At 69.4% G+C, this 459,635-nt stretch carries 375 protein-coding genes and 19 pseudogenes (2 of these 394 running past the window's edge); 199 read left to right on the top strand and 195 right to left on the bottom strand.

All coding sequences use genetic code 11. From position 1 onward, the window contains the following. The 9 genes from ACFWXQ_RS07715 to ACFWXQ_RS07675 form a co-directional block, all read right to left on the bottom strand. Positions 1-804, bottom strand: the 5' portion of a protein-coding gene (locus ACFWXQ_RS07715; RefSeq protein ID WP_383938236.1) for a GTP-binding protein. It extends 369 nt beyond the left edge of the window; the window shows 804 of its 1,173 coding nt (coding positions 1-804); the start codon lies at positions 802-804; its stop codon lies off the left edge, out of view. A 6-nt stretch (positions 805-810) separates the two neighbouring features. Beyond that, a complete protein-coding gene (rpmF, locus tag ACFWXQ_RS07710) occupies positions 811-981 on the bottom strand; it encodes a 50S ribosomal protein L32 (protein WP_359730005.1) in 171 nt (56 codons plus the stop codon). A 135-nt stretch (positions 982-1,116) separates the two neighbouring features. Then, positions 1,117-3,354: a protein kinase gene (locus ACFWXQ_RS07705; protein ID WP_383938240.1), complete on the bottom strand. Its 2,238-nt coding sequence runs from the start codon at positions 3,352-3,354 to the stop codon at positions 1,117-1,119. A 97-nt stretch (positions 3,355-3,451) separates the two neighbouring features. Then, on the bottom strand, positions 3,452-5,644 hold the full coding sequence (locus tag ACFWXQ_RS07700; RefSeq protein WP_383938244.1) for a protein kinase: 2,193 nt from the start codon (positions 5,642-5,644) through the stop codon (positions 3,452-3,454). Positions 5,645-5,939: 295 nt separating this feature from the next. Next, on the bottom strand, positions 5,940-7,598 hold the full coding sequence (locus ACFWXQ_RS07695; protein WP_383938247.1) for a serine/threonine protein kinase: 1,659 nt from the start codon (positions 7,596-7,598) through the stop codon (positions 5,940-5,942). Between the two features lie 266 nt (positions 7,599-7,864). Further along, positions 7,865-8,206, bottom strand: a complete 342-nt coding sequence (locus ACFWXQ_RS07690) for a VOC family protein (protein ID WP_383938249.1) — start codon at positions 8,204-8,206, stop codon at positions 7,865-7,867. Between the two features lie 185 nt (positions 8,207-8,391). Further along, positions 8,392-8,727, bottom strand: coding sequence for a YnfA family protein (locus ACFWXQ_RS07685; RefSeq protein ID WP_055616634.1), 336 nt, complete (start codon positions 8,725-8,727; stop codon positions 8,392-8,394). A gap of 151 nt (positions 8,728-8,878) precedes the next feature. Continuing rightward, positions 8,879-10,075 carry a cation:proton antiporter gene (locus ACFWXQ_RS07680; protein WP_383938252.1) on the bottom strand — a complete coding sequence of 399 codons (1,197 nt, stop codon included), beginning with the start codon at positions 10,073-10,075 and terminating at the stop codon, positions 8,879-8,881. Positions 10,076-10,079: 4 nt separating this feature from the next. Then, positions 10,080-10,550 (bottom strand): cation:proton antiporter regulatory subunit, encoded by a 471-nt coding sequence (locus ACFWXQ_RS07675; RefSeq protein WP_383938255.1) that lies wholly within the window; start codon positions 10,548-10,550, stop codon positions 10,080-10,082. A gap of 285 nt (positions 10,551-10,835) precedes the next feature. On the opposite strand from ACFWXQ_RS07675, the gene ACFWXQ_RS07670 reads away from it, so the two are divergent. Then, positions 10,836-11,807: a HAMP domain-containing sensor histidine kinase gene (locus ACFWXQ_RS07670; RefSeq protein ID WP_383938258.1), complete on the top strand. Its 972-nt coding sequence runs from the start codon at positions 10,836-10,838 to the stop codon at positions 11,805-11,807. Further along, positions 11,804-12,457, top strand: a complete 654-nt coding sequence (locus ACFWXQ_RS07665; RefSeq protein WP_384080587.1) for a response regulator — start codon at positions 11,804-11,806, stop codon at positions 12,455-12,457. The genes ACFWXQ_RS07670 and ACFWXQ_RS07665 overlap by 4 nt, the downstream gene beginning before the upstream one ends. 123 nt (positions 12,458-12,580) lie before the next feature. Here ACFWXQ_RS07665 and ACFWXQ_RS07660 read toward each other — a convergent pair whose 3' ends face one another. Together ACFWXQ_RS07660 and ACFWXQ_RS07655 are read right to left on the bottom strand one after the other, a co-directional pair. Further along, entirely contained in the window at positions 12,581-14,137 is a 1,557-nt protein-coding gene (locus ACFWXQ_RS07660; RefSeq protein ID WP_383951174.1) for a serine/threonine-protein kinase, read from the bottom strand. Positions 14,138-14,333: 196 nt separating this feature from the next. Then, a complete protein-coding gene (locus ACFWXQ_RS07655) occupies positions 14,334-14,885 on the bottom strand; it encodes a DUF3455 domain-containing protein (RefSeq protein ID WP_383951177.1) in 552 nt (183 codons plus the stop codon). Between the two features lie 376 nt (positions 14,886-15,261). Here ACFWXQ_RS07655 and ACFWXQ_RS07650 point away from each other — a divergent pair, with 376 nt between their 5' ends. From ACFWXQ_RS07650 to ACFWXQ_RS07630, 5 genes are read left to right on the top strand one after another with little or no spacing between them, the layout of a single operon-like run. Continuing rightward, a complete protein-coding gene (locus ACFWXQ_RS07650; protein ID WP_383951179.1) occupies positions 15,262-15,885 on the top strand; it encodes an isochorismatase family protein in 624 nt (207 codons plus the stop codon). Then, a complete protein-coding gene (locus ACFWXQ_RS07645) occupies positions 15,882-17,795 on the top strand; it encodes an anthranilate synthase family protein (protein ID WP_383951180.1) in 1,914 nt (637 codons plus the stop codon). The genes ACFWXQ_RS07650 and ACFWXQ_RS07645 overlap by 4 nt, the downstream gene beginning before the upstream one ends. 33 nt (positions 17,796-17,828) lie before the next feature. After that, the gene (locus ACFWXQ_RS07640; RefSeq protein ID WP_383951183.1) at positions 17,829-18,338 is read left to right on the top strand and encodes a PhzA/PhzB family protein; all 510 of its coding nucleotides are present in this window, start codon (positions 17,829-17,831) and stop codon (positions 18,336-18,338) included. After that, positions 18,335-19,912: an FAD-dependent oxidoreductase gene (locus ACFWXQ_RS07635; RefSeq protein WP_383951186.1), complete on the top strand. Its 1,578-nt coding sequence runs from the start codon at positions 18,335-18,337 to the stop codon at positions 19,910-19,912. The genes ACFWXQ_RS07640 and ACFWXQ_RS07635 overlap by 4 nt, the downstream gene beginning before the upstream one ends. A 7-nt stretch (positions 19,913-19,919) precedes the next feature. After that, positions 19,920-20,801, top strand: a complete 882-nt coding sequence (locus ACFWXQ_RS07630) for a PhzF family phenazine biosynthesis protein (RefSeq protein ID WP_383951188.1) — start codon at positions 19,920-19,922, stop codon at positions 20,799-20,801. Between the two features lie 25 nt (positions 20,802-20,826). Here ACFWXQ_RS07630 and ACFWXQ_RS07625 read toward each other — a convergent pair whose 3' ends face one another. Next, the gene (locus ACFWXQ_RS07625; RefSeq protein ID WP_383951191.1) at positions 20,827-21,795 is read right to left on the bottom strand and encodes an AraC family transcriptional regulator; all 969 of its coding nucleotides are present in this window, start codon (positions 21,793-21,795) and stop codon (positions 20,827-20,829) included. A 243-nt stretch (positions 21,796-22,038) separates the two neighbouring features. Here ACFWXQ_RS07625 and ACFWXQ_RS07620 point away from each other — a divergent pair, with 243 nt between their 5' ends. The 11 genes from ACFWXQ_RS07620 to ACFWXQ_RS07570 all read left to right on the top strand — a co-directional run bounded on the left by ACFWXQ_RS07620 (position 22,039) and on the right by ACFWXQ_RS07570 (position 37,845). Then, entirely contained in the window at positions 22,039-23,964 is a 1,926-nt protein-coding gene (locus tag ACFWXQ_RS07620) for an amino acid adenylation domain-containing protein (protein WP_383951194.1), read from the top strand. Continuing rightward, complete coding sequence (locus tag ACFWXQ_RS07615; protein WP_383951197.1) at positions 23,955-25,211, top strand: cytochrome P450; 1,257 nt, start codon at positions 23,955-23,957, stop codon at positions 25,209-25,211. The genes ACFWXQ_RS07620 and ACFWXQ_RS07615 overlap by 10 nt, the downstream gene beginning before the upstream one ends. Before the next feature lie 393 nt (positions 25,212-25,604). Beyond that, positions 25,605-26,609: a helix-turn-helix domain-containing protein gene (locus ACFWXQ_RS07610; RefSeq protein ID WP_383951200.1), complete on the top strand. Its 1,005-nt coding sequence runs from the start codon at positions 25,605-25,607 to the stop codon at positions 26,607-26,609. 160 nt (positions 26,610-26,769) lie between these two features. Further along, entirely contained in the window at positions 26,770-27,744 is a 975-nt protein-coding gene (locus tag ACFWXQ_RS07605; RefSeq protein ID WP_383951202.1) for an alpha/beta hydrolase, read from the top strand. Next, positions 27,744-28,955, top strand: coding sequence for an acyltransferase (locus ACFWXQ_RS07600; protein WP_383951204.1), 1,212 nt, complete (start codon positions 27,744-27,746; stop codon positions 28,953-28,955). The genes ACFWXQ_RS07605 and ACFWXQ_RS07600 overlap by 1 nt, the downstream gene beginning before the upstream one ends. A gap of 338 nt (positions 28,956-29,293) precedes the next feature. After that, positions 29,294-30,598 carry a sensor histidine kinase gene (locus ACFWXQ_RS07595; protein WP_383951207.1) on the top strand — a complete coding sequence of 435 codons (1,305 nt, stop codon included), beginning with the start codon at positions 29,294-29,296 and terminating at the stop codon, positions 30,596-30,598. Then, complete coding sequence (locus ACFWXQ_RS07590) at positions 30,595-31,269, top strand: response regulator (RefSeq protein WP_383951210.1); 675 nt, start codon at positions 30,595-30,597, stop codon at positions 31,267-31,269. Before ACFWXQ_RS07595 ends, ACFWXQ_RS07590 begins: the two co-directional genes overlap by 4 nt. Before the next feature lie 390 nt (positions 31,270-31,659). Then, positions 31,660-32,481 carry an ABC transporter ATP-binding protein gene (locus ACFWXQ_RS07585; RefSeq protein WP_386267760.1) on the top strand — a complete coding sequence of 274 codons (822 nt, stop codon included), beginning with the start codon at positions 31,660-31,662 and terminating at the stop codon, positions 32,479-32,481. After that, positions 32,478-34,994: an FtsX-like permease family protein gene (locus ACFWXQ_RS07580; RefSeq protein WP_386267758.1), complete on the top strand. Its 2,517-nt coding sequence runs from the start codon at positions 32,478-32,480 to the stop codon at positions 34,992-34,994. Before ACFWXQ_RS07585 ends, ACFWXQ_RS07580 begins: the two co-directional genes overlap by 4 nt. A 125-nt stretch (positions 34,995-35,119) precedes the next feature. Beyond that, complete coding sequence (locus ACFWXQ_RS07575; protein WP_386267757.1) at positions 35,120-36,631, top strand: MFS transporter; 1,512 nt, start codon at positions 35,120-35,122, stop codon at positions 36,629-36,631. Continuing rightward, positions 36,628-37,845 carry an FAD-dependent monooxygenase gene (locus ACFWXQ_RS07570; RefSeq protein ID WP_383952198.1) on the top strand — a complete coding sequence of 406 codons (1,218 nt, stop codon included), beginning with the start codon at positions 36,628-36,630 and terminating at the stop codon, positions 37,843-37,845. Before ACFWXQ_RS07575 ends, ACFWXQ_RS07570 begins: the two co-directional genes overlap by 4 nt. 79 nt (positions 37,846-37,924) lie before the next feature. Here ACFWXQ_RS07570 and ACFWXQ_RS07565 read toward each other — a convergent pair whose 3' ends face one another. Next, positions 37,925-39,442: a hypothetical protein gene (locus ACFWXQ_RS07565; protein WP_383952196.1), complete on the bottom strand. Its 1,518-nt coding sequence runs from the start codon at positions 39,440-39,442 to the stop codon at positions 37,925-37,927. Between the two features lie 59 nt (positions 39,443-39,501). Here ACFWXQ_RS07565 and ACFWXQ_RS07560 point away from each other — a divergent pair, with 59 nt between their 5' ends. After that, on the top strand, positions 39,502-39,675 hold the full coding sequence (locus ACFWXQ_RS07560) for a hypothetical protein (protein ID WP_383952194.1): 174 nt from the start codon (positions 39,502-39,504) through the stop codon (positions 39,673-39,675). A 32-nt stretch (positions 39,676-39,707) separates the two neighbouring features. Here ACFWXQ_RS07560 and ACFWXQ_RS07555 read toward each other — a convergent pair whose 3' ends face one another. After that, the gene (locus ACFWXQ_RS07555; RefSeq protein ID WP_383952192.1) at positions 39,708-40,901 is read right to left on the bottom strand and encodes an MFS transporter; all 1,194 of its coding nucleotides are present in this window, start codon (positions 40,899-40,901) and stop codon (positions 39,708-39,710) included. A 123-nt stretch (positions 40,902-41,024) separates the two neighbouring features. Here ACFWXQ_RS07555 and ACFWXQ_RS07550 point away from each other — a divergent pair, with 123 nt between their 5' ends. The 3 genes from ACFWXQ_RS07550 to ACFWXQ_RS07540 all read left to right on the top strand — a co-directional run bounded on the left by ACFWXQ_RS07550 (position 41,025) and on the right by ACFWXQ_RS07540 (position 43,319). Further along, a complete protein-coding gene (locus ACFWXQ_RS07550) occupies positions 41,025-41,462 on the top strand; it encodes a glutaredoxin domain-containing protein (protein ID WP_383952190.1) in 438 nt (145 codons plus the stop codon). A gap of 87 nt (positions 41,463-41,549) precedes the next feature. Further along, complete coding sequence (locus tag ACFWXQ_RS07545; RefSeq protein WP_383952188.1) at positions 41,550-42,653, top strand: DUF4037 domain-containing protein; 1,104 nt, start codon at positions 41,550-41,552, stop codon at positions 42,651-42,653. 21 nt (positions 42,654-42,674) lie between these two features. Further along, on the top strand, positions 42,675-43,319 hold the full coding sequence (locus tag ACFWXQ_RS07540; RefSeq protein WP_383952186.1) for a RidA family protein: 645 nt from the start codon (positions 42,675-42,677) through the stop codon (positions 43,317-43,319). A gap of 108 nt (positions 43,320-43,427) precedes the next feature. Here ACFWXQ_RS07540 and ACFWXQ_RS07535 read toward each other — a convergent pair whose 3' ends face one another. Then, a complete protein-coding gene (locus tag ACFWXQ_RS07535) occupies positions 43,428-43,850 on the bottom strand; it encodes an ankyrin repeat domain-containing protein (protein ID WP_383952184.1) in 423 nt (140 codons plus the stop codon). Between the two features lie 62 nt (positions 43,851-43,912). Between ACFWXQ_RS07535 and ACFWXQ_RS07530 the strand changes: the two are divergent. The 3 genes and pseudogenes from ACFWXQ_RS07530 to pepN all read left to right on the top strand — a co-directional run. Continuing rightward, positions 43,913-44,350 (top strand): annotated as a pseudogene (locus ACFWXQ_RS07530) (nitronate monooxygenase); the annotation flags it as partial. Between the two features lie 71 nt (positions 44,351-44,421). Beyond that, positions 44,422-44,886 (top strand): nitronate monooxygenase, encoded by a 465-nt coding sequence (locus ACFWXQ_RS07525; protein ID WP_383952182.1) that lies wholly within the window; start codon positions 44,422-44,424, stop codon positions 44,884-44,886. A 198-nt stretch (positions 44,887-45,084) separates the two neighbouring features. Next, positions 45,085-47,580, top strand: coding sequence for an aminopeptidase N (gene pepN / locus ACFWXQ_RS07520; RefSeq protein WP_386267753.1), 2,496 nt, complete (start codon positions 45,085-45,087; stop codon positions 47,578-47,580). A 71-nt stretch (positions 47,581-47,651) separates the two neighbouring features. On the opposite strand, the gene ACFWXQ_RS07515 is transcribed toward pepN, so the two are convergent. Next, complete coding sequence (locus ACFWXQ_RS07515) at positions 47,652-48,377, bottom strand: alpha/beta fold hydrolase (RefSeq protein ID WP_383952178.1); 726 nt, start codon at positions 48,375-48,377, stop codon at positions 47,652-47,654. 158 nt (positions 48,378-48,535) lie between these two features. Here ACFWXQ_RS07515 and ACFWXQ_RS07510 point away from each other — a divergent pair, with 158 nt between their 5' ends. Further along, entirely contained in the window at positions 48,536-49,369 is an 834-nt protein-coding gene (locus ACFWXQ_RS07510; protein ID WP_386267750.1) for a helix-turn-helix domain-containing protein, read from the top strand. A 7-nt stretch (positions 49,370-49,376) separates the two neighbouring features. Here ACFWXQ_RS07510 and ACFWXQ_RS07505 read toward each other — a convergent pair whose 3' ends face one another. From ACFWXQ_RS07505 to ACFWXQ_RS07490, 4 genes are read right to left on the bottom strand one after another with little or no spacing between them, the layout of a single operon-like run. After that, positions 49,377-50,603 carry an ABC transporter permease gene (locus ACFWXQ_RS07505; protein ID WP_383957225.1) on the bottom strand — a complete coding sequence of 409 codons (1,227 nt, stop codon included), beginning with the start codon at positions 50,601-50,603 and terminating at the stop codon, positions 49,377-49,379. Beyond that, positions 50,600-51,292 (bottom strand): ABC transporter ATP-binding protein, encoded by a 693-nt coding sequence (locus ACFWXQ_RS07500; RefSeq protein WP_383957228.1) that lies wholly within the window; start codon positions 51,290-51,292, stop codon positions 50,600-50,602. Before ACFWXQ_RS07500 ends, ACFWXQ_RS07505 begins: the two co-directional genes overlap by 4 nt. Beyond that, the gene (locus ACFWXQ_RS07495; protein ID WP_386267748.1) at positions 51,289-52,611 is read right to left on the bottom strand and encodes a hypothetical protein; all 1,323 of its coding nucleotides are present in this window, start codon (positions 52,609-52,611) and stop codon (positions 51,289-51,291) included. The genes ACFWXQ_RS07500 and ACFWXQ_RS07495 overlap by 4 nt, the downstream gene beginning before the upstream one ends. After that, entirely contained in the window at positions 52,598-53,200 is a 603-nt protein-coding gene (locus ACFWXQ_RS07490; RefSeq protein ID WP_383954280.1) for a hypothetical protein, read from the bottom strand. The genes ACFWXQ_RS07495 and ACFWXQ_RS07490 overlap by 14 nt, the downstream gene beginning before the upstream one ends. Before the next feature lie 79 nt (positions 53,201-53,279). Between ACFWXQ_RS07490 and ACFWXQ_RS07485 the strand changes: the two genes are divergently transcribed. Both ACFWXQ_RS07485 and ACFWXQ_RS07480 read left to right on the top strand, forming a co-directional pair. Continuing rightward, positions 53,280-54,041, top strand: coding sequence for a response regulator transcription factor (locus ACFWXQ_RS07485; protein WP_383954278.1), 762 nt, complete (start codon positions 53,280-53,282; stop codon positions 54,039-54,041). After that, positions 54,004-55,824 carry an ATP-binding protein gene (locus tag ACFWXQ_RS07480; protein WP_383954276.1) on the top strand — a complete coding sequence of 607 codons (1,821 nt, stop codon included), beginning with the start codon at positions 54,004-54,006 and terminating at the stop codon, positions 55,822-55,824. Before ACFWXQ_RS07485 ends, ACFWXQ_RS07480 begins: the two co-directional genes overlap by 38 nt. Positions 55,825-55,893: 69 nt before the next feature. Here the strand turns inward: ACFWXQ_RS07480 and ACFWXQ_RS07475 are convergent, their stop codons facing one another. Together ACFWXQ_RS07475 and ACFWXQ_RS07470 are read right to left on the bottom strand one after the other, a co-directional pair. Further along, entirely contained in the window at positions 55,894-58,902 is a 3,009-nt protein-coding gene (locus tag ACFWXQ_RS07475; RefSeq protein ID WP_386267745.1) for a family 16 glycoside hydrolase, read from the bottom strand. A gap of 220 nt (positions 58,903-59,122) precedes the next feature. Beyond that, positions 59,123-59,263, bottom strand: a complete 141-nt coding sequence (locus ACFWXQ_RS07470) for a hypothetical protein (RefSeq protein WP_383954282.1) — start codon at positions 59,261-59,263, stop codon at positions 59,123-59,125. Between ACFWXQ_RS07470 and ACFWXQ_RS07465 the strand changes: the two genes are divergently transcribed. Continuing rightward, positions 59,196-59,654, top strand: coding sequence for a nuclear transport factor 2 family protein (locus ACFWXQ_RS07465; RefSeq protein WP_383954274.1), 459 nt, complete (start codon positions 59,196-59,198; stop codon positions 59,652-59,654). The two genes, ACFWXQ_RS07470 and ACFWXQ_RS07465, sit on opposite strands and share 68 nt — an antisense overlap. Positions 59,655-59,851: 197 nt before the next feature. Here the strand turns inward: ACFWXQ_RS07465 and ACFWXQ_RS07460 are convergent, their stop codons facing one another. After that, positions 59,852-60,550: a metal-dependent transcriptional regulator gene (locus ACFWXQ_RS07460; protein ID WP_383954272.1), complete on the bottom strand. Its 699-nt coding sequence runs from the start codon at positions 60,548-60,550 to the stop codon at positions 59,852-59,854. Between the two features lie 8 nt (positions 60,551-60,558). Beyond that, on the bottom strand, positions 60,559-61,098 hold the full coding sequence (locus ACFWXQ_RS07455) for a YbhB/YbcL family Raf kinase inhibitor-like protein (protein WP_383954270.1): 540 nt from the start codon (positions 61,096-61,098) through the stop codon (positions 60,559-60,561). A gap of 191 nt (positions 61,099-61,289) precedes the next feature. Here ACFWXQ_RS07455 and ACFWXQ_RS07450 point away from each other — a divergent pair, with 191 nt between their 5' ends. The 5 genes from ACFWXQ_RS07450 (at position 61,290) to ACFWXQ_RS07430 (ending at position 65,278) form a co-directional block, all read left to right on the top strand. Beyond that, positions 61,290-61,961, top strand: a complete 672-nt coding sequence (locus tag ACFWXQ_RS07450; RefSeq protein WP_383954268.1) for a GntR family transcriptional regulator — start codon at positions 61,290-61,292, stop codon at positions 61,959-61,961. Positions 61,962-62,075: 114 nt separating this feature from the next. Continuing rightward, on the top strand, positions 62,076-62,795 hold the full coding sequence (locus tag ACFWXQ_RS07445) for a helix-turn-helix domain-containing protein (RefSeq protein WP_383954266.1): 720 nt from the start codon (positions 62,076-62,078) through the stop codon (positions 62,793-62,795). A 10-nt stretch (positions 62,796-62,805) separates the two neighbouring features. Next, positions 62,806-63,690 carry a hypothetical protein gene (locus tag ACFWXQ_RS07440; protein WP_386267742.1) on the top strand — a complete coding sequence of 295 codons (885 nt, stop codon included), beginning with the start codon at positions 62,806-62,808 and terminating at the stop codon, positions 63,688-63,690. Between the two features lie 280 nt (positions 63,691-63,970). Beyond that, a complete protein-coding gene (locus ACFWXQ_RS07435; protein WP_055617413.1) occupies positions 63,971-64,174 on the top strand; it encodes a cold-shock protein in 204 nt (67 codons plus the stop codon). 114 nt (positions 64,175-64,288) lie between these two features. After that, positions 64,289-65,278, top strand: coding sequence for a phosphotransferase family protein (locus tag ACFWXQ_RS07430; protein ID WP_383954326.1), 990 nt, complete (start codon positions 64,289-64,291; stop codon positions 65,276-65,278). Positions 65,279-65,419: 141 nt separating this feature from the next. On the opposite strand, the gene ACFWXQ_RS07425 is transcribed toward ACFWXQ_RS07430, so the two are convergent. From ACFWXQ_RS07425 to ACFWXQ_RS07415, 3 genes are all read right to left on the bottom strand, one after another. Further along, entirely contained in the window at positions 65,420-66,973 is a 1,554-nt protein-coding gene (locus ACFWXQ_RS07425; protein WP_383954321.1) for a hypothetical protein, read from the bottom strand. A 231-nt stretch (positions 66,974-67,204) separates the two neighbouring features. Further along, positions 67,205-67,864 (bottom strand): response regulator, encoded by a 660-nt coding sequence (locus tag ACFWXQ_RS07420; RefSeq protein ID WP_383954320.1) that lies wholly within the window; start codon positions 67,862-67,864, stop codon positions 67,205-67,207. A 47-nt stretch (positions 67,865-67,911) separates the two neighbouring features. Continuing rightward, a complete protein-coding gene (locus ACFWXQ_RS07415) occupies positions 67,912-69,939 on the bottom strand; it encodes a sensor histidine kinase (RefSeq protein WP_383954318.1) in 2,028 nt (675 codons plus the stop codon). 116 nt (positions 69,940-70,055) lie between these two features. Here ACFWXQ_RS07415 and ACFWXQ_RS07410 point away from each other — a divergent pair, with 116 nt between their 5' ends. The 6 genes from ACFWXQ_RS07410 to ACFWXQ_RS07385 all read left to right on the top strand — a co-directional run bounded on the left by ACFWXQ_RS07410 (position 70,056) and on the right by ACFWXQ_RS07385 (position 72,821). Continuing rightward, the gene (locus ACFWXQ_RS07410) at positions 70,056-70,751 is read left to right on the top strand and encodes a hypothetical protein (RefSeq protein WP_383954316.1); all 696 of its coding nucleotides are present in this window, start codon (positions 70,056-70,058) and stop codon (positions 70,749-70,751) included. Between the two features lie 119 nt (positions 70,752-70,870). Next, entirely contained in the window at positions 70,871-71,095 is a 225-nt protein-coding gene (locus ACFWXQ_RS07405) for a hypothetical protein (RefSeq protein WP_383954314.1), read from the top strand. 36 nt (positions 71,096-71,131) lie between these two features. Continuing rightward, positions 71,132-71,569: a hypothetical protein gene (locus ACFWXQ_RS07400; RefSeq protein WP_383954312.1), complete on the top strand. Its 438-nt coding sequence runs from the start codon at positions 71,132-71,134 to the stop codon at positions 71,567-71,569. Between the two features lie 54 nt (positions 71,570-71,623). Beyond that, positions 71,624-72,223 (top strand): DUF2589 domain-containing protein, encoded by a 600-nt coding sequence (locus ACFWXQ_RS07395; RefSeq protein ID WP_383954310.1) that lies wholly within the window; start codon positions 71,624-71,626, stop codon positions 72,221-72,223. Beyond that, positions 72,220-72,543, top strand: coding sequence for a hypothetical protein (locus ACFWXQ_RS07390; RefSeq protein ID WP_383954308.1), 324 nt, complete (start codon positions 72,220-72,222; stop codon positions 72,541-72,543). Before ACFWXQ_RS07395 ends, ACFWXQ_RS07390 begins: the two co-directional genes overlap by 4 nt. 71 nt (positions 72,544-72,614) lie before the next feature. Further along, positions 72,615-72,821, top strand: coding sequence for a hypothetical protein (locus ACFWXQ_RS07385; RefSeq protein ID WP_383954306.1), 207 nt, complete (start codon positions 72,615-72,617; stop codon positions 72,819-72,821). A gap of 17 nt (positions 72,822-72,838) precedes the next feature. On the opposite strand, the gene ACFWXQ_RS07380 is transcribed toward ACFWXQ_RS07385, so the two are convergent. Next, complete coding sequence (locus ACFWXQ_RS07380) at positions 72,839-73,513, bottom strand: GPP34 family phosphoprotein (protein WP_383954304.1); 675 nt, start codon at positions 73,511-73,513, stop codon at positions 72,839-72,841. A gap of 305 nt (positions 73,514-73,818) precedes the next feature. Beyond that, positions 73,819-76,056, bottom strand: coding sequence for an MMPL family transporter (locus ACFWXQ_RS07375; protein ID WP_383948410.1), 2,238 nt, complete (start codon positions 76,054-76,056; stop codon positions 73,819-73,821). A gap of 240 nt (positions 76,057-76,296) precedes the next feature. On the opposite strand from ACFWXQ_RS07375, the gene ACFWXQ_RS07370 reads away from it, so the two are divergent. The 6 genes and pseudogenes from ACFWXQ_RS07370 (at position 76,297) to ACFWXQ_RS07345 (ending at position 79,834) form a co-directional block, all read left to right on the top strand. Then, entirely contained in the window at positions 76,297-77,043 is a 747-nt protein-coding gene (locus ACFWXQ_RS07370; RefSeq protein ID WP_383948413.1) for a TetR/AcrR family transcriptional regulator, read from the top strand. A 95-nt stretch (positions 77,044-77,138) separates the two neighbouring features. Further along, a complete protein-coding gene (locus tag ACFWXQ_RS07365) occupies positions 77,139-77,558 on the top strand; it encodes a YciI family protein (RefSeq protein WP_383948416.1) in 420 nt (139 codons plus the stop codon). Beyond that, a complete protein-coding gene (locus ACFWXQ_RS07360; RefSeq protein WP_383948460.1) occupies positions 77,555-78,700 on the top strand; it encodes an RNA polymerase sigma factor in 1,146 nt (381 codons plus the stop codon). The genes ACFWXQ_RS07365 and ACFWXQ_RS07360 overlap by 4 nt, the downstream gene beginning before the upstream one ends. A gap of 22 nt (positions 78,701-78,722) precedes the next feature. Then, positions 78,723-79,082: pseudogene (locus ACFWXQ_RS07355) on the top strand (EamA family transporter); the annotation flags it as partial. Between the two features lie 232 nt (positions 79,083-79,314). Then, positions 79,315-79,458: a hypothetical protein gene (locus ACFWXQ_RS07350; protein ID WP_383948419.1), complete on the top strand. Its 144-nt coding sequence runs from the start codon at positions 79,315-79,317 to the stop codon at positions 79,456-79,458. A 133-nt stretch (positions 79,459-79,591) separates the two neighbouring features. After that, positions 79,592-79,834: a DUF6411 family protein gene (locus ACFWXQ_RS07345; RefSeq protein ID WP_383948422.1), complete on the top strand. Its 243-nt coding sequence runs from the start codon at positions 79,592-79,594 to the stop codon at positions 79,832-79,834. A gap of 216 nt (positions 79,835-80,050) precedes the next feature. Here ACFWXQ_RS07345 and ACFWXQ_RS07340 read toward each other — a convergent pair whose 3' ends face one another. From ACFWXQ_RS07340 to ACFWXQ_RS07330, 3 genes are all read right to left on the bottom strand, one after another. Further along, entirely contained in the window at positions 80,051-82,756 is a 2,706-nt protein-coding gene (locus ACFWXQ_RS07340) for a Tat pathway signal protein (protein ID WP_383948425.1), read from the bottom strand. A gap of 310 nt (positions 82,757-83,066) precedes the next feature. Beyond that, positions 83,067-83,516, bottom strand: coding sequence for a spore-associated protein (locus tag ACFWXQ_RS07335; RefSeq protein WP_383948428.1), 450 nt, complete (start codon positions 83,514-83,516; stop codon positions 83,067-83,069). Positions 83,517-83,881: 365 nt separating this feature from the next. After that, positions 83,882-84,493, bottom strand: coding sequence for a TetR/AcrR family transcriptional regulator (locus ACFWXQ_RS07330; RefSeq protein ID WP_383948430.1), 612 nt, complete (start codon positions 84,491-84,493; stop codon positions 83,882-83,884). A 156-nt stretch (positions 84,494-84,649) separates the two neighbouring features. Between ACFWXQ_RS07330 and ACFWXQ_RS07325 the strand changes: the two genes are divergently transcribed. Both ACFWXQ_RS07325 and ACFWXQ_RS07320 read left to right on the top strand, forming a co-directional pair. Next, entirely contained in the window at positions 84,650-85,876 is a 1,227-nt protein-coding gene (locus ACFWXQ_RS07325) for an MFS transporter (protein ID WP_386267735.1), read from the top strand. A gap of 69 nt (positions 85,877-85,945) precedes the next feature. After that, positions 85,946-86,929, top strand: a complete 984-nt coding sequence (locus ACFWXQ_RS07320) for an alpha/beta fold hydrolase (protein WP_383948436.1) — start codon at positions 85,946-85,948, stop codon at positions 86,927-86,929. A 160-nt stretch (positions 86,930-87,089) separates the two neighbouring features. Here the strand turns inward: ACFWXQ_RS07320 and ACFWXQ_RS07315 are convergent, their stop codons facing one another. Next, complete coding sequence (locus tag ACFWXQ_RS07315) at positions 87,090-89,144, bottom strand: PQQ-binding-like beta-propeller repeat protein (RefSeq protein ID WP_383948438.1); 2,055 nt, start codon at positions 89,142-89,144, stop codon at positions 87,090-87,092. Between the two features lie 233 nt (positions 89,145-89,377). Here ACFWXQ_RS07315 and ACFWXQ_RS07310 point away from each other — a divergent pair, with 233 nt between their 5' ends. Together ACFWXQ_RS07310 and ACFWXQ_RS07305 are read left to right on the top strand one after the other, a co-directional pair. Continuing rightward, positions 89,378-89,866, top strand: a complete 489-nt coding sequence (locus ACFWXQ_RS07310; protein WP_383948440.1) for a MarR family winged helix-turn-helix transcriptional regulator — start codon at positions 89,378-89,380, stop codon at positions 89,864-89,866. Next, on the top strand, positions 89,863-91,149 hold the full coding sequence (locus ACFWXQ_RS07305; protein WP_383948443.1) for an MFS transporter: 1,287 nt from the start codon (positions 89,863-89,865) through the stop codon (positions 91,147-91,149). The genes ACFWXQ_RS07310 and ACFWXQ_RS07305 overlap by 4 nt, the downstream gene beginning before the upstream one ends. 12 nt (positions 91,150-91,161) lie before the next feature. On the opposite strand, the gene ACFWXQ_RS07300 is transcribed toward ACFWXQ_RS07305, so the two are convergent. Beyond that, a complete protein-coding gene (locus ACFWXQ_RS07300; protein ID WP_383948446.1) occupies positions 91,162-91,938 on the bottom strand; it encodes a YhjD/YihY/BrkB family envelope integrity protein in 777 nt (258 codons plus the stop codon). Between the two features lie 745 nt (positions 91,939-92,683). Continuing rightward, a pseudogene (locus ACFWXQ_RS07295) lies at positions 92,684-93,226 on the bottom strand (transposase); the annotation flags it as partial. A gap of 37 nt (positions 93,227-93,263) precedes the next feature. Between ACFWXQ_RS07295 and ACFWXQ_RS07290 the strand changes: the two are divergent. The 7 genes and pseudogenes from ACFWXQ_RS07290 to ACFWXQ_RS07260 all read left to right on the top strand — a co-directional run. Next, positions 93,264-93,356 (top strand): annotated as a pseudogene (locus tag ACFWXQ_RS07290) (IS630 family transposase); the annotation flags it as partial. Between the two features lie 504 nt (positions 93,357-93,860). Then, positions 93,861-94,994 carry a LacI family DNA-binding transcriptional regulator gene (locus tag ACFWXQ_RS07285; RefSeq protein ID WP_383948448.1) on the top strand — a complete coding sequence of 378 codons (1,134 nt, stop codon included), beginning with the start codon at positions 93,861-93,863 and terminating at the stop codon, positions 94,992-94,994. Positions 94,995-95,891: 897 nt separating this feature from the next. Continuing rightward, a complete protein-coding gene (locus tag ACFWXQ_RS07280; protein ID WP_383948451.1) occupies positions 95,892-97,136 on the top strand; it encodes a sugar ABC transporter substrate-binding protein in 1,245 nt (414 codons plus the stop codon). 24 nt (positions 97,137-97,160) lie between these two features. Next, positions 97,161-98,138, top strand: a complete 978-nt coding sequence (locus tag ACFWXQ_RS07275; protein ID WP_383948454.1) for a carbohydrate ABC transporter permease — start codon at positions 97,161-97,163, stop codon at positions 98,136-98,138. After that, on the top strand, positions 98,135-99,004 hold the full coding sequence (locus ACFWXQ_RS07270; protein ID WP_386267731.1) for a carbohydrate ABC transporter permease: 870 nt from the start codon (positions 98,135-98,137) through the stop codon (positions 99,002-99,004). Before ACFWXQ_RS07275 ends, ACFWXQ_RS07270 begins: the two co-directional genes overlap by 4 nt. A gap of 135 nt (positions 99,005-99,139) precedes the next feature. Next, a complete protein-coding gene (locus ACFWXQ_RS07265; protein WP_383953601.1) occupies positions 99,140-100,342 on the top strand; it encodes a glycoside hydrolase family 1 protein in 1,203 nt (400 codons plus the stop codon). A gap of 200 nt (positions 100,343-100,542) precedes the next feature. Beyond that, positions 100,543-101,979: a glucoamylase family protein gene (locus tag ACFWXQ_RS07260; protein ID WP_383953603.1), complete on the top strand. Its 1,437-nt coding sequence runs from the start codon at positions 100,543-100,545 to the stop codon at positions 101,977-101,979. Between the two features lie 51 nt (positions 101,980-102,030). On the opposite strand, the gene ACFWXQ_RS07255 is transcribed toward ACFWXQ_RS07260, so the two are convergent. Continuing rightward, complete coding sequence (locus ACFWXQ_RS07255; protein ID WP_383953605.1) at positions 102,031-103,233, bottom strand: erythromycin esterase family protein; 1,203 nt, start codon at positions 103,231-103,233, stop codon at positions 102,031-102,033. A 58-nt stretch (positions 103,234-103,291) separates the two neighbouring features. Here ACFWXQ_RS07255 and ACFWXQ_RS07250 point away from each other — a divergent pair, with 58 nt between their 5' ends. Next, on the top strand, positions 103,292-104,140 hold the full coding sequence (locus tag ACFWXQ_RS07250; protein ID WP_383953607.1) for a TioE family transcriptional regulator: 849 nt from the start codon (positions 103,292-103,294) through the stop codon (positions 104,138-104,140). 52 nt (positions 104,141-104,192) lie between these two features. Here the strand turns inward: ACFWXQ_RS07250 and ACFWXQ_RS07245 are convergent, their stop codons facing one another. Beyond that, positions 104,193-105,212 carry an aldo/keto reductase gene (locus ACFWXQ_RS07245; protein ID WP_386267729.1) on the bottom strand — a complete coding sequence of 340 codons (1,020 nt, stop codon included), beginning with the start codon at positions 105,210-105,212 and terminating at the stop codon, positions 104,193-104,195. A gap of 151 nt (positions 105,213-105,363) precedes the next feature. Between ACFWXQ_RS07245 and ACFWXQ_RS07240 the strand changes: the two genes are divergently transcribed. Together ACFWXQ_RS07240 and ACFWXQ_RS07235 are read left to right on the top strand one after the other, a co-directional pair. Further along, the gene (locus ACFWXQ_RS07240; RefSeq protein ID WP_383953622.1) at positions 105,364-105,954 is read left to right on the top strand and encodes a TetR/AcrR family transcriptional regulator; all 591 of its coding nucleotides are present in this window, start codon (positions 105,364-105,366) and stop codon (positions 105,952-105,954) included. 143 nt (positions 105,955-106,097) lie between these two features. Beyond that, positions 106,098-106,883, top strand: coding sequence for a DUF899 domain-containing protein (locus ACFWXQ_RS07235; protein WP_383953610.1), 786 nt, complete (start codon positions 106,098-106,100; stop codon positions 106,881-106,883). Between the two features lie 42 nt (positions 106,884-106,925). Here ACFWXQ_RS07235 and ACFWXQ_RS07230 read toward each other — a convergent pair whose 3' ends face one another. Then, complete coding sequence (locus ACFWXQ_RS07230) at positions 106,926-107,219, bottom strand: hypothetical protein (protein WP_383953612.1); 294 nt, start codon at positions 107,217-107,219, stop codon at positions 106,926-106,928. Positions 107,220-107,455: 236 nt separating this feature from the next. Between ACFWXQ_RS07230 and ACFWXQ_RS07225 the strand changes: the two genes are divergently transcribed. Next, positions 107,456-107,908, top strand: a complete 453-nt coding sequence (locus ACFWXQ_RS07225) for a DoxX family protein (RefSeq protein ID WP_383953614.1) — start codon at positions 107,456-107,458, stop codon at positions 107,906-107,908. A gap of 5 nt (positions 107,909-107,913) precedes the next feature. On the opposite strand, the gene ACFWXQ_RS07220 is transcribed toward ACFWXQ_RS07225, so the two are convergent. Genes ACFWXQ_RS07220 through ACFWXQ_RS07210 form a run of 3 tightly spaced genes read right to left on the bottom strand, consistent with a single transcriptional unit; the run spans position 107,914 to position 110,557 of the window. After that, positions 107,914-108,573: a response regulator gene (locus ACFWXQ_RS07220; RefSeq protein WP_383953624.1), complete on the bottom strand. Its 660-nt coding sequence runs from the start codon at positions 108,571-108,573 to the stop codon at positions 107,914-107,916. Positions 108,574-108,575: 2 nt separating this feature from the next. Continuing rightward, positions 108,576-109,724 carry a histidine kinase gene (locus ACFWXQ_RS07215; RefSeq protein ID WP_383953616.1) on the bottom strand — a complete coding sequence of 383 codons (1,149 nt, stop codon included), beginning with the start codon at positions 109,722-109,724 and terminating at the stop codon, positions 108,576-108,578. Continuing rightward, on the bottom strand, positions 109,721-110,557 hold the full coding sequence (locus ACFWXQ_RS07210; RefSeq protein WP_383953618.1) for a CPBP family intramembrane glutamic endopeptidase: 837 nt from the start codon (positions 110,555-110,557) through the stop codon (positions 109,721-109,723). The genes ACFWXQ_RS07215 and ACFWXQ_RS07210 overlap by 4 nt, the downstream gene beginning before the upstream one ends. A 202-nt stretch (positions 110,558-110,759) precedes the next feature. Here ACFWXQ_RS07210 and ACFWXQ_RS07205 point away from each other — a divergent pair, with 202 nt between their 5' ends. Next, on the top strand, positions 110,760-111,626 hold the full coding sequence (locus tag ACFWXQ_RS07205; protein WP_383953620.1) for an LLM class flavin-dependent oxidoreductase: 867 nt from the start codon (positions 110,760-110,762) through the stop codon (positions 111,624-111,626). Positions 111,627-111,995: 369 nt separating this feature from the next. On the opposite strand, the gene ACFWXQ_RS07200 is transcribed toward ACFWXQ_RS07205, so the two are convergent. Genes ACFWXQ_RS07200 through ACFWXQ_RS07190 form a run of 3 tightly spaced genes read right to left on the bottom strand, consistent with a single transcriptional unit; the run spans position 111,996 to position 120,763 of the window. Then, a complete protein-coding gene (locus ACFWXQ_RS07200; RefSeq protein ID WP_386267725.1) occupies positions 111,996-112,841 on the bottom strand; it encodes a hypothetical protein in 846 nt (281 codons plus the stop codon). Between the two features lie 6 nt (positions 112,842-112,847). Beyond that, positions 112,848-117,032 (bottom strand): hypothetical protein, encoded by a 4,185-nt coding sequence (locus tag ACFWXQ_RS07195; RefSeq protein ID WP_383955773.1) that lies wholly within the window; start codon positions 117,030-117,032, stop codon positions 112,848-112,850. Next, the gene (locus ACFWXQ_RS07190; protein WP_386267723.1) at positions 117,029-120,763 is read right to left on the bottom strand and encodes a hypothetical protein; all 3,735 of its coding nucleotides are present in this window, start codon (positions 120,761-120,763) and stop codon (positions 117,029-117,031) included. The genes ACFWXQ_RS07195 and ACFWXQ_RS07190 overlap by 4 nt, the downstream gene beginning before the upstream one ends. Positions 120,764-121,075: 312 nt before the next feature. Here ACFWXQ_RS07190 and ACFWXQ_RS07185 point away from each other — a divergent pair, with 312 nt between their 5' ends. Next, a complete protein-coding gene (locus ACFWXQ_RS07185) occupies positions 121,076-121,708 on the top strand; it encodes a DUF1707 domain-containing protein (RefSeq protein ID WP_383938774.1) in 633 nt (210 codons plus the stop codon). Between the two features lie 51 nt (positions 121,709-121,759). Here the strand turns inward: ACFWXQ_RS07185 and ACFWXQ_RS07180 are convergent, their stop codons facing one another. Beyond that, complete coding sequence (locus ACFWXQ_RS07180) at positions 121,760-122,728, bottom strand: LysR family transcriptional regulator (RefSeq protein WP_383938771.1); 969 nt, start codon at positions 122,726-122,728, stop codon at positions 121,760-121,762. A 123-nt stretch (positions 122,729-122,851) separates the two neighbouring features. Between ACFWXQ_RS07180 and ACFWXQ_RS07175 the strand changes: the two are divergent. Then, a pseudogene (locus ACFWXQ_RS07175) lies at positions 122,852-124,087 on the top strand (MFS transporter); the annotation flags it as partial. A gap of 1,136 nt (positions 124,088-125,223) precedes the next feature. Here ACFWXQ_RS07175 and ACFWXQ_RS07170 read toward each other — a convergent pair. Further along, positions 125,224-126,051 (bottom strand): GntR family transcriptional regulator, encoded by an 828-nt coding sequence (locus ACFWXQ_RS07170; RefSeq protein WP_383938767.1) that lies wholly within the window; start codon positions 126,049-126,051, stop codon positions 125,224-125,226. 149 nt (positions 126,052-126,200) lie between these two features. Next, positions 126,201-126,968 (bottom strand): class I SAM-dependent methyltransferase, encoded by a 768-nt coding sequence (locus ACFWXQ_RS07165; RefSeq protein WP_383938764.1) that lies wholly within the window; start codon positions 126,966-126,968, stop codon positions 126,201-126,203. A 93-nt stretch (positions 126,969-127,061) separates the two neighbouring features. Here ACFWXQ_RS07165 and ACFWXQ_RS07160 point away from each other — a divergent pair, with 93 nt between their 5' ends. Then, a complete protein-coding gene (locus ACFWXQ_RS07160; protein ID WP_383938762.1) occupies positions 127,062-127,601 on the top strand; it encodes a winged helix-turn-helix transcriptional regulator in 540 nt (179 codons plus the stop codon). A gap of 209 nt (positions 127,602-127,810) precedes the next feature. Here the strand turns inward: ACFWXQ_RS07160 and ACFWXQ_RS07155 are convergent, their stop codons facing one another. The 7 genes from ACFWXQ_RS07155 to ACFWXQ_RS07125 form a co-directional block, all read right to left on the bottom strand. Then, on the bottom strand, positions 127,811-128,131 hold the full coding sequence (locus tag ACFWXQ_RS07155) for a hypothetical protein (RefSeq protein ID WP_383938782.1): 321 nt from the start codon (positions 128,129-128,131) through the stop codon (positions 127,811-127,813). A gap of 155 nt (positions 128,132-128,286) precedes the next feature. Beyond that, positions 128,287-129,297: a hypothetical protein gene (locus tag ACFWXQ_RS07150; RefSeq protein ID WP_383938759.1), complete on the bottom strand. Its 1,011-nt coding sequence runs from the start codon at positions 129,295-129,297 to the stop codon at positions 128,287-128,289. A gap of 64 nt (positions 129,298-129,361) precedes the next feature. Beyond that, the gene (locus ACFWXQ_RS07145) at positions 129,362-130,678 is read right to left on the bottom strand and encodes a transporter (RefSeq protein WP_383938756.1); all 1,317 of its coding nucleotides are present in this window, start codon (positions 130,676-130,678) and stop codon (positions 129,362-129,364) included. A 3-nt stretch (positions 130,679-130,681) separates the two neighbouring features. After that, entirely contained in the window at positions 130,682-131,281 is a 600-nt protein-coding gene (locus tag ACFWXQ_RS07140; RefSeq protein ID WP_383938753.1) for a hypothetical protein, read from the bottom strand. Then, a complete protein-coding gene (locus ACFWXQ_RS07135) occupies positions 131,278-133,407 on the bottom strand; it encodes a hydantoinase/oxoprolinase family protein (RefSeq protein ID WP_383938750.1) in 2,130 nt (709 codons plus the stop codon). The genes ACFWXQ_RS07140 and ACFWXQ_RS07135 overlap by 4 nt, the downstream gene beginning before the upstream one ends. A 100-nt stretch (positions 133,408-133,507) precedes the next feature. Next, the gene (locus ACFWXQ_RS07130; RefSeq protein WP_383938747.1) at positions 133,508-135,106 is read right to left on the bottom strand and encodes an FAD-dependent oxidoreductase; all 1,599 of its coding nucleotides are present in this window, start codon (positions 135,104-135,106) and stop codon (positions 133,508-133,510) included. 55 nt (positions 135,107-135,161) lie between these two features. Beyond that, the gene (locus ACFWXQ_RS07125; RefSeq protein WP_383938744.1) at positions 135,162-136,259 is read right to left on the bottom strand and encodes a LacI family DNA-binding transcriptional regulator; all 1,098 of its coding nucleotides are present in this window, start codon (positions 136,257-136,259) and stop codon (positions 135,162-135,164) included. A 262-nt stretch (positions 136,260-136,521) separates the two neighbouring features. On the opposite strand from ACFWXQ_RS07125, the gene ACFWXQ_RS07120 reads away from it, so the two are divergent. The 8 genes from ACFWXQ_RS07120 to ACFWXQ_RS07085 all read left to right on the top strand — a co-directional run bounded on the left by ACFWXQ_RS07120 (position 136,522) and on the right by ACFWXQ_RS07085 (position 148,245). Next, complete coding sequence (locus tag ACFWXQ_RS07120) at positions 136,522-137,562, top strand: LacI family DNA-binding transcriptional regulator (protein ID WP_383938741.1); 1,041 nt, start codon at positions 136,522-136,524, stop codon at positions 137,560-137,562. A 254-nt stretch (positions 137,563-137,816) separates the two neighbouring features. Continuing rightward, positions 137,817-138,890: a LacI family DNA-binding transcriptional regulator gene (locus tag ACFWXQ_RS07115; protein ID WP_383938738.1), complete on the top strand. Its 1,074-nt coding sequence runs from the start codon at positions 137,817-137,819 to the stop codon at positions 138,888-138,890. A 257-nt stretch (positions 138,891-139,147) separates the two neighbouring features. Beyond that, positions 139,148-140,431, top strand: coding sequence for an ABC transporter substrate-binding protein (locus tag ACFWXQ_RS07110; protein WP_383938736.1), 1,284 nt, complete (start codon positions 139,148-139,150; stop codon positions 140,429-140,431). A gap of 14 nt (positions 140,432-140,445) precedes the next feature. Continuing rightward, the gene (locus ACFWXQ_RS07105; protein WP_383938733.1) at positions 140,446-141,378 is read left to right on the top strand and encodes a carbohydrate ABC transporter permease; all 933 of its coding nucleotides are present in this window, start codon (positions 140,446-140,448) and stop codon (positions 141,376-141,378) included. Then, positions 141,375-142,193, top strand: coding sequence for a carbohydrate ABC transporter permease (locus ACFWXQ_RS07100; protein ID WP_383938730.1), 819 nt, complete (start codon positions 141,375-141,377; stop codon positions 142,191-142,193). Before ACFWXQ_RS07105 ends, ACFWXQ_RS07100 begins: the two co-directional genes overlap by 4 nt. A gap of 128 nt (positions 142,194-142,321) precedes the next feature. After that, complete coding sequence (locus ACFWXQ_RS07095) at positions 142,322-144,649, top strand: glycoside hydrolase family 3 N-terminal domain-containing protein (RefSeq protein ID WP_383938727.1); 2,328 nt, start codon at positions 142,322-142,324, stop codon at positions 144,647-144,649. 128 nt (positions 144,650-144,777) lie between these two features. Then, positions 144,778-146,949, top strand: coding sequence for an RICIN domain-containing protein (locus tag ACFWXQ_RS07090; RefSeq protein ID WP_383938724.1), 2,172 nt, complete (start codon positions 144,778-144,780; stop codon positions 146,947-146,949). 120 nt (positions 146,950-147,069) lie between these two features. Then, on the top strand, positions 147,070-148,245 hold the full coding sequence (locus ACFWXQ_RS07085) for a serine hydrolase domain-containing protein (protein ID WP_383938721.1): 1,176 nt from the start codon (positions 147,070-147,072) through the stop codon (positions 148,243-148,245). An 18-nt stretch (positions 148,246-148,263) separates the two neighbouring features. On the opposite strand, the gene ACFWXQ_RS07080 is transcribed toward ACFWXQ_RS07085, so the two are convergent. The 3 genes from ACFWXQ_RS07080 to ACFWXQ_RS07070 all read right to left on the bottom strand — a co-directional run bounded on the left by ACFWXQ_RS07080 (position 148,264) and on the right by ACFWXQ_RS07070 (position 152,271). After that, positions 148,264-148,992 carry a spermidine synthase gene (locus ACFWXQ_RS07080; RefSeq protein WP_383938719.1) on the bottom strand — a complete coding sequence of 243 codons (729 nt, stop codon included), beginning with the start codon at positions 148,990-148,992 and terminating at the stop codon, positions 148,264-148,266. A 142-nt stretch (positions 148,993-149,134) separates the two neighbouring features. After that, a complete protein-coding gene (locus ACFWXQ_RS07075) occupies positions 149,135-150,820 on the bottom strand; it encodes a ribonuclease J (RefSeq protein ID WP_383938716.1) in 1,686 nt (561 codons plus the stop codon). Positions 150,821-151,233: 413 nt separating this feature from the next. Continuing rightward, positions 151,234-152,271, bottom strand: a complete 1,038-nt coding sequence (locus ACFWXQ_RS07070; protein WP_383938714.1) for a LacI family DNA-binding transcriptional regulator — start codon at positions 152,269-152,271, stop codon at positions 151,234-151,236. Between the two features lie 325 nt (positions 152,272-152,596). Between ACFWXQ_RS07070 and ACFWXQ_RS07065 the strand changes: the two genes are divergently transcribed. The 5 genes from ACFWXQ_RS07065 (at position 152,597) to ACFWXQ_RS07045 (ending at position 159,963) form a co-directional block, all read left to right on the top strand. Beyond that, complete coding sequence (locus ACFWXQ_RS07065; protein ID WP_383938711.1) at positions 152,597-153,544, top strand: carbohydrate ABC transporter permease; 948 nt, start codon at positions 152,597-152,599, stop codon at positions 153,542-153,544. Continuing rightward, entirely contained in the window at positions 153,541-154,362 is an 822-nt protein-coding gene (locus ACFWXQ_RS07060) for a carbohydrate ABC transporter permease (protein ID WP_383938708.1), read from the top strand. Before ACFWXQ_RS07065 ends, ACFWXQ_RS07060 begins: the two co-directional genes overlap by 4 nt. Before the next feature lie 55 nt (positions 154,363-154,417). Further along, on the top strand, positions 154,418-155,686 hold the full coding sequence (locus tag ACFWXQ_RS07055; RefSeq protein ID WP_383938705.1) for an ABC transporter substrate-binding protein: 1,269 nt from the start codon (positions 154,418-154,420) through the stop codon (positions 155,684-155,686). 280 nt (positions 155,687-155,966) lie between these two features. Then, on the top strand, positions 155,967-159,023 hold the full coding sequence (locus ACFWXQ_RS07050; protein ID WP_383938780.1) for a family 78 glycoside hydrolase catalytic domain: 3,057 nt from the start codon (positions 155,967-155,969) through the stop codon (positions 159,021-159,023). Positions 159,024-159,249: 226 nt separating this feature from the next. After that, positions 159,250-159,963, top strand: a complete 714-nt coding sequence (locus ACFWXQ_RS07045; RefSeq protein WP_383938703.1) for a hypothetical protein — start codon at positions 159,250-159,252, stop codon at positions 159,961-159,963. An 80-nt stretch (positions 159,964-160,043) separates the two neighbouring features. On the opposite strand, the gene ACFWXQ_RS07040 is transcribed toward ACFWXQ_RS07045, so the two are convergent. The 7 genes from ACFWXQ_RS07040 to ACFWXQ_RS07010 all read right to left on the bottom strand — a co-directional run bounded on the left by ACFWXQ_RS07040 (position 160,044) and on the right by ACFWXQ_RS07010 (position 169,122). Continuing rightward, positions 160,044-160,742: a hypothetical protein gene (locus ACFWXQ_RS07040; RefSeq protein WP_383938777.1), complete on the bottom strand. Its 699-nt coding sequence runs from the start codon at positions 160,740-160,742 to the stop codon at positions 160,044-160,046. 49 nt (positions 160,743-160,791) lie between these two features. Beyond that, entirely contained in the window at positions 160,792-161,325 is a 534-nt protein-coding gene (locus ACFWXQ_RS07035) for a hypothetical protein (protein WP_383938700.1), read from the bottom strand. Positions 161,326-161,665: 340 nt separating this feature from the next. Continuing rightward, entirely contained in the window at positions 161,666-163,861 is a 2,196-nt protein-coding gene (locus tag ACFWXQ_RS07030; RefSeq protein WP_383938697.1) for a xanthine dehydrogenase family protein molybdopterin-binding subunit, read from the bottom strand. Then, entirely contained in the window at positions 163,858-164,838 is a 981-nt protein-coding gene (locus ACFWXQ_RS07025; RefSeq protein WP_383938695.1) for an FAD binding domain-containing protein, read from the bottom strand. Before ACFWXQ_RS07025 ends, ACFWXQ_RS07030 begins: the two co-directional genes overlap by 4 nt. A 6-nt stretch (positions 164,839-164,844) precedes the next feature. Continuing rightward, on the bottom strand, positions 164,845-165,486 hold the full coding sequence (locus ACFWXQ_RS07020; protein WP_383938692.1) for a (2Fe-2S)-binding protein: 642 nt from the start codon (positions 165,484-165,486) through the stop codon (positions 164,845-164,847). 404 nt (positions 165,487-165,890) lie between these two features. Continuing rightward, the gene (locus ACFWXQ_RS07015) at positions 165,891-168,182 is read right to left on the bottom strand and encodes an FUSC family protein (RefSeq protein WP_383938689.1); all 2,292 of its coding nucleotides are present in this window, start codon (positions 168,180-168,182) and stop codon (positions 165,891-165,893) included. A gap of 472 nt (positions 168,183-168,654) precedes the next feature. Further along, on the bottom strand, positions 168,655-169,122 hold the full coding sequence (locus ACFWXQ_RS07010; RefSeq protein ID WP_383938687.1) for an NADPH-dependent F420 reductase: 468 nt from the start codon (positions 169,120-169,122) through the stop codon (positions 168,655-168,657). Between the two features lie 389 nt (positions 169,123-169,511). On the opposite strand from ACFWXQ_RS07010, the gene ACFWXQ_RS07005 reads away from it, so the two are divergent. Further along, the gene (locus ACFWXQ_RS07005; RefSeq protein WP_383938683.1) at positions 169,512-170,612 is read left to right on the top strand and encodes a hypothetical protein; all 1,101 of its coding nucleotides are present in this window, start codon (positions 169,512-169,514) and stop codon (positions 170,610-170,612) included. Between the two features lie 39 nt (positions 170,613-170,651). On the opposite strand, the gene ACFWXQ_RS07000 is transcribed toward ACFWXQ_RS07005, so the two are convergent. Next, positions 170,652-172,646, bottom strand: coding sequence for a hypothetical protein (locus tag ACFWXQ_RS07000; protein ID WP_383938680.1), 1,995 nt, complete (start codon positions 172,644-172,646; stop codon positions 170,652-170,654). A 245-nt stretch (positions 172,647-172,891) separates the two neighbouring features. Here ACFWXQ_RS07000 and ACFWXQ_RS06995 point away from each other — a divergent pair, with 245 nt between their 5' ends. Both ACFWXQ_RS06995 and ACFWXQ_RS06990 read left to right on the top strand, forming a co-directional pair. Then, on the top strand, positions 172,892-173,887 hold the full coding sequence (locus ACFWXQ_RS06995; RefSeq protein ID WP_383938677.1) for a LacI family DNA-binding transcriptional regulator: 996 nt from the start codon (positions 172,892-172,894) through the stop codon (positions 173,885-173,887). Between the two features lie 137 nt (positions 173,888-174,024). Beyond that, positions 174,025-175,881 (top strand): right-handed parallel beta-helix repeat-containing protein, encoded by a 1,857-nt coding sequence (locus ACFWXQ_RS06990; protein ID WP_386267711.1) that lies wholly within the window; start codon positions 174,025-174,027, stop codon positions 175,879-175,881. An 80-nt stretch (positions 175,882-175,961) separates the two neighbouring features. On the opposite strand, the gene ACFWXQ_RS06985 is transcribed toward ACFWXQ_RS06990, so the two are convergent. The 3 genes and pseudogenes from ACFWXQ_RS06985 to ACFWXQ_RS06975 form a co-directional block, all read right to left on the bottom strand. Next, positions 175,962-176,429 carry a hypothetical protein gene (locus ACFWXQ_RS06985; RefSeq protein ID WP_383955855.1) on the bottom strand — a complete coding sequence of 156 codons (468 nt, stop codon included), beginning with the start codon at positions 176,427-176,429 and terminating at the stop codon, positions 175,962-175,964. A 201-nt stretch (positions 176,430-176,630) separates the two neighbouring features. After that, a pseudogene (locus ACFWXQ_RS06980) lies at positions 176,631-177,359 on the bottom strand (acyltransferase family protein); the annotation flags it as partial. A gap of 42 nt (positions 177,360-177,401) precedes the next feature. Continuing rightward, entirely contained in the window at positions 177,402-178,139 is a 738-nt protein-coding gene (locus ACFWXQ_RS06975; RefSeq protein ID WP_386267709.1) for a phosphotransferase, read from the bottom strand. A gap of 537 nt (positions 178,140-178,676) precedes the next feature. Between ACFWXQ_RS06975 and ACFWXQ_RS06970 the strand changes: the two genes are divergently transcribed. The 3 genes and pseudogenes from ACFWXQ_RS06970 to ACFWXQ_RS06960 form a co-directional block, all read left to right on the top strand. After that, positions 178,677-179,165, top strand: a complete 489-nt coding sequence (locus tag ACFWXQ_RS06970; RefSeq protein WP_383955849.1) for an RICIN domain-containing protein — start codon at positions 178,677-178,679, stop codon at positions 179,163-179,165. 279 nt (positions 179,166-179,444) lie between these two features. Continuing rightward, positions 179,445-179,534: pseudogene (locus ACFWXQ_RS06965) on the top strand (IS5/IS1182 family transposase); the annotation flags it as partial. Positions 179,535-179,572: 38 nt separating this feature from the next. Beyond that, positions 179,573-179,803: pseudogene (locus tag ACFWXQ_RS06960) on the top strand (transposase); the annotation flags it as partial. 8 nt (positions 179,804-179,811) lie between these two features. Here ACFWXQ_RS06960 and ACFWXQ_RS06955 read toward each other — a convergent pair. Continuing rightward, the gene (locus ACFWXQ_RS06955; RefSeq protein ID WP_383955846.1) at positions 179,812-180,324 is read right to left on the bottom strand and encodes a hypothetical protein; all 513 of its coding nucleotides are present in this window, start codon (positions 180,322-180,324) and stop codon (positions 179,812-179,814) included. A 666-nt stretch (positions 180,325-180,990) separates the two neighbouring features. On the opposite strand from ACFWXQ_RS06955, the gene ACFWXQ_RS06950 reads away from it, so the two are divergent. Next, the gene (locus ACFWXQ_RS06950; RefSeq protein WP_383955843.1) at positions 180,991-181,206 is read left to right on the top strand and encodes a DUF6243 family protein; all 216 of its coding nucleotides are present in this window, start codon (positions 180,991-180,993) and stop codon (positions 181,204-181,206) included. A gap of 214 nt (positions 181,207-181,420) precedes the next feature. On the opposite strand, the gene ACFWXQ_RS06945 is transcribed toward ACFWXQ_RS06950, so the two are convergent. The 6 genes from ACFWXQ_RS06945 to ACFWXQ_RS06920 all read right to left on the bottom strand — a co-directional run bounded on the left by ACFWXQ_RS06945 (position 181,421) and on the right by ACFWXQ_RS06920 (position 186,475). Beyond that, entirely contained in the window at positions 181,421-181,609 is a 189-nt protein-coding gene (locus ACFWXQ_RS06945) for a hypothetical protein (protein WP_386267706.1), read from the bottom strand. 125 nt (positions 181,610-181,734) lie between these two features. Then, on the bottom strand, positions 181,735-182,415 hold the full coding sequence (locus ACFWXQ_RS06940; RefSeq protein WP_383945124.1) for a hypothetical protein: 681 nt from the start codon (positions 182,413-182,415) through the stop codon (positions 181,735-181,737). 329 nt (positions 182,416-182,744) lie between these two features. Continuing rightward, complete coding sequence (locus ACFWXQ_RS06935; protein WP_383945121.1) at positions 182,745-183,197, bottom strand: DUF4333 domain-containing protein; 453 nt, start codon at positions 183,195-183,197, stop codon at positions 182,745-182,747. A 345-nt stretch (positions 183,198-183,542) separates the two neighbouring features. After that, positions 183,543-183,995 (bottom strand): peptidoglycan-binding protein, encoded by a 453-nt coding sequence (locus tag ACFWXQ_RS06930; protein WP_383945118.1) that lies wholly within the window; start codon positions 183,993-183,995, stop codon positions 183,543-183,545. Between the two features lie 940 nt (positions 183,996-184,935). Continuing rightward, positions 184,936-185,697, bottom strand: a complete 762-nt coding sequence (locus tag ACFWXQ_RS06925) for a hypothetical protein (RefSeq protein WP_383945115.1) — start codon at positions 185,695-185,697, stop codon at positions 184,936-184,938. Between the two features lie 235 nt (positions 185,698-185,932). After that, a complete protein-coding gene (locus ACFWXQ_RS06920) occupies positions 185,933-186,475 on the bottom strand; it encodes a hypothetical protein (RefSeq protein WP_383945113.1) in 543 nt (180 codons plus the stop codon). Between the two features lie 435 nt (positions 186,476-186,910). On the opposite strand from ACFWXQ_RS06920, the gene ACFWXQ_RS06915 reads away from it, so the two are divergent. Genes ACFWXQ_RS06915 through ACFWXQ_RS06905 form a run of 3 tightly spaced genes read left to right on the top strand, consistent with a single transcriptional unit; the run spans position 186,911 to position 190,433 of the window. Beyond that, the gene (locus ACFWXQ_RS06915) at positions 186,911-189,268 is read left to right on the top strand and encodes a sensor histidine kinase (protein WP_383945110.1); all 2,358 of its coding nucleotides are present in this window, start codon (positions 186,911-186,913) and stop codon (positions 189,266-189,268) included. Continuing rightward, on the top strand, positions 189,265-189,921 hold the full coding sequence (locus ACFWXQ_RS06910) for a response regulator transcription factor (protein WP_383945107.1): 657 nt from the start codon (positions 189,265-189,267) through the stop codon (positions 189,919-189,921). Before ACFWXQ_RS06915 ends, ACFWXQ_RS06910 begins: the two co-directional genes overlap by 4 nt. Further along, entirely contained in the window at positions 189,918-190,433 is a 516-nt protein-coding gene (locus tag ACFWXQ_RS06905; RefSeq protein WP_383945138.1) for a TMEM175 family protein, read from the top strand. Before ACFWXQ_RS06910 ends, ACFWXQ_RS06905 begins: the two co-directional genes overlap by 4 nt. On the opposite strand, the gene ACFWXQ_RS06900 is transcribed toward ACFWXQ_RS06905, so the two are convergent. The 5 genes from ACFWXQ_RS06900 to ACFWXQ_RS06880 form a co-directional block, all read right to left on the bottom strand. Further along, positions 190,363-192,834 (bottom strand): CBM35 domain-containing protein, encoded by a 2,472-nt coding sequence (locus ACFWXQ_RS06900; RefSeq protein WP_383945104.1) that lies wholly within the window; start codon positions 192,832-192,834, stop codon positions 190,363-190,365. The two genes, ACFWXQ_RS06905 and ACFWXQ_RS06900, sit on opposite strands and share 71 nt — an antisense overlap. A gap of 100 nt (positions 192,835-192,934) precedes the next feature. Next, positions 192,935-193,759: a carbohydrate ABC transporter permease gene (locus ACFWXQ_RS06895; protein ID WP_383945135.1), complete on the bottom strand. Its 825-nt coding sequence runs from the start codon at positions 193,757-193,759 to the stop codon at positions 192,935-192,937. 62 nt (positions 193,760-193,821) lie between these two features. Then, the gene (locus ACFWXQ_RS06890) at positions 193,822-194,751 is read right to left on the bottom strand and encodes a carbohydrate ABC transporter permease (RefSeq protein WP_383945101.1); all 930 of its coding nucleotides are present in this window, start codon (positions 194,749-194,751) and stop codon (positions 193,822-193,824) included. A gap of 54 nt (positions 194,752-194,805) precedes the next feature. Beyond that, positions 194,806-196,140, bottom strand: a complete 1,335-nt coding sequence (locus tag ACFWXQ_RS06885) for an ABC transporter substrate-binding protein (protein WP_383945098.1) — start codon at positions 196,138-196,140, stop codon at positions 194,806-194,808. A 118-nt stretch (positions 196,141-196,258) separates the two neighbouring features. Next, positions 196,259-197,326 carry a LacI family DNA-binding transcriptional regulator gene (locus ACFWXQ_RS06880; RefSeq protein ID WP_383945096.1) on the bottom strand — a complete coding sequence of 356 codons (1,068 nt, stop codon included), beginning with the start codon at positions 197,324-197,326 and terminating at the stop codon, positions 196,259-196,261. Between the two features lie 86 nt (positions 197,327-197,412). Between ACFWXQ_RS06880 and ACFWXQ_RS06875 the strand changes: the two genes are divergently transcribed. From ACFWXQ_RS06875 to ACFWXQ_RS06860, 4 genes are all read left to right on the top strand, one after another. Continuing rightward, positions 197,413-199,569: a glycoside hydrolase family 36 protein gene (locus tag ACFWXQ_RS06875; protein WP_386267701.1), complete on the top strand. Its 2,157-nt coding sequence runs from the start codon at positions 197,413-197,415 to the stop codon at positions 199,567-199,569. Positions 199,570-199,625: 56 nt separating this feature from the next. Then, positions 199,626-200,048: a hypothetical protein gene (locus ACFWXQ_RS06870; protein ID WP_383945090.1), complete on the top strand. Its 423-nt coding sequence runs from the start codon at positions 199,626-199,628 to the stop codon at positions 200,046-200,048. 155 nt (positions 200,049-200,203) lie between these two features. Beyond that, positions 200,204-201,232: a hypothetical protein gene (locus tag ACFWXQ_RS06865; RefSeq protein ID WP_383945087.1), complete on the top strand. Its 1,029-nt coding sequence runs from the start codon at positions 200,204-200,206 to the stop codon at positions 201,230-201,232. 83 nt (positions 201,233-201,315) lie between these two features. Further along, positions 201,316-202,149 (top strand): alpha/beta fold hydrolase, encoded by an 834-nt coding sequence (locus ACFWXQ_RS06860; protein ID WP_383945084.1) that lies wholly within the window; start codon positions 201,316-201,318, stop codon positions 202,147-202,149. Positions 202,150-202,207: 58 nt separating this feature from the next. Here the strand turns inward: ACFWXQ_RS06860 and ACFWXQ_RS06855 are convergent, their stop codons facing one another. The 6 genes from ACFWXQ_RS06855 to ACFWXQ_RS06830 form a co-directional block, all read right to left on the bottom strand. Then, complete coding sequence (locus tag ACFWXQ_RS06855) at positions 202,208-205,183, bottom strand: glycoside hydrolase family 2 TIM barrel-domain containing protein (RefSeq protein ID WP_383945082.1); 2,976 nt, start codon at positions 205,181-205,183, stop codon at positions 202,208-202,210. Positions 205,184-205,234: 51 nt separating this feature from the next. Beyond that, positions 205,235-207,964 (bottom strand): alpha-mannosidase, encoded by a 2,730-nt coding sequence (locus tag ACFWXQ_RS06850; protein WP_383945079.1) that lies wholly within the window; start codon positions 207,962-207,964, stop codon positions 205,235-205,237. Positions 207,965-208,023: 59 nt separating this feature from the next. Further along, positions 208,024-208,830 (bottom strand): carbohydrate ABC transporter permease, encoded by an 807-nt coding sequence (locus ACFWXQ_RS06845; RefSeq protein WP_383945133.1) that lies wholly within the window; start codon positions 208,828-208,830, stop codon positions 208,024-208,026. A gap of 47 nt (positions 208,831-208,877) precedes the next feature. Next, positions 208,878-209,735: a carbohydrate ABC transporter permease gene (locus ACFWXQ_RS06840; RefSeq protein WP_383945130.1), complete on the bottom strand. Its 858-nt coding sequence runs from the start codon at positions 209,733-209,735 to the stop codon at positions 208,878-208,880. A gap of 68 nt (positions 209,736-209,803) precedes the next feature. Then, complete coding sequence (locus ACFWXQ_RS06835; RefSeq protein ID WP_383945076.1) at positions 209,804-211,141, bottom strand: ABC transporter substrate-binding protein; 1,338 nt, start codon at positions 211,139-211,141, stop codon at positions 209,804-209,806. Between the two features lie 316 nt (positions 211,142-211,457). Then, the gene (locus ACFWXQ_RS06830; protein WP_383945074.1) at positions 211,458-212,462 is read right to left on the bottom strand and encodes a LacI family DNA-binding transcriptional regulator; all 1,005 of its coding nucleotides are present in this window, start codon (positions 212,460-212,462) and stop codon (positions 211,458-211,460) included. A 199-nt stretch (positions 212,463-212,661) separates the two neighbouring features. Here ACFWXQ_RS06830 and ACFWXQ_RS06825 point away from each other — a divergent pair, with 199 nt between their 5' ends. Both ACFWXQ_RS06825 and ACFWXQ_RS06820 read left to right on the top strand, forming a co-directional pair. Then, a complete protein-coding gene (locus ACFWXQ_RS06825) occupies positions 212,662-212,847 on the top strand; it encodes a hypothetical protein (protein WP_200393643.1) in 186 nt (61 codons plus the stop codon). Next, on the top strand, positions 212,844-213,155 hold the full coding sequence (locus ACFWXQ_RS06820) for a hypothetical protein (protein WP_383945071.1): 312 nt from the start codon (positions 212,844-212,846) through the stop codon (positions 213,153-213,155). The genes ACFWXQ_RS06825 and ACFWXQ_RS06820 overlap by 4 nt, the downstream gene beginning before the upstream one ends. Before the next feature lie 7 nt (positions 213,156-213,162). Here ACFWXQ_RS06820 and ACFWXQ_RS06815 read toward each other — a convergent pair whose 3' ends face one another. Both ACFWXQ_RS06815 and ACFWXQ_RS06810 read right to left on the bottom strand, forming a co-directional pair. Further along, the gene (locus tag ACFWXQ_RS06815; RefSeq protein ID WP_383945068.1) at positions 213,163-213,756 is read right to left on the bottom strand and encodes a hypothetical protein; all 594 of its coding nucleotides are present in this window, start codon (positions 213,754-213,756) and stop codon (positions 213,163-213,165) included. Positions 213,757-213,782: 26 nt separating this feature from the next. Continuing rightward, entirely contained in the window at positions 213,783-214,442 is a 660-nt protein-coding gene (locus ACFWXQ_RS06810; RefSeq protein ID WP_383945065.1) for a dihydrofolate reductase family protein, read from the bottom strand. Between the two features lie 116 nt (positions 214,443-214,558). Between ACFWXQ_RS06810 and ACFWXQ_RS06805 the strand changes: the two genes are divergently transcribed. Further along, the gene (locus ACFWXQ_RS06805) at positions 214,559-215,461 is read left to right on the top strand and encodes a LysR family transcriptional regulator (protein ID WP_386267696.1); all 903 of its coding nucleotides are present in this window, start codon (positions 214,559-214,561) and stop codon (positions 215,459-215,461) included. Between the two features lie 11 nt (positions 215,462-215,472). Here the strand turns inward: ACFWXQ_RS06805 and ACFWXQ_RS06800 are convergent, their stop codons facing one another. Together ACFWXQ_RS06800 and ACFWXQ_RS06795 are read right to left on the bottom strand one after the other, a co-directional pair. Continuing rightward, positions 215,473-216,018 (bottom strand): DinB family protein, encoded by a 546-nt coding sequence (locus tag ACFWXQ_RS06800; protein WP_383951589.1) that lies wholly within the window; start codon positions 216,016-216,018, stop codon positions 215,473-215,475. Between the two features lie 42 nt (positions 216,019-216,060). Beyond that, positions 216,061-216,744, bottom strand: coding sequence for a class I SAM-dependent methyltransferase (locus ACFWXQ_RS06795; protein ID WP_383951587.1), 684 nt, complete (start codon positions 216,742-216,744; stop codon positions 216,061-216,063). 133 nt (positions 216,745-216,877) lie between these two features. On the opposite strand from ACFWXQ_RS06795, the gene ACFWXQ_RS06790 reads away from it, so the two are divergent. The 3 genes from ACFWXQ_RS06790 (at position 216,878) to ACFWXQ_RS06780 (ending at position 220,775) form a co-directional block, all read left to right on the top strand. Further along, positions 216,878-217,465 carry a helix-turn-helix domain-containing protein gene (locus tag ACFWXQ_RS06790; protein ID WP_383951584.1) on the top strand — a complete coding sequence of 196 codons (588 nt, stop codon included), beginning with the start codon at positions 216,878-216,880 and terminating at the stop codon, positions 217,463-217,465. A gap of 172 nt (positions 217,466-217,637) precedes the next feature. Beyond that, the gene (locus ACFWXQ_RS06785) at positions 217,638-218,759 is read left to right on the top strand and encodes an ABC transporter substrate-binding protein (RefSeq protein WP_383951581.1); all 1,122 of its coding nucleotides are present in this window, start codon (positions 217,638-217,640) and stop codon (positions 218,757-218,759) included. Between the two features lie 144 nt (positions 218,760-218,903). Continuing rightward, positions 218,904-220,775, top strand: coding sequence for a LamG-like jellyroll fold domain-containing protein (locus tag ACFWXQ_RS06780; protein WP_383951579.1), 1,872 nt, complete (start codon positions 218,904-218,906; stop codon positions 220,773-220,775). A 106-nt stretch (positions 220,776-220,881) separates the two neighbouring features. Here the strand turns inward: ACFWXQ_RS06780 and ACFWXQ_RS06775 are convergent, their stop codons facing one another. The 11 genes from ACFWXQ_RS06775 to ACFWXQ_RS06725 form a co-directional block, all read right to left on the bottom strand. Continuing rightward, a complete protein-coding gene (locus ACFWXQ_RS06775) occupies positions 220,882-221,565 on the bottom strand; it encodes a methyltransferase family protein (protein ID WP_383951576.1) in 684 nt (227 codons plus the stop codon). A 58-nt stretch (positions 221,566-221,623) separates the two neighbouring features. Next, a complete protein-coding gene (locus tag ACFWXQ_RS06770) occupies positions 221,624-222,847 on the bottom strand; it encodes a Rieske 2Fe-2S domain-containing protein (protein WP_383951573.1) in 1,224 nt (407 codons plus the stop codon). A gap of 61 nt (positions 222,848-222,908) precedes the next feature. After that, the gene (locus ACFWXQ_RS06765) at positions 222,909-225,641 is read right to left on the bottom strand and encodes a PEP/pyruvate-binding domain-containing protein (protein WP_383951571.1); all 2,733 of its coding nucleotides are present in this window, start codon (positions 225,639-225,641) and stop codon (positions 222,909-222,911) included. Positions 225,642-225,662: 21 nt separating this feature from the next. Next, positions 225,663-226,742: an SAM-dependent methyltransferase gene (locus tag ACFWXQ_RS06760; RefSeq protein ID WP_383951568.1), complete on the bottom strand. Its 1,080-nt coding sequence runs from the start codon at positions 226,740-226,742 to the stop codon at positions 225,663-225,665. After that, a complete protein-coding gene (locus tag ACFWXQ_RS06755; RefSeq protein ID WP_383951565.1) occupies positions 226,730-227,614 on the bottom strand; it encodes a thioesterase II family protein in 885 nt (294 codons plus the stop codon). The genes ACFWXQ_RS06760 and ACFWXQ_RS06755 overlap by 13 nt, the downstream gene beginning before the upstream one ends. Positions 227,615-227,658: 44 nt before the next feature. Beyond that, complete coding sequence (locus ACFWXQ_RS06750; RefSeq protein WP_386267692.1) at positions 227,659-235,449, bottom strand: aminotransferase class I/II-fold pyridoxal phosphate-dependent enzyme; 7,791 nt, start codon at positions 235,447-235,449, stop codon at positions 227,659-227,661. An 11-nt stretch (positions 235,450-235,460) separates the two neighbouring features. Beyond that, the gene (locus ACFWXQ_RS06745) at positions 235,461-237,113 is read right to left on the bottom strand and encodes a D-alanine--poly(phosphoribitol) ligase (RefSeq protein WP_383956219.1); all 1,653 of its coding nucleotides are present in this window, start codon (positions 237,111-237,113) and stop codon (positions 235,461-235,463) included. A gap of 7 nt (positions 237,114-237,120) precedes the next feature. Beyond that, positions 237,121-239,022 carry an aminotransferase class I/II-fold pyridoxal phosphate-dependent enzyme gene (locus tag ACFWXQ_RS06740; RefSeq protein ID WP_383956217.1) on the bottom strand — a complete coding sequence of 634 codons (1,902 nt, stop codon included), beginning with the start codon at positions 239,020-239,022 and terminating at the stop codon, positions 237,121-237,123. After that, a complete protein-coding gene (locus tag ACFWXQ_RS06735; protein WP_200393626.1) occupies positions 239,019-239,279 on the bottom strand; it encodes an acyl carrier protein in 261 nt (86 codons plus the stop codon). Before ACFWXQ_RS06735 ends, ACFWXQ_RS06740 begins: the two co-directional genes overlap by 4 nt. 85 nt (positions 239,280-239,364) lie before the next feature. Continuing rightward, positions 239,365-239,613, bottom strand: a complete 249-nt coding sequence (locus ACFWXQ_RS06730) for an acyl carrier protein (protein ID WP_384089867.1) — start codon at positions 239,611-239,613, stop codon at positions 239,365-239,367. 23 nt (positions 239,614-239,636) lie between these two features. Continuing rightward, positions 239,637-240,638, bottom strand: coding sequence for a beta-ketoacyl-ACP synthase III (locus ACFWXQ_RS06725; RefSeq protein WP_383945501.1), 1,002 nt, complete (start codon positions 240,636-240,638; stop codon positions 239,637-239,639). 121 nt (positions 240,639-240,759) lie between these two features. On the opposite strand from ACFWXQ_RS06725, the gene ACFWXQ_RS06720 reads away from it, so the two are divergent. The 7 genes from ACFWXQ_RS06720 (at position 240,760) to ACFWXQ_RS06690 (ending at position 247,056) form a co-directional block, all read left to right on the top strand. After that, positions 240,760-241,251, top strand: coding sequence for an acyl carrier protein (locus tag ACFWXQ_RS06720; RefSeq protein WP_383945504.1), 492 nt, complete (start codon positions 240,760-240,762; stop codon positions 241,249-241,251). Further along, entirely contained in the window at positions 241,248-242,486 is a 1,239-nt protein-coding gene (locus ACFWXQ_RS06715) for a beta-ketoacyl-[acyl-carrier-protein] synthase family protein (protein ID WP_383945506.1), read from the top strand. Before ACFWXQ_RS06720 ends, ACFWXQ_RS06715 begins: the two co-directional genes overlap by 4 nt. A gap of 75 nt (positions 242,487-242,561) precedes the next feature. Beyond that, positions 242,562-243,005, top strand: coding sequence for a DUF6041 domain-containing protein (locus ACFWXQ_RS06710; RefSeq protein WP_383945510.1), 444 nt, complete (start codon positions 242,562-242,564; stop codon positions 243,003-243,005). Between the two features lie 10 nt (positions 243,006-243,015). Further along, entirely contained in the window at positions 243,016-243,906 is an 891-nt protein-coding gene (locus tag ACFWXQ_RS06705) for a DUF6206 family protein (RefSeq protein WP_383945513.1), read from the top strand. 8 nt (positions 243,907-243,914) lie between these two features. Next, the gene (locus ACFWXQ_RS06700) at positions 243,915-244,697 is read left to right on the top strand and encodes a 4'-phosphopantetheinyl transferase family protein (RefSeq protein WP_383945516.1); all 783 of its coding nucleotides are present in this window, start codon (positions 243,915-243,917) and stop codon (positions 244,695-244,697) included. Positions 244,698-244,710: 13 nt separating this feature from the next. After that, the gene (locus ACFWXQ_RS06695) at positions 244,711-245,955 is read left to right on the top strand and encodes a RedV protein (protein ID WP_383945519.1); all 1,245 of its coding nucleotides are present in this window, start codon (positions 244,711-244,713) and stop codon (positions 245,953-245,955) included. Between the two features lie 489 nt (positions 245,956-246,444). Next, on the top strand, positions 246,445-247,056 hold the full coding sequence (locus tag ACFWXQ_RS06690) for a DNA-binding response regulator (protein ID WP_383945522.1): 612 nt from the start codon (positions 246,445-246,447) through the stop codon (positions 247,054-247,056). Between the two features lie 9 nt (positions 247,057-247,065). Here ACFWXQ_RS06690 and ACFWXQ_RS06685 read toward each other — a convergent pair whose 3' ends face one another. The 4 genes from ACFWXQ_RS06685 to ACFWXQ_RS06670 form a co-directional block, all read right to left on the bottom strand. Beyond that, positions 247,066-247,416: a RedY protein gene (locus ACFWXQ_RS06685; RefSeq protein WP_383945525.1), complete on the bottom strand. Its 351-nt coding sequence runs from the start codon at positions 247,414-247,416 to the stop codon at positions 247,066-247,068. A gap of 49 nt (positions 247,417-247,465) precedes the next feature. Next, positions 247,466-248,644 carry an L-prolyl-[peptidyl-carrier protein] dehydrogenase gene (redW, locus tag ACFWXQ_RS06680; RefSeq protein WP_383945528.1) on the bottom strand — a complete coding sequence of 393 codons (1,179 nt, stop codon included), beginning with the start codon at positions 248,642-248,644 and terminating at the stop codon, positions 247,466-247,468. Continuing rightward, entirely contained in the window at positions 248,641-251,403 is a 2,763-nt protein-coding gene (locus ACFWXQ_RS06675) for a polyketide synthase (protein WP_386267800.1), read from the bottom strand. The genes redW and ACFWXQ_RS06675 overlap by 4 nt, the downstream gene beginning before the upstream one ends. A 248-nt stretch (positions 251,404-251,651) precedes the next feature. Then, entirely contained in the window at positions 251,652-252,428 is a 777-nt protein-coding gene (locus ACFWXQ_RS06670; RefSeq protein ID WP_383945531.1) for a BTAD domain-containing putative transcriptional regulator, read from the bottom strand. Positions 252,429-252,981: 553 nt separating this feature from the next. Here ACFWXQ_RS06670 and ACFWXQ_RS06665 point away from each other — a divergent pair. Then, a complete protein-coding gene (locus ACFWXQ_RS06665) occupies positions 252,982-253,440 on the top strand; it encodes an SRPBCC family protein (RefSeq protein WP_383945534.1) in 459 nt (152 codons plus the stop codon). A gap of 111 nt (positions 253,441-253,551) precedes the next feature. Here ACFWXQ_RS06665 and ACFWXQ_RS06660 read toward each other — a convergent pair whose 3' ends face one another. Continuing rightward, entirely contained in the window at positions 253,552-254,379 is an 828-nt protein-coding gene (locus tag ACFWXQ_RS06660; protein WP_383945537.1) for an SDR family NAD(P)-dependent oxidoreductase, read from the bottom strand. Between the two features lie 199 nt (positions 254,380-254,578). On the opposite strand from ACFWXQ_RS06660, the gene ACFWXQ_RS06655 reads away from it, so the two are divergent. After that, on the top strand, positions 254,579-255,481 hold the full coding sequence (locus ACFWXQ_RS06655) for a helix-turn-helix transcriptional regulator (protein ID WP_383945540.1): 903 nt from the start codon (positions 254,579-254,581) through the stop codon (positions 255,479-255,481). A 12-nt stretch (positions 255,482-255,493) separates the two neighbouring features. Here ACFWXQ_RS06655 and ACFWXQ_RS06650 read toward each other — a convergent pair whose 3' ends face one another. From ACFWXQ_RS06650 to ACFWXQ_RS06635, 4 genes are all read right to left on the bottom strand, one after another. After that, positions 255,494-256,285: an RNA polymerase subunit sigma gene (locus ACFWXQ_RS06650; protein WP_383945543.1), complete on the bottom strand. Its 792-nt coding sequence runs from the start codon at positions 256,283-256,285 to the stop codon at positions 255,494-255,496. A 59-nt stretch (positions 256,286-256,344) separates the two neighbouring features. Then, entirely contained in the window at positions 256,345-258,045 is a 1,701-nt protein-coding gene (locus tag ACFWXQ_RS06645; RefSeq protein WP_383945592.1) for an L-aspartate oxidase, read from the bottom strand. A gap of 194 nt (positions 258,046-258,239) precedes the next feature. Then, positions 258,240-259,136, bottom strand: coding sequence for an RNA polymerase sigma-70 factor (locus tag ACFWXQ_RS06640; RefSeq protein WP_383945547.1), 897 nt, complete (start codon positions 259,134-259,136; stop codon positions 258,240-258,242). A gap of 257 nt (positions 259,137-259,393) precedes the next feature. Next, the gene (locus ACFWXQ_RS06635; protein WP_383945550.1) at positions 259,394-259,867 is read right to left on the bottom strand and encodes a carboxymuconolactone decarboxylase family protein; all 474 of its coding nucleotides are present in this window, start codon (positions 259,865-259,867) and stop codon (positions 259,394-259,396) included. A gap of 501 nt (positions 259,868-260,368) precedes the next feature. Here ACFWXQ_RS06635 and ACFWXQ_RS06630 point away from each other — a divergent pair. From ACFWXQ_RS06630 to ACFWXQ_RS06605, 6 genes are all read left to right on the top strand, one after another. After that, a complete protein-coding gene (locus tag ACFWXQ_RS06630) occupies positions 260,369-261,319 on the top strand; it encodes a hypothetical protein (protein ID WP_383945553.1) in 951 nt (316 codons plus the stop codon). Positions 261,320-261,516: 197 nt separating this feature from the next. Then, positions 261,517-262,287, top strand: coding sequence for a nitroreductase (locus ACFWXQ_RS06625; protein WP_386267689.1), 771 nt, complete (start codon positions 261,517-261,519; stop codon positions 262,285-262,287). 212 nt (positions 262,288-262,499) lie between these two features. Beyond that, positions 262,500-263,468 carry a patatin-like phospholipase family protein gene (locus ACFWXQ_RS06620; RefSeq protein WP_383945559.1) on the top strand — a complete coding sequence of 323 codons (969 nt, stop codon included), beginning with the start codon at positions 262,500-262,502 and terminating at the stop codon, positions 263,466-263,468. Beyond that, a complete protein-coding gene (locus tag ACFWXQ_RS06615; RefSeq protein ID WP_383945562.1) occupies positions 263,465-264,685 on the top strand; it encodes a macrolide family glycosyltransferase in 1,221 nt (406 codons plus the stop codon). The genes ACFWXQ_RS06620 and ACFWXQ_RS06615 overlap by 4 nt, the downstream gene beginning before the upstream one ends. A 3-nt stretch (positions 264,686-264,688) precedes the next feature. Beyond that, entirely contained in the window at positions 264,689-265,171 is a 483-nt protein-coding gene (locus ACFWXQ_RS06610; RefSeq protein ID WP_383945564.1) for a hypothetical protein, read from the top strand. Next, positions 265,168-266,109 carry a hypothetical protein gene (locus ACFWXQ_RS06605; RefSeq protein WP_383945567.1) on the top strand — a complete coding sequence of 314 codons (942 nt, stop codon included), beginning with the start codon at positions 265,168-265,170 and terminating at the stop codon, positions 266,107-266,109. The genes ACFWXQ_RS06610 and ACFWXQ_RS06605 overlap by 4 nt, the downstream gene beginning before the upstream one ends. 130 nt (positions 266,110-266,239) lie before the next feature. On the opposite strand, the gene ACFWXQ_RS06600 is transcribed toward ACFWXQ_RS06605, so the two are convergent. After that, the gene (locus ACFWXQ_RS06600) at positions 266,240-267,553 is read right to left on the bottom strand and encodes an MFS transporter (protein ID WP_383945570.1); all 1,314 of its coding nucleotides are present in this window, start codon (positions 267,551-267,553) and stop codon (positions 266,240-266,242) included. A 55-nt stretch (positions 267,554-267,608) separates the two neighbouring features. Between ACFWXQ_RS06600 and ACFWXQ_RS06595 the strand changes: the two genes are divergently transcribed. After that, positions 267,609-268,370, top strand: a complete 762-nt coding sequence (locus tag ACFWXQ_RS06595) for an AraC family transcriptional regulator (protein WP_383945573.1) — start codon at positions 267,609-267,611, stop codon at positions 268,368-268,370. A gap of 36 nt (positions 268,371-268,406) precedes the next feature. Here ACFWXQ_RS06595 and ACFWXQ_RS06590 read toward each other — a convergent pair whose 3' ends face one another. From ACFWXQ_RS06590 to ACFWXQ_RS06580, 3 genes are all read right to left on the bottom strand, one after another. Continuing rightward, a complete protein-coding gene (locus ACFWXQ_RS06590) occupies positions 268,407-269,312 on the bottom strand; it encodes a TIGR03620 family F420-dependent LLM class oxidoreductase (RefSeq protein WP_383945577.1) in 906 nt (301 codons plus the stop codon). A gap of 47 nt (positions 269,313-269,359) precedes the next feature. Continuing rightward, entirely contained in the window at positions 269,360-269,524 is a 165-nt protein-coding gene (locus tag ACFWXQ_RS06585) for a hypothetical protein (protein WP_383945580.1), read from the bottom strand. Positions 269,525-269,613: 89 nt separating this feature from the next. Beyond that, the gene (locus ACFWXQ_RS06580; RefSeq protein WP_383945583.1) at positions 269,614-270,699 is read right to left on the bottom strand and encodes an AraC family transcriptional regulator; all 1,086 of its coding nucleotides are present in this window, start codon (positions 270,697-270,699) and stop codon (positions 269,614-269,616) included. A gap of 102 nt (positions 270,700-270,801) precedes the next feature. Here ACFWXQ_RS06580 and ACFWXQ_RS06575 point away from each other — a divergent pair. The 5 genes and pseudogenes from ACFWXQ_RS06575 to ACFWXQ_RS06555 all read left to right on the top strand — a co-directional run. Then, positions 270,802-270,924, top strand: a pseudogene (locus tag ACFWXQ_RS06575) (hypothetical protein); the annotation flags it as partial. A gap of 95 nt (positions 270,925-271,019) precedes the next feature. After that, entirely contained in the window at positions 271,020-271,301 is a 282-nt protein-coding gene (locus ACFWXQ_RS06570) for an acyl-CoA dehydrogenase family protein (protein ID WP_383945585.1), read from the top strand. 48 nt (positions 271,302-271,349) lie between these two features. Then, entirely contained in the window at positions 271,350-272,135 is a 786-nt protein-coding gene (locus ACFWXQ_RS06565; RefSeq protein WP_386267688.1) for a metal-dependent hydrolase, read from the top strand. A 29-nt stretch (positions 272,136-272,164) separates the two neighbouring features. Further along, positions 272,165-272,710 carry an XRE family transcriptional regulator gene (locus tag ACFWXQ_RS06560; protein WP_359723494.1) on the top strand — a complete coding sequence of 182 codons (546 nt, stop codon included), beginning with the start codon at positions 272,165-272,167 and terminating at the stop codon, positions 272,708-272,710. A 96-nt stretch (positions 272,711-272,806) separates the two neighbouring features. Continuing rightward, positions 272,807-273,868, top strand: a complete 1,062-nt coding sequence (locus tag ACFWXQ_RS06555) for a threonine aldolase family protein (protein WP_383953387.1) — start codon at positions 272,807-272,809, stop codon at positions 273,866-273,868. A gap of 44 nt (positions 273,869-273,912) precedes the next feature. Here the strand turns inward: ACFWXQ_RS06555 and ACFWXQ_RS06550 are convergent, their stop codons facing one another. From ACFWXQ_RS06550 to ACFWXQ_RS06530, 5 genes are all read right to left on the bottom strand, one after another. Beyond that, positions 273,913-275,241: a dihydrolipoamide acetyltransferase family protein gene (locus ACFWXQ_RS06550; protein ID WP_383953389.1), complete on the bottom strand. Its 1,329-nt coding sequence runs from the start codon at positions 275,239-275,241 to the stop codon at positions 273,913-273,915. A gap of 18 nt (positions 275,242-275,259) precedes the next feature. Continuing rightward, positions 275,260-276,234, bottom strand: a complete 975-nt coding sequence (locus tag ACFWXQ_RS06545; protein WP_383953391.1) for an alpha-ketoacid dehydrogenase subunit beta — start codon at positions 276,232-276,234, stop codon at positions 275,260-275,262. Continuing rightward, entirely contained in the window at positions 276,231-277,382 is a 1,152-nt protein-coding gene (locus ACFWXQ_RS06540) for a thiamine pyrophosphate-dependent dehydrogenase E1 component subunit alpha (RefSeq protein WP_383953393.1), read from the bottom strand. Before ACFWXQ_RS06540 ends, ACFWXQ_RS06545 begins: the two co-directional genes overlap by 4 nt. Before the next feature lie 69 nt (positions 277,383-277,451). Continuing rightward, entirely contained in the window at positions 277,452-278,213 is a 762-nt protein-coding gene (locus ACFWXQ_RS06535; RefSeq protein WP_383953395.1) for an SDR family NAD(P)-dependent oxidoreductase, read from the bottom strand. Between the two features lie 89 nt (positions 278,214-278,302). After that, entirely contained in the window at positions 278,303-279,454 is a 1,152-nt protein-coding gene (locus tag ACFWXQ_RS06530) for an acyl-CoA dehydrogenase family protein (protein ID WP_383953397.1), read from the bottom strand. Between the two features lie 170 nt (positions 279,455-279,624). On the opposite strand from ACFWXQ_RS06530, the gene ACFWXQ_RS06525 reads away from it, so the two are divergent. The 3 genes from ACFWXQ_RS06525 (at position 279,625) to ACFWXQ_RS06515 (ending at position 281,501) form a co-directional block, all read left to right on the top strand. Further along, positions 279,625-280,074 carry an Lrp/AsnC family transcriptional regulator gene (locus ACFWXQ_RS06525; RefSeq protein ID WP_383953399.1) on the top strand — a complete coding sequence of 150 codons (450 nt, stop codon included), beginning with the start codon at positions 279,625-279,627 and terminating at the stop codon, positions 280,072-280,074. Between the two features lie 118 nt (positions 280,075-280,192). After that, complete coding sequence (locus ACFWXQ_RS06520; protein ID WP_383953401.1) at positions 280,193-281,002, top strand: class II aldolase/adducin family protein; 810 nt, start codon at positions 280,193-280,195, stop codon at positions 281,000-281,002. A gap of 91 nt (positions 281,003-281,093) precedes the next feature. After that, positions 281,094-281,501: a RidA family protein gene (locus ACFWXQ_RS06515; protein WP_383953403.1), complete on the top strand. Its 408-nt coding sequence runs from the start codon at positions 281,094-281,096 to the stop codon at positions 281,499-281,501. A gap of 81 nt (positions 281,502-281,582) precedes the next feature. On the opposite strand, the gene ACFWXQ_RS06510 is transcribed toward ACFWXQ_RS06515, so the two are convergent. Further along, complete coding sequence (locus tag ACFWXQ_RS06510) at positions 281,583-282,533, bottom strand: NAD(P)-dependent alcohol dehydrogenase (protein ID WP_383953405.1); 951 nt, start codon at positions 282,531-282,533, stop codon at positions 281,583-281,585. Positions 282,534-282,664: 131 nt separating this feature from the next. Between ACFWXQ_RS06510 and ACFWXQ_RS06505 the strand changes: the two genes are divergently transcribed. After that, positions 282,665-283,537, top strand: a complete 873-nt coding sequence (locus ACFWXQ_RS06505) for a helix-turn-helix transcriptional regulator (RefSeq protein ID WP_383953407.1) — start codon at positions 282,665-282,667, stop codon at positions 283,535-283,537. 117 nt (positions 283,538-283,654) lie between these two features. Here the strand turns inward: ACFWXQ_RS06505 and ACFWXQ_RS06500 are convergent, their stop codons facing one another. Continuing rightward, positions 283,655-284,410 carry an SDR family oxidoreductase gene (locus ACFWXQ_RS06500; RefSeq protein WP_383953409.1) on the bottom strand — a complete coding sequence of 252 codons (756 nt, stop codon included), beginning with the start codon at positions 284,408-284,410 and terminating at the stop codon, positions 283,655-283,657. Between the two features lie 15 nt (positions 284,411-284,425). Continuing rightward, positions 284,426-285,904 (bottom strand): FAD-dependent monooxygenase, encoded by a 1,479-nt coding sequence (locus ACFWXQ_RS06495; protein WP_386267799.1) that lies wholly within the window; start codon positions 285,902-285,904, stop codon positions 284,426-284,428. 135 nt (positions 285,905-286,039) lie between these two features. Here ACFWXQ_RS06495 and ACFWXQ_RS06490 point away from each other — a divergent pair, with 135 nt between their 5' ends. Together ACFWXQ_RS06490 and ACFWXQ_RS06485 are read left to right on the top strand one after the other, a co-directional pair. Then, positions 286,040-286,651 (top strand): TetR/AcrR family transcriptional regulator C-terminal domain-containing protein, encoded by a 612-nt coding sequence (locus tag ACFWXQ_RS06490; RefSeq protein ID WP_383953860.1) that lies wholly within the window; start codon positions 286,040-286,042, stop codon positions 286,649-286,651. An 88-nt stretch (positions 286,652-286,739) separates the two neighbouring features. Beyond that, complete coding sequence (locus ACFWXQ_RS06485; RefSeq protein WP_383953858.1) at positions 286,740-287,330, top strand: cupin domain-containing protein; 591 nt, start codon at positions 286,740-286,742, stop codon at positions 287,328-287,330. On the opposite strand, the gene ACFWXQ_RS06480 is transcribed toward ACFWXQ_RS06485, so the two are convergent. The 3 genes from ACFWXQ_RS06480 to ACFWXQ_RS06470 all read right to left on the bottom strand — a co-directional run bounded on the left by ACFWXQ_RS06480 (position 287,310) and on the right by ACFWXQ_RS06470 (position 292,151). Continuing rightward, entirely contained in the window at positions 287,310-288,041 is a 732-nt protein-coding gene (locus tag ACFWXQ_RS06480) for an alpha/beta fold hydrolase (protein WP_383953856.1), read from the bottom strand. The genes ACFWXQ_RS06485 and ACFWXQ_RS06480 overlap by 21 nt on opposite strands. A 233-nt stretch (positions 288,042-288,274) precedes the next feature. Next, positions 288,275-288,658: a hypothetical protein gene (locus ACFWXQ_RS06475; RefSeq protein WP_383953855.1), complete on the bottom strand. Its 384-nt coding sequence runs from the start codon at positions 288,656-288,658 to the stop codon at positions 288,275-288,277. 199 nt (positions 288,659-288,857) lie between these two features. Beyond that, complete coding sequence (locus ACFWXQ_RS06470) at positions 288,858-292,151, bottom strand: GH92 family glycosyl hydrolase (RefSeq protein ID WP_386267684.1); 3,294 nt, start codon at positions 292,149-292,151, stop codon at positions 288,858-288,860. Positions 292,152-292,403: 252 nt separating this feature from the next. Here ACFWXQ_RS06470 and ACFWXQ_RS06465 point away from each other — a divergent pair, with 252 nt between their 5' ends. Both ACFWXQ_RS06465 and ACFWXQ_RS06460 read left to right on the top strand, forming a co-directional pair. Continuing rightward, positions 292,404-293,420 (top strand): hypothetical protein, encoded by a 1,017-nt coding sequence (locus ACFWXQ_RS06465; protein WP_383953851.1) that lies wholly within the window; start codon positions 292,404-292,406, stop codon positions 293,418-293,420. A 134-nt stretch (positions 293,421-293,554) separates the two neighbouring features. Next, entirely contained in the window at positions 293,555-294,169 is a 615-nt protein-coding gene (locus ACFWXQ_RS06460) for a glyoxalase (protein ID WP_383953849.1), read from the top strand. 36 nt (positions 294,170-294,205) lie between these two features. Here the strand turns inward: ACFWXQ_RS06460 and nhaA are convergent, their stop codons facing one another. Further along, positions 294,206-296,104 carry a Na+/H+ antiporter NhaA gene (gene nhaA / locus ACFWXQ_RS06455; RefSeq protein ID WP_383953862.1) on the bottom strand — a complete coding sequence of 633 codons (1,899 nt, stop codon included), beginning with the start codon at positions 296,102-296,104 and terminating at the stop codon, positions 294,206-294,208. Between the two features lie 136 nt (positions 296,105-296,240). Next, entirely contained in the window at positions 296,241-297,029 is a 789-nt protein-coding gene (locus ACFWXQ_RS06450; protein WP_383953847.1) for an SAM-dependent methyltransferase, read from the bottom strand. A gap of 265 nt (positions 297,030-297,294) precedes the next feature. Between ACFWXQ_RS06450 and ACFWXQ_RS06445 the strand changes: the two genes are divergently transcribed. From ACFWXQ_RS06445 to ACFWXQ_RS06435, 3 genes are all read left to right on the top strand, one after another. Next, entirely contained in the window at positions 297,295-298,494 is a 1,200-nt protein-coding gene (locus tag ACFWXQ_RS06445; protein ID WP_386267682.1) for an NAD(P)/FAD-dependent oxidoreductase, read from the top strand. A gap of 108 nt (positions 298,495-298,602) precedes the next feature. Then, positions 298,603-299,499, top strand: a complete 897-nt coding sequence (locus ACFWXQ_RS06440) for an RNA polymerase sigma-70 factor (RefSeq protein WP_383943850.1) — start codon at positions 298,603-298,605, stop codon at positions 299,497-299,499. A gap of 125 nt (positions 299,500-299,624) precedes the next feature. Continuing rightward, complete coding sequence (locus ACFWXQ_RS06435) at positions 299,625-300,662, top strand: isopenicillin N synthase family dioxygenase (protein ID WP_383943853.1); 1,038 nt, start codon at positions 299,625-299,627, stop codon at positions 300,660-300,662. A 28-nt stretch (positions 300,663-300,690) separates the two neighbouring features. Here ACFWXQ_RS06435 and ACFWXQ_RS06430 read toward each other — a convergent pair whose 3' ends face one another. Next, positions 300,691-302,031, bottom strand: coding sequence for a mucin-1 (locus ACFWXQ_RS06430; protein WP_383943856.1), 1,341 nt, complete (start codon positions 302,029-302,031; stop codon positions 300,691-300,693). 180 nt (positions 302,032-302,211) lie between these two features. Between ACFWXQ_RS06430 and ACFWXQ_RS06425 the strand changes: the two genes are divergently transcribed. The 4 genes from ACFWXQ_RS06425 (at position 302,212) to ACFWXQ_RS06410 (ending at position 306,593) form a co-directional block, all read left to right on the top strand. Further along, positions 302,212-303,231: a LacI family DNA-binding transcriptional regulator gene (locus tag ACFWXQ_RS06425; RefSeq protein WP_383943859.1), complete on the top strand. Its 1,020-nt coding sequence runs from the start codon at positions 302,212-302,214 to the stop codon at positions 303,229-303,231. An 83-nt stretch (positions 303,232-303,314) separates the two neighbouring features. Beyond that, a complete protein-coding gene (locus tag ACFWXQ_RS06420) occupies positions 303,315-304,655 on the top strand; it encodes an ABC transporter substrate-binding protein (RefSeq protein ID WP_383943862.1) in 1,341 nt (446 codons plus the stop codon). Positions 304,656-304,719: 64 nt separating this feature from the next. Beyond that, complete coding sequence (locus ACFWXQ_RS06415; RefSeq protein ID WP_383943865.1) at positions 304,720-305,736, top strand: carbohydrate ABC transporter permease; 1,017 nt, start codon at positions 304,720-304,722, stop codon at positions 305,734-305,736. 2 nt (positions 305,737-305,738) lie between these two features. After that, positions 305,739-306,593, top strand: a complete 855-nt coding sequence (locus tag ACFWXQ_RS06410; protein WP_383943868.1) for a carbohydrate ABC transporter permease — start codon at positions 305,739-305,741, stop codon at positions 306,591-306,593. A 72-nt stretch (positions 306,594-306,665) separates the two neighbouring features. Here ACFWXQ_RS06410 and ACFWXQ_RS06405 read toward each other — a convergent pair whose 3' ends face one another. Beyond that, positions 306,666-307,376 carry a DUF4389 domain-containing protein gene (locus tag ACFWXQ_RS06405; RefSeq protein ID WP_383943871.1) on the bottom strand — a complete coding sequence of 237 codons (711 nt, stop codon included), beginning with the start codon at positions 307,374-307,376 and terminating at the stop codon, positions 306,666-306,668. 105 nt (positions 307,377-307,481) lie between these two features. After that, entirely contained in the window at positions 307,482-308,558 is a 1,077-nt protein-coding gene (locus ACFWXQ_RS06400) for an AI-2E family transporter (protein WP_383943927.1), read from the bottom strand. 259 nt (positions 308,559-308,817) lie between these two features. Here ACFWXQ_RS06400 and ACFWXQ_RS06395 point away from each other — a divergent pair, with 259 nt between their 5' ends. The 5 genes from ACFWXQ_RS06395 to ACFWXQ_RS06375 all read left to right on the top strand — a co-directional run bounded on the left by ACFWXQ_RS06395 (position 308,818) and on the right by ACFWXQ_RS06375 (position 312,215). Beyond that, entirely contained in the window at positions 308,818-309,225 is a 408-nt protein-coding gene (locus ACFWXQ_RS06395) for an NUDIX domain-containing protein (RefSeq protein ID WP_383943874.1), read from the top strand. A gap of 231 nt (positions 309,226-309,456) precedes the next feature. Next, positions 309,457-309,594: a lasso RiPP family leader peptide-containing protein gene (locus ACFWXQ_RS06390; protein WP_383943877.1), complete on the top strand. Its 138-nt coding sequence runs from the start codon at positions 309,457-309,459 to the stop codon at positions 309,592-309,594. Between the two features lie 34 nt (positions 309,595-309,628). Continuing rightward, a complete protein-coding gene (locus ACFWXQ_RS06385) occupies positions 309,629-311,512 on the top strand; it encodes an asparagine synthase-related protein (protein ID WP_383943880.1) in 1,884 nt (627 codons plus the stop codon). Further along, complete coding sequence (locus ACFWXQ_RS06380) at positions 311,509-311,772, top strand: lasso peptide biosynthesis PqqD family chaperone (protein ID WP_383943883.1); 264 nt, start codon at positions 311,509-311,511, stop codon at positions 311,770-311,772. The genes ACFWXQ_RS06385 and ACFWXQ_RS06380 overlap by 4 nt, the downstream gene beginning before the upstream one ends. Beyond that, complete coding sequence (locus tag ACFWXQ_RS06375; protein WP_383943885.1) at positions 311,769-312,215, top strand: lasso peptide biosynthesis B2 protein; 447 nt, start codon at positions 311,769-311,771, stop codon at positions 312,213-312,215. Before ACFWXQ_RS06380 ends, ACFWXQ_RS06375 begins: the two co-directional genes overlap by 4 nt. Positions 312,216-312,496: 281 nt before the next feature. Here ACFWXQ_RS06375 and ACFWXQ_RS06370 read toward each other — a convergent pair whose 3' ends face one another. Beyond that, the gene (locus ACFWXQ_RS06370; protein ID WP_383943888.1) at positions 312,497-313,627 is read right to left on the bottom strand and encodes a Glu/Leu/Phe/Val dehydrogenase dimerization domain-containing protein; all 1,131 of its coding nucleotides are present in this window, start codon (positions 313,625-313,627) and stop codon (positions 312,497-312,499) included. A 77-nt stretch (positions 313,628-313,704) separates the two neighbouring features. Between ACFWXQ_RS06370 and ACFWXQ_RS06365 the strand changes: the two genes are divergently transcribed. Beyond that, entirely contained in the window at positions 313,705-314,163 is a 459-nt protein-coding gene (locus ACFWXQ_RS06365) for an Lrp/AsnC family transcriptional regulator (RefSeq protein ID WP_383943891.1), read from the top strand. A 236-nt stretch (positions 314,164-314,399) separates the two neighbouring features. Here ACFWXQ_RS06365 and ACFWXQ_RS06360 read toward each other — a convergent pair whose 3' ends face one another. The 3 genes from ACFWXQ_RS06360 to ACFWXQ_RS06350 are packed head-to-tail and all read right to left on the bottom strand — an operon-like array spanning position 314,400 to position 318,143. Next, complete coding sequence (locus tag ACFWXQ_RS06360; protein ID WP_383943894.1) at positions 314,400-316,541, bottom strand: xanthine dehydrogenase family protein molybdopterin-binding subunit; 2,142 nt, start codon at positions 316,539-316,541, stop codon at positions 314,400-314,402. Next, positions 316,541-317,515, bottom strand: a complete 975-nt coding sequence (locus ACFWXQ_RS06355; protein ID WP_383943896.1) for an FAD binding domain-containing protein — start codon at positions 317,513-317,515, stop codon at positions 316,541-316,543. Before ACFWXQ_RS06355 ends, ACFWXQ_RS06360 begins: the two co-directional genes overlap by 1 nt. Positions 317,516-317,519: 4 nt before the next feature. After that, a complete protein-coding gene (locus ACFWXQ_RS06350; RefSeq protein ID WP_383943899.1) occupies positions 317,520-318,143 on the bottom strand; it encodes a (2Fe-2S)-binding protein in 624 nt (207 codons plus the stop codon). Positions 318,144-318,409: 266 nt separating this feature from the next. Between ACFWXQ_RS06350 and ACFWXQ_RS06345 the strand changes: the two genes are divergently transcribed. Next, entirely contained in the window at positions 318,410-319,156 is a 747-nt protein-coding gene (locus ACFWXQ_RS06345; RefSeq protein ID WP_383943902.1) for a phosphotransferase family protein, read from the top strand. Positions 319,157-319,230: 74 nt separating this feature from the next. Here the strand turns inward: ACFWXQ_RS06345 and ACFWXQ_RS06340 are convergent, their stop codons facing one another. The 4 genes and pseudogenes from ACFWXQ_RS06340 to ACFWXQ_RS06325 form a co-directional block, all read right to left on the bottom strand. Then, positions 319,231-319,518: a hypothetical protein gene (locus ACFWXQ_RS06340; protein ID WP_383943904.1), complete on the bottom strand. Its 288-nt coding sequence runs from the start codon at positions 319,516-319,518 to the stop codon at positions 319,231-319,233. A 65-nt stretch (positions 319,519-319,583) separates the two neighbouring features. After that, positions 319,584-320,295 (bottom strand): annotated as a pseudogene (locus ACFWXQ_RS06335) (IS5 family transposase). A gap of 36 nt (positions 320,296-320,331) precedes the next feature. Next, positions 320,332-321,123: pseudogene (locus tag ACFWXQ_RS06330) on the bottom strand (IS5 family transposase). 118 nt (positions 321,124-321,241) lie between these two features. After that, positions 321,242-321,817 (bottom strand): TetR/AcrR family transcriptional regulator, encoded by a 576-nt coding sequence (locus ACFWXQ_RS06325; RefSeq protein ID WP_383943907.1) that lies wholly within the window; start codon positions 321,815-321,817, stop codon positions 321,242-321,244. A gap of 270 nt (positions 321,818-322,087) precedes the next feature. Between ACFWXQ_RS06325 and ACFWXQ_RS06320 the strand changes: the two genes are divergently transcribed. From ACFWXQ_RS06320 to ACFWXQ_RS06305, 4 genes are read left to right on the top strand one after another with little or no spacing between them, the layout of a single operon-like run. Next, on the top strand, positions 322,088-323,377 hold the full coding sequence (locus tag ACFWXQ_RS06320) for a glycosyltransferase (RefSeq protein WP_383943910.1): 1,290 nt from the start codon (positions 322,088-322,090) through the stop codon (positions 323,375-323,377). Positions 323,378-323,394: 17 nt separating this feature from the next. Continuing rightward, positions 323,395-325,659 (top strand): ArnT family glycosyltransferase, encoded by a 2,265-nt coding sequence (locus ACFWXQ_RS06315; RefSeq protein ID WP_383943913.1) that lies wholly within the window; start codon positions 323,395-323,397, stop codon positions 325,657-325,659. A gap of 39 nt (positions 325,660-325,698) precedes the next feature. Next, complete coding sequence (locus ACFWXQ_RS06310; RefSeq protein WP_383943916.1) at positions 325,699-326,442, top strand: response regulator transcription factor; 744 nt, start codon at positions 325,699-325,701, stop codon at positions 326,440-326,442. Beyond that, on the top strand, positions 326,439-327,977 hold the full coding sequence (locus ACFWXQ_RS06305; RefSeq protein WP_383943918.1) for a sensor histidine kinase: 1,539 nt from the start codon (positions 326,439-326,441) through the stop codon (positions 327,975-327,977). Before ACFWXQ_RS06310 ends, ACFWXQ_RS06305 begins: the two co-directional genes overlap by 4 nt. A gap of 182 nt (positions 327,978-328,159) precedes the next feature. Here the strand turns inward: ACFWXQ_RS06305 and ACFWXQ_RS06300 are convergent, their stop codons facing one another. From ACFWXQ_RS06300 to ACFWXQ_RS06255, 10 genes are all read right to left on the bottom strand, one after another. Next, complete coding sequence (locus tag ACFWXQ_RS06300; RefSeq protein ID WP_386267677.1) at positions 328,160-330,022, bottom strand: hypothetical protein; 1,863 nt, start codon at positions 330,020-330,022, stop codon at positions 328,160-328,162. Beyond that, positions 330,015-335,300, bottom strand: a complete 5,286-nt coding sequence (locus tag ACFWXQ_RS06295; RefSeq protein ID WP_386267675.1) for a hypothetical protein — start codon at positions 335,298-335,300, stop codon at positions 330,015-330,017. Before ACFWXQ_RS06295 ends, ACFWXQ_RS06300 begins: the two co-directional genes overlap by 8 nt. Next, entirely contained in the window at positions 335,297-338,587 is a 3,291-nt protein-coding gene (locus ACFWXQ_RS06290) for a hypothetical protein (RefSeq protein WP_386267673.1), read from the bottom strand. The genes ACFWXQ_RS06295 and ACFWXQ_RS06290 overlap by 4 nt, the downstream gene beginning before the upstream one ends. Then, a complete protein-coding gene (locus ACFWXQ_RS06285) occupies positions 338,584-339,783 on the bottom strand; it encodes a Kelch repeat-containing protein (protein WP_386267671.1) in 1,200 nt (399 codons plus the stop codon). Before ACFWXQ_RS06285 ends, ACFWXQ_RS06290 begins: the two co-directional genes overlap by 4 nt. Continuing rightward, positions 339,780-339,932: a hypothetical protein gene (locus tag ACFWXQ_RS06280; RefSeq protein WP_383957387.1), complete on the bottom strand. Its 153-nt coding sequence runs from the start codon at positions 339,930-339,932 to the stop codon at positions 339,780-339,782. The genes ACFWXQ_RS06285 and ACFWXQ_RS06280 overlap by 4 nt, the downstream gene beginning before the upstream one ends. After that, complete coding sequence (locus ACFWXQ_RS06275) at positions 339,929-344,545, bottom strand: DUF6603 domain-containing protein (RefSeq protein ID WP_386267669.1); 4,617 nt, start codon at positions 344,543-344,545, stop codon at positions 339,929-339,931. Before ACFWXQ_RS06275 ends, ACFWXQ_RS06280 begins: the two co-directional genes overlap by 4 nt. Beyond that, positions 344,536-346,551, bottom strand: a complete 2,016-nt coding sequence (locus ACFWXQ_RS06270; protein ID WP_386267667.1) for a S8 family serine peptidase — start codon at positions 346,549-346,551, stop codon at positions 344,536-344,538. The genes ACFWXQ_RS06275 and ACFWXQ_RS06270 overlap by 10 nt, the downstream gene beginning before the upstream one ends. A 1-nt stretch (position 346,552) precedes the next feature. After that, positions 346,553-348,352, bottom strand: a complete 1,800-nt coding sequence (locus ACFWXQ_RS06265) for a S8 family serine peptidase (RefSeq protein WP_383948779.1) — start codon at positions 348,350-348,352, stop codon at positions 346,553-346,555. Between the two features lie 164 nt (positions 348,353-348,516). Beyond that, on the bottom strand, positions 348,517-348,927 hold the full coding sequence (locus ACFWXQ_RS06260) for a hypothetical protein (protein WP_383948776.1): 411 nt from the start codon (positions 348,925-348,927) through the stop codon (positions 348,517-348,519). A 784-nt stretch (positions 348,928-349,711) separates the two neighbouring features. Beyond that, a complete protein-coding gene (locus ACFWXQ_RS06255) occupies positions 349,712-352,648 on the bottom strand; it encodes a BTAD domain-containing putative transcriptional regulator (RefSeq protein WP_386267666.1) in 2,937 nt (978 codons plus the stop codon). 157 nt (positions 352,649-352,805) lie between these two features. On the opposite strand from ACFWXQ_RS06255, the gene ACFWXQ_RS06250 reads away from it, so the two are divergent. After that, complete coding sequence (locus ACFWXQ_RS06250) at positions 352,806-353,582, top strand: IclR family transcriptional regulator (protein WP_383948770.1); 777 nt, start codon at positions 352,806-352,808, stop codon at positions 353,580-353,582. 170 nt (positions 353,583-353,752) lie between these two features. Here ACFWXQ_RS06250 and ACFWXQ_RS06245 read toward each other — a convergent pair whose 3' ends face one another. Further along, the gene (locus ACFWXQ_RS06245; protein ID WP_383948767.1) at positions 353,753-354,565 is read right to left on the bottom strand and encodes an acyl carrier protein; all 813 of its coding nucleotides are present in this window, start codon (positions 354,563-354,565) and stop codon (positions 353,753-353,755) included. 577 nt (positions 354,566-355,142) lie between these two features. Here ACFWXQ_RS06245 and ACFWXQ_RS06240 point away from each other — a divergent pair. From ACFWXQ_RS06240 to ACFWXQ_RS06225, 4 genes are all read left to right on the top strand, one after another. Continuing rightward, a complete protein-coding gene (locus tag ACFWXQ_RS06240) occupies positions 355,143-356,750 on the top strand; it encodes a glycosyltransferase family 2 protein (RefSeq protein ID WP_383948764.1) in 1,608 nt (535 codons plus the stop codon). Continuing rightward, positions 356,750-357,742, top strand: coding sequence for a glycoside hydrolase family 26 protein (locus tag ACFWXQ_RS06235; protein ID WP_383948761.1), 993 nt, complete (start codon positions 356,750-356,752; stop codon positions 357,740-357,742). The genes ACFWXQ_RS06240 and ACFWXQ_RS06235 overlap by 1 nt, the downstream gene beginning before the upstream one ends. Positions 357,743-357,858: 116 nt before the next feature. Next, positions 357,859-359,349, top strand: coding sequence for a glycosyltransferase family 39 protein (locus ACFWXQ_RS06230; RefSeq protein WP_383948758.1), 1,491 nt, complete (start codon positions 357,859-357,861; stop codon positions 359,347-359,349). Continuing rightward, complete coding sequence (locus ACFWXQ_RS06225) at positions 359,346-360,878, top strand: glycosyltransferase family 39 protein (RefSeq protein WP_383948755.1); 1,533 nt, start codon at positions 359,346-359,348, stop codon at positions 360,876-360,878. Before ACFWXQ_RS06230 ends, ACFWXQ_RS06225 begins: the two co-directional genes overlap by 4 nt. Positions 360,879-360,929: 51 nt before the next feature. On the opposite strand, the gene ACFWXQ_RS06220 is transcribed toward ACFWXQ_RS06225, so the two are convergent. From ACFWXQ_RS06220 to ACFWXQ_RS06185, 8 genes are all read right to left on the bottom strand, one after another. After that, on the bottom strand, positions 360,930-362,207 hold the full coding sequence (locus tag ACFWXQ_RS06220; RefSeq protein WP_383948752.1) for a prolyl oligopeptidase family serine peptidase: 1,278 nt from the start codon (positions 362,205-362,207) through the stop codon (positions 360,930-360,932). Between the two features lie 370 nt (positions 362,208-362,577). After that, entirely contained in the window at positions 362,578-363,327 is a 750-nt protein-coding gene (locus ACFWXQ_RS06215) for an SDR family NAD(P)-dependent oxidoreductase (RefSeq protein WP_383948749.1), read from the bottom strand. Beyond that, positions 363,324-364,295 (bottom strand): fumarylacetoacetate hydrolase family protein, encoded by a 972-nt coding sequence (locus tag ACFWXQ_RS06210; protein WP_383948746.1) that lies wholly within the window; start codon positions 364,293-364,295, stop codon positions 363,324-363,326. The genes ACFWXQ_RS06215 and ACFWXQ_RS06210 overlap by 4 nt, the downstream gene beginning before the upstream one ends. Before the next feature lie 57 nt (positions 364,296-364,352). Beyond that, entirely contained in the window at positions 364,353-365,291 is a 939-nt protein-coding gene (locus ACFWXQ_RS06205; RefSeq protein ID WP_383948743.1) for a VOC family protein, read from the bottom strand. 10 nt (positions 365,292-365,301) lie between these two features. Further along, on the bottom strand, positions 365,302-366,315 hold the full coding sequence (locus tag ACFWXQ_RS06200; RefSeq protein WP_383948785.1) for an amidohydrolase family protein: 1,014 nt from the start codon (positions 366,313-366,315) through the stop codon (positions 365,302-365,304). Between the two features lie 8 nt (positions 366,316-366,323). Continuing rightward, positions 366,324-367,499, bottom strand: coding sequence for an FAD-dependent oxidoreductase (locus ACFWXQ_RS06195; RefSeq protein ID WP_383948740.1), 1,176 nt, complete (start codon positions 367,497-367,499; stop codon positions 366,324-366,326). Between the two features lie 84 nt (positions 367,500-367,583). After that, the gene (locus ACFWXQ_RS06190) at positions 367,584-368,555 is read right to left on the bottom strand and encodes a cyclase family protein (RefSeq protein ID WP_383948737.1); all 972 of its coding nucleotides are present in this window, start codon (positions 368,553-368,555) and stop codon (positions 367,584-367,586) included. Continuing rightward, on the bottom strand, positions 368,552-369,532 hold the full coding sequence (locus ACFWXQ_RS06185) for a fumarylacetoacetate hydrolase family protein (protein ID WP_386267660.1): 981 nt from the start codon (positions 369,530-369,532) through the stop codon (positions 368,552-368,554). The genes ACFWXQ_RS06190 and ACFWXQ_RS06185 overlap by 4 nt, the downstream gene beginning before the upstream one ends. A gap of 121 nt (positions 369,533-369,653) precedes the next feature. Here ACFWXQ_RS06185 and ACFWXQ_RS06180 point away from each other — a divergent pair, with 121 nt between their 5' ends. Then, positions 369,654-370,640 (top strand): LysR family transcriptional regulator, encoded by a 987-nt coding sequence (locus ACFWXQ_RS06180; RefSeq protein ID WP_383954631.1) that lies wholly within the window; start codon positions 369,654-369,656, stop codon positions 370,638-370,640. A 171-nt stretch (positions 370,641-370,811) separates the two neighbouring features. On the opposite strand, the gene ACFWXQ_RS06175 is transcribed toward ACFWXQ_RS06180, so the two are convergent. Continuing rightward, on the bottom strand, positions 370,812-372,092 hold the full coding sequence (locus ACFWXQ_RS06175) for an MFS transporter (protein ID WP_383954633.1): 1,281 nt from the start codon (positions 372,090-372,092) through the stop codon (positions 370,812-370,814). A 308-nt stretch (positions 372,093-372,400) separates the two neighbouring features. Further along, on the bottom strand, positions 372,401-373,459 hold the full coding sequence (locus tag ACFWXQ_RS06170) for an ABC transporter substrate-binding protein (protein WP_383954635.1): 1,059 nt from the start codon (positions 373,457-373,459) through the stop codon (positions 372,401-372,403). On the opposite strand from ACFWXQ_RS06170, the gene ACFWXQ_RS06165 reads away from it, so the two are divergent. Then, positions 373,433-373,981, top strand: a complete 549-nt coding sequence (locus tag ACFWXQ_RS06165; RefSeq protein WP_383954637.1) for a MarR family winged helix-turn-helix transcriptional regulator — start codon at positions 373,433-373,435, stop codon at positions 373,979-373,981. The two genes, ACFWXQ_RS06170 and ACFWXQ_RS06165, sit on opposite strands and share 27 nt — an antisense overlap. Positions 373,982-374,141: 160 nt before the next feature. Here ACFWXQ_RS06165 and ACFWXQ_RS06160 read toward each other — a convergent pair whose 3' ends face one another. The 3 genes from ACFWXQ_RS06160 to ACFWXQ_RS06150 form a co-directional block, all read right to left on the bottom strand. Next, a complete protein-coding gene (locus ACFWXQ_RS06160; protein ID WP_383954639.1) occupies positions 374,142-374,828 on the bottom strand; it encodes a polysaccharide deacetylase family protein in 687 nt (228 codons plus the stop codon). Further along, positions 374,825-375,496, bottom strand: a complete 672-nt coding sequence (locus ACFWXQ_RS06155; protein ID WP_383954640.1) for a glycoside hydrolase family 11 protein — start codon at positions 375,494-375,496, stop codon at positions 374,825-374,827. Before ACFWXQ_RS06155 ends, ACFWXQ_RS06160 begins: the two co-directional genes overlap by 4 nt. A 462-nt stretch (positions 375,497-375,958) precedes the next feature. Continuing rightward, on the bottom strand, positions 375,959-376,468 hold the full coding sequence (locus ACFWXQ_RS06150) for a MarR family winged helix-turn-helix transcriptional regulator (RefSeq protein WP_383954646.1): 510 nt from the start codon (positions 376,466-376,468) through the stop codon (positions 375,959-375,961). Positions 376,469-376,582: 114 nt separating this feature from the next. Between ACFWXQ_RS06150 and ACFWXQ_RS06145 the strand changes: the two genes are divergently transcribed. Genes ACFWXQ_RS06145 through ACFWXQ_RS06120 form a run of 6 tightly spaced genes read left to right on the top strand, consistent with a single transcriptional unit; the run spans position 376,583 to position 384,026 of the window. After that, complete coding sequence (locus ACFWXQ_RS06145; protein WP_383954642.1) at positions 376,583-378,064, top strand: MFS transporter; 1,482 nt, start codon at positions 376,583-376,585, stop codon at positions 378,062-378,064. Positions 378,065-378,112: 48 nt separating this feature from the next. Then, positions 378,113-379,531, top strand: coding sequence for a cytochrome ubiquinol oxidase subunit I (locus tag ACFWXQ_RS06140; RefSeq protein WP_386267655.1), 1,419 nt, complete (start codon positions 378,113-378,115; stop codon positions 379,529-379,531). Beyond that, positions 379,528-380,529 (top strand): cytochrome d ubiquinol oxidase subunit II, encoded by a 1,002-nt coding sequence (locus ACFWXQ_RS06135; protein ID WP_383956381.1) that lies wholly within the window; start codon positions 379,528-379,530, stop codon positions 380,527-380,529. Before ACFWXQ_RS06140 ends, ACFWXQ_RS06135 begins: the two co-directional genes overlap by 4 nt. Further along, on the top strand, positions 380,526-380,756 hold the full coding sequence (locus tag ACFWXQ_RS06130; protein WP_383956378.1) for a hypothetical protein: 231 nt from the start codon (positions 380,526-380,528) through the stop codon (positions 380,754-380,756). Before ACFWXQ_RS06135 ends, ACFWXQ_RS06130 begins: the two co-directional genes overlap by 4 nt. Then, positions 380,743-382,440, top strand: coding sequence for an ABC transporter ATP-binding protein/permease (locus ACFWXQ_RS06125; RefSeq protein WP_383956375.1), 1,698 nt, complete (start codon positions 380,743-380,745; stop codon positions 382,438-382,440). Before ACFWXQ_RS06130 ends, ACFWXQ_RS06125 begins: the two co-directional genes overlap by 14 nt. Then, positions 382,437-384,026, top strand: coding sequence for an ATP-binding cassette domain-containing protein (locus ACFWXQ_RS06120; protein WP_383956372.1), 1,590 nt, complete (start codon positions 382,437-382,439; stop codon positions 384,024-384,026). Before ACFWXQ_RS06125 ends, ACFWXQ_RS06120 begins: the two co-directional genes overlap by 4 nt. Before the next feature lie 92 nt (positions 384,027-384,118). On the opposite strand, the gene ACFWXQ_RS06115 is transcribed toward ACFWXQ_RS06120, so the two are convergent. The 5 genes from ACFWXQ_RS06115 to ACFWXQ_RS06095 form a co-directional block, all read right to left on the bottom strand. After that, a complete protein-coding gene (locus ACFWXQ_RS06115; RefSeq protein WP_386267652.1) occupies positions 384,119-385,330 on the bottom strand; it encodes an MFS transporter in 1,212 nt (403 codons plus the stop codon). Between the two features lie 37 nt (positions 385,331-385,367). Next, the gene (locus ACFWXQ_RS06110; protein ID WP_383937064.1) at positions 385,368-386,363 is read right to left on the bottom strand and encodes an LLM class flavin-dependent oxidoreductase; all 996 of its coding nucleotides are present in this window, start codon (positions 386,361-386,363) and stop codon (positions 385,368-385,370) included. 38 nt (positions 386,364-386,401) lie between these two features. Beyond that, positions 386,402-386,689: an aldehyde dehydrogenase family protein gene (locus ACFWXQ_RS06105; RefSeq protein WP_383937062.1), complete on the bottom strand. Its 288-nt coding sequence runs from the start codon at positions 386,687-386,689 to the stop codon at positions 386,402-386,404. Positions 386,690-386,724: 35 nt separating this feature from the next. Next, positions 386,725-386,886: a hypothetical protein gene (locus tag ACFWXQ_RS06100; RefSeq protein WP_383937060.1), complete on the bottom strand. Its 162-nt coding sequence runs from the start codon at positions 386,884-386,886 to the stop codon at positions 386,725-386,727. A 337-nt stretch (positions 386,887-387,223) separates the two neighbouring features. Beyond that, entirely contained in the window at positions 387,224-387,589 is a 366-nt protein-coding gene (locus ACFWXQ_RS06095; RefSeq protein WP_383937058.1) for a beta/gamma crystallin domain-containing protein, read from the bottom strand. A gap of 568 nt (positions 387,590-388,157) precedes the next feature. Between ACFWXQ_RS06095 and ACFWXQ_RS06090 the strand changes: the two genes are divergently transcribed. The 4 genes from ACFWXQ_RS06090 to ACFWXQ_RS06075 are packed head-to-tail and all read left to right on the top strand — an operon-like array spanning position 388,158 to position 392,375. Further along, the gene (locus ACFWXQ_RS06090) at positions 388,158-388,877 is read left to right on the top strand and encodes a GntR family transcriptional regulator (RefSeq protein ID WP_383937056.1); all 720 of its coding nucleotides are present in this window, start codon (positions 388,158-388,160) and stop codon (positions 388,875-388,877) included. Further along, a complete protein-coding gene (locus ACFWXQ_RS06085) occupies positions 388,874-389,887 on the top strand; it encodes an ADP-ribosylglycohydrolase family protein (protein WP_383937054.1) in 1,014 nt (337 codons plus the stop codon). The genes ACFWXQ_RS06090 and ACFWXQ_RS06085 overlap by 4 nt, the downstream gene beginning before the upstream one ends. Before the next feature lie 53 nt (positions 389,888-389,940). Further along, the gene (locus ACFWXQ_RS06080) at positions 389,941-391,413 is read left to right on the top strand and encodes a purine-cytosine permease family protein (protein ID WP_383937052.1); all 1,473 of its coding nucleotides are present in this window, start codon (positions 389,941-389,943) and stop codon (positions 391,411-391,413) included. After that, positions 391,410-392,375: a PfkB family carbohydrate kinase gene (locus ACFWXQ_RS06075; protein ID WP_383937050.1), complete on the top strand. Its 966-nt coding sequence runs from the start codon at positions 391,410-391,412 to the stop codon at positions 392,373-392,375. The genes ACFWXQ_RS06080 and ACFWXQ_RS06075 overlap by 4 nt, the downstream gene beginning before the upstream one ends. 53 nt (positions 392,376-392,428) lie before the next feature. Here the strand turns inward: ACFWXQ_RS06075 and ACFWXQ_RS06070 are convergent, their stop codons facing one another. Further along, a complete protein-coding gene (locus tag ACFWXQ_RS06070) occupies positions 392,429-396,190 on the bottom strand; it encodes a helix-turn-helix domain-containing protein (protein ID WP_383937048.1) in 3,762 nt (1,253 codons plus the stop codon). Positions 396,191-396,476: 286 nt separating this feature from the next. On the opposite strand from ACFWXQ_RS06070, the gene ACFWXQ_RS06065 reads away from it, so the two are divergent. From ACFWXQ_RS06065 to ACFWXQ_RS06055, 3 genes are all read left to right on the top strand, one after another. Then, a complete protein-coding gene (locus tag ACFWXQ_RS06065) occupies positions 396,477-396,629 on the top strand; it encodes a hypothetical protein (protein ID WP_384095889.1) in 153 nt (50 codons plus the stop codon). A gap of 139 nt (positions 396,630-396,768) precedes the next feature. Continuing rightward, positions 396,769-396,942, top strand: a complete 174-nt coding sequence (locus ACFWXQ_RS06060; RefSeq protein WP_386267646.1) for a hypothetical protein — start codon at positions 396,769-396,771, stop codon at positions 396,940-396,942. A gap of 530 nt (positions 396,943-397,472) precedes the next feature. Continuing rightward, positions 397,473-398,141 (top strand): CHRD domain-containing protein, encoded by a 669-nt coding sequence (locus ACFWXQ_RS06055; protein WP_383957486.1) that lies wholly within the window; start codon positions 397,473-397,475, stop codon positions 398,139-398,141. Positions 398,142-398,282: 141 nt separating this feature from the next. Here the strand turns inward: ACFWXQ_RS06055 and ACFWXQ_RS06050 are convergent, their stop codons facing one another. From ACFWXQ_RS06050 to ACFWXQ_RS06030, 5 genes are all read right to left on the bottom strand, one after another. Beyond that, positions 398,283-399,362: a glycoside hydrolase family 5 protein gene (locus tag ACFWXQ_RS06050; RefSeq protein ID WP_386267644.1), complete on the bottom strand. Its 1,080-nt coding sequence runs from the start codon at positions 399,360-399,362 to the stop codon at positions 398,283-398,285. Positions 399,363-399,566: 204 nt separating this feature from the next. Continuing rightward, positions 399,567-400,307, bottom strand: a complete 741-nt coding sequence (locus ACFWXQ_RS06045; RefSeq protein WP_383953304.1) for a zf-HC2 domain-containing protein — start codon at positions 400,305-400,307, stop codon at positions 399,567-399,569. After that, positions 400,304-400,870 (bottom strand): sigma-70 family RNA polymerase sigma factor, encoded by a 567-nt coding sequence (locus tag ACFWXQ_RS06040; RefSeq protein WP_383953306.1) that lies wholly within the window; start codon positions 400,868-400,870, stop codon positions 400,304-400,306. The genes ACFWXQ_RS06045 and ACFWXQ_RS06040 overlap by 4 nt, the downstream gene beginning before the upstream one ends. Before the next feature lie 349 nt (positions 400,871-401,219). Beyond that, the gene (locus tag ACFWXQ_RS06035) at positions 401,220-403,157 is read right to left on the bottom strand and encodes an FHA domain-containing protein (protein ID WP_386267642.1); all 1,938 of its coding nucleotides are present in this window, start codon (positions 403,155-403,157) and stop codon (positions 401,220-401,222) included. 174 nt (positions 403,158-403,331) lie between these two features. Then, positions 403,332-405,029, bottom strand: coding sequence for a protein kinase (locus ACFWXQ_RS06030; protein WP_383953310.1), 1,698 nt, complete (start codon positions 405,027-405,029; stop codon positions 403,332-403,334). Between the two features lie 296 nt (positions 405,030-405,325). On the opposite strand from ACFWXQ_RS06030, the gene ACFWXQ_RS06025 reads away from it, so the two are divergent. Beyond that, positions 405,326-405,496, top strand: a complete 171-nt coding sequence (locus tag ACFWXQ_RS06025) for a hypothetical protein (RefSeq protein WP_383953320.1) — start codon at positions 405,326-405,328, stop codon at positions 405,494-405,496. Here ACFWXQ_RS06025 and ACFWXQ_RS06020 read toward each other — a convergent pair. Then, on the bottom strand, positions 405,493-406,383 hold the full coding sequence (locus ACFWXQ_RS06020; protein ID WP_383953312.1) for an alpha/beta fold hydrolase: 891 nt from the start codon (positions 406,381-406,383) through the stop codon (positions 405,493-405,495). The genes ACFWXQ_RS06025 and ACFWXQ_RS06020 overlap by 4 nt on opposite strands. A gap of 87 nt (positions 406,384-406,470) precedes the next feature. Here ACFWXQ_RS06020 and ACFWXQ_RS06015 point away from each other — a divergent pair, with 87 nt between their 5' ends. Next, positions 406,471-406,950, top strand: coding sequence for a MarR family winged helix-turn-helix transcriptional regulator (locus ACFWXQ_RS06015; RefSeq protein ID WP_383953314.1), 480 nt, complete (start codon positions 406,471-406,473; stop codon positions 406,948-406,950). Between the two features lie 119 nt (positions 406,951-407,069). Here ACFWXQ_RS06015 and ACFWXQ_RS06010 read toward each other — a convergent pair. Beyond that, positions 407,070-407,234: pseudogene (locus ACFWXQ_RS06010) on the bottom strand (IS630 family transposase); the annotation flags it as partial. 400 nt (positions 407,235-407,634) lie between these two features. Between ACFWXQ_RS06010 and ACFWXQ_RS06005 the strand changes: the two are divergent. Together ACFWXQ_RS06005 and ACFWXQ_RS06000 are read left to right on the top strand one after the other, a co-directional pair. Next, entirely contained in the window at positions 407,635-410,571 is a 2,937-nt protein-coding gene (locus ACFWXQ_RS06005) for a BTAD domain-containing putative transcriptional regulator (protein ID WP_383953316.1), read from the top strand. A 301-nt stretch (positions 410,572-410,872) separates the two neighbouring features. Further along, entirely contained in the window at positions 410,873-411,415 is a 543-nt protein-coding gene (locus tag ACFWXQ_RS06000) for a sigma-70 family RNA polymerase sigma factor (protein WP_383953318.1), read from the top strand. A 1,017-nt stretch (positions 411,416-412,432) separates the two neighbouring features. On the opposite strand, the gene ACFWXQ_RS05995 is transcribed toward ACFWXQ_RS06000, so the two are convergent. Both ACFWXQ_RS05995 and ACFWXQ_RS05990 read right to left on the bottom strand, forming a co-directional pair. Next, the gene (locus tag ACFWXQ_RS05995; RefSeq protein WP_383954773.1) at positions 412,433-412,930 is read right to left on the bottom strand and encodes a peptidylprolyl isomerase; all 498 of its coding nucleotides are present in this window, start codon (positions 412,928-412,930) and stop codon (positions 412,433-412,435) included. Positions 412,931-413,150: 220 nt separating this feature from the next. Next, entirely contained in the window at positions 413,151-413,549 is a 399-nt protein-coding gene (locus ACFWXQ_RS05990; RefSeq protein ID WP_383954775.1) for a hypothetical protein, read from the bottom strand. 87 nt (positions 413,550-413,636) lie between these two features. Between ACFWXQ_RS05990 and ACFWXQ_RS05985 the strand changes: the two are divergent. Continuing rightward, positions 413,637-413,729: pseudogene (locus ACFWXQ_RS05985) on the top strand (IS5/IS1182 family transposase); the annotation flags it as partial. Between the two features lie 214 nt (positions 413,730-413,943). On the opposite strand, the gene ACFWXQ_RS05980 reads toward ACFWXQ_RS05985, so the two are convergent. Next, positions 413,944-414,732 carry a class I SAM-dependent methyltransferase gene (locus ACFWXQ_RS05980; RefSeq protein WP_383954777.1) on the bottom strand — a complete coding sequence of 263 codons (789 nt, stop codon included), beginning with the start codon at positions 414,730-414,732 and terminating at the stop codon, positions 413,944-413,946. Between the two features lie 188 nt (positions 414,733-414,920). Here ACFWXQ_RS05980 and ACFWXQ_RS05975 point away from each other — a divergent pair, with 188 nt between their 5' ends. From ACFWXQ_RS05975 to ACFWXQ_RS05955, 5 genes are all read left to right on the top strand, one after another. Beyond that, positions 414,921-416,171, top strand: a complete 1,251-nt coding sequence (locus ACFWXQ_RS05975) for a sensor histidine kinase (protein ID WP_383954779.1) — start codon at positions 414,921-414,923, stop codon at positions 416,169-416,171. Continuing rightward, positions 416,168-416,800 carry a response regulator gene (locus ACFWXQ_RS05970; RefSeq protein ID WP_383954781.1) on the top strand — a complete coding sequence of 211 codons (633 nt, stop codon included), beginning with the start codon at positions 416,168-416,170 and terminating at the stop codon, positions 416,798-416,800. Before ACFWXQ_RS05975 ends, ACFWXQ_RS05970 begins: the two co-directional genes overlap by 4 nt. A gap of 489 nt (positions 416,801-417,289) precedes the next feature. Then, complete coding sequence (locus ACFWXQ_RS05965) at positions 417,290-418,153, top strand: DUF4132 domain-containing protein (RefSeq protein ID WP_383954783.1); 864 nt, start codon at positions 417,290-417,292, stop codon at positions 418,151-418,153. 91 nt (positions 418,154-418,244) lie between these two features. Next, positions 418,245-423,356, top strand: coding sequence for a DNA-binding protein (locus tag ACFWXQ_RS05960; protein ID WP_386267636.1), 5,112 nt, complete (start codon positions 418,245-418,247; stop codon positions 423,354-423,356). A gap of 214 nt (positions 423,357-423,570) precedes the next feature. Beyond that, a complete protein-coding gene (locus tag ACFWXQ_RS05955; protein ID WP_383956902.1) occupies positions 423,571-423,879 on the top strand; it encodes a hypothetical protein in 309 nt (102 codons plus the stop codon). A gap of 38 nt (positions 423,880-423,917) precedes the next feature. Here ACFWXQ_RS05955 and ACFWXQ_RS05950 read toward each other — a convergent pair whose 3' ends face one another. Next, positions 423,918-425,456 (bottom strand): hypothetical protein, encoded by a 1,539-nt coding sequence (locus tag ACFWXQ_RS05950; protein WP_386267634.1) that lies wholly within the window; start codon positions 425,454-425,456, stop codon positions 423,918-423,920. Between the two features lie 128 nt (positions 425,457-425,584). On the opposite strand from ACFWXQ_RS05950, the gene ACFWXQ_RS05945 reads away from it, so the two are divergent. Both ACFWXQ_RS05945 and ACFWXQ_RS05940 read left to right on the top strand, forming a co-directional pair. Continuing rightward, a complete protein-coding gene (locus ACFWXQ_RS05945; protein ID WP_386267632.1) occupies positions 425,585-426,265 on the top strand; it encodes a response regulator transcription factor in 681 nt (226 codons plus the stop codon). Beyond that, entirely contained in the window at positions 426,252-427,763 is a 1,512-nt protein-coding gene (locus tag ACFWXQ_RS05940) for a sensor histidine kinase (protein ID WP_386267797.1), read from the top strand. The genes ACFWXQ_RS05945 and ACFWXQ_RS05940 overlap by 14 nt, the downstream gene beginning before the upstream one ends. Before the next feature lie 43 nt (positions 427,764-427,806). Here the strand turns inward: ACFWXQ_RS05940 and ACFWXQ_RS05935 are convergent, their stop codons facing one another. Then, complete coding sequence (locus tag ACFWXQ_RS05935) at positions 427,807-428,766, bottom strand: alpha/beta hydrolase (RefSeq protein ID WP_386267630.1); 960 nt, start codon at positions 428,764-428,766, stop codon at positions 427,807-427,809. 105 nt (positions 428,767-428,871) lie between these two features. Then, complete coding sequence (locus ACFWXQ_RS05930) at positions 428,872-429,189, bottom strand: putative quinol monooxygenase (RefSeq protein WP_383951846.1); 318 nt, start codon at positions 429,187-429,189, stop codon at positions 428,872-428,874. Between the two features lie 143 nt (positions 429,190-429,332). Between ACFWXQ_RS05930 and ACFWXQ_RS05925 the strand changes: the two genes are divergently transcribed. The 6 genes and pseudogenes from ACFWXQ_RS05925 (at position 429,333) to ACFWXQ_RS05900 (ending at position 434,819) form a co-directional block, all read left to right on the top strand. After that, the gene (locus tag ACFWXQ_RS05925; RefSeq protein WP_383951845.1) at positions 429,333-430,238 is read left to right on the top strand and encodes an AraC family transcriptional regulator N-terminal domain-containing protein; all 906 of its coding nucleotides are present in this window, start codon (positions 429,333-429,335) and stop codon (positions 430,236-430,238) included. 157 nt (positions 430,239-430,395) lie between these two features. After that, entirely contained in the window at positions 430,396-431,145 is a 750-nt protein-coding gene (locus tag ACFWXQ_RS05920) for an SDR family oxidoreductase (RefSeq protein ID WP_383951843.1), read from the top strand. Positions 431,146-431,454: 309 nt separating this feature from the next. After that, positions 431,455-432,087: a DUF2461 family protein gene (locus ACFWXQ_RS05915; protein WP_383951841.1), complete on the top strand. Its 633-nt coding sequence runs from the start codon at positions 431,455-431,457 to the stop codon at positions 432,085-432,087. Between the two features lies 1 nt (position 432,088). Continuing rightward, a pseudogene (locus ACFWXQ_RS05910) lies at positions 432,089-432,258 on the top strand (SAM-dependent methyltransferase); the annotation flags it as partial. 285 nt (positions 432,259-432,543) lie between these two features. Further along, positions 432,544-433,482 (top strand): bacteriocin fulvocin C-related protein, encoded by a 939-nt coding sequence (locus tag ACFWXQ_RS05905; protein WP_383951839.1) that lies wholly within the window; start codon positions 432,544-432,546, stop codon positions 433,480-433,482. 260 nt (positions 433,483-433,742) lie between these two features. After that, positions 433,743-434,819, top strand: coding sequence for a hypothetical protein (locus tag ACFWXQ_RS05900; protein ID WP_383951837.1), 1,077 nt, complete (start codon positions 433,743-433,745; stop codon positions 434,817-434,819). A 408-nt stretch (positions 434,820-435,227) separates the two neighbouring features. Here ACFWXQ_RS05900 and ACFWXQ_RS05895 read toward each other — a convergent pair. After that, positions 435,228-435,994, bottom strand: a pseudogene (locus ACFWXQ_RS05895) (transposase). A gap of 96 nt (positions 435,995-436,090) precedes the next feature. On the opposite strand from ACFWXQ_RS05895, the gene ACFWXQ_RS05890 reads away from it, so the two are divergent. Beyond that, complete coding sequence (locus ACFWXQ_RS05890) at positions 436,091-436,645, top strand: hypothetical protein (RefSeq protein ID WP_383951835.1); 555 nt, start codon at positions 436,091-436,093, stop codon at positions 436,643-436,645. A 339-nt stretch (positions 436,646-436,984) separates the two neighbouring features. On the opposite strand, the gene ACFWXQ_RS05885 is transcribed toward ACFWXQ_RS05890, so the two are convergent. From ACFWXQ_RS05885 to ACFWXQ_RS05865, 5 genes are all read right to left on the bottom strand, one after another. After that, positions 436,985-437,305 (bottom strand): hypothetical protein, encoded by a 321-nt coding sequence (locus ACFWXQ_RS05885; RefSeq protein ID WP_383951852.1) that lies wholly within the window; start codon positions 437,303-437,305, stop codon positions 436,985-436,987. A gap of 418 nt (positions 437,306-437,723) precedes the next feature. Beyond that, positions 437,724-437,996 carry a DUF6313 family protein gene (locus tag ACFWXQ_RS05880; protein WP_383951833.1) on the bottom strand — a complete coding sequence of 91 codons (273 nt, stop codon included), beginning with the start codon at positions 437,994-437,996 and terminating at the stop codon, positions 437,724-437,726. Next, positions 437,993-438,313: a DUF6313 family protein gene (locus ACFWXQ_RS05875; RefSeq protein ID WP_383951831.1), complete on the bottom strand. Its 321-nt coding sequence runs from the start codon at positions 438,311-438,313 to the stop codon at positions 437,993-437,995. Before ACFWXQ_RS05875 ends, ACFWXQ_RS05880 begins: the two co-directional genes overlap by 4 nt. A 201-nt stretch (positions 438,314-438,514) precedes the next feature. Next, positions 438,515-438,718, bottom strand: coding sequence for a hypothetical protein (locus ACFWXQ_RS05870; RefSeq protein WP_383951829.1), 204 nt, complete (start codon positions 438,716-438,718; stop codon positions 438,515-438,517). Then, on the bottom strand, positions 438,688-438,834 hold the full coding sequence (locus ACFWXQ_RS05865; protein ID WP_383951827.1) for a hypothetical protein: 147 nt from the start codon (positions 438,832-438,834) through the stop codon (positions 438,688-438,690). The genes ACFWXQ_RS05870 and ACFWXQ_RS05865 overlap by 31 nt, the downstream gene beginning before the upstream one ends. Before the next feature lie 486 nt (positions 438,835-439,320). On the opposite strand from ACFWXQ_RS05865, the pseudogene ACFWXQ_RS05860 reads away from it, so the two are divergent. The 8 genes and pseudogenes from ACFWXQ_RS05860 to ACFWXQ_RS05825 all read left to right on the top strand — a co-directional run. Further along, a pseudogene (locus ACFWXQ_RS05860) lies at positions 439,321-439,806 on the top strand (carbohydrate binding domain-containing protein); the annotation flags it as partial. Between the two features lie 151 nt (positions 439,807-439,957). Beyond that, positions 439,958-440,326: pseudogene (locus ACFWXQ_RS05855) on the top strand (transposase family protein); the annotation flags it as partial. 84 nt (positions 440,327-440,410) lie between these two features. Next, positions 440,411-441,379 (top strand): LacI family DNA-binding transcriptional regulator, encoded by a 969-nt coding sequence (locus ACFWXQ_RS05850; RefSeq protein WP_386267624.1) that lies wholly within the window; start codon positions 440,411-440,413, stop codon positions 441,377-441,379. Between the two features lie 124 nt (positions 441,380-441,503). Further along, entirely contained in the window at positions 441,504-442,823 is a 1,320-nt protein-coding gene (hisD, locus tag ACFWXQ_RS05845) for a histidinol dehydrogenase (protein WP_383951823.1), read from the top strand. A 41-nt stretch (positions 442,824-442,864) separates the two neighbouring features. Continuing rightward, positions 442,865-444,226 carry an MFS transporter gene (locus ACFWXQ_RS05840; RefSeq protein WP_383951821.1) on the top strand — a complete coding sequence of 454 codons (1,362 nt, stop codon included), beginning with the start codon at positions 442,865-442,867 and terminating at the stop codon, positions 444,224-444,226. Positions 444,227-444,308: 82 nt separating this feature from the next. After that, positions 444,309-444,506, top strand: a pseudogene (locus ACFWXQ_RS05835) (IS5/IS1182 family transposase); the annotation flags it as partial. Between the two features lie 1,398 nt (positions 444,507-445,904). Further along, positions 445,905-446,402 carry a hypothetical protein gene (locus tag ACFWXQ_RS05830; protein WP_383957026.1) on the top strand — a complete coding sequence of 166 codons (498 nt, stop codon included), beginning with the start codon at positions 445,905-445,907 and terminating at the stop codon, positions 446,400-446,402. Continuing rightward, positions 446,399-446,797: a hypothetical protein gene (locus ACFWXQ_RS05825; RefSeq protein WP_383957029.1), complete on the top strand. Its 399-nt coding sequence runs from the start codon at positions 446,399-446,401 to the stop codon at positions 446,795-446,797. Before ACFWXQ_RS05830 ends, ACFWXQ_RS05825 begins: the two co-directional genes overlap by 4 nt. Before the next feature lie 190 nt (positions 446,798-446,987). On the opposite strand, the gene ACFWXQ_RS05820 is transcribed toward ACFWXQ_RS05825, so the two are convergent. Both ACFWXQ_RS05820 and ACFWXQ_RS05815 read right to left on the bottom strand, forming a co-directional pair. Then, on the bottom strand, positions 446,988-447,923 hold the full coding sequence (locus ACFWXQ_RS05820) for an SDR family oxidoreductase (RefSeq protein WP_383957032.1): 936 nt from the start codon (positions 447,921-447,923) through the stop codon (positions 446,988-446,990). 52 nt (positions 447,924-447,975) lie between these two features. Further along, on the bottom strand, positions 447,976-448,608 hold the full coding sequence (locus ACFWXQ_RS05815) for an NADPH-dependent F420 reductase (protein WP_386267621.1): 633 nt from the start codon (positions 448,606-448,608) through the stop codon (positions 447,976-447,978). A gap of 286 nt (positions 448,609-448,894) precedes the next feature. On the opposite strand from ACFWXQ_RS05815, the gene ACFWXQ_RS05810 reads away from it, so the two are divergent. After that, complete coding sequence (locus tag ACFWXQ_RS05810; RefSeq protein ID WP_383955271.1) at positions 448,895-449,806, top strand: LysR family transcriptional regulator; 912 nt, start codon at positions 448,895-448,897, stop codon at positions 449,804-449,806. Positions 449,807-449,968: 162 nt separating this feature from the next. On the opposite strand, the gene ACFWXQ_RS05805 is transcribed toward ACFWXQ_RS05810, so the two are convergent. Next, positions 449,969-450,286 (bottom strand): hypothetical protein, encoded by a 318-nt coding sequence (locus tag ACFWXQ_RS05805; protein ID WP_383955274.1) that lies wholly within the window; start codon positions 450,284-450,286, stop codon positions 449,969-449,971. 485 nt (positions 450,287-450,771) lie between these two features. After that, on the bottom strand, positions 450,772-451,149 hold the full coding sequence (locus tag ACFWXQ_RS05800; RefSeq protein WP_383955277.1) for a Dabb family protein: 378 nt from the start codon (positions 451,147-451,149) through the stop codon (positions 450,772-450,774). A gap of 93 nt (positions 451,150-451,242) precedes the next feature. Between ACFWXQ_RS05800 and ACFWXQ_RS05795 the strand changes: the two genes are divergently transcribed. Next, positions 451,243-451,869: a TetR/AcrR family transcriptional regulator gene (locus ACFWXQ_RS05795; protein ID WP_383955280.1), complete on the top strand. Its 627-nt coding sequence runs from the start codon at positions 451,243-451,245 to the stop codon at positions 451,867-451,869. A gap of 39 nt (positions 451,870-451,908) precedes the next feature. On the opposite strand, the pseudogene ACFWXQ_RS05790 reads toward ACFWXQ_RS05795, so the two are convergent. The 3 genes and pseudogenes from ACFWXQ_RS05790 to ACFWXQ_RS05780 form a co-directional block, all read right to left on the bottom strand. Next, a pseudogene (locus tag ACFWXQ_RS05790) lies at positions 451,909-452,046 on the bottom strand (IS5/IS1182 family transposase); the annotation flags it as partial. Positions 452,047-452,273: 227 nt separating this feature from the next. Beyond that, the gene (locus ACFWXQ_RS05785) at positions 452,274-453,209 is read right to left on the bottom strand and encodes a cupin domain-containing protein (protein WP_383955283.1); all 936 of its coding nucleotides are present in this window, start codon (positions 453,207-453,209) and stop codon (positions 452,274-452,276) included. Positions 453,210-453,381: 172 nt separating this feature from the next. Then, positions 453,382-454,197, bottom strand: a complete 816-nt coding sequence (locus ACFWXQ_RS05780; RefSeq protein ID WP_383955286.1) for an SDR family NAD(P)-dependent oxidoreductase — start codon at positions 454,195-454,197, stop codon at positions 453,382-453,384. Positions 454,198-454,688: 491 nt separating this feature from the next. Here ACFWXQ_RS05780 and ACFWXQ_RS05775 point away from each other — a divergent pair, with 491 nt between their 5' ends. The 3 genes from ACFWXQ_RS05775 (at position 454,689) to ACFWXQ_RS05765 (ending at position 457,857) form a co-directional block, all read left to right on the top strand. After that, complete coding sequence (locus ACFWXQ_RS05775; protein WP_383955288.1) at positions 454,689-455,651, top strand: oxidoreductase; 963 nt, start codon at positions 454,689-454,691, stop codon at positions 455,649-455,651. 174 nt (positions 455,652-455,825) lie between these two features. Then, positions 455,826-456,695 carry an SDR family oxidoreductase gene (locus tag ACFWXQ_RS05770; RefSeq protein ID WP_386267617.1) on the top strand — a complete coding sequence of 290 codons (870 nt, stop codon included), beginning with the start codon at positions 455,826-455,828 and terminating at the stop codon, positions 456,693-456,695. 145 nt (positions 456,696-456,840) lie between these two features. Next, entirely contained in the window at positions 456,841-457,857 is a 1,017-nt protein-coding gene (locus ACFWXQ_RS05765; protein WP_383957276.1) for a hypothetical protein, read from the top strand. A 49-nt stretch (positions 457,858-457,906) separates the two neighbouring features. On the opposite strand, the gene ACFWXQ_RS05760 is transcribed toward ACFWXQ_RS05765, so the two are convergent. Further along, the gene (locus ACFWXQ_RS05760) at positions 457,907-458,203 is read right to left on the bottom strand and encodes a hypothetical protein (RefSeq protein WP_383957278.1); all 297 of its coding nucleotides are present in this window, start codon (positions 458,201-458,203) and stop codon (positions 457,907-457,909) included. Between the two features lie 334 nt (positions 458,204-458,537). Here ACFWXQ_RS05760 and ACFWXQ_RS05755 point away from each other — a divergent pair, with 334 nt between their 5' ends. Both ACFWXQ_RS05755 and ACFWXQ_RS05750 read left to right on the top strand, forming a co-directional pair. Beyond that, the gene (locus ACFWXQ_RS05755; RefSeq protein WP_383957280.1) at positions 458,538-459,086 is read left to right on the top strand and encodes a SigE family RNA polymerase sigma factor; all 549 of its coding nucleotides are present in this window, start codon (positions 458,538-458,540) and stop codon (positions 459,084-459,086) included. Next, positions 459,079-459,635 carry the 5' portion of a hypothetical protein gene (locus ACFWXQ_RS05750; protein WP_386267614.1) on the top strand. Its footprint extends 136 nt past the window's final position, so the window shows 557 of its 693 coding nt (coding positions 1-557); it begins with the start codon at positions 459,079-459,081; its stop codon lies beyond the right edge, outside the window. The genes ACFWXQ_RS05755 and ACFWXQ_RS05750 overlap by 8 nt, the downstream gene beginning before the upstream one ends.

Genomic DNA, 459,635 nt, shown 5'->3' with positions numbered 1-459,635 from the left:
CGGTGCTTCGGAGCGGAAGACGGTCGAGGAGATGCCGTACTCCTCGGTCTCGGGGACATGGTCGCCGTTGAGCTCCATGACCCAGCCCGGTGCCTGCTGGGCGCGATCGAGGTCGAACAGTCCGGTGCCGAGCACCGCGCCCAGCTCGACCCGGCCATGGACGGCGGGGACGATCCGGGCAACGGGGTTGAGGCGGCTGAGCGTTGCCCGGAGCCGGGCCGCGGCATCCTCGTCGACGAGATCGAGTTTGTTGAGCACGATGACGTCGGCGAACTCGATCTGGTCCATCAGCAGGTCGCTGACCGTGCGTTCGTCGTCCTCGTACTGGTCCAGGCCCCGATCGACGAGTTCGTCGCCCTTGGTCAGCTCGGGCAGGAAGTTCGCCGCGTCGACGACGGTGACCATGGTGTCGAGGCGAGCGAGGTCGCCGAGGGTGGCGCCGTCGTCACGGGCGAAGGCGAACGTGGCGGCGACCGGCATCGGTTCCGAGATGCCGCTGGACTCGATGAGGAGGTAGTCGAAGCGGCCCTCGCGGGCCAGCCGGTCGATCTCCTCCAGCAGATCGTCGCGCAGGGTGCAGCAGATGCAGCCGTTGGTCATCTCGACCAGTCGTTCCTCGGTCCGCGACAGGGCGGCTTCACCGCCGCGCACCAGGGCGGCGTCGATGTTGATCTCGCTCATGTCGTTGACGATGACCGCGACGCGCAGGCCTTCGCGGTTCCCCAGGACGTGGTTGAGCAGGGTGGTCTTGCCCGCGCCGAGGAATCCGGACAGGACGGTCACGGGCAGTCGGTCGAACCTCATGTCCGGTCAGCCTTCGGGGCGCAGCAGCCCGCGCTCGTACGCCTTGACCAGCCGCTGGGGCACGAGTTGGGCGACCCCGTCGACCGTGACCGGCACGAGTTGCGAGGTCGCCGCCTTCCACTGAGCGCGGCGGTGACGGGTGTTGCTGCGGGACATCTTCCGCTTGGGAACGGCCATGTCGGTCCTCCTTGGTGGGCGAGCACGACCGACGCTATATGAAAATGGATCCCATTAGCAATTGATGCAAGCCTTGTGACGTGCGGGTACTGCACCGAACCCCTTCGAGGGTGTCGCGCGGCCGGTTGCCGAGGGCTATCCGTTGACCGCCATCACGGTCTTGCGGCCCGCGCAGGCATACCAGCCGCGGGTGTCGGCCGCGAGGGCGGTGACGGGAGCGGGGGCTGTACGGGTGTGTGTTTCGGTCAGGCCCTTCGCGGTCGTCCGCAGTGCCGCGCAGGTACGGCCCGCTGCCGCGTACACGGTGGCGCCGTCCGGTGCGACGGCGGGCGGGCACTGGGCGGTGCCGGTGTCCTCGAACTGCTTTGCCCGGCCGCGGGATTGGCCCGTGCGCGGATCGAGAGCGGTGAGCGTACGGCCGTCCTTCCAGTGCAGCAGCAGTCCACCCGCGACGACGGGGACGTGGACGCCGCCGGGGCGCCGGGTCCAGCAGGCATCGACGCCGAGCGCGGGCGTGCTCCAGTTCAGGCGTGCGTCGTCGAGGCCGAAGCCGTGCAGGGTGGAGCCGGTCAGGAGGAGGCCGGCGGTGCCGGTGCGGGCGAGAGCCGTGGCACCGCGTGCGATCTCGGCTTTCAGAGCGCGGGCGGCAATCCGGTCTCCGCTGCGGGCGTCGACGATATGCAGCATGCCCTTCTCGGTGAGCAGCGCGAACCGGTCCGGGGGCAGTGCGCCCACGGCCGTCACGGTGTCGCCCTTGCCCAACTCCCGGTAGGTCCACAGCTCTTCGCCCTCCCCCGCACCCACGCAGGTCGGATGGGCGAGCTCGTCGGTGAGCAGGAGTGCGTCGCCGACGACGGCGGGCCGGCGCCACTCGGTGAACTGCTTGCGGCGCCACAGTTCGGTGCCGGTGGTGAGTGAGACGGCGCGCAGCACGTCCACGTCGCGGACGACCATGACGGTGCCGGTGGGCGCATACCACTGCTGGGTGGGATCCGGCGCCGCCGCCTGAGGAAGGGCCTTGCCTGTGCTGATGGCGGTGGGGGTGAGGCCGATGCCGCCCGCGAGGAGCAGCCCGTCGTCGGTGACGCCCCAGTCGTCCGGGACATCGTCAGAGGTCTCGGACGCCCAGCGTTGACGGCCCGTCGAGGCGGTACGCAGCTGCGTCGAGCCGGCGCTGGTGATTGTTCCTTCGAGCCCGTGCAGGACGAGCCCGGCCGACGTGGCGAGCAGGGCGTCCACCCGGCCGGCGCCGGCGCTCAGCCGCCAGCGGATCGCGCCGGAGGCGGCCGTGCCCCCGGTCACCTTCCAGGGGTCCGGATCGTCGTCCTGGGTGCTGCCGCCGCCCTGTGCCACCGCATAGCCGAACAGGCCGACGAGGCCGGCGCCGCCGACTGAGAGGGCGGCGCGGCGGGACAACTCGCCCCGCCGGGAGGGGGAGGGGGCTGGGCTCGGCAGCGGGACGGTGGGAGCCGGCGTCGGCTCCGGGCCGGGGTGCGGCGTCGGCTCGGCGTCGGCAATCAGGGAACGCAGCGGCTCGTCGCGCCACCAGGCCGACGGGTGGGCGGGTGTGACCGTTAGGAGGAGTACCGCGGCGGCATCGGGGCGGTTGCCGGGGGACTTGTCGAGGCAGGCGTCGATCAGGTCCTTCAAGCCCGACTCCACGGGTACGCCGTCGAGTTCGGGCTCTTCGTGGACGATCCGGTAGAGCAGCGCGGGCACGGAGGCCGCGCCGAACGCGTCCCGGCCCGTCGCCGCGAACGCGAGCACCGCGCCCAGCGCGAAGATGTCCGTCGCCGAGGTCACCGCCGGGCCGTCGACAATCTGCTCCGGGGACATGTACCCGGGGGTGCCGATCATCCCACCGGTCTCCGTCAGGGCCCGGTCGTCCGGGGCGCGGGCGATGCCGAAGTCGATGACACGGGGGCCGTCCCGGGTGACCAGGATGTTCGACGGCTTCAGATCGCGGTGGACGAGGCCGGCCGCGTGGATGTCGCGCAACGCCTCGGCGAGGGCGGCGGCGAGGGCGCGTACGGCCGGTGCGGACAGGGGGCCGGTAGCCGCGACGGCGCGGCGCAGGGTCACTCCGGGCAGAAAGGCGGTGGCCAGCCAGGGGAGCCGGGCGTCGGGGTCGGCGTCCAGGACGGCGGCCGTGTAGGCGCCGGTGACCCTGCGGGCGGCGGAGGCCTCGCGGCGGAAGCGTTCCCTGTAGTGCGGGTCCGCGGCCAGGTGCTCGTGGATGGTCTTGATGGCGGTGAGACGGCCGCCCGGAGAGCGGGCGAGGTAGACCTGGCCCATGCCTCCGGCGCCGAGCCGGCCGATCAGGTGGTGCCGGCCCAGCTGTCTGGGGTCCTCGGGGAGAAGGGCGGTGGTCATGCGCTGGCCTCCTGTGAGCCTTTCCTTCGCCGTCGGGGGTGGTGGTCGGTGGGCGGGTGCTCCTCCCGTCGTGCCTGCTCGCGCGGACCGGCCCGGCTCACGGGCCGCGGAACGTCTGCAGCGTCGTGCCGGTGCACACGTGGATCAATCCGTCGCCCGCCGCCCCGTACGACGCCGTGGTCAGGCCGTCCACCGGGACGGCCCAGCGCAGTCTGCCCGTGGCGGCAGCCAGGGCGTGGATGCCCCACGCGGACGTGCCCGCGGACGTGGCGGAGACGCCCGGCCGGGGGCCCGCCGCGTAGACCACACTGCCGTCCGCCAGCGGGCGGCCGTCGGTGGTGGTGAGCGCGTGGACGTCGTCGCGCCACCAACGCCGGTCGCCGTCGGCCGCGTCCAGTGCGCCCAGGCCGTCGGCCGTGGCGGCCACGACGAGTTCGTCGTCGGCCAGTGGTGCCACCCTCGCTCGCACCAGGGGCCGGGTCCACCTCGCCTTCCCGGTGGCCAGGTTCACCTGGCGCACCGACGTCCGCGTCGCGTAGTAGCGGGTTCCCCGCGCCCCCGGATACACCTCGGGCATGGCCGAGCCGTCGGGAATGCTGAACTCCTCCTCGCCCGAGCGCTCATGGAGCACGTACAGGGGGCCGGTTGCCTCGGTCGCCGTGGCCAGGGCGAACCGGCCGCCCGCCGCGTTCAGCGCCGTCACCTGCGCCGACGCACCGTCTTCGAACCACAGCGGGGCACCCGTCGGCAGGTCGAAGCCGTACGCCCGCCAGCGCTGCTTCAGGTTTGTGCGCCGTGCCCAGAACGTGTCGTACTCGGCGAACGTGGCCAGGCATGCCGTGCGCCGCGTGACGGCGAGCAGCGTCTCGCTGCCGTCGGGGGAGCCGAAGCCATAAGGGCGGTGCGGGTTTGATTCCAGGGCACCCGTGCGCCACCGCTCCGTGCCGCCGGCCGCGTCGATCGCCACGATCCCGGGGGAGGAGACATCCGCCCCGCGGTAGGTGACGTACACCGTGTCGCCGTGGGGCAGGACGGCGGACGCGTCCTCGAACTCCCAGGCCACGGCGCCGGTGTTCGCGTCGAGTCGGCGGGCTGTGCCGTCGACTCGTACGTAGAGGGCGTCGGCCGTACGGGTCAGGGTGCCGCCGTATTCGAGGGCGCCCACCTCGCGGGTCCACAGCGGGGTGCCGGAGCGCCAGGACGAGGTGACCGGCTGCCGCCGCGTGCTCGGCTCGTCCCCCAGGAGGGCGATGGTCGCCGCCGTCGCCGCCGCGGCGGTCGTGACGGCGGCGCCCGCCCACGCGAACACGCGTCTGCGCGACGGACCCGCCGGGGTCGCCGGGGTCTGCGGCGGGTCGATGTGGGTGGCGCCTTCCCCGTCGGCGTCGGCCGACGCGGCGATCCGGCGCGCGACGGCCTCCTCGTGGCCGTCGATCAGGGCGGTCACCTCCGGCCGCTCCCACCACGGCTGTTCGGCCGCGCGGGCGGCGCACCAGTCCAGGATCTCCGCCGCGGTGGGGCGCCGGTTCGGCCCCTTCGACAGACAGCGGGTCAAGAAGGCGGTCCACTCCTCGTCCGGCACGCCGGCGAGGTCCGGTTCATCGTGCAGCGTCCGGTACACGATCTGTGGTGCCGTACCCCCGCCGTGCGGATTGCGGCCCGTCGCCGCCAGCGCGAGAAGCGCCCCGAGCGCGAACACGTCACAGGGGGCGGCGGGTTCGCTCTCGTTCGTGATCTGCTCGGGTGCCATGAAGCCGACCGAGCCGAGCATGTCCCCGCTCCCGGTCAGGGCCTCGTCCGACGGGCCCGAGCCAGGTCTGTCACCGAGCGCCTTCGCGATACCGAAGTCGATGACGCGCGGGCCCTGGCCGGTGACCAGGACATTCGCCGGCTTCAGGTCGCGATGCACCAGGCCCGCCGTGTGGATCGCGGTGAGCGCCTCGGCGAGAGCGGCACCGAGGGAGGCGAGGTCGCCGGCTGCCAGTGGCCCGTACCCGGCCACGGCCTCCGACAGGGTGGGGCCCGCGCAGTACTCGACGGCCAGCCACGGCAACGGGGCCTGTGGCTCCGCGTCGAGCACGGCCGCTGTGAACGGCCCGGTCAGGGCTCGCGCCGCCTGCACCTCACGCCGCAGCCGCTCCCGGAACATCGGCTCGGCGGCGAGGTGCGCATGCATCACCTTGACCACGACGAGCCGCCCCGACCCCGAACGGGCCAGATACGCACGGCCCATGCCACCCGCCCCGAGCAGCGCGAGCGTCCGGTACTCCCCGAACTCGAACCGGCCCATCGGCCCCCCTGCCTGTACGCCCCGTGCGCCGATGATCCATGCGACGCCTGTACGGCTCCAGAGGTTCCCGGGAACCCGAACCGTGCCAGGAACGGCCTGAAGAGGAAGCTGCTTGGGTTACCGACCGCCGGTAACCGAGTGTGCTCCGATGCCTGGTGCGCAGACCACTCTCGCTGAGCGGGACGTACGCCCCCTGACGACCGTGGCCCGTGAACTCGGCCCCCTCCTCGACGCGGCGGGCAGGGCCGCCTGACCCGCCGCTCTCAGGCCGTCTTCGCAGGCCCCGTGGGGTGGTTCATCGCGCGGCCGGGCGGAAGGACGTCAAGAAGGTGTTGAGGGCCTGCTGGTTGGCGGGAGTGTTCCAGTCGTCGGCCGGGGTCGTCCACCTGATGGAGTAGCCGAGGTCGGTGTCGACCAGGAGGGCACGGGCGAGTGTGCGCGTGCGGTCGGGGTCGCCGTCGGCGAACCATTCCAGGTCGGCCTTCCGTCCACCGGAACCGTCCACGCCACGGATGTCGCCGATGCGGTCGAAGCCGGGAGTGAGGCGCCGCAACTGAGGCTCGGCGTCGCGCCAGACGGTGACGGCGTCGGACGAGGAGACCCTGCCGAAGGTGACCCTCAGTACGCGCGGGTCACCCGAGGCGCCGAACGTGACACTGAAGGCGTTGTCCGGCCGTCCGGTGTCCTTGATGCGCCCCCAGTCCGAGGGAAGTTGGACCGAGAATCCCTCCGGCGCGTCATAGCGCTTGGTGGCGGGCGGTGCCGTCTTCCCGGTGGAAGCGGTGGGGGAGGGAGCGGCGGGCGCGCCCGGGTCCGATGCGCCGGCCGAGGCGCCGCCGGTCGGGTCCGCGGAGGGGCGAGCAGGCGTGGAAGCCGCAGGCGGCGGCGCGGCGGCGGAACCGGACGCGGTGGGTACGGGGCCGGAGGCGTCGGGTGTGTCCGAGGCCGGTCTGCTGTTTACGGCGAGCACGACCGGGATGGCCACGACGGCCAGCGCGGAACCGACGATGGCGAGGACGATGGGCCGCTTCCTGCGCCAGGCCCGGTCCGCCCCCGGCAGGCTCCCGTACGCGCCGCGCAGCCTGAACATGTGTGACTGTTCGGCCGAGTCCTCGCTGACCATGCGGCTCAGTGCCTTGCGCAGTACCGGTTCGGTGAGCCGTTCGTTCGGGTTCTCGCGGAGCAGCCCGTGAATGGTCTGGCGCAGCCGGCCGGTGTGGACGTCGTCCCCCGAGGATCTTTCCCCTCCTCCCTCGGTCCCTTCTCCCGCGTATACCTGAGCGAAGCTCGAATTGCCTTCGGCGCGCCCCGGGTTCGGAGCGGGCGGGCGGCCCTCGATCATGGTGTGCAGCAGCGCGCCCAGGGCCCACAGATCCGTCGAGGGATCGATCGCCTCACCGCGGATCTGTTCCGGAGAGGCGTACGAGGGTGCGGTCGCCCTCAAGGACCGGGTCGCTCCGGTCAGGCCGAATCCCGTGACCACGACCCCGCCGTCCGCCTTGACGAAGACCTGGTCGGGACCGAGGTCGCCGTGTGTGACGCCCAGGCGGTGCGCGGCCGCGAGTACATCGAGGATCTGCAGGCCGATGCGGACCGCCCGGGGCTGGTTGAACGGCCCACGCCGGTCCAGGAGTTCGCTCAGGGACCGGCCTTCGATCGGTTCCATGACGGTCCACAGCCGGCCGTCCTGCTCGGTGACGTCGAGGACGGTGGCCACCTGGCCGGGGGCGGCGGCCTCCAGGTCCGCGGTCTCCCGCAGTACCCGGGCCGTGGTCTGCCGGGGTGTCTCCTCGCGGAGGACCGCGGGCAGCCGTGCCTCCGCCAGGAACACCAGTCGGCCGGATGCCATGTCCTGGCCGTGCCAGCCGACCCGGAATTCCTCTCGGTGCACGATCTGGAGCGGTCGGTACCTCCCGGCGATCAACTCGTTTGTGGAGGCCTGCGCTTCTGCCATGCTGATCCTTCACTGCGCCCGTGGGTTGCACCTTGGCCATGAGTACGAAGGCAATGCCGGTGAGTGTTCAATCAGGGGTGATTGCGCTTTCCGGCAATGCGGCGCGTCGATGCTCCGAGGCCGGGCTGTGTTCGGCCAACTGGCCTCAGGCGAACAGGATTTGGGGCAGGACTCGGCTCAGGTGAACACGCAGTTCGTCGGCGGACCTTTCCGCGAGCCTGCCCACTTTGACGATGTAGCGGGTGAACGTCGCACCGACGGCGGCGTCAGTGCGCGGCGCCGCCGAAACCGAACTCGTTGCCGTCCGGGTCGTGGTAGGTGATCTTGCGCATGCCTTCCGCATAGGTCTCGCGGCTCGTGGGCTCCAGACCCCGGTCGGCGATCTGTGCGACACGGGTGTCGAGGTCGTCGACGAGGACGGTGTGCACGGCGTTTCCGGCCCGGCCGGGCCGCTGCACGATGTACACGTACCGGTGTTCCGCCAGTTCCCATACGGCTTCCGTGTCGTGCGGGAAGAACGTCGGCGGGGTGCCCAGGAGTCGCTCGTACCAGGGCAGCGCCGTTGCGTAGTCGTTGACGGGGATGCCTGCGAAGAAGTCGAGGGGCATGCCGTCATGGTAGGCACGGCGCCTCCGGTGCCCGCGGATACCGCGCTGCCGGGGGACGAGGATGGGTGCCGTTCCCGATGCGCGGTCGTGAACGGACCTGGGCCCGGGGAGGTGGTCCTCGTACCCCCCCGCGGAACTACGAACACGGCCGTCCGTCAAGTTCAGCGACTGCGAGTCGATCGCGCTCAGTGGCTGCGGGGCGCGTACATGATCACGGCCATCCCGGCGAGGCACACCAGCGCGCCGATGACGTCGTACCGGTCGGGCCGGTAGCCGTCGGCGACCATGCCCCAGGCGATCGACCCGGCGACGAAGATCCCGCCGTACGCCGCGAGGATGCGTCCGAAGTTGTCGTCGGACTGGAAGGTGGCCACCACGCCGTAGAGGCCTAGGGCGATGACCCCCGCGCCGATCCAGATCCAGCCCTTGTGTTCGCGGATGCCCTGCCAGACCAGCCAGGCCCCGCCGATCTCGAACAGGGCGGCCACGACGAACAGGGCGACGGAGCGTGCAACGGTCATGATCGGTGAGCTTACCGATGGGGGGTGGGGGTTCGGTGTGTGAGGTCGGGTGCGGGTGCGGGTGCGTGGGGGCTTGTCGCGCAGTTCCCCGCGCCCCTAAAAGCGGGCTGCGCCCCGGCTTTTGTCTTCAGGGGCGCGGGGAGCCGCGCGCTCAGCCCCCGCCGGCCCGCAGGCTGCAGGCCAACCGCCGGCGGCTGGCCGTCAGGCGGGTGGCCACCGGTTCCGTGAAGCGGGCGGTGAGGGGGCCGATGATGACCAGGATGAGGACGTAGGCCGTGGCCAGGGGGCCGAGTCGGGGTTCGATGCCGGAGGTGACGGCGAGTCCGGCGATGACGATGGAGAACTCGCCGCGGGCGACGAGGGTGCCGCCGGCCCGCCAGCGGCCCTTGGCGGAGATCCCGGCGCGTCGGGCGGCCCAGTACCCAGTGGCGATCTTCGTGCCGGCGGTGACGACGGCCAGCGCGAGGGCGGGCAGCAGGACGGGCGGGATGCTGGCGGGGTCGGTGTGCAGGCCGAAGAAGACGAAGAACACCGCGGCGAACAGGTCCCGCAGCGGGGACAGCAGCCCGTGCGCGCCCTCGGCGACCTCGCCGGACAGCGCGATGCCCACCAGGAACGCCCCGACGGCCGCGGAGACCTGCAGTTGCTGGGCGACGCCGGCGACCAGCAGCGTCAGGCCCAGCACGACCAGCAGCAGCTTCTCGGGGTCGTCGCTGGAGACGAAGCGGGAGATGTGGCGTCCGTAGCGCACCGCGACCACCAGGACGAGGCCGGCGACGCCGAGCGCGATGGCCAGGGTGGCGCTGCCCGCCGCGAGGCCGGCGCCGGCCAGCAGGGCGGTGATGATGGGCAGGTAGACGGCCATCGAGAGGTCTTCCAGGACCAGGATGCTCAGGATGACCGGGGTCTCGCGGTTGCCGAGGCGGCCCAGGTCGCCGAGGACCTTGGCGATGACGCCGGAGGAGGAGATCCAGGTGACCCCGGCCAGTACGACGGCGGCGACCGGGCCCCAGCCCAGCAGCAGCGCCATCGCGGCACCGGGCAGGGCGTTCAGGGCGGCGTCGACCAGTCCTGCGGGGTACTGGGTCTTGAGGTTGGAGACCAGGTCGGTCGCGGTGTATTCGAGGCCGAGCATGAGCAGCAGCAGGATGACGCCGATCTCGGCCCCGATCGCGACGAACTCCTCGCTGGTGCCCAGCGGCAGCAGCCCGCCCTCGCCGAACGCGAGCCCGGCCAGCAGGTAGAGGGGTATGGGCGAGAACTGGAACCGTCCGGCGAACCGGCCCAGCAGCCCCAGGCCCAGGATGATCGCACCGAACTCGATCAGGAAGATGGCGGAGGAATGCACCGGGTCACTCCCGCCCGAGTATCGCGGCCGCCGCCTCCACACCCTCGCGGGTGCCGATCACGATCAGGATGTCGCCGCCCGCCAGGCGGAAGTCCGGCGCGGGGGAGGGGATCGCCTGCGCGCGCCGCAGCACGGCCACGATCGAGGCTCCGGTCTCGGTGCGCATCCGGGTGTCACCGAGGACGCGCCCGTTCCAGTACGAGACCGACGACAGCTCGATCCGCTCGGCCACCAGGCCGAGGTCGGTGGTGGAGAGCAGGTTCGGGCTGTGGTGCGAGGGCGCCAGCGCGTCGATGAGTGAGGCGGTCTCCAGCTCCGTCAGACGCAGGGACTGGGCGCAGGCGTCGGGGTCGTCGTTCCGGTAGACGTTCACCGTGCGGGTGCCGTCCCGGTGCGCGATCACCGACAGGTGGCGTTGCTCCCTCGTGGTGAGGTCGTACTGGACACCGATCCCCGGCAAGGGTGTGGTGCTCATTCGCCCAGCAGGCACAACCCCTCCCCCCTCTTCATCGATCCTCGCGGCAGCAGTGCGGGCCACGACGGATTCAGCGAGGTGATCCGGCGCGGCGGGGACTCATGGTGCCATCTGCGAACAGCCCGGCGATATGGGTGTCAGCCCGGATGGACACGGCGTCCCCACAGGGGTCAGGGTGAGGCGGGGGCAGTAGATCCCGTCGCAGGCCAGAGCCCTCAACAGGGCCGTTCGGCGGCGGCGGGCGACAGTGGAGGTGAGCGGTCACCGGGAAAGGAGCACAGGTCCATGTCGTTGTACTGGCGGATCTTCGTCCTCAACGCGGGCGTGCTCGTCGTCGCGGTCCTGCTGCTCCTGGGACCGGTCACCGTTTCCACCCCGGTGCTGTTCGGCGAGGCCCTGGTGCTGCTCGCGGGACTGATCGTGATGGTGATCGCGAACGCCGTACTGCTGCGGATCGCACTGGCTCCGCTGGCGCGCCTGAACCGGACCATGGCTACCGTCGACCTCCTCAAGCCCGGCAGCCGTACGACCGTCACCGGACCCGGTGAGATCGCCGAGCTCACCGCAAGCTTCAACGCCATGCTCGCCCGGCTGGAGGCCGAACGCGCCACCAGTTCCGGCAGGGCCCTGTCCGCGCAGGAAGCCGAGCGTCAGCGTCTCGCCAGGGAGCTCCACGACGAGGTCGGACAGACCCTCACCGCCGTCCTGCTCCAGCTCAAACACGCAGCCGACCACGCACCCCGGCCCGTACGCGACGATCTGCGGCAGGCGCAGGAGACCACCCGCGCCGGACTGGACGAGATCCGCCGTATCGCCCGCCGCCTGCGCCCCGGAGTCCTGGAGGAACTCGGTCTGTTGAGCGCCGTGCGCGCCCTGACGGCCGAGTTCACCACCTCCCGCCTGAGCGCGACCGCGCACATCACTCCTGGGCTGCCGCGCCTCGACCCGGCCACCGAACTGGTCCTCTACCGCGTCGCCCAGGAAGGGCTCACCAACACCGCCCGCCATACCCATGCCAGCCGGGTCGAAGTACATCTGCGCGCTCTGCCCGATGCGCGGGTGGGGTTGCTGGTCCGTGACAACGGCCCGGGTATCGGGGCCGCACCCGAAGGAGCCGGCATCAGCGGTATGCGCGAACGGGCCCTCCTCATCGGCGCCGACTTCGAGATCGGCCAGGCCCCTCACGGCGGCACCGAGATACGCCTGAACGTCACCAGCCAGGCAGCCGCCGACCGCCCCCAGGAGACAGCGCGATGACCACACCGGCCCGCATCCTGCTCGCCGACGACCACGCCCTGGTCCGTCACGGCGTCCGCCTCATCCTCGATGCCGAGCCGGACCTGACTGTCGTGGCCGAGGCCTCCGACGGCGCCGAAGCCATCGCCCAGGCCCGCCGCAACGACATCGACCTGGCCATACTCGACATCGCCATGCCCCGCCGGACCGGCCTGCAGGCCGCCCGTGAACTGGCCCGCCTCCGTCCGGGCGTGCGCACCCTGATGCTGACGATGTACGACAACGAGCAGTACTTCTTCGAGGCCCTCAAATCCGGCGCCTCCGGTTACGTACTCAAGTCCGTCGCCGACCGCGACCTGGTCGAAGCCTGCCGGGCCGCCCTGCGCGACGAGCCCTTCATCTACCCCGGTGCCGAGACGACCCTCATCCGTACGTACCTCGACCGCGCCCGCACCGGCGGACAACTGCCCGCCCGCCCCATCACCGAACGCGAAGAGGAGATTCTCAAACTCGTCGCCGAGGGCCACACCTCCAAAGAGATCGCCCTCCTGCTCGTCATCAGCGCCAAAACCGTCGAACGCCACCGCACCAACCTCCTGCAGAAGCTGGGCCTGCGCGACCGATTGGGACTCACCCGCTACGCCATCCGCGTCGGCCTCATCGAGCCCTGAAGGCCGGTCGGGTGGTCGGATGGTGAGGGAGAGTCGGTCGGTGACGAGTCGGAGTTCCGGTGACGAGATGGAGTTGCAGGCTCAAGGACGAGTCGTGTGCGGCCAGTGCCCGGTTGCCACCCATCACGGTTGGTGCGTGACGCTGACCTGCACGGTGATGCTGCCTCTGTTGTCCTGGACGCATCTGTCGGCCTCGTCGTTGATGGCCATCTGCAGGGGGCCGTTCATGGCCGCCTTGAACGTCAGCTTCCGTCCGACGGAGTGGATGGGGGGATTCTGCTTGCCGGTGAGGCGTGCCAGGAGGGTGCCGAAGGGTGCCGCGGGCTTGATCTTGCAATCGTCAGCGCCGCTCAGTGACTCGTCGATGGCCGCGTCGTAGCCGGCCGGTCCGGTCATGGGGATGTTGACGTGGTCGACGGTCCATTCGCCGGAGACGAACCGCACGGTGACCTTGTCTCCTTGCTGGATGGTCACTCCGGTCACCTTCTGCCAGCCGGTTGTGGACTTCACGGCCTGACTGGTGGTCGTGGTGATGGGGTCCTTCTTGAGGGGCAGGACTCCGGTGAGGAAGAGGCCGCCGCCAACGCCCGCCGCCAGCACCGTAGTTGCCGCCAGCGCCCACCACAGCCGCTTCGCGCGCCGGGGGCGGGTGGAGGACTGGGGCGAGGGCCTGAGCGAGGTGGTGTGTGTTGCCGTCGGTGCGCTGTGCCCGGCCGGGATCAGGTGCTGGCGGCCGCTGGTCATGGTGTCCGCGTCGGCCAGCAGGGGCGCGGGCCAGGATGAGTGGGCGGTCGGCGACGGCAGCAGCGGTCCGGCGTCCGCGTGGCCCGCCGCGACGCGGTGCAGCGCGTCACGCGTACTCGCAGCAGTGGGGCGTTCGTCGGGGGACTTGCGCAGGAGTGCCTCGATGAGCGGGCGCAGCGGGCCGAGCCGCTCGCTGAGGGCGGGTTCCTGGTAGGCCACGGCGTGCAGGGTGGCGGGGCGTGCGGGTCTGCGGAAGGGGGACTGTCCGCCGCAGACCATGGCCAGGGTCGCGGCCAGGGACCACAGGTCGGAGGCCGGGCCGACGTCGGCTCCCATCACGCGCTCGGGGGCCATGAATTCCAGCGAGCCGATAAGTTCGCCGGTGGTGGTCAGGAACTCGCCGTCGTCCAGGGCCGCGATGCCGAAGTCGGTCAGGACGGCGTTGCCGTCGGGGCGCAGCAGGACGTTGGCCGGTTTGACGTCGCGGTGCAGGGTGCCGGCCGCGTGCACCGCCACCAGCGCGTCGAGGAGTTGGAGTCCCAGTGCGGCGGTGTGCTGCGGAGTGAGTGGTCCGTGCTCGGCCAGGTGGTGGGCCAGCGAGGGGCCCTGGACGAGTTCCATGACGATCCACAGCCGGTCCTCGGACTCGACCAGGTCGTGGACGCCCACGACATGCGGGTGCGGTACCCGTGCGACCGCGCGCGCCTCACGGATCGTACGGCGCAGCCGGATGCGGTGTTCCTCGTCGCCGTGGGTGAGGATGTGCAGTTCCTTGACGGCGACCGGGCGGTCCAGCAACTGGTCATGGGCCCGCCAGACCGTGCCCATGCCTCCTCTGCCGAGGATGTCGTGCAGCAGATACCGGTCCGCGATCAGCCGCCCCGAGCCGCGTTCCGAACGTAACCCCGCCTGGTGATCGCCATCTCCGGATATCACGCGCTCTCTCACGTTTCCTTCCCGGCGGCCTGGGCGCCCACCGGTCGTCGTTTGTTCGAACGGGGCCGAGCGTAGCGGCCCGGGCCGGTCCGGTGCATGGCGTCGGTCCACGTCGTACGTTCTGCCGCTGAGGGGGGCAGCAACAACAGTGGCCCCTCGAAAACACCCAGGGGCCACTGCCGTTGCTGCTATCGCATCACTTGGCGGGCTTGTAGAAGGTGTAGGTGGCGGAGTAGTGGACGCTCGTCTGGTCCGTGCCGGTGCAGGCGGTGGCCGGGGCGACGCCGCCGCGGGTGTCGAGGCGCTGGATGTAGGAGACGTCGGCGAAGACCCCGGTGCCGCGAGTGGCGGTGGACTTCAGGAGGAGCTCGGGGATGGTGCCGGCCTTCGGGGAGGTGGCGAGGGCGGCGGCGTTCACGGCGCTGCCGTCCACCGTGGACACCCAGACGGGGCCGCGGGAGTGGAGGGCGACCGTACGGCGGGAGTGGTCCTTCTTGGCCCACAGGGTGGCGGCGGGCTCCAGCAGCTTCCAGGCGCCGTCGGTGCAGGTGTAGGTCTGGACGCCTTCGGCGGAGAAGACGCCGGTGAGCCGGTTGCCGTCGGGGACCTTCAGCGCGGCGGGAACGTCGACGCCGGTGCGGGCGGACTGCGAGGCCGCCGCCGGGCCGACCGTCGCGCCTATGAGCGTGGCGGCGGTGACAGTGGCGAGAGCCGTGGTGGTGAGGACAAGCCGCTTGGCTAGCTTCATCAGGTGTGTCTCCAGAGCAATTTCTGAACGTGTTCGCGGGAATGGACGCGGATGCCGTGCGTGTCCCAAGCCAGGACTGGGCAGGTTCCGGACGTCCGGGCCAGTCAGATGATCTTCAGCCCTGATGCCGCACTGTACGCGTGAAGCCAGCCCGTTGTTCAGCCAACTTCTGATCAGTTGGTGGTCAACTCTGCTCACCGGCTCGGAGAGCCGAATGTCAGGCTCAGACGCGTATGGATCCAGGCCTTGCGCGTATGGCTGTGCGGCGCGGGACGGTGGTTGCGTAGGCCGTCGTAGTCGTCGCCGGGGCACCACAGAACGTGCGATTTCACGAGCCACCCCGGCCGAACCACCGTAAGCCGAAAAGGAATTCAGCATGACTGGCATCGCGGACATAGAGTCGTACCCGTTGCCGACATCGGCGGAGCTGCCGAAGAACGTGGCCGCCTGGACGGTCGACCCGCGGCGCGGCGCGTTGCTGATACATGACATGCAGCAGTACTTCCTGCGTCCCTTTCCCGAGACCATGACCAGGCAGCTCGTACGGAACACGGCCTCGGTGCTGGACCGTTGCCGGGCGCTGGGCATGCCGGTGGCGTACACGATGCAGCCCGGTGGGATGGCTCCTTCGCAGCGCGGCCTGCTCGCCGACTTCTGGGGTGCGGGAATGACAGTCGCACCGGCCGACCGTGACGTGCCCGAACCACTCCAACCCGGGTCGCTGGACGGGGTGTTCACGAAGTGGCGGTACAGCGCGTTCTTCCGTACCGAGTTACTGGCATGGCTGAGTCGGCACGATGCCGATCAGCTCGTCATCTGCGGGGTGTACGCCCATATAGGCGTCCTGGCCAGTGCGGTCGACGCGTTCAGCAACGACGTCCAGCCCTTCGTCGTGGCCGACGCGGTCGCCGACTTCTCGGCGCAGGACCATCGATTCGCCCTGGAGTACGCCGCGCGGAAGTGCGCTGTCGTGGTCACCGCGGAGGACGTCCTGCCGTGACCGGTACGTCAGGTCTGCTCCGCCGGGTGCTGGCCGCGGAGCCGCCCCCGTTCGCGCTGCTGTACCGCCCGGAACGGACCGGACGACACCAACTCGACGTACTGACAGGCGAGTTGTGTACGCCGGACAAGCTCGCCGATGTCCCGGTGGCCGAAGACGGTGCCGAAGAGGGTGCTGAAGACGGCCAGGAGCATCAGGTGCTGGCCGTCATTCCCTACCGGCAGCTCCGCGAACGCGGCCTCGCGTGTGTCGACGACGGCGCGCCGCTGATCGCGATGGTGATCACCGAGCAGGCGGTGGTGCCGCTGCACGAGCTGCTCCGACGCATCCCCGAGGTCCCGGTCCGGCTCGTGGACGGGCACTTCGACACCGACGACGACACCTATGCCCGTACCGTCGAACGGGTCGTCAGGGACGAGATCGGGCAGGGCGCGGGCTCGAACTTCGTGCTCGGACGGCGCTTTGCCGGGCGTATCGCCGACTACGACCTCGACGTGGCCCGCGCCGTCTTCCGCCGGCTGTGCGAACAGGAGTCCGGCGCGTACTGGACTTTCCTCATCCACACCGGCACACGCACGTTCGTCGGTGCCACACCGGAACGCCACGTCAGCCTGCATGACGGTGACGCGGTGATGAACCCGATCAGCGGCACGTACCGCCATCCCGAGGACGGCCCCACCCTCGCCGGACTGATGGCGTTCCTGGACAGCCACAAGGAATCCGACGAGCTGCACATGGTGCTCGACGAGGAACTGAAGATGATGGCCCGCGTCTGCGACGGCGGCCGTGCTCAGGTCCTGGGACCGCGGCTCAAGGAGATGGCACGGCTGGCGCACACCGAGTACCTCGTCACGGGCCGTTCCCGCCGGCACCCGCTGGACATCCTGTCGGAGACGATGTTCGCGCCCACGGTGACCGGCAGCCCGCTGGCCAGCGCATGCGAGGTGATCACCCGGTACGAGCCGGCCGGACGCGGCTACTACGGCGGGGTCGCCGCGCTGATCGGCCGCGATCCCGCGGGCGGCCATCGTCTCGACTCGGCCATCATGATCCGTACAGCGGATGTCGACCCGACAGGCCGGGTCGGGATCGGCGTTGGCGCCACGCTCGTACGGCACTCGGATCCGGCGGCCGAGGCGGCGGAGACCCGTGCCAAGGCGGCGACCCTGCTCCGGGCCATGTCCACCGATCCGGGGGCCGAGGCCCGTCGTGGGCCCGGCCGCCTTCGCCCGCTCGGCGAGCACCCCTACGTACGGGACGTGCTGCAGCGCCGCAGACGGGGCCTCGCCGGGTTCTGGCTCGACACCGAACACCCACCGCCGACGCCGGTGTCCTCCCCACGCCGGGTCCTGGTGGTCGACGCCGAGGACATGTTCACCGCGATGATCGCCGCCCAACTCCGCTCACTGGGCCTGGTGGTGACCGTTCGGCGCTGGGACGAACCGTACTCGTGGGATGCGGACGATCTTGTCGTGCTGGGTCCAGGGCCGGGCGACCCCCGAGGCGCCGACGACCCCAGGAACTCCCACCTCCGCGGGGCGATCGAGACACTGCTGGCCGGGCGGAAGCCGTTCCTCGCCGTGTGTCTGAGCCACCAACTGCTCAGCCTGGTACTCGGTTTGGACGTGCGCCGCGGCGCCGTGCCGCACCAGGGCACGCAACGCCAGATCGAGTTGTTCGGCGAGAACGAGACGGTGGGCTTCTACAACACGTTCGCCGCCCACAGCGACACCGACAAGCTCGATGTGCCAGGGGTAGGCCTGGTGGAGGTCGGTCGGGACCCGGGCACCGGCGAGGTGCACGCACTGCGCGGACCCGGCTTCGCCTCCCTGCAGTTCCACGCCGAGTCGGTGCTGACCCGCAACGGCCCCGCCCTCCTCGCCGCGCGCATCGACGAGGCGCTGGCCTGACACATGCCCAACCCGCCACCGAGGAGATCGACCATGACCCAACACACGAGGCCCCAGGAGTGGGTCGACAACGACTCCGAACTCCGCCGCACCAACCGGGCCACGGTGCAGCGATACCTGGACATGACTCAAGGACCGGCGAGGCTCGAACGCCACCACCTCTTCACCGAGGACGCGCGAGGCGGCCTGTGGACCACCGACACCGGGCAACCGGCCGCTGTCACGGGACGGGACAACCTGTACCTGATGGCCGCATGGTCGCTCGAGTGTTTCCCCGACTGGCGCTGGACCAACGTCGAGATCTTCGAGACGCAGGACCCCGACCGGATATGGGTCGAGTGCGACGGAGAAGGGCAGATCATCTTCCCCCACTATCCGCCGGGCCACTACCGCAACCACTTCATCCACTCGTTCCGCCTCGACAACGGAAAGATCGCGGAGATAAGGGAGTTCATGAATCCCTGCGAGCAGATGCGGGCTCTGGGCATCGTGGTACCGGTCGTCAAGAGGGGCGGAATCCCCACCGACGGCGAGGCGGTATGACCTCGGTGATCGTCGTCGGCTCGGGCGCGGCGGGGCTGGCCGCGGCCCTGTCGGCACGGGAGTCGGGCGCCGACGTCACCGTTGTCGAGGCCACCTCGACGATCGGCGGCACCACCGCCCTTTCCAGCGGCGCGGCCTGGCTGCCCAACAACCACCTGCCGCTCGCCGCCGAGGACACCCCGGAGCGCGCCCGTACCTATCTGAGTGCCCTCGGCCGCTCCGACGAGCACGCGTACGGGTTCGGGATCGGGTACGACCGCGGGCACGGGAACGAGTACAGGCATGCGTCCGCGGACACCGCCATGTCCGACCGCTTCGTCGACGAGGCACCGCGCGTGGCCGAATGGCTCGAGACGAAGACACCGCTGCGCTGGGCCACCCTTCCCATACCGGACTGCCACGGCACGCTGCCGGGCGGGTACGACGCCGGACGCTCGCTCGAACCACGGCCGTTCCGCACCACACCGCGGGTCGCCGCTCTGGTGCGTGCCGCTCTGCCCTGGCGGCCGCGGGCGACCCTCACCGAACTTCTCACCGGCGGAGCCGCACCCGATCTCATCGAGCAGCGCAGACAGGCCGGAACAGGCACCGCGGGGCAGGCACTGGTGGCGGCACTGCTCACGGCCGCCGTCGACGCGGGCGTCACCATCCGCACACACGCCAGAGCGACGAGGTTCCTCGGCACCGGTGTGGCGGTCGACGGCACACCGCTCGACGGACGGGTCGTACTCGCGACGGGTGGCTTCGAACGCGACGAGGCGCTCGTCCGGCGCTTCCTCGGCGGCCCGATCGCCGGTCTCACGGGAGCACCCGGTGCCCGGGGTGACGGGCTGCGCATGGCCGTCGCCGCCGGGGCGGCGCTGCACAACACGGCGCAGGCCTGGTGGTGCCCGACGATCCGGATTCCCGGCGACGCGGTCGAAGGCGAACCCGTGCACCGGATACTCCTCGCCGAGCGTGCGCGCCCCGGTGCCGTGCTGGTCGACTGCGACGGTCACCGGTTCACCAACGAGGCCCGGAGCTACCACGAGGTCGGCCGAGCGCTGCACCCGACCGAACCGTCATGGCTGATCGTCGACGCCGCCCACCGCCGCCGCTATCCGATCGGTCCGGTCCGCCCCCAGGACCCCGACCCGGACTGGCTGCAACGCGCTTGCACGCTCACGGAGTTGGCACGACTCATCGACGTCCCGGGCGACGCGCTCGCCAAGACGGTCAGCCGGTTCAACTGGGCGGCGGCCGCCGGCGAGGATCCGGACTTCGACCGAGGAGCGAACCCCTACGACGGTGTCATGGGTGATCCCGGCGCCGTCCACCCGACGTTGGGGCCCCTGTACACACCACCCTTCTACGCCGTGCCGGTACGGCCCGGACTAGGCGGAACCAGCGGCGGCCCGCACACCGATCCCGACGGGCGTGTGCTGCGCGACGACGGAACGGCCGTACCGGGGCTGTACGCCGCCGGCAACGTCGCCGCCGGCCCGTTCGGGTCCGCCTACCCGGGCACCGGCGCGACGATCGGCCAGGCCCTCGTGTTCGGCGCCCAGGCAGGCAGAGCAGCGGCAGGAGACTGAACCCACCATGCACCAGTACGTGATCGTCGACGTGTTCACCACGGTCCCGCTGCAGGGCAACCCCCTGGCCGTCTTCCCGGACGCGGTCGGTATCCCCGCCGAGAGGATGCAGCTGATCGCCCGCGAGATGAACCTCTCGGAGACGACGTTCGTCCTCCCCGCCCGGGCCGACGGGGACCGGCGGGTCCGCATCTTCACCCCGGTCAACGAACTGCCGTTCGCCGGGCACCCGGTACTGGGCACAGCCGCGGTGCTCGGCGTGTCCACGACGGTGGACCGGCTGCGGCTCGAAACCGCGGGCGGCACCATTCCGATCGACTTCAGCCACCGACGCGAGCGGACCGTCACGGCCGCCATGCGCCAGCCGATCCCGGTCCGGGAGCCGTACGGGCGACAGGGCGAACTCCTCGACGCGCTCGGCCTCGAATCCTCGACCTTGCCGGTGGACGCCTACCGCAACGGGCCCCGGCACGTCTACGTCGGAGTCGAGAGCGAAGCGGCACTCGCCCGGCTCCAACCCGATCTGCGCGCGCTGGCGCGACACCCGGACATGGCCGCCATCTGCTTCGCGCGCTCCGGGGCTTCCGGGGCCAACGGGGGTTCTGAGGGCTCAGGCGGCTCGGGGGATCACTGGCGGATGAGGATGTTCTCCCCGGCCTACGGCGTGAGCGAGGACGCGGGGACGGGATCGGCCGCCGGCCCACTCGCGGTGCACCTCGCGAGGTACGGACTCGTCCCGTTCGGAAAGCGGATCGAGATCGTCCAAGGCGTGGAGATGGGCCGCCCGTCACGGATGTTCGCCAGGGCGGAGGGCGACAGCCGCCAACTCGACATGGTCGAGGTCGAAGGATCAGCGGTCATCACCGCCCACGGGACCCTCCTCGCCTGAGCCTGGCCGGTCCCCATCGCCCGGTTCAGGCTCCACAGGCCCGGCGGGACTCCAGATCGCGGAAGCGGCCGGGTGAAATGCCGTACTCACGGCGGAAAGCGGCTCCGAACGCGAATTCCGTCGAGTAGCCGACCTGACGGGCGATCGTCGCCAGCGGCGCCTTGGTCTCCCGGAGCAGACGGGCCCCGTGGCTCAGTCGTCGGCCGGTCAGATACGTCATGGGCGGCTTTCCCACCATCGCCGTGAATCGCTTGGTGAACGCGGTCCGCGACATTCCCACACTCTTGCCGAGCTGCTCCACCGTCCATGGCTTGTGCAGGCTCGTATGGATCTCCCGCAACGCGACGGTGATGGCGGGATCGTCGGTCTCCGGCCGGTCCGCGTCGCGATTCTGCTCCAGCCACTGGCGCAGGGCGTGGGTCAGCAGCAGGTCCAGGAGTGCGGGGCGGGTCGCCCCACTGCCCGGTTGCGCGTCGGACACGTCCATGGCCAACAGGTCGGCCAGCAACCGCAGTTGCAGGGCCCGGTCATGGCCCGGCGAGACCACGAGGAGCTCGGGTAACGCCTTTAAGTACGGGTGTACTTGTCCGTGGTCGAGCCAGTACGCGCCGCCGAGGAGCTCGACGTCCGCAGGATCGGGACCGTGCGGATCCCTGCTCACGACCGCTGCCACCGGGGGCAGGTCCTTGAGCAGGCCCGGTGTGTGACTGAATCCGAGTTCGGCGCCGGACGGGGTGAGGACGACATCGCCCGCCTTGAGCGCACGTGGCCGCCCGATTGCCGGGATCAGCCAGCCACTGCCCCGCAGGAGTACGTGGAAGCCGCTGCCCGCGAAGGCGGGGAACCGCATGCCCCAGGAGCCCCACTCCCTGACCCGGCAGGCCTCGGCCCGCCCGATCCGCACGCTGCCGATGGCCTCGCTCAGTATGTCCGTGCCTGAGCCGGTACTGGCACGGGTGATGGCAGCCGCGCGGGTGGAACTGTTCTGGTTCACGAGTCTCTCGTCTTTCGTATGCAGCAGGGCCCGGAACTACTCGGGTATGCCCTACCGTCCGAGCCTAGGCCGACCGGCACTCCAGACACTTGAACCACAGCGGCATCCGAACAGAACATCCGCGCCACGAGCCGGTGTCGTCGGGCGGCAGTCACTCCCCGACATCCACGTGTTCGTACGCACGCGTATGGACCCGCGTCACCGGAGTATGTGCCCCTCGGCCGGTCGCTGGTTGAGTCGGCTGTGCGACAACCTCATCCGACCGGCCGCGCCGACTTCGTCCGTGAGGGCAGCGACACCGATGAAGCGGGGATGCCGATGAAGGACGTCACGATCACCGAGCTGTTCGCCGATCGCGTGCGCTGCGCACCCACGGCGACGGCGCTGCGCTTCCGCGGTGAGGAGATGACCTATCGGCAGTTGGATCTGCGGGCCGAAGGCCTGGCACACCGGCTGCGGGACATCGGAGTCGGGCCGGAGGACATCGTCGGCGTATGCGTCGAGCGCTCCTTCGAGATGATCGTCGCTCTGCTCGGTGTGCTGAAGGCAGGAGCCGCGTATCTGCCGTTGCATCCGGAGGAGCCCGCCCTGCGGCTGCGGTTCATGCTCGACCACGCGGGCGCCCGTGTCCTGCTCACCCACCGGCCCGTCCTCGGTCGACTGCCCCATCTCGACGTGACCGTGCTCGATGTGGACGGCCCCGAGGTCCCTGGTGCCGCGCCACTTCCGCCCACCGGGTCGGCCGACGGGCTGGCGTACGTGCGCTACACCTCCGGCTCGACCGGTCATCCGAAGGCAGTGGCCGTGCCGCACCGTGGCGTGGTCCGGCTCGTGCACGACACCGAGTGGATCGAGTTCGGCCCCGACCAGACCTTTCTCCAGCTGTGTGCGCTGACGTTCGACCCGTCCGAGTTCGAGATCTGGGGAGCCCTGCTGAACGGTGGCTGCCTGGTCGTCCACCCGCCCGGCCCCTTGTCGCTGCCCGAACTGGCGGAGTCCCTCCGGCGGGAGAAGATCACGACGCTGTGGCTGACCGCCGGGCTGTTCCACCGCATGGTGGACCGACACGTGGACAGCCTCGGCGGGCTTCGCCAACTCGTCGCCGGCGGAGATGTGCTCTCACCGGCCCACGTCAACCGCGTACGGCGTGCCCACCCCAAGGTCCGGATGGTCAACGGCTACGGCCCGACGGAGAACACCTGCTTCACGACATCCCACACGGTCACCCGCCAGGTCGGCGGGACGGTTCCGATCGGCACGCCGATCGCCGGTACGCGCGTGTACATCCTGGACGAGGGCCTGCGGCCGGTTCCCGAGGGGGAGTGGGGAGAGTTGTACACCGGCGGAGCCGGGCTCGCGCGCGGTTACCTGCACCGTCCGGAGTTGACCGAGCAGCGATTCCTGCCCGATCCGTTCCTGCCGGGCGAACGCATGTACCGGGTCGGGGATGTGGTCCGCCGCGGCTGGAGCGGCGTGATGGAGTTCCGCGGCCGCGTCGACGACCAGGTGAAGATAGCCGGCCACAGGATCGAGCCCGGCGAGATCGTGGCCGTGCTGACCGAGCAGCCCGGTGTGTCGGAGGCCGTCGTGATCGCCCGGGAGGACGTCACGCCGGGCGAGAAGGTCCTCGTCGCCTACGTCGTCGCGGAACTCCCGGGACTCCCTGAACTCCCTGAACTCCCGGACGAGAGCCTGGCCGGCCTGGCCACCGAACTGCGCCGAGCGCTCCGCCACCGGTTGCCGCGGCACATGGTCCCCGCCGCGATCACGATCGTCCCCGAGTTCCCCTTGACCCGGGCCGGCAAGATCGACCGTACGGCGCTACCGGCGCCGAAGCTCGCGCCGCGCGCCACTGACACCGCGTACGAGTCCCCGAGGACGCCGGTCGAGACGAAGCTGGCCGATGTCTTCGCCGATGCGCTCGCGGTCGAACAGGTCGGCATCCACGACGACTTCTTCGCCATCGGCGGCAACTCGCTCATCGCCGCGGACGTCCTCGCCCGACTCCGCGGCGAACTGGCGGTCGACGTACCGGCGGCCCGCCTGTTCTTCGAGAACCCCACGGTGGCCGGGCTGGCCGAAACGGTCGCCGCGCACCCCGAATCGTCCACTGAATCGTCCACCGACCCGTCCGACGAAGACCACGAGGGAGACAGGGCATGCGGCTGACACACCCGACCGGAGACGAAGCGATCGACCTGGACAAGGTGGACCTGGTCGACCCCGTCCTGCACGCGGAGGGTGACCCGCATGCCATCTGGCTCGCCATGCGCACCCACGACCCCGTGCACTGGCAGCAGTTACGTCCGGACCTGGGGTTCTGGTCGGCGACGGCCTACGACGACGTCGCGAGGGTGTTACGGGACCACACGGCGTTCACCTCCGAACACGGCACGCTGCTGAACCTGTTGGGGAGGAAGGACCCGGCCGGCGGGAAGCAACTTCCCGCGACCGATCCGCCACGGCACACACGCATGCGCTCACCGATCCAGCGCGCGCTCAACGGCCGTGCGGTGGAGGGGCATCGCGGAATGATCCGCGACGAGGTGCGCCGCCTTTTCGACGGGATCGTCGACGGTGAGCCGTTCGACTTCGCCGCGCTGACCGACCAGTTGCCGATGGCGGTGATCGGGACCCTCATGGGCCTCGATCGCGACAACTGGTCCCACCTGACGCTCCTCACCACCCAGGCCGTCGCGCCGGACGACCCCGAGTTCGTACGACCGGAGGGTGCGCAAGCCACCCTGCACCGGGCACACCGGGAGTTGTTCGTCTGCTTGCAGGACGCCATCGCGAAACGCCGGGGCGGCGGCACCGGCGACCTGATCGACGTACTGTCCACGATGGAGTTCGAAGACGGCGGAGGACCGCTGACCGCGGGTGAGATCGTCTCGAACTGCTACAGCCTGCTGCTCGGCGCGAACGTCACGACACCACACGTACCGAACGCGGCCCTGGCCGAGTTGACCGCCACTGGTACGTATGCCGACTGGGCCGGCCGTCCGGAGCTGCTGGACAGCGGGATCGAGGAAGCGCTGCGCTGGTCCTCACCGACCAGCCACTTCATCCGGTACGCCACGCACGACGTCCAACTCGGCAAGGTCACGGTCCGCGCGGGTGAGGCGGTCGCCGCGTGGATCGGCTCGGCGAACCGGGACGCGAGCGTGTTCCCGGACCCGTACACCTTCGACGTGCGCCGCAACGCCCAGCGGCACCTTGCCTTCGGCGTCGGCCCGCACTTCTGCCTCGGCCACGCCCTGGTCAGGATCACGTTGGAGGAGTTCTTCCAAGAACTCTTCGCCCAATTCGAGCACTTCGAGCCGGCGGGTGAACCAGAGCACCTGCACTCGAACTTCATCGCGGGAATCAAGCACCTGCCGCTGGTCGCGACTCGCCACGAGACGGGTGGCCTGTGACCCCGGTCCCTCCTTCGTCAACGCCGCCCGCAGCAGCACGACGTTGACCCGGCGGCTGAGTTCGTGGTCGTCGGGCAGCAGCCCGCGGCAGATGGTCGCCATCCGCTGCGACGGCTGCGGCCCGCTGCCATGTTCCGGGCGGGCCAAGTAGACGGCCGACATGTCGCACAGCCCGGCCGCTTCCTCGCTGCGCGGCCCGACGTCCAACCTTCCCTTCCGTCGGCGTACGCATCGTCGCAGACGCCACGCCGGGAACCTCCGGCGTATTTGCCCCTCCTGCCGAAGTCCAGGAAGGTCAACACGCCACGCCTCGAACCACAGCGGCATCCGGACGGAACATCCGTGCCACAAGCGGGCGTTGGAGACACTCATGCGAGGGGGGATCGACAGGCGATGAGCACTGGAACGAGGGCCGACGTGTCGCACGGGGCGTTCCACCTGGACTCCACGGTCCCGGGCGCCGCATCGCGAGGACTCGACGCCTTCCGGCGCGGGTGGGAGACACAACTCGGCGGCGGCTTCAGGCTGCCCGCCTTCAGCCCCGCCACGATCGGCGACTTCCGGGTCAAGGGCCGCGCCGCCAGGCTGAGCGACGTGACGATCGCCGACCTCCACGGCGCGTCGGCCACCCGGACCGTGGGCGCCCCACGCGGCGAGGAGGATCTGGTGCGCATGTACGTGGTGCGGCAGGGCGCGTGGGATTTGGACGGGCCGCGCGAGCGTGACGAACACACCGTGTCGGCCGGGCAGTTCCTCCTGCGGCACTTCGGACACCCGTCGCCCTTCGCGACAGCGGCGCACACCACGGCGAAGATACTCTTCCTGCCCACCGCGATGCTCGGACCACTGCTCGGCAACCGGACCATCACCGGACCGGTCGACTCCGCCGAGGTGCGGCTGTTGGCGGCGCACGCGAACATGGTCCACGAGACCATCGCCGACCTGAGTCCGGCCGGTGTGCACGCCGCCCACAGCACGCTGATCGAGCTGGCCAAGGCGGTGGCGCAGAGCCGGTTCGACGACATGGAACCCTTGCTGGCCCCTTCGCTCGCGCAGGCCGCGAAGGACCTCGCGGACAGTCATCTCGCCGATCCTGAGCTGTCTCCGGCGATGCTGGCGCGTGAACTGCGTGTCTCCGTACGCACTTTGCAGCGGGCGTTCGCCGCGGCGGGGGAGTCGGTGACCGCGTACATCCGCGACCGGCGTCTGGAGGAGGCCCGCCTCGCTCTCACCGCCGGGCCCGGCCGACCGAGCGTCTCGGAACTCGCCGCCCACTGGCAGTTCGCCGACAGCAGCCACTTCATACGGGCCTTCAAGAAACGCTACGGCCGGACCCCCACCGAGTACGCCCGCGCGACCGGATCGCCGACCGGGCCGACCAGGCCGACCAGGAAGTGAGCCGAACGCCTCGGTGCCGCCGCACAGCTCGTCCCGGCACCTGACCCACCCCCTACCGGGGTATCACTCCCGACTTGGCTCCCCAGCGTGACGCGCCACCCTCCACCGTCTTCCTACCTTCCTCCCCGTCATCACGGACGAGACAGAGGGAGACGCACCGATGCGCCGCTTCAGGAAGGGTCTGGCCACGGCCGTACTGATCACACTGCTGGTCGGCGGCACGGCAGGCTGGGCCTCGGAGAGCAGCGAGAGCGCGCTGAGCGGTCCGCTCCCCGGTACCGCCGCCTGGCTGGCGGACGACTCTCTGAGCAAGGAACCACCGGACCCCAACACGGCCACCCCGTCCGAAGTGGCGGTCTTCTTCGCCGACCTGACAGGTACTCAGCAGCGGCGACTTGTCGAGGACCATCCCACCGTGGTGGGCAACCTCGACGGCGCCCCCGTAAGCCTCCGTTACGAGGCCAACGCCCGCGCGGGCGACCAGGTTCTGGCGTACGACCCGCGTGGCCGCGGCCTGATCGCGCAGGTCGCCGGCGACCTGGAGCACGCCACTCACGTCTCGGTGATCGTCCCCGGCTCGGACACCGACATCTCGACGTTCGACGGCACGGCACGGTGGGCCGCCGACCTTCAGGAGGAGGCGGGCGACGACACGGCCGTCATCGCCTGGGCCGGCTACACCACCCCCTCCGGCTTCGGCCCCGACCTGGCGACGGGCCGGCTCGCCGAGACCGGCGCCGAGCGCCTCACCCGTTTCACCGACGGCCTGGACGCGGCCGGTCTCCCCGACCCCTCCCTCTTCTGCCACAGCTACGGCTCGGTGGTCTGCGGCCTCGCCGCCCCAGGCACCGACGCGAGCGACATCGTCGTCATGGGCTCGCCCGGCATGCGCGCCGACGACGTCACCGCGCTCGGCACCGATGCCCACATCTGGGCGGCGAAGTCCCCGGACGACTGGATCGACCGCGTCCCCAATGTCGAGGTCCTGGGCCTGGGCCACGGCGCGGACCCCACCTCGCCCGACTTCGGCGCGACCGTCCTGCCCGCCGACGACGTCCCGGCGCACGACGAGTACTTCACCCCCGGCACCTCCACCCTGACCGCGTTCGCGGCGATCGCCGGCGGAGACGTGTGATGAAGACCCCCACGAAGCTGGCGAAGCTCACCGCCACGATCGACGACCGCACCCCCGTCCACCGCGACCGCGCCATCGACGGCCTGCGCGCGCTGGCGCTCCTGGCCGTCCCGACCGGCCACTGGCTGCTCGGCGGCTTCACCCTGGACACCGGCGGTGGCCTGCACAACGCCAGCCCGCTGGCCACGTTCGGCGTGCTGGCCCCGGCCGGCTGGATCCTCCAGATGCTGGGCATCTTCTTCCTGGTCGGCGGCTACTCCTCGTACCTCTCCTACCGGCGCCGCAAGGGTTCGGCCCGCGAGTGGATCACCGGCCGGCTCACCCGTCTGGGCCGCCCGGTCCTCGGAGTCACCGCCGTGTGGGCGCTGCTGCTTCCCGCACTCCACTACGGCTTCGGCGTCCCGACCGCCACCCTGCACACCGCTTCGACACTGGTCGTCCAGCCCCTGTGGTTCGTCGGCGTCTACGCCGTGATCACGGCCCTCACGCCGTACTGCGTACGCGCCTCGCAACGCCTCGGTTTCCGGTCCGCGGCCCCGCTGCTCGGCTCGGTCGCGGTGGTCGACTTCCTGCGATACGGGCCGTACGCGGACGCGATGCCGTCCTGGGTGAGTCTGCTCAACCTGCTTCCGGGCTGGATGTTCGCCTACCAACTGGGCGTGTGCTGGGCGGACAAGCGGGTGGGCCGCCGCGAGGCGTGGCTGCTGCTCGCGGGCGGCGCGGCCCTGTTCGCCACCCTGCTGCTCGCCTTCCACTACCCGGCGTCGATGGTGGGCGTGCCCGGCGCGTCCCGTACCAACTCCCATCCGCCGTCCCTGCTGGTCCTGGCGCTCGCGGCCGCCCAGTCAGGTGCGGCGATCCTGCTGCGCGACCGGCTGGCCCGGCTGCTCCGGCGCCCCGCCCTGTGGGCCCCGGTGGTGATCATCAACCTGTCGGCGATGACGATCCTGTGCTGGCACCAGACGGCGATGCTCGCCGCCGCGGTCCCCGGCTCGTACGTCGGCGAGATCCGCGGCCTGACCACCGCACCGGACACGGCCGGATGGATCCTGGCGCGGCTGGCCTGGATGCCGCTCTTCGCGGGGCTGCTCGTGGCGATCACGAAGTTCGCCCAGCCCCTCGAGACCCCGTGGGACCGCACCGGCACGACCCGCCGCGCGGTGGCGGGCGTGCTGGCGGCGGGCTTCGCCTACTTCGCGCTGGCGGTGTGAGCGATGCACCGATCGGCCGGGTGATGGCTCCACGGCCCGTCAACACCCTTGACGCGTACGTCCTTTGAGCCGGCCGGCCGACGAGCCCCGCTCCGCATCGACACCATCCACCGAACATGGGAGTACGACCATGTCCTTGACCGGCAAAACCGCTCTGCCGCTGTGCCCGCACGGCGTTCATCGGCCATGACGCGGGCCATACCCAGAAGCAAACAGGCCGCTACCCGTAAGCTCCACGGCTTCACAAGTTCGGCCGTCTCGATGACTGCGGTTACGCCGAGTCGGCCTGGCAGTTGCGCGTCTCCTGACGTCGTCCCACCTCACATAGGCTGGGGACCATGACCTCAGTGGAGGAGGAACCCCCGCGCGCGCTGCTCGCGGGGGCTTCGCGTCGGTGGGTACGGCTGCTGCCGTGGGCCGTGGCGTTCGTGCTGAGCGTCGCCCTGCTGCCCACCACCATCCAGGTGCTCAGCTCCGACTACGGCCTGAACGGCGGCATCGCGAGCGCGCTGGCCGTCGCCCAGGCGGCACCGCTGCTGCTCGCCGTCGTCCGCCCACTGCAGGCCTGGTACGTGATCTTCGCCGCGGACGTGGCCGGGGCCCTCGCCCTGCTCACCGTCGACTTCAAGGAGCAGCTCCTGTGGCCGTTCCCGCCCATGGAGATCGTCGGGTACATCGGCCTCTGCCTCGCCCTCGGCCTGCGCGAGCCACGCCGGACGTTGCTGCTGGTGTGGCTGGCGACTGCCGGCGCGAACGTCGGCCTCGGGTTCTTCGCGCCCCACGGCACGAGCGCCATGAACGTATTGCTCACCATTCTCAGCGGCGTCGCACTCGTGCTCGCCGGTGCGCTCCGCGAGCGGTACGACGCGCAGCGCAGGCTGGCCGAGCAGGAGACGATCAGCGAGGCCGAGCGCGACCGGCGGACCCTGCTGGAGGAACGCGCCCGCATCGCGCGCGAGCTGCACGATGTGGTGGCGCACCACATGTCCGTCATCACGGTGCAGGCGGACACCGCGGCGTACCGCCTCGAACGGCTGCCGCCGGACGTGCAGGAGGAGTTCACCTCCATCGCGGCGACCTCGCGCGAGTCGCTCGGCGAGATGCGACGGCTCCTCGGCGTGCTGCGGAACGAGGAGGCGAACGGCGAACTCGCGCCCCAGCCGGGCCTGACGCGGATCGGGCAGCTGGTGGAGGCGACGGCAAGGGCGGGCGTGCCGGTGGAGTTCACCCCCTGCGACGCCGACGTGCCCGAGGCGGTGGGCCTCTCCGCGTACCGCATCGTTCAGGAGGCCCTCGCGAACGTCGTGCGGCACGCGCCGGGTGCTCCGACGCAGGTGTCGGTATCAGTGTCGGAGCCGGAGCCGGAGCCGGAGCCGGAGCCGGAATCGGAGTCGCGGCCAGGGCCAGGGCCGGTGTCGGAGTCCGGTTCGGAGGACAGTGTGCGGCTCACCGTCCTGGTGGTCAACGGCCCGCCGCCCCAGCCGCCCGCTGCCCCGCTTGAGGAGGGCGGCACCGGGCACGGCCTCGTTGGCATGCGAGAGCGAGTGCGGCTCGTCGGCGGCACCCTCGACGTGGGGTCGCTGCCAGGCGGCGGCTTCCGGGTGGCCGCCCAACTTCCCCTGAACGGAAAGGACTTCACGTGACGACGCGCGTCATCATCGTCGACGACCAGGCCATGGTGCGGGCCGGCTTCGCCGCACTGCTGGCCGCCCAGAGCGACATCGACGTGGTGGGCGAGGCCCCGGACGGTGCGCAGGGCGTCGAGCTGAGCCGGCGCACCCATCCCGACGTCGTACTGATGGACGTCCGTATGCCCGAGATGGACGGCCTGGAAGCCGCCCGCCGCCTCCTTACGCCCCCGCGGGGCGTGACACACCGGCCGCGCGTTCTGATGCTCACCACGTTCGACATCGACGACTACGTCTACGAGGCGCTGCGGGCGGGCGCGAGCGGCTTCCTCCTCAAGGACGCGCCGCCGGCCGACCTCATCTCGGCGGTACGCGTCGTGGCCTCGGGCGACGCGCTGCTCGCCCCTTCCGTGACGCGCCGCCTCATCGCGGACTTCGCCCGACAACGCCCCGCCGCCCGAGGCAAGCCCGCGCTGCGGCTCAAGGGCCTGACGGAACGCGAGACCGAGGTCCTCACCCTGGTGGCCCGCGGCCGGTCCAACACGGAGATCGCGGAGACGCTGGTGCTGGCCGAGCAGACGGTGAAGACGCACGTGAGCCGCGTCTTCACCAAGCTCGACCTGCGCGACCGCGCCCAGGCGGTGGTCTTCGCGTACGAATCGGGGCTGGTAGCCCCGGGCGAGTAGGACGGCCGCTCCTCGGGGCGCCGTCCCCGGGGCTGCGCCCAGGGACCGCGCCCGGGACCCGGAGCACGTCGCCGTCGGAGGCGGAGGGGCCTGCGGCGCTGGTGCTCGCACGGTGCGCGACGATATTGCCGAGCCGTTGGCTCCGGCGTCCCTGAGCCGCACCGGCGGCAGCGAGGCCGCCGCGTCTCCGCATCTCCGGCGCGGGCCGGGGCTCTGCCCCAGGTCCCGGGCGAGAGTCCCCGGCGGGGGAAAGACGGGAGAGGGCCTGCTTCTCCTCCACCCCCTACCCCGGTAGCACCCCCACATTGGCTCCCGGGTATGACGCCCGGCGCGCAGCCGCCCCCGCACTCTCCACCTCGTCGGAACGAGAACAGCGTGAGAGGGCGGAACATGAGGCTACGCAACGGCAAGCGGCAGAAGACGGAAGACCGACCGGAGGCCCTGGCCGCCACCACACCCGGTTTCGCCGTCGAACTGCGCGGTGTCCGGCGGCAGTACGGCCGCGGCGCGGGCTCCGTGCACGCCCTCGCGGGCGTCGACCTCGCCCTCCCGCGCGGCACGTTCACCGCGGTCATGGGCCCGTCCGGTTCCGGCAAGTCCACCTTCCTGCAGTGCGCCGCCGGTCTTGACCGGCCGTCGGCCGGATCGGTGCGCCTCGGCGGTACGGAGATCACCAGGATGAGCGAGAACAAGCTCACCGAGCTCCGCCGCAGCCGCCTCGGCTTCGTCTTCCAGGCGTTCAACCTGCTGCCGTCGCTGACCGTGGAGCAGAACGTCCTGCTGCCCCTGCGCCTCGCCGGGCAGCGCCGGGACCGCCGTCGGGCAGCCGAGGTGCTCGCGCAGGTCGGGCTCGCCGACAAGGCGCGGCGCAGGCCCGGCGAGCTCTCGGGCGGCCAGCAGCAGCGCGTGGCCGTCGCCCGTGCCCTGGTCACCAGCCCCGACGTGATCTTCGCCGACGAGCCCACCGGTGCCCTCGACACCGGCACCGCCGCCGAGGTCCTCGGCCTGCTCCGGCACGCGGTGGACACCCTCGGTGCGACCGTCGTCATGGTCACGCACGACCCGGCCGCGGCCGCCTGGGCGGACCGCGTGCTGTTCCTCGCCGACGGCAGCTTCGTCGACGGCCTGGAACGCGGTTCGGCGGAGCAGATCGCGGTGCGAATGGCGATGCTCGCCGGCCGTACGGGCGAGATGGCGGGGGTCGCGGCATGAGGAGCTTCGCCCCGAACGGTCTCGCTCGCGCGGCCGTTCGCTTCAAACCCGCGTCGTTCGCGGGCACGTTCGTCGCGCTGATGATGTCGGCGCTGATCGTCGCGGCCTGCGGCATCCTGCTGGAGACGGGCGCTCGCGCCTCGGTCCCGGCGGAGCGGTACGCGAAGGCGCCGGTCGTCGCGGCGGCCGACCAGTCCGTGCGGCTCGTCGCCGACAGCATCGACGGCCCCGAGGAAACCGCGTACCCGCTGCCGGACACCGCCCGCGTGGACGTGGGGCTCGCGGCGAAGGCCGCCCGGGCACCGGGCGCGTCGGCCGCGGTGCCGGACTTCACCTTCCCGGTACGGCAGGACAACGGCGCGCTCTCCGGCCACGGCTGGGGCTCGCACGCCTTCACCGGTACCGCGCTCTCCGCGGGCACCGCACCGCGCACGGGCGAGGTCGTGCTCGACGCCGCTGCGGCCCGCGACATGAAGGCCGACGTGGGCGACACCGTCGCGCTCGAAACGGCCATCGGCCGCACGGACTTCCGGGTGTCCGGGCTGGCCGGGGCGGGGGAGGGTGACATCGCAGCGGCGGGCACAGTGGGTGGCGGCAATGCCACGGCCTGGTTCGCCGACGCCGAGGCACCCGCGCTGGCCGGCCACCCCGGCAAGGCCGACGCCATCGCGGTGCTGGCCGCGGAGGGCGCCGACGTCAACGCCCTCGCCGCCGCCGTCGAGAAGTCCCTCGTCGGCTCCGGCGCGCGGGTGCACACCGGCGACGGCCGCGGTGAAGCCGAGGAGCGGGGCCTGGCGTACGCCAAGGAGACGCTCACCGGCCTCGGCAGTCAGTTCGGCGGTATCGCCACCCTGGTCGCGGTCTTCACCGCGGCCGCCACGGTCGCCCTGTCCGTCGGCCAGCGCATCCGTGAGTTCGCGCTGCTGCGTGCCGTCGGCGCCGCCCCGCGGCAGATCCGCCGCGCGGTCGCCACCGAGGCACTGCTTGTCGCGCCGCTCGCCGGGCTGGCCGGGTGTCTGCCGGGGATCGCGCTGGCGAGCTGGTGGTTCGGGCAGCTGAAGGACCGCGGGGCCGTCCCGGCGGCGGTCGATCTGCACGTCTCGTGGATCCCGCTGGTCGCCGCGGTCGGCATCGGACTGCTCACGGCGCTCGGCTCCGGCTGGATGGCCGGGCGCAGGCCCGCGAAGATCAAGCCGGGGCAGGCGCTCACCGAAGCCTCGGTGGAGCGGCTGCGGCCGGGCGTCATCCGTACCGTCCTCGGGCTGGGCGCCCTCGTCGGCGGCGCGGTTTTCGCCGGCGTCGCCGCCTCGGCCGCCGGTGACAACGCGGCCAACGCCTCCCTCGGCGTCATCATGCTCTTCATGCTCGCCGTCGCCCTGCTCGGCCCGCTGGTGGCCCGGCTGTGCGCGGCGCTCTTCGGCCTGCTCCTGCGCGGCGGCGGTGCGGCGGCAGCGCTGGCCGCCGCCAACTCCCGTACCAACGCACGCCGGTTGGCCTCCGCGATCACCCCGATCGTGCTGGCGATGGCCTTCGCCTCGACGCTCGTCTTCATGCACACGAGCGAGAGCCGAATAGCCTCGGAACAGCTCCGCGACGGCATCACCGCGGACCACGTCGTCACGGACCCGGCGGGCCTGCCAGCCGACGCCGCCGACCGGGCCGCCCGCGCTCCTGGCGTCGATGCGGCCGTGAGCCTGCTCGACACACAGGTGCTGGTGCCCGTCGACTCCGGCGGCGAGACATCGCTGCAGGGGGCGCCGACCCAGGGCATCTCGGGCTCCGGCGCCCAACTCGCCGAGGTACAGGACCTGGACGTACGCAGCGGCAGCTTGGACCGGGTGGGCGCGGGCCGTATCGCGATCGGCACCACCCTCGCCACCTCGGCGAAGGTCGCGGTCGGTGACAAGCTGCCGCTCTACCTCCCCGACGGCACCGAGGCCCGCCCGGAAGTCGTCGCGGTCTACGGCCGCGGCCTGGGCCTGGCGGCGGTGACCATGGACCGGGCGTCCCTGGCCGGCCACGTCACGTCGAGCTTCGACAGCACGCTGCTGGTACACGGCGGCGACGCCAAGGCGCTCACCGCACTCGGTGAAGTCACCGACGCCTCCGGCTACGTCGTCGAGCAGAACGTGGACCGCGAACTCGGCGCCTGGGCCAACTACACGATGGCCGGTGTCCTGGGCGGCTTCGCCGTCATCGCCGCCGTCAACACACTGGTGATGACGGTCCTGGACCGCCGTCGCGAACTGGCCACGCTCCGCCTCGTCGGCTCCACCCGCCACCAGGTGCTGCAGATGCTCCGCTGGGAGAGCCTGCTGGTATCGGTGGCGGGCGTGGCCCTGGGCACGACCATCGCCATGATCACACTGACCCCGATGATGCGTGGCCTGACGGGCGAGTCCCCACACATCCCCCCACTGCTGTACGCCACGTTCGCCGCAACCGCGGTATGCCTCGGCCTTCTTGCCGTAACCCTCCCGGCCCGCGCGGCACTGCGCGACCGACAGGCGTGACATCGGAGGGGCTGAGCCGGGAGACAGTCCGGGGCCCTGCGCTGCCGAGCCATCGGCCTCGGCTCCTCCACCCCGTCGCAGAAGTCAGAAGTGGATTCATGCGAACCCGTAGTGAGGAGTCCTCAATGCTGCAGAGCAGGACCGAAAGTACAGACACCGGACTGCACACGAGATGGAACGGGCGGCTCATCGGCCTGGTGGTTGTCCTGGCCCTGGTGAACTTCGTGGTCGACTCGGCCATCACCGCGCCGCTGCTCGTCCTCCCGGAGATGCTCGACCATTTCGGTACCGACCAGGCGGCGTGGCTCAACGCCACCGCGATGCTGGCGGGGGTGATGTGGGCGCCCCTGCTCGGAAAGAGCGCCGACATCTACGGCAAGCGCAGGGTGCTCGTGGTGGCGCTGCTCCTCAGCTGCGCGGGTGCCGTCCTGTGTGCCGTGGCCCCCAGCATCTGGGTGTTCGTGCCGGGGCGCATGCTTCAAGGAGCGTCTCTGGCCGCCGTGTTCCTCTCCGTCGCGATCGTTCGAGGTGTCTGCGCACCCCGCATCGCGATGATCGTCGTAGGCATCGTCACCTCCAGCTCCGCGGTGCTCAACATCGCGTCCCGTTTCCTCATCGAGAAACTGGCCACGGAGTTCGGCTTCCAGATCCTGTTCCTCCTGTCGGCGTTCGTCGGGGCCGTGATGGCGATCTGCGTGCGCAAGATGATTCCCGAATCCCTGGTCAAGACACCGGGGAAGATCGACGTCGCCGGTGCACTCCTCCTCGGCGGAGGTCTCGCCGGGGTGCTCAGCTATGTGAGTCTGGGCTCGGACCTCGGCTGGCTCGCCGCCGGCCCGCTGCTTCTCCTCGTCGGCGGCGTCGCGGCACTGGCCAGGTGGTTCCTGGTCTCCAGTCGAAAGCCCGACCCTCTGATCGACGTCAGGGACCTCGAAGGGCCACTGGTACTCATGCTCCTCGTCGTCTTCCTCGGAGCCGGTTCGTACCAGAGCATGCTGCAGCTCATCCCCCTCATCGGTGACGTCTCGGCGGATCAGCAACTCGGGTACGGACTGGCCGATCAGGGATCGGTCGCGCAGTTGCTCGCGGCGCCCGGACTCGGAGTCATGCTCGGAGGCCCGGTGGCCGGCTGGCTCGCCGCCCGCATCGGACCGGCCTCGACGCTGGCCGGGACGGTCATGCTCGGAACGGTCGTGACCATCGGGATGTTCCTCGGGGCTTCCCAGCTTCTGGTCGCGCTCTGCTGCGCATTCCTGCTGGGCGTCACGGTAGGGGCGCTCGGGACATCCGGCTTCAACATGGCGGGCAGCCTGGCGTCCGCCGAACGGCAGGGCATCGTGTCCAGCCTGGTCATGGTGATGGTCTCGATCGGGTCGGTGGTACTGAACTTCGTGGGCGCGGCCGTGCTCAAGTCGACCGCCGTGGTCGTCGACGGCGAGACAACGAACTCGGCCACGGGCGTGTTCACCTATATCGCGATCGCCTCGGGCGCATTCGCAATCGCCGCGGTGCTGGTCGTCATGCTCGTACGAAGCACACGCCTCAGCCGCAACTCGCCGTCACCCGACCTGGAGCGGGACACGGCGGGCCTTCGGGTTCCTCATATTCCTCATAACGGACTGGGAGTTGACGAATGAACACGAGAACCGCATCGAAGGGTACGGTCCTGGTTTCCGGCGCGAGCATCGCGGGTCCCGCCGTGGCGTTCTGGCTGCAACGGTACGGATTCGGCGTGACGGTGGTGGAGAAGTCCACCGGGCTGCGCGGCGGTGGGTATCCGATCGACGTGCGTGGCACGGCGGTTGAGGTGGCTCGCCGGATGGGAATTCTGCCGCAGCTCCAGAAAGCGCATATCGAGTCGCGCCGGTTGACCTTCCTCAATGCCGATGGCAGTGAGGCGGCGATAGTTCATCCACAGGCGGTGGTCGGTGGGGTCGAGGGGCATGACGTCGAGGTGCCTCGCGGTGATTTGGCGGAAGTCCTGTACGGGGCCGTCCGTGACGAGGTGGAGTTCGTGTTCGACGACTCCATCGATGTGCTCACAGAACACGAGCGCGGTGTCGATGTCACCTTCCGGAGCGGCGTCCAGCGCAGCTTCGACCTGGTCCTGGGTGCGGACGGACTGCACTCGCGCACCCGGGAGCTCGTATTCGGCGCCGAGGAGCAATTCCACCGCTACCTGGGGTACTGCTTCGCCATATTCACCGTGCCCAACACCTTTGGGCTCTCCCATGAAGCACTCATCTGGAACACTCCCGGAAGGGCCGCGGCGCTCTACGCGGTCAAGGACAGCAACGAGCTGCACGCATTCCTCAACTTTGCTCAACCCGAACCACCGCGCGAGATCTTCCGCGACTCCGAGGCACAACGTGATCTCGTCGCCACCACTTTCGCCGGCGACGGATGGGAGATCCCGGCCATGGTCACCGCCATGCGTCACGCGAACGACGCGTTCTTCGACACCGTGAGCCAAGTCCATATGCCGTGCTGGTCCAGCGGCCGGGTCGCGCTCCTCGGCGATGCCGCCTACGCCCCGTCGTTCCTGACCGGGCAAGGCACAAGTCTCGCCCTCGTCGGCGCTTACATGCTCGCCGGTTCGCTGGCCGCCCATCGCGACCACACCGCGGCCTTCGCCGCCTACGAACGCGACGTCCGCCCATTCGTCGAACTGAACCAGGCACAGGTCGGTAAAGGCGACGCGGCGCTCTTCCCCACCACCGCCGAAGCCCTTGAAAAACGCAACAACAAACTTCGCGGCCTCACCACCCTGCCACCAAGAACCGGGCGCCCAGCCCACACAGCGCTCACCTTGCCCGAGCAGATCGAGCACATCGAGGTCGGTCGCTCGTAGCCGGTGTTGATCGCCGCCCACTCGGCCGTCCCAGCCGGGTGGGCGGCGCACTGAGCAATTCCGTTGATGGACAGGGCAGTTACAGCTGGAGTACCAGGTCCGACATCACCGCAAGTGGCAGCGACGGGTTGGCGGCGGCAGCTTCAATCACCTGCCAGTCGGCGTCGGTGAGGAGTTCCACGATCACCGGCGGTGGGAGAGCGGGATGGCCGGCGGCGACGGGCCTCGCCCTCTTGTCCGCCAAGCACACGATCAACGCCTGGGCGGTCGCATTGCGATGCCGGGCGACCTCGCGCAACGCCTTCTGTACCGGTGGCCGGTGCCGGGTCAGGTGCTCCAACAGCGCCGGAGTCGCGTCCGGATTGGCAGCCACCTTGGCGAGGACCCTGGCGCCGTGCCGGTCGACCATGGTGCGCAACCGCGCTTCGGAGAGACCCGGGTGCCCAGCGATGGACTTGACCACCTTCGCGTCGGGGTCGGCGGCCAACGCGTCGCGGATCTCGGCCGGCAGGTCGCGTCGTTGGGCCAGGAGCATCCGCACGGCAGGGTTCGGTGACTTGGCCAGTTCCTCAACCTCTATGGGAGAGGCGGCGGCGATCCGCGGCAACAGGGTGGCGCCGATCCGCGCATCGCCGGCCAGGTCGGTGAGCACGTCGAGCGGTACGTTCGGATTGTGCGCGAGCCTGCGCCGCACGTCGTGGCCGTGGTCGCCGGCCAGCACGCGGATCAAGGCCTCGCCGATCGCGGGATTCTCGGCGAGGTCGGCTCGTACGCCAGGATTGTCATCCACGGAAAGGCGTCCGCTTACCTCGGTAGGCAGGTCCGGGCGGGCAGCGAGTGCCCAGCGGAGCAGTGTCGAAGGATGGTCGGCAAAGCCGATGACGGCCTCGGGGGGTGTGGCAGGGTTCCGCAGAACCGCATGTTGCGTGTCGTGCACGGTGGACTCGTGGGAGCCGTCGCAGGACGCGCCCGGCAGGAGATCGCAGTCGAGTCGCGCGCATTGAGGATCGTGCACGAACGGCGTCTCTTCGCGGTCGCAGACCAGACACCGTTGCACCGGAGACAGCCCCTCGCCGGTTGCCAGCGCCGCCAGCACGGCCGACGGCGTTGCCTCGTTTGCCGCCACCGCACGGCGGACCTCGGCGTGCGGATGTTCCGCGAGCCTGGCTGCCACGTCCGGTGTGGCCCAGAGCGCGAGCTCCGCGACGACTCGTATGTCCGAGTCCGCGGCAAGCAGCTCCACCACGTCGGACGGGAGACCGGGACAGGCCGCCAGCTTCTCCCGGTGCTCAACGCGCGGATCTGTCGCGATCGGGCGTGCCCACTCCGGTCTGCCTGCGCCTTCATGGAGCAAGGCGAGGGCGGCATGTGGCTGCGCCACGGGATCGATGTCAGCGGCGGTCAGCAGGCCCTCGTACGCAAGTCGCCCGGCGCTCTCTTCAGCGCGTGAGACCAACGCGACCGCCTGCGCATGGCTGAGGTCCGCGCGGCCGGCGAGGTCCACGGCGAGGTCGGCGTCCGCGACCGCGATCAGCCGGTCGACCAACTCGGACGGCAGAGCCGTATTGGCGGCGAGCCCGCACAGGACGTGGTTCACAGGGGGCATCCTGCCTGGACCGGGACCGAGTGGCTCGTGGATTTCGACGTCGACGAGTTGTGACCACGCAACTCCTGGCGCAGGAGCTGGATACCGGACCGCCCTCGCAGTCCGTGTACGCGGCCAACACCGCCGAACTGCACGCGGCCGTTTCGACGACTGGCACGAGGACCTGCGCGCGCCGGGTCGCCGACGCCGACGGCCCCGCGGTTCCTCGCCGACCACCCCCGTGACGCTGCCCGCAGCACCCCAGGGGGACCACACCTCACGTCCTTGTTCGTACCGGGCGCCGGAGCAAGTAGACGCCCGCGGACGAGACCAGGACGGCCATGCAGGCGATGAACACCAGCCCCGCGCCCTCCAGGCCGATCGGACCCGTCAGCACTCCCACCCCGATCACGGGCACCGAGATGCCCGCGTAGGCCACCACGAACAGCGTCGAGATCACTGACGCCCGGCGGTCCGCGGGAGACGCCTGGGCCACCGCGGACAGAGCACCACGAAATGCCAGGCCCTGCCCGACCCCGCCGACGATCGCGCTCAGCACCACCAGCGCGAGCAGGTCCCAGTGCAGCGCGCCCGCGAGCAGCGCCAGTCCGGCGAGGAGCCCGGCGCAGCCCAGCGGCAGCGACCGTGCCAACCCGACCCGGCCGACCACCAGTTGCCCCGCGGTCGAGGAGAAGAAGGCGAGCGCGACGACGAGTCCGCTGACGGCGTGATTGTCCACGTCCAGGGACTCCGCCAGGAACGCCGGGCTGACCGACGTGAAGACCCCGAACAGTGCGAACCCCACGAACGAGGCGATCGCCGCAGGCACGAACGCCTTCCGCACCTGCGGGGGCACCCCGGGCCGCTGCGGCCGTACCGTGCTCAGCGGCCGCCGCTCGCGTACGGTCTCCGGCAGCCACCACAGCAGGACGGCGGCCGAAGCGGTCGCCAGCGCGAGGTGTACGACGAACGGCAGGTACAGCGGCCAGGCGGCGTACTGGGCGAGGACCCCGGCGAGCAGCGGACCGCAGCCCAGGCCGCCCATGTTGGCGGCGGTCGCCACGAACGTCGCCCGGGACGTGCCGCCGTCCGGCGCCAGCTCCATGACGTACACCGTGGCGGCGCCGGTGAAGAGACCGGCGGACAGCCCCGAGAACAACCGCCCCACATACAGCCAGCCCAGTCCGGTGGCACACAGGAAGCAGACGGCACTGGCCGCCGCGAACCCCAGGCCCCAGAGCAGCACCGGCCGCCTGCCCACGGCATCGGAGACGTTGCCCGTCAGCAGCAGCACGGCGATGACCCCGAAGGCGTACACGGCGTACACGACGGTCACCGTCAGCTCGGAGAACCCGAACTTCTCCTGATAGAGGCTGTAGAGCGGGGTCGGCAGCGTGGTGCCGGCCATGCACACGGCGAACACGGCCCCGCTGAGCAAACACTGGCGCCACCCTCGGCGATCACCGTCCATGCCGCCGACGGTAGTCCCGCGACCCGCTGGGCACCGGCGCGGCGTGCCCGGCGCGCCGCCGATACGGAAAAGTGGCGGACGCCCAGGGAACGGCTCCGTTCCGGCTCGATAGCCTGAGTCATCATGATGCGCGCCTGGATGTTGCCGATTTTGCTTGTCCTCAGTGGCTCGTTCGTTGCCGCCGGGCTGATCCTCAGGGGGAGTACCGGCGCGGCCGTAGCACTGCTGCTGGTCTTTGTGCTGTTCGCAGGCGTGAACTCGCTTCTGGTCTTCCCGAGGTCGATCGGTGCCCTGGAGGCACAACGCCGCAGCGCGGTCGACGGCCGGCCGATCGTCTTCTGGCGGCCGGGTTGCCCGTACTGCCTGCGACTGCGCATACGGTTGGGCCGCAGCGCCCGCCGGTTGCACTGGGTCGACATCTGGCGCGACGCGGATGGAGCAGCGGTGGTGAGGGCGGCCAACGACGGCGATGAGACCGTGCCGACCGTCGTCGTGGCGGGTCGGCCGCACACCAACCCCGATCCTGCATGGGTACGCGAACAGCTCTCTCCTCCCGCGTGATCGGGAGTTGTGCCCTATCGCGGTGGTGTTCGCAGGAGGTGGAAAAGCCTTCGACCGACCGCACGTCGATCCGGCACCCTCCACGGCATGACCAAGCCGCCCTTCATCCCGGGACTGGAACTGTCCCGCCACTTCTACTTCGAAGCCGTACGGCCCCTGCTGGACGAGGTCGTCCCCGGAGTCGCGCACTCCGCGGCCCGGCTGGGCAGTGGCTCGGAAGTCCTCGGATTCGACACCGCCCGCTCCGCCGACCACGAGTGGGGCCCCCGCCTGCAGCTCTTCCTGAACCCGCAAGATGTCACCCGTCATGGCGCGAGGATCACCGCACTGCTCTCCGAACGCCTCCCCAAGACCTTCCGCGGCTACCCGACGCACTTCGCCCCGGCCGGCGAAGCTGGCATTCGGGTCATGGAGACGACCGACGGGCCGGTCCACCACCGAGTCGAAATCACGGATCTGGGCGCCTGGTTCACCGCGCAACTGGGCTTCGACCCGCGCGGGGACGTCACACTGGCGGACTGGCTGGCCACGCCCACCCAACTGCTGGCCGAGGTCACCGGTGGCGCGGTCTTCCACGACGGACTCGGCGAGCTCGCGCCGGCGCGCGCAGCCCTCGACTGGTACCCCCACGATCTCTGGCTCCACCTGCTCGCCTGCCAATGGCAGCGCATCTCCCAGGAGGAGGCCTTCGTCGGCCGTTGCGGCGAAGTGGGCGACGAACTCGGCTCCGCTGTCGTCGCCGGCCGCCTGGTGCGCGATGTGATGCGGCTCTGCCTGCTCATGGACCGCCGCTATCCGCCCTACAGCAAGTGGCTCGGCAGCGCCTTCGCCCGCATTCCCCAGGCGTCCTCCCTCACCCCGGTCCTCACCGCGGCCCTCGCCGCCACCGACTGGCACAGCCGCGAGCACCACCTGACCCGCGCATACGAGGCCATCGCGGTCATGCACAACCAGCTCGGCCTCACCGCCCCCGTCGACCCCGGCACGCGGCCCTACCACAGCAGACCATTCCAAGTGCTGCACGCCGAGCGCTTCACCGGGGCGCTGATCGCCCGCATCACCGACCCGGACATCGGCTCCCTGCCGACGATCGGCGCCGTCGACCAGTTCATCGACAGCACCGACGTCCTCAGCCACCCCGAACTGACTCGCGCCACCACCCACGCGACGGTGGCCGAAGGGACAAGCTGAGTTCTGGCAACACCTGGGGTCTTGCAGTGGGAGCATCGAAGCGCTCTGTGGGATGAGGCTGCGATGACACCGTCGATTTCCAAGGTCGACCTGCACGCGACGATCCGCCGTGATGCCCGGACCGGGATGCCGTACGGGGCCTTGATACGTGAGCACGGAGTCGATTCCGCACGGTCCACGCCGTCACGGCGCAGCGCCACACCGAACGAGCGGACCTTCGACCGGCTGGTGGTGGCCGAGGTGACGGCCGAGTTGAGCAGAGACCTTCCCGACAGGAGTGCATCGATGCCCCGAGAAGTCATCTCCACCCCCGACGCGCCGGAGTTCCCCAGCTACAGCCAGGCGGTCAAGGTCGGCAACACGATCTACGTTGCCGGAACAGTCGGCGTCGACGTGACGACCGGTGAGCTTGCAGGGCCCACGATCCAGGAGCAGACCCGCCGGTCGTTGCTCAACTGCCAAGCGATCCTGCGCGCCGGCGGCGCCGAGCTGAGTGACGCGGTAATGGTCCACACCCTGCTCATGCGACCCGAAGACGCCGATGGCGTCATCGAGGTCTTCGACGAGTTCTTCCCCGACGTGCGACCGCCGCGTTGCGTCAGCAGGCTCGGCGTCGACCGGCCGGGGATCCTGGTGTCCATCGCCATGACAGCCGTCACAGACTGAGCCGTTGCCGCCCGCCTGCTTCTTCGGGGCGGTGTGGGTGACGCAGGCCGTTCCGACCCAGGCGGCAGGTGCACAGAGCAGAGCCGAGTCGGTCCGTCGGGGGCCGTACTACGTGTGTACCGCTCCCGCTCTCCTGAGGAGATCGGCAGTTTCGGGGTGAGGGCCGAGGTCCGCCCAGTGGAGGGGGGAGCGGCCTGTGCCGTGGTCTTCGTGGAGGTTCGGATCGGCGCCGTGCGTCAGCAGTTCGCGCACTGTCTCGGTGTGCCCCCAGCAGGCGGCTGCGCACAACGGCGTGCCGTCCGAGCCGAGTCCGCTGCTCTCGACGTCAGGGGAGGCTCCGGCCACCAGGAGCAGGCGGGCGATCTCTGCTTCTCCCTGCACGGATGCCACGTACAGCGGGGTGGTGCCCTCGCTGTCGCCTCGCTCCGGGTCGGCTCCGGCCCGCAGCGCTGCCTTCACGCGGGCGGCGTCACCCGCCAGAATTGCTGCGAAGAGTTGGCGGGAGAGCTTCTTCCGCTGCCGCTGATTCATAGGGGCCGAGGCTAACGACCGGGCGCGCCACGGGGCCAGCCATATCTGCTCCACGGAGGGGGATGAAGGCGGGGATGGGGCTGTCGACGCGGTTCACGGAGTTGCTCGGTGTGCGGCACCCGATCGCGCTGGCGCCGATGGGCGGATCGGCCGGCGGCGCGCTGGCGGCGGCCGTCTCTCGTAGCGGCGGGCTCGGCATGCTGGGCTCCGCGAACGGGGACCCGGAGTGGCTGGCCCGCGAGCTGCCGCTCATCGCGGAGGCCGCCGGGAGGCCGTGGGGCATCGGCTTCCTGACCTGGCAGATCGACGCCGACGCGATCGAGCGGGCGCTCGAACACCGGCCCGGGGCAGTGATGTTGTCCTTCGGGGACCCGAGCCCGTTCGCTGAGCGCGTCCGCGCGGCGGGCACGGTGCTGATCATCCAGGCGACCGACCTCGAAGAGGCGAGGCGGGCGGTCGACCTGGGCGCCGATGTCATCGTGGCGCAAGGCACCGAAAGCGGTGGGCATGGGGCCCGACAGGGGCGTTCCACCCTGCCGTTCGTGCCGGTCGTGGTGGATCTGCGGCACCCGTGCCGGTACTGGCGGCCGGCGGGATCGCCGACGGCCGCGGGGTGGCGGCGGCCCTGGCGCTGGGCGCCGCGGGAGCGCTGGTCGGTACACGCTTCCAAGCCACGACCGAGGCCCTGGTGGACCCCTCGACCGCCCAGGCGATCGTCGAGGGACATGGCGAGGACACCGAGCGCAGCAGGGTGCTCGACATCGCCCGAGGCTCCCGGTGGCCGTCGAAGTACACCGCCCGCACACTGGGCCACCGTTACCTGGACCAGTGGCGGGACAGGGAAGCCGAACTCGCCGCGGACCCCAGGGCCGGAGAGGCCTACCAACACGATGTGGCGCGGGGAGAAATCCCCCCGCTGCCGATGTGGGCGGGCGAGGCGATCGACCTCATCACCGACCTGCCATCCGCAGCCGACCTCGTCGCCACCCTGGCCGCGCAGGCCGAAGACGCACTCGACCGCGCCGGAAGACGCTGACGGCCGCCTGCGTCACTGCTTCGCGCCGGAGCTGATGAGTTGAGCACGTCACCGATCCCAAGCGGGAGTGGACGGCACGTACGTCCGCAGCCACGTCAACTGCAAGGCTCCAGAAGCCCGTTCGGCACACGAAAATCCCTGCGCCCGCAGCAGCCCTCCGTCGTACGCTGACGCCCGCTGTCTGCCGAGGGAGGACGTATGGAGATCCGGAGCCTGACCCGGACCGAAGCCGAGCGCCGGGGCGCGCTGTTGAAGGTCGAGCGGTACGACGTGGACGTCGACCTCACCGGTCTGGCCGACGGGCCGGAGGTCCGATGTGTCTCCACCGTGACGTTCAGTTGTCGCGAGCCGGGCGCGGAGACCTTCGTGGACTGTGCGGCAGAGGTGCGGAGCGCCACCCTGAACGGCGAATCCCTGACCCCCACCGGGGACGGCCGGGTAGCCCTGCCCGCGCTCGCCGGGCACAACGTTCTGCGCGTGGAGAGCGTCCAGGCCGACACGACCACGGGCCAGGGCCTACACAGGGCGGTCGACCCCGCGGACGGCGAGGTCTACGTGTGGATGAGCTTCGAACCGGACGAGGCCCGCTTCGTCTGGGCGTGCTTCGACCAACCCGACCTCAAGGCACCGCACGCCTTCACCGTCACGGCGCCGCCCGCGTGGACCGTCACCAGCAACTCCGGCGACCCGCGCATCGAGGAACTTGAGTCGGCCCGCCGCTGGACCTTCCCGGACACCCCGCCGCTGTCGACGTACAACACCGTCATCAACGCGGGCCCCTTCCACGAGATCCGCCGCGAGGTCGACGGGCACGACCTGGGCCTTTTCGCCCGCCGCTCCCTCGCTCCGATTCTTGAGCGCGACGCGGACGAGCTCTTCACCCTCACCCGACAGGGGCTCGCCTTCTTCGGCGAGGTCTTCGCGATGCCGTTCCCGCAGCGCAAGTACGACCAGGTGTTCGTGCCCGAATTCGGCGGCGCGATGGAGAACTACGGCTGTGTGACCTGGTCGGACGCGTTCCTGCGGCGGGCCGCGCCGACGCCCGCCGAGAGCGAGCTGCTCGCGAAGGTGCTGCTGCACGAGATGGCGCACATGTGGTTCGGCAACATCGTCACCATGCGGTGGTGGGACGACCTCTGGCTCAACGAGGCGTTCGCGGAGTTCGCCTGCCACTGGGCCGCCGAGCGCGCCACCCGCTACACCGACGCGTGGGCGAGCCATCTGGCGGGCGGCAAGCTCAGGGCGTACCTCTCCGACCAGGGACCCGTCTCGCACCCGATCCACCAGCCCATCCACGACGTCGCCCAGGCCGCGTCGATCTTCGACAGCATCACCTACCCCAAGGGCGCCTCGGTTCTCCAGCAGCTCATGACCTATGTCGGAGAAGATCGCTTCAGGGTCGGCATGACCGCCTACTTCGCCCGTCACGCGTGGGGCAGCGCCACGCTCCAGGACCTGATCGACGCTCTCTCCGAGGCCAGTGGACGGGACCTGGACACCTGGCGCACGGCCTGGCTGGCGACGGCGGGCACCGACCGCTTCTCACTGGAACGCGACGGCGACACCGTCACGCTGGTGGCCGCCGACACCCCGCGCCCGCAGGTGCTGGCGGTGGGCGCGTACGGCAGGAACGGCGGGAGTGACAGCAACGGCAGGCACAACGACACGAACGGCGAAGTCCTGGAACGCAGGGCGCTGGTGCGTGTCGAGGTCACGCAGACCCGCACTCCGGTCACCGGCCTCCCGACCGGGGCCGACCTCGACGTTCTGCTGATCAACGACGAGGACCTGACCTTCGCCACGACCCGTCCCGACCCCGCGACCAGGGACGCCTTCTTCCGCGCGGCCGCGCAACTGCCCACTGCCATCTCCCGAGGAGTGGCCACGGCGACCGTGTGGGACATGCTGACCACCGGCGAGGCCACGGCGGCGGAAGTTGGACGGTGCATCACCGCTGTCCTCACGGCCGAGACGTCCGACGCCGTGATCGAGCCCTGTCTGACCCTCGCCGCGAACATCGCCGAACTGTGGGCGCCGGAGGGCGAACGTGCCGGTCTGACGGCGATGGTGGCGGAGGCCTGTCTGAGCCTTGCGATGGACTCCGGTCGACGCCAGGTCGCCCTTCGCGGGCTGGCCCGCACCGCGACGAAACCGGACGACCTGGCCCGGCTCCGCGAACAGGCCGGCGACGACGTGGACCTGCTCTGGCGAGCGCTGGTCCGTGAGGCGGAACTCGGCGGGGACGTCTCGTCGGAGAGCGCCCTCCTGCTGGAACGCGACCCGGACCCCGAGGCTTGGGTCCGCGCTCTCACCGTTCGGGCCGCCCTGCCGGACCCCGCCGCGAAGGCGGAGGTCTGGCAGAAGCTGGCAGTGGACCGTGCGGTGCCCGTCAATGCGGTCGGCCAGGTGGCGGCGGCGTTCTGGCGCCCCGACCAGGATGCCCTGCTGACGCCCTACACCCAGCACTACCTGGACTCGATCCCGCACCTGCACCGAGGCGGAATGATCCCGGCGATGGTCTTCGCGGGCCAGCTCTTCCCACCGCACGCCATCGACCCCACGTACATCGAGGAGGCTCAGAAGGCGTCCCGGGACGCGGCCCCGGTGGTCCGCAACACCGTCCTGGAACGCTCTGACGCGGTACGGCGAATGCTCCACTCCCGGGGCACCCCGACGGACCGGGTGAGCGGGTGACCGAGTGGTGGGTGCCCCGGGTGACCCGGGTGAGTGGGTGAGTGGGGTGAGCAGGTGACCGGGTGACTGGGTCAGCCGAGCTTGAGCAGTAGTTCGGAGAGTTCGACCGGCATCGTGACCATGCAGTCGTGGCCCGTCGCCAGCTCCCACACCTGTGCCGGCGCGCCGTTGGGCTGTACCGCGGGGACGGGGCGTCGGTCGAAGCCGTCCGGCTTGCCGACAGTGCAGTGGATGTGGGTCCGCGGGATCGCGTTCACGGCCGGGTTGTCGAGCCGGACCGGTTGTTGGAGGCAGCGCACCGGCTGGTCCGACAGCATGGTCCGCAGCCAGGCGACGTCCGTCGGATCCGTGACCCCGAACAGGCCCGAGGGCGGGGGCAGTTCGGGCAGTGGCGGAACCCGCCAGCCACTGGCGGACGCCACGGCGAGGTCGATCAGGGCCTGGGTCACGGGCAGGACGTCGGCCGCGCTCTCGCCGTCCTCCGGCACCATCGCGTCGAGGTAGACCAGACGCGCGATCCGGTCCGGGACCCGGTTGGCCGCGGACGAGATGACCAGCCCGGCGTAGCTGTGTCCCACCAGGGTCACCTCGGTGAGGTCTTCCTCGACGATCAGCCCGACGATGTCGTCGACATGGGTGTCGAGCCCCACCTCGGGGCCGAGCAGATGCGCCTTGTCGCCGTAGCCGGTCAGCGACGGCGTGAGCACCCGATGCCCGGCCGACGCCAGCAACGGGACCACCCGCTGCCAGCACTCTCCGCTGTGCCAGGCACCGTGTACCAGCAGATACGTCGACATGGTTTCGCTCCTTGCTGTGCTTGCCCGCGCCAGGGGCGGGCGGTGATGTGGGGTCGCCGACCACGCTGTAGTCCTCGCTCCGGCCGAGCCAGGGCCCCCGCGATCCTGGGGGTGACAGGACCAGGCACGAGCGCAACCGCGCGAATTACAGTGGACGGATGACCGACGGACCGAACCTGCTGGGCGACTACGTACGAGCCCGCCGCGAGCTCGTCACTCCCGAACAGGTCGGTATCCCCGCCATGGGGGTACGGCGCGTACCGGGTCTGCGCCGGGAAGAGGTCGCGATGCTCGCCGGTATCAGCGCCGACTACTACCTGCGCCTGGAACAGGGCCGCGACCGCAACCCCTCCGTGCAGGTCCTTGAGTCGCTCGCCCGCGTGTTGCGGCTCGACGACGACGCGACGGCGTATCTGCTGCGCCTCGGCGCCGACAGAACACGACGGCGCCAACGCCGACGCCGGAAGGAAACCGTTCCTCCGGGCATCGCCAAACTCGTCGCCATGCTTCCGCTGCCCGCCACGGTCGAGGGCCGCTACTTCGACGTACTCGCCGCCAACGCCTTGGCGACCGCACTGTCCCCGCGTCTCGTGGTGGGAGCCAACCGGCTGCGGGACGTGTTCCTCGACCCCGCCGAGCAGGCTCTCTATCCGGACTGGGAGAACGCCACCGTGGGCATGGTCGCCGGTTTCCGCGAGTCCGTCGGCACCGACACCGACGACCCCCGATTCATCGAGCTCGTCGGCGAACTCTGTCTCGCCAGCCCTCGATTCAGCCGCCTCTGGGCCCGCCACGACGTAGAGGCGTGCGAAGGCGCACCCAAGCACATGGACCACCCCCAGGTCGGTGGCCTGCGGTTGAACCGGGAGAGGCTCGGCATCGGCGGTGCGGCAGGGCAGATGCTCGTCGTCTACCACCCGGACCCCGGCACCGACAACGCCGACAAACTGGCGCTGCTCGCCTCCGCCGTACAGATGTCTGTCCGGACGTGACGAGCCGCTAGACGGTTGCCAGTGCCTCCGTAGGGGTGAGCCGGGCCGCTCGGACCGAGGGGTAGACGCCGGCCATCACCCCGATCACCACGGCACCTCCCACCCCGCTCAGCACGGCCGCCGCGGGGACGACCGGAGGCCAGTCGTGCCAGGACGCGTAGCCGATCGTGGCCAGGACGCCGATGACCGTGCCCGCCAGTCCGCCCAGCGTGGACAGGACGACCGACTCCGTCAGGAACTGGCCGCGGATCTGGCCCCGGCTCGCACCCAGCGCACGGCGCAGCCCGATCTCCCGGCGCCGCTCCAGCACCGACACGACCATCGTGTTGGCCACCCCGATCCCGCCCACCAGCAGCGCGACTCCCGCCAGGCCCAGGAACAGTGCCGAGAACGTGGACTGGGTGGCGCGTTTGGCGGCCAGCGCGTCGGACGGCTTGCTGATCTGGACCATGCCGGGCAGTTGTGGATTGAGCGTGGCGGGGAGAACGTCCCGGACGGCCTCGACCTGGGACTCCCGCGCTTTGACATAGATCACCGTGGGATGGCCGTCGAACTTCAGCGTGCTGCGGGCCGTCTGCCAGTCGACGAACACCGCCCGGTCCAGATCGGGCGAGAGCGGCGTCTGCCGCAGGATGCCGATGACGGTGAACCAGTGCCCGCCGACGAAGATCTGCGGATCCCCCGTCACCTGGGGGATGCCGAGCCGGGACGCTGCCACCGAGCCCAGCACCACGGTCGGCAGCCCCTCGGTCGACGAGCTGAGGAACCGGCCCGTCAGCATCCGGCCGTTGACGGCCTTCAGCAGCCCCGGCCGGGTGGCGAGCACGCTGATGCCGGAGAAGTCGCCGGGGTCGACGCGGTCCGAACGGTGTACGCCGGCATGGGTGTTGGCGACCACCCCGACCGTGGTGACGGGGCCGATGCGGCGGGCCATCGCGGGGGACTCCTCGGGCAGCAGTACCGGCGGATCCTGGTCGGGGATCGGCTGCGCCCTCAGCATGTCGGTGCCAAGTGCCGAGAGTTCCGCCATCAGGGCTCGCTGGCTCGACGCCGGGATGCCGGTCACGACGATCAGCGTCGCGATCCCGATGGAGATGCCCAGGGCGGACAGGGCGGCCCGCACCTTGCGGGTACGGATTCCGAGCAGCCCGAGACCGAGCAGATCGACCGGGGCGAGCCGGACGGGTCGGGGTCTCTTGCGGCGATGGGCCGGTGCGACTTCGGTTCCTGTCATGCGGGAGCCTTCCGTACCTTCTGGGTGTCCGCGACGATCCGTCCGTCGCGGAGCTCCACCGTGCGGGGCAGCCGGGACGCGATGTCGCGGTCATGGGTGATGACCGCGATGGTCGTACCGTCGTCGTTGAGGGTGCTGAGCAGATCGAGGACGGCGGTACCGTTCGCGGTGTCCAGGGCGCCGGTCGGCTCGTCCGCCAGGACCAGCATCGGTTCATGGACGAGGGCCCGGGCGATCGCCACGCGTTGTCGTTCGCCACCGGACAGTTGCTGGGGGAGATGGCCTGAGCGGTGATCGAGTCCCACCCTCGCCAGCGCCTCCAGGGCGCGCGGCTTGCGCGAACGGCGGGGGACACCCGCGTACAGCAGTCCGGTCGCCACGTTCTCCCAGGCGCTCAGTCCGTCGGTGAGATGGAACTGCTGGAACACGAAACCGAGTTGGCGACCGCGGAGCGCCGACAGCTCCCGGTCGGAGAGGCTCATGACATCCTCGCCGCCGATCTCCACGGTTCCGGAGGTCGGCCGGTCCAAAGTGCCCATGATGTGCAGCAGAGTGGACTTCCCGGATCCCGACGGGCCCACGATGGCTAGGAGTTCGCCCTCTTCGATCGTCAACGACACGTCGTCCAGGGCCCTGACCCCGCCTCCGTACGCCATGCCGACCCCGCGGACGCTGAGTACAGGCGTCATGAGGCGGTCACCACGCGCTGTCCTTCCGAGACGCCCGGCCCGCTGACTTCGACCCGGCCCTTGGCGAACAGGCCCGTCCTCACGGGCAGGAGCCGGCCGTCCGGCCGTTGCAGGGCGTAGCCGCCCTCGCTCAGCGCCAGCAGTGCGCCGACCGGCACCACGAGGACGCCCTTCCTGGTGGCCGAGGTGAAGCCGACCCGGACGGACGCGGAGTCCACATCGCGTACGGGTTCGGCGTCGGCGTCGTCGAGGCCCACGGTCACCGTGAGTTGGGGCTCGCCGCCTGCGTTCTGGTCCTTGTCCGCAGACTGCGCGTCGCTGCTCAGCGAGGTGACGTGTCCCCGGACGGTGCCGTTGTCAGGCAGGGTCACGGTCACTGTGTTGCCCTTGCGGATGGTGCCGGTCGCGTTCGCCTCCAGGGGGACGGTGACCTGCTTGACGGTGGAGGTGACCGACAGCAGGTCGCCGCCGGCCGTGTCACCGGGCTCCGCCAGCAGACCGCCGACGCGTACGGCACCGGAGAGCACGACCGCGTCCCCCGGCCCCAGCTCACCGGTGGCCGCCGCGCCGGTACGGGACTGCCAGCGCTTGAGCGCGGCGATCACGCCCGACGTCAACACGCCGTCCCCGCGGCGGACTTGGACCGGAGCGGGGGAGGGGGATTCCGCCCCGGCGGATGTGGATGCGGATGCGGATGCGGATCCGGTCGGCCGAGCCGAGGGCGCGACGTCCTGGCCGGACTCGTCCGAAGTCACCTCGGCAGACGCAGCCTCTCCCTCGGTGTCGCCGTCCCCGTCCGGAGTCGGCGTCGCGGCCGGACGGACCCGCACCCAGCTGCCGACCTCCGGCTGCCCTCCGAAGTCGTATCCGAGCTGCCTGAGGTTGTCGACGAGGACCTTCACATCGCGCCCGACCGTGCCCTCGTCCCGCAGGGTGCGGTACAGCGGGGTCGATCCGTACAGCAGCGGTACGGGGCTGTCGTTCACCCGGAACAGCTGCCCGCCCCGGGTGATCTCCGCCCCGATCCGCGGCAGCCAGGTGACCAGGCCGTCCTTGCCGCCCCGCACCACCCGGCTCCGGCCGTGACCGAGGGTCCCGGCGAGTGTCCTGGTGTCGGACAGATCGGCGCGCTCCACCACCGTGGTCGCCACGTGCACGCCCTCGTCGGCGGAGGCCTGCGGCTCCTGTCCGTGCCGACCGGTCCAGACGACCGCTCCCGCCGTGACGGCGAGTACCACCGAGGCTCCGCCCACCGTCAGCAGGAGGCGCCGCCGGGGCCGGGTGGCCGCCTCACGGGTAGCCGCCTCACTTCTTCGCACTGAACGCTTCGTTCTGGCAGTCCGCCTCGATCTGGTTGGCCTGCGCCGAACCCGGAGTCACCGGGCCCTGCTCGTCGGCCCAGGTCCATCCGGCCCCGTCGGGGAGGGCGTCCACCTTCAGTCCCTTGTCGTTCATGCAGCGCACCCAGGCGCGGAAGTCGTCCTCGTACTCCGGGTTCTTCTTCGGGTCCAGCTCGGGGGGCGTGATGGGGTGCTTCGCCTCGCAGGCCTTGAACTCCTTCGGGTACTCGTCCGCTCCGGCCGCCGGGTACACGTTTCCCGGGATGCCCTTGTCACCCGTGGGCACACCTTGGTTCTTCAGGCAGACGCCCCAGCCCTGGTAGATCCGGTCCTTTTCCTCATCGCTCATGTCCATCCGCAACTGCACGCCCTTCTCCGTGCCGGACGGGCTCGCCGAGGCGTTCGCACCACCCTTCGCCGCCGGGCTGGTCACCGAGGCCACCTGATCGTCCTTGGCCGTGTCGTCCGATCCACCGCCGGGCGATCCACCGCAGGCGGACAGCGCGGCCAGGGACAGGACAGCGGCAACGACCGCCCCCGTACCGGTGAAGTGAGTGGTTTTCGTCATCCCCGTACGCTCACGAAGACATTTGAAGAAGTTGTCAGGCCGGTATGAGAGACCTGTTGAGCCCCGTAGGGTCCGCAGCATGTGCGCACATGTTCTGGTCGCGGAGGACGATCCGAAGCACGCCGAGGTCGTGCGGCGGTATCTGCGGCGGGAGGGCCATTCGGTGGTCGTCGTTCACGACGGCCACGCCGCGATCGAGGAGATCCGCCGCAACCGCCCCGAGGTGCTGATCCTCGATGTGATGCTGCCCCTCGTGGACGGCCTGGACGTGTGCCGTACGGTCCGGTGCGAGGCCGAGGACGTGGCGGTACTGATGCTCACGGCGCGCTCCGCGGAGGAGGATCTGCTGCGCGGGCTCGACCACGGCGCCGACGACTACATGACCAAGCCGTACAGCCCGCGCGAACTGATGGCCCGGATCCGCGCCCTCCTCAGACGCACCGGCCGGTCCGCCTCGGCCGTGGAGGAGGAGTCCGTTCTGCGGGTCGGCGACCTGGTCGTCGACCCCGTACGCCATGTGGTCGAGGCCGACGGCCGTGAAGTGGAGTGCACACCGGGCGAGTTCGTGATCCTGCAGGCGCTGGCAGCCCACCCGGAGCGGGTCTTCAGCCGTCGTCAACTCCTCGCCCGGACACGGGGGTTCGACCGCTACATCACGGAACGCACCGTGGACGTCCATGTGATGAACCTGCGCAGGAAGATCGAGCCGGATCCGCGCGAACCGGTCCGCCTGCTGACCGTGTACGGCGTCGGCTACAAGCTCACCGACGGCAGCAGGCCCGCCGGTGGCGACGAGGCGACCGATGACACCGAGCTCACCGACGGCCGTGCCGCGCTCTGACGGCGGGGGCGCGGACGGGGGTGAGCGGGTTCCGCCGCATCGCAGCCTCCTGGTACGGCTGCTCGCCACGTCCGTACTGATCGCCGTCTGCGCGATCGCGGCCACCGCGTGGCTCACCGTACGCACCACCACCGGCGCGATTCGCCAGGAGCAGGGCCGCATCCTGGCCGACGACACCCAGCTCTACGACGCTCTGGTGGGCCGCGCGGCCACCCATCGGGACTGGTCCCAAGTGGACCGTCTGGTGGAGGAGTTGGCATCGCGCACCGGACGGCGGATCGCCCTGACGACCCGGGACCGCCGGACGATAGCCGACTCGGACCCGAAAGCGCCGCTGCCCGACCGGGTGTCCGCGGTCGTCGACCCGCTGCGCGTCGCACCGGCCGGGAGCACGGACGCCGACCACATCGATCCGCGTGTCGTCGGTCCCTATCGGCTCACCGCCGACGGGCGCGCGAAACTGCGCAGCACCGCCGACCGGATCCAGGCCTGTCTGAAGCGATACCGAGCACCCGCGACGCGCACGGACCAGCCAAGCGGCCGCCCGGTGTTCCGGATCGGCAACGACGACGCCATCGGATACAAGATCATCGTTCTCTGTCCGATGGTCGAGCTCGACACCCCGACGGAGACTGAGCGGAAGGCCCTCGACCGCCTCAACGCCCTGGTGGCGAAGTGCCTGCGTGACCGGCACGAGCCGCCCGTCGGCGTCGGACTCGACTTCATCGCCACCACCCCCACGGCACAGGACTGCGTGGACGCCGCCCGGCGCGAACAGCTCACCCCGTATGTGGCCCCGCCCGCCCTCCTGTTCATCGGTGACGCCCAGGCGCCCGCCGCGGCGGCCGTCGGACTCGACCTCTCGCCGGCCAACACCACCCGGATCGCCGGGGTGACCGGGCTCGTCCTCGTCCTGACCGTGTGCTCGACGGTGCTGGTCGGGCGTCGACTGGTCCGTCCGCTGCGTGCGCTGACCGCCGCGGCCCGCGGTCCTGGTGACCGGCACGCCCGCGTCCCCGTCACCACCAACGACGAGATCGGCCGGCTGGCCGCGGCCTTCAACGACCTCTCCGCGCGGCGCGAGCGCGCCGAGGAACAGCGCAGGGCGATGGTCAGCGACATCGCGCATGAGCTGCGCAGCCCGCTCAACAACATCCGGGTCTGGCTGGAGGCCGCGGAGGACGGAGTCGCCGAGCCCGACGACGACTTCACCACCTCGCTCCTGGAGGAGGCGCTGCAACTGCAGCACCTCATCGACGACTTGCAGGACCTCGCCGCCGCCGACGCGGGCGTGCTGCGGCTGCACCGTGAGGATGTCTTCGTACGGGACCTTCTCCAGCAGGTGGCGACAGCGCACCGCGCCGCCGCGGACTCGGCCGGAGTCACCCTCACCGTCCGCGCGGAAGACGATCCGAAGCTGTACGCCGACCCCGTACGCATCCGCCAGATGATCGGCAACCTGGTGTCGAACGCGGTACGCCACACGGCTGCCCGGGGCAGTGTCGAGGTGAGCGCGGTCGGCGCGGAGACCGAGGTGAGGATCGAGGTCAGGGACACCGGCCGTGGCATCGAGCCGGAGGAACTGCCGTATGTCTTCGACCGTTTCTGGCGGGCGGAGAAGTCCCGCAGCCGTTCCACCGGAGGCAGCGGGCTCGGTCTGGCCATCGTCCGCCAGCTCACCCATGCCCACGACGGGACGGTCGCGGTCCACAGCACTCCGGGGGCCGGCACGGTGTTCGGCGTGACGCTGCCTGTCGTACGTACCGACGGGCGGCGGAGCTGATCTCGGGCCACCTCACCCGGAGGCGGTAGGGAAGCCGGGCCCGGGTCAGGAACCGGGCCCGGCTTCGGCTCAGGTCAGCGGCTCCAGGCTGATGTTGCGGAACCGGACCTTGTTCCCGTGGTCCTGCAGCCGGATCGCTCCCGCTGCCGGTGTCTCGGCTCTGCCCGAGGCAGTGGGACCGTCGAGGGCGATGTCGTCGTGCACCTTCTCGCCGTTCCACACGACACTCAGCCGCGCGTCGGCGGTCTTGCGGCCACTGTCGTCGTAGCGGGCGGCGCGGAAGACGATGTCGTACGTCTGCCAGGTCTCCGGCGCCTTGGCCGCGTTCACGTCGGGCGCCTTCTTCAGATAGATGGCCCCGGCCTCATTGGTGTCCAGAGAGGTGTCACCGTAGGAGTCGAGGATCTGGAGTTCGTAGCGGTCCTGGATGAAGATTCCGCTGTTGCCACGGTTCTGTCCCGTGACATCGGGAGGCAGCAGTGGAACGCGGAACTCGACATGCAACTTGAAGTCCTGGTACGCGTCCAGAGTCCGGATGTCACCGCAGCACACCTCCATCGACTGCTCGTCGGAGAGCGGCCACTTCAGCCGTCGCCCGTCCGTGTGCTGCCATGCGGACTGCGAGGCGGCGGTCCCGTCGAAGAGAGCGACCGGCGTGCCGTGCGGGCGAACAGCGATCAGATCGAGGTTGACATGCCCGGTGTCGCCCGCGTCGTAGCTGTACGAGAGGGTGTTCTTTCCGGCGCGCAGCACCACTGGTTCGGACTGCGTGGACCATGAATCCCAGTCACCGGTGGAGGCCAGCTTCACCTGCCGCAGCTTCTTCCCGTTGGCGTACAGGGAGAGCGACTTGGTGCCCTGGAACGGGTTCGGGCCGTTGGAATAGCGCAAGTTGACGTCGTACGTGCCCGCCTTGGGGACTGTCACGTCGAAGGTGGTGGCAACCTTGCCCTCCGTGGCGTATCGGTCGACGAAGCCGCTGCCGGAGTAGCCGACGTGATCGGTGTCGACGCCCGCCCCGCCTGTCAGACGCGCCTCCTCGGCCTCGTACTGGATGGGGGGAGGCGGCTGCTTGCCGGGCATGGCGTTGAGCGTGTACCAGGCCTCGGTGCTCCACAGCGCCTCACCGGACGCCGAGGTGAAGGGACGCGGGGACCGAAGGTGGACGACCCGGTCCGACTTGAGCCCGTCCAGCCGCAGGCGCACGGTACGCCCGTCCTTCGACAGTTCGGCCGAGCGTACGGGCAGCGTCTCTTCGGCGATCTTCGGGCCGCCGTAGTCGGTGGTCGGCGTGTATCGCCACTGTTCGGCGCGGTAGCGCTTGGCCAGTTCCTCGGCCGTCGTCGCGGACACCGGCTGGGTGTACGTCAGGTCGAAGCCGCCCGGTACGGCACGCATCGTCTGGATGTCGAAGGTGTTCCCGCCGTTGGGCGTGAGCTTCTGCAGGCCGAACTTGAGCTTGCCCTCCTGGCCCCAGTTGCCCTCGGCGCCCAGACCGCCGGCGTAGATCGAGCCGTCGGGACCGAGGGTGAGACGGTTGACCCCGGCCTCAAGACCCTGCGTGTAGCGGAAGACGGCGCCCTGGTACTGGCCCTTCACCTTCTCCAGGTACGCGCGCTGCAGGCCGCCGTAGGTCACGTCGCCGATCAGCATCTGACCCGCGAACCTGCCCTTCTTCAAGTACAGCGGTGTGGAGGGCGAGTTCGCGATCTCGTTCTGCGGCAGCCACAGCACCGGACTGGTCGGTGTGGCTGCGTCGAAGGGGCCGGACGGCTCGGTGTAGTGGTTGAAGAAGCGGTCCTGCTTGACGTGGACGAGCTTCGACGAGGGAAGCCAACCGCCCTGGTTGTCCGTGGCGAAGAGTTCACCGTCCGGTCCCCAGCCGATTCCGTTCGGCGTACGAAGTCCGCCGGCGACCGGGCTGATCTTCCCGGTCTTCTTGCTGACCTTGTACGTCGTCCCGCGGCCCGGCGCGGGCTGCGGAACCGTGGTCGCACCACCGAGGTTGATGGAGACGGACAGGTTCACGTAGAAGTGGCCGTCGCGGTAGAGGAGGCCGAAGGCGAACTCGTGGAAGTTCCCGCCGTACGGCCAGGTCGCGACGGTGCGGTACTCGTCGGCCACGTCATCGCGGTTCCGGTCGACGAGCCGGGTCAGCTCGTGCTTCTGCGAGACGTACAGCGAACCGTCGACGTACTTGATGCCCATGGGCTCACGCAGCCCACTTGCCACCTTTTTGAAGGTGACCTTGTCCTTGCTCGTCGGACCGGTGACGTTGTCCAGCAGGTAGACCTCTCCGGCAACGTTGTCGGAGCCGCCCCAGGTGCTGATCGCCAACCGTCCGTCGGGCAGCCAGTCCATGCCGGTGACCTGCGGTTCGAAACCGTCGGGGCGCAGATCGGTCAGTGTCAGGTCCGGCCGTACGGAGGTGAGCGGGAGGCCGTCGCCGGGGGAGTCGCCGCTCGCCTCGCATTCCTTGCGTCCGGGGGCCGTCACCCGGACGACGTCGGCATCCGTGCTCAGTGCTTCGCGGGGCACGATGGTGAAGTCGCTCTCGCCCGGCGGCTTCCAGGCCAGTTGGAGCTGCTGTCCGCCGTCGCGCTCGAAGTGATCGATGCGCAGCGGGTGGGATCCAGCGGTGAGCGTGATCGCGCCGTCCTTGGGCTCAGCGCCGTGGAGTCCGTCGTGGTCGACCACTGTGTCGCCGCCGATGGTCAGCCGGGAGCCGTCGTCACTGGTGAGACGGAACCCGTAGGTGCCGTCGCGCGGCACGATCAGATTGCCGGTCACCTCGGTGACGAAGCGGTCGGAGAAGCCACCGAAGTCGTCGGCCGTGGACCAGTCCACCGTCGCCTTCAACGAGTCGTGGTTGGGGGTCTGTCCGGGCTTGAGGGTGCACAGCTTGCTCAGCGGTGTCTGCACGTCGAACACGCGCATGGTGACGCCGGGCTCCTGTGGCGGGATGTCCGCCGGGGCGGCCGAGGACGCCGGGGCGGCCCAGAGGCCACCGGCCAGAACGGCTCCGGTCAGTAAGGACGTGACAAGTCTTCGGGCACGCAGGAACAGATCGTGGGACAACGGTCCTCCATAAGGCGGGACCGGACCGTGCCGGATTTCGTTCCGGTCTTCATTGACGTGACTGCGTTGCGCCGCCAACCTAGAGGGCTTTCACTTGACATGTCCATACTTTGTCATCTCAGTGTTCAAAGTCTTTGGCGGAGACCCGCGTGACCTGAAGGAATCAGCCACGAGGCAGCGGCCAGGGCCATTACCCCCGGGGTAATCGACCGTGCACCCCTCACTCCAGCAGGATCGAGCACATCGACGGGAACACCCCGCCGGGATTCGACCGCAGCAGCGAGGAGAGTGCGATGTCCGTCAAGTCCGCCGCGACCACGGCGAGTTCGGCCACCACCGCGAGTTCGGTGGCCGAGGCCACTCGGGCCGCCGTGCAGGAGTTCATCGCCGCCCGGGTGGCCGGGGACACCGGGCGGCTCGTCACGCTGTTCGCCGACGAGGTCGACTGGATGCTCGCCGAGAACCCCGCGGTTCCATGGATCCGCCCGCGGTCCACCGCCGCCGAATGCGCCGCCCAGTTCCAGGAGTTGATGGAGCACACCGTGCCCGAGGACGCGCGCGCCTCCGTCGACACCTTCCTCGTGGATGGCACCGACGCCGTCCTGATGGGCCACCTGTCGGGGACCGTACGCGCGACGGGAAAGTCCTTCGAGGGCCCGTTCGCACTGCGCCTCACCGTCGAGGACGGCCGGATCACCCGGCACCACCTCTACGAGAACAGCCTGTCGATCGCCGAGGCCTGTGCTGCGTGAACGTGCGGGAGAACGGGCCGGCCGTCATGTGCGGGGCAAGTTCGTGCACACCTTCCGCCGAATCAACGAGGACGGCCCTCGACCACGATCCTCCGTTCCAGTGGGCGAGGGCCGACCTGGTGCCTGCACCGGCCCGCGGCGGCGGGTCGGTGCCCGATTGGGCGTAGCGCTCGGCCGGGCTCAGCGCTGGGCCGGGCTCAGCGCTTGGCGACGATGACGTGCGCGGCGGTCCGCGTGGGGAGTTCGGCGGCCTCCCCGCCGCCGCTCACCGTCACGCCGCCGGGCGATGACGTCACACTCACGACCGCGCCGGGCCGTACCCCGGCGTGCCGCAGGGTGCGCATCAGCGGGGGGTCGGTCTGGATCAGCTCCCCGATGCGCCGTACGACCGCGTTCGCGCTCGTGCCGTTCGGCCCGGGGGCCAGGTCGTTGAGGCTGACTACGGCCTCGTCGAGGAACGGATCCATGGTGCTCTTCACGCCGAGCTCCTCCAGGCCCGGGATCGGGTTGCCGTAGGGCGACTTGGTCGGGTTCCGGAGCAGCTTCAGGGCGCGGCGTTCGACGGCCTCGCTCATCACGTGCTCCCAGCGGCAGGCCTCGGCGTGCACCTGCTCCCACTCCAGACCGATCACGTCGACGAGCAGACACTCCGCGAGCCGGTGCTTGCGCATCACGCGCGTGGCCAGCCGACGGCCCTTCTCCGTCAGCTCCAAGTGCCGGTCGTCGGCGACGCGCAGGAGACCGTCGCGCGCCATGCGGGCGGTGGTCTGACTGACGGTGGGGCCGCTCTGGTCCAGGCGCTCGGCGATGCGGGCGCGCAGGGGGACGACGCCTTCCTCCTCGAGCTCCAGGACGGTGCGGAGATACATCTCCGTGGTGTCGATGAGTGCGGACATGCTGTTCGTCAGGCGGGAGTCTCGGCACTGGCGGTCAGGACCGCGCGGCCGAGTATGTGGCCCGCCATGGTGAACCCGAGGACGGCCGGCGTGGCGTCGGCCGCGACGCCGATGGACTCGACGGCGAGGGCATGCACCACGACGAAGTAGCGGTGCGGCCCGTGCCCGGCCGGCGGGGCGGCGCCGATGTAGCGGGCCGCGCGGGCGTCGTTGGGCAGCTGGAAGGCGCCCTCGGGCAGGCCCGAGCCGGTGTCGTCGCCGGCGCCCTCGGGCAGCTCGGTGACGGTGGCGGGGATGTCGGCGACCGCCCAGTGCCAGAACCCGGACCCGGTCGGGGCGTCGGGGTCGTAGACGGTGACGGCGTAGCTCCTGGTGCCTTCCGGGGCGCCGCTCCAGGACAGCTGCGGGGAGACGTCCTTCCCGCCGGGCACACCGGACATGCCGGAGAGCTGCTCGGGCAACCAGGCGGCGCCGTCGGTGACGTTGGTGCTCGTAACGGTGAAGGAGGCCGCCTCGGGGAGGCGGGCGAAGGGGTCGTTGGCGCTCATCGCGTCGTTCCTTTCAGGACTTGCTGTGTGGCGATGGAGGTGGAGGCGGAGGTGGCGTTGGTGGTGGGCGGGATGCGGTCGACGGGCGGGCCGCAGCGTCGCGTAGATGGATCGCTGTGGTCTTCCGGCGACGATGAAATCGACGATAACACAGATAATCGATTATCAACGGGATCGTCTACGATGGCGGCATGACCCAGACGGACCACACCTCGACTTCGCCGGGCAAGCAGATGCTCTCCGAGCAGGTCTACGCACACCTGCGGGAGGCGATCATGCGCGGGGAGTACGCCCCCGGTGACGCCCTCAAACCGCAGGACCTTGCCAAGGAGCAGGGGGTGAGTCTGGCCGTGGTGCGCGAGGCGCTCGTGCGGGTGGTCGGGGAGGGGCTTGCCGACCGGCTGCCCAACCGCGGCTTCGTCGTCCCGGCCTTCTCCGACCGGCGCTGGCAGGAGATCACGGAGGCCCGCATCACCATCGAACCGGTCGTGCTGCGCATGTCCGTCGAGCGTGGCGACGTCGACTGGGAGGCCCGCGTACGAGCCGCCCACCACCGTCTGGCGCGTACTCCGGCGTACGTTCCGGAGGAGGGCGAGTACTACAGCAGTGCCTGGTCCGAGGCCCACCGGGTCTTCCACCGCACCCTGTTGGAGGGGTGCGGCAACCCCGTGCTGCTGGAGACCGTCGACCGGATGTGGACCGCGAGCGAGCTGGCTCGGCGCTGGTCGGCACACCGCAACCCCGACCGGGACGGTGTCGACGAGCACCGCCGACTGGAGGAGGCGGCGCTGGCCCGAGACGCCGACACCGCGGCCGAGGTACTGGTCCTGCACCTCAGCCAGACCGCGGCCGGACTGAACTGACCGGCTCTGCCCGCGTGACTACAGAGCCGGGCGGCCATATCTCGTGAACATCCGCGGGGCGCGGGTGCGGGCATGAGTGTGGGCGTGGCCGATCGGGGTTCTATCGTGGAAGGCGTGAGCTACCGCGAGTTCCGTGCGCCGACCGGGCTGCTGCCCGTGGTCGCTTGTCTGTGGCGCAACGACACGCTCGTGGACGGGACGGAGCGAGTGGTCCCGGACGGCTGCGTGGACCTGGTCTGGCTGGGCGAAGGCGCGCCGATCGTCGTGGGCCCCGACACCGGCCCGGTGCTGTGGGAACCGACCGGCGTGCCGACCTGCGGCGTACGCCTGCGACAGGGTGCGGCCGGCAACGTGCTGGGGCTGCCGGCCTCCGCCGTCCGCGACCTCCAGGTACCTCTCACCGAGGTATGGCCGGAGGCCGGGGCCCTGAGCGAGCAGGTGGCCACGGCCGGTGACACCGCAGAATGCCTCCGCCTGCTTGCCGGAGCCGTTCTCCACCGCCGGGCCACGCCCGATCCGCTCGCCACCGAGGCGGCCCGCCGACTGGCGGATCGCGAGATACGGGTGGCCGATCTCGCCGCCGAACTCGGCGTCGGCGAGAGGCAGCTCCACCGGCGGGTGACCGCCGCGGTCGGGTACGCCCCGAAGACGCTCGCCCGCGTGGCCCGGCTCCGCCGGCTCATCGGAGCCGACGAGACCTCCACGATGCCGCTGGCCGATCAGGCGCTTGCAGCCGGTTATGCCAGTCAGGCCCACATGACGGACGAGGTCCACCGGCTGACGGGAGTCACGCCTGTCCGATTCCTGGAAGACGTCCGGCTGACCGCCGCATAGCGTCGATGGCATGACTACTCGTACGATCCCTGAGACCAGCGGCGAGTCCCGCATCGACTCGGCGCGACAGTTCATGGAAGGCACGGCCCGCGTGCTGGAGCGGCGCCAGCTCGAAGTGTTTCTCGACGGCGCCCCGGTGGAGCCGGTGCTCGACGCGCTGCGGCCCTACCGGAATCCCGACGGCGGCTTCGGCCACGCGCTCGAACCCGATGTGCGCTGCCCGGGCAGCCAGCCCTCCGCGGCCCTCACCGCACTTGGGGTACTGGCGGAGATCGGCGCGACGAACGACCCGATGGTCACCGCGACCGCCGACTGGGTCGCCTCGGTCGCCCGGTCCGACGGCGGTGTCGCACAAGTGTTGCCCTCGGCACTCGGCCACCCGCGCACTCCCTGGATGGAGCCGAACGACGAGTCCAGCTTCCTGACCTTCGCCCTCGCCGGCCGGCTGCACCAGCTGGGGGTCGAGCATCCGTGGCTCGACGCAGCGACGGCCTGGAGCTGGCGTGAGCTCGAATCGCAGAAGGAAGCCGGCGGCTACACCGTGGTGTTCGCCCTGCAGTTCCTCGACGCGGTGCCCGACCCGGACCGCGCCGCCGCCGCGATCGACCGGCTACGGCCGTCGATCCGCCCCGACGGCACCGTCCCCGTCCCGGGCGGCATCGAGGACGAACACATCAAGCCGCTCGAACTCTCTCCACGGCCGGAAACCCCGAGCCGGGCACTCTTCACGCCCGCCCAGATCGATGCCGACCTCGACCGGCTGGAGAGCGAGCAACTGGACGACGGAGGGTGGGACTTCCACTTCCTCCACTGGATGCCGGCACAGAGCACCGAGTGGCGCGGCATCGTCACCCTCGACGCCCTGCACATCCTGCGGGAACACGGTCGGCTCTGAGCAGCTGAGGTGGTGCCGGTCGTGGCCCCGGGCGTCAGGAGAGCGGGTGCCGACGCCGCGCGCGCGGGCCGCTGATGGGCAGTACGTGCGACGCGGTTCGGATCATGGCTGTTGTTCTCTGGTGGGAGCCGGTTTTGCCGTGTAGCGTCACTCTCAGATGTCGTGGTTCGCAGTACCTGCCCGCGCTCCGGCGCGGGCGTTTTGCTGTGCAGTGCCGGACCAGGGCGATCACCTCCGGGGCCGCGCGGTGCGGGTCCGATATTGACTGGAAGGCATCAGCATGGCCAAGGGAACCGTCAAGTGGTTCAACGCCGAAAAGGGCTTCGGCTTCATTGCTCAGGACGGCGGGGGACCGGACGTCTTCGCGCACTACTCCAACATCAACTCCACCGGCTTCCGTGAGCTCCAGGAAGGCCAGGTCGTGACCTTCGACGTCACGCAGGGCCAGAAGGGCCCGCAGGCGGAGAACATCACGCCCGCCTGATAAAGCGGTCGGACCTCGTCGGCCCCCGGAACGCGTGTTCCGGGGGCCGACGCATTCCTGAGATGGTTCCGTACGGTGCGTAAGTCGTCATGGGGGAGAGGCGGTTCGGGCGTGGTGGCATCCAGGGCGGAGACGCGTGCGCAGTTGGCCGGTGCGGCGCGGGCCGCGCTGGGTGGTGGGCGGCGGCTGGAGGCCGCTGAGCGGATCGCGGGCGGCAGCAAGAAGGGCGTGTACCGCCTGGTGATGGACGACTCGACGACCGCGATCGCCTACCTGTGGGACGACGCCGAGAACTACTGGCCGGCGGCCGAGGGCGACGACGACCTCACCGACCCGTTCGCGCCGGGCCTCGGGCTCGACCTGTTCGAGGCCGCGCACACGAGGCTTCACGCGCTCGGCGTCCGCGTCCCGGCGATCCGTCTCGTCGACCGCGACGGCGTCCACTGCCCGGCCGACCTCGCGATCGTCGAGGACCTCCCGGGCGAGAACCTGGAGGACCTGCTCGCGCGCGACCCGAGCGCGGCTGCCCCGGTCATGGCCCGGCTCGGGGAGTCCCTTGAGGCGATGCGGCGACATCGGGCGCCGACGTACGGCAAGGTGGCCGTGGTCGACGGGGGAGGTGCGTCGATCGGGACGTCGTGCGAGTCGGTCGTGCTGGACCGCGCGCTGCGGGACCTCGCCGAGGCGGCGTCGCGTGATCCGCGCATCGCGGGAGCCCGCGACCGGCTGGAGGAACAGCTGCGAGGTCTGGCGGCGGAGGTGAGGCCGCGCACGGAGTACGCGGTCGTGCACGGCGAACTGGGGCCCGACCATGTGCTGGTGGACGAGGCCGGGAACCCCGTGGTGATCGACATCGAGGATTCGATGTACTTCGACGTCGAGTGGGAGCACGTCTTTCTCCGAATCCGCCTGCACGACGCCTACCGACCGCTGGAGGCGGACGGACTGGACGAGGACCGGCTCGCGCTCTACATGCTGGCGCAGCGTCTCTCCCTGACGGCGGGGCCACTGCGACTCCTCGACGGGGACTTCCCCGACCGGGAGTTCATGGCGGACGTCGCCGAGCACAACCTGAACCAGGCACTGGAACTGATCCGCACCTGAACGCCCGCCGCGTCTCGGCTTGTTCCCTCTGCGTCGGTTGCAACCCCAGGAGAAGCCGCCCGAGTTGGTCGGTGAAGGTGCCGATGTGCATCTCGTAGACAACGAGTTCATCCCAGCCCGGTGTGCGGTACTGGGGTCCCATCAGGAACGGGAGAAGACACGTCGGAACAGACCCATGACCTCGTCGGCCCAGCCGATGACCTTCAGGGTCGAGTCCAGGTTCCCGGGCGGTCGGTTGATCAAGGTGTCGTTGCGGATGAGGCGGTCGAAGTCGACGAGCACCGGGCTCTTGCGGGGTGTGCGTCCGTCCGGCCGTAGGAACTGGACGCCCGCCAGCTCCATCACGCTGATCAGTTCCTGGGCGAGGATGCCGTACCCGACCGTCGTGGGGTGGACACCGTCGAGCGAGAACAGGCCGCCGTCGGTACGCCGCTCGTTCTTGCCGGCGAGGAAGTGCGAGTTCGGCGGCGGCGTCAGCGCCTGCAGCGCCGGCGGCAACTCGTACGGCTGCCACCAGGGTGGACGTGCCTCGGGGTCCTCGGCGTACCGGCGAGACGCGAGCCGGTCCAACAATCCGCAGGTCTCCAACAGGTACCAGTCCTTGCCCGCCTGCCGGGCGCTGCGGACCTCCCCGGTGATTGCGTCGTTGTACTCGTCGATGACCTCGTCGATCTGACGCGCCTGGCCACTCGTGATGTGCGGGTCCTGGCCGGGGTCGAAGTTGTTGTCGCTGATCCAGGGGCGGGTGTAGTAGGAGAAGTACCGTGAACCCGGCGCTGCCTTGCCCCGCACGCCGCGCGCGATCGGCGCGATGGTGACGTGCGGGACTGTGCACCAGATGACATGCCGTGCCTTGATCCCGGAGACCTCGGCGGCCACCCGGCGCAGTTCGGCCTTGAAGTGCTGCGCCTGCCAGACAGTGAAGGCCCCTTTGCGGGACAGGTCGTCGTAACCGTCCTCGCTCCAGACCACACTGAGTTCGGTCACGGCCTGCAGGGCATTGTTCGCGCCGAGGAAGACAATCAACGTCTCGATCCCGTGCTCCGAGCCGGTGCCGTCGGTCTCTTCGCCGAGCCGGGCCGCGGAGCCCAGTTGGGTCAGGGCCCCCGCCTCCGGGGGCTGAGTGGGCAGCACCCGAAGGGCGGCGCGCTCGCCGGCGTTCCGGACGACCTGCTTGATCAGATCGTCCTTCGGCGCCTCGATCCGGTCACGGCACTCGTTCGCCGACTTCGACAGCGCGTCGCGCAGATCCCATCCCAAGACCGCGAGGTTGTGCATGATGGCAGTCGTCCGGGGCACCGACAGGCCGGACCCTCGCTCCCAGTGGTCCTCCACCCGGTCCATGAGGGTCCTGGCCCGGAACAGCGCGAGCGGCGTCTCCCACCAGTCCACGGTCCGCCCGTAGCGGGCATGCAGGTCACGCAGGAGCAGCTCGATGTTGAACGGCAGTCCGCCGAAACCCTGGTAGAGGGGATACCTGAACTCTTCGGCGCACCCCATCTCGTACGCGACGATTGCCGGATAGGACAGACCGGTGTTGAAGATCGCTCCGCTCTGGAATCCCTGCGTCAGTGAATCCCCTATCGCCACCAGCCTGTGCTTCGGCACTCCCTGCCAGTCGCTGTTCACCCCGACCCCCACCCTGGGGTCGGTCTCGGGTACCCGCGGCCCCTGAGGGCGTACGGAATCGGCCATGATTCCCCCTGGCCCATCGCGGCGCACCGACTGTGCCCTCGCGGGGCTTCTTCCTGCGTAGCGCGGCCCGGCTCGGAGGGGCACATCCCGGACGAGAGATACGCATAACTCGATGCCCCGCCACATGCCGGACATCCCGTCGTTCTCGGCGGCCTCGTGGTCCCCAGGCGTACTCCCGGACGCTCACCCGCTGCGAAGTCGGGGCAGCGGCCGGGAGACCTCCGCGGTGCCTCACGGCAGGCCGAGGCCTGCGTCCCGGGCCAGGGCTACGGCTTCCGCGCGGGTACGGGCGCGGAGTTTGGCCAGGATGTCGCTGACCCGGTTGCGTATCGTCTTTTCGGAGAGGGAGAGGCGGCGGGCGATGGAGGTGTTGTCCAGGCCGCGGGAGAGCAGGTCGAGGATCTGTCGTTCCCGGTCGGTGAGTTGGGGGAACGGCAGCGTGTCCTGGGCCGCGTGCGGCGAGGCGAAATGGGCGAGTACCCGCTGGGCGATGCGGGGGCCGAAGACGGCTTCGCCGCGTGCGGCGCCCAGGAGGGCCCGGTGGACGTCCGCGCCGTCGGCCTCCTTCAGTAGATAGCCGCAGGCCCCTGCGCGCAGGGCCGCGAAGACCGAGGCGTCGTCCTCGTCCATGGTGAGGACGACGACCGCGATCTCGGGATGGACGCTGGTGATCTGCGCGGTCGCCTCGAGACCGCCGACTCCGGGCATGCGCAGGTCCATGAGCACGATGTCCGGCAGCAGCCGTGCGGTGGCGGCGATGGCTTGGGCTCCGTCGGAGGCCTCCCCGATGACGGTGACGCCGGGCAGGTCGCCCAGTACGGTCGTCATCCCGGCCCGGAAGATCGGGTGGTCGTCGACGACGAGGACGGTCACCGACTGCGGTTGGCTCATCTCGCCCTCTCCTGCATCGGCGTCCCACGGGGGCGCTCGCGGGTCGGTCAGGCAGTGGCATGTGTCTCCTCTTGGCGAAGCGGCATCCTGGCCTGCACCGAGGTGCCGCCGCCCGGGGCCGGGGTGATCGCCAGCCGGCCACCGACCTCCGCCGCGCGTTCGCCCATGCTGCGCAGACCCACGCCCGCACGGTGGCGGGGCGGGATGCCGCAGCCGTTGTCCTCGACGGTCAGTACGAGAACTCCGGCGGTGATGTGGGCGGTGAGGCTGAGACGGCCCGATGCGCTGTGCTTGAGGGCGTTGCCCACCGCTTCGGCCGCGATTGCGTACGCCGCCACCTCGACGGAGGCGGGGAGTTCGGAGCAGGCAGCGGTGACCGAGCAGCGGCAGGTGGGAACGTCGTAGCCGGCGAGCAGTTCACGTAACGCGCCTGCGAGGCCGAGCTGGTCGAGCACGGCGGGGCGCAGGCCGTTCACGACGGTGCGCAGATCGCCGACTGTCGTGCGCAGCCGGTCCCGTACCACCCTGATGTCGTCCGCGAGCCCGGGGTCGGTGGCCCTGCGGGCCAGGGAGTCCAGCTGGTGGGCGGTACCGGCGAGGGAGGGGCCGATGCCGTCGTGCAGGTCGGCGCGGAGCCGGCGGCGTTCCTCCTCCCGGACGGCGACGATGTGGGCCCGGCTGCGGGCCACGTCCTCGACGAGCCCCGCCGCGTACGCGAGGGTCGCGGCCCGCGCCGCGACCTCCTCGGCCGCGGCCCGCTGCTGCGCGGTCCAGGGCTCGGCCGCACGCCGTCGGCCCAGGTGGAGTTCGCCGACCCGGCGGCCGAGCGCCAGGCAGGGCACGGTCCGCCAGCCCGCACCGGGAACGGGTATGCCGGAGGTCGCCGTCACGGCCGGTCCGGTGAATGCCGCGTACGGCAGGCGCAAAGCGCGGCGGAGCTCGTCGACCAGGAGTCGCATGGCCTCGGCCGGTTCCGAGGCGGGGGCGAGGTGGCGGCCGACGCGGGCCATCACCGCGTACGGATCGTGGCGGTGTCCGAACAGCAGCCGGTCCACGGCCGATTGGACCGCCCCGCGCCCGGCCGCCGCAAGAAGCGCGGCCGCGGCGATCGCGGCCGTGCCGCCGAGCGAACCGGGCGCGAGGGTTCCCACGCCCGCGACGACGGCCAGATAGACGCCGAGGACCAGTCCGCTCAGCAAGGTGAAGACGATGGCCCGGCCGAGTACCACCTCGACGTCGTAGAGGCGGTGGCGCAGCATCGCCACGGCGATACCCGCCGGCGGGCCGAGCAGCCCGGCCGTCATCAGCAGGTCGGTCAGCAGCTCGGGGAGTTGCCCGGTGGTGAAGCCCCCCGCGGTGAGCGCGAGGGTCATCAGGAGACCGCCGAGCATCAGCCACTGCAGCTGGGAGCGCTCCACGCCGCGTGCCGCCCGGGTGCGTAACACAATGAAGAAGCAGGCCGCGGCGGTGCCGGCGGCCATGCACGTACCGGAGGACACGTACATGACAGCGTGCAGCCACTCCGCGCCCCGCACAGCCAGCGGGTTGGCCAGGGCGGGCACCGGGTCGGTGCCACTCGGACGCAGCATCGCGGCGAGGGTGCCGGTCGTGGCGACGGCGATGACGGTCCACGCGAGCACCCGGCGCGGACGGGTGCCGAGCCGTCCGTACGGAAAGAACAGCGGCACCAGAGGGGTCGCGAAGAAGTAGCAGACGAACCCCCAGCAGCCCAGCCAGGCCCCGAACTGCCAGCCGGGCAGGGAGTGTTCAGCGACCAGCTGTGAATACGCCGCGTAATAGGTGAGCAGGTGGTACGGGCCGATCAGCGCGGGCGCCATCATCAGCCAGACCAGCCGATTGCGCGGCTGGACGCGGGCCACCGCCGCGCCGAGCAGCGGCCACACCGTGCCCAGCACCAGATCGCTCCAGAACAGTTCGCTGAGCTCGACCTGCCGGGACAGCGCCGCGTGCACCGGCACGGCGGCAACGCAGCTCACGGCGCCGACTCCCGCGACGGCGTACGCGGCACGGCGCAGCGCGCGGTCCCGTCGGTTTCCTCGGTCCCCCCGGCCCATGGGGACATGGTGGCGTACGGATATCCCGGGCGAAAGGGACTGGTGTCCCTGTTGCCCGGGACGCCGCCGCGTGGACAGTGCTGCTCAACCGTTCACATCCAGGGGAGCTGAGGGTCATGGCAGCAGTGGATCCGGGAGCAGTAGCCGGCGCGGTTCGGTCCGGCGGCGGCAACGGGCGGGCCAAGTGGCCGCTCTATGGGGTCGCGGCAGGCCTGCTCGGTGTCGTTGCCACGTTCGTCGCCGATCCGCGGAGCGGCGTCGTGGAGACGGAACGCGTCGACGCGTCCATCCTGGACGAGGTCTCTCGCGGTACCGCCCACCTGGGCCTGGTGGCGGGGTTCCTCACCGTCGCCCTCCTGCTCGTACTGGCAGCGGCCTGGCGGCGGCAGGTGGAACCGCGGGTGCCGGGCAGTACGGCGGCGCATGTGGTGAGCGGCGCGCTGACGGCCTCGGCGGCCGGGCTGACGTACGGATACGGCTGGAAGGGAGCGCTGGCCATCTATCTGCCGGCGGGGATGAACGAGAAGTCCTTCGGCGACGACGGCCTGTTCGTGTACTTCATGCTCAATGACTTCGGGGGATACATCGGCTGGCTGGGCGTGATCGTGGCGGCCGGGGCGATCGCCTGGATGGCTCTGCGCGAACGCACGGTATCGCGCTGGATCGGCGTGCTGAGCCTGCTGCCGGTGCTGGCCGTGACCGTCTTCGCGGGGGCGACCGGACTCCCCGGCTTCCAGGGCGTGGTCGGGCCGGTGTGGCTGCTGATCGCGTTCGCCGGACTCGCGGCCGGACGCAGCACGATCGTCCGCTGAGCGTCCTGCTTCGGAAGTGAGCGTCCTGCTTCGGACGGGCCGTGCAGCGGTTCGGACGCGAAGCCACCCACCAGCCAACCGGTGAAGCGCCGGATGGCCACCACACGAAGGACACCACTATGCCCACCGCACGACTGCTGACCCTCACCTGCAACGCCACCGAGGACTGGACGGGGGACGACGAGGTGCTCGTCAAGGTCTTCGGCACCCGCTACGGCGAGGCCAACCGCCCCATGAACAACCATCAGAACGTCAACGCCTCCCAGGCCGGCACCGGGCAGAAGTCGGCGGAGTTCAACGCCGACGAGGCCAGCTACACCCTCGTCTACGAAGTGGTGGCCTGACCGACCACCCGACCAGCCAGAAAGGAGCACATGAGCATGGCCAATGCAACGGAGCACGACAACTGGCCCGTGGTGTCCCTCGAACTCGCCAAGCGGGTCCCGCTGAACGCCGGCGCGGGAGACGGCCCCCTCCTCACTACCCCGACACCCCTTTTCGCCGTGGCGAACAGCATCGACATGGCGCCGGTCGGCGCCGGTGCTCCCGGCGTGACGGTGCGGACATTCTGGTGGGGCTTCCACCTGCAGATCGACCACGACACACTGCGGCAGATCCTCGACGCAGCGGACACGGTCAACGAACTGGTGGTCACCGTCGGCGGCACCATTCCCAGCCCCGTACAGCCGTGGATCCTGCTCATCGGCCTGTTCGTCGCTGGTACGCACGAGGCGCTGCGCGGCATCGACCGAGGCCAGGGCATCTACATCAGCATGAGCTGGTTCGCTCCGGGCGTCTTCGTGCCCACCTCGGTCTGAACAAACAAGCCACCCCGGGACGCTACGGCCTTTCAACGACAACAAGGAGAAACGATGCCTGATCCGGGTAGCGAGCTGTCCTCGCTGAATTTCGAAAGTCTCATCGGGGGTCCGATGGTGGCCGCCGTACACGCACAGGTGCAGTCCGCGCTGGCGACGGTGAACTTCGTCAAGCAGGTGGGATTCCGCCAACCGCCGGCGGGCGCCGGGACCCCGGGCGACACGACGACCGGCGACCCCGCGACCGTGACCTTCAGCTACAAGAAGCAGGTGGCCACGGCGGACGGCAGCGGTGTGGAGGAGAAACCCGCCTCGCTGACCGTGCCGCTGCTGTCCATCCTGCCCATTCCGTATCTGCGGATCGACGAGGTGAACATCGACTTCCTCGCGAAGATCGACTCCGTGCAGTTCCGGCAGGTGGACGAGCAGATCAAGGTGGGCGTCGACGCCGACGCCGAGGCGTCCTGGGGATGGGGGTCGGCCCGTATCAAGGCGAGCTTCGCCTATCAGCGCGACACCAAGGAAGGAAGCAAGGACACCCGTTCGTATTCCATGGGGGTCAAGGCCCGCGCCGTTCAGGAGGAGTTGCCCGGAGGCATGGCGAAAGTGCTCGGCATCCTGGAGTCGATGATCCAGGAGAAGATCACGGAATGACCCGCCTGTCGGAATTCGTCGGAGGGCTCGGAGCCGGCCTGGTGCGTGGAAGGGCCCACAGCGATCTCGCCTCCGTGGAAGTCGCCCGTACGTACGCGGCCGAACCGCTCCTGCGTGAGGCGCGGGTGCCCCGTATGACACTGCCCGAGGTCACGATCGAGGTGAAGTGCGCGATCGTGGACGTCGGCGCGGACGACGTGGAGATCCGCGTGACCCCCAGAGAACTCATGGACGTTCCCGCCGCACATCTGTCGACGATCGTCCTGAAGTGGAACGGAGAGGACATCGATCCTGTCCCTCCGAATGAAGGGCCGAGCTGAAGGGCGGTCGACTCGCACCCGCCGAGGCGACCAGCACGCCGGAGCTGCCCGGAGAGCTGCACCCTTGGCGGGTGGTCCACGAGGAGGATCAACTGGCGTCCAGCCTCTCGTCAACAGGAGGCTGGTACACCGACTTTCACACCTCGCGCGAGACGTTCGTGGTCTTTGCCGGCAAGGTCTTCCGCTACCCACGCGGACAAGCCGAAGGCCGCCGCGAAGCACAGGACTACGGCCTCTCCGCCGGTGTCCCTGAACAGCAACTCGACTGGCACGCCTGACCTTTTGATCAACACATCTAGCTGGTGACGGTGACGGCGACAGCGGTGCCCACGGAGACCGCTGCGACCGTCCGCATCACGGCGGTGTTCACCGCTTCGGCGCCCCAACTGGCCTGCTCCAGTTCCTTCGCACGCTCGTAGACCTTGCCCGACCACGGGATGGAGCGGTGGAGGCTCGGCAGGCTGCCGCTTGCGGAGAGCAACCCGATCACGGCCGCTGTACGGGCATCGGGCTCCTCGCCGTAGACCAGGACGGCGCGGACCCTCTCCATGAGGGCCTGCTTGTGCCGGGTGTCCGCGGCCGTCGTGGAAGTCGAACGGAACACACCCAGCGTCTTCTTGCTCTCCCGGCGCAGCATGCCCCGCTCGACGAGTCGATCGAGCACGGTCTCGCGCAGCCCGGTGCCGATCTCGATGAGGAGGGTCTGCACGCCTCGGACCCGGTGGGTGACCTTGTCGTGGGCGGTCCGGAGCACAGGGTCCGACAGCGGGTCGCCGGAGACGGCGTGGACCTTCAGACCGTTCAGTCCCTGGTCGTTCTCGTCGACCATGACCTGTCCGTCGAGAGCGAGCTCGACGAGAACGGCGCCGCCGAGGGTGTAGTACAGCGTGCCGGCTCCCGCGATCGCTCCCGACTTGTCGTCCATCAACAGCAGCATCAGATCTTCGACAATGAGGGTCTCGTTCTGCATGGTCCATTTCCAACCGTTGGCGTCGGGGAGGCTCGGGAGCGGGCCTCATTCCAAGCTAGGTCCGAACGGGCAGTGAGAGCGGCGCGGCCTGTCATCACTGTTCGTGACAAACGTCATGGGTGTCCCGTGACGGCCCGCCCCGGCGATCCTGGGCGTGTCGCCGGGAGGCGCGTCGCTGTCAGGTGTGGGGACCGAACACAGAGGTTCAGACGCAGGAGTTCGTGGCGGGGGTACTGGCCAAGCCGCTGTGTGCCCGCCTCCCATGCGGTGGAGGCGGGCACACAGCGGCGTATGGGCTCGGTCGGTCAGACCCCCGTCGAGTCCTTCACGTACGGCCGTTCCGCAGCGGACTCCGGTGCGGCCGCGGGCGTGGGGCCGCCTTCGCTGAGGCCGAACCGGCCGTGGAACTTTCGCAGGAAACCCGGCGCGTACCAGGCCGAGCGGCCGAGCAGGCGCATCGCGGCGGGGACGAGGATGCCGCGTACGGCGACGGCGTCGATGAGGATGGCCAGTCCGCTGCCCAGGCCGAACAGCTGCATGAAGCTGAGCTTGGCCGTTCCGAAGGCGAAGAAGCTCACCGCGAGCAGACAGGCCGCCGCGGTGACGATGCGCCCCGTGTGCCCGAGACCGTTGGTCACGGCGGACTCGTTGTCCTCGCCCAGATCGTGGAGTTCCTTGATCCGGCTGGTGACGAACACCTCGTAGTCCATCGAGAGGCCGAAGGCGATGCAGAACATCAGCACGGTCATGGACACATCCATCGGCTGTGCTGTGAAGCCGAGCAGGGACGAGAGGTTGCCGTCCTGGAAGATCCAGGTCATGACGCCGAGGGTCGCTCCCAGGCTGATCATGTTGAGGACCAGCGCACGCAGTGGCTGTACGACGCTGCCGGTGAACAGGAAGAGGAGGAGGAAGGTGGTGAGGGCGACCAGGGCCACGGCGAGCGGGAGCCGGCTGCCGACGGAGTCCTTGGAGTCGACCAGTACGGCGTCGACACCGCCGACCAGGGGCTGTGACCCGGCGGGCGGGGCGAGCGCCCGTACCTCGTCCACCAGGTCCTGGGCCTCGTCGGACTTCGGTGCCAGCCCGCTCACCACGTTGATCTGCTGCGCGTCGGGGCGGCCAAGTGCGCTGTTGCCGGGGTCGGTCGCCTTGGACCCTCCGTCGGCGTAGGTTCCCGCGCTGGTCTCGACGCGCACCACGCCCTTGAGCCCGGACAGTTCGACCGCGTACGACTCCAGTGGGGCCTTTTCCATGGCCTTGTCGATGACGACGTGGAGGGCCGAGTCGTCGCTGCCGTTGAACTTCTCCTGCAGTACCGACGAGACCTGGCGGCTCTCGGCGTCCTCGGGCAGCACGCGTTCGTCCGGTGTGCCGAAGGTGATACCGAGGAGCGGGCCCGCCGCAAGGAGCAGGACCGCGAGCACGGGCAGCGCGGTGAGCGCGGGCCGCCGCATGACCGTACCGGCCAGCCGTCCCCAGAAGGGGGCCCGGGCGCTGGAGCGCTCACGCTTCGCCCACGGCAGCCGCCCGCTGTTGACCTTGTGTCCAAGGACGACGAACAGGGCCGGCATGACGAACAGGGTGCTGACGGCCGCGATGGCGACGACACCGACCCCGGCATAGCCGAACGAGCGCAGGAAGTACTGCGGGAACACCATGAGTGCGGCCAGCGCGGCCGCGACCGTCGCCGCGGAGAACGCGACCGTACGGCCCGCGGTGCTCACCGTCCGCCGGACCGCGTCGTCCACGCTCGCCCCCGCCGCGAGCTGCTCCCGGAACCGGCTGACCATCAGCAGGGCGTAGTCGATGCCGAGGCCGAGGCCCAGAGCCGTGGTCAGGTTGATCGCGAAGATGGAGACATCCGTGACGCTGCCGAGGACGAAGAGCTCCGCGAACGTGCCCATGATGGCGATGATTCCGATCGCCAGCGGCAACAGGGCCGCGACCATGCTGCCGAAGACGAGCAGGAGCAGCACCAGGGTGAGCGGCACCGCGATGCCCTCGGCCAGGAGGAGATCCTCGCCCGACTGCGTGCCCATCTCGCTGGTCACGGCGGCGCCGCCGCCTGCCTGGACAGTGAACGCGTCCTTGTACGGTCCGGCGAAGGCGTCGATGACACTCTTGGCGTTCTCGTCCCGTTCGGTGCCCTCACCCTTCACACTCGCGAGCACCATGGCTTCGCGGCCGTCCTTGGAGCGGAGATCGGGGCTGGCCGTGTCCCAGAACGAGACCACGTTCTCGAGGTGCTGTTCCTTCTTGAGGTCGGCCACCAGGGCCCGGCCACTCTGCTGGGCGGCCGGAGCGTCGACACGGCCCTCGGAGGCGCGGACCAGCAGGACCAGGTTCGTCTCCCCGCCGAACTTCTCGTCGATGACCTTCGCGGCCCGGGAGGACTGGGAGGCCGGGTCGTCGTAGCCGCCGCCCAGCAACTTGCCGAACGCGCCGGCGCCCAGGACTCCCATGAGGGCCACAGCCACGACGGCGACGACAAGTACCAGCCGCGACCGGCGAATTGCCAGTTCGGCTATGCGTTCAAACACGCCCGATCTCCTTTGATGTCCATACGGTGAAAACGGCGCGAAACGGCCGGAGTTGAGCAACGTGGGTCCGGCGCGGTGCCCTGCGGAGTCTCTTCACCCCGTCAGAAGCAGGTGCGGTGTCGCACTCTTCGTCGCCGAGAGAGACGTTAGTGACGCACCAGAAGATTTGGCAGTGTTAGATTTTCTCCACACCCCGCAACTCCGGGTGGCCCGCAGAGGCAGCCGTCGTACGGTCGCCGCATGCCCACGGAGGAACACACAATGGCCCCGCCCACTCTGCGCGAGCGACGCCGGGCCGCCGCCACGCAGGAGATCCTGGACGCCGCCGAGCTCCACATCGCCGAGCGAGGGCCCGCGGCCCTGTCCCTTCGAGCGGTCGCCCGCAGCCTCGGCATGACCGTGCAGGCGCTCTACCACTACTTTCCGAGCCGGGACGCCCTCGTCACGGCGCTCGTCACCAAGGCGTACGACGACCTGGCCGATGCCGTGCAGGCAGCCGTCGACACCGCGCCGGACCAACCGGACCTGCCGCGCCTGGTGGTCGCGGCCGAGGGCTACCGCCGATGGGCCATTGCCCATCCCGAGCGCTTCCAACTCATCTACGGAACACCGCTGCGGGACTACGAGGCACCGGTCGACGGCCCCACCACCCAGGCGACGCGCCGGATGAGCGCGATCTTCGAGCGCGAGATGTTCGACGAGTTCACCGCGGAGCAACTCGCCGCGGCCGAAACCCCCGCACTCTCGCCCTCACTCCGGGCATACCTGGAACAACTGCCCCACTACGGTTTCGGACATCTGCCGCCTGCCTCGACCGCTCTCCTGCTGAGCGCGTGGGGACATCTGCACGGCCTCGTCGTCCTGGAGGTGTTCGGGCACACGTCGTTCCTCGGGGAACACCAGGCCGAGGTCTTCCGCATGGCCATGCGGACCCTGATCGAGGACATCCACCGCCGGATCCCCGCACACGTGAGCAAGCCGCGTTAAGAAACTTCGGCGGCGATGTCGAGAACCCGTGGCCGGCTCCGTCCCCGCAGTGAACGCGACCACAATGGGCCGCACCAGTACCGAGGAGAACCACGATGGCCAAGTACCTGCTGCTGAAGCACTACCGAGGCGCCCCGGCCGCCGTCAACGACGTACCCATGGACCAGTGGACGCCGGAGGAGATCTCGGCCCACGTGCAGTACATGAGCGATTTCGCGGCCCGGCTGGAGAAGAGCGGCGAGTTCGTCGACAGTCAGGCGCTGGCTCCCGAGGGGACGTTCGTCCAGTACGGCGGCGAGGGGCGCCCGCCGGTCACCGACGGGCCGTTCGCGGAGACCAAGGACCTCATCGCCGGCTGGATGATCATCGACGTCGACAGCTACGAGCGTGCCGTCGAGCTGGCGGGGGAACTGTCGGCCGCCCCCGGGGCCGGTGGCAGGCCGATCCACGAGTGGCTGGAGCTGCGTCCGTTCTACGGCACGCAGGCCACGGCCACGGAATGCCCTTGGAAGTGAACGAGGCCCTGCTCCGGAGCCTCACGCCGAGCGTGCTCGGGATCCTCGTCCGCCGCGGAGCCGACTTCGCGGCGGCCGAGGACGCCGTGCAGGACGCGCTCATCGAGGCCGTCCGCGTATGGCCCGCCGACCCGCCGCGCGACGCGAAGGGCTGGCTGGTCACCGTGGCCTGGCGCAAGTTCCTCGACGCGACCCGCGCGGACACCGCCCGCCGCCGGCGCGAGGACCTCATCGAGGAGGAACCGGCGCCCGGGCCCGCACCGGCGACGGACGACACGCTCCAGCTGTACTTCCTGTGCGCCCACCCCTCGCTCACTCCGTCGTCCGCGATCGCGCTCACGCTGCGTGCCGTCGGCGGGCTGACCACCCGGCAGATCGCGCAGGCCTACCTGGTGCCGGAGGCGACGATGGCGCAGCGCATCAGCCGGGCCAAGCGCACGGTCTCCAGCGTGCGGTTCGACCAGCCCGGTGACGTGGCCACCGTGCTGCGCGTCCTCTACCTGGTCTTCAACGAGGGTTACTCCGGCGACGTGGACCTCGCCGCCGAGGCCATCCGGCTCACCCGGCAGCTCGCCGCCGTGATCGACCACCCCGAGGTGGCGGGGCTGCTCGCCCTCATGCTGCTCCACCACGCCCGGCGCGCGGCCCGGACCGCGCCGGACGGCAGCCTGGTGCCGCTGGCCGAGCAGGACCGAGGCCGCTGGGACACGACGTTGATCGCGGAGGGCGTCGAGATCCTTCAGACGGCGCTCGCCCGCGACCGCCTGGGCGAGTTCCAGGCGCAGGCCGCCATCGCGGCCCTCCACGCGGACGCGCCCGCCGCCGAGGAGACCGACTGGGTGCAGATCGTCGAGTGGTACGACGAACTCGCGGGCCTGACCGACAACCCGGTCGTCCTCCTCAACCGCGCGGTGGCCGTCGGCGAGGCGGACGGACCGCGGGCAGGCCTGGCGGCGCTCGCCGTACTGGACGACTCGCTGCCCCGCCACACCGCGGTGGCCGCCTACCTCCACGAACGCGACGGCGACCTGGCGACGGCGGCACGCCTGTATGCCGAGGCGGCCGAGAAGGCACCCAACCTGGCGGAACGCAACCACCTGACCCGCCAGGCGGCCCGCCTCAACACCCGCGGGCCTCACTGACTCCCGGCTCCAGCAGCGTGCCGCCCGCGCGGGCGCCCGCTTCCCGCGGCTAGACGCTCTGGCGATCGCGAGGGCCGTCGCCGCGCTGGTCAGTCTGCCGCTGGGCATCGGCGCGTCGGGCAGCACGCTGCTGGAACCGGGGGTGCTCGGTCTGGGGCTGGCGATCGCGGTCATGAGCTCGGGAGTGCCCTACACGTTGGAACTGCTCGCCCTGCGGCGGCTGCCCACGGCGACGTTCGCGGTGCTGACGAGCCTGGCGCCGGCCCCTGCCGCTACGGCCGGCTACCTGGTCCTGGACCAGGGGCTGTCGCTGCCGCAGTACGCCGCGATCGCGCTGGTGGTCACGGCGAGCGCGGGCGCGGTACGTACGGGCAACCGCTGAGGCGAAGTCCCGGCCGTGCGGCGGCGGATCCCGCCGGCCACCGACTCGGGAACGACTACCTCGGCGGCGAAGACGGAGAGCGGCTGCACCACTGGTCTGCTCCGGACGGGGAGCCCGGACAACTGGCCGCGCTGGCAAGACAGTTCGCGGACGAGATCATCGCGACCGGTGCCGTCCTTGCGGGCCGGCGGACCGCCCGCCCGGCCCGGCAGCCCGGTGGGGCTACCCGCTGGTGACGTACGTGGCCGACGGCATCGAAGGCGCGATGGCACAGGCGAAGCTGTTCGACGTCCTGCCGTCGCAGGTCGAGTTGGAGATCATCCAGGTGATCGACACACCGGAGGCCACCCACATCCGCTACCGGGTCCGCCGCTGAGCCGGTCGATCAGCAGGGGTGGGGTGGTTGGCACGGGTGGTCGAGCCCCGTGTGCGAGGTCGGCGTGTGGGTACCCGGGCACTTCGCCCAACGATGGGCCCAGTGCAGGACCCGATGAAGAAGGAGTCAATCCATGATGATCGTCGGTATCGTTGCCGTCTGCGTCGTACTGCTCGTGCTGGCGTTTTTGCTGCCCAGGCTGTCACGCCACCCCCAAAACGAAACGCAACGGACGCTCGGAGCCGGAGGCCAGGTCGCGGGCAAGGCACCAGGCCCGCTGGGCAGGCTGCTGCGCAAGCCCTTCAGCAGCAGCTCCCGAGCCGTCAGCCGCAGCGGCGCAGCCGGCCGTCGTACGCGGGGCCGTATGCCTTTCTGACTGGCCGCCAGTACCTTGCCGGCGTTCTCACCCGAGACGTTCGGCAAGGAAGGCCGTCGAAGTACCGCATCGAACCGGCCCGCGATGCCGAAACAGTGCCGGTTCGCTCTGCGGAACCCGCAGTCCGGTCGCACCGCTGACGCCTTGCCGTTCCCGACCGGGCACCAAGTTCATCGCGACGCTTTGAGCGTCCTTCCGAACGCCAGTACTCTCCGATCAGGGGCGGGGAGTCACGGTGAACGTGCCGCTCAAGTACTCGCAGCACGTGGTCATCACGCTGACAGTCCAGGCACCGGCCGCCGCGTCGGACAGATCGAGGGTCGCGGTCAGTGTCCGGTTGTCCGCGGAGACCGACTGCGTCGTGGCGGTCAGGGTCTTGCTGCTCCGGGTCAGCCGTACGGTGGCGTTCGCGGGCAGTGCGGTGCCGGTCACCGTGAGCGTGACCTTACTGCCGGCGACCCCGGTGCCCGGGCTGACCGCGGCGACCGTAACCTTGTCCGGGCCGCAAGGCGCGTAGGTGCAGGCCAGCTTGGCGCTGTAGGCGGTGCTGGACGCCTTCTCCGGCAGGCCGAGCACGAACAGGCTCGGGCTGGCCGCCGAGGACGAACCGCCCACCGTGCACTGACTGCCGGAGGGTGACAGTGTGCAGCCGTTGTTCCAGGCGCTGTTGTACAAGGCGGGCACCGCGGTGGCGGTGGCGCCGCTGGTGTCAGTGATCTCCGCATCGAAGCGGTCGAGACCGGCGGTGGGCAGGACCGCGCACACCGCGGTATGTGACTCGTCGAGGGTTCCGGTGACCGGCCCATAGCCGTAGGACACGGACGGGACTCTGGTGCACTCTGGCGACGGGCCGTCCGCGGTCGCGATGCGCAGGGCGTCCAAGTGGTACTCGGGTGCGGCCTTCAGCGTGGCCGGAGTCTGCACCAGGACCTGGTGGGTGGTGGACCCCGTGGCCGCGCAGGAGCGGTTGCGGAAGGAGCACTCGGCGGTGCCGTCACCACCGAGGACGAGGATATTGGCGGTGCCCAGCGCGTCCCGTACGTCGAGGTGGATGACATCCGTGGTGGCGTCGGTGGTGACCTGATGGCAGTTCAGAGAGCCGGGGTCGCCGTACGTACCGAGGACGGACGGGCCGCCGACCTTGGCCGCGGTGGTCTGTACACAACCTGCCGAGTGGGCGGTCGAGGTGACATCGCGCCGAGTCAGCGTGTAGGTGGCGGTCTGGTCGCGGCCGGTGAAGAGCACGGTGTGGGCCACGCCGGGGGTCAGCGGGCAGAGCGTCCAGCCGTTGGTGGTGGCAATACGGTCGCAGACCTTCTTGCCGGTGGAGTCCAGCACCGAGAACTTCGCCGGTACACCGCCGGAGGTGGCGGCCAGCTGGAAGACCTCGACGTCACTGTGCGCGCCCGCCGGGACACTCAAGCATTGCGAGAAGGCGCCGTTACCGGTGGTCAGCGTGGCCTTGGCGCCGTTGGCCGCAAAGCTGCCTGCGGACAGGACGGGGCAGTCGTTCGCGGCATCGGTGCGGTGGAAGGCGATGGAGTACGGACCCGTCGCGTCCTCCCCGCTGTCCTCGGTGTGTACCAGCGCGCGGAAAGGAGCCGTACCGGTCAACGCGCAGTCACCGCTGCCCAGTTGGGATGCGCTGCACTGGGCCGTGCCATCCCGGTCGAGAACCTCCACGTCGACATCCACGCCGGAGGAGGAGAGCGGGGTCAGCGCGGCGATCCTGGCACCCTGTGGAGCGTCCAGTGCCAGGCAGTCGTACTGCCCGACTGTGCTCAACTCGCCCTGGTGCAGGCCGATCCCGGTCGCCCGGCACCCGGCGTTGGAGGCACGGTCGAGGACGGCCAAGCCTGTCCGGGAGCCAGGGAAGGGATATGTGCCGTCGAGGACGGCCGTGTAGGTGCCCGGTGCCTTGATCGGGCACGGGTCGGCTCCGTACCGGCACACGCTCAGCCCTGCCGCGTCGTAGACCCGGGCCACCGCGACCGCCCGGTCCTCGCTCACCGAGTGCACGGTGTACGGGCCTGCCGCGCCGGTGGTGAAGGTGAAGCACGGGTTGGTGGTGAAATCCTGCTGCTCCAGCGGGCCGTATGGGCGGACCGGTGCGGTGGTGCAGCCCTGCGGGTCGCTGAGCCGACGCACCTTCACCGCGTACTCGGTGGGGAAGCCGTTCTCCGCGCGCCATACAGTGGAGATCGCCCGGTAGGGGCCGTCGCCGGGCAGGAGACAGCTGTCCTCGTTGTCCTCCGGGAACCGCTCGCAGATACGGGCGCCGGTCGCATCGGTGATCCAGGCGAGGGAGTCGCCGTACACCTTGGAGCCGTAGGTGAGCCGGACTCGGTCGCCCCGCTCGCCCTCGAAGGGCTGGCAGTCCACTTCGACCGGACTCACGGTCGTACGGGTGGCTTCCGGTTGGTCCCAGTTCGTGCCGGCGGGGTCTGCGCAGCCCCGGGTCGAGCCGAGCGGCACGAAGGTGACCGACGTGTCCTCGTCCTCCCAGCCGGTGTTGACGACCCTCAGCGTGTAGGCGCCGGCAGCAGGCACCGCGCACATGCCTTGCGTGGCGTATGCGTCGCCGGAGCAGTCCACCTCGCTGCCGTCGTCGGCGATCAGCTGCCTGGTCATCTTGTTGCCACTGCTGTCCAGCGCTGGTGCCAGATAGAGGCCCGGTGTCACGACGGTGACGGTGTAGCAGACGCTTGAGTCGGGCGCGACACGGGCCTTGCCGACGGCGTCGCCCGGATCGCCGAAGGGGGCGAGCGCGAGTGGCGTGCACTCCTCGTCGGCAGCGACGGCGGGGCTTGCCCCGGTCAGGGTCAGCATTGAGGCCAACAGGGCGGTGAGAGCAGCGAACACGGCCGGAACCAAGGCCGCCCGCCCCCGTCTCGCAGGCAGACAGGAGTCGTCGTCCGACATGTAATCCCCTCTGGATCATTGGTAGTTGAGGGGATGGTCGCACACAGGTGTGACACAGCACTCATGAATATCGAGGGGCTCAAGAAGGCGCAGTCTCGTGGTGGTGCCCAGCTGTCCGGTCGGCGATCCGTGCCGATCGTGCGCACCCCCGCCCTGGCAGAACCCCGTGAGTCTGCCAGGGCGGGCCGAACCACTACAGGTTCCCGCGCGACGGGCTGGTCATGGCGCCGTCGCGACAACCGTCGGCCCCGCGTGGTCGGGCGGCGGGAGGCGGCGGTACGGGAGGGTGGTGGCCGGAAAGAGGAGCGGGTCAGCGGGTGAAGGTGGTCCGGTGCTCCTTGAGCGCCTGGCAGTTGGAGCCGGTCACCTGCACGTACACGTTGTTGATGTGGCCGCCCCAGTCGACGCAGTGGGCCTTGCCGTACACATAGGCCGGACCCGCGTACGACGTGTACCGCCCGTAGTCCTCCGCACTGTCATCGGTGTCGGGGACGTAGATCCAGGTGGACATGTCCACCGCGGTGCCGGGGTTGTTGCGGATCGTCGCGACGCAGTTCTCGCCGTTCGACGAGTTGTACGTCAGGTAGACGGTGCCCAACGAGCCGATGGGCGCCGAGTTCACGGTCTTGTAGCTGCTTCCGCAGACCTTCTGCGGTGTGGTGTTGGGCGCGGCGGAGGCGGGCGCCGCCAATGCGGTGGTGGCCCCCATCGACAGAGCCGCCAAAGCGGCTCCGGCCAGGACAGAACGGTTGAATCTCATATTTCCCCCTTGTGCTTCTTGCAGGCGTTTGCTCCTGCCTGGTGTGACACGCGGGGCATCCGAATGGTTGTGCATGGTTCGCGCGGTAATCCCGTGCCGAGGAATCGCCCCTCGACCCAACACGCTCCGGACGGCGGCCTGTTGAGCGACATCGCTCCTCGAACTCGGCTCGCTCGGTGGCCTGACCTCGCGGCGCCGGACGGCGGCAGCACCTCCCGCGGCGACGGCTTCGTGGCCGCGAGAGGTGAGCGCGACACGGCGGATGCGGGCGTCGTGGGGGTCCGCGAGGCGTTCGGTGTAGCTGAGCGATCGCCAACTGGGGCCCAAATCAACGGACATGGAGGGCCGGACGCGGCCGGTGCGCGTCAGCTCCGGGTGATGTCCTTGGATGCCGCTCGGGCGAGGGTGTCCGCCACCGTTGTACAGGTGAGTCGTGCCACGGAGCGCAGTTCGGCGTCCGAGGTGCCGGCGCGGCTCAGGACGGCCAGGGACTGGTTGACGGCGACGACGAACGTGGCGAGCTCGTCGAGCGTACGGGCGTCGGCCGAGGAGTCCGCCAGTGCAGCGCGTACTCGTTGGTGCTGCACGTTCAGCAGGGCACGCACCTGAAGGCTGTTCTCCTCCTTCAGTGTCAGTGACTGCGCGGCGGACTGGGCGATGAGGCACCCCACGGGGACCGACGGGTCGGCGATACGGCCCAGGACCACGTCGAAGAATGCCTCGACGGCGCGCACCGGATCACCGGGGTGTGCCGCGAGCGCCTGCTCGTACTTGGCGCCGTAGATCGACGCATAGCGGTCGAGGCACTGGCCGAACAGGGCTTCCTTGTTGCCGAAGGCGCCGTAGAGGGAGCCGCGGCCGAGGCCGGTGGCTGAGCCGAGGGCGTCGAGCGAGGCGTCCGCGTATCCACGCTGCCAGAACACCCGCATGGCCTGGTCCAGGGCCGCACTGATATCGAACTGCTTCCGGCCGGACACGGCGTGCACCTCCCGTTTCGTGATCCTGCTGTCCGTTTCGTGTTCCTGCCATGAGTCTACCCACATCTTGGATCGATCGGTCGAGCCATCTTTGACCGATCGATCCAAGATGGTTAGCGTTGCGGTCAGTGGTTCTCGCACTCGAAAGGCCGCACGATGATCGACGACATCACGCCAGACGCCCGCGTACAGGCGGTTCCGCCCGTCGAGGGGCGCCGGGCGCGCGCCGGATTCTGGCTCGTAGCCGCGGTGTACACCCTGGTCATGCTGGGTGGAACGCTGCCGATTCCGCTGTATGCGCTCTGGGCGCCACAGATGGGATTCGGGCCCTTCACCACGACGCTGATATTCGCGGTCTACGCCTTGGGCACCGTGCTTGCGCTGATGGTGTTCGCGTCGCTGTCCGACCGCGTGGGCCGCCGTCCCCTCCTGGCCGCCGCTGTGCTCGCCGCGGGCGCGAGCACAGCGCTGTTCCTCGTCGCTCACGATGTCGGAACCCTGCTGGCGGCACGGTTCCTGTGCGGCCTGAGCACCGGTGTCTTCACCGCCACGGCGACCGCGGCGCTCGGTGAACTCGCCGGAGCCGAGCGCGGTCGGCGGGTGTCGATGGTCTCCACGGCGGCGAACATGGGCGGACTGGGGCTCGGGACTGTCGTCGCCGGTCTGTTCGCGCAGTACGGAGCCGACCCCACGCACCTGGTCTTCTGGGTCTACCTCGGCAGCCTGGTGCCGGCGGTCCTGGCCCTCATCGTCACTCCGGAGACCGTCACAACCCGGCAGCGACTGGCTGTGTCCGTGCGCCGCCCGACCATTCCCGGCCGGCAGGCGGGGCGGACCGAGTTCCTGCGGGCCGGCACAGCCGTCCTTGCCGCGTTCGCGGTCAGCGGTCTGTTCTCTTCGTTGGTGCCTTCCTTCCTCCGGGAACAGTTGCACGTCCACAACGTCGCGGCTGTCGGTGCGGAGGTCGGGCTGCTGTTCATCGTCGCCCTGATCGCGCAGGTGGCTGCCCCGGAGCGGTGGGTCTCCGGGCGCTGGCCGGCGCCGGCGTTCCTCGTGGCGGGCGTCGCGGTGTTCGAAGTCGGGCTGTGGGCACGGTCATTGCCCACGTTCGCTGCCGGAACGCTGCTCGCCGGTACCGGCATCGGCCTGGCCTTCCGCCGTGGCATCGGGGTGGCCCAACGGCTCGCCGACCCCCGGCGCAGGGCGGATCTGCTCTCCACGTACTTCCTCTTCGCCTACACCGGCACGATCGTGCCCACGCTGGCGCTGGGACTCCTCGACCAGACCATCAACCAGGACGTCGCCACCCTGATCCTCGCCGTCGCCGTCATTGCAACGACCCTGGCGAGCACGCTGAACCGCCCCACTGCCGCCCATGCCTGAGCGGCCACCGCACTCAGCGGCTCCGCGCCTCTCCCGCCCACTCTGCAAGTTCTACGGCAAAGGATGATCATGAGTCTGTTGTCCACCCACCTGCCCAATCCCGAAGGCCCCGGTTCCGTCTCCCAGGTGCCGAACCTCCCGGCCCGATTCACCGAAACCTTCACCAGCCGGTACGTCGACACCGGTGAACTGCGCCTGCACGCCGTCACCGGCGGCGAGGGGCCGCCGGTGCTCCTGCTGGCCGGCTGGCCCCAGACCTGGTACGCCTGGCGACTCCTGATGCCGTCCCTGGCTCAGGACTTCCATGTCGTCGCGGTCGATCCGCGCGGCGTCGGGCTGTCCGACAAGCCCCTGGGCGGGTACGACACCGGCACGCTCGCACGCGACATGGTCGCGCTGATGGACTCGCTCGGGCATCAGCACTTCGCCATGGTCGGGCACGACGTCGGAATGTGGACCGGCTACGCCCTGGCCGCGGACCACCCCGACCGGCTCGACCGCCTGGTCGTCGCCGAGGCCGCGATACCGGGACTGTCTCCTTCCCCGCCTCTCTTCGGCAGCCAGGAGGCGAACGACCGCCTCTGGCACTTCGCCTTCAACCGCCTCACCGACGTCAACGAGCAGTTGGTCAGCGGACGGGAACAGCTCTACTTCGGGCGCCAGTTCGCCACGAAATCCGCGAAGCCGCTGCCCGACTACGCCGTCCAGCACTACGTCGACACCCTCGCTGCCGACCCGGAAGCCCTGCGATCCAGCTTCGAGTTCTACCGCGCACTCGATGCGACCATCGCGCAGAACCAGAAGCGCCGGACCCGACGGCTGTCCCTCCCCGTCCTGGCGATCGGGGGCGCGGAGAACATGGGCACATCGGTCAGCGAAACGATGAAGCTTGCCGCCGACGACGTGGAGAGCCTTGTCCTCCCCGAGTGCGGCCACTACCCCGCCGAGGAAACCTCAGAGGCGATGCTGACCGCGGTGACCAAGTTCCTGGCCCCATACCGGGACGGGCAGACCGCGGCAGACATTCCCACGGCACGGGGTGCCAAGGCCTAGCGGCCGGGCAGCAGACCTGGGGCAATGACACATCGGACGCCTCGGGGGAGTGGGTGGACCGGCAGGCCACCAATTCCGTCGCCCCGGAGCAGGAAGAGCCCGACCGATTAGGTTGGTTCGCTGCGCCGCGCGGGCCCCGCCGTGCGGACGTCCTGCGGGACTACGCCGGCAGGTTGACCGCGGCGATGCCCTTGTCGGTGGCCACGTACACATGCCGGTTGTCCACCACGGGTCGGTAGTCCGTCAGGACCCGCGTCTTGGGAAAGGCCAGCACCTGCTGCGGGGCGCCGTCGCGGTCCACGACGAACAGCTTTTCGCCGAGGAACGCGTAGATGAGGTCCTCATGGACGGTGGGCCCGCTGCTGCTCGCGCCGCTTCGGCCGTCCATCGTCCAGACCTCGGACCCGTCGTCGAAGTCGACGGCCACGAGCCTGCCGTACGACGTGTGGACGACCAGGCCCTTGGAGCCGACGCCGTCGGGCGGGACGACGGCGGTCTCGTTGAACTCGGCGGGCCGCCTGTCGGCGGATGCCGTCTCGAATCCCGACAGCCGTGTTCCCTTCTCCGCGTTGAGGGTGATCAGCTTCTCGGAGGAGACGGCCACGTAGATCACGTTCTCCGACACGACCGGAGGCTCGTCCGCCCGGTCGGGCAGGGAGGCCCGCCAGGCCAGACTCCCGTCGGAGCGGTATGCGCGAACCATGTGTTTGTCGGCGAACACGTCGGTGGTCACCAGCACGAGTTCGCCGGCCAGCACTGGAATCGTGTCGTATTGGTCCCCGGCGAACGTGCGCTCCCAGCGCACGCGGCCGCCGACATCCACCGCGCACAGCTTCTGTCCGTTGCCGTACAGGCAGTAGGCGCCGTCGTCGGTGCTCACGGCCGCGCCGACCGTGCCTCCGTACAGGGGTGGTTTGCCCAGATCCGTCTTCCACAGCTCCCTGCCGTCCGGAGACACGGCGTGCAGCTTGCCGTCCACGCCCCCGAAGTACAGGGTGTCGCCGTCGGGCGACAGCGTCACGCTGGGGCCACCCGCCTCGCTGAGCCTGGCGTTGCCGTAGGCCCAGTCCACGATCGCGGGCTGCGGCGTGGCCGGGGGACGTGCCGACGGTGAGGAGCTGCCACCGGCGTCGTCTCCGTCGCCGCCCCGATCCCGCAGCCACATCCACGCTCCGGTGCCGACACCGGCGGCGGCCAGCGTCCCGGCCGCGAGCCCCTGGAGCAGCCGTCGACGGGACGGTCGTGCCGAGGGCGCGCCGGTGACCGTCAGCGGAGCCAGGTACTCGACCCGGCTCTCCTGACTCCCGGAGTCCCGCTCGGGAAGCCATCGCTCGACGCCCTCGGAGGATTGGGGGACGGCGGCGGCCGTGTACCACCCCGGGTGCCAGCTCTCCCGCAGTGACTCGGGCGTGTGGGACACCGCCGACATCACCTCGCCCGGGGTGGGCCGTGCCTCCGGTTCCTCCCGCAGGCAGGGCTCGACGAGCCACCGTATGGCTTCAGGGACCGTGGACAGGTCGAAGTCCCGGTTCATGATGCGCATCAGGATCACCGCGTCCTGGCCCTCGCCGAAGGGCTCACGCCCCGCTGCCGCGTAGGCGAGGACCGCGCCGAGCGCGAAGACGTCGCTCGGCGGCCCTACGTGGCCGTTGTTGCGGATCTGCTCGGGCGAGACGTACCCGACCGAGCCGACGACGGTTCCGGTGCGGGTCAGCGCGGTCGCCTCCAGCGCCCGCACGATGCCGAAGTCGATGACCCGCGGCCCGTCCTGTGCCAGCAGGATGTTGGACGGCTTGAGGTCCCGGTGGACCATGCCCTGGCCGTGGATCGCGATGAGCGCCTCGCTGAGGGCGGCTGCCAGTGACCGCACTGCTTCCTCGGGCAGCCGGCCGTGGTCCAGGATCGCGTCGCGCAGATTCGGGCCGTCGATGAACTCCGAGGCCATCCAGGGCAGTTGGGCATCGGTGTCCGCGTCGACGACACGGGCGATGTACGTCCCTGGTCCGCCTACGGTCCGCGCCGCCCGCACCTCCTGACGGAAACGGGCCCGGAAGGTCCGGTCCTCGGCATGCTCGGCCCGCACCAGTTTGACGGCCAGCCGCTGTCCGGCAGGCGCTTCGGCGAGGTAGACCTCGCCCATGCCGCCCGCGCCGAGTCTGCCCAGAACCGCGTACGGGCCGATCCGCCGAGGATCCGTTTCGCGCAGCGCCTGCACCTCGAACTCCCCCTGTTCGCCTGTGCGTTTCGTACGGCCGCAGAAAGGGAGCGTATACGCCGGAAACCCTTCGGGTCAGCGGTCGCTACCGCAACTGGAACGGGTGCGCCCGATGAGGCCGACGGCTTCTCCTGAGCCGACGTACTGGACCGGCAACCGGAACAGAGCCGCGAGCCGGAACCGGCCCGCCGGCCCGCCATGGTTGGTTATCACAGCGCTGTTATATTAGCGCTGTGACATATTCCGATCCCACGGCGCTGCCCGATCCCTGGCAGTCGCTGCACAAGCTGCTGGCCGCCATGGACGCCGAGATCGAGCAGGTCTACGTCGAGCGTGGCATCAAGGGAGTGCGGCCGCGGTTCGCCTATCCGCTGATCCGGCTCGCCCACACCGGGCCACTGACCATCCGGGAGCTCGCGGAGTCCCTGGACCGCTCGCACTCCGCGATCAGCCAGACCATTGCCGCCATGCGCAAGGAGGATCTGGTCACCTCCGAGCCGGGGCCCGACGCACGCACCCGGCGGATCGACCTGACCGAGCGCGGCCGGTCGCTGGTGCCGTTCCTGGAGGCCGAGTGGCGCGCCACGCACGCGACGGTCGCCGAGCTGGACGCAGAAGTCCCGTACGCACTGACCACCGTCGTCGAGGAATTGCGGCGGGCGCTGGAGCACAGGTCCATGCGGCAGCGGATCCTCCACCACCTCGTCGAGCCGCAGGGATGAGATGGCAGGTCGGGTTCCTCGACATCCGACCGCTGCGAAGCAGCCGAGCGTTCCGCGACCTCTGGATCGGCTCCTCGGCCTCCCAGCTCGGAGGGCAGATAGCCACCGTGGCGGTGCTGGCCCAGGTGTGGGACCTCACCGACAGCCCGGTCGGCACCGGCGCCATCGGGCTTGCGACGGGCCTGCCGATGGTGCTGTTCGGGCTGCTCGGCGGCACGTTGGCCGACTCCGTCGACCGCCGTGCGGTGGTGCGGGCCACCGCGGCGGGCCAACTGCTGGCCGCCGCAGGGCTCTGTGCCCAGGCCGTGGCGGACAACCGAAACGTGCCGCTGCTGCTCGCGCTGGTTGCCGTTGGGACGGCATGCGGCGCGCTCGGCGCCCCTGCCCGGCGTACGCTCCCGGTCCGGCTGCTCCCCTCCGACCAGGTCACGGCCGGTCTCGCGCTGACCAACGTCTCCTTCCAGGCGGCGATGCTCGCCGGGCCCGCGATGGCCGGGCTGATCATCGCCCGCTGGGGCTTCCCTGCCGCCTACGCCGCACAGGCCGTCGCCGTCGCGGTCTCGATGCTCGCCGTGATCCGCCTCCCGGCCATGAAACCCGAGGGCGCCGACGCGTCGGGCGGCAGGCGCCGACCGGAGCGCGGCGGCTGGGGGATCATCCTGCGCCGTCCGACGCTGTGGGGCTCGATGGCCACCGACCTCTCCGCCACGTTGCTGGCCATGCCCATCGCGCTCTTCCCGCTGGTCAACGAAATCCGCTTCGGCGGCAATCCGCAGACCCTCGGCCTCTTCCTCTCGGCCGTCGCGGTCGGGGGCATCACGGCCGGCCTGCTCTCCGGCACGGTGACGCGCCGACGCCGTGGCGGCCTGGTCCAGCTGACCGCGGCCGGCGTCTGGGGCGTGGCGCTGGCCGGCTTCGGCCTGGCCGGGCCGCTGTGGCTGGCGCTCGGCTGCCTGGCCGTGGCCGGCGCCGCCGACACCGTGTCCGTGGTCACCCGCAGTGCCCTGGTCCAGTTGGAGACCCCGGACGCGTACCGGGGGCGGGTTTCCTCCGTGGAACACGTCATCGGTGTCGCGGGCCCCGAACTCGGCAACTTCCGTGGCGGCCTGCTGGCGTCGGCCACCTCGGCCTCCTTCTCCCTCGTCACCGGCGGTCTGTCCGCCGTCCTGGCGATCGCCGCCGTGGCCGCGGCCAACGCACCCCTTCGCGCCTACCGCACGCCGTCTGCTGCCACGGAACCAACCGCCCGCGCGGTTGCCGACGCGGCGACGGCTGCCGGATAGGTGGTCGGGGCTTCAGCGCTTCCGGGAACGGGAACGGGAGCTTGCGCGGGACCGCGGGCGGGGATGGGGGTGGGGGCGTGGAACGTGGTGCGGTTCGTGGAGATACCAGTAGCGACCGACCAGGGCGCCCCCGAAGACGACGAAGCCGACGCCGATGAGCCAGGACGTCACGATCAGGACGGTGCCGACCGAGCCGTACGAGACCGCGTTGCTCACGATGAGCGGGGAGAAGACCAGGGACGAGAACAGACGCAGGCCGATCAGGCCCGCCAGCGTGGCGATGGCGCCCGGCAGGAGGGCGCGCCAGGGCACGCGGCCGCCCAGCAGGAAACGCGGTGCCCACCAGAAGAAGAGCACGCCGAGCAGCGAGGACAGAGCGATCCGGCCCCATGAGCGCAGGGTTCCCGACCCCAGGACGGCCACGCTCTGCGCTTCGGCGAAGAGGTAGGCCGTCAGAGCGACGAGCCACACCACGCGTCGCCATACGGTGTGCCAGCGCCCGGCAGGCAGGTCCCACACCTTTTCGTAGCCGGTCTGGACACTGCCCGCGAACGTCACGCCGAAGAGCGCGAGCAGCACCACGCTCAGGACGCTGGTCGTGCTCAGGACCTTGCCGGGTGCTGCGAAGAGATCCTGTACGGCGTCGGCGGGGCGGCCGGACAGCCCCATGCCGTCCACGATCCACAGGGCGAAGCCGCGCTCCTGGATCGGAAGGGCCGCCGCGACCACGATCAGCAGCGGCGCGAGCGTCACCAGTCCCAGCGCGGCGAAGCCCATGGCCCGGTGCATCAGCTCCACTTCTTTGCCGCGCCGCCATACGTGCGTGCCTCTGTCATGGACGAGGCGCCCCAGTTCGGCAGACCGGTGCCTGCGGTTGTGTTGATGGGTCCGGCACTTGGCTTTGTCCGCGCTCCTGTTCTTGCTGCTGCTCTTGCCCCTGCCTCTGCAGGGTTGGCCGGGGTGAGCGGAACCCGGAGAATCCCGGGCCCCCGAATCATCGGGCGCCCCCGAAGAATCCGGGAGCTCCGCAGAGTCCGGAGGCCCCGTTGAGCCGGACGGCTCGGAGGACTCCTCGGGCTCAGACGGCTCAGACGAGTCCGAATGGCGGGGCATGTCCCGCGCTCCGCTTCAGTGCGAGAGGGCGACGACGGCTGCGAGGACCACGAGGACCGCGAGGGTTACGTGGGCTGCGAGCAGCCGTCCGCGACGATGGCGCGACCTCGTGGTGCATGCGTGGTCACCTCGTCCCGTGCTCCCGTTCCCGTGCACCGCATGCCGACTCGTCTCGCACCGGGCGGCCCCGTGCGGTACGAGTGGCTGCTTCCAGCGTGCCCCGCCACCTCCGGAACCGCGACCGGCTCAGCAGCCTTGGTACCCGGCACTCCTCGGAACCCGTTCCGGGGAATGCCGGGCGGTCCGCGTACCCAGGGCCTGCCCCAAACAGGCTCACCAGGTACCGGAAGAGGGGGGGCACGCGGTGGACTCCTCAGCTGGAGGGCGCGACGCCGAGCCGGGACCTGGCGGGGATGAACTGGGGTCCGCGGCGGGGACGCGCGCCCGGCTGCGAACCGGCTGCAGACCGGCTGCAGACCGGTGGGACCGCGCCGACCAGGGGCAGCAACTGGGTGACGTCGTTGCGGTTGTCTCCGGTGAGGATGACCGCGAACGGGGTGCCGTACTCGTCGGTGATCAGGTGGTGCTTCGAGCCGGCCCGGCCCCGGTCGACCGGCGAAGGCCCGTGTGCTGCCCCTGTCAGGGCCCTGACGTGCGAGGAGTCGACCACGCAGCGGGACCGGTCCAACCTGGATGCCGCCTTCAGCTCGGCGAGCAGGACCTCAGGCGGCCGCTGCCGGATGCCGCCCTCGTTGGAGTCCCACAGCTGTTGCCAGCACGTCTTGCCCGAGCCGAATCCAAGATCCTGCGGCAGGTACTCCCACTGGATCCCTGCATGCAGCGCGTACAGAATCCCGCACGGCACCTACCGGTCCGGCAACTGTCTGCGACCCGGATACCGAAAGCGCCGTTCGCGCTCCGGCAACAGCGGCTCCAGGCGGTCCCACAGCTCATCCGACACGATCCACGGCGATCACGATCACGGCGATCACGGCGATGTCGACGTGCTCGCCGCCCAACGCAAGGAACGTGCCCGCACCCGCAGCGAGAAGGGCATCCGCTGGGGCGGACGCCCACTCCCCACAGCAGCCTGACGTCACGGTTCGGGCAGTGAAGGAGACTCAGCGCCGATGGCGTCCCGGCGACAGCGCACTGAGCGTCGCACAGACGAGCGCCCCGAACAGCAGCCAGCCCCATGGCATCCCGCCTGGCGGATGCGTCACCGCCACATAGGTGAAAGAGCCGAGCCCACCGGCCACAAAGAAGAGAGCGAACCCTCGAAGCGCGGACTGCCATCGGGCACGACCTGTAGCTGAAGTCACGCGAGGCATTATCCACCTGCCGCATCAGGCGACCAGGCACCACGGGACTGGTCACTGGCCTGCCGGTGAACCAGTCCGGTCACAGCACTGGACGCATTCGAGGGCGGCCCGCGCAGTGAGCGAGTGCCCCCGCGAGGCAACGGGCGGCCTCGAACTCGGTGGTTCAAGGCGACGCCAGGGGAGAGGCCCGCCCCGCAGCTACGACACCCCCGGCCTGAGCCCCGGTTGCCTCACAGACCCGCCCGACCTAGGGTGAATGCGCTTTCATCTACGTGCATGCATCAGAGAGACGGGGGCCAGACCCATGAACGGCACCGCATGGTGAACGCGATCCCCACGGTGTACGACGTGGCCGAACGCTCCGGAGTGTCCATCGCCACGGTGTCCAGGGTGTACCGCAGCCCCGACTCCGTGCGCGCCGCCACCCGCGAAAGGGTGCTGGCGGCGGCGGGCGAACTGGGATACGTGCCGAGCGGCAACGCCCGCGGACTCGCCAGCCGCTCGACCGGCGTCCTCGGCCTCTGCTTCCCGGACTATTCCGACCCGGACACGCTCAGTGCCGAGGACGACGATGCCGCGATGCTCTACTCGGACCAGATCATCCGGGGCATGGAACGCGCGGCCCGCCGGCACGGGTACGCGCTGCTGATCGCGGCCTCCCTCGAAGGCGGCCCGGAGAACCTCGTGGCCCAGGTGGCCGGACGCGTCGACGGCTTCGCGGTGATGGCCCGCACGGTACCGACCGAGGAGCTCGAAGCGATCTCCCGGCGCCGACCGGTCGTGATGTTGGCCGGCCCCCGCGCGCAGGACCCCTCGCTCGACCACCTCGACCACGTCGAGGTCGCCAACGAGGACGGCCAGTACGAGCTGACCCGCCACCTGGTCCACGACCACGGGCTGCGCCGCCTCGCCTACGTGGGGCTCGTCGACGACTCTCCGGACGTCGAGGCGCGTTTCCGCGGATTCCGCCGGGCCTGCTGCGAGGCCGGGATCGAGGCCGCCGCCGCGCCGACGCTGCGCATGCCGATGATGACCCAGGCCGAAGGCGCCCGCGCCGCCCACTTGCTGTGCGAAGGAGACGACGACCGGCCCGAGGCCTTCGTGTTCGCCAATGACCAGATGGCGGTGGGCGCGCTCCAGGCGCTCGAACGCCGTGGCGTACGCGTGCCCGACGACGTCGTGGTGACAGGCTTCGACGGCATTCCGTTGAGCCGCCTGGTGCGCCCCGCCCTGACCACCGTGCGCCAGCCGATGGTGCGCATGGGCGAGGAGGCCGTCGACCTGCTGGTCCGACGGCTGAGCGGCCAGCCTCCGGAGGAGCCTGTCTCACTGATGCTGCCGGTCGGCGTGGTCCGCCGGGCGAGCTGCGGCTGCGACGAGGCGACGACCCTTCCGACGACAACCGGCTGAAAGCCGCCTCCCCGATGGCTGCGACCGGCTGGTAGCCGCGTCCCCGGTGGCCGCGACAGGCTGATAGCCGCCTCCTCGATAACGACGGTCAGCTGATAGCCGCCTCCCCGATAACGACGGTCAGCTGATAGCCGCCTCCCCGATGGCCGGTCGCCGCCCACCCCGCCTGTGACCGGCCGGCCGGCTGACTCCCGGGCACCGGCTCACCCTCACCGTGCCTTGGCCGGACGCGGCCCTCCACGCACGGAGACGCACGGAGGACAGGGCGGCGGCCCTGGGGACTCCCTACCGACGGGCCGACTACGGCCCTCGGCGAAAGCTCCCTCGGTGCCACTCCGCAGTCAGTCGCCACTCCGCAGTGATCAGTCCCCGCCCCTCACCACGGTCAGCCGGCCCGATCTCCGAGAACCAGTCCTCCCCAGTCCTCCCCAGTTCTCCCCAGTCCTCCCCAGGGCACCCCCAGCCCCCGACCCCGCCACAGAAACTCTCACCGCGACGCGGTACGCCGACGCCGATCTCGTCGCGCCCGCCATAGCCGTCAGCCGTCTCCGGTCACGAAGCCATGCCCGGCGTACGACTCCCTCGCACGGTAGCGCCGGCAAACTCCGCACCTGCCTCCGAGCACGCGGCGAGCTTCCGAGGGCCGGCGAAACCTTCAGTGGCGAGAGCCCTGGATCACACATCCTTTCCCCACGCACTGATCCGTTTTACGTTGCTCTCGCACAGGCCCTTCGCGGCCGGTACCGCGTCCCCGGGCGGTGCGGGCCGCCCGTCGGGTGTCCCTCTCGTTACGGGAGTGTGACCAAGGCCCCTCTTGCCAGGCCAGGAATCGCTGCAACAGAGTGATGTATGCGCTTACAGGCAGCGCATACATCACCGCTCAAGGAGGAGCCGCCCATGAACCGCGCCGTCGCAACCGGGTCGATCGCACTCACCCTGGCGTCTGCGCTCACCCTCACCGCCTGTGGCGGTTCGGGTGGCGCGGGCGTGGCAGCAGACGCCAAGCAGACCCTGACCGTGTGGGCGATGGGCACGGAGGGGGAGAAGCTCGGCGATGTCGCCAAGGAGTACGAGAAGTCGCACTCCAACATCAAGGTCAAGATCACCCCGATCGGCTGGGACGTGGCCCACCAGAAGCTGGTCGCCGCTGCCGCCGCCGGGAAGCTGCCCGACGTGATGCAGATGGGCGGGAGCTACCTGGGCGAGTTCGCCGACATGGGTGTCCTGGAGCCGGTCGACACGAAGACCTTCCGCGAGGGCGACTTCTTCCCCGCCGCCTGGCAGCAGGGTTCCTACGACGGCAAGACCTACGGCGTCCCCTGGTACGTCGACACCCGCGTGCTCTTCTACCGCACCGACCTCGCCACCAAGGCGGGGATCAAGAAGGCCCCGGCCACCATGGCCGAACTCCAGAGCGCCGCCGAGGCGTACCAGAAGAAGGCCGACACCAAGTGGGGCCTGTCCATCCAGCCGGGCGGACTCGACACCGTACAGAGCTTCTACCAGTTCCTGTACTCCGCCGGTGGCGCCATCATCGACGACAACGGCAAGGCCGTCGTGAACTCCGACGCGGCCGTCAAGGCGCTGGAGAACTACGGGAGTTACTTCGACAAGGGCCTCAGTGAGAAGTCCGTGCGCCCCGGCTACGACGTCACCAAGGACTTCAACTCCGGTGCCGTACCGATGTTCTTCGGCGGTCCCTGGATCACCAATCTCCTCGACGAGAACTACCCCGACATCAAGGGCAAGTGGGCCGTCGCCCCCGTTCCCGCCGACGAGGCATCGGTGTCGATGGCCGGCGGGTCCAGCCTCGCGGTCTCCGCCGACAGCGACCACAAGGCCGCCGCCAAGGAGCTCGTCTCCTACCTGACCGGCGCCAAGGGCCAGGCCGACTGGTTCGAGCGGACCAACGACCTGCCCGCCAACACGGCAGCCTGGAAGACCGGCGACCTCGCCACCGACCCCACCATGCAGGTGTGGCGGAAGCAGATGGACACCGCCCGCGCTACCCCCTCCCAGCCCAAGCTGACCGAGATCACCTCCAAGGTGGACACGGCCATCGAGTCGGTCACCCAGGGCAAGTCCTCCGCGAAGGCCGCGCTGGACAAGGCCCAGTCCGAGATCGAAGGCCTCGTGCAGTAGAAGGCAGTAGGAGAGCGTTCCCTGATGTCCCTCACCACAGGACCCGCCGTCCCACAGGCGGCCGTCGACAAGAGCCCCGACAGCGGCGGGAAATCCGGTCGCACCCGCCGAGGCCACCGCTCACTGAGCAAGCACAACCTGACCGGATGGCTGTTCTCCACGCCGTTCCTGGTGCTGTTCGGCGTCTTCATGCTCTTCCCGATCGTCGCCACGCTCCTGATGAGCTTCACCGACTTCGGCGCCCGCAACGTCACCCGCCCGCTGGAGGCGGAGTTCGTCGGCCTGGACAACTACACACAGCTGTTCCAGGACGACAAGTTCCTCAAGGCCCTGTTCAACACCGCCTACTTCGTGGTCGTCGGCGTCCCCGCGACCATCGTCCTCGGACTGCTGGCGGCGATCCTCCTGAACAACGGCATCGACCGGGCCCGTACGTTGTTCCGGGTCGGCTTCTACGCGCCGGTCGTCACCACCATCGTCGCCGTGGCCGTCGTCTGGCGCTTCGTACTCGACCCCTCGGACGGGCTGATTGCCTCCCTCGCCTCCGAAGTCGGCCTGACCGCACCGGACTTCCTCGGTTCCGAGACCTGGGCCATGCCCTCCCTGATCACCATGGCCGTCTGGCGCAACCTCGGCACCGTGATGGTGCTGTGCATCGCCGGCCTGCAGGCGATCCCGGCCGAGGTCCGCGAGGCGGCCCGTCTCGACGGCGCCGGTGCCTGGCAGGAACTGCGCGGCATCACCGTCCCGCTGCTGCGGCCCACCCTGCTGTACGCCACGGTCATCACCACCATCGGCTACCTCAACGTCTTCGAGGAGCCCTTCGTGATGACCCAGGGCGGCCCCTCCGACTCCACGCTGACGGTGTCGCTCGACATGTACCGCGAGGGATTCAACTTCTTCCACATGGGCTACGCCAGCGCCATGGCGTACGTCCTGTTCGTCGTGATCATGGGCGTCACGGTGCTCCAGCTCCGACTGCTCAAGGACAACACCCGATGACCGCCGACACGGCCACCAAGGCCCGGACCCCCCGCCGCACCGGACGGGTGCGCACCCCGCTGCTCTACACGATCGCCTCGGTCGCACTGCTCGTGATGGCCGCCCCGTTCCTCTGGATGGCGCTGTCCGCGTTCAAGACGAAGCAGGACCTCACGGCGAGCCCGCCCGTGTGGCTCCCCTCCCGGTGGACGCTGGACAACTTCACGGCCCTGCTCGACCAGCTCGACATGCCGCAGTACTTCCTCAACTCGCTGATCGTCGCCGTCCTGGTGACCGTCAGCAACCTGCTGTTCTGCTCCATGCTCGGCTACGCCCTGGCCAAGCTCGACTTCACCGGGCGCTCCAAGGTCTTCGCGGTCGTGCTCGCCGCCCTGATGGTCCCCGGCAACCTCATGATCCTGCCGCTGTACGTGCTGATGAACGGCCTCGGCCTGATCGACACGTACGCCGGACTCGTGCTGCCTTTCGCGGCGGGCGCGTTCGGGGTGTTCCTGATGCGGCAGTTCATGCTGTCCGTGCCCGACGAGCTGCTGGAGGCGGCCCGCCTGGACGGAGCGGGGGAGTGGTACATCTTCTGGCGGATCGTGATCCCGCTGGTCAAGCCCGCCCTCGCGACCCTGACGATCTTCACCTTCCTCGGCTCCTGGAACAACTTCATCTGGCCGCTGATCGCCACCAACGACCCGGACAAGTACACCCTGCCGGTGGCGCTGGCGACCTTCGCCAACGATCCCAACCGCACGGTCGGCGGCGGCAACGGCATGCTCATGGCCGGCTCACTCCTCGTCGTACTCCCGGTCCTGGCCGTCTTCATCGTCCTGCAACGGCACTTCACGCAGGGCATCGCCACCGCGGGCCTGAAGTAGCCCCGCCCGGCGCCGCTTTCCTCGGCCTTCCCGCACCCGCTTCTCCCGGCCTCCCGCACCCGTCGGTCGCTTCGCCGCGGCCCCCGGGCCGGTCGCCATGCCACCACCCCCACATCAGAAGGACAGAAACGGACGATGACGCACTCCACCACCCGCTTCCCCGACGGCTTCCTGTGGGGCGCCTCCACCGCCGCCCACCAGATCGAGGGCAACAACGTCAACAGCGACTGGTGGCGCAAGGAGCACGACCCCGCGGCCGGGATCGCCGAAGCCAGCCTGGACGCCTGCGACAGCTACCACCGCTGGGAGCAGGACATGGACCTGCTCGCCGAACTGGGCTTCACCGACTACCGGTTCAGTATCGAGTGGGCACGCATCGAGCCGGTCCGCGGCAACTTCTCCCGCGCCGAGATCGCCCACTACCGCCGTATGGTCGAAGGCGCCCTCGCCCGCGGTCTGCGTCCCATGGTGACCCTGCACCACTTCACCGTTCCGCAGTGGTTCGAGGACCTCGGCGGCTGGACCGCCGACGGCGCCGTCGATCTCTTCGCCCGTTACGTCGAGGAGTGCGCGCCCGTCATCGCCGACGGCGTCCGGCACGTGTGCACCATCAACGAGCCGAACATGATCGCCGTCATGGCAGGCCTCGCGAAGGCCGGGAATCAGGGCTTTCCGCCCGCCGGCCTGCCCACCCCGGACGAGGAGACCACCCGCGCGGTGATCGCCGCGCACCACGCGGCCGTCAAGGTCATCCGCGCCGGTCACCCCGACATCCAGGTCGGCTGGACCATCGCCAACCAGGTCTACCAGGCCCTGCCCGGCGCCGACCAGGTCACCGCCGACTACCGCCACCCCCGCGAGGACGTCTTCATCGAGGCCGCCCGCGGCGACGACTGGATCGGCGTGCAGTCCTACACCCGCACCAAGATCGCCCCCGAGGGTCCGGTCCCGGCCCCCGAAGACGTCGAACGCACCCTCACACAGTGGGAGTACTACCCGACCGCCGTCGGCCACGCCCTGCGCCACACCGCCGAGGTCATCGGGGACAACACACCCCTGATCGTCACCGAGAACGGCATCGCCACCGCGGACGACAGCCGTCGCGTCGACTACTACACCGGTGCCCTTGGCGCGGTCGCCGCCGCGGTGGAGGACGGCCTGAACATCCAGGGCTACCTTGCGTGGAGCGCCCTGGACAACTACGAATGGGGCTCCTTCAAGCCGACCTTCGGACTGATCGCCGTGGACCCGACCACCTTCGAGCGCACCCCGAAGCCGTCCGCCGTCTGGCTCGGCAGCCTGGGCCGCGACCGCGCCCTGCCGCGCACCGAGTCCTGACGCCCCCCAAGAACCCGGGAGTCGGCCGGCCCCTGACACCGGCCGGCTCCCGCCCCCCTCACCTGACGACGACCCGGACCTCCCGCACCACAACCCGGCACCACCGCAACTCCGCACGACCACACGACCGCACGACCGCGCGCCACGGACACGCACCCTTCCGCCTGCCTGCCTTCCCACAGCACAGGAGTCAGAGCCGCATGAACCGTCGTAGCTTCCTCATCACCGCCGCCGCGTCCACCGCAGCGGCCACCTGCGCCACGTCCCTCACCGCCACCGCAGCCACCGCAGCCAACGCCGCCCCAGCCGTACGCACCGACGCGGAACGCCGTCTGTTGCGTGACTGGTTCGTCGCGACCCATCGCTCGATGGAGGCCATGACGACCGAACTCGGCCTGGCCGCCGACAAGATCGACGTCAGCGGGAGCGGCACACCGGTGCCGTCCGCGCAGACCTCGCCGACCAACATCGGCTGCGGCCTTTGGTCCACCGTCGCAGCGGCCGGACTCGGCGTCATCTCCGGCGCCACCATGCGCAGTCGGCTGACTCGCACGGTCGCCGCCGTGGAACGCCTGGAGCGTGCCCACGGCTTCTGGTTCAACTGGTATGACGCGCACGACGGTTCACTGCTGACGACATGGCCGGAGACCGGCGACCCCGTGCGGCCGTTCCTGTCCAGCGTCGACAACGCGTGGCTGGTGACCGGTCTGCGCATCGCCGCGCAGGCCCACCCCGGGCTGCGCCCCCGCGTCGCCGCCCTCCTCGCCGACGCCGACTGGTCGTACTACTACACCCCCTTCGATCCGGCCGACCCGGTCGCCGGCCCCGGACAACTGCGCGGCGGCTACTGGCCGGACAAGCCGGGCAAGGGCGAACCCACCGGCCACCACTACGGCGCCCTCAACACCGAACCCCGTATGGCCAGTTACCTCGGTATCGCCGACGGCTCACTGCCGACCGACCACTACTGGCACATGATGCGCACCCTGCTTCCGGGAGCGGGACAGGAGCAGGAACCGCAGGGCGAGTACGTCGAGATCGACGGCGTACGCGTCTGGGAGGGCCACTACACCTACCGGGGCCGCAAGTTCGTCCCCACCTGGGGCGGCTCCATGTTCGAGGCGTTGATGGTCCCGCTGTTCGTACCCGAATCGGAGTGGTCCCCCCGCTCCTGGGGCACCACCCACCGGCGTTACGTCCGCAGCCAGATCGAACACGGCCTGATCGAGGAGGAGTACGGCTACTGGGGCTTCTCCCCGGCCTCCATTCCCGCCGGCGGCTATCGCGAGTACGGGGTCGACGGGATAGGCATGCAGGAGGAGGGCTACAACTCCCTGGGCGTCGTCACCCCGCACGCCTCGTTCCTCGCCCTGCCCCAGGCCCCGGCCGAGGCCCTCTCCAACCTCCGCGCCCTCGACCGCGCCTTCGGCGCCTACGACGACCGCTACGGCTTCCGCGACTCGGTCGACGTCGCCACCGGCCGCGTAAGCGACTTCGTCCTCGCCCTCGACCAAGGCATGATCACCGCGGCCATCGCCCAGCACCTGCACCCGGGCCTGCTCCAGACGCCGTTCCGCACCGCGGGCTTCCACACCCGGGTACGCCCGCTGCTCGGCAAGGAGCGGTTCTCCCTCTAGACGGGAGGGGCGCCGCCAGGCCCCCGACGGGCCAGCCTGCTCATCGTGGCGTCAGCTCTGCGGGACATCCTTGACGAACACGATGCCGTCGCTGTCCGCCAGATGGGCCGGGTCGAACGAGGCGTAGCCGAACCAAGGCGAGACGCGGGGTGCGGGCAGCGTGTCGCCGAGGGCCCTGGCCAGCCGCGGGGCGTCGATGACATAGCGCTCGTCCGGGAGTTCGTACAGGAGGCCTTCGACGGTGTCCGGCGGCGGGGTGTCCACTCCCTGGTGGCGGATCGTGCCGAGGGCCGTGGCCACGAAGGCGTACTCCTCGCCGAGTCGCGCGCTCACCAGGGCACCGGCGCTCCACCACTCCACCCGCCCCTGCCACATCTGCATGGAGCTCTTCTCCCGCTGGAGATGGGAGTTCTGGGCGTGGACGAGTGCCGGTCCCCGATCCGCGACGGCGAGGAGGTTGTGGGACATCATCAGATCCCGCTGCGCGCACAGCCGCGTCAGGCGGGCCGGTGAGGTGTCGGCCATCCAGTGGTGGTAGCGCAGGAGGCCGGTCGCGGTGCGCCCGTACAGGCGTGCCCGGTCCAGGTCGTCCCGCGAGGTCGTCGTGATCAGGTGCGGTGTCTGCGTGTCCAGCAGGGCGACCAGATCGTCGGCGAGCAGCCGGAGCCGACCGGCGTCGGCCGACTGTCCCACGGACCGGGACGGGTCCAGCATCGCCGCGGGATCCGTCCACCGGTCGTCGGCGCCCAGCAGGCGGTCGAGTGCTTCCGCGGTGCAGGGCAGCAGGTCCGCGTCCACCCGGGTGGAGAGGTAGTCGTGGAGGCCGGTGAGGGCCTGTCGAGGGCTCGCGGCGGCGGCGATCTCCAGCGGGCCGTCGAAACCGGCGAAGCGAAGCCGCTCGGACGCGGGCCGACTCTCATTGTGGGCGCGCATCCAGCGTACGAGCTCACGGTTGGCCGCGGACGCGCCCCAGCCGTGACTGAATCCCTGCTCCATGACCTCGTCGAGAGTGCCCGTGCCCGAGGTGACGTAGTCGTCCACGACCAGGCCCATCATGCAGTCGCTCTCGATCGCGATCGTCCTGAACCCCTCCTGCTCGACAAGCTGCCGGAAAAGCTCGTTGCGCAGGTCGAGGAGAGTGTCCTCGCCGTGGGTGGGCTCGCCCAGCGCGAGCAGTCGAGGCCGGGTTGGCAGCAGGTTCATGACGGCGGCAGCGTCGAAGGAACGGACGGCGTCCTTGATGTCAGTAGCCATGCCTTCAACGGTATCGTTGAACTTTCGGTTGAAACTTTTCCGCGATATCGGCAGGCTCATGGGGCGAAACCTTCAAAACGGTGAGCGGCTCAGGCCGGTTGATCTGGCGCGCGGGCACGGTCTGTCCACGCAGGCGGTCAGGAACTACGAGGAGGCCGGCATCCTTCCGGCCGCCGGTCGCACACCCCACGGCTACCGCACCTACACCTCGCTGCACGCGGGGGCGCTGCGCGCGTTTCTTGCCCTGGTGCCCGGCCACGGCCACCGGACGGCGACGTCGGTCATGCGGGCCGTGAACCAGGGCGCGGTCGATGAGGCGTTCCGTCTCATCGACGAGAGCCACGCCCAGCTTCTCGACGACCGGCGAACTCTCCGGGCGGTGGAGAGCGCCCTCCGTGGCCTGGAGCCCACCATGACGTCCGGGGCGGCCGGGGCGGCCGAGGTGTGTGAGCCTGATGTGCCTTCTGAGCCCGGTGCGAGCTCCGGGCCCGCCGACAAGTTCATCGGGTCGTTGGCGGGAGAGCTCGGGATCCGGCCCGCGACGCTGCGCAAATGGGAGCGCGCCGGGCTGGTACGCCCGCGCCGCGACCCGCTTACCGGGTACCGCGTCTACGGCGATTCCGACGTACGGGACGCCCGGCTGGCCCATCAACTCAGGCGGGGCGGCTACCTGTTGGAGCAGATCGCCCCACTGATCGCGCAGGTACGGTCGGCCGGCGGGCTGGAACCGCTGGAGGCCGCGCTGTCCGACTGGCGAGGCCGGGTATCCACCCGCGGGCGGGCGATGCTGACCGGGGCCGCCGAGCTGGAGGCGTACCTCCGCGAGCGCGGACGAGACTCGGGACCTGGCCCACGAGAACAAGGGTCACCGGGCGCATCGGAGAGCCGGAACGAGTACCGGCTGTGACGTGGACGTGGACGTGGAGGTGGAGGTGGTCGCGCTATGGCGGGCCGCGCAGTCAGCGGCGTCGTAGTGCAGGGTCGAGCAGGGCGGGCGGAGTGTCGTGCTTCTCGTGCGGGGCCAGGTCGACACCGGGGGCGACGATGCTGTCGATGGCGTCCAGCACGTCGGCGGAGAGCACGGTGTCGGCCGCGGCGAGCTGTGAGTGCAGGTGGTCCAACGTGCGGGGACCGATGAGCGCGCTGGTCACGGCGGGGTGCGCGGTCACGAATCCGAGCGCGAGCTGAATCATGGTCAGGCCGGCCTCGTCGGCGACTACGGCCAACTGCTCGACGGCATCGAGCCTGGCCCGGTTGGAGGGGATCGCGGTGTCGAAGCGCTCCGGCATGAACGCCGAGCGGCTGGTGGTGATGTCCCGGCCCTCGCGGACCGCCCCCGACAGCCAGCCCGAGGCCAGCGGGCTCCACGCCAGCACTCCGAGCCCGTACTCCTCGGTCACGGGCAGGACGTGGGTCTCGATCCCGCGCTGCAGGATCGAGTAGCTGGGCTGTTCGGTCACGTAGCGGCTCAGGTGGTGCTCACGGGCCGCCCACTGTGCCTGCACGATGCGGTACGCCGGGAAGGTCGAGGAGCCGAAGTAGCGGATCTTTCCCGCGCGTTGCAGGTCGGTCAGGGCCGACAGCGTCTCCTCGTCGCTGGTGGTCGGGTCCCACCGGTGGATCTGGTAGAGGTCGACGTGATCGACGCCGAGACGGCGCAGGCTGTTGTCCAGCTCGGTGACGAGCCAGCGGCGCGAGCTGCCCCGGTGGTTGCGCTCGTCGCCCATCGGCATGGTCGCCTTCGTGGCCAGCACGATGTCGTCGCGGCGGCCTGCGATGGCCTTGCCGACCATCTCTTCGGATTCGCCGGCGCTGTACGCGTCAGCCGTGTCGATGACGTTGATCCCGCCTTCGAGGGCGGCGTCCACGACAGCGGTGGCCTCGTCCTGGGTGGTGCGGCCGATGGCGCCGAAGTTCATCGCGCCGAGCGCGAGGGAGCTGACCTGTACACCGGTACGGCCCAAGGTGCGGTACTGCATGACCGTGATCCTCCATTGCGGGTGAAGCGTGGTGTCACTGCATGGCTTGGTTGCGGGCCCGTGCTCTGGCATCATGAGCAAACGGAACCTCGTTCCGGAACGATACGGAACGCTGTTCCGTTTGGCAAGCTCGACAACGGAGGGTGGCGCGGTGAACGACGGCGACGAGGGCGCTGGGGGCGCGGCCCAGTCCAAGCGGAAGGACGCCCGGCGCAACAAGGAGACCCTGCTCGACGCGGCCGCCGCGGTCTTCGTCACGTCGGGCGTGGAAGCACCCGTACGTGACATCGCGGCCAAGGCTGGCGTCGGGCTGGGCACGATCTACCGCCACTTCCCGACTCGGGCGGATCTCGTCATCGACGTCTACCGCCACCAGGTCGACGCCTGCGCCGAGGCAGGCCCGGCCCTGCTGGAGAGCAGCCCGACACCTCACGCCGCCCTCGCACAGTGGGTCGACCTCTTCGTCGACTTCCTGGTCACCAAGCACGGACTCGCGGCCGCGCTGCAGACCGACAACGCCGGTTTCGAAACGCTGCACTCCTACTTCCTCGACCGCCTCCTGCCGGTGTGCACCCAGCTCCTCGACGCCGCTGCCGCCGCCGGCGAGATCCGCTCCGACCTCACCGCCTACCAGCTGATGCGCGGCGTCGGAAACCTCTGCATCGGCGACGACAGCGATTCCCGCTACGACGCACGCCGGCTGGTCGAGCTCCTCGTCGCGGGACTGCGCCGACCGCAGTGATCGTGGCGGCCGTGGAGGAATGGTTCCCCGCATGGCCGAAGGTGCCCCTGCCGCGATGAGTTTCGGTGGCGTCGTGAGTCTGTTGTGGTGAGCGTCGTAGACGTCGTACGACGCTGCCCGTCACGAGACACCACGGAGGACACATGACGACCACACCCGGCAACGCGAGCAGCGACCTCCCCGGCAAGCCGCCGGTCGTCGACCTGACCACCTGGCAGACCGCCCGCGACGAGCTGCTGGTCCGCGAGAAGGCGCACACCCGTGAGGGTGACGCGATCGCAGCGGCCCGGCGGCGGCTGCCGATGGTGGAGCTCGACGGGACGGTCGAGGTCGTCGGAGCCGACGGCCCGGTCCCGTTCCTGGACCTGTTCCAGGGGCGCGACGAACTCGTCGTGTACCAGCACATGTGGTACGACGGCGCTCCGCACCAGGGACAGTGCGAGGGCTGCACCACCACGGCCTGGCATGTGAAGGACGCCGTCTACCTCAACGCCCGGGGCGTCTCGTTCGCCGTCCTGACCTCGGGTCCCTGGGACGAAGTGGCCTCGTACGTCGAGTTCATGGGTTACACGCAGCCCTGGTACTCGGTACGGGGCGTGGAGGCGCCGGTCGGCGGAGGCATGGGGTACATCGCCTGCTTCCTGCGCGACGGCGACCGCGTGTTCCTCACCTACTCCACGACGGGCCGTGGCAACGAGCGGGTCAACGGATCCCTCGGCCTGCTCGACATGACGCCCTACGGCCGCGGCGAGGCATGGGAGGACAACCCCGAGGGGTACCCGTCCGTGGGCCAACAGGCCTGCTGGTCCTGGCGCTCGGACGCGGACGGCATCGCCACCTGGGGCCCGACCAGCCGGCCCGTGCCCCAGTGGACCCGCCCCGACGCGACCCCGGTGGAGACCCTCGGCCGCAAGGGCCACCACCACTGACAAGCCGGCGGCGGAATCTCGTGCAGTCGTCGACCGGCCGCGTCAGTGTCGCTGGAGGGACTCGCTTCGAGCCGACTCCCGCTGCTGGTCGTGCTGCTCGTTCCAGAGTTCGGCGAGTTCACCGAGTGCGCTGTTGGAGCGGCCGAGTTCCAAGAGCAGATAGACGCTGGCTCCGGCGAACGGGATCCACTCACCCCATCCGAAGACGAGAACCGGCATGTACAGCAGGCCGGCCAGGACAAAGAACTTGACGAAGATCTCGGCTGTGTACGTCTGCTTGCGGCCGACGATGACATGCTCTCCGCGGCCGTGGGTCCACTGCAGGCGCGATCTCATGGCTTCTCCCTATGGGCTCCGGATGGACATCATGCCGTCTGTCACTTGGTGAGTGCTAGTGCGGGATGGGGCCGGTCGGGACCTCGAAGCGGGCGACTGCGACCACGGTGCGCAGGGACATCGAAACCCGTTTGAACCCGGAGGGCCCCGGACACGTACGGTCAACTGGGGGCTTTTACCTGCGTGCTGTGGTTCATGGCCTCCTGGTCCCGTTGTGACACTTTCGAGGAGTACCCATGACCACCAATCCGCGCCTCGGCGACTGGCTGACGACGCGCCAGCCGTTCGTGCTGGGCCTGTTCCGTATGGTCCTTGGCCTGTTGTTCGCCTCCGAGGGCGCTGCCACGGTCTTCGGGGTGCTCGACAGGAAGGCCAGCCCGACGGGTGACTGGCCCTTCTGGTATGCCGGGGTGATCGAGCTGGTGTGCGGCGTTCTTGTTCTCCTCGGGGTCGCGACCCGTAGTGCGGCGTTCATCAGCTCGGGCATCATGGCGTTCGCGTACTTCACGGAGCACCAGCAGGACGGCCTCTTCCCCTTGCAGAACGGGGGACTTGCGCCGGTGCTCTTCTGCTGGGGATTCCTGCTCATCGTGTTCTCCGGACCCGGTGCCTTCTCCCTCGCGGGACTGGTCGGCCGCCGGAGCGACGCGCGTCCCGTCACCGCCCCGATGACCGGACAGGCCCGGTAGCGACGTCAGGTCACCAGGCCCTGGCGGTAGGCGTACACGACCGCCTGGACGCGGTCGCGGAGGTTGAGCTTGGCGAGGATGCGGGAGACGAAGGTCTTGACCGTCTCCGGGCTGATCACGAGGGTCGCGGCGATCTCACTGTTGGAGAGGCCGTTGGCGATGAGGCGAAGGACCTCCAACTCGCGGGGGGTCAGCGGGATGTCGTGCGGGGCGCCCTCGGCGGGGCGGATGCGGGCGGCGTACCTGCCCACGAGCCGACGCGTCACCTCGGGGTCCAGCAGGGCCGCGCCCGTGCCCACGGTCCGTATCCCGTGCAGCAGTTGGGCGGGCGGCGCGTCCTTGAGCAGGAACCCGCTCGCCCCCGCGCGCAGCGCCTCGTAGACGTACTCGTCCAGGTTGAACGTGGTCACCACGAGCACCTTGACGGGATGCGGCACGCCGGCCCCGGCCAGCAGGCGGGTGGCCTCGATGCCGTCCAGCACCGGCATGCGTACGTCCATCACCACGACGTCCGGGTGCACTTGGCCGGCGAGGTCGACCGCGGCCTGTCCGTCTCCGCACTCGCCGGCCACCTCCATGTCGGGCTGGGCGCCGATGATCGTCACCAGCCCGGTGCGGATCAGCACCTGGTCGTCGCAGACCAGGACCCGGATCGGTGCGGTCACGGTCACGACGGGCTCCCCGCGGGTATCCGCGCCCGTACGACGAAGCCACCGGCCTTCTGCCGGTCCGCGCTGAAGTCGCCGCCCAGGACGTCGACCCGTTCTCGGAGACCGGCGAGGCCCCGCCCGCTCCCGCCGGGGGACCCGGCCCGCGAGCCGGAACCGTCCGTACTGACCTCCACGGTGATCTCCCTTTCGGCGTGGCGCACCTGGACCGAAGTGCGGCTGCCGTGAGCGTATTTGAGGGCGTTGGTCAGGGCCTCCTGCACGACCCGGTAGGCCACGAGTTCGGCGCTGCCGGTCGACTCCGCCGGTATGCCCTCCTCGGTGAACTCCACCGGCTGACCGGCCCGGCGCGTCTGCTCCACAAGTGTGAGCAGTCTGCCGACGGATGGCGTTCTGGGCTCGGTGCCGTGGTCGGGGTTGAGCAGGTCGAGCAGATGCCGCAGGTCGGTGATGGCCCGCCGGCCGGTGTCGCTGACGGCGGTCAGGGTCTGGTCGAGACGGTCGGGTGAGGCGGTCAGATAGCGCGCGGCCTCGGCCTGCACGACCATCGCGGTCACATGATGGGTCACGACGTCGTGCAACTCGCTTGCGATGCGGGTGCGTTCGGCGGTGCGGGTGTCCTCGGCGATACGGCTGCGGCGTTCGGCGTCCGCGACCCGGGTGGAGCGCAGCCACGCCCCGGCACCCCACGCGAGGACCATCGCCAGATAGAACGTCACGAACCCGCTCGGCGGCTCGCCCGAACCGATCCGGGAGAGCGCCACCGCCAGCGGCACGTACGCCAAGGAGAAGAGAATCGCGGCGGTACGCCGGTGCCGTTCCAGATGGGCCCCCACGCTCAGGAGCGCGATCGGCAGCGCGGTGCCCGCGAACGTGTGGTAACCGCGGAGCTGGTCGATGGCGAAGCCGACCGACACCAGGGCGAGGCAGACGACCGGCCACCTGCGGCGCACCGCGAGCGGGAGGCATTCGAGGGCGATCGCCAGGAGGGCCAGCGTGTCGAAGGCGCGGTCCGGCAGGCCGCCGAGCTGCGTCCCGTGGGACGCCGGCAGGAACGACGCGGCGAAGCACAGCACCCCGAACGGGAGATCTCTGACCGTGACATCGGCCCGGCTCCACCACTCCGGGGTCCACCGAGGACTGATCATCGGGGGAGTGTAGCGGTGGCGTCGATCCGCTCGGCGCGCCGACGGCGGGGCACCACATGGCCGCGCCGGTGGGCCAGCCACATGAACGCGATCGTCGCCAGTACGCAGAACAGCACCGAGTACACGCTTCCCTCCGGGCCGAAGTCGCCGCCGGTGAGCAGCTTCGGGCCCGACATCGAGGAGTCCAGCAGTCCCTGAGGGGTGTCGTTGCCCGAGACCTCGGTGCTGAAGATGCCGGACGCGGCGAAGTTCCAGCCGAAGTGCAGGCCGATCGGCAGCCACAGCTTGCGGGTGGCGACGTACGCGGCGGTGAGCATGCCGCCGGCCTCGATGGCGATGGCGGTGGCTCCCCACACACTGGCGTTCGGGTTGAGCAGATGCGACAGGCCGAACAGCGCACCGGTCAGCACCAGCGCGATCCATGTGCCGATGCGTTCCTCGGTGATGCGGAACAGGACACCGCGGAACAGCAGTTCCTCCGTCACCGCGGCGGCGGCCATGAAGCCGAACAGCCCCGCCGCACCCGGCACCGAGCCCACGCCGTCGACCTCGTAGTGCCCGGAGGTGAAGAGGTTCACCATGACGGCCCCGAACAGGGCGGCGCCGAGCAGTGTTCCGCGGCCCATCGCGGCCGGGGCGCCTTCCAGGGCCACCTCCGTGGACGGGCGGTGCTCGGTCCGCCGTACCACCCATCCGTAGACAAGCACCGCGAGCACGGCTGTCGGGACGCCGACGGCCAGTTGGAGCCACGGGTGGTCCTCCGCCGCGGCAAGCCCCTGGCCGCCGATGAAGGCGACCGCCGCGACGGCCACGAATTGCCAGACCAGCCTCATGAGAACTCCTACGCCAGAGCCGCGACCGGAGTGCCGCGGGCTGGGTAGAAAGCTATGGATCCGGCGACCCGGAATCGTCACCGCTCGGTGGACACCTGCGCGTAGCTCTCTCGGGGGACAGGGCGCACCAGGCCGGACAGCGTGTACCGGGCCGCCAGGATTCTCGGTTGCCGGTCCAGGTGCCGTGCAGCACGATGCGGGGATGCGCTTCTCGGTGAACATTCCGAACTTCGGTGACTTCGCCGATCCCAGGACCGTGGCGAAGGTGGCCGCGGCGGCGGAACAGGCAGGGTGGGACGGGCTGTTCGTCTGGGATCACGTGCTGCACCGCAAGCACGGAGGCAGGCCCTTCGGGGACCCCTGGATGCTCCTGACGGCCGCCGCGCTGGCGACGTCCCGGATCCGGCTGGGCACGCTGGTCACCCCTGTCGCCCGGCGGCGCCCGCAGCAACTCGCCCGCCAGGTGGCCACCTTGGACGCCGTGAGCGGCGGCCGCGTCACCTTCGCCGCTGGGCTGGGCGGGCCCGTGGAGGACGAGTACGCGAGCTTCGGTGACACGACCGACCCGAAGGTACTGGCCGAGCGGCTGGACGAGGGCCTGGACCTGCTCCAGCGCTACTGGTCGGGCGAGCCGGTGAACCACGACGGACAGCACTACCAGGTACGGGACGTGACCCTGCTGCCCGCCACGGTGCAGCGCCCTCGGCCGCCGGTCTGGGTCGCCGGATTCTGGCCCAACCGCCCGCCCATGCGTCGGGCCGCCCGCTGGGACGGCGTGGTCCCGCTGTTCACCGAGGCCAGACACGGCCACGTACCGCCTGTCGATCAGGTCCGCGATCTGGTCGCTTACGTTCGCAAGCAGCGCGAAGACCGGTCCGGCACCCCGTTCGAGATCGTCCTCGGCGGTGCCACACCAGGCGACGACGCGGCCAGGACCCGCGATCTGATCGGCCCACTGGCCGAGGCAGGGGCCACCTGGTGGGACGAACGCCAGATCCAGACCAGCGAAGCACTGGACCGGCTCACTCCGGTGCTGCGCCGCATCGAACAGGGCCCGCCGGTCTTGTAGTGCGTCGATGTGCCCGGTGGGAGCGAAAATCGAGCCGGTGCCACGAGGCTCCGGCGATGCCGGCGGGGCGGGAACAGTACGTAGCCGCCGTCTCCCAGCCGGCGGCCGTCGCCCGGCGCACAAGTTCCGTGCTGAGGAAACCGCTGCCGCCGATGATCAGGACTTTCATGGCGTCCTACGGTAACCGGGCTCGGATGAGCGCGCTCCCGCAGAATCAGGCCGTGGGGCGGGGACGGCAGCCTTGCGTATGTGTGACTTCCTCCGGAGACCGCGCGTTCCGGGGGCGAGTGTGGCACCGTGGACCTCAGGCCCGGCCCGTCACTTCCCCCCGTAGTGGCGGGTCGGGTCTGTGTGGGTCCCCAGCGGTTCTCAGGGGCTCTGGGTGAGTGCCCTGACGTTGAGGCCGTTGGGGGATTCGATCTGCTGGAGCGTGTGGAAGACGACCGCCGCGTCCCGGTGCGGGGGCCCGTCACTGCTGGGATCTCCGCCGACGAGCATGCCGACGATGACGGCGTTGCCGTTCTCGATCTTGAACACCGGTGACCCGGAGTCGCCGGGCCTGGGGCCGGTCGAGACCGGCTTGGTGGCCTCGGCGAGGCCGATGGTGCAGTCGTTGGCGTGTCCCGGCTCCCTGCTGCACGACTTGCCTTCCGTCAGGGTCCGGACCGTGAACCCGCAGTTCGCCCTGGTGACCATTCCGCTGTAGCAAAGGCTGTCGCCCAGGCTCGCAGCGCCTGTGTCCACGACGCGCATCGCGCTGGGGACCCGGGGGTCGACCCAGAGGGTGGGCGCATAGGTCTGCGGTCCGGTCTGACTGGGGACACCGGTGATCAGTTCCATGTCATGTGTCCCATTGGGCACGTTTTTCTGGTATTTCACGACCGTGACCGCGCCGAAGTCGATCGCGCCGCCGGCGTCGTTGCCGGAGCCGAGAATGCGGTTCCGTGTGAAGCAGTGCCCGGCGGTCACCATGCCCACTGTCCTGGGGTCGGATTTGCTGCGTACGGCGAATCCGGCGGTGCAGTCGTAGGTGGTGGCGGTCGGGAAGACCGAGAGACCGGCGCCCCCGCGGTGCGGCTGTACGTCGTTCAGCCGGTCGTACGCCGCCGCGACGGCGGCCGGGCGCTGCGGCGCGTCTAGTGCCATGGGCACCAGGCAGAGCAGGTCCACCGTGGCGAGGGCGACCGCGTAGCTGGTACGTGCTTTCGTCGGCATGGCCCCTCACAGCTCGATGTCGATGACGATGCCGCCGAGCAGTCCGCGCTTGGCGGGCAGATAGTCGGCGTGCACCAGGCGGCGGGCCACCGGGACGGGTACGCCGGCCACGGGTACGGTCTCGGCGGCGGTGTCCGGGTCGGTCTGGTACAGCTCGTGTTCCTCGACCAGGAACCGGTAGCGGGACAGCAGTTCGGTGGGGCGGGCCGGGAAGTCGACCGTCCAGGCGAAGGCGTTGCCGTCCGGCTGACAGCTCAGCTCGACCGGGTCGCCGACCGGTACCCAGTCGAGTTCGTTGCCGGCCGCCAGTTTCTGCAGGGTGGCCCGGACCCGTCGGCTTCCCTTCACCGCGGCGAGGCCCGAGCCGATCCGCCGGCCGAGTTCATTGAAGGTGGCCGGGCCGGACAGTCGTAGCCGCGGGTGGTTGTCGACGGTGGTGGCGGTGACGGTCCGGTGCGGTGGCAGCTGGGTGAACTCGGCCACCACCGCCTTCGACAGCTCCAGGCCCTGCAGAGCGAAGGGCTGGTAGCGGGCGACGGCCAGGCGCAGGAACGGGAAGTAGGCGGTGGGTCCCGCGGTGGCGAGGTCCACGTCGATGTCGACGTACCAGAGGCGGCGGTCCGCGTCGTACGTGGGCGTGTAGGCGGCGATGGACACGGTTTGCGGGGTTGCCCCGGTGGACTCGGCGAGTGGCAGGTCGGTGGCCGTGGCGGTGGAATTCGGGAAGTTGGCCGTCGACGGCGGGGGCATGGCCGTGGTGTCCGCCCAGACCGGGTCGATGCCCCATCGTGTGGCGTACTCGTCGGGCAGTTCGCCGTCCGGATCCAGGAGTACGGCGAGGAGTTCGTCGTCGCCGGAGGAGTACCACGGGCGGTTCAGATAGAGCCGCAGACCGGCGAGATGCCGGGTCCGGGTCACCGTGCGGGTGTCCTGGTCGACCGTCCGTGACCAGCGGAACGTCGGCACGAGGTGGCTGACGTCCGGCGGCTCGGGGCGCCGGGAGCTCGGCACCGGCACGGCGACGCCGGGGCCGGTCCTGGTGACCAGTTTCGGGTCGCCGGTGATGCTCGGGTGGAAGTACTCGCGGAAGCGGGTCATGGCGACGGGCGTGTAGGTGAGGTTGCGGTGCCGGGTGTCGCCGAACTCGTGGGCCCGTGAGAGGCCGACGAGGTCGGCGTCCGCAGGAATGGTCGTGTCGTCGAGGTGGGCCAGGTGGTTGAAGCGCCGCGGTCCCGCCTGGGTGACGTCGTCGACCCACTCGCTCCAGGCGCCCTCCATGGCCACCTGGGCGGTGCTGTCCCCGTGCACGAGCAGGTTGCCCAAAAGCCGGGCGGACATCTGTCCGGGATCCCGGTCGGCGCTCGGCCTGTCCAGCTCCGGCGGACGCAGCGGCTTCTCCACCGCGTGCACCAGGTCCAGACGCACCCAAGGGGTGAGCAGCCAGTTCTCGCCCGCCGCACTGACCTGGGTGAAGAAGTCGCGGTCCCGCTGCCGGAGCCCCGCCCAGTAGTCGGAGCGGGTCAGGAGGGTCCACTGGTTGAGCAGGGGGAGGTCGGCGGGGTCGAGATAGCAGCTGAGGTAGACACGGGCGGTCTCGCTCTTCGTCAGATACACCGTCAACCGGCGCCGCAGCAGGGTGTCTTCGAGCAGCGGCTCGTCGTCGCCCTCCTGGATGCGCAGCACGAACGGCTTGGCCTGCGGCCAGGGCCCGGCGAACGAGACCAGGTAGTTGCCGGTGGTGCCCGGCAGACCGCGCAGACAGACACCCCGGGCGAGTGGATCCGGCAGATACGGCAGCAGGAGCTGGTCGCGGTCGTGGATCACGAACTCGCCGGTCTTCAGGCCCGCGCCGCGATGGGTGAGCGGCAGCTCGGTCAGCGGCTCGGTGTCGTCCACACTGTGCTTGGCCACATGGATCTCGCGGCGCAGCAGCAGGTCGGTGGTGAAGTGCGGGTTCTCGGGATCGCTGACGACGGTGTCCAGGAACGACCCGGACTCGCGGGCGGCGGAGGCGAAGTAGCGTCGGCGCACCCCTTCGGGGACGTCAGGACCGAACGCCGGGTCGTAGCAGCCGTGTTCCTCGGCCATGCGCAGCGCGCACTTGGGCGGCGCGATGTGCCGCTCGTCGCGGAAGCGGTAGCTGCGGTCCAGATGGTCGATGCCGGAATCGGTGCCGTGGTCCGGAACGTCCGAGCGCAGCACGCTGTACCGCAGGGCAGAGATCTCCCTGCCGTCGTCCTCGACCGTGCTGCGGATGACGAGCCGCTCCGCGGACTCGCCCTCGTTGAACGGCTTCAGAGGTACGACCACCGGCTGCGGCACGGGCTCCCAGCGCCGGTACGTCAGGGCCGGCGTGGCCAGTTCGTCGGGGACCGGGGCGGCGGGGGAGAGGCTGTTGCCGGCCAGGTCGACGGAGCGCGCCCGCAGCCGGTAGGTCTCGCCGTAGCGCAGGGCGGGCAGACTGCCGGGCTGCGCGGTGAACCGGGTCTCCAGCGGCACGTCCGGGGAGACCTCCGGCACCACCGCCTCCGGCCGGTCCTGGAGGTTGATCGTCTTTCCGGGGCGCGCGGCGACCAGGCTCCACCCCTCCCAGCCGAACAGCGCCTGGTGGCCGTACAGTTCGTCGGCGTCGGGCGACTGCTTCGTCACCGCGCTGGTCTTCACCTGGCCCTCGTCGGGCCGGACGACGAGCGGGACGGGCACTTCACCTGGGCGGCGGATGGTGTACGTGCCCACCCGCCGGCACAGCGAGTGCCAGCTGTGGACCTCGCCGGTGGTGTCGGCGACGCCGACGTCCACCCGGTAGCCGCGTACCAGGTCCTCCGCGTGCAGCTTGGGGTCGACGGGCGTCGCGACGCGCTCGCCGTCCGAGCCGATCCGGCCCGCCAGCCGGTGTTCTCCGTCGGCCACGAGCACGGTGAGTCCGCTCCCGCGCGCCGCCGGGGTACCGGTGCCCAGCTGTTTGCGTGCGGGCGCCGTGTCGTCGAGGAGGCCCTGGTCCAGGCTGTTGATGGCCCTGGCGTAGTCGACGTACTTCAGTGCCGAGCCGTCCACGTCGAGATCGGTCACCTGGAAGGCGTCCGAGCCGAGGTTGAGCATCCTGGTGCGCAGGACGTCCTCGTCCGCGGACAGGGGCTCGAACCTGGAGCCCGCCCGGTACCGCAGTCTGGTCAACGGCCGTAGACCGGGCGCGTGGAGCAGGTCCTTGTCCGGGTGCCCTTCGAAGGAGACCTGGACCGAACCCTCGTCGCCCAGTCCGGGCGGTGCGGTGAAGAGCAGGTCGACGACCAGCCCGAACCTGCGCTGCAGTTCGGGGTAGTCGGCCAGCAGCGTGCATGCCTGATGGAAGTCGACGCGGTGCGGCTGTGGTTCCGGCGCGGCCGTCCGGTCGGCCGACGACGGTGTGCGGTCGAAGAAGCGGTGGGCCTCGGCGAACGCGAAGGTCTTGGCCTCCGGCTCGTACGCCGGGTTGCCGGTGCGCCGCATGACCCTGGGGGTGTAAGGCGACGCGTCGTCGGCGACCCCGTGGCCGCGGTTGAGCAGGGTGTCGAGGGTCGAGTAGACCGTGGACGGATCGAGCGAGAAGTCCTTCACCCCCTCACCGATCAGTGAGAGGACCGTGCTGGGTGAGGGGAACCGGCAGCCCTGGTTGAGGTCGGGGTCCGGCGGACCGCACTCGCCCAGTTCACGGGCGGCGGCCTCCAGCCGGACGCGGTCGGCCGTGGTGGCGACCGCCACCTCCCGGTACAGGCCGGTGACTTCGGTGTGGACCGCGGTCGCGGGATAGGAGCGGAGGGTCTTCCTGACCGGCTCGGCGAGCGCCGCGCGTGACTGTCCCGGCGGCTGCACCAGGGTGTCGTCGCGGAACAACGTGGTCCATGTGCCGCTGTCGGCAGGCGGGAACCGGTCGGCGGGCGTGGTCGAGGTGACCGTACCTGCCGGTCCGTCCGAACTGTCGTAGAAGGCGAGGGACATGCTCGCGACGAGCCCGTTCAGGGTGGCCGGCCAGTCGCGCATCCCCGCGTAGTCGCCGAGTCGGGCGGATCCGGTGAGCAGTGGAGTGATCAGGACCGAGACCCGGAGGATGTCGTGACCGCCCGGGTCCTTGCCGACGACTCCGTCGGGCAGCACGGTCCAGCGCAGGGTGCGGGTCGGGGGTACGGGGTCGCTCCCGGAGGGGCTGGTGGTCACCGGGTCACCCCCGCGAAGGCGGTGCAGTACTCGAACACGGGGTCCCGCTCTTCTCCGGTGACCGGGTCGGGGTAGCCGGCCATGAGGTCGGCGAACGTCGGTGGGCTGATGGGCGGGGGATCGGCTGCCGCGAGCCCTGCCGTCGCGGCCAGGGGGGCGGCGCCCGAGCCGGCGAACCGCTTCTCGCAGGTGATCTCCACCGACTCGGAGAAGAAGCCGATCTCGATGCTGATCGTCAGGGTAGCCCGGCCGACCGCATAGCCTTCGCTGTACCCGATCTCCAGATACAGCTCGATCGAGGCGGACACCAGGCCGAGCACGTCGACCTCGCCGCGAGCCCGCAGATACCCGACCAGCTTCACGCCGCACTCGATGTCCAGCCGGAAGTAGACCCCGGCCATCACGGAGAGACTTCCGCTGGCCACCCCGAAGTCCAGGGAGACCGCGGCGCCGAACTCAAGGGCGGCCTCCAGCACCTTGATCTTCTCGGCGGACAGCACGATGCCGAAGTACCCGCCGCCGCCCAGCATGGAGACGGTGAGCCGGAACGGCGCCTCCCGGCGGCAGAACGCGAAACCGACCTCCAACGTGCCGCCGATGAAGGGCACTTGGAGGGAGGCGCTGAGCGCGATGTTCTCCAGGCTGAACACCCCGACCGCCGCGCTCGGCAGCGGCATCGAATAGTTCGCCGTGATGCCGGACCTGGTCACCTCGATCGCCGGCGGGTCGCTGAAACCGTCCAGCGGGATCAGCTCGCGCAGCGTCTCCACGAAGGACAGTTCGTTGACGAACCGGACGCGCCCGAACTTCACCTCGATGTCCGGCTTCTTGCCGATCCGCATGGTGAACCGGATCCGGTCGAAGTGCAGTTCCAGGCCGGTGAGCACACCGGGAACCAGGATCAGGTCGAAGTTGGACAGCGTGCAGGTGACGTCGGCGCCCTGCGGGACGCCCTCGCGCAGCGCGCCTCGCCGGTCCACCACGAGGGTGAGGTGCCCGGCCGCTCCGTCGGGCAGATGGAAGACGGGGTCCTTCGGGGGCTCCGGCCAGTCGCTGAGATCGGGCGCCCATTCCATCCTGGCGTTCACCACGGCGGCCAACTTGGCGCCCTTGGCCGCGAGTTGAATCGCGTCCTTGAGTGCCAGGGCGCCGCCGACCGTGTCCTGCCAGGTCGCCACCTGCTGCTGTACGCGTTCCAGTACGGCGCGGACTCCGGCGTCCGTGGCGGCGGGCAGGTTGTCGCGCAGCAGGGTCAGCGCGGTCGAGAAGGCCTGGAACGCGTTCTCCACGTCGTCGATTCCGGGCGCCTCGGGGTCGTCCTTGAGCCGGCCCACGACGAACGCGGTCAGGGTCTCTGCGAAGATCACCGCCGAGTCGGTCGTCCTGATCACCAGGGTGGCGATCTCCGGGAACAGCCGTTCCAGCGAGGCGGTGAGACCGCGCACCCGGCGCAGATCACCGAGGAAACCCGTGACGGCGTCGACCGTCTCGGCGAAGAAGTTCGGTGCCTGGAGGTTGTCAAGGCCCGTCGCCTTGAGCAGTTCCACCAGCGGGATGACCCCGAACAGCTTGGCGTTGTCGCCGAAGAACGCCGTCGGGTCGAACCCGCCGCCGGCGATCGCGGACCAGTCGTATCCGGCCACCTCCACCGCGCTCCCGCCCGGTGGAGGTGGCAGCGGTGGCGCTGCGACCGGGCCGGTCAGCCGGGACACGCCCGCCACCGAGAAACTCGGCGTCACCAGGGCGCCGGACTTCTCGCCCGCGTCATGGAAGGTCATCGGCGCGGAATCGAGGAGCTCCACGAACAGCTCGCCGCCGTTGCCGTCCCCGAACCCGTGCTTGACGAAGGGAGGCGGGTAGCGAAGCGGCACCGCAGACCTGAACCCGCTCAGATGGCGGACCTGCGGAAGCACCCCGCGCGCCCAGCGCAGCCGGGGCACGAACCGAGGAGCGGCCTCACTCTCCCCGGCCAGCAACTCCTCGGTGGTCTCCATGCCCCAGACAGCCTCCGCGACGTCGAGCGCGGTGTCACCCGGTGTCGTGCTCGGCGCCAGCGCCATCGACTGGCCGCGCAGGGCCGCGGTCACCCGTCCGACGGGCGCGGTCGGATCCGGCGGGCCGGAGGTGGGCCGACTGTCCTGCGCGTTGTACCGGTCGACGACGGTACTCACGGCGGTGGGCGACTCGTGCGCGGTCTTCCCCAGGAACAGCAGGGGCACCTGGAACTCGACCAGCCTGCCGTCCCGGTCGACGGCGCTGACGGAGAACCGGAACGCGTCCTCGGGCCTGGTCGGATCCCTGCCGTACGGAACGGCGAAGAAGGCGTACTCGTTCGGCAGGATGCCGTCCAGATTGGCGGGCTCGGCCAGATCCGGGGTCACCGAGGTGAGCAACTGCACGCTGGTGAAGGGGAACAGCAGATGCAGCTGGTCCCGCGGCGGGTCGCCGGGCCCGTAGACCTCACGGTCGTAGTTGATGACGGGTTCGCGCACCACGATGAACATGCGCTGAGACAGATAGGCGCCGCGGTCCGGACGAGTGTGGTCGAACTTGCGCTCGGTGACCTTGACCAGCTCGGCCCGGTGGCCGAACGGGCACAGCCGCCCGGCGTACATGACCCGCACATAGTGGTCCCGGCCGAGGGCCGCGCGGTGCCGCCACTGAGTGATGTCCAGGTCCGTGGGCGGAACCGGCCAGCGGCCGATCGAGTCCAGGCCGCCGCCGAGACTGGACAGGGTCAGGTTGCGCACGTCCACCGGCTCGGGCGGCCGGTCGCCGGTGAGCGCGAAGTTCGAGGTCAGGTGCACCAGTTGGTGGCGGTCCCGGGAGTCCAGGGGCATGCGGAACTCGTACTGGCGCGGTGGGGGCAGGCTGACCCGGTCCGGTACGAAGTCGGGGTCCCGGGTCCACACGACCCTGGCGGTCTCCTGCCGCAGTCCGGTGTGCCACAGCGCGATCCGCTCCTGCGGCTGCGGCGGGTCGAGCGCGACGGTGTGGGTCCAGCGCGCGTCCTGGGTGGGCGACAGCAGCAGGCGGTAGGGCAGTTCGATGCCGGTGCGGGGGTTGGAGGGGTCGGCCAGGGGGTTCTCCGGCCCGGGCCTCGGTTCCAGGCCCGGTTCCACGCCCGCCTCCGGCTCCGGCTCCGGTGCGGCGATCGCGGGCGGGTTCATGGTGGGACGGCGGGTGCCGAGCACCGCGGACAGCGCGGTCTCCGGGTCGTACCGCGCGGTGAGTTCGGCCAGGGTCCGGACCGCCCGCAGGACGTGTTCGGCGCGATGTTCCGCCACGGCCTCGGCTAGTCGTGCGGCGACCGCCGGCGTGACCGGCGCCCGCGCCGCGTCGACCACACGCAACGGCAGCGTGCGCATGGCGGTCAGCAGGCCGGCGGGCGAGTAGTCGATCCGGTCCTGCTCACCGACGACGAACACCAGGGCGCTGCGCCCGCCGATCCGTGCGGGCACGGGCGGCGCGGGGTGGGGTTCGCCCGGACCCGATTCACCCTCGGCGGGCAGTCCGGGTCCGGCGGACTCGAAGAACGCCTGCTCGGTGACGTGCTGAGGGCCGAACTCGACCACCACCCAGCCTTCGACCGCCGGATCGGCCCGCAGAAGTGTTCGCCTGCCGAGCAGCGGATCGTCCAGGCGGAGCCCCAGGAAGCTGAATCTCAGATCCAGCAGATCTTCCGTACGTAACAGCCTGATGGGTGCCGGATTCGGAATCGAAGAGGTCACCAGCCGCTCCTGCCCAGGTGATGAGTGTCCGCGCCGGTCGCCGACGGTAGCCCCGGCCTCGCATGCGGCTCAATATGCGAATTAAGCCGTATGGGTGATTCATCTCGGATGTGCACCCGAACGAGTGAGTGACGGTCTGGTGGGAGGTTTGACGTTCAGTTTGTGTCGGTGCGGTGGCGCCACTTGGGGGTGTGGCCGGGGTATGGCCACTTGGAGTGGGGTCCGGGGGCCATGTCGCGATATGGCGTTAGTCTTCTCTTCGCGCCGCTGCCCGCGTCGCGCGGAGACGTTCGACAGGACCAGGACGGAAGCATGCCGGGAGAGATTTCGCCCACCGGGAAGCACTCCGGCTCGTCGCCCGAGCTGCGGGCCTCCCATGCGGACCGGGACCGGGTGGTGGATGTGCTGCGTATCGCGGCGGGGGACGGCCTGCTGACCGCGGACGAGTTGGACGAGCGCCTGGAAGCCGCCCTGTCGGCGCGGACTCTGAGCGAACTGGCCACGCTCACCGCCGACTTGCCGCCCGTCTCGGCCGCGACCGGCACGACCGTGGCCGAGGTCAAGGACGTGGTCCGGATCGAACAGGTCCACAGCGGCGCGATCGAGCGCCTTGGACGCTGGGTGGTGCCGCGGAGGATGGAACTCGCGGTGACGTACTGCGAGGTGACGCTCGACTTCACCGACGCAGTGATCACACACGACACCCTGCGGATCGACGTAGGCATGACGGGCAAGACCCTGACGCTGGTCACGAGGCCGGGTGTCGTGGTCGATACCGACGGTCTGCAGCTGGTGCACAGCAAGGTCAAGTACCGCCGGACTCCGACGAATCCTGACGCGCCCGTCACTCTGCGAGTGGAGCTGGTCGGTCTGAAGTCCTTCGGCCGCGTGGTGGTGCGGTCCCGGCGTCGGACGTTCGGCCGGTGGCTGCTGCGCAGGCCCTGATCCCTTTCCGCAGACGCTTGCAGCTGTTCTTGCAGCCCCCGGCCGTCAGCGTCAGCTGTGTTCGACGGGTGTTGGTCCGTCGCCGGGGCGTGGTGTTGCTGCCCAGGAGGGGCGCCAGACCGTCTCGGGGAGCGGTGCCAGGCTTCCGAAGTGGTTGATGACTGCCCGGAGTCCTGGGTGCGGATTCTCTCGGGGGAGGATGAGCGAGAGCGGGTACGCGAGCGTCGGATTCACGATCGGGATACGGCGCAGGTCGTGGTTCGTCGGCCAGATGTACCGGTCGCGCGAGCCCACGAGGGTTGCCACGTCCGCGGAGTCCGCGAGGATGTCGAGGAGCACCTCGTTGCCGAAGTTCGGCCCCGCTGCGTCGACGCGGAGGTCGAAGTCGGTGGCCAGCTGATCGTAGAACTCCGCCCATTCGCTGCGCGGCGCGATACCCGGCACCCAGATCCGGTGTCGGCGCAGCTGGGTTGGTGTCAGTGTCCGAGCGGAGGCGAGCGGATGCCTCGGGCCGACGAGGAGTTCCAGCGGGGAATCGAAGGCGTGGATCATCTGCACGTCGCGCGGCAGTGTGGCCGGGTCGGTGACCGAGCGGAACGACGCGTCGAGCTCGCCCGCCTGGACGGCGGTGACCGCCAGGCGCGGGTCGTTGACTCTGAGGGTCACCACGTCGAGGTCGGTTTCGGGGTGCGACCGCCAGTAGTCGTGCAGGACGACGGCCTGCGCGGATCGCAGGCCGAGAACGTCGATCCGAAGGGCCCGCGAGCCCGGTCTGATCGCGGTGACGGCGCGATCGACACCCGTGACGATGCTCCGGGCGTGCGGGAGGAAGGCCTGGCCGTCGAGTGTCAGCTCGACCCCTCTGGCGGTGCGGGTGAACAGGCGGACGTCGAGTTCGCGCTCCAGGGTCGCGATCCGCTTCGACACGGCCTGTTGCGTCACGCCGAGCTCGTCGGCCGCGTGCTGCAGCTGCCCGAGCTCGGCGGCGCGGACGAACGATCGCACCGCCTCGGTATCCATTGAACGAGCATAGACGTGCCCAACCGATGGTTGTGGCTCGCCCGGGAGTCGGTTGTTTGATCCCGCGAGGGTGCGTCCGGTGTGATTCAGCGACTCGAACATCGGTTGTCGCGAGGGAGTCGCATGCGCGTGCAGTTGGGGCGCAGTTTCGGCTGGCTGTGGTCGGCCTACGCCGTCAGCACATACGGTACGTGGCTTGCCTTCGGCGCGTTTCCGCTGATCGCGGTTCAGGTGCTGCACTCGTCGGCGTTCGCCGTGTCGTTGCTGGAGGCGGCCGGGCTTGCCGTCGCGGCGATCGTCGCGTTCTCCCTCGGGCCGTGGGTCGAGCACCGGGCCAAGCGTCCGGTGATGATCGCGATGGACCTGATCAGGTTCGTCGCGGTGGCAAGTATCCCGATCGCGTACGTCCTCGGCCTCCTGTCGTACGGCCAACTGTTGGTTGTCTCGGTCATCTCCGGCACCGCGAGCATCGCCTTCTCCGCCGCATCCGGCGCGTACCTCAAGTACCTCCTCCGTGGCGACCACCTTCTTGTGGCGAACGGGAGATTCGAGGGCACGAGCTGGGTGGCGACCGCGGCGGGCCCGCCCCTCGGCGGCGCACTCATAGGGGTGCTCGGCCCGGTCATCACGGTCATGGCCGACGCCCTCAGCTACCTGCTGTCCGCGCTCGGTGTCCTCCGTATCCGAGGAGGCGACATCGCGGCACCCCGCGACCGGGCCACCAGGTTGCGCGGAGCCGACCTGCTCCGCGGCTGGCGGTTCATCCTCCACGACCGCGTACTGAGACGCCTGTTCCTCAACTCGATCCTGGTCGGCGGCCTCATCATGGCCACCGCCCCGCTCCTGGCAGTCCTCCTGCTGGGCCAATACCACTTCCCGGCCTGGCAATACGGTCTCGCCTTCGGTATCCCGGCGCTCGGGGGCTTCGCGGGCGCCCGCCTGTCCGCGCGCCTCGTGGCCCGCTACGGCCGATATCGGGTCATGAGCGTCTCCGGCTGGCTGCGATCACTGTTCCCGCTCGGTCTCGCGTTCGTCCGGCCCGGCGTCCCCGGACTCCTCACCGTGATCATCGTGGAGGGCCTGCTGATCACCTGCATGGGCATCTTCAACCCGATCTACGCAACAGAACGCCTGCAGCGGACTCCTGTGGAGCGCACCGCCCAAGTGCTCAGCACCTGGAGCGCCACCAGCAAACTCCTGCAAGCTGCGCTCATGGTGATCTGGGGCGTCCTCGCCACACTCACCAGCCCGCTCACCGCGATCACCATGTCCGGAGTCCTCCTGCTCGCCACGCCGCTCTTGCTGCCCAAGCGGATGCATTTGTCGGCCGCTGAGCCTGCGGTGCCGAGCGAAAGTCCGGGCAGCATGACTGCCGTCTTTTGGATGGCGTGCGATCAGGCCGGCGTTCCGGAGGGCGGTGGTGTGCTGGCCGGCGGACGGGGCCGAGACCCCTGCCGTACAGGCGATTCGCTCGACCGGTCGGGCGGTAGGGTCCGTACGTGCGTTGATCTTCCGGGCGGCGGCCAAGCGCTGCCGCAGACGGTGTGGGTGACCTCGATGAGTCTGAGGTCGCCCGGCTGGCATACCCGTCATCACAACACCGGAGATCACGCAATGACTGCTCAGCAGCCCATCACCTACGACGCGTTCGTCGAGCTGGCCGCCGCTGATTCAGCTGTCGTCGGCCTCCTCCTCAAGGGGTCCCGGGCCCACGAGGGCATGACCACCGAGCACTCCGACCACGACCTGTACGTCGTCCTCGCCGATGGCGCGACGACGGCCCTCACCCGGTGCGCGGGGCACCGCACCCCAGAGCTCGACCTCGTCATCCTCTCCCTCGAAGAGTTCCGCGCCGCCGGAATGCCCGGCTTCGAGCGGTACGCCCTCTCCCGCGCGCGGATCGTGCTCGACCGGCTCGATGGAGGCATCGCCCAGATCCTGACCGGCAAGGCACGGCTCGCTGCCGATGACGCCTTCCGGGAGGCGGGCGAGTGGCTTGATGCCTACGCCAACTCCCTCTACCGCTCGGTCAAGAACGACCGCGACGGACATGCGCTCGCGGCCCGACTCGACGCCGCCGACAGCATCCGGTTCCTGCTGGAGTTGCTCTTCGCCATCGACCGTCGCCCCCGCCCCTACAACAAGTACCTGGAATGGGAGCTGGCCCGATTCCCGCTGCCTGGCTGGGACACCGCCATGCTGCTCGACGCCACGGACCGCATCTCAGGAATGGGCGACGTGCCCACACAGCGTCGCCTCTTCACCCAGGTCGAGGCGGTAGCCCGCCGGGCCGGGCATGGCGCGGTGCTGGACGCATGGGGCGAGGACTTGGACTTGATGCGACCGCAGTAGGAGTGCGCGGCGGGGGCCCGTATCTCCGCTTCGGCGGTCTGCAGCATTCGGGGGATGCTGCCCTGACCGCGCGCGATCAAGCGTGCGACGCTCCCGATTGACGCACGCCACGACGCGGAAGGCGACGATCTCCGTGACGTTCGTCAGCCCGTCGTACGGTCCTGGCCCAGGAGGTTCCAGGCCGAGTCGAACCAGTGCTGCATGCTCGTGAAGAACGTGGAGTCGTGTGACTGCTCGACCTCTTCTCGACGGTGGTACGAGAGGTTCGAGCCCAGGCCGGCTACGTCCAGGGCCTCGATGTCGGTGCCGTCGTTGACGGTGACCGTTCGCTCGACCACGTCATAGGTTCCGTACAGCATGTCGGAGTTGTTGAGCACGTACAGCTTGAAGTGCGGGGTCAGTGGCACCCTGCGGATTTCCAGCCGGGCGTCGACGCCTGCCTCACGCAGCGCCTTGGAGCACTCCTGCATGTCCTTGATGTGTGTGCGGATCGTCGTCTGCCAGCGTTGCCGGACCCGGGAATCGTCCGGGTCCTTGGCGCGTGGGTATGCGAGAGGCTCGTCCTCCCAGGGGAGGAGCGCGCGGACGTGCAGGCGCTCCGGTGAGATGTCCTTCGCCCTGACGCGTTCCGTCTGGTGCCTCAGGTGGCGGGCCAGAGTTGCGGAGGTGAGGGCGAAGACGTCAATAGAAACCGTGGGTTGCTCGAACGCCGTGTCAATCAGTGGAAGGAGCAGCGCGTGATCGCGCCGCTCGGCACCCGGCCTGGCCGGGGCGACAGAAGGGACCTTGGCTACCCGGATGCCACTGCCCTGCCTCGACTCGATCCAGCCATCGGCGGCCAGTTGCCGCAGGACTTGGTGGACAGTGTCGCGGGAGACCCCGTACTCGGCGGCCAGGTGCCGCTGCGGGGGCAGCAACTCACCCGGCCGGAATGCTCCGTTCGTCAACTGCTCGCGCAGGGCATTGTCCACCCGACGGAACGCCGGCCCTCTGTGTTCCCTGCCTCCTGACGACACCACATACCGAATCTATCGCCCCCGCCCACCTGATGAACGGCCGTGCCGCAAACCTTGATGCCCAGTGCAGGGGTAACGCCGGAGGCCAGGGAGGGGAACCGGGCTCATGCCCGGTGGATCGCGTGGCCCAGGTACGTCACCACCGGGCTGCCCTCTGGGTCAAGGACCATGTCGACCAGCTCCGGCAGTTGCTCGTCGGTCAGCGTGCCGCGCCTGCGCCCGCGCGTCGCGCGTACCAGGCTGCGTACGTCGCGCGGCTTGAACGCCGAAACGTTCCGCGCGGACAGTCCCGCCTGGGCGAGGGCCTCGGCGAGCTCCGCCGGGCGGCGCAGCCGGTGTGCGGCGTAGCGGCCGCGGGGCATGATCCGAGTGCCGGGGAAGGCCTGGAAGGCGCCGAGGTAGATGAGGCGAGAGATGGGGGTGCGGTTCACGGTGTCGTAGACGAAGGCTCCGCCGGGGCGCAGCACGCGCGCCGCCTCCGCGAGGACCGCGTCCGGACGTTCGGTGATCTCAAGGGTGTCGGCGCAGTACAGGAGGTCGAAGGAGTCGTCCGGCAGGCCGAGTTCCTCCGCGGGTGCCGTCAGGTACGTGATGCCGAGACCGTCGTCCGCCTCCTGGGCGAGGGCCGTCGCGGCGGGGGACGAGTCGGCGGCGACGACCTCGAAACCGAGCTGGGCGAGGCCGCGGGCGGGAAGACCGCGCCCGCTCCCGACGACGAGCGCCCGGCTGCCGGCCGCCGTGAGGCCCACCTCCGAGAGCACGCGGCGCAGGTACTCAAGCCGTACCGATTGAAAGGTCAGGGCCCGGATGTGGCGGCCGTCGAGGGCCGTGGGTCCGGCCGTGTCGAGTGCGATGTGCGGGGCGGCGGCCATGGCAGGCTCCCTCGACAAGTCAGGTCAGGTTCCCTTGGTAAACCTAGCATCCGTAAGTTCCCTGAGGGAACCCGGCGGCGATACGATGGGCCAGTGACCCGTACCCCCCTCTCCGGCGTCGCGTGCTCGATCGCCCGCGCCACCGATCTGTTCGGCGACGCCTGGACGGCCCTGATCATGCGCGACGTCCTCGTCGGTATCCGCCGCTTCGACGAGTTGGCGGAGGACATCGGCCTGTCCCGCAAGACCCTCGCCGCGCGGCTGGCCCTGCTGGTCGAGGAGGGCGTACTGACGCGCGAGCGGTACCAGACCGCTCCGCCGCGCGAGGAGTACGTGGCCACGGAGAAGGGCCGGGAGTTCTACCCCGTCCTGCTGGCGCTGATGACCTGGGGCGACAAGTGGTACGCGGGGCCCGCCGGACCGCCTGCCCAGATCCGCCACGATGCCTGCGGGCACCTGGCCACGCCGATAGTGGCCTGCGACGCCTGCCGGGAGCCGCTCACGGTGGCCGACACGACCCAACTACCCGGCCCCGGCGGTCGGGTGGGGCCGGGCACACAGCTACTGGGGCCGCTGATCGCTGCACGGGGAGAGGGCGTTCCGGAGACGGCCCCGGCCCACAATCCCGCTTGAACGGGCCGAATCGCCACACCAGCCACGCTCGACCAACCGCGGTACGAACTGTGAGCCGGTGCCCATGCCTGTCGTTCCCAACCGCCCCAAGGTGCGAGCGCCTTGGGGCGGGGGCAGCGAGGGTGACTGCCCCCGCACCGGCCAGGAGTGTCTCGCCCGGGGCCCGCCTCCTGCGTCGCTTCCGACGCGATGCGGTGCCTTGCCGTGTCCTACGCGGTGCCGGGATCGTCGAGGAGCCGAAGCAGCACGGCGGCCTCCGCTCGGAGCCGGGCGGCTCGGTCGGTGTGTGCGGGTGCGGTCAGCTGTGCCGCGGCCTCCAGTCGCTCGGCGGCCTCGGCGCGCACGACATCCATTACCTCGCGCTCGTTCAGCTCACACCGCACCGCTTCGGTGGCGCCGGCACCGACCGGCGACTGCTCAAGGGCCACGCCGCGCAGCTGGGCCTCGTCCACGGGCGCCGCCTCGGCGTTGTCCAGCGCTGCAAGTGCTGATCGCAGAGCGCTCACCGCAGCCTTGTCACGGGCACGCATGGCTTCCGGCAGTGCTTGACGCATACGAAGACGAACAGACATGCCGGTGACCTTATGGCGGTCGCCCTTGGACCCACAACGCGTTTCTGGGCTCGCAACGCGATATACGTGCCGCTCCGGATCTGCCGTCGGCTGAGGCGCCGTGGCCCGGTGGATCAGCCCCGGGCCACCGCGATTGCCCCGGAGAGTCGCTCTCCCGCCTCGTAGATCATGTACGGGACGCCGCCGTCGGTGCCGAAGGAGGGTGCCGCGGAGCGCCCGTTCTCCGGAGCGGTGCTGCGCGAGTTGTAGAAGACGCCGAGGTGGGTGCGCTTGCTGAAGTCGTTGCCGATCTCGGTGATCATGATGTCGCCGCCGCTCTCCTTGTCCTTGTTGTAGACGACGTAGGTGCTGTTGTTGCGGTAGAGCAGGTGTGGGCCGCCGACGTTGACGGCGCCGACGTCGCCGTGCCGGATCAGCGGCTGCTGCTCGGAGGCCCAGGTGCGGCCGTCGGCGGACCAACCCCAGTGGATGTCACGGTGGTTGGTGGTGTTGTTGAGCATGAAGACCATCACGTAGCGGGCGCCGCGTGAGGGCAGGTCGTGGCGGAAGACCCGGGCGTACGACGTCTCGTTGGTTCCGGCCGGGAGCATGGATGCCGACAGTACGACCTTGTCGTACGTGAAGTGGATCCCGTCGGTCGAGCGGGCGAGGCGGGTCGTGGTGTTCTCGCCGTGGAAGTACAGCCAGAACTCCTTGGCGTCCGCGTTCCACAGCACGTGGGGGGACGAGACATGGCTGACGGAGTAGTGCGGTGACCACTTGTTGGAGACGATCGGGTTCGACGGGTACTCCGTGAACGGCCCTTCCAGCGAGTTGCCGTAAGCCAGGCAGATGCCACCGGGCGCGTCGTGCGGCGCGTAGTACAGGTAGTAGCGGCCGAGCGGGGCGCTCAGCTTGTCGTAGACCCCCCTGATGCAGGGGAAGATGATCTCGCCGGTCGGGTTGTACTTCAGCTTGGACGGTGTCAGAAGGGTGCGGACGTAGGTGTAGTCGGGGAATCCGCCAGGCGCTGCGGCCGCGGACTGGGCGCCCAGGGACGTCCCGACGGTGAGGGCGGCTCCGGTGGCCGCGGTGGCCGCAGTGGCGCGAAGGAAGAGACGCCGGTCGAGGTTGTGCTCCTGCATGGTGGCTCCAATGACAGAAGGAAGGAAACTGGCTCGGCGGGACGGGACCGGACGAGGTCCGGGCTCAGAGGTAGCTGGCCGCGGTCACGCACAGGCCGCCGAGGGCGACCGCCCAGACGTACGGCAGGGTGCGCACCATGACCTGTTGGGGAGAGACGCCCGCGTACTGGGCGCTCCACACGGTCTGCGTGCTGGTGGGGTCGGCGACGCCGAAGACCTGGTTGTACGAGGTGGCCATGCCGAGGACGGCGACCGCGGGGTAGATGCCGGCGGCGATGAGGACGCCCGCGATGCCCGCGCCGAGCCCGAACACGTTGAGGGGGCCGCGGTAGAGGCACAGCGGGACCAGGAGCGTGAAGACGAGGACGAACACCACGGGGTTCTGCGGACTGACGGCCTTGACGAGCGGTTCGAGTGCGTCCACGGCACCGGGCAGTTTCACCGCCGCGAGCAGGATGCCGATGGAGATGAACAGGACGAGCGGCGGGGCAGCCACCTCGAAGCCGCCGTACAGGGTGCGCAGCAGCCGCTTGTTCATCCCGCCGGGCCTGGTCGTGGTGACCAGCGCGTACAGGACGCCCGCCAACAGCGAAGGAATGATGGCGAGTTCGAAGCCCAGGGCGAGAACGAGCGGGACGGCGGGGGCGAGCAACGCGTACCAGGGTGCGTCGCCCAGCTCCGCGCGACGTGAACGAGGCTTCGCGCCGGGAGAGCCGGAGGAGCCGGGAGAGCCGGGGGAGTCGACGGACTTGAGCGACCAGGCGTGCTCGGTGCCCCGCCTTCGCGTCTCGACGAGGACGAACGCGAGAGCGGCGGCCAGGGCGAACGGGAAGAGCTTCACCATGAAGCCGCGCACGGTCGGGATCGGCAGTTCCAGTGCGGTCGAGAAGAACTGCCACAGTGGGAGTTCGAAGGGGATGCCCACGGCGATGCCCATCAGCACCGTGCCCGCGGCGGTCACCTTGGGTACGCCGACGGCGATCATGGCGGGGATGCCGATGATGCCGGCGAGCATGGCGGCGGGCGCCGAGCCGGTCACCGTACCGACGAGTGCGGACACGGCGAGGACGCCGAGGGCCACCACGGTCGGGCGGTCACCGCCGAACTCGACGATCTTGCGGACGAGTGTGCCCGCGATGCCCGTCTCGTCGAGGAGCTTGCCCAGCCAGGAGCCCAGAATGATGGCGATCATGGTGGCGGCCAGGGCAGGCGCGCCTTCCTGGAGAACGGTGTCCAGCACGCTGTTCTCGCCGGTGAACGGTGCCCCGGCGAGAAAGGCGATGGCGACGGCGAGCAGGGCCAGCGCGAACGCGGTGGGCAGTCTGCGGGTGAGCATCAGGGCGACGCCGGCCGCCATGACGAGAAGGATGACGACACCCATGGGTCACTTCTCTCTTCCGGGCCGGGTGAGTTCCGCGCGCAGCGCGGCGGTGAGGAGCAGGGGGCTGCGGCCGAGTCCGCAGACGGTTCGGGCGTAGGCGTGCGCCGCGACCTCCTCGGCGCCGGCGACATGACCGGCCATACGGTGGCGCCCGATGCGCAGCAGGGTGTGGTCGAGCGCCTGCTTGAGCGCGGCCTTCGCGGGGCCGTGGTGGAGATGGGCGTGCACCGCCTCGTGGGCCAGCGCTGCCGCGCGCACCGAGCCCGGCGGGTACCAGGCACGCCAGCCACGGGCATCGACCAACTCCTCGGCGAGAGCGAGCGTGTCGGTGTACAGCTCGACCGTCGGGGGCCGTGACGTGTAGCGGGCGAGCAGCATTCGCTCCAGGCCGTCATCCCGCTCGATCACCCGCGCGGTGGACCGGACGGGAGCGAGCCGGGATCCGAACTCGTCCGCCCGGCAGGCCCATTGGCGCAGCAGCTCGCGGTCCCGGCCCTCGTGGGTGGGCGTGGCGGCCAGCAGCCGTACGCCCCACTCGATGTCGTCGACGGCAGTGGGATCCATCAACGCCCGCTCTTGCAGGGCGAGTTCAGTGGCCGTCATGAGCGCACCTCCAGGACTGCGACCACCGGCTCGTCGGCCGCTCGGGCCCGCAACTCGCTGCGCGCCAGGGCCAGTAGAGGCTGGGGATCGAGGACGCCGGACAGGTCGGCGATGCGGGCGCCGAGCAGCAGCCGCAGGGCAGGGGCCCGTACCCCTCCGTCGCCGTACGAGGTGGACTCGCCCACCAGCCGGGCGAGCACCTCCGGGGCACCGGCCACGGTGGTGGTCTCCACGCGGGCGTCGGCGGCGTGGTGGCGTACGACACCGTCCACATCGACGATCCGTATGGGCCGGCGGGTCGGCCGCAGGCGGCGGTGTGTCTCGGTGCCGTAGACGGTGTGGGCGGCGGTGCCCGCGAGGACGTGGACCGCCGCGGGGTCGGTCTTGAGGCTGGCCGCCGCGGCATGGAGCCGCTCGGTGTCGTCGGCGCGGTGGGACCGGTCCTGGGTGCGCAGTTCGGTGGCTCCGGTCGCGACCGCGCGCACGGTGTTGGTCTGTGGGTCGACGGTGACCTCGACCTCGACACCCTCGGCGGCGGCGCCCTGGGCGACAACCGCCCGCTCCGCCTCGGCCCGTACGGCGAGGATCTGCTCCTGCGTCGCGCCGGGCACGATCCGCTCGACCTGTTCCCGTACGAGCGCGAGGGCGACGCCGATGGGGCTGATGACCTCGTTGTGGCGGGCGATCCGGCCCTCCATGCCGCTGGTGTGCGCGAGGTGCGGGGTGACGGACGCGGCACCGCCGCCTCCGCCGACGAGGATCGCCGTGTCCTTGTCGAGGCGGTAGTCGCGGATCATGGCGTCCACCACCGTCTTCACCTGGGCGATGCCCGCGTCGAGGATCCGCGTCGCCGCGGTCGCGACGTCGGTGCCGAGATGGGCGGCCAGCGGCGCTATCGCGGCACGGGCGCTCTCGGGGTCGCAGCGGGCGAAGTCGCCCTCAGGGACGCGGCCGAGGGCATTGGCGGCGCAGGTCAAGGTGACGGCGAAGCGCCCGCCCGCCGCGTCGATCACGGCGTAGTCGGCGGGGTCACCGTCCATGGGCCGGACGGTGTCCACACGCGCGTCGCGCAGCTGGTCGGGGGAGGCGAAGCAGGCGTACGGCAGCCCCGCGATGTGCGCGCTGCGCGGCCCCACCCCCGTCACCCGGCCGCCGCCGATCCGCACCATCGAGCCACCGCCGACACCGACCGTCCGCACGTCGAGGGCGCTCAGATACGAGGTCTTGCCGAGGATGGTGGCGTGCCGGACGGCGACCTTGCCGCGGCGTACGACGCTGATGTCGGTCGACGTGCCTCCGGTCTCGAGGAACACGCCCTCGCTCACCCGCTCCTGCATCAGAGCGCCCGCGACCCCGGCAGCCGGTCCCGACAGGACCGTCAGGAGCGGGCGGCGGCGCATCTCGTCGAGCGCCATCACACCTCCGTCGCAGCGCATCACCATCAGCGGCGCGGTCACGCCCGCCTTCGTGATGGAGGCGTCGACGAGGTCGGCGGTGGCCAGCATCCGGGGCAGGATCGCCGCGTTGACGACGGCGGTGCGGGTGCGCTTGTGCAGCCCGTACAGCGAGGTGATCTCGTGCGCGGCCGTCATCGGCAGCCCGTACGGCCGTGCCGTGTCCAGGACCGCCTGCTCGCCCTCGGGGCGGTCGACGCTGAACGGCTGGCTGGCGACGAGGACTTGAGCGCCTTCGCCCTTCAGCTCCTCGACTGCGCGGCGGACGTCTGCCGTGTCCTGAGGGTCGGTGACATGGGCGTAGGCCAGCGGAAGCCTTTTGCCGGGGGTGAGTTCGAGCTTCCCGAACGACGCGAGGCGGCGGGTGAGCACCGCCGCGGGGCCGGTCCCGATGCCGATCAGTCCGACGGTCGCCACGTCGCCCTCCAGGAGAGCGTTGGTGGCCTGGGTCGTGCCGTGCGCCAGGAACGCGACGTCGGCGGGGGCACCGCCGGTCTGCTCCAGGAGCCGGTCGAGCGCCTCGACGATGCCGTGCGCGACGCCGTCCTCGTGATGGTGGCTGGTGGGGACCTTGACCTGCCCCAGGAGTTGGAGGGTCGTGGCGTCGACGGCTACGGCGTCGGTGAAGGTTCCGCCCACGTCGATGCCGACGCGGATGCGGGGTGTGTTCATATCCGTGCACCTCCTTGTGCTGGATCGGTTCGCGCGGGCGGTCGCCGGGCAGGGCGGGTTGAGTCGCCCCCGCCCGAACTCCCGTACACGCGTGGGTCGTTCAGTAGCCGCGTACGTCCGGCCAGTGGCGTTGCACTCCGTCGCGGTCGAGCAGCCGCGCGAACTCCTCGAACCGCTTGTCCTCGGCCTGAACTTGCTGCGGCTCGACGTCCTCGGCCACGCAGTGCGCGGCCAGGGCACCGGCGACCTCGCCGACGTTCCACTCGACCGGGTGGAGGCGGTAGCAGCCGTTGGTGATGTGCGTGGTGCCGATGTTCTTGCCGGCGGGCAGCAGGTTGCGCATCCGGCGCGGCACGAGCGCGCCGAGCGGGATCTCGAACGGCACGGACCCGATGTCGATGTAGTCGTCGCCGCCCGTCGAGGGATGCAGGTCGATGCGGTAGCTGCCGACGCCGACGGAGTCCCGGTGCCGGGTTCCGCCGTGCGGGCCGACGAGGTCGATCGCCACGTCGTGCTCGGTGACCGTGGTGACGGCCTTGATACGGCGGGACTCACGGACGTACGCCGCCTTGGCCAGGCCGTCCGCCGTACCGGTCACGTCCGGGCGGATCCGCAGGCCCGGGAAGCCGGTCCCGCCGTCCGTGCGCGGTGCCTCGGTCTGCAGCCAGTACAGCAGCGACAGCGACAACTGCCGTGCCTCGCGCAGCGCTTCGGTCTCCTGGCCGATGTACGGCTTGAGCCAGTAGTCGTTGAGCGGCCAGTTGACGAGCGTGATGTCGGAATCGAAGGCGCCCGGCGAGTGCAGTTTGCGGGCGAGGATGCGGCGGAAGCCCCACAGTTCCTTGTCACCTGCATCGGCACTCTGGTCGGCGGAGACGCCGAGCGGGTCGAGGTCCGGATTCGGTACGAAGGTCCGCGGCACCGGCTCCAGCGTGCGCGGGTCGGGTGCCTCGAAGCCCAGCAGCGGGCCCGGCCAGAACGAGGGCTGGTAGGTGCGCCAGAAGTCGAAGTCCTCCGGGCGGTCGATGGTGTGGTCCTCGCCCTCGTGGTGGGAGAGCGCGAAGGTGACCGTGATGCCCTGCTGGTTGAGGGGCTGGGCCTCGTCGGGGGCGTGCGGTTCGTCGAACTCGGCGCGTGCCTCGGCCCCGTTGGCGTGCTCGACGCCCGCGAGGTGGAGGAGTTCGCCGGTCTCGGTGGCGTCCAGGACGTACCGCACGGTGAGGGTGCGCTGCGTCCCGTCGCGCAGGTCCTCCAGAGTCACCGACCGTACGACATCGTTGTCGGACTCGGCGGAGATCGGCCGGTGCTCGGTGAGTACGGTCAGCCGTCCCGCGGCCCGGTGGGGCGCGAGCATGCCCTCAAGGACGGCGAGGGCGACCCTCGGCTCGTGGCAGAGCTTGCTGACGCGGCCGGCTCCGGGGTTGAGATCCGTGAGCGCCAGGGCCTCGGCCCGCAGCGGGTACCAGTGGCGGTAGTACCTCCGGATCTCCTCGCGCAGCCGCCGGTACGAGGCGGTCGTGCCGAACCGCTCGACCCACGGATGCTCGTCGGGCGGTACGGCCTGGCTGGTGAGCTGGCCGCCGATCCAGTCCGTCTCCTCGGTGAGCACGACGCTGCGCCCTGCCCGGCAGGCGGCGAGTGCGGCGGCCACGCCACCGAGGCCGCCGCCCACGACGAGGATGTCTGCTTCGGGTATCACGCTTCTCCTTGCTGCTGGATCGGGTTCATCCGCGGTGAGGTTCGTTCGGCCGTACTCAGGGACGGCTGCGCGGCGGTCCGGCCGTCAGGCCAGGGCGGAAGACACAGCTGACGAGCGGTTCTCGCGCCTCCTCGCCCGCGACGAGCGCGGCCAGCAGCCGTACGGCCGCGGCGCCCAACTGCGGGCGGGGGATGTCGAATCCGGTGGGCTCGGGTTCAGCCGCCAGGTCGGCGGGCGGACTGCCGAGCAGGGCGAGGGACACGTCTCCGGGGCAGTCGAGGCCCGCCTCGCGCGTGGCGGAGAGCAGGCTTCGCCAGGCCGCCCCGGTGTCGGTCTCCTCGGCGACGAAGGCCGTCACTCCTTCATCGGCCCAGGCGCGCAGCCGCTCGGGCGTGAGGCCTCGCTGCGGATCCGCGGACCGGAAGACGGTCGTGGGCCCGGAGGGGAGGCCTGCGGCTTCCAGCCCTTCCAGGAAGCCTCGCTGACGGTCCGCCGAGGCGGGAGCGTCGTCGTCCTCGCGGACGAGGACGATCCGCCGATGCCCCAACTCGGCCAGATGGCCCACGACTTCACGCGTGGCTTCGACATAGTCCGCGCCCACCCATGCCACGCCCTCCAACTCCTCGCGGCGGCCCAGGTGTACGACCGGGAAGCCGTCCTCGACCAGTCGCTTGAGCTCCGCCCGGGGTGTGTGCCGACCGATGAAGAGACAGCCGTCGGCGAGCCGGACCCGGCTCAGGGCGTCGGGACCCGCGGCCCCCGCGCCGCCGGTGCTCGACCCCGTGAACAGCACCAGGTCGTAGCCGAGCGCCGCCGCCTCGCGCTCCACGCCGATCAGGAAGGGGTAGTACGAGTGCTGCACATCGGTGGGGAACGTGGCGGTGAAGCTGAAGACGCCGAGCAGGTTGTTGCGGGCGGCGGCCAGCCGCCGGGCGGCCGGGTCGGGAACGTAGCCGAGGCTGCGGGCCGCCTCCAGGACCCGCTGCCGGGTCTCCTCGGAGATGATGCGCCCCTTGCCGTCGGGCTTCGGGGACAGCACCAGGGACACGGTCGCCTGCGACACCCCCGCGAGCCGAGCCACCTCGGCCTGCCGGGGCCGTGACGTACGTCCGGCCGGAGCGGGCGTACGTCCGGGCCGCTTCCTGGGTTCCACAGTGTTTCTCTCCTCCGGGCAGGGCTTGGCCCTGTCAGCGACTGCGTCGTTAATGCGTATTACCTAATGCGTATTGACGAGAGATTGCACCTCCCCGCCCAGCGGGTCAAGACATGGGACGGAAGTGCCGTGAAAGAGAGCGACACCGGTCGGGCCGGCCCGCTGCGGCAGGGTGGCGCGGTCGGTGACCCTTGCCTGCCGGCTTTTCGTCCCGTTAGCTTGCGGCGGGGTTTCGGGTCATGGCTCAAGGCGAGGCGCACGAGTGACGGTTCGGGGCAGGGCGCGCGTCGATGCGCAGTACGGATTGCTGACCGGCATCGCCAGTGAGGCGGGGGTGTCGCTCAGTACCGTGTCCAAGGTGGTGCACCGGCGTCACGACGTCGGTGCGGCGACGCGCGCCCGGGTCGAGGAACTGCTGGCGCGCCACGGGTTCGTACGACCGGGAGAGCGTGATCCCGCGGCGCCGCGCCAGATCATCGCGGTGTTCCGTGACCTGTCGGGCCCGTACACCCTCGAAGTCGTCCGGGGGATCGTGGACGCGGCGGACGAACTGGGTGTGGACGTGGTGACCGGGACGACCGGTCAGCGCTCGATCTCCAAGTGGCTGGAGGAGTGCGTGGCGCTCGACGCGGCCGGGCTGATCATCGTGATCTCGATGCTTGCCGAGGACGACCAGCGCCGCATCGTCGAGCAGCGGCTGCCGGTCGTGCTGATCGACCCGCTCAGCGCGCCGAGCCACGACATCCCGAGCATCGGCGTGACCAACTGGAGCGGCGCCAGGGAAGCGGTACAGCACCTGCTGGGACTCGGGCACACCCGGATCGGCATGGTCGCGGGCCGCTCGCACTCGCTGGCCGGGGCGGCGCGGCTGCACGGCTACCGGGCCGCACTGGAGGAGGCGGGCGTCGCGTACGACCCGGCGATCGTGCGCTCGACGGACTTCGACTTCGAGGAGTCGCTGATCGCCAGCCTGCAGATCCTGCGCTCCGACGATCCGCCCACGGCCGTCTTCGCGGCGAGCGACGCACAGGCGCTCGGCGTCCTGGAGGCCGCCCGCCGGCACGGACTCAGAGTTCCCGAGAACCTGGCCGTCATGTCCTTCGACGACACACTCGTGGCGGCCATGGCCTGCCCACCGCTCAGCGCGGTGCGCCAGCCGTTCGAGGAACTGGGCGCCGAGGCCACCCGGGTACTGGTGCAACTGGCAGAGGGCCGGCCGCCCACGTCATCACGGATCGAACTGGCGACGGAACTGGTGCTGCGCACGTCCACATCGGTGCGCCGCCCGGTCAGTACGGAGTGAGGGGGCGGGCGCCCGTCCCACTGACATTGGCCGTACCGGAATTCCCCGCTTCCCGGAGGTAAAGCGCCTGAGCGGCTCGAACAGGCGGGAAGCGTAACGGAGTTGTCCGCTCAGGCTGCGAAAGAGTTTCGTAGGCGGGCGGTCGTCGGATTTCCGCAGGTCATCGGAGATGCCGATGTATTTAACCCGGACGGTGTGATCGTGACGGCGTGTACTTTCGCTGAGCACGCAGTCGGTTTGCGCGCAGTCAGCTGATGCCCGCAGAGAGGTGCTACATCGAAGTGACGGGCCCAGCCAGGTCGCGCCGCAATGCCCAGTACGGGCTTCTCACCTCGATAGCCGACGAGGTCGGCGTCTCGCTCGCGACCGTTTCGAAGGTTGTCCACCGGAGACGCGACGTGTCCGAGTCGACGCGGGCCCGGATCGAGGCGCTGCTGACCGAACACGGCTATGTCCGTGCGGGGGAGACCGCCGCGCATCGGCCGAGGCAGCTCCTGGCGGTGTTCCGGGATCTGGCCGGCCCTTACACCCTGGAAGTCGTCCGGGGCATCGTGGAGTCGGCGGCCGAGGTGGGCGTCCACACGACCGTCGGCACGACGGGCCGGCGCTCGATCGCCCAGTGGCTGGAACAGTGTCTCAAGCTGGACGCGCTCGGGGTCGTCATCGTCATATCCACCCTTGCCGAGCAGGACCAGCGCCGGATCCTGGAACAGCGCCTGCCGGTGGTGCTCGTCGATCCCCTGAACGCCCCGGACGTGGACATCCCGAGCATCGGTGTGACCAACTGGAACGGCGCGACGACCGCCGTCCAGCACCTGATCGACCTCGGGCACCGCCGGATCGGCATGCTGGCCGGCCGTTCGAGCTCACTGGCCGGATCCGCACGCCTGCACGGCTACCGGGCCGCCCTCGCGGAGGCCCGAATCCCCTACGACCCGGCGCTCGTTCGGTCGACGGACTTCGACTACGGCGAGGCCCTGCGCGCCGCCCGCCACGTCCTGGGCCGGCCCGAGAAGCCGACGGCGCTGTTCGCCGCGAGCGACGTCCAGGCACTGGGCGCGATGGAGGCCGCCCGGCAGCTCGGTATCTCCGTGCCGCGCGAGCTGTCGGTCATGTCGTTCGACGACACCCTGGTGGCCGCGATGGCCTCACCGCCGCTGAGTGCCGTACGGCAGCCCTTCCGGGAGCTGGGCCAGGAGGCCACGCGTGTCCTGCTGGACCTGGCCGACGGCAAGCCTCCCGCGACGACGCGCAGGGAACTCGCGACGGAATTGATCGTGCGTATGTCCACGGCCCCGCCGAAGTCCGGGCCGGAGCAAGGCGTTTGACCTCGGATTCCGCAACCCCCCCGTACTACGAAAGTCTTTCGCAACCGAGGGCCCATCGGTTATTGCCGAGGCCGAATAGCGCCGCCTAGCGTGACCGACGCCGGCTCAGCCGCAGGCGCATCGGGACGCAAACCTTGCGTAAGCACCTGACGGTCCTGGCCATCGATTCATGTCCCCTTGCTGACAGGTCCGGGACGGCCTGACGGGTGAAGCACGCCCGCGAAAGGGGACCCTGCCCAGTCGAAAGGTGTTCAACGATGAACAGAGTGTCGCGACGGTGGTTTCTCACCGCCACGGCGGCCACCGCGGTGAGCGTCACCGCGGCCGGCTGCGGCTCGTCCGGCAGCACCACGTCCTCTCCCACGGGCAACGTGGACTTCTGGACACTGCAGGACCCGACCAACCCGGTCCAGAAGACGGCCGTGGACACCTTCAACTCCGGCGGCAAGGGCAAGGTCAGCATGACCGTCATAGCCACGGACGGATACAAGGACAAGCTGCGCACCGCGATGGGCTCCTCGAAGATGCCCGGGATGTTCTTCAACTGGGGCGGCGGCAGCCTCGACGACTATGTCAAGGCAGGGAAGCTGGTCGAGCTCGACTCCGCCCTGGAGTCGCACTTCCTGCCCTCCGCGCTGGCCGCCGGCAAGGTCGACGGCAAGCTCGTGGGCATCCCGTGCCGCGGCACCCAGCCGGTGTTCCTCTTCTACAACAAGAAGGTCTTCTCCGACGCCGGAGCCGAACCGCCGAAGACCTACGCCGAGCTGCAGGACCTGGTGAAGGTCTTCAAGGACGAGGGCGTCACCCCATTCGCCCTCGCCGGCAACGCCACCTCCTCGTGGACCGAGCTGATGTGGATCGAGTACCTGGTCGACCGTCTCGCGGGTCCGGAGCTGTTCGCGAAGATCGCGGCCGGCGACTGGTCGCGGTGGAAGGACCCGGCGGTCCTCAGGACCGCACAGATGATCAAGGAGCTGGTGGACAGCGGCGCCTTCGGCAAGAGCTTCGGCTCCGTGAACTACGGCCCCGGCGGCACCACCACCCTGCTGAACAAGGGCAAGGCGGCGATGGTGCTGATGGGCTCTTGGGAGTACGCGCAACAGCAGAGCGAGGACCCGGAGTTCACCAAGAAGGACCTGGGATACGTGGCCTTCCCGAGCGTCGCGGGAGGCAAGGGCGACGTTGCCAACGTGGTCGGCAACCCGACCAACTACCTTTCGGTGACCACGAGTGCCGCCCAGCAGACCGCGGCGGAGTTCCTCGCGACCACGTACAGCGACGCCTACGTCAGGGGACTGGTCGAGAAGGGTGAGGTGCCGATCACGTCGGACGCCGCGCAGTTCCTCGCCAAGGCGACCGACCCGGCGTACGCGAACTTCCAGTACGACCTGGTGAAGAAGGCCCCCGCCTTCACCCAGTCCTGGGACCAGGCGCTCGGCCTCACTCTGGGCACCCCGCTGCTGACCGAGATCCAGAAGCTGTTCAACGGGCAGAGCTCGCCGGAGCAGTTCGTCGGCGCGGTACTGGCGATCAAGAAGTAGGAAGGCACGTCCACGTGGTCTCCGCAACGACTTCGCGGTCCTTCGGCAAGCAGCGGGTTCGTGACCGGACCGCTCCGCCCACCCTGGAGCGGCCCGGCGTGGCCTGGGCCGTACCCGGGCTGCTGTTCTTCCTCGTCTTCGCCGTCGCACCGATGGTGGGGGTGCTGTACCTCTCCTTCACCCACTGGGACGGACTGAACACCCCACAGTTCACAGGTGCCGAGAACTGGTCGCGGTTCTTCGGTGACAGCCAGGTCTGGCAGGCCACCGCCGTGACGGGCGTCCTGCTGGTCGGCAACATCCTGGTCCAGGCGCCGGTCAGCATCCTGCTGGGCGTCTGGGCGGCCGGCCACCAGCGCAACCGGGCCGTCCTGTCGGCGGTGTTCTTCCTGCCACTGCTGCTGTCCACGGCGGCCACGGCCATCATGTGGCGCCAACTACTGGACCCGAACTTCGGCCTGCCGTCGAAGGTGCAGTGGCTCTTCGGCGCGAATCCGCTCGGTACCCAGCAGGGCGCGATCGCCTGTCTCGTCCTGGTCACCAGCTGGCAGTTCGTCCCCTTCCACAGCCTGCTCTACCAAGGGGCCGCCCGCGCCATCCCGCAGACGCTGTACCAGGCGGCCGCGATCGACGGTGCGGGAAGGAGGCTGCAGTTCCTCCACATCACGCTGCCGCAGCTGCGCAACACGATGATCACCTCGACGGTCTTCATGGTCGTCGGCGGCCTCACCGCCTTCGACATCGTGCTGCTGCTGACCAACGGCGGCCCGGGCACGGACACCTCGATCCTGCCCTTCTCGATGTACCAGACCGCGTTCCGCACCTACGACTACGGCTACGCCAGCGCCATCGCGAGCTTCCTGCTGCTGCTCGCCACCGCCGCCTCGGTCCTCCTCACCAAGCTCAGCGGATACGACAAGATGACGAGCACCCTGGAGGGGCTGTGAGGACACGCCCGAACTACGCCGCGGGGGCCGCCGCGTTCGTCTGGCTGCTCATCATCGGCGTACCGCTGTACGCGCTGCTGAACACCGCGCTGCAACCGCGGTCGAACTACACGGACGAGGGCCCCCTCGGACTCCCCACGGCCCTGACCTTCGACAACTTCAGCACGGTGCTGGACAGCGGGTTCCTGCAGTACATCTGGAACACCGTCCTCGTGGCCGCCGGCACGGTCGCCATCGTGCTGGCCCTGGGCATTCCGATCAGCTACGCGGTCGTACGGGGGAGGGGCTGGTACAGCAGGGGAGTGTTCCGGCTGTTCCTGCTGGGCCTTGCGATTCCCTCCCAGGCGGTGATCATCCCGCTCTTCCTCATCGTCAACGACCTCGGCTTCTACGACACGTTGTGGGGCATCATCCTGCCCACCGCCGCGTTCGCGCTGCCGGTGAGCGTGCTGGTCCTCAGCGGCGGGATGCGGGACATCTCCACCGAGTTGTACGAGGCCATGGCGCTGGACGGCGCGAGCCCGGCCCGGTCCCTGCTGACCCTGGTCGTCCCGATGTCGACGTCGGCCATCGCGACCACGTCGGTCTTCGCGGCGCTCCAGGCCTGGAACGGCTTCCTCTTCCCGCTGATCATGACCCAGTCCGACGACACCAAGCTGGTGACGCTGGGCCTGTACAACTTCGTCTCCCAGTACGGCGCGAACGTGCCGGCACTGCTGGCCGCCGTGCTGCTGTCCGCCGCGCCCATCCTCGTCGTCTACCTCTTCGCCCGCCGGGCCCTGGTGGCCGGTCTCATGGGGGCCGGCGGCAAGTGACGGGCCCGGGCCCGGTGCGCCCGCGGCCCTCGCTTCTCCAACTGCGCTTCCCCAGCACGCCCTTCGCATGCCCTTCGCGGCGCCCCTCGTGGTGCCTGCACGCGCCCTTCGGGTGCCCGCACACAGAAATGGATTCCACCGTGACGATCAGCGAAGAGCGCCCGACGACCGGGCTGTGGCACGACCCGGCGCTGCCCGCGTCCGACCGCGCCCGAGCCCTGCTCGGCGCCATGACCACGGCCGAGAAGATCGCGCAGCTCGGCAGCACGTGGCCGGGCCACGACGCGGGCGGCGACGTCGCTCCCATGCAGGACACCTTCCGTGGCGCCGAGAAGTTCGACGACGCGATCGTGGACGGGCTGGGACACCTGACACGGGTCTTCGGCACAGCACCCCTCGCCCCGGAGGCCGGCCGCGAACGGCTGGCAGCCATGCAGGAACGGGTCGTCGCGGCGAACCGTTTCGGAATCCCTGCCATCGCCCACGAGGAGTGCCTGACCGGGCTCAACGCCTGGCAGGCGACGGTCTACCCGACCCCGCTCGCCTGGGCGGCCACGTTCAACCCCGGCCTGACACGGCGGATGGCGGCGGCCATCGGCTCGGACATGGCGGCCGTCGGCGTCCACCAGGGGCTGTCCCCCGTCGTGGACGTCGTACGCGACTACCGCTGGGGCCGGGTGGAGGAGACTCTCGGAGAGGACCCGTACCTCGTCTCGGAACTGGGCCTGGCCTACGTCCAGGGGCTGCAGTCGGCCGGTGTCGTAGCCACGCTGAAGCACTTCGCCGGGTACTCCGCGTCCCGGGCGGCACGCAACCACGCCCCGGCCGCTCTCGGTCCGCGCGAACTCGCCGACGTCGTCCTCGTCCCGTTCGAGAAGGCAGTGGTGAAGGGCCGCGTCGGCTCGGTCATGAACGCCTACAACGACATCGACGGCGTGCCCTGCGGCGCGGACGAGCACCTGCTCACCCAACTCCTGCGTGACACCTGGGGATTCGAGGGCACCGTCGTCTCCGACTACTGGGCCGTCGCGTTCCTCGCCACCCTGCACCACGTGGCGGCCGACATCCCGGACGCGGCCCGCGCCGCACTCCGGGCCGAGATCGACGTCGAACTGCCGCACACCACGGCGTACGGGCAGGCGCTCGTGGAACACGGCGTCCCTCTGGACCTTCTCGACCGTGCGGCCCTGCGCGTCCTGACGCAGAAAGCCCGACTCGGCCTGCTGGACCCGGACTGGCGCCCCGGCCAGTACACGGCCCCCGCGGACTTCGACTCGGCGCGCAACCGCGGTATCGCCCGCACACTGGCCGAGGAGTCCGTCGTCCTGCTCGACAACGCCTCGGACCTCCTGCCGCTCACCGGCACGCACTCCGTCGCCGTGATCGGTCCCGCGGCCGACGACGCCAACTGCCTGTTCGGCTGCTACTCGTTCCCCAACCATGTGCTTCCCCACCACCCCGCGGCGCCCATGGGAATCGAGGCGCCCACGGTGCTCGACGCCATCCGGCGGGAGTTCCCCGAGGCAGTGGTGCGTCACGAGACCGGATGCCAGATCACCGGGGACGACCGCGGCGGCATCGAAGCCGCGGTGGCGGCCGCCACCGCGGCGGACGTGACGATTCTCGTCGTCGGCGACCGCTCCGGCCTGTTCGGCCACGGATCCTCCGGCGAGGGCTGCGACGTCGGCGACCTGACCCTTCCGGGGGTGCAGGACGAACTGGTCGAGGCCGTCCTCGGCGCGGCGCGCCGGGCCGTCCTCGTCGTCGTCTCGGGCCGCCCGTACGCGATCGGCCGGCACGCTCGGACGGCGGACGCGACCGTGCAGGCGTTCTTCCCCGGCGAGGAGGGCGCGGCGGCGATCGCCGGCGTACTTTCCGGGCGGGTCAACCCCTCCGGACGCCTGCCGGTGCAGATCCCGGGCGACACGGCCGGTCAGCCGGGCACCTACCTGGCACCCCCGCTCGCGCTCAAGAGCGACGGCGTGAGCAACATCGACCCCACCCCCGCCTTCCCGTTCGGACACGGCCTGTCCTACACGTCCTTCGCCATCGAGGAGACGCGGGCCGACACGCACACCATCGCGGTCGACGGGACGGTCACGGTACGGGCCACGATCTCCAACACCGGTTCCAGGGAGGGCACTTCGGTGCCTCAGCTGTACCTCACCGATCCGGTCGCGTCCGTCACCAGGCCCGTCCGCCAGCTGATCGGCTTCACCCGGGTCGAGCTGGCCGCCGGTGAGACACGAACCGTGGAGTTCGAAGTGCACGCGGACATGACCGCCTTCACCGGCCGGGACCTGCGCCGTCGCGTCGAGCCCGGCCTCATCGTGCTGACCGTCGCGCAGTCGGCCGGGGATCGGGGACGGTCCGTAGACGTGGAACTGAGCGGTGAGACGCGGGTCGTCGACCACACCCGCACGATGACCACAGCCGTCACGATCCTCCGGACCTGACTCCGCCCCACCTCCTCGGCACACCAAGTCACGAAACACCTTTGAGTCAAGAAACAGCTTTCCCCTTCGGCCACGGAGCCGGCCTGCCGACTTCCGTGGCCACCGACCACACGATCAGTGGAGCCGCAGTGATCCAGAGATTGATACGGAGGGCTCTCGCGACTGCGACAGCCTTCGGCGTCTGCGTGGCATTCGCCGTTTCCTCATCAGGGAGTGCGTCGGCATATCAGCCGAGCCAGACGGATCTGTACGTGTCGCAGGACAACGCCGCGTGCAACAAGAAGCCCTGTGTTCTCTACCCGAAGTCGGCCCAGCTTCCGAGCGGCCGCATCGTGGTGTCGTTCGAGAACAGCAAGGGCGACCCGCTGGGACAGACGCTGCCCGTCTACAAGAGCGACGACGACGGCACGACGTGGCAGAAGTTGACCGACCTGAAGGCACCTGCCTCGCTGTCCGGCGACGCCAAGTACGCGAAGTACACGAGCAACTGGACGAACCCGTACCTCTACGTGCTTCCGCAGGACGTCGGAACACTGAAGGCCGGCACGCTGCTCCTGGCGAGCGTCGTCTCGGGGGACGATCCGTACTACCGGGAGCGCAAGGCAGCCGACCCCAACTGGACGGCGGACGGGGACGGCGACCGAAAAGACGTGGCGATCGCGCTGTACTCCAGCACCGACAACGGCTCGACCTGGCGGATCGAGAACATCATCGCCGCCGGTGGGTGGCAGGGCGCCCGCATCTCGAACGCCAACACCTCCGCACAGTCTGATCCCGTCTGGGAGCCGTATCTCGTCGCCCGCAACGGCAAGCTCGTCGCCTACTACTCCGACGAGCACGACTACCTCGGTTTCGACGCCGCCACGGGTATCCCGACCCGCGACCCGGCCGACGACACGGCCACGGACGCGCGCAACCAGATCCTCGTGCACAGGACCTGGGACGGCGGCAGCACGTCGTCCTGGAGCCAGCCGATCGTCGACGTCCCGGGCACGACCGAGAACCTGGACGGAAAGACCCTGATCGGCAACGGCCGCCCGGGCATGACGACGATCGCCGAGACCACCGACGGCAAGTGGCTGCTCACCTACGAGTACTGGGGCGGCGGAGCGAACGCGAGATACCGGCTCGCGGACGACCCGCTGAAGTTCTACCCGACCGGTGTGACGGACCTCCCGGTCACCAGCCTGCCCGTGCCCTCCGGGGGACGCGCCCTGTCGACGGGCGGCAGCCCCGTGCTCATCACGATGCCGGACGGACGGATCGTCTACAACGCGAACGGCAGCGGCAACGTCTGGGTGAACGAGTCCGGCAGGAGCGACGGCACCTGGAAGGAGTACCGGACACCGGTCACTTCCGGCTACAGCCGCACGCTCCAGTACGTCGAGGGCACGGGCCGTGTCGTCGTCCTCCAGGCCGACTTCGGCACCGGATACGGTCCCATACGCTACGGCGAGGTCGACCTCGGCCGGTCCGCGGGCACCTACAGCACCCTCGTCAACCGCGCGACGGGCCAGGTCCTCAGCCCCGACGCCGGCAAGACGCAGGACGCGAACCTCACGGGCGACGTCCCCGACCTCGTCCTGCGCACCCGGGACGCGGGCAACGACACCCAGCGCTGGCATCTCACGGCCAAGGGCAGCAACGTGACCCTGCTCAACAAGGCCGGCGGCCGCTCGGTCGCCATCTGGACCGGCACCGCCACCGCCGGGCAGAGGCTCGCACAATGGGTCGACGACGGAGCAACGGACAAGCAGTGGACCCTCGTACCGTCGACCGACGGCCACTACAAGCTCCGCTCGGTCCGCAACACGACTCTGTTCATGACGGGTACGACCCAGAACGGCGCCGTCACCCTGGCCACGTCGACCGGCGACGGCTCGCAGGACTGGCAGGTGGTCCAGGACCCCCTGCCGACGGACACCCCGTTCACTTTGAGGGGCGCCAACTCCGGCCGCTGCCTCGACGTCCCGAACGGCCAGACGGGCGTGCAGGTACAGATCTACGACTGCTCCCGGAACGCGAACCAGACCATCACGCAGACCACCGCGGGCGAACTCCGAGTCGCCGGCAAGTGCCTCGCGGCGGACGGTGATGGCACGACCTCGGGTACCAAGCTCATCCTCTGGACCTGCAACGGCAAGACGAGCCAGAAGTGGTGGTTCCGCCTGGACGGCTCGGTCATCAACCGCTCCAACGGCCACGCCATCGACGTGACCAACTGGGCCACGGCCAACGGTTCGCCGGTACAACTCTCGACGGCACTGGGCAACGCCACCCAAAGGTGGAGCCGAAACTGAGAATCGTCACTCTCATGGAGTGCGGGCTCAGTTCGCTCTTTCCGCCGGAACAGCCGCCATCCTCAAGCGAAACGGCGAGGCTAGTGCTGTCGTTTCGCACTGAGGAGAATGCAGTCAGTCATGAGATTGCGAAAACAAGGATCGCGGCGGATCGCCTGGGCAGTGCCGATGCTGTCGCTGCTGGCGTTGGCCGGGTGTACCGAGGCGGCAACGTCGAAGTCGACAGCAACGGGGGCGGCCACGGCGGCGGCCGTCGATTGCGGCCGGATCGCGGGCAACGGCCGGACGTTCTACGAGAGCAATCCGACGTACAAGGATCCCCGGGACGATGGTGACGACTGGTCGCCGACCGCGCCGGAGGCGCAGGGGATGGATTCCGCCAAGTTGCGTACAGGGCTGACCAAGCTCGGGAACAACGCTTCACTGCTCAGCGCCCTGGTCATCCGAAACGACCGTCTCGTGGCCGAGCGGTACTACCACGGTAGTGGCGCACAACGGAGCAACAACGTCCACTCGGCGTCGAAGAGCATCCTGCAGGCGCTGGTCCACATCGCCGTCGCGAAGGATGACATCGGAAGCCTGGACGACCCGGTGGCCGACTACCTGCCGGAGTACTTCGGGGAGGCGTCGCCGGACAAGAAGAAGATCACTGTCCGGCATATGTTGACCATGAGGTCAGGTCTCGACTGGACGGAGGATTCGACCGAGATTCAGATCGGGAAGACGTCGAACTGGGTCCGGGCGATTCTCGACCGTGAGCTCGTCTCCGCCCCTGGCACGACGTACAACTACAGCAGCGGCGATACGCATGTCGTCTCGGCCGTGCTGCAGAAGGCGACCGGCATGAGCACGTGCCAGTTCGCCCACCGATACCTGTTCGAACCGATGGGCATCACGGCCGAGCATTGGGGCCGTGACCCGCAAGGCGTCTTCTCCGGCGGGTACAACGTCTACCTGACGCCACGGGAAATGGCGAAGTTCGGTCTGCTCTATCTGCACGACGGCAAGTGGGGTGGCCGGCAGCTTGTGCCACGTGATGCTGTGCGTGCGGCGCAGGTCAAGACCGCCCGGGTTGACGACGAATTCGCCTATTCCGAGGGCTGGTGGATGCAGAGCGTCTCCGAACGCTCGATGTACTTTGCCTGGGGATTCGGCGGGCAGTTCATCTACGTCATCCCCAGCGCGGACATCGTGCTCGTGACCAGCGAGAACACCAGCGACAAAAGCATCAACAAGGAGATCGATCCAGGGGAGTTCATTCGCGACCATCTGCTGCCCGCGATAAGCGGCCCCTGATCTGGCAGGACTGTTCGCCTATGACGGGCCGGGTTCTGTTCTGGCCACGTACACGGTGTTGGTCGAGGTGCCGCCCTGCAGGGGATTGGCGAAGTCGACGACGTGGGCCGCTGATTGCGGGAAGACCTCGGCGAGTACAGCGGTGAACTGCTTGTCCGGCGGGTCGTTCGACCACAGGGCGAAGACCCCGTTGGGGTGGAGGTGTTCGGCGAGAGCGCGGAGCCCGGCAGGCTGGTAGAGCGCCGCGTGGCGCGGGTGAAGCACATGGCGCGGTGAGTGGTCGACATCCAGCAGGATGGCGTGGAAGCGGCGGCCAGGTTCCTCCGGGTCCAGACCCTGCGAATCGGCCGCCAGCGCGAAGAAGTCGCCTTGCACCAGGCGGCAGCGGGCGTCCGAAGCCAGCCGGGCGCCGAGTGGGACCAGGCCCCGCTGATGCCAGTCGATGACTTCGGCAAGTGTTTCGATCACGGTCAGCGAGCGCACCCGGGGGTCGTCGAGCGCGGCCTCGGCGGTGTACCCGAGCCCGAGTCCGCCGACCACGACGTCCAGTTCGGTGTCGGGCAGACCCGCCAGTCCGAGTTCCGTGAGCGCGATCTCGCCGGCTGTGAAGAGGCTGGACATCAAGAACTCGTCGCCGAGCTTCACCTCGTACACATCGGTGCCCGATGCAGGGTCGCGTCGGCGGCGCAGGCTGATGTCGCCCATCGCTGTCGGACGCCAGTCGATCTCCTCGAAGCGCGCGCTCATCCGTCTGCCTTTCTGAGGCACCGTCGGTGCCGGAAGTCGATGCCTGGAACGCTGCTCCGCGGCAGGCGTGTACGCAGGCGCGAAACCGTCCCTGCCCCGCCGGCAAGGCTGCCGGCGGGGCAGGACACGGGAAGTGGGCCGGTCAGGCGTCGATGATGACCGGGATGATGAGGGGCCTGCGGCGGTGGGTGCGGAAGGCCCAGTTCGCCACGGCGCGGGCGATGAGCTGTTCCAGCTGGTGTGCGTCGCCGACGCCCTCCTGGGCCGCGGTCGCCAGGGTCTTCTCGATGACGGGGATGACCGGTTCGAAGGTGGTGTCGTCGTGGACGAACCCGCGGGCCAGGAAGTCGGGGGTCTCGGCAAGGGCGCCCGTGTCGGCGTCGACGATAGCCACCACGGTGACCACGCCTTCCTCCGCGAGCGTGAGGCGGTCCTTCAGGGACGCCTCGGTGGCGCCGCCGACCTCCATGCCGTCCACGTAGACGTTGCCCGCGGGCACCTTGCCGGTGATCGACGCACGCCCGTCCACGAGGTCGACGACGACGCCGTCCTCGGCGATGACCACCCGCTCGGGATCGACCCCCGTACGGATGGCCAGGTCGGCGTTGGCCCGCAGGTGGCGCCATTCTCCGTGCACGGGCATGACATTGCGGGGCTTGACGATGTTGTAGCAGTAGACGAGCTCACCGGCGCTGGCGTGCCCGGAGACGTGCACCTTGGCGTTGCCCTTGTGGACGACATGTGCGCCCCACCGGGTCAGCCCGTTGATGACTCGGTAGATGGCGTTCTCGTTGCCGGGGATCAGGGAGCTGGCGAGCAGGACGGTGTCGCCCTTGCCGATGCGGATCACGTGGTCGCGGTTGGCCATCCGGGACAGAGCCGCCATGGGCTCGCCCTGGGATCCGGTGCACACCAGGGTGATCTTGTGGTCGGCTAGCTTCTCCATCTCCTTGGTGCTCACGACCAGGCCGCTGGGAACCTTGAGATACCCGAGGTCGCGGGCGATGCCCATGTTGCGGACCATGGAGCGGCCCACGAAGGCGACCTTGCGGCCGTGCTGGTGCGCGGCGTCCAGGACCTGCTGGATACGGTGCACATGGCTGGCGAAACTGGAGACGATCACCCGGCGCGGGGCGGTGCGCATCACCTGCTCGATCGCCGGGTTCAGTTCGCGCTCGGAGGTCGTGAAGCCGGGGACCTCGGCGTTGGTGGAGTCGGTGAGGAAGAGATCGACGCCTTCCTCGCCGAGACGGGCGAAGGCGCGCAGGTCGGTGATGCGGTCGTCCAGCGGGAACTGGTCCATCTTGAAGTCGCCGGTGTGCAGCACCATCCCTGCTCCGGTACGGATCGCGACCGCGAGGCTGTCCGGGATGGAGTGGTTGACCGCCACGAATTCGAGGTCGAAGGGGCCGAAGCCGCGCCGGTCGCCCTCACGTACCCGGACAGTGCGCGGCCGGATTCCATGCTCCTTGAGCTTGGCCTCGAGGAACGCCAGTGTCAGCTTCGAGCCCACGACAGGGATGTCGGAGCGCTCGCGCAGCAGATACGGCACGCCGCCGATGTGATCTTCGTGGCCGTGGGTGAGTACTACGCCCACGATGTCGTCCAGGCGATCACGGATGGATGTGAAGTCCGGCAGGATCACGTCCACGCCGGGCTGGGTCTCTTCGGGGAACAGCACGCCGCAGTCGACGATGAGCAGCTTGCCGGCATACTCGAAGACGGTCATGTTGCGGCCGATCTCACCCAGACCGCCCAGGGCGACGACCCTCAGCCCTCCTTCAGGCAGGGGAGGGGCGGCTTTGAGTTCGGGATGTGGATGGCTCATATTCCGACGTTACCGGAGAGTCCGCCGAGGTGATCCACTGGCTGCCCCGATCAGCCCGTTCTCGGGGCGCGGCTGCGGCTGTGAGCGGGGGAGCGGGGCCGCCACGGCAGCTGACGCGACAGCGCGCGGTGGAGATGGTAGAGGCTCGCCGCGGCTGAGCCGTACACCGGGTGCGCTGGAGGAGATCTCATGTCCCTCGCCCTCCTCGGCCAGGCCGCGTACCGCCAGTAGCCGGGCGGGCCTGGAGAGCGGATCCGCGAGCGCTCCGCTGCCGGAACCGCTGAGGCGCTCAACGCGTCGGCACCGGCGCCGATGGCAAGGTACGTCGCCTGCCGCGGACGCTGGGCATGCCGAGGAGGCTTCTCTCCAGTGAGCGGTTGAACGCCGCGCTGTCGGACCCCGGAAACGTCGGGCTACTCCGGGGGAGGAGCCGTGGTCCGGCGTGGCATCAGCGAGGGGGAGAGCTTGACCTGGACCGGTGCCTTGTGGCGGTCGGTAATCCGCTCCAGGAGAAGGCGTGCGGCGTTCCCGCCGATCTCGTGGCCCGCCTGGTCGACGCTGGTCAGTGAGATCGGACCGAACGAGGCGAACGTCGTGTTGTCGTAGCCGGCCACCGACATGTCACCGGGAGCGGACAGCCCTGCTTCGGTGAGCGCCTCCAGCACACCCATGGCAACGATGTCCGCACCGGCGAAGACAGCCGTGGGCCGGCGAGGGCGCGCGAGCAGTTCCCTGGCGCCCTCGTAGCCGCCCTGCTGGGTGTAGGTGGTGGAGACGATGTCGATCTCCTCTGCGAGGCCCAAGGATCGCATGGCACGCCGATACCCGTCGGCACGCTGGGCGTTGGGCATCTCCGCGATGCGTGTCGGGTCGGTTTCGTGGTGCTCGATGTGGGCGATCCGGCGGTGGCCGAGGCCGGCGAGGTGGCCGACGACCAAGGACGCGCCCGCCACGTCGTCGTCCGTCACGGTGTCGTACACCGGGGAATGCCCATGGCGGCCGATGACGACGGTCGGGACGACGGAGGCGACGTGCTCGAGATGGGTGCGCTGTGACACGGGTGCGATCAGGACGAGGCCGTCCATTCCCCGGTCGATCATGGCCTCGGTGACCCGTGCTTCCGCCAACTCCCCGTTGCAGCCCGGGCCCAGGAACACCTGGTAGTCGGTTCCCGCGAGGCGGTCGGTGATCCCGTCGAGGATCTCGGGGAAGAAGGGATTGCGGATGTCGGGCAGCATCACGCCGATGGTGTACGTCTGCCCGCGCAGGCCCCTGGCCCCCGCGTGCGGCCGGTAGCCGAGTTCCTCGATCGACCGGCGCACCTTCGCGCGCATCTCGGGGCTGGCGCCGTAGGCGTTGCGCAGAACCTTGGACACGGCGGTCGTGGACACCTGGGCGTGGCGCGCCACGTCGATGATCGTGACGCGGCGGCGCGGTGCTTGCGGCTCCATCCGGTTCCTCTCCCCTTGGGCAACGTTGCCGCAGAGTGTACGTACGAGCCGGCGGCTCGGCAGGTTCCTTGCGAGGGCTGCACGAAATCTCCGTCGTAACAATCGTGCAGCGTGCGCGGCATCTTGACGTCACGCAGGACGCTCTCTAAGGTCTGGCCACACCTTGTGGGAAACGTTACCCATCGGCGCTACAAGCGATCCGGCACCGCGTCGGTTCCAACCCATCCCGCGACGAAGCAGAGACAGTCGCTCCTCCCTCAGTCCAACCAACCGCAGTGTCGACCCGACAGTCTGTTTGAAACGTTTCAGGAAAGGAGGTGCGTCGGTGACTCTCGCTCCGAACGAGCACCTTCCGGACCAGGACCGGCCGCCGGACGTGGAGCCACCTCCACGAGTACGACGGGCGCGTGCCACGCCGCCCTGGTGGTTCGCGCTTCCCGCCCTGGTCCTGTTCGCCTTCGTCGTCCTGGTACCGAGCATTCGCGGTGTCTACTACGCCTTCACGGACTGGGACGGTCTGGACCCCAGCTTTTCCTTCGTGGGCCTGGACAACTTCACCGACATGTTCAGCGACGCCGACGCGACGCAGGCGATCTGGCACACCCTGCTGATCGCCGTGTCGATCACCGTCATCCAGAACGCGCTGGGCCTGCTGCTGGCCCTCGGGGTCAACTCGGCCATCAAATCCCGGAACCTGCTCAGGGTTCTCCTGTTCGCCCCGGCTGTGATCACACCGATCGTCACCGCGTACCTCTGGCGCAACCTGCTCAGCCCCGACGGCGCGGTCAACAGCCTGCTGGGCGCGGTCGGCCTGGACGGCTGGCGGCAGGACTGGCTGGGCAGTCCGCAGGTGGCTCTGTGGTCGGTGGTCGGCGTGATCGTCTGGCAGTTCGCCGGCTACTCCATGGTCATCTTCCTGGCCGGGCTCCAGTCGGTGCCCAAGGAGGTGCACGAGGCAGCGGCCATCGACGGGGCGGGCCCGGTGCGGCGCTTCTGGTCGGTCACGCGGCCACTGCTGGCTCCGGCCCTCACCATCAACCTGATGCTGTCGATCATCGGCGGGATCAAACTCTTCGACCAGGTCTATGCCTTGACGGGTGGTGGACCGGGACACGCCACCGACACCATCTCGACGCTGATCTACAAGGACGCCTTCACGCTCGGCGAGTTCGGCTACAGCATCGCCCTCGCGGTCGTCCTCACGATCATCGTGGCGGTCGTCTCGACCGGACAGTACCTGGTGCTGTCCCGCAACGAGAGGGCCGCGTCATGAGCCGCTACCGTCCGCGCACTCTTGCCCTTGAACTGGCGATGATCGCGGCTGCCCTCTTCGTGGGCTTCCCCGTGTACGTCCTGGTCAACCTCGCGGTACGGCCGGCGTCGGACACGTCCTCGCCGATCAGCCCGACCACCTCGCCGACCCTGGACAACTTCTCCCAGGCGTGGCAGCAGGGCTCGCTGGGCGGGGCGTTGGGCAACAGCGTGCTGGTGACGGTCTGCAGTGTGGCCGTCGTGCTGGCCGTCTCCTCGCTCGCCGCCTATCCGCTGGCCCGTGTCACGGCACGCTGGTCACGTGGCACGTACCTGCTGGTCCTCCTGGGCCTGGTCCTGCCCTTCCAACTCGCCTCGCTGCCGCTCTACCAGACCATGCGGGACCTCGGTCTGCTCGGTACCCCCTGGGCCCTGGTCCTCTTCTACTCCGGCCTGCAGGTGCCGTTCACCGTCTTCCTCTACGTCGGCTTCCTGCGAGCCCTGCCCCGCGACTTCGAGGATGCGGCCCTGATCGACGGATGCACACCGCTGCAGGGCTTCCGGTACGTGGTGCTGCCGATGCTGAAACCGATCACCGTGACGGCCCTGGTGCTCAACACCGTCGCCATCTGGAACGACTTCTTCACCCCGCTGCTGTACCTCAGCGGCAGCGCCCAGCAGACCATGCCGGTCGCGATCGCCGGTTTCGTCGGCCAGTACGTCACGGACTGGAACCTCATCTTCGCCGCACTGGTGATCAGCATCCTGCCCGTCCTGCTCGTCTACTTCCTGTTGCAGCGCAGCATCATCAACGGCTTCGCGGGAGGGCTGAAGGGATGACACACCAGTCCCACCCGACCACCACGGCCGTGGCCTCTTCTCCGAGGGAGACATCATGAAGACACGCATACCGACGGTCCTGCCGGCCGTTGTGACAGCTGGGGCCCTGCTTGCCGCCTGCAGCGGCGGCACCAAGGCGGGTGACTCCGGTGGTGGTGGTTCAAAGACCCTGACGCTGGCCTCGGTCGACCAGGGCTCCGTCGAGGACGTCGTCAAGGCCTTCGAGAAGGCCAACCCGGGCGTGAAGGTCCGCTACACCACAAGCGGTGCCGACCAGTACCAGCAGCAGATCCGGACCCAGTTGTCCTCGGGCACCGCACCCGACGTGATGTCGGTCTGGCCCGGCAACGGCAACCCAGGCGCCACCTATGTCCTGGCCAAGCCCGGTTACCTGCGTGACCTCTCGGACCAGCCCTGGGCCGCCAAGATGCCCGACGCGATCAAGAGCGTCGCCCAGTACGAGGGCAAGACCTACAACGCGATCTTCGGGCAGAACGGCATCGGCGCGGTCTACAACCAACAAGCCCTGGAGAAGGCCGGACTCACGCCCCCGGACACCTGGAAGGACCTCCTGGCGTTCTGCCGGGCAGCGAAGGCCAAGGGAACCCCTGCCTTCGCACTGGGCAACCAGGACAACTGGGTGACCCAGCTCGTCCAGTACGCGCTGGTCGCCACGACCGTCTACGGCGACGACCGCGACTTCGACAAGAAGATGCAGGCAGGCCAGGCCACCTTCGCGCAGTCGCCGTGGACCACCGCCCTGGACAAGTACCTGACGATGGAGAAGACCGGCTGCTTCCAGAAGAACCCGCTGGGCACCAACTACGAAGCCAGCCAAGGCCTCGCCGCCACCGGCAAGACGCTCGGCATCGTCCAGGGCAACTGGGTGATCGCGCTTCTCAAGGGAAAGAACCCGAAGGGCACGTTCACGTTCAAGGCGCTGCCGGCGACCGACGACCCGTCCGCAACGATCGTCCCGGCCGCGGCGGGTGCGGGCTACGGAGTGAACGCCAAGGCGAAGAACAAGGACCTGGCGCTGAAGTTCGTGAACTTCGTGATGTCTCCCGAAGGTATGAACCTGTTCGTCAAGAAGCAGGGCGGTCTGCCCTCCCTGCCCGACACGGGCTATGCGGTCGACCCGTCGCTGGCCGAACTGTCCAAGTTCATCAGGTCGGACCGCACGGTGCCGTTCATGGATCAGCTCTGGCCCAACGCCAAGGTCCAACAGACCATGCTCAGCGGCCTTCAGGAGATCTTCAGCGACCAGTCCACGCCCGAAAAGCTCCTCAAGGAAATGGACGCCGACTACAAGGCCGGGAGCTGACCACCTGCGTCGTCGCCTCGGGGAGGCGCACGTTCACGGCCCGCGACGCCGCGTAGATGCGCGGCTCCAAAGATTCTCAGCGAACCGTCCATGCCCGAGCGGCCGCTCGCCGGTGGCCGCACAACCGAAAGGAAGACGGGTGCACCATGAAGCGCGCAGTGGAGACGGCGCCGAGCGGGATACCGACGAGGGTGTCCCTGACCGTGGAAACAGGACCGGAGTGCGTCGTCGAACCGTGCTCGCCGCGACGGCCGGCGCCGTGCCTGTAGCCGTTGGCGCCATGGGAGGCGGAGCGAATGCGGCAACAGCGGCGCACACAGAGGGAGACGCGGTGACGGGGCTGACCGTGGAACACCGCACTGATCCCGTGGGCGTGGACGCGGCCCGGCCGCGCTTCGGCTGGCACATGCGCTCGGCAGGCCGGGGCCACGGCCAAGGTGGTTACCAGATCCTCGTGGCAAGCTCTCCGGGCAAGCTGACCGCCGCCCGCGCGGACGTCTGGAACAGCGGCCGTGTCCGCTCCTCCGACTCGGTGGCCGTCCACTACGCAGGCAAGCCACTGAGTGCCTCCACCCGCTACCACTGGACCGTCACCGTCTGGGACACCGAAGGCCGTCCAGCCGGCACCGCCACCCCCTCCTTCTTCGAGACCGGCCTCATGAGCACCAACGGCGTGGCCGGCTGGGACTCCGCGAAGTGGATCGGCATGAAGGGGAAGACCCCCAACTCGGCCGGCGCACCCATGCTCCGGAAGAAGGAGCCCATCCGGACAGCGAGCGCCGGGAAGAGCCGGCCCAAGGTCAGCGAGGCGCGGCTGTACATTTCCGCCCTCGGTGTCTACGAGGCATACGTCAACGGACACCATGTCAGAGTCGTGCAGGACGGCGACGACAGCACGATCGAACTGCTTCCCCCGGGCTCGACGAACTACGACGCGCGCGTCAACTACATGACATATGACGTCACTGACCCCGTGAGACGGGAGTCGGACGTCACCCTCGCGGTCGTCCTGGGCAACGGCTGGTACAACGGCCGCATCTCCGAGGGCAGTACGTACTACTCGCGGAACGGCAACGCCCTGGCCGTCAAGGCCAAACTACTGATCCGGTACGCCGACGGGACGTCGCAGACGATCGTCACCGAGCCGGACGGCGGCTGGAAGGCCACGGACACCGGCCCTTACCGCGCCGACGACATCTACGACGGCCAGACCTACGACGCCCGCAAGGAGCTGCCGGACTGGACGTCGCACGGATTCGACGACTCGTCCTGGGCGGACGTGGAACGCGTCGCCTTCGACGACAAGTACCCGGACGCTCAACTCCTCGCCTACCCCGGCGAGACCGCTCGCCTGATGCCGAAATGGGACCGCCGACCGCAGTCGATCACGGTCGCCACCGGAGTGACCGGACAGGACGGGAGCCCGAACGGCAGGGGACGCATCGTCGTAGACGCCTCCCGGACGGTGACCGATCCCGCGAAGGCCGCCTCCGCCTCGGTCACGATCAGCAATGGCGACACGGCCGTCTTCGACCTCGGCCAGAACATGGTCGGCGTGCCCCGCTACAGCCTGCGCGGCCCGAGCGGAGCCAAGGTCGAGTTCAAGTTCGGCGAGATGCTCAACGACGACAGCGCCGGCGCGGACGGCCCCGAGGGGTCCGTCTACCGGGCCAACCTCCGCAGCGCCAAGGCCACCAGCACGTACATCCTCAAGGGCGACCGGCACGGTGAGACGCACCAGGACTCACTGACCTTCTACGGCTTCCGCTACGTGTCCGTCACCGCGACGGACACCGTCACGATCACCCGTCTGACCGGGAAGGTCGCCACGTCCGCGATCCGCGAGATCGGCACCGTCACCACCAACGATCCCGACATCAACCAGCTGGCGAGCAACATCCGTTGGGGCCAGCGCGGCAACTACCTCTGGGTGCCCACCGACTGCCCCCAGCGCGACGAACGCCTCGGCTGGACCGGCGACACCCAGGTCTTCGCCACGACCGGCCTCTACAACGTGGACGCCGGTGTCTTCCTCAGCCACTTCCAGGACACCGTCGTCGACTCCCAGGCCATCTACGGCATGGACAAGGCACAGTTCACCGGAGTGGCCCCCACTGGACGGTACAACTTCCCGGGCGGCGGCAGCGGTTGGGCGGACGCCGGAGTCATCGTGCCGTGGACCGTGTGGCAGATGACCGGCGACGCGACCATCGTCAAGGACAACTGGCCCGCGATGACCCGCTACCTGGACTGGATCCGGGGGCAGACCGGCGACACCTACGCCGGACAGGGCTCCCTCACCGGCGACTGGCTGGCGCCCCAGAAGACCAGCGCGCAGATGATGAGCGACATCTACTACGGCTACAGCACCCGGCTGATGGCTCAGATGGCCCGCGCGATCGGCAGGACGGCGGAGGGGCAGGCGTACGACCGGCTCCTCGGACACATCAGACAGGCGTTCATCACCAAGTACCTGAGCACCGAGGGCGGCACGGTCACGGTCAGGTCCAGCCTCGGCGAAGCCTCTCCGATCGAACCGGGCGCCGATCCCAACCAGAAGACGGAGGACAACAGTCAGGCCGCGTTGCTGTGGGTCCTCAAGCTCGGCTTCTACGAGACAGGGGCCCAACGCCGTACGCTCGTCGGGTTGTTGGGGGACAACATCGGCAACGACGAGGCCTACAAGGCAGCACACCCGAACAGCAGCCGAGTCAGGTACGCCGAGAACACACTCTCCGTCGGCTTCCTCGGCGTCAACGTCCTCGCCCCCGTCCTCACCGACGAGGGCCGCACGGACCTGGCGTACAAGCTGCTGCACCAGGACGCACTGCCGTCCTGGCTCTACTCGGTGAAGAACGGTGCCACCACCGTGTGGGAGCGCTGGAACTCCTACTCCGAGGACGACGGATTCGGCCCGGTCAGTATGAACTCCTTCAACCACTACGCCTACGGCGCGATCATGGAGTGGATGTACGCCTACATGGCAGGCATCGCCCGCGACCCGGACAGCCCGGGCTTCAAGCACTTCGTCCTGCAACCCCACATCGATCCCACGGGCAGGATCACCCACGTGGCAGCCTCGTACGAGTCTCCGTACGGCAGGATCAGAAGTGAATGGGCGGTCGGCGACGGAGGCCGGAGCCTTGTCTACGACGCGGTCGTGCCCGCGAACAGCGGGGCAACCCTGCGGCTTCCGGCGGCCTCCGCCGACTCCGTCCGCGAGGGACGAACGCCGCTGGCACGCGTGGACGGGGTGCGTTTCCTCGGCCACACGGACGGGGTGTCCTCGTACCGGATCCCGTCCGGCACGTTCCGCCTGACCACACGGCTTCACTGATCAACACGCGCAGCCACGGCGAAGCGGCACGCTCGAACCGCTCTCTGAAAACCCGCCTTGGCTACCAGCTTTTCCTGTCCCATTAGGCTCAGCCGGATAAGGCTCAAGCTGTGTTTGTGGGGGCAGGCGGGCGGTCTGCGGATCCGGATGTCTTTTCGTCGATGCTCCCGGGGGAGGTGCCGTGCCGCTCGTCGCCGTGCCTGCGGCTCGAAGGAGGGAGGACACGATGTCCGAGCATGTGATCGAGGACCTGGTCGCCGACTCGGTCCGCATCCTGGATGGCCACGTCGGGACGGGCGACCCACGTGTCCGCGACTGGTTCGCGGCGCTGTACGGCTTCGAGCGCGGGTTCGACTGCTCGTTCATGCAGTTTCGGGTGATGGACATCCTTTTGCGCCGCGGATACACGTACCGGTTCCCGCTCGACCGACACCCCGACTACGCCGAGCGGTTCGCGTACTTCGACGCGCTGACGGAGTTCACCGGCCTGCGCACGTTCGACGAGGACGCCCCCGACTTCGGCGGCTACGACTCCTGGACCGAGGACGGCTACGTCGAACCGCCGTTCCTGTACTGCGACGCCGGTACCGCGCTGTGGCGGCGCATGGTCGCGGTCGGTGAACTCCACGGTCCCGACGCCGCCCCGCCCCACCGGATCCGCCTGATCGACGTGGTCCGTGAGATCGCCGTCGCCGCCGAGAAGGAGCAGGAGCGCGAACTCATCGGCCTGTGGTACGCGTTCGGCTGCGGCACTCTCCTCGGCGGCCCCGCGGGCTGCCCCTTCGATGTCGACGAACTTGCCGAGATGCCCGCCGTGCAGGACCTGCGCGAAGTCGTCCGCCGCACCGGAGCCCTGCCCATCGCGCAACGGTCGCCCTATGCGGTCCCCGTGGAGTTCGCCGATGACCAGGACCTCGAAACCTGGTGGTGGCGGCTGTAGGTCCAGGCAAGCAGCGACGGTTTCACGCGCCCCACCGGAGGTGCAGTGCAGGCGGTCGAAGGGCCGTCAGGCGGACAGCGTCAGGACGAGGCCCCGTCCCGTCCCGCGGCCTTCCCCCGCCCTGGATACAGCTGCTCATACACGGCTGCGAACTCGAACGGGTACTCCACACAAGTCTCGCCCGCGAAGCACTGTGCGGCGTGGCGGCGCATCCGGGGCCCGTACGTGCTGTGGTCGATCAGGTCCGTGTAGGTGTGGCGCTCGCCAAGCTCCAGGAGGCCCGCCGTGTCGGCCAGGTAGACGTCGAAGCCCGGGTACATGATGCCCAGGTACGGCATGTCGTCCAGGTCGAGCGCCAAGACCGGGTACTCGCCCTCCTCGTCGGGCTCGGCGACGGCCAGGATCCGTCGCGAGTCCGACCCGCCGGGCAGGACGAAGCACTCGGAGAAGCGCTCGGACAGCCAAGCGAACGGCTCTGCCCAGAAGTCGCCCATCTCGTCCCCGACCAGCTGGTCGAGCGGCCGCGGCGTGAACGTGCCGTCCGGGGTGAACCATCCGTACCGCTCCAGCAGGCTGGTGTCGTACGCCAGCCAGGCGCGCAGGCTCGGCGGCAACGGGCGCCCCGACGGGAACACGGCCCTCGCGAGCACGTCCTCGGCCATCGGCCTGGCCTCGCCGCCTTCCACCCACGGCACGTTCACGTGGGGCATGACGTGCGGCTGCGCGCTCGCCTCCGGATGGCGGCGCACCACCTCGATGACACGCTCCGTCAACGGCACTCCGTGCATGGGGCTTACCTCGCGTTCGTTCCTCAATCAGAGGGCGTGGTCAGGGAAGGAAGGGGTCGACCCAGTCCGTGAACCGCTGTCCCAACTCCGCCTGCGCCACCGCGAGAACGGCGTCGGGGTCTTCGGCCACCGGCAGGCCGAAGTGCTGGTCCAGCCAGGCCGCGTACTCGTCGTGGCCGTCACTGTGCGGGTCGTCCTCGTCGCGGAAGAAGTAGGCGCTCTCCCAGTCGACGCTGATCTCCGTGTCGAAGCCGAGCAGTTGGAACAGCTCCCGCACATGGCGAGCCACGACGTGCTGCCCGCCCTCGTCCCCGAAGACGACCACGGGCAGGGCGGCGGGGTCGGCCCGGTCGTCGAGCTTCCAGAGGGCGTAGAAGGAACCGCCGCCGGTGGCCTGCGCGAAGGGAATCAGTCGGCCGGTGAATTCCGGGTCGTCAGACCAGCCCGCCACCAGCCCAGAGATGTCCCCGTATTCCGTCAGCCCGAATCCATCGGCGTAGTTCTCGTAGCCGACTCTGTCCTGGAAATCCTTCAGCAGGTTGAGTTCAGCGACGGGTGAGTATGCGATATCCATTGAGTCTCCGGGTAGTGAACCCTGCTGACATGTTCGACAGCTGACGCTGGAACGACTGCCGTGCGGACACGGAATGGGATTCAATCGACAGGGGAATGGCCCCCGGGACCCCACTTCGCGTATGTCGAGAGGAGTGTACATACGGCGCTGCTCATGCTCGCCGCCGCCCGGGAATTCAAGTCCGATCCCGCCGAAGACACCGTCCTGCTCTGGCAGAAACCAATGACGGTCTCGTCCCGTGGTGGATGGGCCCTGTACCCGAGGTCAGGGGTGTACCTGAGCCCTGATGCGTGTGGGCGACGATTTCCGCCGAGATGGAGATGGCCGTCTCTGGCCCGGCTCAGAGCAGGGACTCGGCGGTGATGGGCAGGTCGCGCACCCGTCGGCCCGTGGCGTGGAACACGGCGTTGGCGATGGCGGGGGCCACGCCTACCAGGACGACCTCGCCGAGGCCCTTGACGCCCAGGGGGTCGGCTTCGTCGTCGCGGCCGTCGACGTAGATCGCCTTGAGTTCGGGGACGTCGGCGTTGACGGGAACCAGGTAGTCGGCCAGGTTGGCGTTGACGATCCGGCCGTCGCGGTGGTCGGTGACCGTGTGCTCGAGGAGCGCCATCCCGATGCCGCCGGTCATGGCGCCGATGGCCTGGCTGTCAGCCAGCTTCGGGCTGATGATCCGGCCCGCGTCGAAGACGCCGAGCATCCGCCGCACCCGGACCAGACCCAGGCGGGCGTCGACGGCGACCTCGGCGAACACCGCGCCGTAGGCGTACATGGAGGACCGGGACTGATCCGGGGCCCAGGACCCGTCCGCTTCGAGGTGTGTGCGGTTGTTGCGGGTGAGGAGTTGCCGGTAGGTCTCCCCGCGCGCGGGGTTGTCGCTCATGTGCAGTCGGCCGCCCCGTACGACGATGTCGTCGGCGTCGGCACCGTACAGCGGTGAGTCCTCGTCCCCGACGGCGAGTTCGATCGCCTGCTGTCGCAGTTTGTCGCAGCCGTCCTGGACGGTGGAGCCGACGCTGGCCATGGTGAGCGAGCCGCCGTGGAGCGGGGCCGTGGGCATGTCCGTGTCGCCGAGCCGGAAGGTGACGTTGCGGACCGCGAGGCCCAGGGCGTCGGCGGCGACCTGGGTCATGGAGGTGTACGTGCCGGGGCCCATGTCGCTGGTCGAGGACTCGATCAGGGCGGTGCCGTCGGCGTCCAGCCGCACCGAGGCCTGACCCGGGGCCCGCAGGGTGTCGTAGAGCGCGGTCGCCATGCCGGTGCCGACCAGCCAGTCGCCGTCGCGGGTGGAGCGGGGCCTGGGGTTGCGGCGGCCCCAGCCGAACTCCCGGGCGCCGACGGTGTAGCACTCGCGCAGCCGTCGGGTGGAGAACGGGCGCCCGCCGGCCTGGTCGTTGTCGGGTTCGTTGCGCCGGCGCAGTTCGATGGGGTCGATGCCGAGCTCGTGGGCGAGTTCGTCCATCGCGCTCTCGATGGGGAAGGCGGCGGTGGAGTAGCCGGGGCCGCGCATCGGGGTCGGGGTGTTGACGTCCAGCGGCACCGTCCGGTGCGTCTGGGCGACGTTGGGCGTGGTGTAGAGCATCTGCCCTGGCGCGACGACGCCGCGCTCGGCGAACGTCTCGTAGCTGGACGTCTCGGCGCGCAGGTCGTGGGTCATCGCGGTCAGCTGTCCGCGGCGGTCGCTGCCCAGGCGCACCTTGTACTCGTACGCCGGCCGGAATCCCGTCCCGAAGTAGAGCTGCCTGCGCGTCAGTACGAGCTTGACCGGGCGGCGCGTCTCGCGGGCGGCGAGGGCGGCGATGGTGATGTGCGGCCAGGCCCGCGCGGCGTTGCCGAACGCGCCGCCGACGAACGGCGAGATGACACGGATGTTTTCCGCCGGGATACCGAAGTTGGCGGCGAGTTCGTCCCGCGGGCTCTGCACCCACTGGGTCTTGTCCCACAGCGTCAGCCGGGCGCCGTCCCACTGGGCGACGGTCGCGTGGAGCTCCATCGCGTTGTGATGGTTGCGGGCGGTCCGATACGTCATCTCCAGCCGTACGGGGGAGATTTGCAGAGCCGCCTCCGCGTCACCGCGTGCGTAGATCCTGGGATCGCCGGCGGCCGGAGCATCCGCCAGGTCTGTGGCGGACTGTTCGCCGTCGTAGGTGAACTTCACCAGGCTTGCCGCGTGCTGGGCGGCCTCCAGCGTGGTGGCCACGACGACGGCGACCGGCTGGCCGTGGAAGCGGACGCGGTCGTCCTGGAAGACGCGCAGCCGCTCACCCGGCAGGTTGAGCGAGCCCGGATTGGGGCCGTACGGCAGCGTGGGGGCGTTGCGGTGGTGGAGCACCTTCAGTACACCGGGCCGGCCTTCGGCGGCGCGGGTGTCGATGCCGGTGATCCGGCCCTTGCCGATACTGCTGTCGACCACGACGGCGTGCACGACCCCGTCGGGTTCATGGTCGGCGGCGTACTTCGCCCGCCCTGTCACCTTGAGGCGTCCGTCCACCCGGGAGAGCGGTGCGCCGACGGCTGCCTGCGGCTGGGGGCTCATCGGCCTTCTCCTACGATGCGCAGCTGGCGTTCGACCGTCCGCTGGAGCAGCTCGACTTTGAAGCGGTTGTGTTCCAACGGCCGGGCCCCGTCCGCGGCCGACTCGGCGGCCCGGGTCCAGAGCTGTTCCGAGGGGCGTTCGCCGATGAGGGCCTGCTCGACGGCGGGCAGCCTCCACGGCACCGTCCCCACGCCCCCGGCGGCCACTTTGGCCTCACGGATCACGCCGCGGCGGACGTGCAGGGCGACGGCGGCGGAGGTGAGGGCGAACTCGTACGACTGGCGGTCCCGGACCTTCAGATAGCCCGACTTCAGCGGGCGCGGGTGGGCCGGGATCTCCACGGCGGTAATCAACTCGCCCTTGGCGAGGGCCTGTTCGCGGTCCGGGGTGCGGCCGGGCCGCAGCAGGAAGTCGGCGAAGGGGACGGTGCGTTCCCGGACCGGGCCGAGCAAGTGCACCTGTGCGTCCAGGGCGGCGAAGGCGACGGCCGCGTCGGAGGGGTGGGTGGCCACGCAGTCCTCGGAGGTGCCCAGGATCGCGTGGGTGCGGTTGTACCCCTCCCGCGCGGCGCAACCGGAGCCGGGCTCACGCTTGTTGCAGGCGGCCGTCACATCGCGGAAGTAGGCGCAGCGGGTGCGCTGCATGATGTTGCCGCCGATGGTGGCCATGTTGCGCAGCTGGGCGGAAGCGCTCAGCTCCAGCGCCTGCGAGATGACCGGATACGTGCTGCGCACCTTGCGATGGGCGGCGGCCTCACTCATGGTCACCAGCGCGCCGATGCGCAGACCGCCGCCTTCGGTGACGGTTACCTCGCGCAGCGGCAGGGCGCTGATGTCGACGAGGGTTTCCGGGCGTTCGACGGTCTCGCGCATCAGGTCGACCAGGGTGGTCCCGCCGGCGATGTACCGTCCACCGCGCCGACCGGCATCGAGGGCCTCACGCGTGCTGGGTGCCTTGGTGAAGGAGAAGGGATACATCGCCACTCACTTCCGGCCCGAGGCCTGCTCGACCGCGCGCACGATCTTCACGTAACAGCCGCAGCGGCAGATGTTGCCGCTCATCCACTCCCGGATCTCCTCCGCGGAGCCGGTGTGGCCTTCCTGCATGCAGCCGACGCCCGACACGATCTGGCCCGGCGTGCAGTAGCCGCACTGGAAAGCGTCCTGGTCGATGAACGCCTGCTGCAGCGGGTGCAGTTGATCGCCCCTGGCCAGGCCCTCGACGGTGGTGACCTCGGCGCCGTCCAGGCGCACGGCCAGGGTGAGGCAGGAGTTGACGCGGCGTCCGTCGACCAGGACCGTGCAGGCTCCGCAGGCACCGGCGTTGCAGCCCTTCTTGGAACCGGTCAGCCCGAGGTGCTCACGCAGCAGGTCAAGGAGCGAGGTGCGGTTGTCGACCGCGATGGTGTGCCGCCTGCCGTTGACGACCAATGAGACGCGGCTGCTGGGCGAGGCCTCGGCAGCAGCGGCCTCCTCGACGCCGAGCAGTGACGGACCTGCGACCAGGCCGCCCGCCGCGATGACACCGCCGGCCGCGGAGGTCGTTGCGATGAAGGTACGACGCGAGGGCACGGACGGCGGCTTGGTGGGGGGAGACGTGGCTGACTCGGAGGTCTCGGCGGACATGCTCACTCTCTCGACACGAGGAGGGTGGGGGGACTTGCTGATCGGTGTGAGCCCAGGACGGATGTTCACCGTTGCCCTTCACGGCACTTCGGCTTCCGCCCAGCCTTGCGGGACAACCGGCCGCGCGGCAGGCCGTGTTGTGCCAGGGAATGGCGAGCCAGGGTATGAGGGAACCCCTCTCCCCACCTGCCCCACGGGGCACGGCAATGCAAGAGTGGACAGTTTGAGAACCGGGTCCGGCCCCCTAGCCGCGGAACGCCGACGCGCCGCAGCCACGAGGAGCGCCCCCGGCTACGCCGCTTCGAGCCATACGAGGCGTCGGGACGCCCGACGCCGCGGATTCCGGACTCTGCGTCTGCCCGGCCCGGCGAGCCCGTCGGGGTGCGCGTCGTTCGGTGGATGGATCAGGACCGCTTGCCCGCCCCTGCGGCGGCCGCCAGGCTCGGCTGGAGGCGGCGGGCGGCGTCGAGGTGGTCGGCGGTCCAGATGATGCGGACGGCGGTGTCCGTGGCCTGCCCGTGCTCGTCACTCAGCTCGCGGCGGAGGGATTCGACCAGCTCTGCCTCGGCGACGGGATTGCGCGGCAGCGGATCCCGGACCGGCGTGTCCTGGCCCAGGCCGGCCGCCAGGTCCCGGTACCAGCCGGAGACGCGGCTCACCGCGCCCAGCAGAACGACGCGAGCGTCGGTCCGGTCCGGCTCGGCCTGCTGCTCGCCGGCGCGCTGCCACAGCCCCAGCACCGCGTCCGCTGCAAGGCGCAGTCCCACGATGCCAGTTACAAGGGTGGTCATGTTTGCCAGGGGCACCGGTTTTGGCCCGCGTTCGGCCAGGTAGCTGCGGAAGGCGTCGTCGAGCCTTCGCGCGGCGGCAGCGGCTTCGAGGCGCTCTTGCAGCGCCACCTCGGCGGAGGCGGGCGCGGCGTCGCAGCGGCTGACGGCGTATTCCACCGCGCCCGCCAGGTAGCGGGCGCTGTCCCTGTAAGCCTCGGCGAGAGCTCGGTCGACCGCCGCCGTGGCTCCGCGCGGCCAGAAGAAGAGTCCCACCAGAACGCTCACCGCACAGCCGATCGCGATGTCCTGGATCCGCAGGAGCACGATGTGCCAGTCCGGGTCCTGGCCGATGTTGAACAAGATGACCAGGGTGACGGTGAAGGACGCCTGACCGGCGGCGAAGGAGATGGCGGCGGGGGCGATACCGGCGAGCAGCACCGCGATGGGCAGCAGGAACCAGAGAACCGTGCCGTGGTGGCCGATGATCTGCAGCAGCACGGTGCCGATGATCGAACCCGCGACGGTGCCGCCCAGGGCGCGGGCCGCGTTCTGCCCGGTGTTGAGGGCGTTGGAGCGCAGCACCGACAAGGTTCCGAGAAGGATCCAGAACGAGTGCTGAACGCCTGTCACGTTCGCGAGGGCGACCGCGATGCCGAGACCGATCGCGCCTCGCAGGCTGTTGTGCAGCCAGACGGACTGTGGCTGGAGGTGGGCGCCGGCCCGCTCACGTGCCGTGGCCAGTGGTTCGGTCGCGGCGTCGGGCTCGCGTCCCAGGACGCGTTCGAACCAGCTCCGGCGTTCGGCAGCCGCGGCCAGGTCCACGTTGTCGGCGATCTGCAGCGTCGCGAACCCCAGCTCCTGCGCGCGGAACGACAGGTCAAGGGCGCTGATGACAGGGTGTGCGTGCGAGGGTGTGCCGGCTCCGCCCCGGTCCGTGGGCAGCCGTGTGGTGGCGTTGCGCTCCATGTCGGCCATGGACGTACGCAGGTTCTCCGAAGCGGCGTGCAGCCCGTCCGGTGAGCCGTGCGGGGCATCGAGCAGGGTGGCCGCCTCATCGAGCACAGAGGCGGCAGCCCGCCGTACGGACTGGGCGGTGGCGTCGCATCCCGGGTGGCCGTCGAGTGAGGGTGCGCTGTCGGTCAGGATGCCGCTGAGCCACGTCAGTTCGTCGACGAGGCGGACGATGGCGCGCGAGCTGGTGGACAGGCCGGTGGGGCGGTAGGGGGTGGCGTCGAAAACAGTGCGCAGATCGGCCGCCGCGGTGGAGGCCTCGTCTGCCGCCGTACGGCATTTCCCGGTGCTCGGTGCGTCCGGACCGCCTGCCAGGAGGGACGCGTCGGTGCGTAGTTGCTCGGCGGCCGCGCGGCAGACCCGGGCGGCGGGTGCGCTGAGCGGGTCGGCGGTGGGGCGGGGCCACAGCAGGGTGATTGCGAGCATGGAGGCTGCCGCCGCGAGGCCGGCGCCCGCGAGCCGGTCGGGCAGCTCGGAGAACGGGACGGGTGAGGTCACCGGGAGGATGAAGCCCAGCAGCAGCGCGGTGGACGCACCCGCGAGGACGGAGCTGACCACGCCGGAGAACAGCACCAGGAAACCGATGACGACCATCACGGCGACCGCGAGCCAGGTCTCGTCCGCCACGAGCGTCCCCAGGCAGATGAGAGCGGCCCAGGACACCGCGAGGCCGAGGTGCGCCCGCAGTCGTTGCACCATCGACCCGGCGAAGTCCACCAGCAGCAGCATCGAGAACGAACCGAACGCGGCGAAGGTCGCCATCGTCGGTGAGCCGATGACCTGGCTGCACAGGGCGAACAGGCCGGGCATCACGATGGCCGTCCGCCCGGCACGTCGAGTGGCTGCCAGCTCGGGATCGCGGGCGCGCAGCCACGATCCGGCCCGCCCGAGCCGGAATCGGCTGAGTTTCTCCATATGACTGTGTACCTCCTGGCGGCATCCTCCGGTGCACCGAGCTTGACGTCATTTCCGGAACGACGTGGCACGCACGCGATCCCCGTTCGTGATCGACCCGGATGGGGCAGTCACGAACGTCAGGGGGCGCGTTCACCATGAGTGGCGCACCACAGCCATTGCGATCCGTCCGGATCAGAGGTGCTTGGCGAAGAAGTCCGTCACCTTCGCGACCACCTGCGGCACGAACTCCGGCTGGTGGGGCGGATCGATGTGCGTGGCGCCGTCGACGACGAACACCTCCTTGGGCTCCTCGGCCGCAGGCGGCGGGGACGGTGTCGCCCGGTCACAAGGGCCTGCAGTGCGTGATCTTCACTGGGACAGCCTGTTCCGCGACGCCCGCTGAGGACCCGGCGAGGGCGACAGCGGCATGGGATGAAGCGGCTGTCGTCGCCCTTCGGCGTGGGGAAGGCGCACCTCGGCTGCTGTCCGATCACCGCACGGAGCGCGCCGCCGCCTCGATCATCCGGGCCCGCCACCGCTGGATCTGCTCCGGCTTCGCATGCCGCAGACCCTCGCGGACCCCTGCCGCGTCAAGGTCCGCCGTGTAGACCGGGGTGCCGGGCTGCCGGCGCCAGGACTCCGCGAGCGGACCGGCGTCCACCGTGTCGGAGCCCGCGTCGCCGGCGAGTTCCCGCACGCGTGCCGTCGCGGCCGGGTCCTCGCCGGCGACGGGGAGCGCGATCCGGCCGACGGCTCCTGCGGGGCGGCCCAGGCGTGCCAGGTGGTCGGCGGTGACGGTCTCGAACGCCTTCACCACAGGCCGTCCGATCCGTGCCGCAGTCCACCCGCTCTCGACGCCGCCGCTCAGTTCGGCGACGGCGGAGCCCCGCAGCCCCGGCACGTAGTTGCCGGAGTCGACCACGACGGTCCCCTCAGTCAGATCCGTGGGGGGCGTCACGGACGATGTCAACGTCTTGTCAGGACACCGCAGGCGGATCGTCCGCCCGTGAGCCTGCGCAACGCTGCGCAGGCACTTCGCGCCCACCGCCAATGCGCACAATTGAGGGGCGTGGGGGCGGTGGCTGGCGATGCGGCATTCGACCGCGACCCCGCCTCACGGGCACGCACGCATATGGATCCGTATCACCGGAGTATGTGCCGCCCAGCCGATCTTTGGTTGAATCGCGTGGGTTGGTGATCAACTTGGGGCAGCCGTAAGGAAACTGGCTGCCCTCTCTCCGCCGACGGCGGTGACCGTGACTGACCACGAATCCGTGACCGTCGAGCCGAACGTCAGTGGTGTCAGTGCTCACCCACAGATTCGGATCCGTATCCGGGAAGGCCCCCGTGACCAATGAGACCTGGCATTTTCCCCCCGATCTCAGGGGAACTTTCGAACCTGAAGGTCTGACTCCCCGGCAGGCCGATGAAGCGCTCGCCTGCGCCTGGGAATATGTGCGAACGATCGTTCCCGCCTACACGGACCGCGCGCGATACATTGCGCTCGCACGCCTCACGGCGATTTCCACCGTAACGGAGTTCAGGGGTGAAAACATTTCTCCTCTGACTTCCCCAATTATTGCAGGATATGACACCGGTGAACTGCTGGCCGAACTCTTCGCCGGGACCGCCGTCCACGAGACCATGGCCCGTGAGTACTACTCCTCCATTCTGATCACCGCCGAAAAGTCCTCCCCGCACGGGAACGCCGAACTCCTGAGCCGATACACGGCAGCGATCGCCCACAGCCCGGCTCAATGGTTTCGGATCCGCGACTGTGACGCCCAGGCCCGCCTCTTCATCGCCGCCGCCCTGGCCTGCAACAACATCGAGGATGCTTGGCTGGACGAAGAACAGAACCAGATCCTCACCGAAATCTGCGACGCGATGTATGACGCGGTGGCCTACCACAAACACCGGGCCGAAGGTGAAATCTGCAACACCTTCGCCTACGCCCACCCCAGCCTCCGCCAAGCCACCTATCGCACCTATCGCGAAACGCTCTGGAATATCGATGCCCACTGGGCCGACACTCCCGAACGTACTCCTGTCGTCAACTTCCTCCGCAACATTGCCGGCCCCATCCACATGACAATGCGCCGCTACCGCTTCGTCGAGGACAGCCTCACCATCGGCAATCCCGAAACGGCACAGACCATCGACCAGGCGCGCAATAACGTCAAACTCTGGTACCGCCTCAGCCCGACCCCCCAGAACAACAACCACTACAAGGACATTCTCGCCAGCCAAGATCGAGTACTGTTCCCCGGATTCGCTGCGATGCTTGAGGAAGCCGGACAGACCTGCCCTGACTGTCAATACCCTTCCCAATACACACCCTCACCCGCTCAATTCGCAGGCGTCCGCGTGTGCACCGCGCACCAGGAGGCATTCGACACCCACCTCGCAGAACTCCCCGGACGGGCTCGGCGCACGCTCGGACTGTGAAGTGCGGCTGCTGCGGTGCCGCTGCGGATAGCGTTCGCGTCAGTCCGTCACCCGTACCACCGCTGTCGCCCCCGCCCGCACAGTAGGCGTCGCGTAGGTGTATGTCACGCCGCCGACCGTCTTGGTACGCACGCGCTGCGGGACACCGTTGACCGTGATCTTCTTGTGGACCCCGGGGAAGCGAGCCTCCCAACGGTAGGCGTCACGGCGGGCGTTGTTCGTCAGCTTGGACTTCGTCGCGCCGTCGTGCCGCACGGTGATCGTGCTCGTGCCGATGGGTACGTCCGCGGCCTGGAGCCACTTCATGCCCGACGGCAGCCGCGACTGAGTGGTCACCGTTCGGTTCGCCGCGTCCGGTGCGATGCCCATCAGGCCCTCGACGGTCTGACTGACCAGCGTGAACGACACCTCGGGGTAGTCACCGTTGGGGCCCTGACTGGAGTTGATGTGCTGGATCTCCCGCTGGCCGTAGATCTTCTTCATCCACGTCCAGGCGGTGTCATTGCGGTTGTTCTTGAAGAACATGTCGGGCAGATACGTCGTCGACTCGATGTTGGGCGACCCCTCCGGCCCCAACTCCTGCTCCTGGATGTAGTCGAGGTAGGCGTCATTGCGCGGGCCGGGGTCGAGGATCTGCTTCATCGGCACGAACACGCTGTTCTCCTTGCCCCAGCCGGTGACCGGGGTGTTGGACGTGGTGTACGCGCGAACCATGTCGGCCCCGCTTCCGCTGCCGCTCCATTCGTCGTTGAAGTACGCCTTCAGCTCGGCGGCACGCCGGTCGTACGTCCTGGCCAGCGCGGTGTCACCCTTGCCGCGGGCGAGCGTGGCAAGGGCGAGATACGCCTGGTACTGGGAGGCGATGCCGTCCCCGGCCTCGGCGAGGCCGTCGCCGTCCTGCTCGTTGTAGCTGGCCGCGCCGGCGAAGATGCCGTTGCCCGTGCCCTCGGCGACCTTGACCTTGCCGTTGGGCTTGGCACTGTTGTGCAGGTCGATGAACTCCTCGGTGGAGTGCCGGTAGAAGTTCCACATCGTCGGATCGTCCACGTAGCTCTGGTCGCCGGTCCAGAGGTACGCCTGGCCTGCCTTCTCGACGAGTTCGAAGACGGCGGGCACCTCGCGCACGTAGTTGTCCGGGCTCTTGTAGTCGATGCTCAGGTAGGTCTTGGCATCGAAGTTCAGGGCCCAGACCGGAAAGTACTTGTGTGCGGCGGTGGATGACGCCGCGAACGAGCGGAGCATCGTCTTGTTCGCCTCGTCGAGGCCGAGGATGTGGGCGCCGGCGAGCTGGTGGGTCATGTCGCGGGAGTAGTAGGCGCTGCGGTTGGCGTATCCGGCCCAGTAGGTGGGCGCGTACTGCGCGGTGCCGGTGCCGCCGGTCTGGTACTCGTCGACATTGATCGGGCCCGTCGTGCCGGGCAGTTGAGCCCAGCTGTTGGCCTTTCTCTTGGCCCAGCCGAACATCTCGACGACCTGAGGGTCGGACGAGGTGACCTTGGGGTCGGCGGGCGCGGCGGGGGAGATCATCAGGTCGTCCGCGTTGACCCAGGCGCTGCCGGAGCCGAAGACGATCTGCAGCCGGTCGCCGGCCTTCAGCTCGACGCGGCTGATCGTGTAACGGGCGTACGCGCGGCGCTCCGGCAGAGTGATCGTCTCGACGGTCTCGCCATTGCGCCGGACCGTGTACGTGCCGCCGGTGCCGGCGCTTCCGATCCACGCGGAGAAGTCGTAACTGCCGTTCCGTGGCGCGACGATGGTCAGCTCGGCGCTCTTGCCGGCTCCGGCGTCGAGATAGAGGAAACGAGCGCCGCCGTGGGAGTTGCCGGTGCCGACTCCGGTGCCGGCACCGAAGGTCCATCCCGTGCCGCCGTTCTCGAACCCCGGGTCCGGGACGGCGAGTTGAGGACGGGCGGCGGTGGATGCACCCGACCCGGGAACCCCGCCGTCTCCCGGCGCCGCCGCGGCCGTCAGTGCGGGGGCCATCGGCGTGAGCAGGGCAACAGCGGTGAGCAGCATGAGCCTTGAGGGCTTCATCGGGTCTCCCGGGTCTTCAGTCACGGCGAGCGGGCAGGCGGGGCGAACGGTGGCGGGAAAGCTAGCAGGGGCCGAAGAGGCGATTCAATGGTCATGCGCAAGAAACATGGAAGACACGCAAGTTGACTGCTACGTTGAGCGGAATATTAGGCTGAAAGTTTTCGTCGATATCTTGCAAGTTCCTCCGGTGGGCTTCGTGGGTGTCCTGTCGGCCGGGGGACACCAGGGGTTGCGGAGGGAACCGTATGAAGGTTGGCATCACCGAGGTCGCGGACCGGGCGCAGGTGAGCGAGGCCACGGTCAGCCGGGTCATCAACCGGCGCCAGGGAGTGTCGCGCAAGACCCGCGAGGCGGTCGAGCAGGCGATGGCCGACCTGGGGTACGAGCGGCAGATGCGGGGGCAACTCGTCGCGGTCGTCACCGAGTTGGTCTCCAACCCGTTCTTCGCCGATGTCGCCGAACGGATCGAGTCCATCCTTGCCCCGCACGGCCTGAAGACGGTCCTGTGCCCGTGCTTCCCCGGTGGTGTACAGGAGTTGGACTTCGTGACCTCCCTCGCCGACCGGGGTGTAGCGGCGGTCGTGTTCCTCTCGGCCAGCAACACGCTGGAGGGCGCGGACCCGCAGGCGTACGAACTCCTTCGCTCTCGCAGAATCCCGTTCGTCGGGATCAACGGCCAGTTCGAGGGCGTGAGCGAGGCGCCGGTCTTCTCCACCGACGATCTGCTGGCCGCCGAACTCGCCGTCGACCACCTCCACCGGCTCGGCCACCGCCGCATCGGCATGGCATCGGGTCCCGTCGGCAACCGCCCGGCCGACCGCCGCGTGAACGGCTTCATCGCGTCGCTCGCCAAGCGCGGTGTCGAAGACCCGGAGCAGTGGGTGGTCCGGCAGTCCTACACCGTCGAGGGTGGCCAGTCCGCCGCGATCTCGCTCCTCGGCCGCGGTGCCACGGCGATCGTCGCCGCCAGCGACTACATGGCCCTGGGTGCGATCCGTGGTGCGCGCCGCCAGGGGTACGACGTACCGGGCGATGTCTCGGTCGTCGGCTACGACGGCTCCATGATCATGGACTTCGTCGACCCTCCGCTCACCACGGTCCGTCAGCCTGCCGACCGTCTGGCCTCGGAGGTGGGACGGAGCATCCTTGCCCTGGTCGGCAACCGCGATGTCCCCGTCGGTGAACTCCTCTTCGACCCCGAACTGGTGATCCGCGCGAGCACGGCGGTGCCGAAGGCGTGAGTTCCCCTTGTTCGTCCAGACCATTGACCTATAGGTCGGGTCTATGGACACTCCAATCGAGGATCCGGCCAGATCGTTGGCGGCAACTCTGCTTATTCATCGGGTGTTTCGTGGCTCATGGATGCTCCGGAGGGGCTATGTCTCGGTTCGTGTTTCTCGGGGTGGCGCTCGCGCTGCTCGTAGGTGGCGGGAGTCCTGTCGCCGCAGCGCCGAAGACGAGGCCCGTGGTGGTTGACGTGGACGCCTACGGAGCCGACCCCACCGGCCGGACGGACTCGACGCCCGCCGTCGTCGCGGCGCTTCGGCACGCCAAGAACGTCGACCGCCATCGGCCGGTCAGGATCGTGTTCTCGAAGGGCACCTACCAGATCTACCCCGAGCGCGCCGAGGCACGTGAGCTGTACGTCTCCAACACCGTTGGCGCCGACCAGCGTTACCGGGACAAGAAGATCGGCCTGCTCGTCGAGGACATGCACGACGTCACCATCGACGGGGGCGGGGCCAAGCTCGTCTACCACGGCCTTCAGACGGCGTTCGCGTCGATCCGCTCGACCAACGTGACCTTCACGAACTTCTCCTTCGACTACGCGGCCCCCCAGGTCATCGACGCGACCGTCGCCACCACCGGCGTCACCGACGGGCACGCCTACCGCGTCCTGTCGATCCCGGTCGGCAGCCCGTACAAGGTGAACGGCACGCACATCACCTGGCTCGGCGAGAAGAGCCCGGCCACCGGACAGCCGTACTGGTCAGGTGTCGACGGACTCCAGTACACACAGATCCACGACCCCAAGGCGCAACGGACCTGGCGAGCGGACAACCCGTTGTTCAACGACGTCGCCGCGGTCACCGACCTCGGTGGACGCCGGATCCGGATCGACTACACCACCGAGGCACGGCCGGCGGACGCCGGGCTCGTCTACCAGATGCGCCTCATCGAGCGAACGGAGCCGGGCGCCTTCATCTGGCAGTCCAAGAACGTCACGATGCGCTCGATGAACGCCTATTACCTCCAATCCTTCGGCGTGGTGGGGCAGTTCAGCGAGAACATCTCCATCGACAAGGTGAACTTCGCACCCGCGCCGAGGTCCGGCCGGTCGACATCATCCTTCGCGGACTTCGTGCAGATGTCCGGCGTCAAGGGGAAGGTCTCGATCACCCGGAGCGTCTTCGACGGCCCGCACGACGACCCGATCAACATCCACGGCACCTACCTAGAGGTCGTGGGGAAACCCGGACCGTCCACCCTCACCCTCGCCTACAAGCACCCGCAGACCGCCGGATTCCCGCAGTTCGCCCCGGGTGACAAGGTCGAGTTCGCCACCAAGCGCACGATGACAGCGCTGGCGAACCCGCACGCGAAGGTCACCGCGGTCGACGGACCGAGCGGGATGGACCACGACAAGCCGCTGACCACGATGACCGTCACCTTCGACCGGCCGGTTCCCGCCGGGGTCGAGATCGGCGGCACGGTCGTCGAGAACATCACGGCCACCCCGTCGGTCGTCATCTCCGGCAACGTCTTCCGCAACGTGCCGACCCGCGGCATCCTCGTCACCACCCGCAAACCCGTCCTGATCACCGGCAACCGGTTCGACGGGATGTCCATGGCCAGCATCTACGTCTCCGCCGACGCCTACCAGTGGTACGAGTCCGGGCCGGTCGACGACCTCACGATCCGCGGGAACACGTTCACGCGGCCCAGCGGCCCGGTCATCTTCGTGGAGCCGACCAACCAGGTCATCGATCCCGCGACCCCGGTGCATCACAACATCTCGGTCGAGCACAACTCGTTCGACATCGGTGACATCACCATCGTCAACGCGAAGAGCGTCGGCGGGTTCGCGTTCACCGGCAACACCGTGCGGCGGCTGGACGGACCGGCTCACCCGCCGTACGCCTCCCCGCTGTTCGTCTTCCACGGCAGTTCAGGCCTCCGGATCGCACACAACCGATACGACAAGGGCCTGAACACGTCCGTGGTCAGGGACTGAAAGGAGCGGGTCCCGACCTGAGACCGGTCGGGACCCGCCCAAGGTCGCCTGGCTGCGCGAGATTCGGCGACGCGACCCTGCTACGACAGGCCGTAGACCGTGCCGCACTGCTCCTTCGAGCCCTTCACGGCGCAGACCTGGACGACGATCGGGGTGTCTTCCTTGATGTTGCCGGTCTTCCAGGGGGACACGTAGACCGCCGAGTGGCCTCGCGACGTTGCCATGCGGTATCCGGCACCGCCCTGCTGCGCCATGGCTATGGCCTCGATGCCCCAGCCGTCGCCCAGGACGTCCCGGACCTGAAGGGCGTCCCCGGGGGCGTCCGTGTCGGGCTCGTCGCCGGGGTTGGCATGCCAGTCGGCGAAGCCCGCGCGTACGTGATTGTTGAAGACCTGAACGCTGAAGGACTTGTTGTCGGAATGCCTGTCGACGCTGAACGTGAAGTTCGGGTCGGCGGCGGAGGCACTTCCAGTCCCCGTGATGACCGCAGCACCGGTCAGGCTCATGAGGGCAACGGCCGAGCCCAGGAACCGCTTGAAGTTCTGCACTTGCTGAATACTCCCGTGACGACGGGCGCCTCGGTCAAAGGCCCCCGAAGAGATGAGGGCCATACAGACATGCACGACATAGTCGAACGCGACCCCCCGGACCAAATGATCATAACCCCACCTATGGGCGGCATCACCGCGCCGGGTGACCCTTGGGACGATGCCGTGCTCGCGCAGCCGGAGCGCTGACACGGGCGTTCATCACGGCGGCTGCACGCGGTGTGCCAGCTTGCGTCCCCATGCCTGGGCCGGTACCTCGATGCAACGGTGGGTCAGCGTGCACAGCGGCAACAGCACCGCGTAGAACGCCACTTCCAGTACGAGATTGTTCTGCCGCCACCGGCCCATCGTGCTGTCGATCACCGCCAGCAGCACCGGATGCACCAGGTAGACCGAGTAGCTGATCGTGCCAAGTCCGGCCAGGAGGCACGGTACGCGTCGGCGGCGCCACGCCAGGCCGGCACCGAACGTGACCACGGCCAGGAGGAATGCCACGAGCCAGCCGCGCCGGGTGAACTGGTCACCGTCGCCGTACCGGTACGCACTGCCCACCGCGCAGGCAACCACGACTACGGCTGTGCAGCCCGCCCGCCACCATGTGACCTGACCGTTCTCGGCCCGGTGGACGGCGGTGCCGAGGAACATCACGGCGAGGATCACCAGGCCCTCCCACAGCGGGACCGTGCCGTTGAACGCGACCAGGACGAGCGCCAGCACCCCGCCCAGCACACCGCCGAACACGCCAAGCGCGCGCGACCCGACGCTCGCACAGCAGATCGCGACCACCAGGGCGCCCGAGGCGAGCCCGATCAGCGAGCCCGTGCCGAGGAGGCCGGACAGAGCGGCATCCGGCAGCGTGATGCCTGCCGCCACGCTCACGGCGGCCAGGGTGACGGCGACTGCCGCCGACCGCTGGTGCAGACGGACCGTGATCCTCGTCGGCAGGGACGATGCCCGCCACCACCAAGCGCGTCATCGCAGTGCGCGAGCCAGGACATCTCGGTGGTCCAGGACCCACTGCCAGGCAGCCCGGACCTCAGTGACTGCGCCGGAGTCTCGAAGACCGATCATGGCTTGGTCTCCCGCCTGCGCAGCAGCCTCGATGCCGCGCCAGCACCTGTCCTGCCACCACAAGATCGCTGAGATGAGGTGGTCCCGATCGGCCAGCTCATAGGTGTCGGCGACCAACCGCAGCCGTCGCGCGCTGTCGGCGATGTCTCTCACGCCTGGCCCGAGACCGATGTACTGCCAGCACACATGGGCGACATCGTGAATACGTGCACCCGGAGCCGCCAAGTCCCAGTCGATGAACGCCACCGGACGCAAGACTCCGCGGACTGACCGGTAGATCGTATTCTTCGGCGAGAGATCGTTGTGACAGACGACCTCCTGTGATCCGGCCAGTTCGGTGCCCGCTGTCAGATCATGGAACTCCCGCACGAGCCGGGTGACCAGCAACAGACTCTCCTCGGAGCGCACGGCCGATGGCTGCTCCCGTTCCCAGGCCACGTGCCCGTCAAGGTAGGTGAGAACCTCACGCCCTTCCTCATCGAGGCCCAGGTACCGAGGTGCACCGGTCCAGCCACGGACCTCAAGGAGCCTCAGCAGTTCGGCGACGAACTCTGCCCTGGTCGACGCCGGGCGCCGCACCGTGGCACCGACCCGCACGACGTGATTGACGAAGCCACCCGGCAATGACGATTCAGACATCCCTCCACTCTGAATCATCCTGGCCTTTCCCACCGCCGACGGGGCAGAGGCCGACCGGGCCGACCGGGGCCGGCAACTCGGTCAGGACGCCGATTCTGGTCGGTTTGGTCGGCGGGGGGGGGCAGTACGCCGCGCTTGGCGGCGGCGTCGATGACGGTGGGAGGCTGCGCTGCCGTATTCGAGCAGGGCTGCCACTTCGGCGGTGGCGAGCAGTTCGTGGGGGAACCTGTCCACCGGTACCTCGGTCTGCGGGCGGCTGGAGCTGGCGGGTTGGCGGTGCGCCGACTCCTGCCGGGAGGGGATGGCTGACTGACCCGAACAGCCCGTTGCTGTCCGCGGGCCGCCGTTCTGGTCGGGGCCGGCCGGATGCCGTTCATGCCGACCGCCCGTGGCTGACACGGGACTTGAGGAGACGCAGAGACAACAACCTGTGCACTCGTTGCGCACGACACCGTATGGGCCCGTTTCTCATACTGGTCAAGATCTTTCCGCAGGCGACGTCTCGAACCCCTGACCCTCCTGACCCTGGAGACAGTCATGACCCTTGTCCTGAAGGCGGCGCGAAGAGCCGGTGCCGTGGCACTTGCGCTCGTTTCCCTCATGTTCCTGTCGCCGTCACCGGCCCAGGCCGCCACGTACGTGGAGTTGCGCAACGACGGGACCTTGAAGTGCCTGGCCATTCCCAGCTCCGACGACAGCAACGGCGTCGCGGCCGTCCAGTGGACGTGCAACGACAACGACGATCAGCGCTGGGAGCTGCGTGACAAGGACCAGGGGGACAATGAGGTCTGGCTCGTCAACAAGGCAACCGGCAAGTGCCTCGGCGCCGGCCACAACGACGGCAACGTGACCTTCCAGTACACCTGCGGTTCCAGCTCCGAATTCCTCTGGATCCACGACAGTATCGGTCGCCTGCGTCACCCGTACGGCGACTGGTGCCTCGCAGTTCCCAACTCCAGCACTGCCAGCGGCGTCCAGCCGATTCTGTGGACCTGCACCCTCAACCAGGACCAGCAGTGGAGCTGATCCGCCCTCAGGCCGGAACCATGGTCGTCGAGGCCGGCCGCAGGTCCATTCGAACGTCCGGGGCGTCCAGGGAGCGGCCCAGGACCCTCGCGGCTCAGCGCATGCGGTAGCGCAGGGTGTGGCGGTGGACGCTGAGGGTCGGCCGCCACCGCTGCCCTGACAGGCCGACGATCAGAGTGGTCACTGATCGGGTGACACTGGCTGTGTGCGCAACACACGAGCCTCCCGTGCTGTTGGGGGAGGTGTTCGAAGTCTCAACCCACAGGCACAGAAGCCGCGTTGGTTTCGTACTCTGCCGCCCTCGATCTGCCCCACGCCCTGGTCGAGTGGGTCACGATGGTCATCGTGACGCGCGAGCGTCACCGCCGCATTTCCACATGGGACACGAATCCCACGCAGCTGATTCCAAGCCCCAACGTCTCCACGCGGACAAGGCCCACGACATCCCTCACCTGAGGCGTTGGCTCTGCGAAGGCCTCGGCCGTCGACGGTGGGTCATCGAACGCACCATGTGCTGGCTGACCGGCTACCGTCGCCTCAGCCATCGGTACGAGCGGGAACCGGGCAACTACCTGACCTTTCTCGGTCCGGCAGCCGCGCTCTGCTGCTACAAACGGCTCCTCAAACTGACCATGTAGGAAACGGTCTAAGAGACACGCCCTAGATCAAAGTCGTACGGATCGAAGCAGACCCTGCGGTGGGGCTCACAAATCTTGGTGTTCTGCGGAATTCTCGAATCTGTGTGGCTATAGGCGAGGAATGTCACGGTCCGGCCCGAGGCGAAGCGCAGCGTGGCCTGGCGCACCGAGCTGGTGCCCTTTGGCCGATCACCGGTAAACGTGAAGGGCCCTTGGGTATTCTCCACAAGACTGACCGACAGCCAGTCCTGCTTCGAGTACGTCGACCCCACGCCGCGCGGCCTGGAGTCTCCCACCTGTACATAGCCACGCGCCGGACGCTTCGGCGCGAGTCCGTGGCACGCATGGCTCTTCAGGCTGGACCGGATCGTCGTCAGACAGTACGTATCGGCATCCGGCATCCATACCAGGTCGCCCGTGCCCGTGGGCTCAAGGCGTTGCAGCACAGCAACTTCCGGGAGTTCGGGCTCGACGCGGGTGTCCAGGTTCGACTCCTCGATGAACTCGGTGAAGGAGTCCACCAGGTTTCCGTCGTGCCTGCCGACCGCTGCCCCACCGAGCGGTTTGGCCGGACCCGGCTCCGCTGCCACGGGAGTCTTCGTTGACGGTGAAGGTGACGACGAGAGAGCCGGGGAAGTCCGGGAAGCCTGCGGTGATCCACTGTCCGTGCACCCGGTGACCAGCACCAGCACAACTCCCATCCCGACCAGCAGCGCACGCTTCAAACCCGCCCCCAATGGATCCCCGCCCCGGAATTGCGGGATCTTACCCTTCATGCGACACCGGAGGGGCTCCGTCGCAGCCCCCTGTGCATCGCGGAACCCGGCTTACCCTGGTCCACGGGGCTCGGACCTGGCCTCTAACAGTTGTCCCGTAATGGCGGGGCGCAGTGAGATGATCTCTTATGCCGTCCGTGTGCTCGGGACCACTGGCGGGTGCCGGTGGTGATGAGATTCCCGGAAGGAAACGGCTGACCCCAGGTGCTCGCCGCAGGTCCGGCTGATGCCGGGGTGGCGAAAAGGTTGGTGTGCGGGGCCTACGGAAGCGGGTAACGTCTTGGGCATGTTCTTCCAGACGCCGATTTACGAGTGAGAGCGTGACGGGCCCCTGCTGACGTCCTTCGACGTCGCCGCCCGTCCCCCACCGATGAATCCGTAGATCACTTCACATCACTACCGGGAGGACCCGTGACCGTGAGCAAGAACATCAACAATCCCGTGGGCATGGGCGGCGGCCAGCGCAAGAAGCTGTCCCGCGCCGAACGGCAGAACAACGGTCCGTACCGCAACCTCGACCGCCAGAGTGCCGCTGACCAGAAGGCGGAGCTGGTGCGCAAGATGCGTGAGAAGGCAGCCGCAGCTGAGGGCGCCGGGCAGGCGGGCGACGACACCGCACAGAGCTGACGCACCGCCGCCGCAGGGGCGGCACCGCACGGGGCAGGGCCCGGACCGCGACGCGCGGTCCGGGCCCTGCCCCGTACCGGGGCCCTGCTGCTGTACCGGGCGCGGCTCGTCCCGCTCAGTTCTCGACCGGCCACCCGCTTCTCAGCTGACCATCCGGGGCAGCCGCAGATTCGGAAGCCCCGTCACCGCGACCACCACGAGCTGCACCAGCAGCTCAGCGCGTTCCCCGTGCCCAGCGCGGGTCCTCTTCCGCGGTCTGGCGTGCGCCGGCGTGGTGCAGCAGCCCGCCCGCGGTCTCGGCGAAGGTCAGGTGCGCCCGCAGCACTCGCAGCGCGGTCCGTCCCCGGTGCCCGCGCCAGGGCGTCGTCGTCGTCTCGATACTGTCCCGCAGCGCAGTGGGCACCTCGTACGCGTCGTGTCGGGAATCCAGCGTCCTGGTGGCGCCCTGGCGCGGGCACCGGGGCGTTCGCCCCCACCCGGCGGATGTAGTCCAGTGCGTGGGACGCGACCGGCGGCGCGACCGACCGGTCACTTCTTCCTGGCGTCCCACGAGCCGGCGCCGAAGGTGCGCAGCAGGACGACCAGGGTGGCCCCAAGCCGCCAGTCCAAGCCCGGCGCGTGCAGATGCAGCTTGCTGCCGCGGGATCTGAACTCCAGCGGGACCTGCCCACCCGCGCGCCACTTGATGCGCCAGGGGCCGCGCGCGACACCACCCTCATTGCCGGGGACACTGTCGAGAACTGTGAACACGAGGATCAGTAGCTGCATGGGCAACGACAGCCACCACATGCACCACCAGAAGATCCGTCCCTTGAAGCCCACTGCCTCTGGGCTGCCCGGCTGAGTCACGGTCCAACGGGTGCGCAGGCCCCTGCCACGGAGCGCCTTCTCGCGTACGAGCGTGCCGATGAGCTCGCCGTGCGCTCCGAGCGCCTGAAACGTCGCGACGCCGCCGGTGGCTGACAGGGTCACCAGCGTGGCCACCCGCTCCCGGCGGTGCTCGTCGGCCCACAGGACGAAGGAGCGAGCGCCGCTGCTGCGGGCCGCGAGGTATGCGGGGATGCCGCCCGGTGGCAGTTCGCGTTCCACGTACGCGACCACGCGGGCCGGTCCTGATCCGTCGGAGAAGTCGACCCAGTCCTTGACCGGCGCCGGAGCTCCGTCGTGAACTCTCTCCCGGGAGGCTCTCATGGTCAGTACATTGCTCACCCGGCATGCTCCTTCGTGCTTGGGCAGGTGTGGCGCCAGCAGCGCCCACCCACCATCTGTCGGACAACCCCGCACCAGCTGACTCCCGGCCAAGCCGAACTGGCCCAGCAGCTGTACGACGCCCACGAGAAGGCCGTCTGGCAGGTCGCCGACATGTTCAACTTTCCCCGCGCTCCACGGTCACCTCGACCGGGAAGAAGAGACCGTGCCTCGCCGGCGAAGAAGACCACCGAGGCGAAGCCCTGCCGCGGCACCACGACCTGGTCCAGGTCGGCCAGCCGCTCCAGCCCCTCCCCGGCATGCCCAACCTGGCCGCCCGGGCCCTGTGTTCACCCGACGCTGTCGTCGACCTTGAAGTTGAAGTTGACCTGTTTGCCGTTGACCGACGTGGCGGTGACGGTGACACCGAGGGTGTCGCTGCCGGCCGTGAGCTCGCAGCGGATCGTGGCGCCGACCCGAGCCGGGAGGTGCTGAGGGCAGGTGACCCTTTCGGGACGCTTGCCGGTGTCCGCGGCGAGCTTGTCGGAGATCGTCTGCGCGACTCGGGCCTTGTGGACGGCCCCGCCCTCGTTGACGCCCGTGTTCTCGGGCTCCGTGGGATCGTCACCGACCGGCTGCTCCTCAGCGGTCGGCTGCTTCTCAGCGGTCGGCTCCTCCTCAGGTGTCGAGTCCTCCTCAGGGGTCGGCTGCTCATCGACGGCGGCTGCGCTCTCGCTGGCCGTCGCCTCACTCTTTTTCTCCGCGTCGCCAATGCTGAAAGAGCATCCAGTGGCGAGAAGCACCGTCAGTGAGCCCAGCGCCGCTGCGGTCGAAATCCTCTTGTTACGCCCCGTGTGCTGCATTCCGTCCCCCGGTTTGTGGTGATGAGAAAAAGATTCAGGACTGCACTGTCGACTGAATCGGTTCTGCGCATAAGTGGTTTGAGTTGGAGATAGAGGTGCGGTCGCCCTTGATGCGACGAACGCACCTCCCGTTACGCCGAAGTTCCCGCGACTTGTCGCCGACATCCCGGCGGTTCGCGCGGGAAAATGGAGATCAGGACGCCATCCCCTGGCCGCCTAGGGACGCGGACCGAACGGTCTCGTCGAGCGTCCATGCCGGGGACCGGGGGATGGATCAACTGTTCGTCAGTTACAGCTGATCCGCGCCCCGGTTTCCACGCTGTATTTCGCCCACACCATCGCATCCCGCGTGTTGGGGCCGTAGTCACCGTCCGCCGCGACACCCACCTTCCTCTGAACGGAGATGAGCGCCGACTCGGTGAGGGCTCCGAAGACCCCATCCGTTTCGAGCTTGTATCCGTAGCAGGAATTGAGGTTCTTCTGCAGGGCGCGGACTGCCGTGTTGCTCATCCCCCGGTCGAGCCAGCAATTGGACCAATCGCCGGTGACGTAGGGGAGGTACTTGTAGGAGGTGGGGTTTGTGACTTTGTTGTACACGTAACCCCCGTAGCTGCAAGGGGAGTCAGCCGCGGCCGCGGTCGCGGACGGCGCGCCGGCGAGAACGCCGCCGATGAGGCCGGCCAGCAGGGCTCCCGTGGCCGTAGCCGACTTGGCGCGCCCGCTTCGGATTCTGATCAATTCTGCTCACCTTCCGATTCACGTATTCGGGCGGATAACCCGAGTTCCTACAGGACGGGACTGCGGTGCGGCTGATGCAGCGTGAAATGATTAGGATCACTGGTCACCTGTGAGGGCAGCGCGCGCGGCAGAATCGCTTGCCTCGGATCTCATCTGGGATGGCCCTGCCCATACCGACTGCCCGGGCGCATGAGCGAGAAAAGCGAAAGTGAGGTCGTGCGCGCCCGCCAAGGTCGGTGTCAGCCCCGTACGAAGAGCACGCTAGCCCGGCCCGGTCGCCGAGTGTGCCGGTCGTTTGCCCCACAAGCCCTTGAGCCGTGGACCGGTTGGATGGCTTGGCTGTAGTCCAGGGCGGTGGGGCCATGCGGGGGAGCGGCGGGCTCGATGGCGGGCGCTGGCGCAGGCGTGGGCCTTGTCGCAGCGTCGGCCGCCGGACCAGTGCAGGCCGTGCCGAATCCGGTCGGGGTGGGTGGCTGGAGCCGGGGCTGCAGGGTGATGACGAGGCGGCAGATCTCGTAAGCGGTGAAAGGCAGGGGCGGGGCGGAGCCGGTGGGGTCGGCCTCGTCCCCCTGCGTGGTCGGCGGGCTGTGGCGCTTCCTGACGCAAGTGCTCCGAGGCCAGGGAGTCCTGCTCGCGCAGGGGCCGCCGCGTTCTGGACGGCAAGGAACGCTGCGGCCGGCGCCGGGGCCCGGGTGATATGCCGACACCAGCCGTGACAGGCGCGCACATCGTAGTTGGCCAGGCGGCAGGCGGCAGGCGGACTTGGCCGGCTTGATCGCTTCCTCGGATCGCTGAACTACAGCCGCCTCCACGGCCCGAGGCGAGGGCAGGGTCGGGCTCGGTCACCGACTTGGCGTCCGAGCCCGACCGCTTGTGACCGACGGATCAAGATCTGCGGCCAACCGATCCACGGTTGAAGGGAACAGGCACCCCAGCGCGATCAGTCGCCGCTGTCGCTGGTGACCTTGACGGCGGCACCGAGTTTCGGCGCCGCCCTCCTGGCGAGTTCGCCGGCATGGTCCCGATCCACGCCCTCCGCCACAACGATGCTTACCGCCGATCCAGACACGGCATCGCGTCGCAGAGTCGCGCTGACGACCGGGTACTGAGCGAGCACGGCCTCGTACGCGGCGATCGCCTCGGCGGGGAAACCGTCGTTGAAGTCGGTCTCCACAAAGAGCCCGCCTTTGACCGTCAGGACAATCACCCCAGAGAGTGGCCGGTGCCGGTCGCCCTTGGCGTACATGTCCTTGAACACCGCCAACGCGCCGGTGGCATCGACGGCGGTGACCTCGATCCGCCAGCGGTCGGTTGCTTCTTTCCAGGGCGCGTCATTGATGTCGGCGTTGGTCACCCGGTCGTCGGCCGTCAGTGACCGCCACAGCGCCAGGACCTCTCCGGTGCGCCCCTCGTCCGCGACAACGGTGAAGGTGATGCCATCCGCCGCGATCCGACCGGTGATCTTGTCGTGACGGGCGACGTACTCCCTCATCTCGCCCACCAGTTCGGTCACGCGGTCGGCCGAAGTGCCGTCCTTGAGGGTCAGCGTGCCGGTCGACGTTCCTTTGAAGGGCAGAGTGTTGTTTTTGGTGGTGCGGATATTCGCCACGTTCGGCGTACCCGCCCAGCTTTCTTCGAAATCCGCGGCGAGTGCCGTGCCCTTGTCGATGGCGCAGCCGGTCAACGAGGGCAGACCCAGCACGAACGCGATGATCAGTGCCGGCCACCGCAGGGCGCTTCTTCTCAGTGTCGTCTCCTTGAAAGCGGCGGTAAATACGCGGCCGCCTCGTCAATTCGCGGCGCCAGCAGGCAGATTGAGGCTCCATCTGCCCCCGCCCGGCGGACAATGGCGCGAGTGGCCCGGAGTACGCCGGTTCGTTCCGCTGTCAGTAAATTGGGCACGGGCAGCCGCCCCTGACCAGGACCGTCCGAGGCCGTCAGTTCCTGAAGTCAGGCCGTGGCCGGCCGTTGTGGCGCAGCCGGAGCCGACGCCGGGGGTGCGAGCGCAGTACCGGATGGAGGTTCCAGCCCCGCTCCGAGGCCACGCGCAGGACGTAACCCGCGCTGGCGCCCCGGAAGTAGTGTGCTCCGAGTTCCAGGTCGCGGTGGTACTCGCGACGGTACTGGGAGGTCTCCACTCGCCGGGTCTGCTTCTCGATGCGCCGCTCCACGCGCGCCTGGTAGTACGCCGTGTCGCCCTCCCGCATCAGCGCCACCGGAGTCACGCACCAGAGCGGGACGAACGGCACCCGGGCCAGAGTGGCGTCCAGCACCCGTATCGCACCGTTTTCGGCGCGCGGCACCATGTGGACGATCATTTCGGCCACCGTCGCCACGCAGTAGAAGCAGACGGCGAGGAAGACCCACACCACCCACCACAGCGGCAGGAACACTAGGGTCAGGGGGAGAAGCACCAGCCAGCGCAGTGCGGCCGGACGGACGGGCAGCGGCCCCCAGGCGGGGTCGTCGTAGTCATGCACGGATGGTGTCTTCCCCTCAGGCTCACCAACGAGCCGGCCCGTCAACGGCGATTCCCTCTTGGCTCTGGGCGTATTTGAGGGTGTCTCGTGTGGCCGGGACGAATGGACATGGTTGTACCTCTCATGAGGGGAGGAAGCGAACTGTCCGTGCGCCAGGCGTGCACTCGCACCCGCCTCGATGCGCGCCGCAAAGGCCGGTGTCAGCCCCGTACGACGGGCACAGTAGCCCGGCCCGATCGCCGACGGTGACGGTCGTTTGCCCCACAAAGAACGGCCGCCGCACACCCCGGAGTACGCGCAAGTCAGCGGGCGAGACCGCTTCGTCGCACCGAGGCCGGAGGCGAAGGGGCGCTCTACCTTGATCGCGGGTCAACTACCCTTGTTTCTATGCGGCATGGGGGACACGAGGGGAACGGGGACAGAGCCGCTGAGCCGATGGACGGTCCCAGGTCCAGTGAGCGCCTGGTGATCCTGGCCCTTGAGCGGTACGGGGTGTGGCTCCGGTCCACTGTGGTCTGTCTGTGCAGTGCGCTGGGCGTCGTCTCGGCGGATGCGGCGGACATTCCGCTGGCGATGTCTTTGCTGGTGCCCGCTCTCCTCGCCTGCGGTGTGCGCCTCTACGCGCTGCGCCGCCCGCTGCCGTTCGCCCTGCTGTGGACGTTGGACGCGGCTGTGGTGGTGCTGACGGGGCTGTCTCAGCCGGTGCTCGGCGGCGAGGGCGCGGATGTGATGGTGGAGGCGATTGTCAGCATCAGCGTCATCACTTTCCAGCACGAGTGGGCGACGCGCCCTCTGCCCGGGGCTGCCCTGGCCGCGCTGGGGGTTGTCGCCTGTGCGCTCGGCGACATCCTCTCCTCGCCAGGGCACGGCCCGGAGTTGATCCCTCTGGTGCGCCTGGTTTTCCTGGCGGGCCTGTCGAGGGCCGCCTACCTCATCGTCCGGGCGCGGGCCAGGGCCGCGGACCGGTCGGCCGCGCTCAGGGCGGCGTCGCGCCGGGAGGCCGATGTCGCCGTCGCACGCAGAGCAGCCGAGCGCGAGTACCTGGCGACCCTGCACGACACGGCGAGCGCGACGCTGCTGATGGTCTCCCAGGGCGACGGGCTGGACTGGTCGTGGCTGCCTCCACGTGCCAGAAAGGATCTGGAGGCACTGTCCGCCGTGCCCGGGTTCGAGACGGGGAGTGTCGATCTTGCGGCACTTCTCGGCTGTGTGCCCGAAGGCGAGGGACAGGCCAGGGTGCGGCTCAAGACGCACATCGACGGCCCGCTCGCGGTCCCGTCGGGCCCTGGGCTTGCGATATTCAACGGGGTCCGGGAGGCCGTCACCAATGTGGCACGCCATGCCGGGGTGAGGGAGGCGGAGCTCAGGGCATGGATGGAGGACGAAGGCGCCGTCGTCGAACTGTCCGACGCGGGACGGGGCTTCGACCCGCAGTCCGTCCCCGCGCGGCGCCGGGGCATCAATGGGTCCATCATCGGCAGGATGCACGCCGTCGGAGGTTCCGCCACGGTCACCTCACATCCGGGCACCGGGACCCGCGTGCAGTGGCGCTGGCACGACCGAGCCCGGCCACTGCAGCCAGCGGACGGAGCGCAGGCGACGGACTTACCGTCCCCGCCCCGCGACCGGGCACACACGGCCGTCGTCCGCCTCATCCGCAGACAGCTGCTGCACGGGGCCCAACTGGCCGCGCTGCTGATCAGCCTGCTGTCGCAGTTCACCCTCTCGCTGCACCTGCTCACGGCCCACCAGGGCGTGTACCGCCCCGCGTGGGCACAGACAGCGGCCTTCGTCTGCCTCGCCGCCGTCGCGGCGACCGGCGCCGCCTTTCTGCTCCGTGGCAGGCAGATCCCGCCGCGGGTGCGCGGGTGGAGCCTGGGCGCGGTGCTGGCCGTTTCGGCGACAGGCGCGTTCACACTCCCGCCGGAGCGGTTGACAGGGGCGGAGGACTGGGCGTTCGGAGTGGTCGGCTGGCATGCGCTGTTTCTGCTGGCAGACCTGCCTGTCAGGGCGTTCGCGGCGTTCCTCGGGGCGCATATCGGGCTCAACGCGACCGCTGTGTTCCTGTCGGGAGTGCCAACCGCCGCGGAGTCGGCCACCATGGGGATCTCCGCGATATCCATCTGCGGCTTCCAGCTCTCCGTCGGTGTCCTACTGACGCACCTGCTCGACGGCACGGCGCCTGCAGCAGGGACCGCGGCCGCACAGGAAGAGGAACTGCGTACCCGGGAACGCATCCACGAAGACATGCAGCGTGACCACAAGGACCGCTACCGCGCCCTGGCGGCCACGACAGTGCCACTGCTCGCGGGCCTTGGCCACGGTGTGCTGAGCCCGTACGACGAGGAGGTCAGGCTGCGGTGCGGCGTGGAAGCCGCCCGTATGCGCCGCCTGTTCGCGGAGAGCGATGCCGTCCTGGACCCGCTGCTGAACGAGTTGCGGGCATGCGTCGAGGTGGCCGAGCGCCAAGGGGTGACGGTGAGCCTGGCAGTAAGGGGCCAGCGGGGGCAGGTGCCTCTGGAGGTACGCAGGAAGCTGATCGACCCGGTGACGGTGATTCTGGGCCATACCCGCTCGACCGCGCGGGTGACCGTCGTATGGACACCCCGCACGGTCCGGGTGAGCGTGGTCGGCGTGGACTGCGCCGACGGCCGCAACACGGGGGAGGCCGCCCCCTCGCATGGCCGTGCCACGGACGCGAAGGTGTCCGTGGCGAGAACCACTCGCGGCGGAAGTGTGTGGGTGGAGGCCAGTTGGAGCAAATCGGCGGCCTCAGAAGTTGAGCTGACATGAGCAACAGCGCACCAGTCAGCGTGGTCGTCGTCGACGATCATCCCGCCATCCTCGCGGGCGTGGAGATGTGGTACGCCGCATCGGCGCGGCCCATCACCGTCGTCGCGGCCGGCGGTTCCGTACGGGAAGCCTGGACCGCGCCGGGCAGCACGGCCGATGTTGTCCTCCTGGATCTGCAACTGGGCGAAGGCGCTCCCGCCCTCAGCAGCCTCCGAAGACTTGTCGATTCCGGGCGGCAGGTGGTCGTCTACTCGATGCGGGACGACGAGAAGACGGCGCTCACCTGCCTGGACTTGGGAGCCGCGACTTTTCTGACCAAGAGTGAGGGCCAGGATCACCTGGTCGAGGCGACGCTGGCAGCAGCGGATGAGCGGCCCTACATGCCGCCCGCGCTGGCCGGCGCGCTGGGAACGAACGCCCGCGCCGACCGACCCCAGCTCTCGGCGGGCGAGGAGAACGCGCTCATCGAGTGGTTCCAGTCGGAGTCGAAGGAGTTGGTCGCGCAGCGCCTCGGAATCTCCGTACGAACGGTCAACTCGTATCTGGACCGGGTGCGCATCAAGTACGCGAACGTCGGCCGACCCGCGCGGACCAAGGCAAGCCTGGTCGCCCGCGCCATCCAGGACGGGCTGGTCGACGTGGACGACCTCTGAGCGGCGGGGGTCGAGTCGTCCACCGCGACGGCCAACCCGACATCGGCGCCTTCGCCCTCAGCTTCACCCTCATCGCCGGATTCTGGCGTGATCACCGCCGCATCCTCACCGCACTGCCCACCGAGACGACCATGGTCACCCGCTTGACCCTCATCGACCTCGGCCTGGTCGCCCTGCTGCCCTTCCCTACGGCGCCCCTGGCCGAGTACGCCTCCCAGCCCGAAACGGTCGCCCTCTGCGCGGGCGCCATGGCCACGATCCACGCGGTCTTCGGCCTCTCCATTCCCCTGGCCTTCGTCAACACGGAAGCAGCCATGTGGTTCCCCGTGTCGTGTCGCTTGGCTGGATCTCCGTCGAGATCCGGCCAAGCGTGCCCTGATTACTCCCTGCCCTTCTACCGCTACGGCCCAAGGCGTGCGCCGTCAGCGTGGAGGCGGCCGACTAGCCGACGACTCGGCCCAGTTCGATCCGGTCGAGGTTGGGAGCCCACGCGGTCGCGTTCCCGAACGTGACCTTGTTGGAGCCCTTCTTCAGGTCGACGGGGACGCCCACCGTCCAGTAGTCGTCCCAGCTCCAGGTGTTCTTGAAGGTGACCTTCTGGGGGGCGGAGGTTCCCACCGTGATGTCCGCCGTACGGGACATGATGTCGGTGTTGTAGGAGTGGCCGTTGTCGCGCCGGTCGTTGTGCGCGTAGTGGACGACCAGCATGTAGCGGCCGGACTTGGCCGCGTCCACCGTGAACTCGGCAGTGCTGGAAGCGCTGTTGCCGAGCCAGCCGATGTAGGAACCGGCCGAGGCGTGGGCGGAGTCGACGAGCTTCGCGCCGCCCGCCAGGGTAGCCGCGGCGCCCTCGTAGGAGAGGGTGCCCGACGTCGAGCCTGCGCCCGAGACGTCGAGGGAGCGGACGGCGGCGGCCTTGGCCGTCATCGCGATGCGGTTGTTGCCCGCCACGAGATACAGCCGCAGGGCCCGGCCGGGTGCAGCCGTCACCTGCTCACCGTGCAGCGACAACTTCACCGCCGCAGAGGCGTGCGACACCACCGTGTAGTAGCCGTCGCGCGGTGCGTAGGCGTCGAAGACCGCCTTGTCACCGGAGCGCAGGACCAGGGAGCCCGTGCCGACCCCGGCCGACGAGGAGTAGTCGTAGGACGGCTTCCCGCTGATGTCCGCCAGCGTGGCCTCGTACGACGCGGAAGGCGCGGCGGTGGTACGGGCGGTCAGGTCGATGCGGTCCAGGGTGACCTCGGCGTCGCCCTTGGCCAGCGTCAGCACATGTTGGCCGGCCGGGAGTTCGACGGTGACGTCCTTTTTGGCGCGGTAGGTCCAGTTCTCGGTCGAGGGATAGGTGACCGTGACCGGGTCCTTGCCGTCGATCGACAGCTTCTGTGTGGCGGGTGCCCCGGACTGGTTGCCGTACAGGATCGCCAGGTCGTATGTGCCGGCCTTGGGTACCGTCACGGTGAAGTCGACCTTGCTGGAAGCGGTGTTGAGCGAGCCGACGTCCTTCGTCCCGGAGGCCGCGTAGCCGTTGGCGTTGCTGACCGTGCCCTGGGTGTAGACCTGGCCTCCGGTGATGGCCGCGTCCTCGGCCTCGTACGAGGCGGCCCACGGGACGGAAGCGGTGGACGGGGTGCCCGAGCCGCCGGGGGTGAGGGCGATCCGGTAGGCGGACATCTTGTGCATGCCGCGCAGCGGGACGGTCACCGAACCGTCGGCCGCGACCTTGACCTTCGTCCGCGTCAGGACACGCGGCGCCGCGTGCTGGCCCTCGTAGCCCGACCAGGCGGACTCGGCGACGGTCGCGGTCACCGTGCGGCCGAAGACGGACCGGGAGACGTTCTGGACGACGACGTCGGAGTCACCGGCCGAGCCGCCGAGCAGGACCTGAGCCTGGCGCCGCTTCTTGTCGTACGAGGCCAGACCCTGAAGGGTGTCGATGGTGTTGGCCTGCGGCGGAGTCACCTTGACGGTGTTGCCGGTCAGCCCGGCGTACCAACGGAAGAACCACCAGCCCCCGTTGGGGATGTTCGAGCGCACCACGTTGCCGTCGAGGTTTCCGGCGGCGTCCCAGTACGCCTGGTTGGCGTACACCTTGTTCCGCTCGAACATCGAGACCCATTGGGCGAGTTGGCCCGGAACGGACAGGTCGCGGCGGTTGGCGTACTCGTCAATGTTGATCTTCAGGGGTGCGATGCCGAGTTCGCGCTCGATCGCGCGGTAACTGTCGTAGTTCCCCTGGAAGTTCTTCAGCGAGCTGGAGTCCAACTCGTGCCAGGTCATGATCTGGGGCAGGACGTTCTCGCGCTTCGCGAAGGTGAGGAAGTCCCTCAACAGGCGTGTGTGATAGCCGGATTCGTTCGGGCCGGCGATCCTGGCGTCGGGGTCGATCGCGCGGATGCGCTCGTACACCGTCTTCCAGTCCTTGAAGAACCGGTCGCGGTTGACCTCGTACTGTGCCTGGTTGGAGGTGCCGAGGTTGTACCAGATCTGGTCGGGCTCGTTGAACGGGATGTAGACGAAGCGGTCGCTGTTCGGGTCGGCCGACACCTCTGTCACGATCTTGTCGACCTTGGGGAGGTAGTCGGCGATGCCGAGGTCCTCGTACGGCCACTTGGAGTAGATGTCCTGCATCATCACCAGGATCTCGCCGCCGCCGTTGCGGAAGAACGACTTGGAGACGGTGAGCGCGTCGCCGTTGGGGTGCTGGGCGCCGCCCTCCGGCTTCTGCGAGACGCTGGTGATCTTCAAGGGTGCCAGCACGGCGTCGCTGGGCACGCCGTCGTCGCTGAGCCCGTACAGAGTGCCGTTGGCGCCGTGCATCACCGGGCCTTCGGACGCGTCGAGGTCGACGGTGACCCGCTGCGGGTCGGCGGCGGCGGTCGCGGTCCCCGCCGCGGGGAGGGTGCCTGCCATGGCGGTGACTCCAAGTACGGCTGTGACAAGGGCGGTTCTGGTACGGGACCTGGTGCGGGATCCCGAACGGTTGGGGGTGCTCACGCTGTTGGACCTCCAGTCATTTGACGGCTCCACTGGTGATTCCGGACACGATCTTTCGCTGGGCCACCAGGAAGATGGCGACCATGGGCAGGCTCATCACCACGACGTACGCGAAGACGAGATGCCAGTTGTTGAGGTAGAGCTGGGCGCTGGCGACCTTGTAGAGGTTGAGCGGCAGGGTCGCCTTGTCTCCGCCGCCGAGGACGAAGAAGGCGTAGAAGATGTCGCTCCAGGCGTAGAGCATCACCATGATCGTCGCGGTGGCGATGACCGGCCTGAGCAGTGGCAGGATGATCTGCCGGAAGACCCGCAGCGGCGTCGCGCCGTCCATCCGCGCGGCCTCCTCCAGCTCCACGGGGATGGCCCGGATGAAGCCGGTCATGAAGAAGATCGAGGTGGAGAGGTACATCCCGGTGTAGACGGCGATCATTCCTGGCCGGGTGCCCGCGAGCCCGAGCTGCCGCAGCTCCATGACGATGGTGATGACGGCGGGCGGCAGCAGCAGTCCGCTGATGCAGAGCGCGTACGCCGCCGAGACCAGCCTCGACTTGCGGCGCGCGAAGACCCAGGCGGCGCCCGCTCCGAGGATCAGTACGAGGGCGACCGAAGGCACCACGACCAGCAGGGAGTTGAAGAAGCCGCGCAGCATCTCGCCCTGGCCGACGGCGTCCTCGTAGTTGCTGGACGGCTGCCACTGCCGAGGCAAGTCCAGGTTGGGTGTGATCGCTTCGGCCTGCGGCTTGGCGGAGGTGACGGCGACCAGCCACAGCGGTACGCCCACGGCGACCCCGGCGATCAGCAGGACGAGCGCCGGACGGCCGTAACGCCAGGCGGGGTGCACGGCGGACGCGCGACGCACAGCGGATGCGGGAAGCGCGGCGGATGCGGTGTTCGCGGTGGTGCTCACAGCAGTTGCTCCCTTCGGCGCAGTCCGATGACGAGGGGGATCGCGACGGCGACCACGACCAGGAAGAGGACGAGGCTCATCGCGGAGGCCTGGGCGTACAGGCCCTGTCCGAAGATGCGGAACATGTAGATGTTGAAGACCTCGGTGGAGGCCGCGGGCCCGCCGCCCGTCGTGGCCTGCACGATGTCGAAGGTGTTCATCGAACCGATCAGCGCCGTGGTGACGTTGAAGGTCAGCGCGGGGGCGAGCATCGGCCAGCGCACCGACCAGAAGGTCCGCCACGGCCCGGCGCCGTCACATTTCGCGGCCTCCAGCATCTCGCCGGGGATGCCCTTGAGGCCGGCCAGATAGATCAGCATGGACAGGCCCATCCACTTCCAGCCGTGGATGACGGTGACCAGGACCAGCGTCCACGTCGTCGAGCCGAGCCAGGGGATGTTGGTGCCGAGGAGACCGTTGACGGCGCCGTCCTGGTTCAGCAGCGCCTGGAAGACGTAGCCGGTGGCGAGCGCCGAGATGAGCACCGGCAGGAAGAAGACGGCACGGAAGAACCGGTTGAACCGGGAGTCCGCCTCCAGCAGCAGCGCCAGCGCCAGCCCGAAGCCGTTCTGGAACACCGCCGCCAGCAGGGCGTACACCAGGGTCGTACGGATCGCCCGCAGCAGTGAGCCGTCGTCGGCGATGGTCTTGAAGTTGTCGAGGCCGGTGAAGGCGATGTCCGCGTGGTACGAGGACCAATTGGTGAACGGGTAATAGAAGTTGAGCAGGTTCGGCACCAGGAAGAAGGCCGCGAAGACGGCGATCGCGGGGAGCGCGAACCACCAGGGGTGATGGACGGCGGCGCGGGGCAGCCGTCCCACCCTTCCTGTCCGGCCCTTGGCGGGCGCCGGTTTCTGCGTACGCGTGCGTATGGCCGAGTCCGCCATCGGAAAATCCCTGCCCGTCGGGTCGGTCGGGTTCGGGTCGGTCGGGCTGTCGGGCTAGAAGCCGGTCGCGCCCTGGGCCTTGGCCACCTGCGCGAACTGGTCCTGGATCGCCTGCGCGACCTGCTGCGGGCTCTTCTTCCCGTAGAGCATGTCGGCGAGATACAGGTGGGTGTCCGGCGCGACGATCGCCTTGGCCTGGAAGACACCGATGGCGGTGGGCAGCGCGGCGACCTGGTCCTTCGACGCCTGGGGAAGGCCGTCGGGGGTCGGCACGGACGGCTGCACGGAGGGGATCTTCATCGCCTTGATGTAGTCGGGGTAGTCCGGCCCGAGCCAGAAGGCCATGAACTGGCGGGCGGCGTTCTGCCGCTTCTCGTCACCGGTCTTGAACGCGACCACGCCGTTGGTCTGGTCGGGGGAGTACATCCCGGTCGCGGAGGAGTTGGCGATCGGGAACCAGCCGATCCTCTTGTCGATCTCGGCCGTGGAGTACTTGGCCTGCAACTGGCTCTGGAAGGAGGTGACGTTGAGGACCATGCCGGACTCACCCTTCCAGAGGGAGTCGGCCTGCCCCGTGAAGGTGCCGGTCTTGTAGTTCTTCTGCGCGAGGCCCGCGTCGAGCAGCTTCTCCTTGTACTTCTTGATGGCGCCGACGACGACCGGGTCGGTCCACTTCTCCTTGTTCTGGTTGAGGTCGGCCCACCACTGCTTGTCGAGGTCGGTGAGCTGGACCTGCGTCTGCCACTGCAGCGGCCACTTGTCGCCGCCTGCCTCGTAGAAGCCCGCCGCGTCGGTCTTGTCCGTGATCGTGCTGCCGAGCGCCAGCAGCTCGTCGTACGACTTCGGGAAGTCCTTCTCGGTGAGCCCGGCCTCCTTGAAGACGTCCTTGTTGTAGTAGACGCCGAGCATGGAGGGGCTGGTGACGATCGCCGCGTACCGCTTGCCGTCGATCAGGCCGAGCGACTTCTCGGTGTCCCCGAGCCTGGACTCCCACTCCTCCCCGTCGAGGCTCAGGAGGTTCTGCTTCGGCTGGATGAAGGGCAGCGTGGAGATGGACGGCTGCCAGAACATCAGGTCCGGCTTGTCGCCGGAGGCGAGCTTGGTCGGCACGTTCTGCTCGTACGGGTCGGGGATGGCCTGGGCATCGACCTCGGCGCCGGTGGCCTTCTCGAAGGCGTCGATGACCTGTTTCGGGGCGTTGATGGTGTTCTGTGCGGTCCACATGGTCAGCTTCACGCCGTCCAGGCGCGCGGTCGGGTCGACCTTCGTCTGCTTGCCGCCCGAGTCGGAGGAGGAACCGGAGTCGCCGGTGGTGGGGTCGCTGCACGCGGTGGCGGACAGAGCGGCTGCGCATATGAACGCCAGCGCGGGCAGGGCTCTTCTCTTCATGGTGTGCCTTTCGCGAACGGGCTCAGGTCGGCGGATCGGAAAGCGGTCCAACTGAGGAGGTGCGAGCGGGCAGTTCGGGTGGAGCGAAACAGAGCGAAAGAAAGGGAGCGGGCACGGGTCACCCGCGTTCGGGCGGCGGCCCCGAGCTCTCCCGCACCACCAGTTCCGGTACGGAGACGGGGTGCGGGGCGATCTGAGCGGACTTCTCCAGCACGCCGTGCAGCAGGGCGAACGCGGACCGCCCGAGCCCGGTGAAGTCCAGTCGTACGGTCGTCAGCGACGGGGTGAGATAGGCGGAGTGCGGGGCGTCGTCGAACCCGGCCACGCTGACGTCGCCGGGGACTGCCCGGCCCGTCTCGTGGAGGGCACGGATGACCCCGAGTGCGAGGTCGTCGTTGCCGCACAGAATCGCGGTGACGTCAGGATTCCCCGCGAGTTTCAGGCCCGCCGCGTGGCCGCCCGCCGGGCCCCAACTGCCCTGCAGCGGGCGGGGCCGCCGCGCTCCGGCCTCCTTGAGCGCCTGCTGCCAGCCGGTGGTACGAGCGCTGGTGCGCCGGGTGCTGGACGGGATGGCGACGTAGTGCACGGTCTCATGGCCGAGGGAGAGCAGATGGCGGGTCGCTTCGTAGGCGGCCTCGCGGTCGTCGGCCCATACCCAGGGCCGGTCGTCGCCCGGCGGGGTCGCGGGGGTCTCCACCACGCCGACGACCGGCAGACCGTCGGGCACCGCACCCAGGGCCCGCACACCGGCCGGATCGTATGCGATCACGATCAGCCCGCCGCCGGCGTCCGCCGACCGCTGCACCTGCGCGGCGACGTCCGCCTCGTCGGCCCCGTCGGCGGATTCGAGAACGCCGATCCCCACCGTGTAGGAGGCCGCTCGCGCGGCCTCCTCGATGCCCTGGAGGACCGAAGCGTAGCCATAGTGCGTGGTGTTGGAGGTGAGCACGGTCACGGCGCGGCTGCGTCCGCTGGCGAGGGCGAGCGCGGTGGAGTTGCGCCTGAACCCCAGTTCGTCGATGGCTGCCAGCACCCGCTCCCGGGTGGACGGCTTGACGCTGGGATGGTCGTTGATCACCCGGGAGACGGTCTGGTACGAGACCCCGGCCGCGGTCGCGACATCCCTGATACTCACCGAGCGCCTTGTGTGACCGGTCACATTCATGCCAGGATTGTGACCGGTCACATGGGGCTCGTCAAGAGACCGTAATCATGAATTCACGCGGCAGACTCAGACCGCCGGCAGCGGCGATCAGCGGGAGGGGAACGACGTTGACCGTTACGTCGGACGCGGCGGGCACGGCCCCCAACGACACTCACCAGCAGGTCACTTGGGGCCACCGGGGGTTGGAGGCGGAGCTCGCCACCGGCGCCGACGGGGTCCTGCGCTTGGTGCGGCTGGCACGCCCTGGCGATCCGGTGTCCGAGTCCGGCTCCGATGCCCCTCTCCACCTTGTGGAGGTCACCGCCCTCGGCCACGGCAGCGGTTGGTCCGGCCCGCGCTTCACCGGCACGGCACTCGGTTCGCGCCTGCGGTACCGCGGTCATGTCACCGAGGAACGCGACGGCTGGACGTACCTGACCGTCGAACTCCACGATGCCCGGACCGGGTTGACCGCCTTCGTCGAGTTGTCCTCGCCCATCGAACGGCCCGTGCTCCGCTCCCGCGTCCGCCTCCGCAACGACGGAGAGGAACCTCTGGTCGTCCAGTCCGTCAGCAGTCTGCTGATGGGCGCCCTTCCTTCCCCCGACAGCCTCGACGTCCACCGCGCCCGCAACGACTGGCTGGCGGAGTGCCGCTGGCACACCGAGCCGCTGCGGGACACCGTCACCGACATCCACGTCGACGTCCACCAGCACGACAGCCGGGCGGCACTGACCCTGACCGGACGCGGCAGCTGGCCCACCGACGGACACCTTCCGATGGGCGCCCTCACCGAACGCGGGGGCGGCCGGGCCTGGTTGTGGCAGATCGAATCCCCGGCGGGCTGGCGCTGGGACCTGGGCGAGCGCGACCACGGTACGTATCTGGCGCTGAACGGGCCCATGGACGCGGAGCACCAATGGCGGGTCCGACTGGCACCTGGCTCCGAATTCACCACCGTGCACGGCGTCCTGGCCCTCGGTTCCGGGCTGGACGACGCCTTCGGCGCCCTGACTTCGTACCGCCGTGCCGTGCGCCGCCGCCCGCACCCGGACCACACCACGCTGCCGGTTGTCTTCAATGACTACATGAACACGCTGATGGGCGACCCGACGACGGAGAAACTGCTGCCGCTGATCGACGCGGCCGCCGAGGCCGGGTCGGAGTACTTCTGCATCGACTCCGGCTGGTACGACGACGGCACCGAGGGCTGGTGGGACAGCGTCGGCGAGTGGCTGCCTTCGCCGCGCCGCTTCCCCGACGGCGGAATCCAGGTGGTCCTCGACCGGATCCGGGAACGCAGCATGGTGCCCGGTCTGTGGCTGGAGCCGGAGGTTGTGGGCGTACGCAGTCCCGTCGCGGACTCACTGCCGCCGGACGCCTTCTTCCAGCGCGACGGCCTGCGCATCACCGAGCAGGGCCGCCACCAGCTCGATCTGCGACACCCCGCCGCCCGTGCGCACCTGGACAAGACGGTGGACCGGCTCGTCGGCGACTGGGGGGTGGGCTACCTCAAACTGGACTACAACATCGTGGTCGACCCGGGGACCTGCGCCCCCGGGGACATCGCGCCGGGAGCGGGACTGCTCGGTCACGCCGAGGCATACTTGGACTGGCTGTCCGAGGTGCTGGACCGGCACCCGGGTCTGGTGATCGAGAACTGCGCCTCGGGCGGGATGCGGATGGACGGGGCGACGCTGGCCGTCACCCAGCTCCAGTCCACCAGCGACCAGCAGGACCCGCTCCGCTTCCCGCCGATCGCCGCCGCAGCGCCAACGGCGGTACCGCCGGAGCAGGGCGCCGTCTGGGCCTACCCGCAGCCCGAGTTCGACGACAACCTGATCACCTTCACCCTGGGCGGGGCGCTGCTCGGGCGGATCCATCTGTCGGGCCACCTGAACCGGATGTCGGAGCACCAACTCGGGCTCGTACGGGACGCGGTGGCCGTGTACAAGTCCATCCGCGGGGACCTCGCGGAGGCCGTGCCGTTCTGGCCGCTCGGCCTTCCGGGCTGGACGGACGATTGGCTGGCCCTGGGCATGCGGGTGCCCGGTGACAGTACGTCCTACGTGTCGGTCTGGCGTCGCGGCGGGGAGGGCGAACTCCGCCTGCCGGTGCGGCACTTGGCGGGCCGGGAGGTTCGTACCGAGATCCTGCACCCGTCCGCTCCGGCTGCCGGTTCGGCGGTCTGGGAAGGGGGCGGTGGCGGGGACGGGGAGGGACTGCGGGTGTCGCTGCCGCGCATGCCCGGCGTCCTGGTAATCCGTCTCACGTCGGGCGTTTGAGGGACACGGGCCCCGCACGGATCGAACGGAACACGTACTCCCAGCGTCTGAAGTGCATGAAGGTAACGCGCCAAACCGTTGTCGTACTGCTGAGTGCCGGGCTGTTGCTCTCCGGCTGCTCGTCCTCATCCGGCAACCCGGAGGACGAGGGGTACACCGGCCCCACCCTGCCCGCCCGCACCGTAGCCAAGGACAAGTGGCAGGAGGGGCCGGCCAAGCCCAAGCAGCAACATCCGTATCCGTACGACATCTATACGCACTGCGGGATCAAGTGGGTGAAGTTCGGGGGCCGTTGGTGGGTCCTCGACTCAGTGTTCCCCGGGCCCGAGCAGGTCAAGGGGGAGCCGCCCTCGCAGAACAGTCAGCGGCTCGCCGGTTACATGACTCTGATCGGCCCGGACGCGGCCAATTTCGACGCCGCGGGGATGCCGACAATGCAGTTCGTACCGACCGAGGACGAACCGCCGGGCTGCGCCTAGGCAGCGGCCAGTCCCTCAGAGCCCAGGTTTGGGTGGTGACCGATCCACGGTCGGGTGATGTTCACGCGCTTTGACAGTACTGCGGTTCTGGCCGGGGCAGCCTCGGGACGAGGTACGCACCTCCGACCGGAATCGACGTACGGAAAGGACGCGGTGTGGACTCGACAGGCAGCCGCACGATCAGGCATCCCCGACCGCCTGGCGTGGACACCCTCCAATGCACCGCGCGCAGCGGCCTCGCGGCCGTCCCGGATGCCCGCCATCGCACCATGGTCGCCGGTGTCGTGGACTCCGGTCTTGTCGACGAGATGATCGCCCTCACCGAATCCTTCGATCCGCCCGTCGACCTCGCGTCGGCCCGCGCCCACGCGGACGTGCTCACCACCGAGTTCGCGGTGTTCGGCGTCACCGTACCCGCCGCCACCACCTACAACATCACGCTGATGCGCGCCCTCATGGTGCCCATCGCCGACGATGCGCTCGCCCTCGCACTCGATCGCATGTGGGTGTTCACCACCAACGTGGATGACGTGTGCTGCCACGACCCCGCAGAGGCCGAAGCCGTCCTGCGGGCCGGCGCGCTGCCCGGGCAAGGCGCCCTGTCGCCGAACACCCGATACATCCGGCACATGTTCAACGAGGTCGCGCCCTTCTGCGATCCGACGTTCCTCGCCGTCTTCAAGACCTTCTTCTACAACGCGGTCACCGGCGTCCTCATGGAGGCGGAGTTCACGCCGGAGGCGTCCGACGAGGTCGACAGTGACTTCGTCCGCGTCTTCAACGGCTTCTCCCAGTTCTGGTTCACCGCACTTCAGTTCACCGACCCCTGCTTGAGCGCCCAGCACCATCGGGCGTTCTGGTCGGCGGCGCTGAGCTCCTGTGTCGCGTTCCTCAACGACATCAACGACGTCCTGTCCTTCTACAAGGAGGCGGTGCACGGCGAGGACTTCCTCGCCAGCCGGATCTACCGCCGCTCGGTGAGCGAGAACATCCCCTACCTCGCCGCCTACCGCCGAAGCCTCGACAGCGGCCTGGCCGCCTACCGCCGCGTCCTGGACCTCGCCACCGACGAGCAACGCCCGCACCTCGACCGGTACATGACCGCCTTTGCGTACTTCCACTTCCACTGCCGTCGCTACCGCTGGCACGACATCTACCCCGGGCTGACCCCGATCGACATCTGATTCGGTGACCACCGCTTCGGCGTCGACGTCGTGGCACGATGAGTATCTGACGTCCAATCAGATCATCGGCGCGAGGGGTGGCCATGGAGTCGGTGTCGGTCGGTGGCGGGGTGCGGATCGCGTACGAGCGTTGTGGGGCCGGGCGGCCGGTTGTCCTCGTAGGGGGTACCGGCATGCCGTCGGTCGCCTGGGCGTTGTGCGGCTTGCGCGGCGCGTTGGCCGACGCGGGCTTCGAGGTGGTGACGTATGCCGCGCGTGGTGTGGCACCTTCCGACGCACCGCCCGCCCCGTACACGGTCGAGGCCCTTGCCGCGGACCTGGCCGGCCTGCTGGACGCCCTGCAACTGACCGCTGTCACGGTCATCGGCTACTCGCTCGGCAGCTTCACCACCGAACTTCTGGCCCGTACGCGTCCGGATCTGGTGCGCGCGGCGGTGCTGCTCGCCGGTGCCGGGCCACTGACAGCCATGCTGGACGCCTTTCTGCGGACAGGGACCGAACTGGCCTCGGCCACCGGTCACGTGCCTCGGGCGTTCACGAAACTGCAGACCCTGCTGACCTCGCTGCCGCCGGAGGTACTGCGCGAGGACGAGGAACAGGTGCGCACCTGGCTGGAGTTGCTCGACGCCCAGGAGTCGCTGTGGGCCTCCCGCGAGGGAGCGGCCGGGCAGCTGGCGGCCTGTGACCGGTGGGCGCGGGACGGGCACCGGATGTCCGCTCTCGCGGACATCCACCAGCCGGTGCTGGTAGCGGCGTTCGAGCACGACCTGTACTTCCCGGCGCGGTCCGGAAAAGCCGCGGTCGAGGTGCTTCCCCGGGGAGAGTTCGTCGCGATACCCGGGGCCGCTCACGCGGGTCTGCTGACCCATCCGAAGGAGACTACTGAGGCACTCCTCGGCTTCCTCGCCCGCACCTGAACACCGCGGTCGGGCGCGACGCCTCAGGCGCCGCACCCGGATTCCGGATTCCTAATTCCTATCCCTCCGAGATACGCAGCCTGATCGTGCGTGACTCGGGGCGAAGCGCGAAGTCCGGCCAGACGTCATGTCCGCACGTCCGCGAGCCGAGACCGTGCTGTGCCGCGTCGACGATCAGGTGGCTCGTTGTTGAGTCGCCGAGCTCGAAGGGGTGTGCGGCCCGGGCGATCTGCTGAGGGGTGTGGCGGCTGAGGGTGAAGCCGGGGCGACGCCCCCGGGTGTCGGGAAGCGCCTGGATGTGCAGCACCTCCGTGGAGCCGCTCGTCAGTGTCAGTCGGCGCAGTTCGGAGCGGTGGCCGGTCTCCTGGGGGCGTGCGTAGTCGACCGAGAAGTCGTGGACCGTGGCGGAGAAGTGGCCGGTGCGGCCCGCGCGGAGGCTGTCGGGGTAGGTCTCCAACGGGCCCAGGCCGAACCATTGGGCCCCGTCGACGGGAGCCGTGCCGTCGGGCAGTTCGAAGCGGACCCCGATCCGGGGCCACACTGTCTGCCAGCCGCGCGAGGGCTCGATCTCCACACGCAGTTCCAGTTCGCCGTCTTCGATCGACCAGACGGACTCCACCATCACGCTCAGCGCGGAGTTCGCCGCGGAGACCTTGTCGAGGGTGCGCAGGGCGTCCGCGGTGTGCTCCACGGAGACGCGCCGGGTGGTCAGCCGGTCGAGGCCGTCGCGACGCCACAGGTCGGCGCTGGACACCCCGGCGATGCTGTCGTCGCTGTCCTCGACCCCGTCGGACGGGCTTTCGTCGTTGTCGGTCGGCGCGCGGAACAGCTCCAGCCGCGGCCCCGTCACGGCGCGGCCGGCGAGACGCACGAGGGATCCGCCGGTGAACTCGGCGATTCCGAGCGACAGGGTTCCGTCGCCCGGTCGCCAGTCGGCCTGTGGCCGGATGGCGGGCACGGGACGCCGTGTCGAGCAGTCCAGTTGGGCCGTCGCGATCACATGTCCCTCAGGTGCCCAAGTAGTTGGCGCTGCCAGTGTCGCGTCGATCGTGAGCCATGTCTCGGCATCGGGAGCGACGGCGACCTGGGGCAGCGACGCCCACTGCGACTCGCCCGGCGCGACGAGGGGGATCTCCAAGTCCCCCGAGGCGATGGGGATTCCGTCGTGCTCGACGCGCCAGCGGAAGCGCAGGTCGGACGTGTCGGCCGAATGACGCAGGTTCGTGACCGCGACCTTCTCGCCGTCGAAGACGAACTCGATCGGCTGCACGACTGACTTGTACTCGTGGAGGCTGGGGGTGGGGACGTCGTTGCTCAACAGCATGCCGTCCATCACGAAGTTGCCGTCGTGCACGACCTCTCCGAAGTCGCCGCCGTAGGCGTAGTAGGGCGTCCCGTCCGGGGCCGTGGCGAGGATGCCATGATCGCGCCACTCCCATACGAAGCCGCCGTGCAGTCGCGGATACCGGCGCACGAGTGCCTCGTACTGGTCGAACGCGCCCGGCCCGTTGCCCATCGCGTGCGCGTACTCGCACAGCAGGAACGGCTTGGTGCGCTGCCTGGCGCTTTGGGCGGGAGTGCAGTTCAGCAGTGCCGAGCGTGTGCCGTCGGATCCGATCTGCTCGGTCTCCGGTACCGACGCGTACATGCGTGAGTAGATGTCGGTGTACTCGCCGGTGTAGTCGCCCTCGTAGTGCACGGGGCGGCCGGTGTCGCGGGCGTGGACCCAGGACGACATGGCGGCCAGGTTGCCGCCGGTCCCCGATTCGTTGCCGAGTGACCAGATCACGATGCTGGGATGGTTCTTGTCCCGTTCGACGGTGCGCCGGATGCGGTCCAGACAGGCCTCGCGCCACGCCGGGTCGTCACTCGGATTACCGACCCAGTCGAGCTTCTCGAAGCCGTGCGTCTCCAGATCGCATTCGAGGACCACCCAGAAGCCGAGTTCGTCGGCCAGGTCGAGCAGCCGGGGATGCGGCGGGTAGTGGCTGGTGCGGATGGCGTTGATGTTGAACCGCTTCATGAGGGCCAGGTCCTGGCGGGCGTGCTCCTCGTCGAAGACGCGGCCACGCTCGGGATGCGTCTCATGACGGTTCACCCCGTGGAAGACGACGCGGCTGCCGTTGACCAGGAACTGGTCGCCGCGGATCTCGACCGTACGGAAGCCCACGCGCAGCGCGATGCTCTCCGTGGCCGTGGACACGGTGGCGTCGTACAGGCGGGGCCGCTCGGCCGACCAGGGCTCCACGCCGGTGACGTCGAGGGGGGCCACGTCGGCAGGCGTGGCCCAGACGTGGTCGACACCGAGTTCGGGGATGCGCAGCGTGACCGGGAAGGCGGCCGCGTCGGCGGTGATCTCCGCTTCGACGTGTCCGCGCCCGTGGTCGAAGCCGGTCCGCAGCCAGACGTCCTCGATGCCGCCGGCGGGCCGGGCGATCAGGGTGACGTCGCGAAAGATGCCCGGCAGCCACCACTGGTCCTGGTCCTCGACGTAGCTGGCCGCCGACCACTGGTGGACCCGTACGGCGACGACGTTGTCGCCCGTGCGCACCGCGGAGGTCACGTCGAATTCGTGGGCGAGCCGGCTCCCGCTCGCGCTGCCGATCTCGACGCCGTTGACCCACACCCGGAACAGCGACTCGACGCCGTCGAAGCGCAGCACCACGCGTTCGGCGCCCGACCAGTCGGCGGGAACGTCGAAGTGGCGGCGGTAGTCACCGGTCGGGTTCTCGTCCGGGACGTGGGGCGGGTCGATCGGGAAGGGGAACTGGATGTTCGTGTAGATCGGCCGGCCGTAGGCCCCGTCACCCTCCAGCACCCAGTGGGAGGGCACGGGGATGCTGTCCCAGCCGTCGTCGACGAAGCCGTCGGCCGCGAAGTCCTCCGTCACCGACGCCGTGGGGGACAGCCGGAACCGCCAGGACCCGTTCAGTGAACGCGAGGGTGCGTCGGAGTGCAGCCACGAGCGCGCCGGGCGCAGTGCGCCGCGGCCCGGCGCGATGTCGGAAACATGGGGGGAGAGCTGGCTGGGCAAGAGGTCACAACTCTTTCTGTGTGTCACGTACGACGCTGATACGACGGGGCTCTACCGGAGTACGACTGTGCGGATCTCCCAGGCACCGAGGGCGAGTTCGAGTTCGTTCGCAGCCGAGCTACGGGAGAGGGGCCGTCCGAGCAGGTCCACGGTGGTGGCCTCGGCGAACGTGCCCGTCACGCGGACGGTGGACGCGGTGTCGCGCATCGCGGCCAGCCGCACCTCGGTGCCGGCCCCGGACTCGTCGTCGGTGACGCGGCGGATGCCGGACACGAGGACGTCCTGGCCGTCGACGTGCAACCCGGCAGTGTCGGGCGGCTGTTGGCCTCCGGCGGTCGCCGTTCCGCGCGTGACGAGCACGTCGTTGCGGAACTCCTCGGCGAGGGCCACCGCGTTCGCCCCGCGCCAGCCGGTCGCCGAGGGGATGACGGCGAAGCGGTTCTCGATGCGCATGCCGAGGTCCTGCGCACCCGGCGCGGGGATCTCGCTCGCCGCGGGTTCGTCGCGGAGAGGATGGATGTTGACGCTGATCGAGCCGATGGCACGCAGCAGGGTGACCGCGAGTTCGGTGCCGTCGCCCACGAGTTCGTACTCGCTGGAGTGGTCGAGCAGGACCGTGGCGGGGCCCGCCGACACGAACGTACTGGCCGGGAAGGTCGGCAGCGGGTACTCGCCCCAGCCGCCCTCGGCGGTGAGGCCGCGCTCGGTGACGGCGAACTGTCCGGCGGACGAGGACGTGGCCACCGGCTCGGGCAGCGGCACATGGAAGCGCAGCCGGTGGTCCGCGGACTGGTTGAGGAACGAGGTGGTGACCCGTACGAACGGTTCACCAGCACGTACTTCCACGAGTGTCTCCACCGGTGTCGGCACGGTCGGTTCGTCGCGCAGATCGCGGTCGGAGGAGAGCGCGGCGGGCCACGCGTAGACGCGGGTGACTCGCAGCCGTGACCGCAGCGGGCCGTCCTCGAGAAGGTCGACGAGGATGTCCGTCGGGTCCGAGACGAGGAGGTCGTGCGCCGGGGGAGCGTAGTTGTAGCTGTCGCCGCGGTCACCGCCGTCGACGAGACGACCGACGCCGTTCAGTACGGTCCCGTCGGTGCCGGTGATGTCCAGCGTGCCGTCGGTGGCGACCGTGACCTCGACCAGACCGTTGGAGAGCGTGCGGTCCGCCGCCGTCGCGGGCTCGTACGAGGTCGGCTCGGGAGCGGTGTCCTCGCGCGGCTCGACCCGGAAGGCGGTGAGCCCGGAGGCGGGGACCTGTACGGGGACGAGTGCGGTCGCCCGGGCCTCCTCCACCGTCAGCACCCGCCACTCGCCCGGATCCGCGGCGGCCGCGGCGGCTACCTCCCGGCGCAGGATCAGCAGGTCGAAGGGCCCGCTGGTCGGGACCTCCGCGAGGTGGAAGACGAGCTGGCCGGGGGTGAGTTCGTAACGGTCGATGAGACGGCCGAACAGCTCGCGGCGATGGATACGGCGCAGCACGCGTTCGAGTTGGGAGGCGTCCATGCGCTCGTCGCTGAGTACCGTCGGTGCCTCGGCGATCAGCTGCACAGGGTGCACCGAACCGTCGGCAGCGATCGCGGTCAGCCCCGTCCCCGCGGGCGGGGCGGCGACATCCACCTCGACCAGCGCCGTACGCCCGAACGGCAGCGGGTTGGCGACCAGGTGGGCGTCGCTCGGCACCAGGGCGGCGGGTTCGGCCAGTGCCGCGTCCCGAACAGCACGCGCGGTCTGCGCGGCCTCCGCGAGGCGCGCGGCGACCTGGTCGCACGTCTCGTCGGTGCCGGAGCCGACGACCGAGTCGTGCGCGGTCGACTCGATGATCTTGTGCCAGGCGAGGGAGAGGAACGGCGAGTCGTCGCGCCGGGACCACAGCGCGTTCATGCGCTCGGCGTGGTCGACCGTGCGCTCGGCGAGCGCCATCCGCTGCTTGAGCCCGAGCCGTACGGAGAGCACGCCCGGGAGGATGTTGCCGCGCACATGGCTGCGCAGTTCGCCGGTGACGACGGCGGACACCTCGTCGCGCACATGCTTGCGCAGGTACTCGTCGAGGGTCGCGATGGTGATGGCCCGTCCTTCTCCGGCCGCCTGCCGCAGCCAGGCCGCGAGGTGCGGGTCGGGCGCGTTGTGATCGGTGCCGGCCATCGCCAGCACCGGATCTCCGCCCCACCGCTCGGCCGTCATCTCCGCGTACTCGCCCAGCGCGCGGCCGATCTGGTCGGGCACCAGCAGGACGTCGAGGCCGTTGTCGTAGCCGTCGAAGAGGAACTCGGTGCGCACCTCGGAGCCGTCGGGCGCGCGCCAGCGGAAGGCATGACCGTCGACGGAGCCGGGCACCCCGCGCCACAGTGCCGCGTGCTCGATGCCGGCGCGGGCGAGGATCTGTGGCATCTGTGCGACGTGACCGAACATGTCCGGCAGATAACCGATGGGCATCGCGCCACCGAGCCGCTCCGCGGCCGCCCACCCCATCTGGAGGTTGCGGACGATGGTCTCGCCGGAGCACAGGAACTCGTCGAGCAGGATGAGCCACGGGCCGATGGCGATCCGTCCCTCGGTGACCAGGGCCACGACCCGGTCGCGGTTCTCCGGCCGCATCTCCAGGTAGTCCTCGATCGCGGCCATCTGCCCGTCGACGGTGAACCGGAAGTCCGGGTTAGCCTCGGCCGTCTCCAGCACGGTGTCGAGGGCGGCGACCAGTCGGTGCCGGAACACCTGGAACGGCTCGTACCACTCCCGGTCCCAGTGGAAATGGGGCACGAAGACGGCGGAGTTGCTCATGGCGGGAGGAACCTTCTGTGCGGGCGGGGCGTACGGAGACAAGGAGCGGGCGTGGGCGGTCACTTGAGGGAACCGGCGGCGAGTCCGGTGCGCCAGAACCGCTGGAGGACGATGAACAGGATGATCACGGGCACGATCGACACCAGCGAGCCCATGATCACGGACTCCTGGAGGAGCGGGGTGCGGGCGGTCTGCCCGTTCCAAGTGAAGAGGCCGAGCGTGATCGGGAAGAGCTCCTCCTTCTGGAGCATCACCATCGGGAGGAAGAAGTTGTTCCAGATGCCGACGAACTGGAACAGGAAGATTGTCACCAGCGCCGGCGACATCAGCTTGAACGACACCGAGAAGAACGTGCGGAACTCGCCGGCGCCGTCGAGTCGCGCGGACTCGATGAGTTCCTGCGGTACGGCGGCGTTCGCGAAGATCCGCGCGAGATAGACGCCGAACGGGCTGACGATGCTCGGCAGGAACACCGCGAAGTAGGTGTTGACGAGCCCGACTTCGGAGAACAGCAGGAACAGCGGCAGCGCCAGCGCGGTGCTGGGGACCAGCACACCACCGAGAATCACCGAGAACAGGAACTCCCGGCCGCGGAAGCGGAACTTGGCGAGCGCGTAGCCGCACAGCGCCGAGATCAGGGTGCCCACGGCCGCGCCCAGCACCGCGTAGACGACCGTGTTGAGGATCCACCGAGCGAAGATGCCGTTGTTGAAGGTGAACAGGGTGTGCAGGTTGTCGAACAGCTGGAAGTTCGAGAACGTCAGGCCGCTGGTGGAGGCGAGATCGCCCTGCGGTTTGGTCGCCGCGACGATCAGGAAGTACAGCGGCAGCAGGAAGTAGATCGCCAGTACGAGCATGAGGGCCATGACGGCCGTACGACTCACGCGGCTTTCCTGCGAAGGGGGTCGATTGCTCACAGTCCCGCCCTCTTGGAGGTCAGTCGCATGAACCCGAAGCTCAAGACGAACGTGATGACGGCGATGACCACCGAAATGGCCGCGGCCTGCTGGTAGTTGTTCCCGACGGCCACCGTGTACGCCAGCATGTTCGGGGTGAACGTGCTGGAGATGTTCGAGGAGATCTGGCGCAGCACGGCGGGCTCGGAGTAGAGCTGGAGTGTGCCGATGATCGAGAACACCGTGGTCATGACGATGGACGGGGCGATGATCGGGACCTTGATGCGCCAGGCGATGGCCCAGTTACTGGCCCCGTCGATCCTCGCGGCCTCGTAGAGCTCCTGCGGGATGGACTGCAGCGCCGAGAACATGATCAGCATGTTGTAGCCGGTCCACAGCCAGGTCGAGACGTTCGCCGCCGACCACAGCACGGCACCGGGGCCGAGGAAGTCCGGCTTCAGTCCGATGCCGTTCAACAGGTCGACGATCGGGCTGAGTTGGGGCGAGTAGAGATACGACCACATGATCGCGGCGATGACGCCGGGCACCGCGTACGGCATGAACGCGGCGGTGCGGAAGAACCCCTTGAGCTTCAGCAGATGGGTGTCGAGGAGCAGTGCGATGACCAGTGCGGTGAACAGCATCACGGGCACCTGCACGATGCCGAACAGGCCGATGCGGCCGATGCTGGCCCAGAACTCGTCGTTCTGGAACACCTCGACGTACTGCTCGAAGCCGCCGAACGTCGTGTACGAGGTGCCGTACTGCCCGCCGGAGCGGCGTACCACGCGGAAGCTCTGCCAGAGCGCGTAGCCGATGGGCACCAGGTAGAAGAGGACGAACGGCAGGAAGAAGGGCGTCAGGAACGCGACGATGGTGCCGGCCCCGGGGCGGTGGTGACGCCGCGTCGGTGGGGCGGGTGGCGATGTCGGTCATTCCGCGGTCACTTGCCCGCCGTGGCCGGGATCGCCAGGTCGTCCATCGACTTCAGCGCGGAGGCCTGGGCGGCCGCGAGGGCGCTGGTCAGCTTGCCGTCACCGGCCACCGCCTTGGCCATTGCGTCCTGCAGTGCCAGGTTCACCGTCTTCTGGGTGGGGCCCCAGCTGAAGTCGGTGTCGATCTTCTTGGACGACTCGGCGAAGACGTCGAAGATCTTCTCGTTGTTGTAGTACGGCACACCCTTGGTCAGCGCGGGAAGCTTCAGCCCGTCGGTGGACGCCGGGTAGAGGCCGCCCACCTCGTTCGCCAGCGCGAGTGCCTTGGGGTCGGTGTTGAGCCAGGTGTTGAACTCGGCCGCCTCGTAGAGGTGCTTGCCGCCCTTCATGAACGCGACGGTCGAGCCGCCCCAGTCACCGGAGTTGCCGCCCGCGCCCCAGGTCGGCATCGGGACGATCGACCACTTGCCGGCATGGTCGGGCAGGTTGTCACGGATGCCCGTGTAGCCCCAGGCCGCCCCGAGCTGGGTGGCCATCTGGTCGTTCTGGTAGGCGGCGAACATCTGCGTCGAGCCGTTGGCGAGGTCGGTGCGCACGAGCTTGTCGTCGATCAGCTTCTGCCAGTACTCGGCGACCTGCTTGCTCTTGTCCGACTCCACGGTGACGTGCCACTTGTCGCCGGAGTAGCTGTACATGTTCGCGTTGTTCTGCCAGAGGAGCCCGTTGAACCATTCGGCGTTGTTCGGGTCGAAGAACGTCATGGTGAGCTTCGGGTCCGCCTTGTGGAGCTTCTGAGCGGCGGTCGTGTACTCGTCCCAGGTCGTCGGGATCGGGACGTCGTACTTCTTGAAGATGTCGGTGCGTACGTACATGGCCATCGGGCCCGTGTCCTGCGGCAGGGCGTACACCCCTTCGCCGCCGAAGCTGGCCTGCGACCAGGTCCACGGCACGAACTTCGACTCGGTGCCGGCGGCCGTCTTGCAGGCCGTGGCGTCCACGAAGGCGTCCTGGGAGCGCAGGGTGGGCAGCTGGTCGTAGCCGACCTGGGCGAGGTCCGGGGCCTTACCGGCCTTCAGGGCGTTGCCGATCGCGCCGTACTGGTCGTTGGAGATGTTCTTCGACTCGACCTGGATGTCGGGATGGTCCTTGTTCCACAGGTCGACGACCTTGTCCATGCCGTTGACGGTGTTCCAGTACTGGAGGGTGACCTTGCCCTTGGCGGGCTCGCAGGATGCCCCGGACGACGACTTGTCCGACGAGTCGGACGACGAGCATCCGGCGAGTACGAGGACTCCGGCTGCCGCGGCGACGATGGCGAGGCGGATGCGCGTGACTGTGTTGCTCATATTTTCCGTTCCAGACAACGGCTAGCGACGGTGCTAGGCGGCTCGATGCTGATCCCTCGGGCGGAACGCCCTCTGGGTGGAAGGGACAGGACGCAACGGTGTCGGTTCAGGCGCCGAGCGCCGTGGCGAAGGGGTGAAAACAGAAGGAGCGAAAACATTGGTTATGGATACTTGTGAGCGGTCCCGTGAACGCTCACGGGAGCGCTCACGGGGGTTCTCGGAGGTACTCCGCGAGATGCGATGCGAAGTGCTCGGAAGTCTGCGCTTCGGCGCCGTTCAATGTCAAGACATTCGAGGCGGATGGGTTTCCGGCGGGTTACGCGGACCCGCTCGGCCGCAGCTCGGCGTGCACGACCAGGTCCTCGACCGCGAGCGTGCGAGGGTCCGACAGCAGCCGGGCGACCTGCTCGATGGCGAGCACGCCGAGCTGCCGCGTGTCGAGGGCGACGCTGGTGAGCGGGGGCTCCATGAGCGCCCCGAGCTGAAGACCGTCGAAGCCGATGACCGCCAGATCCTGCGGCACGCTCCTGCCCAGCCGGCGGGCTTCCCGCAGAGCGCCGATCGCGATGATGTCGTTGAACGTGAAGACGGCGGTCACATCGGGATGAGCTGTGAGCAGCTCCCTGAGCGCCGCGCCGCCGCCGTCGGCCGTCTGGTCCGCACCGACCACCATGTCCGCGTCGATCCCGTGCGCCGCCGCGGCCGCCGTGAACCACGTGTGCCGGATGCTGGGCTCGGCCCTGGCCTGGTGGTCGACCATGCCGATCCGCGTATGCCCCTTCGCGACCAGGTGCGTGACCGCGGCGTGGACACCCTCCCGGCCGTCGATCCGGATCGAAGTGAACCGCGTGGACCTGCCCTCACGGCCGATGAGCACGACCGGCATGCCGCGGGTGAACGCCTCGAGTTCGCTGTCGGAGCAGCTGAAGTAGCCGATGACCGCATCGACCTGCGAACTGATCACCTGGAGCGTGCCGAGCTCCTCTTCCGCCCGGTCGGCCGTGTCGTACACGACGACATGCCAGCCATGGGTCCGGGCGGCCTCCAGGGCGGAGGCCGCGACCTCGGTGAAGTACGGGTTGAGCAGATCGGGGATGACCAGCCCGATGGTCATCGTGTCCTGGCGGACCAGGCCCCGGGCGAACCGGCTCGGCCGGTAGCCGAGCGCGCGAGCGGCGTCCAGCACGCGCTGTTTGGTGTCGCTGTCGATCTCGTCCTTGTCGTTGAGTGCCCGCGACACGGTCTGCCTGGACACCCCCGCGGACTTGGCGACGTCGTTGATCGTGACCTTCCGGGACTCCGCACCCGATGCCGACACCATCGCCCACCTCCTGCTTCTCGCGAACGCCGGTGCGCGCGCAAAGCCTGAGTATGCACGTACGGGGCCTCGGCACGACGCCGGGCCTTGGGCGAACCGGCCGACCCCGGCCGACCCCGGCCGACCCCGGTCGGGCCTTCTGGGGAACCGGCATCGGGAGAAGGGGTGCGGTGGTGGCAGTCGTGGCACTAGATTTGGTGGCATGACTGCCATCACCGTTCGGATTCCGGACTCCATGGACAAACCGCTGCGCGATGCCGCGGCCGGCGCCGCCTCGCTCAACGAGTACATCGTCAAGGCCGTGCGCCGTCAGATGACCCTCGATGCCGCCGGTCGGCTCGCCACCCTGGAGCGCCTCGACCTCGACGGCGAGGGCGACGCTCTGTGACGATCCGCAAGGGCGACGTGTGGGACGTCGACACCGGCAAGGGCAACCGGACCGTGCTGATCGCCAGCCTCGACGGGCTCGCCGACCGGTACGGGGCCGTGGTCGCCCTGGTGCTGCACGCCCCCGCGGCTCATCCCGATACGGCGATGAGCGTGCGCCTGGCGACTCCGGTCGACGCCTCGGTCGTGGCCGTCAACCTGCTCCAGCTCTCCGCGGCCCGCTTCGAGACAGGCACCTGCCTCGGCAACATCGGCCCGGCGCAGCAGGCGCTGGTCGACGATGCGCTTCGGGCGGTACTCGACCTGTAGACCGATTTCAGCTCGATGCCTTCGCTCGGGACACGTCCTCGGCGCTGTCCCAGCCGGAGACGAACCAGTCGGCTTCGCCGCCGGTGGCCGGATCGTACGAACGCCGCCTGATCGTGCCGATGTTGCCGCCGTAGACGTGGATCCCGACGGTGGGTTCGTCGCCGACTGCTGCGACCGCATGGACATCGTCGTCGGTGGTGCAGCAGACGGTCACCTGCCCCGGCGCCCACCGCGTCTCACCGGCCGGCGTCAGTGGTCCGCTCGCGGTGGACGCCGTCGGCCTGAGGTACCGGATCTCGTGCTCGACTCCCGCGTAGATGCCGGCGACGCCCCACGTCTCGTGCGAATGCACCTTGGTCCGCTGACCCACGTCCCAGACCACGGACGCCATCGACCAGCTGTCGTCGGGAGCGATGTACAGCGGATACGTCAGGTGACGCGCGGAGGACGACCGCGTTACCTCCGGCGGGAGCCGGTAGCCGTCGGCCAGCAGCGCGGACAGCCGCTCGGCGACCCGCGCCGTGATCTCGTGCTCGTCGTCGGTGCTGCGCACCACGAGTCCCACGTCGTCGATGAAAGTCTTCAGGCGGTCAAGCTGCATGGTGCTCTCCTCTGCAGAGTGCCTTCTCATGAAGGAGTGCCGGGCAGAATCCGGTACTTGAGGTGGGTGACGCCGGGCGCCTCGACCGCACGGACCTGTTCGAGTCGCACATCCGCGTTGCCGAGGTTGTCGAGCAGGCGGGAGCCGCCCCCGAGCAACACCGGGACGACGTGCAGTTCGAGCTCGTCCAGCAGACCCGCTGCCAGGTACTGCCGAGCGACCTGGCCGCCGCCCCACAGCATGACGTCCTTGCCGTCGGCGGCCTTCTTGGCCTGGTCGAGCGCGGACTCGATTCCGTCGGTGACGAAGTGGAACGTGGTCCCTCCCTCCATCTCCACGGGCTTGCGCGGGTGATGGGTCACGACGAACACGGGGTAGTGGTAGGGCGGGTTGTCGCCCCACCAGCCGGTCCACTGCTCGTCGCCCCACGCGCCCCCGCCGATGGGGCCGAACATGTTCCTGCCCATCACCGCGGCGCCGATGTTCTCGAGCGACTCCTCGAACACCGGTGTGCTCGCGTTCACTTCACCCCCCTGCTCGCCGTGGGGTCGGCGAAAGGCGGCCAGCGGAACCACCCAGTCGTGGAGCCCCTCGCCACCCTCGCCGAGCGGGTTCTGCTCGCTCTGGTTCGGGCCGGCGACGAAACCGTCCAGCGAGATCGAGATGTGACACCTGAGCTTGCTCATCGTGCCTCCTCAGTCGGCTCGGCGCCGCCATCGGCGCCCTCATCAACGAGCATGGACCGAGGCACAGATGACGTCTAATGCCAGTCCTTCGAAGAACACATCGATATTCTTGATACGTGCTGAATCTGGTCCATCTCAAGGTGCTGGCCGCGGTGGCGCGACACGGGTCCGTGACCGAAGCGGCGAGGGAGCTGCACTACTCGCAGCCGTCGGTGAGTCATCATCTGTCCCGCCTGGAGGCGGCCACCGGTGTCAAGCTCGTCCAGCGGGTGGGCCGTGGGATCCGGCTGACCCCTGAGGGCGAGCTGCTGGCCAACCGGGCCACCGAGATCGTGGGACGGGTAGACGCGGCGGCCAACGAGCTGTCCGCTCAGGTAGGTCTGCGGACGGGGCGGGTGCGCCTCGCCGCCAACGCGTCCGTGCTGAGCACGATCGTGCCGAAGGCGGCCGCCATGCTGACCGAGGCTCACCCGGGCCTCACACTGAGCGTGATCGACCGTCATCCGGTCGAAGCGCTGCAGATGTTGCGGCACGGCGAGATCGACGTCGCACTCGTCTTCCGGTACGCGCACGCTCCGCTGGAGGACGAAGGGTTCCGCATGGTCCACGTGGCCGACGACCCGATCTACCTGGTGAGCCGGAACCCCGACGACAGCATCGCGAACCATCGCGACTCCGCCTGGATCGGCGGCTGTGAACGGTGCCAGGGCGAGCTGACCGCTGTCTGCCGGCAACACGGATTCACCCCACGCATCGAGTCGGTCTGCGACGACATGGTCGTCGTGCAGGCCCTCGTCGCCGCCGGCATCGGCGTCACCACCCTGCCCGGACTCGCACTCCGCGCCCACCGCCTGCCCGACGTCCACACGACCGAGATCCCCGACTTCCCCCGCCGGATCTACACCGTCACCTACGGCGATCCACCCGACCCACCGGCCACCAAGGCGCTGATCCAAGCCATCCAGGTGGCAGGCCAAGGCGGTCAGGACGCGCCGGACGTGGACGTGGGTCCTGAGTAGTGGTCGGTTGGTCAGCGGCCGGTGGATCCGTCGATCTGCTCGCGGAGGAGGTCGGCGTGGCCGGCGTGCCGGCCGGTCTCCTCAATCATGTGCACAAGGACCCATCGCATCGATGGTGCCTGTCCTCGGCGCGGGGGCCGCGGGGCGGGAAGAGTCAGGTCCGGGCAGGCGTCGATGACCTGGTTCGCTCGCTCGACGGTCTTCCGGTAGTCGGCGAGCACACTGTCCACGGTGTCCACCGCGGACGGCCGCATGGTCGTACGCCAGTCGCCGACATCCTCGCCGAGGAAGTAGAACCGCTCGACGAACGCCAGGTGCTTGACCAGCCCCAGAAGGTTGGTGCCCGAGGGCACTCCGCCCGTTCGGACCTGCGGTTCCGGCACGCCCGCGACCTTGTCCGCGACAGCGTTCCGTAGATAGTCGAGGAAGCCCCGCAGGGTGTCCTTCTCGTCGGCGCCGGTCAGCGGAGGTCCGGTGTCCTTGGCCCGAGATCGGGATCCGGGTGGGGATCCGGATGGGGATGGGGATGGGGATCGTTGCGTGTCATTTCCTGGCATCGAGTCACTCCGTTCCGACGTGATGTCGTGTGGTTCGGGCGTTCAACCGGCGGTGCGCTGGACGAGCAGGACGTTGTCGATGACGGTGGCCGTCTCACCAGCGGGTCCGTTGGCCTGGCGTTGAGGCATGTCGGCGCGCAGTACGGACCAGTGCGCGGGGTCGAGATCGAGTTCGGCGGCGGTCTCGGTAGGTGTGGCGAAGTGGATGTCGGGGTCCTGATTCCATGACCAGGGCGCGGTGGAGCCGTGGTCGACGATCAGCAGGAGACCGCCGGGTCGCAGAGCCCGTGCGGCGGTGCGCAGAACTCGGCTGCGGAGCAACGGGAGCGGGGTGTGGAAGTACTGGGCGGAGACGAGATCGAACCGGCCGGCCGGGAAGCTTCTGGCCAGATCGTGCTGTGCGGTGACCACCCGGTCTGCGACGCCGAGATCGCGGGCGCGTTTCTGCACGCGTTCGACGGCGGTGGTGGAGATGTCCACGGCGGTCACGTGCCAGCCCCGCTGGGCGAGCCAGATGGCGTCGCCGCCGGGGCCGCAGCCCAGATCCAGGGCCGTGCCGGGCTGTAGCTGCGCGGCGGTCTCGGCGAGCAGTGGGTTGACGCGTGCGTCCCACGCGCGCTGGGTGCGGTAGTGCTGCTCCCAGAACAGCACGGCGTCCTCGTCCGCCGTGCCGTGGTCGCCCGCGGCGGTGTCGTCGGTGGGTAGTCGGCGTCGGGTGGAATCCATCTGAGGTGCCCCTTCGTCGGCCGACGTGCCGAGCGTGATCCGATACGCACAGTGGACGCCGGTGATGAACAGCCAGCATCGCCACCGCCGTTTCGCCCTTGCAAGAAAAATTGCGGATCCGCATCATCGGGACATGGACAACATGGACGACCCCGCAGGAGACGTCTTGGCGGGAGTCGGGCCGCGCCTGCGGGCCCTGCGCCAGGCGCGGAGCGCCACGCTCGCGGCGCTGGCAGACGAAACCGGCCTCACAGCGAGCACCCTGTCCCGCCTCGAGAACGGCAAGCTCCGCCCCACGCTGGAGCAGCTGCTTCCCCTGGCCCGGGCACATGGTGTCCCGCTCGATGACCTCGTCGCGGCGCCGCCCACCGGCGATCCGCGCGTCCACCTGAGACCAGTACGACGATCCGGGCTGGTGATGGTGCCACTGACCCGGCGGGCCGGCGGTATCCAGGCCTACAAGGTGATCTATCCGCCCGCCGGCCAGGCACCCACGATGAACCTGCAGACCCACGAGGGATATGAGTGGTTCTACGTCCTCAACGGACACGTCAGGTTCGCGCTCGGCCAGGAGGAGTTCCGGCTCGGGGTAGGAGAGGCAGCGGAGTTCGACACCCGCACACCGCACTGGATCGGCAGCGCCGACAGCCGCCCCGCGGAACTGCTCGCCCTGTTCGGCCCGCAGGGAGAGCGCGCACATCTGGCACCGTCCGGGCACTGACCATCTCAGCGGTTGCGGGGAGTTGCGCCGGACCGCCGGTGACGTACGCGACCGCGATCCCTCGGAACAGACCCTCGTTGGGCCAGGCCCTGGACCGAGGGCAGGGGCGTGGGTAGGCTGCCCGTTCGGATGATCTTGGTTTGCCGAGGTGACTACCGGGAGACGCCAGCACATGACCACGCCACCATCGCCGCCATCGCCACTTGGAGCGGAGCGGTCCGACGGGGCGTCCGTCCGGATCGGCGCTCTCGTTCCGCTGACCCGGCCCGGCTGGATCGAGGCGGGTCAACACCTGCTCGCCGGACTCGAGTTGGCCGTTCACGAAGTCAATGACGTCGGCGGGATCGCCGGGAGGCCCATCGAGTTGGTGGTCCGAGACACCGCGGCTGATCCGCAGAGGGCCGCGGCTGCCGTGGACGAGCTGGCTCGCCTGGGCGTGGCTGCCGTGGCGGGGGAGTACCACAGCGTCGTCGCCCGCGCCGCTGCCACCAGGGCCGACACGCTCGGTCTGCCGTTTCTCTGCTCGTCAGCGGTTCTCGACGCGCTCACCGAACAGCCGACGGAATGGGTCGCGCGCCTCTCCCCACCACAGTCCCGCGGCTGGCAGGTCTACGCGGACTTCCTCCTCGCCGCGGGCCACAGTCGAATCGCCGTGGCAACCCAGCCGAGCGTCTACTGGGCTTCTGGGACCCGCATTCTGCGGGACTACCTCGCACCACGTGGCGGCACCGTCATCGAACTCGACATGAGCGCGCTCGACGCCACGGCTGTGTGTGACGGACTCGCCGACGATGGCGCGACAGCCCTCCTTCTGCTGGTCGGCCACCCGGAACCGGCAGTGTCGATCGTCAAGTCTGTCCGCCGAGACCCGCGGCTCGCCGAGATCATGGTCGGTGCTCCGGCCGGGCAACCGGAGTTCGCCGAATGGGCGACGTTGCTGGGCGACGACGGCGCCGCGATCCCGTTCCTGCGCTACCTGCCCGAGCGCCTCACCCCACTCGGCGTACGAGTCGAGAAGGCTCTCCGTGAGCAGCTGACTGAAGCCCCCTCCTTCGTCGCCTTCGAGGGCTACGACACGGTCGCCGTCCTCGCCGAAGTGCTGCGTTCCAACGGCGCGAACCGGGCGCGCACTGCCGAATCCTGGCCGCGCGTCGCGGTCGAAGGCACCCGCGGGCGGATCCAGTTCTCCCGCACGCCAGGCATCAGCGTCTGGCAATGGGCCGGGACGCCGATCCAAGTCGTTGATCGGGATCCGGCGGAACCCAAGCGCTTCCGGATCCTTCACACCGGCTGAGACGGGCGGGTGTCACAGCGGCTGGAGCTGTCTCCCGCCAAACGTTGGGTGACCGGCAGCGGAGGTTCAACTCCCCGCCACCGTACGGCTGTGGCGGTTGAGCAGCGTTCGGCCTGCCAACAGCCCTCGTCCTACGGAGTGTTCATGACTGCGGCAGAGCAACGAAACCCCCTGCACAGACGCTCGCTGCTGCGAGCCGCGGCCGCCTTACCCGCGGTCGGCGCGGCGGCTGCCGCCTTCGAGGCGACGCCGGCGCAGGCCTCCGCCGCGGCTCACCCCGGCCGGTTCGACCCGGAAAGCCCGCGCTTCGCGCTGGCCGTCCTCCCCGACACGCAGTACCTCTTCGACGCCGACAGCGCCGACCCGGCCCCGCTGCGGGAGACCTTCCGCCATCTCGTCACCGAGCGGGCCGAGGCGAACATCGCCTTCATGACGCATCTCGGTGACGTCACCGAGCACGGCACCAAGGACGAGATCGAACGCGCCGCCGACACCTTCCGGACCATCCACGGCAAGGTGCCCTACAGCGTCCTGGCGGGCAACCACGACATCAACTCCGGGGACGACCAGCGGGGTGACTCCGCGTATCTCGCCGCGTTCGGTCCCGCCCGCTACGCGTCCATGCCGACCTACCGCGGCGCCTCGCCCGACGGCTACAACACGTACCACGTGCTGACTGCCGCGAGCCGCGCATGGCTGGTCCTGGCCCTCGACTGGCGGGTGTCGGACAAGGGGTTGAGGTGGGCGCAGGGCATCCTCGACGCGCACCCCACGCTGCCCGCCGTCCTCACCACCCATGACATCGCCTGGTCGGACGACGACGGCGAGGCGCAGCTGTCGGACAACGGCAAACGACTGTGGGACGGCCTCATCCGCGGCAACGACCAGATCTTCCTCGCCCTGGGCGGTCACTACTGGCCGCCGGGACGCACGGTTCTGCGCAACGACTCCGACAACGATGTCCACGTCCACATCACCAACTACCAGGACCGCTACTACGGCGGAGCGGGCATGATCCGCACATACGGATTCGACCTCGTCCGCGGTGTCATCGACGTCGAGACCTTCTCGCCGTGGCTCCTTGCCCGTGATCCCGGGAAGCGGTCGTCCCTGGAGGCCGAGACCGTCGAACTGACCGGCCCCTCGGACCGGTTCAGCCTGAGCATCGACTTCGACGCCCGCTTCGAGGGCTTCGCCCCCGTCGTGCCGCCGAAGCCCCGGCCCCCCGCCGCGGTGATGCCGCGCGGCACGGTCGCGTACTGGCGCTTCGACGCGTCCGGGACGGCCGCAGGCGGGACCGTGGGCGGCCCGGTCGCGGACGGCGCAGTCGTACGCGACCTCACCGGCCACGGAAACGACCTGACCGTGAGCCGTCTGCACACGAGCGGGCCCGACGCTCTCACCTGGTCGGCCGACCACCACCCCGGTCAGCCGGCGCACGCGAGCCTGCGCTTCGACGGTGGCAAGAGCCCGAACCGCGGCGCGGTCCTGACCACCGCGGACCGAGCGGCCCTGAACGATGAGAAGTTCACCCGCGGCTACACCATCGAGACCTTCATCAGGCTGCCCGAGCCCTTCGAGGGCGACCACGCCTGGATGGGCATCCTCAGCTGGGAGGGGCGCAACGGAGACGCGGGCAAGACCACGGGCTGGTCCCCGCTGGAGCCCACCTGCAGTCTCAATCTCTCGCCCGAGAGGTTCCTCCAGTTCGTGGTCTATCCGCAGCGACAGGACGCCGACCCCACGTCCTGGAGCCACGCGGTGCCGGTAGGGCGCTGGATGCACATCGCCCTCGTCAACGACGGACGCCGCACGGTGATGTACGTGGACGGCTCGAAGATCGCCCGCAATCCCTCCCAGCCGTCCACCGGCATCGCCACCCTCGGCAAGCCCTTCGTCATCGGTGCCACGCAGTTCGACGAACGCTTCGGGCAGGGCTTCTACGGGTGGATCGGTGACACCCGCATCGTGAACCGGGCCCTGTCCGTACGGGAGTTCCTCACGCCCTTCGAGTAAGGAGCGTCGCTCGACGCCCGGCCAACTCGGTGGGCCGGTCCCGCAGTCCGCGCGGGACCGGTCCACCGGACGACCCAAGACCCGCCCGCGCCGCACCGACGCACGCTCAGTAGATGAACGGAACCAACTTGGCAGTCTTCTTGGAGTACTCCTCGAATGCCGTGCCGTACCGCTCGGCCAGGTACTTGTCGAGCATGGGGATGTTCAGGAAGGAGAACATGCACGCCATGATCACCGGGATGGCCAGGGCCCACGGGCTGCCCGTCACCAGGGCGAATCCGGTGAAGAGCACGACGTCACCGAAGTAGTTGATGTGCATGGAGTACTTGAAGAGACCTTCTGTGTAGAGCTTGCCCTTGTGCTCCGGGACCCGCTTCCACAGTTTGCGTCGGTACTCCGAGCCCGTGTTGAGGTACGAACCCCCGATGTAGAGCACCACGCCGACCCATGCGAGTGCGCCCACGGAAGCGGTGTTGGTGCCGCCCAGGAAGGCCATCGTGCCGTGGATGACGACGACCCAGACACCCACGGTCGCGGCCTCCGACCACTCCATGCTGCGCTTGAGCATGATGAACGTCGTGGCGATGAACCGCAGCAGGTAGACCGCCGAGAGCGTGAACAGCATCCCTCGGCGCAGCGGTTCGGCCTGGTCCAGCTCCGTCCCGAACCAGTCCGCCACCGTGTCCGCCCCGCCGATGAGGAACCAACCCGCTGCCGCCACGGCCAGGGCGTTGCACGTGGTCACCAGGGCCTTGGGGCCGGTCGACGCGTCGTACCCGCCGTACATCATCAAGCTCGCTTTCTCTGAACTCCCTTGTGGGGGAAGGGCCTTGTGTGAGCGGACGCGATCAGGAACGGGCCTTCGCCAGGGAGCCCTCTCGGTCCGTCTGCGCGGTCCGCTTCTTGCGGGTGCCGCGCGCACCGTTCGAACCGCTGCCGTTGGTCGGGGCCTGCACCTCGGGGGCCTGCGTCTCGGCGGACGGCGCTTCGGCGGGCGGCGTTTCGGCGGCCGGCGCCGCGGAGGTCTCCGAGGCCTCGGAGCGCGCTACCGCCGCTTCCGCCTTGAGACGGTCACGCATCTGCAGGAACTTGGCGTCCATCTCGTCGAGGGCGATGAACTTGTTCACCCCGCGTTCGCTGACCTTGGGCTCCTGGCGGAGCATGATGCCCACGTCCTGGGGGTCCTGGACGAGCTTCTCCATGAGGAGGGAAGCGCGCAGCACCCATGGCCTGAGCTGCTTGACAGGCACCATGGTCCGCAGTTGCGGGTACTCGTACAGGCGCATGATCGCCAGCGTGTTCTCGTCGTCGATCGGAGTGAGCCAGGTGGTGATCTCCAGCAGACCGGTCTTGACATGTGTCAGGCCCGGAGCCTGGTAGATGAGGTTGAAGTGTGCGGTGTTGGCGGGATTCGCCTCCTCGCACTGGTCGAAGGTGGAACGAATCGTGGTGCCGTCCACTTCGACCTGCTGGTTGACGATCTTGTTCGCGGCCAGGTAGCGCTCGCGGCCGTCCGTCCACAGCTTGCGCGCGGTGCCGTACATGAAGGTGTAGTCGATGTTGTTCGTCCAGTGATCCCGGTGCACGAAGGTCACGTGGTAGAACTCGAGCAGGCTCTCGATGTAGCGGGTGTAGTGGACGGGCCGGGTCCAGGAGATGGTCTCGTGCGGCCGCGGGTTGTTCACGAGTTCGGAGGGCAGCTCGATCTCCGGGAGTCGCTCCCGTTGGTCACCCCACCAGAGCCAGACCAGACCGTGCTGCTCCCGCACCGGGTACGTCTTCAGTTTGAGCGACTGGGGGATCCGGGCGTCCGAACCCAGGGCGGGGACCACCTTGCACGTGCCCTCGCCGTCGAACCGGAAGCCGTGGTAGGGGCATTCGACGGTGTTGCCCTTGAGCCGCCCGTCGGCGATGTTGGCGCCTTTGTGCGGGCACCGTGCGGTCTGGCAGACGAGGTTGCCGCCGAGGTCGCGCCACAGCACGAGTTCCTCGCCCATGCGCCGAGCACCGGTGGGTTTGTCGCGCTGAATGTCGGAGGTCTGCAGGATCGGGTACCACTGATTGGGGATCATCTCGCTGCCTTCCTTGGGTGAACCGCGCCATGGGGATGCGGCACGGTTCGCTGATGGGTGCTCAGCCCTCGACGACTTCGACGACGCCGGTGTCGCCGTCGACGACGACCATGTCGCCGGTGTTGATGCGCTGCGTGGCGTACTTGGTGTTGACCACGGAGGGCACGTTGAACTCCCGGGACACGATCGAACTGTGCGAGAGCATCGACCCGATGTCGGTGACCACTCCGCCGGCGATGGCGAAGAGCGGCGTCCAGGACGCGTCCGTGTAGCGGGTGACCAGGATCTCGCCGGGCAGGAACTCGTCGGCCTGCCAGACCAGGTCCTCCACGATGCGGGCACGGCCCACGATCCGCCCGGGGCTGGATCCGAGACCCACGAGGTGCGCGCCGTCGGCCGCCGGCCGCACGGCCCGAGTGACGTCGTGTTCTCCGATGAACGTGAGCGACGGTTCCGGCAGCCGGTTGTGGTATTCGTGCAAGCGCCGACGTTCGTCCAGTTCGGTGCGGGGGAACGCCTCACGTTCCGTGGCGCCACCGGCCAGGTAGGCCCGGACGTCCTCGAAGTCGAGGAAGGCGACCTCGTCCAGGGAGTGCAGGACTCCTTCCGCGACGAGCCGCCGGCCCACCTCGTACACGACGTTCCTGACCAGCCAGATCGAGGTGATCATCGACATGCGGGTGGTCTCGCGGAGCTCGCTGCACAGGCTGTACATCGTGATGACGGTCTCCAGGACCTTCCGCCGGTGCAGCGGCAGCTTCTCCAGCACCGTCCGGGCGTCGCCGTCCGCGAGCGCACGGCTGCGTCCCATGATGTCGTCGACGGAGAGCCCGTCGGCGGCGTAGCGGCGGATCATCTGGAAGATGTACGACGGGTCGTCGATCCAGCGCGGGTGGGTGAGCTCCATCTCCTGGCGCCCGCGGGTGCCGTTGGCCCGCAGGAACGGCTTCATCTGCGTGTCCCAGAAGGCCAGGCCCTCGACATCGCTGCGCAGCCGCTCCTCGATCTCCTCCAGGGGTGCCTCGTTGATGATCCCCATGACGCGAGGCCTGGCCTTGGCGGCCTGCGCCACGCCCCAGATCTCCTGCGCCGAAGCGACGGTCCGCAGACTCGACATGTCGGTCTTGATCCGGTTCTGCAGGTTGTCGCCGTCGGCACCGAGCCACTTCGCGCACAACTCCGTGAGCACGCCGTAGAACCCGAAGGCATTGATGTAGTACGGCATGTAACCGACGTGCGCGTCATGGAAGAAGCCGAGGTAGCGGGCGAGTTCTGCGTCGAGCTCCCGGCGGCTCATCCGCGTCAGGTCCAACTGCCGGGCGCGGTCGAACTCGTAGAGCCGTACGGAGACCATCTCCTCCGCGCGGTGCTTCATGCTCAGCATCTCGGTGGCGGTGGCCTGCACCCAGTGAAGCGTGGAACGCAGGTCCTCCATGCCCCCGGGGAAGGTGCCGAAGGGGTTCTCGTACGAGGCGAGGTCGACCTCCTCGCTGACGAAGCGCCGGGTGAAGTGCCGCTGGTCGCGGGTGGGCAGGCACTGACCGAGCAGATAGGCCGTGTAGGAGATGTTCAGATACACATGGCCCTGGAGGTAGCCCATGTGGAGGCCCACGTCACCGGTGTCCCGCACACCGAGAGCGGCGGCGCAGTCGGCGTGCACGTGCTCCTGGTAGTACTGCGCGAAGCTCAGGCCCAGCGGTGACATCAGGCCCACGAAGATCTCACCGATGTCCATCCGGGACCAGAGCGTGCCGTCCTGCACAGGGTCGGCCTGCCGGGCGACATACGGGCTGTGCTCCTGGTCCGTCGCCCTGTCCTGGGGGTGCGTGGTGATCGGCCTGGCCTGCAGCAGGTGGAGCGTGCCGTCGCGCATGGCCCACTCGATGTCCTGCTCCGTGCCGTAGTGGGACCGGACCTCGACCGCGAGCCCGGCGAGCGTGCCGAGCTGCTCCCGGGTCAGGCACGGTGCGTTGCGGTCGGCGGCGTCGACCTTGGTCATGCCGATCCGGCCGGGTGTGAGGGGCGCGCACTTGGTCACCTTGTACCGCACGTGTTCCTCGATCACCTCCAGCGTGCGGTCGTCGACGACGAAGAAGTCGCTGGACACCCGCCCGGAGACCAGCCCCTCGCCGAGACCGCAACAGGCCTCCACGACAAGGCGGTTGGGCCGTGCGCCGACGGGATCGACGGTGAACAGCACACCGCTGACGTCCGCGTGGATCATCTCCTGCACGATCACGGCGATGGATCCCGCGGGGCCCGTTCCGTCGCGATAGGCGGCCGCGCGGTCGGACCACAGAGAGGCCCAGCAGACCTTCACTGCATCGAGCAGCGCCTCGTCGCCCGAGACGTCCAGGACGGTGTCGTGCTGTCCGGCGAAGGACTGGGCGGCGGAGTCCTCCCGGCACGCGGAGGAACGGACCGCGACCCTGGGCCGGCCGAGGTCCTCGTAGGCGGCGAGGATCGTATCGGCGATGGCCTCGGGCAGTTCCCGGGCGGTGATCAGCTCGCGGATCGTCGAGGTGTCCGCGTCGCGGGCCTCGGCGGCCCGGATCTCCGCGGCGAGGCCCGTCTCGCGCAGGAACAGGTCGAACAGGCCGGTGGTGAGGCAGAACGCGGGCGGTACGGGGAGGCCCGCGTCGATCATCTCGCTCAGCCGGGCGGCCTTGCCGCCCAGGGTCTCGGTACCGGCGCCGGGCGCGCGGCCGAGCACGGCCACGAGTTCGCGGTGCGGGGCCTTCGACGCGGTGTCGGAGAGGGCGGAGGTGGGGGTGTGTGCCGTTCGGGTGTCCATGATGAGGTCTCCTGGCCCTGGTCAGGCCTGAACGTTGGTTCCGACGAACGCGCGGAACGGCTGGGTGGGAATGATCCGGCTCGCGCGTACGTCCGCGAACCCCGCCTTCTCCAGCTGGGCGACCAGCTCGTCCTCGCTGGGCAGCGGGCCGCCGAAGTCGGCGTACTCGAACCAGAGGTTCAGCACGTCGAGGCCGAGGTTGCCGCCGCCCTGGCACGACGACGTGAGGAGCAGCCGGCCGCCGGGCGCCAGGAAGGAACGCGCTCGTTCCAGCACCTCGACCCGCTCGGCCTCCGGGAAGTAGTAGATGTTGTTGTGGAGCGTGACGAGATCGAACTGGGGCTGGAGTTCGAGGGTGCGCAGATCGCCCTGGCGGGTCTCCACGCGGTCGGTGAGCCCCCATTCGGCCATGTTGTCGGCGGCCCGGACGGCGACCTCTTCCTGCAGGTCGACCGCGAGGGCGGTCAGGCGGGGGTTGAGCCGCGCGGCGTGGCGGACGTAGGCACCGGATCCGCAGCCGATCTCCAGCAGCCGGATCGGGTTGGTGCGCTCCAGAGTGCGGTCGATCGCCTCGTGTACGAGTCCCTGCAGGGCCAGGGAGGAACGGGCGATGACCGTGCCGTCCTGGTCGTCGAGGGAGAAACGGCGGCCCTCCTTGAGCATCCGGGGCGCGTCCAGGAGCACCGGCAGGTGGAAGCGCATGATCTCTTCGAGGGCGGCGGCGACCGCGTCGTTCCCCGACTGGGCCAGGAGCTTGGCCGTGGTGCTCCTGAGGCGGTAACACCCCTCGCGCACCTCGAACTCGCCGAGGCGGACGCCGGTCTCCAGCCAGGTGCGCAGCCGCTCCCGGTCCTCGGGCACTTCCAGGTAGTCGGCCAGGCTCTCCAGGTCGCAGGGGCGTACGGCCAGACACCGCAGCACGCCCGAACCGGAGGCGGACGCCAGGAAGGCCGCCCGGTACAGCGGAGTGACCACCACGGTGGAGAGCGCCAGGAGCAGCGGGGTCCGTGGATCGGTGACGACCTTCGCCACGGCCAGCACATCCGTGATCGGCGCCTCCACCCGGTCCTTGACGGTCCTGGCCAGGCTCAGTAGATCCATGAGGGTTCCCTCTTCACAGTGGTCGGTCGGTCTCGCGCCGCCGCGCCCGGGCCGCTCGACTCGTCGAGATGGTGGGCGAGTTCGGCACGGATCTTGCGCAGGAGGTGCGGCTTCGAAGGGCCGTTGAGGAAGAAGTGGTCACCCTCCACGTGATGGCGCAGGAGCGACCCTCGGGTGTGGACGCGCCACGCCTCCATCTCGTGCGCGGGCGCGATCGGATCGTGGGTGGCGGAGAACGCGGTCATCGGGCAGCGCAGGGGTCGGCGCGGGGCCCATCGGTAGGTCTCGCAGACGGTGAGATCGGCGCGGAGCACCGGCAGACGCCGTTCGAGGTACGAGCTGCCGATGGTGTCGTCGGCGCCCAGGCCCCCGAGGTCGCTCACCAGTTGCCGCAGCTCGGCGTCGGAGAGCTCGTGATCCCGGCGATCGCCGTACAGATGCGGCGCCTTGCTTCCCGACACGAAGAGGTGCGCCGGCTCGGGCCGGCCACGGTCGCGCAGCTCGCAGGCGACCTCGTAGGCGAGCAGGGCTCCCATGCTGTGGCCGAACAGGGCGTAGTCATGGGCGAGTTCGTGCTCGACGAGGGCGTCCGCGAGGTCGGACACGAGTGGACCCATGGCCGTGTACGGCGATTCCTTGACGCGCAGTCCCCGGCCTGGCAGGAGGACGGGCACGACGTGTACGCCCTCGCCCAGGTCTGCCGACCAGCCCCGGTAGACGGACGGCGTGCCGCCGGCGTACGGGAGGCAGATCAGACGCAGTGGGGGAGTGCGTACCCCTGCGTCCTGGTTCGGGCCGAACCCCTGAAACCACCTGTCGGCCGCAGGCCGCGGAGCCGAAGGACTCCTTGTCGCCCGCTCGATCGTGTGCACGTGGGTCCTCTCGCTACGGTTTCGCGGTCCCTGGCAGCAACTGGTCAGCGGGCGACGATCTTGCGGCCCTCCGGTGAGTCCAGCCAGGCCAGCGTGAGTTCGACGCCTGTCTCGAAGCCCACCTCGCTCTTGAACCCGAAGTCGTCGCGGGCCCGGTCGATGGCGTAGGACTGGTCGCGGTCGAAGAGATGAACGGCATGGCGGGTGAGCACAGGGCGGGACTTCACCCGCAGGGCGCCGTAGAGCTTCTCGGAGACCGCGGCCACTCCGCGCGCCACCGGAGTCGGCAGGCTGAACGCGGGGGGCTTCACTCCGAGGCCGCGGGCGAGCGCCTCCACGTACTCCCGCCAGGTCGTCGGATCGGGGTCCCGCATGTTGTACGCCTTGCCCACCGCGGCGTCGGACGTGCACGCGGCGATCATTCCGTCGACGAGATTGCCCACGTAGATGAGCCCGGCCGGTACGGCACCCCCGCGGATGTAGACCATCTGCCGGCTCAACAGCAGCGTCGCGATCTCGATCACGAAGTCCTTGCTGCGCGGACCGTAGACCGACACGGGCCGGACGACGGTGACCGGCAGACCGGTGCGCTCGGCTGCCTGCCGTACGGCGCGTTCCCCCAACACCTTGCTGCGGTTGTACGGCAGTCCGATGTCCTTGGGCTCCGCGCTCTCGTCGCATGGTGCGACCGGATAGCCGTAGACGTCGGTGGTGCTGAGATGGAGGAGACGCTCGACGGTACCCGCGTGGTGGGCGGCCTCGACGAGGTTGCGGCTGCCATCGACGTTGATCCGCCGGAACTCCTCCCAGGGGCCCCAGTCGGCCGACATGCCCGCGCAGTTGTAGACGTGCCGCACACCGGCCGTGGCGCGACGCAGGCTTGCCGGATCACCGAGTTCACCGATCACCACCTCCACATCGACACCCTCGAAGGCGGAACGGTCGCTGCCTTCCCGGACCAGCACCCGTACGCGGTGACCGCGCTCGGCCAGCCGACGGGTCAGGTGTCCGCCGATGAAGCCGCTCGCCCCGGTGACCAGGACATCGGCGCCGGCGCCGACGTCGCGAAGCGGCTCCGGCTCCGGCTCGGGGGAGGGGGTTGTGTGCGTGTTCTCCGACATGGCTCGTCCCAGGAGGTCGAGGGCGTGTTCGAGGTCTTCTTCGTCGTGGTCCGCGTTGAGGAAGAAGCGCAGGCGGCACTCGTCGCGGGGGACGGCCGGGTAGCCGATCGGCATCACGTTCACGCCCTGGTCGAGCAGGGTGTTGGAGAGCGCCATCGTCCTCTCCCAGTCGCCGATGACGACCGGGATCACGGCGGAGGCCCGTGACACACCGATGTCGAGTCCACGAGCGCGTGCCGAGTCGCGGAAGCGCTCGGACAGTTGTCGCACCCGGGCCACACGTTGTGGCTCGTCCCGGATGACCCGGATCGCCTCAAGAGCGGCGGCCGTATTCGCCGGTGAGATCCCGGTGCTGAAGATGTGCAGCGGCGCGGTGAACCTGAGGTATTCGATGATCGGTTCGCGAGCCGCGACGTATCCGCCGAGGCTGCCGATCGCCTTGCTCAGGGTGCCCATCCACAGATCGACATCACGGCGGTCGACGCCGAAGTACTCGCCGATGCCCCGGCCCGTGCGCCCGAGGACGCCGATCGAGTGCGCCTCGTCGATCATCAGCATCGCGCCGTGGCGTGCCTTGACGTCGATGAACCTGCGCAGGTCGGGGACGTCGCCGTCCTGGCTGTACGCGCCCTCGATGAGGACCAGGACCCGTCGGGCCTGCGGGCGCAGTGTGCCCAGCATCGAGTCCAGCGCCCGCCAGTCGTTGTGCGGGAAGGGACGGCGCCGCGCACCCGACAGCATGCAGCCGCGCAACGCGCTGTCGTGGATCCACTCGTCGTGCAGGACGAGGTCCTCGGGCCCGAAGAGATGCCCGATGGTCGCCACGTTCGTGGCGTGCCCCCCGGCGAAGACGATGGCGGCCTCGGTGCCGAGGAACGAGGCGATCTCGGCGTCCAGTTCGCGGTGCAGCGGCGTCTCACCGAACAGCAGGGGCGTCGCGGAACTGGAGGTGCCGTACCGGTCGATGGCCTCCTGCGCCGCCCGGCGGACGCGCGGGTGGTTCGACAGCGCGAGGTAGTTGAACGAGGAGAAGTTGATGACCTGGCGGCCGTCGACGGAGGCACGACCGGAGTTGAATCCCTCGTGGACTCGGCCGTACGGATTCGAACCGCTGGCACTCACCTGCCGGAGCCGGCCCTGGAGTTCGGCGTATTCGGCCCACTCCTCGAACACGCGCTCCTGCTTCACCGGCGGAACGGAATCGTCCCCGGAACGTACAGGCCCGGCCGACGCCACGGGCTGAAGGGAGCGAGGGGCCGCCGGGAGATCGTCGCTCCTCGGGACCTGCTGTCCACCGGTGCCCAGCAGAGCCACCAGCTCGCCGACTGTCGGGTCCTCGGGTACCGACTCCCGGTATTTCTCCAGGTGTTCGGGGAACTGCCGGGCGAGGGAGCGCTCCAGTTCGGTCCGCATCAGCGAGTCGAATCCGAGGTCCGCACCGAGCCGGGCGTCGACCGGGATCTGTTCGGGCGGGAAGGCACAGGTCCGCGCGACCTGACGCACCACTTCGCTTCGCACCGAGTCTGGCACCGTGTCCGCGACGGTTGGGGCGGACCGGACCGGTTCGGGCTCTGGAGGGTCGTTCCGGACGGCGGCCGACGTCGGGAAGGGAGCCCGGGACGTCGGCTCGACTTCTGGATCCGGCCGGCCGCCGGTGGTGTCCGTCTCCGACGGAGGCGAGAACCAGTACCGCTGTCCTTCGAGAACCGCGTGCGGGACCGGGACTCGCGGCCTGCGGGATCCCTCGTCGAGGGCGGCCCAGTCCACGCGTCCGCCCGCGCAGTGCAGGCGGCCCAGCGACTGCAGAAGTGTCTGCCAGTCACCGTCGCCCGCGGGGCCGCCGCGGACCCGTCGCAAGGAAGGCAGCCACAGCACCGACTCCTCGTCCTCCGAAGTTGTCATCGTGCGCGCCATGTTGAGCAGGGTCGGATGCGGGCCGATCTCCACGAAGGCGTCGCAGCCAAGGCGACGGAGTGTCGTGAAGCCGTCGGCGAAGCGCACCGGGCCCAGCATGTGCCGTGCCCAGTCGTCGGCCCCGATCCGCCCGGTGACCAGCTCTCCGGTGGCGTCGAAGACCCAGGGGAGCTCCGGCTCCCGGAACTCGACGTCGAGGGCTGCCGCGCGCAGCGGTTGAGCCGCACCGGCCATCAGCGGGGAGTGGAAGGCGTGCGACACCGCCAGTGGCCTGACGACGACGGACTGGTCTTCGAGCCGCGCACGCACCCTGTCGATCTCCGTACGTGCCCCCGAGAGCACCAGATGCTCGGGGGCGTTGACGGCGGCGACAACGACCGAGTCGTTGTCGGCGACTGCCGCGCGGATCGCCTCCGCGTCTCCGGCGCAGGCGATCATCGTGCCGTCGCCGGGCTGTTCGGCCATGTGCCTGCCCCGCACCACGGCCAGCGTCAGGGCGTCCTCCAGGGACATCACCCCGGCCACGCATGCGGCGCCGTACGCCCCGATACTGTGCCCGAGCAGGGCTGCGGGCCGCACACCGAGTGAGATCCACAACTCGGCGAGCGCGACCTCCAGGGCCACCAGCGCGGCCTGGCTGTAACGGGTGTTCGCCAGTTTCTCGGTACCCCCTTCCCCGAAGAGCAGTTCGGTCAGTGGGAGGCCGAGGTGCGGCCGCAGGACACGGTCGGCGCGGTCGAGGGTGCGGGCGAACCCGGTGTGCGTGTCGTAGAGGCCCTTGCCCATGCCCGTGTACTGCGTGCCCTGGCCGCTGAAGAGGAACGCGACCTTCGGCGCCGACCCGGGCCGGGCGTGTCCGCGAACCACGGTGGTCGACGGTCCGCCGCGGGCCAGGGCGTCGAGCGCGGTGTCGAACGCCGCCCGGGAGCTGCCGGTGACGACCGCCCGGAAGGGGAGCTGGGCCCGGCCCGTGTGGGCTGTGTGGCAGAGATCCGCGAGCTCCGCGTCGGGATGGGCGGCCAGGTGTGTGCGCCAGTGCTGTGCCAGGGTGGTGAGGGCCGTCGCCGTGTGCGCCGACAGACACAGGGCGTGTACGGGCCGCTTCGGCGCCACCGCGTCGATCGGGTCCGGCTCGGGGGCCGATTCCAGCACCAGATGCGCGTTCGACCCGCCGAATCCGAACGAGCTGACTCCGGCCCGTACGATGCGTCCGTCCGGCAGCTCGACGAGCCGCGTCGGAACGTCGAGCCCGGCGTCCTCCCAGACCAGGCGGCGGTTCGGCGTACGAAGGTGGAGCGTCGGCGGTACCTGGCGGTGCCGTACGACGAGGGCCGCCTTGATGAGTCCGGCGATGCCCGCGGCCGCCTCCAGGTGTCCGATGTTGGTCTTGACCGATCCGACGAGGCAGCGGTCGCCCGTGGACCGGCCGTTTCCGTAGGCGGCCGCGAGACCCTCCCACTCGACGGGGTCGCCGAGCGAGGTGCCGGTGCCGTGAGCCTCGACGTAGTCGACGGCCCGGCCGCTCAGACCAGCCTGGGCCAGGGCCCGTTCGATGACGGACCGCTGGGCCGAACCCTTCGGTGCGGTGAGGCCGTTGCTCCTGCCGCCGTGTGCGGTGGCCGACCCCCGGATCACGGCATGGATCGGATCGCCGTCGGCGAGGGCCGCGGAGAGCGGCTTGAGGAGGACCAGGCCCACACCCTCGCCGCGCACGTAGCCGTTCGCGGAGTCGTCGAACGTACGGCACCGGCCGTCCGGGGAGAGCATGTTGCCCTGCGCGAACGCCACCGAGAGCCCCGGCGTGATGAGCAGGTTCACCCCGCCGGCCAGGGCCGAGTCGCACTCGCCGCGCCGCAGGCTCTCGCACGCGAGGTGAACCGCCAGCAGCGAGGACGAGCACGCGGCGTCCAGAGCGAGGCTCGGTCCTCGCAGGTCGAGTGTGTAGGACAGCCTGTTCGCCGCTATGGAGTGCGCGTTGCCGGTCGCCGCGTGGACGTCGATCGTCTCCAGGCGGCTCATCTGCAGCTCGGAGTAGTCGTGGCTGCTGATGCCGACGAACACGCCGGTGGCGCTGCCCGAGAGTCCGGTCGGGTCGAGACCCGCGTCCTCCACCGTCTGCCAGGCGGTTTCGAGGAGCAACCGCTGCTGAGGGTCCATCCGAACCGCTTCTCTGGCCGACAGGCCGAAGAAACGGGCGTCGAACTCGTCCACGCGATCGATGAAGCCGCCGAAGGCGGGTGCGTTCACCTGCCCGGTGGCCCAGCGATCGCCGGGCACCTCGGTGATCGCGTCCCGTCCGTCGACCAGGAGACGCCAGTAGCTGTCCGTGTCGGGTGCTCCGGGGAAACGGCACCCCATACCGATGATCGCGATCGGCTCGGGCAGGGGTTCCTGGTGCCGTGGAGGCGACACCGCGACGGGTGTGTCGGCCGGCGTCCGCGAAGCACCGAGGTGGGCCACGACGGCCTGGATGGTCGGGTGCTCGAACGCAGTACCCGTGGTCACCTCGTGCCCTGTCCTGGCTCCCAGCTCCGCGAGGATCGCGACGGCCTGCTTCGAGTCGAGGCCCAACGAGGTCAAGGGCCTGGTGACGTCGACCGACGCGGCCGGCACTCCCAGGCACCGGGCCACCTCCTCGACCAGCCAAGCCTCCACGGCCCCCGGCTCACGCAGTTCGGCAGACCGAGAGGCGTCCTCGCGCTTGGAGCCGACCTTCCCGCCTTGCGGTGCCTCGCCGAGGAACAGGTCGATCAGGGCATCGACCCGCGGAAGCGCCAGCAGTTCACCCACGGCGATTCTTGTGCCGAGCTTTTCCTCCAGGCCGCGTACGGCGGTCAGCAACGCCGGGTAGTCCAGGTCGAGTTCGGCGAACGTCCAGCCGGTCACATCCGGGGCGTCGGTGGTCGCCGCCGGGACTCCCGTCAGCGCCTCCGTGACCGCGTCGGTCACCCGCTGCCTGTGTGTGGCGGCGGACAGACCGGCGAGTCGGCCCACGGAGGGGGACACCTCGACGTCCCTCGTGACACTGGCCGCCACCACCGAGAGCCCGAGGTCGAGGAAGGCCCGCTTGCACGCCTGCCGCTGAATCTTGCCGCTGGTGGTCTTGTGGACCGTCGACCTCTTGAGGAGGACGACGGCGTGCGGCGCGACGTCGTGCTGCTCGGCAATCGCCGTGCGCAGTTTCGCCAGGAGCGTCGGCGCGCCGTCGACGCGCCTGCCCTCGATCTCGTAGGCGACGACGAGTTCCTCCGCGCCGTCGACCTCGATCGAGAAGGCCGCGCCCGAGCCCGGCCGGATCGCCTCGTCAGCCTGCTCGACGGTGAGTTCGATGTCCTGCGGGTAGTGGTTTCGGCCCTGCACGATGACGACGTCCTTGATACGGCCGACGACGTGCAGCTCGCCGCCGCTGAGGAAGCCGAGGTCGCCGGTGCGCAGGTAACTCGTCTCTCCCTCGCCCTCGACGCGGGCCCGGAAGGTCTCCTCCGTGGCCTCGGGGCGGCGCCAGTAGCCTTGTGCCACGCTCCCGCCCGCGACCCAGATCTCTCCGACGCGTTCCTCGGCGGTGATCCGCTGTCGCGTATCGGTGTCGACGATGGCGACGTCCACGCCGTCGACCGCGGCGCCGCACCCCACAGTGCGGATCGCCCGCTCGCTCTCCGGCCCGCTTGCCGGCCGGGCCACTCCCGCGCCGAGTGCCGCGGGCACGAACGTGCCGACCGTCGGCGGCTCGTGCGCGCCGACTCCCGTCACCATCAAAGTGGCCTCCGCGAGGCCGTAGCAGGGCAGCAGGGCACGGCGTACGAAGCCGCAGGGCGCGAACCGTTCGGCGAACCGGTCGAGGGTGTCGGCGCGTACCGGCTCGGCGCCGTTCAACGCCAGCCTCCAGTGGCTCAGGTCCAGGCCGCTGCGCTGCTCGTCGGTGATCCGGCGTACGCAGTGTTCGAACCCGAAGTTGGGGGCCACGCTCGTGGACGCCCGGGTCTGAGAAAGCGTCTCCAGCCACAGCAGCGGCTGCCGCACGAAGGACACCGGCGACATGAGGTGCGCGGGAAACCCCCCGTACAGGGGCGTGAGGATGCCGCCGATGAGGCCCATGTCGTGGTACGGGGGCAGCCAGGACACCATTCCCGACTCGGTGTCGTGCTCCAGCCTGCGGTGGATCGAACGAAGATTGTGCAGCAGGTTGCCGTTGCTGACCATGACGCCCTTGGGGGACGAGGTCGAACCGGACGTGTACTGGAGAAAGGCCGTCGAGTCGCTGTCGACATCGGGGTCACGCCAGTCGTCGGCTCCGGCGGTGCCGAGGTCGGCGGTCGCCAGCCAGCGCAGACCGGCGAGCCCGAGCGAGTCGATCTCACGCCGTTTCGTGGCCGCGAACCGGGACAGCGCCCCCGTCGTGAGTGCGTGTGTGGCCTGCGAGTCCCGGGCGATCGCCGCGAGACGCGGCATGGTCTGGCCGAAGCGCCGGGTGTCCGGGGGATAGGCCGGTACGGCGATCGCTCCGGCGTAGAGGCAGCCGAGGAACCCGGCGATGTAGTCGAGCCCCGGGGGATGGAGCAGCAGGACCGGCTTGCCGGACAGGCCCTCACGCTGGAGGAGCGAGGCCACGGCCCGGACGCGCAGGTCGAGTTCGCGGTAGTCCCATGACTCGCCGTCGCCGCCGGAGCGGCCCTGCTCGGTTCCCGCGAGGAAACGGTAGGCGAGCGCGTCCGGACGATGGTCGAGGTGGTGCCGCAGCAGCGCAGTGACGGTTTTCGGCCCGTTCCCCTGCCGGTGTGTCTCGTTGGGATCCTGGTTCATGAGCGTCTCCGTCACTTGCCGGGCAGGGCCTGTGAGCGTCGGACGGAACCGGTCGGCCCGCTGCTCAGGTGGTGGTAGTCGGTCTTGCCGTTGGCGTTGTGCGGGAGCTCCTCGAGGCAGGTGGCCGAGTGCGGCAGCATGTACCGGGGCAGGTGCTGTGCGCAGTGCCGCTTGATCTCGATGAGGTTCGGCCTGCGGGCACCCGTACGGAGGGTGTAGTAGAGGGCGATCCGGGGTTCGGCGCCCTGTGTGTCGACCACGACGGCCACGGAGGAGATGTCCGCATGCCTCAGTGCGGCGGCTTCGATCTCGCCCAACTCGACGCGGTAGCCGGAGAGTTTGACCATCCGGTCCTTGCGCCCGCGGTAGACGAGGCTGTCGCCCTCGTAGCTCACCAGGTCGCCGGTGGCGTGGCGGCCCTTCCCGTGTCCGGCCGCGGCTGATTGCGACTCACGTCGCCAGTAGCCGGGAGTGACGCAGTCCCCCTCCACGATCAACTCGCCGAATGCGTCGGGCCCCTCCAGAGTGCGTCCGTCCCCGTCGACGACGGACACACGGGCACCGGGTAACGGTGTGCCGATGGGTACGGGTTCGTCGCGCGTCAGGTCTGCAGGGCGGACCCGGTGATAGGTGCAGACGTTGGTCTCGGTGGGGCCGTAGAGGTTGTACAGCTCCGTCCCTTCGGGCAGCCGGGCTGCCAGCGCGCGCAGTTGCCCGATGGGGAAGACCTCGCCGGCGAAGAGGACGTACCGCAGCGTGCGCGCGGTGTCGGCGGTGAGTGCTCCCGAGGCCGTCAGGAGTTTCAGCACGGAGGGCACGGAGTACCACACCGTGACCCCGTGCTCACGGATGCCCGTGGCGAGCGCCGTCACGTCGCGGGCCTGGTCGTCGGCGACGATCCAGACGCGGGCGCCCACCGACAGCGCGGTGAACAGGTCGAAGGTCGACAGGTCGAAGTTGAACGAGGCGTGGTTGGCGAACACGTCCTCCGGGCCCACGGTCAGCTCGGTGCGGGCCCAGCGGATGAAGTTCGCCAGATTCCGATAGGAGATCCGCACCCCTTTCGGCGTGCCTGTCGACCCGGAGGTGTAGAGGATCGCGGCGAGATCGTCCCGTTCCGGCTGAGGCAGGAGCCCGACGCGTTCCGCCGCACCCGTGGCGAAGCCGGTCCACGGCCGGACGGGTGTTGTCGGCCTGCCGTCGGGCTCGGTCGCAGCACTGTTCGGTTCCTGGCCGGCACCGTCGGCCACGACGATCGCCCGGAGCGAAGAGGGCAGTTCGCGGTCCGCGAGCAGCTCCAGGTGACGGCGGTCGGTGAAGAGCACCACGGGTTCGCAGTCCGCAAGGATGCTCTCCACTCGCGCGGACGGCTGTCCTCCGTCGAGCGGGACGTAGGCGCAACCGGCCTGCAGCGTCGCGAGAATCGCCTCGGCATAGAGCGGCTGCTTGTCCATCCAGACCGCCACCCGGTCACCGATCGCCGCACCCAGCCCCAGCAGACCGGAGGCGATGGCGGTGACGTCCGCCTCCAGCTCGGCGTACGTGATGGTTACCGCGCCGACGAGGGCCGGACGGGCCGCCTGCTCCTGGGAGAGCGGCCGTTGCAGCCGGATCAGCGACAGGTCGGACTCGTGCGTCGTCCGGGGTATGGCTGTTCCCGTCATCGTCGCCTCACCCCGCCGACGGCAGGACACCGACCTCACGGCCGGCCTCGACGAAGATGCCCGCGGCGGTCTCCAGATCGTCCCGTGTGTGCTCCGAGGTGACGCTGACACGCAGGCGCGCGTCGCCGAGCGGCACGCCCGGGAAGACGACCGTCTGGCAGAAGAGCCCCCTGGCGCGGACCGCGCGCCCCATCTCCATCGTCTTGCGCTCGTCGCCGATGACGATGGGCAGGATGGCGCTCCGGGTGTTCTCCAGGTCGAAGCCGGCGTCCGCCAACTGGCTGTGCAGCAGCCGGATGTTGGACCACAGATCCGCGATCCGCTCGGGCTCCGCCTCGATGACGTCGATCGACGCGATCAGCCCGGCGGCAACGCCCGCGGGGATGTTCGCGGCGAACACGTACGAGTTCGAGTAGTAGCGGAGGTACTCGACGACCTCCTCCTCGCCGACGACGAAGCCGCCCATGCCCGCCAGGGCCTTGCTCATCGTTCCGAGTTCGAGGTCGACCTCGCCCTTGAGCCCGAAGTGCTCGGCGGTGCCGGAACCCCGCCGGCCGAGCACGCCGGTGGAGTGGGCGTCGTCGATCATGATCCGGGCGCCGTACTCCTTCGCCAGGCGGACGATCTCGGGGAGGTCGCAGATGTCGCCGTGCATGCTGAACACACCGTCGGCGACGATCAGTTTGCCTCCGGACGTGTCGTCGGAGCGCTTCAGGATGCGCTCCAGGTCGGCCATGTCGTTGTGCTGGTAGATCTTGCGGGTGCCGCCGGAGAGCCGGGCGCCGTCCACGATGCTCATGTGGTTGAGCTTGTCGACGACCAGGGTGTCGTAGCTCTTGACCAGGGCGGAGATCGCACCGATGTTCGCGGCGTATCCACCGGGGTAGACGATGCAGGCCGGCCGCTGCTTGAAGGCCGCGAGACGCCGCTCCAGTTCCTTGTGGAGCATGTTGGTCCCGCCGATGAACCGGGAGCCGGTGTGCGTGGCTCCGTACTGGCGCGTGGCGTCGCAGACGGCCTCGATCACCTTGGGATGGTTGGCGAGACCGAGGTAGTTGTTGGACGCGAACATGAGGAACTCGCGTGTGCGGCCCTCTGTCTCGTCGAAGATGACGGCCCGGTTCGAGCAGCGGGAGTGCAGGGGCATGCCGTACCAGTAGAGCCGGTCGGCCTCGCGTCGCCGCAGGTACGTGCCGAAGCTGCGGGCCTTGGCGAACAGGTCGCCGTCGCGCTCCTCCACGAAGTTCTTCATCGAGCGGCCGTCCCAGGCCGAGCTCCACTGCTCGGGCGCCTCGTCCGCGACCGTGCCGACACTGGGTGGCCGGTCGCCGTGAAAGGCCTGGTCCGCGGGCTGCGTGCCGTTGTAGAACGGACGCAGTGCCGCGACGAGTTCGCGCACGGACGCCGCGGTGACGGTGCCCGCCAGCGTGCTGGGAAGGCCGAGCTCCCGGGCGGAGTCCGCCACGATCGAGGCCAGGAGCACGGAGTCGATGCCGAGTTCGCTCTCGAAGTCGGCGCCGAGAGCCAGTTGATCGCGTTCGTACTGGGTGTGCCGCATGGTCATCGTGACGACCGCGTCGAGGAGCGGATCGTCACCTTCGGAAGCCGTGACGGCCCCCGTCTCCGTCGGGGAGGGCGCGGCGCCGGCCTGGCCGAGTGCCTGCTCGACCGCACGGACGAGATCGCCGATCGTGGCGAGGTCGGGCGGCAGCTGCGTTGCCAGGGAGAACTGCTCCCTCACCGAGGCCAGGATCGACTCGAAGATGACCGAGTCGATGCCGAGCTCCGCCTCGAAGTGGCTGTCGGGCAGGAGGTAGGACTCGTCGTACAGGGTCCGCGAGGCGATGATGTCGAGAACCTGCCGATGGACGCCGGTGTTCTCCTGCCGGTTCCCCATGATGTGCGTCATCGGACGCTGTCTCCCTCTCGCTGCAGCCGTTCGACGAGTGCTGCGATCGTGTCCACCGTCCGGAAGTTGGCAGGAGCGATCTCCCGCAGCGGAACAGTGATCCGGAAGTCGTTCTGCAGGTAGTGCACGAGGTCGAAGATCTCGGCCGAATCGATGATGTTGAGATCGGCGATGGGGACGTGCGCGTCGAGCCCGTCCGCGTCACCGTCGAGCCAGACGTCGGCGATGTAGTTGATGATTGACTGCTGGGTGCTCATGGTCGTCCTCGGCTCGATTTCGGCGGACTCCGGCCTGACTACGGCCCCGTGGCGACGATGGCGGCCGTGCGCGCGGCAGGCGTGGTCATGCTGAGGCCTCGGCGGACGCGAGGCGCTCGATCAGGTCGGCGACGGCTGTGATCGTGTCCCCGGGAGACGCGGCGTCGTCACTCACGTCCACACCGAGCTCGGACTGGATCACCAGGAGCAGTTCCACGAGGAACAGCGAGTCCATGTCGAGGTCCTCGAACGTGGTGCCGGCGCTGATCTCCGCACGGTCCACCTCGAATCGGTCGACCAGAAGATCGACCAGCCTGCCGTACATCACGCTCATGTCGTGCGCTCCTTCCCCTGTGCTCAGAAACGGTCCAGTTCCGGCCACGTCAGTACCGCCGACCCCCATGTGAGCCCGCCGCCGAACGCCGTGAGCAGCAGCCGTCCACCCGGCCTCAACTCGCCCTCCGTATGTGCCTGGTCGAGCGCGAGAGGGATGGAGGCGGCCGCCGTGTTGCCGACCTCGGCGATGTTGCTGACGCAGCGGTCCCTGGGGATCCGGAGGCCGTCGGCGACGTGGTGGGTGATCCGGAGGTTGGCCTGATGACTCACCAGATGGTCGATGTCCTGCGCACCCCAGTCCGCTCGCGCGAGGACCGTGCGGGCCGATCCGGTCATCCGCTGCACCGCATGCCGGAAGACCTCCTTGCCCGACATCGCGAAGTACCGGTCGTCGGCGGCGGGATCCGCTCCGGACAGGCGCTGGCGCGAGCCGCCCGCCGGCACGCTGATCAGGTCCTCGCCCGTTCCGTCGCTCCCCAGGTCGAACGGGCCGAGCGCGCCGGGCTCCTGCGGATCGCCCGAGCGCAGTACGACGGCACCGGCGCCGTCTCCGAAGATCACGGCGGTGGACCGGTCCTCGGGATTGAGCAGGGTGGAGAAGGTCTCCGCGCCGATCACCAGCACCCGGTCGGCGACCCGGGCGGATATGAGCCCCGCCGCGGTCGCCAGCCCGTAGACGAATCCGGTGCAGACGGCGGACACGTCGTAGGCGGCGGTTCCCCTCATCCCGAGCCGCGCGGCCACCGTCGGCGCGGTCGCCGGACAGGGGCGGTCAGGCGTGGTCGTGGCGACGAGCACCATGTCCACGGCGGAGAACCCCGCGCTCTTGAGGGCCTTCTCGCCGGCCCCGACGGCCAGATCGGAGGTCGCCGTCCCCGGCTCCGCGAAGTACCGCTGCTCGATACCTGTGCGCGACCGGATCCATTCGTCGGTACTGCCGAGCCCGGCGGCCAGTTCGGCGTTCGACACGGCCCTGGGCGGCAGGCAGCTGCCGATTCCGGTCAACACGGCGGCCCGGCTCATCGGACATGGTCCCGACGACGTGCAACCACGCTGGTGCTCCTCGTCTCCCGGTGGACCAAAGGTGATGTCCGGGCCGAGTCTGGCCCGAGGCACTGACCGATGACTGACCAGGCACTGACCGATGGCTGACGCGGCACACGAGTGGGTGCGGTTCACCGACGGCTCCCTGATCGCGGATTCCGAGGTGCCACCGCCCGTGCATCCGGGCACCGCGCCCGGTCAGCGTGCCGTCAGTCATCGGTCAGTGCGCGGTCAGTCCGAGCACGCACACTCGACGTCGACGAACGGCCGGGACACCGGCGCACGTTCGACCGTGCGCGGCTGTCGAGCCAGGTCATGCGGCAGGAAGGGCAGGGCGCGTCTCATGAGCGTGATGTACGGCAGGCTGGTCGATCTTCTGGTCGACCGATTCGAGGTGGACCGTGCGGAGATCAGCGCCGGCACCACGTTCGAGGACCTCGACATGGACTCGCTGTTCCTCGTGGAACTGCTCCTGGTGATCCAGTCCGAGCTCGGTGTGGACGTCAGTGACGACGCCGCGTCTCCCGGGGACACGATCACAGCCGTCGCCGACCTGATCGAGCGCCTCGCGTCCGCCGAGGCCTCAGCATGACCACGCACGTATCGCCGTCGCCGGACATCGCAGTGACCGGTGTCGGTCTGGTCACTTCCGCCGGCATCGGCGTGGACGCCACCTGGAAGGGCGTGTGTGAAGGTCGGTCCACGGCGGCCCGAAACCCGCTGCTGGCCGGGCTTCCCGTGGACATCTCCTGCACCGTGCCCGGCTTCTCGGCCCGCGAACACGTGGGCAGACGCAGCTCCCTGGCGCACGACCGCTTCACCCAGCTCGGTATCACCGCGGCACGTGAGGCGGTCGCCGACGCCGGCCTGGATCCGCGGAACTGGGACGGCGCTCGCGTCGGGGTCGTCGTCGGATGCGGCCTCGGCGGTGTGGCGACATGGGAGGCCCAGCACAGGCGGATGCTGGAGAAGGGACCGGAAGCGGTGTCCGCCCTGCTGATCCCGATGCTGGTGCCCAACATGGTCGCCGGCCACCTGGCGATGGACCTGCACGCCACGGGCCCGAACCTCGTCACGGCGACGGCCTGCGCATCCGGCGCCACGGCGATCGGCACGGCCATGCAGCTGCTGCGCGACGGAAGCTGTGACGTGGTTGTCGCCGGTGGCGCCGAGGCCGGGGTCAGCCCGCTCATGGTGACGGGCTTCGCCCAGATGGGCGCGCTCTCCAGGAGACTCGACGAACCGTCCGCCGCGTCCCGCCCGTTCGACGCGGACCGGGACGGGTTCGTCATCGGCGAGGGCAGCGGCATGCTCGTCCTCGAACGTGAGGCGGACGCCCGTGCCCGCCGGGCGACGGTCAGGGCAAAGATCGCCGGGTACGGAGCCTCCGCCGATGCCTACCAGATGACCGCCCCGGATCCGGAGGGCGTCGGCGTCCTGCAGGCCCTGCGTACTGCCCTGGCGGGAGCGGGGGTCATGCCCGACGAGGTCGACCACGTCAACGCGCACGGCACCTCGACACCGCTCAACGACGCGGCGGAGGCCGGAGCACTGCGCAAACTCCTCGGCGAAGGCGCCGTGGTCACATCCACCAAGGGGGTGACCGGCCACACCCTGGGAGCGGCCGGCGCGATCGAAGCCGTGCTGACCGTGCTGACCGTCGAGCACGGCACGGTACCCCCGACCGCCAACCTCGAACGGCAGGACGCCGAGATCGAGTTGGACATCGTCGCCGGATCCCCACGAGAGCAGAAGGTGGGTGTCGCGGTGAGCAACTCGTTCGGCTTCGGCGGTCAGAACGCGGTCCTGGTCATCACGGCCGCCTGAGTCACCGTACGCGCCAACGGCTCCTGTCCGAAAAAGCCCCGGCTACCCGGCCGCGACACCGGAAGACTCCGACACGTGACCAGACGAAACCTGATCCTCCAGCGCACGGTCGGCGTCCTCTACATCATCGCCGGCATCGGCAAGTTCTTCCCTCAGATCGAGTCGGTCGAAGAGCGCCTGGACGACGCCGCGGACGCCAACGACGGCACCGCGGTCATCGGACCCTTCACCGAATGGCTGGCCAAGTACCCCATGGGGGTCACCGTGTTCGTCGCGGCGGCGATGGTCGTCAGCGGTGCGGTACTCATCCGCAACCGGGGCCCGGTCGTCAGCGCGCTCTACGGCCAACTGCTCATGCTGGTCTGCTTCGTCGTCGTCCTCGTCAGCAGCGTGCCGCAGATCCTCGTACTCGACGCCGCGTTCTTCGCCGCAGGTATCCACCTCCTCGTAGTGCACAGCCGCACATCCTCTCCTCCTGCCACGGCAACCACGCCTGCCGGGACGGACAACCAGAGCTAAGGGCGATGCCATGTCCTTCACCGTTCCCCACGCCGAGCTCGCACACCTCGAAGAACAGGTCCAGGACGCCCTCAGGACCACGGACGGCAGGGCACTCGATGTGCTCGGGTACGGCGAAGTGACCCTGGTACTGAGGCTTCGGGCCGGTGAGGAGACGTTCGCGTGCAAGCGTCTGCCGGTGTTCCCCGACCGCGGCCGCTTCGAGCGGTACGAGAAAGGCCTCGACGAGTATCTGAGGAGGCTCACGGACAGCGGTCTCAACGTCGCCGGCACAGAGCTGTGGCACACGCGCCTGCCGTCGGGACGCGTCACCGCCTACTGCGTCCAGCGTGAGCTGCCACCACATCGGCTGTGCTCCAGGCTCCTGCACACCGAGGACGAGATCTGGGCCAAGGACTTCTTCGCCCGCTTCCTCGACCAGGTCGATCGCGCCGTACAGCCGGCTCTCGGCCTGGACGCACAGGCCGCCAACTGGGTCGATGTCGGTGGCGAGTTGGTGTATCTCGACGTCACGACCCCCCTCATGCGGGACGCCCGCGGCCGGGAACGACTGGATGTCCGGCTCTTCTTCTCCTCACTTCCCTGGATCCTCCGCGATGCCGTCCGCATCTCGATGAGCGGGTCGATCTTCGACAAGTTCTACGAGACCCGCGGCGTCCTGCTGGACTTCCTCGGCAACCTGCACAAGGAGCGGCTCCACACCCTCGTCCCGGCGTTCTTGGACCAGGCCAACGCCCGCCTGGTGGAACCGATCACCGCGGAGGAGGTCGCCGCGTACTACCGCGCGGACGCCCGGATGTGGGAGCTCATCCAGCGCCTGCGCCAGGCCGACCGTTTCTGGCACAAGAGGATCAAGCGCCGAACCTACCCGTTCCTGCTGCCCCCGCGCGTGGATCGCTGAAGGCCGACATGACGATCACCGCGCAGGACCGTGTGCCGGCGCGCGGGCTCGACGAGATCCTGGCGCTCGATCCCTCGCGTCCGCTGTACGTCAGCCATGCCCGTGGGCCCCTGACGATCGCCGTGGTGTCGATCGCCTGGCTGCGTGGACGCGACGAGGCGGACCGGGCGGCGATCCGTGCCCGGCATCTCAGCGCCGACGAGATGGACCAGGCAGCACAACTGCACCTGCGCAAGCGGCGTTTGGAATGGCTGGCCGGCCGCCTGGCCATCAAGCACAGCGTGTGCGCCTACCAGCGGCGGCACGTCGGCACTTCGGTGCGGCCTCGCGACATCACGGTCGGGGCGGTCCCGGACGGACTCCGCGCCGGAAAACCCACCGTCAACGCCCGTGTCGAGGTCGGCCTGTCCCACTCCGCGGACTTCGCCGTCGCCGCCTGCGGGCCGCGCGCCGTCGGTATCGACCTCGAACGCAGCCGCCAACTGCCGCCGCTGCTCGCCGAACTGCTCACGCAGCCTCCAGAAGCGCCGGCGGGCCCCGAGTTCGGGAGCGTGGGCGCCATGCCGCTGTCACTGCGATGGGCCTGCAAGGAGGCGGTCCTCAAGTACTTCGGGTTCGGCCTGCGTGTCGACAGCCGCGAGGTGCAGCTGACCAAGTGGTGGCCCGACGGCCGGTTCGCCTGGCGCGCGGGACCGGAGCTTCGCCGTCATGCGCCCGCTGCCGACAGCACTCGTCTCGACAGTTGGGCCAGGGCCGTCGACGGATACGCCCTGGCCCTCGTGTGGCAGTAGGGAGCCCAGTACTGTGACCAGCCCGCAGGCACCGACACCTCGTACGTCTTCCGCGGAACGCCGATCGTCCTTCGAGCACGCGCTGCACGAAGCGGCCGACGTCGCCGCGCTCAGCCCGTCGTCCCACAACTGTCAGCCCTGGGGCGTCGCATGGCCCACCAGCCGTAGTGCCCGTCAGGCTGTGGCCCTGCTTGTCGGCGAGGCCCTCGACGGCGCCTCCCGCGAAAGCGGCACCGATGAGTCCGCAACGGATGAGTACGTCATCCTGGCCCTCGACCGGGAGCGTCGGCTGACGTCGCTTCCGGCGCACGCCGTCGAGATGCTGATCAGCTGCGGCGCGTATCTGCAGATCCTGTTGCGTTCCTTGGCTCTTCAGGGCTGGTCGACGGACCTCATCCGCTTCTTCGACCCACTCTCCGACGAGCGCACGAGCGGGATCCCGAGCGCGGGTCGGCCACTCGGTGACGCCTGGCCTCCGTTGTGGTCACCTCTGTGCGCCGTCCGGCTGCGCCGCACGGACGAGTCCTCCGGTCGTCTCGCCGAACTCCGGGACACCGCACTGGCTCGACGGACCAACCGGGGACCCTATCGCTCCGAAGGGCTCGATCCCTCTGTTCTGGCCGGCCTCTGCGCCCCGTCGGCCGGCGCCGCAGAGGGCGCGGACGTCACCGTCCGGCATCTCGTGACCGACGGCGAGCGCGCGGCCTTCGCCGATCTCGTGGCCCGTCACGGCGGGCGTGACTTCAGCCATCAGCGGGCCTGGCGTGAAACGCATTCCTTTCTGCGCCGGGACGAGGCCGAGGCCGCGGCACGCGGTGACGGCTTCGCCCTCGATCAACTGTTCGGGCCGATGTCGGGGCCGCGTCGGCACATCCTGCGTGCCGCACTCGCTCCCACGACGATGCGCGTGCTCCGGCATGCGGGATATCCACGCCTGCTCGCCCGCCAACTCGCCCTCGTCGTACGGTCGACGCCCGCCATCGTCGCCATGAGTCTCGCCGAAACGGCTCCCGGCCTCGAAGCCACTGTCCGTGGTGGAGCGCACCTGGCCGAATACTGGATGCGCGCCACGGAGGCCGGGCTTGCCCTGCACCCGGTCAGCGTCGTCCTGCAGCACGACGATGTACGGACGGAGCTGCAGGACCGGCTCGGACTGACCGGACGGACCTTCTTCGTGAGCCGGCTGGGGCGTCCACTCACGCAATTCCCCCGGTCGCCGCGGCGGCGGATCGACGCCCGCGGGGTGCGGGTGATCTGACACGCCGTTCAAAGCTTCTTGCTGAATTCTCCCAATCGTTGCCCGAGTGACGCGGCCTATTCTGGACAGATAGGGCAACGGGTTACTCGGGGGTAAATCCTCGGACGGACTCAAAGGGTAGTGGAGTGCGTCCTGCGTGTTAGTCTGGACCTGTTGCTCGGCCCGAATGTTGCGTGATTGATAAGTTGTGAACGGGGTCGGTGGCCGAAAAGTGTTGAGGGTCGTCTGGAATGCGCAGGGTCGCGTCAATATCCGGGGAGGAACGAGCCTTGCACTGCTGTCGGAGAAAAGAAGTCAGTGGCACCCAACGGATCGCACGGGCGGCCTATCCGGCTATCGTGCGGTGAGCGTCCTCGGGGGGAAGTCCGGGCACTCACGCCAGAGAGTTGAATGGTCAACTCCTCGGGCATGCCATTCCGTACGGGACGGTGGTGCGGGGTGAGTATTCGCGTACTGGTGTGCTGCGAGGAGTCGATAGTGGGAGCCGGCATGCGGGCTCTGCTCGACCAGCAACCGGACATCGATGTCATCGGCTACACGACCGGGCGGGAATCCCAGGCCGCCGCCGCGGACTTGTTGCCTGACGTGATCGTTGTCATGGCCCCCGCGCTGACCATCGAGAACAGGCGCGAGCTGACTGCTCTCGCCGCATTGGCCAAGGTCGTCCATATCGCCAAGGCCGAGAGTGCCTGCCGCTCGATCGAGGCTCTCCGTCTCGGCGTGCGGGCGGTCCTCGCGCCCGACACCTCCGCCGAAGAGCTGGTCCATATCCTGAGGACCGTCAGTGCGGGCAGTGCGATGGTCATCCCCGAGGCGGCCCGGGGGAGCTTCGACCGTCTGCCGCTCCGGCAGGCCTCCGGCCTCGCCGCGAGCGTCGTCCACACTCTGACACCGCGGGAAGCCGAGGTGATCGCCCTGCTCACCCAGGGGAAGTCCAACGCGGAGATAGCCCTGAAACTCTCGGTTTCCGCGGCGACGGTCCGATCTCACGTTCACCACTTGCTGCGGAAGCTGGGTGTCGGCAGTCGTGCCCAGGCCGTGGCCGTCGCCTATGAGACGGGACTCATTTCAGCCATTGAACAGAATTCAAACTCGACCTAGGTCGGAAATTCACGCGCGATAACCGTCTCCGATACGTTCTCCCACCGTCTCGTCGACGACCTTGGCCATCTGGTCGAAGTCGGAGACCAGCTTTCGGAATGGAGGATTCAGCATGTCGCGCTCGAAGTCCTCAAGACTGGTTACTTCGATCATTTCGACGTAGTGGAAGGTCTCTTCGCCGGCGGTTTCCTCGGCACCTGTGTGCTTCGGCGCCGCCGGCTCGGCAACCCGCTGGACGCTGAATGACACGACACTCGGCAGTTCGGGACACGTGGCGTAGTCGACGTCCCGCACCCATGTCTCGAAGCGGACGGGCGTCACACCGTCATGCAGACGGATACGGTGAATGATGATCGTCATGGCGTACTCCACTCCGGATTGGTCTCGTTGAGGGGGCCGACCGGACGTGTCAGCGACGCCCGGCCCGGCGGCGGTTCCCGCTCAGGCCCAGCGCCCGGGCGATGTTGTTCTTCTGGATCTCGTTCGTCCCGGAGAAGACCCGCGAGGGAAGCGCGTCGCGCAACAGGGTCTCGGCCTCTCCCTCGACGATGCCGAGTGCACCACGCAGCTGTATCGCGTCGAGGCCCACCTGGACGGCTGCCTCGCTGACGGCCAGTTTCGCCAGCGCGGGTGCCACGTCGTCCTCGTCACCCCGTGCCAGCCCCCATGCGGCCTTGTACAGCACGAGCCGGGCGGATTCCAGGCGCAGCGTCATGTCGACCAGGCGGTGGCTGACTGCCTGGAAACTGCCGATCGGTGCGCCGAACTGTTCGCGTTCTCCGGCGTAGTCGATCGTGGACTCCAGGACGCGCTGCATGGCACCGAGGTAAGCCGCGAAGAGACACGTGCGCTCCCACTTCATGGACGAGGAGAACACGCCGGCCCCCGTGCCCTCGGCTCCGAGAACATCGGCCACGGGCACCACACATCCGTCGAAGTGGACGTCGGCCGTCGGGGAGCCTCTGAGACCGACCTTGTTGAGAGGCGGGCCCACGCTGAGCCCCGGGGTGCCGGCCTCGACGACGAAGGCGGTCAGGCCGAAGTAGCCACCACCCGGCTCGGTCGCCGCCTGTACGACGAAGACATCGGCCACCGGCGCGTTCGTGGTGAAGCACTTGCTGCCGTGGAGCACATAGTGGTCACCCCGGAACTCGGCACGAGTGCGCAGGTTCAGCGCATCCGAACCCGCCTCGGGTTCGGTGATCGCATGTGCTGCGATGCGCTCTCCGGAGCAGAGCGCCGGCAGCAGACGCCGCTTCTGCTCCTCCGTGCCGAACTCGACGATCGGCATCAGGGAGGCGAACAGGTGCGCGGCGACGGAGAAGGCGAAGCCGGTGTCGGAGCAGCCGTATCCGAGCGCTTCCATGACCGCTGAGGCGGCGACCGCGTCCAGGCCACTGCCCCCGTATTCGAGAGGCACGACGCCACCCACCACACCCTGTTTGCCCGCGAGCATCCAGCGCCTGCGGAACTCGTGGGGGTCGAAGGCCGTGTCGGGCTGCTCGGGCCGGCCGTCCAGCTCGCGCCGGGCGAACGCCACGATCATGGTGCGCATCTCTTCGACGTCCGGGTCGAATGCGAAGTTCATCGTGATCCGTCCGTGTGTTCCTCGACGAGCACGTGATAGTTGATGCCGCCCGTGCCGAACGAACTCACGCCCGCACGCCTGGGCTGACCGGGCTGAGGCACCCAGGGGGAGGGTTCGGTCGAGACCGTGGCGGGGATGGCGGCCAGATCGAGCGCCGGATTGAGCGTGGCCAGGTTGGTGTTGGGCGGGAGTGTTCGCTCTCGTATCGCCAGAAGCGTCCGCAGGAGGCCGGCGCTTCCCGCGGCGGCGAAGGTGTGGCCGTAGAACGACTTCGCCGATCCGATCTCCAGCGGTCGGGTGCGCCGTGCGCCGCCGTAGACCTTTGCGACAGCGGCGATCTCCACTCGGTCTCCCACCTTGGTGCCGGTGCCGTGGGCCTCCAGGTAGTCGACTGCCGAGGGGGTGAAGTCGACCTGGGCGAAGGCTCGTTCCATCGCTCGTGCCTGTCCCTCGGCATCGGGTGCGATCAGCGACTTGGCGTCGTTCGACGCTCCGACGCCGCGCAGGAGACCGAGGATCTCATCGCCGTCGCGCCGGGCGTCGCCGTAGCGCTTGAGCAGGAACAAGCCGCAACCGTCGCCTGGAGTGAAGCCGTCGGCGCCCGCGTCGAACGGCGCGTTCCTGCTGTGGGACAGCAGGCCGAGCGCGGAGCACAGGACCATGTCGCGGGCGTTGCACGCCAATTCGACGCCCCCTGCGATCGCGAAGTCGGCTGTTCGGGAACGGAGCGCTCCGACTGCCACATCGATCGCCGCGAGGGAGGAGGCACACGCCGCCTCCACAGCGACGGGCACCGCGGCGAGCCCGTACTCGTTGGCGACGAGAGCAGCGATGCCACTCGCCAGACAGCCATCGAGCAGGTCCGGCAGCATGGCTTCGTCCGGGCACTCCACATGCTCGCGCACCGACGTGACGAGCGACTTCCGCTGGAGCGGGGTCAGGCCGTCCAGAGCGGTGAGGTGAGCGACCGTGTCCTCCAGATCCTGCAAGGACAGCGCCGCGTTGGCACGGCGTTCGCGGGTCAGGCCCAGGTTACTGCCGACAGCGATCAGTCCGGGTCCGCTCAAGGCGCCCCCGCCGTCTAGGAGTTGCGCGGCGACGCAGAGGGCGAGGCGCTGCGCGCTGTCCATGGACGCGTGTCGCAGCGGGGCGATCCGCAGGCCGCCTGGGGGAGCGTCCGGTACCGCTGTGTGACCGCCCTGATCGGTATAGCTGTGGGTGAGGCTCAGCGCGCCCGGAGCGTAGTAGAGGTCCCGGTCGAGCACGGCCTCCGGGACCGGACCGATCCGGCTGACTCCCGAGCGGATGGCTTGCCAGAAGCTCTCGGCGTCGGGCGAGTCCGCAAACCACCCGGCCAGCCCCACCACCGCAATCGGCTCGGTGTCCGGTGCCGGACTGTGCCCGTGACCGCGCCCGTACCCGTGCCCGTGCCGGTCATTCCCTTCATGTTCTTCGAGTACGAGATGGCAGAACGTTCCGGTGAAGGAGGTGCCGTGCACTGCCGCACGGCGTGGGCGGCCTTCGAGGGCAGGCGGCCACGGCTCGTTGGTGGCAGGCAGACGAAGCGGAGTGCCGGCGCGCTCGAACGCCGATGCGCCCTCCGGCTGCCACTGGGGTGGAATCGTGCGACGGTGCAACGCGAGGGCGACCTTGGTGATCGCGGCAAGGCCCGCGTTGGCGAAGGTGTGCCCCAGCCGGTCCTTCACACTTCCCACGGCCACGGATCCGGCGGCAGCACCCTCGTGCAGCGCGGCAAGCGCGTCCAGTTCCGCTTGAACCTCCAGCGCGACACCGGACCCCACGCACTCGACGTACTGGATCGTCTCCGGGAGCACGCCCGCGGCTCGCAGTGAGTCGGAGGCCGTCGAGCGGCGAAGGGCGACGGACGGCGAATAGTCGAAGGCACCAGGGCGCGGGTCGTGACGCAGCGAGCAGTCGAGGATCGTGGCGTAGATCCGGTCGCCGTCGCTCACGGCGGTGGACAGCCGCTTGAGCAGGAGTGCGCCGACTCCCTCGCCGAGTTCGAAGCCGCGGCCGTCGGTCGCGAAAGGGCGGCTCACCGTGGTGGTGAGTCCTTTGGCGTCTAGAGCCCTGGCGAAGAGTGGGCTCTCGCGGCGCTGGCCGGCGACGACTAGGACCGCATCGGACACTTCGCCGCGGAGGTTCTGGACGGCTTGTGCGACACCTACGTACGAGGTTGTGTCCGCCGATTCCATCGTCAGCGTCCTGCCGTGGAACTTGAAGGCTGTCGCGATGCGTGCCGGAATCGTGCTCGCCATTTCCCCGACCCGGTCGTGCGGAGAACCACGGAGGCGCCGTGACAGGAGCATCCGCAGCTCCTCGGCCGCCTGCCCCGCGTGTTCGGGGCCGGCACCCACCGAGACAGCCGCACGCTCGACGTCGCGGGCGAAGCGGCTTGCCTCGATGCGCAGCGCGTTGGCGTGCTGGCGGTCCAGGCCGAAGCAGGTGCCGGCGATGACATCCGTTCGCTCGACCGGCAGAGGGCGCCCGGGGTGCCCCGCGTCCGCCAGGCACTGCCGGGCAGCCTCGAGCATGAGGATCTGCATACGGGCCATGGACCCGGCCTGGGCAGGGGGGATTCCGAATCGGGCGACATCGACTTTTATGTCATCGAGGCCGCGGACAGTACGGGACGGTGCCGCATCCGGAAATTCCTCACTCAGCAGGTTCCAGTATTCCTCGGGACCTTGCACTCCCGGGTAGAGAGCCGCGATACCCACGATTGCCACGGGCTCCATGGGAATGGTGTTCTCCCGTCGCCCCAAGACCGAATCGGACCGCATGATAGTTGGACACTCCTGCTGGTTTTCCCGGCTAACGGTTGCAAATTCCGTGCGATCGGAGAAACGAAGACCAGCTCTGCCCGGAAGGCGTAGCCGTATTGACCGGAAGGCTTGGCCGTATCGGCTTGAGGCGCAAAGCGGATCGGCTTGAGGTGCAAAGCGGATCGGATCCTGCCGTTCGGCACGACCGTGTTCCACGCACCTCAGTTTCTGACGGCTGCGTGCTCCCGCCGGCCGGACATCACCGCGGAGGGGAGCGTCAGCGCGGGGTCCTGGGCGAGGATCTCCGTGTGACGGCGCTGGAGCAGGGCACCCGGCTGGATTCCCAGTTCCTCGTCCAGCCGCCTCCTGGTCCGCTGAAACAGGTCCAGCGCCTCGCCCTGGCGACCGGTTCGGTAGAGCGCCAGCATGAGCAACTCGCAGAACCGCTCGCGCAGGGGGTATCTGGCGACGAGTTGACGAAGTTCCGCGATCGCGCGCGCGTCGTCCCCCACCGTGAGGCAGGCGCTGACCAGGTTCTCCCAGGCCGCGAGGCGACGCTCGTCGAACAGCGCGGCAGCGCTGCGGGCCCGTAGCCCGTCACCGGCGTCGAGCAACGCGGGCCCCCGCCACAGCTCTAGAGCCTGCTGCAGCAGCTCCAGGGAACGTTCCGGCCGGCCCTGTAACTCGGCAGCCCCTCGGGCGGAGAGGTCGAGGAACCTGTTGCCGTCGACGCACTCGCGTGAGACGTCGAGAAGGTATCCGTTGGGCACGGCGCGCAGCACCGTGACGCCACGTCGCTGGTGAGCGGAGCCGACCATCTCCTTGCGCAACCGGGTCGCGTGCGCCTGCAAGGCGTTTCGCGTGTTGCCCACCAGGTGTCCGGACCACAGTTCGTCAGCCAGGTCCTCGTTGGAAACGGCTCGTCCGGCCTCCAACGCGAGAGCGGAGAGGAATGCCCGTACCTTGTTGGCACGTATGGGATGAAGCTTCCCGTTCATGCTGATGGATACAGGTCCCAGAATGTTGATGTGCAAGCTGTCCCCCGATGCGTGGTGCACGATGAAGCGGTCTGCGTGAAATGCGCACTGCTCCAGAAAAATGGTCGGTGCACTGCTCATTGATTTGACAGTTCATCAAGGAAAGTTGCGCGTGGTCGACGTTTCCGCGGCTCAGTCTTTCAGCACTCCTGGCATATGTCATCCATCACCCGGTCGATTCCCCCTTCCACGTCCGGTCGACTCCCGCGGTATGGCTGTCTCAACCATGTGTTGAGGAGAGCGGCGCCGGGAGTCAACGAAAGGTGGACTGCCGTGGGAGGACGGGGCGCCGACGCCTCCCACCTTTGGACGAGCGGTTGCCTCGCTACAACGCGCGGGATGCCCGGTGGTCCCGTAGGGTCGCGGTGCCGCCACGACAGGGCTGGCGGTACGGCGCGGCCCTCGCGTTCTTCGCCTGAGCGCGAGGCAGTTCCCAGGCGGCATGCCGGTCCCGCGGACATCAGCCGAAGGGGACGCGCCGGCGCGGAGCGGCTCGACCGATTCAGGAGTGCCGATGTCAGGACAGTTCGAAGCGACGGTCGAGGTCGATCGGCCCGTCGAAGAGGTGTTCGCCTACCTCGCCGACGGACGCAACGACCCGCAGTTCAGCCCCCGGGTGCTCAAGATCGAGCGAGTCCCCGACACCCCCACGGCGGAGGGCACCGTCTTCCGGAGCACCGTCAAGGACGCCGGGATGAAGTCCGCCAGGGAGTTCCGCATCACCACCTTCGAAGCCCCGGTGAAGATCCGGTGGGCCGAGGTGACGAAGAACAGCGTGACGGCACGCGAAGGCGGCTACGACCTGGAGTCGCTGGGGGACGGCAGGACCCGGGTCCGTATCTTCAACGTCCTGGAGGGCCACGGGCTCGGCAAACTCCTCGTCGGCCTGGCGCTGGTAGCCGCCCGCAAGGACGCCGACGGTTTCGGTTCCCGGATCAAGACCGCGGCCGAAGCGGCGATCAGCCCGCGCTGAAGCCACACAGACGGCCCTGCTCGGCTCCGGCCGGCATCGACCGTGCACATCAGCACGCCACCGGGCCCGCAGGAGGAGGGGCCCGGTCCGTGCGTCGGTGGTGCGGGACGGTCAGGCCCGTTCGCCCACCGGTACGCGCGGGAAGGACTCCCAACGGTCGAGTTCGGCCAGACGGGAGCGGAGCGAAGCCCGGATGTGTTCGACGGCGTCCGCGCCGACGGCCAGGCGCAGGGGCGGCTCGTCCAGCTCCGTCACCGCCATGACGGCGTCCGCGACGGTCTCGGGATCGCCGAACGCCTGGGGCGGCAGGGCGGCGAAGTCGGTGAGGAACTGCCCGACGGTCGGCAGGTAGACGTCGTTCGGGGCGACGACGTGAAGGCTGGTGGAGAACTCGGTGGCGTAGGTGCCCGGTTCGATGATGGTGACCTTGACACCGGTGGGGGCCAGCTCATGGGCGAGGGCCTCGCTGATCAGTTCCACGGCGCCTTTGGACGCCGAGTACAGGCCCGAGGAGGGCCAGGCGAACTGGCCGATGAGCGAGGAGGTCTGCAGGATCCGGCCTCGGGCGGCTCGCAGGGCGGGGAGTGAGGCACGCAGGACGGTGAGGTTGGCCAGCACGTTGGTGTCGAAGATCGCGCGCGCCGTGTCCCCGTCGATCTGCTCGACGGCACCGAAGAGCCCGTAGCCGGCGTTGTTCACCAGCACGTCCAGGCCCCCTGCGGAGCGCACCGCTTCGGCCAGGACCTCCTGCGCGTCGGGTGCGGTGATGTCCAGGGCGACCGGGGTGACCTGCCCGTGCGGGGCGCCCTCGGCAAGCTCGGCGAGCCGGTCGTGGCGTCGGCCGACGGCGATCACGTGGGCGCCGCCGGCGAGTGCGCGTTCGGCGACGAGGCGGCCGAAGCCGGAGGTCGCGCCGGTGATGAGCCAGGTGGAAGGCATGGCGGAGACTTTCTCTGGTGGGCCCCGCGCTAGACGTACGGCCCGGTGGAGGGGACGGGAGCACCGCTGTGGTGTCCCGCTCTCCAGCCAACCGCCGCCCCAGCAGTACGGCGGCCATGGGATTGGCCCGCTTCATCCTGGGATCCGCAGGGCCACCTTCACCGGGACACGGCGGGCCGGCACCGGCCACCATGGGGTCATGGAGCGCAACGAGGGACTCGGTGATTTCCTGCGCGCCCGGCGCGCGGCACTGGACCCGCAGCAGCTCGGTATCCGTGACGCGGCCCCGCGCAGGGTCCCCGGGCTGCGCAGGGAGGAACTGGCCGCGCTGGCGGGCGTCAGCGTGGACTACTACACGCGCCTGGAGCAGGGCAGGCCCATCACACCCTCGGAAGCCGTCCTGGACGCACTCGCGGACGCCCTGCAGCTCGATCCGGCGGAACGCAGCTATCTGCACGCGGTGGCGCGCCGACCGGCCACGAGCCGGCGCCGCACACCCCGTACCGTGCAGAAGGTGCGTCCCGGGGTGCACGCGCTGCTCGCGCGTCTCGGGGACACCCCGGCCTTCGTGCTGGGGCGCCGTACCGACATCCTGGCGAGCAACCGGATGGCCCGCGCCCTGCTCGCCGACTTCGGCGCGATGCCTGTCAGGGACCGGAACGCCGTGCGCTGGGTCATCCTCGACGAGGCCGCGCGGTCGCTCTTCGCACAGGACTGGGAGAAGGCCGCCTCCATGTTCGTCGGGACACTGAGGATGGATGCCGCCCGTCACCCCGACGACACGCGCACCGCCGAACTCGTGGGGGAGCTGTCCATGAAGAGCGACCGCTTCCTGCGCTGGTGGGCCGGGCAGAAGGTCGTCGAGCCCAGCCACGGCACCAAGACCCTCCACCACCCGATCGCCGGCCGCCTCACCCTCCGCACCGAGGCACTGACCTTCCCCGGCGACCCCGACCAGACCCTCTTCACCTTCCTCGCCGACCCCGGATCACCGTCCGACGAGGCCCTGACAGTGCTCTCCGCTTGGGCCACCGATCACGCCCGCTCCGATGTCTCGACGTCCGGCACCTCGAAGACACCCAGGACCACGTCGTACGGGTGAAGTCGACAGCCGTCACAAGGGAGGTCCAGGTGCGTGAGGGCGTGCCCAACTGGCGGGACTGCCCCTCTCGTTGCGTGACAGGTTCCAGGAGCGGAGCTTGTCCGGGTTGAGGGTGACCCAGACCTGTACGGCATGGTGACCGGCGATGTCGAGACTGATGACGGCGGCGACTTGGCGGTCGTAGCGCACGACGATTCCGGTGCGGCCGTTGACCGAGTGGGTGTGCAAGGTGATGCGCGGGGGTCGGGCGACCAGGGTCAACAGGCTGCGGGCGACCTGCAGGTTGCCGTGGACGGGCCCGGTCGGCGCGCGGACCTTGCCGCCGCCGTCGACGAACGCCATCACGTCGGGCGCCAGCAGAGAGACCAGAAGAGGCATGTCCTCGGTGGCGCATGCCTGTTGGACGGTACGGACCACGGCGTCATGCCGTTGCGGCGTGGCGGGACGCGAGCGCATTGCCCGCAGACTGTGCAACGCGCGGTCGGCCGGTTCGACGTACTCCGGTTCTGCCCGTCCCGCGATGTCCGCCTCACCACCGTTCTCCCCGACCGCAGGGGCCCGGTGCTGTTCCTGCACGGCCGGGCGGGTCGAGCAGAGACTGCTCACGACCTCCCCGAGCCAGGCCCGAGGAGTCGTGATCCGCGCCCGCGCCGCGCCGGACAGCTCGTACCACCGCCGGTAGGTCTCGGCGATGACGTCCTCCGCGCCACAACCGCCGCCCAGCATCCGGTGCGCGATGTCCAGGAGATGCCGCCGTTCGTCGAGCAGATCAGCGATCGACACCGAATCACCTGCGTCGTTCATACGGCGTCCTCCACTCGCACGGCACCGCACACAACACAGGCGACCGCCTCGGTCGTCGGTCACTCCACGAGTTTTCCTTCGGTGGACACCTCTTCCATCACGGCTGCGATCTCGTCCGGGATGGGCGCGATGCTCTCGCGCGTGATTCCCGTCTTCGGCGACCAGACGAGGTTGACCTGCAGTGCGGGATCCATGTCCGGGTAGTCGCTGCGGTTGTGGCAGCCCCGGGTCTCCCGGCGCTCGATCGCCGCTTCGAGCGTGGCTCGGGCGGCGAGGGCCGCGGACTTGAGGTCGAAGGCGTGCGCGAGATCCTGGAAGCCGGCGATGTCCGGGTGGATCCCGACGTTCTCCATGCGCGCGTCGATCTCGGCCAGCTCCGCCAGACCGGCGCGCAGCCCTCCCTCGTCGCGGACGACACCCGCGTGCTCGGTCATGGTGTTGCGGATGGCGCGCTGCAGGGCACGGACGTTCTCGGGGCCGTCCGCGGCGAGCAGGCCGTCGATCTCGAACCGGGCCTCGGCCTCCGCGACCGCCGACCGCGGCTGTGCGGCCAGCCCCTTGGAGTAGGCCGCTGCGGCCTGTCCCGCGATGCGGCCGAAGACCAGCAGCTCGATGAGGCTGTTGCCACCGAGGCGATTGGCGCCGTGCAGGCCACTGGAGGCCTCGCCGATGGCGTACAGGCCGCGTACGTCGGTGCTGTGGTCGTCGGGACTGACCCACACTCCGCCCATCGAGTAGTGGGCGGTCGGTGCGATCTCGATCGGATCGCGGGTGATGTCCAGCATCTGCAGGTCCAGAAGTGTCTGGTAGACCCTCGGCAGGCGGCTCATGATCGTCTGTCGAGGCAGGTGGGACACGTCGAGCCAGACACCGCCCTTGGGTGTGCCGCGGCCTTCCCTGATCTCCGTGTAGGAGGCGAGTGCGACGCGGTCACGCGTGGACAGTTCCATGCGCTCGGGGTCGTAGCGGGACATGAACCGCTCACCGAGCGCGTTGCGCAGGATGCCGCCCTCACCGCGGGCAGCCTCGCTGACGAGCGTGCCGGCCGCGTTCTCGGGCTCGATGATTCCCGAGGGGTGGAACTGCACCAGCTCGGGGTCGCGCAGACGGGCACCGGCCTCCACTGCCAGGCGGAACGAGTCTCCCGTGTTCTCGTCGCGCCGCGAGGACGTACGCCGCCAGATACGGGTGTGGCCGCCCGCGGCGAGAATGACGGCGTCGGCGTGGATCAGGTAGCGCGTCCCGTCGTTGATATCGAAGCCGTAGGCGCCGAACACCGCTCCGTCGTGCACCAGGAGCCGGGTGATGTAGACGCTGTCGAGCATGCGGACCTGCAACTGGCTCGCGCGCCTGACCAGCGTGCGCTGGATCTCCAGACCGGTGTAGTCACCCGCGAAGGCGGTGCGGCGGAACTTGTGCGCGCCGAAGAAGCGCTGGGAGATGCGGCCGTCCTCCTCCCGGGCGAAGGCCATGCCGTAGCGCTCCAGGTCGTCGATGCCGAGGGCCGCGCCCCGGGTGACGGTCTCGACGGTGCGGGGATCGGCGAGGAGGTAGCTCTCCTTGAGGGTGTCCGCGGCGTGCTGCTGCCAGCTGTCCTCGGGGTCCATGGTGGCCAGGGCCGCGTTGATGCCCCCCGCCGCCAGGGCCGTGTGTGCGTCCTCCTTGGGGCGCTTGCCGACGGCGAGTACGTCCATGCCTGCCTCGGCCAGCTCGATCGCCGCCCGCAGTCCCGCTCCGCCCGTTCCGATCACCAACACCATGGTGGACAGGCGTTGCTCGGTGATAGCCACGTTCCGCTCCGATCAATTGGTTCGTCACCCAGTACGACCGGTTGATCCCGTCATTTGTGACAACGGCGCATGACTCCCGCACCTGATCAGGCGTTTCTGCGCCGTCAGCGAGGCAGGCCCACTCCCACCGCGACACCTCGCGTCCCATTGTTCTCGGACGAGGGTCAGGCGGTCAGTGACGCCACGTAGGGTGCCAGCTTCGCCGGATTCATTACCCACATGATGCGTTCGAGGCCGCGGGGCGAAGCGTCGACGCACAGCAGTGCGACCGGGTTGCCGCCGGAGGAGACCAGGACCGCGGGCCGGTCGTTGGCCTCGACCCAGTTGATCTCCGACCCGGGCCAGAAGCGCGGGGCGAACGCCCCGAGGTACCGGGAGACATGCTGACGCCCCACAACCGGGATCTTCGACGCGCCGCGGATGCCGCCCCCGTCGGCGTAGCTGACGACGTCCTCGGAGAGGACGTGCTCCAGCGTGGCCAGATCACCCGTCTGCGCCGCGGTGAGGAACACCTTCAAGAGGCGCTGGTGCTCCGCCCGGTCGACAGGTGCCCGCCGTTCGGCGGCCAGGTGCTTGCGCGCCCGGCTCACCAACTGGCGGGCGTTGGCCTCGCTGGTGTCCACGATCTCAGCGATCTGCGGGTAGGGGTAGTCGAACGCCTCTCGCAGGACGTAGGCGGCCCGCTCCACCGGATTCAGTTTCTCAAGGACGAGAAGAACCGCCATCTCGACCGCCTCGGCGCGCTCCGCACCCACGTTCGGGTCCCGGCTGGTGTCGACCGGCTCGGGGAGCCACGGGCCCACGTACGACTCCCGCCGCATCCGGGCGGATTGCGCCAGGTTGATCGCGAGCCGGGCGGTGACCGTCGTCAGGAAGGCCTTCGGTTCGACGATCTCCCGACGGTCGGTGTTCTGCCACCGCAGCCAGGCCTCCTGGACGATGTCCTCGGCCTCCGTGGAACTGCCGAGCATGCGGTACGCGACACCGAACAGCTGGGGACGCGCCGCGATGAACTCCTGCGTAGCTCTCTCGAGCGAGTCGGCGTCATCCTCGGCGTGCATGGTCGCCCCCTTCGGCCAGGACAATGCTACAACCGCCACGGACCGCACGCTTCTGGGGGCCGAAGCCACTCACACCACTCCTGACCTGGGGTTTGTGCCGTCTTACGAGGTGAGAGTGGGCCGATCCGATGCACCGGCGCGGCGCTTTGCGGCAGACCCCGGGAGCCCGCCTCCCCGTCGTGGGCCGCGGCGACGGGGAGACGAGGAGACGCGGAGACGAGGAGACGGACGGTGATGCCCGGCGAGGCAGGATCGCCTCAGCCGAACATGCCGGGCTCGTAGTCCCCGGCAGGCTGCTGGTTGATGACGTTGATGCGGTTGTAGGCGTTGATGATCGCGAGAAGCGAGATCAGCGCGGCGAGCTGGTCCTCGTCGAAGTACTTCGCGGCACGCGCCCAGGCGTCGTCCGGGACACCGCCCGAGGCGTCGGCGATGCGGGTGCCCTGTTCGGCGATCTCCAGGGCCGCACGCTCGGCGTCGGTGAAGACCTTGGCCTCACGCCAGACCGCCACCAGGTTCAGACGCTGCTGGGTCTCGCCGGCGGCGACGGCGTCCTTGATGTGCATGTCGGTGCAGAATCCGCAGCCGTTGATCTGGCTCGCGCGGATCTTCACGAGCTCCTGTGTCGCGACCGGCAGCGTCGACTCGGCCACCACCTTGTTGGCCGAGTTGAGGTGCCTCATGACCTTGCCGGCGAGAGCGTTTCCGAAGTAGTTGACGCGCGAATCCATGACGGGATCTCCTCGGTGATAGGGCGCTTACACCGTATTGACCGGGCTCACCCGGTGATCCGTGACAGCGATGGAATGTGACCTGCGCCTCCTTCGGCCTCCACGCCGTGAAGGCCGGTCTCCGGTGATACGCCCGGGCGCGGCATCGGTGGACTCCTGGTTTCTTCCGGTTGCTCGCCGGCTGGGGCCTTCGGCGGTCACAGTTGCAGCGTTCCGTTCTCCTACGGAGTCATGGAGGCCTCCGAGTTGGGACTTCTCGCTGACGGCCGAGGTTGGAGCTCGTGGCTCAACTCAGGTGCGCTGTGCGTCACGCGCTTGAGCTGGAGGTGTCCCGAACCGGGGGTCATAGAGCTGCACGCCAAATGAACCGTGCCACCCTTCAGCCCAGGCGCTGTTGAACAACGTTGGCGCGCCCTTGATGATGTGCACATGAAAGCGGCCGTCGGGCGTCTGGACGGTCGGCTGGGGCGGCGGTGGTAATAAAGGGGGGGCAGCGATCCGGTGATCGAAGACAGGAGCCCGGAAGCCCGGTCCTCCCTTCACCAGGGGACAGGAAGTAGGACGATCCACCTCGCCGAGCCGCACCCGACCGGACAGGTCATCATCGACTGCACCAGGCTCTCCCCGGCCGGCCGCCGGATCCCGAAACTCACCCTCCACGCAGGCAACGACACCGAGCTGAAATTCGCGGGCAGCATCGTCAAGGGGCGCGGCGACACCCGCTGCCGCTTCCTGATCAGAGAGTTGGACCTAGGGGCGGTGACCACCCGGATCCAGGTGGAGTGCGCCGCCGACTGCGCATGGCGGCTGCGGGTGCTGCCCCTGTCCGCCGCGCGCGTGCTGGATACCTGGGCGACCGGCACGGGCTCCGACGTCCTCGTGTACGACGGGCCGCCGGCCGTACTCAAGCTGCGGCAGACCAAGGGCCGGGGAGCCAGAGTCGCCGTGTACGCCATACGCGCCAACCGGCTCCAGGCGCTCTTGTCCACCTGGGCCCCTAGGCTGGTCTCGGGGGGCGACGTCATCGCCCTACCCCCGAAACCCTCCACTCTTCCAGGCGAAGCCGCCGGGGTGCCCCCGGAACCTGTCTCACCGAAACCGACGCTGCTCAAGGTCGCGGGTTACGGCTGTGGCTGGGAGCTGTCCGTCTCCATGCCCAATGAGCTGCGGTCCTTCAGCCGGGAGATCAGCGGCAAAGGCCGTGAAGTGGTCCGCTACATCGGTCCGCCGGGCACCTTACGGATCGACAACCGGTCGTGGCGGCCGGGACACGATCTGTACGTCGAGTCGTTCGCCGAAGACCTCTCGCACAAGGTCGATATTCTCCACCTCCATCCCAGGAGTGGCTCGCTGGCCCGCTTCCGGTCCCAGAGACTGGACCTCCTCCCCGGCATGCTGGTCGCCATCGGCGCCGTGTACTCGGATCCCTGGCGCATCCGCGCCGACAACTGACGCTGTCAGGGCAGCGTCGGTCGGCTCCGCCCAGGACATCCCGCGTCGTCGCACGTCATCCGCCCTGCGCACGGTCGTGTCCAAAAGGCGATCAGTGCGCTGCCGCATCGGCCAGGTCGGCGCCAACCGGAACGCGCCCGGCTCACGCGACTGTCGCAGCGGGCCCGGCGGTCCGTGCAGATGTAGTCGCGTACGAGATGGTATCGAATGATACTATCTTGAGGGTGGTCAGGCGGGCACGCCGAGCGGATTGGGTGGCGGTCTTGGACATGTACGAAGCGGTTACGAGTCGGCGGACGGTGTCCGGATTCACCGATCGGCATGTCCCACGGGAGGTGCTGGAGCGAGTGCTGTCCGCTGCCGCCCGGGCATCGTCCGAGCCGGACCTCCAGCCACGGCGCGTCTACGTACTGACCGGACGGCCACTGGCCGAGCTGGAGAAGCTGGTCGGTGAACGTGATGCGGTGGACGACTCTTGGCGCGAGCCGGCGTGCGAGCAGTACTCGGCCGCCCCGAAGTCCCCGTACCGCGAGCGCCGGTCCGCCCTCGGTGCTCCCGTAGTCCTGTTCTGCTATGTGGACCGGGACTTGGGCCCGGCGCAATGGTCCGGCGTCGGCATGTATCTGCAGACCGTCATGCTGCTGCTCCGCGCCGAAGGGTTGCACGGCTGTACGCAGATGGCGTGGGCGAAGTACCACCGTGCCGTCGCGGAGGTTCTGTCGCCCCCGGACGAGCTCATCCTCTTCTGCGGCATGGCGATCGGGTTCGAGGACTCCGCAGAGGCGGCGGCGACCTGCTCGACCTCGACGCCCCGCGATCAGGAAGCCGGAACCGTGGATCCTGCCGCACGTCACGCACGCCGCGCCCGGTGGATGCCGCGCGTTGCCGCACGTCTCCATGCACGCCTTCGTGACGCACTCACAAGAAAAATGCGGCAGCTGGTGTCACAAATTGGGCTGCCGCCCTGACATGAGTGAGGAACCCAAAACGATTCGGTTCGGCACCGGGAGAGTTGATCTTGATGATTGCTTGTGGTCGGAGGCCGGACTCGCGGGCTCCCTCGGGCTTCGGCCGGGGCGACTCGACGAGTGGTCGTAGCCGTGAGAAGTGTCGAACCCTGACGGCAGAGCAGGGGGCGCATCTCCCGCCGTCGGACCGACTGCCCGTGGAGCCCGGCTCGGTGGGCCTGCATGCCCTTCCCCGTCCCGTGGCCGTGGTGGTGGGTGCCGGTGGGGTGCTCGGAGCGGCGCACGTCGGAGTCGGGGCCGCTCTGGAGCAGCGCGGGTTCGTGCCGGACATGATCATCGGCACCTCGGTGGGCGCTCTCAACGGCGCCATCGCGGCCGCCCACCCGGACACGGCCGCGCCCTGGCTGGACCATGTCTGGACCCGGTTGAGCCGCCGCGAGGTGTACCCGCTCGGCTTCCCGGCCTCGCGGGCCAGTGTCTTCACCGACCGCGGCCTGCGCCGACTGATCGCCGGGGCCGGACTGCCGTCTCGGATCGAGCAGTTGGCGGTCCCGTTCACCGCGGTGGCGATGGACCTGGCCACCGGCGCTCCGGCACTGCTCGACCACGGAGACCTCGAGTCCGCGCTGCTGGCCAGCGCGGCCGTTCCCGGCATGCTGCCCCCTGTGGACCGAGAGGGCAGGACGCTGGTCGACGGAGGTGTGATCGCGTACGTCCCGGTGCTGGCAGCACTACAGGCCGGGGCCGCCAGCGTGGTGGTGCTGTCGACCGGACCGGAGTGCTCGCCGTTGAGCCCGACCGTCCCGAGGCGGAGGGCCGGCGCGATCGCCGCGAGGGCCGGGCTGCTGTTGATGCACCATCAGATCGAGCGTGATCTGCGCGAGGTGGCCCAGCGCATCCCGACCGTCGTGCTGCCGACCGGCATCGAGGAATGGCCCGCCCCCTGGGACTTCGGCCACTCCGAGCGGCTCATCAGCACCGCTTCCCGCACGGCGGGACGCTTTCTCGACGGCCTGAACGTCTGCGGGCCGGGCCTGTATCGGGCCGACGGCCCTCCGGCGACGTCGGACGGCCCGGCCGAAGCACCGACGTCCTCAAACTCGACAGCACCGACTTCCTCAAACTCGACAGCATCGAGTTCCTCGAACTCGACTTCCTCACTATCGGGGGTGGCCCTGTGAGTACCATCGCGTTCCTGAACATCGCCATGCACGGGCACGTGAATCCGACGCTGCCGGTGGCGGCCGAGCTCGTTCGCCGCGGCCACTCCGTCACGTACCACACCTCGCCCGCCTTCCGTGAAGAGATCGAGGCCGTCGGCGCGACGGTGCGTCTCTACCCCGGGGGTGACCAGCCGCTTCCTGATCCGCCGACGCCCGTCACGTTGATGGAGGGGCTCGCGAGCACGGCTGTTCGCCTGCTGCCTCCGGTGCTGACCGACCTGCGCTCGATCCGGCCCGATCTGATCGTTCACGACAGCGCCTGTCTGTGGGGCGCGGTCGCCGCTCGCGAACTCGACGTACCGGCGGCGTCGTCGTTCACCACGTTCGCCTTCAACCGGCACGTGCCCAGCCCCACCCGAGGTTCATGGGACCTGCTGGCCGAGGCGGCGACTCGGCGGGACAGCCTCAAGGGCTATCTGCGGGCGCGCCGGGGGCTGCGCCGCTTCGACACGAGTGGGCTGCCCCTCCTCGACCTGGGGAACATCCGCCAGCCGCTCAACCTGGTCTACACCTCGCGGGCGTTCCAGCCTGCCGTCGAGGAGTTCGACCGGTCCTACCGGTTCGTGGGCGCCAGCATCGGCGCCCGCCCGGCCGACCCGTCGTTCCCGGCCGATCAGCTGCGGGAGCCGGTGCTCTACGCCTCGCTCGGCACGGTCTTCAACGCCGGCCCGCTGCTGCTGCGCGCTTTCGCCACGGCGCTCGCCCCGCTGGGCGGCACAGTCGTCGTCTCCACCGGGCAGACCGACCCCGCCGCGCTGGGTCCGCTGCCACCCAACGTGCTCGCCCGCCGCTCTGTCCCACAACCGGAGGTACTGGCCCGCGCGTCGCTGTTCGTCACCCACGGCGGCATGAACAGCGTCAACGAGGCCATGTACGCAGGCGTTCCGATGCTGGTGGTCCCACAGGGCGCCGACCAGCCGATGGTGGCCCGTCGTGTCGCGGAACTCGGCGCCGGCCTGTCGATCCGCACCCAGGATGTGACGGAGGACTCCGTACGTGCCCTCGCAGGGCGTCTGCTCCACGAACCCCGGTTCCGGGCGGCCGCGGCCACCCTGCGGGGTGCTCAGCACGAGGCGGGCGGATACCGGCGTGCCGCCGACGAATGCGAGCGGTATCTGCACACGAACGCGGTGGCCGGTCGGCCGGCTCTCGCGGATCCGTCCCGGCGAGGCTGAATCATGGCACTCGTCGTCCTGTTGCTGCTCGCCGGAGTGTCGGAAGCCGCCGGGCGCATCCTGCCTGTGGCAGTGGGCCGCCCCGGCATGTCGCGGACGCGGGTGGCCGGGCTGCTCTGTGCCGGTGGCCTCGTCGAGGGTGCTGTGTTCGCGTTGTGGCCGCTGACCGCGTGGACCCTGGCCGAACTGGTGCTGTCCTCCACACCGGAGGGCGACGGCCTGGTCTGGACACCCGATCTGGTCGCCCCGCTGGTGCTCGCCGCCGTCCTCGCGTTCCCCTTGCTCGGGCCTTTCCTTCACCTGCTGCTCTTCGTGGCGGTCGGGGCCGGGCTGGCAGGCCCGCTCGCCGTGGCGACCGGCCTGGGCTGGTGGGGCGCCGCCGGATGTGTGGCCGTCGCCGGGGCCGGTCTCGGTATCGCCGTGGAGGCCGTTCGGCGTCTGGTCGTGAGGATCAGCGCTGCCGAGGCACGGGGGCTGGTCACATGAACGCGTACCTGCTCTGGGCCTTCGCGATCGGGCCGGTTCTCATCGCCGAAGCTCTGCTCGCCCGCTACGAGGTGCTGGCCTACGGCTCCGGCTGGCGGACCCCCGTCACCAAGCTCCCGGAAGGTGTGCCGTACGCCCGGGGCGCGGCGCCCGACACCCCGCCGGATGCCTATCTGGTCTACCTGGACGGCATCGGCAAACGCCGCGTCCGCGACAGCCGGGACGGCGGCCAGCTCGTCAAGGCACTGATCGCCAGAGCTCCCGAGCTGCGGGTACTGGGTCAGGTGCAGCCCTATTCACCGCTGGCCGCCCCGCTCGCCGAGCGACCGGTGTGGAAGTGGCTGCGCCGACGCATCGGGCTGCTGCTGTTCCTGCACAACGTCATGCAGATCTTCGTCGCCGCCGACCAGCGATACCGACCCCTCTACAACCGGGCCGTCGGCTCCCAGATCTCCACGCAGCTCAGGCTCGCCGGCTACCGGCCCGACAGCGGTATCCCCGTGGTGCTGCTCAGCTACAGCGGCGGTGCCCAGGTCGCCGGTGGCGCGATCGACGAACTGTACAGCCGGCTGCGCTCCCCGCTCCTGCTGATCACGCTCGGCGGCTTCCACAACGGCGCCAACGACCTCACCCGCGCCGAGCACCTGCACCGGCTGACCAGTTCGAGCGACCGGATCGAGCGAGTCGGTACGTGGTTGTTCCCTCAGCGCTGGCCGCTGTTCCGCGGGAGTGCGTGGAACCGGGCCGACCGCGCAGGGAAGATCACCGTGCATCGGCTCGACCCGGCCACGCACGTCGGGCCGTGCAGCTACGTGAGCCCGACGGCTCAACTGCCCGACGGCCGCAGCCATCTCGACCGCACCGCCGACACCGTGATCGCACTCATCCGCGACCGCCACAGGGTGACCAGGGTGACCGAGGTGTCGGATCACCCGTAGCCACGAGGGACTTGGGCGGAGCGACGTCACCGATGTCCCCCTGCCGGTCCCGACAGCCGGCCGTCCCGCAGGCGAGCCCGCTCTGGAAGGCGCCGACCGCCTGGGCTGGAGCCGCGTCCGCCGCCGCACTTCACCGGGACGGACGCTGTGCCGAGGTGACGTCATAGCGCCAGAACGGTCGCACCAGCAGTGCGCCGACGATGACGACGATCACGCAGAGCAGTGAGCTGCCTGTCCACGCGATGCCCAGACCGGTGGTGGAGGCCATGGCGCCGGCACGCAGGTCTCCGAGGCGGGGACCGCCGGCGACGACGACGGTGAAGACGCCTTGCAGACGGCCGCGCATGGCGTCGGGCGCGTAGGTCTGCAGAATCGTCTCGCGGTAGACCGCGCTGACGAGGTCCGCCGCTCCGGCAGCGGCCAGGAGGGCTGCGGCGGCGAAGAGGTGGTGGACGGTGCCCGCGAGGGCGATGGCCGCCGCCCAGGCGGTGACGGCGATGGCGAGTGCTCGGCCTTGGCGGCGCACGCGTCCGATCCATCCGCTGAACAGCCCCGCTGCGACCGACCCGATGGCGATGGCCGAGTACAGCAGCCCCACTCCTCCGCCGAAGCGCACCTGGGCCGCTTCCGGGAACAGGGCGGTCGGCATGGCCAGCGTCATCGCCGCGATGTCGACCGCGAAGGACATCCAGAGCACGGGGGCGGCGGCGATGAACCGCAGTCCCTCGAAGACCGAGCGCAGTCCACTGGTCCGGGCCCCCGATCCGGTCGGCATGATCGAGGGCAGGCGAACGGCCGAGTACAGCAGGAGAGAGAAAAGCACGGCGTCGGCGCCGTACGCCCAGCAATAGCCGTTCGGCAGCGAGATCAGGATGCCCGCCACCAGCGGCCCGGCGACCTGCCCGACGTTGCCGGCGGTGAAGTACAGCGTGTTCGCCGCGGGCACCAGTGGGGTGGGAACGATGCGGGGAATGATCGCTCCCCGGGCGGCGGACGACACGGCGAAGGCGCCCGCCTGGACTGCGACGAGGGCGAGGATGACGGGGACCGAACGCAGGTCGGCGACCGCCTGAAGCAGCAGGGCGACTGTGGTTGCCCAAGTGAGGCATGCCGACGCCAGGTACAGCACACGGCGGTCGAACCGGTCCGCGATGGCGCCGCCGTACAGGCCGAAGACCACGAGCGGTACGAGGCCGGCCAGCCCCGTCAGCCCCACGGACAGCGACGACTGTGACAGCGCGTACACCTGAACCGGGACGGTGACGCCGGTGACCATGGTCCCGACGTATGCCGCGCTCTGCCCGATCAGCAGGCGCCGGAAGACGGGGTGCGCCAGCGGGCGGGTGTCGAGGGCGATCCCGCGCAGGCCGGAGCCCAGCCTGGCCTTCAGCGATGGCGGGGCGGCGGGAGGAAGATCACGCGGGGTGTGGGACGTCGTGGGCATGCCCATCACGCTGGCAGGAGCACACCGTGCGTCGCTTCCGTTATTCTGCCGCACTGTGTCGGAAAACAGCCAAGCGGACGGGGCGGCGGCGGAACCCAGGGACAGCACCCATGCCCACCTCGCGGGTGAGGTCATCGGCCGCCATCAGCATGGCTATCACCAGCTTCTCTACGTCAGCGCCGGTGTGCTGGCGGTGCAGACGGGCGAGGCGTCCTGGGTGGCGTCCAGCGCGCGGGCCGTGTGGATTCCGGCGGGTACCTGGCATCAGCACCGGGTGCACGGGCACAGCTCTGTGCACACGCTCGGCTTCGCGGCCCACGACGTACTGCTGAGGTCTCGGACGCCGGTCGTCGTGGCCGTGGACGCCCTCGTGCGCGAGCTGATCATCGCGTGCAGTGAACCGTCCCTGCCGGAGCAGGAAGCACGGCGCCTGCGTGCCGTCCTGCGGGACCGGCTGCGGCGGGCCCTCGTCGAGCCGTTGACGTTGCCCACCCCTGCCAACTCCCTGCTGAGGCAGGCGTGTTCGCTGGTGACCGACGATCTGCGGCAACCGCGGACCGCCGCCTGGCTCGCACGGCGCGTCGGCGTGAGCGAGCGCACCCTGGCCCGGCTGTTCAGGACCGAGTTCGGTATGACGTATCCGCAATGGAGGACCGGCGTCCGGGTCTTTCACGCCATGGTGCTGCTGGCGGAAGGGGCAAGCGTCAGCGAAACGGGACGACAGTGCGGATGGGCCACGACCAGTGCGTTCATCGACACGTTCAGCCGCACCATGGGCCAGACACCGGGGACCTATCGCATCGGACCCGGTGGGTAGATCCACTGCTTCAACTGTTCACCGAGACGGCCCAGTTCACGCGCCTACGAGTGCGGGTGCGAGCTCCCGCCACGGCTCGGTCGGTACGTCGAAGGGGGACTCCATCAGGACCTGGACGCAGACGTGGTCGGCGCCGGCGGCCAGATGCTCGCGTACGCGGCGGAGGATCGCCGCCTCGTCACCCCACGCCACGAGTGCTTCGGCCAGTCTGTCGGAGCCGCCGCGGACGAGGTCCGTCTCGTCGAAACCACCCCGCAGCCAGTTGTTGCGGTAGTTCGGCAGACCCGTGTAGATGTCCAGGTGGGCGTGGGCCCGGCGCATCGCGGTCTCGCGGTCCGAGGTGAGTACGGCGCCCATCTCGACGGCCACGAGCTTGTCCGGCCCCAGAGCTGCCCGTACCTCGGCGGTCTGTGCCGGTGTCACCAGATACGGGTGGCTGCCGTCCGCGAGTTCACGGGCCACCTCCAGCATCCGGGGACCGAGGGCGGCGATCAGGACGGGCGGGCGTGGCTCGTCGGCCTCCGCGGCGTAGAAGGTCGCTCCCGTCATCGCCGTGAGGTATTCGCGCATGGCGGCGACCGGTTTGGTGTAGCTGCCCCCGCGGACCCGCTCGACCAGTGGCCGGTGGCTGACTCCGAGCCCGAGCACGAACCGCCCGCCGTGGGCCGCGGCCAACGTACGGGACGCCGCGTTGGCCGCGACCGCGTCGCGGGCCCAGATGTTGGCGATGCCGGTCGCCACGCGCATGCGCCTGGTGGCGGCGAGCAGCAGCCCGGCCTGGGTGAAGGCTTCCCGGCCGTAGGCCTCGCCGAACCACAGCGTTCCCCAGCCCTGGGCTTCGAGCTCGGCCGCGATCTGCCCGACCGCCGCCGGAGGCACCGCGTCCAGGTTCGCGGTCCAAATCCCGACCCGCCCGAGCCCTGCTTCTTCGGCCACTGTCATGCCGTACCTCTCCTTGACTTCGTACGCGACGCTGATACGTGCCGTACCTATACGTACCGGGTCGCCCGGCCGGAATCAGAAACGCTCGCCAGCACCGCCGTGCCAGTCAGCAGCCCGGCGGCCAGGGTCACGGGCTTGACGCTGTCCAGCGCCGCGCCTCTGCCCATGCCGCTCGGGGTGTGCACGGCTTCGTGGATCAGTGCTTCGGTCATGACGGGACGGTACGAGCCGGGGCCGGGCGGGGGCCGTGACCGTACCGCTCAAGGTGGTTGACCCGGGCGTTCGCCCGGCGGCAGGTCGCTCAGCCGCCCGGTTGGTAGGAGCGGGGAGCGGAGCCGGTCCAGCGCTTGAAGGCCCGGTGGAAGGCGCTGGGTTCGGAGAACCCCAGCTGCTGCGAGATGTCCTTGATGGAGACGGCGCCCGTGGCCAGCGCCGCGATGGCCGCATCTCGCCGCAGCTGGTCGCGGATCTGCTGGAAGGACGTGCCCTCCGCGGCCAGTCGGCGGCGCAGGCTCTGCGCGCTCACCGCCAGCCGCGCCGCGACGTCCTGAGGATCGGGCATCCGGTCCGGCAGCGACTGCCCGAGCAGCCGGCGCACCTGGGCGGCGGCGGTGCTGCCGTAGTCCAGGCGGGCGAGCACATCGCCGGGAGCACGGCGCAGGAAGTCATGCAGCCCTGCCTCGTCCTGAAGTACCGGTCGGTCGAGGAGCGCACGGTCGAAGACGAGGGCGGTGCGGGGAGCGAGGAACGAGCAAGGAGCGCCGTAGAGCAGGTCGTACTCGAGAGAGTGCGGTGGCGCCGGGTGGCCGAACTCCACCCGGGTGAGGTTGATGCGGCGGCGGATCAGCCAGCCTGCGACGCGGTGTGCGACGGCGGTGGCGGATTCGGCGAGGTAGTGATCGGGATCGTCGAAGGCCGTGAGGTCGAAGACCACCCGCGCCTCGTCGTGCGCCCCGATTTCCTCCTCCGACTTCCCTTTCGACTTCTCCGTCGGCTGCTCCTCCAGATGGAACCGGGGTCCGCCGGGGAACAGCCGGTAGAAGGCGCTGCCACGGTCCAGTGCGGAGCGCAGATCGGGGCAGTGCAGCACGGCATGGCACATCATCGCGAAGGTACCCACCTTCAGGGGCTGTGGCCCGAGGCCCTGCAGTTCGTCGTCGAGTGCCTGCCACACCGCTTTGGTGAGCCGGGCGAACTGCGGGGGCGACACCCGGGCGAGCGGGACGTCCAGCAGCCGCGGCGGGATGGCCGCTCGCTTGAGGAGTGCGGTGATGTCCACGCTGTGCCGCTCGGCTCCGCGCAGTGCGGCCCGCACGTGGTGGATGGCGACCGAGCGGGCGGGCGCGCCGTACGCGGGAGGCGCGTCGTCCTCGGGAGGTGCGGCCATGAGCGCCGATCGTACGGGACTCGGTCGGGCAGTCAGCCGGACAGTCGGTCGGACGGACAGACAGGTCAACGACTGTGAGCACTGCGGTCATGACGGCCCGCCGTGCCGCCTGCCTACCGTCGGGCCGTGATCAGAAACGGATATTTCGACGACGCCCACGAGGCGTACCGGACGGCATGGCGCGGCTTTGTCGAGCACGAGGTCGTACCGAGGCAGGCCGGCTGGGAGCGCGAGGGGATCGTCGGCAAGGACGTCTGGCGGCTCGCGGGCGAGCAGAACCTGCCCGCACCGGCGAGGACCACTCGATCCGCCTGTTCCTCGTGGCCGCCGGCACCCCCGCAGAACTGTTCTTCGACGACGTCCACGTCCCGGCCGCCGGCGTGCTCGGCGAGCCGGATCAGGCGGTGTCCGAGGTCCGCAGGCCGAGTTTGTCGAGCTTGCGGCCCCGGGTGAAGCCGGGCTTCGCCCTGCTGATGCGGCAGTTCACCCTGGAAAGGCTCGTCGTCGCCATGGGCGCGGCGGCCCACGCCGCGGCGGCGCTGCGCGAGACGGTCGCCTACACCAAGCAACGCTCCGACGACTCGATCGGAGCTGTTCAGTAAAACGAACGTCAGGTTCACTGATTCGAGATGGTTCGGTATAGTGAACGCATGGTTCACTCAATCGAGGCTCTTGAGGTAGGCGCACAGGTCAGCGCCTACCTCGATGACACCTACCTGGAGCAGGTCGATACGCGGGTTATCGCGGTCGGTGAGAAGGACGGAACGCCATGGGCGGCCGTCGAGCACTGCCTGTTCCATCCGCAGGGCGGGGGCCAGCCCGCCGACCGGGGGTGGCTGGAGGACACGGAGATCATCCCGGTCCGGGACCGGGAGTCGGGACTGGTCGTGGCGACGGCACCCGAGGGTGGCAGCCTTCCGCCCCTCGCCGAGGGACAGAAGGTACGGGCCCGGATCGACCTTCGGGCCCGTACCGCTCACGCCGCACTGCACACGGCCGGACACCTCGTCGAAGCGGTCGGGCGGACGCAGGGGTGGGAGATGGTCGCCAGCAACCATTTCCCCGGTCAGGCACGCATCGAATTCCAGGCGCCCGGGACGGACACACGGCTGGCCGACCCGGAAGGGCGGGAGGAGGTGACTGCCGTGCTGCGCGCCGCCGTGGCGGCCGTGATCGCCGACGATCTGCCGGTCTTCGCGCGGTGCCTCGCGGACGGGCGGCGCGTGGTGCACCTGGACGCGCTGCACTCCGCGCCGTGCGGGGGTACGCACGTACGCAGCCTGGGCGACCTGGCCGAAGTGGTGTTGCCGACGCTCAAGGTCAAGAAGGGCCGCATCCGTGTGTCGTACACGGCGACGCACGTGCCGTACACCGCGACGCACGTGTCGACCGCCGCACCCCACGTGTCGGGCACCGTAACGCGCAGGAGCCACTGATTACGCCCCCGCCGACCGGCCGCCAGCCGGTGAGCAGTACCGCGGCCGCGGTCGGTGCGAAGATCCGCCTGCGCCGTCAGCAGCGCGGAATGAGCGCCGCGGAGATGGCCAGGCGCGCCGGGCTGAGCAAGGCCACGCTGTCGCAGTTGGAGGCCGGCAACGGCAATCCGACGATCGACACCCTGGACGCGATCGCGATCGCCCTGCGCATCCCGATCGCCGACCTGCTGGCGCGTGACGCCGACACCGGGCCGGTCTTCCGGCCGGGCACGGATGTCGAGCCCGGCGAGGTCTCCCGGGAACTGCTGCGCCGGATCAGCAGCGGCAACAGTCTGGAGATCTGGCGGCTGCGCATCCCGGCCGAGACGGAGCTGCCCGGCGTCCCGCATGCCACCGGCACGATCGAGCACCTGCTCATCGCCACTGGGCACGTCACCGCCGGCCCTGTCGACGCCCCGCAGGATCTGGGCCCCGGCGACATGCTCGCCTTCGCCGGTGACGCCCCGCACTTCTACCGCACCGGTGCCGAGGAAGTGGACATCACCGTCGTCTTCGCCTCGCCCATCAGCACCTGAGAACCCGGCACCTGAGACCCCAGCACTTGAGGCCTCAGCCCTTGAGACCCCACGCCTGACACCTCAGTACAGACTTGAGACCAAGGAAGACCCCTCATGAGCACCACCATCGCCACCACCCCCTCCAGCCGTGCCTTCAGCAGCGACAACATGGCCGGGGCATCCCCGCAGATAGCCCAGGCCGTTGCCGACGCCGCCGCCGGACAGGTCCTGCCGTACGGCAACGACCCGTACACCGACAGCGCCCGCCGCAGGCTCGGCGAGATCTTCGAGCGGGACGTCGACGTCTTCCCGGTCTCCACCGGATCCGCCGCCAACGGCCTGAGTCTGGCCGCCCTCACCCCGCCGTGGGGCAGCGTGCTCTCCCACCCCGGAAGCCACATCAACACTGACGAGTGCGGCGCCCCGGAGTTCTTCACCAATGGGGCCAAGCTCGTCGGGGTGCCGGGTTCCGACAGCAAGATCGACCCCGATGCGTTGCAGGCGGCGGTGCGCCGCCGGGCCGGTGACGTGCACAGCGTGCAGCCGTCCGTGGTGAGCATCAGTCAGGCCACGGAGAGCGGCAGCGTCTACACCCTGGAGGAGATCCGCCGACTGTCCGCCATCGCCAAGGACGCGGGACTGCGCGTCCACATGGACGGCGCGCGCTTCGCCAACGCCCTGGACCATCTCGGCGTCACCCCGGCCGAGATGACCTGGAAGGCCGGCATCGACGTGCTGTCCTTCGGCGCCACCAAGAACGGCGCGATGACCGCCGACGCCATTGTCTCCTTCGACCCCGCACTCGCCGCCGAGCTAGCCTTCCGCACCAAGCGCGCCGGCCAGCTCGCCTCCAAGATGCGCTTCCACACGGCCCAGATCGACGCGTACCTCACCGACGGCCTGTGGCTGCGCAACGCCCGTCAGGCCAACGCGATGGCCACCCGGCTAGGCGACGGCCTCAAGTCCATCCCCGGCGCGGGCTTGTTGGCCACTCCACAGGCCAACATCCTCTTCTGCCGCCTGCCTCAGCAGGTCACCGAAGAACTCCTCGCCGAGGGCTACGCCTTCTACCACGACCGCTGGGAACCGGGGATCGTCCGGTTCGTCACCGCCTTCTCCCACAGCGCCGACGACATCGACCAACTCCTCGACGCGGTCCGCCGCCACACGAGCTGACCGAAGGCCGGCCATGACAGTACGTCCACTGCGCTCCTGCCGCTTCAGAGCATCGCCAGCCCGGGGTCGTGCAGGAAGGCGGCCAGGTCGGCCAGTAGCTGGGAGCCCTGCCGACCGTCGACGAGCCGATGGTCGAAGGAGAGTGCCAGCTGAGTGACCCACCGGGGCTCGATCGTCTCGGTCCCCGACGCGTCGGTCACGACCCATGGGGTACGGCGGATGGCGCCCACGGCGAGGATGGCCGCCTCACCCGGGTTCAGGATCGGCGTTCCCGTGTCCACGCCGAACACGCCGACGTTCGTGATGGTGATGGTCCCGTCCATCATCGACTGGGGAGTTGTCCTGCCCTCGCGGGCTGTGCTGGTGAGCGCGGCGAGTGCTTCGGCGAGTTCACGCAGCGACATCCGGTCGGCGTGCTTGATGTTGGGGACGATGAGCCCTCGCCCGGTGGCGGCGGCGATGCCCAGGTTCACGTAGTGCTTGAGTACGATCTCCTGCGCCGGCTCGTCCCAACTGGCGTTCACCTCAGGGGTGTTGCGCAGGGCCAGCAGGAGTGCCCGGGCCACGAACAGCAGCGGCGTGACGCGCAGATCACGGAACTCGCGGCGGGCGGCCACCGTGTCACGGAGCCGTATGGTCGCCGTGACGTCGACCGTCATGAACTCGGTGACGTGCGGTGCCGTGAACGCGGAAGCGACCATGGCGGCCGCCGTGTGCTTGCGCACGCCGCGAATCGGGATCCGGGTCTCGGCCACGGTCTCCGGGGTTCCGGGACTCGGAACTTCCGCCGCCACGAGTTCGGCCTCCGCTGCCCCAGCCTCCGCCGCCCGGCGCACATCGTCGCGGGAGACGGTGCCCGCAGGGCCCGTGGGTGTGACGGTGGTGATGTCGACGCCGAGGTCTTTGGCGAGCTTACGGACGGGGGGCTTGGCCGCTGTCCGCTCTGTAGCCGCCGGTGCCTGGACGGGGGTTGGCGCTGCCGGCCGGTTTGTGGGCGGGCCCGCGGGCCGTCGGCGTCTGCGGCGACCGCCGCCCTCCTGCGGGCCGTACCCCACCAGCAGCGCCTCCCTGTCGGGAGCCGCCGCCGCGTCCCTGGCCGGAGGTTCCGTCGCGTCGGGAGTGCCGCTGACGCCACTGAGAATGGTGATGAGGGGTTTGCCCACGGGCAGGGTCTCCCCTTCCTCCGCGTGCAGTGTCCCGACAACACCCGCATACGGAGAGGGGAGTTCGACGGCGGCCTTGGCCGTTTCCACCTCGACGATGACCTGGTTGATCTCCACGGAGTCACCCACCTGCACCGCCCACTGGAGAATCTCGGCCTCGGTGAGGCCCTCGCCGACATCGGGCAGCAGGAAGGTTTGCTCTTTCGACACGGTGACCGGCTCCTCCTTCTAGTAGCTCAGGCTGTGGTCGAGGGCATCGAGGATCCGGTCGACCCCAGGAAGCCAGTCCGATTCGAGGCGGCTCGGCGGGTACGGGGTGTCGTATCCGGTGATCCGGAGAACCGGCGCTTCGAGGAAGTGGAACTCCTCCTGCTGGATCCGCGCGGCCAGCTCCGCCCCGAACCCGTGGGACAGCGAGGCCTCATGGGTGACCAGGGCACGGCCGGTGCGGTGGACGGACTCCCGTACGGTGTCCAGGTCGAGCGGCGACAGGCTGCGCAGGTCGATGACCTCGACGCTGCGACCCTCCTCGGCAGCGGCCTCGGCCGCTTCGAGAGCCGCCGGGACCATGGGGCCGTACGCGATGAGTGTGGCGTCGGTGCCGGCCCTCAGCACCCGCGCCCGGTCGAAAGGTGCCGGTGTCCCGTCGGTGACCTCGCCCTTGGTCCAGTAGTGCCGCTTGGGTTCGAGGAAGATCACAGGGTCGTCGTCGTCCACGGCCTGGCGGATCATGTCGTACGCGTCCTGCGGGTTGGAGCAGGTGACGACCTTGAGCCCGGGGGTGTGGGCGAAGTAGACCTCGGGCGATTCCGAGTGGTGCTCGATGGAGCCGATGCCGCCGCCGAACGGGATGCGGATGACCACGGGCAGGGTGATCACACCGCCCGAGCGGTGCCGGAGCTTCGCGAGCTGGCTGATGATCTGGTTGACCGCCGGGTAGACGAAGCCGTCGAACTGGATCTCGCACACCGGGCGGTAGCCGCGCAGGGCGAGACCGATCGCGGAGCCTATGATGCCCGCCTCACCGAGGGGAGTGTCGATGACTCTAAGGCTGCCGAACTCCTTCTGCAGGCCGTCGGTGACGCGGAACACCCCGCCGAGGCGTCCGATGTCCTCGCCCATCAGCAGGACTTTCGGATCGTCCGCGAGGGCTTTGCGAAGCCCGTTGTTGAGGGCCTTGACCATGGAGATGCTCGTGCTCATCGAGTGGCTCCGATCTCCTGGCCGACGGCTGGGAACCCGGAGGCCAGGAACTCCGTGTGCTCGGCCAGTTGGCGTCTGAGCTCGGCCGGCATGTCGGTGTAGGTGTTCTCGAAGGACGAGCCAGGGTCCGGCGAGGGCAGTGCCCGGCAGCCGGCTCTCAGATGTTCGGCCAGTTCCTGTTCCCGTCGCTCGATGCCGGCGAAGTACTCCTCGTCGGCCGCGCCGCTCGCCGTGAGGTGCAGGCGCAGCCGCTCCAGCGGATCCTTGGCCGCCCACTCGTCGGTCTCGGCGGACGGGCGGTAACGGGTGGCGTCGTCGGCGGTGGTGTGCGCGTTGATCCGGTAGGTCACCGCCTCGATCAGGGTCGGCCCGCCGCCGGACCGCGCACGGGTCAGCGCCTCATCGGTCGCAGCGAGACAGGCCAGTACGTCATTGCCGTCGACGGACACGCCTGGGAAGCCGAAGCCGGTCGCGCGCTGAGCGACGGGGACACGGCTCTGCACGCTGTAGGGAGCGGAGATGGCCCACTGGTTGTTCTGGCAGAAGAAGACCACGGGGAGGTTCTGGGCAGCGGCCCAGAGGAACGCTTCGTTGGTCTCGCCCTCGCTCAGGGCCCCGTCACCGAGGAAGACCAGCACCGCGGTGTCGCGCGTGTTGTCTCCCGAGCCGATCACGTCGTCCCGGACCAGGCCCATGGCGTAGCCCACCCCATGCAGGGTCTGCGCGCCGATGACCAGGGTGTAGAGGCCGAAACGGCGCTCGTACGGGTTCCAGCCGCCCAGTGTCGAACCGCGGAAGAGGCCGAGGAGCGACACCGGATCGAGTCCGCGGCACCAGGCGACGCCGTGTTCGCGGTAGGTGGGGAACACCATGTCCTGCTCGGCCAGCGCGTGGGCCGCACCGACCTGGGCCGCCTCCTGACCGCGCAGCGAAGGCCACAGGCCCAGTTCCCCCTGACGCTGGAGCGCGATCGCCTCGGAATCCAGGCGGCGTACCAGTGCCATGTCTCGATACAGGGCCAACAGATCGATCGCGGGAGGGAGTTCGAGCCTGCTGTCGGAATCGAGCACACCCTCGGGCGAGAGGAACTGGATCGGACCGTCGGCGGGTCCGGCGTCCGCGGTCGACTTGGCTTGCTTGCGTGGCATCACGGCTCTCGTTTCGGAAGCGCCGGTCGGGACGCCGGCGGATGACTGGACAGCAGGAACAGCCGCGTGTCAGCGCGGTGCCATACGGAGCGCTCCGTCGAGGCGGATCACGCAGCCGTTGAGCATGGGGTTGTCGATGACGTGCTCGACCAGCGCTGCGAACTCGTCCGGCGCACCCAGCCGGGAGGGATGGGGCACTGAGCCCTCAAGGGCCGCGCGCGCCTTCTCCGGAAGTCCTGCCATGAGCGGGGTGTCGAACAGTCCGGGCGCGACGGTGACCACACGGATGCCCTTGTCCGCCAAGTCCCGTGCGGCGGACAACGTCAGCGAGACGACTCCGCCCTTGCCGGCGGCGTAGGCGGCCTGCCCGATCTGTCCGTCGTACGCGGCGACGGAGGCAGTGCAGACGATGACCCCGCGGTCACCGTCGGCGGGGTCATTGCCCGCCATTACCTCCGCGGCGTTGCTAAGGACGTTGAAGGTCCCCACGAGGTTGATGTCCACCACGCGGCGGAACTGGTCGAGCGGGAGCACACCTTGTCTGCCGATGATCCGTCCAGGTGTGGCCACTCCGGCGCAGTTGACGGCCACGCGCAGCGTGCCGAGTTCGGCGGCCGTGGTGAAAGCCGCCCGTACCTCGGACGCGTCCGTGACATCTGCTGCCACGAAATGTGCGCGCTTGCCGAGGTGGTCGGTGAACTCACGGCCCGCACCGGTGGGCAGGTCCAGAACCACCACGGTGGCTCCCTCGAAATGCAGCCTCTCGGCCACGGCACGCCCGAGGCCCGAAGCTCCGCCGGAGACGACGGCTACGGCATCGCGATACTGCATGGCAGTTCTCCTCAGGTGTGGGCATGAAGGGTTGGCGTCCGGACGGGAGGGCCGGCGTCCAGACATGAAGGGGTGGCCTCGCGGTGTGGTCAGCGCCTGGGACCCGCGAGTTGACGGCTGATCACCAGGCGCTGGATCTGGTTGGTGCCTTCGAAGATCTGCGTGATCTTCGCTTCCCGCATGAACCGCTCCACCGGGTGGTCGAGCGTGTATCCGGCGCCGCCGAGTACCTGCACCGCGTCGGTCGTGACCGCCATCGCCGTGTCGGTCGCGATCAGCTTGGCCACACTGGCCTGGCGGGTGTACGGCTGGCCGTTGTCCTTGCGGCGTGCGGCGACCAGGTAGGTCGCTCGGGCGGCTTCGGTCCTGGCTGCCATGTCTGCGAGGAGGAATCCGACGCCTTGGTGCTCGATGAGCGGTCGTCCGAACGTCTGCCTCTCCCGGGCGTATTCGACGGCGTGGTCCAGAGCGGCCTGCGCGATGCCGACGGCGACCGCGGCGATCCCGAGCCGGCCCGCGTCGAGAGCCGACAGGGCGATCTGCAGTCCCTGACCAGGAGCACCCACGAGCCTGTCCTCGGGGATGAGCGCATCCTCGAAGCGCATCTCGGCAGTGGTCGAGCTGCGCAGACCCATCTTGCGTTCCGGTGTTCCGGCGACAAGCCCTGCCGTGTCGGCGTCGACGTGGAAGCAGGAGATGCCGCGGTCCGTGTCAGGAGAGGTCCGCAGGAACACGGTGTAGAAGTCGGCCTGTCCACCGTGGGTGACCCAGGCCTTCGTACCCCGTGCGGTCCAGCCGTGCGGCGCTCGGGCGGCGGATGCGCGCAGTGCCCCGGGATCGGAACCCGCGTGGGCCTCGGACAGGGAGTACGCGCCCAGAGCCTCGCCGCTCAGCATCCGCGGCAGGAGTTCGGCCCGCTGTGCCTCGGTGCCGAAGGTGGTCACCGGGAGGCAGGACAGCGTGTGCACACTCATGCCGACGGCCACGGCGGCCCAGCGCGCGGCGATCTCCTCCAGCACCTGGAGGTAGACCGTGTAGGGCTGGCCCCCTCCGCCGGCGTCCTCGCTGAACGGCAGAGTCAGCAGCCCGGCCTCGCCGAGGAGACCGAAGACCTCTCGGGGGAACCGGCTCTTGTCCTCGAACTCGGCGGCCTGCGGCCCCAGTTCCTTGTCCGCGATGTCCGTGACCAGTTCCAGCAGGTCATGGGCCTCGCGGGACGGCAGTTCGCGTTCTACTTTCACTGCTGGGCCCCTCCTGCGGTCTCGTCCTCGTGGACTCGTGGATGGGACTACAGTCGACAGCGCGCTGCCCGGGGTGCAATTAACCTGCTGAGATCTTGTTGTGCGCGCAAAATCCAGGTAGTTCGATCAAGGTTCAACGCAAGGAACCTGCTTGCGAGTGAGGTGTGTCCATGTCCGGCACCGAACACGTCGACAGTGTCGACAGCATGATCATCGACCTGCTGGTGCAGGACGGCCGACGGACGGTCACGGAGATCGCCGAGCAGGTCAGCCTGTCCCCTTCCGCCGTGAAGAGGCGCATCGACCGCCTCGAACGGGTCGGGGTGATCGCGGGCTACACGGTCGTCCTGGATCACGGCAAGCTCGGGTCCAGCTTCGAGGCCTTCGTCGAGCTGAGGTTCTCGGGAGACGTGAAGGTCGAGATGATCACCATGGCGGCCACCAGCGTCACCGAGGTCCTGGAGGTCTTCACGGTGGCCGGGGATCCCGACGCACTGGTCCGGGTCCGGGTGACCGGCGTCCAGCATCTGCGGGATGTCATCGACCGGCTGCGCCGCTCGGGGCCGGTGATCGGGACGAAGACCTTGATGGTGCTGGGAGCGTGGCGGAGGGACGGCTGAAGCCGGACTCGAAAGTTGCCCAGGTGGCACATTGATTTGCCTACCGGGTTGACTTCCCTGGTTGGCCGGGCGCACGCTGAAGGAGGCCCAACAGCACCGAACAGGGAGGCGTGAGCGCATGTCCGTGTCGACTGAGAGCGCCGGAGCCAAGGATCAGGACAGCATCGGCGAGCTCGACATACCGCAGCTGGCGGACGTGAAGGGGTCGGTCGAGTCCGAACGCCGGCACCGCAAGGAACAGCTCGCGATCGCCTTCCGGATCTTCGCGCGGTACGGGTTCGACGAAGGCATCGCAGGACACATCACGGCACGCGACCCGGAGTTCCCCGACCGCTTCTGGGTCAACCCGTACGCCGTGCACTTCTCGAAGATCCGGGTGAGCGATCTGCTGCTCATCGACGAGCAGGGGCAGGTGATCGAAGGTGATCGCCGTACGAACAAGGCCGCCTTCTGGATCCACTCCTCGATTCACCACGCGCGTCCCGACGCGGTCGCCGTCGCGCACGCTCATACGATCCACGGCCGGGCCTTCGCTTCGCTGAACAAGCTTCTCGACCCGATCGTCCAGGAATCGTGCGCCTTCGCCGGGGACCATGTGCTCTTCGACGAGTACAAGGGGCTCGTGCTGGAGAAGGCCGAGGGCGAGCGCATCGCCGAGCGGCTGGGAGACAGCAGGGCGGCGATCCTGCGCCATCACGGGTTGCTCACCGTGGGCCGGTCCGTCGAGGAGGCGGCCTGGTGGTTCATCACCATGGACCGGGCCTGCCAGATGCAACTGCTGGCCGACGCGGCGGGCAAGCCGCGAATCATGAGCGACGAGGAAGTGACGCTCGCTCACCGCCAGTTCAGCAACGCCAACATGGCCCGGCACAACTTCAACCTCCTCGCCGGACTCGTGGTGGACGAGGAGCCCGACGTCCTGCAGTGACCGACCTGGCCGTGGCCGCGCAGGGGCGCCGAGTCGTGCGTCAAGCGTGTGCCGAGTTGTGCACGCACCCCGAAATGCGACTGGAGACGCCATGCCAATTCAACGAGTCAACCCGGACACCATCGCGCCCCCGGTCCAGGACCTCTACACCCACGCGGCGATCGGCACCGGCAGCCGTTTCATCGCGATCGCCGGGCAGATCGCGCTCGACTCTGAAGGTGAGCTAGTCGGACCTGGAGACCATGAAGCGCAGGCCGAACAGGCTTTTCGCAACTTCAGGGCCGCGCTGGAAGCGGCCGGCGCCACCCCTGACGATCTGATCAAGAACACGATCCATGTCGTCGGTCACAGACCTGAGTTGATCGGCCCCATCTTCGCCGCGGGTCAACGTGCCTTTGACGGCACATGGCCGGTATCGGCGAGCACATTCCTCGGTGTGCAGACGCTCGGCCTGCCTGAGTGGCTCATCGAGGTCGACGGGTTCGCGGTTCTGCACTGAGGCTCGCCGAGCGGCCTCACCACACAGGCACGCCCACTCTCCGCGTACCCACGCGTCCACGACACGCGAACGCGGCAAAAGCTACGCGGACACCGCGACCACGTGCTTGCCCACGACGCCGCCGCGCTCGAACGCCTCGTGCGCAGCCGCGATGTCCGTGAGGGAGTACACGCTGTCGATCACCGGGCGCAGCGCACCTGACGTGACTTGGTCGGCCAGGTCGCGCAGCACCGCGGTGTCGGGGTTGGCGCTGAAGGTGCGGATACGGCGGGAGCCGTACACACTCGACGCGGCGATCGCGGCCAGGGCCGATGCGGAGAGTCCGACGGTGACCATCCGGCCGCGCGCCGCCAACCGGCTCCGGTAGCAGTTCAGTTCCGTACCGACCGTGTCGACGATGACGTCGAAGGGGCCGATCGCGTCCGAGGTGGTCGAGCCGTAGTCGAGGACCTCGTCGGCGCCGAGGCCGGTGAGGACCGGAGCGTGGCGGTCGCGGGCAAGTGCCGTGACGTGGCAGCCCAGCGCGTGGGCCAGTTGGACGACGGCCGTGCCGACCCCGCCCGCCGCGCCCCGGACGAGGACCCGTTCCCCCTTCACCGCGTGTACGGAGTCCCGCAGCGCGAGCAGCGCCGTCGCGCCCGTGACGACCAGGGAGGCCGCGTCGACCGACGAGACCCCGGCGGGGGAGAGCGAGATGCGTTCCGCGGGGACCACGACATACTCGGCCGCTCCAGCGGTTACGTGCCGCTTGCGGGGATGCACCATGCCCCACACTCGGTCCCCGGCCCGGTAGCCCTCGACATCCGCGCCGGTCTCGACGACGACACCCGCGAAGTCCAGCCCCGCCCCGAGCGGGAAGCGGCGCCCGGAGACCATCTTCAACTCCCCGGCGCGGACGATCACATCGTGCCCGTTCACGCTGGATGCCTCGACCGACACCAGGACCTCGCCCGCACCGGGAGCGGGGCGGGCGACCTCGTTGACCCGCAGGACATCCGCTGCACCGTAACTCGTGATCTGGGCGGCCTTCATGGCGGTGTTCCTTCCGTAGCCGGCTGGTGTGAACCCGATCCTGCCTCCGGCCGCCCGCATCATGGTCGTTCGCCTTTTCCTGGGACTGGCAGACCCACCATCCCCGGCCGCGCCCGCGTCATACTGACCCCGTGACCGACGACTCCCTCGACGCCCTCGCCGTGACCGACGATCCCCGGCGCGAACTCGCCGAATTCCTGCGGACCCGCCGAACTCGCGTACTCCCACAGGATGTTGGCCTGGAACCGGGCCCGAGGCGGCGCGTCGCCGGGCTGCGGCGGGAGGAGTTGGCCCTGCTGGCCGGGGTCAGCTCGGACTACTACCAGCGCATGGAGCAGGGACGCGACGTACACCCCTCCGAGCAGGTCCTGGACGCTCTGGCGCGCGCCCTGAACTTCACCGCCGAGGAGTCCCGGCACCTGCACGGCCTCGCCGCCGCCGCGCGCACACCTGCCCGCCGCCCGCGCGAACACGCGCCGGAGGAGGTGCCGCCCACCACGCTGCGGCTACTGCACACCATGCCGTCGCCCGCGTTGGTCGTCGGCCGTTTCCTGGACGTGCTGGCCTGGAGCTCACTGGCCGGAGCCCTGCTCGGCGAGTTCACCCGGCGGCCGCAGGTGGAACGCAACCTGCTGGCACTGCTGCTGCACCCGGAGGCGGACCAGACCTGCCCGGAGCGGGCGGCCACCGTCGCCGAGCTGACCGCGATGCTCCGCGCGCAGGTCGCCGCCCATCCGGGACATCCGCGCGCCGCGGAACTGGTTGGTGAACTCGCGGTCCACAGCGACGAGTTCGCCACCCTGTGGGCCCGCCACGACGTGGAGGAGACGACCCGCGGCCGGATGCGCGTCAACCACCCGCTGGTCGGAGAACTGAACCTGGACTGGGACGCCTACCCCCTGCCCGGTGACCCCGGTCCGATGCTGATCGTCTACACCGCCGAAGACGGCGGCCCCGACGCCGAACGACTCCAACTGCTCGCCGGCCTGCTGGACGCCCGCTGATACGCCCCCATCCTGCGTCCGTAGCCGCAGCCTGGGCTACTCGACGGCGGCGAGTTCCGGGTCGCAAATGGGCACGGGGAGCTGTGCAAGCGCCCCGCGCCCTGCGGTCGGACAACGTCAGATACCGCGCCGGGCCCCGCCGTCCACCGACAGCATCACCCCGGTCAGGTAGGAAGCGGCCGGCGACAGCATGAAGGCGCCCGCGCGCCCGAACTCCTCCGGCGCCCCGTACCGCCGCAGCGGGATCGCGGACTCGTTGGCGGCCCGCCTGGACTCGGGATCGGGGGACAGCCCGTCCAGCTCGCGCATGCGATCCGTACCGATCCGCCCCGGCAGCAGCCCGAAGGCGCGGACTCCGCGCGGGCCCAGGTCGTCCGCGAGTGACTTGGCGAATCCGGCGAGTCCGGGCCGCAGCCCGTTGGAGATGACCATCCCGGGGGCCGGTTCGTACGCCGTGCCGGACAGGACGAACCCGATGGAACCCCCGTCGCCCAGTTCCGCGGCAGCGGCCCGGGCGAGCCGTACCGCGCCCAGGAACACCGACTCGAACGCCGCCTGCCACTGCTCGTCGGTGTTGTCCGCCACGTTGCCCGCGGGCGGTCCGCCGACGCTGATGAGGATGCCGTCGAAGCCCCCGAACAACTCCCGTGCGGTGGCGATCAGTTGCTGCGGCGCCCGTGGGTCGGAGTTGTCGACGGCGATTCCGACCGCGGTCGGGCCCAGTTCGGCCGCCGCCTCGGCGGCGTGCTTCTCGTCGCGGCCGGTGACGACCACCTTGGCCCCGTCGGCGACCAGTTCACGCGCGACGGCGTAACCCAGCCCGCGCGTGGCACCGGTGAGGACGTACACCCTGTCCTTCAGTCCGAGATCCATGACTCCGGTCCCTTTCTAGCGGCCGAGGGCCGTGGTGACGACCGCGTCCACCTGCGCCGCCAGCTTGGTGTCGTCCTCCTCCGTCCAGGCCCACGCCACATGCCCGTCGGGCCGGATCAGGGCGGCGCGTACGTCCTCCCAGGCGTCCCGTGACGGGTCGGGCGCTCCGCCGTGCACGGTGATCCGCTCCTGGGCGCGGCCGGAGAGCGCGCCGTCGGCGGTGAGGTCGAGCAGGACGTACGAGTCCGCCCGCAGCGCGGCGAACAGGGTGCCCTCCGTGCCGGTGAGGGGGAGGTCAGGGGCGCGGGTGCCGGTCACCGGGTGGGCCGTCGGGTCGGTGCTCGGGTAGGCGACGTCGAGCGCGGTGAGCCGGCCGGCCAGAAAGTCGCTGAACTCCCGTGACTCGGGCACCATCCGGCTGAGCAGGTCGCGCAGCGCGAGTCCCTCGGGTGTGAAGGCGTGGAACAGGTAGGTCTGGGCGCGGCTGTGCTCCATCAGCTGCTCGCCGACCGGGTAGCGGTCGCTGTGGTAGGTGTCCAGCAGTCCGTCCGAGGCCCAGCCGTCGATCGTCGCGGCCAGCTTCCAGCCGAGGTTGAACGCGTCCTGGAAGCCGACGTTCATGCCCACGCCGCCGGTGGGGTAGTGCTGGTGGGCGGCGTCGCCCGCGAGTACGACGCGTCCGCGCCGGTAGTGGGTGGCGAGCCGGGTGGCGTTGCCGAAGCGGGAGAGCCAGGACGGGTCGCGCATGCCGAAGTCGTCACCGGCGATGTCGATGACCTTCCGGCGCAGTTCGTCCAGCGTGAGGTCGCCGGGCCACTCGGTGGTCGCCCCGTCGGCGCTGGTGCCGGCGATGCGCCACTGGTTGTCGGGCAGCGGGATGATCATCAGCCCGCCGCGCTCGTTGAAGCGGTTGAAGCCCGGCGGAGGCGGGTTGTCGAAGAGGACGTCGCCGAGCCAGCCGAGGTAGGTGGAGGGCGTGCCGGGGAAGTCGATGCCGGCGGCCTCGCGCACGGTGCTCCTGGTGCCGTCGCAGCCGGCGATGTACGCGGCCTGGATCTCGTACGGCCCCTGCGGTCCTTCCACTTGCACGGTCACCGAATCCGCGTGCTCGGTGAAGCCGGTGACCCGGTGCCCGCGCCGGATCGTGGCGCCGAGTCCGAGGGCGTACTCCTCGAAGAGCGCCTCGGTGCGGGCCTGGGGGATGAAGAGGGTGTACGGGAACGGGGTGTCCATGACGGAGAAGTCGAGCCGGTTGGACAGGTTGGCGAAGTGTCCGGTGGAGATCTTCAGGCTCTCGTCGAGGAACCGCTGGTGGATCCCGCGTGAGGCCAGCACCTCGACGCCGCGCGGGTGCACGGTGAGTGCCTTGGACCGCTGGTCGATGTCGGTGCGTACTTCCAGGACGGTGACGGAGATGTTGTTCAGCCGCAGTTCGGCGGCGAGCCAGAGCCCGACGGGTCCGCCTCCGCTGATGACGACCTGCGTTGCTTCCACCTGCTGCGTTTCCACCTGCTGTGTTTCCACGGGACCACCCCTTTGGTTGGTGACCAGATTTCTGGCATGGCGAGGGCTCCTGGGACAGTGCCTTGGTCGCTGACCAAGAGCCCTTGAGTGCAGTAAACTAGGTCAGTGACCAACAGGCAACAGAGTGACCGACTGGATCCGGCCGCCGTGATCCGCGCGGGGCTGGACCTCCTGGACGAAAAGGGTCTGGACGCGGTGTCCACGAGAGCGGTCGCCGACCGCCTCGGCGTGCGGATCAACACGGTGCAGTGGCATGTGAAGACCAAGGCCCGAATGCTGGAGCTCATGGCCGACGCCGTACTCGGCGAAATCCCGCTGACCGACCTGCCGGCCGCCCCCGAGGAACGCGTCCGCGAGCTGACCCGCCGCTACCGCCGCGCCCTGCTGTCCCATCGCGACGGGGCCGCACTGGTAGTGGGCACCTACGCCGCCGAGCCGCACACCCTGCGCTTCGCGGAGGCGCTGGTGGAGGCGTTGCTGAAGTCTGACCGGGATGACCGCGAGGCCGCGTGGACGGCATGGGCGGTCATCTACTTCACCCTGGGCCTCACGCAGGAGGAGCAGGCGGTCGACCAGCGGCCCCTGGGCGACATCCTGGCCAGGGCGATCTCCGAGACGGCCTATCCCTCTCTCCAGCGCGTGGCCGGACATCTCGCGCCGACGTCCTTCGACGAGCGGTTCGAGTCCGGGGTGGCCGCGCTGCTTGCCGGCCGGTGAGGGAGGCCGGCCGGGACCGGTCGGCCGCCTCCCCGATATTCGCCACCTCGGCAACCTGCTTTGTCTGTGAGGTGTGTATGTTACGGCCATGGCGCACGAGAACGAGCTGGACGCTTGGGTAGGTCATCGGTTGAAGGACCTGCGCAGCGAGCGCGGCATCACGCTGGTGACCCTGTCCGAGCAGACCGGCATCTCCGTCACGCACCTCTCCAGGCTGGAGAAGGGGCACCGGCAGCCGTCCATCGGCAGCCTCCTGCAGATCGCCCGGGTGTACGGGATCTCGGTGAGTGAGCTGATCCAGGAGCAGGAGCCGGAGGACTACCACCTCGTACGGGCCGACGACGCGGTCGAACACCCCGGGCAGGACGGGCACTACACCGTCCTGAGCGGCCCGGGATCGACGATCGCGGTCATCCGGGTGGAGGTGGAGCCCGGAAAGTCGACCAAGGACGCCAAGCACGCGGGCGAGGAGTGGCTGCACGTCCTTGAAGGCGACGTACTTTTCCGCCTGGACGGCAAGGACCTCACCCTGAGCGCCGGCGACTCACTGCACTTCGACTCGTCGAAGGTCCACCGGCTGACCAACAAGAGCGAGAAGCCCGCCACCGTGCTGGTCGCGTCCACGGCCGCGACGATGCCGATGCATCACCCGGTTCCGTCACCGAAACCCCGGCGCTGACCGTTCGCCGACCGGTCGGAGAAGTGCGAGCAGTTCGCGGGCCAGGACCTGCGGTCGCACCAGCACCTCGACGTGAGTGACCTCGGTGAGGGTGACAAGGCGGAACCCACGCTTGGCCACGGCGGCAGCGGTGTCGTTGAAGAACTCCTGGGCCGCGCAGTGAATGTAGGTCACCTGCTTGCCGTCGAGGACCTCCTCGCTGCCGGGGCCCAGCGGTTCGGCATGCGTGAGGCGAGGCATCGGGGTCAGTCGGCCCTCCATCCATGTGGCGCCGTCCTCGTTCGCACCGAGCGCGCGAGGATCCAGCGGCGCGACCTCCCAGTCCGGACCTCCCTCGGGGGCCACGAACGCGTCGTCCAGCCACGGCAGCACCGTGAAGGCCGACTCGCCCGTGGTGGGGGCGAAGCCGTCCACGTACACGACCTGGCCGATGCGATCCGGGACAAGCGCCGCAACCCCGGTGACGACCATGCCGCCGTAGCTGTGGCCCACGAGGATCGCCTCCTCGACCTGCTCGCCGGTGAGCAGGTCGGCAACCTCCCGGACATTGGCGGAGAGGCCCACCTCCGGCCGGGACAGCTCGTGTTTCTCGGCGAACCCGGTGAGCGTGGGAGTCAGCACACGGTGTCCGGCCTCTTCCAGGACAGGCCGCAAACGGTCCCAGACCCAGCCGCCGCCCCAGGAACCGTGGATCAGTACGAACGTCGCCATTGTGCTCTTCCTCCTGCGAGTCACGGATCCCTACGGATGCCCCCAGGATCGGCCGAGCGGCACACGTGGTCAACCCGTGGGGCCATTTTATTTGCCCAATAGGCAAACGACTCGACAGAAAGAAGCACCTGCGGCGCGCGCCACGGGCTGCACCCCGCCCTGGGCGCGCACCGGAGGTGCGCTGGATCGCTGACCAGCCACTTCACATTGGAAAAGGCGCCATGCCCATCAGGTCAGCAGTGCGTGATGGCGCCGTTGGAAGCGGCGCTGTTGTCCACGTACGGCGCGTACGTCCACCCGGTCACGGTCAGCTCAAGCCCGTTGAGGTGGTTGTAGCGCTCGTAGACGGTGAGGTACCAACGGTTGCCTCCGCCGAGGTTCTGGCCGGTGTTCCAGCAGGTGGCGAGGAGTACGTCCCCGGACCAGAGGTCCGGGACCCCGACCGTGCCGGAGGCCAGGCTGCGGCCGTTGAAGACAGCCGCCCCGACCTCCACCCTGATCAGTACGGATGCCGACGCGGCCGCCGACGCGGACGCGGTCGACAGAACCATCCCACCGGCGCTCAGTGCCGCGACCACCGCTGCCATGGCGCCTCTGCGTCGTAACTTGCCTCTCATACCTGCCTCCTGATCAATGCCGACTGCGCACTGCTCCGCTGAGCACGCACAGAGAGAGTGGCGTGTGCTGCTGCGGCAAGGCATGAGTAACTACTACTCAACGAGAGACAAGCACCCCGCCTCCGCTCCGGCCGTCGGGCTGGAGCGGACGTGGATGGGGGCCGAGGGCGGTTTCCGACGGCTGCCTCCGCAAGGCCGCCTACGACAGCGTGACCGCGTACACCTCGATCCGCGGATCGTCCGGCAGCGTCAACGAGCGGATCTCCTTGGCGTCGTTCAGCTCGACGGAACTGCCGAACAGCCGTACCGGCGGCCCGTCGACGCCTTGGCCTGCCTTGATCCGGTGGGGCATGTCGAGGACGACGGTGCTGCCGTCGGGGGTCTGCCCGGCCCAGTCGCCGACCACGAGCGGGACCTCGGAGCTGCTGCCGTCGGCGTATCGGACGGTCAGCCCCGTCGTCACCGGCCCGTTGTGCGATGCCGCCACCAGACGCAGGGTGCCGTGGCTGCGGGCGGGCAGCAGCAACGTCTGTCCGCGGGCCTCGACGAAGTTCGCCGCGGTCCCGGTCGGATCCGGTGCCTCGTACGTCACGCCGTCCCAGGTGACAGGACCGGCGGCCGGCAGCAGGTCGGCGTCGTAACTCCAGCCGGATCCGTCGAAGTCACCCTGTCCTGGCTTGTCCGTGGTGGCCGTCCCGTCGTGCGCCATGTCCCGGCGCAGGTCCACCGCGCACTGCTTGTCCGTGGCGGTCGCACACTCCGCGGCCGGGCGTACCTCGACGGTGGCGTCCCGGGTGACCCGGCCGGCTCCCTTCGCCTCGACCGTGAAGCGCACCGGGTAGGACCCGGTGGCGGTGCCCGGAGGCACGGTCACCTTCACGGACACCGTCTTCTGTACGGGCAGGCGCTCGGACCGGATCCGCAGCGGCGAGCGCGGAGTTGTCGTCACCCGCCAGCCGGTGGGCGCCTGAGCCGTCACCGACGCCCGCAGTTCACCGGGCGCCTGGCCGAGGACGTCCAGGGTCAGATGGGCGGTCTGATCCATGTCGCCGGCCGGGACGACGTCGGAGGAGCTCCGCAGGGACGCGTCCAGGTGCCGTCGGCCGTCGGCGTCCGCCTGGTTGACCGACGGCGGCTGGGCACCCGCACCGGTACCCCAGTCCGACGGCTTCGTGCCGAGCCGGTGGACCAGAGTTCCGCCGTGCGAGACCTTGTCCCAGTCCAGCCACGTGCGCCGCACGTCCCGGCCGTCCAACGACACATCCTGTACGTACCGGTTGGTGTCGCCGGCCCCCGGCGCGTTGATCGTCAGGGTGCCGCCCTGCCGCTTCCCGTACCGGCCGATCGTGATGGCCGCGGAGTCGAACTGCGGGCTGGACAGCGCCAGGAAGTCGCCGCCGCTCATCGTCGGATAGAGGCCGAGCGAGGAGAACACGTACCAGGCCGACATGGTGCCCAGGTCGTCGTTGCCGGTCATGCCGTCGGGTCCGTTGGTGAACAGCGTCATCGCTGCGCGCACCACGGTCGCCGTCTTCGCCGGCGCGCCCGCCCACAGATACATGTACGGCGCGTGGAGATCGGGCTCGTTGTTCGGGTTGTAGGTCGGCTTGCCGTAGTAGTCGTACGGCTGGGAGATCCAGTCCTTGCGCGCCGTGCCCGCCGGGTCGGTGAGCAGCTTGTCGTAGGCGAAGAAGGAGTCGAGCCGCTTCTCCGTGGCCTTCCTGCCGCCCATCAGCCCCACGAGACCGGCGGGGTCCTGCGGCACGAGCCACTGGTACTGGTACGCGCCGCCCTCGTGGAACTGGTGGCCCGCTTCGACCGGGTCGTACGGAGTCACCCACGTCCCCGCGGTCGTGCGCGGCCGGAACTGGCCGATCGAGGAGTCCCACAGGTTGCGGTACCACTGGCCGCGGGCCGCGAACATCCGCGCGTCGGAGCCGTGCCCGAGCCCCTTGGCCATCAGGGCCAGTGACGCGTCCGCCGCCGAGTACTCCAGGGTCGCCGAGGCCGGGTGGGTGCAGTCGTTGTCGCCGCCCTTGTCCGCGCATTCCTTCTTCAACTGCAGGCCGGAGGGCACGTAGCCGCGCTTGCTGTACTGGTCCACACCGGAGCGGCCGTTGTACGGGGAGTCGGCCGGCGGGGTACTGGTCGCGTTCTTCTTCAGCAGCGCGTAGGCCTCGTCCTCGTGCCCGGCCAGCATGCCCTTCGACCACGCCTCGACCAGGAACGGCGTCACCGGGTCACCGGTCATGATGTTGGTCTCGCTGTTGGCGAGGGCCCACCGGGGCAGCCACCCGCCGTCCTTGCCGATCGCGAGGACCGACAGCGCGACGTCCCGGGCGACGCCTGGCTCCAGCATCTCCAGCAACTGGTTCTGCGGCCGGTAGGTGTCCCACAGCGACAGGTTCTGATACGGCGTGAAGTCGGAGGCGGTGTGCACCGCGCCGTCGAACCCCGTGTAGCGGCCGTCGACGTCACCGGCCAGGTTCGGGTGCAACTGGGCGTGGTAGAGGGCGGAGTAGAACACCTTCCGCCGGTCCTCGGAGCCTCCGCCGATCTTGATCGAGGAGAGCTGCTTCTCCCAGGTGGCGCGCAGCGCGGCACGCGTGGCGTCGAAGTCGTACGAGTCGCCGGTCTCCTCCGCGAGGTTCTTCCGGGCACCGTCCATGCCGGTGTACGACAGGCCCACCTTCACGACGGCGTCCCGGTCGTCGGTCGCGTCGAAGGTCACCCAGGCACCGTTGGAGCCGTCCCCTTCGGCATCGCGCGTGCCCGGCCTGGGTGTTGAACCGCGCCAGGTGCCGTGGTCCTTGAAGGGCCGGTCGAAGGTGGCGGTGAAGTAGACGGTGTGTTGGTCCTTCCCGGCACAGAACCCTCCGGCACGCACGCGTCCTTCCACGGTGCGATCGCCGACCACGTGAACTTCGGAGTCGAACACGTTCTGGTTGGCCTTGCCGGTGTTGAACAGCACGTTCGCCGCCCCGGTGGACGGGAAGGTGTACCGCTGCCAGCCCGTGCGCTGCGTGGCGGTCAGCTCGGCCTCGATGTCGTACGTCGACAGCCCCACGCGGTAGTAGCCGGGGGTGGCTTCCTCGTCGTCGTGCGAGAACTTGGAGCGGTACGCGTCCGGGTTCACGCTGTCGACCGCGCCGGTGGTCGGCATGATGGGCAGCTCTCCGGAGACACCGCAGCCGACCCCGGAGAGGTGGGTCTGGCTGAACCCGTGGATCTTGTCCTGCTGATAGTCGTATCCGCCCTGACCGCCGGTGTCCGGGCTGACCTGGACCATGCCGAACGGGGCGGCGGCCCCGGGGAAGGTGTTCCCGAAGTTCTGGGTGCCGATGAAGGGATTCACCAGTGCGGCGGGATCGGAGACCCGCTCTGCGGCGGCCGCGATCGGCGGAAGCGCACCCCCGAACAGCAGGCCTGGAATGAGCAGGCTGACACCCACAGCGATGGCGCGGGCCGTTATCCGTCTGACGGACAGCCGCATCGGGCAGACCTCCTTGACAACGTTGTCTCGGCTGGACAGACCGAGAACCTGCCATGCCGACCGGATCGCTGTCAATGGTCCAAACGCCGCTGTGCGCAGTTGAGTTCGCCGGCGGTGACGCCTGTACAGGACCGGGACGTCATGCACGGTCCCGGTGACGCGGCTCGTGCCCCGCGTGGCGGGGAAACTCCCGGTGCCTCATCGACGCGCTTGCTTGAATGGGCGGATCAGCCATCCAGTCCCTGGAGACACATGCACCCGATACGTTCGAACGACCGTGGTTTCAGCCGACGGCGGCTGTTGGGGACCGGCGGGGGCATGGCCGCCGCGGCCCTGCTCGGCGCCGGAGCCACGTTGCTCGGTGCCGGTCCCGCGCATGCCGTGGTCGACGACTCCCCGCGGTTCAAGCTGGACGGGGACGGCGACAATCCCGTCAAGAGGAAGTCCCTGCACGCCAACTGGGTCATGCAGTCGTTCGCGTACGACAACGTCAATCAGCACATCTACTTCGCCCAGACCAACACGGAGAACACGAAGCCCGAGAACGTCGGAGACCTGTGGATCACCAAGACCGACCTCTCCGGCAACGAGCTCGGCGCGATGGCGCTGCACAACTTCGGCCACGGGGTCCAGATCGGCGTGGAGCCCTATCAGGGTTCCGTCTATCTGTGGACCGAGTGGTGGAGCAGCGCGTCCGGATTCGGGACCAGGGTGGGGCGGTTCAAGTTCGTCAACGGGGCCACGCTGGAGATGACCAGTGCCGCGATCCAGGACCGCACACCGTCGATCGCCGACACCATGGTCAATCCGCAGCCCGCGATCGATCCGTCCACCGACCGGCTGTGGGTGCGCTACAAGGTGGCCGCGGACATGCCGCGCATCGTCGGCTTCAGCATGAGCGACGCCCGTGCGGGACGGCTGACCGAGGATCCGGACCGCCGGCTGGCCGAACGGGCCCTGCCGTCCCGGGGGGACTGGGGGACCGCCAACCCATTCCAGGGCTTCGCCGTCTACGGCCGCTACGCATACCTGCTGGAAGGCGCGGCGAACGGCCCCTCGTACATCTCGGTCATCGACCTGAACGGCACCGGACAGTCCACCGTCGTGGACCGGTGGGAGACGACGGCCGGTGCCTCACTGCCCGGCCGTGAACCGCAGGGCATGGCGATCTGGCTGGCGTCCGGCGCCGCACGGCTGGCCTTCGGCTTCCACTCGAACACCGACGGCGTACGGCAGTCCAGCGTCTTCTACAAGAACCAGTTCGTCTAGGCGGCCACGAAGCCGGCGGACGTTCAGAGGCCGGAGGCCCGGGGAGCCGCTGCTCCGGGCCCCGGCGGGACCGTGTCGATACCGGTCAGGATTGAAGAAGCGCCGGTCACCGAGCTGCGGCTAGCGTGAATCTCATGAACTCCATCGATTTCCTCACCCTTGAGGTGGCCGACCCCACGGCCGCCGAGCGTTTCTACGCAGATGCCTTCGGCCTGGGCAAAGAAGTACGTCTGCGGGCCTCGGAGGAGCCGACGTCCGGCTTCCGCGGGTTCACGGTGTCCCTCGTGGTCTCCCAGCCGTCGATCGTCAACGGCTTCTTCGGCGCGGCCCTGGCCGCCGGCGCCACCGAGCTGAAGCCCGCCAAGAAGTCGTTGTGGGGCTACGGCGGCGTCGTGCAGGCCCCGGACGGGACGGTCTGGCAGCTCGCAAGCTCGTCGAAGAAGGACACCGGCCCGGACAGCCGGAAGATCGATGAGATCGTCGTCCTGCTGGGCGTCTCGGACATGGCCGCGACCAAGCAGTTCTACGTCGACCGCGGCCTCAAGGTCGCGAAGAGCTTCGGCAGCAAGTACGTCGAGTTCGACGGTTCGTCGAGCCCCATCAAGTTGTCGCTGTACGGACGCCGCGGCCTGGCCAAGGTCGCCGGAGTCACGCCGGAGGGCAGCGGGTCCCACCGTCTGACCATCGGCGGCGGCACCGAGACCCTCACCGACCCGGACGGGTTCTTGTGGGAGCCCGCGGCGGCATGAGGATCCGCCGGCGGACGGCCGTCGTGGAACCGGACGTCAGTTCTCCTGACCCGCTCCCGTGAGAGCTGCTCGTGCCCGAGCGGCGCGGACGGCCGCGGACAGGGTGGCGATGTCGTAGGCGCCGTGGTGGCGACGGCCGTTGACGAAGAACGTGGGGGTGCCCGACACCCCGCTGAGGTCGGCGGACTCCACGTCCGCGGCAACGTGGGCGGCGCCGGTGCCGGCTCTCAGGTCGGCGCGGAAGCGGTCGAGGTCGAGACCGATCTCCTCGGCGTAGCGGAGCAGATCCCTGGGCCGCAGCTCCCCCTGATGACGCATCATCTGCTCGTGCATCTCCCAGTAGCTGTTCTGGCGGGCGGCGGCCTCGGCGGCTTCAGCGGCGAGCTGGGCGCCCGGGTGCACGTCGGTGAGCGGCAGATGGCGCCATACGTAGCGCACGTCCCCGAAGTCGGCGAGCAGCTCGCGCACCACGGGCTCGGCCAGCCCGCAGTAGGGGCACTCGAAGTCCCCGTACTCCAGGAGCGTCACGGGTGCGTCCAGGGGGCCGCGTACGTGGTCGCGGTCCATGTCGACGGGATCGCTGAGGTCGACGATCGTCCGGCCGGTGCCGAGGAGGGCGCGGGCACGGGAGTTTCGCGGAAGGGCGCCGATCACTCCGGCGACCAGCCAGGTGAGGAGGAAGGCGCACAGGACGGCGGCAAGGATTCCGATTTTCGCCTGCTCCAGCTCGTCCCCGTCGAAGGCGATGGTGGCGATCAGCAGGGAGACGGTGAAGCCCACCCCGGCCAGGGTGCCACCGGCCGTGATGGCGCCCCAGCCGACCGGTGGGTGCAGGCGCCCTCCGCTGAGGCGTGTCGTGAGCCAGGTCGCGCCGATGATGCCGAGCGGCTTGCCGAGGACATAGCCGAACAGGATGCCGAGGGTGACCGGTGAAGTGAAGGCTTGGGCCAACTGGCCGGCGCTGAGAGTGATGCCCGCGTTGGCGAGGGCGAACAGCGGCACGATCACATAGCTCGTCCAGGGGTGCAGCATCCGCTGGAGGCGGTCGTTGGGGGAGAGAGTCGAGGCGATCTGACGTCGCACCGAGCGTTCGAGTTCGGGGGTCGGCTGTTCGCGGAAGCGTCTGAACAGCCTGCTGGCGTGTTCCAGGTCTTGGCGCTCCGCCGGGCGGGCATAGGTCAGCAGACCCATCGCGAGGCCGGTCACCACAGGGTCCACCCCGGACTTCAGGAGTGCCACCCAGATCGCCGTGCCCAGGATCGCGTACAGGGAGGGGAATCGCATGCCGAGGGTGCGTCGCACCAGCAGGACCACGGCGAAGAGCGCGAGCGCGGTCAGGAGCGCGGGCAGGGAGATGGCTCCGCTGTAGGCGAAGGCGATGATGGCCAGGGCCAGGAAGTCGTCGACGACGGCGACCGTGAGGATGAAGACCCGAAGGCTGCCGGGCAGCCGGGTCCCGAAGACGGCGAGCATGCCCAGCGCGAAGGCCGTGTCCGTCGACATGGCGGCACCCCAGCCGTGCACGGAGTCCTCGCCCGCGTTGACGGACAGGTAGATCGCGACGGGTACGAGCATGCCGCTGAGCCCTGCGAGCAGCGGCAGGGTGATCCGTCGGCGTTCCCGCAGCTCGCCCATGTCGAACTCGCGGCGCGCCTCCAGACCGACGACGAAGAAGAACAACGTCATCAGCCCGCTGTTCAGCCACTCGCGCAGGTCCAGCGACACAGCGCCCGATCCGACATGGACCGACAACTCGGTTCCCCACAGCGCCTCGTACGAACCGGCGGCGATGTTGGCCCAGACGAGGGCGGCGAGGGCGCCGACGAGCAGCACCGAGGCACTGCCGGTCTCCGTCCGCAGGAAGACACTCAGGGGACCGCGCGTGTCCTGGCCGCAGAGGGTCTGTCCCGACGGGGGCGAGGTCTCAGGTGGCACGGTCACTCCACAAGTCTGAACCCACTCAGGATTCGGCACCCGACGAAGCAGGGACGGCCGCCACTGCCACCGCCGGTGGTGGCAGTGCGGTGCCGCGGATCGCGGGGCATCCGCTCCACGCCGGAGACCCCGCTGTTCACGAAGTGCGGGCCACTCCCACGTAGATGCCGCTGCCTTCGGCCTCCTGCTCCTTGCCCGAGGGCGCCCACTCCGTCGCGGTGACCAGACCGGGCGGAACGAGGTCGAGGCCGTCGAAGAAGCGCTCCACCTCGGTACGGGTGCGGAAGCCGAGCCGGATCCCGCCCTTGGCGTACTCGGCGGTGACCTGTGCGGCAAGTTCCGGATAGAGGTCGGAGGCGGCGTGCGAAAGCACCAGATAGCTGCCCGGCGGCAGGGTGGCGACCAGATCGCGGACGATGGCGTGCGCGTCCTGCTCGTCGGGGACGAAATGCATCAGCGCGATCAGCGACAGCGCGATCGGGCGGCTGAAGTCCAGGATGTGCCGGGCATGCTCGACGATCCCCTGCGGCTGCCGGACATCGGCCTCGATGTAGTCGGTGACCCCTCCGGGCCGGCTGACCAGCAACGCCTCGGCATGACGCAGGACGATCGGGTCGTTGTCGGCGTAGACGACCTTCGCCGTCGGCACGATGCCCTGAACGATCTGATGAAGGTTGGGCTCGGTGGGGATCCCCGTACCGATGTCCAGGAACTGGTCAACGCCCTGCGTCGCGAGCCAGGCGGCCGCCCGGTGCATGAACTGGCGGTTCTGCCGCGCCGCGTCCCTGGCCTCGGGCGGCAGTTGTTCACCCACGGCCTCGTCGACCGGATAGTTGTCCTTGCCACCCAGCAGCCAGTCGTAGACCCGCGCGGGATGCGCCTTGTCGGTGACGATCCGTGAGAACCGTTGTGGGCCGGTCGGCATGACAACTCCGTCGTGTCCGTCGCTCCAGGTGACTGGGCCAGGCCGAGTACTCCATGCGCCCTGGTCGAGTAGATCATGTGCTCCGCGCGAGAGGGAAGAGCGGCCCGGCGCCCAGGTGCCTCGTTGGACCGGACATGGTGAGGCCGGTGCGTCCGATGTGGGCTACGTCTCATCCGCGGGCCGTGACACGGGATGCGCGGCCGGTGTCTCCATGCCGAGTCCATCACTCGAGGGAGACGTCTCGAGGGAGACACAGGGAGACATGATGAACGGGAATGTTCAGGTGGTCGTGGTCGGCGGCGGGTACGGGGGAGTGACGGCGGCCAATCGCCTGGCTCGGCGCGACGGCGTGTCGGTGATCCTGGTCAACCGGCGTCCCGAGTTCGTCGAGCGGATCCGTCTGCACCAGCTCGCGACCGGCTCCGACGACGCGGTCGAGAGCTTCGGCGAGGTCCTGGGCGGGAACGTCCGGCTGGTCGTCGACACCGCGACCCGGATCGACGCCGCCGAGCGCCGGGTGTCGCTGGCGGGCGGTGACACGCTCTCGTACGACTACCTCGTCTACGCGGTGGGCAGCGGCGCCGCCGACCCCGGTCTGCCCGGAGCGGCGGAGTTCGCCCACTGGGTGTCGGACCTCGAAGGCGCGGAACGACTGCGGTCGGCGCTCGACGCGGCGCCCGCGTCGGCTTCGGTGACCGTGGTCGGGGCGGGCCCGACCGGTCTGGAGACCGCCGCCGAGCTGGCGGAAACGGGCCGCAAGGTCACCCTGGTCTGCGGCAACGTGCTCGGCCCCTCCCTGCACGCCCGGGTCCGCCGCCCGGTCGCCCGTCGGCTGGCCCGGCTGGGGGTGACCGTCCTCGAAGGTCCCGGCGCACTGGTGACGGAGGTGACGGGCGAGGGCGTACGGCTGGACGACGGCCGTGAGGTGGCCGGCGCGGTGACGATCTGGACAGCGGGCTTCCGTGTCCCGGACCTGGCCGCCCGCAGCGGGCTGCGCACCGACTCCGCGGGTCGGCTGCTCACCGACACGACGCTGACCAGCGTGGACGACGAGCGCATCGTCGCCGCCGGGGACGCGGGGGCGATGCCGGACCACCCGTTCCGGATGAGCTGCCAGGCCGCCGTACAGCTGGGCCCGGCCGCCGCCGACACGATCCTGCGCCGGATCGCGGGGAAGGCGCCCGCTCCCGTCCGGATGTTCTTCGCCGGGCAGTGCCTCAGCCTCGGCCGGAAGGAGGGCGTCACCCAGTTCTCGTACCCGAACGACAAGGTGAATGCGATCGGCATCAGCGGGCGGACCGGTGCCGGCGTCAAGGAGATCGCCTGCCGGTTCACCCTCGGCAAGTTGGTGTCCGGGGCACGCAAGGCCGGTCCCCGCACAGCCCACGGCGACGACACCGACCGCCTGGAGACGCCTCGGCCCGAACACCGCACGACACCGTCCGACACGGGACGCACGGCCTAGCCGCCGAGCCCCCTCCCGCTCAGGCGATAGCCCGTCTTGGGACCGGGTACATATCCACGGCCCGCCTCCGGCAGGTGGGGCCGACCGCGAGAGAGCGAAACGCACGACATGAACGACCACGTGACCGACCCCGCGACCGAGGCCTTCGTCGCCCACCGCGACCTGCTGTTCACCGTCGCCTACGAGATGCTCGGTTCGGCGGCGGACGCCGAGGACGTCCTCCAGGAGACCTGGCTGCGGTGGGTCAAGGCCGACCTGGCGCAGGTGCGGGACCAGCGCGCCTACCTGGTGCGGATCACGACCCGGCAGGCACTCAACCGGCTGCGCACCCTCAAACGGCGCAAGGAGGCCTACGTGGGCCCCTGGCTGCCCGAGCCCCTGCTCACCTCGCCGGACGTGGCCGAGGACGTCGAACTCTCCGAGAACCTGTCGCTGGCGCTCATGTACATCTTCGAAACGCTCTCACCTACCGAACGCGCCGTCTTCGTCCTGCGCGAGGTCTTCGAGTTCGGCTACGAGGACATCGCGGCCGCGATCGACAAGAGCCCCGCCGCCGCACGCCAGATCGCCTACCGCGCCCGTCAGCACGTCGACGCCCGCCGACCGGGCACACCGGCGTCCCCTGAGGAAGCCCGGGCGGCGTCGGACTCGTTCCGGCGCGCGCTCGAAACCGGGGACCTCCAGGGGCTGCTCGACGTACTTGCCCCGGACGTCGTCTTCGTCAGCGACGGCGGCGGCCTCAGGCTGGCGGCCCTGCGGCCGGTCGTCGGCGCCGACAAGGTGATCCGCTACATGGCCGGCAGTGTCGACAAGGCAGGCGGCACCTTCACCAGCGAGCCCACGACGGTCAACGGCAACCCCGGCCTCATCCTGCGCCTGGGCGATGTGATCGACGGCGTACTGGCCTTCACGGTGGAGAAGACCCGCGTCACCGGCCTCTACTACGTCCGCAATCCCGAAAAGCTCACCCGTGTCGAGTCGGAAACACCGCTCACTTCCCGCTGACGCGCATCGGCCGCTGTGCTTGGGGCCCGACGCGCCCGACCTCACGGCCAGTGACCCTTCGCCCAATGACCGCAGCCTGAAAGGGACGTAGGACAGTGAATTCTCACGTTGCCACCCCCACACCCATGTTCACCGTGCCGGCCGTCGACATCTCCCCCTACGTCGGAGACGGTACGGACGAGGAGCGGGGGCAGGTGGCACGGCTGATCGATGCCGCGTGTGCCGAGGTGGGGTTCATCCAGGTCCTCGGGCACGGCATTCCGCAGCGCGCGCTCGACGGTCTGCAGGGCGCGATGGACGCGTTCTTCTCGCTGCCGCTGGAGGCGAAGAAGGCGTACCGCGTCGACGGCGGCGCCAACCGCGGGTACAGCCCGCCGAACAGCGAGTCGCTCAGCCTGAGCCTGGGCCTTGAGTCGGCCTCCCGGATGAACGACTTCTTCGAGGCATTCAACGTCGGTGTCGAGGCGCGGTCCTTCCCGCCCGAACTCGGCCTTTCCGAGGACGACTTCGGGATCAACGTGTGGCCGGACATCGAGGGGTTCACACCGCGGGTGGAGGCCTACTTCGGTCACGCCCAGCGGGTGGCACGCACGCTGACGCGGATCTTCGCGGACGCCCTCGGCCTGACACCGGGCTTCTTCGACGCGCTCACCGGACACTCCATCGACGTGCTCCGGATGAACAACTACGCCCTGCCCGAAGGCACCGTGGACCTGGACGGCGAGCTGATGGGGATGGGCGAGCACACCGACTACGGGATCGTCACCGTGCTGTGGGCCGACCAGATCCCCGGCCTCCAGGTGCTCGACCGCCATGGCAGCTGGCACGACGTGGCGCCCGCGGACGGCGCTCTGCTCGTCAACCTCGGTGATCTCACGGCCCGGCTGACCAACGACCGGTGGATGTCGACGCTGCACCGCGTCAAGCCCCCCGTCGTCGACGGGACGATCCTGCGGCGCCGCTCGGCCGCCTTCTTCCACGACGGGAACCCGGAAGCGGTCATCGAGACACTGCCCGCCCTTCTCGACGCGGACGACGGGCTCGCCTACGAACCCGTCACTGTCCGGGAGCACATCAGGGCCAAGCTGAACGGCTCGCGGCAGGGCAAGAAGAACGTGGCGGCGGTCCGCGAGGCCGCACGCGCCCGGGCTGCCATCGAGTGAACGGCCCACGCCCGGGCGACGCGGTCACTCAAGGTCCCGGCCAGACGGCCGAGGCGTCGTCGCGGTGGGGGTCGGGCAGCCGGATCGGGCGTACGGGGATCGTGCGGCTGTGTTCTTCGGTTACGGCTGTCCACGGGGCGGAGAGCCCGGAGTAGCACAGGGCTGTCAGGGCGAAGACGTTGTCGGCGTACACCTCGACGTATTCGCCGATGGTGAGGATGCGCAGGGTGGCGGCGGGCTCGGTCAGGACGGTCTCGCCGAGCCGGATGCCGCCGGGGCCGGTGATCCAGAGGTTCTTGCCGTCGCAGCCGACGGAGAGGGCGGGGCGGCCGTCGCCCGTGGTGTCGGTGCGGAGGGTGATTTCGACGGGCGCGGTGATGCCGATGTCGCCGACCGCGTGGAGGGCGGGCCGGTCGGTCTCGTCGCCGAGCCAGGCGTTCAGGCCGGTCCACCATTCCAGACGGGGAGCCGAATCCTCCCGTACGACAAGGGACTTGGGCTGGGCCAGCATGCCGCGGCAGCGGTCGCCGGAGTCGGTGAGGCCGACCTGGCGGGGCGTGGTGTGCAGGACTACGCGGGAGCCGTCGGGCGCGGCGATGACACGGGGGGCGTACGAGCCGGTCGGGCCGAGAGGGCCGCGGCGGGTCCAGGGGCCGCGCAGGCGCGGGGCGGTCCATGCCTCGAAGCCGCGGGTGGCGCCGATCGAGCCGAGCAGCAGCCAGCTGCCGTCGTCGAGGCGTTCCAGGACCGGGCACTCCAACTCGTCGACGTCGCCTGGTGAGACGAGCGGCGGGTGGACCGTCCAGTGCTCCAGGTCGGGGGAGGTGGCCAGTGCCACGCAGCCGCTGACCTCCACCGGCAGCGAGGCGTCGCTCGCGCAGACGGCCATCACCCAGCCCTCGCCCTCGTCGTCGCGTACGACGAACGGGTCGCGCCAGCCCATGCGTTCACCGGTGCGGTACCAGCGCGGGTCCGCCTCGACGACGGGCCCGGTGCCGTGGCGCCGCCAGCCCGTGCCGTCGGTGCGGTCGGAGTACGCGAGGCCGACGGCCTGCAGCGGCCAGCCGTCCGCCGTCAGCCCGCTCACTCCCGTGTAGAACATGGCCATCCCGCCGCCGTGCCGCAGCGGGTGCATGGTCCACACGGCCTGCTGGTCGAAGCGGCCGGGCAGTCCGTTGCCGAACGCGGTGCCCTGGGGCTGCCAGCGGACCAGGTCGGCGGAGGTCGCCCGGCCGTAGGAGGTCTCCATCCGCAGGTGGTCGAACTCCGCCGTCCAGGGCCCCTGCAGGTGCAGCACCGTGTACGTGCCGTCCTCGTCGCGCAGGAGGGCGAAGTCGTTCACGCAGAGGCCGGGCGGGGCGTATCGCATGCACAGTTCCTGTCGGCTCACAGCGCTCAAACGCATGCGCTGACCATTGACCAATGCGGCATCTCTCGGGAATCGTCCCAAGTAAATATGAACGCAAACGCTTGCGCAACAGCGAGGTCAGGTTTACGGTCACGTCACTCACAGATCACACCGCCGTGAATCAACGGGAGGAACTGAGCCGTGACGGCCAGCATCAACGACGTCGCCCGCGCCGCCGGCGTCTCCGCGTCCACCGTGTCCCGCGCCCTGCGCGGCCGCGCAGGCGTCTCCGACGAGGTGCGGGACCGGATCGCGGCCGTGGCCGTACAGCTCGGCTACACCGCGTCCCGCTCCGCCTCCAGCCTGGCCAGCGGCCGCACCTTCACCATCGGGGTCGTCGTCCCGTACGTGGGCCGCTGGTTCTTCGGCACCGTGCTGGACGCGGCGGAGCAGGTGTTCAGCGCCGCCGGGTACGACGTCCTGCTGTACAACCTGGGCACGCCCGAGACACGCAAGCGCTTCTTCACGAAACTGCCGGTCCGCAAGCGGGTGGACGCGGTGCTGTCGCTGCTCATCCCCGACGAGGGGGAGTCCGCGGCGCTGCGTTCCCTCGGCGTGCCGCTGGCCAGCACGGTCGGCGGCGCCCGGCCCGGCTTCACCGTGGTCGGCATCGACGACCGGGTCGGCGCGGAGAGCGCCGTACGGCATCTGGTGAACCTCGGCCACCGCCGGATCGGCACGATCAGCGGATCCAGCGGGCCGCTGCACTGGACCACACCCATCGAGCGCCGCCGGGCGTATCTCGACGTCCTGGCCGAGGCCGGGATAGAGCACGACCCGGCCCTGGAGGCGGACGGCGACTACACCCTGGAGGGCGGCGAGCGGGCGATGACCGAGTTGCTGGCCGCCTCCCGGCCGCCGACCGCCGTGTTCGCGCAGTCCGACGAGATGGCGATGGGCGCACTGCGCGCCCTGCGCCGCCACCGGCTGAAGGTCCCGGACGACGTGTCCGTCGTCGGCTTCGACGACCACGAACTCGCCGACGTGATCGGCCTGACCACTGTCGCCCAGCCGGTCGCGGGCCAGGGCGCCGAGGCCGCCCGGCTGCTGCTGCGCCAACTGGACGAGCCGGCCGCCGAACACCCCGGCCATGTCCGGATGCCCATCCACCTGGTCCTGCGCGAGAGCACCGCCCCGCCCCGTCCGCGCGGACCTCAGTAACACCTCCCCCTCTGAGCCCCACACCCCACGCCTCGACGGCACTCCCATACCTCGAACACACGCCACAGCACGGAGGCACAGACATGAGCTCGACCAACAGAAGGCACCGCCGCACGGCCTGTACGGGCCTGGCACTGCTCCCTCTCGTGGCACTGGCCGCCTGTGGCGGGGGCAGCGGCACCGACGCCTCGGCGGACGCCGGCAGCGGCAAGGGCACCATCAGCGTCTGGGCCCACCAGGGCCAGAAGAGCGAGGACGCCGCCGTGCAGGCCGCGGTGAAGTCCTTCAACTCCTCACAGAGCGACATCAAGGTCGAACTGAAGCTGATACCTGGCAACGACTACACCAAGACCATCACCGCCACCAGCGCCTCCGAACTGCCGGACGTGATGGAGTTCGACGGCCCGACGATGGCGAACTTCGTCTACAACAAGAAGCTCGCCCCCGTCGACGACTACGTCTCCTCCAAGACGATGGCCAACGCCACCGACGCGAACAAGTCCCAGGGAGCGATCGGCGGCAAGCACTACGGCCTCGGCATGTACGACTCGGGCCTGGGGATCTACGGCAACAAGAAGCTGCTGGACGCGGCCGGGGTCAAGTACCCGACGAGCGTGGACGACGCCTGGACGGCGGACGAGTTCACGGCCGCGCTCAAGGCGTTGAAGGCCAAGGACTCCGACGGCAAGACCCTCGACATCCAAGAGGGCAACGGCCTGGCCACCGAGTGGGGAACCTACGGCTTCGCCCCCGTCGTCTGGTCGGCCGGCGGTTCGCTGATCAAGGGCGACAAGGCGGAAGGCGCACTCGACACACCGGCCGTGGTCTCGGCGCTGAAGACCGTCCAGTCCTGGAAGACGTACGTCGACCCCAACACCGACGGCAACGCCTTCGCCAAGAGCCGCGTCGCCCTGAGCTGGGTCGGCCACTGGATGTACCCCACCTACAGCAAGGCCCTCGGCGACGACCTCGTCGTACTGCCGCTGCCCGACTTCGGCAACGGTGCCAAGACCGGCCAGGGCTCCTGGGCGTGGGGCATCGGCGCCGACACCAAGAACGCCAAGGCCGCCGGCGCCTTCGTGGACTACCTCCTCAACGACGCCAACGTCACCGCGATGACGACGGCAAACGGCGCCCCGCCCGCCACCAGGACCGCGCTCGCCGCGAGCCCCCTGTACAAGCAGGGCGGCCCGCTCCAGCTCTTCGCCGACCAGCTCGCCAAGCCCTGCGGCGACAGCGACATCACCAAGTCCTGCGTCGCCGTCACCCGCCCGGTGACCGCCGGATACCCCACCATCACCGCCAAGTTCGGCGAGGCCCTCAACTCGATCTACGGCGGAGCCGACCCGAAGAGCGCCCTGGAGAAGGCCGCCCGCGCCATCGACCAGGACTTCTCCGACAACGCCGGCTACAAGATCCCGTAGGACCATCGGCCAGGGGCGGGACGGTGCAGACCGCGCCCGCCCCCGCCGGGAACAGGACCCATCCGTGACCTCCGTCGAACCGGCGCACGAAGCGCCCCACGCCCGGGAGAAGGCCCCACCCGTGACCGCCGCCAAACCCGCGCGTCCGGTGCGTCCAGCGCGTCCGGGGCGTTCCGTGCGCAAGAACCGCGACTGGTTGCACGGACTGCTCATGTCCACGCCTGCCGTCGCCGGACTCATCGCCTTCGTGGGCATCCCGTTCGGCTACGCCGTCGTCCTCTCCTTCTACAACGTCCGCCTCGGCTCCCCGCTCGCGCCCACCTTCTTCGGCCTGGAGCAGTACCGGCGGCTGTTCACCGACCCCGACCTGTCAGGCCCCTTCCTGCGGGCCCTGCTGAACAACCTGACCTTCGCCCTGGTCGTCGTCCCCGTCCAGACGGCCCTGGCGCTCGGACTGGCGATTCTGCTGAACCGCAAACTCAAGGCGATCGGGCTGTTCCGGTCCCTGTTCTTCATGCCGGTCGTCTTCCCGATGGCGCTGGTCGCCGTGATCTGGCGGCTCATCCTCGCCCGCAGCGACCAGGGCATGCTCAACTCCACCCTGGACGCGGTCAGTTTCGGCAACTGGGGTGCCTTCGACTGGCTCGGCGACTCCGCCACCGCGATGGCCTCGATCATCGTGCTGTCCATCTGGCAGGGCGTCGGCTTCCAGATGGTCATCCTCCTCGCCGGCCTCCAGCAGATACCGGGGGAGCTCTACGAGGCCGCAGATCTCGACCGCGCGAGCCGCTGGCAGCAGTTCCGCCACGTCACACTGCCCGGCATCCGCGGCACCCTCGTCTTCGTCGCCCTGCTCACCTCGGTGCTCTCCTTCCGGGTCTTCGACCAGGTCTACGTCCTCGTCAAGGGCGGCGGCCTCAACGAGGACGCCGGCCGCACCGTGATGTACCAGGCCGTCACCACCGCCTTCGACCAGAACAACGTCGGCCAGGCAGCCGCGATCACCGTCGTCTTCTTCCTGATCGTCGTCGCCCTGACCCTCATCCAGCGCCGCGTCGTCCGGCCCGACAACGAGGACTGACCATGAGCACCAGCACGGGCCTCACCCGCACACCCCTGCGCCGCTTCCTCGACTACGCCGTCCTCAGCGTGCTGGCGTTCATCTTCGTACTGCCCGTCCTCTACCTGTTCATGGGCAGCCTCAAGCCGTCCGACGAAGTACTGAACGGCCTGTCCGGCTTCCTGCCCACCCACCTGTCCTTCGACAACTACTCCAACGTCCTGAGCAGCCTCAACTCCGACAGCACCGGCTACTTCTGGCGCTTCATGGGCACCTCGCTACTGCTCGCGTTCGTGGTGGTGACGGGCGGCCTGTTCGTCAACTCGATGGCGGCGTACGGGCTGTCACGGCTGAAGTGGCGCGGCCGCAACGCCGTCTTCACCCTCATCCTGCTGCTGATGCTGGTCCCGTTCGAGTCGGTGGCCGTCCCGCTCTTCTACATGTTCAACGACCAGCGCAACACGCTCTTCATCCAGGCGATCCCGTTCCTCGCCAACGCCTTCTCCGTCTACCAGTTCCACACCTTCTTCCGCACGATCCCGCCGAGCATCGAGGAAGCCGCCCGCATAGACGGCGCGGGCCCCTGGCGCACCTTCTTCGCCATCATCGTCCCCATGTCGAAGCCGGCCTTCGCGTCCGTGGCGATCCTCACCTTCCTCACCCAGTGGGGCTCCTTCCTCTGGCCCGTCCTGATGGTCTCCGACCCCTCGGTACGCCCACTGCCCCTGGAGATGAGCGTCTTCCAGGCCCAACTGCCCCCGGACTGGGGCCAGATCCTCGCCTTCGGCGTCCTCCTGGTCCTGCCTGTCCTGATCGTCTTCGCGTTCTTCCAGCGCTGGTTCGTCCAGGGGGTCGCCAGCTCCGCCGTCAAGGGCTGAGCGTTTTTGCGGTCGGGACGGACGAGTACCAGGGGGCGCTGCTGCCCGACTACCAGCGCCCCCTCTGTGGATTCAGCTCTTTGTCATGGGGGACGCCGGCGGTGAGTCCGGCCGGGGGCCCGGCGTGGACTCCTGTCCGCCCATGTCGAGACGGAACGGCGGGTACTGGTCGGTCATCAGCGCGGCATAGGCGATCACCCGCGCGACCCACCGGACGAGGCCCATCAGGAAGCCGAAGAGGTGCAGCGGGTACCGGGCGGTGAACAGCAGGATGACCACGGCGACGAGGGAGAGGAAGGGCATCAGCCCGCCGCCCCGCCAGCAACCCCCGTCGTCCCCGTCCTCGCCCCATCCCCAGCCACCCGCGAACATCGCGACGACGATGTACTGCGGGATCGCCAGCAGCCACCACTTCACCAGGACCAGACCACGTGAGAGGCGCTCCGGGTAGGCGACGTCGAACCGCGCCGGGTAGTCGGGCACATCCGCGAGGGTGAACGGCGGGTACCGGTCGGTGCCGAGGGCGGTGTGGGCGTAGTAGCTGACCCGCCAGTTCCATCGCAGTACGCCGACGCTGAAGTCGAAGAGCGATCGGGGATACCGGCCGGTGAACAGGATGGCGAAGAACGCGATCACCGTGACGAGGACGAACCCGATCCACAGGAAGAACAGCACGATGTAGTGCGGGATGGCGAGGAGCCACTTCACCAGCCACAGCCATCTCGACAGCCGGGCATCGACGGATGCCTCGATACGGACGGGCGACGCGGCGACAGAAACCATGGGAGGGAACTCCTTTCGCTTGCAGATTCGCAAGCGACGTGGAGCACCGCGACCTGGGAGGGGCCGTTCGCGCACCCGGCCGCGCCCGTCACCCCGACCGGCAGGTCACCCTTCGGGCACCGGCTCCGGTGACGGCTCGCTGAGCTGCTCGCGCACGTAGTTCCACACCACCGCGATGAGCGCGGCGATCGGTACGGCGAGCAGGCTGCCCACGATGCCGGACAGACTGCCGCCCAATGTCACCGCCAGCAGGATCACGGCAGCGTGGAGGCCGAGCCCACGACTCTGGATCATCGGCTGGAACACGTTCCCCTCCAGCTGCTGCACCACGATGATGATGGCCAGCACGATCAGCGCGTCCGTCAGACCGTTGAAGACCAACGCGATGAGGACCGCGACGAAACCGGCGAACAGGGCGCCGATGATCGGCACGAACGCGGAGACGAACGTCAGCACCGCCAACGGGAGCACCAGCGGCACCCCCACGGCCCACAGGCCCAGACCGATCAGAATGGCGTCGAGCAGGCCGACGGCCGCCTGGGAACGTACGAAGGAGCCCAGGGTTGCCCAGCTGCGAGCAGCCACGGTGGGGATGTCGGTGGCGAGCCGGCCGGGCAGTTGACGGGCGAGCCACGGCAGGAAGCGCGGGCCGTCCTTGAGGAAGAAGAACATCAGGAAGAGCGCCAGCACGGCGGTGACCAGGCCGTTGACGATGGTGCTCACGCCCGTGATCACGGTGGTGACCATGCTGCCGAGGCCGTCCTGAGCGCGGGCGACAGCGCTGTCCATGGCCTTGGTGATGTCGTCGTCGCCGATGTTCAACGGCGGCCCGGAGGCCCAGTCACGCAGCTTCTGGATGCCTTCGACCACGCCGTCGGTCAGGTCACCGGACTGGGACGCGACCGGTACGGCGATGAGCGCCACGACGCCGCCTGCGACGAGGAGGGACAGTACGGTCACGGTCGACGCGGCGAGGGCGGGCTTCCACCCGTGACGACGCAGGAAACGAGCCAGGGGCCAGGTCAGTGTCGTCAGCAGCAGGCCGACGACGAGCGGCCACACCACCGACCACATCCGCCCCAGAAGCCACAGAGACACTGCGAGCATCGCGAATATCAGCAGCAACTCCGCGGAAAAACGCGCCGATGTGCGCAGCGCGTCGCGGGTTTTCGTGGAACTCATGGTGGCAGTCACGCTGGCACCCTATTGGCACGGCTTCCGGCCGGAGGACCTGGGCTGCGGTACGCACCGGTCGGCCGGTGTGGGGAGATCGTCGCGCGGGTTGTTCTGCGGTTCCAGGTGGCAGGTTTGTTCAGCCGTCAGAGAGCGGCTGTCGGCGGTGCCACGGTGTGCCGGAGGCTGCTTCCCCGGAGGGCCGGACCGCGGGCTGGACGGAGCGTGTCGACGAGTGCGGTCGGCCGGGAGCGGGGAGGTCTCGCGCATGGAAACGACTGGCAGTGTTCCGGAGAAGGTGGCCTGGGTCCTTGTGCGGGACGGCCGAGTGCTGGTGACGCGTGACGAGGACAGGGACGTGTTCTATTTTCCCGGTGGCATGAGGGATCCCGGAGAGAGCGACAGCGAGACCCTGGTGCGCGAGATCGAGGAGGAGCTCCAGGCGGTCATCGTCCCTGGCACGCTGGTGCACTTCGGTACGTTCGAGACCCGGAGCGATCGCGGCGGGCGGGTCGAGTTCCGGATGATCTGCTACGCCGCCGTTCATCGCGGCGCCTTGAACCCGGCCGGAGAAATCGCGGAGATGGCTTGGTTCGGCTACGGCGAACGGGACCGGGTATCCCCGGTCGACCAGATGGTCTTCGACGCGCTGCACATGGATGGGCAGCTTCCCTGACCTGATCCGGTGAGGCGAGCAACGACGATCACGCCGGAACTGCTGCCGCTCTGCAGGTGCACAGCACCAGTGCGCCCGCACCACGGGAGCTGCCCGCGCCGGGCGGTGACGGGGAGAGATTCACTCCATCGTGTGGGAGATACCGCAGGTCGGCGTAGTGCCGATATGTCGTGGGCACTTTCCGCAGCGGCGTGGGTTACACGCCATCAGCGGAAGCAAGGGAGGACCCTCATGCAGCACGACGAAGTGTATGAACCGCCGGCCATGGTGGAAGTCGGTGAATTCGCCGAGCTGACCCGCGGCGAGGCCCTGGGCGCGTACTACGAGGGCGGAACCCCGCCCTACGAGTGGTACCTCGGCCCCAACTAGCCCCAGACCGACAGCACATGATGGGTGACGTGCCATGAGCGGTGACGTGTGGTTCACGATCCTTCCGGACGGTGAATCCGGCGTGGCCGCGGCGCGGCTCCTGCGCCCCTGGGCCACCGAGACCATCACCCACCACTCCGGTCGGCCGTGGCTGCTGGGCAGTTGGCCGGACGGACTGGTGACGGTGGGCGCGGCAGGGGCGCGGCGAGTCGCGGTGATCGGGCGCTGTCCCGTCACCGCCCAGGCGCTGTCCGCGCGGGCGAGACGACTGCGGGACATCGGGGACGTGGAGGGGATCGCCCGCGGCCTGGCCGGCAGCTTCCATCTCCTCGCATCCGTCGACGGCTCGGTCCGGGCCCGGGGGAGCGCGTCCGGGGTGCGGCGCCTCTTTCACACGCGGGTGGGCGGAGTGACCGTGGCCGCCGACCGGTCGGACCGGCTCGCCGCCGTGACCGGAGCAGCCCCTGACGAACGGGTCCTGGCCGCTCACCTTCTCGCCTCGCCGCTTCCGTATCCGCTGGACGACCGCTGTGTGTGGCAGGGCGTGGAAGCACTGCCGTCCTTCGACTGCCTGCTGATCGACGCGGACGGACGGGCCCGGACCCAGCGGTGGTGGACCCCGCCGGAGCCGCAGCGCCCGTGGCAGGAAGGAGTGCCCGCGGTGCGTGCCGCGCTGACCGCCGCGGTGGGCGCATGCACGGCCGACGGGGGCGCGGTGAGCGCGGATCTGTCGGGCGGCCTGGACTCCACCAGCCTGTGTTTCCTGACCGCACACGAGCAGGAGCGGACCCGGACGGCCGGAGCGAAGCTCGTGACGCTGGGCTGGCGAAGCCTCGACCCGGGGAACGACGACGCGGCGTGGGCAGCCCGCGCCGCCGCCCGTCTTCCCGACAGCGAGCACGTCACGCCCAACCGCGACCAATGGCCCCTCTGGTACAGCGACTTGACGGCTCTCACCGGCGACGCCGTCCCCACCGACGAGCCAGGACCATGGGTGCGCGACGGCGCCAGGATGGCAGCGCTCTGCCGCCTGATGACCGGCCGGGGGTCACGCCTGCACCTGATGGGCGGCGGCGGAGACGAGCTGTTCAGCACGTTCCCTCCACACCTGCACGACTACGTCCGACGCCACCCGCTGGCGGCGTACACCCGTATCCGTACGCAACGCGCCTCCCAGCACTGGCCGTTCGGGCAGCTGCTGCGGCAGCTCGCGGACCGCAGGACGTTCGGCCAGTGGCTGGCCGCATGGGCACAGGGGCTCACCGCCGCCGAGCCTTCCTCGGCGGCCCTGGTCCGCGGGGCGCCCTCGACGGCGTGGGGCGTGGAGTTGCGCCTGCCGCCCTGGGCGACCCGCGACGCGGCCTCGGCCGTACAGAGCCTGCTCCGGGAAGCCGCCGAGACCGCCGAACCGCTCGCGCCCCAGCGCGGACAGCACACGGCACTCGCATGCGTACGGACCGGTGGGCGCGGCCTGCGGCTACTGGATCAGGTGACCTCCCGCAGCGGCTTGGGGCAGGCCGCGCCCTACCTCGACGATCAGGTGATCGAGGCGGCCCTGGCCATCCGCGTGGCCGAGCGGAGCACGCCCGGCCGGTACAAGCCGGTGCTCGCCGAGGCGGTGCGCGGCATCGTGCCCGACGACATCCTGAGTCGGCAGACCAAGGGCGAGTACAGCACGGACTTCCACGTCAGTCTGCGCCACAATCGCGCCGCGCTGGTCGAGATCTTCGAGGGCTCGCGGCTCGCCCGGGCCGGACTGATCGACGACGCGGCCGTCCGTGCGTCCCTGCTCGGGGTGCACCCCACGCCGGAGGGGTTGCGCTCCCTCAGCTCCAGTCTGGGCAGCGAGATCTGGCTCCGTGCCCGCCCCGCGCGCACCGGCCCGCCGAGCACCGCGATCACCGAAGGAGCGCCGTGAGCCTGAGCCTGCGACCCGATGTCTGCGCGACGGACACAGCGGACGGCATGGTGCTGCTCGATGAGATCACCGGCCGGTACTGGCAGCTCAACCACACCGCGGCGCTCGTCCTGCGCGGCCTCGTCGACGGCGCCGAACCACCGGACATGGCCCGCGCACTGTGCGAGGCCTACCCCCGCCTCACGGCTGAGCGCGCCGGCGCCGACACGGCCTCGATCACGCGCGCGCTGATCGAGGCCCGGCTGGTGGTGCCCGCATGAGCCAGCCGATGGTGCCCGCCTCTCGCAGCCGTCTGCCCCTGCGCCGCCGTCCCGCTGCCCTCCTCGCCACGGCTGCCGCCCGGCTGATCGTTGGACTCAAGCCGCACCGCATCCGTCGCATTCTGTGCGTGGTCCGGCGCGGGGCCGCCCCCGCCACCACCCGGCAGGCACTCGCCTCCCGCGAGGCCGTCGTCGCGGTCAGCGCGCGTTGCGCAGGGGAGGGCTGCCTCCAGCGCTCCGTGGCCACCGCGCTGCTGTGCCGCATGAACGGGGTCTGGCCGGACTGGTGCACAGGCGTACGCACGGCGCCGTTCCGCGCGCACGCCTGGGTGGAGGTCGACGGCCTCCCGGTGGGAGAACCGCACCGGCCGGGGGAGTACCAGCGCATGATGGTGGTGCCGGCCGCCCTGCCGGAGAAGCGGGGGCCGGTAGGGCGGCTCTGAAGCGCGGCGGCCTCGGCCGCAAAGGGATCCTCGGCCGTAATGGATCCCCGGCGGCAAAGGGATCCTCGGTGGCAATGGGTCGGTCGGTGACCGCTCCCCGGCGAGTCGGTAGAGCTCGGCGAAGTGGTCATCGCGGGCCATCAGCGTCCGGAAGTCGCCCTCTTCACGGACGCGACCCGGGTCGAGGACGGGGATGCGGTCCGAGATCCGGGCGTTCTCCGGGGCCCTGGGTGACGATGACGGCGGTCTTGCCCGCGGGGAGGTCCTTCAAGCGACTCGGATCAGCGGGTACTCGGCGCGGGGGTCCATGGCGGCTGCGCTGCGATGCGATCCGCGTACATGAGTCCTTCGCGCACCCGTTGCTCGGCGAGCTGCCGGGCCGCGAGGGCCGGGGTGGTCCGGTGGGTCCGGGCCGTGTGGAACACCTGTCGGAGGGTGTCTGCGATGCCTTGGATCCGCCCCGCGAGCCGTTCCTCGGATTCCTGACGCAGCTCGATGCCGGTCGCGTGGATGACGCCACCGGAGCTGACGACGACGTCCGGCGCCCAGAGGATGCCGCGGTCCGCGATGAGCTGGGCGGTGGCCGGAGCGTCGAGCTGGTTGTTGGCCGGTCCCGCGACGGCGGCGCACCGCAGCAGCGGCACGGTGCGGGCGGTCAGCAGGCCACCGAGCGCAGCCGGTACGAGGATGTCGACTTCCGTGGTGAGGACGTCGTCGGGATCCACCCAGGTCGCATCGAGATCCCTGGCCAGGCCGCGCGCGGCGGGGTCCACGTCGGTCACGACGAGTCGCGCCCCGGCCCGGTGCAGGAGTCGGGCCACGTGTGCGCCTACCGCACCGAGCCCGATCACCCCGAAGGTCCGGCCGGCGAACTCCGGTGAGCCGAAGACCTCGTCGGCCACCGCACCCAGTGCCGCGAGGGTGCCGCGCGCGGTGTGGAGGGAGGAGTCGCCGCTGCCGCCGTCCTCGACGGGCCGACAGCAGACGTGCGAAGTGCGTTCGCCGATCACCGTCATGTCCGCCGGGCTGCTCCCCACGTCCGGACCTGTGATGTATCGCCCGCCGAGCGATTCGATCGCGTCGCCGACATCGTGCAGCAGCGCCGTGCGCTGCCCGCCGGTCGGCCGGGCCGCCGTAGGGAGGGCGACGACTGTCTTCGCACCCCCGTGCTCCAGACCGGCCAACGCGTTCTTCTCGGTCATCGCCGCGGCCAGCCGCAGCGCATCGGTGAGCGCGGCGGCCGGGTCGGCGTAGTGCGTGATCCGGCAACCGCCTGCTGCCGGGCCGAGTGCGGTCGAGTGGATCGCGATGGTGATCGCGAGACCGCTGCGGCGGCCGCGCACGACCTGTACCAACTCGTGAGAAGGATTCGGGATGTTGAGGGACAGAGCTTGCTCAAGTGCGGCTGTCATGGCGTGAAGCTAGCCGCTCCAACAGGGTTCGAGGCTGTCGGGCGAACAGAATTCGGCAGGGGAGCGATACTCGGCACATGGACGAACTTGATTCGGCGATCGTCCGGCATCTGCAGCGCGATGCGCGGCAGACCAACCGCGATCTCGCCCGCACCCTCGGCATCGCCCCGTCAACATGCCTCGAACGTATCCGCGCCCTGCGCGCCCGCGGGGTCATCACCGGCTACCACGCCGCGGTCGACCCGGCCGCCCTGAACCGCCACGTCCAGGCGCTCATCCACTTCCAGATTCGCCCCCTCAGCCGGGCGGTGATCGAGGCGTTCAAGACCTACGCCGCCGGCCTGCCCGAGGTCAGCACGGTCTACGTGGTCACCGGCGGCGACGACATGACCGTGCACGTCTCCGTGCCCAGCGTGGAGTACCTCCATGGCTTCCTCATGGACAAGTTCACCGAGCGCCGCGAAGTCGTCGGATTCCGTACCTCCGTGATCTATCAGCACACCCACAATCAGGTGCTGGCACCCCTCACACCTTGACCTGACACACGCACTCCTGCGCCGTGCGAGGCGCGGCCGCGAGTGCCTGCCGCGCGTGCCACGAACCGGTAGGTCATGACGCCGTTGCACCAGGGGCCTTGGTCTGACCTGTGTCCCCGGGTCTCGACGAGCCCTCAGAAACGGCGATTTTGGTTGCGCATCAGCGATTGCGGGTCGTCGTTGGCTCAGGACTCGAACGCGGCGCGTTCATCGATGTAGGTCAAAGTGGTGGTGGGTCAAAGCAGTGCCTCAGGGCGGATCGGCAGGTCTGTCAGGCGTTTGCCTGTCGCGTTGAACACCGCGTTGCCGATCGCCGGTGCCACACCGACGATGGTGATCTCGCCGAGACCCTTCACACCGATCGGATCGGCCTGCGGGTCCTCGGTGTTGATGAAGGCGGCGTCGAGGTCGGGGACGTCCGCGTTCACCGGCACCAGATAGTCGGCGAGGCTCGCGTTGGTGATGCGGCCGTCGCGGTGGTCGGTGACGGTGCCTTCGAGGAGGGCCATTCCGATGCCGCCGACCATGCCACCGATGGCCTGGCTGTGGGCGAGTTTGGGGCTGATCACCCGGCCTACGTCGTACGCCGCGAAGATTCGTCGTACGCGGACCAGGCCCAGTAGGGGATCGACGGAGACTTCGGCGAAGACGGCCCCGTAGCCGTAGGTGGAGATCTTCGAATCGGCGTCGCCCGGGCCCCAGTTGCCGGTGATGTCGAGGCTGGGCAGACCGGCGCGGCGCAGGATGTCCCGGTAGCTGTCCTCGGCGCCGGATCTCTCCAGCCGGCCGTCACGCACCTGCACATCCGCCGGATTCGCGCCGTACAACGGGGAGTTCGCGTCCGTCACCGCCCTGCGGACGAACTCCGCCTTCAGCGCGTTGCAAGTGGTGTGCGCCGCCGAGCCCACGCTCGCCATCGTGCAGGCCGCCGCATGCAGGGGCGCGGTGGGGTAGCTGGAGTCGCCCAGTCTGAAGGTGACCGCCGAGGCGGGCAGCCCCAGGGCGTCCGCGGCGACCTGCATGACCGACGTCGTGGTGCCGGGGCCCATGTCCGCGGTGGCCGCGAAGACTTCGGCCGTGCCGTCGGCGTGGATCCGGGCCCGTGCGCTGGAGTCGCGCCGGTTGTTGTGGTAGCTCGCGGTGGCCATCCCCATGCCGATGAGCAGGTCACCGTCCGTGCGCGAGCCGGGCTTGGCGTGCCTCCGGGACCAGCCGAAGCGGCGTGCGCCGGTCTCGTAACACTCACGCAACTTACGGGTGGAGAAGGGGAGTTGCGTGACCTCGTCCTGGGTCGGTTCATTGCGCAGCCGCAACTCCACGGGATCCACGGCCAGTTCGTGCGCGAGCTGGTCCATCGCGGTTTCCAGGGCGAAGTTGCCGAGCGCCACGCCCGGGCCTCGCATGGAGGCCGGAGAATGGACGTCGACGGGCGTGACTCGGTAGGCGGTACGGGTGTTGGGGACGCCGTAGAGGAACTTCGGCAGGTCGGTCAGTCCGTCAGTGTAGGTCCGGTAACGCGCGTTCTCGATCCGGACCTCGTAGACGAGAGCGCTGACGCGCCCGGCCGCAGTGCTGCCGAGGGCCATCCGGTGCCGGCTGGCCGGCCGGAACCCGGTGCCGTAGTAGAACTGCCGCCTGGTCAGCACCACCTTGACGGGCCTTCCGACCTCGCGCGCCGCGAACGCGGCCAGCATGACATGGTCGTAGGTCTGGATTCCGCTGCCGAATCCGCCGCCCAGGAACTCGTTGTGCACGCGTACGTCGCCGACGGCGATGCCGAGCGCACCGGCCACTGTGCGCGCGGCGCCCTGTGCCCACTGGGACTTGTCCCAGAGCGTCAGCCGTCCGTCGTGCCACCGTGCGATGGTCGAGGGCAGTTCGATGGGGTTGTGGTTCTCGCGGGCGCTGGTGAGTTCCAGGTCCACCTTCACCTGCGCCGAAGCCAGGGCGCCCGTCGGGTCGCCGCGGCTGTAGTCGGGCTCGTCGGCGGGTGTCTGCGAGGGGATGTCCGGGGCGTCGAAGTCGGTTACCGCGTCCTGCCGTTCGTACGTCGCCTCGACCAGTGAGGCGCCATGGGTCGCCGCCTCCAGGGTCTCCGCGACGACGACCGCGATGGGCTGGCCGTAGAAGGCGATCCGATCGATGGGGTGGGCAAGTCGCAGGCTGCCGAAGTCGGTCAGAACGCGCAGGACGCCCGGGTGGCCGAGCGCCGCGTCCACCGCGATCCGGCTCACCGTGCCGCGCGCCACCGTGCCGTTGACGATCACGCCGTACAACAGGCCCTCGATGCGATGCTCGGCGGAGTAGGTGGCCGTGCCGGTCACCTTGCGGCGGGCGTCGACGCGGGAGAGCGGCTGCCCGACGACGGTCGTCGCCATCACTGTCCTCCGATCGTCATGAGCTGGCGGCGCACGGTCCGTTCGACGAGCCGCACCTTGAAGGCGTTCTCGGACAGCGGTACGGCGCCCTCGGCCGCGAGGGCCGCGGCGTCCGTCCACGTCCGGCGCCCCGGCCGCTTGCCGACGAGCGCCGCCTCCACCTTGGGCAGCCGCCACGGCACGGTCGCGACCCCGCCGACGGACACCCTGGCGCCCCGCACCACACCACCCCTGATGTCCAGCGCCACCGCGGCGGACGCCAGGGCGAACTCGTACGACTGCCTGTCTCGGACCTTCAGATAGCCCGAGCGGCGCGTGTGCGCTCCTGAGGGGACGGTCACGGAGGTGATGAGTTCGCCCGGCTGGAGCGACTGCTCCTTATGGGGCGTGGCCCCGGGGCGGAGGAAGAAGTCCTGGACCGGGATGAAGCGGAAGCCGTCGAGCCCCCGCACATGGACGACGGCGTCCAGCGCCACCAGCGCAACCGCCAGGTCGGAAGGATGAGTTGCCACGCAGTGGGTGCTCGTGCCCAGGATCGCCTGCATACGGTTGTCACCGTGCCGGGCGTCGCAACCCGAGCCCGGGTCACGGCGGTTGCAGGCGGAGTGGATGTCCCGGAAGTACGGACAGCGGGGCCGCTGCATGATGTTGCCGCCGATGGAGGCCATGTTGCGCAGCTGGGCGGAGGCGCCGAGTTCGAGGGCCTGGGACAGGAGGGGGTAGGTGGCGCGCACCTCCGGATGCGCGGCGAGGTCGCTCATCCGGACCAGGGAACCGACGTGCACCCCTTGCCTGGTGACGGTGATGTCCTTGTACGGCAGCCCGTTGATGTCGACCACGTGCGCGGGTCGCTCGACGGTCTCCCGCATGAGGTCGACCAGTGTGGTCCCGCCGGCGATGTAACGGCCGTTGCCCGCACCGGCGTTGAGCGCGGCGGTGACGGTGGAGGCTCGGCTGAAGGCGAAGGGGTGCACGCGGTCATGCCTCCTTGGCCGTCTGCTCGATGGCGGAGACGATGTTCGTGTACGCCCCGCACCGGCAGAGGTTGCCGCTCATCCACTCGCGGATCTCCGCCCGGGAGCCGGTGTGGCCCTCGGCGATACAGGCGACGCCCGACATGAGCTGCCCCGGTGTGCAGTAGCCGCACTGAAGGCCGTCGTGGTCGATGAACGCCTGTTGCAGCGGGTGCAGTTGCTCGCCCCCATTTCCGTCTCCGCCTCGGGCGAGCCCCTCGATCGTGGTGACGTGCGCGTCCTGGGCCATCACGGCGAGGATGAGGCAGGCGTTCACCCTCCGGTCGTCCACGAGCACCGTGCAGGCTCCGCAGGCGCCCTGGTCGCAGCCCTTCTTCGTGCCGGGGAGGTCCAGGTGCTCGCGGAGGAGGTCGAGGAGCGAGGTGCGGTTGTCGACCTTCGCGGTGCGCTGCTCGCCGTTGACCGTCAGGCGGACGGTGGAGAGCCGGTCGGCCGGCGCGGGTGCGGATGTGGGCAGGCGATCCGAGGTCAGCAGGGGTAGACCGGCCCCCATGGTCGCCGCCGCTGTCGATGCCGCGACGAAGGTTCGTCGTTTGAGCGTGGTTGCCTCGTCGAACGTTTCCGACATGCGTGATGCACCCTCCCGGTCGAACACGTGGCATGTGATGACACCAGGTGTCATCGTAACAGTGATGACACCTGGTGTCATGGATAGCGAATGGGCAAGGAGAGACGTGTCCGTGGCTCAGGACTCCTAACAAAATTGGTGGGCTTCACCTGGTCAGAGGTCGGTGTCGTGCACGAGGCCGCCGGGTAGCGGGAGGCGGTCAGCCGCGTAATCGCACGCGATAAACCTGGCGACGTCGGCGATCATCCCCGGGATACTGGTCGTCCATGGATGAGGTCAAAGTCGTCGTCGCCCATTCCGAGCGCGCGACTCTGCGCGTCGGTGACGTGTTCTTGAAGGTGGACGCTGATCAGGCGCGTATCGATGTCGAGGTCGAAGCGATGTCCCTCGCGCCGGTCCCGACTCCGGAGGTCCTGTGGCGCAAGCCGCCCGTGCTCGCGATTGTCGCGCTCCCGGGGACGACGCTTGGGCGCCTCGGCGGGCCGTCGACCGGGTCGCCGGCGGCGTGGGCCGCGGCGGGCGCCGCCATCCGGAAGCTGCACGACGCGCCACTGCCGCTCCTGCCGGGCCGGGCCGGCCGGAGCATCGTCGCGCTGGCGGCGGAACTCGACGACGAGTGCGAGTTGCTCGTGACGAACGGCCTCCTGCCCGCTGACCTGGTCACCCGCAACCGCCAGGTCGCCGAGGCCGCGCTCCGGCCGTGGAGTCCGGCGTTCACACACGGCGACCTGCAGATCGCGCACGTCTTCGTCGACGGCGACGAGGTCACGGGCATCATCGACTGGTCCGAGGCGGGCCAGGGCGATGCCCTGTACGACCTCGCCACCTTCACGCTCGGACACGAGGAGCACCTCGACGACGTCGTCGCCGGCTATGGCACCGACATCGACCTCGACGTGATCCACGCGTGGTGGTCGTTGCGCAGCCTGCTGGCAGTTCGCTGGCTGATCGAGCACGGCTTCGACCCGTTCGCGCCGGGCTGTGAGGTCGACGTGCTGAGATCCCGGATGTGAGGCTGCGCCGGCCCGGGGCGATCGCCCGCCCTTACTCTCGACAAAGACGTTGTCTCAGTTGGCTCGGTGATGTGTCATGTGACGTCGAAAGGCTCGGTTCCGGCGTAGTCGTACGACCATCCCGTGGTCGTGTCGGGTGCAGGTATGAGGTCGTAGACGTGCCACACGTCAGCCGGCGGGTGCTTGCGCGAGCCGCGCGCACGTTGCTGCTGCGGAGGTTGATGGCGCTCGTCCAGCTTCACGATCCTGGTGCGTCCGTGGAACGGACCTCCCCGAACCTTGATGCCCACCGTGTTGTCTACGACCTTCCCGCGCACCCATCGCGCGATCAAGGTCAGGTGTCCGCTGTCTCCACCGCTCATATCGCCAGCGAACCACTGCCAGTGGTCCTTGTGGAGCTGGCTGCTTCGGCGTTGAGCGAACAGGGTCAGCTGAGCCTGCGAAAGCAGATGACGGCGCTGGTGATGCCAACGCAGGCGAGGAAGTGCTCGGCCTTGTGCTCGTAGCGGCGGTGCAGGCGGCGGCAGCCGTTCAGCCAGGGCATCGTCCGCTCGACCACCCAGCCGTGCCGGCCCAGGCGGCCGGAAGACTCGATGCCGCGGCGGGCGATGCGCGGCACGATCTGCCGACGGTGCAGCCATCCGCGCAGGTGGTCGAAGTCGTAGCCCTTGTCCGCGTGCAGCTTGGCCGGACCACGGCGCCGGGGACCGTAGCGGGAGCGGATCGGCGGGATGCCGCGCATCAGCGGGATCAGCGCCTGGCTGTCGTGGAGGTCGGCGCCGGAAATGCCCACCGAGATCGGGAGCCCGTTGCGGTCGCAGACAGCGTGGATCTTCGACCCGAGCTTGCCGCGATCGGTCGGATTCGGTCCGGTCAGGAACCCCCTACAACTTGGCCCACACTCGAGCCGTGGACCAGTCGGTGAAACGTCGATGGACCGTCTGCCAGGACGCGCCGAAGACCGGTGGCAGCTGCCGCCAGGTGCAGCCCGAGGTGGCGACGAAGATGATCGCGGCAAGTACCGCGCGGTCATCGCACCGCCGCCGGCCTCCGCCCTGGGCGCGGATCGACGGCTCCGGTGCCACGTCCTGGAAGATCTCCCACAGCCCGTCCGGCACCAGCCGCTCAACTATGTCCATGCCCAAAGCGACGAGCGACTGCCAATCAAGACATTGTCAAAGTGCGGTGCGCAGTCGTCGCCGGCAGATGACGGCGCAGTCGACGGTGACGAACGCGTGGTGGATGTCGTCGCGGATCTCCCAGCGGATACGCAGGCGGCGGAACCAGTGCGGCAGCGCGATCGCTCCTTCCGCGACCCAGCGGTACACGCCCGGGCCGGAGCCGTGCCCGGTGCCGCGCCGAGCGAGGCGCGGGCTATCTGGAACCGGCGGACCTTGTCCCGGTAGACCTCGTGGTCAAAGCCGCGGTCGGCGTACAGATACCTGGGGCGGCGCAGTGGCAGGCCGCGCTTGCCGCGGATCGGCGGGACGGCCTGGATCAGCGGGATCAGTTGGGTGACGTCGTTGCGGTTGCCGCCGTTGGTGATTTCCGCGAGCGGGATGCCCTGCGCCTCGACGATCAGGTGGTGCTTGCTGCCGGCCTTGCCCCGGTCCACCGGTGACGGACGGGTGGCCGGCCCGCCCTTCATTGCGCGGATGTGGCTGGAGTCGACCGCTGCGCGGGAGAAGTCCAGCAGGTCTGCGGCCCGCAGCTCGGAGAGCAGCAGCTCGTGCAGGCGCTGCCAGACCCTGGCCCCGTTCCAAGTCCCGCAGTCGTTGCCAGCAGGTCATCCCCGAGCCGAAGCCCAGCTCCTGGGGCAGAAACTCCCAGCGGATCCCGGTGTACAGCAAGAACAGGATCCCGCACAGCACCCTGCGACTATCCAGACGCTTACGACCTGGACGCCGCGGATTACGCGGGACGACCAGCAGCAGCGGCTCGATCCGCGCCCACAACTCGTCGTCGATCTCCGGTCTGGCAGCGGTCTTCCTCGTCTCGACTGGCTCGCACCCCCTTCGGCCAGCATCAACGAGACCTGACACCGTCATTTCTAGAGGGTCAGAAGCCTCTTCTTGTCAGGAGTCGTCAGGGCGCGAGCGGGGCTGCGACCGCGGCCCTGAGCTCCTCCACGGATTCACGCAGCAGGGCGTGCAGGTCCTGTGTCTCCGGGCCCTCGATCCAGGATTCGCGCGCGGCCCTCCATGCGGCGGCGCCCGCCGCGGCGGTCAGGAAGGCGGTCCGCGGCGCGACACCGCGCTCGCACAACGCCTCGGTCACGGCCGCACTGGTCGCGGCGAACTTGGTCAGCTCCCGTTCGCGAAGCTCCGGGTTGGCCACGATGACGGCTCGGCGGCGCCGGGCGTGCGCGTGCGCCGTGTTCACCATGCCCACAGCGGCGCCGTACCCCTCCAGAACGACGGCGAGCGGCGAGAGGTCGGCGGGCGCGGCGGCCATGGCGTCGACGATCACCTCATGAATCCGGGACGAGAGCGGGAACAGCACCTCGCGCTTGTCGGGGAAGTGCCGGAAGAACGTCCGCTTCGTCAGACCGGCCCGTTCGGCGATCTCGGCGACCGTGGTGTCCTCGAAGCCGCGCTCCTCGTACAGCTCAAGCGCGGCCCGCGACAGTCGGCCCGCTGCGTCCGGCATCCATCGACCCATGTCGCTCATCCTAATGATGACACTCAATGTCATCGGATGTACGGCGACGGCGCCTGGGCCTGTTGGCGCCGTCAGCCGTTGCCCGGCGATCTGATCACGACGGGAACGCCGACGGGAACGCCGGGAGCGCTTTCGGCCATTGATCTGACTCCCCGTCAGTTCTCGGTATCCTCCCTCCACCCCCACAGGCGGGGCGGCAACAGTGAGGCCGCGGCCCTGGACCAGGGCCTGTGAGCCGCAGTCTGCCGTCCCCTCATGCCTGAGGAAGCCATGACTCCCACCCCCCACCTCACCGATATCGCCGCCCGCGTGGAGCGGCCGGCCCCGTTCCAGCCGGTCGACCGTTCGCTTCTTCCGGACGCTGGTAGTGCGACGGTGGACATCGTCGTGCCGGTCTACAACGAGGAGCGCGCCCTGCCCGGGTGCCTGCGCACCCTCCACGCGCGTCTGTCCGAGGGGTTCCCCTTCCCCTGGCGGATCACGGTCGCCGACAACGCCAGCACCGACAAGACGCTCGCCACCGCCCGCCGCCTCGCCGAAGAACTGCCCGGGGTCGGCGTCGTCCACCTGGACCGCAAGGGCCGAGGGCTGGCCCTGCGCACCGTCTGGGGCGCCAGCGACGCCGACATCGTGGCGTACATGGACGTGGACCTGTCCACCGGCCTCGACGGGCTGCTCCCGCTGGTCGCCCCGTTGGCCAGCGGGCACTCGGACCTCGCGATCGGCTCCCGGCTGGCACCCGGCGCGCGCACGGTGCGCGGGCCGCGTCGCGAGTTCATCTCCCGCTGTTACAACGGGATCATCCGGCTCACCCACGGTGTCCGCTTCACCGATGCCCAATGCGGCTTCAAGGCGGCCCGCACCGAGGTGCTACGGCCGCTGCTGAAGGTGACTCGCGACGACGCATGGTTCTTCGACACCGAGCTGCTCCTGCTCGCTGAGCACAACGGACTGCGCGTCCACGAGGTGCCGGTCGACTGGGTCGAGGACGTCGACACCCGAGTTGACGTGGTGAGCACCGCCACGGACGACCTGCGGGGTCTGTGGCGCATGGCGCGTCTCAAGGCCTCCGGCGGTGCCCGGGTCGAGATACGGCCGCGCCCACGACCGGCCGCCGAGCATCCCGACGCCGTCCTCGCACCCGTCTCGCGACGCGGTGCGCTGTCGTGGGAAGTCGGCTGCTTCACCGCGATCGGCCTCGTCTCCACGGTCGGGCAGGCACTGCTGTACTGGCTGTTGCGCGGCTGGTGGAGCCCCGCCGTCGCCAACCTCGTCTCACTGTTCGTCCTCACCGTCCTCAACACCGAGGCGAACCGGCGTCTCACCTTCCGGCACTCCACCGCCCCGCCCGCCCGCGCCCACCTCGGTGCCGGGGGCTTGTTCGTCCTCGGCTACCTGGTCACCTCGGCAACGGTGCTCTGGTTCAAGTGGCTCGATCCCGGCGCCTCACCGGCCGCGGAGGCCATGGTCCTTGCCGCCGCGTCCGTCGCGGTCACCTGTGTGCGCTTCGCCGTGCTGCGGCTGGCCGTATTCGCCGACCTCCGTGGCCGTACCCGCTGATGAGAGCGAATTCCGACATGAGCAACTACGCGCACTTCAAGCCCGTATCGGCGGCCCCGACCCGCGATCGGACGAGCCCGTCCGTCCGCTCGCTGCCCGCCTGGGCCGCACCCGCGGCACTGGGCGCCGTCCTCGCGCTCGCGGCCGTTCTGTACGGATGGGCGCTGGGTTCGCTGGGCTGGGGCAACAGCTACTACTCGGCGGCTGTGAAGTCGATGGGGACGAGCTGGACCAATTTCCTCTTCGGCTCGTTCGATCCGGCGGGCGTGATCACGGTCGACAAGCCGCCGGCCGCACTGTGGCCACAGGTGATCAGCAGCAAGATCTTCGGGATGCACGGCTGGGCACTGCTCCTGCCGCAGGTGATCGAGGGCGTGGCCGCGGTCCTCGTCCTGCACCGCACCGTGCGCCGTTGGGCGGGGGAGGGCGCGGGCCTGGTCGCGGCCCTGGTGCTGACGCTCACCCCCATCACCGTGGCCATCAACCGGGACAACAACCCCGACACATTGTTGGTGTTGCTGCTGGTGTCGGCGGCGTACGCGCTCACCCGCGCACTGCAGGAGGAGGGCAGGGCCGCGACCTGGTGGCTGTGCGCGAGCGGCTTCCTGATCGGGTGTGGATTCCTCACCAAAATGCTCGCCGCCTGGATGGTCATCCCCGCGTTCGCCGTCGCCTGGCTCGTGGGAGGAAGCGGCCCCTGGATACCGCGAGTGCGGCGTCTGCTGGGCGCGGGAGCCATCCTGGCGGCGTCCTCCTTGTGGTGGGTCGCCATGGTCGCCCTGTGGCCGGGCGACCGCCCCTACATCGGCGGGAGCAAGGACGGCTCGGCCTGGGATCTCGTGATCGGCTACAACGGGCTGGGGCGGGTCTTCGGCTCCAGTGACGGAACGCCCCAAGGCATGGGGGGCGCAGGCGGGGGCGGATTCGGCGGGTTCGGCGGGTTCGGCGGACAGTCCGGTCCGGGCCGGATGTTCGACACGCAGGTGGGCGGTCAGATCAGCTGGCTGCTGCCCCTTTGCGCGCTGGCTCTGGCCGTCGCCGTCACCGCGGCGGTACTGCACCGACGCGGGAAGCTGCCAGCCTCCGCCCTGCTGCCGGCCTCCGGCTGGCTGCTGTGGGGAACCTGGCTGGTGGTCTGCGCTGCCGTGTACTCGACTCAGGAGGGCATCTTCCACCCCTACTACACCACCCAACTCGCTCCAGCCATCGCCGCTTTGTGCGGCGGGCTGATGGCCGGCCTGATCCGCGTGCACCGTGCCGGCCCGCGCTGGGCGCCACTGGCCGGCGTGGCCGGGGTCGCGGTGAGCGTGGTGTGGGCGGTGGTGCTGGTCCGCCGTGTACCCGACTGGAACGGCTGGCTGGTGTGGCCGGTGCTGCTCGTGGGCTGCGCTGCCGTCGTCCTGTTGGTGCTTTCACGACGTCACGGCCGGCTGCTGACGGCTGCCGTGGGCGCGGCGGTGGCATCGGTTCTGGTGGCCCCGGGAGCCTGGGCGCTGAGTGTGCCCGGCTCCGCCGGCATGGGCGGTTCCAACCCGACGGCCGGTCCGCAGACGCTCGGCTTCGGAGGAGGCGGCGGCATGCCCCGGCAGGGTGGGAACGGCGGAGGCCTTCCGTCGGGCATGCCGTCCGGGATGCCGTCGAACATGCCGGGCCTCCCCGGCGGTGACGGGTCTTCGGGCCAGTCCGGTGAACCCTCGTCCGGCGGCATGCCTTCCGGGATTCCTTCCGGCATGCCCACGCAGGGAGCGAACGGCATGCCCGGTGCGCCCGGAGGTTCGGGCTCGGACGACAGTGACACGCAGTCACTTCCCGGTGGCGGCTCGGGAAGTGCCCCGAGCGGGCGCGGCGGTTTCGGTGGCAATGCGGAACTCACCGCTGACCAGCGCAAGATCCTTCAGTACGCCGTCAAGCACGCACCCGACGCACGCATCAAGCTCGCCGTCGAGGGCGGTGCCATGTCCGCCGGCTCTTTCATCCTGGGGACCGACGAGACCGTCATCGGCATGGGCGGCTTCACGAACAGCGACAACGCGCCGTCGGTGGCCCAGCTGGAGAAGTGGACCAAGAACGGCGAACTACGCTACATCCTGGGCTCCGACACCAACGGCGGCGGCCGACCGGCCATGGCCGGCGGATACACCGGGCAGCGTTCCGACTGGATCGCCGACAACTGCACGAAGGTTCCGGCGTCGTCGTACGGGGGCACGTCCTCCCAGGCGGACGACGGCGGTGCGATGGGATTCGGGGGAGGCGACGTGCTCTACGACTGCGCCGCCAAGTAAGCGAAGGCCGCCGGACGGCAGAACGGACCAGCAGACGTCATGACCGAGCAGCCCGCAGACGCGAGGCCGCGACATCGGCTCCTCGTGGTCGAGGACGAGCCCAGCATCCGCACCCTGCTGGAGGCGACGCTCCGCTTGACCGGATACGAGGTGAGCAGCACCGACACCGGACAGTCGGCCCTCCTCGAAGTTGAACGCCTGGAACCGCACCTGGTGCTGCTCGACGTGATGCTGCCCGACCTGGACGGCTTCGAGGTGACCCGCAGGCTGCGGGCGGCGGGCAACGACTGTCCGATCCTGTTCCTGACCGCCCGCACGGGCACTGACGACCGCATCAGCGGCCTGAGTGTCGGCGGAGACGACTACGTCTCCAAACCCTTCAGCATCGAGGAGGTGCTGCTGCGCATCGGGGCCGTCCTGCGCCGGACGGCCCCGGCCATCACGGGCCAGACCTCGCTGAGAGTCTTGAGTTACGCCGACCTGGAACTCGACGAGGGCGCCCACGAGGTGCACCGGGCGGGGGAGTACGTCGCACTGTCACCGACCGAGTTCAAGCTCTTGGCCTACCTCCTGGCGAACGCGGGCCATGTGGTGACCAAGGTCCAGATCCTCGATCACGTCTGGAGCTACGACTTCGCCGGTGACGTGCGGATCATCGAGACGTACGTCCGCTACCTGCGCAAGAAGATCGACTGCTTCGATCCACCGCTCATCCAGACCGTGCGCGGTGTCGGCTACAGCCTGCGTCTTCCCCGCGACCACGCAGGGACGTCGGAGCAGTGACCCGTCTGCTGCCCCGGCCGCCCAGATCACTGAGACGACGCCTCGTCGTGGGTGTCACCGTCCTCGCCACCGCCGCGGTCCTGGCCTCCCAGGCCATCGGTTACGTAGTGCTGCGATCGTGGCTGCTGGACCGCGTCGACGAGCAACTGGTCGAGTTCCACCCACCGGCACCGGCCTTCTACGACGCCCTGGACGGCACACTCCCGGCGCCGGGAAAGCGCCTGGACGTGCTGCCCTCGGATTTCCACGTCTACTTCTACGACGCCTCCGGCCACCGTTTGAACCGCTCCCTCGGCTCCGAATCAGAGCCAGGACCACAGTTGGCCGATGAGGCGCAGGACCTCGGTCTGCGGGACGGGCATCCGGAAACCCTGCGTGCCACGAGCGGTGAGGGCCGCTGGCGAGTGATGCTCAACCCCGGCCCCGACGGTATGAGCGCCGTGGTCACCCTGCCGCTCGACACCGTCGACGGCGCCGCCTCGAAGATCTTGTGGCTGAACGCGGTCCTGCTTGCCGTCACGATCGGTGCCCTGCTCGCGCTGGGCCGATGGGTGGTCCGGCTGGGCCTGTTGCCATTGACCAGAATGGAAAGTACCGCCCAGGACATCACAGCGGGGCGGCCCGGCCTGCGGTTGCCCGACACCGATCCACGCACCGAGATCGGACGGCTCGGCCTGGTCCTGAACTCGATGCTCGACCGCCTCCAGAAGGCGCTGCTGGCCCGCGAGGCCTCCGAAGCCCGACTGCGTCGGTTCGTCGCCGACGCAGGGCACGAACTGCGCACCCCGCTCACCGCCATCCAGGGCTACGCCCAACTCGCACTGCGTCCGGAGCGGCGCCCGGCGATGGAACTGCAGGAGGCCAACCGGGTCATCGCGCAGAACGCGGAACGCATGAGCCTGCTCGTCGATGACCTCCAGCTGCTTGCCACCCTGGACAAGGAACCCTCCTACCGGAGGGAACGGGTCGACCTGCTGTCCCTGGCGGCGGACGCCGTCAGTGCGACTGCCGTCCACTGTGCGTCCCACCCCGTCGATCTCGGTCCGCTGCACACGGCGGCCGATCCCACCGGAGCAGAGGAACTCGACGTTGCGGAGGCCGTCGGCGACCCGCACCGGCTGCGGCAGATCCTCGAGAACCTGCTGTCCAACGCCCACGTCCACACTCCGCCGGGCACATGCGTCCACGTCCGCGTCGGCACAGGCGTGGCGGGTCCCGGAACGGGCGGCACGGACCGACCCGGACGCTTCACCGCTTCGCCGCCCCTGCCGGGGTGCCTGCCGATCAGCGTGATCGAGGTGGCGGACGAAGGGCCGGGCCTCGGACCCGTCGATGCCGAGCTCGTCTTCGAGCGCTTCTACCGCGCCGACCCCGCCCGCTCCCGCCTCCACGGCGGCAGCGGCCTCGGACTCGCCATCGCCTCGACCATCGCCGAGGGCCACGGTGGCCGCCTCGAACTCGACACGACCCCCGGCCGTGGCTGCACCTTCCGCCTGGTCCTGCCCGCAGCCGCTCCAGGCCGGGAATCTCGCTGATTCCGAGCGTACGGGTGCGCGATGTCCAGGGCGCCGAAGAGTGCCACGTCGCCACGGGTGGTGATCATTTCGTCCGACCGCCCTGACCGCTTGTGCCGTGCGACGTGCTCGTACCCCCCGACAGGAGCTGCGCACAACCGTGATCGGCCGAATGCCGTCACGGGCCGACGACCATGGTCCTGTCAACCGCCCGGCTCGGCAGTGGGAGCGAGGAGGTCGAAGGACAGGCCGCTGGAGCGTTCGCCGCGGCCGGTGGTGCGGTGGACGCTGAGCCAGAGCACCACGCGGCCTGTCCTGGTCCGGGTCCGGTTGTAGGCGACGGTGAGGCGGGTGCCGGAGCGCGGTACCTCCTCCTCGTTGACGAAGTACGGGCATCCTGCGTCCAGGCCCTCCCTCAGCAGGGTGGTGCGGGGGCGGACAGGCGTGGCGTCGACCTCGCTCGGCATGGCGGCGCGCTGCAACTGGACGGAGCGGTTGTCACCGGGGACGTGTACCGGGATGAAGGGGATCCAGTTCTCCGGGACGGAACTCATCACCTGGTACGCGACGGACGCGTGGGGGTCGTCCGGGGCGGCCGGGGGATGCAGCCGGCGGCGGAAGGCCAGTGTCTCGGCCGCGGCCTCGTCACCGCTTCGGCCCTCGCCGGTCGCCTGTCGCACCGTCTGCTCGACTCCCCAGACCAGGTTCGCGCTCTCGTCGCGTACCAGCACGACGTCCTCCAGTGCCGGGCCGGTCGCGACCTTCGGCGTACCGGGCGGCAGCAACAGACCGGCGTTGTCGGCCGGTTCGTCACCGTGGGAACCGAGGGAGTTGAGGGTGTACATCGACCAGTGTTGGCGGTTCTGCCCGGCGCCGCTGTCGGCGGGGGTGATCCAGCGGCGCTGCCCGAAGACGTCGGTCACCGCGAGGCCCTGGATCGAGGCGAGGGTACCGGCCGGCAGGTCGCAGGGGAGCTGGTACCAGTCGTTGCTGTAGACGAGGGCGAACTCCAGGAAGATCAGCCGGGCCAGGTCGGTGCTGTCCGGGGTGACCGCCGCGAAGTTCGTACGGCCGTCCTCGACCGCCCACCACCGGGGCAGCGGCATGCCGGAGAAGCGGACCGGCGCGGGGAAGACCGTGCGGTTGATCGGCGCGGGCGCCGGGGCCGTGCCGCCGAGGGAGCCGCCGGGAGTGACCGAGAACGCATGCCAGTCCAGCTCGCCGCCGGGGTATTCCGGAGCGGTGAGCACCCGCTCGCCCCCGGCCGGCACGGCGGCGGACACCGAGAAGCGGTGCTCCAGGCGTCGCGGGTCCCAGGTCGAGTCGCCCTCCGGGCGTTGCGGGGTGGCACCGGACGGCTGGTCGATCAGGTCGTCGAACCAGCCGGTCAGCCGGGGGCCGAGCGCGTTCAATTCGTTGCGCTGCCCGCGCGCGTCGATGCCGTCGGCCGCGCGACCACCGGCTTTGAGGTGCAGGTAGAGCAGATATCCGTCCAGCCGTCGGCCGGCGACCGCCTGGGTGGCGGCCCACACCTCGGGATGCGCGACGCGTGCGGAGGCCGCCGGATCCGCGGGGTCGGGCAGCGCTATCGGGTACAACTCGACGTACCGTTCGCCGAAGCGCCGCGACCGCAGCTCGGACGACCGGGCCAGCAGCTTCTGCCAGCGTCGGCCCAGCGCCAGCCGGAGATCGAACGAGATCGGCTCGGCGCCGAACGCGAACGGCAGCGGCCGCCGTTCCGCGACCGCCTCCAACGGCCGGTCGGGCGGCAGCGGTCCGGAGGGCCCGGGCACCTCGTCCGGGCCGGTGTCGGACCGGAACCGGCCCGGCGGGCTCGCGGTGACCGAATACCTCGCGGTCACCGGCGACCCGCCGTCCGTGCCGCGGAACTCGCCGAGCTGCCACTGCCGGGCCAGCATCCACAGCGGGTCGCGTACCTCCACCCGCAGCGCGCGGCCGAAGTCGGTGGTGCGCGGGCGGCCCTCCAGCCTGTTCCACACCCCGACCGTCGGATGGTCGCGCCGGCTCATCGCGCCGGGAAGATCCTCGATGCGGGTCTCAGTCATGGTCTGCCTTCCAGCGCTCGTTGGCGACAGCGAGATCGGTGCTGATCGTGATCGGCCGCCGGGTCGCCGACATCAGCGTCGCCGGCAGCAGTTGCGCGTATCCGCTGCCGTCCAGCTGGTGCGGTTCCACGAGCCGGGTCCGCGCCAGGTCGAAGGTCTCGTTGACCGCGGCCAGCAGGTCGTCGACGTTCCAGGTGCCGGTCCGTACGGGCGGGCTGACCAGGAGCATCGCCTGCGGAGGTTCGGAGTCCGGGCTGTCGGCGTGCACCGCGATCCCGGTGGTCTCGCGGTCCGCCGGGATCACCTCGGTCCACTCGTCGAACAGCACACCGCACTGCGGGTCGTTCCCCGACGACGGCTGGTCCGCGTAGTGCGCGGTGAACAGCAGCCGGTCCTCGGTGATCTTGGTTCCCGGGGCGAACTCCATGCCCAGCCAGTGGTCGTCGGCGTGGTACGGCAGCTGGACGGGCACCAGTTGCGGATCGTCACCGTCGGGCCCGCCGTCGAGCAGCCCGTCGCGGCCCCGGAGTGCGTCGGCGAGCAGCACGGCGCGCTCCCACAGCCGGGGCATGTCGCGCACCCGGGCGATCCCGTGCAGCCAGTCGTCGACCGGGAAGTCCCGCGCCACTGGCGGCCGGGTGAGGTGCCCGACCAGTGCCTCGCGGTCGCGGAAGGCCCTGCGCAGGTCGGAGGCGAGAGCGGCGGAGGGCGTGTACTCGGGTACGACGAGAACGTCGGCGCCGAGCATCGCCCGCAGCGCCTCGGTCCCGGACCGGACCTGGTCCGGTCCGGGGGCGGCCCTGTCGTGGTCGGCCAGCGCGGCGGCGCCTGCGGCCAGCCGGCCGGTGATCTCGCTGCGCAGCGCACCGGCCCGGTCCAGCAGCTCCCGGCCGAACGCGACGACCCGGTCCTGGGGGTCGGTCAGATCCAGCCCGACCGGGTCGATGTCGGTGAGCGGAAGCAGGCGGGAGACCTCGTCCAGCAGGCCGCTGAGCGACCTCTCCTTCGTCCGGGCCTGTTTCCGTAGGTTTTCCAGACGGCGTGCGAAGCCGCGCCGCTTGGACTGCAGTTCCGACAGGAACCTGGACGGCGGATCCGGCGGCACGGCGACCGGCGTGGTGGTCAGCAGCCGTTCCGCCTGCCGCAGAATCCGGTACCGCTCGGCGTTCGGGGTGGACCGGGGCAGTGCGTCGTACCGCGCCAGGATCGCGTCGGCGTCGGCGAGCGCCCGCGCCAGCCGGTCTGCGGTGGCCGCCACGGCAGTGAGTACGCCGGCGTAGACGCCTCGGCGCCAAGCGGCCAGTTCGCCCCATCCGCTGAGGACCATGCCGAAGCCCGCCGCGGTGGAGACCAGCCCGGCGTACCGGCCGAGGAACGTGTCGATGCGGTCCAGTACGTCGCCCCGGCGCGGTGGCGCGGGCGCGGCGGGGTACAGCCGGCGCAGGTCCTCCAGGTAGTCGTCCACGTCCTCCGCCAGGTCCACCAGCGAGGAGCGGACTGTGGCGGGCCGCTCCCGGGGCAGCGACACGGCGTCGTCGGCGCTCCGGTCCACCGGGGCGGTGCCGGCGGCCGGCACGAGATCGGTCGGGCGCAGCGGCCGGCCCGTCGTGAGCAGCGTCCGGAGCGCGGCGACCAGAGGGGACAGCTCGAAGAAGGTGATCCTGTCCTTGATCCGCTCGGTGTAACGGATGGTCAACTCGCGGTCCGGACGCGGTCCGTCGTCGTCATCGTCATCGACGACGGCGCCGATGATCCGGTCGTCCAGGTCGGTCATCGCGGCGTCTCCGGCCGACCGCACCGCCCACAGCAGGTCGATCGGCGCCAGGTCGAGGTCGTCCTGGGTGACATCCCGGTGGCGAACGTCGCCGCCGACCGGATCGGTCCAGGTGACCCGCGCGGCCACGGACCGCGGCGACGGCAGCAGGTCCGACAGCCAGTTGTCGACGGCCGGTTCGGCCTGCGCCCGCGGCGGGTCCCCCTGGTCAGGGTGCCGTCCCGCCCGCAACCGCAGGCCGAACCGGTGGGTCAGTGTGGTCCCGCTGCGTGGGGTCTCGACGACGGCGGGCTCGGGCGGCAGACCGTCCTTGGCGTACGCGTCCAGGTTTGCCGAGGCACGCTCGACGTTTCCGGCGAGAGCCTGGTGGGCGGACTCGGCGACGGCGAGGTCGGCGACCGCGTCGTTGTCGTCGAGCAGCCGGGCCGCCTCGGCGGTGACGGCATCGGCCTGCCCCGAGTCGGCGGGAGGCAGCCCGTCGATGTCGAAGGGGTAGACCTGCGACACGTCCTCACGGGTCAGGTGCCGGACCAGGGCGAGCCCGTCGATCACGTTGCGGGCCTCGACCTGCCCGATGTCGTCCGGCCCGCCCTGTGCATCGGTCGCGGTCTGCGCGATCTTCCCGGCCAGCAGTGGAAACCGCAGGCGCAGCGCCGCGATGAACTGGTCCACCTCGGCCTGGCCGTGCCGATCGTGCAGGCCGCGCTCGAACCGGTAGCCGAGCAGTGCGCCGAGCGACTGGCCCTGCCGCAGCCCGTCCAGGATGGTGAGGGCGCCCCTGACCCGCTCCGAGCTGAGGTTCACCGCGAACGCGCCCGGGTTGTCGGGCGTGCGGTTGGCGGCGTAACCGGCCCGCAGCACGGCCGCGGTCCGGGCATGACCGGGCGACGGCGCGTGTACGAAGCCCTCGTTGCCGGGATCGTGGAGCAGCGGTGAGTTGCCGGCGAAGACCGTCGCGAGCGGACCGGTCAGCGTGACCGGGGCGAGGGTGGCCGTGCTCGGCCGGACGTCCTCCAGCCAGCCGTACGCGCCCAGATGCAGGCCCGGCCGGGCGGTCCCGGTGCCGCCGGGGCCGAACCGCAGCTCGGCGAGCCGCTCGGTGGCCTGGCCCAGACGCCAGGCGTCGAGCCGGTAGGTGGCCAGGTCGAGATGCTCGGCCAGCACCCGTTCCAGCCGGGCCGTCGGCAGACCGGCCAGTTGCTTCAGGGCCTCGACCTGCTCGGCGAGCGCGGTCGTGGCCGTGGCCGGGCCGCCCCCGGTCCCGTGCTGATCGAGGAGCGCCGGGATGAAGTCGACCAGCAGCTGCTCGGGGTCCCCGGTGACGGCCGGGGCGGGGGAGTACAGCAGCCGGAACCGGCTCTCGCTCTCCAGCACCTGGCCGGGCGCCGGGATCCGGACGTGGATGAACGCCGGGTCCGCGGTGGACAGATCGGCCGGACCGGCGCCGCCGGCCGCGGCGACGAGGCCGCGCGCGGTGTCCGCCCAGCCCAGCAGCACGGCGTGACGCAGCAGCAGATACAGCAGTGCGGCCGGCCGTACGTCACCGGTGAAGCCCAGCTCCAGCCGGACCGTGTGCAGGTCGGTGCCGGCCGCGTCGGCCAGCCATCGCAGATAGTTCCGCTCGTCCGGGGTGTAGTCCCGGACCGGGTCGGTCTCCGACAGCGGGCGGTCGTCGACCAGCGGCGCAAGCAGAGGCTGCTGGAAGTCCGTGAACAGCCGCCGCAGCAGGTCCGGATCCCGCCCCGGCCCGGTGGCGGCGCCGAACCGGTCGAGCAGCGCCCGCACCGGCCCGGGCAGATTCAGCCGGTCCAGCGCGGGGAGCACAGTCCCGCCGAGGCCGCCCAGGTTCTCCCGGTTGAACAGGTCCTCGACGCTCTGCGCGTACCGCTGGTGGTACTCGGCCGACGTCGGATGCAGGGCAAGGATGTCCAGCAGCAGCTGGTGCGGATCCGGCGGAGGCTGCTCATCGTCCGCGGGAGCACCCAGACGCGGCACCTGCTCCGCTGCCGCACTCCAGTCCTGGCCGGCGGCGGTCAGCACCCGGTGCAGCGCCCGGCGGTGCGTCGCGGAGGCCGGATAGGCGAGCCGGGAGAACGCGGTCGTCGGCAGGATCCCGTACGGCTGCCGCCCGATCTTCACGGCCGGCAGCGGGCCGCGGCCGGAGACGTAGCGGAGGAAGAAGTCCCGGGTCGCCTCGACGGCGGCCGGGCCGAGGACCGGACGCAGCGCGGTCTGCAGGAAGTATCCCCAAGTGGCGGGCCACAGCGCGGTGTTCGCGGCGCGGGCGTCGCGCTGGTCGGTGCCGTCCGCGTTGGGCATCCCGGCCAGTACGCCCGGGTCGAGGCCGAGCAGTTCGGCGAACCGCTGTCCGTCGGTACGCGTGGTCCAGTCGCCGGTGGCCGCGGCGAAGGCCGACGCGGCCGTGCTCCGCAGGGCCGCGTCGGCCTCCTCCTCGGCGTCCTGCCCGGCCGGAGACTCCTCAGAGTTGTTCGTGGGTGTGCCCTGCGGCAGCAGGCCGAACCCGTCCGGGCTGCGCAACTGCCGGGTGAACAGGGCGGCCAGGTCGGCGCCGGCCTGCTGCGGAGTGGACTGCTCGCGCAGACCGAGCACTATCAGCCGGTCCAGCCCCGCCCGGGTGCGGTCGTCCAGCGGTATCCGCAGCCCCATGCCGACCGCGACGGCCCGGTCGAAGTCGGTCAGCCAGCGCAGTTCGTCCGGTACGTGCAGAGCCCCGGTCTGCTCGTTCACGCTGATCCGGTCGGTGGCGCTCGGATCCGGACTCACCGGCAGCGTGGCCGGCACCGCGGCGCCGATCGCCGACAGCACCTGCTCACCGCCGACATAGCCCAGTACCCGGAAGCGGTCGGGCAGCAGACGGGCCCGGGCCGCCTGCGTCCACGACTCGGGCGCCAGGTCGGCGGTGGCGGGTGGCGGCAGCACCAGGAAGGCGACCGTGACCTTGTCGCTCCGGTTCACCGCGGCGGCGTCCGTCCCGGACGGACGGCGGCCCCGGATGGCCTTCGCCCGGTCGGTGTCCACGGCGGCGAGCAGCGCGTCGTTCGCCTGCCTCAGCCGGCCCCGGTCGCCGTGCGCCCGCCAGACCGCGGTCCAGTACGTGATCGCCGCCTGCCGGTCGCCGGGGGACGGAGCCGCGGTGCTGCGGACGACCAGCACGGTGGTGTCGGGGGTCACCCCGGCCGGTTCCTCGGCCGGGTTGGCCGGAGTACGGGTTTTCAGCAGCCAGGCCGCCCTGCCCGCCGGGACCCGCCCGACCAGTTCCTGCCAGGCGGCCCGGAGGGCGTCCGACCGCCCGCCCGCGGCCCAGCGGGCGGACCAGTACGCGTCCAGCGCGGCCACCTCGGCCTCGGTGGGCCGCGATTCGAACTTGTCGACCTGCCACTCGTCCGGGAACACCCGGACGAGCAACTCGGTCGTGGTGAACCGGGTCTCGATCCGGACCGGGCCGAGCAGCACCGGGAAGTCATCACTGAGCTGGACGGTCATCGCGGCAACATCTCCTGTGCGTGTACGGCCACCAGGACCGGAACCTGAAAGAGGATGTACGCCAGGTCGGCGGAGCCGAGGCCCGCGAACCAGAGCGGCAGGTTCTCGTCCTCGGCGCGCTGTTCCTGCTTCTCCGGGTCGTCCTCGGAGCCGTCGAAGTTCGCCAGCGCGACGGTGACGTCCGGGTCCAGCTCCAGGAACCCCCGCCGGTGCGGGTCGACGTCGTCCCAGGTCAGGTCGTTCCAGACCTCGACATGGGTCGGCGGTCCGTCGTCGACGCCGAATCGCGGGTCGCCGGGGCGTTCCTTGAGCACGAAGAACCAGCCGGCGTCGTCCGGTGCGTGGCCGAGCGCCCGCGCGGCGTCCAGATCGAACCCGAGCAGATAGATGTCCGGCTCGACCTTCGCCTCGTACAGGGGCAGCAGGACCTGCTCCGGTGACGGCGGTCCGTCCTGCGGCAGTTCGACCAGTTCCCGCTGCTGGGTGGGGTCGGGCCGGCCGTCGGGGCCGGGCGGCCACTGCGCCTTGTGCGCGTAGATCGCCGCCGTCGGGTACTTCTTCAGCAGCTCGCCGCGGACGACGAGGACCAGGTCGTCCGGACGCGGGCCGTTCTGGGGCGGGCCGCCGGGCCGCCGGTTGTCGTTGTCGCCGAGTCGTGTGGCCGGTGACCAGAGGTGGATGGGCGGCACATCGTAGCCCCGCTCGCGCCGCTGCTCGGCAGTCTCGCCCGGCGTGGGCAGCGTGGCCGCCGGATCCCAGAACTGCCGGAACGGCGTGCCCCGTTGGTCGGTCGGGTACTCCCGCCAGAGCAGCTCGCGGGCCATCTCGTGGTTGAGCCCGACCAGATAGGACTCGATGAACTCCCGGTTGTTCGCCAGCAGGGTGATGGAGTTCGCCGGGAGCAGGTTCAGGTTCGGCACCAGGGCGTCGACCGAGAGGTCCAGCAGAGGCTGGTACGTCGGCAGGTCGAAGACCGGGTAGGCCATCGCCTCGGTGAACTCGGCGGCGAACGGACGCAGCCGCTCGGGCAGGCTGACCGAGCCGAGCAGCGTCTTGGGAACGGTCTCGTCGGCGCGCAGACCGGTGAGTACCGCGGTGGTGGCGGAGACCACGCCGAGCCTCCGCCGCAACCCTGCCTGTCCGACGGCCGTCCCGGTGTCGAGTCCCTGGTGCAGTTCGCGCAGCGCGGTCTTGAAGCGAGTCGCCTCGGCGCTGTCCGTGCTGCCGGGGTGCGGGGCGACCGGGTCGTCGAGCGCGCGGAGCACGAAGTCGGGGCTGCGCGGAAGGCCCCCGACCGGGTCGCCTCCGGTGTCCCCGCCCGGGTGCAGCACATCTCGCAGGCGCGCGGGGGTGACCAGCGCCCCCGGGGCCGCCTTGGCCACTGCGGCGGTGACCGGGTCGGTCGCCGCGTCCATCCGCGCCAGCAGTGCCGACGGCGGCCGGTCCTCGGGGAATCGCAGGGACCGCATGAGTCGCGCTCCTGGCCGGGTGATCCGCCGCATCGCCGGCGACACCGGCGCGGCCGCGACCTGGCTGGCCGCCACCCGGAACCCGACCGCGACCTTCGAGGCGGGGTCCGCGGACAGCCCGGCCGCGAGGGTGTCGGGTTCGTCGGCCGTGGTGGTGGTCAGCCGGGAGTGGGTCGGCGCGGTCAGTGTGAGGGACCGACCGGACGCGGCCACGGGGGCTTCCGCCAGTGCCGCCGGACTGCCGCCCTGTGGCGGGTCGAGGTGTCTGGTCTGCAGCACGTGACCGACTTCCCGGGCGAGCTGAGCGGCGCGGATCCGGCCGTTGGCCACCAGTACGTCGCCGATCTGTGCCCAGGCGGCGGCCATCAGCTCTTCCTCGCGTGCGCGGACGACCTGCGCGCCGAGGTTCGCGGCGACCCGGAACCGCGGGTCCAGGTTGAGCCGGTGGAGCCAGTTGTGATTCGCCGGCGCCGGTATCGGCGTGCCGTCCCGGTTGGTGAGCAGCCGGGAGGTGAGCGCGTGCCAACGCCCGTACAGCGGAGGGGTGATGATCGGATCGGCCCCGCAGTCGCCTGCCGGATCCTCCCGGTCCGAACCTGGGCCCGCAGCCGTCGCCGTGGCGTCGGCGAGCGCCGCCGCCGGCCCGGCCAGGGCGACGGCTGCGTGGGCCTGCGAGGGCGTCCGCTCCTGGTAGTCGTCGGACAGATTGACCAGGTCGGCCAGCGCCTGCTCGAACGGGTGCGGGTACGAAGGCGCCGGCGGCGGTACGTCGAGGAAGTTGTCCCAGTTCTCCGCCGGGTCCACCGGGGCTCCGGGCAACTCCGGCACCTTCAGCGCGCCGCCCAGCGGCAGTACGCCGCCCAGTTCCGGCGGCGTCTCGATCCCGGGCAGGCCGAGGCCGGGCGACCGGTGTACGTCCAGGTCGCGGCGCCCGACGCGGGGGTCCGGCCGCTGCGGCTGGAGCAGCCGGACCAGGAACTCGAAGTCCCCGGTCGTCCCGGTACTGAACGACCAGCGGTGGTAGTAGGGCAACTGCCCTGCTGAGGGCCGGTTCGGATAGGGCGGTCCCCAGCTGGAGTACAGGGCGCCGGGCGACACCCCCGGGTCCAGGCCGAGCCCCGCCAGCCGCCCGGTCTCGAACGCCGGTACCAGGAACGCCTCGTACGCGGTGTCCGGTCGCAGCCGCCGCGGGCAGATCAGCCGCGAGCAGGCGTTGTCCGCGTTCGTCCGCAGCACCTCGCCCAGCGCGGCCAGCGCGGCGACCGTACTGTCCGAGGCGACCGGGTTGTCCAGCGACCCGTTGACGTGGACGTGCGCCCAGGCGCCGAGCTGCTCCGGGGGCGGCAGCGTGTCCGCCGGGTCCGCCACGGTGATGGCCGGCAGCGGGCCGCCGCCCGCGGCTTCGCCGAACTCAGCCTGGCCACCGCCCGGGTCGGGGCCGGCGGAGAGCACGATCAGCGCCAGCCAGGGAGCCAGTCGCTTGGTGCCGCTGCCGGACGCCGCCGGGCTGTAGCGCCAGAGGAAGTCCTCGTCGGAGAACTCGATATGGGCCAGGTAGTTCGGCTCCACGTTGGTGACGCCCGGCCGTGGCTCGGTCCGCGAGATCGCCCGCGGATCCACCCCGACGACGTCCCCAGGACCGTACAACTGGACCTCACGTGACACGTCCTGGACGAGCGTGCCGCGAGCGAGGGCGTCCCCGGTCACCCTGAGCGTGACGGGGACACTGGCGCGTTCGGCGGTCCCGGGGTCGTCGGTGATCCGGGTGGCGATGCCGGTCCGCAGCCAGGGCAGGAAGGAGTAGGCATTCGCGGTCATGACCGACTCCCGGCGGCAACGGGGACCGTCTCGTCGTCGATGGCGAACAGCTCGGTGGCCGCGGTCAGTTCGGTGACGGCGGGGTCGGCGGCGGCCAGCCCGGAGCGGGCCGCGCCGCCGGTGACCAGCACCCGGCGGTCGGGCAGGGCGACGGCGGCGAACGCCCACCGGCCGGACGCCAGGCCCGCGGCAGGCGCCCAGACATCGGCGTCGTCCTGGTCGGTGGTGTGGAGTGCCGCGCTGCGGTACCCGGCCTCGTCCCGGTCGCTCGCCGCCCCGCCGGCCACCAGCACCTGTCCGGGTCCGGTCCGCACCGCCCGGTGGAAGGCCCGCCCCGAGGGCATCTCCGTCACCGCCGTCCAGACACCGGTGGCCAGGTCGTACCGCTCCGCGCTCCGCTGACTGAACGGATCGTAGGGACCCGCGCCGGGCGATCCCGGCGCGGTGCCTCCGGTGACCAGCACGGTGCTGTCGGAGACCCGGGTGGCCTGGTGACGGTGGCGGGCCCGGAGCAGGCTGCCGGTCGGCGCCCACCGGTCCTGCGGGTCGTACAACTCGCAGAAGGCGAGCGCGGGGTCGTCGGCGGTTCCGACCGGAGCGACGCCGCCGACCACCAGCACAACGCCCCCCTCCAGCGGCACCGCGGTGTGTCCGGTCCGGGCGTCGGTCATGTCCTTGGCCGGGGACCACCTGCCGTTCGACGGGTCGTACCGTTCCGCCGAGCGCAGCGCGGTCGTCGTCCGGCCGGAGCGGACGGTGCTGCCGCCGGCGACCAGCACCGAACCGTCCGGCAGCAGCGCGGCGCTGTGGCCCCACCGGGGTGTGGTCAGGCTGCCGGTCGCGGTCCAGGCGTGTGTCTGCGGGTCGTACAGCTCGGCCGACGCGAGGCCGGTCCCGGACGCCGACGAGCCGCCCAGGCCGCCGACGACGAGCACTTTGCCGTTGGCGAGCCGGGTGATCGTGTGCAGCTGCCGGGGTGTGCCGAGGGTGTCGACCGGCTGCCAGGCGTTGGCCGTCGGGTCGTACACGGCCGTCTTGTCCAGCGCCGCGGAGGCGGCGTCCGCACCGCCGGCGACCAGGACACTGTCGTCGTCGAGCAGTACGGCACCGTCGTGCTGCCCGTACCAGGCGGCGGGCGTGGGCAGGTCGTCGGCGGCCGTCCATGCCCCGGTGGCTGCCACGGTGGGAGTGGTCATGGTGTCGGGTCCTCCGTTGTCACGATGGCCGGCGTGGTCCGGTCGGTCGGGGTTGCCGAGGCGGCCGGGGCCACGGTCGGCGGGGCGAGTGCCGTCGGCAGGGATGTGGTCGACAGGGGCGCGGTCGTGTCGGTGCGGTGCGGGGTCATGGGATGAGCACCTCTCCGGTGTCGGCGGGCTGGACGGCGTCGAGGCTCCCGGCGGCCGCGCCGGCCGCCGCCACACCGCCGGCGACCAGCACCCGGTCGTCGGCCAGTTCGACCGCGCCGAGTGCGGACCGGCCGAGACCGAGGCCGCCGATCGTGGTCCAGGCGTCCTTCGTGGGGCTGTAGCCGACGACGGAGCGGTAGCCGGCCGTGAGTTCCGGCGCTCCGGTGCCGCCGATGGCCAGCACGGTCCCGGACCGGAGCAACAGGTTCCGGTGGTTGCTGCGGCCACCGCCAGGCATGTCCGCCGCCGCAGTCCACACCCCGGTATCGGGGTCATACAGCTCCGCGCCGACCAGGCTGTGCGGATCGTGGGTGCCGTCGGGAGCGACCACCGGATCGCCGCCGGTGACCAGGACCCGGCCGTCGGGCAGCGCCGTCGCCTGATGACCCTTGCGGGCCTGGGCGAGACTGCCCGTCGGCGTCCAGCTGCGTGTGGCCGGGTCGTACAGCTCGCAGTACGCGAGTGCGTGCTGCCGACCGCGCCCGGTGGGCAGCGCACCGCCGACGACCAACACCCGGCCGTCACGCAGGAGTACGGCCTGGTGGCCGGTCCTGGCCTCGGTCATCGGTGCGACAGTGGCCCAGGCCGCGGTCGCCGGGTCGAACAGCTCGGCGGAGGCGAGCGCGCCGTCCTCCTGGCCGGTCCGGACACCGATGCCGCCGGCGACCAGCAGTCGGCCGTCCTTGAGCCGGGTCGCGGAGTGCCCGTACCGGGCCGTTCCCATCGACACCGGAACCGGCGTCCAGGTCCCGGCGGCCGGGTCGAAGACCTCGGCCGAGGCGAGCGGGGCCGTGGCGGTGCGCCCGCCGAGCGCGAGCACCCGGCCGTCGGCGAGCGCGGTCGTGGTGTGCCGCCGCCGACCTGTGGTGAGCGGCGGGCCGGACGACCACGCGTCGGCCGTCGGATCGAACAGCGCGGTCGCGGCGAGCGGCGCACCGGCCGGACCGGTACCGCCGGCGAGCAGGACCCTGCCGTTCGCCAGCGGTATCAGGTCCACTTCGGACGTGGGCACCGGCAGGAGGCCGGCGTCGGACCAGGTACCGGGAACGGCCGGTGACGCGGCGGCCTCCGACGCCGGGATGACGTGCAGTCGGCCGGTGAGCCCGGGATCGGCCTCGACGAAGTCGGCGAGCGCGTCCTGCGCGGTGGTCAGGCTTCGGAAGGTCGCCGCGGCGGCCCGTGACGGCCGCTCCAGCGAACCGGGCGGGAACGCCTGCCGGTTGCTCTTGACGTACGCGACGACGAATCGCTGCTCGGTCACCCGGACCGTATCGGTGGTCGCGAACGGCTGCCGCAGCCGCGCCTGCCGCCGGGACAGCGCGGCGCGGCTGGTGCTGCTGCCGCTCAGCAACCCGTCGAACACGGCGCCGCTGACGTTGTGGAACCGCTTCGGCCCGGTGGCGGCCGCGACGGTGGCGCGCGACTCGGCGGTCCGGTGCCGCGCGGCCGCCGGTGAGGTGGCCGTCCCGCTGTCGATGATGTGCAGCTCGTACCGGGCGCTGCGGCGCACCACCCGGGCCGACGCCAACGTGCCTGAGGAGGCAGTCAGTTCAAGACCCGCGTCCTGTGTCTCGTACGAAGGCCGGGACAGCTTGGCCGCGTCGGACATGGTCTGGAACTGCGCCATCGCGAACCTGTCGCCGGTGTCGGACACGCGCTCCAGCCCGCTGTCCGGCACCGGTGCGACGCCGAACCGCCGTCCGTCGCTCGCCCGTTGACCGCCGATACGGTCCAGCCGGACGTTCAGCGGCAGCGCCCGCTGCCGGACGAACAGCGTCCCGAGCGGGTGCAGCACCAGGTCGTCGGTGTCCGGCAGTTGCCGGAGAGTGACCAGTGCCCGGTTGCCTCCCGACGGCAACCGGGTCTCCCAGCCCTCGGTCTTGCGGATCTCGGCCGCCAGCAGGGGCAGCACGGCGACAGGCGGCAGCGTGGTGTCGCGCTCCTCGCCCCAGGTGATGTCGAAGTTCGCGGAGACCGAGAAGAACAGGAACCCGATCGAACCCCGTCCGTGCGCCCGCCACGGCGCCGGGCCCTCCAGCCGGAAGTCCAGGTCGATGCCGAACGCGCCGACCCCGAACGCCTTCAGCGTGACATCGGCGGAGATGTGGATGGCGAACCGGAACGGTGAGAACTGGAACAGCGCGTCGAACCCGAGATGTCCCTCGACGCCGAAGGCGCTGAAGCCGAGCTTCAGTTCGGCCTTGGCCCCGAACTGGACGGTGTTGCTGGTGATGGCGAAGTAGCCGCTCACCCGGATGAGTTGGTTGCGCCGGTTCAGCAGGTCCACCGACAGCCGGTCCGGGATCGGGAACGGCAGCGGCGGCGGCCGGTACGCAGGATGGAACCCGCCGACGGTGACGACCAGGTCGGGGTTGTCGCCCCAGGCCACCAGCACGCCCATGCCACCGTCGACAGTCATGGTCAGAATGCGCGACTCAAACAACTGCGCGAAGAACCACAGCCGTGACTTGTCCAGTTCCAGCGCGCCGACGAACTGGGCCTGGACGACCAGCAGCGCCTGGTCCGCGGTGGGCAGCGCGGCCCGCAGCACACCGAGGACTGCGATGTTGCCGGGGATCTCGATGATCACACCCAGCGAGATGCTCACCAGGGTCGGCGTGCCCCAGCCGATCTTCGCCATCGGGCCGATGAGGAACGTGCCCTGCTCCGGCGGGAAGAACCGGTTGAGGTCCGACAGGATCCGTGGCGCGTTCGCGATCACGTCCCGGGGGAACGCCACGGATTCGATGGACCCGGTCCGTACGCCCTCGACCAGCGCCTGCAGATTCATTCCGCGGTTCAGTCCGATGAGACCGCCGACCGCGAGCAGGGTGAAGCCGTACCCCAACTGGATCCCGCTGCCGAACTCGCCGGTCAGCACGATCAGCAGTGAGAAGCCGCGCGAGCCGTCCGGCTGCCGTGTCGTGATCAGCCCGATGGCTTTGAGCGCCAGGAAGTCCGCGAACTCCAGCTCCAGCGCTCCCGAGTACTCTCCCCGGTCGGGGTGGAACGACAGGACCCCGCCACCCGAGATCCCGCCCGCGTCGATCGACAGGCCCGCCCCCGAGGGGGGCTTGAACCCGAGAGAGAAGTCGGCGAGTCCCAAACTGCCGCCGCTGTCCGGTTGCGACATCCGCAGCACGGCACCGGTCCGTTCGACCGCCACGAAGACCGGGCCGAGCCGGGCGTCGACCGAACCTGACGCTTCGAGTGCGACGTCCCCACCGGCCAGCGACAGAGCGAGGTGCAGGCTGGTGACGGTCACCGGACCGACGCCGAGATCGACCGGAATGTCTACCTCCGCCCCGGCGGCTCCCTTGAAGCGCAGCCCGGTGGCGGACGACCACACCAGCGCGAGGTCGACGTCCAGCTCGATCGAGCCGGCGGGCAGAATCGTGCTGAGGAACCCGTCCGCGTCGGCCAGGTTCAGGACGACCTTGCCGCCCTCGATGGCCGCTTCCACCACGAGTTCGCCGTCCGCGCGTTGCTCGGCGGCGTTCCATTCGAGGTCGGCGCCCGCCGTCGCGCGCAGCAGCCGCGCCTCGATCCGCGAGCCGCCGGCCGTGCCCAGCACGAGGATCGGCGGAGTCCCGGCGGCGTACGGGGCCTGGAAACCGAACCGCACGCCACCCCGGACTTCGGCCGACGGCGGGACGACCCGGAGATCGGCGGGCGGCAGCAGTTCGACCATGGCCTTCTCCGCCAGGGCCGCGTCGGACGTCACGGTAAGTGCCACGGTGTCGCCGATCGGCAGAACCAGGTCCAGTCCCTCGGTGGCCGCCAGACGCAGCAGAGCCTGGACGCCGGGCACCGGGTCGTCGGTGACGCCGAGGTCGACCGCTGCGACGCGCAGGAACGGCGGTGGCCCGGTTTGAACGAACGCGAAGTTCGTGACCGCGCCGAGGAAGATCGCCAACCGGCGCAGCAGCAGATCCCAGTCGAACTCGGGCGTGCCCCAGCGATAGAGCTGCGAGAGGACATCGACCGGGTCGTAGAGCAGCGCGTTCAGCCGGTCGAACCGCAGGACGCGGCGCACATGCGCGGGCGCCGCCGGCGTCGCGGCCTGGGGAGTCGACTCAAGGACACCGAGCAGTTCCAGTGAATACGCGGCCATCGGCTTCTGGTCTTCGAGGTAGGTCACCAGCGCGAAGCCGAGCAACCGCTGCCCCACCTCCGCGGCGAACGCCTCGACTTCGGCCTGCCGTGGTCCGGCCGTCCGCGCCGCCGCACTGACCGCCGTGGACACGACGGCGATCGCCGTCGTGACGGACTTGATGATCTGTGCCGTGGCCGCCACCGCCGCCGCGATCCGGGCTGTGTCACGGGAGTCGATCGCCGCGGCCAGGTCCGTCACCACGCGCGGCAGCGCGCTCAGCGCGGTCACGGTGTCCCCGATCGAGGTCTGCACGGCTTGCGCGCCCAGGACCACGTCGGGTGCGGGCAGCCCGATTTCGGCGAACAACAGCGGAATCTCACCGCCACGTAAGCGTTGTTCGAGCGGCGCGAACGCCCGCCCCACCTCAAGCATCAGCGATTCGACGGTCAGTGCCATTCTTTCGCTCCCGGTTCGACGGTCGGGGTGGCCCGTAGCGGAGTCGTTGACTTCAAAGCCCCGGACGTGACGAGCGCGTAACCCTGCTGACCGAAGACGACGGTCCCCTCGACCGTGATCTTCCACTTGCCGACCGGCGGATGCTCGACGATGACCATGTGCACGTTGTTGCGGAGATCCGGTGCGCCCGGCGGGCCGGACCCGACCGGCCTGGAAAATCCGGTGGGAAAGTTGATGTCGTTGCCGACGTAGGCGATTCCCCCGGGGCCCTCGGCCTCCAGCCTGAGGAGATGCCGCGCCGGCAGGGTGTGCAGGGTCTCGGCGGGTGGAACGTCCGTCCACACCAGCGTGATCTTGAGCTGTTCGGTGTTGCTGTCGACGTCGATTTTGTGCGTGCGCCGTTGCCTGAGCTCCAGGCCGGCGCTGTGCCGGACGTCGTGCACGTCCACCCGGCGGCGAGCGCCGTCGAAGAAGAGGGTGCGATCGAGCTGGATGAGTCCCCAGCCCTCCGTGGGGCTCGGGTTCCCGGGACGACCGGTCATGTCGACGGTCGAGTTGAGCAGCACCGCCCGGATCAGCGCACCGGTCGGCCGCAGGCCGCGGTCCGGCCGCTTCTTGCCGGTGGGGTACCACCCCTCCGTGAAGTACTGGCGTACGAGCGCGGCTGCGGCTGTGGCGTTCGGTGCGGCCCAACTCGTGGCGTCCGCTGCGAACACCTGTGGCTCGCCGGTCAGACAGTAGGGTGCGGACGGCGATGCGGGGTTCACCAGCGCCGAGCCGATGCCACCACCGACGGCCATGATCTCGGGCTTGCGGCGCTTGTCGGGGCTCGTCGGCCCGGGAAGCCCGTCGCCGTCGCTCATCTGGAGGGGAAAGGCCTTGGCCGCCGCGACGCACAGCACGTTCTTGGCGATCCCGGGTGGTGTGTTGTCCTTCTCGTGGAATCCGGCACCAGCGGCGATGACCACGTGTTCCTCGTTGTGGAAGCTGAAATCGTCCGCGTCTCGCGCCGTCTTGTCGTAGCTGGTGATGTCGGCGAGTCCCCAGCTGTTGTTGTGGATGGTGGCGCCCTTGGCCTTCGCGTCCTCAAGCATCTTCAGGAGGTGGTTGTCACGGGTGCGGACGACGAGCTTCGCCGCGAACGCCCCGCCCCGGTGTTGGTGGGTTCCCGGGTTCGCTCGGTCGTCGCCGGCCGCGATGCCTGCGACGAACATGGCGTGCTCGTTCACCTTGGTGTCGTTCCTCTTGGTGAGCGAGAGGATCTTGCGGTGGCGGGGGCCGGGGACGTTCGGCTCGTCGGCGAAGAAGCAGTGGTTCAGGTCGATCGTTCCGTCCTGCTCGATGATGCCGATCACCTGGCCCTCGCCGTGCAGGCCCTTGTCCCAGATCGTGCCGCCGTGCACGCCGGGCGCACCCGACTGGATCGTCTGTGCCGCCTTCACGCTGAAATTCACGGCATCCGGATCGGGCTCCACCCAGACGACTTCGTCGATGGCCGCGATCAGGGGGAGAGCCGCACGGTCGTCGAGAGCGAACTCCGCGAAGAGGTGGCTGCCGACCGGGCGGTCGTCGATCAGCTGGACGTCCCGGGCGCCGGCCGCGCCCAGTGTCGATCGCACGGTGTCGGCGTCCGCGTCGTCGAACATGGTCGTGATGAGCCGAAGCGGTGTGCCGGTGGCGGGAATCCACGGCGCGAGTTTCAGCGCCGGATCGAGTGCGGCGCACGACCGCACGAGGAAGTCGGCACGCAGCCTGCCGACGGTCGCGTCGTCGAGGCGCTCCAGGAAGGCCAGGTTCGGGATGAACCGATCGAGGACCAGACCGTACGCGGCTTTCACCCGAGCGACGTCGGGTTCGGTCAGCAAGGCGGTGAACTGGACGATGGTCGCCCTCTTCGCCGACGCGAGCCCCGCGTCCGGTACAGGTAACTCGATGGGGTCGAACGGCTCGTCGCCGATCATGAGGCGGAAGTCCGGTGACTGGGGCGCGGTGCCGGGTGCGTTCATGTCATCCTCCCGACACGACCAGTGCGTAGCCTTGTTTTTCGTACACAGAGCTGCCTCGAAGCGTGATCTTCCAAGGGCCCGTGAACGGGTTGTCGACGATGACCATCTGGACGTTGTTGACGAAGTCCTGGGGGCCTGTTCCGCCCTCGTTGGAAACACCTTTGGCGGGATCGATGTCATTCCCCAGGTACTTGACACCCAGCGCGTCCTCGACTTCCAGCCTGATGGCGTTCCGCCACGTCTGTGTGGAACCCTTGGCCGCGGGAAGATCCGTCCACACGAGCGTGATCTTGAGCTGCTCGGTTCTGTTGCTGACGAAATAGCGGTACGTGGCACTCGTCTGCGGCAACAGCCCGGAACTGTGTCGTGCGTCCTTCACGAACAGACGACGGGACGAGGGCGGATCCTTCTCGAAGAAGAGCGTGCGATCGAGCTGGATCAGTCCCCAGCCTTCGGTGTTGGACGGATAGCCGGCGATGCCCGTCATGTTGACCGTCGAGTTGAGCAGCACCGCCTTGATCAGGGCGCCGGACGGCTTGACGCCGCGATGTGGTTCCTTCTTCCCGTTGGGGTACCACCCCTCGGTGAAGTACTGGCGCACGAGCGTGGCCGCGGCGGCGGCGTTCGGCGTCGCCCAGCTGGTGGCGGCAAGAGTGGGGCCTCTCTTCGGGAGGCCGATGTCGCAGTACACGCTGGGTGGGGTCGTCGGGTTCAGGAGGGCGGACTGGATGCCCGCGCCCACCGCCATGAGATCGGGTTTGCGCCGGCCGTCCGTGGTCGGCCCGTTCTTTCCGCTGCCGAAGGTCAGGTGGTTGGGAAAGGCCTGAGCGGCGGCGACACACAGCGCGTTCTTCGCGATTCCAGGCGCGCCGTTGCCCGAGCCCCCGTCGTTCGTATTCGCCGCGGCGGCGATAATCAGGTGTTCTTCGTTCTTGAAGCTGAAACTGTCCGCGTCGACCGCGTCGGCATTGTAGGCCGTGACCATACCGGACCAGCTGTTGCTGTGGATGAACGCCCCCTCCCTCTTTCCTCTGTCGAGAAGCTCCACGTATTTACGACTTATCGGCGGGAACATGTCTTTCACGCTGTTGCAGACGATCTTGGCCTCGTACGCGCCACCCCGGTGCGCGTGAAGGGTGCTCTTGCCGTCGGCGCCGCGTTGGTCGCCGGCCGCGATGCCGGCGACGAACATGAAGTGGTCGTCCGCCCCGATGTCGTTCTGGTCGAACATGCCGAGGACCTTGCGGTGGTCTTCATTCGCCTTGGACTCTTCGGGATCATTGAAGAAGCAGTGGTTCAGGTCGAGACGGCCCTGGTCAATGAGTCCGAGGATCTGGCCCTCGCCGTGCAGCCCGCGCCGCCAGATCGTGTCGTCGGCCGGGCCGCCGGTCCGTCCCGACTGGAACACCTCGGCCGAGGGGACGTCGGTCACCTCGCGCTCCGGCTCCGGCTCGACGAACACCACCTCGTCGATGGCCACGACCTGCGGCAGTACGGCCCGGTCGTCCAGGGCGAACGAGGCGTACCGCTCGCTGCCGAGAGGCCGGCCATCGGTGAGTACGACATCGCGCGCACCCAGCGCACTCAATGCCGCGCCGACGGCGGTCAGGTCCGCGTCGGCGAACAGGGTCGCGATCAACTTGAGCGGCGTGCCGGTGGCGGGGAGCCAGGACGCGAGTTTCAACGCCGGGTCGAGCGCGATGACCGAGCGCACCAGGAAATCGGCACGAATCCTCGCGACGGTCGCATCGTCGAGCCGTTCGAGAAACGCCAGGTTCGGTATGAACCGGTCGAGCTTCACGCCGTACGCGGCCTTCAGGCGGTCGGCGTCGGGCCCGTTGAGGGAGGCCGCGAACTGGACGATCGTCGGCTTCCTGGCCGGCGCGAGGCCTTCGGCTGCCGCCGGCACCTGGATGGGGTCGAAAGGCTCGTCGCCGATCATGAGCCGGAAGTCCTGTGGCCGGGTCACGGTATGAGCACCTCTCCGGTTCGCGCGGGCGTGGTGGCGTCGGGACTTCCGGCCGCCGCGCCGGTGACCGCGACGCCGCCGGCGACCAGGACTCGATCGTCGGCCAACTCGACCACGCCGAGGCCGGAACGGCCGACGATCGCGCCGGCGGCCGGGGTCCAGGGGCCGAGAGCGGGGTCCCAGGCGAGGACGGACCGGTAGCCGCCGGTCGATTCCGGAGGCCCGGGTGCCACCGAGTACGAGGACGGGCTCGGAGCGCGGCAGCAGGATCCGGTGGTGGGCGCGGCCTTGTGACCGAACTGGCCGGCCGCCCGCCGACCCGATCCGCCATAGCAGTGGATGCAGCGCAGCGGACACGCGTAGGTCGTATCCCAGATCACCGACTCCGGAGTGGACGACGTGCTCACGATTCCCTCTTCACGCAGGCTCTGGGACCGCTTCGGCCCGCTCCGCGTCGTGTGCCGGGGACGTCTCCCGGCAAGCGACGTCCACGGACGCACCGCCCGGGCTCCGCACGACATAGTCGTGACCCGCGATGCCTCCGACCAGGTCCGCTCCGGTCCGGTCGTCACTGAACCTCGCGTAGATCGACGGCTGTGCGCGCCCTGTCCCGGAGTCCAGTGCCGTCGTGATGGACCTGTTCCCGAACCACCGGTCGACGAACTGTCGTGCACCTCAAGCGTGCCCACCACGGACCTGATCTGGCTCTTCCCGGCGACCCTCTTCTCCGCCCGCACCTGGAACAGGTAGACGCCGAGGTCCGCGTTGGTCACGTCGACCGTGCTGCCCGGCCCGACCTGAGGCGGGTTTTCGAGCCGCAAATGATCGATGTTCTGGACTTGCGCCACCGGCACTCCTCCTTTTGCGGTCTGACATGTCGTGGGGTGGGACGGACGCTCACTGTTCCGCGGCGGCCCGAGCGAACCCGACGGCGCCCGGACCGGGAATGATGCGCCGCGGCACCGCATGGGTCACCACCGCGTAGCCGTTGGCAGAGGAGTGCCACCTGCTCATCGACCATCGGCTCGCTGCGCGGCTGCTCGACGTACACACGCGCGCCGACCGCGGAGCAGCATCCCCTTTCGTGATGCGGGGCTGTCTGACGGACAGCGTGGTCCGTCGGATGCCGTCTGTCGTGTCCTGTTCCGTTCAGCGGACCGGACCATGGCTCTCCGCGTTCGAGGTGTTGTCTCAGGCCGATGCGGGACGAGCCTGCTGCCGGGCCCGGGGCGGCCCGGGGCGGGGGCTTTCGGCGGCGGGCAGGTGGCCGAGGCGCTTGAGGAGTTCGGTGCGCAGCGGATCCGTGTCAGGGAGGCCGAGTTCGCCGATGACGGCCAGCGCCTGGGTCCAGGCGGCGTGGGCCGCGTCGGGGGCGCCGGCGCTGTGGTGGGTGTCGCCGAGGCAGACGAGACCGGTGGCCTGGCTGTGGCGATCGCCGGTCTGGCGGAACAGGTCGACGGCCTGCCGGTAGCAGTCGACCGCCTGGGGGTGCCGGCCGAGGTGGTGATGGATGTAGCCGAGGCTGTCCTGGATGTGTGCCTGCCCGTTGAGATCCCCGGTCCTCTGGGCCAGGCCGAGGGCCTGATGGCAGTGCGCGAAGGCGTCGTCGTGGTCGCCGAGTTGGGCGAGGATCCAGCCGATGTGGTTGAGGGCGGCGGACTGTCCGGCCCGGTCGTCGGCTGCCCGATGGTGGGTGAGGCTGTGGCGGGCGTGGCCGAGTGCCTGCTCGTGGTGGCCCAGGGCCTCGGACATCCGGGACAGGTGCTGGTGGATGCGGGCCTGCCCGGCGTGGCTGCCGAGTTCGCCGAACAGGTCCAGCGCGAGCAGATAGTGGGCGCGGGCGTCCTCGGGACGGTCCAGCCGGTCCTGGGCGAGCCCGAGACCCCGGTGGGCGTCGGCCTGTCCTGCCTTGTCGCCCTGGCGCAGCGCGGCCTCCAGGGCGGCGGTGTGGACGGTGGTCAGTGCCCTCCAGTACCCGTGCCGGTCGAGGAACGTGGTGAGCGCCGAGGCGAGCCGCCAGGTGTGTTCGTCGAAGCCGGCGGCAGGAGCCTGTTCCACGGTGGCGAGGAGCACGGGGTGCTCGGCGGTGAACCAGGCCTGCGCCTGCCGGTGGTCCGACAGCCCTTCGGGGGCGGCGCCCGGCCGGGCGGCCGGCAAGGGGGCCGGGTTGGGCCGGGGAGTCAGCAGGACATCGGCCAAGTGGGCGGTGTGCAGGTAGTGGTCGAGCATCCGGTGTGCGGCGGCGTGCCGGACGTCGTCGCTGTCGTACGTGGCGACCAGTTCGGCCGCGTACGCGCGAAGCAGGTCGTGGAAGGTGTACCGGCCCGGGGTGTGTTCGGTCAGCAGGTGTCCGCGGACCAGCTCGGCCAGCAGGACACGAAGGCGTGCCGTCGGTAGGTCGGCCAGGGCGGCGACGGCCGGCAGCGCGGCGTCGGGTCCGGGATGCAGGCCCAGTAATCGGAAGAGCCGGGCGGCGTCGGTGCCGAGAGCGCGGTAGGACCAGGAGAACACCGCCCGCACCTCACTGGCTGCCTCCCCGCCGTCCAGGGCGTCCAGGCGGCCGTCGGCCCGGCGCAGTTCCTCGGCGAGCGCGGCGAGCGGGAGGCTCGGCTGGGCGGCGGCGCGGGCGGCGACGATCGCCAGAGCGAGCGGGAGCCCGGCACACCGGCCGACGATCTCCCGTACGGCGGCGGGTTCGGCCTCCACCCGGTCCGCGCCAAGCCGGCCGGTCAGCAGCTCCCGGGCCTCATCGGGACCGAGCAGGCCGACGGTCAGCAGATGGGCCCCTTCGGCTGCGGCAAGCCCGGTCAGTGATCTCCGGCTGGTGACCAGGGTCAGACAGCCGGGCGCCCCGGGCAGCAGCGGGCGGACCTGCTCGGCATCGCGGGCGTTGTCCAGCACCACCAGCACCCGTCGTCCCGCCAGCAGACTGCGGTACAGCCCGGTCTGCGCCGCCAGGCCGGCCGGGACACGGGACACCGGTACCCCGAAGGCGTCCAGGAACCCCCGCACGGCCTCGGCAGGACTCACCACCGTTCCGCCGGGATCGAACCCGCGTAGATTCACGTACAACTGTCCGTCGGGAAAGGCCTTTTGAGCCCGGTGCGCCCAGTGCACGGCCAGCGCGGTCTTGCCCACCCCGGCGGTGCCGGACACGGCCGAGATCACCACGGCCGACGGCTGGTCCGCCTCCGAGGCGAGGATCTCCTCAAGCCGGGCGAGCTCCTCACCACGGCCGGTGAATCCGCGTACGCCCATGGGCAGTTGTACGGGGGTCCCGGCGGGCCACGGTGTTGTTGCCGACGGCGGCCGCGGCGGGGGAGAGGCGGTGGGAGCCGAGGCGGCCGGTACCTGGGGCGCCGGCCATGGGGAGGGTCCGGGCAGGTCTCCCCGCAGGATCGCCTCGTGCACCTCCCGCAGACCTGGACCGGGGTCGGCGCCCAGTTCCTCCGCCAGCCGTTGCCGGAGGGACGCGTAGCAGTCCAGCGCCTCCGCGCCGCGTCCGGCGGCGTGCAGCGCCTGCATCAGCGCCTCGGTCAGGGGTTCCACCAGGGGATACTCGCCGAGCAGTTCGGTCAGTGGGCCGACCACGGTGACGGGATCGCCGACGCGCGACTCCAGGTGGGCCCATCCGACGACAGCGTCCACGCGTTGCCGCCGCCATGCCTCGCGCACACGCGCAGCCCACTGCCCGCCCAGTCCGGCCAGTGGCTCCCCGCGCCACAGGCCGAGCGCCTCGCGCAGCAGGGCCGCCGCCCGCGCCTCGTCCGTACGCCCCGCCGCTCTGGCCCGGCCGACCAGTTGCCGGAACCGATGTACGTCCACGCGGTCCGGGCGGGCCTCCAGAACGTATCCTCCCGACCGGCGCACCAGTCGTAACCGGACGTCCCCCGCGTCACCGGTCTGCTCGCACAGCCTGCGGATCCGGGCGATGTGGGCATGCAGCGCGCGCCGTGCCCCGTCCGGCGGATCCGTTCCCCAGACCCGTTTGACCAGTACGTCGGCCGCTACAGGCCGGCCGGTGTCCACGGCCAGCGCCGCCAGCACGGCCCGGCGTTGTGGGGGTCCGACCTCCGCCGTGCGGCCCCGTACCGACAGTTCCACCGGACCGAGAAGTCGCAATTCCACCACGGCGCCCGCACCCCCTGTGCAGATTTGCTTCACCTGTTGCGCACATGCCGGTGCTGGGCGACAACCTATCGACAACGTCCTGACCCACACCCGGACTTCAGTCTGAATATGGGAGATGGGCTTGAACGAACAACGGGGGGCGACAGCGATGGAGATGGGTGAGTTATCGGTGCGGCAGCTGGATCGGCCGCCCGAACCCGGGTCCGAGTACGCCGGGGTCCGGCCGCCGTCTTCGCCGGACGGCAGTGGGCGGAGCGTACTGGAGGGCGCCTTCGAGCTGCTGGGAGCGGTGGAGCGGGCCGGCGAGGCCGGACTGACCAAGCTGGCGTCGAAGTGCGGTCTGCCGAAGACGACCGCGTACCGGCTGCTGGAACAGCTGGTCGAGCTGGGTGCGGTGGAGCGATGTCGTGGGGGTTATCGGATGGGCCCGCGGCTGTTCCGGCTCGGGCAGGGGTGGCAACCGCATCCGGGGCTCCGATCCGCCGCGCGGGAGCCGGCACGTCGCTTGGCGCGCGCCACAGGTGCGGTGGTGGGGCTCAGTGTGCTGCGGGAAGGGCAGACGCTGGTCCTGGACTGGACGGCCTGCGAAACCGATGAGGTGTTCGGGCCCTTGCTCAACGACATGGCCTGGCCGTGGTTCACCGCGGCCGGCAAGGTGCTGGTGGCCGGGGCGAGTCCTCAGCTGCCCCTGGGTCCGCTGCCCGCGTCCTGGCACCGGGAGGCGGCGGCGATCCGGGACCGGGGGGTTGCGTTCGACCGGGAGGAGCTGGTGGCGGGTGTGTGTTGTGTGGCGGCGCTGTTGCACGGCCCCGGGGGTGTCCCGCTGGCGTCGCTGTGCCTCGTGACGGATCCGGCTCACAGCCTGGACCGGCTCGCAGGCGTTGTTCAGCAAACGGCAAGGACCATCAACGCGACGCTGCGCGGCCGGTGAACCAGCTCGCCGAGCGACGGGGCTGCAGCCGCTGCGGTAGGAGACTGCAGTCGAACTCGCCTCCGTTCTGACCGCGCAGCGCCGTAGCCTCGCAGGCCCGGGACAGGGGTCACCTCCGTCCACGCGGGGGTGACCCATCGCCGGATCCGCGAGGCCCCTTCCTCCGGGGGTTACGTGCGGGGGAGGGAGGTGTTGGTGATCGGGAGCGGCTGGTGTGCGCCCGCCACGTAGAGGTCCGTCGGAGCGGTGCGCAGTTCGAACGTGTCGTCGTAGCCCGAGACGCGCACGGACATCACGAAGAAGCCGTCCTCCTCGGCGGTCGTCTTCACGTCGTACTCCTGCTCCCAGTAGGTCTGCAGGAAGACCTCGGTGCCCTCGGGTTCGACTCCCTTGGGGAGGGTGACCTTGCCCTGGACGGTGAGGATGTCGCCCGCCTTCACCCTCTTCTTGTTGACCTTGTAGGTGACGGAGCTGGACTTGGCGTTGGCGGAAACGGTGGTGTCCGCGAAGTAGCCGTCCTGCGGGGTGTTGAGGTCGCCGTCCTCGTCGTAGAGGGCCGTGATCTGCACTTCGTGCTCGACGTTGAGCAGGCTGCTGCCGGTCACGTGGTCGATGTCGACGTCGGGGATGGTGAACTTCCCGTTGGCGTCGGTGACCGGCTTGCCCAGGTCGCGCGGCTCGTAGTAGTTGGGGTCGATCGGGTCGCCCCAAGGATTCCAGGTGGTGAAGCGGACGACCTCCTGGATGGTGACAGGGATGTTGGGCGCCGGGGTGCCGTCGGCCTTGGTGACCGTGCCGGTGACGTCGACGCGGCGGTTGTCGTAGTCGGTGCTGGTCGGGTTGGTGCTCACGGTCAGCACGTAGGCGTCGCCGGGTGCGGCGTCCGAGGGTTTCGCCGAGGCGGCGGGCGCGGACAGGGTGCCTGTGGCGAGCAGGAGCGCGGCGGTGGCGGCAAGCCGTGTCGGCAGGGACGTTCTGGGCACGGGTCAACTCCAACTTGGGTCGGGATGTGAGGAGTTGCGCCCGGCGGCACCGGTTCCGCCGTGGCGCGCATGTGCGACACATCAGGTGCGACCGGTGAGGTGAGACGGGAGTTGTATCTGTGCGGCCCCTGTTACGCGGCTGTGGCAGGAGGCGGTTTTGTCCGGGTTGCGGGTTCACCTGGACGTCGGCTTCAGGCCGTCCTGCGTTGCTCTCGGCGGGTGGACGTTGGGGGACTCCCCCTAGCCGTCGGGCTGGCCCTGCCCGAACGGGCTGCCCGTCACACCGGCGTTCGCGGTCGTCCGGCCGTCTGGAGAACGCAGCCGTCGCGGCGGAGCGGGATCGCACCGACGGTGACGTGGTCGGCTGCCGGTGGAGGAGCAAGCGGAGGCTGCTGCCGAGCCTCAAGTAAGTTGTTGGCATTTTCATTGTTATGCGGCATTTCGCGTAAGCGTTCCAATACTTCGGGTTAAGTGTGGATCTTGTTCGCCGTGCCACTGCGATGGCCCGCGGAGCCCGACCTAGATTTCCCGGTAGGTCGCCTCGTTCGGTGCGGGGCGGGCGGTCTGGGAGATCCGTATGAGCTCAATTGAGGCCGCCGGTGTGGTGGGCCCCGGGACGGGACGGCAACTGCCCCTCCGGCCCACGGCCGGCAAGCCGGCGCCGCCGGGTCTGCTGCCCACACCACCGACGGACGCCGAAAAGTATGCCTATGCCAAACGGCGCTTGCCGGTACTGACCATCAGTTCGCTGGTCAGCATGGGGTGCCTGGCGCTGAGTCAGTTCAGACTGGCCTCCTCCACACCGCTGCTGTGGATGTTCGCCCCGTTGCTGACGTTCACGGTGTTCTACTACGTGATCTCGCTGCGGGTGAACCTGTTCAGCTGCGATTTCGACGTCGCGCGGCATCAGCGGCTTGTGGGCGACTGGCGCCCCGCGACCTACCCCTCGGTCGATGTCTTCCTGCCGGTGTGCGGTGAGCCGATCCAGGTGCTGCACAACACCTGGACCCATGTACGGGCGCTCGCGGACCACTATCCGGGCGTCTGCCGACCGTTTGTCCTGGACGATTCGGCCGGCCCCGAACTGCGCGCCATGGCCGCCGACTTCGGCTTCCGCTACGACACCCGCAGCAATCGCGGCTGGTTCAAGAAGGCCGGCAATCTGCACTTCGGGTTCGACTGCACGGACGGCGCGTACATCCTCATCCTCGACGCCGACTTCGCGCCACGCGCGGATCTGCTGGAGGAGTTGCTCCCGTACATGGCGGCGGACGAGCGGGTCGCCATCGTCCAGTCGCCGCAGTACTTCCGGGTACTCAACGCGCAGAACTGGATCGAGCGCGGGGCCGGCGCGGTCCAGGAGCTGTTCTACCGGGCCGTACAGGTCTCCCGGCAGAACCACGACGGGGCGATCTGCGTGGGCAGCTGCGCCGTCTACCGGCGCGCGGCGCTGGAGGAGAACGGCGGCACCACCCTGATCGAGCACTCGGAGGACGTGCACACCGGCTTCGACCTGCGACGCCTGGGCTGGGACCTGCGCTATGTGCCGGTGGCGCTGTCGGCGGGTGTGTGCCCGGACAACGCCGATGCCTTCTTCAACCAGCAGTACCGCTGGTGCGCCGGCTCGATGAGCCTGCTGGGCAGCTCGAAGTTCTGGCAGAGCAGGATCCGGTTCTCCAGCAGGCTCTGCTATCTGTCCGGCTTCCTCTACTACATCCACACGGCCCTGTTCACCTTTGTCGTGCCCGTGATCCCGATCGTGCTGCTGCTGGCGTTCCCGGACAAGCCCAGGGTCGAGAGCCTCTGGCTGGTGCTGCCCAGCGTCCTCTACATCACGGTCGTCTTCCCGTTGTGGCACAGGGTTCCCTACCGCCTGGAGGCGTGGGCGGCGCGCATGATGTACGGCTGGGCGCACGTCTTCGCGATCTGGGACCTCCTGCGGGGCAGACGCATGAGCTGGCAGGCCACCGGCTCCTCCGGCGCGAAGAAGTGCGGGATCAGACGGCGCTGGATCGGCCTGTGGCTGTGGGGCGGCGGAACCACAGTGGTCTGGGTGGGTGCGGCGGCCTGGCGCGTGCTCACCCTGAACGCGCCCGATTTCGCCCTCCTTCTGGCCTCCGGACTCTTCTACGCGCTGATCGTCGGGCGGGTCCTGCTACAGCCTCGGGCGCTGGGAGCCAACTGATGCGCGTATCCCGTGCCGCCTCCCTGCTCGTGCCACTCGTCGTCGTCACGCTTGCGGCGACAGCCTGCACGCGGGGCCCCACCGCCCACCACAGCGCCCACGCCCCGGCCGCATCGGCACCCCAGGAACTGCCCTATGACGTACGCCCGTTGATCCAGCCGCCGAAGAAGTACTTCGGTGTTTCCCGGCCCAAGGCCCCGACCTCCATGAAGCCGGTGGACGACTACGCCGCGCTGGTCGGCAAGAAGCCGAACCTCATCGCGTACTACGCCGCCTGGGGGGACGGATTCGATGCCACGGGCGTACGCAACGCCTGGAACGTCGGCGCGCTGACCGTCGTGTCCTGGGAAGCGCAGGACACCTCCCTCACCGACATCGCCGACGGCGTGACCGACGACTACCTCAAGGACTACGCGAGGGCGGCGCGCCGGCTGAACATCCCGGTCGCGATCAGCTTCGCGGACGAGATGAACGGCAACTGGGAGACGTGGGGGACCACCCGAACCACACCTCAGGAGTACGTCAGAGCCTGGCGTCACATCCACGACGTCTTCGAGGACGTCGGCGCGACCAATGTGATCTGGGCCTGGTCGCCGAACATCATCGAGCCGACCGGCGGGAGCGTGGACCTGAAGCCCTACTATCCGGGCGACTCCTACGTCGACTGGGTGGGCATGGTCGGGTACTTCACCGACTGGGACCCGCACACCTTCGAGGGCCTGTTCGGGCCGACCGTGACCGAGGTACGCGGGTTCACCCGCAAGCCGTTGCTCGTCCTGGAGACGGGCGCCATGCCCGGCGGGCACCGGGCGGGTGACGTGCGTGCTCTCTTCGAGGGTGTCACGGCCGCACCCGACATCATCGGATTCGCCTGGTTCGACCACAAGGCGCGCGCCGACTGGCGGCTGTCGGCGAATCCGGAGGGCCTTGCCGAGTTCAAGCGCCTCGCCGCGAACGACATCTACGGTTTCGACGTGCGGAAGGTCGGATGACCTCCACAGAGCGGGGCCCCCAGGTGGTTCCCCCGGTACCAACGCAACCCGGCAACCAACCTGCCCCGGCCACCCCGGCCTATCGTGTTCCGACAGTCCCGGAAGCCGCCTGGAGCATGGCGGGCTGCCGTCGGCGCACTTGGGTCAGCCGGGCGATCCTGCTGAGCGTCCTGGTGTTCCAGGCGGCACTGTCGCTCCGGCTGGAGAACACCGCCTTCCAGGACGAGGCGGTCCACCTCGGCTCCGGTCACGTCCAGATCGCTCATCTGCTGTACGGCACACCGGTACCGACGGACGACGCGCTATATTTCTCGGGCTCTCCGCTCCTCTGTCCGGTGGTGGCCGCGCTGGTCGACGCCAGGTTCGGACTGGCAGGTGCCCGCCTGCTGAGCCTGTTCTTCATGCTCGGCGCCAACACGCTGCTGTACGCGATGACCCGGCGGCTCTTCAGCGAGCGGCCCGCGCTCGCCGCAGCCGCGCTCTTCGCGGTGATCCCGTCCACGATCGTGCTCGGCCACTTCGCCACCTGTGACGCGGCGGCGGTCTTCCTGCTGGCCCTCGCGGCCTGGATCATCGTCCGGACCGACCGGGCGCCCCTCGTGGCGGTGCTGCTCGCCGCGCCGGTCGCGGTCCTGGCGGTCGGCACCGAGTACGCCGCCGGGCTCTATCTGCCGACGCTGGTCATGCTCGCCGCACTCGTCTCCTGGCCGCACCGCGGCAGGCGGAGCATCGTACGTGCCGTGCTGCTGGGCATCGGCCTGGCCGTTCCGATCCTCGCCGGGCTCCACTACAGCGACGTACTCGACGGCCTGCGCGCCACCACCGCGCGTGAGCACGACACCGACGGTGCGCGGGAGTTGCTGTGGAAGACCGCCGTGTGGAGCGGTCCGATGTTCCTGACCGCGTGCGGCGGCGCCATCGCATACGCCCGCCGGGGACGGATGAACGAGTCGCCGCCGGTGGCGCGCCTCGGTGTCCCGGGCGGAGTCTGGCGTGCCCTGCTGGGTCTGCTGCTGTGCGGCACCGCGCTGCTCGCCCTGGGCTACCAGATCCACCTCGCCACCTCGGTCGCCTTCTACACGCACTTGGGATTCGGCCTGCTGTTCGCCGCGCCCATGGCCGGAGTCGGGCTGACCCGGCTCGTGGGCGAGCACTTCCGGTTTCCGCAGCTCGCCTGTCTCCTGTGGGTGGCCACACTCTGTGTGGGGGTGACCAAGTCGGCCGAGTGGTTCACCTCGTGGCCCGAGGCGAGTCGGCTCAACGTGGCGCCCAGGCAGTACGCCACCCCGGGCGCGGGCCGCTACCTCGCCGAGACACCCGATGTGCCCGTGCACTACCTGCGCGACATCACCGACCGGACCCAGTGGACGTCGCTTCGCTCCACCGGCTACCTGGACACCCTTGGCACTGTGCACCACGGCGACGACGGCTATCGAAAGGCGCTCGCCGACGGCTGGTTCGACGTGGTCGTGCTCGACGGGGTCGCCACGCCCCGGATGGAATCCGTCGTTGCGGCGGCCGTGCGCAGCAGCGGCAAGTACCGCCCGCTGGGCACCGTGCCGTTCGGTGAAGACCGAGGCCGATACCGGATCTGGGTGAAGCGATGACCTACTCGATCGCGGATCGCGTCGCCCGCTCACCCCGTACCGCCCGGAGTGGAGCCGCCGACCGGTCGGCGGGCGACGGGAGATGGGTTCCGTTCCTCGTGTTCCTGCTGCCCGTGGGTGTCGCGCTGGCCTGGGTCCTGCCCGGCATCGGCCATCGCCAGTTGTGGCGCGACGAACACGACACCTGGTGGGCGTCCTCGATCAGGTATGCGGACCTGGGCCTTCTGATCCAGCACGTCGATGTGGTGGTCGCGCCGTTCTACGCCCTGATGCACGCCTGGACCGCACTCGCCGGAACCTCACCTGCCGCCCTGCGGCTGCCCCAGGGGCTGGCGATGGCGGTGTCGGCCGGACTGCTCGGACTCCTCGGGCGGCAGATGTTCACCCCGCGCACGGGTCTGGTGGCGGGCCTCCTGTTCGCCCTGGTTCCGACGGTCACGCGGTACGGGCACGAGTCGCGCCCCTACGCCTTCGCCGTGCTCTTCTCCCTGCTCGCCACACTTCTGCTGCTGCGTGCTCTGGAGAGGCCGACGCTCAAGGGCTGGGCGCTCTACACGCTGGCGATCACTCTGACCGGGCTCAGCCACCCGGTGGCCCTCTGCGTGGTGGCGGCCCATGCCGTGGCGGTCCTGCGGGCCAGACGCGGCGGTGACCACTTCGCGCACTGGGCGTTCGGTTGCGCGGTGGTGATGGGCACGTCCGCGGTCCTCCCGATGATCGCCAAGGGTTCGGAGCAGGCCGGCCGGATCGCCTGGAACAACGTGACCGTGCGCGACCTGACCACGTACCCGATGGAGCTGTTCGGGACCTGGTTCTCCGGCGCTGTGGTGATGGGCCTCGCCGTCGTGGGGCTGTTGACGGCTGGTCGCAAGGCCGCAGTCGTGCCGGCGGTCTGGGCCGTGCTCCCACCGGTTCTGACATTCCTCACGTCCGACCTGTTTCATCTCTTTCTGCCCAGGTATCTGCTGTTCACCGTCCCCGCCTGGCTGCTGCTCGCGGCGGCCGGTGCGGTCCGGTGCGCGGATGCGCTGACCTTTGCGAGGCGGACGGGCCGCCTGGGACGGGTGGCGGGCGGGGTGCTGGTGACCGGAGCCCTGGCCGGGTTCGCCTTCCAGGTGCTGCCTGCCTTCGCGACGGCCCGTCAGGATTCCCCGGGCGAGCCCGACTTCGCGGCCGCGGGACGCATCGTGACGGCCGGACAGCGCCCCGGCGACGGAATCATCTACAACGGCGACTTCGGGGTGCGCAAGGCCATGGCGTACGAGCTTCGCGAGGGCGCCCGGCCCAAGGACGTGCTGATGAAGCTGACGCCCCAGCAGACCGGCCGGTACACGGCAGACGAGTGCGATGTGCCCGCTGCCTGCCTGGTCGGCAGCCGACGACTGTGGCTGGTGTCGACTGCGGCGGGCAGTACGCGTTCAGGCATGAGAGCGAGCACGGCCGCGGCGCTGGCCGGACGGTTCACGGTGGTCCACACCGAGCGGCTGAACAACCTGACGGTCCAACTGCTGGAGCGCCGCGGCCGCTGACCACCACGGGCTGGTTGTCCGCCGCCGACACCAGGAGTGTCTTGTTTCCTGTCAGTGCCGATGCTGGGTGGCCATCCACTGCCAGATGTGCGTTCCGTTGATGCTGGGGTCGTTGCGGGCGACGTAGATCCATGACCAGTGGCCGGCGAACCGGTGGCCGTTCCAGATGACGTTGTCATAGAGCGTCACCAGCGAGTCGGGGATGAGGTCGTGCGCGTGGACGGTGTTGGCCTGTGGGTCCACGGTGGTGTCGTCGCGAGAGGTGACGAGCCAGCTGGGGGTGCTGATCCTTACCAGCTCGCTGTCAGGGATCAGCGGTGCACCGCCGGGCGGGGAGGACGTGACAACGCCGCAGATCGGCACGGAAGCGGCGAACAGGTTGGGGTAGACAGTGGTCATCTTCATGCTCATGTAGCCGCCGTTGCTGCAGCCGACGACGTAGATCCGGTCGTGGTCGATGCGGTTCCTGAGCATGACGTCGCCGATGATCTCGTGGATGAGGGGCGCAAAGCGGGGGCCGTCCTGCATCCAGGCGGAGGTGCTCTGCGGGGCGAGGACGTAGGCGCCGTCGAAGATGCGCTGTGCCTGGGGGGTGGCGAAGCCCAGTGCGCCGCGGTTGGCTCGTAGCGTGGTCTCGTTGTCGTAGTAGTTGTCGGGGAGCGAGGCGCCCTCACCCGCGCCGTGCAGCCAGACGATCAGCGGGTGCTTGCTCCGTCGGGAGGCGTGGGAGCCGGCGGGTGAGTACAGCCGGTACTTCATTCCCGAGCCGGAGACGTGCGAGCTGAACGCGTCGACCTCGGGATCCGACAGCCGACGGTCCTGCACGAATCTCTTGATGGTGATCGGTCGGTGATCGCGTAAGGCCATCGGGGCGCGCTGAGTGACGGTGTAGGCGAGGTCGAGCCTGACGTTGCGGGCCCTGCCCCGGATGTAGCCGAGGGTGCCGCCGCCGGTCTGACCTTCGGCATGGCTCAGGTCCAGGACGATGTTGCCGCGGTGGTCGAGCCGGACGGCGGTCACCGTGCGGTCGAGGTCGTACTCGCTGAAGATGGCGTCGCCGTCGGCGATGGGGATCGGGCTGGTGGCTTTGGCGTGCACGGTGAAGGTGGCGGTGGTCAGGCCGGCCGGGTCGATCGGGCCGAGCCGGGCGGTGTTGAGGGTGATCGAGGTGACCTGTTCGCCGCCGTCGAGCACCTGGGCGTTCAGGGTGAATCTCACGCTGGTGGTCGCATGGCCGTCGTCGGCGTACGCGGTGACGCCGGGCAGGGACAGGGCGGCGGCGCCCGCGCTGACCGCCAGAACGGTGCGACGGCTGATCGGTGTTGCCATGCGGACTCCTCATGTCGTCGGCAGGCTTCATCACGGCCCATTTGCCTAACCCGGTGGTGCGGCCGCTGAGAGTTGACGGAGGCCCACCACGTACAGGATCGGGGCGGGCAGTGTCGTGAGCAGGACAGAAATGAGTACCGTCGGCACGTTACCGGCGTTGCCGCGCGGCGGACAGGCGCCGTTGGCCACCGGCAACGCCCCACTGGTCGTCCGGGACGAGGTGATCGCCGTGCCGGTCAGGGACATTCCCCCCTCTCAACTGGCGGTGGCTGCCTGCCAGGACGACAAACGGACGCTGGTTCTCGCCGACCTTGCTCTCATGACAGCCACCCGGGCCCTTCTGCCGTGCCATTCGTGCGTTGCCGCTGGTTCAGGCGTCGGGGCGCAGGGCGTCCGAGATCGGCTTGGCGCCGCCGTGCGCGGTGAGGCCGCCGTCTACGGGGATCTCGGCGCCGGTGATGAACGACGCGTCGTCGGAGAGGAGGAAGGTGACGAGCGGGGTGATCTCGTCGACGGTTCCGGTGCGGCCGAGCGGTGTTCCGCGAACGTTCGCCTCGCGGAACGCGGGCGCCGCGGAGGCGGTCATGTCCGTCTCGATGAAGCCGGGGTGGATGATGTTCACGCGGATGCCACGGGGCCCCAGTTCCATGGCGGCGGTCATCGACAGTCCGCGCAGCGCCCACTTGCTGGCCGTGTACGCGACCGGGTAGTGCGCGGTCAGTGCCGCTGACGAACCGACGTTCACGATCGATGCCCCCGGGCGCATCAGCGGCACCAGGTGCTGGATACCCAGGAGCGGCCCGGTGACGTTGACAGCGTGGACGCGGGCCATGTCTTCGGGGCGTACATCGTCGATCCGGGCGCGCCAGGTGACACCCGCGTTGTTGACCAGGCCGTGCACCTGCCCGTACGCCTCGCGCAATTCGGCGGCGAGTTGAGCCCAGTCCTTCTCGCTGGTGACGTCGAGGAGGCGGCAGCCGGGTGCCTCCGCCACGTCCGTGGCGATCACCCGGGCGCCCGCGCGGGTCAGTGCTTCGGCCTCTGCGGCGCCCTGGCCGCCGGCCGCGCCCGTGACCACGACGACCTTGTCGAGCAGCGGTCTGGAATGGAGGCGGGTCACGGGCGTTCCCGTGGGCGGCGCCGGGCGACGGGAACCGGCAGAGGGGCAGGGCCGGGGACCACGGTGTTGGAGACGGTGCCGATGCCCTCGACGGTGAGCGTGACCGTGTCGCCGGGCTTCAGCGGCGCCGGGTCCTGCCTGCCTCGTACGCCCCACAGCTCGGCGAGGCAGCCGCCGTTGCCGCAGGTCCCGGAACCGAGGACGTCCCCGGGCCGGACGACGGTGCCGCGGGAGGCGTAGGCGACCATCTCCTCGAAGGTCCAGCTCATGTTGGACAGCAGGTCCTCGCCGATCTCCTCGCCGTTGATCTCCGCTGTCAGCGCCAGACGCAGGAAGCCTTCCGCGTCGCGGTACTTCTCCAGCTCGTCGGCGGTGACCAGGTAGGGCCCCAGGGTGGTGGCGGTGTCCTTGCCCTTGCAGGGGCCGAGGCCGACCTTCATCTCGGCGGACTGCAGGTCGCGGGCCGACCAGTCGTTGAACACGGTGTAGCCGACGATGTGGTCGCGGGCCTCCTCGGGGGTGAGGTCGCGCCCCTCCTTGCCGATCACGGCGGCGACCTCGAGCTCGAAGTCGAGCACGCTCGACCCCGGCGGCATGGGGATGTCGTCGTGCGGGCCGTACACGGCGTAGGGGTTGCCGAAATAGAACGTCGGGGCCGCGTACCACCGTTCAGGGACACCAGTGGTGCCGTCCACGGATCGCCGGACGCCCTCGACGTGCTCCTCGAAGGTGACGAAGTCCCGCACGGTGGGCGGCTGGAGCGGCGGCAGCAGACGGACCTCGGACACGTGGGGACCGGCCGGGACGGAGAGCAGCTCGGGGCCCGCGTCGAGCAACTCTGGCAGGCCGCCGCCCTCGGTGAGCAGTCCGGTCAGGGAGCGCACACCAGGCAGGGGGCGGAGTGTGCCGTCCTCGTGGACGACGGCCACCTGATGTCGGTTGTGGTGTTCGTACGTGGCGAGACGCATGGGAGGGGACCTGTCGGTGTGGAGAGGGGGCGCGGAGGCCGGGGGCGCGGAGGGCGCTCAGACCGGCGGGGCGACGAACACGCCGCGGTCGACGTCGTTGAACGACTCCTTGGCGACCAGCTCGTTCATCGGGTTCGCCGTGCCCCACTGGTCGGTGACCTCGGGCTGGGAGAAGTCGTAGACGTGGGGGTGCCAGGTGTCCTCGTCCAGCTCTTCCAACTCGGTGGTGTACTCGACGGTGTTGCCGTGCGGATCCAGGAAGTACGTGAAGGTGTTGTCGCCCGCCATGTGCCGGCCCGGGCCCCAGACCTTCTGGAAACCGGCCCGCATGACCCGGCCCGAACCGCGCATGTACTCGTCCAGACCGCGCATCTCGAACGAGACGTGGTGCAGGGCGGTGTGCGGGCCCTGGGCGATCGCCATCGAGTGGTGCTGGTTGCTGATCCGCATGAAGTGCATGACCTCGCCCATGTGCGGCGAGCTCAGCGTGTCCGACAGGCGGAAGCCGAGGTGGCGCTGGTACCACTCACGCGTCTTGTTCAGGTCGGGGGAGTTGAGGACCACGTGCGACAGCCGGACCGGGATCGACTCCTTCTCCTCGATCCTGCGGTGCTCTCGCGCCTCGACGTCGGCGGAGACCTCGATGGTGCGGCCGTCGACGTCGAAGAAACGGAAGCCGTAACCGCCGCCGGGGGTGTCCACCTTGCCCGGCTGGGAGACCAACTTCACGCCCTGGGAGAGAAGTTGACCGGCCAGGGTGTCGACGTCGGCCGGACTGCCCGCCCCGTAGGAGACCAGGTCGAGGCGCTTGTCGTCGGCCTTGCGCAGCCGCACGACGTACTGTTCGGGGCTGCCCTCGGCGGCGAGGAAGGAGATGCCGGAGTCCTCGGCGACCTTGGTCAGGCCCCAGACACCGGCATAGAAGTCGAGCTGCTTGTCGTAGTCGGGCACGGCGAGATCGACGTGCCGCAGATGGGTGAGCAGGCGGTTGCTCATGGGGCCTCCCTCAGGCGAGGTTGAGCAGGGCGGCGGCGTTTTCGCCGCGGACGCAGTGGAAGTCGGCCAAGGGCAGGTCCGCTGCGCGCAGCGCGCCCAGCGGGTCGTCGGTGCCCATGTCGAAGGGGAAGTCGGAGCCGAGCAGGACCCGTCCCGGGCCGGCGGCGCGGACCAGCTCCCGCAGTACGTGGGGGTCGTGGACGAGGGAGTCGAAGTACAGCTGCTTGAGGTAGCTGCTCGGCTCACGGGCGCAGCCCCGGGCGTCGGGGCGGGCCCGCCAGGCGTGGTCGGAGCGGCCGATGTGAGTGGGGAGGTAGCCGCCGCCGTGCGCCGCGATCAGCTTCAGGCCCGGATGGCGGTCCAGGACGCCGGAGAAGATCAGATGGGAGAGGGCGACGGCGTTCTCGGTGGGCTGGCCGACCGTGTTGGACAGGTACCACTGGTCCAGGCGCTCGTCGAGGGTGCAGCCGAACGGGTGCAGGAAGACCAGAGCGCCGGCCTCCTCGGCGCGCGCCCAGAAGGACGCGAGCCGCGGGTCGGAGAGTTCCACCTCCCGTGTCCCACCCCGGCCCGGCGCGTGTGAGGAGATCTCCACGCCCCTCAGCCCCTGGTCCAGCGCGTGGTCGAGCAGCGCGACCGCGAGCTCGGGATGCTGGAGGGGGATCAGACCGAGGCCGTGCAGTCGGTCCGGGGCCTTGGCGCAGTGCGCGGCGGTCCCCTCGTTGGCCAACTGACAGACCTGCTCGGCCAGTCGGGACTCGGCCCAGTAGTGGTAGTGGCCCGGTGAGGGGCTCACCAGTTGCACGTCCACGCCGGCCGCGTCCATGGCCGCCAGGCGCGCGGAGACGTCCGTCAGCCTCGGCACCCGCGCGCCCACCATGGGACCGTTCACCGAGAGGGCCGCGGACCCGTTGCGGCGGGCGTCGAGGCGCTGCGCCTCGACGAGGCCGGGCCGACCGGCGACGGCCTCCTCGACCTCGGGCAGCAGCAGGTGGGCGTGAACATCGATCGTCGGTGTCGACAGGGGCTCGGTCACGGGAGTTCCTTGAGCGCGGTCAGGGTACGGCCCATCAGGCCGGGTACGTCCGCGTCGCGCACCCCGTCGAGCAGCCACTGGCCGAGCTGGACGGAGGCGTCGACGACCATGCGTACGCGGGGCAGCCGTCGGGCGTGGTAGCCGGTGAGGAGCCGGTCGAGGAACTGCTCGTTCCAGGCGTCCCGGCCGGTCAGCAGTTCGGCGAGGACCAGGGCGTCCTCCAGGGACATCGCGGCGCCCTGGGCGAAGGTGGGCGGGCAGGCGTGGGCGGCGTCGCCGACGAGCACGATCCGGCCGCGGTGCCACGGGCCCTCCACCAGATGCCGGTCGAACCAGGTGTAGTTGACGGCCTTCGGGTCGGTGAACGCGGAGCGGAGCTCCTCCCACGCGCCGCCGTAGCCCTCGCTGAGCGCCCGCATCTCGTCGGCGTACGCGTCCGGGTTCAGCGAGGCCCGGTCGCGGGCCGGTTCGACGAGGTAGGTGTAGACCGTGTCCGCGCTGGTCGGGCAGTACCCGGCGATGAAACAGCGGCCGCCATAGATCATCTCGGTGCGGTGGACACCGGCCGGGCGGGGCGCGGGGGCGCGCCAGATGCCCATGCCGGTGGGTTCGGGTCTGTCGGTGATGCCGATCATGGAGCGGGTGGTGGAGTTGAGCCCGTCGGCACCGACCACCAGGTCGTAGCGGCGGTCGGTGCCGTCCGAGAAGGTGACGTCCACGCCCTCGCCGTCCTGCTGGAAGGCGGTGACTGTGGTGCCGAGGCGGACGTCGGCGCCCGAGGTGCGCACTTGGTCGATGAGGAGCTGTTGGAGCCTGGGCCTCTGCATACCGATGTGAGCGGGCAGGTCGTCGCCGCCGGTGCGGAGTTCCTCGTGGGCGTGCAGCACGGTGCCGTCGCGGGCGAGAATGGCGACGCCGTCGGCGGCGTATCCGTCCTTCTCGATGCCTTCGAGGACTCCCACCTCGCGCAGCACGCGCAGAGCGTTGCCCTGAAGGGTGATGCCGGAACCGGCGGAGGCCTGCCAGCCGGGACTCGCCTCGACGACATCGACGGTGATCCCGGCCCGGCGCAGCAGGACGGTCAGGGCATTTCCGGAGGTGCCTCCGCCGACGACGAGAACGATGCGGGTCCCCCCGGTCGGGGGCCGGGGGAGGGTCAGGCTGTCAGCCATGTCGGGGATACCTCCAGGGTGTGGGCCGCGCGACTTCGGGCGGCGGGGGTGCGGCTCTTGTGCGGTGCCCGGCGGCTGCGCGGGCTATTTCACTGCGATGGGATTGACCGGGGAACCGACGGCACCGGTGATGGGCAGCGGCGCCGCGGTGAGCCAGAACTCGTACACGCCGTCGCTCGCACAGTCCGCGGCGAGGGCGTCGAGGTCCCACATCTCACCGATCAGCAGGCCCATGTTGGGGATGGCGATCTGGTGCAGCGGCTGGAAGGCGTGCTCGAACTCGTTCGGACGGACCTCGAAGCCCCAGGTGTCGGTGGCGATCGCGGCGATCTCGGTGCCGTGCAGCCAGCCGGCGGTGGTGAACGACAGACCGGGCGCGGCGCCACCCGCGTAGTCGCCCCAGCCGTCACGCCGGGCGCGGGCGAGGTGTCCGGTGCGAACCAGGACGATGTCGCCGCGGCCGACGCTCACGCCATGGGCCTCGGCGGTCGCGGTCAGGTGCCCCGCGGTGATCGCGAAACCGTCCGGCAGCTCCGGTTCACCGTCGTCGTCCCCGATGACCCGGGCGACGTCCAGCAGCACTCCGCGCCCGGCCACGTACGGGGCCATGTGCTCGATGCCGGTGACCAGATCGCCGTCGGAGGTGACGACCTTCTCCGCATTGCGTCCGTTCCAGGCCTTGCCGTGGTCGAAGATGTGCCCGAGGCCGTCCCACTGGGTGGAGCACTGCAGCGGCATCGTGATCACGTCGTCGGCGCCGCCGATTCCGTGCGGGAAGCCCTGGTTGCCGAGGGCCGCGTCGGTGCCCGTGTCGAGCATGGTGTGCACGGGGTTGGTCCGCCGGCGCCAGCCCTTCTGCGGGCCGTTCATGTCGAAGGACTGCGAGAGCGAGAAGCTGACGCCCCGGCGCACGAGCGCCGCGCCTTCGCGCCGCTTGGCCGCGTCCAGGAAGTTCAGCGTTCCGAGCACGTCGTCCTCGCCCCAGCGTCCCCAGTTGCCGTACGCCTTGGCGGCCTCGGCGATGGCGCCTTCCGGGTCGTGGCGGTCCAGGCTCATGATTTCTCCTCCACGCAACGCGTGCGTTGCGCGCCCAGACCGGTGATCGAACCCTCCATGACGTCGCCTTCGCGCAGCAGCCGCCCCCAGTGGATGCCGTTGCCGGCCGGGCTGCCGGTCAGCACCAGGTCGCCGGGCAGGAGCCGGGAGGTCTGGGAGATGTACGACACCAGCCGCGCGATGCCGAAGAGCATGTCCTTGGTGGACTCGTCCTGCATGGTTTCGCCGTTCAGCTTCAGAGTGACCCGCAGATCACCGGGGTCGGCGATGGACTCGGCGGGGACGATCCAGGGCCCGAGCGGGGTGAAGCCGGGGGCGTTCTTGCTGCGCAGCCAGTCGGTACCGATGGCGGGCATGTCGCGGCGGAAGACGGTGGCGCGGTCGGTGAGGTCGTTGGCGATGGTGTAGCCGGCGACGTACTCGATCGCGTCCTCGACGGACACCCGGTGGGCGGGCTTGGCGATGACGGCCGCCAACTCCAGCTCCCAGTCCGGCTTCTTCGCCCAGGAAGGGAGTACGACGTCGTCGTACGGGCCGGCGATGGTGCTGGGCAGGCCGATGAACACGTACGGCAGGTCCTCGGCGGCCCGCCGGTCCATGACCGCCGCGATCTCCGCGCGTGCCTCGTCGACCGTGCGCGGGTCGTCGGGGGAGCGGTGGGCGACCTCCAGGTCGATCACGTGCTGGCGGTAGTTGGCGCCGGACTGGAAGATCTGACGCGGCTCGACGGGGGCGTGCACGTGCAGACCGTCCAGCGGGCGCCACTCCAGGGCGTCTTCGTTCGCGAGGGTGTGCAGGACGGGCAGGGTCTCCTCCCACTGCTCCAGCACGGCGCGCATCCCGTCAGGCGCCGAGGCCAGGGACTTGCCGAGGTCCAGCACCCGGTCCTGGACCAGCAGTCCGGGGAACGGCTCTCCGTCCGGAAGCGAGAACGTGCCGAGCGCGAAGGGGCCTGCGGGTTGCACGAGTGTTGCCATGAGATGTCCTCCCGTGGAGTTGCGGTCTACTCTGGCCCCGATCGACCAATCACGGAAATCAATCCTGTGGATGTGCCGAATCCATGGCGTGGATGGCTCTCGCTTGCATAGGTGGTGCCTGGTGAACCTGTCCCGACTCGACCTCAACCTGGTCCTCGCCCTGCGTGCCCTGCTGGAGGAGCGCAACGTCACCCGGGCCGGCGAGCGCGTCGGGCTGAGCCAGCCCGCGATGAGCGCGGCGCTGTCCCGGCTGCGCCGCCATTTCGACGACGAACTGCTCGCCCGTACCGGCAACAGCTACGAACTGACACCACTCGGGGTTGCCCTGCGGGATCGCAGCGCGACCGCGTGCGACCTGCTGGAGCGGGTCTTCGCCAGTCAGGCCGACTTCGACCCGGCCGCGGAGAGCCGTGAGTTCACCCTGCTCGCCTCCGACTACGGGGCGGCCGTGTTCGGCGCCGCGCTCGCCCGCGACCTGCACCGGGAGGCGCCCGGCATCCGGCTCACCTTCCAGCACTCGACGCCCGCAGTGGTGGAGAACACCGCCACCGTGCTGAGCACCGTCGACGGCCTGCTGCTGCCGCACGGCATCATCGACGGTTTCCCCGCCGTCGACCTCCACCAGGACCGCTGGCTGTGCCTGATCGCCGACGACAACCCGGACGTCGGCGACGAACTCACCCTCGACCAGCTGTCGAGCCTGCCCTGGGCCGTCTACCAGCGTCCCTACGACGCCCCGGCCGCCCGCCAGCTCAGCATGCTCGGCATCAGCCCCCAGGTGGAGGTCTCCGTCCAGACCTTTCAACTGCTGCCGCACATGGTCGAGGGCACCCGCCGGGTCGCGATGATCCAGGAACGCCTGGCACGCAAGGCGGTCCTCTCCGCCGCAGTGCGCGTCCTGCCCTGCCCCTTCGAGGCCGTACCGGTGCAGGAGGCGATGTGGTGGCACCCGGTGCACGCCCAGGACGCGGCCCACATCTGGCTGCGGCGCAAGGCGGCGGAGGTGGGCACGACACTGACAGGCCATGGCACGGACGAGCCAGGCCACGGCACGGACGAGGCCGTACGCGCCGGACAGGGCGCCGGGCCGGTGCCGGGCCTGCTCTGAAACCGGCCCGGCGCCGGCCGGTGGTCGTCGGCTGGCGGAACCGGACCTGACGGCAGGGCGGGTCCCGTACGTGTCGGCCTCGTCCTCGTCCGGTACGACGGCAATGCCGGCATGCGGGACGGGGCAGGGGCACCGGTCGTTCGGCACCCTGCCCCGTCGGCTTCCGTGGCCTCAAGCCAACTGCTCGGGCAGTGGCCGGGGATCCGCGGCGCCCGCGCGGCGCCGGACAGCCAACAGCCCCGCCGCGACGACCGCGGCAGCCAGACCCAGCACACCCACCGCACCCGCCAGACTGCCGACCGCCGACTCCAGGGCGAGCAGCACCAGCGGACACACGAACTCGCCGCCGAAGAAGGCCGCCATCCACAACCCCGTGCCACGGCCGCGATCCTCGAACGCCAGCCGGGACATGGCACTGGTGAGGAGGGCGGGCAGCAGCATGCCCGTACCCAGACAGTTGATCACCGCCCCCACGACCAGCAGCGGGGCGTTGCCCGCGAGGAACACCACCCCGAAGCCGGCCGCACAGAGCGCGAGAACGGCCGGCAGCATCGGGTCGGGGGAGCGCTTCAGCCGGGCGAAGGTGACGGCACCGGCCACGGTGGCGGCACTCGCGATCGCGGTGGCCATGCCGATCACCCCGGTGTTCTCCACGCCGAGGTCGTCGAGCAGGTAGGCCATCTCCACCGGGACCGTGTAGAAGACCATCGCGCCGAAGAAGGTGAGGGCACAGATGCCCGCCAGTTGCCGCCAGGGAAACGGCCGTTGGGCCGCGGCCTTGGCCGTTCCGGTCTCGGCGCGGGCGTTGCCGGCGGCCGCGCGGGCGGCAGGGCTGGGCAGAGCGGTGGCCATCAGTGGGGCGAGCACCAGGCTCACGGCGTAGACCCAGAAGGGCAGGCGCCAGCCCGCCGCGCCGACAGCGCCGCCGACCACGAAGAAGACGGTGGCCGACGCGGAGGCGCACATGGTCTGCAGGGCGAGGTACTTCACACGCTGGTGACCGGAGTAGTAGTCGCCGATCAGCGTCGTACAGCACGTCATGATGGCGGCCTCGGTGACGCCGACCAGTGCCCGACTGGCGATGATCGCGCCCAAGGAGTCCAGCCACAGCGGCGCCGTGCCGAACAGCGCATACAGGACGGTCGCCACGATCAGCAGGCGTTTGCGGCCGAGCCGGTCCACGATCACCCCGGCGAACGGGGCCAGCAGCGCCAACGACAGCGCGGGAACGGTCAGCGCGAGGGGAACCAGTGCCTTGGCCCCCGGGACCGACTCGTAGTAGTCCTGCATCTTCGGCAGCACGGGGGCGATCAGCACCGCGCCCAGGATCGGCAGACAGCTGCCCGCCATCAGCAGGGTCACGCGCAGCACATGGGCCGGGCCCGAGACGGCGACGGGTGACGGAGCGGCGTCACCCACCGTCGCGGGGGAGGGGGACACGGAACCAGGCATGGCGACTCCAGGGGACGGTGTACGGGAGCGGGCATGCCTTTCATGGGCGCCTGCGGCACACGGCATGCTGTGCACGGCCGCACGTCGGCGGCTGGGCCGGACAGCGGCGTGCGGGTCGGGACGACTGTGGTTTGTCCCTACCCGGGACGGGACGACACGGGTTGTCGCTACCCGGGACGACTATGGGTCGGAGGGCGCCCGGCCGCCATCCTCCGCGCGATCCGAATCCCGTATCCGGCTCATCCATGCCGTAGATGAGCTTCCTTCGCTGTCACGGTGGATCCGCTCCCGGGTGCTGCGAGCAGCAGTCAGAAGGCTCCGGGGCTGCGTCCGAGGGTGTCCGTGGGGTCGCCGGGGTCGGCACCCTTGACCTGGCCGAAGTACAACTCGACCTGGGAGCGGAAGCGTTCGACGGACGCGCGGTCGGACATGAACTTCGCGAACGCCGTCGGGTCGGTGTTCTTGTACGAGGCCAGCGGCTGGAGGCCGGCCGGCGGGCTGACGTCCTTGCGGACGGACCAGGTCCAGGTGGCAATGGCATTCTTCTGCACGGCCTGGGAGCCGAGCCAGCTCATGAAGAGCTTGGCGCCGGCCTTGTGCGGGGCGTCCTTGAAGATGGCGCCGCGCTGGTCCCAGGAGTTGAAGCGCTCGGTGTCGGAGAAGACCTGCGTGCCGTTGGGGCGCGCGTCGCCGCCGACGGCGATCGAAGCGAGGTAGCCGCCGCTCGCCACTCCGGCGGCGGAGCCGGGCACCCCGCGGATCAGCTTGGGGTTCTGCTTGACCAGCTGGGCCAGGTAGTTCCACCCGTACTTGTCGACGAGCTGCTTGTAGCCGAACAGCACGGCGTCGTCGTCATTGGGGTAGGTCAGGACCAGCTTGTTCCTGTACTCGGGCTTGAGCAGGTCGGTGCCCTTGAAGTCGCCCGGGTTCGCCGGGAGTTGCTTGCTGTTGACGACGTAGGAGAAGGCGCCGTAGAAGACGCCGGTGTAGTAACCGTCCTTGTCCTTGGCATTGGCGAAGACCTTGTCCCAGCCCACCGGCTTGTACTTGAGCAGGTCGCCCTGCTTCTTCCAGCGGTCGAAGTCCTGAGCGGTCTGAAGGATGGCGGCGTCGGCGACGAGGCCCCCGGTGGCAAGCTGGTTGTCGATCCGGGCGTCGTGGTACTTGCTCAGGTCGGTGACGAGGTTGAGCTTCACGTCCGGGAACTGCTGCTGGAACGCGGTGGCCAGGCTGTCCCACTGTCCGGGAGCGTCGCCGCCCATGTAGACGGTGACCTTGCCGCCCTCGGCCTTGGCCTGCCGGTAGAGGGCGTCGAGCTGGTCCTGCTCGCTTACGGGCGCGTGGTGGTGCGCGGGGGCATCGGCCATGGCGGTCGTGGAAACGGCACCACTTCGCCACGCTGGCTCGACAGCGAGGAGCGGCGGGCCTGGCTGGCCTACATCGACTTCTCCACGCTCCTGGCCGACCATCTCAACCGACAGCTCCGCAGGGACGCGGGGATGACGCATGCGGACTACAGCTTGCTGGCCCACCTCTCCGCGGCTCCGGACCGCACGCTGACCATGTCCGAGCTGGCCGAGCGACTGAAGGTCACCCGCAGTCGGCTCACCCATGCCGTGACCCGCCTCCAGGAGGCCGGGTACGTCAGCCGCCGGGAAGACCCCGGCAACCGCCGCAACCAGCTCGCCGCCCTCACTCCGCAGGGGCTTGAGCTCCTGGAGCGTGCGGCCCCGGGTCACGTCGAGGCCGTACGTCGCGCGGTCTTCGATGCGCTCAGCCCTGAGCAGGTGAGCCAGCTTGCCGAGATCGGCGAGGCGATCAACGCCGCACTGCAACGCATGGACGCCGGCGGCGACGACCAGGAGCCACTGCCTTGGCGCCGACGGTAGGACGACGTTCGTCAGGCATGACCGGACCGGTGCCCGGGCTGCGGACAGCGCGCGGTTGAAGCGGACACGATGACGACGGCCGGCGAGAGGCCGGCCGTCGCGGTGGGCATGCCGCCGGGGCGGCACAACTGATGGGTGCGCAGACGTCGCCGGACCGATGTCAGGGGGCTACAGCGCGGCCGGTCTGCGGGGAGATCCTGCCGGCGCACAGGCCGCGGGCGGTCAACCCCTGCGCGATGCGGGGGATCGCGGCCCGCGTGTTGGCGGACCAGTCGTGCATGAGGATGATCTGGCCGTTGCCGAGCCGCCCTGCGGCCTGCACGATGGCGTCCGTGCCGGCGCCGTTCCAGTCCTGTGAGTCCACGTCCCAGATGACCTCGGTCAGACCGTACTTGGCCTCGACTGCCTTCACCGTCGAGTTGGTCTCGCCGTACGGCGGCCGGAACAGCTTCGGCGTACCGCCGCCCGCGGCCGCGATCGCCTGCTGGGTCCGGGAGATCTCCGAGTCGATCTGTGCCTGGCCGAGCTGGGGCAGATGCGGGTGGGTGTAGCTGTGGTTGCCGACCCACATACCGGCGTTGACCTGCGCCCGTACCTGGGTCGGGTTGGCGGCGGCGTACTGGCCCTGGTTGAACATCGTGGCCCGAAGCCCGTTCTGCGTGAGCGCGTTGAGCAGGGCCGGAGTGTTGCCGGACGGGCCGTCGTCGAAGGTGAGCCCGACGTATCCGTTGCAGGCGGCGGCCTGCGCCGGGGCGGCGTTGATGGTGAGCGTGCCCGTGGCGATCAGTGCGACGGCGGCGAGCGCCGTCGGCAGAGGATGTAACGCGAGGCGTGTTCGGGTGCTCATCCCGACACCGTGATGTTGGAGCTGCCGCTGCTCTGGTAGCCCTCGGTCGCGAGGATCATGTAGTAGCTGAAGCTGCCGAGGCGCATTCCCGCTCGCCCCCAGGCGTCGAAGTGGTTGCCGGTGGTGATGGTGCCGCCGGTCCTCTTCGACTGCCGGACACTCCAGTACTGGTTGAAGGTCTTCGTGCCTTCGACGGACGGGGCGTTGTACCGCGTCGTCTGGTAGAGGTCGTACGTGCCGCCGTCGCTGGTGACGGTGCCCTTGTACGTTCCCGTCGGCCGGTAGGTGCCCCAGTTGTCGACGACGTAGTACTCCACGAGCGGGTTGGACGTCCACCCGTAGAGGCACAGGTAGGCGTTTCCGGACGGGTTGAAGGCGCCCGAGTAGGTCACGTTCCTGCGGCTGCCGTTGCTCCAGCCCTTGCCGGCGACGAAGTTCCCGGTGTTCCTCCAGGAGGTGCTGTAGCTGCCGCCGGCGCTGAGGTTCATGGAGACCGTGCCCTGCGCGTCGGTCCAGAACGAGTAGTAGTAGCCGTTGTTGGTGCCGGTCTGGTTCGTGGTGACGACCGTGTCGGCGCGGGCCGTGCCGGGCAGAGCCAGAGTGGTCGCGGCGCCCAGCATCATGGCGCAGGTCTGCCTACGGCTCGGTTGTGCAGGTAAGAGGTTCATGTGCGGGTTTCCTCCGTCTTCCACGGGCGGGGGTTTGGTCGAACAGTGTTGACCTGCACTCGTCAAGCGTCAATAGTTTCGCCCCTGATCGCGAAACATTCGCGGAGGATCTGATGTCTATGAACGCGGTAATGCCTGTTGGCGGCCACTAATTGGTTCGCTGATGCCGTCAGGACGGTGATGTCTGTTCATCGGAGATCAAATTGATGGATTGCGGCTTCGAATGTTTCGAACGTCTCCACCTCGACGGAATCCTCCTGGAGGGTGCTTTGGCGGGAGACGGCCGCCGCTACTGTCGTCGCGCACGTCAGTAGCGCGGTCATCCTGACTGCCACCGCACCGACATCGCTGCCCGCGTGGAGTGGCCGGCCCCATTCCAGCCGGTAGGCAACGAGGGGCGCGCCCTGCCCGTGGCCAGTGCCTGTCGGCTGTGCCCGCCTCGCTCGGCACGCAATCGCCCGGTCAGGTTCCCGTTGTCGGACGGGTGGCGCGGTTCCGTGGCCGAGTCCTGGTCAGTCCGCTCTCCATGGCGGTGAGCAGGGCGAGGGCGGCGTCGAGGTGTTCGGTGTCGTGGTTGGCGGCGTCGGAGACGGCCGTGGCCCATTCCCGGCGGACGAGGGCGTAGTTGGTGCGTCCGAGTTCGGTGGCGTGGACGGTGACGCCGCGGCCGTCGCCCGGGTCGGTGCGTCGCTCGACAAGGCCCTTGCGCTCCAGTCCGCCCAGGACGGTGGAGAGGTTGGTGCGTTGCAGTCCGGTCGCCTCGGCGATGCGGCTGGGCGGGGCGTCGGGCTCGCGCTGCAGGTAGCGCATCACCATACCCTCGGACGGTGAGAGGGGGATGGCTCTCTCGTCGGCGTATCCGCGGAACTGGATCTCCCGGCTGATGATCAGCACGAGATCGGCCAGCTCGGCCCACCGCCGCTCGTGGTCCGGTCCGGCCGTCGAGTTCGTCGGGTGCGCTTGGTCCTCCATCACGGCTCCAGGGTACGGGGTTGTCCGGAAATAGTTATGGGTGCATACTCGTTATGAGTCCATAGTTATGGACTCATAATTGCAGCTCATAACTACCGTCTTCTGGGGGCTGTCATGACGACAAGCACTTCCTCGCCGCGGCGTACGGGGGCTGCAGCACGTTCTCCCCGTGCTACGGCCCGCGCCGGCGGCCTGCACCCGGCCGGGGTGTTCATCCTGCTGGCCGGCGCGTTCCTGCCGATCATGGACTTCTTCATCACCAACGTGGCCCTGCCCAGCATCAACTCCTCGCTGCACGCCTCCGCCTCGTCGCTGGAGCTGGTGATCGCCGGGTACGGCGTCGCGTACGCGACCCTGCTGGTCCTCGGTGGCCGTCTGGGCGACCGCTACGGCCGCCGGCGTGTCTTCCTGGGCGCGCTCGTGGGATTCGTGCTGGCCTCGCTGGCCTGCGGTGTCGCCCCGAGCGTGGGTGCGCTGATCGCGGCCCGCATCGTCCAGGGCGCCACCGCCGCCCTGCTCATCCCGCAGGTGCTGGCGACCTTCCATCACGCCCTCGAAGGAGAGCGCAAGGCTCGTGCCGTGGCCCTTTACGGGGCGACCTCCGGCATTGCCGCCGTGGTCGGACAGCTGGTGGGCGGCCTGCTGGTCAGTGCCGACATCGCCGGCACCTCCTGGCGTCCGATCTTCCTGGTCAACGTACCCATCGGCGTGGTCGTCCTGATCGTGGCGGCCCGGATCGTGCCTGATACCCGCTCGCACCATCCTGTCGGTATCGACCTGCCCGGCACCGTGCTGTTCGCCGCCACTCTGACCGCCCTGCTGGTGCCGCTGACCGAGGGGCACTCCCTGGGCTGGCCCTGGTGGACCTGGCTGATGCTCGCCGTCGCAGTCGTCCTCGGCGTCGCCACCTACGTGGTGGAGAAGCGCACCGAGCGGCGCGGTGAGGTCCCGCTGCTGCCGCCGTCCCTGTTGCGCCTGCCGTCGATGTCCCGCGGCCTGGTCATGGTGTTCGTCTTCAGTATCGGTTTCGGCGCGTTCATGTTCGTCTTCGCTCTCACCGTCCAGAACGGTCTGCACGTCGACGCCCTGCACAGCGGGCTGGCGATCCTGCCGATGGCCCTGCTCTTCTTCGCCGGTTCACTGGTCGCGCCCCGCCTGATCACACGGTATGGCCGGGCGGCACTGTCCGCCGGCGCCGTCGTCCAACTCGCCGGAATCGTCTCGCTGGTGGCGATGCTGCTCGGGAACTGGCCGCACGTCAGCCTGTGGGCGATGGCCGTGCCGCTGGCCCTGGTCGGTGCCGGACAGTCGATGCTGTTCGCCGGCCTGTTCCGCAGCGTGCTCGCCGACGTTCCCACGCACATGGCCGGTATCGGCAGCGGCGTGCTGATCACCCTGCAGCAGAGCGGACTGGCGCTCGGCGTGGCCACCCTCGGCACCCTCTATCTGGCCCTGGCCCCGCACAACGTCGCCCACGCCTTCGCCGGAGTCGAGTACGTACAGATGGGCATCGTCGCCCTGCTCGCCGTCGGCGCCGCCGCCCTGCCGCGCTTCGACAAGGCCACGCCGGCCGCCACTCCCGTCGTCGACGCCTGAACCCGGCCCTTACACACCTGAACCAGCCCCTTACGAAAGGGAGCAGTGATGAGTCTTCTCGACTTGTCGCGATGGCAGTTCGCCATCACCGTGATGTTCCACATGACCTTTCCGGCGATCACCGTCGGCCTGTCGATCTTCCTGTCGGTCGTCTACGGCCTGTACTGGCGTACCGGCAGGGCGGTCTACCTGCAGATGTTCCGGTTCTGGCGGCGCATCTTCGCCGTCGGCTTCGCGATCGGCGTGGTCGCCGGCGCCGTCATCACCTTCCAGATGGGCCTCAACTGGGGCGTGTACGGCGCGAAGACGGGCCCGATCATCGGGCCGATCATCGGCATGGAGGTCGTGACGGCCTTCTTCGTCGAGGCCGGCTTCATCGGCGTCCTGCTCTACGGGGACGGCCGCGTTCGCAGGGGCACGATGTTCGTGTCCAGCGTGATGGTGTCGGTGGGCACCGTGCTGTCGTCCACGTGGATCATCGCGGCGAACTCGTGGATGCAGACTCCCGCCGGATTCAAGGTCGTCCACGGCCGGTTCGAGCCCACGGACTGGATGCGCGTCATCTTCAACCCGTCGTTCGTCTGGCGCTGGCCGCACATGCTGGCCGCCGTGCTGATCTCGGCGAGCTTCTTCGTCGCCGGAATCTCCGCCTGGTACCTGGTCAAGGGGCGCGCGAAGGGCTTCGCCCGCCGCTCGATGTCGATCGCGCTCGGGATCGCCGCGCTGCTGATGCCCGTTCAGCTCTATCTCGGCGACAGCGTGGCCGGGCATGAACTGCCGTACCAGCTCTCGAAGTTGGAGGCGATCGAGGGCAACTGGGACAACGGCGACACCGGCTTCGTCCTGTTCGCCGTCCCGGACCAGCAAGCCGCGCGGAACATCGCCGAGCTCGACATTCCCTGCCTCGGCAGCTATATCGCCAAGGACCTCACCTGCAAGACAGCCATGCCAGGCCTGAAGGTCACTCCGGCCGCCGAGCGACCGGACATGGCCGCGACCTTCTGGGGCTTTCGCGTCATGTTCCTGGCGGCCGTGCTGATGTTCGGCACGGCGTTCGCCGCGACGGTCCTGCGCATGCGCAACCGTCTGTGGACCGCGCGCCCCTTCCACCGGTTCGTCCTCTGGGCCACACCGGTGGGGGTCCTGGCCATCCTCGGGGGCTGGGTCACCGCCGAAGCGGGACGGCAACCGTGGATCGTGTTCGGGCAGCTCCGCACCTCGGCCGCGGTGTCCCGCCTGGCCCCCGGGGAAGTCCTGTTCTCGGTGATCGGATTCTCCGTGCTCTACCTGATCATGCTGGTGGCCTACGTCGTCTACATCGTCCGTACGATGCGCATCGGCCCGGAACGCGACGACCCCGGGCGGGAACCTCCACCGGAGAACCTGCCGGACACCGGCCTCGCAAGGGACGGCGTACCGCGGGAGCTTCCCGTGCCGTTCGGCACGCGGGAGGTGGCGGCGCGATGACCACGACCCTCTGGTCGGCGACCGTACTCGTCTGTCTCCTGATGTACGTCGTGCTGGACGGCTACGACCTCGGAGTTGGCGTGGCCACCCTCTTCGAACACGACCCCGCACATCGGCGGCACATGCTGGAGTCCGTCGCGGTGGGCTGGGACGGCAACGAGACCTGGCTCATCCTGCTCGGCGTCGCGCTCTGGGCGGGCTTCCCCCTGGCCTTCGGCACGATCCTGCCGCACGCCTACCTGCCGATGACCGTGCTGCTGTTCTCCCTCATCGTGCGCGGCGTGAGTGTCGAGATGGCCTCCCAGGCGCCGCCGGCTCCCCGCTGGACCACCGCCTTCGGCGTGGCGTCGCTGCTGGCGTCGTTCGCGCAGGGCTTCGCCCTCGGGACGCTGACCTCGGCAGTGCATCTGCGGGGCGACGTCTGCACCGGGTCGGCCTTCGGGGCCTTCAGCTGGTTCTGCGTGCTGTCGGGGCTCACGGTCACGGCCGCGTACACCGCTCTCGGTTACGCCTACACAAAGCACAAGTCCTCCGGGCTGCTGCGGGAGTCGGCGGCACGTCGGGGTCTGATCACCACGGTGGTCGCCGGAGTTCTTCTGGTCCTTGTCCTCGTCACTGTCGACACCACCGCGGCACCGCTGAGCCTCGACAGCCCGGGGCGAGCCTTCGCGTTCGCTGTCCTGTTGCTGTTCGCCGCCGGGGGAGCGGCCACCTCGCTCGTCACGTTCCCGTGGAAGAGGCAGTCGGGGGCGGCGGACACTCTTCCGCTCGGCGGACTCGTGATCGCGACGGTGTCCGTGTTCCTCGCCCTGGGCGTGGCCCGCTACCCGGTGCTCGCACCTCCGGGTCTCACCGTCGACAGCGCAGTCGGCCCGCACTCCACGATGGTCTTCATCCTCGTGGGCATCGGCCTGAACATGCCCCTGGTGCTGGCCTACAACGTGTTCGCCCACCGGGCCTTCGCCGGAAAGCTCGATGCCGCGGGAGTGCACTCATGACCGCCCGAAGCTCACTCCCTGCACCGGTCCGTGTCGTGCTGCGTCTACTTTCCGCGGTCGCCTGGACCGTGCTGGGCCTGCTCGCCTACTTCGTCTGCCAGGGGATGTTCGGTGGTTACCGGCAGATCCACTCGCAACTGCTGACCACCCTGGGAATGTTCGCCATCGCTCTGACCGGTGGCATCGCGTGGATCGTCGACGAGCGGCGCCCTCATGACGACGAATGAGATGTACGAGAAGAGCGACGACGCTTGGCTCGCCGTGTGCGCCGCGCCGGGGCGGCACTGGTTCCGCCTGTCGGGCACCCTCCGGACACTGGAGACGCTGTTCACGATCGCCCGCTGGGGCGCCCTGGCATGGACGGCCCAGGCCGTGATGGACCGGGCCGGGGTGCACGAGAGGTGGGGCCTGGTGGCAATCGCCGTCACGAGCGTGCTGGTGGCGGGCGTCGGCCGGACGGCGGGCACGCTCGCCGAGCGGGGCGGGCGTGCCGTCGCGACCGGCCTGCGGCAGCAGTTGACGGGTGCTCTGCTGCCGACTGCTGGGCGCATCAGCGAGACCGGCCCGGCCGAGGCCGCGTGGGCGATGGTCGACCTGGCCGATGATGTCGCCGACTTCCACGCGCAGACCGTGCCCCTGAATCGGTCGGCACCGCTGTCGATGACCGCCGTACTGGCGGGCACGGCCGCGGTGCACTGGCCGGCTGCGATCGTGCTCGTCCTGACCACCACGCTGCTGCCCCTGAACATGCGCCTGGCGGGACTGTTCGCCCAGCACGGCGCGGACCGGCAGTCGGCCGCGACCCGGCACCTGAACGCCGTCGTCCTCGACAGCTTCCGTGGCATGCGGACGCTGCGCGAGCTCGGTGCGGTCGGCCGACGCAGCCGAACCCTGACCACGGCCGCCGAGCAGCTGAACAAGGCGATGATGAGTGTGCTGCGCCGGGCCTTCCTGTCCGGGATGGTCATGGACGTCGTCATCACCTTCTCCATCGCGGTGAACGCCACCTACATCGGTCTGTCGCTGCTCGGGTATGTGCAGGTGCCGCACGCCCCGCGGCTCGACCTGTTCACCGGTCTGTCGGTTCTGCTGGTGTGTCCGATGTACTTCGCCCCGATGCGCACCAGGGCCGCCGCCTACCACCAGCGGGAGCGCGCCGTGATCGCGGCCGGCACTATCCGTGACATCGTCAAGGACACTCCCGCCGAAGTCGCCCGAGCAGCTGCTCCGCAGCTGACCGAGCCGGTCGGTGTGTCGCTGACAGCGGTCCGGTTCCGCTACGGCGGAGCCGACCACGACACCATCCGTGCCGACGCCGAGTTCGCGCCCGGAACCTGGACCGTGATCACCGGTGCCTCCGGATCCGGAAAGAGCACACTGCTGTCGCTGATCGCCGGCCTGCGCCGACCGTCGGCCGGCTCGGTCCGGTGGCGGACCTCGTCCGAACGGCAGGCGCCGGTACTCGGCGGATGCGCTTGGGTCGGACAGCAGACCGTGCTGCTCGACGCGACCGTCCGCGACAACATCCGCCTCGGCCGTCCGGAAGCCGCCGAGCAGCAGATCTGGCAGGCCGTCGACGCCGCCGGGCTGAGCGCCGTGATCGAGGGCCTCCCCGACGGGCTGAACACCCGGCTCGGCGAGGGCGGTTGGGGCGTTTCGACGGGGGAAGCCCGCCGGATCGCCATCGCCCGCGCCTTTCTGCGCGGAGCCCGGCTCTGGCTGCTCGACGAGCCGACCGCCCACCTCGACGCGGACAGCGAACGCGAGGTCGTCGAAGCGCTGCGGCGGGCCACCGACGGCTGCACCGTCGTCATCGCCACCCACTCCTTCACGCCGGCCGCCGCGGCCGACACAGTGCTCGCGATCGACGACGGCGTCCTGCACGACGCGAGGCCGGTGAACGCGCGATGAGCAGGAGCCGTAGCCCGAACGTCCCTGGCCGGCGGGCGCGTTCCCTCGCAGCCGGCGGACTGGTGCTCGCGGTCGCCGCCGAGCTGTCCTCCGCCGGACTGCTCGGTCTGTCGGGCTGGTTCGTCAGTGCCTGCTCCGTCGCCGGGGCCGCCACGTTCAGCTCCTTCTCCTACATTGCCCCCAGCAGCGGTGTGCGTGCCTTCGCGATGGCCCGCGTCGCCGGCAACTACAGCAAGCGTCTGGTGCTGCACGCGGCCGCCCTGCGTCGGGTCGCCACCGCCCGATCCGGTCTCTTCGGCCGCGCCGCGGCCGCCGAACGGGCACAGGAGGACCGCCTCTGGTCGGGTGAACTGCTCGACCGCAGCATGGCCGACGCCGACAGCGCCGGAATGGCGCTGATCGAGTGCACAACCCCCGTCGCCGTCACCGCCGCGCTGACCGTCGGTGCCGTCCTCGCCGTCGCGGTGTCCATGTCCGTCGTGCCGGCAGCCGTCCTCGCAGCAGGCGTCGTCACCATCGCGGTGATCGCCCACCGTACGCCCGGTGCCGCCCGCGAAGCCGAGCAGTACACCCGCAAGGCGCTGCGCGCCGAACTCGTCACCGCCGTCGATGCCTGGACGGAGTTGGCATCGCTCGGCGCCGCCCAGCAGCTCGCGGTACGTACGAGGGCGAGGTTCACCCGGCTCGACAGCGCCCGGGAAGTCGTCGTTCGGCGCAGGCATGGGACCACTCTGGCCACCGGCCTGACCGGCACGGCCACGCTGACCGCCACGGCTGCTACCTGCAGGGCGCCGGATGCTCCCACGTTCGTGTTCGTCGTCCTGTTGTCTCTCGGCGTGCTGGCTCAGGCCGAACAGCTGGCGCATGCCGCCGATGCCCGAGCCACCGCGAAGGCCGCACACCGCAGACTCACGACAAGCGCCCCGATCACCGCAGGCGACCCCACCGTTCCGGCGATGCGGTCATGGTCCACCGAGCAGGGCATCGGCTTCGCCGGCTACCCCCTTCCGCCGATGGCCCTCCGGCCGGGGCGCGTCCTTGGTGCCACCGTCCCCCGAGGGGCGATGCTCGTCGTCACCGGCCGCTCGGGCAGCGGCAAGAGCACCCTGCTCCGAGCCCTCGCCTCGTCGCTGCGGCAAGTGGCCGAAGGCCGCGAGGGCCGGCCCGTCGTCGTGGCCGTGGCCGCCGACGACCACCTCTTCACCGGCACGCTCGGATCCAACTGGCGTCTCGCCGACGCCGCCCTGACCGACGACGAGATCGACGAACGCCTCGCCGAACTGCGTCTGAGTGACAGTGGACTGACCGCCAGGACCCCCGTCGGGCCAGGCGGGAGACAACTCTCGGGCGGGGAGCTCCGCCGGGTCTACCTGGGCCGGGCCTTGGCCCGCCACCCGCACGTCCTGATCGTCGACGAACCGACCACGGGCCTGGACGACCGAACCGCCACACACGTACTGGGCATCCTCACCGACCTGCCCGACACCACCGTTGTCCTCGCCCTGCACGACGTACCGGTCTACCTCGCGTCGGCCGGACAGATGACCCGGCTACCGCTCGACCACACCTCCGAGGAGGCACCGTGAGAAGTCGGTCGAAGCGGGCTGCTGCGTCTGATTCGCTCCCTCGATCGTGGTTTCCGAGAGCCCCGAGCATGGTTTCGAGATGCCACCACCTCTCACAGCTGGGCCGTCGGCTCGGTGGCGGGGGCGGACGCGACGGAGCGTGTGCCGACAGCAGGTGCCAGGATGATCGCCACGGCAGTGAAGGCGAGGACCACGATCATGGCAACGCGAAGGCCGTAGTGATCGCCGAGGAAACCGAGACAGGGTGGCCCGACGAGAAACGCGACGTAGCCGATCATCGCCACGAGGCTGACCCGCGCGGCTGAGTTGGGCCCGGAGTCCGCGGCCGCCGAGAGGGTGACCGGGAAGCCGAGTGAGGCTCCCAGGCCCCAGAGGAGAACGGCTGCGCCGGCGAGGGCGGCCGAGTCGGCGAAGACGACAACGGCGATTCCGAAGGTCGCACAGATGGCGCTGGCTCGGACAACGGGGGAGCGGCCGAGGCGGTCGATGAGGAATCCGCCGGCGAAACGACCGATGGTCATGGCGGTGGCGAAGCCGGTGTACACGGCCGACCCCAGGGCGGGGTCCACGCCGTGGCCGTCGACCATGAGCAGGGGCAGCCAGTCGTTGGCGGAACCTTCGGCCAGCGCCATGGCCAGGATGACCCCACCGATCAGCAACAGCCGTGGATCCTTCCACACTCGCACCGGGGCCTCTGCGGTGCTTGCGTCGGACTGCAAACTGTCGTCTCGGGTCTTTCCGACTGCGTGGGGAATGGCGCGGAAGGCATAGGCAAACATGGCTGCCGTGACGACGGCCACGGCAGCCAGATGCCACTGCACCGGGAAGGAGACAGCGGTGCACAGGATTCCCAGCGCGGCCCCGACGACGGTTCCCAGGCTGAAGAAGCCGTGGAGCGTGGGCAGTACCGTCCGTCCTGTGATCTGCTCGACGTCGGCGCCGTCGATGTTGATCGCGACCTCTCCACCGCCCATTCCGGCGCCGAAGAGGAACAGTCCGGCGGTGGTTGCCGGGGCGGAGGAGAGCATGGTCCCGAGGCCGATCACCGCCATGCTGAGGATGACCAGCAGCGTTGCGGCGCCCATGACGGGCCGGGTGCCGAACCTGGCCACGAGCGTTCCGGAACTGAGAATGCCGATCATGGATCCGACTGACAGCCCGAACAGGACGATGCCCATCTGCGCTGTCGAGACGTCGAGTTGGTCCCGGATGTCGGGTGTCCGGGTCACCCATGAGGAGATCGACAGGCCGGGTATGAGGAAGAAGAGGAACAGCGCCGCCCGGCGGCGCGTGACCGGGACCATCAAGAGCTGTGTTCTTTCACGTGTGTCGGTCGACTGTTCACAGGACCGCCGCCAGCGACTCGAGCGACGCGCGGTAATCGGCACCTACGGGGGCGAGGATCACACTCGTGACACCCGCGTCGAACAAGTCCGCCAAACCGGACCGTGCCTGTTCCGGCGTGCCTGCCACGGCGAGCTGGCGTACCCATTCGTCCGGCAGGGCACGGGCGAACTCCTCCGCGCTGTCACAGCGTGAGCGCAGGGCGACGAGGTCCTCGTAGAAGGGAAGCGGGGCGATGTGGGGCCGCCAGTCCGGCTCTCCGACGACTGCGAGGGCGGGACGGACGGCTGCCAGCGCGACGGCGGGATCGTCGTCGATCACCGCGATGTTGTACGCGACCAGACGGTGGGGGCGGGTGGGTGCGATGTGCTTGAGGGCTTCTGTCACGTAGGCAGGTGTCACCGGCTCCGCGAGGAGAGTGCCGTCGGCCACGTCACCCGACACGGCCAGGGACTTGGGACCGCGTACGCCCGCCAGGACGAGGGGGACCGCAGCCGGGGCGGAACTCTCATGCAGTCGTACTCCCTCGATGTGCACGTACTTCCCATCCTGATGTACGGGTTGGCCGCTCAGCAGCGATTTCAGGACGGTGATGTACTCGGCCAGGAGGGTGAGGGGGCTCTTCGGCCATGCGCCGACGCTGCGCATCCAGGACGGCATGCCGTGGCCGACGGCGATGTCGAGGCGATCGGGATGCAGTTGGGCGAGGCTCGAAATCTCCATCGCGGTGAAGGCCACATTGCGGGCGGCGGCCGGCAGGAGTCCGACGCCGACCCGAATCCGCGTGGTGGAAGCGAGGACGGTGGCCGCCTGTACGAATCCTCCTCGGTAGCCGAGGTCCTCGACCACCCACAACTCGTCGAAGCCGTGTTCCTCCGCACGCCGGGCGAAGGGGATGATGTCCTGCGTCGGAGCGTCGCGGGGCAGGAGGACGCCGATGGTGCCGTCCCGTGTCGTCATGGTGATCTCGACCTCCGCAGGTTCACGCCGCATGGCAGCTGGGTGGTTCGTCGCGCGCCGGTCGGCCCTGGCTACGGGCCTTCGACGGTTGAATCCCGGTCTGGACGCGGAAGCGAGGATGCATGCTCGGCGTCAGGTCCATTGACTGCGACGGTACCGGCTCGCACAGCGCGGGCCGGCTTGAGGGCCCGGTCGACGTCGTGGGACCAGACGGTGGCGGCCGGCCCGCAATCGGTGTCGTTGGCGATGGCGAGTGCTTCCTCGTCGGTGTCTGATGCTGGCACCGCGACGACCGGGCCGACGAACTCGACTTCGTCATCTTCTCGGGCCAGAAGTGGGACCGGCTGGGCGGGAGCCACGCGAAGAACGTCCGGGCACACCGGCCCGACGGCCGCTACACCGACGGCCCGGCCCGCCGCATCGAGGACATGAAGTTCCAGGGCAACCTGGCCGCCGCGACCGGGCTCGCCACCGGCACTTTCACCCGCCCCATGGCGGACGGCAACGGTGGCTTCATCCAGCCCACCGGCAAGAAGTACGCCATCAACATGGTCACCGTCGGCATCTGGAGCTCGGCGTGCTCTTACGACAGCGCCCAGCCGGGAGCGGCCTCTCGGCTGGGACAGCACCGGCGGATCGACCTGCCTGCGGACCAGCGCACGGCCCGGCTCGTGACTCTGCTCGACGCACACGCGAACTCGACGCACACGCGATTACGCGATGCGAACTGCGGTCGCCTCGGCGCCGGCCGCAGGCACACGCCTGTTCGACGCCGCCCGGCCACCCAGGGAACCGGCTCCGTCGTTCTCGCGATCAGTGGAAGGGCTACGGCAAGTGGCCGTGCCGGCTGGGGACGGCGATCGGCAGGATCGCCGTCCCGTACGGCCGGTGCCTCAGAGGATCCTGACCTTGTTGATGCGGACGCCACCGGGGTGGTTCGGCCAGGTGTAGACGGTCCACTTGTCGATCGCCGCAGCGGGCTGCCACCTGCCGTCGCCGTACCACTGGACGCGGTTGTTGCCGGTCGAGATCCGGGTGACCCACCAGTTCGTGGAGATCAGGTCGGCCTCTCCGGCGTTGGCGTAACACCGCATCTGTGAGTTCTCGCCGGGGCGGTGGATGGTGATCTGCAGGAAGTCGGTCCGGCTGCACGTGCCTTCGTTGATCGCGAATGCGTTCGTCGCGCCGACGGTGAGTGAGGCCGTTACCGCGACGGACGTAAACGCGGCCAGGGCCGCCCGTCTGGCGATTTGTTTCATGGGGATTGTCCACCTTTCAGGAGCAGGGGCGGAGCGATCAGCCAGGACGAACTCGCCTCGCGTGCCGCTCCGTTGAGAGTTGATGAGTGAAGCCGCCGCGCGGATTCGTGGATGATCCTCTTTCGTCGGCGCGGCCGCTGACCAGCCCGAGAAGGCAGAACTGCCCGAAGATACGTGCGGATTGCCTGACGGTCCATCGGCTGCCCTCCTGGGAAGGGACAGCGGCCGAGTCGCCCCGGCTCCCGCCCGTGTGGCCAGGCGGAGGGTGCTGCTGATCCCGCACCGCAGCGAGGTTGGGGGCAGGCCGGGTGGGCGTCGCGACGCGGCGGGCCGCTCACGCCGGCGCACCGCCGACAACGGCGGCCTGCCGCCCTCCTTCTCCGCGATCCGGGCCCGCATGTTCCGGACCGAGGGGCGGGCGGCCTCGTCTCCGGCAGTGCGGCTCTGGCCGCAGACTGCGGCCTCGGCGAGATCGGCCGCCACCTCGGGGATGCCGAGTGCGGGACATCCGGATCAAATTTTTGGACAGGTGTAGACAGGTCGAGAAGTCGGGGTCTAGGTTCTAGACATGCCTGGACAGGTTTACAAGCATCACCGTGTCGCTCATGTACTGGCCGAGGAGATCCGCGCGGGCGTGCACGCCGACGGCAGCAAGTTGCCCGGCGAACACGCACTGCGAGAGCGGTTCGGGGTGAGCCGGACGACGGTACGGCAGGCCCTCGGCGTCCTCGGCGAGCAGGGGCTCATCGAGACGCATGCCGGCATCGGGTCGATCGTCACCTTTGACGGCGCTCCCCTTGACCAACAGCTCGGCTGGACCCGTGCACTCGCCGCACAGGGCACCGAACTGACGACCGAGACCCTGAGATTCGAGCGGATACGGGACGACACTCTCGCCGCCGAACTGGGCCTGGGATCAACTCAGTTCATTGCCCTCGACCGTGTCCGTCGGCTGGTCGACGGACACGGCGTCTCGCTGGAGTTCAGCCGCGTGCCAGCTGTCGGGAGCCTCGCCGACCTGCCCGAGCGCGGACTGGACGACGGCTCCCTGAGCCGCACCCTCGCGGCGGCGGGCCGCGTCCCCGACTCCGGTGAGGCGCACATCGCCGTCGCCGGACTCGACACGGACGAGGCCGCGATCCTGCACCGCTCGCCCGGCGAGTCCTTCCTCCGCGTCGCCCAGGTGTTCCGGGGCGCGGACGGGGACGTCGTCGAGAAGGTCACCAGCCTGCTCGATCCGTCCCGGTTCCAACTGCACGTACGGACTGGCCGAGGAGCCCAACTGTGACTTCCACACCCGATCCCGCCCTGCTCGACCGCGCCCTCGGCGCGTTCTACGGGCTCGCGCTGGGCGACGCCCTCGGGATGCCGACGCAGGTCATGTCCCGCGCCGATGTCGTGCGGGTCTACGGCACGCTGAACGGCTTCGAGCCCGCGCGGTCCGACAACCCGGTGAGCGCCGGCATGCCGGCCGGATCCGTCACGGACGACACCGACCAGGCGGTGATCGTGGCCCGGCTCCTGGTCGAGGGCGACGGGCATGTCGATCCCCGACGGTTCGCCGAGGAACTCCTGTCCTGGGAGAAGGAGATGAAGGCCAAGGGGTCGTTCGACCTGCTCGGCCCGTCGACGAAAGCGGCCCTGGACGCGGTGACGCGCGGCGTCGACGTCAAGGAGGCAGGCAAGTACGGCACGACGAACGGCGCCGCGATGCGGGTGACACCGGTCGGCATCGCGTTCGACACCGCCGACGCGGAACGCTTCCTGGACCGGGTCGTCGAGTCCTGCCAGGTCACCCATGACACGACCGTCGGGATCGCGGGAGCCTCGGCCGTCGCCGCAGCCGTCTCCACAGGCATCGCCGGTGGTTCACTCGACGACGCCTTCGAGGCCGCGATCACGGTGTCGGCGGCCGGCGCCCGGCGCGGGCACTGGACCGCGGGCGCCAGCATCTCGGCGCGTATCGCCTGGGCACGCGAACTGGTCGCCGACCTCGACACAGCAGTGGCGCTCGACCGGATCGATTCGCTCATCGGCACCAGCGTCGCCAGCCAGGAGTCCGTCCCGGCCGCGTTCGCGGTCCTCGCCCTCACCGACGGTGACCCGTGGCGCTCCGCGCTGCTGGCCGCGAATCTCGGCGGTGACAGCGACACCATCGCCGCCATCGCGGGTGGGATCGCGGGGGCCGTGGCGGGGCTCGGCGCCCTGCCAGGTGACGCCGTACGCACCCTGCGAGAGGTCAACGATCTCGAACTGGAGCCTCTGACCCGGCAGTTGCTCACATATCGCACCCGCTGAACCCACCCCCCCTTTCCCCTGTACCGAGCACAAGCAAGCAAGGAGGTCCCGCGATGGCCGCTTCAACGAAGAACGACCGCGTCGGCACCGTGGAGACCCGCGGGATCGAACCGGTCCCCGACAGCGAGCGGCACGGTCACGCCGGCCAGATGTTCTGGACGTGGTTCGCCGCCAACATCTCGATCCTGGGACTGCCGCTCGGCGCGACCCTCGTCGCCTTCCGCGGCCTGAACATCTGGCAGGCCGTACTCGTTGCGGTCGGCGGTTCGGTGGGCTCGTTCGCGCTGGTGGGCGCGTTGAGCATCGCGGGCAAGAAGGGCGGGGCCCCGGCCCTGACGCTGTCACGTGCGGTGTTCGGGCAGCGCGGCAACCACGGGCCGACCCTGGTGACCTGGCTGAGCCGGGTCGGCTGGGAGACGATCACCACGACCACGGCGGCCTATGCGCTGCTCGCCCTGCTCAACACGGTGTTCGGGGTCGGCCGGGGCACCGTCCTCACACTGTTCTGCCTGCTGGTCTTCATCGCCTGCACGCTGATGATCAGCGGGCTCGGGCACGCCACCATCATGTGGATCAACAAGTGGGCGACAGTGGTCTTCGGAGTCCTGAACCTTGTTGTGATGGGCTTCCTCGTGGCGACCGTCGACTGGTCGAAGGTGCTCGACATCCCGGCCGGCCCGGTGAGCGGCGTCATCGCGGGCATCGGCTTCATAGCGGCCGGCACCGGCATCGGATGGGCCAACGCCGGTGCGGACTACGCCCGTTACCTGCCGAGGGCCATCCCGGGCATGCGGCTCGTGCGCGCCTCGGCGTTCGGAGCCGGCATCCCACTCGTACTGCTGATCTCCCTGGGCTCACTCCTCACGGCCGGTGATCCGACGCTCGCCACCTCCGCCGATCCGGTCGCGGCGATCAACGCGATGCTGCCGTCCTGGATGGCGGTTCCCTATCTGATCGCGGCGTTCGGCGGACTGCTGATGTCCAATCACCTCTCCACCTACTCGGCCGGATTGACGATGATCACGCTCGGCATTCGTGTGCCGCGTGCCTGGGCGGTCGTGCTGGATGTCGTCCTGATGTTCCTCGGTGGCATCTACTTCATGCTCGTCGCAGACGACTTCTACGGTCCGTTCAGCACCTTCCTGACTCTGCTCGCGGTGCCGATCTCCGCCTGGATCGGTGTCATCGCCGTCGACATGGTCCGAGGTCGTCAGTACGACCCCGTGGGTCTGATGGACACGGGACGCGGCGGCCGCTACTGGTACACCGGCGGGTTCCATCTGCCCGCCGTCGTCGCGTGGGTGGCCGCGATCGTAGCCGGGCTGCTCTTCACCAAGGCCGCGACGGGCGCTCACGATGTGTGGTTCGCCGGGCCGTTGGCCGATTCCTGGCTCGGCACGAACGGCCTGGGGTGGCTCATCGCGATCGTCACAGGCGCTGCGGCCTACACGCTGCTTTCGCGGCGTTCACCGGTGAACGCCTACTCCGCCACCGATTCCGCCACGCTTGAGGAGGCCACCCGATGAACAGCGACCACCGTGTCGTCCTCGCGGGGAACGTCATCGTCGACCTGGTCATCGATGTGCCCACGCTGCCCGAGCGCGGTGGCGATGTCATCGGAACCCGCACCGAGTTGTACGCGGGTGGAGGCTTCAACACACTCACCGCGGCCCGTCGGCTGGGTGCCGAAGCCGTGTACGCCGGGCTCCATGGCACCGGCCCCTATGGGGAGTTGGTGCGTGCTTCGTTCGCGGCGGAGGGTATCGGGCTGGTCCTTCCGGAGCGCTCCGACGGCGACACCGGGTTCTGCGTGGCTCTGGTCGACGGAGGAGGCGAGAGGACCTTTGTCACCAGCTTCGGGGTCGACGCCCGCATGACACCGGACGAGGCGGAGACGATCGCCGCGTCCGTGCGCGGCGGCGACCTGGTGCAGGTGTCCGGCTACAGCCTGGTGATGCAGGTGAACGGCCCTCTGCTGTCCCGCACGGTCGCAGGCCTCGCGGAAGACGTACGGGTCTGCCTGGACCCCGCGCCGCTCGTGGCGGACATCCCGGCCGAGGTCCTGGACCCGGTCCTGGCCCGGACCGACTGGTTGAGCTGCAACACACGGGAGGCCCAGCTGATGACGGGGATGGCGGAGCCGAGGGAAGCCGCGCGTGTGCTCCGCGGGCGCCTCCGGAGCGGGGCCGGGATCGTCGTACGGGCCGACAAGGACGGATGCTGGCTGGCGGCACCGGGCTCTCATGACATCGTGCACGTCCCCGGGTTTCCCGTGAACGCGGTCGACAGCAACGGGGCCGGGGACGCACATGTCGGCGCATTCCTGGCGCTGCTGGGACGCGGAGCATCCGCCTACGATGCGGCACGCGGGGCGAACGCGGCGGCCGCTCTGGCGGTGACACGGCGGGGCCCCGCGACCGGGCCAACCTCGGACGAACTGGCTGCGCTGCTGGGCGAGGAGAGATCGAGTGCGTTGGGATTGAGCTGACGGTCTCAGGCCTTGACCTGAGACGGGACAGGGCATGCCGATTTTGGCTTTGATCAGCCTGGGCAGGTGGCGTAGGCCGGCTGGTCCGGCAGATACATCGAACGTTCCTGTGGCGTGAGATCGCGGCCTACGGCGCGGCAGATCTTGCCGATCGCCGCGGCAGGAGCCGATAGCGCCACGTTCCACCGTCGTACGGTCTGATCCGTGCCGGCGGTGATCAGGGTGCGGCCGTCCGGGCTGAATGTCACTGACAGTACGGTGCCGGTGTGTCCGGAGAGCGTGGTGAGCCTGCCGCCGGTGTCCGCGTTCCAAAGCCGCACGGTGTGATTGTTACTGCTGGCGGTGGCGAGGGTGCGCCCGTCCGGACTGAACGCCATTGAGGACCCGGTGTACCTGGCCGAGCTGCCGTGACTGTGGCCTGAGGCGGTGTCCCAGAACCGCAGGGTCTGATCATTACCTGCGGTGGCGAGGGTGTGGCCGTCGGGGCTGAACGCCATTGAGGTGACCTGGGCGGTGTGCCCGGTCAGGCTGACGCGCCGGCGGCCGGTGCCCGTGTCCCACAACCGCACCGTGCGATCGCGGTCGTTGGTGGCGAGGGTGCGGCCGTCGGGGCTGAACGCCATCGCGGTCACATCAGTCTCGCTCTGTAGAGACGGGTGCGTACGCCTTCGGGCGGTGGTTGCGTCCCACAGCTCCACGCCGCGGCCGAGGCTGCTGGTGGCGAGGGTTCGGCCGTCCGCACTGAACGTCATCGAGTCGGCCAGGTCGGCATAGCCCGGCAGGTGGATTCGCAGGTGGCCGGTGGCCGCGTCCCACAGTTCGACGCCGTTGCTGAGGCTGCTGGTGGCTAGGGTGCGGCCGTCAGCACTGAACGCCATCGACATGACCGAAGCGGTATGCCCTGGCAGGCGCGTACGCAGGCGTCCAGTGACGGTGTCCCACAGTTGCACCGTGTGGACACCTGTGAAGCTGCTGGCGGCCAGAGTGCGGCCGTCCGGGCTGAATGTCATGGCGTCCGCCTCCTTGGAGCGTCCGGACAGGACAGTCCGGGACTGTCCGGCTGCGGTGTCCCACAGGCGTGCCGTGCGATCACTGTCTGCGGTGGCGAGGGTGTGGCCGTCGGGGCCGAACACCACTGAGGTGACCTGGGCGGTGTGCCCGGTCAGACTGCGGCGCAGACGGCCGGCGCCCGCATCCCACAATCGCACCATGCGATCGGGCCAGGCGGTGGCCAAGGTGCGACCGTCCGCACTGAACGCCATTGACTGCACAGCAGCGGTACCTTCGGCCAGGCTGTGGCGCAGACGGCCGGTGCCGAGGTCCCACAACCGCACCGCTTCACTCTTGCTGGAGCTGCTGGTGGCGAGGGCACGGCCGTCGGGGCTGAACGCCACCGAGGTGACCCGGGCGGTGTGCCCCGCGAGGCTCCGGCGCAGCCGGCCAGTGCCGGTGTTCCACAGCTGCACCGCCCCGCGCCTGGCACCGGTGGCCAGGGTGCGGCCGTCCGCACTGAACGCCATCGAGGAAGTCGGTCCGGGCTGCCCGGGAGCCAGCGCTTGAGTGAATTCCAGGAGAGTCCGGCGCAGTTGGCCGGTACCGGTGTCCCACAGCCGCACCGCTCCGCCCCGTCCGGCGGTGGCCAGGCTGCGGCCGTCCGGACTGAACGCCACCACGTCGAACGGCACGATCTGCCCGGTGTCCGCTGCGTCAGGGTCTGCCAGGAGAGTCTCGCGCAGACGGCCGGTGCTCATGTCCCACAGTCGCAGGGTGCGATCACGGCCGGCGGTGGCCAGGACGCCCCCGTCCTGGCTGAACGCCACCGCGTCGACCCTGGCGTTGTCTGCGGGGAGGCTGTCGCGGAGTTGGCCGGCGCCGGTGTCCCACAGACGTACCGTGCTGTCCCCGTCGGCGGTGGCCAGGGTGCGGCCATCCGGACTGAACGCGACCGAGGACACGGTGCCGGAGTGTCCGGTGAGCCGGTACCTCACGGGCACGGCGGCGGCAGCGGAGAGGCTCTCCACCGCTTGGGAGGTCGGCTCGGTTCGGTAGGCCTGGACGGCCAGCAGCGCGGCGAGGTCGGAGTCCTGGCCGGGCAGGGCTGCGGATTGCGCGGCGAGCTGCCGGGACAGGGCGACCTTCCGGGCGGTGTCCGCCGCCTGTCGCTGCAGGTCGCTGCTCCGGTTCTGGCTCCACGCGACCACGCTCGCGGTCACAGCGAGGACGAGGAGAGCGGAGAGGACGAAGGTCAGTGCCTGCAGACGCCGGGTGGTCCGGGTTGCGGTGTGCACCTCCTCCTCGAGTGCAGACGAGCTGGCAGTGAGAAAGCTGTGCTCGAGGTCGGTCAGGTCTGTGATGCGTTCGGAGCTGCTGAACAGGTCCTGGGCTGTGGCCAGTCGGCTTCCCCGGTACAGGGCACCTGCCTCGCGGCCCAGTTCCTGCCAGACCTGCGCCGCTTCGGTCAGTTTCCGGTGCGCGCGCAGGAGTTCGCGGTCCTCCTCGATCCATTGGCGCAGCCGCGGCCAGGCGGTGATGAGGGCTTCGTGGGCGATCTCGACTGTGGCGTTGTCAAGGGTCAGCAGACGCGCTTGGGTGAGGGCTTCCAGCACCTGGTCCGTTTGCGGGTGCGCAGGTGTCTCCAGTTCGGGGCGGTCGGCGGGTCTGCGGGTGTCGGGGGTGCCGTCGCCGGGGGTGACCAGCCGAAGCAACACGCGTCGTACCGCGCGTGCCTGGCCGTCGGTGAACTGGCTGTAGACCTCCTCGGCAGTCTTGGCGATCGCACCGTCCAGGGCACCGGCTGCCTCGAAGCCGGCCAAGGTCAGCGTCTTGCCCCGGCGGCGGCGCCACGTCTCCAGCAGCACGTGCGACAGCAGCGGCAGGCCGCCCGGCGCATCCGCGACCTCGCCAACGAGCCTGGCGGTCAGGGCACGCTCGACGGTCAGTCCCGCGGCGGCCGCTGGTTTGACGATGACCTCGCGCAGTTCCGCCGCGTTCATCGGACCGGCCAGCAGATTGGCATCGCTCAGCGCGTCGGCCAGGTCGCGGTGCTCCGCGCAGCGGCCGTAGAAGTCGGCGCGCACCGCCAGCAGAACCCGTAATCGGCTCTCGGGCTGTCGGGCGGCCAGAAGCAGCTCGATGAAGCGGGAACGCTCGGCCGCGTCGTGGCAGAGGGTGAAGGCCTCCTCGAACTGGTCGACGATCACGAAGACGTCCGCCCCGGTGTCCATGGGGACCGGGACGCCTGGGGTGAGGAGGTGGGCGTGGGTACGGGCCGGCCGGTCGCCGGGGGTCAGGATCCGGATCGCGGCAGCGCGCAGCCCCGCTTCCTGAGAGTGCTGAAGGGCGGGGATCAACCCGGCTCGCAGCAAGGAGGACTTACCACTGCCGGACGGCCCGAAGACCGCGGCGAATCGCCGGCGGCGCAACAGGTCCAGCAGGTCGTCGGTGAGCCGGTCACGGCCGAAGAACCGGCCGCGGTCCCCGGTCTCGAAGCGCACCAGACCGCGGTACGGCGGCTCCACGTTCTCCACGTCATCGACTGGACCGGCGGCGGCCTCCTCCACGGCCTGATGCCAACGCGCCTCCCACTGCGCGGCATCGCCCCCGCATGCCGCTGCGTACGCCAGAGCCACCGGCAGGGTGGGCAACTGCTCACCTGCCGCCGCCTGCGACAACGTCGGCACCGAGTAGCCGGCCCGCTGCGCCATCACCCGGTAGGTGACGCCACCCGCCTCGGCCCGCAGCTTGCGCAACTCGAACGCGAACCGCTGCACCGGACCTGCCCCCGGATCCACCGGCACCTCACGACGCCCCGCCACGACCTCGCCCCTCCCACCGCCCCGGCACCGGACCGGACGGCCAACCTACGCACCTCACGACCCCCCGGAAAGAACCCGCCCGGCCATTGTTAGGCCGCCCAAAAGGGGCTGCCCAACAATCCGGCGGGCCGCTGAACTTGGTCATGCGAGCAGTGCGGGGGACCGCTCGCGGAGGGCGCGCCCTGCCGGTTGGCGGCAACCGGCAGGGCGCGACCCAGGGGGCGCGAGCCCCTCCTTGAGGAACACCCATCACACCCAGGAGGAACCATGGCATTACGCAAGGTCGTTGCACTTGCTCATCTTCAACAACCAGACCGGTAGCGCGACCATGTCGACCTGCAAGGGGTACAACGGCACGCGCTGTGAGGGCAAGCTGCAGGCCGGAGACTGGATCGACAAGTACATGACGCCCATCAACTCGATCACACTCCAGCCGTAGTCGGTTGCCCCATGCGAACGGCTTCCGGAGTCCTGTGGGCCGGGCTCTGGATGCTTCGTGGGTTCGCCACACCGGGCCAAGGTCATGCCTCGTGGGACCTGCTCAGGTTGTCAGTCATCGATATCACCAAGGAGAGCAGATGCGTTTGCGTAAGCGTACGGTTGTTGCCGCGTTCCTGGTCGCAGCGGTATTCAGCGCCCTCGGCCAGCCGGCGCCGGCCGCTCCCATGCCGTGGGACTCACACAGATCCCCTTCGGGTTCGCAGGCCGGCGCGTCCGGCCACTGGGGACAGGCCGGCTACCACGACAGCTGATTCACCCTCTGCCGGCTCAACCGGTGTGCGATGACTGCAAACCCCTGACATCCAGGCGTCTCCCGCCAGGACGGAGTGAACCTGGCGGGAGACGCCTGCATGGGTCGGGGGACGAAGTGCGGCTTTCGCTGGCGGAGTTGATGGACCTCGAGGAGGTCCTGACCAGCGCCCGACACCTCCGCAACGGCATCGTGCTGACCTGCCTGCGCACGGGCCTGCTCGTCGCCGCGGCACTGTCGTTCTGAAGGCCGACGGCGACGAGACCACCGTGGACCTGGCCCGCGCCGACTCCGTCACCCCGGTCCCCACCTGCCCGGGGTCGACCACGACGCCGTGAAGAGGCGTCCCACGAGTCTTGGGCCCCCCTTGGGTGGGGTTCTCTGTCGAGATCGTGTTCCGAGTGATCGTGGGTCGTCTCAGGAATGTCTCAGGAGTGTCATCGGGAGACCTGGGCCGTGCGGGCCGTCCGTGTGGTGGATGACGGACCGCGAAACAGCCGCGGCCGCACTACTTGAGAGGCCCCAACTGCCATGAAGAACAAGCGCTTTGGGATCATCGTCGTATCGGCCGTTGCCGGCGCGCTCGTGCTGACTGCCTGCAACGGTGAGGACGCTGCGACCGGCGCCGGGGCCAGCGCCGCGGCAAGCAGCCCGTCCGCCGGCGGGCACACGTCCCCCGGCGGCGGGCACGCCACCGGGAGCGGCACCGTGCAGAGCGTCGGCCGGTGGGACAAGAACACGGAGGACGCGACCTTCTTCTCGTCGGTCCTCAACGGCGCGAACGAGGTGCCGGTCGAGGGCGGGCCGGCCGTGGGTGACAAGGACGGGCACGCGCTCGCCCTCATGCGGATCCAGGGCGACCAGGTCTCCTACGCGTTCACCTTCACCGGGATCGGGACACCGACCCTCGGTCACCTTCACAAGGGTGCCAAGGGAGTCAACGGCGATGTGAAGATCCCGTTCTTCACGGAGAAGCTGGAGGACGGCAAGAAGTTCGTCTACGGCACGGTCACCGTCGACGATCAGGACCTGTTGGAGGGCATCAAGGCCAACGCCCAGAACTGGTACTTCAACATCCACACCGCGGAGTTCCCCGGTGGTGCCGTCCGTGGTCAGGCTTACAAGCTCTCTCCGAGCGTCCACGTCCCCGACACCATGAACGCGGAGACCCTCGACTCCCTCGTCAAGAACGCCGGGTAACCGCCACACCCGCTGATGCTGACACCAGTGCTGTTCGGTTCCTGGTGGGTGTGGGTGAGGAGAGGGGCGGCGCCAGCGTTTCGGCCTCGTGTTCACGAGGCCGAATCGTCGATGACGCCGCCCCACACCTGCGGTCAGAAATCAGGCGACCGGGAAGTTGTCGGCCGTCGCGATGCGGTCACGGATCCACACGCCCGCGGGCTTCAGGGACGAGGTTCCGGTCCAGGGCCCGTTGCTGTTGCAGGTTCCGGTCTTGAAGACGGCCCCCGAACGGTTGTCGTCGGAGAAGTTCCAGTTCGTCCAGCTGATCTTCTTGCTCGCCATGAGGTCGAGGTAGCGCTGGGACATGGCGAAGTCGTTGCTTCCCTCGCCGGCGTAGTTCTGGGTGCCGAACTCGGTGACGAAGACCGGGAGCCGGTCGGCGGCACGCGAGAGGGTCGCCAGGTACTCGTCGCGGTGCGAGTACGCGTAGAAGTGGAACGTGTACATGATGTTGGTCGCCCGGACCGGGTTGTTCACCACTTCGGACTCGTCGGCGCCCTCGGAGACGCCGAACGAGGACCAGGCGCGGGTCCCGACCAGTACGGGGGCGTCGGAGTCGATGGCCCGGATGGTCGGGATGATCTGCTCCGCGTAACTCCTGACCCGCGACCAGCTCACCCCGCTGGGTTCGTTGGCGATCTCGTACAGGATGTTGTTCTTGTCCTTGTTGCGGTTGGCGATGTCGGTGAAGAACTGCCGCGCCTTGCTCAGGTTGGTGTTCGGGTCGCCGGGGGTGAGCATGTGCCAGTCGACGATCACGTACATGCCGCGGGCCGTCGCCTGCTGGATGAGGGAGTGGGCGAGGTTGGTGAAGTGCTGGGGGTTCGTCTCGTACCCGCCCTCCTGCACATAGGTCGAGACACGCAGGACGTCGGCCTTCCAGTCCTGCGCCAGGGCGTTGAGTGAACCGCTGGTCAGGCAGTGCGGGTACCACTGGGTGCCGTGGGTGCTCACGCCGCGCAGCTGGACGGGGTTTCCGCGGCTGTTGCAGAGCTTGGTGCCACAGACCTTGAGCTGTCCGTTGATGCCGACCGGTGTGGTTGCCGCGGGTGTCGCGGCCTTCCGGTCGGTGGTCGCGGAGGCGGAAGCGGTGGGGAGGACGCTCACGAGCAGGAGCAGGACGCTGCAGAGCAGGGCTGCGAGCGCAGCGGGGCGCAACGACTGTGGGGGTGCCGTCATGCGAACTCCGATCATATAGCTGTCCGATAGGAAACTTTCCTATCAGTAGAGAAGCAAGAGACCCCACCGGTATCAAGAGTCCTGACGGCATCCGCGGTTCGAGGCGTTCACATCCAGGAGTGAACGTCGGGGCGCGAGTCCGGATCACCGAAGAGATCCCCCGGGCCAGGGCCCGGGGGATCTCCTGCTGTCTCGGGCCGGAACTCACATGTCGACGCCGACGTACTGCTTGCCTTGGTCGTTCACCACGATCACCGACTCGACCTCGTCGGGCGCCACGGCCGCGGAGCCGTTGAGGCCGCCCTCGCCGGGCCGGGGGCTGGAGGTCGGGGAGGGGCCGGGGGAGACGACCCAGCTCGCGGCCGTCTCCTGGTGTCCGTCCTTGGAGACCACCACCAGCCGGCACCGCTCACCGCTCGGGACTCCGGCGACCGAGGCGTTCACGCGGACCCACTCGCTCGCCGGAGTGAGCTCCACCGTCATCGAGGCCTTCGTGTCGCTGTCCGTCGCCGCCGCGACCCTGATCCCCTCCTGCGGCGGCGAGCTCGACGTGGACGGTGAGGCGGAGGGAGGAGGAGCCGCTGTGGCATTCCCGGGGTCGTTGCCCCCTACCGCGTAGCCCCCGAGGAACAGGATCGCCGCCGACGCGGCGGCACCCAGCCCCACGGCCAGGGACCGGCGCCGCCAGGCGCTCGCCTGCTCGGCGCGCACCTGACGCAGGGTGCGCTGGAGCAGCAGGTCCCCGTCCTCGGGCGGGCCTTCGAGGAATGCCTCGGGCGGAACCTCGTCGAGTGCCGCCTCCATCTCCTGAAGCGCGGTCAGTTCCATTCGGCATTCCTCGCACTCGGCGGTGTGTTCCTCGAGTGTCGACCGCTCGTCGGTCGCCAGGATGCCCAGAACATAGGCGCCGAGCAGTTCGCCGTTCGGATGCTGCTGTGTGCTCATGCCGCCCCCACCTTTCCAAACTTCAGGGCACTCCCGGGGTTGCTGGGGGTGTACAACTTGCGCAATGCCTTGAGGGCGTGATGGGCGCGGGACTTGACCGTACCCTCCGGAATGCCCAGCCGTCCTGCGGCTTCCGACGCCGTGCGGCCGCGGTAGTAGATCTCCACCAGGACATCCCGGTGTTCGGGCTTGAGCTGCTTGAGCGCGTTCATCATGACCACCGAGTCGACCACCTCCTGGGAGTGGTCACGGTGGACCGGCGTGACCGTCTCGGTCTCGGCCACCTCGTTGGGGCGGGCCGCCTTCGCCCGGTACCGGTCGGTGACGATGTTCCGGGCCACCGTGAGCAGCCAACCCCTCAGTGATCCTTGAGGGTTGGCGATGACCTCTGGGTGCCGCCAGGCCCGGATCAGTGTTTCCTGCACCACGTCCTCGGCGGAGGCCCGGTCGCCGGTCAGTCGTGTCGCGTAGGCGAGCAGGGCCTTGCCGTGCTCCGCGTAGAGCGTGCGGATCAATGCTTCATGACTCGTGGCCTGTGGGCCACGAGATCGTAGGATCGCCATGTGGTTACTCCATCCCCGTGGGTTCACCAGAGACACGAAGGTCCGCCGGGGCAGAGTTCGGAGTCGGACAGTGACCTGCGTCACTGATATTTAGCGTTCAAGCACCGTGTGTCTTGTTACCGAATGACGATGTGCCAGGGCCATCTGTGACGCGGGGGTGACCGGCCCGGGGCGTGGCAGGAGCGGTCGTGCGCATCGTGTTCCAACTTTCCGTAGGCCGCCGCCACTTCAGCAGCGCTGCAACCTGTCCTACGTAGCCAGGGCAGGGCTCGGGTCTCTGCGCGGCGAGATTCGTTCTTCGATCTTTTCCGCGCAGTCGCCAATGGCCTCCGCCGTTTCGGAGTGCGGCTCAGGAGGAACCGACGATCTCCCCGGAGTTGTGCGGATTGAGGAACATGGCCTCCTGCGGCACATGCGCCGGCATCCCGTCCCGCGGGTCGGGGCGGGGAACGTAGACGGGGGCGTCCGTCTGGTAGAAGAGATCGATGTCGGCCTCCTCGCCGCCGACGATCAGGGTGTCCCACGCCCCGCTCTCCAGGAGGGTCCGCAGGGTGTCGGGCCCCAGTGCCGAGAGGTGCTCGCGCAGTGCCTCGTCGGTGGGCAGTCCGGGCAGGCGGGTCGCCAGCCGCTCACGGATGGCGCCCATGCGCTCGACCAGCAGGTCGAGATCGGACCGCTGCGGCTCCCGGCTCGGGTCCGGTTCCATGCTGCGCGCGACGATGTCCCTGATCGCACGGGTGACGCCCTGCTCGTCGGTGGTCACCATCGCGTTCCAGGCCCGGCTCTTGTGCCGGTACTGGAGCATCGACATCGCCGCCTCGTGCCGGATGAAGTCGGCGTCGCGCAGAGGATGCCCCCGCCAGGCCCGGCTCAGCGAGCGGGCGAGCGAAGTCGCGGACGCGAGACCGCTGTTGAGGCCGCGACCCGGCCAGAAGTGGATGGCATTCGCCGCGTCGCCCAGCAGAAAGCCGAAGGTGCCCGGTGTCGTCCCCGTCGGGCGGGTGAGCTGGGCCGTGAACCGCGGGCGCTGCACCATGTCCAGACGGAACGAGGTGATCGCGGTGAGATCGTCATCGGCCACCCCGAACAGCTTGAGACCTTCCCGGATGCGCTTCCACAAGGGGGAGTTGCGCAGCAGGGCGGGAAGGAAGAGCGTGCCGTGCGTGGGACAGACGAACTCGTTGTCCTCGGCGCGGCCCATGACACAGGGCCGCGCGGCGATGCACTCCTCGAAGACCTTGCGGACGGGATCGATACCGATCACGTTCTCGGCCTCCTCGCGGGTGAGCCGCATGTTGAGGAAGCCCTCGCCGCGCAGCGAGTTGAGCAGGAACCGGTTCTGCGCCACGGTCAGCAGCACGCTCATCGGATCGGTCAGCGCCGACTTGACCCGCAGCCCGAGCACGACGTCCTGGAGGTGCTCGCCGTCGAGGGAGTAGACCGAGGTGTCGGCCGCGCCGAAGCGGTCGGCGTAGTACTCGCGGGTCCGGGAGCGTCCGCCCTCGGCGATGACGAGGACGTGCTGCTGCGCGATGCTTTCCTGCTGCTCCGAGGCCTCGAAACGCTTGGGGACCAGCCTGATGGCCGCCCTCTGGTTCGCGAGCTCCAACAGCCGGTCCTCCACATGGGCGATCCGGATGTTGCGCGGCGGCAGGCCGTCGACCGAGTCCGGTCCGACGGGCCACATCTCCGAGTAGCCGCCCGCGTCGAACAGCGCCGCCCGCACGTGGTCGGACAGCGCCATGTACTGCCGGCTCTGGACGGTCACCACCTGCTGGCGCCGTACGTTGCCGAGCTTCTCGTCCTTCCAGACGATGCTCGATCCCTCCCTGGCCCAGCGCCCGTCGTGGACGGTCACGGCCACCCGGCCCCGGAGCTGTTCCTCGAGCGCCAGGGCGAACGCGAGACCGACCGGCCCGCCCCCGCTGACCGTGACCTGGAGCGTGCCGGGGGCGACGGAGGTGACGCGCGGGGTGTCGAGCTGGGAGAGGTCCATGACCGTCTCCATCGCGTCTTGCGCCTCGTAGAGGAAGGTCTCGTCGCCGATCTGGATGCTGTCGTTGGGGCGCAGTACGTGCCGGGTGACGCGCTGCCCGTTGACGTGTGTGCCGTTGCGGCTGTCGCGGTCGTAGAGGACGTGACCGCCGTCCTCGGTCACGATCTCGGCGTGCAGACGTGAGGCGCTGGGGCTCACGATGACGATCCCGTTGTCGCTCTTGCGGCCGAACGACAGTGACGCACCGTCGAGAACCATGCTCTGACCAGTGAACGGACCTGTGCGTCCCACGATGACGGATGGCACTGCGTACTCCCTCGTGATGGTGCTCGGCTGCGAATACCCGCCCGCCCCCGTGGCCTTTCCGGCGCGAGGGCGGACGCGTACGACACCAACACGTAGGTGATCCCGGACCGAGTTCAATGGTTTCGGGACCGGAATGGATCTTTCTCGGAACGGACCTGGCTATGCCCCCGCGTCCGTGCACGTGATGGAGAAGGGCACCGTGTTCGAACTCGTCAGCTCGGGGCCCTTGACCTGCACCCCGATCTCGCTCTGGAAGGTTCCCGACTTCTGCCACGCCGTGAGCCGCACCGTGTCCTGCCCCGTACGGTCGCCGCCCGCCGGGAAGGTGACGGTCCGCCACTCCCGGTCGACGACCGAGCCGTCCTTGGACACCCAGCGGTAGGTGAGCTGGGCCGGTGCCTGGTCCACGGCGAACGTGACCGTGAACGTGGGTGCTTGCTCCGCCGGCGGTGGACAGGCGCCCGAGTAGGTGGTGTTGGCCCCGGTCACCGTCACACGGATCATCTGGGCGCCGGCCTGTTCCTGCTCCTGCTCGTCCGCGCTCGGCGCGGCGGCGGGCTCCGCGACGTCCTTCGATCCGCTGTCCGCGCTCTGGGAGGGGGAACTGCTCGCGGTGGCCCGGTTCGGGTCCGCTGTGCCGTCGTTCCCCTGTCCGGTCAGGGCGTAGCCCAGCCCGGCGATGCCCACGACACAGGCGACCGCTCCGGCGACGAGAACGGCGGAAATGCTCCGGTTGCGCCGAGGGGCCTCGGGGGCGGGTGGCGTGTGGGGGGTGGAGTGCGTCGGCGCCGACTGCGCGGGTGCTCCCGTGACGGTCGGTGCGAACTCGGGCGCACCTGTCACGACCGCCGGTGCCGGTGTGGCTGGGGTGGCGGCTGTTCCGGCGGGCGACGACGCGACCGTCCCGGCCGTGGGCGGCTCTGAGGCGGTGGGCGCGTCCTGGGCCCGGGGGATGCGCGGGTCCTCGGCGAGGGGAGTGTCCACCACCGTCGGCGTGGCGGCGACCGCGGGTGTGCCGCCCGCCGCGACGAGGCGCAGATTCTTCTCGGCCTGCTCGGCCGGTGTACGGTCCGCCGGTTCCTTGCGCAGCAGCCCCTCGATCACGGAGCCCAGCGGCCCTGCTCTGCGCGCGGGCGGCAGTTCGTCGTCGACGATGGCACGCAGGGTGCTGAGAGGGGTGTTCTGGCGGTAGGGGGAGATGCCCTCGACAGCCGCGTAGAGGAGTACGCCGAGGGACCACAGGTCGGACTCCGGCCCGGGGGTGCGGCCCAGGGCGCGTTCGGGTGGCAGGTACTCGGGTGAGCCGATGACCTCACCCGTCCTGGTGAGGGAGGAGTCGCCCTCGACCGTGGCGATGCCGAAGTCGGTGAGGACCACTCTGCCGTCGGCGGCGAGCAGGACGTTGGCCGGCTTCACATCGCGGTGGAGCACCCCGGCGGCGTGCGCGGCGCGCAGGGCGGCCAGGATCCCGGCGCCGATCTCCGCGGCCCGCGCGGGGCCGAGGGGCCCCTTGTCGAGCAGGTCGGCCAGGGATTCCCCGCGGACGAGCTCCATGACGATCCACGGACGGCCGTCCTCGGTGGCGACATCGAAGACGGTGACCACGTTGGGGTGGGTCACACGGGCCGCGGCCCAGGCCTCGCGTTCCAGCCGGGTGTACATGCGCTCGACGTCCGGAGCGGGCAGACCCGCGGGGGCACGCACCTCTTTGACGGCGACTTCGCGCTGCAGCACCTCGTCGTGGGCGCGCCACACCGTGCCCATGCCGCCCTCGCCGAGGGGGGCCAGCAGTCGGTAGCGACCCGCGATCACGCGCTCACGGCCCGGTTCCACCGGCACGGTCTCCTCGTTGTTCATCGGGGCGATTCTTCCTCTCTTCATGAAGCGGCCGGAGCGAGCACGGAGACGGCCGCCCGGCGGGCTCGCTCCCCGCAGACCGGACGAGATCGCGACACCGCGGCGGCGCCCACCCGCCGAGCCGGGCCAGAAGCTGCTACGTGCTACACGTGGGAGGACGTCTCGAGAGTTCAACTCGGCGAAAGAAATCTGCCGCCGCGTCCTCGGGAACGGCAGCCGCCGGGCAAGAACCGGTACGGAACGGTCTGTACGGTCTGTGCGGTCTGTTCGGCGGGGGTCGGCCATGGCCCGACGCAGTGCCGGCGGAACCGTACCTGCGCTGGCGCAACGCCAACGCCCGCCACCCGGGCGTCCTGGCAGCCGAACGCAAGGAACGCGCCCGCATCCGCAGCGAAGAGGGCATCCGCTGGGGCGGACGCCCCTTCGTCACTGACGCGATCGGCGGACCGGTGCGGTCAGAACACTAGAGGGCGTCGATGTTCCCGATGAATTCGAGAATGGCCTTCGCCAACTCCGCGGGGGCTTCCATCGCGGCATAGTGACCCACACCGTCGAGTGACACCGAGCTGACTTCGGTTGCTGTGGCCTGGGACATGGTGCCGACTGTGAAGGGGCCTCCGCCCGCGCCGACCGCGAGTACAGGCACGGTCAGGCCGTGCGTGTCGGCAAGAGCCTTGATCTCGGGGCCCTCCCTCAGCATCGACTGGTAGAGGCCGATCGCTCCGCGCCAGCCGTCGGGGCGCGAATAGGTGCGGGCGAACTCCTCGATGTCGGTGTCGGTAATGGCTCCTGGGGTCGCGTTCAGGGCGGGGAATGCGAACTGCCCCAGAAACTCCCGCTCGCGGCCGGCCAGGAGCATCTCGGGAATGCCGGGTGCGGCGAGGACACCGATGTGCCAGGCGCCGCCGTGGGTGATGTCGGCCAGCGTTTCGAGGCCGAATCCGGGCAGGCCCATCTCGATCGCGGTGAGACTGCGTACGTCCTGCGGGTGGGTGGCCGCCAGGCGGAAGACGGTCGCTCCGCTGATGTCCTGCCCGGTCAGGTGGACCGGGCCGACGCCGAGCTGTTCGATGAGAAGGTGCAGGTCCTCGGCGGAGGTCTTGCTGTCGTACTCGCCCGGCCCGTTGTCGGAGTCCCCGAAGCCGCGCAGGTCGACGGCGAAGACTTGGTGGCTCTCCGCGAGGAGCGGGATGATCTTGTGGAAAGTCCACCAGCTCTCGGGAAACCCGTGGACCAGAAGGACTGGCGATCCACTGGTTCCCGCCGCTGCGTAGTGCAACTGAGTCCCGTTGACCTCCGTGAGGTGGTGGGAGATACCCGCAAGCGTGGGACCTGGATGTGTGGTGTCCATCATTCTCCTCAATTCGACAACCTTGTTGTCCAAGACAATAGACAACATGGTTGTCGATATGCAACCCGTGGGTCGCCGTAGTCTTCTTCCATGTCACGATCTGGCGCTGATCTCGCACTGCTCCTGCTCGGAGGTTTTCGCTCGCTGGTGGACGCCGCGACCGCCGAGCTGGCCCGCCGCGGCTACGAGGACGTGCGTCCTGTCCATGACTTCGCCATGCGAGCCATCGCCGCCGGCGCGGACAACGCTTCAGAACTCGGGCGGCGCCTGTCGGTCTCCAAGCAGGCGGCAGCGAAAACCATCACGGTGCTGCAGGAGCGCGGATACGTGGCACGAGACACGGACCCCCTCGACGCCCGCCGTAAGCGCCTGCACGTCACCCCACTCGGCCACGAAGTGCTGCGACAAGGCGAATCGATCTTTGACGAGTTGCGCGATCAATGGAAACAGCAGATCGGTTCCCACGAGCTCGCGAGCCTCGAGACGCACCTGGCGGACCTGGTTGGCGCTCAGCCGGTGCGTCTTGACGCACCGGGCTGGATCGTGCAAGACCTCGGAGAGCCGGTCTGACTACTCGTTCCGCCCAGGGCGGGGCCTGCCCTGGGATGTCAGTGCCGTCGAGGATTCCATCCCTCCGATCGGAGAACCCTCGATACGGCCGTCCACAGGCAGTCGAGAAGGACTCGCTCCCGCACCAGCTGGGCGATCACCGGCACCCGGTTCCCGCCGGCCGAGGCCAGCAGCAGCATCGCCCGCCGGTAGCGCACCGAGTTGGTACTGCCCCGGCACATTGTCTGCTGCAGCTTCTGCCCCTCCCGGTCGGTCAGTCTGCGCACACGGACCGGCTCGGCCACCGCGCCTCCAGCAGTCGGATCGGACGTCACCGCACGGCCAACCGCCACGACCACCAACCCGGCGAACCAACGCGGTCAGAGCACTGGCGACGGAACCCGTGGGCCGTTGACTGAGCTTCGCCGCCGCGGCGCTTCACGAGGGATGCGGCTGCCGGAACGGTGAACCGCTCTTGCACGGGCGGCCCGGAAGCGGCCGGAACGGCTGCAGACGGCATCGATTTCCCCGCTCGGGACAGCCGCCGGAGGAGTGCCGCCGGGGCGGCGGCACGGCGCACCGATGGGGGTAGGCTCCCCTCGGCCCGGTCCCGTCGAGCGGAGCGGACCCGGCCCGTCGGCTCACGCCCGTGACCGGGGCGTCGTCGACCCTCATCCGCTCCGCTTGTCGGTACGAGGGACCACTGTGCATACGCGTTTCACCGTGCTCGGCCCGCTGAGGGCCTGGCGGGGCAGGATCGAGCTCGAACTGGGACCGCCCAAGCAGCGCGCGCTGCTCGCGTTCCTCCTCGCGCAACCCAACCACCCGGTCGGTACGCACGAGATCGTCGACGCCCTGTGGAGCCAGAACCCGCCGGACAGCGCAGTGAACGTCGTGCACCGTCACATCGGGGCACTGCGCCGCCTGTTCGAACCCGACATGCCGAGCAGGGGAACGTCACGGTGGCTGGTGCGGGCATCGGGCGGCTACCGCCTGGACGCCGACCCCGAATCCCTCGACCTGCTGCGCTTCCGGCACCTGCGGGAGCGCGCGTCCGGGACCGGGGAACCGGCCGAGGCCACCGAACTGCTGGTGGAGGCCCTGACCCTGTGGCGAGGCCCCACGGCGTCCGGGATACCGCCGGAGGTACGGGCTCATCCCGCCTTCGGCGCGGTGGACGGCGAACACCTGGCCGCGGTCAAGCAGGCGGCCGAGCGGGCGCTGGAGACCGGGCGGGAACTGCGCGCACGTGTGCTGGTGACCCTGCGTCAGGCCGCCGCCCTGCACATGCTCGACGAGGCGTTGCAGGCCCGGCTGATCCTGATGCTCGCCGCCACCGGCCACCAGGCCGAAGCCCTGGAGGTCTACCGGATCGTCCGCGCCCGCCTCGCCGACGATCTGGGCGTCCAGCCCGGCCCGGAACTCCAGGACGCGCAACGGCAGGTGCTGGCACAGACATACGCCTGGGACGACGCGGCCCCTGCCGAGGAAACGCGACCCGCCGACCACACGAGCGCGGACGCGCCGACAGAGACGGCCGGCACCGGCCGGGAGAACGAGACAGCCGAGCCGTTCGACATCGACCACCGGATGTCACTCGTCGTCCCGCCCGCCCAACTCCCCGCGAAACTGCCCGCGTTCACCGGCCGGCGCGACGAACTCGCCCGTTTCCGTGGGCTGCTGCCGGGCTATTCGGCCCCTACGGTGGTCATCAGCGCGATCGGCGGCATGGCCGGTGTCGGCAAGACCGCCCTCGCCGTGCACTGGGCGCACCAGGTGGCCGACCACTTCCCGGACGGCCAGTTGTACGTCGACCTGCGCGGCTTCCACCCCAGCGGAACGGTGATGAGCCCGGCCGAGGCCATCCGCTCCTTCCTCGACGCCCTCGGGGTGCCCGCCCAGCGTGTCCCCGCCGGGCTGGACGCGCAGGCAGCCCTCTACCGCAGCCTGCTCGCGCGGCGCCGTGTGCTGATCGTGCTGGACAATGCCCGCGACACCGAGCACGTACGTCCGCTGCTGCCCGGAGCGCCCGGGTGCCTCGTCGTCGTCACGAGCCGGCACCAGCTGTACGGACTGGTGGCCGCCGAGGGCGCGCACTCCCTGACGCTGGACGTCCTCGGCGAGGACGACGCCCTGCGGTTCCTCTCCGACCGCCTCGGGCCCGACCGGATAGCGCGGGACCCGCACGCTGCCCGCGCCATCGCCGCCGCGTGCGGGGGCCTGCCGCTCGCACTGGCCGTCGTCAGCGCCCGTGCCGCGATCAACCCCGCCTTCCCGCTGTCCGGGATCGCCGAGGAACTGGCGGAGAGCGAGGGCAGCCTCCAGGCATTCTCCGGCGAGGCACCCACCGCCGACGCCCGCAGCGCCTTCTCGTGGTCGTACCGACTCCTCAGCCCGGAAGCGGCACGCATGTTCCGGCTGTTCGCGCTCCATCCGGGCGACGACTGCTCAGTTGCCGCCGCCGCGAGCCTGGCCGGACAGCGCCGCGACCAGGTTCGGCCGCTGCTGGCCGAGCTGAGCCGGGCCCACCTGGTGTCGGAGACCAGGCCGGGACGCTTCGGCTGCCACGAACTGCTGCGCGCCTACGGGACCGAACTGGGCAAGGCGCTGGACGCCCCGCCGGAGCGGAGGGCGGCCCGGCGCCGCATGTTCGACCACTACCTGCACAGCGCGCACGCGGCGGACGGCGTCCTCGCGCCGAGCCGGGAACGCCTCACCCTGGACCCGCCCCTGCCCGGAACGATCGTGTCGGAATTCGCCGACCAGACCCGCGCCGCCGAGTGGCTGGAGACCAACCGGTCCGTGCTGCTCGCCGCCGTCGAGCAGAGCGCCCGGCGCGGCTGCGGCGAACAGAGCTGGCAGCTCGCGGCCACCATCGAGCTGTACCTCGACCGCAACGGCCACCGTCAGGAACAGTTCATCGCCCAGACGACGGCGGCGCGGGCGGCACAGCGGCTCGGCGACCTGCGCGGACAGGCTCACACCCACCGGGCGCTCGGCTTCGCCAACGGCCGACTGGAGCGCTGGGAGGACGCGGCCGGGCATCTGGCCCGCGCCCTGGACCTGTTCGCCGACATCGGGGACCAGGCCGGACAGGGGCGCGTGCACCGCTACGCGGCCTTCCTCGCCAACGCGCGCGGCCGCCACGAGGAGGCCCTGGAGCACTACGCCCAGGCGGCTGTCCTCTACCGCGAGGCCGGACGGCGCAGCGGGGAGGCCAGCGTGGCCAACGAGGTCGGCTGGACCCACATCCTGACGGGCCGGTACAGGAAGGCGCTGGAGGAGTGCGGCCGGGCCCTGGCCGTCCACCAGGAGATCGGCGACCGCAACGGTGCGGCCGCGGCGTGGGACAGCCTCGGCTACGCCCACCACCACCTGCACGAACACGACCGCGCACTGACGTGCTACGAGCACGCCCTGCAGCTCTACAGGACGATCCGCGACCGCTACCTGGAGGCGGACACGCTCGTCCACATCGGCGACACCCACCACGCGGCGGGGGAGCACGAACGGGCCGCGGACGCGCGGCGTCAGGCACTGGACATTCTCGACGACATAGGCCACCCGGACGCCGAGGCGGTGCGCGGGAAACTGAAGGACGCGGTCGCTGCCGGCGCTGGGGAGCAGCCAGGTCACTGCTGACGGTGGAGTGGCCCGCCAGGACGGAGCGGTGCGGATCGGCGCGGATCGATCCGAATCGGTACGGATCGTCCGGTCCGGAACATTCCGATCCGGCGTCAGAAAACCGTCACAGTTTCGGAAGAGGGCCCTGCCTACGCTCACCGCTCCGCTTCTTCGGGGCCCCTAAGCCCCTTCCCCGCGTATGCCGTACCGGTCACCCCACCGCGGCCGCGTTCCCCTGCTCGCCGCGTATCCGGGTGCGAGTACGGGCACCCGGCGTGAGGGAGAGGAGCGCACCGAACTCCCCCTCAGAAACGGGAAGATGAACACGATCACCGTCGCGGAGACCGCCTCGCCCGCGCATCAGGAGCAGTTGCTCGACGAGCTGGTCTCCGACCACACGACGGCGCTGCTCGCCTACACGGAGAAGCTGCTGAGCGACCGGCACACCGCGGAGGACATAGTTCAGGAGACCCTCATCCGTGCGTGGCCGCACACGGAACGCCTCTACAGCACCGAGGGATCCGTGCGGGGCTGGCTGCTGACCGTCGCGCGCAACCTGATTGTCGACCGCATGCGCAGTGCCTCCGTCCGCCGGGAGTGCGTCGGCATCGACAACCGTGACGTCGTCCTGCCCGATCACTCCGAATCCGTGCTGCTCTCCGTCGAGACGACCTCCCTGCTGCGCCAGCTCTCCCACGACCACCGGGAGGTGCTGGTGCACACCTATCTGTGCGGCCGGACCATCAAGGAGACGGCCCACATCCTCAGGATCCCCGCCGGAACGGTCAAGTCGCGCCAGCACTACGCCCTCAACGCGCTGCGGGCCCGCATGACACCGAGGGACCCCGCCACGACGAACTGACCCGCACACGCCTTCGCGGTTGCCCATCACACGCTCCCCTCGTCGTCCGTCGTTTGTCGTCCGCCACCCGGCGGACTTCAAGAGGTACACGGAACCGCGGGTACGGAAGGTTCGACGGTGTGGGTGAGAGGGCCGGTACGCGTTCGGGGCCCGGTCACCGGACTGGGCCCCGAACACGTATCAGGGGGAGTCAGCCGGTGCCTTGCCGTTGTGACTGTGGACGACCTGGTGGTAGCCGTCGCTCGTGGGCAGGTGACCCGGTGACCCGGTGACAGGAACGGCGTAGCCCCGTCACGACGGCTCTGCGGTCGTCGCCGCTCTGTATCCAGGTCTCGCGCGTCCTGGCGAGGATGAACAAGCTCGTAGTCCATGGCGAGTCGGAAGGCGATCGCAACGGTCAGCTGAGGTGCGGTCAGGCTCAGTGCGCCGAGTTCCTGGGAGCCCAGCACCGAGGCCAGATGCCCGTCCTGGAAACCCAGACCACCACGTCGAGTGCGGTGCCCGAGCACGGCGACCCAGGGTGCCCGGTCGCCGAGCATCGTGCGGAAGTCGACGAGGCGGGCCACGACGCCGGTGACCTCGCCGGGCCCGTCGCCTCGTATGTCCCGTACGCGCTGGACCAGTTCGGGGGCTCCGTGGAGCAGACTGCCCGAGCCGACCAGCGCGGGGGCGTGGGCGGACCTTTGCGGTCGCGTCTAGCAGCTCTGGACCTCGTCGGTGGTGACGGGTCGGGTCCGTTGGTCTCGGGGACCTTGCCGTCGGGCTCCAGGGCGCTCACGTTGTCGCCCTTGTTGCCAGCGATGAGGAGCGCTCACGTGATCGATACCCGAGTCCTCGGGCATCGACCGACGTTCTTGGCGTGCCACCCGCTGCTCGGCCGAGGCACGCGAGTGGCTGGCGCGAGCAGAATGATGATGCGCCCGACTCGGGTGCTGCCGTGGCGGCCCCGGGCCGAGCGGGCGGATGCGCGGCCAGACAGCCTGCGTCGAGCCGGCCCCGCCGCCCGGGGCGAAGGCGCTACTTCTCCAGGACGCCTGAGGAAGCGATCTCGATCTTCGCGCGGGTGGCACCGGAACGCGAGCCGAGGGACTCGATCTTCTTCACCAGGTCCTGGCCCTCGACGGCTTCGCCGAAGACCACGTGCTTGCCGTCCAGCCACGGGGTGAGCACCGTGGTGATGAAGAACTGCGAGCCGTTGCTGTTGGGGCCGGAGTTCGCCATCGACAGCAGGAACGGCTTGTCGTGCTTGAGCTTGAAGTTCTCGTCGGCGAACTTCTGGCCGTAGATGCTCTTGCCGCCGGTGCCGTCGCCGCGGGTGAAGTCGCCGCCCTGGAGCATGAAGTCCGGGATGACACGGTGGAAGCCCGAGCCCTCGTATCCGAAGCCGTGCTGGCCGGTGGCCAGCTCACGGAAGTTCTGCGCCGTTTTGGGGACGACGTCGTCGTACAGCTTGAAGACGATCCGGCCCGCAGGGCTGCCGTCAATGTTGATGTCGAAGAAGACGTTGGTAGACATGGAGAGATCCTGTCACGGCCCCGCCTACTGCCCTGGAGCCGCCCCGGTTCGTCCACCAAGAAGACCAAATTCCGAGTATGCCCACCCGCGATGGTTCTCGCCGTCGAGGTGTCACCGTGGCAGCATGCCTGCCTCCACGACCTGCTCCTCGAAGCCGAGGGTCTGCAGGTTCTGCCGGTAGTAGCGGCTGCGGTCGGGCAGAGGGCGGCTGCGGATCAGCTCAGGGCTCGAACGAGTCCTTCGTGCTCGGCCTCCGAGAGCGTTTGACACCGCTGCACGCCAAGAGCTCGGTCCCGGCGGCGTCGAAGTACAGAGTGAAGAACCAGAGCCGATCGGTTGCGTCGATGATCCCGGTACGCAGTTGCTCGCCGCGGTGCCGCGCGAGGATCTCAACGGTCTCATCGAGGCCGATGATCTCCTGCAGGCCGCGGGCCAACGACCGTCTCAACCTCGCTGCGGCGATGCCGGCGACCATCGAATGGGGCACCTCCCTGTCCCAAACCGTTACCTCGGCGCCGGCGGCGATGGCCTCGCGTGCTGGCTTGCACGCGCTTGTCTGGTTGGTGAGCATCGCGGCGACGATGTCGGGCTGACTTGAGGGCTCGTCTCCGGTGGCCATGCGGTGACTGTAGAGACGGAACATGGGCGTTGCTACAGGATTGCGGCGTGGCCTGGGCTGGTGGGTGGGGAGACAGAGGATCGCGATGCTGTGGCCGACCGGATCATCGATCACCTCGGTCCCGCGCTTGCCCTGCGGCCTCGCATGCGGTTCGCCAAGGACACCGTGCTCATCGTGGAGCCCAACTCTGTTTGGAAAAAGCCGAGTTGAGACGGGCGAATGAGATCCTGAAGGCTGACTCGGTGCCTTTCGCGAAGGAGCTCGACCAGCCCCGCACGAGACCGACACGGTGATCAACCACCCCCGCGAGGGCATTCCTGGATCTGAGGCAGGTCGACGTGCGAGAGGGGCCTGCTCGCGGAGTAGTGAGGCGGGCCCATCCACGTCCTCTGTCTCACCGGGGACCGAGGTCCCCATGGGTCACACGGATTTTGGACTGGCCGTGCGGGAGTTCCTCCCAGTTGTCCATGAAGTGCGCCCGCAGTCCGTGTTGTTCGGCCAGGGCCGTGAGCGTTTCGGTGCGGTAGTAGAAGTCCTCCCGCAGGACGTGGTGTTCCTCGCCCTCGGTGCGGTCGAAGGTGAAGTCGAACCAGCCGCCCGGGGCGAGTACCCGGCCGACGTGGGCCAGGCATTCGTCGATGACGGAGAGCGGCGAGTGCGAGAAGACGCTGTGCGCGTGCACCACGTCGAAGTGTGCGTCGGGCAGGAACCGCAGCGTCAGGTCGCGGACCGGGGTCAGCGTGGGGAGCTGCTGTTGCAGGCCCATCTCCACGACGGTGTCCTGGGCGGCGACGAGGATGTCGGGCGAGATGTCGATGCCGTGGTAGTGCCCGGGCTCGAGGTGCCGGATGAACCGCCAGCCGGCCCGCAGGTTGCCGCAGCCGATCTCCAGCATGCGGTCTTCTCGGTGCAGGCCGTGGCCGAGAAGGTAGTCGAACTGCATCGCCCCCAGCGCGAGCCATCGCTCACGGCTGCGGCTGCCGACCGCCGCGTCCGGGTCGACCCGGGTGTCGGAGCGCATCACGGCACGGTAGTAGGAGACGTGGTCGGTGTGACGGTGGCGCAGCCACAGGTCCCGGGCGGCGCGGGTCAGATGGCGCGGCACCCGGTCCGGGTGCCGCAGGGCGTAGCTGATGCGGTGGCCGAGGGCGGCGCGGTTGGCGGTGAGGTTCTTCGGGGACATGTGCTCGCTGCCTTTCCGAGGGGTACAAGGTGTGCTTTGAGCCTCGGTGCGGGAGCGGTGCCGTCGGCTCGGTCAACAGGCTGCGGTCCTGCGGAGGTTCGGGGGACGGCCGCGTCAGCCGATCGGTTGATGCGGTGCCGCGTCCGACGCGTTAGACACGGAGGATGAGGACGAGGATGAGGATGAGGATGAGCCACAGTGATCCGGACGAGCGCTGGCTGGGCGCGGTCGTGCACGTCGCGTTCTTCCTGCTGCTCGGCTCCTCGTTCGTCCGCTTCCTGACCCGCGACGCCGGCGGGGCGCGTACCGGGTGGGTGGTGGCGCTGTTCGCGGTCTTCTGTCTGCTGTACGTCCTTGGTCGCTTCCTGGCTCCGGCACCGCCCTCCGGCTCGCCGCCGACCAGGCGCCATCTGGTCTGGCTGGGGTCGGTGTCCGTGGTCTGGGTGGTGCTCCTGGCCCTCGCGCCGAGCGCCACGTGGTGCGCGATGCCGCTGCTGTTCGCGGGTCTGCACGCGCTGCCCCCGCGGATCGCGGTGCCGGTGGCGGCCGTACTCACCGCGCTGGTCGTGGCCTCCCAAGTACGCGTCGCCGAGGGTGCGTTGAACCCCAACATGGTCATCGCCCCGCCCGCTGTCGCCGCGGTCGCCACCGCCGTGATGGTGCATCTGCAGCGTCAGGGGGCCCGGCAGCGCGTCCTGATCGAGGACCTGGTCCACACGCGTCACAACCTTGCTGTCACCGAACGGCGGGCGGGTGTCCTGGCGGAGCGCCAGCGGCTGGCCGCGGAGATCCACGACACGGTCGCGCAGGGCCTGTCGAGTCAGCGAATGCTGCTCCAGGCCGCAGGGCGTGTCTGGCCGACCGACCCGGACGCGGCCCGCGAGCACGTTCACAGGGCGGCGGAGATCACCTCCCGCAGCCTCGCGGAGGCCCGTCGGTTCGTGCACGACCTGGCGCCGGCCGACCTCGCCGACGACACCCTGCCGGGCGCGCTCGCCGTACTCGCCGACCGGGAGAGCGGTCCTGGAGTGACCGTGCAGTTCCGGCTCGACGGCGAGCCCGGCAGGCTGCCGGAACGGGTCGAGGCGGCGCTGCTGCGGATCGCCCAGGGGGCGCTGGCCAACGTACGCGAACACGCGGCGGCGACCCGGGCCGCGCTGACCCTGACCTGCCTGGACGACCAGATCTCGCTGGACGTCGCCGACAACGGGCGCGGATTCGAGGCGGACTCCTCGCGCGCCTCGTCCGGCCCGGCCCCGGACAGCGCGCGCGGGCACGGGCTGCCTGCCATGCGTATCCGGGCCGCACAGGTGGGCGGCACACTCACCGTGGAGTCCACGCCGGGCGAGGGCACCGTCGTGTCGGCGGCGATCCCCCTGGCACCCCTGGCGTCCGCGCCCCTGTTCCCCTCGACCACCCCCAAGGAGCCCGTTCCGTGACGCCCGTCCGGCTGTTGTTGTGCGACGACCACGCCGTGGTACGTGCGGGGCTGCGCGCCCTCCTGTCCAGCGCCGACGGCATCGAGGTGGTCGGTGAGGCGGCCACCGGCGAGGAGGCACTCGCGATGGCTGCCCGGCTGAGTCCGGACGTTGTGCTGATGGACCTCCAGCTCGACGGCGGGATGGACGGCGTGACCGCCACCAGGCGCCTGACCTCCGAGTGTGGTGGGACGGCCCCCCGGGTCCTGGTGCTCACGATGTTCGACACCGACGCCGACATCACCCGGGCCATCGAGGCGGGTGCCACCGGCTATCTACTCAAGGCCGAACACCCTGATGAACTGTTCACGGCGATCCGCCACGCGGCGTCCGGTCGCACGGCTCTGTCGGCCCCGGTGGCCGACCGGTTGATGACCCGGCTGCGCAGCCCGAGTCCCACCCTGTCCCCGCGCGAGCACGAGATCCTCGGACAACTCGCCCGCGGCTCGGGCAACCGGGAGATCGCCCGAGCCCTGTTCATCAGCGAGGCGACGGTCAAGACCCATCTCGGGCGGATCTACGGCAAGTTGGGGGTGGAGACGCGGGCGGGGGCCGTGGCGGTCGCCAAGGAGAGGCGGCTGCTGGAGTGAGCAATTTCAGCTACGGGCCCGGCGCTGCCGCGGAGGAACGGCTGCGGTCACTTCCGCTCCGAACATCCGGAAGCGACCACCCTCGCCGCCTACAACGACGACGACGGCGCACTCTTGGCACTCGCCGCGATACGCCCCATCCCTCACCTTGACTCGCGGACACCGCGATGGTGAAACACGACGGCCTACTGCAGCCCAGCGCCGAGGTGACCGATCCTGTCGAAAGCAACACGTGCGGCTCCAGGTCAGCGGGCCACCGTGGCCGACTGAATGGCGGCGTCTTCACAGAGGTGGACGTGCTGCGCTCCGGGCATCTGGTGGATCGAGGTGACGCCGTCCGAACAGTCGAACACCCGATTGGATGGACGGCACGTCAACTGTCAGTGAGTGCACCTAGTCTTTGGCACCTCGTCACAGTGGGGTGGGCCGATTCGGACTGTCGGCCGTGCTGTGCCGGTTTCCGAATGGTGAAAGAGGCTGAGAAGACTTATGGGTTGGCTGGCTGTGGGCGACAGGTATGAGATCGCTCTGGTGGAGGGCCGGGTGGTGGCGCGGTCCGCGGCGGAGACGTCCTCGGCAGGGCAGGTGAGAACGGTGCCGGGGGAGTTACGGGACCGGCCTGAAGTGGTCGAGTTGCAGCGGTTCGCCGAGTGGCTGGAGCGGCATGCTGCGGAGTGCGTGGCGCAGGTCGATACCTGGATGGTGTCCTCGCTGCCGGTTCCGGCCGGTCTGCTGGCCCGGGTGTGGCCGGATGAGGCGTGGCGGTCGGCGTTGCGTGATCTGGTGGTGGTGGGTGAGGGCCGCGGCGAGGTCGGTTTTCTGCGGGACGCCGATGCCTCGGGTGGGCTTGGGGTGGTGGATCTGGACGGTGAGACCGTCCGTCTGTCTGGCCGTACGGTGACCATGCCGCATCCGGTCCTGCTTCCGGATCTGGGTGAACTGCGGGTGTTCGCGGCGGAGTTGGGGGTGGTGCAGGGGGTCGAGCAGATCCATCGTGCCACCTGGCACAGGCCGGACGGCATCGACGGTGGAGCGGAGACGGTCTCCGAGTTTGCCGGGGCTGAGTACGGCTCGTGGTTCCATCTCTCCGCGCGGGCTGTTTCGCTGGGGTACAAGGTGTCGGGCGGCTGTGTCACGGGCCGGGTGCGGGACGGTGGGCGGGTGGTGACCGTGTCGGTGGACATCGGCAATCCGTATTACGACGAGGGGGGTCACACCGGTGATCTGAGCTGGCGTCGTGGGTGGGACCGGCTGCGGTTGTCGGAGGTGGGTCCGGTGGCGTGGTCGGAGGGCATGCGGATGGCTGCGGCTCTGCACGCGGGCCGCACTGTGGCTGCGGACCATGTCGCGTGAGCGGCATAGCGGCACCGGCGGCGACCGACCGGCGCACAGGGATGAGCAGGGCCCAGGGGATCGGCCGCACGGCCGCGAAAGGCACGGAATCATGAACGACACGGTGGCCGACGGCTCGGTGGCCCGGGGCGATGCGACGGCACAGGCACAGGCGGAGGCGCAGGCGCAGGCGCAGGCGCAGGCGGGGGCTGACGCGCAGGAGCTGTTGCGGGCCGGTGCGGTGCTGCCCCCGGGGACGGCCGGGGGTGGTGACCGGGCGGTGGCGATGTTCACGCAGGCCTACCGGCATCCGGGCCTGGACGACCGGATTGTGGTGCGGCTGGTCGCCGACGGGCAGGGAGGGGGTCTGGGGGCCGGTTTCCTCGGGCTTGAGCCGGAGGGCGGGCCGGTGGAGGTCGGTCTGGGGCAGCCGCGGGCGTTGGGCTTTCCGGAGTGGGTGCTGGTTCATCATCCCTGGGACGGTCATCTGGCGATGTCTCTGGTGGAGGAGATGAACGCGGTGGCGCGGACGGTGAAGTCCAGGCCGAAGAGGGCGCGGGCGGCCTACGAGTCGATCGGGGAGCGGCTGGCGGGTTCGGTGCCGCATTTCCTGCCGACCTTCTACGAGCAGGCGGGCCGGGTGTTCCTGGCGGCCGAGGAGAGGGCGTACGCGTCGCAGATGTTCGTCAACGCGCGCAGGGCGGAGACGGCGCACGCGCTGCCGTTCGACGAGGAGCGCATGGACGTGGTGTTCCTCGAGTTCGCTCTGGCCGAGGCGGTGCCGACGAAGATGCTCTCCGGCTACGCCAAGGGGCTGTCCTCGCGGGTTGCGGCCGCCACGGCGTTCCGGCATGTGCGCGGGCTCTTCGTGCGCCTGGCCGCGCACGGGCTGCCTCCGTCGAGTCCGGGCGCGGGTGATCTGCGCAGACTGGCGAAGGCGGCCGCGGGCCGCGACGCGCTCGCGCAGGAGGTTGCCTATCTGCGCGAGATGCTGGCCCTGCCGGGCACGGTCAAGGCGCCGCCGGGCTGGTGGAAGGCGCACCGGCCGGCGCTGCTGGAACTCGCCGGGCAGGAACCCGCCGTCCGCGGCACCCTGCTGGAGCTGATGCCCTCGGGGTGGGAACTCGCGGACCTGCCGCAGTGGCTGGACCTGTTGGAGAAGTCCGGTGCCACCGCCGGGCTCTGCGACACCACCCTGCCCGCCGAAGTGCGTCCTGCCGACGGCACGGCAGGCTGGACCCGCAGATTCCTGGAACTGTGCAAGGCCGAGTACCGGCACCTCGCTCCGCCAGGGTTCTATCCACTCGTCGACCGCATGGCCGACACCCTGCGCACCGAACTCACCACATCCGAGAGCACGTTGCAGCCCCCGTGCGGTGATGTGAATCTCCTCGACCAGCTGCTGGCCCTGGGCATACCGCTGGCGGATCCGTGGGAGGGCGCGGGAATGGGTCTGAGGGCGTGGGCGGCCTGCGATCAACGGCGCGATCTCGTCGCCCTCGAAGCCGACACCCGCTTCCATCCGGCGTTCCGCACTGCCTGCCCCCAGGAGGAAAGACAGGATGGCATGCGGACCGTCCTCGCCCTGGCCGAGTGCCCCGGTGCACGGCCGATGCTCGCCGAATGGGTGGGCGAGGTCAGCCGGTGGTACGTCACCGCGGAGCTTCCCGGGAACGCCGGTCACTCCGGTGCTCTCAGGACGCTGAGCTGGCTGCCGGGAGACGTACTGGCGGTCGCCGAGACGGCGGTACGAGAAGCGCTGAGCACCGGCATCGCCCCGGCACTCGCCCGCGCCCTGCGGACCGGGATCCTCGACGAACTCGGCTGGCCCGCCTGGGAAGAGGCGGTCGCGGCGGCGCCCGAAAAGCTGGAATCGCTGGAGAATTTCCAGGTCATGGATGCCTGGCCGCATCTCATCGTGCGGCTCGGCCTGCAGATCCGCGTGATCGGTGCGGAGGGCACCCTGCTCACGCACAGGCTGAACCTCCCCGAGAAGCTGACGCGCTCCCCCAGCTATGCCAACTGTCACTACGTGGACGGCGAGTTGTTCGTCTGGTGGAGTTCGTACGTCTCGCCGGACAGGGAGGGTTACTGGCACCAGGACCCTTCGCAGGTGATGCCGGTTGAATACGCCGGCTACTCCCGTGCCTCCCGTGTGGGAGACAACCTGGGCCGCGTCTCCATTCCGTTCCCCGGAGGCGGCCGGGCCACCGGTGGCGGCGTACTGCGCCGAGGAGACACCGTCGTGCCACCGGCTCGGCAGGTGATCAGCGACGGGACGTCGTACTGGGTGTGGGACTACGCGGGGCCCGAGCGGCGGGACCACACCTGGTTCGAGTACGACCCGGTCAGCAACACACAGGGCGAACCCGGGCTGCCGGACTGGTTCGCCGAGGGCGTGCGCACCGCCCCTGAGGGAAGCACCTTCGCGGCGGGCTGGCTGCTGCCCGCCCCCTCCGCCCTACCGAGTCCGATGTGCGCCCCGGTGGACGGGCTGCTCGGCTGGCGGGTGGTGACGCTGCCCGACGGCTCGCGGCGGGGCGAGGACCTGGCCGGACGCTCGGTCGTCGTGCCGCCCGGGACCTACCAGAACCCGCGGTGGGCACTGGAGTTCCCCGGCGCCGACCGGCCCATGGCGGTGAGCAAGCAGTACAACGAGATCCGTCTTCTCAACGCGGACGGCGTGGAGATGGCCGGGATCCCCCGGGACCAGACCGCCGGACCCTTCACCGCGGGCACTCGCCTGCTGCCGCCCCTGCGCTACTGGCACCTGCTCCAGCCCCGCGACCCGCAGGGCTCCGCGGCACTCCGCAAGGTCGACGAGAACACCGCGACGGCCCTGCTGACGGCCGCCGTAGCCGAGCCCGTGAACACCAAGGATGCCGACAGCGCCGAGAACGCGACCGGCACGGACGAGGAGCGCGTGGGAGCAGTCGGCCGGGACCGGCTGGCCGGAGCGGTCCTTACCCTGCTGCCGCAGGTCTCCCACGAGGCACTGCGCACGGGCATCGCCGGGGTGCTGCGGTTCGCCGCCGACCAGCAGCGCATCCTGGACGTGGCGCGCACCCGGCTCGACGCGGCCGTCGCGGGGCATGTCCAGGAGGAGCGACGGGCCGAGCCCGACGACAGCACGCTCACCGCGGCACTGCAGGGCCTCGGCGTCAACGGCGACCGGTGGTGGGCGTACCGCAGGTTGTACAGCTATTACGGCGGGGACGACATCTTCCGGCTGCTGCGGCTGTTCGGGGAGGCGCTGCGGGGCATCACCGAGCCGGTCCCGACGGGGCGTCTGCACCTGGCCCTGCCCGAACAGCGTTGTCTGCGCGCCATGGGCTGGGAGGACCTGCCCACACTGTCCGCGCTGGTGGCTCTCCGGGCCGGTACGGCGGGCACTGTGGACCACCACCGGGAGGCGCTGGACGCGCTCCTCGCCGAACTCGACGCCCAGGAACTCGCGGTGCTGGACCCGGACCACTGGCGCCGGGTCGAACTGCGCCTGGACGAAAGCAACTTCAAGGGGCCCGACGCCGGGAGGTACACGTCCACGGGGAACGTTCTCCCGCTGCACGGCGGCGCGTTCGTCATCTTCCCCTTCGGCACGGAGCAGCACATCGACGGGGGCCGGGTGTACGGGGCGGTCTTCCACGATCCGTCCGGCCGGTTCGAGGCGCCCGCTCCGTACACTCTGGTCTCCGCCGAGCCGTTCGTCACAGGGCGGACATGGGTGCCCGGCTGGTTCACGGCCTTCCGGACCGAGCTGGCCGCGCGCGGCCCGGCGCCCTGGTTCCCGGCCGCTGCCGAGGAGTTCGCCCGGCTCACCGGCGTCACTCCGACCATGGCCCGGCTGGTGGTCGCCGGAGTACCGATGACCGACGACGGGAAAAAGCCCGTGCCCGCCGAGACGCTGAAGGCCATCGGAGTGAAGGCGGCCGATGTGGGGGTGGCCCGAGCGGCTCTGGGCTGCGACTCTGTGGAGTTCGCGGACTCCGGCGTCTGGCAGGCCGTCCTTTCGGCGCTGCTGCCCGCCGAGCCGTCCGGGCTGTGGACGGACGGCCCGGACGTGGCCGCGGCGGCGGAGGTCTTCAACCGGCGGGTGGGCCGGCTGACGCCCCTGCCCGAGGAGGTGCTCCACGACGCGTTCCGCTCGATGGAGCACGCCTCGTGGTGGAAACCGTCCGACGCGTTGCGTGGGTTCCTGGACGTGGCGGCGGAACCGCGGTTGACCCGTGACCTGAACTGGTCGATCGGCAATGGCTACTACCCCCGCTCCGAAGGGGACACGCCAGGCTTCGACACCGACGTCCTGAACGGTTCGGTGGCCCTGGCTGCCTGGCTTGCCCACCGTCTTCCGGCCGGCGATCCGGTTCGCGCCGTCCTGCCCTCGGTGCTGACCGCGATACGTGAACGGCTGGCCCACCCGCACCTGTTGGTCAGCCTCGGCAGACGGGTCGGTCTGGAGGCCCTGCGCCGGGCTGCCGGGGCTCCCACGGAGACCGGCGGCGACTTCGTGCGCTACGGCGCGGTGGTGGTGTCCGCCAGGGCCGACGATCCCATGCCCGCGGTCGCCCCGGTGCTGCTGGACCCGGCCGGGAGCGACCCCCACATGGCGGCACTGTTCGCCGGCAAGAGGCCGAGCCCCGGGGAGACCTCCCTCCGCCTCGTCCACGACCAGCGGTTCGCGGAGTTGCTCGCCGATCCCGGCAACCCGGTGGCGGGCGAGCGCGACGCGGACGGTCTGTGGTGGCCGCAGGACCCGGCCCGGTCGGTGCCCGACCTCGTCGGTGAAGTGGCCGAGCGGTACGGCATCGGTGAGGACGCCGCCGTCATCTATCTGATGCTGCTCGCCATGCCGGATCCCACCGACCGCAACACCGCGAGCTGGACGGGCTGGACGAAGCAGCGCGGTGGAACGGCCCGGCTGCGGGCCGCCCGTGCCGAACTCGCCGCCACCGACCTTGTGGTCGATGGCAGTCGCAGCCGAGCCGGACGCTCACTGTTCCTGCCCGGCGGCTGGGCTCAACTCCCGCAGCCGCACACTCCGACGGAGCGGTGGAAGGTGGCGCTGTACGACCTGTTCGACGGCGAGGAAGCCGCCCTGGGCGTCATCGTGCCCACCGGTCCCGTCGCCGCCCTCTACCGCACGGCCTGGCAACGAGTCCTGGACGGCGACGAACCCCGCCTGGAGGAACTGGAAGTACCCCGACCGGGCAGGGGCCGCCGCTGATCCCGACGATGGAGGCGGAGGCGGTCACCGCGCAGCGCACGACCGCCTCCGCCGACCGGGACTGGGATTGGGACCGGGACTGGGACCGGCGAGATTACAGGCGCGATTGAACGGCTCGCGCTCCTGAGGCTTGTCCCGTAACGATATGAGAGTCCGTCGTTTCCTGCGGCGGGAGGGCGAATCAATTTGGGAGGGCTGTGGCTAGATTCCTCGTATGTCTTCGCATCTCAGTCATGGTGCTTCCGGAGCCCTGCGACGCTTCGCTGGATGGCTCGCTCGGGGGTCGGTGAGCCACCCGCTGCTGGAAGGGATCGACTACTGGGAGGAGTTGCGTGCGTCGCCCTCCCAGATGGAGATCTGTGTCGCGATCTTCGCCAACGTCCTCGAACTGGACGAGCAGGGAGAACCGGTCAACGAGAAGCACGCGGAGCGCCGGGCCGCAGCCTGGATCTACCGGTATTGCACCGGGGAGCTGCCCCCGGAGGAACCGGAAATCGAGCCGTGGGAATGTCAACTTCATTGACCGCTGACGTACGACATGGCGTGGTGGACCCCCAGCTCCTACGACACCGCGAGTTCAGCCTCAGTAGCCGTTGTGCGGGGCTCATAAATAATGACTCGCGCTCCGTTGATTTGTACGGTGCGGCCCTTGGTGAAATATTCCGCCAGGACCCTCTCCTTCATCAGCTCTGTCCTGTTACTTTCGACCCGATGGCCTTGGGGCTCCGTCACTACGAGAATTCGTGCACTGCTGCGCATGCGTGCGCGAATCTCACGGGAAGGCAATTCGGTGCCGTAAAGGCCGTGCGAGGCCGCCGGAGTGAGCTCCTGGGCGAGATCGAACATCCCTCTGCTTACCGAAGGGTAGGCCAGTGTCCAGGCGCGCCTCTTCACGGACAAGTAGAGAATTCCGGCGCCAGGAGTGTATTCCCTGGACAGGACTGTTGCCAGGTCGGTGACGTTGTCCGATCGGCTTTCCGGTGTTCGCACCTTAAGGGACTCGGGTATGAGCAGTACGAATGCCAACGCGACAACAATCACTGCAGTTACTCGCAGGTTGCGCCCCAGTTCAGACACACGGTCCAGTACGGCTCCCAGGAGGAGCGCCAGGCCGACGAGGCTGTAGAGCACGTACCTCTCTACATAGAAAGGCTTGTAAAGAGAAATCAGCGCAAGAAGTATGGTGGGCAGCATGAATAGAGGCAGGGCGATCGCCCGTAGACTGAAGGGCGCTTCAGGGGAAGCTTTGCCGGCGTTCCCTGATGAAGCGAAGTAAGACAGCACTATTGCGAAAGAAAATTGGATCGCGAAGCGCTGGTATTGGCTACCGGTGACACCATTGATCCATGCGACCTGCTCAGATTGCGCTATCCCCAGAGCCGCAAGGGGTGCGAATCCCGCCACAACCAAAAGTGCGGTGTATGCCCACGGGCGCCGCGCATGAACTGGCAGGGCAAAGGCATGTGCCACCAGGGCGAGGGCGGCGAACTGATGCAGTATGCACGCTGCCAGCATGAGAGCACCGTATGCGATCCATGGCGCCGTCGAGCTTCTACGCCCAGTAATTACCGGGGCTCGGCAACCAAGTACCGCACTCACAAGAAAATATGTGGCCCAGACCACAAGCGCGCAGACGAGCGAGTACGAGCGCCCTTCCTGTGAAAATTTTTGGACAGCTGGGAGCAGGGCGAAGGAAAGGCCTGCCAGTATGCCGGCTCGCGTCCCTGACAATCGGACCCCGAGCGCCGTAACTCCCGCCGCTGCCAGCGCACCGGCGAGAACAGAGGGAAGACGCAGCACCAGAAGATCGGTCCCGAATAGACCGAACAGCCCATGCATGAGAAGGTAATACGCTCCATGTACGGCGTCTATGTTGCCCAGCGTCTGCCACAGATCCGGCAGGCTACGGGAAGCCAATCCGAGAGTCGCAGCCTCGTCATGCCACACGGTTCCATCTCTGCGAATACCCCATAGCCCGAGAAGGGTGGACAGTAGAACGGGGAGGAGCAATGGGGTGAGGAATTTTCGGCGTGAGAGCGCGGAAACTACCTGAGGGGCGTTTTTCGGATCGTTGATAATTTCGAGCTGAGCAAGGGACATCGGCGACAGGGCCTTTCAGCAGCGGCGAAGAAGCTCCGCCAGCGTGCCGGGACCTCGTTGACCGGAGGCTGATCCAACCTGACCGGACGATCAGGAAGGCGGGCCGGCGCTGTGCGAGGCTGCACCGCATGCGCATCCTGGTGGTCGAAGACGAGGTGGACCTTGCCCATACCCTGCACACCGGTCTGACCGCCGAGGGCTACAGCGTCGACCTCGCCCATGACGGCCGGCAGGGACTGTGGATGGCCCGGACCGGCGAATACGCCCTTGTCGTACTGGACTTGATGCTGCCCGGGCTCAACGGCTACAAGGTCTGCGCCCAGCTGCGCCGGGAGGGCAACGCGACCCCCATCCTGGTACTCACCGCCAAGGACGGGGAGTGGGACCAGGCAGAGGCACTGGACACGGGGGCCGACGACTACCTGGCCAAACCCTTCTCCTACGTGGTGCTCGTCGCACGGCTGCGGGCCCTGGTCAGACGGGCCGCCACGGTCGCCCCGCCCGTCCTTGCCGTCGGCGACCTCTCGTTGGACGTCGCCGGCCGGGTCTGCCGACGGGCCGGCGCCCGGGTGGAACTCACGCCCAGGGAGTTCGCCGTACTGGAACTGCTGGCCCGCCGGGCGGGCCAGGCGGTCTCCAAATCGGATCTGCTCTATCACGCGTGGCCCGACGAAGCCCTGGATCCCAACCTGGTGGAGGCGCGCGTCAGCGCCCTCCGCAAGAAGGTGGACGCCGCGTTCGACCGGCAGTCCCTGCAGACCGTACGGGGTACCGGCTACCGACTGGTGGATGACCGTGACCGTGACTGAGCCGCGACGCCGCTGGTGGCCGCGATCGGTACGAGCCCGCACGGCCCTGGCCGCCGCCTCGACCGCCGCCGTCATCCTGGCCGGCATCGGCTGGTGGGTACACCACGACGTCTACCGCGAGAGCACGCAGATCGCCGAAGGGCAGGCGCAGGAACAGCTCTTGGCTCTCGTCGATCAGCTGGAGGAGGGTGCGGTGCCCGTTCGCCGAAGCACCGTGCCGTACGAGGTCGTCGCGACCGGCCGACGTGCCGCTGTCGCCTATGGCGGAGGCATGGAGGAGTTCGATCCCGGCACCCGCCATGTGCTGCCCGCCCCACCGAAGGCCGAGTTGCCCGCCCCACCGGATGACGGGGCAGCCTGGGGCTATACGACCCGTCCCATGCGCATACCGGCGCGCCACGACTCCGAGCCCTGGGACCGGTTCGGCAAGGACGGTGGGACCTACCTGGTCATGTACGACGATGTCAGGGCCGATGAACTGAGCAGCGACAGAGCCGCCGCTCTGGGTGTCGCCGCCGACGCCCAGCTGCGGGTCTATGTGGTGGTGCTCCCGCACGCAGCCGAGGACATTGCCGAGGCAATCACCGAGGCCACCGACCGCCGGCTGCTGCGGGCCGGGCTCGTCAGCCTCGTACTGATCGCCGCCGTCGCCTACTTCGCCGTCCGCATCGCGCTGCGGCCGGTCGAAGCCATCCGTGTCCTCACAGCCTCGGTCACCGCGAGCGACCCTCGCGAACGGGTCACCGTCCCCGCCGCGGGACACGAGATCACCGCCCTGGCCACCACCATCAACACCACCCTCCAACGCCTCGACAACGCCGCCGCCCAGCAGCGCCGCTTCGTCGCGGACGCCGCCCACGAACTACGCAGCCCCCTCACCACACTGCTCGCGAGCCTGGAAGTCGCGCTCGCCTACCCGGAACGTACCGACTGGCCCGCAGCGGCAACCACCGCCGCACGACAGACCCGCCGTCTCCAGGCCCTCGCCGAGGACCTGCTGTTCCTCGCCCGCCTCGACACTCGCACCCCCATAGCCCGCCCCGAAACCGTCGACCTGACAGCCCTCGCCTCTCGGCTGACCGAGCAATACCCCCTCGCCGAACGAGCGTTGACCCTCACCTGCGACAGCACCGTCCCTGCCCCCGCACACGGGAACCCCGATGAATACGAACGGCTGCTGCGCAACCTCATCGACAACGCCGCCCGCCACGCCGCACATCGCATCCAGATCACGGTCCGGAACCAGGACGCCTGGGTCGTCCTCACGGTGCACGACGACGGACCGGGCGTGCCCGCCGAGGACGCCGAGCGCATCTTCGAACGCTTCGTCCGGCTCGACGACGCCCGCTCCCGCGACCACGGCGGCACCGGCCTGGGCCTCGCGATCGCCCGCGACCTGGCCCACCGTCACCGAGGCACCCTCACCCTCACCCCCCGGACCCTCGGAGCGTGCTTCCAGCTGCGCCTTCCCCGAGCCCCCGCTCCAGCCGAGGAATGAGGCACCTCCAGTCACCTCAAGCTCAGGAAGGCTTTCGGTGGCGCTATGCGGCTGGGTACGTGGGCAGGACTCGGGCGAGCCAGTCGGTGCGGGTTCGACGGGCCGTGGCCGAGATGGGCGCTTGCGGGTACAGGGCGTCGAAGCCCCCTGCCCAGACGTGGAGTTCGGCCTGGCCGCCGGCCGCCCAGATGCGGGTGGCGTACTCGGTGTCCTCGTCGCGGAAGACCTCGGCGGAGCCGGTGTCGATGTAGGTGGTCGGCAGCCCGGAGAGGTCGTCGGCCAGGGCGGGGGAGACGTATGCCGGTACCTCGTCGTCGGCGAGGTCGCCGAGGAGGCAGCGCCATCCGAATCCGTTCATCTCGCGGGTCCACACGCCGGGCCCGCCGGAGTACTGGCGGCTGGAAGTGCTGGTGTTGCGGTGGTCGAGCATGGGGCCGATCAGGACTTGGGCGGCGATCGCCGGGGTGCCGAGGTCGCGGGCCAGCAGGGTGACGCCGGCGGCGAGGCCGCCGCCTGCGCTGGCGCCCGCGACGATGATCCGGGCGGGGTCGATACCCAGTTCGGCGGCGTGGCCGGCGATCCAGAGCAGTCCCTGATAGCAGTCGTCGACCGGGGCAGTACCGGTGGCCTCGGGTGCCAGCCGGTAGTCCACGGAGACCACGACGGCGCCGAACTCGTCGAGCCACTCCAGCGGGATGTCGATCTGCGAGAAGCGGTCACCCATGACCATCCCGCCACCGTGCATCCAGTAGACGCAGGGTGCGCCGGTGGTGCGATCGGCGTTGGCGGGGCTGAAGACCGACAAGGGGATCGGCGCACCGTCCTTGGTCGGCACGGTGACCTCGCGCCGGTCGATCGCGCGACCTTCCAGGAGGGGTTCGACGGGCATCGAGGAGAACGGGCGTACCTGCGCCAGTACTTCCGGGCTGAGCTGGGACAACAGCGGCATGTCAGCCAAGAGTTCATGCAGTTCGGGGTCGAGGGCGGGGCGTGCTGTGGTCACGGTCGTTGCCTTTCGTGGGTGGAGGCAGGACGGTCGGGCCAGGGGGCGCCCCGGCGGGCACCGAGGCGGGCAGGGGCAGGTCCTGGGGCGTGGGGTGTACGGCGGTCAGAAGGAGGCTTTGCCGCGGACGGGGACGTAGTCGGTGTACTCGGAGTCCTTGGCGAGCAGCGGGGCGATCTGCGCCACGATGGCCTGGGCGGTCCTGCCGGCGAAGACGCGGTGGTGGTCCTCCTCGCTGGTCCAGCCTTCGGTGACGTGGACGACGTCGGGATCGGACGCGGAGCGGGAGACGAGGTAGACGAGGCAGTGTTCGCTCGCGCCGGGGCTGCCTTCGTTCAGTCCGGTCAGCAGCAGGTCGACGAGCTCGCCGCCCATTCCGGGCCTGGCGGTCAGGGTGGCGTTGAAGCCGTAGGTGACGATCATGGATTCTTTCTCCTCAAGGATGGAGTTCGGTGATTCCAGTGAAACGTTCTGACCTGCTGGAACGCTAGATCGATGCTCGCTCGTACTTGCACGATCCTCGCGATGATGGGAGTCATGGCGAGGAGCGGTGCTGCAATGGACGCATGGACCTCGAAGAACTCCGCACCCTGCTGGCCCGCCATGCGCGGCCCGACTGGACCACCGCCGTCGAGGGCGTCCTCATCTCGAAGGTTGACCGTCCTGATCCGCCGGCGCCCTCGATGTCCGGCATGCTCCTGGCAGTCATCGCGCAGGGCGCCAAACGCCTCGCCCTGGGGGAGAGGGTGTTCGAGTACGGGCCTGGGCAGTACCTGGTCGCATCCGTCGACCTGCCTGTCACCGGGCAGTTCACCCAGGCCGACCCCAATCGGCCGGCGCTGGGGTTCGGCCTTGTCCTGGAACCGTCCGCCGTGGCCGAGCTGTTGCTCGGGGCCGGGCCTGGAGGCACCCCCCGCAGCGGCGGGGGTACGCCGTCGGGGATCGCTGTCAGTGACGCTCCGGCCGCGCTGCTGGACGCGGTGGTCCGGCTGCTGCGCCTGCTGGACGAACCCCGCGACCGGGCCGTACTGGCGCCGCTGGTCAAGCGCGAGATCCTTTGGCGTCTGATCACCGGCGAGCAGGGGGCGACGGTCCGTCAACTCGGTCTGGCCGACAGCAGTCTCAGTCATGTCTCGCGGGCCGTGCGGTGGATCCGCGAGCACTACGCGCAGCCCTTCCGGGTCGAGGACGTGGCGCGGCAGTCCGGCATGGGCGTCTCCGCCTTCTACCGAAACTTTCAAGCGGTGACGGCGATGAGCCCCATCCAGTTCCAGAAGCAGATCCGGCTCCAAGAGGCCCGGCTGCTGCTGGCCACCCACCCCGGGGACGTCACCGGAGTCGGCCGCCGCGTCGGCTACGACAACCCGTCGCAGTTCAGCCGGGAATACCGCCGTCAGTTCGGCGCACCCCCCAGTCAGGACGCCGCCCGCCTGCGTCAGGCCGTGCGTGCGCCGACAGGTGTCATGCCCTGAACTGGAGGCGGGCACAGGAGGATCGTGCAAGGAGCAGAGAGGATAGTTCTACTATTTCCGCAGGTCAAAGCGATTCAATGGGGTCACCGGTTCTCCCGTAGGGCAGGAAAATGCCTGTCCGTCCGTACGGATCCCACCGCATCGCAAGGGACACACCATGAAGACAGTTCTCATCACTGGTACCTCATCCGGGTACGGGCGGGAGACCGCTCTCTACTTCCACTCACAGGGGTGGAACGTCATCGCCACGATGCGGACACCGCGTCCGGACGTCCTTCCTGAGTCGGACCGGCTCCGCGTCGTCGGACTCGACGTGACCAGGCCCGAGAGCATCACCGCCGCGTTCGAGGCCGAGGGCCCCATCGATGTTCTGGTCAACAACGCCGGGGTGCCCTCGATGGGCGTCTTCGAGGGCACTCCCATGGCCCGAGTGCGGGAGGTCTTCGAGACCAACACGTTCGGCGTGATGGCGATGACGCAGGCGGTGCTGCCGCAGTTCCGTGAGCGTGGCTCCGGCGTGGTGGTCAACGTGACCTCCAGCGTGGTGCTGGGGCACATGCCGCTCTCGGCCGTCTACAAGGCGAGCAAGATGGCCATCGAGGGGTTCACCGCCTCCCTCGCGCTCGAACTCGCGCCGTTCGGTGTGCAGGCGAAGACGGTCGAGCCGGGCGCCTGCCTGACGACCAACTTCGCAGCCAGGGCAACGAACGGCCGGGCGCTGGACGCGCTCGTCCCGGCACCCTACGCAGCGTTCGCGAAGAAGACCATAGATGAGGTCACGAGCCAGGACGTGTTCACCAAGGAGAGCGACGTTGCCGAGACTGTGTGGCGAGCCGTGCACGACACCACCGGCCAGCTGCGATTCCCGGCCGGTCCCGACGCTGTCCGGCTCGCCCAGGCGAAGTGACCAACAGCAGGCATGATGACGCCGCGTTGATGCCACGAGCCGGCCACACCCACAGGCGAGCGGTCGGCTCGCCGTCCAGCACCCACCCCGAGGGCGGTCTCCGACACCAACCGCGAGACCCTACGCAGCGATGGGATCTCACGTTCTCTGCGCGCTTTCTCCGCATTCGTCGACGAACTCGCCCACCGCGCACGGCACATCGAACGGGTCGGTGAGCCCCGCCGCTATACCTCCCACCATGCCTGTGGCTGCGCGTACCTGCCCGTCTCACTCTCCGCGGGCTGACCATGGGTGGGCTATCGTGCGCGCATGCGTGGACAGTTCACCGGCTGGCCGGAACAGGCCATGGACGTGTTGTGGCAGCTCCAGGGCGAACCGACCCACGCGACCCGCGAGCGCTGCCGCGCGGACCGCGAACGCCTGGTCCGGCAACCGATGATCGCCCTGCTCAACGAGGTCGCGGACACCGACCCCCGGTACGAGGACTTCTCCGTCTGGCACTACCGCACCAATTCCTGGTGGTGGCAGAACCAGAGCGCGGTGATCCGGCTCGGCCGCAAGATCGAGATCGGTCTCCGTTTCTCCCTGGACGGCCTGCGGATCCAGGGCGCCTGGTGGTACCCCGATCCAGGCCAGGTGGACATGTTCCGCAAAGCCGTGGCCTCAGAGGGGAGCGGCCGCGAACTGTTGGCCATTGTCGAGGACGTACGGAAGAAGGGCTACGACATCTCCGGGGACGTGATGAAACGCCCCCCGCGCGGCTATCCGACCGACCACTCCCGTACGAACCTGCTGTGCCACCGCTCGCTGATCGCCGCCCGACCCCTCGGCTGCGAGGAGTGGCTGCACACCCCCGAGGCGCTCGACCGGGTCCTCTCGGCCACCGCCGACCTGGACGCCCTGCTGACATGGCTGGTCCGCCATGTGAAGAGCGCCGCCTGACATCGGGCTGACATTGGGCTCGCATGGTGTGATCGAGCGCTTCGGCGCGGACGCAGCGCCGGGATCGGCGGCTCCATGTGGGTCTCGGAGATCCCCGACGACCCGGTGGGCTGGCTGGCCGGGCACGGCTGGGAGGCCGACAGCCACACCCTGCGCGAGCGCGCTGCCGCCTAAGGGCCGCCGACTTCGTCGACGGCCCATCAAGAAGGTTCGAGGTTGGATAGGTGCATTTGGCAACGGCGTGCGCCCGCCGTAAGCACGGACTGTGAGTGAGTGTCAATCATTTCGATCCTCGCCGAAATGATTGGTGCTTCCAGACGCCTCGGCAAATGATTTCTTTTCAGGTAGACCCGAAGCGCCAAAGAGTACTGAAAGGCGCGCTACGGATCGGCGTGAAAACTTACACCGGACGGGCACCATGGGACGGGCTGTCACATTTACGCGGGGGAGAAGCTTGTGACCGAGTGGATATTGGCATTCGATGCCGACTGCCGATTCTGTGAAGAAGTGGTGGAACGGGTTCGCGTGTCCGTCGACGGCACGTTGACCACTGCGGGCCTCACGGAACCTCGTATTCGCGGCCTGCGCGCGCGTGCCCTGGGGGAGGGGGCGCAGTGGGCCCCGACCCTGTTGGCGGTCGACGGCGACCGGGTGCGGGCCTGGACCGGAACCGCGCTGTCCCTGCGCCTGGCTCGGCTGTTGGGGCCGTCGGACTCGCTGCGGGTGGTGCGTGCGCTTCGCGACCTCGATGTGCTGCGGCCCCCGAGCCGTCGAGGAATCCTCAAGACCGTGCCGGGGCTGGCCCTGGGAACGTTTCTGGTCACCGGCGGCCTCGCAACCTCACCCGCACAGGCTGTGACCCGTGCCAAGGGCAGTAAGGCGTCGCGATGGGTGAAGGCCAACCGCGACCGGCTGCCCTCCGGCTACTCCGAGTTCGCTTCGTACCCTGCGGACTACCGGCGCGCCATTTACGGCGCGCTGTCGGCTTCGGCTCGGAGTGATCTGTGGGTGGCGCACTTCGCGAACTACCGGAAGACACACCCTGCTCTGTCGGCCGAGCAGTCCGCTGTTCTGGACGACGCGACGCGGCTTGCACCGCAGATCATCGCGGGGCGCCAGCAGGGAGCAGGCGTAGAAGGGCTGGAGACGGCGGCTGTGGCGGCGTTCGGCGAGAACGGGGCGCGGGAGGCTCTCATGACGCTGGGCCCTGCCGAAACGCAAGGCGCGGCACCTCGCAGCGATCAGAGCATCCAGGTCATGGACTGCAATTCCCAGTGCGCGGGGACCGGAAGCTGCAACATGGTGTGCTACTCCCATCCGTGGTGGTGCAACTGGACCGACTACGGCTGCGGTCCACTGTGGCTGGGGCCGTGCAGCGGGGTTTGCGCCCCCTGAGAACGCATCCCTCCTCGGATCTCGCGCCTTCCCATTGAGCGGCTGGGGTGCTTGAGGTCGGCGGCTGTCGGCGTACACCCGAATGTGCCCAACCGGGCACGGATATACGTACTCGCCCCGGTGTCGGCGTATCCGATGTCCGCGCGCCGTGACCGTTGCCGCGCAGAGCGTCCTTCGGATCGGTGTTGTCAGTGGCTCGTCGTAGGGTCCCGGCAGGAAGTTCCCCGTCTCTCGGAGTTCTCGTGCCGCTTGCTCGACTCGTGACCACAATCGCTGCCCCTCTGGCCTTCTCCAGAGCCGACGACGCGCCACGCCTGGAGTGGCGAGCCGGAAGGCGGCTGCTCATACAGCGCGGCGACACGGAGCTGATCGTGCAGAACCTCGAGCCGTCGGCCACGGCCGAGGCCGTCCGCTTTGTGGCCCCCTGGCCACGCCGATACGGTCAATGCGCTGTCTCGCCCGCCGGTGATCTGGCCGTCTTCGCCGGGCTCCACGCGCTACAGGCCGTTGACCCGGCGGGAAACGTGCGGTGGGAGGTGCGGCACCGCTGCTGGGCAGGCTGCGCGGGGCACGATGCCTTCACCGAATACGCCAACGAGCGAGACCATCGGTACGTCGGCAGCGGCTCGGCCGGGTTCTCCGCAGACGGGGCCCTGGTGTGGGTGCACATCCGCGGTCCCCTGGCCTTCGACCGGGGCCGCGGAGCAGACGAGTGGCTGGTCATCGCCGCCGAGGACGGTACGGTGCTCGCCCGCGCGGCGACACACACGGCAGCCGAGGGTTCCGACCACATTCCGCATCCGGACTCCGATCAGATGGGCCTGACCATCGGTGAAGGGCAGGACGGCTCTGCGCTGCGCTGGGGACGCTGGAACGGTCACACCCTCGCCATCGACAGCTTCGGCGACCAGGACCGCGTCCTGCTGGCGGTGAGCCCCATCGGAAACCGCCTGCTCACCGTCACCCACGACCAGGACACCCTGGCCCTCCACCGGGTCACAGACGGCACGGTGGAAGCCGAACTGTCTGCTACCGCACTCCCACGACCCCCCGCGCTGGAAACCGAGCAGTTTGAAACCTTCGAGGAAGACGAGGCACAGGCGTTCTTCGACTACGAGGGTGGCTTCCTAGACGAGGACACCGTCGTTGTCGGGACAGTCGAAAGCGACGAAGAGTTCGGTACGGGCCGGCACTGGCTCATCGATGCGGCCCGTATGAGACTGACCGACCAACTCGTCTACCCCTTCGAGGTACCCAGCCTGCCAAGGGTCCTCGGCGACGGCACCTGGTACACCGTGTCCGCCACCGAGACCGCTGTTCATCTGTGGACCCTGTAGTAGTGCTTCCAGCCATCGCACACCACCGGCGCTGAGCACGTTCGCCCGTACCCGGCTGAGTACATAACCGAGTACGCCAACGGCTGCGAAGGCGGGCCAGGCGGCGGTTGATACGAGGAGGACTGAACCGCTGCGTCTCGCTGGCAGCGCCTACCGGCTGACCATGCACCGCTGCTCCGCAACACTGGCGCCGCCCCGATCAGATCCCCACAACCTGGTCCGCATCAGTGTCAACCGCTACCCCGGCGAGCCGGAACGCTCCCAACACCCACGATCGCGTCCGTCCTCTGACCTGGAGCGAACTCGCGCTCACCGCGGTGTGCGGAGCAGAGGCGATGCGCTAAGGCTTGTCCGGTAACTGATCTTCGAGTTGGTGCAGACGCGCACTGGCGTGTCCGGTCCACTCGTTCATCCCGCTAGGGCGAGGTTGGGCAGGCGGGCGACGCCGCTCATGGCGTGGTGAACGCCGTCGCCTCTGAGACGGCAGTCGCGCAGGATCTTTCAGACTTCATGCGGGCGAAGACATGCTCGACCCGGGCGCGGACCCGTTGGTGCGACTTGTAGCGTTCCCGCTTCCAGACGGAGAGTTCTTCGCCTTTGCGGCGCCGGTGGGGCATGATTGGGCCGGTGCCCCGGTATCCGCCATCGGCGATCGTTGTGGTGTTGCCGACGGCGGTCTTGGCCCCGGATTCCTCCCACACCTTGCAGTCGTTGCGGTTGCCGGGAAGCGGCTGGCCAACCACGACGACGAGGTGGCTGTCGGCGTCGATGACGACCTGGTGGTTGGTGGAGTAGCGGTATTTCTTGGACTGCTCGGCCACTGTGTGGTCGCGGCTGGGAACCAAGGTGCCGTCCACGATGAGCACGGTGTCCTTTCGGAACCGTCTACGGGGCCGGAGCGCGAGAAGAGGGCTGAGGTGGCCGATAATGCGGCTGGCTGCGGACTTCGAGACGCCGAACAGCGGAGCAAGCTGGCGCAGCGTCAAGTTCGTGCGCCAGTACGCCGCGACCAGCAGCACCCGGTCTTCCAGCGACAGGCTCCACGGCCGGCCCCGGCGGACCACGTCTACTCCGTCGCGCCGCAGCGTGGTCACCAACTTGCCGAAACAACGCGGACTCAGCCCGGTGAACGGAGCTATCCAGAACGGCTCCGACGCCGTGATCACACCCACCACGCTGGGATCATCACATCAGGCCAGCCCGACGCCGAGACGATCGCTGCAGCTACGCTTCCACGGCGCAGCCGATGTTGAGCAAGACCGGGGGAAATCGTGAACCGACCGCTGCTGTTCCTCGACGTGGACGGGCCACTCAACCCCTATGCGGCCAAGCCGGGAAAGCGCCCCGACGGCTACACCACCCTCAGAGTGCCCCAGGACAGCGGGCCTCCAGACGAATACAGAGCACTCTCGGCCCGGCGGCGACCCTTGCGGGTTTGGCTCAACCCAGAACACGGGCGACACCTGCTCCAACTCGGCTACGAGCTGTGCTGGGCCACCACATGGATGGACGACGCCAACCGATGGGTCGCCCCGGTGCTCGGCCTTCCCGAACTCCCCTTCGTCGACTTCGGCGACGCCTTGCTTCAAGAACGCCCCGACGCAGTCCACTGGAAGACCGGCCCCCTGGTGGACTACGCCAACGGCCGTCCCTTCGCCTGGGTGGACGACGAACAGAGCGATCTGGACCAGGCATATGTGACCGCCTACCACCGCGGGCCTGGGCTTCTACACCACGTCAACCCGCGCATCGCTCTGCGCGAGGACGACTTCCGCACCCTCGCCGACTTCGCCCGGTCTCTGGACACTCCACGAGCCACCAGCTGAGCACGTCGCCAGTCCTTCAGACAGCTCCACGCTCGATTCCGCGATTATTACGGGACAATCTTTAGCAGGCCACGCACGAACGAGACCCCTTCAAAACGGGGTAGCCGTTGTTCGAGAATGAGTTTCGCGGGTACGGTCCTCAGCACGGGCTGTTTTGAGGTACTTTCAGAGAGCGTCATGTCCTTTTCTGGTAGCGGACCAGGGAAGTGTATGGCGCTGAACGTGCGTGGAAAGCGCGTCACCGTCTGCGGTAGTTGTCACGCAGCTAAACATGCAGCCTTGCAGAGCTAGGTCCAAGTGTGGAGGGTGCTTCCGGTCAGCGCCAGCTGCCTTATCTTCTTACTTTCTCTGCTTGCGCTCCTGACGGCGGGCCTCCATGGGGCGCTCGCGACGGTAGCGACGCTCCCACTTGGCTTGCCTGTCACGGCGGTCGCGGTAGGCGCGGTAACTCATGGGCATGGAGCCTTCGGACGACCCGCGGACTGTCCTGGCAGAATTGCCTACCTTGCGTGAGACCAGTGCGTCGGTCCTCGGCAGGACGAAAAGGATGACGAGCGACAGGATGCTTGGACCCGCTAGGAGAGCTGACAGCCAGGGAGTCTCCTGACTGACGGTTACCGCAGCGGCAAGCAGTGCAGTGGAAACGATGCAACCCGCAATTAAACCGACGAGTTGGGCGACGTGGGTACGCCTTGAAGCCGCCTCTTTCAAACGGTACTGGCGTTCGCGCTCAAGTTGAGGCACCAAAGCTTCGAGGGCGGCCTTAAGCTGCTCGGGCTGGAGCTTCGCCCATTCCTGAACGGTTTCGAGGCCCTCAACAAACGCCTGCTCGGCATCCTGACCAGATCTCGTGGTCTGGCCCTGCTGGGCTTCTCCGCTCAGCAGGGCGACAGCCTCCGCGATTTCGCGTTGGCTGAGGCGCTGGTCGTCGGCAGCGATGATCAGCGCAGCTGTGGACTCACGTGCGCTGGCTGGTGCGTCTCGGCAGGCCAAGTAGAGCAGTTCATGCAGCTCGTCGGATGATGCTCTGTTCTCCACCATGGCTCCAGGGTAAGTCGGTCGGTTGGGGCAGGCGAGGCTATGAGTTGGTCGCGCAGATTGGGCACCTGCTGCCACGGGCGGGCAAGCTGGCGGCTGCGAAGTTCTGGATGATCATTTCGGCCTGTCGCAGAGCGCTCTCTGTAGAGTGCATATCCATCGCTTTTGCCTTGAGCATCCTGCTGACGAGCTGTTCCCAGTGATCCTCTGCTACGTTCCAGTTGTCGGCGTGCCACTGGCTGGCGAACTGCTCCGCGATCGCTGCTGCGTCGCCGCCCTCTTCGTGCAGGTCGTAGAGGGACCGCATTGTCATGGCCCCGGTGGCTGCTGCGCGGGCAGCGATGCGAGCCGCAGCTCGGAGAGAATCACTTCAATGTCCTGTTGACGGTGAGAGTCAATCTGCTGTGTTACGAGGTAGCCCACGAAGCCACCGATGAACGCAGGGACCGCCGCCCATCCGGCAGCAGATAGCAACCAAGCGCACCACTTCGTCTTGGCGTCGCCTGGGGAATCGATACCCACCAGCAGATTGTAGGCACCGACCCAGCCGTTTACCGTTCCGTCAACAATGAATAAGGCGCACAGGGTAAGCAGGCCAGGCAGCGCCCTCAACAGCAGCCAGCGGTGCACCCGCGACAGCGCATCACGCGAGCGCCACCAACGGCGGACCCGGCGGGACCACGTAGGCCGAGGAGGCGGCGGCGTCCTCGGCGGTGCAGCGTTGGGGGGAGAGACTGATGTCACGGCCGGAATCTAGCGAATTTCGGTATGACGTGTATCGTTTTCGGGTCATCTGCTAAGCGGGCGTTAAGTCCGTTTCTGGTAGCAGTCTCATCCGGATTGGGTGAGGAGGCCCTGTCGGGTGAGGTGCCCGAGGCGGCTGTGCGTGACGTTCAGGCATGGATCGTCGGTGGGCGTGCCGAGGAGTTCGTGCAGTTCACGGACCCTGAATGTCTGGTCGGGGTGCTGGTTGAAGGCGTACGCGATGGCCTGGTAGGCAGTGGTCAGCTCGGGCGGATCGGCCTCGCTCCACATCCGGTCGGCGCGAGTTCGGCGGTCAAGTCCTCCATCTGACTGCGGAGTTCACCGGCCCGGACCGTGGCCTTGTCGTGGCGGGCCTGGAGATCAGTCAGGAACTCGGTGATGTTCATGCGGTCGCCCAGAGGGTGTAGCGCCAGGTGGAAGCGGACGCGGCGTCGGCTGAACCTCCGGTGCGGGCGTTGCGTATCAATCCCAGAGGGACAGCTGAGGTCTCTGCCACGGGACGGAAGGAGAGCGCCGTGCCCACACCGCCCGCGTCCGACTCACCGGACGACGGCCCCGCGCTGGAGCCCATTCGCGTGCTGCGACCGCGCCGCACCGACGCGCTGGCCCAGCTGCTGGAGGAGATACGCCAGGACAAGGACTACCGCAGCCACGAGACCGTGGCCGCACCCGTCCCGCACGCCCGGACGGGCGACGAGACGGAGGAGCTCCCGCCTGTCCCCGACGGCATGACGAAGGAACTCCCCGCACCCGACGGCGATGCCCGCCCGCCGCGTTCCGTACGCCGCCCGCGCCTCGGGCCCGGACAGCGCCGGGCGGCCGTGGTGATCGCGGTCGTCGCGGCGGCCGTCGTCGGCTTCGGCTCCTCCCTCCTGATCCCCAGCCGTACCGACGCCACCCCGGCCGCACCCTCCGCGGGCACGTCGACCGCCCCGGGCGCGGACGGGGCCGCCGACGTCCTGACCAACCCCGGCTTCGAGTCGGGCAGTCTCGCGCCGTGGACCTGCGCCGGGAACCCGGGTTCGACCGTCTCCGCTCCCGTCCACGCGGGCTCCAAGGCCCTCCAGGGGGCGGTGAGTTCGAGCGACAAGGCACAGTGCAACCAGACCGTCGCGGTACGGCCGAACACCACCTACTCACTCAGTGGCTGGATCCGCGGCTCCCACGTCTACCTGGGCGTGAACGGCGGCGCCTCCACCTGGGCCACTTCCCCCTCCGCATACAGCCCACTGACCGTCTCCTTCACCACAGGCGCCTCCCAGACCAGCGCGACAATCTACGTTCACGGCTGGTACGCACAGGGCAGGTACTACGCCGACGACATCACCCTGGACGGCCCTAGTGGCGGCGGTGGCGGTGGCGGTGGCGGTGGCGCCTAAGCGTCTTGCACAAGGCTGAGAGCTGGGCATCTCCTTGATATGGCTTGGTTGTTAAGGGCTGACCGGGTGTGGGTGGAGACGTTCACCGGGGGCGCCGCTGCAAGTGACCCAGTTCGCACGCCAGTTGAAGGGCCCGCTGATCCCGGTCCGTGAGCGGAGCGTGGCTACGTCCAGCCGCAACCACCGGTTCTCGGCGGACGTGCAGGTCATCGTGGACGCGGACACGCGGCTGGTCATCGCGGCAGCCAGACCGGTGCCGGGCATCACCGCGGACGCGCACGCCTGGCGCACGTCCGGGCCGAGCCGGCACTGCCAGGGCGGGACGGTGCTCGGCAACGGCGCCTGCCTCAACTGCGGCATGACGGTACCCCACCGCAAATGCCCGGAGGGCTCTCCTCCAGGCTGAGGAGGACGACAACTCCGAGCAACGCAAAGTCCGAGCCCGGTGGAACACATTATCGGCCGCACGAAGAACTGCAAGATCCTCCACGACTGCCGCGGCCCGGCCGTGACGATCCGTATCCTTGCTTCGACACGACCCGGAGGTTGAGTACCCATGGCGCGGCGGCCGAACGTCACGAGTGTGCAGATCGCCCGCGAGGCGGGTGTGGCGCAATCGACCGTCTCCCGCGTCCTCAACGGCGGGAGCGTGGCTCCCGAGACCCGGCGGCGGGTACTCGCTGCGGTTGCCAAATACGACTTTGAGCCGAGTCAGGCGGCGCGGAGCCTGGTCGGCGCCAGCTCGGGGCTCATCGGAGTGGTCATCCGGGACCTCACGAACCCGTTCTATCCGGTGATGGTCAAAGCCATGGAGCGGGTATTGCACGAGCAGGGCCTGCGCCTGTCGCTGGTCACGGATGTGATGACCGCGGACGAGGGCCTGGCGTTGTTGCGGCGCGAGGGCGTGGACGGGGTCGTGTTCACCTCGGCGGTACGGGACGAGCCGCTGGCACATCGCATGCTGGGCCACGGGATCCCCGTCGTGCTGTGTCACCGTACTCTCGAAGACTTCCCGTCCGACCAGGTGGAGGCCGACAACGACAGGGCCGGCAGGCTGGCAGCCGAGCATCTGTTGAGCCTGGGGCATCGCCGCATCGCGATGGTGTGTGGCCTGGCCGGGGCGAGCACGGCGCAGCAGCGTGGCCGCGGATTCCGCGAGCGGGCGCGCGCCGGCGAAGGCGTCACCGTGACGGAAATCGACGGAGCCTACGACTACGCCACCGCCTACGACGCGGTACGCACCCTCCTCGCCGGCGCCGAGCCGCCCACCGCGCTGTTCTGCCACAACGACGTGATGGCGTACGCGGCACTCAACGCGGCCGTGGCGGCGGGCGTGGCAGTGCCGCGCGAGCTGAGCGTGGTGGGCTGTGACGATGTGCCGCTGTCGGCGTGGGAACGCATCGATCTGACGACGGTGCGCCAGCCGCTGGAGCGGATCGCGCAGGTCGGCGTCGAGCTGCTGCTGGACCGGCTGGAGAATCCGGACGCTCCGCTCCGGCATGAGGTCCTGCCGGTGGAGTTCGTCGGCCGTTCCACCACCGCTCCGGTGTGAGACGCCTCCGCTCCGGCGTGAAACGCCTCTGAATCACCTCTTGACGGCTCTGCCGTTCGCTGTTCATGCTGTGGATACGTATCCAATGGATACGTATCCATCCCCTGAGCAAAAGGAGCTGGGCGTGTCCCGCACCATCAAGGCCGCCACCACCTCGTCCACCGCGCCGTCCGGCAACGACACTGTCGGGCAGACCGTCCGTGAGCTGATCGCCGACGTACGGAGCCGTGGCGACGAAGCAGTCCGCGAGCTGTCGGCGCGTTTCGACCGCTGGGAGCCGGAGTCCTTCCGCCTCCACGGCGAGCAGCTCGCTGAGATCATCGGCACGCTCGACCCCCAGGTCATCGAGGACATCAAGACGGTCCAGGCCAACGTCCGCCGTTTCGCCGAGGCGCAGCGGGAGTCCATGTCGGAGATCGAGATCGAGACCGCCCCGGGCGTGTTCCTCGGTCACCGCCACGTGCCGATCCAGTCCGTTGGTGCCTACATCCCCGGCGGCCGCTACCCGCTGACCGCCTCCGCGCACATGACGATCGTGACCGCCAAGGCCGCCGGCGTGCCCCGCGTGGTCGCCTGCACGCCGCCGATCCGGGGTGAGATCCCCGCCGCGACCGTCGCCGCGATGCATCTGGCCGGCGCGGACGAGATCTACATCCTGGGCGGTGTCCAGGCGATCGCCGCGATGAGCATCGGCACCGAGACGATGACATCGGTGGACATGCTGGCCGGGCCGGGCAACGCCTACGTGGCCGAGGCCAAGCGCCAGCTCTTCGGTGAGGTCGGTATCGACCTGTTCGCCGGGCCCACGGAGATCCTGGTCGTGGCCGACGACGACGCCGACCCGTTCATCGCCGCCGTCGACCTGCTCTCCCAGGCGGAGCACGGCCCGGACTCTCCGGCCGTGCTGGTGACCACCAGCGAGCGCGTCGCCGGCGAGGTGCAGCGGCACATCGACGAGATCCTGCCCGGCCTGCAGACCGGCGACATCGCCGGCCAGGCCTGGCGCGACCACGGCCAGATCATCCTGGTCGACGACCTCGAAGAGGCCTACCGCGTTGCCGACGGCTTCGCCTACGAGCACGTCCAGGTCCTCACCGAGAACCCGCGTGAAGCGCTGGACAAGATGCACGCCTACGGCGCCCTGTTCCTCGGTGAAGGCACCTGCGTCTCCTACGGCGACAAGGTGATCGGCACCAACCACGTGCTGCCGACCCGGGGTGCGGCCCGTTACACCGGCGGCCTGTGGGTGGGCATGTACCTGCGCACCGTCACCTACCAGGAGGTGCGCGAGCCGAAGTCGTCGGCCGACCTCGGGGTGCTGTGCGGCCGCGCGGCCCGCATCGAGCTGTTCGAGGGGCACGCCCGCTCGGGCGATGTCCGGGCTGCCAAGTACGCCGGTGTCCCGCTGCCGTGGACCGACCACTTCGAGACCGTCCGCGCCTGACACCACCGCCCCGCCCTACGTCCCCGATCAACGGAGATCACATGTCTACCGCCGCTACCCCGACGCCGGAGCAGGTCCGTCGTCGATCACTGCAGTCAGGCACCATCGGCGCGATCGTCGAGTGGTACGAGTACACGATTTACGGAGTCGCCGCCGCGCTGGTGTTCGGGGAGCTGTTCTTCCCGAACTTCGCCCCCGGTGTCGGCCAGATCGTCTCACTCGCCACGTTCGGCGTCGGCTTCCTGGCCCGCCCGGTCGGCGCGTTCGTCGCCGGGCATCTCGGGGACCGGATCGGACGCAAGTCCACGTTGATCCTCACGTTCTCGATCATGACAGTGGCGACTGCGGCGATCGGCTTCGTGCCGACCTATCAGCAGATCGGGATGGCGGCGCCGGTGCTGCTGTGCGTGCTGCGGCTCGCACAGGGCTTCGCGGTCGGCGGCGAGTGGGGCGGGGCGGCCATCGTCGCGGTGGAGAACGCGCCGCGGGACCGGCGCGGGTTCTTCGGCTCCTGGCCGCAGATCGGGGTCTCCGCGGGACTGCTCCTCGGCACGGCCGCGATGTCGTTCGCATCGTGGATCTCCGGCGACGCCTTCGACGTGTGGGGCTGGCGGGTGCCGTTCCTGCTCAGCGTCGTGCTGGCCGGCATCGGCTTCTTCATCCGGCTGCGCGCCACCGAAAGCCCGGCCTTCCTCGCCGAGAAGGCCAAGATGGACACCGAGCTCGAACGCCGCAAGGCGCCCGCGGCGATCCTCTTCCGCGATCACCGCAAGTCGCTGCTGATCACCGTCTTCGGCCGGTTCGCCGAGGCCGGGAACTACTACCTGTTCACCACCTTCATCCTGTCCTACGTCACCACCACCCTCGACGCGCCCAAAAGCTACGGTCTGGCCGCGTCGATGATCGGTGCGGCCGTGAACATCGTGATGATCCCCGTATTCGGGGCGTTGTCCGACCGCATCGGACGCGTACGGACCTTCCTCATCGGCGGCGCGCTGATCGTGGCCACCACGTGGCCCAGCTTCGCGCTGGTCCACACCGGACAGCTGTGGGCGATCGTGGTTGGGGTGGTGCTGTTCCTCGCACTCGGGCACGCCATGGTCTACGCACCTCTGCCCGCGCTGTACTGCGAGATGTTCCCCACCTCGGTGCGGTACTCCGGCATCTCGATCGGGTACCAGATGGCATCGATCCTGCTCGCGAGCTTCACCCCGGCACTGGCCAGCGCGATGGTCCTATGGGCCGACGGCAGCCTGTGGATGGTGATCAGTTTCGTGATCGTGACGACGCTGATCGCGATGACGGCGATCGCGTTCGCCCCCGACCGCCGAGACCGCGAACTGAGCGAGATCGGCGCCGTTCACGAGCACGCCGCCGACGCACCGGCCTTCTCGTCACGCTGATGCACCCGCCATTGACGATGGGTGTAGTTGCTCCGCGGGGAAGGGCTGAGCCGGACAACGCCGACCGGACACGGACCTGACGCCTGTACGCCGACCGGGGCTCGACTTCGACAAGTCCCGTCACCTGCTGCTCAAGCGCGGCATCAATCACCTGATCGCCCGACACGGCGTCACCCACGGCTCCGGACTGGGCAAGGCGCGCTGGGTCGTCGAGCACGCCTTCGCCTGGCCGCACCAGCTCAAACGACCCCGCACCCAATACGAACGACGCACCGATCTACAAGAGTTCCGGCAGGCTCAGCCCATACCCGCGCAGTCGCCAGAGGTCGAAGACTGCGCTCCCGTCGGCTGCGAAGTCCGCATCAACTCAGTGCCGTTGTCGGGGATCGCCACCTTCACGGCCTCATCAATCGCGTTCAGAGCGCGCACATGACCGAGCATGAGGTCTCGCGCGGCCCCAACCCGTTCCACGCAGCGTCATCCCACTGAGCCCGTGGCTGTTGGGATTGTCCATGGGGCCGCCAGAGTCTCCGCAGGACGACATTCTGAAACGATCGGTAAGGGAGGACAGGCCTGGAGGCGGTTGCTGCGGATGACGTAGAGCGGCTGTGGCCCCGAACACCTGGCGTGTTGCGGGGCCACAGCCGTACATGTGCTGGTCAGATCGCGGAGTTGAGTCATGTGCGGGGGCGGTGCAGGTTCTCCCGCGAGGACAACAGGGCGAGCACCGCGTGCTCTTGGTGGTACTCGGGCCCCGCCCGGCCGGCTGGCGGTCGGCGAACTGCGGCCTCGGCCTCGGGTCGCTCGACGTGGTCAGTTCGATCGCGTCCCGGCCGCCGGCTTCGTGGGCGTGAGCTCACCGCCCACACCACCACCCTGTCCGCACACGGTGGCCCCTTCTTCCACTTCCAGTGCCGGGTCAACCCTGCCGCGTTCCTCGTTCTCGCCGTGATCTACCTCGCACATCAGACGAAGACACTTGGCAGCTGTCATCGTGCCGGTGCCGGTGCCGGTGCCGGTGCCGGTGCCGGTGCCGGTGCCGCCGTCGCCGTCGCCGTTGGCGGGATCCTCCCAGCGGGCTGGGACATCTCCGCCGGGCGTCCGCTGGGGGAGTTCAGAGTGGAAATCCAGCCGGACAGGACGCCTTGGCCCCGCAGGTCCCACACGGCACCGGCCTACGGACACTCTCGGCTACCTTCGGAGAAGGCGCCGCGCCGGCGCCGAGGGGGTGCTCATAGGCATGCTGCGATTCAAACTGACAGAGTCTCGGGCATCGCGGCGTACGACGCCAGCCGGCCAAGGCCAGGTGTCTGGGCGTCGACCAACGTCGCAGGACCCGACTGCCCGGGACCGGACGGCATCAGCCGAGTCCCGCGGTTCGCAGCGCACACCTTCATCTCCGGCGTCGCCGCGTACGCCCAGCCGAGGGCAGGTGGCTGAGCGTCAACCAACGTCGCAGAAGCCGACTCCCCGGGGCCACACGGCACCGGCCGAGTCACCTGCTCCGCAGCGCACAGCTCCGCCTCCGCCTCCGGCATCGCAGCGTACGACGCAGACGCCCGGTCAAGGGCAGCAGTCTCCGCCTGAGAGGCTGTCGGCGCCCGAGCGCGACGTTCCCGGCAGCGCCCCGTCCGCAATCGAGCCGCCCGCTCCAGGGAGCACCCCGGACACGGTACGGATGTACTTCTTCGGCGCGATCACCAACAGCCAACTGGCCATCAACAACGGCATGGTGACGCAGACCATGGTGAAGCAATTCACCGAGCCCTGTCCGAGCGGCACAGCGCCAGCGGCAGCGGAACCCCCGAGCGGTTCCTTGCCAGAGGGTTCTGCCCCGCCTCACGAGCGGACGCGGCACGTGCCGTCGGCGGTACCGGACAGCACGCCGGACGTGAAGGCCATCAGCGCCGAGACCTTCTGCCGCAGGCACCTGAAGCCCATGCTCGACGATCTTCAGCGCCGCATACCGGAACTGGGGCTGAGCCCGGAATCCCGACAGACCCTCAAGCAGACAATCATCGAACTGCAAGCCGAACTGCGTTGCACCACCATCGACATGCAACGAGTCGACGAGGGGCTACACCGTATCCACGACATCTTGGCAACGGAGCCGCCGGACGTGGAGTCCTCTGCCGACGACCCGCAGAACTCACCGACGTGGGGAGGAGCGCCGTGACGGATACGGGCGGCCCGCAGTTCCACGGTCCCATCCACGGAAGCCAGATCGCCATCGGCAACCACGATGTGTCGCAGCGGCAGTATGTGACCGCTGAGAGCCGGTCCGAGGACCGCCTGGCCGAGGCGGTCGGCGCACTCCTGGCGGCGGTGGAGCAACTCGGCCTGCGCGCCGAGGAGGAGAGGGGGGTACGACAGGACGCGGAAGCCGCCCTGGATGAGGCAGCCCAGCCGGAGCCGGACGTCGGACGCCTGCGCCGCCTGCTGAGCCGGATCCAGGTAGTCCTGGTCCCGATAGCGGCGGGTGCCGCCGCGGGCACCGCCACTGGGGTGACCAACGGGACGGCACAGCTGGCCCAGACCGTCCTGACCGATCTTCAGCAGGCTCTGCCCTAGCTCGGCAGTGCAGGGCCTTCGGTCGGAGCCCGGAGGACCTGCCGCAGCTGTTCGAGGACTGGGAGGCGGAGACAATGCAGGCTGCCACACGCGAGCAGTACGCATCCTGTGCCAGAGACTGCCGATGCCGTCTCCATCGCAGGTCATCCAGAACGTAGCGGGAAGGAGCCCGGTCTCTCGGTCCCTGCCGTCAGCTGGCGGAGAAGTAGTGGCCGTTGTCCAAATCGGCGAGCAGGCCGGGCTGAGCGGGTTCCCAGCCGAGGGAACGGCGGGTGATGAGGCTGGATGCCGGGTAGTTCTGCGTGACTATGTTCGAAAGGAACCCAAAGTATCCCGGCACCATCAGTACGTCCGCGGGAACGCTCACGGCGGGCAGGCCCAGACGTCTGCCAATCGCTTCGGCGATCTCGCGGAGCGGGATGGCCCCGTCCCCAACCGCGTGCCAGTACCTGCCGGCCGGCCCCTTCTCCAGCGCCAAGCGGAACAACGAGGCGACATCGCGGACGTGCACGGCGTTCCACAGGTTCGCGCCGTCTCCGGGGTAGCCGACGAAGCCCTTCTCCTTCGCGAGCGCGATCAGTTGCACGAGGAAGCCGGCACGATCGGTCGTGCTGTGCGCGATGTTGGCGATCCGCACGACCGAAGAGCGCACGCCCTGCTCAGCGAGGCCGACTACCGCGGTTTCCACGACATTGCGAACCCGCAGGGTGCCCTTGTACTCATCGCCGCCGGGAAGGGCCGGGTCCTCCTCGGTGGCCGGTCGGCCCAGGTTCCCCGGCGAGCCTATGCTCCCCGCCGCGACCAGCGGCTTTCCGGTTCCCGCCAGTGCCTCGCCGTACGCGAGCATGATCGGGAGCTCAGCGGCGGCCACGGCGTCGATTCCGCCGGACGGAAGCAGGTCTTGCCTGTGCGCGACGTGGATAACGCCGTCGGAGTCCGCGGCCGCCTCCTTGAGCCCGTCGAGATCCTCGAGGTCGCCGCGACGCACCTTCGCGCCGAGCGCGGACAGCGCCGCCGCGGCCGTGTCCGACCGGGCCAGGCCGGTGACCTCGTGCCCGGCGGCGATGAGCTCGGGGATGACGTACGAACCGGAATGGCCGGTCCCGCCAGTGACGAAAACGCGCACGCTACTGCTCCTTGTGAATTATGTGGCGCGAGAAGTGGTGGTGCGGATGTGCTCAGCCGAGAATGCTGACGCCGAGGAAGAAGTTGGTGTGCTTGACGGAGTGGGCGACGAGTCCCAGCTGCAGCAGGGCGACGTTCTCCAGCGCCCGCGCCATCGCCAACTGCCCGGTGTCCATCGGGCGCAGTCCCAGGCTCTCGATGAACGCCGACACGCGTGTCTTTGCCTGCGCGTCGTCGCCGGCGATGAACACGTCCAATGGGCGACCCTCGGCTGGGCTGGCCGCCAGTACATGGGAGAACAGGGTGTTGAACGCCTTGACGACATGTGCGCCGGCGGGGGCGGCCTTGGCGATCTCCTGGGCGCCGGAAGTGCTGTCGGGGGTGACAAAGCCCTTGAAATCGGGGGAGACGGGGTTGGTGATGTCGATGATGACCTTGCCGTGCAGTGCGTCCCCGTACTCGCTCACGACCGCCGCGGCACTGGCGTACGGCACCGCGAGGATGACGATGTCCCCGGCCGGGGCGGCGCCGACCGTCCCGACAGTGGCGCCGCCGAGCGCGTCGGCCAACTCCTTGGCCTTGGCCGGGTCGCGGCCGATGATCTCGACGGCGTTGCCGCCGGCGAGCGCCCGGTCTGCAAGGGCGCCGGCCATGTTCCCCAGGCCGACAATGCTGATACTGCTCATGGTTGAGCCTGCTTTCTTAAGCTGGATGGGACGCCATGCCCACCCGTCGTTTGGTCACGGTTATGTGGTGGATGCCGTCGAATGACGCGATGGATTGTGCTCAATTTTCGGATGCGTTAATTCCGGGGTTGGGCCCTGCTGTCAAGTCCTGATGTCGTTCTCTTGTGCCGAATTGTCTCCGGCCCCATTCGGCACTTATTAAGAATGTCATTGGCCTGAGTGGAGTGTCCAAGACCTCTTTCAGCCGTGGCGATACCCTGAAGGCATCACCGGACCGGGAGGCTCCATGGATCTGGACCTGCGCAAGTTGCGCTACTTCGTCGCCGTCGCCGGGACGTTGCACTTCGGCCGCGCCGCCGATGAGTTGCACATCGCGCAGCCGGTGCTCAGTAGACAGATCCGCGCGCTGGAACAGGATCTCGGCACCCCGCTGCTGACAAGGGACAGTCACGGCGTGGTGCTGACCGACGCCGGCACGCAGTTGCTGACCGACGCCGGTCCGCTGCTGGCCTCCGCGCACGCGGTCCGCCGACGGGTGACCGTGGCCGCGCGGGGCAGCCAGCGGATAATGGTCGGCTTCCGGGCGGGCATCGCCGTTGCCCCAGCGGTAGAGCAGTTCGCCGCCCGGCACCCAGACGTTCTGGTGGACGTGCAGCGGATGGAATGGGACGACCAGGCCTCGATGCTGCTCGACGGCCGTATCGACGTCGGCTATGTGCGGCTGCCCATGGACGAGGCCGGCCTACGCGTCACCCCGCTGTACGCCGAGCCGCGGGTGGCGGTGCTGCCCGTCGGCCACCGATTGGCCGGCCGGGAGCAGATCACCGAGGCCGACCTGGCCGGCGAGCCGCTGGTCTGGCATGCCGACTCGAGCACGCAGCCCACCAGGCGGCCGCACCCCAACGCCGGATACGTGGTGCGCGGGGTGGACGAGACGCTCGAGCATGTCGCGGCCGGCCGGGGCATCTCGTTCCTGGCCCGTTCGGCGACCGTGTTCTACTCACATCCGAACATCAGTTACGTGCCCGTCCTGGATCTGGCGCCCGACCAGGTGTGCCTCGCGGTGGCGGCATCGCGCACCTCGCCGGTGGTCGACGATTTCTTCACCGCGGCCCAGGCGACGGCCGAGATCACGGCAGAATGCGGGAACTATGAAATGTGGCAGCTTGGAAGCGGTGCCGTTTCAAAGCACGGTTGAGCAGTTCGACTGACAACAGCGGCGCCCACAGAGGCACGCGGCCACAGCAATGGCGAAGGCATTGAGCTCGAGGGCGGAGGCGATGTGCCAGATCTCGGGCCGAACTGATCCCTGTCTCGATTGGTCCGGTCCGGTCCGGTCCGGTGCGATGCGCTTGCTGTCTCAGCTGGACTGGTCGGGGGAGGGGTGGCCGACACTGTCCGTGTAAACGCGGGCCTGTTCACACAGGGCGTCGATCTCGAGGTTCTCTTCCTCGCTCAGTTGCGCATCCAGCGCGACGCCGATGACGCGTCGGGCGCGGGACAACCGCCGAGCGACATCCCAGTCGGCGATGAATTTGCCGACGGTGTACTCGTCGGCGGTTCCGAATGCCTGGCGGGATCGGAGACGGTCGAGGGACACCACGAACTCGTCCAGGTCCAGGAGGACTGCAACGATCTCGTTGAGGGGTATGCGGATCTCTCGGGACGACATGTCCATCGGCCGACTCAACTCCAGAGCTGGTGCTTCGGCCCCGACCCTGATCCTGCTCGCCAGGGCCGGTCCGGGAACGGGTTCGGCCACGGGTAGTCATCGGTGGGTGAAGACAGAAGATCAGACGGCGGCCGCAGGTCACAGGATAGATCCTCCCCGATGGCACGCCGGGGGCGCGCGCCCCCATGCGGTTTGCAGGATCTGCTGTCGAGGGCCAAGTACGCGACGACATCCGTGCCTTCGTCGTCGAGCAACTGCACGACGCCGCCGCAGTCCTGGTCGTCGACGAGACCGGTCATCTCAAGAAGCCCAGCTCCGCTGGGGAGCCAGGGGCGAGTGCCTGCCAACCTCAGGTCATGCGTCCGGGTTTCAGAGCCGCGTCGGAACTGTCTGCGGCAGCTGCGGCTGCGATCTGATCGCTGTCTCGTAACTGCGGCTGGGGCGCTGGGCGCTGGAGCGGGGACGGTGCCGACTGTTGGCGCAGGGCTCCTTCAGGCCGCCAGCAGCGGGCCGAGTTCGGCGGCCCACTCCGGATAGAGCGCGACCTTCTCCTCATGCAGGGCGAGGATGTCCTGTGCCAGGGTGGGCGTCATGTCGTCGGACAGGTCCGGGCCGATAGCGATCCTGGACAGGTAGGGCGTGATCTGCGGGTCACCGGCCAGGTGAATCGGGTCGTGCATGTAGCGCCGCAGGGTCGGCAGGTCGGTGATGCCCACGCAGTAGGCGTGGGTGAAGCCGTCGGGATCACCGAGGCATTGGCCCACCGTCGAGAACGACACCGACTCGACAGAGGCCGTGCGCCGCAGCACCGCGAGTACGTGCTCCCGATCCTCCTCGGTTGCGGTCTCCTTGAACGTGAAGCGCAGCATGTGGACGATCAAGTCTGTCCCGCCCCTCTCATGCGAACTGAACCAGCTGGTTCAGAAATTCGATCTATCGGGTTCAGTCACTACACTGAACCCATGGGTTCTGGAGTGTCAACTGGGGGCGGGCGTCCGGCCCGTGGGCGGATCCAGCGGCGGCAGGCGATCCTGGACGGCGCGTTCGCGGTATTCACGCGACACGGCTACGCCCAGGCGTGCGTGAAGGAGATTGCGCAGGAGGCAGGCGTCGCCAAGCCGACCGTCTACAGTCACCTGAACGACAAGGAGAGCCTCTACCGCGAGGCCGTAGAGGCCGCTGCCGACCGCGTCGGCGCGCAGAGCCTCGCCGTCGTCGAGCGGCTGCGCGAGGCCGCCGCGGACAGCGACCCGCGCGCGTCACTCACAGCCGTGGCCCACGGCCTGCTCCAGGCGTTTTGCAACGAAGACGCTCGCGCCGTGCGGCAATTGGCCTCTGCCCAGGTGGCTCAATTCCCCGACCTGGCGGCGAGCGTACGCGAGCGCACAGCCCTGCGGGTACGTTCCGCCCTAGCTGACCGCTTGGCCCGCCTGGCTCTCGCCGGCCGCCTGCGCCCGTGCGACCCGGAGCTCGCCGCCGAGCACTTCCTCTCCCTTCTCACCGGCCCGTTGGAGTACCGACCCACCGCCGCCCCGGACACCGTCGCTGACACTGCGATGGACGTCTTCCTGCGCGCCTACGGAAAGTGACCCCCAACCTGTGCTCCGCCCATCAAAGAGGCGCACCTTTCACCGGTCGAGGGCCAGGTTGTGCATACGTGCGATGGCGCTGGCAGCCCAGTAGACGCCATCGCCGCTGCGACGGCAGTCCCGAAGGATCTTCCAGTTCTTCATCCGGGCGAAGGCGTGCTCGCTGCGGGCGCGCAGCCACGCAGCGCGAACTTCGCCACGGCCACCTTCGCCGACCGTGCCAGCAACCAGACATGACTTTCACAGCTTCAGGAAGCGTCTGCGTCTGCGTGGTTGGGAGTCGCCGGCCCGTGGGTCGCTACCCGGTTGTGGGCGTCAACGCGGGCCATCGGCCTCGCCATCTGCCGGCGCCCCTGACATCTGACACCTGGCGCACACAAACACCACGTCGCAGCACTTGAGGGTCAGGCGTCGGCGGTGGCTGTGCGGCGGTATCGGCTTGGTGGGACACCGAGTTCGCGGGTGAAGGCCCGGGAGAAGGCGTACTCGGAGGCGTAGCCGACATTGCGGGCGATGATGGCGAGTGAGTCGTTGGTGTCTCGCAGTTGGCGGGCGGCCTGCTCAAGGCGGACCCGGGAGAGGTAGGCGAGGGGGCTGGCGCCGACGGTGGACTTGAACCTGCGGGCGAATGTGGGCCGGGACATGGCCACAGTGCGGGCGAGGCTGTCGACGGTCCAGTCTTCCTGCGGCTGCTCGTGCATCAGTGACAGTGCGGCGCCGATGTCGGGGTCGCGCAAAGCGGTCAGCCATGACGGGCCCGAGTCCGCGTCGTCGGCGCGCTCCAGCCAGTTGCGGACGGTCAGGATGAACAGCACTTCGGTGAGCCGCGTGGCGACTGCTCGGGATCCCGGCTGACTCCTGGTGGCCTCCGAGGCAAGGAGTCGGACGACGCTCTGGAGATGCGGGTCCGCTGCCATGCCGGGTACGTGCACCACCTCAGGCAGTACCGACAGCACCGGATGGCGGTCCGTGGACGTCGCGTACTGGAACTTACCGCACACCACGCGGACCAGCGGGCCGTCACCACCCATGTCCACGACGTCCGCACGGCCCGGAGGGTTCTCAGCCTCGATGTCCGAGTAGGGGCGGGGCTCAGCGCCTGGACTGCCCAGGAGCTGGTGCGGGGTGCCCCTCGGGAGCAATACCACGTCACCGGACACCAGCTGTATCGGTGGCATCTTCTCTGTCTGGAGCCAGCACGCGCCGTCGGCGATCAAATGGAATCCGGCGATGCTCCCCTGGTTGAGGTCACAACCCCACTGCGATCCGTTGGAACGAAGCTGCGCGAGGAGTGCTCCCGTGAACCCGGTTGACGCCAGAACGTCGGCAAGTACATCCATATTCGTCACGCTATCCAAGCAAGACACATTTCCGCACCTCGTGTGAGATGCGGAAGCATGTAGAGGAGGTGCATCAGTATCAGCACTCTCACTGCGTGAGGTTCCGCAGTGTCACACTGCTCCGCGCCTGGCCGCCCGGCGTTGTATGAGGCGCTCACATGTGGCGTGAGGGTTACTTCAGGGCGCGGCGGGAGAGGTCGGCCCACTCGTCCCAGGTCTTGAGGCGGTCGGCGTAGATGGCGGGGAGCCAGTCAAGGCCGGCGTTGCCGAGAAAGACGCGCAGCGGCGGGTTCTCGGCATTGGCGAGCTCCACGACGCCCCGGGCGGCCGCGGCGGGGTCCCCGGGGACGATGGTCTTGGCGAACTCCTGGCCGGCGACGCGGGCGGGGTCGTAGGCGGGGATCATCTCGGCGACGGCCAGCGAAAGGCCGGCCCACTCGGTGGTGTAGGCGCCGGGCTCGACCAGCGTGACCTTGATGCCGAGCGGGCCGACTTCCTGGGCCAGCGACTCGGTGAAGCCCTCCAGCGCCCACTTGGCGGCGTGGTGGCCGCCGAACAGCGGGAACGCCGCGACGCCGAAGGTCGATGAGACCTGGATGATGTGGCCGGAGCCCTGGGCGCGCAGGTGCGGCAGCACCGCCTGAGTGACCCAGAGCGCGCCTAGGTAGTTGACCTCGATCTGATCGCGGGCCTGCTGCTCGGTAATCTCCTCGACCGCACCGAACAAGCCGAAGCCGGCATTGTTGACGACCACGTCGAGACGGCCGAAGTGCGCGATCGCCTCCTGCGCGGCAGTGACGGCCGCAGCCCGGTCGGTCACGTCGAGCTGCAGCGGCAGCACAGCGTCTCCGTGTTTGACGGTCAGGTCTTTGACGCCGTCGATGTTCCGGGCTGTCGCGACGACCTTGTCGCCCTCGGCGACTGCGGCCTCGACGAAGGAGCGGCCCAGGCCACGGGATGCCCCGGTGACGAACCAGATCTTGCTCATGGTCATACATCCTTGTCATGGTCTTCACGGAGGGATGACCCCTCTCGGTCAACCACGTTACGTCTCGCCAGTCGATACCCTCCATGACCAAAAGGCTCATCCGCATACCCCAGAGTCTCAAGAATCTCCAGCTCTGACGGGCGACTGCAGGCTGGCATCGGGACGGCCCGCTGCCCGCTGCCGTGCACTGTGGCCGCGGCCATGGCGTGCCGAACTCCCGACGGGTGCCGCGTACGGCTCATTGCCGGGCAGCGCTTCCCAGTAGCGGAGGCCATGGGGATCGTTTTCTGGCGTGCTGCTCACCTATCGGGCCCCATACCCCTTCCTCCACTTCGATGAGACTTAGGGGTATGGAGGTGAGAGTTTCTGCCATGGAAGCTCTCGCTTCCTAAGACGTAGCGTGTTCTCCGAGCAGGGATGCGGGCGACCCGGAATGGCGCCGTCCCTTCGCTCGGACAAGGAACTCACGTACCGGAAATGGTGACAGCACAATGGCAAAGGAACAGCAGACTCCCATGGGCAGTGGTTTCGGCCCCGAGAGCACTGCGGCCGATGTACTCAAGGGGATTGACCTCACGGGTCGGTTCGCGGTCGTAACGGGCGGGTACTCCGGCATCGGTCTGGAGACCACGCGCGCTTTGGCCGGAGCCGGTGCCACCGTTGCGGTTCCCGCTCGTCGTCCGGACCTTGCCCTCGGGGAGCTGAAGGACCTTCCCCGAGTAGAAGTCGGTGAGATGGACCTGACCGACCTCAACAGCGTTGCCGCTTACGTCCGCAGCCTCGAATCCGGGGGTCGGCGCATCGACCTGGTCATCAACAGTGCGGGTGTGATGGCCTCGCCTCTCACCCGGGTCGGCCCCAAGGGCTGGGAGTTCCAGGTGGCCACGAACCACCTCGGACACTTTGCGCTCGTCAACCGGCTCTGGCCCATGCTGAGCAGTGACGCCCGCGTCGTTTCCGTATCCTCGCGGGGGCACTTCTACTCGCCGATGCGGTGGGACGACCCGTTCTTCGAGCACAGCGAGTACGACCGGTGGGCCGCCTACGGGCAGTCGAAGACCGCGAACTCCCTCTTCGCGGTCCACCTTGACCGCCTGGCGCGTGACGCCGGTATCCGCGCCTTCAGTCTGCACCCCGGCGTCATCGCTACACCCCTGGTCCGCTACCTGAGCCGAGACGATCTGATCGCCAGCGGTGGCATGGACGCCGAGGGCAACCTCACACCCAACTTCTTCAAGTCGCCTCAGGCCGGTGCCGCGACCCAGGTCTGGGCCGCCACCTCGCCGCTCCTGGAAGGCAAGGGCGGTCTGTACCTCAACGACGCCGAGATCGCCGCCGTCTTCGACCCCGGTACACAACAGGGTGACGTCCAGGAGTACGCGGTCGACCCGGACGAGGCCGCCCGACTGTGGGCCTGGTCGACGGAACTGACCGGCGTCAACGCCTTCAACTGACCAGCAGATCGCGTCAGTTCTTCGGCTGGTCGGGACGGTGGGTGATCTGCATCCGCCTACCGCTTCCTTCATCCCCCGGCAGCCATGTGCTCGCGGGGCCCTGGCATCTTCCGGCGGCCAGGGCCCGCCCGTCCGGACCCCGACGCGGCACCTACCGAATTCCAGGAGACAGACATGACGAACAAGACGTGGTTCATCACCGGCACGTCGTCAGGCTTCGGGCGGCAGCTCACCGAGCAGTTGCTCGCCCGCGGGGACAGCGTCGCGGCCACCGTCCGCAACGCGGCCGCCATGGACAGCCTGGCAGCCAAGTACGGCTCCCTGCTCTGGCACACCGAACTGGATGTCACCGACACCACCCGGATGCGTGAGGTGGTTAAGCAGGCGTTCGCGGATCTCGGACACATCGACGTCGTCGTGTCCAACGCCGGTTATGGACTGCTCGGCGCGGCGGAGGAGGTCTCCGACGACCAGATCGACCGTCAGATCGCAACGAACCTCACCGGGTCCATCCAGCTCGCCCGCGCCGTGATTCCTCACCTGCGCGCACAGGGCGGCGGCCGCATCATCCAGCTCTCCAGCATGGGCGGACAGATCGCGCTGCCAGCCCTGTCCCTCTACCACGCCACCAAGTGGGGCATCGAGGGCTTCTGGGAGTCCACTGCGGCTGACATCGCCCCCTTCGGTATCGGCGTCACCCTCGTCGAGCCGGGCGGCGCCCGTACCGAGTTCGCCGGCGGCAGCGCCGACCTGGCCAAGCCCATACCGGAGTACGCCGATCACGTACCCGGCCTGCTCCGCCGCATGCTCGCCGGAGACATACCCGCCCTCCCCAGCCCGGGCGACCCGGCCAAGATCGCCGCGGCCATCATCGCTTCCGCCGACCAGGACGAGGCACCCAAGCGCCTCACCCTCGGCTCCGACGCCTACGAACTCGTCACCGCCGGCCTCCGCGAGCGCCTTACATCCCTGGAAGCCGCCAAGGACCTCGCCTACTCCACCGACGCGGACGACTTCACCGAAGCGCGCACCAACGAGAACTGACACACCGCACAGCGTCGGCAGCCCCCAACGCCAGTCGCCAAGGCGGCCACCACACGCCGCTCCCGCATCTGCTACCGGACCGTTTGGGTGCCCAACAACCCATCACAACTCATCACAACCCAGAATCAGAACGGAGACCATCGCCATGTCCCAATCCCAATCCGCCACCTTCCGGCCCCAAGCCCTCATCCTGCTCTCCTCGGCACGCACGCTGCACCTGAGCGAACCCGTGGACCACCCCGGCCTCCCCACCGGATTCTTCCTCGTCGAGGTCGCCGCGGTCCTGGCACAGTTCGAGAAGGACTACGACTTCATCCTCGCCACGCCGGACGGCAAGCCGCCCCAGATCGACATGAACGGCCTGGGGCTCAACTTCATGGGCGGCAAGAACACTGGCACCGTGGCGGCCCGCACGACCATCCAGAACGCCCAAAAGGGATTCACTCCCGAGGGCCTGCGAAAGAAGAACCCGAAGCTCGTACAGCGCCGCAACGCCGAACTCGCCCTGTCCCGGCGCCACCTCGGACGCATTTCTGTCTCCGCCCCCTTGCCCAAGACGGACAAGGAGGCCATCTCCATCCGGGACGAGGTCGTCGCCAGCTTCGAGGCCCTGCCGGAGATGAAGTACTTCTCCATCCAGGAACTGATCGAGAAGCACCGCGACCCCAACACGCCGTTCTCCCTCCAGGACCTGGCCTTCGTGCACATGCCCGGCGGTCACGGTCCGATGGTCGACTTCCACGACAACCCGTGGATGGGCGAACTGCTCAACAGCCTGCGCGAGAACCGTGTCCCGATCTCCCTCATCTGCCATGGCCCCGTCGCGCTCACCTCGGCCAAGTACCGCATCACGGGGGACGGAGAGGTCATCACCAACACCGAGCACGCCCTCAAGGGCGCCAAGATCACCACGTTTGCGCAAATTGCCGAACGGATTGTGCTCGCCTCGCAGTACCCCAAGGTTCCCGGGAAGCGCACCCGGCTTCCCTACTTCGTCGATGTGGCACTCAAGGACGCCGGATACAACGTCAAGCTCACCCCCAACCCCTCAGGGGTAAAAGTGGTCTGGGACGAAAAGCACGGCCTGCTGACCGGCAACGGCCCCCAGGCCATCGACGTGCAGGCCGCCCGCCTCGCCAAGATCGTGCAAAGCAGGTCCTGAGCCCCGGAGTACGAGAGGCGCTCCGAGCACCGAATTCCGAGACGAAGCGCTATTCGCACTGGGCCAACGGTACGGAAATGACGCCCTCGAACTGCGAATGGAGCGCGTGGTCGGACGCAGCGGTCGGCGAGATCGCGGTGGGCTCCCGCGACGAGGTGGAGCGTGCGGTGGACGCGGAGTCTGCCGCCCCCGCGGCGGGCCGGGACCGCAGGCCGGCCGAGCGGGCCGGGTTCTGGCCGAGATCGCCATGCGCCTGCGGGCAGATGCGGACCGACTGGGCGCGCTGGAGGCCGGCGGGGCCGTGGTCGAGGCGGTCGATGTGGGGCGGCTGGGGGCCTTCGAACATCGTGATCGCGCGGGCGACGGATTCGCCGACGTTCCAGTTCGAACCCGGAGGTCTCCGCGACGCCGAGCGTGGCGGCCACCGTATCGACCAGCAGTGGCGGACGTTTCCGCAATGCCGGTGGGCACGTTCAGGCAGCTCATGGCCTCGGCTGGTCTCCCCGTCCGGCCGAGGCTTTCACGTGCATGCGTTCGCCCATTGGTCGTCGGATGCAGGGAGACGGCGTAGCCGCGGAAGTCCCCCGTAACATCTCCCGTCCCCCAAGCGTGTTCATGTCGAAGGCCTGCGAGCGAGCGGGAAGTTCGGGGGCACCACCGATCCAAGGGGACCGGGAACGATGATGAGACAGCCGGACGATACGGAGTCGTTCCTCGACGACTCCGACGGCTTCGACGCGTTCTACACCAGCACGGCCAAACGGCTGGTCGCCACGGTCTATGCGATGACCGGCGATCTGACGGAGGCGGAGGACGCGGTGCAGGAGGCGTATGTACGTGCCTGGCAGCGCTGGCCGCGGCTGGTCCGTGACGGGGACCCGCTGCCGTGGGTGCGCACGGTCGCGATGCGTCTTGCGATCAGTACCTGGCGTCGGACGCGCGGGCGGCTGCGGGCGCAGTTCCGGCACGGCCCGCCGTCGGAGGTGCCCGAACTCTCGGCGGACCGGGTGGCGTTGGTGGCGGCCTTGCGTGAACTCGGCCCGGACCAGCGGCAGGCGGTGATTCTGCACCACTTGCTGGACCTCCCGGTGGAACAGGTTGCCCGAGAGATCGGCGCGTCCAGCGGGACGGTCCGCACTCGGCTCAGCCGGGCACGCAAGATCCTCGGAGAGCAACTCGCCGAGGCCGATTCCGCTGTCACCGCCAAGGGGGTTGCCGTTCATGACTGACGTCGAGGAACTGCTGGACGGGACGGTGCTGCGGCTGCCGTCGGCGGCGGCGGTACGCGCACGGGGGACCCGGCGCCGCACCCGGCGCCGGGCGACCGCGGCGGTCGCGGCCGTGGTGGCGGTCGCGCTGGGCGCGGCGCTGGCCGTGCTGCCGGGAGACAAGACGCGGGCGGCCCGCCCGCCGAGCATGCCCACGGTCTCGCCGACCGCGGAGCAGGCGTACGACTTCCAGTACGACAACCCGTACAACAAGAACGGGAAGGTCAGGCTCTGGGGCCTCAACCGATTCGCCACACCCGTTGAGGCCGGGTGGGAGGCGGACCGCAAGCCCATGGATGCGCCGCTGCCGTCGCTGGCCTTCGACCTGCCCTGCACGTACGCACGCGCCGACGGACGGTTCCAGAAGCGCTGGACTGCCTCGTTCCACGCCGACAACGGGGCGGTGGTCCGCCATCGCTACATGGAATACGACACAAAGGCCCACGCGGGTCGGCAACTTGTGACCTTCCGCGCCCAACTCGCGGTGTGCGATGTACGACCGAGTTTCTG

This window comes from Streptomyces sp. NPDC058697, from assembly GCF_042715345.1.
Classification (GTDB): Bacteria; Actinomycetota; Actinomycetes; order Streptomycetales; family Streptomycetaceae; genus Streptomyces; species Streptomyces liliifuscus.
This window is presented reverse-complemented; position numbering and strand designations above follow the sequence as displayed.

Bases quoted from the DNA above. Each gene is read 5' to 3' on its own strand.
- rpmF (WP_359730005.1), bottom strand. From the start codon at position 981: ATGGCCGTTCCCAAGCGGAAGATGTCCCGCAGCAACACCCGTCACCGC.
- ACFWXQ_RS07705 (WP_383938240.1), bottom strand. From the start codon at position 3,354: ATGACCACCGCCCTTCTCCCCGAGGACCCCAGACAGCTGGGCCGGCAC.
- ACFWXQ_RS07700 (WP_383938244.1), bottom strand. From the start codon at position 5,644: ATGGGCCGGTTCGAGTTCGGGGAGTACCGGACGCTCGCGCTGCTCGGG.
- ACFWXQ_RS07695 (WP_383938247.1), bottom strand. From the start codon at position 7,598: ATGGCAGAAGCGCAGGCCTCCACAAACGAGTTGATCGCCGGGAGGTAC.
- ACFWXQ_RS07690 (WP_383938249.1), bottom strand. From the start codon at position 8,206: ATGCCCCTCGACTTCTTCGCAGGCATCCCCGTCAACGACTACGCAACG.
- ACFWXQ_RS07685 (WP_055616634.1), bottom strand. From the start codon at position 8,727: ATGACCGTTGCACGCTCCGTCGCCCTGTTCGTCGTGGCCGCCCTGTTC.
- ACFWXQ_RS07675 (WP_383938255.1), bottom strand. From the start codon at position 10,550: ATGAGCACCACACCCTTGCCGGGGATCGGTGTCCAGTACGACCTCACC.
- ACFWXQ_RS07670 (WP_383938258.1), top strand. From the start codon at position 10,836: ATGTCGTTGTACTGGCGGATCTTCGTCCTCAACGCGGGCGTGCTCGTC.
- ACFWXQ_RS07665 (WP_384080587.1), top strand. From the start codon at position 11,804: ATGACCACACCGGCCCGCATCCTGCTCGCCGACGACCACGCCCTGGTC.
- ACFWXQ_RS07655 (WP_383951177.1), bottom strand. From the start codon at position 14,885: ATGAAGCTAGCCAAGCGGCTTGTCCTCACCACCACGGCTCTCGCCACT.
- ACFWXQ_RS07650 (WP_383951179.1), top strand. From the start codon at position 15,262: ATGACTGGCATCGCGGACATAGAGTCGTACCCGTTGCCGACATCGGCG.
- ACFWXQ_RS07640 (WP_383951183.1), top strand. From the start codon at position 17,829: ATGACCCAACACACGAGGCCCCAGGAGTGGGTCGACAACGACTCCGAA.
- ACFWXQ_RS07635 (WP_383951186.1), top strand. From the start codon at position 18,335: ATGACCTCGGTGATCGTCGTCGGCTCGGGCGCGGCGGGGCTGGCCGCG.
- ACFWXQ_RS07630 (WP_383951188.1), top strand. From the start codon at position 19,920: ATGCACCAGTACGTGATCGTCGACGTGTTCACCACGGTCCCGCTGCAG.
- ACFWXQ_RS07615 (WP_383951197.1), top strand. From the start codon at position 23,955: ATGCGGCTGACACACCCGACCGGAGACGAAGCGATCGACCTGGACAAG.
- ACFWXQ_RS07610 (WP_383951200.1), top strand. From the start codon at position 25,605: ATGAGCACTGGAACGAGGGCCGACGTGTCGCACGGGGCGTTCCACCTG.
- ACFWXQ_RS07605 (WP_383951202.1), top strand. From the start codon at position 26,770: ATGCGCCGCTTCAGGAAGGGTCTGGCCACGGCCGTACTGATCACACTG.
- ACFWXQ_RS07600 (WP_383951204.1), top strand. From the start codon at position 27,744: ATGAAGACCCCCACGAAGCTGGCGAAGCTCACCGCCACGATCGACGAC.
- ACFWXQ_RS07595 (WP_383951207.1), top strand. From the start codon at position 29,294: ATGACCTCAGTGGAGGAGGAACCCCCGCGCGCGCTGCTCGCGGGGGCT.
- ACFWXQ_RS07585 (WP_386267760.1), top strand. From the start codon at position 31,660: ATGAGGCTACGCAACGGCAAGCGGCAGAAGACGGAAGACCGACCGGAG.
- ACFWXQ_RS07580 (WP_386267758.1), top strand. From the start codon at position 32,478: ATGAGGAGCTTCGCCCCGAACGGTCTCGCTCGCGCGGCCGTTCGCTTC.
- ACFWXQ_RS07575 (WP_386267757.1), top strand. From the start codon at position 35,120: ATGCTGCAGAGCAGGACCGAAAGTACAGACACCGGACTGCACACGAGA.
- ACFWXQ_RS07570 (WP_383952198.1), top strand. From the start codon at position 36,628: ATGAACACGAGAACCGCATCGAAGGGTACGGTCCTGGTTTCCGGCGCG.
- ACFWXQ_RS07555 (WP_383952192.1), bottom strand. From the start codon at position 40,901: ATGGACGGTGATCGCCGAGGGTGGCGCCAGTGTTTGCTCAGCGGGGCC.
- ACFWXQ_RS07550 (WP_383952190.1), top strand. From the start codon at position 41,025: ATGATGCGCGCCTGGATGTTGCCGATTTTGCTTGTCCTCAGTGGCTCG.
- ACFWXQ_RS07545 (WP_383952188.1), top strand. From the start codon at position 41,550: ATGACCAAGCCGCCCTTCATCCCGGGACTGGAACTGTCCCGCCACTTC.
- ACFWXQ_RS07535 (WP_383952184.1), bottom strand. From the start codon at position 43,850: ATGAATCAGCGGCAGCGGAAGAAGCTCTCCCGCCAACTCTTCGCAGCA.
- pepN (WP_386267753.1), top strand. From the start codon at position 45,085: ATGGAGATCCGGAGCCTGACCCGGACCGAAGCCGAGCGCCGGGGCGCG.
- ACFWXQ_RS07515 (WP_383952178.1), bottom strand. From the start codon at position 48,377: ATGTCGACGTATCTGCTGGTACACGGTGCCTGGCACAGCGGAGAGTGC.
- ACFWXQ_RS07510 (WP_386267750.1), top strand. From the start codon at position 48,536: ATGACCGACGGACCGAACCTGCTGGGCGACTACGTACGAGCCCGCCGC.
- ACFWXQ_RS07505 (WP_383957225.1), bottom strand. From the start codon at position 50,603: ATGACAGGAACCGAAGTCGCACCGGCCCATCGCCGCAAGAGACCCCGA.
- ACFWXQ_RS07500 (WP_383957228.1), bottom strand. From the start codon at position 51,292: ATGACGCCTGTACTCAGCGTCCGCGGGGTCGGCATGGCGTACGGAGGC.
- ACFWXQ_RS07490 (WP_383954280.1), bottom strand. From the start codon at position 53,200: ATGACGAAAACCACTCACTTCACCGGTACGGGGGCGGTCGTTGCCGCT.
- ACFWXQ_RS07485 (WP_383954278.1), top strand. From the start codon at position 53,280: ATGTGCGCACATGTTCTGGTCGCGGAGGACGATCCGAAGCACGCCGAG.
- ACFWXQ_RS07480 (WP_383954276.1), top strand. From the start codon at position 54,004: ATGACACCGAGCTCACCGACGGCCGTGCCGCGCTCTGACGGCGGGGGC.
- ACFWXQ_RS07465 (WP_383954274.1), top strand. From the start codon at position 59,196: ATGTCCGTCAAGTCCGCCGCGACCACGGCGAGTTCGGCCACCACCGCG.
- ACFWXQ_RS07460 (WP_383954272.1), bottom strand. From the start codon at position 60,550: ATGTCCGCACTCATCGACACCACGGAGATGTATCTCCGCACCGTCCTG.
- ACFWXQ_RS07455 (WP_383954270.1), bottom strand. From the start codon at position 61,098: ATGAGCGCCAACGACCCCTTCGCCCGCCTCCCCGAGGCGGCCTCCTTC.
- ACFWXQ_RS07450 (WP_383954268.1), top strand. From the start codon at position 61,290: ATGACCCAGACGGACCACACCTCGACTTCGCCGGGCAAGCAGATGCTC.
- ACFWXQ_RS07440 (WP_386267742.1), top strand. From the start codon at position 62,806: ATGACTACTCGTACGATCCCTGAGACCAGCGGCGAGTCCCGCATCGAC.
- ACFWXQ_RS07435 (WP_055617413.1), top strand. From the start codon at position 63,971: ATGGCCAAGGGAACCGTCAAGTGGTTCAACGCCGAAAAGGGCTTCGGC.
- ACFWXQ_RS07425 (WP_383954321.1), bottom strand. From the start codon at position 66,973: ATGGCCGATTCCGTACGCCCTCAGGGGCCGCGGGTACCCGAGACCGAC.
- ACFWXQ_RS07420 (WP_383954320.1), bottom strand. From the start codon at position 67,864: ATGAGCCAACCGCAGTCGGTGACCGTCCTCGTCGTCGACGACCACCCG.
- ACFWXQ_RS07415 (WP_383954318.1), bottom strand. From the start codon at position 69,939: ATGGGCCGGGGGGACCGAGGAAACCGACGGGACCGCGCGCTGCGCCGT.
- ACFWXQ_RS07410 (WP_383954316.1), top strand. From the start codon at position 70,056: ATGGCAGCAGTGGATCCGGGAGCAGTAGCCGGCGCGGTTCGGTCCGGC.
- ACFWXQ_RS07405 (WP_383954314.1), top strand. From the start codon at position 70,871: ATGCCCACCGCACGACTGCTGACCCTCACCTGCAACGCCACCGAGGAC.
- ACFWXQ_RS07400 (WP_383954312.1), top strand. From the start codon at position 71,132: ATGGCCAATGCAACGGAGCACGACAACTGGCCCGTGGTGTCCCTCGAA.
- ACFWXQ_RS07395 (WP_383954310.1), top strand. From the start codon at position 71,624: ATGCCTGATCCGGGTAGCGAGCTGTCCTCGCTGAATTTCGAAAGTCTC.
- ACFWXQ_RS07390 (WP_383954308.1), top strand. From the start codon at position 72,220: ATGACCCGCCTGTCGGAATTCGTCGGAGGGCTCGGAGCCGGCCTGGTG.
- ACFWXQ_RS07380 (WP_383954304.1), bottom strand. From the start codon at position 73,513: ATGCAGAACGAGACCCTCATTGTCGAAGATCTGATGCTGCTGTTGATG.
- ACFWXQ_RS07370 (WP_383948413.1), top strand. From the start codon at position 76,297: ATGCCCACGGAGGAACACACAATGGCCCCGCCCACTCTGCGCGAGCGA.
- ACFWXQ_RS07365 (WP_383948416.1), top strand. From the start codon at position 77,139: ATGGCCAAGTACCTGCTGCTGAAGCACTACCGAGGCGCCCCGGCCGCC.
- ACFWXQ_RS07345 (WP_383948422.1), top strand. From the start codon at position 79,592: ATGATGATCGTCGGTATCGTTGCCGTCTGCGTCGTACTGCTCGTGCTG.
- ACFWXQ_RS07340 (WP_383948425.1), bottom strand. From the start codon at position 82,756: ATGTCGGACGACGACTCCTGTCTGCCTGCGAGACGGGGGCGGGCGGCC.
- ACFWXQ_RS07335 (WP_383948428.1), bottom strand. From the start codon at position 83,516: ATGAGATTCAACCGTTCTGTCCTGGCCGGAGCCGCTTTGGCGGCTCTG.
- ACFWXQ_RS07325 (WP_386267735.1), top strand. From the start codon at position 84,650: ATGATCGACGACATCACGCCAGACGCCCGCGTACAGGCGGTTCCGCCC.
- ACFWXQ_RS07320 (WP_383948436.1), top strand. From the start codon at position 85,946: ATGAGTCTGTTGTCCACCCACCTGCCCAATCCCGAAGGCCCCGGTTCC.
- ACFWXQ_RS07305 (WP_383948443.1), top strand. From the start codon at position 89,863: ATGAGATGGCAGGTCGGGTTCCTCGACATCCGACCGCTGCGAAGCAGC.
- ACFWXQ_RS07300 (WP_383948446.1), bottom strand. From the start codon at position 91,938: ATGCACCGGGCCATGGGCTTCGCCGCGCTGGGACTGGTGACGCTCGCG.
- ACFWXQ_RS07285 (WP_383948448.1), top strand. From the start codon at position 93,861: ATGCATCAGAGAGACGGGGGCCAGACCCATGAACGGCACCGCATGGTG.
- ACFWXQ_RS07280 (WP_383948451.1), top strand. From the start codon at position 95,892: ATGAACCGCGCCGTCGCAACCGGGTCGATCGCACTCACCCTGGCGTCT.
- ACFWXQ_RS07275 (WP_383948454.1), top strand. From the start codon at position 97,161: ATGTCCCTCACCACAGGACCCGCCGTCCCACAGGCGGCCGTCGACAAG.
- ACFWXQ_RS07270 (WP_386267731.1), top strand. From the start codon at position 98,135: ATGACCGCCGACACGGCCACCAAGGCCCGGACCCCCCGCCGCACCGGA.
- ACFWXQ_RS07265 (WP_383953601.1), top strand. From the start codon at position 99,140: ATGACGCACTCCACCACCCGCTTCCCCGACGGCTTCCTGTGGGGCGCC.
- ACFWXQ_RS07260 (WP_383953603.1), top strand. From the start codon at position 100,543: ATGAACCGTCGTAGCTTCCTCATCACCGCCGCCGCGTCCACCGCAGCG.
- ACFWXQ_RS07255 (WP_383953605.1), bottom strand. From the start codon at position 103,233: ATGGCTACTGACATCAAGGACGCCGTCCGTTCCTTCGACGCTGCCGCC.
- ACFWXQ_RS07250 (WP_383953607.1), top strand. From the start codon at position 103,292: ATGGGGCGAAACCTTCAAAACGGTGAGCGGCTCAGGCCGGTTGATCTG.
- ACFWXQ_RS07245 (WP_386267729.1), bottom strand. From the start codon at position 105,212: ATGCAGTACCGCACCTTGGGCCGTACCGGTGTACAGGTCAGCTCCCTC.
- ACFWXQ_RS07235 (WP_383953610.1), top strand. From the start codon at position 106,098: ATGACGACCACACCCGGCAACGCGAGCAGCGACCTCCCCGGCAAGCCG.
- ACFWXQ_RS07230 (WP_383953612.1), bottom strand. From the start codon at position 107,219: ATGAGATCGCGCCTGCAGTGGACCCACGGCCGCGGAGAGCATGTCATC.
- ACFWXQ_RS07225 (WP_383953614.1), top strand. From the start codon at position 107,456: ATGACCACCAATCCGCGCCTCGGCGACTGGCTGACGACGCGCCAGCCG.
- ACFWXQ_RS07215 (WP_383953616.1), bottom strand. From the start codon at position 109,724: ATGATCAGTCCTCGGTGGACCCCGGAGTGGTGGAGCCGGGCCGATGTC.
- ACFWXQ_RS07210 (WP_383953618.1), bottom strand. From the start codon at position 110,557: ATGAGGCTGGTCTGGCAATTCGTGGCCGTCGCGGCGGTCGCCTTCATC.
- ACFWXQ_RS07205 (WP_383953620.1), top strand. From the start codon at position 110,760: ATGCGCTTCTCGGTGAACATTCCGAACTTCGGTGACTTCGCCGATCCC.
- ACFWXQ_RS07200 (WP_386267725.1), bottom strand. From the start codon at position 112,841: ATGCCGACGAAAGCACGTACCAGCTACGCGGTCGCCCTCGCCACGGTG.
- ACFWXQ_RS07185 (WP_383938774.1), top strand. From the start codon at position 121,076: ATGCCGGGAGAGATTTCGCCCACCGGGAAGCACTCCGGCTCGTCGCCC.
- ACFWXQ_RS07180 (WP_383938771.1), bottom strand. From the start codon at position 122,728: ATGGATACCGAGGCGGTGCGATCGTTCGTCCGCGCCGCCGAGCTCGGG.
- ACFWXQ_RS07165 (WP_383938764.1), bottom strand. From the start codon at position 126,968: ATGGCCGCCGCCCCGCACATCGCACTCGACACGGCCGGACCCACGGCC.
- ACFWXQ_RS07155 (WP_383938782.1), bottom strand. From the start codon at position 128,131: ATGCGTGCCCGTGACAAGGCTGCGGTGAGCGCTCTGCGATCAGCACTT.
- ACFWXQ_RS07150 (WP_383938759.1), bottom strand. From the start codon at position 129,297: ATGCAGGAGCACAACCTCGACCGGCGTCTCTTCCTTCGCGCCACTGCG.
- ACFWXQ_RS07145 (WP_383938756.1), bottom strand. From the start codon at position 130,678: ATGGGTGTCGTCATCCTTCTCGTCATGGCGGCCGGCGTCGCCCTGATG.
- ACFWXQ_RS07140 (WP_383938753.1), bottom strand. From the start codon at position 131,281: ATGACGGCCACTGAACTCGCCCTGCAAGAGCGGGCGTTGATGGATCCC.
- ACFWXQ_RS07135 (WP_383938750.1), bottom strand. From the start codon at position 133,407: ATGAACACACCCCGCATCCGCGTCGGCATCGACGTGGGCGGAACCTTC.
- ACFWXQ_RS07115 (WP_383938738.1), top strand. From the start codon at position 137,817: ATGCCCGCAGAGAGGTGCTACATCGAAGTGACGGGCCCAGCCAGGTCG.
- ACFWXQ_RS07110 (WP_383938736.1), top strand. From the start codon at position 139,148: ATGAACAGAGTGTCGCGACGGTGGTTTCTCACCGCCACGGCGGCCACC.
- ACFWXQ_RS07095 (WP_383938727.1), top strand. From the start codon at position 142,322: ATGGATTCCACCGTGACGATCAGCGAAGAGCGCCCGACGACCGGGCTG.
- ACFWXQ_RS07085 (WP_383938721.1), top strand. From the start codon at position 147,070: ATGAGATTGCGAAAACAAGGATCGCGGCGGATCGCCTGGGCAGTGCCG.
- ACFWXQ_RS07080 (WP_383938719.1), bottom strand. From the start codon at position 148,992: ATGAGCGCGCGCTTCGAGGAGATCGACTGGCGTCCGACAGCGATGGGC.
- ACFWXQ_RS07075 (WP_383938716.1), bottom strand. From the start codon at position 150,820: ATGAGCCATCCACATCCCGAACTCAAAGCCGCCCCTCCCCTGCCTGAA.
- ACFWXQ_RS07070 (WP_383938714.1), bottom strand. From the start codon at position 152,271: ATGGAGCCGCAAGCACCGCGCCGCCGCGTCACGATCATCGACGTGGCG.
- ACFWXQ_RS07060 (WP_383938708.1), top strand. From the start codon at position 153,541: ATGAGCCGCTACCGTCCGCGCACTCTTGCCCTTGAACTGGCGATGATC.
- ACFWXQ_RS07055 (WP_383938705.1), top strand. From the start codon at position 154,418: ATGAAGACACGCATACCGACGGTCCTGCCGGCCGTTGTGACAGCTGGG.
- ACFWXQ_RS07050 (WP_383938780.1), top strand. From the start codon at position 155,967: ATGGGAGGCGGAGCGAATGCGGCAACAGCGGCGCACACAGAGGGAGAC.
- ACFWXQ_RS07045 (WP_383938703.1), top strand. From the start codon at position 159,250: ATGTCCGAGCATGTGATCGAGGACCTGGTCGCCGACTCGGTCCGCATC.
- ACFWXQ_RS07035 (WP_383938700.1), bottom strand. From the start codon at position 161,325: ATGGATATCGCATACTCACCCGTCGCTGAACTCAACCTGCTGAAGGAT.
- ACFWXQ_RS07030 (WP_383938697.1), bottom strand. From the start codon at position 163,861: ATGAGCCCCCAGCCGCAGGCAGCCGTCGGCGCACCGCTCTCCCGGGTG.
- ACFWXQ_RS07025 (WP_383938695.1), bottom strand. From the start codon at position 164,838: ATGTATCCCTTCTCCTTCACCAAGGCACCCAGCACGCGTGAGGCCCTC.
- ACFWXQ_RS07020 (WP_383938692.1), bottom strand. From the start codon at position 165,486: ATGTCCGCCGAGACCTCCGAGTCAGCCACGTCTCCCCCCACCAAGCCG.
- ACFWXQ_RS07015 (WP_383938689.1), bottom strand. From the start codon at position 168,182: ATGGAGAAACTCAGCCGATTCCGGCTCGGGCGGGCCGGATCGTGGCTG.
- ACFWXQ_RS07000 (WP_383938680.1), bottom strand. From the start codon at position 172,646: ATGAAGCCCTCAAGGCTCATGCTGCTCACCGCTGTTGCCCTGCTCACG.
- ACFWXQ_RS06995 (WP_383938677.1), top strand. From the start codon at position 172,892: ATGAAGGTTGGCATCACCGAGGTCGCGGACCGGGCGCAGGTGAGCGAG.
- ACFWXQ_RS06990 (WP_386267711.1), top strand. From the start codon at position 174,025: ATGTCTCGGTTCGTGTTTCTCGGGGTGGCGCTCGCGCTGCTCGTAGGT.
- ACFWXQ_RS06975 (WP_386267709.1), bottom strand. From the start codon at position 178,139: ATGTCTGAATCGTCATTGCCGGGTGGCTTCGTCAATCACGTCGTGCGG.
- ACFWXQ_RS06970 (WP_383955849.1), top strand. From the start codon at position 178,677: ATGACCCTTGTCCTGAAGGCGGCGCGAAGAGCCGGTGCCGTGGCACTT.
- ACFWXQ_RS06915 (WP_383945110.1), top strand. From the start codon at position 186,911: ATGGACGGTCCCAGGTCCAGTGAGCGCCTGGTGATCCTGGCCCTTGAG.
- ACFWXQ_RS06910 (WP_383945107.1), top strand. From the start codon at position 189,265: ATGAGCAACAGCGCACCAGTCAGCGTGGTCGTCGTCGACGATCATCCC.
- ACFWXQ_RS06900 (WP_383945104.1), bottom strand. From the start codon at position 192,834: ATGGCAGGCACCCTCCCCGCGGCGGGGACCGCGACCGCCGCCGCCGAC.
- ACFWXQ_RS06890 (WP_383945101.1), bottom strand. From the start codon at position 194,751: ATGGCGGACTCGGCCATACGCACGCGTACGCAGAAACCGGCGCCCGCC.
- ACFWXQ_RS06885 (WP_383945098.1), bottom strand. From the start codon at position 196,140: ATGAAGAGAAGAGCCCTGCCCGCGCTGGCGTTCATATGCGCAGCCGCT.
- ACFWXQ_RS06870 (WP_383945090.1), top strand. From the start codon at position 199,626: ATGAAGGTAACGCGCCAAACCGTTGTCGTACTGCTGAGTGCCGGGCTG.
- ACFWXQ_RS06860 (WP_383945084.1), top strand. From the start codon at position 201,316: ATGGAGTCGGTGTCGGTCGGTGGCGGGGTGCGGATCGCGTACGAGCGT.
- ACFWXQ_RS06850 (WP_383945079.1), bottom strand. From the start codon at position 207,964: ATGAGCAACTCCGCCGTCTTCGTGCCCCATTTCCACTGGGACCGGGAG.
- ACFWXQ_RS06845 (WP_383945133.1), bottom strand. From the start codon at position 208,830: ATGGCCCTCATGCTCGTACTGGCGATCTACTTCCTGCTGCCGCTGTAC.
- ACFWXQ_RS06835 (WP_383945076.1), bottom strand. From the start codon at position 211,141: ATGAGCAACACAGTCACGCGCATCCGCCTCGCCATCGTCGCCGCGGCA.
- ACFWXQ_RS06830 (WP_383945074.1), bottom strand. From the start codon at position 212,462: ATGGTGTCGGCATCGGGTGCGGAGTCCCGGAAGGTCACGATCAACGAC.
- ACFWXQ_RS06825 (WP_200393643.1), top strand. From the start codon at position 212,662: ATGACTGCCATCACCGTTCGGATTCCGGACTCCATGGACAAACCGCTG.
- ACFWXQ_RS06815 (WP_383945068.1), bottom strand. From the start codon at position 213,756: ATGCAGCTTGACCGCCTGAAGACTTTCATCGACGACGTGGGACTCGTG.
- ACFWXQ_RS06810 (WP_383945065.1), bottom strand. From the start codon at position 214,442: ATGAGCAAGCTCAGGTGTCACATCTCGATCTCGCTGGACGGTTTCGTC.
- ACFWXQ_RS06800 (WP_383951589.1), bottom strand. From the start codon at position 216,018: ATGCCAGGAAATGACACGCAACGATCCCCATCCCCATCCCCATCCGGA.
- ACFWXQ_RS06795 (WP_383951587.1), bottom strand. From the start codon at position 216,744: ATGGATTCCACCCGACGCCGACTACCCACCGACGACACCGCCGCGGGC.
- ACFWXQ_RS06790 (WP_383951584.1), top strand. From the start codon at position 216,878: ATGGACAACATGGACGACCCCGCAGGAGACGTCTTGGCGGGAGTCGGG.
- ACFWXQ_RS06785 (WP_383951581.1), top strand. From the start codon at position 217,638: ATGACCACGCCACCATCGCCGCCATCGCCACTTGGAGCGGAGCGGTCC.
- ACFWXQ_RS06780 (WP_383951579.1), top strand. From the start codon at position 218,904: ATGACTGCGGCAGAGCAACGAAACCCCCTGCACAGACGCTCGCTGCTG.
- ACFWXQ_RS06775 (WP_383951576.1), bottom strand. From the start codon at position 221,565: ATGATGTACGGCGGGTACGACGCGTCGACCGGCCCCAAGGCCCTGGTG.
- ACFWXQ_RS06770 (WP_383951573.1), bottom strand. From the start codon at position 222,847: ATGATCCCCAATCAGTGGTACCCGATCCTGCAGACCTCCGACATTCAG.
- ACFWXQ_RS06765 (WP_383951571.1), bottom strand. From the start codon at position 225,641: ATGGACACCCGAACGGCACACACCCCCACCTCCGCCCTCTCCGACACC.
- ACFWXQ_RS06760 (WP_383951568.1), bottom strand. From the start codon at position 226,742: ATGGATCTACTGAGCCTGGCCAGGACCGTCAAGGACCGGGTGGAGGCG.
- ACFWXQ_RS06750 (WP_386267692.1), bottom strand. From the start codon at position 235,449: ATGAACCAGGATCCCAACGAGACACACCGGCAGGGGAACGGGCCGAAA.
- ACFWXQ_RS06745 (WP_383956219.1), bottom strand. From the start codon at position 237,113: ATGACGGGAACAGCCATACCCCGGACGACGCACGAGTCCGACCTGTCG.
- ACFWXQ_RS06740 (WP_383956217.1), bottom strand. From the start codon at position 239,022: ATGACGCACATCATGGGGAACCGGCAGGAGAACACCGGCGTCCATCGG.
- ACFWXQ_RS06735 (WP_200393626.1), bottom strand. From the start codon at position 239,279: ATGAGCACCCAGCAGTCAATCATCAACTACATCGCCGACGTCTGGCTC.
- ACFWXQ_RS06730 (WP_384089867.1), bottom strand. From the start codon at position 239,613: ATGAGCGTGATGTACGGCAGGCTGGTCGATCTTCTGGTCGACCGATTC.
- ACFWXQ_RS06725 (WP_383945501.1), bottom strand. From the start codon at position 240,638: ATGAGCCGGGCCGCCGTGTTGACCGGAATCGGCAGCTGCCTGCCGCCC.
- ACFWXQ_RS06720 (WP_383945504.1), top strand. From the start codon at position 240,760: ATGGCTGACGCGGCACACGAGTGGGTGCGGTTCACCGACGGCTCCCTG.
- ACFWXQ_RS06715 (WP_383945506.1), top strand. From the start codon at position 241,248: ATGACCACGCACGTATCGCCGTCGCCGGACATCGCAGTGACCGGTGTC.
- ACFWXQ_RS06705 (WP_383945513.1), top strand. From the start codon at position 243,016: ATGTCCTTCACCGTTCCCCACGCCGAGCTCGCACACCTCGAAGAACAG.
- ACFWXQ_RS06700 (WP_383945516.1), top strand. From the start codon at position 243,915: ATGACGATCACCGCGCAGGACCGTGTGCCGGCGCGCGGGCTCGACGAG.
- ACFWXQ_RS06690 (WP_383945522.1), top strand. From the start codon at position 246,445: ATGCGGGCTCTGCTCGACCAGCAACCGGACATCGATGTCATCGGCTAC.
- ACFWXQ_RS06685 (WP_383945525.1), bottom strand. From the start codon at position 247,416: ATGACGATCATCATTCACCGTATCCGTCTGCATGACGGTGTGACGCCC.
- redW (WP_383945528.1), bottom strand. From the start codon at position 248,644: ATGAACTTCGCATTCGACCCGGACGTCGAAGAGATGCGCACCATGATC.
- ACFWXQ_RS06675 (WP_386267800.1), bottom strand. From the start codon at position 251,403: ATGGAGCCCGTGGCAATCGTGGGTATCGCGGCTCTCTACCCGGGAGTG.
- ACFWXQ_RS06670 (WP_383945531.1), bottom strand. From the start codon at position 252,428: ATGAACGGGAAGCTTCATCCCATACGTGCCAACAAGGTACGGGCATTC.
- ACFWXQ_RS06665 (WP_383945534.1), top strand. From the start codon at position 252,982: ATGTCAGGACAGTTCGAAGCGACGGTCGAGGTCGATCGGCCCGTCGAA.
- ACFWXQ_RS06660 (WP_383945537.1), bottom strand. From the start codon at position 254,379: ATGCCTTCCACCTGGCTCATCACCGGCGCGACCTCCGGCTTCGGCCGC.
- ACFWXQ_RS06655 (WP_383945540.1), top strand. From the start codon at position 254,579: ATGGAGCGCAACGAGGGACTCGGTGATTTCCTGCGCGCCCGGCGCGCG.
- ACFWXQ_RS06650 (WP_383945543.1), bottom strand. From the start codon at position 256,285: ATGAACGACGCAGGTGATTCGGTGTCGATCGCTGATCTGCTCGACGAA.
- ACFWXQ_RS06645 (WP_383945592.1), bottom strand. From the start codon at position 258,045: ATGGTGTTGGTGATCGGAACGGGCGGAGCGGGACTGCGGGCGGCGATC.
- ACFWXQ_RS06640 (WP_383945547.1), bottom strand. From the start codon at position 259,136: ATGCACGCCGAGGATGACGCCGACTCGCTCGAGAGAGCTACGCAGGAG.
- ACFWXQ_RS06635 (WP_383945550.1), bottom strand. From the start codon at position 259,867: ATGGATTCGCGCGTCAACTACTTCGGAAACGCTCTCGCCGGCAAGGTC.
- ACFWXQ_RS06625 (WP_386267689.1), top strand. From the start codon at position 261,517: ATGGTATCGAATGATACTATCTTGAGGGTGGTCAGGCGGGCACGCCGA.
- ACFWXQ_RS06610 (WP_383945564.1), top strand. From the start codon at position 264,689: ATGGCACTCGTCGTCCTGTTGCTGCTCGCCGGAGTGTCGGAAGCCGCC.
- ACFWXQ_RS06605 (WP_383945567.1), top strand. From the start codon at position 265,168: ATGAACGCGTACCTGCTCTGGGCCTTCGCGATCGGGCCGGTTCTCATC.
- ACFWXQ_RS06600 (WP_383945570.1), bottom strand. From the start codon at position 267,553: ATGCCCACGACGTCCCACACCCCGCGTGATCTTCCTCCCGCCGCCCCG.
- ACFWXQ_RS06590 (WP_383945577.1), bottom strand. From the start codon at position 269,312: ATGACAGTGGCCGAAGAAGCAGGGCTCGGGCGGGTCGGGATTTGGACC.
- ACFWXQ_RS06585 (WP_383945580.1), bottom strand. From the start codon at position 269,524: ATGACCGAAGCACTGATCCACGAAGCCGTGCACACCCCGAGCGGCATG.
- ACFWXQ_RS06580 (WP_383945583.1), bottom strand. From the start codon at position 270,699: ATGGCCGCACCTCCCGAGGACGACGCGCCTCCCGCGTACGGCGCGCCC.
- ACFWXQ_RS06565 (WP_386267688.1), top strand. From the start codon at position 271,350: ATGGTTCACTCAATCGAGGCTCTTGAGGTAGGCGCACAGGTCAGCGCC.
- ACFWXQ_RS06555 (WP_383953387.1), top strand. From the start codon at position 272,807: ATGAGCACCACCATCGCCACCACCCCCTCCAGCCGTGCCTTCAGCAGC.
- ACFWXQ_RS06545 (WP_383953391.1), bottom strand. From the start codon at position 276,234: ATGAGCACGAGCATCTCCATGGTCAAGGCCCTCAACAACGGGCTTCGC.
- ACFWXQ_RS06540 (WP_383953393.1), bottom strand. From the start codon at position 277,382: ATGCCACGCAAGCAAGCCAAGTCGACCGCGGACGCCGGACCCGCCGAC.
- ACFWXQ_RS06535 (WP_383953395.1), bottom strand. From the start codon at position 278,213: ATGCAGTATCGCGATGCCGTAGCCGTCGTCTCCGGCGGAGCTTCGGGC.
- ACFWXQ_RS06525 (WP_383953399.1), top strand. From the start codon at position 279,625: ATGTCCGGCACCGAACACGTCGACAGTGTCGACAGCATGATCATCGAC.
- ACFWXQ_RS06520 (WP_383953401.1), top strand. From the start codon at position 280,193: ATGTCCGTGTCGACTGAGAGCGCCGGAGCCAAGGATCAGGACAGCATC.
- ACFWXQ_RS06515 (WP_383953403.1), top strand. From the start codon at position 281,094: ATGCCAATTCAACGAGTCAACCCGGACACCATCGCGCCCCCGGTCCAG.
- ACFWXQ_RS06510 (WP_383953405.1), bottom strand. From the start codon at position 282,533: ATGAAGGCCGCCCAGATCACGAGTTACGGTGCAGCGGATGTCCTGCGG.
- ACFWXQ_RS06500 (WP_383953409.1), bottom strand. From the start codon at position 284,410: ATGGATCTCGGACTGAAGGACAGGGTGTACGTCCTCACCGGTGCCACG.
- ACFWXQ_RS06485 (WP_383953858.1), top strand. From the start codon at position 286,740: ATGGCGCACGAGAACGAGCTGGACGCTTGGGTAGGTCATCGGTTGAAG.
- ACFWXQ_RS06480 (WP_383953856.1), bottom strand. From the start codon at position 288,041: ATGGCGACGTTCGTACTGATCCACGGTTCCTGGGGCGGCGGCTGGGTC.
- ACFWXQ_RS06475 (WP_383953855.1), bottom strand. From the start codon at position 288,658: ATGAGAGGCAAGTTACGACGCAGAGGCGCCATGGCAGCGGTGGTCGCG.
- ACFWXQ_RS06470 (WP_386267684.1), bottom strand. From the start codon at position 292,151: ATGCGGCTGTCCGTCAGACGGATAACGGCCCGCGCCATCGCTGTGGGT.
- ACFWXQ_RS06465 (WP_383953851.1), top strand. From the start codon at position 292,404: ATGCACCCGATACGTTCGAACGACCGTGGTTTCAGCCGACGGCGGCTG.
- ACFWXQ_RS06460 (WP_383953849.1), top strand. From the start codon at position 293,555: ATGAACTCCATCGATTTCCTCACCCTTGAGGTGGCCGACCCCACGGCC.
- ACFWXQ_RS06450 (WP_383953847.1), bottom strand. From the start codon at position 297,029: ATGCCGACCGGCCCACAACGGTTCTCACGGATCGTCACCGACAAGGCG.
- ACFWXQ_RS06445 (WP_386267682.1), top strand. From the start codon at position 297,295: ATGAACGGGAATGTTCAGGTGGTCGTGGTCGGCGGCGGGTACGGGGGA.
- ACFWXQ_RS06440 (WP_383943850.1), top strand. From the start codon at position 298,603: ATGAACGACCACGTGACCGACCCCGCGACCGAGGCCTTCGTCGCCCAC.
- ACFWXQ_RS06435 (WP_383943853.1), top strand. From the start codon at position 299,625: ATGTTCACCGTGCCGGCCGTCGACATCTCCCCCTACGTCGGAGACGGT.
- ACFWXQ_RS06430 (WP_383943856.1), bottom strand. From the start codon at position 302,031: ATGCGATACGCCCCGCCCGGCCTCTGCGTGAACGACTTCGCCCTCCTG.
- ACFWXQ_RS06420 (WP_383943862.1), top strand. From the start codon at position 303,315: ATGAGCTCGACCAACAGAAGGCACCGCCGCACGGCCTGTACGGGCCTG.
- ACFWXQ_RS06410 (WP_383943868.1), top strand. From the start codon at position 305,739: ATGAGCACCAGCACGGGCCTCACCCGCACACCCCTGCGCCGCTTCCTC.
- ACFWXQ_RS06405 (WP_383943871.1), bottom strand. From the start codon at position 307,376: ATGGTTTCTGTCGCCGCGTCGCCCGTCCGTATCGAGGCATCCGTCGAT.
- ACFWXQ_RS06400 (WP_383943927.1), bottom strand. From the start codon at position 308,558: ATGAGTTCCACGAAAACCCGCGACGCGCTGCGCACATCGGCGCGTTTT.
- ACFWXQ_RS06395 (WP_383943874.1), top strand. From the start codon at position 308,818: ATGGAAACGACTGGCAGTGTTCCGGAGAAGGTGGCCTGGGTCCTTGTG.
- ACFWXQ_RS06390 (WP_383943877.1), top strand. From the start codon at position 309,457: ATGCAGCACGACGAAGTGTATGAACCGCCGGCCATGGTGGAAGTCGGT.
- ACFWXQ_RS06385 (WP_383943880.1), top strand. From the start codon at position 309,629: ATGAGCGGTGACGTGTGGTTCACGATCCTTCCGGACGGTGAATCCGGC.
- ACFWXQ_RS06375 (WP_383943885.1), top strand. From the start codon at position 311,769: ATGAGCCAGCCGATGGTGCCCGCCTCTCGCAGCCGTCTGCCCCTGCGC.
- ACFWXQ_RS06370 (WP_383943888.1), bottom strand. From the start codon at position 313,627: ATGACAGCCGCACTTGAGCAAGCTCTGTCCCTCAACATCCCGAATCCT.
- ACFWXQ_RS06365 (WP_383943891.1), top strand. From the start codon at position 313,705: ATGGACGAACTTGATTCGGCGATCGTCCGGCATCTGCAGCGCGATGCG.
- ACFWXQ_RS06360 (WP_383943894.1), bottom strand. From the start codon at position 316,541: ATGGCGACGACCGTCGTCGGGCAGCCGCTCTCCCGCGTCGACGCCCGC.
- ACFWXQ_RS06350 (WP_383943899.1), bottom strand. From the start codon at position 318,143: ATGTCGGAAACGTTCGACGAGGCAACCACGCTCAAACGACGAACCTTC.
- ACFWXQ_RS06345 (WP_383943902.1), top strand. From the start codon at position 318,410: ATGGATGAGGTCAAAGTCGTCGTCGCCCATTCCGAGCGCGCGACTCTG.
- ACFWXQ_RS06340 (WP_383943904.1), bottom strand. From the start codon at position 319,518: ATGAGCGGTGGAGACAGCGGACACCTGACCTTGATCGCGCGATGGGTG.
- ACFWXQ_RS06325 (WP_383943907.1), bottom strand. From the start codon at position 321,817: ATGGGTCGATGGATGCCGGACGCAGCGGGCCGACTGTCGCGGGCCGCG.
- ACFWXQ_RS06320 (WP_383943910.1), top strand. From the start codon at position 322,088: ATGACTCCCACCCCCCACCTCACCGATATCGCCGCCCGCGTGGAGCGG.
- ACFWXQ_RS06315 (WP_383943913.1), top strand. From the start codon at position 323,395: ATGAGCAACTACGCGCACTTCAAGCCCGTATCGGCGGCCCCGACCCGC.
- ACFWXQ_RS06310 (WP_383943916.1), top strand. From the start codon at position 325,699: ATGACCGAGCAGCCCGCAGACGCGAGGCCGCGACATCGGCTCCTCGTG.
- ACFWXQ_RS06300 (WP_386267677.1), bottom strand. From the start codon at position 330,022: ATGACTGAGACCCGCATCGAGGATCTTCCCGGCGCGATGAGCCGGCGC.
- ACFWXQ_RS06295 (WP_386267675.1), bottom strand. From the start codon at position 335,300: ATGACCGTCCAGCTCAGTGATGACTTCCCGGTGCTGCTCGGCCCGGTC.
- ACFWXQ_RS06290 (WP_386267673.1), bottom strand. From the start codon at position 338,587: ATGACCGCGAATGCCTACTCCTTCCTGCCCTGGCTGCGGACCGGCATC.
- ACFWXQ_RS06285 (WP_386267671.1), bottom strand. From the start codon at position 339,783: ATGACCACTCCCACCGTGGCAGCCACCGGGGCATGGACGGCCGCCGAC.
- ACFWXQ_RS06280 (WP_383957387.1), bottom strand. From the start codon at position 339,932: ATGACCCCGCACCGCACCGACACGACCGCGCCCCTGTCGACCACATCC.
- ACFWXQ_RS06275 (WP_386267669.1), bottom strand. From the start codon at position 344,545: ATGGCACTGACCGTCGAATCGCTGATGCTTGAGGTGGGGCGGGCGTTC.
- ACFWXQ_RS06270 (WP_386267667.1), bottom strand. From the start codon at position 346,551: ATGAACGCACCCGGCACCGCGCCCCAGTCACCGGACTTCCGCCTCATG.
- ACFWXQ_RS06250 (WP_383948770.1), top strand. From the start codon at position 352,806: ATGGGTGAGTTATCGGTGCGGCAGCTGGATCGGCCGCCCGAACCCGGG.
- ACFWXQ_RS06240 (WP_383948764.1), top strand. From the start codon at position 355,143: ATGAGCTCAATTGAGGCCGCCGGTGTGGTGGGCCCCGGGACGGGACGG.
- ACFWXQ_RS06235 (WP_383948761.1), top strand. From the start codon at position 356,750: ATGCGCGTATCCCGTGCCGCCTCCCTGCTCGTGCCACTCGTCGTCGTC.
- ACFWXQ_RS06230 (WP_383948758.1), top strand. From the start codon at position 357,859: ATGGCGGGCTGCCGTCGGCGCACTTGGGTCAGCCGGGCGATCCTGCTG.
- ACFWXQ_RS06225 (WP_383948755.1), top strand. From the start codon at position 359,346: ATGACCTACTCGATCGCGGATCGCGTCGCCCGCTCACCCCGTACCGCC.
- ACFWXQ_RS06220 (WP_383948752.1), bottom strand. From the start codon at position 362,207: ATGGCAACACCGATCAGCCGTCGCACCGTTCTGGCGGTCAGCGCGGGC.
- ACFWXQ_RS06210 (WP_383948746.1), bottom strand. From the start codon at position 364,295: ATGCGTCTCGCCACGTACGAACACCACAACCGACATCAGGTGGCCGTC.
- ACFWXQ_RS06205 (WP_383948743.1), bottom strand. From the start codon at position 365,291: ATGAGCAACCGCCTGCTCACCCATCTGCGGCACGTCGATCTCGCCGTG.
- ACFWXQ_RS06195 (WP_383948740.1), bottom strand. From the start codon at position 367,499: ATGGCTGACAGCCTGACCCTCCCCCGGCCCCCGACCGGGGGGACCCGC.
- ACFWXQ_RS06190 (WP_383948737.1), bottom strand. From the start codon at position 368,555: ATGAGCCTGGACCGCCACGACCCGGAAGGCGCCATCGCCGAGGCCGCC.
- ACFWXQ_RS06185 (WP_386267660.1), bottom strand. From the start codon at position 369,532: ATGGCAACACTCGTGCAACCCGCAGGCCCCTTCGCGCTCGGCACGTTC.
- ACFWXQ_RS06175 (WP_383954633.1), bottom strand. From the start codon at position 372,092: ATGCCTGGTTCCGTGTCCCCCTCCCCCGCGACGGTGGGTGACGCCGCT.
- ACFWXQ_RS06170 (WP_383954635.1), bottom strand. From the start codon at position 373,459: ATGGCCGATGCCCCCGCGCACCACCACGCGCCCGTAAGCGAGCAGGAC.
- ACFWXQ_RS06160 (WP_383954639.1), bottom strand. From the start codon at position 374,828: ATGAGCACCCGAACACGCCTCGCGTTACATCCTCTGCCGACGGCGCTC.
- ACFWXQ_RS06155 (WP_383954640.1), bottom strand. From the start codon at position 375,496: ATGAACCTCTTACCTGCACAACCGAGCCGTAGGCAGACCTGCGCCATG.
- ACFWXQ_RS06150 (WP_383954646.1), bottom strand. From the start codon at position 376,468: ATGGAGGACCAAGCGCACCCGACGAACTCGACGGCCGGACCGGACCAC.
- ACFWXQ_RS06145 (WP_383954642.1), top strand. From the start codon at position 376,583: ATGACGACAAGCACTTCCTCGCCGCGGCGTACGGGGGCTGCAGCACGT.
- ACFWXQ_RS06140 (WP_386267655.1), top strand. From the start codon at position 378,113: ATGAGTCTTCTCGACTTGTCGCGATGGCAGTTCGCCATCACCGTGATG.
- ACFWXQ_RS06135 (WP_383956381.1), top strand. From the start codon at position 379,528: ATGACCACGACCCTCTGGTCGGCGACCGTACTCGTCTGTCTCCTGATG.
- ACFWXQ_RS06130 (WP_383956378.1), top strand. From the start codon at position 380,526: ATGACCGCCCGAAGCTCACTCCCTGCACCGGTCCGTGTCGTGCTGCGT.
- ACFWXQ_RS06125 (WP_383956375.1), top strand. From the start codon at position 380,743: ATGACGACGAATGAGATGTACGAGAAGAGCGACGACGCTTGGCTCGCC.
- ACFWXQ_RS06120 (WP_383956372.1), top strand. From the start codon at position 382,437: ATGAGCAGGAGCCGTAGCCCGAACGTCCCTGGCCGGCGGGCGCGTTCC.
- ACFWXQ_RS06115 (WP_386267652.1), bottom strand. From the start codon at position 385,330: ATGGTCCCGGTCACGCGCCGCCGGGCGGCGCTGTTCCTCTTCTTCCTC.
- ACFWXQ_RS06110 (WP_383937064.1), bottom strand. From the start codon at position 386,363: ATGCGGCGTGAACCTGCGGAGGTCGAGATCACCATGACGACACGGGAC.
- ACFWXQ_RS06095 (WP_383937058.1), bottom strand. From the start codon at position 387,589: ATGAAACAAATCGCCAGACGGGCGGCCCTGGCCGCGTTTACGTCCGTC.
- ACFWXQ_RS06090 (WP_383937056.1), top strand. From the start codon at position 388,158: ATGCCTGGACAGGTTTACAAGCATCACCGTGTCGCTCATGTACTGGCC.
- ACFWXQ_RS06080 (WP_383937052.1), top strand. From the start codon at position 389,941: ATGGCCGCTTCAACGAAGAACGACCGCGTCGGCACCGTGGAGACCCGC.
- ACFWXQ_RS06075 (WP_383937050.1), top strand. From the start codon at position 391,410: ATGAACAGCGACCACCGTGTCGTCCTCGCGGGGAACGTCATCGTCGAC.
- ACFWXQ_RS06060 (WP_386267646.1), top strand. From the start codon at position 396,769: ATGCGTTTGCGTAAGCGTACGGTTGTTGCCGCGTTCCTGGTCGCAGCG.
- ACFWXQ_RS06055 (WP_383957486.1), top strand. From the start codon at position 397,473: ATGAAGAACAAGCGCTTTGGGATCATCGTCGTATCGGCCGTTGCCGGC.
- ACFWXQ_RS06050 (WP_386267644.1), bottom strand. From the start codon at position 399,362: ATGACGGCACCCCCACAGTCGTTGCGCCCCGCTGCGCTCGCAGCCCTG.
- ACFWXQ_RS06045 (WP_383953304.1), bottom strand. From the start codon at position 400,307: ATGAGCACACAGCAGCATCCGAACGGCGAACTGCTCGGCGCCTATGTT.
- ACFWXQ_RS06040 (WP_383953306.1), bottom strand. From the start codon at position 400,870: ATGGCGATCCTACGATCTCGTGGCCCACAGGCCACGAGTCATGAAGCA.
- ACFWXQ_RS06030 (WP_383953310.1), bottom strand. From the start codon at position 405,029: ATGAACAACGAGGAGACCGTGCCGGTGGAACCGGGCCGTGAGCGCGTG.
- ACFWXQ_RS06020 (WP_383953312.1), bottom strand. From the start codon at position 406,383: ATGATGGACACCACACATCCAGGTCCCACGCTTGCGGGTATCTCCCAC.
- ACFWXQ_RS06015 (WP_383953314.1), top strand. From the start codon at position 406,471: ATGTCACGATCTGGCGCTGATCTCGCACTGCTCCTGCTCGGAGGTTTT.
- ACFWXQ_RS06000 (WP_383953318.1), top strand. From the start codon at position 410,873: ATGAACACGATCACCGTCGCGGAGACCGCCTCGCCCGCGCATCAGGAG.
- ACFWXQ_RS05995 (WP_383954773.1), bottom strand. From the start codon at position 412,930: ATGTCTACCAACGTCTTCTTCGACATCAACATTGACGGCAGCCCTGCG.
- ACFWXQ_RS05990 (WP_383954775.1), bottom strand. From the start codon at position 413,549: ATGGCCACCGGAGACGAGCCCTCAAGTCAGCCCGACATCGTCGCCGCG.
- ACFWXQ_RS05980 (WP_383954777.1), bottom strand. From the start codon at position 414,732: ATGTCCCCGAAGAACCTCACCGCCAACCGCGCCGCCCTCGGCCACCGC.
- ACFWXQ_RS05975 (WP_383954779.1), top strand. From the start codon at position 414,921: ATGAGCCACAGTGATCCGGACGAGCGCTGGCTGGGCGCGGTCGTGCAC.
- ACFWXQ_RS05965 (WP_383954783.1), top strand. From the start codon at position 417,290: ATGGGTTGGCTGGCTGTGGGCGACAGGTATGAGATCGCTCTGGTGGAG.
- ACFWXQ_RS05960 (WP_386267636.1), top strand. From the start codon at position 418,245: ATGAACGACACGGTGGCCGACGGCTCGGTGGCCCGGGGCGATGCGACG.
- ACFWXQ_RS05955 (WP_383956902.1), top strand. From the start codon at position 423,571: ATGTCTTCGCATCTCAGTCATGGTGCTTCCGGAGCCCTGCGACGCTTC.
- ACFWXQ_RS05950 (WP_386267634.1), bottom strand. From the start codon at position 425,456: ATGTCCCTTGCTCAGCTCGAAATTATCAACGATCCGAAAAACGCCCCT.
- ACFWXQ_RS05945 (WP_386267632.1), top strand. From the start codon at position 425,585: ATGCGCATCCTGGTGGTCGAAGACGAGGTGGACCTTGCCCATACCCTG.
- ACFWXQ_RS05930 (WP_383951846.1), bottom strand. From the start codon at position 429,189: ATGATCGTCACCTACGGCTTCAACGCCACCCTGACCGCCAGGCCCGGA.
- ACFWXQ_RS05925 (WP_383951845.1), top strand. From the start codon at position 429,333: ATGGACCTCGAAGAACTCCGCACCCTGCTGGCCCGCCATGCGCGGCCC.
- ACFWXQ_RS05920 (WP_383951843.1), top strand. From the start codon at position 430,396: ATGAAGACAGTTCTCATCACTGGTACCTCATCCGGGTACGGGCGGGAG.
- ACFWXQ_RS05915 (WP_383951841.1), top strand. From the start codon at position 431,455: ATGCGTGGACAGTTCACCGGCTGGCCGGAACAGGCCATGGACGTGTTG.
- ACFWXQ_RS05880 (WP_383951833.1), bottom strand. From the start codon at position 437,996: ATGACAATGCGGTCCCTCTACGACCTGCACGAAGAGGGCGGCGACGCA.
- ACFWXQ_RS05870 (WP_383951829.1), bottom strand. From the start codon at position 438,718: ATGTGGAGCGAGGCCGATCCGCCCGAGCTGACCACTGCCTACCAGGCC.
- ACFWXQ_RS05865 (WP_383951827.1), bottom strand. From the start codon at position 438,834: ATGAACATCACCGAGTTCCTGACTGATCTCCAGGCCCGCCACGACAAG.
- ACFWXQ_RS05840 (WP_383951821.1), top strand. From the start codon at position 442,865: ATGTCTACCGCCGCTACCCCGACGCCGGAGCAGGTCCGTCGTCGATCA.
- ACFWXQ_RS05830 (WP_383957026.1), top strand. From the start codon at position 445,905: ATGTACTTCTTCGGCGCGATCACCAACAGCCAACTGGCCATCAACAAC.
- ACFWXQ_RS05815 (WP_386267621.1), bottom strand. From the start codon at position 448,608: ATGAGCAGTATCAGCATTGTCGGCCTGGGGAACATGGCCGGCGCCCTT.
- ACFWXQ_RS05810 (WP_383955271.1), top strand. From the start codon at position 448,895: ATGGATCTGGACCTGCGCAAGTTGCGCTACTTCGTCGCCGTCGCCGGG.
- ACFWXQ_RS05805 (WP_383955274.1), bottom strand. From the start codon at position 450,286: ATGGACATGTCGTCCCGAGAGATCCGCATACCCCTCAACGAGATCGTT.
- ACFWXQ_RS05800 (WP_383955277.1), bottom strand. From the start codon at position 451,149: ATGCTGCGCTTCACGTTCAAGGAGACCGCAACCGAGGAGGATCGGGAG.
- ACFWXQ_RS05795 (WP_383955280.1), top strand. From the start codon at position 451,243: ATGGGTTCTGGAGTGTCAACTGGGGGCGGGCGTCCGGCCCGTGGGCGG.
- ACFWXQ_RS05785 (WP_383955283.1), bottom strand. From the start codon at position 453,209: ATGGATGTACTTGCCGACGTTCTGGCGTCAACCGGGTTCACGGGAGCA.
- ACFWXQ_RS05780 (WP_383955286.1), bottom strand. From the start codon at position 454,197: ATGAGCAAGATCTGGTTCGTCACCGGGGCATCCCGTGGCCTGGGCCGC.
- ACFWXQ_RS05775 (WP_383955288.1), top strand. From the start codon at position 454,689: ATGGCAAAGGAACAGCAGACTCCCATGGGCAGTGGTTTCGGCCCCGAG.
- ACFWXQ_RS05770 (WP_386267617.1), top strand. From the start codon at position 455,826: ATGACGAACAAGACGTGGTTCATCACCGGCACGTCGTCAGGCTTCGGG.
- ACFWXQ_RS05765 (WP_383957276.1), top strand. From the start codon at position 456,841: ATGTCCCAATCCCAATCCGCCACCTTCCGGCCCCAAGCCCTCATCCTG.
- ACFWXQ_RS05760 (WP_383957278.1), bottom strand. From the start codon at position 458,203: ATGTTCGAAGGCCCCCAGCCGCCCCACATCGACCGCCTCGACCACGGC.
- ACFWXQ_RS05755 (WP_383957280.1), top strand. From the start codon at position 458,538: ATGATGAGACAGCCGGACGATACGGAGTCGTTCCTCGACGACTCCGAC.